Source organism: Ornithinimicrobium pratense (assembly GCF_008843165.1).
GTDB classification, from domain to species: domain Bacteria; phylum Actinomycetota; class Actinomycetes; order Actinomycetales; family Dermatophilaceae; genus Ornithinicoccus; species Ornithinicoccus pratensis.
In genome coordinates this window covers 1259409-1716859 of the sequence record NZ_CP044427.1, presented here as the reverse complement: position 1 = coordinate 1716859, position 457451 = coordinate 1259409, and the positions used below count along the sequence as shown (strand labels likewise).

General features: G+C 70.5%; 418 protein-coding genes, 5 tRNA genes, 11 pseudogenes and 2 riboswitches (2 of these 436 cut by a window edge). Of the genes and pseudogenes, 161 read left to right on the top strand and 273 right to left on the bottom strand.

The window, feature by feature from the left end:
• Positions 1-779, bottom strand: partial view of an alpha/beta hydrolase gene (locus FY030_RS07795; protein WP_158061019.1) — the 5' portion only. Its footprint begins 112 nt before the window's first position; only the first 779 of its 891 coding nucleotides appear in the window; it begins with the start codon at positions 777-779; the stop codon falls past the left edge of the window.
• Between the two features lie 130 nt (positions 780-909).
• Here FY030_RS07795 and FY030_RS07790 point away from each other — a divergent pair, with 130 nt between their 5' ends.
• Together FY030_RS07790 and FY030_RS07785 are read left to right on the top strand one after the other, a co-directional pair.
• Positions 910-1356, top strand: a complete 447-nt coding sequence (locus tag FY030_RS07790; RefSeq protein WP_238348611.1) for an HIT family protein — start codon at positions 910-912, stop codon at positions 1354-1356.
• Positions 1357-2049: 693 nt separating this feature from the next.
• The gene (locus tag FY030_RS07785) at positions 2050-2406 is read left to right on the top strand and encodes a hypothetical protein (protein WP_158061017.1); all 357 of its coding nucleotides are present in this window, start codon (positions 2050-2052) and stop codon (positions 2404-2406) included.
• A gap of 285 nt (positions 2407-2691) precedes the next feature.
• On the opposite strand, the gene FY030_RS07780 is transcribed toward FY030_RS07785, so the two are convergent.
• Positions 2692-4041: an IS110 family RNA-guided transposase gene (locus tag FY030_RS07780; protein ID WP_192498614.1), complete on the bottom strand. Its 1350-nt coding sequence runs from the start codon at positions 4039-4041 to the stop codon at positions 2692-2694.
• Positions 4042-4352: 311 nt separating this feature from the next.
• Here FY030_RS07780 and FY030_RS16355 point away from each other — a divergent pair, with 311 nt between their 5' ends.
• The 3 genes from FY030_RS16355 (at position 4353) to FY030_RS07770 (ending at position 6468) form a co-directional block, all read left to right on the top strand.
• Positions 4353-4505: a hypothetical protein gene (locus FY030_RS16355; RefSeq protein ID WP_192498768.1), complete on the top strand. Its 153-nt coding sequence runs from the start codon at positions 4353-4355 to the stop codon at positions 4503-4505.
• Positions 4506-4518: 13 nt separating this feature from the next.
• The gene (gene ald / locus FY030_RS07775) at positions 4519-5643 is read left to right on the top strand and encodes an alanine dehydrogenase (RefSeq protein WP_158061016.1); all 1125 of its coding nucleotides are present in this window, start codon (positions 4519-4521) and stop codon (positions 5641-5643) included.
• Positions 5644-6021: 378 nt separating this feature from the next.
• Positions 6022-6468, top strand: a complete 447-nt coding sequence (locus FY030_RS07770; protein WP_158061015.1) for a hypothetical protein — start codon at positions 6022-6024, stop codon at positions 6466-6468.
• Between the two features lie 149 nt (positions 6469-6617).
• On the opposite strand, the gene FY030_RS07765 is transcribed toward FY030_RS07770, so the two are convergent.
• Positions 6618-7742, bottom strand: coding sequence for an IS110 family RNA-guided transposase (locus tag FY030_RS07765; protein ID WP_238348610.1), 1125 nt, complete (start codon positions 7740-7742; stop codon positions 6618-6620).
• A 330-nt stretch (positions 7743-8072) separates the two neighbouring features.
• Positions 8073-8513 carry a hypothetical protein gene (locus tag FY030_RS07760; protein ID WP_158061014.1) on the bottom strand — a complete coding sequence of 147 codons (441 nt, stop codon included), beginning with the start codon at positions 8511-8513 and terminating at the stop codon, positions 8073-8075.
• 411 nt (positions 8514-8924) lie between these two features.
• On the opposite strand from FY030_RS07760, the gene FY030_RS07755 reads away from it, so the two are divergent.
• Positions 8925-9371, top strand: coding sequence for a hypothetical protein (locus tag FY030_RS07755; RefSeq protein ID WP_158061013.1), 447 nt, complete (start codon positions 8925-8927; stop codon positions 9369-9371).
• Between the two features lie 76 nt (positions 9372-9447).
• On the opposite strand, the gene mraY is transcribed toward FY030_RS07755, so the two are convergent.
• From mraY to FY030_RS17215, 5 genes are all read right to left on the bottom strand, one after another.
• The gene (mraY, locus tag FY030_RS07750; RefSeq protein ID WP_158061012.1) at positions 9448-10560 is read right to left on the bottom strand and encodes a phospho-N-acetylmuramoyl-pentapeptide-transferase; all 1113 of its coding nucleotides are present in this window, start codon (positions 10558-10560) and stop codon (positions 9448-9450) included.
• Between the two features lie 231 nt (positions 10561-10791).
• Positions 10792-11322 (bottom strand): DinB family protein, encoded by a 531-nt coding sequence (locus tag FY030_RS07745; RefSeq protein WP_158061011.1) that lies wholly within the window; start codon positions 11320-11322, stop codon positions 10792-10794.
• Between the two features lie 58 nt (positions 11323-11380).
• Positions 11381-11728, bottom strand: coding sequence for a type II toxin-antitoxin system PemK/MazF family toxin (locus FY030_RS07740; protein ID WP_158061010.1), 348 nt, complete (start codon positions 11726-11728; stop codon positions 11381-11383).
• Positions 11715-11945, bottom strand: a complete 231-nt coding sequence (locus FY030_RS07735) for a ribbon-helix-helix domain-containing protein (RefSeq protein ID WP_141338789.1) — start codon at positions 11943-11945, stop codon at positions 11715-11717. Before FY030_RS07735 ends, FY030_RS07740 begins: the two co-directional genes overlap by 14 nt.
• Positions 11946-11982: 37 nt before the next feature.
• The gene (locus tag FY030_RS17215) at positions 11983-12279 is read right to left on the bottom strand and encodes a DUF3817 domain-containing protein (protein ID WP_337692495.1); all 297 of its coding nucleotides are present in this window, start codon (positions 12277-12279) and stop codon (positions 11983-11985) included.
• A 12-nt stretch (positions 12280-12291) separates the two neighbouring features.
• On the opposite strand from FY030_RS17215, the gene FY030_RS07725 reads away from it, so the two are divergent.
• Positions 12292-13542, top strand: a complete 1251-nt coding sequence (locus tag FY030_RS07725) for a multidrug effflux MFS transporter (protein ID WP_158061008.1) — start codon at positions 12292-12294, stop codon at positions 13540-13542.
• A gap of 47 nt (positions 13543-13589) precedes the next feature.
• On the opposite strand, the gene FY030_RS07720 is transcribed toward FY030_RS07725, so the two are convergent.
• Both FY030_RS07720 and FY030_RS07715 read right to left on the bottom strand, forming a co-directional pair.
• The gene (locus tag FY030_RS07720; protein ID WP_202879783.1) at positions 13590-14147 is read right to left on the bottom strand and encodes a cysteine hydrolase family protein; all 558 of its coding nucleotides are present in this window, start codon (positions 14145-14147) and stop codon (positions 13590-13592) included.
• Positions 14148-14368: 221 nt separating this feature from the next.
• The gene (locus FY030_RS07715; RefSeq protein ID WP_238348609.1) at positions 14369-14629 is read right to left on the bottom strand and encodes a TrmH family RNA methyltransferase; all 261 of its coding nucleotides are present in this window, start codon (positions 14627-14629) and stop codon (positions 14369-14371) included.
• 71 nt (positions 14630-14700) lie between these two features.
• On the opposite strand from FY030_RS07715, the gene FY030_RS07710 reads away from it, so the two are divergent.
• Positions 14701-14913: an SRPBCC family protein gene (locus FY030_RS07710; RefSeq protein WP_192498767.1), complete on the top strand. Its 213-nt coding sequence runs from the start codon at positions 14701-14703 to the stop codon at positions 14911-14913.
• A 90-nt stretch (positions 14914-15003) separates the two neighbouring features.
• On the opposite strand, the gene FY030_RS07705 is transcribed toward FY030_RS07710, so the two are convergent.
• Together FY030_RS07705 and FY030_RS07700 are read right to left on the bottom strand one after the other, a co-directional pair.
• Positions 15004-16596, bottom strand: coding sequence for a flotillin family protein (locus tag FY030_RS07705; protein ID WP_158061005.1), 1593 nt, complete (start codon positions 16594-16596; stop codon positions 15004-15006).
• A gap of 78 nt (positions 16597-16674) precedes the next feature.
• Positions 16675-17091, bottom strand: coding sequence for a cupin domain-containing protein (locus tag FY030_RS07700; RefSeq protein WP_158061004.1), 417 nt, complete (start codon positions 17089-17091; stop codon positions 16675-16677).
• 205 nt (positions 17092-17296) lie between these two features.
• On the opposite strand from FY030_RS07700, the gene FY030_RS07695 reads away from it, so the two are divergent.
• From FY030_RS07695 to FY030_RS07685, 3 genes are read left to right on the top strand one after another with little or no spacing between them, the layout of a single operon-like run.
• Positions 17297-18490, top strand: a complete 1194-nt coding sequence (locus tag FY030_RS07695) for an MFS transporter (RefSeq protein ID WP_158062706.1) — start codon at positions 17297-17299, stop codon at positions 18488-18490.
• Positions 18491-18500: 10 nt separating this feature from the next.
• Positions 18501-19271 (top strand): alpha/beta fold hydrolase, encoded by a 771-nt coding sequence (locus tag FY030_RS07690; protein ID WP_158061003.1) that lies wholly within the window; start codon positions 18501-18503, stop codon positions 19269-19271.
• Positions 19268-19996: an esterase/lipase family protein gene (locus FY030_RS07685; RefSeq protein WP_158061002.1), complete on the top strand. Its 729-nt coding sequence runs from the start codon at positions 19268-19270 to the stop codon at positions 19994-19996. Before FY030_RS07690 ends, FY030_RS07685 begins: the two co-directional genes overlap by 4 nt.
• Here FY030_RS07685 and FY030_RS07680 read toward each other — a convergent pair.
• The 4 genes from FY030_RS07680 to FY030_RS07665 form a co-directional block, all read right to left on the bottom strand.
• Positions 19960-20502 carry a DUF1360 domain-containing protein gene (locus FY030_RS07680; protein WP_158061001.1) on the bottom strand — a complete coding sequence of 181 codons (543 nt, stop codon included), beginning with the start codon at positions 20500-20502 and terminating at the stop codon, positions 19960-19962. The two genes, FY030_RS07685 and FY030_RS07680, sit on opposite strands and share 37 nt — an antisense overlap.
• The gene (locus FY030_RS07675) at positions 20499-21098 is read right to left on the bottom strand and encodes a hypothetical protein (RefSeq protein ID WP_420371879.1); all 600 of its coding nucleotides are present in this window, start codon (positions 21096-21098) and stop codon (positions 20499-20501) included. Before FY030_RS07675 ends, FY030_RS07680 begins: the two co-directional genes overlap by 4 nt.
• Positions 21095-22243, bottom strand: coding sequence for a zinc-dependent alcohol dehydrogenase (locus FY030_RS07670; RefSeq protein WP_158061000.1), 1149 nt, complete (start codon positions 22241-22243; stop codon positions 21095-21097). The genes FY030_RS07675 and FY030_RS07670 overlap by 4 nt, the downstream gene beginning before the upstream one ends.
• Positions 22244-22339: 96 nt before the next feature.
• Positions 22340-23047 (bottom strand): hypothetical protein, encoded by a 708-nt coding sequence (locus FY030_RS07665; RefSeq protein WP_158060999.1) that lies wholly within the window; start codon positions 23045-23047, stop codon positions 22340-22342.
• A gap of 82 nt (positions 23048-23129) precedes the next feature.
• On the opposite strand from FY030_RS07665, the gene FY030_RS07660 reads away from it, so the two are divergent.
• On the top strand, positions 23130-24707 hold the full coding sequence (locus tag FY030_RS07660; RefSeq protein WP_238348608.1) for an aspartate:alanine exchanger family transporter: 1578 nt from the start codon (positions 23130-23132) through the stop codon (positions 24705-24707).
• A gap of 15 nt (positions 24708-24722) precedes the next feature.
• On the opposite strand, the gene FY030_RS07655 is transcribed toward FY030_RS07660, so the two are convergent.
• On the bottom strand, positions 24723-25517 hold the full coding sequence (locus FY030_RS07655) for an ankyrin repeat domain-containing protein (RefSeq protein WP_158060998.1): 795 nt from the start codon (positions 25515-25517) through the stop codon (positions 24723-24725).
• A gap of 231 nt (positions 25518-25748) precedes the next feature.
• Here FY030_RS07655 and FY030_RS07650 point away from each other — a divergent pair, with 231 nt between their 5' ends.
• From FY030_RS07650 to FY030_RS07635, 4 genes are all read left to right on the top strand, one after another.
• Positions 25749-26165, top strand: coding sequence for a DUF4342 domain-containing protein (locus tag FY030_RS07650; protein WP_158060997.1), 417 nt, complete (start codon positions 25749-25751; stop codon positions 26163-26165).
• Between the two features lie 46 nt (positions 26166-26211).
• The gene (locus FY030_RS07645) at positions 26212-26640 is read left to right on the top strand and encodes an HIT family protein (protein ID WP_158060996.1); all 429 of its coding nucleotides are present in this window, start codon (positions 26212-26214) and stop codon (positions 26638-26640) included.
• The gene (locus FY030_RS07640; protein ID WP_158060995.1) at positions 26637-27215 is read left to right on the top strand and encodes a DoxX family protein; all 579 of its coding nucleotides are present in this window, start codon (positions 26637-26639) and stop codon (positions 27213-27215) included. Before FY030_RS07645 ends, FY030_RS07640 begins: the two co-directional genes overlap by 4 nt.
• 65 nt (positions 27216-27280) lie before the next feature.
• Positions 27281-28417, top strand: coding sequence for a methyltransferase domain-containing protein (locus tag FY030_RS07635; RefSeq protein WP_158060994.1), 1137 nt, complete (start codon positions 27281-27283; stop codon positions 28415-28417).
• 26 nt (positions 28418-28443) lie between these two features.
• On the opposite strand, the gene tpx is transcribed toward FY030_RS07635, so the two are convergent.
• Entirely contained in the window at positions 28444-28977 is a 534-nt protein-coding gene (tpx, locus tag FY030_RS07630) for a thiol peroxidase (RefSeq protein WP_158060993.1), read from the bottom strand.
• A 107-nt stretch (positions 28978-29084) separates the two neighbouring features.
• Here tpx and FY030_RS07625 point away from each other — a divergent pair, with 107 nt between their 5' ends.
• Positions 29085-29423, top strand: coding sequence for a hypothetical protein (locus FY030_RS07625; RefSeq protein WP_158060992.1), 339 nt, complete (start codon positions 29085-29087; stop codon positions 29421-29423).
• A gap of 39 nt (positions 29424-29462) precedes the next feature.
• On the opposite strand, the gene FY030_RS07620 is transcribed toward FY030_RS07625, so the two are convergent.
• The 26 genes and pseudogenes from FY030_RS07620 to FY030_RS07495 all read right to left on the bottom strand — a co-directional run bounded on the left by FY030_RS07620 (position 29463) and on the right by FY030_RS07495 (position 52959).
• Complete coding sequence (locus FY030_RS07620) at positions 29463-30083, bottom strand: L-threonylcarbamoyladenylate synthase (RefSeq protein ID WP_158060991.1); 621 nt, start codon at positions 30081-30083, stop codon at positions 29463-29465.
• A 92-nt stretch (positions 30084-30175) separates the two neighbouring features.
• Positions 30176-30976, bottom strand: a complete 801-nt coding sequence (locus FY030_RS07615; protein WP_158060990.1) for an alpha/beta fold hydrolase — start codon at positions 30974-30976, stop codon at positions 30176-30178.
• Complete coding sequence (locus tag FY030_RS07610; RefSeq protein WP_158060989.1) at positions 30973-31950, bottom strand: GNAT family N-acetyltransferase; 978 nt, start codon at positions 31948-31950, stop codon at positions 30973-30975. Before FY030_RS07610 ends, FY030_RS07615 begins: the two co-directional genes overlap by 4 nt.
• A gap of 106 nt (positions 31951-32056) precedes the next feature.
• Positions 32057-33229: pseudogene (locus FY030_RS07605) on the bottom strand (APC family permease); the annotation flags it as partial.
• 51 nt (positions 33230-33280) lie between these two features.
• Positions 33281-33703 carry an OsmC family protein gene (locus tag FY030_RS07600; protein WP_158060988.1) on the bottom strand — a complete coding sequence of 141 codons (423 nt, stop codon included), beginning with the start codon at positions 33701-33703 and terminating at the stop codon, positions 33281-33283.
• 5 nt (positions 33704-33708) lie between these two features.
• The gene (locus FY030_RS07595) at positions 33709-35214 is read right to left on the bottom strand and encodes a glutamate-cysteine ligase family protein (RefSeq protein WP_158060987.1); all 1506 of its coding nucleotides are present in this window, start codon (positions 35212-35214) and stop codon (positions 33709-33711) included.
• Positions 35215-35365: 151 nt separating this feature from the next.
• Positions 35366-38320: an aminomethyl-transferring glycine dehydrogenase gene (gcvP, locus tag FY030_RS07590; protein WP_158060986.1), complete on the bottom strand. Its 2955-nt coding sequence runs from the start codon at positions 38318-38320 to the stop codon at positions 35366-35368.
• A 109-nt stretch (positions 38321-38429) separates the two neighbouring features.
• Positions 38430-38528, bottom strand: a riboswitch (glycine riboswitch).
• Positions 38529-38627: 99 nt separating this feature from the next.
• Positions 38628-39224 carry a MerR family transcriptional regulator gene (locus FY030_RS07585; protein ID WP_158060985.1) on the bottom strand — a complete coding sequence of 199 codons (597 nt, stop codon included), beginning with the start codon at positions 39222-39224 and terminating at the stop codon, positions 38628-38630.
• A gap of 85 nt (positions 39225-39309) precedes the next feature.
• Positions 39310-39792: a bifunctional nuclease family protein gene (locus tag FY030_RS07580; protein WP_158060984.1), complete on the bottom strand. Its 483-nt coding sequence runs from the start codon at positions 39790-39792 to the stop codon at positions 39310-39312.
• Between the two features lie 150 nt (positions 39793-39942).
• Positions 39943-40734, bottom strand: a complete 792-nt coding sequence (gene ftsR, locus FY030_RS07575) for a transcriptional regulator FtsR (RefSeq protein WP_158060983.1) — start codon at positions 40732-40734, stop codon at positions 39943-39945.
• Positions 40731-41186 (bottom strand): FHA domain-containing protein, encoded by a 456-nt coding sequence (locus FY030_RS07570; RefSeq protein WP_158060982.1) that lies wholly within the window; start codon positions 41184-41186, stop codon positions 40731-40733. Before FY030_RS07570 ends, ftsR begins: the two co-directional genes overlap by 4 nt.
• Before the next feature lie 112 nt (positions 41187-41298).
• Positions 41299-41688, bottom strand: coding sequence for a glycine cleavage system protein GcvH (gene gcvH / locus FY030_RS07565; RefSeq protein WP_158060981.1), 390 nt, complete (start codon positions 41686-41688; stop codon positions 41299-41301).
• Between the two features lie 97 nt (positions 41689-41785).
• A complete protein-coding gene (locus FY030_RS07560; RefSeq protein WP_158060980.1) occupies positions 41786-42577 on the bottom strand; it encodes a DUF881 domain-containing protein in 792 nt (263 codons plus the stop codon).
• A complete protein-coding gene (locus FY030_RS07555; protein WP_158060979.1) occupies positions 42577-42909 on the bottom strand; it encodes a small basic family protein in 333 nt (110 codons plus the stop codon). The genes FY030_RS07560 and FY030_RS07555 overlap by 1 nt, the downstream gene beginning before the upstream one ends.
• On the bottom strand, positions 42906-43889 hold the full coding sequence (locus FY030_RS07550) for a DUF881 domain-containing protein (RefSeq protein ID WP_158060978.1): 984 nt from the start codon (positions 43887-43889) through the stop codon (positions 42906-42908). Before FY030_RS07550 ends, FY030_RS07555 begins: the two co-directional genes overlap by 4 nt.
• On the bottom strand, positions 43886-44518 hold the full coding sequence (locus tag FY030_RS07545) for a CDP-alcohol phosphatidyltransferase family protein (RefSeq protein WP_158060977.1): 633 nt from the start codon (positions 44516-44518) through the stop codon (positions 43886-43888). The genes FY030_RS07550 and FY030_RS07545 overlap by 4 nt, the downstream gene beginning before the upstream one ends.
• A 122-nt stretch (positions 44519-44640) precedes the next feature.
• Positions 44641-44714: transfer RNA gene (locus FY030_RS07540), tRNA-Pro, on the bottom strand.
• 56 nt (positions 44715-44770) lie between these two features.
• Entirely contained in the window at positions 44771-46306 is a 1536-nt protein-coding gene (gene der, locus FY030_RS07535; protein ID WP_158060976.1) for a ribosome biogenesis GTPase Der, read from the bottom strand.
• 4 nt (positions 46307-46310) lie between these two features.
• On the bottom strand, positions 46311-46793 hold the full coding sequence (locus FY030_RS07530) for a SufE family protein (RefSeq protein WP_158060975.1): 483 nt from the start codon (positions 46791-46793) through the stop codon (positions 46311-46313).
• Positions 46794-46795: 2 nt separating this feature from the next.
• Positions 46796-47665 (bottom strand): sulfurtransferase, encoded by an 870-nt coding sequence (locus FY030_RS07525; protein ID WP_158060974.1) that lies wholly within the window; start codon positions 47663-47665, stop codon positions 46796-46798.
• Entirely contained in the window at positions 47662-48417 is a 756-nt protein-coding gene (cmk, locus tag FY030_RS07520) for a (d)CMP kinase (RefSeq protein WP_158060973.1), read from the bottom strand. The genes FY030_RS07525 and cmk overlap by 4 nt, the downstream gene beginning before the upstream one ends.
• A gap of 38 nt (positions 48418-48455) precedes the next feature.
• A complete protein-coding gene (locus FY030_RS07515; RefSeq protein WP_158060972.1) occupies positions 48456-49358 on the bottom strand; it encodes a pseudouridine synthase in 903 nt (300 codons plus the stop codon).
• Positions 49355-49981 (bottom strand): SMC-Scp complex subunit ScpB, encoded by a 627-nt coding sequence (gene scpB, locus FY030_RS07510; protein ID WP_420371878.1) that lies wholly within the window; start codon positions 49979-49981, stop codon positions 49355-49357. The genes FY030_RS07515 and scpB overlap by 4 nt, the downstream gene beginning before the upstream one ends.
• The gene (locus FY030_RS07505; RefSeq protein ID WP_158060971.1) at positions 49965-50921 is read right to left on the bottom strand and encodes a segregation and condensation protein A; all 957 of its coding nucleotides are present in this window, start codon (positions 50919-50921) and stop codon (positions 49965-49967) included. The genes scpB and FY030_RS07505 overlap by 17 nt, the downstream gene beginning before the upstream one ends.
• Positions 50922-50929: 8 nt before the next feature.
• Positions 50930-51826: a ParA family protein gene (locus FY030_RS07500; RefSeq protein ID WP_158060970.1), complete on the bottom strand. Its 897-nt coding sequence runs from the start codon at positions 51824-51826 to the stop codon at positions 50930-50932.
• Between the two features lie 116 nt (positions 51827-51942).
• Positions 51943-52959 (bottom strand): site-specific tyrosine recombinase XerD, encoded by a 1017-nt coding sequence (locus FY030_RS07495; RefSeq protein ID WP_420371877.1) that lies wholly within the window; start codon positions 52957-52959, stop codon positions 51943-51945.
• 130 nt (positions 52960-53089) lie between these two features.
• On the opposite strand from FY030_RS07495, the gene FY030_RS07490 reads away from it, so the two are divergent.
• From FY030_RS07490 to FY030_RS07485, 3 genes are all read left to right on the top strand, one after another.
• The gene (locus FY030_RS07490; RefSeq protein WP_158060968.1) at positions 53090-53728 is read left to right on the top strand and encodes a hypothetical protein; all 639 of its coding nucleotides are present in this window, start codon (positions 53090-53092) and stop codon (positions 53726-53728) included.
• Between the two features lie 26 nt (positions 53729-53754).
• A complete protein-coding gene (locus FY030_RS16350) occupies positions 53755-53907 on the top strand; it encodes a hypothetical protein (RefSeq protein WP_192498766.1) in 153 nt (50 codons plus the stop codon).
• A gap of 73 nt (positions 53908-53980) precedes the next feature.
• On the top strand, positions 53981-54808 hold the full coding sequence (locus tag FY030_RS07485) for an MBL fold metallo-hydrolase (protein ID WP_158060967.1): 828 nt from the start codon (positions 53981-53983) through the stop codon (positions 54806-54808).
• Between the two features lie 28 nt (positions 54809-54836).
• Here the strand turns inward: FY030_RS07485 and FY030_RS07480 are convergent, their stop codons facing one another.
• From FY030_RS07480 to FY030_RS07430, 11 genes are all read right to left on the bottom strand, one after another.
• Positions 54837-55868 (bottom strand): Clp protease N-terminal domain-containing protein, encoded by a 1032-nt coding sequence (locus FY030_RS07480; RefSeq protein WP_158060966.1) that lies wholly within the window; start codon positions 55866-55868, stop codon positions 54837-54839.
• Positions 55865-56122, bottom strand: coding sequence for a hypothetical protein (locus FY030_RS07475; RefSeq protein ID WP_158060965.1), 258 nt, complete (start codon positions 56120-56122; stop codon positions 55865-55867). Before FY030_RS07475 ends, FY030_RS07480 begins: the two co-directional genes overlap by 4 nt.
• 96 nt (positions 56123-56218) lie before the next feature.
• A complete protein-coding gene (hisIE, locus tag FY030_RS07470) occupies positions 56219-56863 on the bottom strand; it encodes a bifunctional phosphoribosyl-AMP cyclohydrolase/phosphoribosyl-ATP diphosphatase HisIE (protein WP_158060964.1) in 645 nt (214 codons plus the stop codon).
• A complete protein-coding gene (hisF, locus tag FY030_RS07465) occupies positions 56860-57651 on the bottom strand; it encodes an imidazole glycerol phosphate synthase subunit HisF (protein WP_158060963.1) in 792 nt (263 codons plus the stop codon). Before hisF ends, hisIE begins: the two co-directional genes overlap by 4 nt.
• Complete coding sequence (gene hisA / locus FY030_RS07460) at positions 57648-58403, bottom strand: 1-(5-phosphoribosyl)-5-[(5-phosphoribosylamino)methylideneamino]imidazole-4-carboxamide isomerase (protein ID WP_238348606.1); 756 nt, start codon at positions 58401-58403, stop codon at positions 57648-57650. Before hisA ends, hisF begins: the two co-directional genes overlap by 4 nt.
• 32 nt (positions 58404-58435) lie before the next feature.
• Complete coding sequence (gene hisH, locus FY030_RS07455) at positions 58436-59047, bottom strand: imidazole glycerol phosphate synthase subunit HisH (protein WP_158060961.1); 612 nt, start codon at positions 59045-59047, stop codon at positions 58436-58438.
• Positions 59044-60144, bottom strand: a complete 1101-nt coding sequence (gene hisB / locus FY030_RS07450; RefSeq protein WP_158060960.1) for a bifunctional histidinol-phosphatase/imidazoleglycerol-phosphate dehydratase HisB — start codon at positions 60142-60144, stop codon at positions 59044-59046. Before hisB ends, hisH begins: the two co-directional genes overlap by 4 nt.
• Positions 60141-61337 (bottom strand): histidinol-phosphate transaminase, encoded by a 1197-nt coding sequence (gene hisC / locus FY030_RS07445; protein WP_158060959.1) that lies wholly within the window; start codon positions 61335-61337, stop codon positions 60141-60143. The genes hisB and hisC overlap by 4 nt, the downstream gene beginning before the upstream one ends.
• Positions 61334-62701, bottom strand: coding sequence for a histidinol dehydrogenase (gene hisD, locus FY030_RS07440; RefSeq protein ID WP_158060958.1), 1368 nt, complete (start codon positions 62699-62701; stop codon positions 61334-61336). Before hisD ends, hisC begins: the two co-directional genes overlap by 4 nt.
• Complete coding sequence (hisG, locus tag FY030_RS07435) at positions 62698-63603, bottom strand: ATP phosphoribosyltransferase (protein WP_158060957.1); 906 nt, start codon at positions 63601-63603, stop codon at positions 62698-62700. Before hisG ends, hisD begins: the two co-directional genes overlap by 4 nt.
• A gap of 97 nt (positions 63604-63700) precedes the next feature.
• Positions 63701-64039 carry a YerC/YecD family TrpR-related protein gene (locus FY030_RS07430; RefSeq protein WP_158060956.1) on the bottom strand — a complete coding sequence of 113 codons (339 nt, stop codon included), beginning with the start codon at positions 64037-64039 and terminating at the stop codon, positions 63701-63703.
• Positions 64040-64166: 127 nt separating this feature from the next.
• Between FY030_RS07430 and FY030_RS17070 the strand changes: the two are divergent.
• Positions 64167-64571 (top strand): annotated as a pseudogene (locus FY030_RS17070) (peptidylprolyl isomerase); the annotation flags it as partial.
• Between the two features lie 119 nt (positions 64572-64690).
• Positions 64691-64912 carry a peptidylprolyl isomerase gene (locus tag FY030_RS17065; RefSeq protein WP_272950550.1) on the top strand — a complete coding sequence of 74 codons (222 nt, stop codon included), beginning with the start codon at positions 64691-64693 and terminating at the stop codon, positions 64910-64912.
• A gap of 5 nt (positions 64913-64917) precedes the next feature.
• On the opposite strand, the gene hisS is transcribed toward FY030_RS17065, so the two are convergent.
• From hisS to FY030_RS07410, 3 genes are all read right to left on the bottom strand, one after another.
• The gene (hisS, locus tag FY030_RS07420) at positions 64918-66354 is read right to left on the bottom strand and encodes a histidine--tRNA ligase (protein WP_158060955.1); all 1437 of its coding nucleotides are present in this window, start codon (positions 66352-66354) and stop codon (positions 64918-64920) included.
• 73 nt (positions 66355-66427) lie between these two features.
• Positions 66428-67450 (bottom strand): 1-aminocyclopropane-1-carboxylate deaminase, encoded by a 1023-nt coding sequence (locus FY030_RS07415; protein ID WP_158060954.1) that lies wholly within the window; start codon positions 67448-67450, stop codon positions 66428-66430.
• A gap of 72 nt (positions 67451-67522) precedes the next feature.
• Positions 67523-68221, bottom strand: a complete 699-nt coding sequence (locus FY030_RS07410; protein ID WP_158060953.1) for an MBL fold metallo-hydrolase — start codon at positions 68219-68221, stop codon at positions 67523-67525.
• Between the two features lie 131 nt (positions 68222-68352).
• Between FY030_RS07410 and FY030_RS07405 the strand changes: the two genes are divergently transcribed.
• Both FY030_RS07405 and FY030_RS07400 read left to right on the top strand, forming a co-directional pair.
• Positions 68353-70161 (top strand): DUF349 domain-containing protein, encoded by a 1809-nt coding sequence (locus tag FY030_RS07405; protein WP_238348605.1) that lies wholly within the window; start codon positions 68353-68355, stop codon positions 70159-70161.
• Entirely contained in the window at positions 70161-71582 is a 1422-nt protein-coding gene (locus FY030_RS07400) for a M18 family aminopeptidase (protein WP_238348604.1), read from the top strand. Before FY030_RS07405 ends, FY030_RS07400 begins: the two co-directional genes overlap by 1 nt.
• Before the next feature lie 108 nt (positions 71583-71690).
• On the opposite strand, the gene FY030_RS07395 is transcribed toward FY030_RS07400, so the two are convergent.
• From FY030_RS07395 to FY030_RS07340, 12 genes are all read right to left on the bottom strand, one after another.
• Entirely contained in the window at positions 71691-74024 is a 2334-nt protein-coding gene (locus tag FY030_RS07395; protein WP_158060952.1) for a RelA/SpoT family protein, read from the bottom strand.
• Positions 74025-74090: 66 nt separating this feature from the next.
• Entirely contained in the window at positions 74091-74627 is a 537-nt protein-coding gene (locus FY030_RS07390; RefSeq protein ID WP_420371876.1) for an adenine phosphoribosyltransferase, read from the bottom strand.
• Positions 74628-74632: 5 nt separating this feature from the next.
• On the bottom strand, positions 74633-75832 hold the full coding sequence (gene secF / locus FY030_RS07385) for a protein translocase subunit SecF (protein WP_158060950.1): 1200 nt from the start codon (positions 75830-75832) through the stop codon (positions 74633-74635).
• A complete protein-coding gene (secD, locus tag FY030_RS07380; RefSeq protein ID WP_158060949.1) occupies positions 75832-77898 on the bottom strand; it encodes a protein translocase subunit SecD in 2067 nt (688 codons plus the stop codon). The genes secF and secD overlap by 1 nt, the downstream gene beginning before the upstream one ends.
• Positions 77895-78266, bottom strand: a complete 372-nt coding sequence (locus FY030_RS07375) for a preprotein translocase subunit YajC (protein ID WP_158060948.1) — start codon at positions 78264-78266, stop codon at positions 77895-77897. The genes secD and FY030_RS07375 overlap by 4 nt, the downstream gene beginning before the upstream one ends.
• Before the next feature lie 241 nt (positions 78267-78507).
• Entirely contained in the window at positions 78508-79605 is a 1098-nt protein-coding gene (ruvB, locus tag FY030_RS07370) for a Holliday junction branch migration DNA helicase RuvB (RefSeq protein WP_158062701.1), read from the bottom strand.
• An 89-nt stretch (positions 79606-79694) separates the two neighbouring features.
• Positions 79695-80306, bottom strand: coding sequence for a Holliday junction branch migration protein RuvA (ruvA, locus tag FY030_RS07365; RefSeq protein WP_158060947.1), 612 nt, complete (start codon positions 80304-80306; stop codon positions 79695-79697).
• Positions 80303-80977, bottom strand: a complete 675-nt coding sequence (ruvC, locus tag FY030_RS07360) for a crossover junction endodeoxyribonuclease RuvC (protein ID WP_158060946.1) — start codon at positions 80975-80977, stop codon at positions 80303-80305. Before ruvC ends, ruvA begins: the two co-directional genes overlap by 4 nt.
• Before the next feature lie 115 nt (positions 80978-81092).
• The gene (locus FY030_RS07355; protein ID WP_158060945.1) at positions 81093-81860 is read right to left on the bottom strand and encodes a YebC/PmpR family DNA-binding transcriptional regulator; all 768 of its coding nucleotides are present in this window, start codon (positions 81858-81860) and stop codon (positions 81093-81095) included.
• Positions 81861-82025: 165 nt separating this feature from the next.
• The gene (pdxT, locus tag FY030_RS07350) at positions 82026-82670 is read right to left on the bottom strand and encodes a pyridoxal 5'-phosphate synthase glutaminase subunit PdxT (protein WP_272950549.1); all 645 of its coding nucleotides are present in this window, start codon (positions 82668-82670) and stop codon (positions 82026-82028) included.
• Positions 82671-82783: 113 nt separating this feature from the next.
• Complete coding sequence (gene pdxS / locus FY030_RS07345; RefSeq protein WP_158060944.1) at positions 82784-83689, bottom strand: pyridoxal 5'-phosphate synthase lyase subunit PdxS; 906 nt, start codon at positions 83687-83689, stop codon at positions 82784-82786.
• A gap of 123 nt (positions 83690-83812) precedes the next feature.
• Positions 83813-84373, bottom strand: a complete 561-nt coding sequence (locus FY030_RS07340) for an HIT family protein (protein ID WP_158060943.1) — start codon at positions 84371-84373, stop codon at positions 83813-83815.
• 73 nt (positions 84374-84446) lie between these two features.
• Between FY030_RS07340 and FY030_RS07335 the strand changes: the two genes are divergently transcribed.
• A complete protein-coding gene (locus FY030_RS07335) occupies positions 84447-84932 on the top strand; it encodes a nitroreductase family deazaflavin-dependent oxidoreductase (RefSeq protein WP_158060942.1) in 486 nt (161 codons plus the stop codon).
• Positions 84933-85023: 91 nt separating this feature from the next.
• Here FY030_RS07335 and FY030_RS07330 read toward each other — a convergent pair whose 3' ends face one another.
• Both FY030_RS07330 and thrS read right to left on the bottom strand, forming a co-directional pair.
• The gene (locus tag FY030_RS07330; protein ID WP_158060941.1) at positions 85024-85509 is read right to left on the bottom strand and encodes a hypothetical protein; all 486 of its coding nucleotides are present in this window, start codon (positions 85507-85509) and stop codon (positions 85024-85026) included.
• Between the two features lie 41 nt (positions 85510-85550).
• Positions 85551-87542, bottom strand: coding sequence for a threonine--tRNA ligase (thrS, locus tag FY030_RS07325; RefSeq protein WP_158060940.1), 1992 nt, complete (start codon positions 87540-87542; stop codon positions 85551-85553).
• An 87-nt stretch (positions 87543-87629) separates the two neighbouring features.
• Here thrS and FY030_RS07320 point away from each other — a divergent pair, with 87 nt between their 5' ends.
• Positions 87630-88163 (top strand): NUDIX domain-containing protein, encoded by a 534-nt coding sequence (locus FY030_RS07320; protein WP_158060939.1) that lies wholly within the window; start codon positions 87630-87632, stop codon positions 88161-88163.
• A 105-nt stretch (positions 88164-88268) separates the two neighbouring features.
• Here FY030_RS07320 and FY030_RS07315 read toward each other — a convergent pair whose 3' ends face one another.
• From FY030_RS07315 to FY030_RS07290, 6 genes are all read right to left on the bottom strand, one after another.
• Entirely contained in the window at positions 88269-89648 is a 1380-nt protein-coding gene (locus tag FY030_RS07315; RefSeq protein WP_158060938.1) for an MFS transporter, read from the bottom strand.
• Positions 89649-89946: 298 nt separating this feature from the next.
• A complete protein-coding gene (locus FY030_RS07310; protein ID WP_192498765.1) occupies positions 89947-90471 on the bottom strand; it encodes a CarD family transcriptional regulator in 525 nt (174 codons plus the stop codon).
• 99 nt (positions 90472-90570) lie between these two features.
• The gene (locus tag FY030_RS07305; RefSeq protein WP_158060936.1) at positions 90571-91434 is read right to left on the bottom strand and encodes a hypothetical protein; all 864 of its coding nucleotides are present in this window, start codon (positions 91432-91434) and stop codon (positions 90571-90573) included.
• The gene (locus FY030_RS07300; protein ID WP_158060935.1) at positions 91431-91859 is read right to left on the bottom strand and encodes a hypothetical protein; all 429 of its coding nucleotides are present in this window, start codon (positions 91857-91859) and stop codon (positions 91431-91433) included. Before FY030_RS07300 ends, FY030_RS07305 begins: the two co-directional genes overlap by 4 nt.
• 195 nt (positions 91860-92054) lie before the next feature.
• Positions 92055-92984, bottom strand: coding sequence for an aminoglycoside phosphotransferase family protein (locus FY030_RS07295; RefSeq protein ID WP_272950548.1), 930 nt, complete (start codon positions 92982-92984; stop codon positions 92055-92057).
• A gap of 66 nt (positions 92985-93050) precedes the next feature.
• On the bottom strand, positions 93051-93635 hold the full coding sequence (locus tag FY030_RS07290; protein WP_158060934.1) for a DinB family protein: 585 nt from the start codon (positions 93633-93635) through the stop codon (positions 93051-93053).
• Between the two features lie 339 nt (positions 93636-93974).
• Here FY030_RS07290 and FY030_RS07285 point away from each other — a divergent pair, with 339 nt between their 5' ends.
• Positions 93975-94949, top strand: a complete 975-nt coding sequence (locus FY030_RS07285; protein ID WP_158060933.1) for a hypothetical protein — start codon at positions 93975-93977, stop codon at positions 94947-94949.
• A gap of 134 nt (positions 94950-95083) precedes the next feature.
• On the opposite strand, the gene FY030_RS07280 is transcribed toward FY030_RS07285, so the two are convergent.
• The 4 genes from FY030_RS07280 to FY030_RS07265 all read right to left on the bottom strand — a co-directional run bounded on the left by FY030_RS07280 (position 95084) and on the right by FY030_RS07265 (position 99542).
• Positions 95084-96661: a copper resistance D family protein gene (locus FY030_RS07280; protein WP_158060932.1), complete on the bottom strand. Its 1578-nt coding sequence runs from the start codon at positions 96659-96661 to the stop codon at positions 95084-95086.
• Positions 96662-97486 carry a class F sortase gene (locus FY030_RS07275; protein ID WP_158060931.1) on the bottom strand — a complete coding sequence of 275 codons (825 nt, stop codon included), beginning with the start codon at positions 97484-97486 and terminating at the stop codon, positions 96662-96664.
• A 13-nt stretch (positions 97487-97499) separates the two neighbouring features.
• On the bottom strand, positions 97500-98267 hold the full coding sequence (locus FY030_RS07270; protein ID WP_202879782.1) for a CHRD domain-containing protein: 768 nt from the start codon (positions 98265-98267) through the stop codon (positions 97500-97502).
• Between the two features lie 276 nt (positions 98268-98543).
• Complete coding sequence (locus FY030_RS07265; protein ID WP_158060930.1) at positions 98544-99542, bottom strand: EamA family transporter; 999 nt, start codon at positions 99540-99542, stop codon at positions 98544-98546.
• Positions 99543-99615: 73 nt separating this feature from the next.
• Between FY030_RS07265 and FY030_RS07260 the strand changes: the two genes are divergently transcribed.
• Positions 99616-100524 (top strand): LysR family transcriptional regulator, encoded by a 909-nt coding sequence (locus FY030_RS07260; RefSeq protein ID WP_158060929.1) that lies wholly within the window; start codon positions 99616-99618, stop codon positions 100522-100524.
• Positions 100525-100757: 233 nt separating this feature from the next.
• Here the strand turns inward: FY030_RS07260 and FY030_RS17320 are convergent, their stop codons facing one another.
• From FY030_RS17320 to FY030_RS07245, 3 genes are all read right to left on the bottom strand, one after another.
• Positions 100758-100979 carry a class I SAM-dependent methyltransferase gene (locus FY030_RS17320; RefSeq protein WP_420371875.1) on the bottom strand — a complete coding sequence of 74 codons (222 nt, stop codon included), beginning with the start codon at positions 100977-100979 and terminating at the stop codon, positions 100758-100760.
• 748 nt (positions 100980-101727) lie between these two features.
• Positions 101728-101801, bottom strand: a tRNA-Val gene (locus tag FY030_RS07250).
• 103 nt (positions 101802-101904) lie between these two features.
• Entirely contained in the window at positions 101905-102855 is a 951-nt protein-coding gene (locus FY030_RS07245; protein ID WP_158060928.1) for an aminotransferase class IV, read from the bottom strand.
• Positions 102856-102889: 34 nt separating this feature from the next.
• Here FY030_RS07245 and pta point away from each other — a divergent pair, with 34 nt between their 5' ends.
• Together pta and FY030_RS07235 are read left to right on the top strand one after the other, a co-directional pair.
• Positions 102890-105007 (top strand): phosphate acetyltransferase, encoded by a 2118-nt coding sequence (gene pta, locus FY030_RS07240; RefSeq protein WP_158060927.1) that lies wholly within the window; start codon positions 102890-102892, stop codon positions 105005-105007.
• Between the two features lie 2 nt (positions 105008-105009).
• Complete coding sequence (locus tag FY030_RS07235) at positions 105010-106203, top strand: acetate/propionate family kinase (RefSeq protein ID WP_158060926.1); 1194 nt, start codon at positions 105010-105012, stop codon at positions 106201-106203.
• Positions 106204-106294: 91 nt separating this feature from the next.
• Here the strand turns inward: FY030_RS07235 and galK are convergent, their stop codons facing one another.
• Positions 106295-107602: a galactokinase gene (galK, locus tag FY030_RS07230; RefSeq protein WP_158060925.1), complete on the bottom strand. Its 1308-nt coding sequence runs from the start codon at positions 107600-107602 to the stop codon at positions 106295-106297.
• Entirely contained in the window at positions 107599-109767 is a 2169-nt protein-coding gene (locus FY030_RS07225) for an alpha-galactosidase (protein WP_158060924.1), read from the bottom strand. Before FY030_RS07225 ends, galK begins: the two co-directional genes overlap by 4 nt.
• 79 nt (positions 109768-109846) lie before the next feature.
• Between FY030_RS07225 and FY030_RS07220 the strand changes: the two genes are divergently transcribed.
• Both FY030_RS07220 and FY030_RS17315 read left to right on the top strand, forming a co-directional pair.
• Positions 109847-110050, top strand: a complete 204-nt coding sequence (locus FY030_RS07220; RefSeq protein ID WP_158060923.1) for a hypothetical protein — start codon at positions 109847-109849, stop codon at positions 110048-110050.
• Positions 110051-110082: 32 nt separating this feature from the next.
• Positions 110083-110328: pseudogene (locus FY030_RS17315) on the top strand (DUF6328 family protein); the annotation flags it as partial.
• Positions 110329-110388: 60 nt separating this feature from the next.
• Here FY030_RS17315 and FY030_RS07215 read toward each other — a convergent pair.
• The 4 genes from FY030_RS07215 to FY030_RS07200 all read right to left on the bottom strand — a co-directional run bounded on the left by FY030_RS07215 (position 110389) and on the right by FY030_RS07200 (position 116064).
• Positions 110389-111279, bottom strand: coding sequence for a glycosyltransferase family 2 protein (locus FY030_RS07215; protein ID WP_158060922.1), 891 nt, complete (start codon positions 111277-111279; stop codon positions 110389-110391).
• Entirely contained in the window at positions 111276-111596 is a 321-nt protein-coding gene (locus FY030_RS07210; RefSeq protein ID WP_158060921.1) for a WhiB family transcriptional regulator, read from the bottom strand. The genes FY030_RS07215 and FY030_RS07210 overlap by 4 nt, the downstream gene beginning before the upstream one ends.
• A 286-nt stretch (positions 111597-111882) precedes the next feature.
• The gene (locus tag FY030_RS07205) at positions 111883-112098 is read right to left on the bottom strand and encodes a hypothetical protein (RefSeq protein ID WP_158060920.1); all 216 of its coding nucleotides are present in this window, start codon (positions 112096-112098) and stop codon (positions 111883-111885) included.
• A 72-nt stretch (positions 112099-112170) separates the two neighbouring features.
• Positions 112171-116064, bottom strand: coding sequence for an nSTAND1 domain-containing NTPase (locus FY030_RS07200; protein WP_158060919.1), 3894 nt, complete (start codon positions 116062-116064; stop codon positions 112171-112173).
• Positions 116065-116283: 219 nt separating this feature from the next.
• Here FY030_RS07200 and FY030_RS07195 point away from each other — a divergent pair, with 219 nt between their 5' ends.
• The gene (locus tag FY030_RS07195; protein WP_158060918.1) at positions 116284-116727 is read left to right on the top strand and encodes a hypothetical protein; all 444 of its coding nucleotides are present in this window, start codon (positions 116284-116286) and stop codon (positions 116725-116727) included.
• 98 nt (positions 116728-116825) lie between these two features.
• On the opposite strand, the gene FY030_RS07190 is transcribed toward FY030_RS07195, so the two are convergent.
• From FY030_RS07190 to FY030_RS07180, 3 genes are all read right to left on the bottom strand, one after another.
• Positions 116826-117446 carry an SHOCT domain-containing protein gene (locus tag FY030_RS07190; RefSeq protein WP_158060917.1) on the bottom strand — a complete coding sequence of 207 codons (621 nt, stop codon included), beginning with the start codon at positions 117444-117446 and terminating at the stop codon, positions 116826-116828.
• 89 nt (positions 117447-117535) lie between these two features.
• Positions 117536-118036 carry a metallophosphoesterase family protein gene (locus FY030_RS07185; protein ID WP_238348602.1) on the bottom strand — a complete coding sequence of 167 codons (501 nt, stop codon included), beginning with the start codon at positions 118034-118036 and terminating at the stop codon, positions 117536-117538.
• Positions 118033-118269 carry a hypothetical protein gene (locus FY030_RS07180; protein ID WP_158060916.1) on the bottom strand — a complete coding sequence of 79 codons (237 nt, stop codon included), beginning with the start codon at positions 118267-118269 and terminating at the stop codon, positions 118033-118035. The genes FY030_RS07185 and FY030_RS07180 overlap by 4 nt, the downstream gene beginning before the upstream one ends.
• An 85-nt stretch (positions 118270-118354) precedes the next feature.
• Between FY030_RS07180 and FY030_RS07175 the strand changes: the two genes are divergently transcribed.
• Positions 118355-118774: a DoxX family protein gene (locus FY030_RS07175; protein ID WP_158060915.1), complete on the top strand. Its 420-nt coding sequence runs from the start codon at positions 118355-118357 to the stop codon at positions 118772-118774.
• Positions 118775-118886: 112 nt separating this feature from the next.
• On the opposite strand, the gene FY030_RS07170 is transcribed toward FY030_RS07175, so the two are convergent.
• The 3 genes from FY030_RS07170 to FY030_RS07160 form a co-directional block, all read right to left on the bottom strand.
• The gene (locus tag FY030_RS07170) at positions 118887-120566 is read right to left on the bottom strand and encodes a ribonuclease J (RefSeq protein ID WP_158060914.1); all 1680 of its coding nucleotides are present in this window, start codon (positions 120564-120566) and stop codon (positions 118887-118889) included.
• A 311-nt stretch (positions 120567-120877) separates the two neighbouring features.
• On the bottom strand, positions 120878-121573 hold the full coding sequence (locus FY030_RS07165) for a maleylpyruvate isomerase family mycothiol-dependent enzyme (RefSeq protein ID WP_158060913.1): 696 nt from the start codon (positions 121571-121573) through the stop codon (positions 120878-120880).
• A gap of 115 nt (positions 121574-121688) precedes the next feature.
• The gene (locus tag FY030_RS07160; RefSeq protein ID WP_158060912.1) at positions 121689-122039 is read right to left on the bottom strand and encodes a hypothetical protein; all 351 of its coding nucleotides are present in this window, start codon (positions 122037-122039) and stop codon (positions 121689-121691) included.
• A 98-nt stretch (positions 122040-122137) separates the two neighbouring features.
• On the opposite strand from FY030_RS07160, the gene FY030_RS07155 reads away from it, so the two are divergent.
• Entirely contained in the window at positions 122138-123169 is a 1032-nt protein-coding gene (locus FY030_RS07155) for a GNAT family N-acetyltransferase (RefSeq protein WP_158060911.1), read from the top strand.
• Positions 123170-123218: 49 nt separating this feature from the next.
• Here the strand turns inward: FY030_RS07155 and FY030_RS07150 are convergent, their stop codons facing one another.
• The 3 genes from FY030_RS07150 to FY030_RS07140 all read right to left on the bottom strand — a co-directional run bounded on the left by FY030_RS07150 (position 123219) and on the right by FY030_RS07140 (position 127178).
• Positions 123219-124184 (bottom strand): ATP-grasp domain-containing protein, encoded by a 966-nt coding sequence (locus FY030_RS07150; protein WP_158060910.1) that lies wholly within the window; start codon positions 124182-124184, stop codon positions 123219-123221.
• 7 nt (positions 124185-124191) lie between these two features.
• A complete protein-coding gene (locus tag FY030_RS07145; RefSeq protein ID WP_158060909.1) occupies positions 124192-125757 on the bottom strand; it encodes an AbgT family transporter in 1566 nt (521 codons plus the stop codon).
• Between the two features lie 92 nt (positions 125758-125849).
• Positions 125850-127178 carry a M20 family metallopeptidase gene (locus tag FY030_RS07140; RefSeq protein ID WP_158060908.1) on the bottom strand — a complete coding sequence of 443 codons (1329 nt, stop codon included), beginning with the start codon at positions 127176-127178 and terminating at the stop codon, positions 125850-125852.
• A 314-nt stretch (positions 127179-127492) separates the two neighbouring features.
• On the opposite strand from FY030_RS07140, the gene FY030_RS07135 reads away from it, so the two are divergent.
• A complete protein-coding gene (locus FY030_RS07135) occupies positions 127493-128539 on the top strand; it encodes a TerC/Alx family metal homeostasis membrane protein (protein WP_192498764.1) in 1047 nt (348 codons plus the stop codon).
• Positions 128540-128554: 15 nt separating this feature from the next.
• Here FY030_RS07135 and FY030_RS07130 read toward each other — a convergent pair whose 3' ends face one another.
• Genes FY030_RS07130 through FY030_RS07105 form a run of 6 tightly spaced genes read right to left on the bottom strand, consistent with a single transcriptional unit; the run spans position 128555 to position 134864 of the window.
• The gene (locus tag FY030_RS07130; RefSeq protein ID WP_158060907.1) at positions 128555-129037 is read right to left on the bottom strand and encodes a hypothetical protein; all 483 of its coding nucleotides are present in this window, start codon (positions 129035-129037) and stop codon (positions 128555-128557) included.
• Between the two features lie 30 nt (positions 129038-129067).
• On the bottom strand, positions 129068-129874 hold the full coding sequence (locus FY030_RS07125) for an ABC transporter ATP-binding protein (protein ID WP_158060906.1): 807 nt from the start codon (positions 129872-129874) through the stop codon (positions 129068-129070).
• Positions 129871-131562 carry a branched-chain amino acid ABC transporter ATP-binding protein/permease gene (locus FY030_RS07120; protein WP_158060905.1) on the bottom strand — a complete coding sequence of 564 codons (1692 nt, stop codon included), beginning with the start codon at positions 131560-131562 and terminating at the stop codon, positions 129871-129873. The genes FY030_RS07125 and FY030_RS07120 overlap by 4 nt, the downstream gene beginning before the upstream one ends.
• Positions 131562-132437: a branched-chain amino acid ABC transporter permease gene (locus FY030_RS07115; protein WP_158060904.1), complete on the bottom strand. Its 876-nt coding sequence runs from the start codon at positions 132435-132437 to the stop codon at positions 131562-131564. The genes FY030_RS07120 and FY030_RS07115 overlap by 1 nt, the downstream gene beginning before the upstream one ends.
• Position 132438: 1 nt before the next feature.
• Complete coding sequence (locus FY030_RS07110) at positions 132439-133608, bottom strand: ABC transporter substrate-binding protein (protein WP_158060903.1); 1170 nt, start codon at positions 133606-133608, stop codon at positions 132439-132441.
• Positions 133605-134864, bottom strand: coding sequence for an alpha-hydroxy acid oxidase (locus FY030_RS07105; RefSeq protein WP_158060902.1), 1260 nt, complete (start codon positions 134862-134864; stop codon positions 133605-133607). Before FY030_RS07105 ends, FY030_RS07110 begins: the two co-directional genes overlap by 4 nt.
• Positions 134865-135237: 373 nt before the next feature.
• Between FY030_RS07105 and arr the strand changes: the two genes are divergently transcribed.
• Positions 135238-135675, top strand: a complete 438-nt coding sequence (gene arr, locus FY030_RS07100) for an NAD(+)--rifampin ADP-ribosyltransferase (protein WP_158060901.1) — start codon at positions 135238-135240, stop codon at positions 135673-135675.
• A gap of 265 nt (positions 135676-135940) precedes the next feature.
• Positions 135941-136651: a TetR/AcrR family transcriptional regulator gene (locus FY030_RS07095; protein ID WP_158060900.1), complete on the top strand. Its 711-nt coding sequence runs from the start codon at positions 135941-135943 to the stop codon at positions 136649-136651.
• 83 nt (positions 136652-136734) lie between these two features.
• On the opposite strand, the gene FY030_RS07090 is transcribed toward FY030_RS07095, so the two are convergent.
• Positions 136735-137559 carry a DUF2382 domain-containing protein gene (locus tag FY030_RS07090; protein ID WP_158060899.1) on the bottom strand — a complete coding sequence of 275 codons (825 nt, stop codon included), beginning with the start codon at positions 137557-137559 and terminating at the stop codon, positions 136735-136737.
• Between the two features lie 500 nt (positions 137560-138059).
• Positions 138060-138512 (bottom strand): hypothetical protein, encoded by a 453-nt coding sequence (locus FY030_RS07085; protein WP_158060898.1) that lies wholly within the window; start codon positions 138510-138512, stop codon positions 138060-138062.
• Positions 138513-138856: 344 nt separating this feature from the next.
• On the opposite strand from FY030_RS07085, the gene FY030_RS07080 reads away from it, so the two are divergent.
• From FY030_RS07080 to FY030_RS07070, 3 genes are all read left to right on the top strand, one after another.
• Positions 138857-140296, top strand: a complete 1440-nt coding sequence (locus FY030_RS07080) for an L-lactate permease (protein WP_192498763.1) — start codon at positions 138857-138859, stop codon at positions 140294-140296.
• A gap of 293 nt (positions 140297-140589) precedes the next feature.
• On the top strand, positions 140590-141798 hold the full coding sequence (locus FY030_RS07075) for a glycosyltransferase (RefSeq protein ID WP_158060896.1): 1209 nt from the start codon (positions 140590-140592) through the stop codon (positions 141796-141798).
• Between the two features lie 20 nt (positions 141799-141818).
• A complete protein-coding gene (locus FY030_RS07070) occupies positions 141819-142886 on the top strand; it encodes a glycosyltransferase family 4 protein (RefSeq protein ID WP_158060895.1) in 1068 nt (355 codons plus the stop codon).
• On the opposite strand, the gene FY030_RS16345 is transcribed toward FY030_RS07070, so the two are convergent.
• The 13 genes from FY030_RS16345 to FY030_RS07010 all read right to left on the bottom strand — a co-directional run bounded on the left by FY030_RS16345 (position 142883) and on the right by FY030_RS07010 (position 154232).
• The gene (locus tag FY030_RS16345) at positions 142883-143497 is read right to left on the bottom strand and encodes a hypothetical protein (RefSeq protein ID WP_192498762.1); all 615 of its coding nucleotides are present in this window, start codon (positions 143495-143497) and stop codon (positions 142883-142885) included. The genes FY030_RS07070 and FY030_RS16345 overlap by 4 nt on opposite strands.
• A 204-nt stretch (positions 143498-143701) precedes the next feature.
• Positions 143702-144046, bottom strand: coding sequence for a CrcB family protein (locus tag FY030_RS07060; protein WP_158060894.1), 345 nt, complete (start codon positions 144044-144046; stop codon positions 143702-143704).
• Positions 144047-144051: 5 nt separating this feature from the next.
• Positions 144052-144441: a fluoride efflux transporter FluC gene (locus tag FY030_RS07055; protein WP_192498761.1), complete on the bottom strand. Its 390-nt coding sequence runs from the start codon at positions 144439-144441 to the stop codon at positions 144052-144054.
• Positions 144442-144525: 84 nt separating this feature from the next.
• On the bottom strand, positions 144526-144660 hold the full coding sequence (locus tag FY030_RS17060) for a hypothetical protein (protein ID WP_272950547.1): 135 nt from the start codon (positions 144658-144660) through the stop codon (positions 144526-144528).
• A 220-nt stretch (positions 144661-144880) separates the two neighbouring features.
• Positions 144881-145339 carry an SRPBCC family protein gene (locus FY030_RS07050; protein ID WP_158060892.1) on the bottom strand — a complete coding sequence of 153 codons (459 nt, stop codon included), beginning with the start codon at positions 145337-145339 and terminating at the stop codon, positions 144881-144883.
• Positions 145340-145424: 85 nt separating this feature from the next.
• The gene (locus tag FY030_RS07045; RefSeq protein ID WP_158060891.1) at positions 145425-146330 is read right to left on the bottom strand and encodes a carbohydrate ABC transporter permease; all 906 of its coding nucleotides are present in this window, start codon (positions 146328-146330) and stop codon (positions 145425-145427) included.
• Positions 146327-147277: a carbohydrate ABC transporter permease gene (locus FY030_RS07040; RefSeq protein ID WP_158060890.1), complete on the bottom strand. Its 951-nt coding sequence runs from the start codon at positions 147275-147277 to the stop codon at positions 146327-146329. Before FY030_RS07040 ends, FY030_RS07045 begins: the two co-directional genes overlap by 4 nt.
• Positions 147278-147288: 11 nt before the next feature.
• Entirely contained in the window at positions 147289-148620 is a 1332-nt protein-coding gene (locus tag FY030_RS07035) for an ABC transporter substrate-binding protein (protein WP_158060889.1), read from the bottom strand.
• 61 nt (positions 148621-148681) lie between these two features.
• The gene (locus tag FY030_RS16340; protein ID WP_192498760.1) at positions 148682-148834 is read right to left on the bottom strand and encodes a hypothetical protein; all 153 of its coding nucleotides are present in this window, start codon (positions 148832-148834) and stop codon (positions 148682-148684) included.
• Positions 148831-150654 (bottom strand): flavin-containing monooxygenase, encoded by a 1824-nt coding sequence (locus FY030_RS07025; RefSeq protein WP_158060887.1) that lies wholly within the window; start codon positions 150652-150654, stop codon positions 148831-148833. Before FY030_RS07025 ends, FY030_RS16340 begins: the two co-directional genes overlap by 4 nt.
• Positions 150655-150718: 64 nt before the next feature.
• The gene (locus FY030_RS07020) at positions 150719-152080 is read right to left on the bottom strand and encodes a GntP family permease (RefSeq protein WP_158060886.1); all 1362 of its coding nucleotides are present in this window, start codon (positions 152078-152080) and stop codon (positions 150719-150721) included.
• Positions 152081-152268: 188 nt separating this feature from the next.
• A complete protein-coding gene (locus FY030_RS07015; RefSeq protein ID WP_192498759.1) occupies positions 152269-153039 on the bottom strand; it encodes an enoyl-CoA hydratase in 771 nt (256 codons plus the stop codon).
• A complete protein-coding gene (locus tag FY030_RS07010) occupies positions 153039-154232 on the bottom strand; it encodes a CaiB/BaiF CoA transferase family protein (protein WP_158060884.1) in 1194 nt (397 codons plus the stop codon). Before FY030_RS07010 ends, FY030_RS07015 begins: the two co-directional genes overlap by 1 nt.
• 168 nt (positions 154233-154400) lie before the next feature.
• Here FY030_RS07010 and FY030_RS07005 point away from each other — a divergent pair, with 168 nt between their 5' ends.
• The 3 genes from FY030_RS07005 (at position 154401) to FY030_RS06995 (ending at position 159078) form a co-directional block, all read left to right on the top strand.
• Positions 154401-155564, top strand: a complete 1164-nt coding sequence (locus FY030_RS07005) for a pyridoxal-phosphate-dependent aminotransferase family protein (protein WP_158060883.1) — start codon at positions 154401-154403, stop codon at positions 155562-155564.
• The gene (locus FY030_RS07000; RefSeq protein WP_158060882.1) at positions 155561-158551 is read left to right on the top strand and encodes an FAD-binding and (Fe-S)-binding domain-containing protein; all 2991 of its coding nucleotides are present in this window, start codon (positions 155561-155563) and stop codon (positions 158549-158551) included. The genes FY030_RS07005 and FY030_RS07000 overlap by 4 nt, the downstream gene beginning before the upstream one ends.
• Before the next feature lie 98 nt (positions 158552-158649).
• Positions 158650-159078 (top strand): GlcG/HbpS family heme-binding protein, encoded by a 429-nt coding sequence (locus tag FY030_RS06995; RefSeq protein WP_158060881.1) that lies wholly within the window; start codon positions 158650-158652, stop codon positions 159076-159078.
• A gap of 97 nt (positions 159079-159175) precedes the next feature.
• On the opposite strand, the gene FY030_RS06990 is transcribed toward FY030_RS06995, so the two are convergent.
• The 12 genes from FY030_RS06990 to FY030_RS06935 all read right to left on the bottom strand — a co-directional run bounded on the left by FY030_RS06990 (position 159176) and on the right by FY030_RS06935 (position 172257).
• Positions 159176-160654 (bottom strand): aldehyde dehydrogenase family protein, encoded by a 1479-nt coding sequence (locus FY030_RS06990; protein ID WP_192498758.1) that lies wholly within the window; start codon positions 160652-160654, stop codon positions 159176-159178.
• The gene (locus FY030_RS06985) at positions 160651-161502 is read right to left on the bottom strand and encodes an NAD(P)-dependent oxidoreductase (protein ID WP_158060879.1); all 852 of its coding nucleotides are present in this window, start codon (positions 161500-161502) and stop codon (positions 160651-160653) included. The genes FY030_RS06990 and FY030_RS06985 overlap by 4 nt, the downstream gene beginning before the upstream one ends.
• Before the next feature lie 2 nt (positions 161503-161504).
• Entirely contained in the window at positions 161505-162002 is a 498-nt protein-coding gene (locus tag FY030_RS06980; RefSeq protein ID WP_158060878.1) for a hypothetical protein, read from the bottom strand.
• On the bottom strand, positions 161999-162841 hold the full coding sequence (locus FY030_RS06975; protein WP_158060877.1) for a DUF3100 domain-containing protein: 843 nt from the start codon (positions 162839-162841) through the stop codon (positions 161999-162001). Before FY030_RS06975 ends, FY030_RS06980 begins: the two co-directional genes overlap by 4 nt.
• Before the next feature lie 86 nt (positions 162842-162927).
• Positions 162928-163842, bottom strand: a complete 915-nt coding sequence (locus FY030_RS06970) for a LysR family transcriptional regulator (RefSeq protein ID WP_158060876.1) — start codon at positions 163840-163842, stop codon at positions 162928-162930.
• 66 nt (positions 163843-163908) lie between these two features.
• Entirely contained in the window at positions 163909-165129 is a 1221-nt protein-coding gene (locus FY030_RS06965) for a phenylacetate--CoA ligase family protein (protein WP_238348601.1), read from the bottom strand.
• A gap of 65 nt (positions 165130-165194) precedes the next feature.
• Positions 165195-166055 carry an ABC transporter ATP-binding protein gene (locus FY030_RS06960; RefSeq protein ID WP_337692493.1) on the bottom strand — a complete coding sequence of 287 codons (861 nt, stop codon included), beginning with the start codon at positions 166053-166055 and terminating at the stop codon, positions 165195-165197.
• On the bottom strand, positions 166052-167260 hold the full coding sequence (locus FY030_RS06955) for an ABC transporter substrate-binding protein (protein WP_158060875.1): 1209 nt from the start codon (positions 167258-167260) through the stop codon (positions 166052-166054). Before FY030_RS06955 ends, FY030_RS06960 begins: the two co-directional genes overlap by 4 nt.
• Before the next feature lie 65 nt (positions 167261-167325).
• Positions 167326-168390, bottom strand: a complete 1065-nt coding sequence (locus FY030_RS06950; RefSeq protein ID WP_158060874.1) for a branched-chain amino acid ABC transporter permease — start codon at positions 168388-168390, stop codon at positions 167326-167328.
• Between the two features lie 13 nt (positions 168391-168403).
• Entirely contained in the window at positions 168404-169276 is an 873-nt protein-coding gene (locus FY030_RS06945) for a branched-chain amino acid ABC transporter permease (protein WP_158060873.1), read from the bottom strand.
• 76 nt (positions 169277-169352) lie between these two features.
• On the bottom strand, positions 169353-171338 hold the full coding sequence (locus FY030_RS06940) for an AMP-binding protein (protein ID WP_238348600.1): 1986 nt from the start codon (positions 171336-171338) through the stop codon (positions 169353-169355).
• A complete protein-coding gene (locus FY030_RS06935) occupies positions 171331-172257 on the bottom strand; it encodes an ABC transporter ATP-binding protein (protein ID WP_158060872.1) in 927 nt (308 codons plus the stop codon). Before FY030_RS06935 ends, FY030_RS06940 begins: the two co-directional genes overlap by 8 nt.
• Before the next feature lie 153 nt (positions 172258-172410).
• On the opposite strand from FY030_RS06935, the gene FY030_RS06930 reads away from it, so the two are divergent.
• The 4 genes from FY030_RS06930 (at position 172411) to FY030_RS06915 (ending at position 177684) form a co-directional block, all read left to right on the top strand.
• Positions 172411-173157: an IclR family transcriptional regulator gene (locus tag FY030_RS06930; protein WP_192498757.1), complete on the top strand. Its 747-nt coding sequence runs from the start codon at positions 172411-172413 to the stop codon at positions 173155-173157.
• Positions 173150-175051, top strand: a complete 1902-nt coding sequence (locus tag FY030_RS06925; protein WP_158060870.1) for an acetate--CoA ligase — start codon at positions 173150-173152, stop codon at positions 175049-175051. The genes FY030_RS06930 and FY030_RS06925 overlap by 8 nt, the downstream gene beginning before the upstream one ends.
• 290 nt (positions 175052-175341) lie before the next feature.
• Positions 175342-175845 carry a hypothetical protein gene (locus FY030_RS06920; RefSeq protein ID WP_158060869.1) on the top strand — a complete coding sequence of 168 codons (504 nt, stop codon included), beginning with the start codon at positions 175342-175344 and terminating at the stop codon, positions 175843-175845.
• A gap of 408 nt (positions 175846-176253) precedes the next feature.
• A complete protein-coding gene (locus tag FY030_RS06915; RefSeq protein ID WP_202879780.1) occupies positions 176254-177684 on the top strand; it encodes an SDR family NAD(P)-dependent oxidoreductase in 1431 nt (476 codons plus the stop codon).
• Positions 177685-177755: 71 nt separating this feature from the next.
• Here the strand turns inward: FY030_RS06915 and FY030_RS06910 are convergent, their stop codons facing one another.
• Positions 177756-179351: a phytoene desaturase family protein gene (locus tag FY030_RS06910; protein WP_238348599.1), complete on the bottom strand. Its 1596-nt coding sequence runs from the start codon at positions 179349-179351 to the stop codon at positions 177756-177758.
• 192 nt (positions 179352-179543) lie between these two features.
• Here FY030_RS06910 and FY030_RS06905 point away from each other — a divergent pair, with 192 nt between their 5' ends.
• Positions 179544-179774 carry a hypothetical protein gene (locus FY030_RS06905; RefSeq protein ID WP_158060866.1) on the top strand — a complete coding sequence of 77 codons (231 nt, stop codon included), beginning with the start codon at positions 179544-179546 and terminating at the stop codon, positions 179772-179774.
• Between the two features lie 108 nt (positions 179775-179882).
• Positions 179883-180167, top strand: coding sequence for a hypothetical protein (locus FY030_RS06900; RefSeq protein WP_158060865.1), 285 nt, complete (start codon positions 179883-179885; stop codon positions 180165-180167).
• A 124-nt stretch (positions 180168-180291) separates the two neighbouring features.
• Here FY030_RS06900 and FY030_RS06895 read toward each other — a convergent pair whose 3' ends face one another.
• On the bottom strand, positions 180292-181218 hold the full coding sequence (locus FY030_RS06895) for a diacylglycerol/lipid kinase family protein (RefSeq protein WP_158060864.1): 927 nt from the start codon (positions 181216-181218) through the stop codon (positions 180292-180294).
• A 134-nt stretch (positions 181219-181352) separates the two neighbouring features.
• Between FY030_RS06895 and FY030_RS06890 the strand changes: the two genes are divergently transcribed.
• The gene (locus tag FY030_RS06890) at positions 181353-181865 is read left to right on the top strand and encodes a DUF421 domain-containing protein (protein WP_158060863.1); all 513 of its coding nucleotides are present in this window, start codon (positions 181353-181355) and stop codon (positions 181863-181865) included.
• Here the strand turns inward: FY030_RS06890 and FY030_RS06885 are convergent.
• Positions 181842-183467, bottom strand: coding sequence for a PH domain-containing protein (locus FY030_RS06885; protein WP_158060862.1), 1626 nt, complete (start codon positions 183465-183467; stop codon positions 181842-181844). The genes FY030_RS06890 and FY030_RS06885 overlap by 24 nt on opposite strands.
• Entirely contained in the window at positions 183464-184000 is a 537-nt protein-coding gene (locus FY030_RS06880) for a PH domain-containing protein (RefSeq protein ID WP_158060861.1), read from the bottom strand. Before FY030_RS06880 ends, FY030_RS06885 begins: the two co-directional genes overlap by 4 nt.
• A gap of 57 nt (positions 184001-184057) precedes the next feature.
• Here FY030_RS06880 and FY030_RS06875 point away from each other — a divergent pair, with 57 nt between their 5' ends.
• The 4 genes from FY030_RS06875 (at position 184058) to FY030_RS06860 (ending at position 190473) form a co-directional block, all read left to right on the top strand.
• A complete protein-coding gene (locus FY030_RS06875) occupies positions 184058-184660 on the top strand; it encodes a GNAT family N-acetyltransferase (protein WP_238348598.1) in 603 nt (200 codons plus the stop codon).
• Between the two features lie 85 nt (positions 184661-184745).
• Positions 184746-186095: an FUSC family protein gene (locus tag FY030_RS06870; protein WP_158060860.1), complete on the top strand. Its 1350-nt coding sequence runs from the start codon at positions 184746-184748 to the stop codon at positions 186093-186095.
• Positions 186096-186187: 92 nt separating this feature from the next.
• On the top strand, positions 186188-189610 hold the full coding sequence (locus FY030_RS06865) for a S41 family peptidase (protein WP_238348597.1): 3423 nt from the start codon (positions 186188-186190) through the stop codon (positions 189608-189610).
• A gap of 107 nt (positions 189611-189717) precedes the next feature.
• Positions 189718-190473, top strand: a complete 756-nt coding sequence (locus FY030_RS06860; protein WP_158060858.1) for a CDP-alcohol phosphatidyltransferase family protein — start codon at positions 189718-189720, stop codon at positions 190471-190473.
• Positions 190474-190526: 53 nt separating this feature from the next.
• Here the strand turns inward: FY030_RS06860 and FY030_RS06855 are convergent, their stop codons facing one another.
• The 6 genes from FY030_RS06855 to FY030_RS06830 form a co-directional block, all read right to left on the bottom strand.
• On the bottom strand, positions 190527-191609 hold the full coding sequence (locus FY030_RS06855) for a LacI family DNA-binding transcriptional regulator (RefSeq protein WP_158060857.1): 1083 nt from the start codon (positions 191607-191609) through the stop codon (positions 190527-190529).
• Positions 191543-192985 carry a GH1 family beta-glucosidase gene (locus tag FY030_RS06850; RefSeq protein WP_158060856.1) on the bottom strand — a complete coding sequence of 481 codons (1443 nt, stop codon included), beginning with the start codon at positions 192983-192985 and terminating at the stop codon, positions 191543-191545. Before FY030_RS06850 ends, FY030_RS06855 begins: the two co-directional genes overlap by 67 nt.
• Entirely contained in the window at positions 192982-193797 is an 816-nt protein-coding gene (locus FY030_RS06845; protein WP_158060855.1) for a carbohydrate ABC transporter permease, read from the bottom strand. The genes FY030_RS06850 and FY030_RS06845 overlap by 4 nt, the downstream gene beginning before the upstream one ends.
• Positions 193794-194783, bottom strand: coding sequence for a carbohydrate ABC transporter permease (locus FY030_RS06840; RefSeq protein WP_158060854.1), 990 nt, complete (start codon positions 194781-194783; stop codon positions 193794-193796). The genes FY030_RS06845 and FY030_RS06840 overlap by 4 nt, the downstream gene beginning before the upstream one ends.
• Positions 194780-196084, bottom strand: coding sequence for an ABC transporter substrate-binding protein (locus FY030_RS06835; RefSeq protein ID WP_158060853.1), 1305 nt, complete (start codon positions 196082-196084; stop codon positions 194780-194782). The genes FY030_RS06840 and FY030_RS06835 overlap by 4 nt, the downstream gene beginning before the upstream one ends.
• A gap of 274 nt (positions 196085-196358) precedes the next feature.
• The gene (locus tag FY030_RS06830; RefSeq protein ID WP_158060852.1) at positions 196359-197159 is read right to left on the bottom strand and encodes a LamB/YcsF family protein; all 801 of its coding nucleotides are present in this window, start codon (positions 197157-197159) and stop codon (positions 196359-196361) included.
• 67 nt (positions 197160-197226) lie between these two features.
• On the opposite strand from FY030_RS06830, the gene FY030_RS06825 reads away from it, so the two are divergent.
• From FY030_RS06825 to FY030_RS06770, 14 genes and pseudogenes are all read left to right on the top strand, one after another.
• Complete coding sequence (locus FY030_RS06825) at positions 197227-198273, top strand: LLM class flavin-dependent oxidoreductase (protein WP_158060851.1); 1047 nt, start codon at positions 197227-197229, stop codon at positions 198271-198273.
• Positions 198274-198416: 143 nt separating this feature from the next.
• Positions 198417-199202: a putative hydro-lyase gene (locus tag FY030_RS06820; RefSeq protein WP_238348650.1), complete on the top strand. Its 786-nt coding sequence runs from the start codon at positions 198417-198419 to the stop codon at positions 199200-199202.
• Positions 199203-199335: 133 nt separating this feature from the next.
• Positions 199336-200580: an NRAMP family divalent metal transporter gene (locus FY030_RS06815; protein ID WP_158062691.1), complete on the top strand. Its 1245-nt coding sequence runs from the start codon at positions 199336-199338 to the stop codon at positions 200578-200580.
• A 2-nt stretch (positions 200581-200582) separates the two neighbouring features.
• On the top strand, positions 200583-201200 hold the full coding sequence (locus tag FY030_RS16825; protein ID WP_238348648.1) for a 5-oxoprolinase subunit B family protein: 618 nt from the start codon (positions 200583-200585) through the stop codon (positions 201198-201200).
• A complete protein-coding gene (locus tag FY030_RS16820) occupies positions 201197-202042 on the top strand; it encodes a 5-oxoprolinase subunit C family protein (protein ID WP_158060849.1) in 846 nt (281 codons plus the stop codon). The genes FY030_RS16825 and FY030_RS16820 overlap by 4 nt, the downstream gene beginning before the upstream one ends.
• A gap of 211 nt (positions 202043-202253) precedes the next feature.
• On the top strand, positions 202254-203900 hold the full coding sequence (locus tag FY030_RS06800) for an ABC transporter substrate-binding protein (protein ID WP_192498755.1): 1647 nt from the start codon (positions 202254-202256) through the stop codon (positions 203898-203900).
• A gap of 139 nt (positions 203901-204039) precedes the next feature.
• A complete protein-coding gene (locus FY030_RS06795; protein ID WP_202879779.1) occupies positions 204040-205005 on the top strand; it encodes an ABC transporter permease in 966 nt (321 codons plus the stop codon).
• Positions 205002-206129: pseudogene (locus FY030_RS16580) on the top strand (ABC transporter permease); the annotation flags it as partial. The gene FY030_RS06795 and the pseudogene FY030_RS16580, both read left to right, overlap by 4 nt.
• A pseudogene (locus tag FY030_RS17400) lies at positions 206015-206548 on the top strand (ATP-binding cassette domain-containing protein); the annotation flags it as partial. The pseudogenes FY030_RS16580 and FY030_RS17400, both read left to right, overlap by 115 nt.
• On the top strand, positions 206540-206965 hold the full coding sequence (locus tag FY030_RS17210; protein WP_475475138.1) for an oligopeptide/dipeptide ABC transporter ATP-binding protein: 426 nt from the start codon (positions 206540-206542) through the stop codon (positions 206963-206965). The pseudogene FY030_RS17400 and the gene FY030_RS17210, both read left to right, overlap by 9 nt.
• Positions 206962-207972, top strand: coding sequence for an ABC transporter ATP-binding protein (locus FY030_RS06785; RefSeq protein WP_158060846.1), 1011 nt, complete (start codon positions 206962-206964; stop codon positions 207970-207972). The genes FY030_RS17210 and FY030_RS06785 overlap by 4 nt, the downstream gene beginning before the upstream one ends.
• On the top strand, positions 207972-209348 hold the full coding sequence (locus FY030_RS06780; protein WP_192498754.1) for a serine hydrolase domain-containing protein: 1377 nt from the start codon (positions 207972-207974) through the stop codon (positions 209346-209348). Before FY030_RS06785 ends, FY030_RS06780 begins: the two co-directional genes overlap by 1 nt.
• Before the next feature lie 91 nt (positions 209349-209439).
• A complete protein-coding gene (locus tag FY030_RS06775) occupies positions 209440-211062 on the top strand; it encodes a PucR family transcriptional regulator (protein ID WP_158060844.1) in 1623 nt (540 codons plus the stop codon).
• Positions 211059-212570, top strand: coding sequence for an amidohydrolase family protein (locus FY030_RS06770; protein WP_158060843.1), 1512 nt, complete (start codon positions 211059-211061; stop codon positions 212568-212570). The genes FY030_RS06775 and FY030_RS06770 overlap by 4 nt, the downstream gene beginning before the upstream one ends.
• A gap of 41 nt (positions 212571-212611) precedes the next feature.
• On the opposite strand, the gene menC is transcribed toward FY030_RS06770, so the two are convergent.
• The 3 genes from menC to FY030_RS06755 form a co-directional block, all read right to left on the bottom strand.
• On the bottom strand, positions 212612-213718 hold the full coding sequence (menC, locus tag FY030_RS06765) for an o-succinylbenzoate synthase (protein ID WP_158060842.1): 1107 nt from the start codon (positions 213716-213718) through the stop codon (positions 212612-212614).
• A gap of 2 nt (positions 213719-213720) precedes the next feature.
• Positions 213721-214560 (bottom strand): GNAT family N-acetyltransferase, encoded by an 840-nt coding sequence (locus FY030_RS06760; RefSeq protein WP_158060841.1) that lies wholly within the window; start codon positions 214558-214560, stop codon positions 213721-213723.
• Positions 214561-214632: 72 nt separating this feature from the next.
• Positions 214633-215724: a M20 family metallopeptidase gene (locus FY030_RS06755; protein ID WP_158060840.1), complete on the bottom strand. Its 1092-nt coding sequence runs from the start codon at positions 215722-215724 to the stop codon at positions 214633-214635.
• Positions 215725-215967: 243 nt separating this feature from the next.
• On the opposite strand from FY030_RS06755, the gene FY030_RS06750 reads away from it, so the two are divergent.
• Complete coding sequence (locus tag FY030_RS06750) at positions 215968-219306, top strand: serine hydrolase (RefSeq protein WP_158060839.1); 3339 nt, start codon at positions 215968-215970, stop codon at positions 219304-219306.
• A gap of 136 nt (positions 219307-219442) precedes the next feature.
• Positions 219443-220342, top strand: a complete 900-nt coding sequence (locus FY030_RS06745; RefSeq protein WP_158060838.1) for an aldose-1-epimerase — start codon at positions 219443-219445, stop codon at positions 220340-220342.
• A 103-nt stretch (positions 220343-220445) separates the two neighbouring features.
• Here the strand turns inward: FY030_RS06745 and FY030_RS06740 are convergent, their stop codons facing one another.
• Positions 220446-221654: an ROK family transcriptional regulator gene (locus FY030_RS06740; RefSeq protein ID WP_158060837.1), complete on the bottom strand. Its 1209-nt coding sequence runs from the start codon at positions 221652-221654 to the stop codon at positions 220446-220448.
• 54 nt (positions 221655-221708) lie between these two features.
• Between FY030_RS06740 and FY030_RS06735 the strand changes: the two genes are divergently transcribed.
• Entirely contained in the window at positions 221709-222734 is a 1026-nt protein-coding gene (locus FY030_RS06735; protein WP_158060836.1) for a LacI family DNA-binding transcriptional regulator, read from the top strand.
• A 73-nt stretch (positions 222735-222807) separates the two neighbouring features.
• On the opposite strand, the gene FY030_RS06730 is transcribed toward FY030_RS06735, so the two are convergent.
• The 4 genes from FY030_RS06730 to FY030_RS06715 all read right to left on the bottom strand — a co-directional run bounded on the left by FY030_RS06730 (position 222808) and on the right by FY030_RS06715 (position 228397).
• A complete protein-coding gene (locus tag FY030_RS06730; protein WP_158060835.1) occupies positions 222808-225108 on the bottom strand; it encodes a beta-xylosidase/alpha-l-arabinosidase in 2301 nt (766 codons plus the stop codon).
• Positions 225109-225172: 64 nt separating this feature from the next.
• Positions 225173-226108 (bottom strand): carbohydrate ABC transporter permease, encoded by a 936-nt coding sequence (locus FY030_RS06725; RefSeq protein ID WP_158060834.1) that lies wholly within the window; start codon positions 226106-226108, stop codon positions 225173-225175.
• A complete protein-coding gene (locus FY030_RS06720; protein WP_158060833.1) occupies positions 226105-227085 on the bottom strand; it encodes a carbohydrate ABC transporter permease in 981 nt (326 codons plus the stop codon). Before FY030_RS06720 ends, FY030_RS06725 begins: the two co-directional genes overlap by 4 nt.
• A 10-nt stretch (positions 227086-227095) precedes the next feature.
• Positions 227096-228397, bottom strand: coding sequence for an ABC transporter substrate-binding protein (locus tag FY030_RS06715; RefSeq protein WP_158060832.1), 1302 nt, complete (start codon positions 228395-228397; stop codon positions 227096-227098).
• Between the two features lie 164 nt (positions 228398-228561).
• Here FY030_RS06715 and xylA point away from each other — a divergent pair, with 164 nt between their 5' ends.
• Together xylA and FY030_RS17310 are read left to right on the top strand one after the other, a co-directional pair.
• Positions 228562-229761, top strand: a complete 1200-nt coding sequence (xylA, locus tag FY030_RS06710; protein ID WP_158060831.1) for a xylose isomerase — start codon at positions 228562-228564, stop codon at positions 229759-229761.
• Complete coding sequence (locus FY030_RS17310; RefSeq protein WP_158062689.1) at positions 229758-230120, top strand: FGGY family carbohydrate kinase; 363 nt, start codon at positions 229758-229760, stop codon at positions 230118-230120. The genes xylA and FY030_RS17310 overlap by 4 nt, the downstream gene beginning before the upstream one ends.
• Positions 230121-230321: 201 nt before the next feature.
• Here FY030_RS17310 and FY030_RS06700 read toward each other — a convergent pair whose 3' ends face one another.
• Both FY030_RS06700 and FY030_RS06695 read right to left on the bottom strand, forming a co-directional pair.
• Positions 230322-231755, bottom strand: coding sequence for an MFS transporter (locus FY030_RS06700; protein ID WP_238348595.1), 1434 nt, complete (start codon positions 231753-231755; stop codon positions 230322-230324).
• A gap of 69 nt (positions 231756-231824) precedes the next feature.
• Positions 231825-232970, bottom strand: coding sequence for a serine hydrolase domain-containing protein (locus FY030_RS06695; protein ID WP_158060830.1), 1146 nt, complete (start codon positions 232968-232970; stop codon positions 231825-231827).
• Between the two features lie 162 nt (positions 232971-233132).
• Here FY030_RS06695 and FY030_RS06690 point away from each other — a divergent pair, with 162 nt between their 5' ends.
• The gene (locus FY030_RS06690; RefSeq protein WP_158060829.1) at positions 233133-235550 is read left to right on the top strand and encodes a cell wall-binding repeat-containing protein; all 2418 of its coding nucleotides are present in this window, start codon (positions 233133-233135) and stop codon (positions 235548-235550) included.
• A gap of 48 nt (positions 235551-235598) precedes the next feature.
• Here FY030_RS06690 and FY030_RS06685 read toward each other — a convergent pair whose 3' ends face one another.
• The 3 genes from FY030_RS06685 to FY030_RS06675 form a co-directional block, all read right to left on the bottom strand.
• Entirely contained in the window at positions 235599-236615 is a 1017-nt protein-coding gene (locus FY030_RS06685; RefSeq protein WP_238348594.1) for a serine hydrolase domain-containing protein, read from the bottom strand.
• Positions 236612-236809 (bottom strand): hypothetical protein, encoded by a 198-nt coding sequence (locus FY030_RS06680; protein WP_158060828.1) that lies wholly within the window; start codon positions 236807-236809, stop codon positions 236612-236614. The genes FY030_RS06685 and FY030_RS06680 overlap by 4 nt, the downstream gene beginning before the upstream one ends.
• 457 nt (positions 236810-237266) lie before the next feature.
• Positions 237267-237608 carry a hypothetical protein gene (locus FY030_RS06675; protein ID WP_158060827.1) on the bottom strand — a complete coding sequence of 114 codons (342 nt, stop codon included), beginning with the start codon at positions 237606-237608 and terminating at the stop codon, positions 237267-237269.
• On the opposite strand from FY030_RS06675, the pseudogene FY030_RS17305 reads away from it, so the two are divergent.
• A pseudogene (locus FY030_RS17305) lies at positions 237519-238226 on the top strand (copper resistance D family protein); the annotation flags it as partial. The gene FY030_RS06675 and the pseudogene FY030_RS17305 sit on opposite strands and share 90 nt — an antisense overlap.
• Positions 238227-238257: 31 nt before the next feature.
• Positions 238258-238866, top strand: a complete 609-nt coding sequence (locus FY030_RS06665; RefSeq protein WP_192498753.1) for a cytochrome c oxidase assembly protein — start codon at positions 238258-238260, stop codon at positions 238864-238866.
• On the opposite strand, the gene FY030_RS06660 is transcribed toward FY030_RS06665, so the two are convergent.
• Genes FY030_RS06660 through FY030_RS06645 form a run of 4 tightly spaced genes read right to left on the bottom strand, consistent with a single transcriptional unit; the run spans position 238787 to position 241661 of the window.
• Positions 238787-239728, bottom strand: coding sequence for an ABC transporter ATP-binding protein (locus tag FY030_RS06660; RefSeq protein WP_158060825.1), 942 nt, complete (start codon positions 239726-239728; stop codon positions 238787-238789). The genes FY030_RS06665 and FY030_RS06660 overlap by 80 nt on opposite strands.
• Before the next feature lie 54 nt (positions 239729-239782).
• Entirely contained in the window at positions 239783-240280 is a 498-nt protein-coding gene (locus tag FY030_RS06655; RefSeq protein WP_158060824.1) for a CinA family protein, read from the bottom strand.
• A gap of 4 nt (positions 240281-240284) precedes the next feature.
• Positions 240285-241175, bottom strand: a complete 891-nt coding sequence (locus tag FY030_RS06650) for a cytochrome c oxidase assembly protein (RefSeq protein ID WP_158060823.1) — start codon at positions 241173-241175, stop codon at positions 240285-240287.
• 6 nt (positions 241176-241181) lie between these two features.
• Positions 241182-241661: a DUF2243 domain-containing protein gene (locus FY030_RS06645; RefSeq protein WP_158060822.1), complete on the bottom strand. Its 480-nt coding sequence runs from the start codon at positions 241659-241661 to the stop codon at positions 241182-241184.
• 174 nt (positions 241662-241835) lie between these two features.
• On the opposite strand from FY030_RS06645, the gene FY030_RS06640 reads away from it, so the two are divergent.
• The 4 genes and pseudogenes from FY030_RS06640 to FY030_RS06625 all read left to right on the top strand — a co-directional run bounded on the left by FY030_RS06640 (position 241836) and on the right by FY030_RS06625 (position 245406).
• Positions 241836-242717: a manganese catalase gene (locus tag FY030_RS06640; RefSeq protein ID WP_158060821.1), complete on the top strand. Its 882-nt coding sequence runs from the start codon at positions 241836-241838 to the stop codon at positions 242715-242717.
• 220 nt (positions 242718-242937) lie between these two features.
• Positions 242938-243297, top strand: a complete 360-nt coding sequence (locus FY030_RS06635) for a cupin domain-containing protein (RefSeq protein ID WP_158060820.1) — start codon at positions 242938-242940, stop codon at positions 243295-243297.
• A 188-nt stretch (positions 243298-243485) separates the two neighbouring features.
• Positions 243486-244516, top strand: a pseudogene (locus FY030_RS17300) (ScyD/ScyE family protein).
• A gap of 29 nt (positions 244517-244545) precedes the next feature.
• Positions 244546-245406 (top strand): hypothetical protein, encoded by an 861-nt coding sequence (locus FY030_RS06625; RefSeq protein WP_158060818.1) that lies wholly within the window; start codon positions 244546-244548, stop codon positions 245404-245406.
• Positions 245407-245461: 55 nt separating this feature from the next.
• On the opposite strand, the gene FY030_RS06620 is transcribed toward FY030_RS06625, so the two are convergent.
• From FY030_RS06620 to FY030_RS06575, 10 genes are all read right to left on the bottom strand, one after another.
• Complete coding sequence (locus FY030_RS06620) at positions 245462-246430, bottom strand: alpha/beta hydrolase (RefSeq protein WP_202879776.1); 969 nt, start codon at positions 246428-246430, stop codon at positions 245462-245464.
• Positions 246427-247443, bottom strand: a complete 1017-nt coding sequence (locus FY030_RS06615; protein WP_158060817.1) for a LacI family DNA-binding transcriptional regulator — start codon at positions 247441-247443, stop codon at positions 246427-246429. The genes FY030_RS06620 and FY030_RS06615 overlap by 4 nt, the downstream gene beginning before the upstream one ends.
• Positions 247444-247465: 22 nt before the next feature.
• A complete protein-coding gene (panF, locus tag FY030_RS06610) occupies positions 247466-248968 on the bottom strand; it encodes a sodium/pantothenate symporter (protein WP_158060816.1) in 1503 nt (500 codons plus the stop codon).
• On the bottom strand, positions 248965-249306 hold the full coding sequence (locus FY030_RS06605; RefSeq protein WP_158060815.1) for a DUF997 family protein: 342 nt from the start codon (positions 249304-249306) through the stop codon (positions 248965-248967). Before FY030_RS06605 ends, panF begins: the two co-directional genes overlap by 4 nt.
• A 14-nt stretch (positions 249307-249320) precedes the next feature.
• Complete coding sequence (locus FY030_RS06600) at positions 249321-250394, bottom strand: alanine racemase (RefSeq protein WP_337692491.1); 1074 nt, start codon at positions 250392-250394, stop codon at positions 249321-249323.
• Complete coding sequence (locus tag FY030_RS06595) at positions 250391-251974, bottom strand: N-acyl-D-amino-acid deacylase family protein (protein WP_158060814.1); 1584 nt, start codon at positions 251972-251974, stop codon at positions 250391-250393. Before FY030_RS06595 ends, FY030_RS06600 begins: the two co-directional genes overlap by 4 nt.
• The gene (locus tag FY030_RS06590; protein WP_202879775.1) at positions 251971-252924 is read right to left on the bottom strand and encodes a nitrilase-related carbon-nitrogen hydrolase; all 954 of its coding nucleotides are present in this window, start codon (positions 252922-252924) and stop codon (positions 251971-251973) included. The genes FY030_RS06595 and FY030_RS06590 overlap by 4 nt, the downstream gene beginning before the upstream one ends.
• Positions 252925-253118: 194 nt before the next feature.
• Positions 253119-254432: an anaerobic C4-dicarboxylate transporter gene (locus FY030_RS06585; protein WP_158060813.1), complete on the bottom strand. Its 1314-nt coding sequence runs from the start codon at positions 254430-254432 to the stop codon at positions 253119-253121.
• The gene (aspA, locus tag FY030_RS06580; protein WP_158060812.1) at positions 254429-255862 is read right to left on the bottom strand and encodes an aspartate ammonia-lyase; all 1434 of its coding nucleotides are present in this window, start codon (positions 255860-255862) and stop codon (positions 254429-254431) included. Before aspA ends, FY030_RS06585 begins: the two co-directional genes overlap by 4 nt.
• 582 nt (positions 255863-256444) lie before the next feature.
• Complete coding sequence (locus FY030_RS06575) at positions 256445-256942, bottom strand: SRPBCC family protein (RefSeq protein WP_158060811.1); 498 nt, start codon at positions 256940-256942, stop codon at positions 256445-256447.
• 98 nt (positions 256943-257040) lie between these two features.
• Here FY030_RS06575 and FY030_RS06570 point away from each other — a divergent pair, with 98 nt between their 5' ends.
• The 4 genes from FY030_RS06570 (at position 257041) to FY030_RS06555 (ending at position 260409) form a co-directional block, all read left to right on the top strand.
• A complete protein-coding gene (locus FY030_RS06570; RefSeq protein ID WP_337692490.1) occupies positions 257041-257775 on the top strand; it encodes a GyrI-like domain-containing protein in 735 nt (244 codons plus the stop codon).
• Between the two features lie 415 nt (positions 257776-258190).
• Positions 258191-258502, top strand: a complete 312-nt coding sequence (locus FY030_RS06565; RefSeq protein ID WP_158060809.1) for a hypothetical protein — start codon at positions 258191-258193, stop codon at positions 258500-258502.
• A 146-nt stretch (positions 258503-258648) separates the two neighbouring features.
• Positions 258649-259380 (top strand): VOC family protein, encoded by a 732-nt coding sequence (locus tag FY030_RS06560; RefSeq protein ID WP_158060808.1) that lies wholly within the window; start codon positions 258649-258651, stop codon positions 259378-259380.
• Positions 259381-259590: 210 nt separating this feature from the next.
• Positions 259591-260409, top strand: a complete 819-nt coding sequence (locus FY030_RS06555; RefSeq protein WP_238348593.1) for an alpha/beta fold hydrolase — start codon at positions 259591-259593, stop codon at positions 260407-260409.
• A gap of 113 nt (positions 260410-260522) precedes the next feature.
• Here the strand turns inward: FY030_RS06555 and FY030_RS06550 are convergent, their stop codons facing one another.
• Entirely contained in the window at positions 260523-260921 is a 399-nt protein-coding gene (locus tag FY030_RS06550) for a pyridoxamine 5'-phosphate oxidase family protein (protein ID WP_158060806.1), read from the bottom strand.
• A gap of 1025 nt (positions 260922-261946) precedes the next feature.
• Positions 261947-262627, bottom strand: a complete 681-nt coding sequence (locus tag FY030_RS06545) for a hypothetical protein (RefSeq protein ID WP_158060805.1) — start codon at positions 262625-262627, stop codon at positions 261947-261949.
• A gap of 107 nt (positions 262628-262734) precedes the next feature.
• Between FY030_RS06545 and FY030_RS06540 the strand changes: the two genes are divergently transcribed.
• From FY030_RS06540 to FY030_RS06530, 3 genes are all read left to right on the top strand, one after another.
• Positions 262735-263385: a TetR/AcrR family transcriptional regulator gene (locus FY030_RS06540; protein WP_158060804.1), complete on the top strand. Its 651-nt coding sequence runs from the start codon at positions 262735-262737 to the stop codon at positions 263383-263385.
• Between the two features lie 245 nt (positions 263386-263630).
• The gene (locus FY030_RS06535; protein WP_238348592.1) at positions 263631-265142 is read left to right on the top strand and encodes an AbgT family transporter; all 1512 of its coding nucleotides are present in this window, start codon (positions 263631-263633) and stop codon (positions 265140-265142) included.
• Between the two features lie 13 nt (positions 265143-265155).
• Complete coding sequence (locus tag FY030_RS06530) at positions 265156-266316, top strand: M20/M25/M40 family metallo-hydrolase (RefSeq protein ID WP_158060802.1); 1161 nt, start codon at positions 265156-265158, stop codon at positions 266314-266316.
• Between the two features lie 125 nt (positions 266317-266441).
• Here the strand turns inward: FY030_RS06530 and FY030_RS06525 are convergent, their stop codons facing one another.
• A complete protein-coding gene (locus tag FY030_RS06525) occupies positions 266442-268361 on the bottom strand; it encodes a penicillin-binding transpeptidase domain-containing protein (RefSeq protein WP_158060801.1) in 1920 nt (639 codons plus the stop codon).
• A 1842-nt stretch (positions 268362-270203) separates the two neighbouring features.
• Between FY030_RS06525 and FY030_RS06520 the strand changes: the two genes are divergently transcribed.
• Complete coding sequence (locus tag FY030_RS06520) at positions 270204-271148, top strand: cold-shock protein (protein ID WP_158060800.1); 945 nt, start codon at positions 270204-270206, stop codon at positions 271146-271148.
• Between the two features lie 81 nt (positions 271149-271229).
• On the opposite strand, the gene FY030_RS06515 is transcribed toward FY030_RS06520, so the two are convergent.
• Positions 271230-271745 (bottom strand): hypothetical protein, encoded by a 516-nt coding sequence (locus tag FY030_RS06515; RefSeq protein ID WP_158060799.1) that lies wholly within the window; start codon positions 271743-271745, stop codon positions 271230-271232.
• A 300-nt stretch (positions 271746-272045) separates the two neighbouring features.
• On the opposite strand from FY030_RS06515, the gene FY030_RS17295 reads away from it, so the two are divergent.
• From FY030_RS17295 to FY030_RS17290, 5 genes are all read left to right on the top strand, one after another.
• Positions 272046-272369 carry a sigma factor gene (locus FY030_RS17295; RefSeq protein ID WP_158062683.1) on the top strand — a complete coding sequence of 108 codons (324 nt, stop codon included), beginning with the start codon at positions 272046-272048 and terminating at the stop codon, positions 272367-272369.
• Positions 272366-273265 (top strand): MOSC domain-containing protein, encoded by a 900-nt coding sequence (locus FY030_RS16570; protein WP_202879774.1) that lies wholly within the window; start codon positions 272366-272368, stop codon positions 273263-273265. The genes FY030_RS17295 and FY030_RS16570 overlap by 4 nt, the downstream gene beginning before the upstream one ends.
• Positions 273266-275498: 2233 nt before the next feature.
• Positions 275499-276290, top strand: a complete 792-nt coding sequence (locus tag FY030_RS06500; RefSeq protein WP_158060798.1) for a hypothetical protein — start codon at positions 275499-275501, stop codon at positions 276288-276290.
• Between the two features lie 86 nt (positions 276291-276376).
• Positions 276377-276826, top strand: a complete 450-nt coding sequence (locus FY030_RS06495) for a hypothetical protein (protein WP_158060797.1) — start codon at positions 276377-276379, stop codon at positions 276824-276826.
• Between the two features lie 102 nt (positions 276827-276928).
• Positions 276929-277447, top strand: coding sequence for a DUF5956 family protein (locus FY030_RS17290; RefSeq protein ID WP_420371874.1), 519 nt, complete (start codon positions 276929-276931; stop codon positions 277445-277447).
• A gap of 108 nt (positions 277448-277555) precedes the next feature.
• Here the strand turns inward: FY030_RS17290 and FY030_RS06490 are convergent, their stop codons facing one another.
• The 3 genes from FY030_RS06490 to FY030_RS16330 form a co-directional block, all read right to left on the bottom strand.
• Positions 277556-278311: a class I SAM-dependent methyltransferase gene (locus tag FY030_RS06490; protein WP_158060796.1), complete on the bottom strand. Its 756-nt coding sequence runs from the start codon at positions 278309-278311 to the stop codon at positions 277556-277558.
• A gap of 816 nt (positions 278312-279127) precedes the next feature.
• On the bottom strand, positions 279128-281272 hold the full coding sequence (locus FY030_RS06485; protein WP_158060795.1) for a cell wall-binding repeat-containing protein: 2145 nt from the start codon (positions 281270-281272) through the stop codon (positions 279128-279130).
• 795 nt (positions 281273-282067) lie between these two features.
• Entirely contained in the window at positions 282068-282211 is a 144-nt protein-coding gene (locus tag FY030_RS16330; RefSeq protein WP_192498750.1) for a hypothetical protein, read from the bottom strand.
• A gap of 355 nt (positions 282212-282566) precedes the next feature.
• Between FY030_RS16330 and FY030_RS06480 the strand changes: the two genes are divergently transcribed.
• Together FY030_RS06480 and FY030_RS06475 are read left to right on the top strand one after the other, a co-directional pair.
• The gene (locus FY030_RS06480; protein ID WP_158060794.1) at positions 282567-282983 is read left to right on the top strand and encodes a hypothetical protein; all 417 of its coding nucleotides are present in this window, start codon (positions 282567-282569) and stop codon (positions 282981-282983) included.
• A gap of 207 nt (positions 282984-283190) precedes the next feature.
• The gene (locus FY030_RS06475) at positions 283191-284144 is read left to right on the top strand and encodes a hypothetical protein (protein WP_158060793.1); all 954 of its coding nucleotides are present in this window, start codon (positions 283191-283193) and stop codon (positions 284142-284144) included.
• A gap of 920 nt (positions 284145-285064) precedes the next feature.
• Here the strand turns inward: FY030_RS06475 and FY030_RS06470 are convergent.
• On the bottom strand, positions 285065-285253 hold the full coding sequence (locus FY030_RS06470; RefSeq protein ID WP_158060792.1) for a hypothetical protein: 189 nt from the start codon (positions 285251-285253) through the stop codon (positions 285065-285067).
• A gap of 303 nt (positions 285254-285556) precedes the next feature.
• Positions 285557-285784 (bottom strand): helix-turn-helix domain-containing protein, encoded by a 228-nt coding sequence (locus tag FY030_RS06465; RefSeq protein ID WP_337692489.1) that lies wholly within the window; start codon positions 285782-285784, stop codon positions 285557-285559.
• Between the two features lie 349 nt (positions 285785-286133).
• Between FY030_RS06465 and FY030_RS06460 the strand changes: the two genes are divergently transcribed.
• Positions 286134-286508 (top strand): hypothetical protein, encoded by a 375-nt coding sequence (locus FY030_RS06460; protein ID WP_158060791.1) that lies wholly within the window; start codon positions 286134-286136, stop codon positions 286506-286508.
• Between the two features lie 285 nt (positions 286509-286793).
• Entirely contained in the window at positions 286794-287228 is a 435-nt protein-coding gene (locus FY030_RS06455) for a hypothetical protein (protein WP_158060790.1), read from the top strand.
• Positions 287229-287502: 274 nt separating this feature from the next.
• Here the strand turns inward: FY030_RS06455 and FY030_RS06450 are convergent, their stop codons facing one another.
• From FY030_RS06450 to FY030_RS06415, 7 genes are all read right to left on the bottom strand, one after another.
• The gene (locus FY030_RS06450) at positions 287503-287949 is read right to left on the bottom strand and encodes a hypothetical protein (protein ID WP_158060789.1); all 447 of its coding nucleotides are present in this window, start codon (positions 287947-287949) and stop codon (positions 287503-287505) included.
• 114 nt (positions 287950-288063) lie between these two features.
• Positions 288064-288639: a hypothetical protein gene (locus FY030_RS06445; RefSeq protein WP_158060788.1), complete on the bottom strand. Its 576-nt coding sequence runs from the start codon at positions 288637-288639 to the stop codon at positions 288064-288066.
• A gap of 1005 nt (positions 288640-289644) precedes the next feature.
• Positions 289645-290019 (bottom strand): M23 family metallopeptidase, encoded by a 375-nt coding sequence (locus FY030_RS17205; protein ID WP_337692488.1) that lies wholly within the window; start codon positions 290017-290019, stop codon positions 289645-289647.
• Between the two features lie 956 nt (positions 290020-290975).
• A tRNA-Val gene (locus FY030_RS06430) sits at positions 290976-291050 on the bottom strand.
• 25 nt (positions 291051-291075) lie between these two features.
• A tRNA-Cys gene (locus FY030_RS06425) sits at positions 291076-291146 on the bottom strand.
• Positions 291147-291174: 28 nt separating this feature from the next.
• A tRNA-Gly gene (locus FY030_RS06420) sits at positions 291175-291247 on the bottom strand.
• Between the two features lie 78 nt (positions 291248-291325).
• On the bottom strand, positions 291326-292375 hold the full coding sequence (locus tag FY030_RS06415; RefSeq protein ID WP_192498749.1) for a YihY/virulence factor BrkB family protein: 1050 nt from the start codon (positions 292373-292375) through the stop codon (positions 291326-291328).
• 130 nt (positions 292376-292505) lie between these two features.
• On the opposite strand from FY030_RS06415, the gene glgX reads away from it, so the two are divergent.
• Positions 292506-294629: a glycogen debranching protein GlgX gene (gene glgX, locus FY030_RS06410; protein WP_158060785.1), complete on the top strand. Its 2124-nt coding sequence runs from the start codon at positions 292506-292508 to the stop codon at positions 294627-294629.
• A 36-nt stretch (positions 294630-294665) separates the two neighbouring features.
• Here the strand turns inward: glgX and FY030_RS06405 are convergent, their stop codons facing one another.
• The 7 genes from FY030_RS06405 to ligD all read right to left on the bottom strand — a co-directional run bounded on the left by FY030_RS06405 (position 294666) and on the right by ligD (position 302898).
• On the bottom strand, positions 294666-295532 hold the full coding sequence (locus FY030_RS06405; RefSeq protein ID WP_158060784.1) for a PPK2 family polyphosphate kinase: 867 nt from the start codon (positions 295530-295532) through the stop codon (positions 294666-294668).
• Between the two features lie 61 nt (positions 295533-295593).
• Positions 295594-297321, bottom strand: a complete 1728-nt coding sequence (gene phnE, locus FY030_RS06400; protein ID WP_158060783.1) for a phosphonate ABC transporter, permease protein PhnE — start codon at positions 297319-297321, stop codon at positions 295594-295596.
• Positions 297321-298166 (bottom strand): phosphonate ABC transporter ATP-binding protein, encoded by an 846-nt coding sequence (phnC, locus tag FY030_RS06395; RefSeq protein WP_238348591.1) that lies wholly within the window; start codon positions 298164-298166, stop codon positions 297321-297323. Before phnC ends, phnE begins: the two co-directional genes overlap by 1 nt.
• A gap of 11 nt (positions 298167-298177) precedes the next feature.
• Positions 298178-299167 (bottom strand): phosphate/phosphite/phosphonate ABC transporter substrate-binding protein, encoded by a 990-nt coding sequence (locus tag FY030_RS06390; protein ID WP_158060782.1) that lies wholly within the window; start codon positions 299165-299167, stop codon positions 298178-298180.
• Between the two features lie 200 nt (positions 299168-299367).
• A complete protein-coding gene (locus tag FY030_RS06385) occupies positions 299368-300591 on the bottom strand; it encodes an alpha/beta hydrolase (RefSeq protein ID WP_238348590.1) in 1224 nt (407 codons plus the stop codon).
• Between the two features lie 86 nt (positions 300592-300677).
• Positions 300678-301769, bottom strand: a complete 1092-nt coding sequence (locus FY030_RS06380; protein WP_158060781.1) for an ATP-dependent DNA ligase — start codon at positions 301767-301769, stop codon at positions 300678-300680.
• A 64-nt stretch (positions 301770-301833) separates the two neighbouring features.
• Positions 301834-302898 (bottom strand): non-homologous end-joining DNA ligase, encoded by a 1065-nt coding sequence (ligD, locus tag FY030_RS06375; RefSeq protein WP_158060780.1) that lies wholly within the window; start codon positions 302896-302898, stop codon positions 301834-301836.
• An 85-nt stretch (positions 302899-302983) separates the two neighbouring features.
• Between ligD and msrB the strand changes: the two genes are divergently transcribed.
• Positions 302984-303445: a peptide-methionine (R)-S-oxide reductase MsrB gene (gene msrB / locus FY030_RS06370; protein ID WP_158060779.1), complete on the top strand. Its 462-nt coding sequence runs from the start codon at positions 302984-302986 to the stop codon at positions 303443-303445.
• A 13-nt stretch (positions 303446-303458) separates the two neighbouring features.
• Here msrB and hemQ read toward each other — a convergent pair whose 3' ends face one another.
• Positions 303459-304166, bottom strand: coding sequence for a hydrogen peroxide-dependent heme synthase (hemQ, locus tag FY030_RS06365; RefSeq protein ID WP_158060778.1), 708 nt, complete (start codon positions 304164-304166; stop codon positions 303459-303461).
• Positions 304163-305653, bottom strand: a complete 1491-nt coding sequence (hemG, locus tag FY030_RS06360) for a protoporphyrinogen oxidase (protein WP_158060777.1) — start codon at positions 305651-305653, stop codon at positions 304163-304165. Before hemG ends, hemQ begins: the two co-directional genes overlap by 4 nt.
• Positions 305654-305858: 205 nt before the next feature.
• On the opposite strand from hemG, the gene FY030_RS06355 reads away from it, so the two are divergent.
• The 3 genes from FY030_RS06355 (at position 305859) to FY030_RS06345 (ending at position 309554) form a co-directional block, all read left to right on the top strand.
• Positions 305859-306905, top strand: a complete 1047-nt coding sequence (locus FY030_RS06355; protein WP_158060776.1) for a DUF4349 domain-containing protein — start codon at positions 305859-305861, stop codon at positions 306903-306905.
• Entirely contained in the window at positions 306847-307758 is a 912-nt protein-coding gene (gene nadE, locus FY030_RS06350) for an ammonia-dependent NAD(+) synthetase (RefSeq protein ID WP_158060775.1), read from the top strand. Before FY030_RS06355 ends, nadE begins: the two co-directional genes overlap by 59 nt.
• 77 nt (positions 307759-307835) lie before the next feature.
• On the top strand, positions 307836-309554 hold the full coding sequence (locus FY030_RS06345) for an ABC-F family ATP-binding cassette domain-containing protein (protein ID WP_158060774.1): 1719 nt from the start codon (positions 307836-307838) through the stop codon (positions 309552-309554).
• Here FY030_RS06345 and FY030_RS06340 read toward each other — a convergent pair.
• Both FY030_RS06340 and hemE read right to left on the bottom strand, forming a co-directional pair.
• Entirely contained in the window at positions 309500-309727 is a 228-nt protein-coding gene (locus FY030_RS06340) for a hypothetical protein (RefSeq protein ID WP_158060773.1), read from the bottom strand. The two genes, FY030_RS06345 and FY030_RS06340, sit on opposite strands and share 55 nt — an antisense overlap.
• A gap of 159 nt (positions 309728-309886) precedes the next feature.
• A complete protein-coding gene (gene hemE / locus FY030_RS06335) occupies positions 309887-310951 on the bottom strand; it encodes a uroporphyrinogen decarboxylase (protein WP_238348589.1) in 1065 nt (354 codons plus the stop codon).
• A gap of 40 nt (positions 310952-310991) precedes the next feature.
• On the opposite strand from hemE, the gene FY030_RS06330 reads away from it, so the two are divergent.
• The 5 genes from FY030_RS06330 (at position 310992) to FY030_RS06310 (ending at position 316235) form a co-directional block, all read left to right on the top strand.
• On the top strand, positions 310992-311648 hold the full coding sequence (locus FY030_RS06330) for a GNAT family N-acetyltransferase (protein WP_192498748.1): 657 nt from the start codon (positions 310992-310994) through the stop codon (positions 311646-311648).
• A gap of 266 nt (positions 311649-311914) precedes the next feature.
• The gene (locus FY030_RS06325; RefSeq protein WP_158060770.1) at positions 311915-312559 is read left to right on the top strand and encodes a DUF3000 domain-containing protein; all 645 of its coding nucleotides are present in this window, start codon (positions 311915-311917) and stop codon (positions 312557-312559) included.
• On the top strand, positions 312559-313824 hold the full coding sequence (locus tag FY030_RS06320) for an HRDC domain-containing protein (RefSeq protein WP_158060769.1): 1266 nt from the start codon (positions 312559-312561) through the stop codon (positions 313822-313824). The genes FY030_RS06325 and FY030_RS06320 overlap by 1 nt, the downstream gene beginning before the upstream one ends.
• A 69-nt stretch (positions 313825-313893) precedes the next feature.
• Positions 313894-315423, top strand: coding sequence for a helix-turn-helix domain-containing protein (locus FY030_RS06315; protein WP_158060768.1), 1530 nt, complete (start codon positions 313894-313896; stop codon positions 315421-315423).
• Between the two features lie 17 nt (positions 315424-315440).
• Positions 315441-316235, top strand: coding sequence for a spermidine synthase (locus FY030_RS06310; RefSeq protein WP_158060767.1), 795 nt, complete (start codon positions 315441-315443; stop codon positions 316233-316235).
• Between the two features lie 68 nt (positions 316236-316303).
• Here FY030_RS06310 and FY030_RS06305 read toward each other — a convergent pair whose 3' ends face one another.
• The 3 genes from FY030_RS06305 to FY030_RS06295 are packed head-to-tail and all read right to left on the bottom strand — an operon-like array spanning position 316304 to position 319014.
• Positions 316304-317488 carry a lysophospholipid acyltransferase family protein gene (locus tag FY030_RS06305; protein WP_158060766.1) on the bottom strand — a complete coding sequence of 395 codons (1185 nt, stop codon included), beginning with the start codon at positions 317486-317488 and terminating at the stop codon, positions 316304-316306.
• Between the two features lie 4 nt (positions 317489-317492).
• Complete coding sequence (locus FY030_RS06300; protein ID WP_238348588.1) at positions 317493-318401, bottom strand: phosphatidate cytidylyltransferase; 909 nt, start codon at positions 318399-318401, stop codon at positions 317493-317495.
• 10 nt (positions 318402-318411) lie between these two features.
• Positions 318412-319014, bottom strand: a complete 603-nt coding sequence (locus FY030_RS06295) for a CDP-alcohol phosphatidyltransferase family protein (protein WP_158060764.1) — start codon at positions 319012-319014, stop codon at positions 318412-318414.
• Between the two features lie 124 nt (positions 319015-319138).
• Between FY030_RS06295 and FY030_RS06290 the strand changes: the two genes are divergently transcribed.
• From FY030_RS06290 to FY030_RS06265, 5 genes are all read left to right on the top strand, one after another.
• A complete protein-coding gene (locus tag FY030_RS06290) occupies positions 319139-319918 on the top strand; it encodes a glycerophosphodiester phosphodiesterase family protein (protein ID WP_158060763.1) in 780 nt (259 codons plus the stop codon).
• Positions 319919-320073: 155 nt separating this feature from the next.
• A complete protein-coding gene (locus FY030_RS16325) occupies positions 320074-320886 on the top strand; it encodes a hypothetical protein (RefSeq protein WP_192498747.1) in 813 nt (270 codons plus the stop codon).
• Positions 320887-321002: 116 nt separating this feature from the next.
• Positions 321003-321380 carry a phage holin family protein gene (locus FY030_RS06275; RefSeq protein WP_420371883.1) on the top strand — a complete coding sequence of 126 codons (378 nt, stop codon included), beginning with the start codon at positions 321003-321005 and terminating at the stop codon, positions 321378-321380.
• Entirely contained in the window at positions 321377-322102 is a 726-nt protein-coding gene (locus FY030_RS06270; RefSeq protein ID WP_158060759.1) for a DUF3618 domain-containing protein, read from the top strand. The genes FY030_RS06275 and FY030_RS06270 overlap by 4 nt, the downstream gene beginning before the upstream one ends.
• A gap of 330 nt (positions 322103-322432) precedes the next feature.
• A complete protein-coding gene (locus FY030_RS06265) occupies positions 322433-324598 on the top strand; it encodes a cell wall-binding repeat-containing protein (protein ID WP_192498746.1) in 2166 nt (721 codons plus the stop codon).
• 53 nt (positions 324599-324651) lie between these two features.
• Here the strand turns inward: FY030_RS06265 and FY030_RS06260 are convergent, their stop codons facing one another.
• Complete coding sequence (locus FY030_RS06260) at positions 324652-326640, bottom strand: DUF6541 family protein (RefSeq protein ID WP_158060757.1); 1989 nt, start codon at positions 326638-326640, stop codon at positions 324652-324654.
• Positions 326641-326662: 22 nt separating this feature from the next.
• Positions 326663-328006: a nucleotide sugar dehydrogenase gene (locus FY030_RS06255; protein WP_158060756.1), complete on the bottom strand. Its 1344-nt coding sequence runs from the start codon at positions 328004-328006 to the stop codon at positions 326663-326665.
• Positions 328007-328100: 94 nt separating this feature from the next.
• Here FY030_RS06255 and FY030_RS06250 point away from each other — a divergent pair, with 94 nt between their 5' ends.
• Positions 328101-329063: an alpha/beta hydrolase gene (locus tag FY030_RS06250; protein WP_158060755.1), complete on the top strand. Its 963-nt coding sequence runs from the start codon at positions 328101-328103 to the stop codon at positions 329061-329063.
• Here the strand turns inward: FY030_RS06250 and FY030_RS06245 are convergent.
• Together FY030_RS06245 and FY030_RS17200 are read right to left on the bottom strand one after the other, a co-directional pair.
• Positions 329026-330474: a glycosyltransferase gene (locus FY030_RS06245; RefSeq protein WP_337692498.1), complete on the bottom strand. Its 1449-nt coding sequence runs from the start codon at positions 330472-330474 to the stop codon at positions 329026-329028. The two genes, FY030_RS06250 and FY030_RS06245, sit on opposite strands and share 38 nt — an antisense overlap.
• 293 nt (positions 330475-330767) lie before the next feature.
• A pseudogene (locus FY030_RS17200) lies at positions 330768-331232 on the bottom strand (glycosyltransferase); the annotation flags it as partial.
• 118 nt (positions 331233-331350) lie between these two features.
• Between FY030_RS17200 and wecB the strand changes: the two are divergent.
• The 3 genes from wecB to FY030_RS06225 are packed head-to-tail and all read left to right on the top strand — an operon-like array spanning position 331351 to position 333662.
• Complete coding sequence (wecB, locus tag FY030_RS06235; protein WP_158060752.1) at positions 331351-332421, top strand: non-hydrolyzing UDP-N-acetylglucosamine 2-epimerase; 1071 nt, start codon at positions 331351-331353, stop codon at positions 332419-332421.
• A gap of 8 nt (positions 332422-332429) precedes the next feature.
• A complete protein-coding gene (locus FY030_RS06230; protein WP_158060751.1) occupies positions 332430-333011 on the top strand; it encodes a nucleosidase in 582 nt (193 codons plus the stop codon).
• 48 nt (positions 333012-333059) lie between these two features.
• Positions 333060-333662, top strand: a complete 603-nt coding sequence (locus FY030_RS06225; protein ID WP_158060750.1) for an MOSC domain-containing protein — start codon at positions 333060-333062, stop codon at positions 333660-333662.
• A 39-nt stretch (positions 333663-333701) separates the two neighbouring features.
• Here FY030_RS06225 and FY030_RS06220 read toward each other — a convergent pair whose 3' ends face one another.
• The 4 genes from FY030_RS06220 to FY030_RS06200 form a co-directional block, all read right to left on the bottom strand.
• Entirely contained in the window at positions 333702-334205 is a 504-nt protein-coding gene (locus FY030_RS06220) for an SRPBCC domain-containing protein (RefSeq protein WP_158060749.1), read from the bottom strand.
• Between the two features lie 191 nt (positions 334206-334396).
• The gene (locus tag FY030_RS06210; protein ID WP_158060748.1) at positions 334397-335530 is read right to left on the bottom strand and encodes a glycosyltransferase family protein; all 1134 of its coding nucleotides are present in this window, start codon (positions 335528-335530) and stop codon (positions 334397-334399) included.
• Positions 335527-336963, bottom strand: coding sequence for a glycosyltransferase (locus tag FY030_RS06205; RefSeq protein WP_158060747.1), 1437 nt, complete (start codon positions 336961-336963; stop codon positions 335527-335529). Before FY030_RS06205 ends, FY030_RS06210 begins: the two co-directional genes overlap by 4 nt.
• Positions 336960-338747, bottom strand: a complete 1788-nt coding sequence (locus FY030_RS06200; RefSeq protein ID WP_158060746.1) for an ABC transporter ATP-binding protein — start codon at positions 338745-338747, stop codon at positions 336960-336962. The genes FY030_RS06205 and FY030_RS06200 overlap by 4 nt, the downstream gene beginning before the upstream one ends.
• A 33-nt stretch (positions 338748-338780) precedes the next feature.
• Here FY030_RS06200 and FY030_RS06195 point away from each other — a divergent pair, with 33 nt between their 5' ends.
• On the top strand, positions 338781-339986 hold the full coding sequence (locus tag FY030_RS06195; RefSeq protein WP_158060745.1) for a glycosyltransferase: 1206 nt from the start codon (positions 338781-338783) through the stop codon (positions 339984-339986).
• A gap of 65 nt (positions 339987-340051) precedes the next feature.
• Here FY030_RS06195 and FY030_RS06190 read toward each other — a convergent pair whose 3' ends face one another.
• Positions 340052-340723 carry a DnaJ family domain-containing protein gene (locus tag FY030_RS06190; RefSeq protein WP_158060744.1) on the bottom strand — a complete coding sequence of 224 codons (672 nt, stop codon included), beginning with the start codon at positions 340721-340723 and terminating at the stop codon, positions 340052-340054.
• Between the two features lie 96 nt (positions 340724-340819).
• Positions 340820-340917, top strand: a riboswitch (TPP riboswitch).
• On the opposite strand from FY030_RS06190, the gene thiM reads away from it, so the two are divergent.
• The 3 genes from thiM to thiD all read left to right on the top strand — a co-directional run bounded on the left by thiM (position 340908) and on the right by thiD (position 343245).
• The gene (gene thiM, locus FY030_RS06185) at positions 340908-341735 is read left to right on the top strand and encodes a hydroxyethylthiazole kinase (RefSeq protein ID WP_158060743.1); all 828 of its coding nucleotides are present in this window, start codon (positions 340908-340910) and stop codon (positions 341733-341735) included. (Overlaps the previous riboswitch by 10 nt.)
• Complete coding sequence (thiE, locus tag FY030_RS06180) at positions 341732-342421, top strand: thiamine phosphate synthase (RefSeq protein ID WP_158060742.1); 690 nt, start codon at positions 341732-341734, stop codon at positions 342419-342421. The genes thiM and thiE overlap by 4 nt, the downstream gene beginning before the upstream one ends.
• Positions 342418-343245, top strand: coding sequence for a bifunctional hydroxymethylpyrimidine kinase/phosphomethylpyrimidine kinase (gene thiD / locus FY030_RS06175; RefSeq protein ID WP_158060741.1), 828 nt, complete (start codon positions 342418-342420; stop codon positions 343243-343245). Before thiE ends, thiD begins: the two co-directional genes overlap by 4 nt.
• Here thiD and FY030_RS06170 read toward each other — a convergent pair.
• From FY030_RS06170 to FY030_RS06155, 4 genes are read right to left on the bottom strand one after another with little or no spacing between them, the layout of a single operon-like run.
• The gene (locus FY030_RS06170; protein WP_158060740.1) at positions 343186-344484 is read right to left on the bottom strand and encodes a glycosyltransferase; all 1299 of its coding nucleotides are present in this window, start codon (positions 344482-344484) and stop codon (positions 343186-343188) included. The genes thiD and FY030_RS06170 overlap by 60 nt on opposite strands.
• Before the next feature lie 16 nt (positions 344485-344500).
• Positions 344501-345472, bottom strand: a complete 972-nt coding sequence (locus FY030_RS06165) for a Gfo/Idh/MocA family protein (RefSeq protein ID WP_158062678.1) — start codon at positions 345470-345472, stop codon at positions 344501-344503.
• A 29-nt stretch (positions 345473-345501) separates the two neighbouring features.
• The gene (locus FY030_RS06160; protein WP_158060739.1) at positions 345502-346626 is read right to left on the bottom strand and encodes a DegT/DnrJ/EryC1/StrS family aminotransferase; all 1125 of its coding nucleotides are present in this window, start codon (positions 346624-346626) and stop codon (positions 345502-345504) included.
• On the bottom strand, positions 346623-347243 hold the full coding sequence (locus tag FY030_RS06155) for an acyltransferase (protein ID WP_158060738.1): 621 nt from the start codon (positions 347241-347243) through the stop codon (positions 346623-346625). Before FY030_RS06155 ends, FY030_RS06160 begins: the two co-directional genes overlap by 4 nt.
• 3 nt (positions 347244-347246) lie before the next feature.
• Here FY030_RS06155 and FY030_RS06150 point away from each other — a divergent pair, with 3 nt between their 5' ends.
• A complete protein-coding gene (locus tag FY030_RS06150; RefSeq protein WP_238348585.1) occupies positions 347247-347939 on the top strand; it encodes a glycosyltransferase family 2 protein in 693 nt (230 codons plus the stop codon).
• A gap of 9 nt (positions 347940-347948) precedes the next feature.
• A complete protein-coding gene (locus FY030_RS06145; RefSeq protein ID WP_158060736.1) occupies positions 347949-348320 on the top strand; it encodes a DUF2304 domain-containing protein in 372 nt (123 codons plus the stop codon).
• Between the two features lie 34 nt (positions 348321-348354).
• On the opposite strand, the gene FY030_RS06140 is transcribed toward FY030_RS06145, so the two are convergent.
• Positions 348355-349140, bottom strand: coding sequence for an inositol monophosphatase family protein (locus FY030_RS06140; protein ID WP_238348584.1), 786 nt, complete (start codon positions 349138-349140; stop codon positions 348355-348357).
• 118 nt (positions 349141-349258) lie between these two features.
• On the opposite strand from FY030_RS06140, the gene FY030_RS06135 reads away from it, so the two are divergent.
• The 3 genes from FY030_RS06135 (at position 349259) to FY030_RS06125 (ending at position 352741) form a co-directional block, all read left to right on the top strand.
• Positions 349259-349852, top strand: a complete 594-nt coding sequence (locus FY030_RS06135) for a DoxX family protein (RefSeq protein WP_238348583.1) — start codon at positions 349259-349261, stop codon at positions 349850-349852.
• A gap of 110 nt (positions 349853-349962) precedes the next feature.
• Positions 349963-351567, top strand: coding sequence for a Na+/H+ antiporter NhaC family protein (locus FY030_RS06130; RefSeq protein ID WP_158060735.1), 1605 nt, complete (start codon positions 349963-349965; stop codon positions 351565-351567).
• 304 nt (positions 351568-351871) lie between these two features.
• Positions 351872-352741, top strand: a complete 870-nt coding sequence (locus FY030_RS06125) for a serine protein kinase RIO (protein WP_158060734.1) — start codon at positions 351872-351874, stop codon at positions 352739-352741.
• 11 nt (positions 352742-352752) lie between these two features.
• Here FY030_RS06125 and FY030_RS06120 read toward each other — a convergent pair whose 3' ends face one another.
• Genes FY030_RS06120 through FY030_RS06100 form a run of 5 tightly spaced genes read right to left on the bottom strand, consistent with a single transcriptional unit; the run spans position 352753 to position 359229 of the window.
• Entirely contained in the window at positions 352753-353934 is a 1182-nt protein-coding gene (locus tag FY030_RS06120; protein ID WP_158060733.1) for a phosphatase domain-containing protein, read from the bottom strand.
• A gap of 49 nt (positions 353935-353983) precedes the next feature.
• Entirely contained in the window at positions 353984-354892 is a 909-nt protein-coding gene (locus FY030_RS06115) for a diacylglycerol/lipid kinase family protein (RefSeq protein WP_192498745.1), read from the bottom strand.
• A complete protein-coding gene (dxs, locus tag FY030_RS06110; protein ID WP_158060731.1) occupies positions 354889-356772 on the bottom strand; it encodes a 1-deoxy-D-xylulose-5-phosphate synthase in 1884 nt (627 codons plus the stop codon). Before dxs ends, FY030_RS06115 begins: the two co-directional genes overlap by 4 nt.
• A gap of 40 nt (positions 356773-356812) precedes the next feature.
• The gene (locus FY030_RS06105) at positions 356813-358858 is read right to left on the bottom strand and encodes a BCCT family transporter (RefSeq protein ID WP_158060730.1); all 2046 of its coding nucleotides are present in this window, start codon (positions 358856-358858) and stop codon (positions 356813-356815) included.
• An 11-nt stretch (positions 358859-358869) separates the two neighbouring features.
• Complete coding sequence (locus tag FY030_RS06100; RefSeq protein ID WP_158060729.1) at positions 358870-359229, bottom strand: hypothetical protein; 360 nt, start codon at positions 359227-359229, stop codon at positions 358870-358872.
• 60 nt (positions 359230-359289) lie between these two features.
• Here FY030_RS06100 and ppk2 point away from each other — a divergent pair, with 60 nt between their 5' ends.
• From ppk2 to FY030_RS06070, 6 genes and pseudogenes are all read left to right on the top strand, one after another.
• Positions 359290-360153 carry a polyphosphate kinase 2 gene (gene ppk2 / locus FY030_RS06095; protein ID WP_158060728.1) on the top strand — a complete coding sequence of 288 codons (864 nt, stop codon included), beginning with the start codon at positions 359290-359292 and terminating at the stop codon, positions 360151-360153.
• A 121-nt stretch (positions 360154-360274) separates the two neighbouring features.
• Complete coding sequence (locus FY030_RS06090) at positions 360275-361306, top strand: siderophore ABC transporter substrate-binding protein (RefSeq protein WP_238348581.1); 1032 nt, start codon at positions 360275-360277, stop codon at positions 361304-361306.
• 81 nt (positions 361307-361387) lie between these two features.
• A complete protein-coding gene (locus tag FY030_RS06085) occupies positions 361388-362389 on the top strand; it encodes an ABC transporter permease (RefSeq protein ID WP_158060727.1) in 1002 nt (333 codons plus the stop codon).
• 55 nt (positions 362390-362444) lie between these two features.
• Positions 362445-363428 (top strand): iron chelate uptake ABC transporter family permease subunit, encoded by a 984-nt coding sequence (locus FY030_RS06080; RefSeq protein ID WP_158062674.1) that lies wholly within the window; start codon positions 362445-362447, stop codon positions 363426-363428.
• Positions 363425-364177, top strand: a pseudogene (locus FY030_RS06075) (iron ABC transporter ATP-binding protein); the annotation flags it as partial. The gene FY030_RS06080 and the pseudogene FY030_RS06075, both read left to right, overlap by 4 nt.
• A gap of 194 nt (positions 364178-364371) precedes the next feature.
• Positions 364372-364680, top strand: coding sequence for a DUF2218 domain-containing protein (locus tag FY030_RS06070; RefSeq protein ID WP_202879773.1), 309 nt, complete (start codon positions 364372-364374; stop codon positions 364678-364680).
• Positions 364681-364708: 28 nt separating this feature from the next.
• Here FY030_RS06070 and FY030_RS06065 read toward each other — a convergent pair whose 3' ends face one another.
• The 10 genes from FY030_RS06065 to FY030_RS06020 all read right to left on the bottom strand — a co-directional run bounded on the left by FY030_RS06065 (position 364709) and on the right by FY030_RS06020 (position 376740).
• Entirely contained in the window at positions 364709-366343 is a 1635-nt protein-coding gene (locus FY030_RS06065; RefSeq protein WP_158060725.1) for an LLM class flavin-dependent oxidoreductase, read from the bottom strand.
• A gap of 5 nt (positions 366344-366348) precedes the next feature.
• Positions 366349-367230, bottom strand: coding sequence for a VOC family protein (locus tag FY030_RS06060; RefSeq protein ID WP_238348580.1), 882 nt, complete (start codon positions 367228-367230; stop codon positions 366349-366351).
• A gap of 157 nt (positions 367231-367387) precedes the next feature.
• The gene (locus tag FY030_RS06055) at positions 367388-370213 is read right to left on the bottom strand and encodes an aconitate hydratase (protein ID WP_158060724.1); all 2826 of its coding nucleotides are present in this window, start codon (positions 370211-370213) and stop codon (positions 367388-367390) included.
• Between the two features lie 191 nt (positions 370214-370404).
• Positions 370405-371769, bottom strand: a complete 1365-nt coding sequence (locus FY030_RS06050) for a class I SAM-dependent RNA methyltransferase (RefSeq protein WP_158060723.1) — start codon at positions 371767-371769, stop codon at positions 370405-370407.
• Positions 371766-372488: a DUF3159 domain-containing protein gene (locus FY030_RS06045; protein WP_158060722.1), complete on the bottom strand. Its 723-nt coding sequence runs from the start codon at positions 372486-372488 to the stop codon at positions 371766-371768. Before FY030_RS06045 ends, FY030_RS06050 begins: the two co-directional genes overlap by 4 nt.
• 83 nt (positions 372489-372571) lie before the next feature.
• Positions 372572-373564, bottom strand: a complete 993-nt coding sequence (locus tag FY030_RS06040; RefSeq protein WP_192498744.1) for a DUF3710 domain-containing protein — start codon at positions 373562-373564, stop codon at positions 372572-372574.
• A 22-nt stretch (positions 373565-373586) separates the two neighbouring features.
• Positions 373587-374078: a dUTP diphosphatase gene (gene dut / locus FY030_RS06035; RefSeq protein ID WP_158060720.1), complete on the bottom strand. Its 492-nt coding sequence runs from the start codon at positions 374076-374078 to the stop codon at positions 373587-373589.
• Between the two features lie 52 nt (positions 374079-374130).
• Entirely contained in the window at positions 374131-374430 is a 300-nt protein-coding gene (locus tag FY030_RS06030) for a DUF4193 domain-containing protein (RefSeq protein ID WP_158060719.1), read from the bottom strand.
• Positions 374431-374617: 187 nt separating this feature from the next.
• Positions 374618-375478, bottom strand: a complete 861-nt coding sequence (locus tag FY030_RS06025; protein ID WP_158060718.1) for an inositol monophosphatase family protein — start codon at positions 375476-375478, stop codon at positions 374618-374620.
• Positions 375478-376740, bottom strand: a complete 1263-nt coding sequence (locus FY030_RS06020) for a ferrochelatase (protein ID WP_238348579.1) — start codon at positions 376738-376740, stop codon at positions 375478-375480. Before FY030_RS06020 ends, FY030_RS06025 begins: the two co-directional genes overlap by 1 nt.
• Between FY030_RS06020 and sepH (FY030_RS17285) the strand changes: the two are divergent.
• Together sepH (FY030_RS17285) and sepH (FY030_RS06010) are read left to right on the top strand one after the other, a co-directional pair.
• Positions 376643-377590: pseudogene (sepH, locus tag FY030_RS17285) on the top strand (septation protein SepH); the annotation flags it as partial. The gene FY030_RS06020 and the pseudogene sepH (FY030_RS17285) sit on opposite strands and share 98 nt — an antisense overlap.
• A gap of 32 nt (positions 377591-377622) precedes the next feature.
• Positions 377623-378207 carry a septation protein SepH gene (gene sepH / locus FY030_RS06010; protein ID WP_238348577.1) on the top strand — a complete coding sequence of 195 codons (585 nt, stop codon included), beginning with the start codon at positions 377623-377625 and terminating at the stop codon, positions 378205-378207.
• A 25-nt stretch (positions 378208-378232) separates the two neighbouring features.
• On the opposite strand, the gene FY030_RS06005 is transcribed toward sepH (FY030_RS06010), so the two are convergent.
• On the bottom strand, positions 378233-378997 hold the full coding sequence (locus FY030_RS06005; RefSeq protein WP_158060714.1) for a thymidine kinase: 765 nt from the start codon (positions 378995-378997) through the stop codon (positions 378233-378235).
• Positions 378998-379057: 60 nt separating this feature from the next.
• On the opposite strand from FY030_RS06005, the gene FY030_RS06000 reads away from it, so the two are divergent.
• Positions 379058-379801, top strand: coding sequence for a hypothetical protein (locus tag FY030_RS06000; RefSeq protein WP_158060713.1), 744 nt, complete (start codon positions 379058-379060; stop codon positions 379799-379801).
• A gap of 46 nt (positions 379802-379847) precedes the next feature.
• Here FY030_RS06000 and FY030_RS05995 read toward each other — a convergent pair whose 3' ends face one another.
• The 3 genes from FY030_RS05995 to FY030_RS05985 are packed head-to-tail and all read right to left on the bottom strand — an operon-like array spanning position 379848 to position 384279.
• On the bottom strand, positions 379848-381008 hold the full coding sequence (locus FY030_RS05995) for an alkaline phosphatase family protein (RefSeq protein ID WP_158060712.1): 1161 nt from the start codon (positions 381006-381008) through the stop codon (positions 379848-379850).
• Complete coding sequence (locus tag FY030_RS05990) at positions 381005-381583, bottom strand: DUF5998 family protein (RefSeq protein ID WP_158060711.1); 579 nt, start codon at positions 381581-381583, stop codon at positions 381005-381007. Before FY030_RS05990 ends, FY030_RS05995 begins: the two co-directional genes overlap by 4 nt.
• 26 nt (positions 381584-381609) lie before the next feature.
• The gene (locus FY030_RS05985; RefSeq protein WP_158060710.1) at positions 381610-384279 is read right to left on the bottom strand and encodes a bifunctional acetate--CoA ligase family protein/GNAT family N-acetyltransferase; all 2670 of its coding nucleotides are present in this window, start codon (positions 384277-384279) and stop codon (positions 381610-381612) included.
• A gap of 89 nt (positions 384280-384368) precedes the next feature.
• On the opposite strand from FY030_RS05985, the gene FY030_RS05980 reads away from it, so the two are divergent.
• Positions 384369-385004 carry a nitroreductase family protein gene (locus tag FY030_RS05980; RefSeq protein ID WP_158060709.1) on the top strand — a complete coding sequence of 212 codons (636 nt, stop codon included), beginning with the start codon at positions 384369-384371 and terminating at the stop codon, positions 385002-385004.
• 235 nt (positions 385005-385239) lie between these two features.
• On the opposite strand, the gene FY030_RS05975 is transcribed toward FY030_RS05980, so the two are convergent.
• Together FY030_RS05975 and FY030_RS05970 are read right to left on the bottom strand one after the other, a co-directional pair.
• Positions 385240-385671 carry a GNAT family N-acetyltransferase gene (locus FY030_RS05975; RefSeq protein ID WP_202879772.1) on the bottom strand — a complete coding sequence of 144 codons (432 nt, stop codon included), beginning with the start codon at positions 385669-385671 and terminating at the stop codon, positions 385240-385242.
• 124 nt (positions 385672-385795) lie between these two features.
• Positions 385796-386737 carry a PfkB family carbohydrate kinase gene (locus FY030_RS05970; RefSeq protein ID WP_158062670.1) on the bottom strand — a complete coding sequence of 314 codons (942 nt, stop codon included), beginning with the start codon at positions 386735-386737 and terminating at the stop codon, positions 385796-385798.
• A gap of 17 nt (positions 386738-386754) precedes the next feature.
• Between FY030_RS05970 and FY030_RS05965 the strand changes: the two genes are divergently transcribed.
• Together FY030_RS05965 and FY030_RS05960 are read left to right on the top strand one after the other, a co-directional pair.
• On the top strand, positions 386755-388026 hold the full coding sequence (locus FY030_RS05965) for an amidohydrolase (RefSeq protein ID WP_158060708.1): 1272 nt from the start codon (positions 386755-386757) through the stop codon (positions 388024-388026).
• Positions 388027-388377: 351 nt separating this feature from the next.
• On the top strand, positions 388378-388824 hold the full coding sequence (locus FY030_RS05960) for a M91 family zinc metallopeptidase (RefSeq protein ID WP_192498742.1): 447 nt from the start codon (positions 388378-388380) through the stop codon (positions 388822-388824).
• Positions 388825-388837: 13 nt separating this feature from the next.
• On the opposite strand, the gene FY030_RS05955 is transcribed toward FY030_RS05960, so the two are convergent.
• Positions 388838-390103 carry an MFS transporter gene (locus tag FY030_RS05955; protein WP_158060706.1) on the bottom strand — a complete coding sequence of 422 codons (1266 nt, stop codon included), beginning with the start codon at positions 390101-390103 and terminating at the stop codon, positions 388838-388840.
• A gap of 109 nt (positions 390104-390212) precedes the next feature.
• Here FY030_RS05955 and FY030_RS05950 point away from each other — a divergent pair, with 109 nt between their 5' ends.
• The 3 genes from FY030_RS05950 to FY030_RS05940 are packed head-to-tail and all read left to right on the top strand — an operon-like array spanning position 390213 to position 393865.
• Positions 390213-391199 (top strand): ATP-binding cassette domain-containing protein, encoded by a 987-nt coding sequence (locus FY030_RS05950; RefSeq protein WP_158060705.1) that lies wholly within the window; start codon positions 390213-390215, stop codon positions 391197-391199.
• Positions 391196-392044 carry an ABC transporter permease gene (locus FY030_RS05945; RefSeq protein ID WP_158060704.1) on the top strand — a complete coding sequence of 283 codons (849 nt, stop codon included), beginning with the start codon at positions 391196-391198 and terminating at the stop codon, positions 392042-392044. The genes FY030_RS05950 and FY030_RS05945 overlap by 4 nt, the downstream gene beginning before the upstream one ends.
• A gap of 57 nt (positions 392045-392101) precedes the next feature.
• On the top strand, positions 392102-393865 hold the full coding sequence (locus tag FY030_RS05940) for a cell wall-binding repeat-containing protein (RefSeq protein WP_158060703.1): 1764 nt from the start codon (positions 392102-392104) through the stop codon (positions 393863-393865).
• 80 nt (positions 393866-393945) lie between these two features.
• Here the strand turns inward: FY030_RS05940 and FY030_RS05935 are convergent, their stop codons facing one another.
• On the bottom strand, positions 393946-394623 hold the full coding sequence (locus tag FY030_RS05935; protein WP_158060702.1) for an HAAS signaling domain-containing protein: 678 nt from the start codon (positions 394621-394623) through the stop codon (positions 393946-393948).
• Positions 394620-394958 (bottom strand): PadR family transcriptional regulator, encoded by a 339-nt coding sequence (locus FY030_RS05930; protein ID WP_158060701.1) that lies wholly within the window; start codon positions 394956-394958, stop codon positions 394620-394622. The genes FY030_RS05935 and FY030_RS05930 overlap by 4 nt, the downstream gene beginning before the upstream one ends.
• A 147-nt stretch (positions 394959-395105) precedes the next feature.
• Between FY030_RS05930 and FY030_RS05925 the strand changes: the two genes are divergently transcribed.
• The 3 genes from FY030_RS05925 (at position 395106) to FY030_RS05915 (ending at position 399882) form a co-directional block, all read left to right on the top strand.
• Positions 395106-397583, top strand: a complete 2478-nt coding sequence (locus FY030_RS05925; protein ID WP_158060700.1) for a DNA gyrase/topoisomerase IV subunit A — start codon at positions 395106-395108, stop codon at positions 397581-397583.
• A 101-nt stretch (positions 397584-397684) separates the two neighbouring features.
• Complete coding sequence (locus FY030_RS05920; protein ID WP_158060699.1) at positions 397685-398137, top strand: hypothetical protein; 453 nt, start codon at positions 397685-397687, stop codon at positions 398135-398137.
• On the top strand, positions 398134-399882 hold the full coding sequence (locus FY030_RS05915; RefSeq protein ID WP_158060698.1) for a DUF5671 domain-containing protein: 1749 nt from the start codon (positions 398134-398136) through the stop codon (positions 399880-399882). The genes FY030_RS05920 and FY030_RS05915 overlap by 4 nt, the downstream gene beginning before the upstream one ends.
• 6 nt (positions 399883-399888) lie before the next feature.
• Here the strand turns inward: FY030_RS05915 and FY030_RS05910 are convergent, their stop codons facing one another.
• From FY030_RS05910 to FY030_RS05905, 3 genes are all read right to left on the bottom strand, one after another.
• Positions 399889-400677 carry a hypothetical protein gene (locus FY030_RS05910; protein ID WP_158060697.1) on the bottom strand — a complete coding sequence of 263 codons (789 nt, stop codon included), beginning with the start codon at positions 400675-400677 and terminating at the stop codon, positions 399889-399891.
• Between the two features lie 131 nt (positions 400678-400808).
• Positions 400809-400940, bottom strand: coding sequence for a hypothetical protein (locus FY030_RS17055; RefSeq protein ID WP_272950546.1), 132 nt, complete (start codon positions 400938-400940; stop codon positions 400809-400811).
• 122 nt (positions 400941-401062) lie between these two features.
• Positions 401063-401794, bottom strand: coding sequence for a YwaF family protein (locus FY030_RS05905; protein ID WP_192498741.1), 732 nt, complete (start codon positions 401792-401794; stop codon positions 401063-401065).
• A 98-nt stretch (positions 401795-401892) separates the two neighbouring features.
• On the opposite strand from FY030_RS05905, the gene FY030_RS05900 reads away from it, so the two are divergent.
• The gene (locus FY030_RS05900) at positions 401893-402297 is read left to right on the top strand and encodes a YjbQ family protein (protein WP_158060695.1); all 405 of its coding nucleotides are present in this window, start codon (positions 401893-401895) and stop codon (positions 402295-402297) included.
• On the opposite strand, the gene FY030_RS05895 is transcribed toward FY030_RS05900, so the two are convergent.
• A complete protein-coding gene (locus FY030_RS05895) occupies positions 402287-403156 on the bottom strand; it encodes an alpha/beta fold hydrolase (protein WP_238348576.1) in 870 nt (289 codons plus the stop codon). The two genes, FY030_RS05900 and FY030_RS05895, sit on opposite strands and share 11 nt — an antisense overlap.
• A gap of 62 nt (positions 403157-403218) precedes the next feature.
• Here FY030_RS05895 and FY030_RS05890 point away from each other — a divergent pair, with 62 nt between their 5' ends.
• Together FY030_RS05890 and FY030_RS05885 are read left to right on the top strand one after the other, a co-directional pair.
• On the top strand, positions 403219-404046 hold the full coding sequence (locus tag FY030_RS05890) for a DUF72 domain-containing protein (RefSeq protein WP_158060693.1): 828 nt from the start codon (positions 403219-403221) through the stop codon (positions 404044-404046).
• Positions 404043-404909, top strand: a complete 867-nt coding sequence (locus FY030_RS05885; RefSeq protein WP_158060692.1) for an SDR family NAD(P)-dependent oxidoreductase — start codon at positions 404043-404045, stop codon at positions 404907-404909. The genes FY030_RS05890 and FY030_RS05885 overlap by 4 nt, the downstream gene beginning before the upstream one ends.
• Here FY030_RS05885 and FY030_RS16320 read toward each other — a convergent pair.
• The 4 genes from FY030_RS16320 to FY030_RS05870 form a co-directional block, all read right to left on the bottom strand.
• The gene (locus FY030_RS16320) at positions 404906-405073 is read right to left on the bottom strand and encodes a hypothetical protein (RefSeq protein WP_192498740.1); all 168 of its coding nucleotides are present in this window, start codon (positions 405071-405073) and stop codon (positions 404906-404908) included. The genes FY030_RS05885 and FY030_RS16320 overlap by 4 nt on opposite strands.
• A 67-nt stretch (positions 405074-405140) precedes the next feature.
• Positions 405141-405578, bottom strand: a complete 438-nt coding sequence (locus tag FY030_RS05880) for an SRPBCC family protein (protein WP_158060691.1) — start codon at positions 405576-405578, stop codon at positions 405141-405143.
• Between the two features lie 97 nt (positions 405579-405675).
• Complete coding sequence (locus tag FY030_RS05875) at positions 405676-407127, bottom strand: phytoene desaturase family protein (RefSeq protein WP_158060690.1); 1452 nt, start codon at positions 407125-407127, stop codon at positions 405676-405678.
• Between the two features lie 54 nt (positions 407128-407181).
• A complete protein-coding gene (locus tag FY030_RS05870; protein WP_158060689.1) occupies positions 407182-408027 on the bottom strand; it encodes a UbiA family prenyltransferase in 846 nt (281 codons plus the stop codon).
• A 40-nt stretch (positions 408028-408067) separates the two neighbouring features.
• Between FY030_RS05870 and FY030_RS05865 the strand changes: the two genes are divergently transcribed.
• Genes FY030_RS05865 through FY030_RS05855 form a run of 3 tightly spaced genes read left to right on the top strand, consistent with a single transcriptional unit; the run spans position 408068 to position 410749 of the window.
• A complete protein-coding gene (locus FY030_RS05865) occupies positions 408068-409183 on the top strand; it encodes a type III polyketide synthase (RefSeq protein WP_158060688.1) in 1116 nt (371 codons plus the stop codon).
• Positions 409180-409698: an isoprenylcysteine carboxyl methyltransferase family protein gene (locus FY030_RS05860; protein WP_158062669.1), complete on the top strand. Its 519-nt coding sequence runs from the start codon at positions 409180-409182 to the stop codon at positions 409696-409698. Before FY030_RS05865 ends, FY030_RS05860 begins: the two co-directional genes overlap by 4 nt.
• A gap of 1 nt (position 409699) precedes the next feature.
• Positions 409700-410749, top strand: coding sequence for an NAD(P)/FAD-dependent oxidoreductase (locus tag FY030_RS05855; RefSeq protein WP_158060687.1), 1050 nt, complete (start codon positions 409700-409702; stop codon positions 410747-410749).
• Here FY030_RS05855 and FY030_RS17050 read toward each other — a convergent pair.
• Together FY030_RS17050 and FY030_RS17045 are read right to left on the bottom strand one after the other, a co-directional pair.
• Complete coding sequence (locus FY030_RS17050) at positions 410728-411771, bottom strand: DEAD/DEAH box helicase (RefSeq protein ID WP_202879771.1); 1044 nt, start codon at positions 411769-411771, stop codon at positions 410728-410730. The genes FY030_RS05855 and FY030_RS17050 overlap by 22 nt on opposite strands.
• Entirely contained in the window at positions 411768-413429 is a 1662-nt protein-coding gene (locus FY030_RS17045; protein WP_202879770.1) for an SNF2-related protein, read from the bottom strand. The genes FY030_RS17050 and FY030_RS17045 overlap by 4 nt, the downstream gene beginning before the upstream one ends.
• A 55-nt stretch (positions 413430-413484) precedes the next feature.
• On the opposite strand from FY030_RS17045, the gene FY030_RS05845 reads away from it, so the two are divergent.
• Positions 413485-414684, top strand: coding sequence for a winged helix DNA-binding domain-containing protein (locus tag FY030_RS05845; RefSeq protein WP_238348575.1), 1200 nt, complete (start codon positions 413485-413487; stop codon positions 414682-414684).
• Between the two features lie 37 nt (positions 414685-414721).
• Here FY030_RS05845 and FY030_RS05840 read toward each other — a convergent pair whose 3' ends face one another.
• On the bottom strand, positions 414722-415183 hold the full coding sequence (locus FY030_RS05840) for a SixA phosphatase family protein (RefSeq protein WP_202879769.1): 462 nt from the start codon (positions 415181-415183) through the stop codon (positions 414722-414724).
• A 158-nt stretch (positions 415184-415341) separates the two neighbouring features.
• On the opposite strand from FY030_RS05840, the gene FY030_RS05835 reads away from it, so the two are divergent.
• From FY030_RS05835 to FY030_RS05825, 3 genes are read left to right on the top strand one after another with little or no spacing between them, the layout of a single operon-like run.
• Positions 415342-416187 (top strand): YeiH family protein, encoded by an 846-nt coding sequence (locus FY030_RS05835; RefSeq protein WP_158060685.1) that lies wholly within the window; start codon positions 415342-415344, stop codon positions 416185-416187.
• Positions 416187-416402: a hypothetical protein gene (locus FY030_RS17040; protein ID WP_192498739.1), complete on the top strand. Its 216-nt coding sequence runs from the start codon at positions 416187-416189 to the stop codon at positions 416400-416402. The genes FY030_RS05835 and FY030_RS17040 overlap by 1 nt, the downstream gene beginning before the upstream one ends.
• Before the next feature lie 42 nt (positions 416403-416444).
• Entirely contained in the window at positions 416445-417215 is a 771-nt protein-coding gene (locus FY030_RS05825) for an NAD-dependent epimerase/dehydratase family protein (protein WP_158060683.1), read from the top strand.
• Between the two features lie 16 nt (positions 417216-417231).
• Here FY030_RS05825 and FY030_RS05820 read toward each other — a convergent pair whose 3' ends face one another.
• A complete protein-coding gene (locus FY030_RS05820) occupies positions 417232-418410 on the bottom strand; it encodes an acyl-CoA dehydrogenase family protein (RefSeq protein ID WP_158060682.1) in 1179 nt (392 codons plus the stop codon).
• A 119-nt stretch (positions 418411-418529) separates the two neighbouring features.
• On the opposite strand from FY030_RS05820, the gene FY030_RS05815 reads away from it, so the two are divergent.
• On the top strand, positions 418530-419186 hold the full coding sequence (locus tag FY030_RS05815) for a TetR/AcrR family transcriptional regulator (RefSeq protein WP_158060681.1): 657 nt from the start codon (positions 418530-418532) through the stop codon (positions 419184-419186).
• Between the two features lie 40 nt (positions 419187-419226).
• On the opposite strand, the gene FY030_RS05810 is transcribed toward FY030_RS05815, so the two are convergent.
• Positions 419227-420357: an aminotransferase class V-fold PLP-dependent enzyme gene (locus FY030_RS05810; RefSeq protein WP_158060680.1), complete on the bottom strand. Its 1131-nt coding sequence runs from the start codon at positions 420355-420357 to the stop codon at positions 419227-419229.
• Positions 420358-420413: 56 nt separating this feature from the next.
• A pseudogene (locus FY030_RS05800) lies at positions 420414-421763 on the bottom strand (2-hydroxycarboxylate transporter family protein).
• Between the two features lie 172 nt (positions 421764-421935).
• Here FY030_RS05800 and FY030_RS05795 point away from each other — a divergent pair.
• Complete coding sequence (locus FY030_RS05795; protein ID WP_158060677.1) at positions 421936-423171, top strand: CaiB/BaiF CoA transferase family protein; 1236 nt, start codon at positions 421936-421938, stop codon at positions 423169-423171.
• A complete protein-coding gene (locus FY030_RS05790) occupies positions 423171-424109 on the top strand; it encodes a beta/alpha barrel domain-containing protein (protein ID WP_158062667.1) in 939 nt (312 codons plus the stop codon). Before FY030_RS05795 ends, FY030_RS05790 begins: the two co-directional genes overlap by 1 nt.
• Positions 424110-424174: 65 nt before the next feature.
• On the opposite strand, the gene FY030_RS05785 is transcribed toward FY030_RS05790, so the two are convergent.
• The gene (locus FY030_RS05785; RefSeq protein WP_192498737.1) at positions 424175-424852 is read right to left on the bottom strand and encodes a GntR family transcriptional regulator; all 678 of its coding nucleotides are present in this window, start codon (positions 424850-424852) and stop codon (positions 424175-424177) included.
• 149 nt (positions 424853-425001) lie between these two features.
• On the opposite strand from FY030_RS05785, the gene FY030_RS05780 reads away from it, so the two are divergent.
• Both FY030_RS05780 and FY030_RS05775 read left to right on the top strand, forming a co-directional pair.
• Positions 425002-426324 carry a hypothetical protein gene (locus tag FY030_RS05780; protein ID WP_158060675.1) on the top strand — a complete coding sequence of 441 codons (1323 nt, stop codon included), beginning with the start codon at positions 425002-425004 and terminating at the stop codon, positions 426322-426324.
• Positions 426325-426629: 305 nt separating this feature from the next.
• Positions 426630-428129, top strand: a complete 1500-nt coding sequence (locus FY030_RS05775) for a DEAD/DEAH box helicase (protein WP_158060674.1) — start codon at positions 426630-426632, stop codon at positions 428127-428129.
• A gap of 111 nt (positions 428130-428240) precedes the next feature.
• Here FY030_RS05775 and FY030_RS05770 read toward each other — a convergent pair whose 3' ends face one another.
• Complete coding sequence (locus tag FY030_RS05770; protein ID WP_158060673.1) at positions 428241-430103, bottom strand: glycoside hydrolase family 15 protein; 1863 nt, start codon at positions 430101-430103, stop codon at positions 428241-428243.
• A 94-nt stretch (positions 430104-430197) separates the two neighbouring features.
• Between FY030_RS05770 and FY030_RS05765 the strand changes: the two genes are divergently transcribed.
• Positions 430198-430995, top strand: coding sequence for an aldo/keto reductase (locus FY030_RS05765; RefSeq protein ID WP_337692486.1), 798 nt, complete (start codon positions 430198-430200; stop codon positions 430993-430995).
• The gene (locus tag FY030_RS17195) at positions 430935-431141 is read left to right on the top strand and encodes an aldo/keto reductase (protein ID WP_337692485.1); all 207 of its coding nucleotides are present in this window, start codon (positions 430935-430937) and stop codon (positions 431139-431141) included. The genes FY030_RS05765 and FY030_RS17195 overlap by 61 nt, the downstream gene beginning before the upstream one ends.
• 83 nt (positions 431142-431224) lie before the next feature.
• Here the strand turns inward: FY030_RS17195 and FY030_RS05760 are convergent, their stop codons facing one another.
• From FY030_RS05760 to FY030_RS05670, 18 genes are all read right to left on the bottom strand, one after another.
• Positions 431225-432655: an aldehyde dehydrogenase family protein gene (locus FY030_RS05760; RefSeq protein WP_238348642.1), complete on the bottom strand. Its 1431-nt coding sequence runs from the start codon at positions 432653-432655 to the stop codon at positions 431225-431227.
• Between the two features lie 420 nt (positions 432656-433075).
• Positions 433076-434410, bottom strand: coding sequence for a DUF222 domain-containing protein (locus tag FY030_RS05755; RefSeq protein WP_192498736.1), 1335 nt, complete (start codon positions 434408-434410; stop codon positions 433076-433078).
• 162 nt (positions 434411-434572) lie between these two features.
• Entirely contained in the window at positions 434573-435694 is a 1122-nt protein-coding gene (locus FY030_RS05750; RefSeq protein ID WP_158060671.1) for a zinc-binding dehydrogenase, read from the bottom strand.
• Positions 435695-435733: 39 nt separating this feature from the next.
• Entirely contained in the window at positions 435734-437053 is a 1320-nt protein-coding gene (locus tag FY030_RS05745; protein ID WP_238348574.1) for a TIGR00725 family protein, read from the bottom strand.
• A gap of 22 nt (positions 437054-437075) precedes the next feature.
• Entirely contained in the window at positions 437076-438332 is a 1257-nt protein-coding gene (locus FY030_RS05740) for an MFS transporter (RefSeq protein ID WP_192498735.1), read from the bottom strand.
• A gap of 133 nt (positions 438333-438465) precedes the next feature.
• Complete coding sequence (gene amaB, locus FY030_RS05735; RefSeq protein WP_158060669.1) at positions 438466-439998, bottom strand: L-piperidine-6-carboxylate dehydrogenase; 1533 nt, start codon at positions 439996-439998, stop codon at positions 438466-438468.
• Positions 439999-440094: 96 nt separating this feature from the next.
• Positions 440095-442518 carry a xanthine dehydrogenase family protein molybdopterin-binding subunit gene (locus FY030_RS05730; protein WP_158060668.1) on the bottom strand — a complete coding sequence of 808 codons (2424 nt, stop codon included), beginning with the start codon at positions 442516-442518 and terminating at the stop codon, positions 440095-440097.
• 5 nt (positions 442519-442523) lie between these two features.
• The gene (locus tag FY030_RS16780) at positions 442524-443297 is read right to left on the bottom strand and encodes an SGNH hydrolase domain-containing protein (RefSeq protein WP_337692497.1); all 774 of its coding nucleotides are present in this window, start codon (positions 443295-443297) and stop codon (positions 442524-442526) included.
• 266 nt (positions 443298-443563) lie between these two features.
• Positions 443564-444796: an acyltransferase family protein gene (locus FY030_RS05715; RefSeq protein ID WP_158060667.1), complete on the bottom strand. Its 1233-nt coding sequence runs from the start codon at positions 444794-444796 to the stop codon at positions 443564-443566.
• Positions 444793-445488: a TMEM164 family acyltransferase gene (locus FY030_RS05710; RefSeq protein ID WP_158060666.1), complete on the bottom strand. Its 696-nt coding sequence runs from the start codon at positions 445486-445488 to the stop codon at positions 444793-444795. The genes FY030_RS05715 and FY030_RS05710 overlap by 4 nt, the downstream gene beginning before the upstream one ends.
• Before the next feature lie 94 nt (positions 445489-445582).
• Entirely contained in the window at positions 445583-446380 is a 798-nt protein-coding gene (locus tag FY030_RS05705; RefSeq protein ID WP_238348573.1) for a L,D-transpeptidase family protein, read from the bottom strand.
• A 168-nt stretch (positions 446381-446548) separates the two neighbouring features.
• Positions 446549-447778 carry a saccharopine dehydrogenase family protein gene (locus tag FY030_RS05700; protein WP_158060665.1) on the bottom strand — a complete coding sequence of 410 codons (1230 nt, stop codon included), beginning with the start codon at positions 447776-447778 and terminating at the stop codon, positions 446549-446551.
• Positions 447779-447855: 77 nt separating this feature from the next.
• The gene (locus FY030_RS05695) at positions 447856-451191 is read right to left on the bottom strand and encodes a DEAD/DEAH box helicase (RefSeq protein ID WP_158060664.1); all 3336 of its coding nucleotides are present in this window, start codon (positions 451189-451191) and stop codon (positions 447856-447858) included.
• 198 nt (positions 451192-451389) lie between these two features.
• Positions 451390-452460: a C45 family autoproteolytic acyltransferase/hydrolase gene (locus FY030_RS05690; RefSeq protein WP_158060663.1), complete on the bottom strand. Its 1071-nt coding sequence runs from the start codon at positions 452458-452460 to the stop codon at positions 451390-451392.
• Complete coding sequence (gene icmF / locus FY030_RS05685) at positions 452457-455792, bottom strand: fused isobutyryl-CoA mutase/GTPase IcmF (protein WP_420371873.1); 3336 nt, start codon at positions 455790-455792, stop codon at positions 452457-452459. Before icmF ends, FY030_RS05690 begins: the two co-directional genes overlap by 4 nt.
• 84 nt (positions 455793-455876) lie before the next feature.
• Complete coding sequence (locus tag FY030_RS05680) at positions 455877-456233, bottom strand: hypothetical protein (RefSeq protein WP_158060662.1); 357 nt, start codon at positions 456231-456233, stop codon at positions 455877-455879.
• Positions 456234-456422: 189 nt separating this feature from the next.
• Positions 456423-456821, bottom strand: coding sequence for a GntR family transcriptional regulator (locus FY030_RS05675; RefSeq protein ID WP_238348572.1), 399 nt, complete (start codon positions 456819-456821; stop codon positions 456423-456425).
• A protein-coding gene (locus FY030_RS05670; RefSeq protein WP_158060661.1) for a hypothetical protein crosses the window boundary here: on the bottom strand, positions 456818-457451 show its 3' portion. 332 nt of this gene lie beyond the right edge of the window; the window shows 634 of its 966 coding nt (coding positions 333-966); its start codon lies beyond the right edge, outside the window — the gene reads right to left on this strand; it ends in the stop codon at positions 456818-456820. Before FY030_RS05670 ends, FY030_RS05675 begins: the two co-directional genes overlap by 4 nt.

The window sequence follows — 457451 nt, the reverse complement described above, 5'->3', positions numbered from 1 at the left end:
CCGGCGTCGCGCAGCGCCGCGTGCAGCCTCCGGCTATGTTCGGCGTCGACGATGCCGTCGCGGTCGCCGTGCATGAGCAGGACCGGGGGTATGCCGTCGTGCACATGCTCGATCGGCGCCATCGCGCGCACCATGGCCGGGTTGTCGCCGAACGGGGCCGGCCCGAAGTCATGGTCTCCGACCAGGGCCTCCAGGCTCTCGGCACCGTAGAAGAGCACGACGGCTTGGCTGTCGACCCGACCGTCGGCGACCCCGACCGAGCCGAGCAGCCGGGGGTCGGCCTCGCCGCGGCTGCCGAGGAAGGCGACCATCGAGGCCAAGTGGGCACCGGCGGACTCACCCCACAGGCCGATCCGGTCGGGGTCGAGGCCCAGGTCATCGGCGAAGTGGCGCAGGTAGCGCACGGCGGCGACGCAGTCGTGCACGCAGGCGGGGAAGGGCGCCTCACCGAGCAGCCGGTAGTCGACGGTGGCCACAGCCATGCCGGCAGCCACGACGGTGTCGAAGACGACCTGCTGACCCCACTGCAGCGGCACCTGCCGGCGGTCGCCCTCCATCCAGCCACCGCCGTGGATCCACACCACCACGGGCACCGGGGCCTCGGCCCCTTCGGGGATGTGCAGGTCCAGCACAAGAGGACGGAAGCCACGCACCACGCCGTAGGTCAGGCCGGACAGCGACATCGCGCCGCGCACCCGGGCGCGGGTGATGGGCGGCAGGTAGGCCGCCGGGGGAAACGGTCCGTCCTTGACGGGAGGGGTCAGGTCGCGCAGGTCCACTGGCCCAGGCTTGCACAAGGTGAAGCGGTTCGCTGGGCTGCCCGGGCCGGGCGCCCACTACCCGTCCGGGCGCCCTGCACCCGGGTGGTGCGCCAGGGCCACGGTGGCCACCCGGCCTAGCATGGCCGGTGTGAACGATCAGGTGGTCTCGGCGGACGGCTGCGTCTTCTGCAGGATCGTCGCTGGGACGGTGGCGTGCGCGAAGGTGGCCGAGGACGACGCCACGTTCGCGTTCATGGACGTTGACCCCGGCTCGGACGGGCACCTGCTGGTGGTCCCGAAGCGGCACGTCGCCGACCTTTTTGAGATTTCCGCCGACGACCTCACGGCCACCACGCTGACTGCCCAGCGGATCGCCAAGGCCTTGGTCTCCGAGCTCGGTGCCGAGGGCATCAACCTGTTCCACTGCAGCGGTGAAGCCGCCTGGCAGACGGTCTTTCACTTCCACCTGCACGTGATCCCGCGCTATCGAGACCGGAGCAGGGACCGGCTCGAACTGCTCTTCGAGCCGGGCCGGCCGGCCGACACCGAGGCCATCGCGCGTCACGCGGACACGGTCGCTGCGGCGTTGTCGTAGCTGACCGGCAGCTGCTGTATGGGAGTTCTCAGCCCGGTGCTCTGCGCCCGGTGCTCTGCGCCAAGCATGGCGCCCCGACCTCCGCGGTCAGCGAACGCCGATAAGCGACATTATGTCAAGTGCCCACTGGTATTCGATCTGGTCGCCATGCCTGGCCGTGAGACACCCTCCCCCCGACCGGGGCCCCCACCCGTGCCTGCGCGAGGTTCGTGACAGACCGGATCCGCCGATGAGCGGTCGTTGGGCTTCGGTCCCTTCCGAACGGCCAAGCACGCCGATTGGGTGTCCGGGCTCTCACGGGGGCAGGGGTGGTCGGGGTCGTGCGTAAGATTGGACGGTGAGCCCAGTGCGCAAATTCTTAGGGTTGACTAGTCCGGAATTGCTAAGCGGTTTCCGCGAGAATCAGAGGGCCGGATCCATGCCCGTATGCAAGCGATGCGGAGCCCTCGTGGCCTATGAGTCGCAAGTACTCCACACCTCGTGGCATGAATTCGAAGGTCCCGTTGAGGGGACGAACGGGCGCTGAGCTCGCAGCGAATGGGCGCGAAAGGTGGCAGCGCCGTTGGCAAGTGCCCTGTCATGCTGCCAGGGCAGCGTGTTTCATGTGCTTACGCCTGGGCCAAGTCTCGTTTGGCATCGTGCACCGGATAGGGCTCCTGTACGCTGTGGGAAGCAGACCAGAGGGAGTCATCGGTGCAGAACTGGAGCACGTGGGCCCTCCTGATCATGCTGATCCTCCTCTCTTTGGGAGGTCTGCTCGTCCATACTTACGCCAGCCGGGGAACGGCGCACCAGGCGTATGGCGGTACCTCGGCCGTACGCCGTCGTTCCGTCTCGGACGATGAGGTTATGAAGGTCAACCGCGACATCCGGCGCAGAGCGAACCTGACTATCACGCCTGCGCTCCTGGGCGTACTGCTGCTGTGCTGGTTCATAGCCCCAGGAGTCGCCGTGCCCCTGTGGGCGAAAGCGATCGCAGTTCTGCTGCTCTTCGCTGCTTGCATCCCCCTGATGCGGAAGGAGGACATCATCAAGTCGCTGGGACGGTAATCTGCGAACTGGTGGCCGCCACCGCCTGGGCACGCTCGGCTACACCGTCCTGACATCAGCGTGAGGCGTTCTACGTCAAGTGGGTCCGGGTGCCGTTGGCCCATCGTCGTCCCTGCATAGCGGTAATGGAGCTTGTGGCTCGACAGCGTGTGATCGGGTTCGGTGACGACGGGCCGGGGCGGCCCTTGATGACAGACGAGATACCGGTGAGGGTTCTCAATGCCGCGGAAGGCTCGCCCCGGCCCTGCTGGTGACGCGCGAACGCCTCGCTCGACGTGTTGGGGGTCAGGCCGCCACGAGCGGCCCCTGGGTCTTGGTGGTGCCGGCGGCCAGGGCGGGGTCCCAGGCCTGGCGGTGGACGACGACGGCGTGCAGCTGGCGCAGGATCGCCGCGGCGATGATGGTCTGCGCCTGCGTCGCCTTCAGCTTGTTCGTCTCCCGGGTGGTCAGGTGCCGGTACCGGGCGGCGTAGACCTTGTTCGTCTGCAGGCACCCCCACACCGCCCGCCACGCCGCGGTCCGCAGGCCAGGTCGTCCGGCGCCGGTCAGCCTCGCCTTGCCGGTGAACGTCCCCGACATCCGCTCCCGCGGGGCCAGGCCGGCGTGCTTGACCACGGCCCGGGCGGAGGTGAACCTGGACAGGTCCCCGGTCTCGGCCAGGATCGCCGCGGCGCCGACCGCGGACAGGCCGGGGATGGTGGTGACCAGGCCGGTCAGGTCTAGCTGGTCCAGGACGGTGACCATGCGAATCTCCACGTCGACCTGCTGGGCCCGGGCCGTGTCCCAGTCACTCAGCACCCACTCCGCGCGTTCCAGCGCCCCGGCCCGGTGGTCCAGGACACCGGCACGGTCGGCCAGGGCGGCGTACACCTTCCGCACGATCCGCAGGCACGGGCGCACCTTCCCACGACGAACCATCTCGGTCCGGACAAGACGCTCGAACCGGGCCGCGCCCAGGCGACGGGTCCGGTCCAGGTCGCCGCCGTCGCGGCGCAGGATGACGGTCAGTGCGGCGACCCAGGTGGTGGACTTGAACGGTTGCGCGGCCGCGGTCAGGACCGCGGGCCAGACGCACTCGAGCAGGTCACGCAGCTGCTGCACGCACGCGACGTGCTCCTCGAGCAGCTGGGCGCGGCGGGTGCCCAGGTGACGCAACCGGCCCCAGGTCTCATCGACCGGCTCGGGAAGGTAGCAGCGCAGCTGTCCGACCAGCCGGGCGATCAGGACGGCGTCCTTGTCGTCGGTCTTGTCGAACGTCAGATCCTCAGACTTGCGCGCCCACGAAGAGATCGTCGGCTGCACGCACACAAAGCCCATGCCCCGGTCGGTGGCGAGCTGGCCCAGGATCCGCCACCGGTGCCCGGTCGGCTCGCACGACACAGTCACCCCACTGAAGCCGCGCCGGGCAGCGTGGCCGGCGGCCCAGTCCAACGCCGCCCCCAGGTCCCAGGCCTTGCACCGAAAGGTGCGCCGGGCCAGGACCCGGGAGTCGTGGTCGCACACCACAACCATCTGCTTGCGCTCGGCCAGGTCGATGCCAACGATTGCATTGCTTACCGGGACCGCTGCACGCAGCCGGGCCAGCCGGGCGTTCCTGTTCCGGTCACCACGCGAGACACCACTACGGTTAGACATTGGGACGTCCTCCTGAAGGCGATGGGATACCAAGCCCGACAAGCGCATCAGGAGGACGTTCCTCACGTCCAGACCCCAGCGCTACAACGCCTTCCTATGCCGCGTCCGGGGAGGGTGGGCGTGGTGCTCGTGGCGGTTCCTCCGGTTCCGGGAGCCAGTCCCTGTGGGTCCTTCGGAGGTCTTCCTACTCCCGATGCGCCGTAGCAGTCACGGACGACTCTGAGGCAGTCGAACACGCGCGTTTCGGTACTGTCGATGCATGTCCGACTCCTCCTCGGTGCGCCCGAACGAGATTCGGGCAGCTCTCGTTCATGAGCGCCGAAGACCTGAGCACACTGCTGGTGCTCTCGCCGCCGCTCGTCGCCAGCCAGGCCGTCATCGAAGACCTCCTGAACCGCGTCGACGCGGTCATCAACGACGTCAACAACTACCTGACAGCCCCCACCCTCCTCCTGCAGACGTAGAAAGGCGAAAGCCGTGATTGTCGGTGTCCCCAAAGAGGTCAAGAACCACGAGTACCGGGTTGCCATCACACCCATCGGGGTGCACGAGCTCATCGAACGCGGGCACCAGGTCGTCATCGAGGAGGGCGCCGGAACGGGCTCCGAGATTACCGATCAGGAGTACGTGGGCGCTGGTGCCAGGATCGTGGGCACCGCGGAGGACGCCTGGGGCACTGACGGCGGCGTCGACCTCGTGCTCAAGGTCAAGGAACCCGTCGCGGAGGAGTACCCGCGGATGCGGGAGGGGCTCACCCTCTTCACGTACCTACACCTCGCCGCGGACAAGCCGCTGACTGAGGAGCTCCTGCGGCGTAAGGTCACGGCCATCGCCTACGAGACGGTGCAACTGCCTTCGGGCGGACTGCCGCTGCTCTACCCCATGTCGGAAGTCGCAGGCTGCTTGGCGCCCCAGGTCGGCGCCCACGCCCTGATGAAGGCCAACGGCGGTCGCGGGGTCCTGCTCGGCGGCGTGGGCGGCGTCGCCAATGCCAAGGTCGTCATCATTGGTGCCGGCGTATCCGGGCAGAATGCCGCCAACATCGCACTGGGCATGGGCGCCGAGGTAACGCTGCTGGACACCGACCTCGACAAGCTCCGCATGTCGTTCTGGCGCTACAACAACCGCGTCCAGGGTCTGGCCTCGTCGAAGCTTGCCATCGAGCAGCAGGTGATGCAGGCAGACATGGTCATCGGCGCCGTGCTCATCCCCGGCGCTGCCGCCCCGAAGCTGGTCAGCAACGACCTCGTGTCGCGGATGAAGCCGCGCTCGGTGCTCGTGGACATCGCCATCGATCAGGGTGGCTGCTTCGCGGGCTCGCGGGCCACGACCCACGCCGACCCCACCTACGAGGTCCACGATTCAGTCTTTTACTGCGTTGCCAACATGCCGGGCGCGGTGCCCAACACCTCCACCTACGCGCTCACGAACGCGACACTGCCATACACGGCGGCGCTGGCTGACAAGGGTTGGAAGCTGGCCATGAGTGCCGATGCCAGCCTGGCTAAGGGGCTCAACACCCATGCCGGCCAGTTGACCATCAGACCCGTCGGCGAGGCCCTGAACATCGAGTCCGTCGCGTTGGACGCAGCCCTTGCCTGACCGTCGCAATGCGAGGGCTTCCGAGCGTTGGCAAACGTGGAATGTCAGCCCAGATAGCTGCGTCACCGGCCGACATTGGGGCGGTTGCCCGACCGCCTTCGCAGCAACCTTGCCTCGGATGGCGATGCCGAGACGTAGTCCGCACCGAACACATCGCCGATCGTTACCCGTTCGTTTGCCTCGCCCTCCGGAGCAGAACTACCCGTGTCACCGCAACGTCCGGAACTGCCGCGCAGCGCGCGGGCAATACTCGTCGGGTACCGGTGGGTGCTTGAGTTGCGCTTGTCGCTGGGTCTGTCAGGGTTGATGAAGGACGGAAAGAGTTTTCGGGCCTGGAACGAGGAGTGAATTGCAGCGATGCCGCTGACGTCCCACCGCATGACCACCGCGATGACAGCCCTGGCCTTGGTGCTGGCAGGATGCACGGGGCAAGAGACGGCCGGCAACGGCGACACTGAAACGCCTGGCACGGTCGTCGCTCCGACGGTCGATGGGGCTCCAGACCCTCAGGACCCCGATGGCAACTACATCCGCCAGGAGTTACGGGAGGACCCCGAACAACTCATGGAACTGGACGGACAGATGCGAGAGCAGTTCCCGGCCTTCCAGGGACAGGACGACAACATCGGCCCGATGTTTTTGGGCATGCAGTTATGCACAGGCCTGGACGCGGACGACAGGAGCGACCGGGAGGCACAGACCCGGTACGAGGAGTATCTGGAGGAGTTCTCACACGAGGACTTCGACCACGTCGAGACTGGACAGAACTGGGTCGACTTCAGCATCGAGCAGATCTGCCCACACCTGGAGCCGACCACCAGCTGAACAGATCAGTACAGCCAACGACAGGTCCTGAGCCGGGGCAGTAAGCCCTTTGCGGGTGTCCGCCCTGACGAGACCACACGCCGGTGCTTACGCGGGTCGATGCGGCTGGTCGCCGTCCGTTGAGCATCCGCATCTGGCACCCCTCTGTGTCAACAGGCCGCTGGGAGGGTGGTCGTAGGCTTACTCATGGCGGGTCCGGGAAGTGGCTTGTCCGAAGAGCCGGTAGCGGGTTGTGAGCCGGTCGCGCTGGAGTCAGAGTCGTCACCCAGGTGCCCTCCCGGGCCCGTCGTCGCGTGTCCGGCGAGGTCGTCCAGGAGTGCCTTGTACACCAGGTCGGACAGTCTTCGTTTGAGGCAGCGCATCGCTTCCATCGAGGTCTTCCCGGCGGCCTTCTTCCGGTCGTAGTAGGCGCGTCCCTCGGTGGCGTTGCGCAGCTGGACGACGGCCATGATGTGCAGGACCCGGTTGATCTGCCGGTTGCCCTTGCGGGAGAGGCGGTGGCGGGTGTGGTCCCCGGAGGAGGCATCGATCGGGGCGCTGCCGTTCCAGGACGCGAAGTGGTTGCGGTCGGGGAACCGGGTGACGTCGGCAACCTCGGCGAGCAGCCGAGCGGCGCCGGAGGGGCCGATGCCGTGCCGATCGAGCAGACCGGTGCCTGTCGCTTTGACCAGCGCCTTCAGCTCCTTGTCCGCGGCCTTGCTGCGGGCATAGATCGTGGCCAGGTCGGCCGCAAGCTCGGCGGCGTGGGCCTTACGCACCTTGCCCGCAGCCGTGGCCGGGCGGACCTTGCGCAGCAGCTCCTTGGCCTGGGCCGCGGACAGGGATCGCTTGGCCCCGCCAGGGATGAGCTCGAGCAGGAGTTTGTGCAGCTGGGAGACCTTGCGGGTGTGTTCGCGGCCCAGCGAGGCACGCCGGTCCACGCACATCCGCAGCAGCTCCAGCTGCTCATCGTCGACGACCGGGCGCAGCCCGGACATGCGGACCCCGACCAGGGCGATGGAGTGCGCGTCGGTGGCGTCGGTCTTGCGACCCTGCCCGGTGGTAAAGACCCGCACCCGGGCCGACATCTTCGCCGGCACGTCGACCACGTCCTCACCGTCAGCGACGAGCCGGTCGGCGACGTGCTTGCCGATACCCGCGCAGCCTTCGACCGCCCACTGCCGCTGCGGCCACGCCCGGGCGTACGCCAGCAGCCGGGCGTATCCGTCAGTGTCGGTGCTGAACCGACCCCCGCCGACGACCGACTCATCGCCGGTCATCACCTCGATCGTCACGCTGCGTTTGTGCGGGTCATCCCGATCACGACCCGTGCGACCTCGATGTCCGTTGCTCTGCTCCCTTGCTCGTGCCAACAGGTGGGTGTCGAGCTGGGAGGGCACCGCTACGTACGGCTGGGCATACCCCTCTTGAGCCTCTCGCAGCCCTGGCGGTGACCGGGGCAGCGCAAGCCAAATGTGAGCCTCACACCAAGAGCGTGGGCAGCCGCACTGAGAGCGGCAACCCCGGTCACCTCAGACCGAGCCTGGCCAGGCCCGCTCCTGACGTCAATGAAACACGTAGCCGCGATGAGACTGGCGACATTCAGTCGCCTGACTGGAGCCGGGTCAGGGCCTTGGAGGAGCATCCAGTTCACGCGCCTCGGCCTCACGAAGATCCGCGACGGCGCGTAGGTCGACATGCAGTTGGACGACCGAGGGCCCGGCCGGGAAGCCTTCTGGCCGGATCGCACCGTTGTGGGCGTAGATCTGAATGCCGTGGTCATTCAGACGCCACCACCAGCTGGGCCCGTGACTCGCGGATTCCTCGGTGCTCTCCTCAGGTGCCCCGTGAACGTCCGTGATGGCCTGAGCGAGATCAGCCGCAGCGCCCCGCACATCGTCCCAGCGATGGTCGTCCCACAGGAACCAGAAAATATCCGCGAACTGCTCACGGTACGTGCTCCACCCTGCCCGAGCCGCACCCCATTCAGGCACCGAGGCCATTCCCCAGGACCGACCAATGCCCTCCGGAGGTGTCTCCTCCGCAGTGTCTGTCGAGATGCCCATGGAGCGCAGCCATGGGCCCCCGTCATCGATGCCTTCCGGCCAGGGTGATCGGAGAATGCTTGTCAGCTGGGACGCGACTTCTTGCGGCGAAGGCCTCATGACGGAACCCTAACGAGACAGGCCCGACATCGCACTGGTCGAGCGCACTACTTTGCCGCTGGTTGTTAGCGAAGTTGCTCGATGCCGCCGGCCCTTCAGGGCTGGGCCCCGGTTGAGGACGGCCGTTGGGCCGCGTTCATGTGTAGGCTCGGACACCGAGGTCTGAGTAGGCGTGGGCCCTTACGGCTGTGATCATTCGACGGCTGCTCAAGGAGGCACATCGCTATGGGGCCATCTGAATCTGCAGTAGCCAAGCCGGGTGAGCCACCTTTCCGCACTCGATTGGAGTGGGCGTACGCCTTGGCCTCCTGCATGACGAAGGCAGGATTTGAGGTAGTGGTCGATGAGCGCGTACCCACCGTGCTGCCCCATGACGGGGCAGAACCAGACGTCAACGCCTACAACGCTGCCCACGACCAGTGTCTAACTCGCCTGGGGCAGCCTCCTTACGACGACGCACAGACCCCCTCGTACATGAGAGAGGAGGGATGCGAAGAGGACAGGCCACGTGCAACGAGCGATGGCTATGTCGCCGGCACCTACTTCGCCCGATGGCACCCAGCCCAAGATGTCGAAACGATCGCCAGCGTGATTGGCGGCTCGGCTGGAGGGACGCTGCGCGACTTCCTCGATGGCTTTATCGCTGGCGGGCAAGCCGAGCACAAACGTCGGGCCACCCCCGGGGACGACGTCGTTCCTTTCGCCGTGCATTGGAAGGAGCGGGCCAACAACGGCCCGGCTGATACCGGTGAAGACTAGGCCCCGCGTCTGACCCGGCGTCCGCACCGAGCGACCAGTCAAGCTATACCCATCCGCCTTTGCCGCGACGAGGTCGCTAGAGGTTAACGACCCATTCGCCGTAGAAGATGGCCATGCCGGCTGAAACACAGATCCCGGCGATGATCCAGAACCTGGCGACGATGGTGACCTCGGCCCACCCGAGCAGTTCGAAGTGGTGGTGCAGCGGTGCCATCCGGAAGACTCTCTTGCCGGTGAGCTTGAAGCTGATGACCTGGATGATGACCGATGAGGTCACGATGACGAACAGGCCGCCCAGGATCACAAGCAGCAGCTGGGTGTGGGTCAGGATGGCCAACCCGGCCAGGGCAGCCCCCAGGGACAGCGAGCCGGTGTCACCCATGATGATCTTGGCCGGTGAGGCGTTCCACCACAGAAATCCGAAGCAGGCGCCGGCGATCGCCGCGGCGACCACGGCCAGGTCCAGCGCACCGGCCACGTCGTAGCAGTTCGGGCCCGGCATCAGCTCGCAGTTCTGGTTGTACTGCCACATGCCGATGACCGTGTAGGCGCCGAACACCATGACCGAGGCCCCGGTGGCCAACCCGTCTAGGCCATCGGTGATGTTGACGCCGTTGGAGGCCCCGGCGATCAGCACGTTGGCCCACGCGATGAACAGGATTACCCCCACGACAGGGCCGGTGAAGGCCAGGTCAAGGCTGGTGTCGCGAACGAAGGAGATCGCGGTCGAGGCCGGGGCGCGGCCTTGTTCGTCGGTGACAAGCAGGGCCGCCAGGGCGAAGACCACGGTCACCACCGTCTGACCGGTGAGCTTTTGCCAAGAGGTCAGGCCCAGGCTGCGTTCCTTGCGGATCTTGGTGTAGTCGTCCAGGAAACCGACCAGTCCCAGCCCGGTGAGTAGGAACAGGACCAGGAGCGCGCTGAGCGAGATGCGGCTGTGGGTCACCTGCACCACACCCGTTGCGTCGAGGACGAACAGGCTGGCGTGGGTGGCGAAGTAGCCGACTATCGCGGCGGCGATGATCACCGCGCCACCCATGGTGGGCTTGCCGCGCTTGACGTGGTGATGGGTCAGGTCGTCGCGGATGAACTGTCCGTAGCGGCGCCGCACCAAGAAGGCGATGAACAGCGGGGTGCACAGCAGCGCGATGGCCATGGAGAAGCCGCCAGCGAGCATGACGTTGACCATCAAGTCTCCTTGCAGCAGCTCAGCTACTGTCGGGGGCTGCGGCTGCCGGCCAGGCAGGTCACAGACTGCGATATGTCCGGGGCACCGGGGACTTTGGCCCCGCTTGGACGCCGGTTCATGCTAGGGCAGGACGCAATGCCGATCCCGGACCGGCGCACGAGTGTCGCTGCTCTGCCCGGCCTCCGGTCAGTGGGCACGGCCAGCGTCCACTGCACTCTGACGACCGCACGGCTAGATGCCGACCGTGCCGTCGATCGCCTCTCTGATCAGGTCGGCATGGCCCAGGTGACGGCCGTACTCCTGCACCAGGTGCAACAGGACCCACCGCAGCGAGCAGGGTTCTCCATATGGCATCTCCTGGGACAGTGCCTGCAGACTCGGTGCCTCACCGACGATACGTTCGGTGAGCTGCTGTGCCTCCGTGAGCCAGCGGAACAGCACCTGCGGTGTCTCCCCGGCGGTGGTTCGAAGGCTCCAGCCGTCCTGCCCCTCCCGCCGCTGCGTCTTCCACGCTGGTAAGTCGTCGCCGCCGGCGAACGTCATGCGCACCCACGAGACCTCCACGACCGCCAGGTGCTTGAGCAGGCCGCCGAGCGACAGCTCGCTCGGCGCATGCTCAAAAGCAAGCTGCTCTGCTGTCAGGCCCGAGCATTTCCAGCGAAGCGTGTCCCGCTGGAATGCAAGCATCCCCAGCAGCATGGCCTTCTCATCAGCCACCAAAGGCGTCTGAGCGCGGTCCATAGGATCGAAGATCGTCGTCACCGCTCAACCGTAGGCGCGACCAGCAACCAGGCGAACGCAACTGCCGCGCGTCGGGCGGTCATAGCTGCAGATGGATTCGCACCGCTTCGTCAACCGCAGCCATGAGGCGGGGCGGCACCCGGCCTACTGCAGAACCGACCCTCTCGACTGCGACCGAGCGCACCTGCTCCGCCTGGGCCTTGGAGTCCACCCGCAGTCCTGTCTCGTCAGCTGGCAGCAACACCTGGAACGGGAAGACGCGCTCCACGTTGCTGGTGACGGGCACGAGGGTGACTACTCCACGACCGAGTCGTTGAGCCATGGTGTTCGCCCGATCATTGCTGACGAGCACCGCGGGGCGCCGCTTGTTGGCCTCGCTACCGCGCACTGGATCCAGATCGACGAGAAGGACCTCACCGCGCAGCATCGGTGAGCCCGTCCGAGGACGCTGATGCCCACGCGTCTTCGTCCCCCGCGACGGCCCACTCCTCCCAGGCGGCGGCATAGGCCGCCTCCAGCTGCGGGTCTTGCAGGCGGCGAATGGCCTGCTGGACGGCAGCGGACCTCGACTCAAGGCCAGCTTCTTCGACGTACCGGTCGAGGGCCGCGAGATCCTCCTCGCTCAGACTCACGCTCACCTTCATGGATACATCCTACCCAGGTAGGACAATGATTACTACCTTAGTAGCAGCATCCGCACATGCCGCAAGGCATTCGAGGCCGCTGGTCCACCGCGACCAGCGCCGTGACCAGGGCGTGGGCCAGGAAGACGAATCCGTGCACGACGCCGGAGACGCGGATCATCAGCCGTGGGCGCTCCAGCAGGTAGACACCAGCCATCGCGGCCTGCAACGCGGCCCAGGTGACCATCTCGGCCAGGCCAGGACACCGAAGACGCGGGCGGGGCTGGCGAGGAGGGACGGCCTGGCGGCCCAACCTACCCGCGCCCGCTGCCGGAATATCCAGGAGGGCATCCACCTTGATCCCGTGGTGAGATCAGCCCCCGTCGCAGCACCCCCCGCATCCCTCCGGCCCCGCACCGAACCCTCCCCCCTGGGCCGGCTGCTGCTGTTCGGGGCGCTCGTCGCGATCGGCCCGCTGACGATCGACATGTACCTCGCCGCCTTCCCGGCCGTCGTGGACGACCTGTCCACGACCGAGGCCACGGTGCAGCTGACCCTGACCGCGACCCTGGTCGGGCTCGCCACCGGCCAGCTCCTGATCGGGGCGTTGTCGGACTCCTTCGGCCGGCGCCGACCGTTGATCGCGTCGCTGATCCTCTACGTCCTGGTCTCGGCGGCGATCGCGGTCTCCTCCTCGATCGAGGTGCTGCTCCTGCTGCGCTTCGTGCAGGGCCTGGCCGGTGCGGCCGGGATGGTGCTGTCCCAGGCCATGGTCCGCGACCTCTACAGCGGCTCCCGGATGGCGACCTTCATCTCCCGGCTCTTCCTGGTGGTCGGCGTGGCCCCGATCCTCGCGCCGACGCTGGGCGCCCAGTTCCTGATCTTCGGCAGCTGGCGGACCATCTTCTGGGCGTTGGGAGCCTTCGGGCTGCTGCTGGCGGTGCTGGCGCTGGTCTTCGTCAAGGAGACCCTGTCCCCGGAGCGACGGCGCCACTTCGGTCCGCGGACCCTGTGGGCCAGCTACCGGGTGCTGCTCTCGGACCGACGCTACGTCGGCCTAGTCCTGACCGCGTGCACCGCGATGGGCTGCCTGTTCGCCTACATCTCCAGCGCGACCTTCGTCTTCCAGGGGCTGTACGGGATGACCACCCAGCAGTACGCCCTGGTCTTCGCCGCCGGCGCAGGAGCGCTGACCGTCACCAGCCAGGTCAACGGGTCTCTGGTGCGCACGGTGCACCCGGCCGCAGTGCTGCGGGTGGCGCTGCCCTCGATGCTGGCCATCGCCCTGGCCCTGCTCACCGCCGCGCTGGTGGACCTGGGCGTGTGGGCCATCGTCGGCGGCATTGTCCTTCTGATGGGCTCGGTGGGCTTCGTCATGCCGAACAGCCCGAGCATCGCGCTGGCCGACCACGGGGAGCGGGCCGGAGCGGCTGCCGCCCTGCTCGGGGCGGCGAACTTCGTCTTCGGTGCGCTCATCTCCCCGGTCAGCGGGCTGTTCGGGGTCCACTCGGCGGTGCCGATGGCGGCCATCATGGTCGTCTGCGCCGCGTCGTCGTGGTTCTTCTACACAGTGCTGGCCCGCCCGCAGGACATCCTGCGGGACATGCCCTGGGAGTGACCCCCCCCCGCGGACGGGTGGGACCACGTCCCGGTTCGTCCCCGGCCTCAGCCTGGTCGCCTTGCGAGCGCGTGAAGGCGTGTGATCGCTTCAGCTGTGGTCACGACACGGGCGAACTCCCCGTCCAGGCTTGCGAGGGCAGTCCGGTGCATCGTCTCGGCGTCGAAGCCGGCCCGGGCGTGGGTCGCAGTGGCGTCTGAGACAAACCATGTCTCAAACCCGAGGTTGCTGGCCATTCGCGCCGTCGTCGAGCAGCAATGATCGGTCGTCAAGCCGACGATGACGACGTGATCGGCCCCGGTGTTCCGCAGATGCTCATGCAGGTCGGTGCCGATGAACGCGCTGTTGACCCGCTTGTCGAGGACCACCTCGCCCGGGAACGGTCGCGCCTCTGGCTTGAACTCGAATGCTGTTGTGCCGCGGCGGAAAAGCCCAGCGGGCGAAGCGCTCTCGTGGCGCACGTGTACGACGGGTGCGCCGAGCTCACGCCATACGGCCAAGAGCTCGCCAACGTGGGTCTCGGCATCCGGGTTGTTGCGCTCTCCCCACGCGGAGTCGTCGAAAGCCTGCTGCACGTCGATCACGAGCAGGGTTCGCAGCGGCACGTCACTGATCGTACGGGGCGGCAGCCCAAGCAGAACCGGCCCGGTCGCATACGGTCATGCCGCCAGGAGGACGCTAGCCTTCGGCGCGTCCGACATTGCCGCTGGTCGCGAGACACAGGGCCCTGCTGCCCCACCCGCCCCATGAGCTGGTCATAGAGCCGAGGGGGAGGAATACGACCAAGCCGGATATGTAGGTCTCCCGCGCGGACCCAGCGCGCCGGCTACCCCACCTGCGCCCTGCGCTGACGGGCGGCTCCGTACAGGACGACAGTCGCCGCACTGGCGGCGTTGAGCGAGCTGGCCATACCCGTCATCGGGATCCGCACGAGCGCTCCGCACGCCTCCCTCCAGCCCGCGCTCAGGCCGGTGGTCTCGTCGCCGATCACGAACAGGGTGGGCTCACACAGGTCCGCGTCGGTGATCTCGACGTCACCGTCCTCGTCCGTCCCCAGCACCTTTAGCGGCACCTGGCCCACTCGCACCCGAGCGATGCCGTGGCGAGGAGGAGTACGCCTTCCGCGGCACCTTTGCACTGGTCACCGAGGACCGGATCGTGCAGACCTTCAGCTGGGAGGAGATGCCGGAGTCCATCGCCCTGGAGACCTTGCACTGCGAGGACCTGGGTGACGGCAGGACCCGGCTGCACTCCTTCTCCCTGGCCGACTCCTTCGAGGCCCGCGACGGCATGCTTGCCTCGGGTATGGAGTCCGGTGGGCAGGACGGCTACGACAAGCTCGACCAGCTCCTCTTGGACAGAACCCTCTGAGCATCGGCGGACACTCGCCACCCCACCCGCCTGCCCACGCCTCCACTGGCCCCTGTGGCCAGCTGGGGTGGGCAGGCGGGATCCTCTGCCTTAGCTAGGGTGCCCGGCGCCGACCTCGTCGACCGACGGGGTGGACTCTCCCCCGTCGTCGGCGGCCGACGTCTGCTGCGTGGACACGCCCGCCGTGTCCTGCTGCGCCCCACGCCCACGCGCCAGATCGAGCAGGTCGATCCCCGTCTGCGCCTTGAGCAGGGCCCGCAGCTCCTGGACGCCGGTGGAGACCTGGCCGCTGAGCCTGGAAGCGCCGTCCTTGTCGATGACCGTGATGTCGTCAATGCTGCTCAGGGCGTCGGCGTAGGGCTGCGCCATCTTCGGCAGCGCGTCCAGCACCATCTGCAGGCGCGCCGACTCAGGGAAGGCCTGATAGGCGTCGGCCTCGGCCTTGATGGCCGCACCGCGAGCCTCACCCTTGGCCTGCTCGGCGGCCGCGTCCGCCTCACCACGTGCCCGGACACCGTCGGCCTCGGCGCGGGCCAGGGCCAGCGCACCTTCCGCGCGACGCTGCTGCTCGACCAGGGCCGCCTCGGCCCGGGCCCGGAGTGCCGCCGCCTCCGCGTCGGCCTGCGCCATCGTGCGCTGGGCCTCGGCCTCGGCCTTGCGGATGGCCGTCGTCTTGGCTGCCTCGGCCTCCTGCTCGGCGGCGTACTTGCGCGCGTCGGCCTCCTGGGCCGCCTCGTACTTGCGGGCCTCCGCCGGCTTGCGGACCTCGGTCTGCAGCTCCTGCTCGCGCAGTGCCGCGCGGTTCTGGGCGACCTGCTCCTGCTGCACCAGGACGTCCTGCTGAGCCTCCGCCTCGGCCCGCTCCTTCGCGGCCTCGGCCACGGCCTGGGCCTGAGCGGTCTCACGCGCGATCTGGGCGTTGCGCAGGGCCAGCGCCTTGTTCGACTCCGCGATCTGCACGGCAGCCTCGTTGGAGCGCTCGGTGCTCGACTGACGGGCCTGGGCCTCCGCGATCTCCGCGTCCCGGGACACCGCAGCTGCCCGAGGACGCCCCAGGTTGCGGATGTAGTCCCCGGAGTCCTCGACCGTCTGGATCTCGAAGTTCTCCAGGACCAGACCGCGCTCGGCGAGCATCGGGACGGCGATGTCCTTGACCTCCTTGGAGAAGTCCTGGCGCTCATAGAGGATCGACTCCACGGTCAGCGTCCCTGCGATGGTGCGGAGCACACCCACGAGCACCTCGCTGGTCTGCTGCTCGATGACCTGCTCCTGGCTGCGCCCCGCGAAGCGCTGGGCAGCGGCCCGCACCATCCGCTCGGTGCCGCCCACCTTGACCACAGCGATGCTGCGCAGCGTCACCCCGACACCGCTCTTGGTCGTGGCGTCCTCGGCGGTCACCGAGAAGCTCTGGGAGGCCAGCGAGAGCCGGGCCACCTGCTCGAAGATGGGCTTGACCAGGGTGCCCCCACCGATGACCACCCGCTGGCCGGACAGGTCGGTGCTCTCCTCCCCCGTCTCGGGGTTGATCACCGGTGTCCCGCTCTTGCGGCCGGTAATGATGAGGGCCTCGTCGGGGGTGGCGATCTTGAACCGGGCCTTGGCGTAGACCGCGGCGATCAGGGCCAGAACGAGCAGCACCACCACCACGATGATGGTGACGATGATGGGGGCGGCGAGATCCATGGGACTCCTTGGTCAGGACGTCGGTGCAGATGGTCTGGAAGAACGGTCGAAGGGCTCACAGTCTGTCACGGGCGCCACTCACCGACCTTCGGCGCTCGACCCGGCGGGCCCGTCCACGTTGATGGTCGGAGCACCTGTGCCGCAGCGGACGATCACCGCACGTGCGGTCTCCCCCGCCGGGTTCGACTCCCGGTGGACGGCGCCGGCGGGCACGCGGATGAAGTCACCCGGGCCGGCCTCGACGACGTCCCGGCCTTCCGGCCCGGACTCCAGACGCATCCGGCCGGAGACCACGTACAGCGTCGTCTCGTGCTCCCCGTGATGGTGCCAAGCGCTGACGGCGCCGGCCTCAGTGTCCACCGTGCCGGTCCACATCCCTTGCTCGTGGCCGGCGACCCGTCGCGACATTCCGGGCGTGGGGTCCCCCGGCTGCAGCTCGTCGTCGGGGATGACGCGGACGGGTGTAGCGGACCGGGGGTCGGGTGCGGTGCTCATACCGACATCCAACAGGATCGGGCCTGCCCCGTGCGCGCCGTTGAGGGAAGGCGAGGACCACCGCGGGCCTGTCATTGCAAGCGCGGCCCCGGTCGTAGGCTGTCAGCCTCCCCCCATCGTCGTGACGCCCCCAGAGAGGGCCTGTTCGTTGACCCTGCCCACCAGCCCCGGCTCCGCGCCGTCGGTGCCGCCCCGCACCCGTCATATGGCACTGGTCGTGATCGCGCTGGTGCTCGGCGGTGTCGGGGTGGGCATCTCCGAGTTCGTCACGATGGGGCTGCTACCGCAGATTGCCGAGGACGTCGGGGTGGACATCCCGACCGCGGGCCACGTGGTCTCTGCGTATGCGGTGGGTGTGGTGATCGGCGCACCCTTGATCGCGCTCGGCGGGGCCCGGCTGCCCCGCCGCGGCGTCCTGGTGGCCCTCATGGTCGTCTTCGCCGTCGGGAACGCGCTCACGGCGCTGGCACCGGGCTACAGCACCCTGCTCGCGGCCCGCGTCCTGGCCGGGCTGCCACACGGTGCCTACTTCGGCCTGGCCGCCCTGGTGGCGGTCGCGCTGGCCCCGCCGGGGCGTCGCGGCCGGGCGGTCGGCACGGTGATGCTCGGCCTGCCGATCGCCATGGTGGCCGGCGTGCCGTTGGGCACCTGGGCCGGCCAGGTCCTCGGGTGGCAGGTCGCCTACTGGGCGGTCGCGGCCATCGGCCTGCTCACGGCGGTGCTCGTGCGCCTGTGGGTGCCCGCCTTCCCGGCCGAGCGTTCGGCCTCGTGGCGCACCGAGCTGCGGGCGTTCGCCAGCCTGCAGTTCTGGCTGACGATGCTCATCGGAGCGGTCGGCTTCGGCGGCATGTTCGCCATGTACTCCTACATCGCCCCCACCGTCGAGGTGGTGACCGGGCTGGACCGGTCGTGGGTGCCGGTGTTCTTGCTGATCCACGGCGTGTTCTCGGTCTTCGGGACATGGCTGGGCGGTCGGCTCGGTGACTGGTCGGTGCTGCGCACGTTGCTGCTGATGGGGCTGCTGTCCGGCCTCTCCCTGCTCACGTTCTGGCAGACCTCGCGATGGATGCTGCCCGCGCTTGCAACGCTCGCGCTCATCGCGGTCTCTGGCTCCGCGTGGGTCATCGCTCTGCAGCTGCGCTTGATGACGGTCGCCGGCCCCGCCAAGACCCTGGGTGCGGCGATGAACCACTCCTCGCTCAACATCGCCAACGCCCTGGGCGCCTACGTCGGCGGGCTGGTCATCGCGGCCGGCTACGGCTTCCGCGCACCCTCACTGGTCGGTGCGGCACTGTCCGTGGGCGGGCTCGTCCTGTTGGGCCTCTCCCTCCTGGTCCATCGACGGGACCGGAGTCGGCCGACGGTCGTACGGTCGGTCCCGGGCACGACCGGGCCGTAGGCTGACCCCTATGCACTGGAGGACGGTCCACGAGTTCCGCCACGAGGACCGCACCATGCTGGTGAAACGCCCCGAGGGCGACTCCGACACGGGGCAACAGTTCGTGCTGGTGCACGGCATCGGGGTCTCCTCCCGCTACTACACGCGGTTGGCGCGCGTGCTGGCCAACACCGGTGGTGTGCACGTCGTCGAGCTCCCCGGTTTCGGCGGCGCACCGCGGCCTGACACCCCGTTGTCGGTCGAGGACCACGCCGCGACGCTCAACGCCTACGTCCGCCAGGCCGGGCTGGACCGCCCGGTGCTGGTCGGCCACTCGATGGGGGTGCAGGTCGTGGTGGAGGCAGCGCTGCAGGAGCCCGCGCTCTACCCCTGCGTGGTCGGCATCGGCGGCGTCGTCGACCCCTCGGCACGCACCGCCTGGCGGCAAGCCGCGCGCCTCGGGCTGGACACGCTGCGCGAGCCGCCGCTGGCCAACTACGCGGTGCTGCGCGACTACGTGCGCACCGGCCCACGGTGGTACCTGAGGACCCTGCCGATCATGCTCGGCTACCGGCTCGAGGAGGCACTCCCCCGACTGCGGGCCCCCCTGCTCCTGCTGCGTGGGACGCGGGACCCCATCGCGACCCAGTCCTGGGCCGAGCAGATGCAGCGGCTGGCCCCGGACGCGCGGCTGGTCACCCTCGACCGAGCCGCGCACGTGGCCATGTACTCCCGCCCGGACGACGTCGCTGAGGAGATCCTGGCGCAGGCACGGGTCGCCGCCGGTCCGCTCTCGCCGTGACCTCCCCTGGACGGCTCGCCCGCAACGCCTGGGCCTGGCTGCTCGACTATCGGTATGTCGTGCACTGGCAGGTCCGCGGTCTGCTGGACCGCTCCGACCCCGCGGACTACCTGGACCCGGCTGGCAGCGCTCCCCCTGTCCTGCTCTTGCCGGGGATCTATGAGCGCTGGCAGTTCCTGCGCCCGGTCGCCGACCTGCTGCGGGACCTGGGCCACCCCGTGCACGTGCTCACCCGGTTGCGCTGGAACACCGCGCCCGTCGCGGCCAGCGCCGAGCACGTCGCCGGATACCTGCAGGAGCAGGACCTGCGCGAGGTGCTGATCGTGGCGCACAGCAAGGGCGGGCTGATCGGTAAGTACGCGATGCTGCACGCCGACCCGGAGGGCCGGATCGCGCGGATGATCACGATCGCCACACCGTTCGCAGGCTCCCGCTACGCCCGGTACTTCCTAGCGAGGTCGATCCGGGCCTTCTCCCCCCGGGACGAGACGCTGCGCATGCTCGGGGAGCAGCTGGAGGTCAACGCGCGGATCACGTCGATCTGGGGCGCTTTCGACCCGCACATCCCCGGCGGCAGCCGGCTCGAGGGGGCCATCAACGTCCCCCTGCGGACCTCGGGGCACTTCCGCATCGTGGGCGCAACGGAACTTTTGGACGCCGTCCGGGACGCCGCAGCCGAGCAGGGTGGTCAGCCCGATTTCGGCAACCGGTCCAGCGAGGCGTAGAGGAAGTGCAGCGCGTCGGCCCCGGCGACGGCGGTCAGGACCGCGGTGGCCAGACGAGCCTGGCGTGGTGCTACGAGGTGGGCCCCGACCAGCGCTGTGGCGGTCCACTGCGCCATGCAGAACGGGCAGGTCAGCAACTCCCCCACCGCGTGCGAGAGCGGGTCGTGGTGCGGGTCCGTGGCGACCTCCTCGTTGACCTCGGAGGCCATTCCAGGGCCCACGGGCGTAGTGAAACGCGCCCGCAGAGGTGCGGTGACCGTCTCCTTGGTGATCAAGCGGCTCAGCCTATGGGTGGCCACGGTGATGCGCGCCAGGTCGCCGGCGGAGACCGGCTGCCCGGTGGTGCCGTTGCGGGTGCTCGCCACTAGGGCCACCCCCGCCGTCAGCGCGTACCCGGCGCCGAGGGCCACATACCCCGTGAGCGGTCGCTCGTCGTCGGCCGACTGCCGCAGCACGGCGCGCACCGTACGCTCGAAGCGGCCCCGGGTCGGGCGTGCCCCGCTCATCGACGAGCCGCGGCACGTCGGCGGAGGAACTTGATGGCGCCGTAGGCCGCACCACCGGCCAGGACCCACGGCCCGGCGATCAGGACCGGGTCGATCACGTGGTGGCCTGCGTCAGCGCGGTGCTGGCCGAACCGCGAGCGCAGCGGCCCTTGACCCAGCTCGCTCTGCACCCCGGTCTTTGTGACGGGGTTGTCCGGGCGGGTGCTCAGCAGCGAGGCCAGATGGCTCTCCACGGCATCCACCCGGTCCGCGCCCAGCAGCAGCAGCCAGTGCGCTGCCCGGGCCTCGCTGTAGCGGCGGTAGGCGTGGTGGCGGATCGCTCCGGAGAGCCCGCGCAGCGGGACCGAGGTGCCATAGACCGGGGGGAGCCGGCCGTGCTCGATGGAGCGTTCGCGTTCGGCCTGGCCCGGCTGGCCGGGCTGGTCCTCGGGCATCGTCCAGTGGGCGCCGGTGGGGAGGAACTGCTCCCGGGGCACCGAGGGCCGGTCGGCGGGGTCGAGGTCGGCCCCCCACCCGGGGATCCTGGCGCGCAGCTCTTCGGCCGAAGGGCGTTGCGGGGCGTCTGCGGTGTAGGGCACGTGCGAGTCCTTCCTCATGCGGGGTCCATGACGATGAGCGGCTTGACGATGTTGTCGAGCTTGGCCGAGAACAGGTGATAGGCCTCCCCGATGTCCTCCAGGGGTATGCGGTGGGTGACGATGTCGCGCGGTTGGAAGTGGCCCGCCTGGATGTGCTCGAGCAGCCGCGGCCACTGGCGCCTGACCGGACATTGGTTCATTCGCAGGGTCAGCCCCTTGTTGAGCGCGTCACCGAACTTGACCGCGCTGAACATCGGCCCGTAGGCCCCCACGACGGCGACCGTGCCGCCCTTGCGGACCGCGTCGATCGCCCAGTTCAGCGCCACGGGTGAGCCGCCTTGCAGCTTGAGTTTGGTGGCGGTGACGTGCTGGAGGAAGTTGCCGTCAGCCTCGGCCCCGACGGCGTCGATGACCACGTCGGCGCCCAGGTGGTCGGTGGTCCGCTTCAGGTGGACCACGACATCGTCGTGCTCGGCGAAGTTGACCGTCTCGGCGTGCGCGAAGGTGCGGGCCATCTCCAGCCGGTAGTCGAGGTGGTCCACGACGATGACCCGCGAGGCGCCCATCAGCCAGGCGGAGCGGGCGGCGAAGAGCCCGACCGGCCCGGCCCCGAGCACGACGACCGCGTCCCCCTCGGTGATGTCCCCCAGCTGCGCACCGAAGTAGCCGGTGGGCAGGGCGTCAGTGAGCATCATCGCGTCCTCGTCGTGCAGCCACTCGGGAATGACCATGGGACCCACATCGGCGAACGGCACCCGGACATACTCCGCCTGTCCCCCGTCATACCCCCCGCACGTGTGCGAATAGCCGTAGATCCCGCCCACTGCGGTGGCGTTGGGGTTGACGTTGTGGCAGTTGGAGTACAGGCCGCGGGCGCAGAAGTAGCAGGTGCCGCAGAAGACGTTGAACGGGACCATCACCCGGTCCCCGGGCTGGAGGTTGCGCACCGAGGGACCCACCTCGTCCACGACACCGATGAACTCGTGACCGAACGTCGTGCCGACCCGCGTGTCGGGCATCATCCCGTGGTAGAGGTGCAGGTCGGAGCCGCAGACCGCGCCCAGGGCCACCCGGATGATGGCGTCGTTGGGATGCTCGATCCGGGGTTTGGGCTTCTCCTCGACCCGGATCTTGTAGGGACCGCGGTAGACCATGGCGCGCACGACCCGCCTCCTGTTCGTGGGATGTCGACTGGACGGATCTCCAACCTAGGTCGGGTCCCGGCAGCATGCCCGGTCAACCGCGTCCCGCAGCTGGTGCTACCTCTCTCCGGTGACGGGCTCGGCTGTCACCTCGCGGGCCTCGACCAGCTGGGATGAGACGTAGGAGGGGGTGCGCAGCGCCGCCCAGAAAGGGTGGGTCCACAAGCCCACCGGCGGGTGGCCGACCGGGTCGTGCCGCCGCGGGCAGTCCTGGTCGGTCCAGGTGACGTCGAGCCGGCCCCGTTCGTGCCAAGGGTGCCCGGGGGCGCTGACCAGCAACCGGTATGCCGTGGGCAGATGCTCATCCCCGGCCGCCTTCGGGTCGAGGGCCAGCAGCAGGGGTCCGCAGGCGCTCTGCAGTGGCAGCAGGGTGGTCACGGGTCCGTGTCGACGCGGTGTGCGGACCCAGAGCAGGTGACGCCCCAGCACACCGGTGCCAGTGGAGGCGAAGAGCACGTCACCTCGCCCGGGCCCGTCGACGCGCAGGGCCAGCCCTTCCACGTCCAGGCCGCGCTGTCGACCCGTCGCGCGGGACCAGCGCAGCACGCACTCGTGCGGACCGGGGTCGTCCAGCACGACGACGCCGCTCGGCGGCCCGGGGGTCACGCTGAGTCGGCCGTTGCCGCATACCCCCACCGGGTGCAGTGCCCGGGTGCCGCGGATGCGGGCGGTCGCGCCGAACGCGGCGGCGAGCAGAGCGCCACCGGCCTCGGCCAGGCTCTGCACGAGCGGGGTGGTGGCAGCAGCGGGCCGGGAGCTGGACATGGGCCCAGGCTAGGGGCGGCGCGCGGCCCTTGCTCGGGGAGATGCCTGCCGAGCACCCGGTCCTTCGCAGCGAGGTGCGAGCATGGCCTCCATGCTCGACGTCCTGGCCGACAACCAGATGCTGACGATCATGATCGTGCTGGCGATCGGCACGGTCGTCGGGACGATCCCGTTCGGGCCGATCCGGTTCGGCCCCGCCGGCGCCCTCTTCGTGGGCCTGGCGGTCGGTGCCGTGGACCCGCGGCTCGGCGAGGGGCTGGGGCTTGTCCAGACCCTCGGGCTGGCCCTGTTCGTCTACACCGTCGGCGTCGCCGCCGGGGCGGGCTTCTTCCGGGACCTGCGGCGGCAGCTGCCGCTCATGGCCGGCGCTGTGGCTGTGCTCGTGGTGATCATGGGCGTGGCCGCCCTGGGCGGGCGCCTGCTGGGGCTGTCGCCGGCTCTGGCCGCCGGGTCCTTCGCCGGTGCCCTGACCTCGACCCCGGCTCTGGCGGCCGCCGCGGCCCAGGCTGGCAACCAGGAACCGGCCGTCGGCTACTCCATCTCCTACCCCGTGGGCGTGATCGTAACCATCCTTGTCATTGCCGCGATCGTCAACCGGTCCTGGCCTGCCCCTCGCGACAGCGCCTCGGCCGCTGGCGAGGGGCTGGTGGACATCAGCGTCGAGGTGACCCGTCCCGGGCCGCTGCGGGAGGTGCCCGGCGCCGCCGACGGCTCGGTCCGCTTCTCCTACCTGCGTCGCGAGGGGCAGACGCGGGTCGTGGGTGACCACGAGCAGATGCGAACCGGGGACCAGGTGGTCGTCGTCGGGCCGGAGAAGGCCGTCCGCGCGGCGGCAGCCCACCTGGGCCACCGGGTCGACGAACATTTGGCGCACGACCGTAGGGAGGTCGACTACCGCCGGTTCCTCGTCTCGAGCAAGGACGTGGCCGGGCGGACCATCGGCGAGCTCGACCTGCCCACCCGCGTCGAAGGCATGGTGACCCGTGTCCGCCGCGGCGACCTCGACCTCCTGGCACACGACGACCTGACCCTTGAGCTCGGGGACCGGGTCCGGGTTGTCGTGCCTCGGGGCCGGCTGCGGGACGTGGGCAGGCTCCTGGGCGACTCCGAGCGCAGCGTGAGCGAGATCGACGCCTTCTCCCTCGGTGTCGGCCTGGCGCTCGGCCTGGGGGTGGGGCTGGTCAGCCTCCCCCTGCCCGGCGGGGTGACCCTCGCCCTCGGCTCCGCGGCCGGCCCGCTCGTCATCGGTATGGTGCTCGGCCGGCTGGAGCGCACCGGTCCCCTGGTCTGGGGCTTACCGCTGCCGGCCAACCTCACGATCCGGCAGTTAGGGCTGCTCATCTTTCTCGGCGCAACCGGTCTGTCGGCCGGTCAGGCCTTCGCGGCGGAGGCGTTCACGTTGCTTGGGCTGCGCACCGCCGTGCTGGCCGCGCTGGTCGTCGGCGTGGGAGCAGGGCTCATGGTGCTGGTGGGCCGGGGTGTGGGCATCAGCCCGCCTCGCACGGCCGGGGCGCTGGCCGGGTTCGTCGGGCAGCCGGCGATCCTGGCCTACGCCAACGGCCGCTGCACCGACGAGCGGATCGACTCCGGTTACGCCGCCCTCTTCGCGCTGGGGATCATCGTCAAGATCGTCCTGGTCCAGGTGGTCGGCATTCTCTAGGACGGGCAGGTCCGCTCACCGGCCACTCCTGGCCACGCGCGCATCCTCGTGCAGCGGGACATCGTGGGCCTGAAGCCACTCGGCCACCTGCCGCCGCTCGCGCAGAGCCCGGTCGTTCATGAGGTCGGCGTCTGACTGCCAGAAGAAGGTCTGGAAGGTCGCGCCGTCGTCGGACTGGGCCTCCGGGTCGGCACCGGCCTCGAGCAGGGTGAGCACCTGCGAGCCCGCGTTGAGCATCGCAGCTCGGTGCAGCGCTGTCGTGCCCGTGCGGTCGGCCAGGGTCACCTCCGCACCGGCCTCGAGCAGCATCTGGAACTGCTCGTGGGTGCGTAGGCCGGTCGCCTCGATAAGAGGCGTGCGCTCGGTGACGGGATGCCGCAGGTCCGGGTCGACCCCGGCGTCGAGCAGGACCTGAAGGCATCGGGGGTGGTCCGCGATCGCGGCCAGGTGCACGACCGTGCCCCCGCCGATGCCGGGTCGGGTGACATCGGCGCCGAGCTCGAGCAGCGTCTGCAGCGAGCTGGGCTGCCGCTCGTAGACCGCCCACTCCAGCAGGGTCACCCCGTCCTTGCCGGCCGCGTCGACCGAGGCCCCGTCCTCGACCGCCTGCTGGATCCTGGACGGTGACCCGGCGGCGATGGCCTGGGCCAACTCCTGGGTCTGGGGGTCCTCGAAGTGGGCCTCCGCGTCGCGGCCAGTCCCGCCGCCCGGCATGCCGGTGCCCAGCATCCCGCAGCCGGACGCCAGCAGGACCGTGCACAGCAGCATCCCGGACAGTCGCAGCGCGGCCCCGACCCGTTGCCTGATCATGGGCCAGACCCTACCCAGGACCGGGAAGCCGGTGCTGCTGGCTCCACGCGTCGCGGAGGAGCACGAGGGCCTTCCAGGGGCCGGCGCGGGGCCACCCTCTGGTTGCCGTCGCGGTCGGCGCTGCCGGTTCGAGACTGGGGGATACCCCACAGCCGCCGCCGCTGTCGGTAGCGTGGTCCACGTCGGCACCCACCGGCAGGGCGAGGACCACGACTAAGAGGACCGGACACCATGAACGAGCAGCCAGGACGCACCTTCACCGAGCGGATCGAGACCACCGGCGCCGAGCTGACCGAGCGGGTCAAGGAGCTGGCCAAGCAGGCCGACACCCGGCGGGTGGTGATCAAGGACCAGGACGGCAAGGAGCTGCTGAGCCTGCCCTTGACCTGGGGTATGGCCGGTGGCGCCCTGGCCGTCGTGGCTGCGCCCCTGCTGGCCGCCGTCGCCGCCGTCGGCGGGGCGATGGCCAACGTGCGGCTCGAGGTGGAGCGAGTGAGCCCCCCGGGCTCGCCGTGGGATACAGCGCAGGGCCGGCCGGCCCGGGACGGCTGGGTGGAGGACGATCCCGACTGGACGCCTCCGGAGGCCGGGCACCAGGACGACGCGGGCGACCAGGACGACGCCCCGCCCGTTGCCTCGCCCAGCTGAGCGCAGCACCGGCCGACGCCATGACCGGACCACTACGCTGACCGACATGGCGAGCATCTTCAGCAAGATCATCAGCGGCGACATTCCTGGCCAGTTGCTGTGGACGGACGAGGTCTGCGCCGTCTTCCTCGACATCGAGCCCCTCACGGCCGGCCATGCCCTGGTGGTGCCGCGGGCGGAGATCGACCACTGGCTGGACCTGCCTGGCGAGACGCTCACGCACCTGATGGACGTCGCCGCCCGCGTCGGCAGGGCTCAGGAGGATGTCTTCGCCCCGGCCCGCATCGGGATGATCATCCAGGGTTTTGAGGTGCCCCACGCCCACCTGCACGTCTTCCCGGCCCACGCGGCCAGCGACTTTGAGCTGTCCCGGCGTTCCAGCCGGACCCCGGAGCAGCTGGCGGAGGATGCCGACGTGCTGCGGGCTGCGCTGCGCGCACAGGGCGACGACGCGCGCGTTCCCGGCGGGGCATGAGCGCCGACCGCCCCGCCCAGCCCTACGGCGGAGCAGGCGGCCACGAGGAAGGCCGTGGCGACGGCGAGGACGTGGACGCCCGCTACCACCGCGAGGTCGACGACCCCGCAACCTGGGACGACGACGCCTACGCGCTGATCGGGCCGGTCGAGGCCCACGGCCGAGGAGTCGACCTCGGCCTCCTCCTGGTCAGGGGCGGCTCCCTCGCCCTTGTCCCGCACGGACTGCACAAGGCTTTCGACATGCCCGCCTTCACGCAGGCCGTGGCCGGCTCCTTCGTCGGTGCGCAGGCGCCAGAGGTGATCGCCTGGGTGGTGATGCTGGGCCAGGTGGGCCTGCCGCTGCTCCTCGCGATCGGCCTGTTCACCCGCCCGGCAGCCTTCCTCCTGGCGGCGATGATGTCCGCCATCTGGGCGTTGATGTTCGCGGTACGGCTCGATTACACGGTCCTTGGTCCCCAGGGTGAGCTCACCGGCGAGAACGCCCTGCTCTACGTCGCGCTCGCTCTGCCGCTGGTCTTCACCGGGGCCGGCCGCTGGTCGCTGGACAGCCTTCGCACAGCCGGTCGCCCTTGACCGCACGGGCCAGTTCCCCCACCTAGGCTGTCCGGCGGGTTGGTTCGTCCACCTACGCTGGTCCGGTGCAGTGCGACTACTTCGACGCCGGTGCCTGTGGGTCCTGCACCCTCATGGGGGTGCCGTATGCCGCCCAGCTCGCCAGCACCCAGCGCACGGCCGCCGCCTACCTGGCTGAGCACGTCCCGCATGACCGCTGGCTCGACCCGCAGCCCAGCCGGGAGGCGGGCTTCCGCAACAAGGCCAAGCTGGTGGTCGGCGGCCGGAAGGGGGCACCGACCCTGGGCATCCTCGACCCGGGAGGTGAGGGGGTCGAGCTGCGTCACTGCGGCCTCTACGAGGCCGAGCTGCACCGCGCTGTCCTGGTCCTGGCCGACCTGGTGGCCAGCTCGGGGCTCACGCCCTACGACGTGCCGACCCGCCAGGGGGAGCTGAAGCACCTGCTGGTGACAGTCTCACCCGACGCGCAGCTCATGGTCCGCCTGGTGCTGCGCTCCCCCGGCCAGCTGTCCCGAGTGCGGGAGCTGGCCGGCCCGCTGCGGCAGGCGCTGCCTGGCCTGCGCGTGCTCTCGGTCAACCTGCAGCCCGAGCACAAGGCGGTGCTCGAGGGCTCCGAGGAGCTGGTCCTGAGCGAGCAGGACACCCTACCCATGCGGGTCAACGACCTGGTCTTGCATCTGGGCACCCGGAGCTTCTTCCAGACGAACACTGCGGTGGCTGCGGCGCTCTACGCCCAGGCTGCGCGCTGGGTCGACGGCGTGGACGGCGGCCAGGGCCCCCGGGTGCTGTGGGACCTCTACTGTGGTGTCGGCGGCTTCGCCCTGCACTGCGCCGCGCCGGGGCGTGAGGTGCTCGGCGTCGAGGTGTCGCAGGACGCGGTGGCCAGCGCCCGCCGATCGGCGGAGGAGCAAGGGCTGACGGATACCCACTTCCACGAGGGTGATGCCACGACGATGCTCGGTGAGGCGGGCGCTCCGGACATGGTCGTGGTCAACCCGCCGCGCCGCGGGCTGGGTCCCCGGCTCGCGGGGCGGCTGGAGCAGAGCCACGTGCAGCACCTGGTCTACTCCAGCTGCAATGCGCGCAGCCTGGCCGGCGACCTGTCCAGGATGCCGTCTTGGCAGGTCGAGCGGGCCAGGCTGTTCGACATGTTCCCGCAGACCGACCATCACGAGGTGGCAGTGCTGCTGCGCCGCCGGTGAAGGGCGGCTCGGCGGCGGGTCAGGGCTCAACTGGAGGAGGCCGAGCCCTCAGCGGACACGGCGCCGCCCAGGATCTCGACGGCCGCGTCGTAGTCCGGCTCCTCGCCAATCGCCGGCACCAACTGGGTGTGCAGCACGCTGCCGTCGGTGTCGACCACGACCACGGCCCGAGCCAGCAGCCCTTCCAACGGGCCGTCCAGCATCCGCACGCCGTAGTCGTCCCCGAAGCTGCTGCGGAAGCCGGACGCCGAGACGACGTCCTCGATGCCTTCCGCGCCACAGAACCGCTTCAGCGCGAACGGCAGGTCGTGCGAGGCGCAGACCACCGTGGTGTTGTCCAGACCGGCGGCGATCTCGTTGAAGCGGTGCACCGAAGCGGCGCACACGCCGGTGTCGACGCTGGGGAAGATGTTGAGGACCACGCGGCGGCCGCGCAGGTCGGCGCTGCTCACCTCGGCCAGGTCGGTGCCGACGAGGAGGAAGTCTGGTGCCTCGGTGCCCACCTCGGGCAGTTCGCCGACCGTGTGGACGGGGGTCTCCTTGAAGGTCGTTGTGGCCATGGAGCCTGTCTATCATCCGGCGATAGCAGGCCCACCACCCGGTCAGGACCCGCGTGACTCTGACATGATGGGGGCGTTCTCCCCCGGACATGGAAGTTGGAGCGAAGATGCCGAACACCTTCGATGCGGTCCCCCAGGCAGCACGCGCCCGCAGCGTGGCCTTCCTGGAGGTGGACGCTCCAGCCCAGCGGCTGGAGGTCATCATGGACGAGGCCCAGCTGCACCGGGGGTCGCTGCGTGAGCAGGACGGCTACACCATCCCCTTCCGCGAGGGTGGGCAGGTGCGGATCCGCGTCGTCGAGGGCGGTGCGGACAGTGGGCCGGGTCTGCGCTTTGAGGTCCGTGCCCCCAACGAGGAGCGGCGCAGCTACATCGAGCAGATCATGGCCGAGCAGGCGGGAACCCAGCTGACGGACGCCGTCACCCTGGACTGGCAGCGCAACTGACGCGCCGCGGGCGAGCAGTCCCGCGCGACCTCCACCACGTCACTGGAAGGGCGCTGGATCCCCCGAGCCCTCACGGACCACCTCGACCTGCCCCGCCGAGAAGTCCACTACCGTGGTCGGTTCGCACCCCGTCTGGTCACCGTCGATGACCACGTCGACGACGTGGTCGAGGCGCTCCTTGACCTCCCAGCCGTAACCCAGGGGCTCATCCTCCCCCGGCAGGAGCAAGGTGCTGGTCAGCAGCGGCTCCCCCATCTCGGCGAGCAGGGCGTGCGCGATCGGGCTGTCCGGGATGCGCACCCCGACGGTCTTCTTCCTCGGGTGCAACAGGCGACGGGGCACCTCCTTGGTGGCCGGCAGGATGAAGGTGTAGCTGCCCGGCGTGGTGGCCTTCACCGCGCGGAAGACGGTGTTGTCTACCTGCACGAACTGCCCCATCTGCGAGAAGTCCGCACACATCAGCGTGAAGTGGTGCCGGTCGTCGAGGCGACGGATGTCCACGATCCGCTGCTTGGCGGCCGGGTCACCCAGCCGGGCACCCAGCGTGTAGCAGGCGTCGGTCGGGAAGGCAGCCAGCCCACCCTCGCGCAGGATGTTGGCCACCTGCTGGATGAGCCGGGGCTGGGGGTCGACCGGGTGGATGTCCACGAAGCGCGCCATGCTCCGACACTCTAGCCAGCGGGGCGCCCCGTCGTCCGGACCGGCCTTGGGCGGTTGCGCCCGCCACGGTATGCGGCGGCCTCGCCCCCAGGTCAGCCTTGGCGCTGCAGGAAGTAGCGCAGGGTGGCGACGAAGGCGTCCGGCTCCTGGGAGTGCACCCAGTGCCCGGCGTCCTTGATCGTCACCTGCACCGCCTTGGGGAAGAGCTGACGCATCACGGGACCCTGCTCGTCGGTGACGTAGTCCGAACGGCCACCGGCCATCCACAGCACCGGCCCCTCGAAGGTGCGGCCCCCGTGCGGGATGTCGCCGGTGATCGTGTCCAGGTCGCGCCGCAGCAGGTGCAGGTTGGGCTGCCAGTCGAAGGTCTTGGTCTCCCGGTCGCGGCGCAGGTTCTGCAGCAGGAAGCCGCGCAGGTAGGGCTGCGGGACGTCCTGGGCCAGGGCACGGTCGGCGTCGCCGTGGCTGCGCAGGGCGGCGAGCTCGATCCGGGCCAGGGAGTCCAGGTAGTGGGCGAACTCGGAGGCCCCGGAGCTGCCCGTCGGCGAGATGTCGACCACGACGAGCCGGTCGACCAGATCGGGGGCGATCAGCGCCAGGGTCATCGCGATCTTGCCGCCCATGGAGTGGCCGACCACGTGCACCGGCCCGTCCGCGGCCACGCCCTCGCGCAGGTGGTGGGCGACCAGCTCCGCAGCGTGCCCGTAGTCGAACTCATCGGTCCACGGCGAGGTGCCGTGATCGGGCATGTCGAGCAGCAGGCTGCGGAAGTCCGGCTGCAGGGCCTTGGCCGCGCTGGTGAAGTTCTTGCCCCGGCCGAACAGGCCGTGGCAGAAGACGACCCAGGGGCCAGAGTCACCGATTCGGGTCTCCCCCAGCGGCTGACCCGTCACGCGGACGCCTTCACGGGGCGCCGCATCGCCGCCGTCTGCCGCAGCTGGTGGAAGCCGAGTCGCTCGTAGAGCCGAGTGGCCCCCGTCGGGCTGGTGGAGTCGACGTCGAGGTCGATGACGTCGTAGTCCCCGCTTGCGGCGCTCAGCCCGATGGTGCGGCGCAGACAGGCCGCCGCCAGGCCACGACCGCGGAACGCGGCGACCGTGCCGACCAGGTTGACGTAGGCCTCGCGGTCGACCCACTGGCCGACCAGGACGTAGGCGACGACCTGACCGTCGTGCTCCCCGCCGCGGGCGACGGCGATGGTGGACAGCTCTGCCCTGGCGGACCGGGAGACCCAGCGCTCGTGCCACGGGCCGGGCGCGACCGGTCCAGATCCCCAGTGGTCCGTGAACGCCTGCTCATGCGCCACCCGCGTGGCCCCCTCATGCCCGGGGCCGGGGCTGAGCAGCTCGATGTCGTCGTAGGCCGGCCCCGGGGGCAGGTCCGCGACGTCGTCCAGGTCCCGGCGCAGGTGGTTGAAGTGCCGCACCACCGCATACCCGTGGTCGGTGAGCAGCTCGCGGGCTGAGGAACCGGCGAGCTGGCCGTCGGCGCTGAAGTAGGCCTCCCGTCCCGGGTGCCGCTCCGCGAGCAGCTCGCGGCCGCGCGCCTCGCACAGAGCCAGCAGTCGGCTGCCCAGGCCGCGGCCCCGGTGGTCGGGATGCACCCCACCGGACACGGAGCAGCGGGCCCGCCCCTCGTAGTCGGGGGTCGGTGGGACGGACACCGCCGCGTCGGCGACCATGCGGTCCCCGTCCCAGACGGCCCAGGTGTCTCGCTGAGGGTCGCGGTGGCTGCTGTCCAGCTCCTCCGCGAGGTTCTCGACCGAGCTGAACTCCCCGGTGCCGTCGACCTTGGCGAGGTGGTTGACAAGCGTTGCCCACGGCTCCAGGTCGGCATGCGAGACGGGCGCCCAGCGATAGTCGGTCATGGCGCAGATCCTCCCTCACCGAGTCCTCGACGCCCAAACGGCGCGACCAGGTAGGCAACCCCCCGGCCGCCACCACGGCCAGCCCCACAAGCACCGATGCCATCGGGAGCGCGACCACCAGCACCAGGCACCCGGCCAGGCCCAGCACTGGCACCCAGGAGCCGGCGGGCCACTCCCGACGCAGGGTAAACGCTGCGGCGTTGGCCACGGCGTAGTAGAGCAGCACCCCGAAGCTGGAGAAACCGATCACGCCGCGCAGGTCGGCGACCAGCACCAGGACCAGCACCACCAGACCCACCCCAAGCTCGGCCACCCGCGGCACCGCCTGCGGACCGGCTGTCGTGGCCAGCACCTGCGGCAGATGTCCGTCCCGGGCCATCGCCAAGGTGGTGCGGGAGACCCCGAGCACCAGGTTGAGCAGAGCGCCCAGCGCCGCCAGCCCGGCCGCTACGCGAACCACCCAGGCCCACCCCGATCCCCAGACCACGGCGGCGGCGTCGGCCACCGGCGCGGTCGCGGCGGCCGTCCCGGCCGGGCCGAGGACGCCAAGAACCACCACCCCCACGACCGCGTAGAGGACCAGGACCGCCCCGAGGGCGATGACCACAGCCCGCGGGATGACCCGGGCTGGGTCGCGCACCTCCTCCCCCAGCGTGGCGACACGGGCATAACCGGCAAAGGCGAAGAAGAGCAGGCCAGCCGCCTGCAGCACCCCCCAGCCGCTCTCCGGGGCAGCCACCAGCTGCGAAGAGTCCAGCAGCGACCCGGACGGGCGGGGCCACACGGCGGCGACCGCGACACCGAGCAGGGCACAGGCCACAACCGACACGATGACGCGGGAGGCGGCCACCGAGCGGTGCACGCCGGCCAGGTTGAGGGCGGTCACCAGCACCACGGACACCACCGCGGCGACCCGTTCGGCGCCGGGCACCAGGTAGGCCCCGACCGTCATCGCCATCGCCGCGCAGGAGGCGGTCTTGCCGACGATGAAGCACCAGCCGGCCAGGTAGCCCCATACCTCCCCCAGCCGCTCCCGGCCGTAGACGTAGGTGCCGCCCGCCGAGGGGTAGCGGGCCGCCAACGCCGCGGAGGACAGCGCATTGCACACGGCTACCGCGGCGGCGAGGGCCAGGGCCAGGAGCACGGCGCCGCCGGCGGCAGCGGTTGCGGGACCCCACACCGCGAACACCCCGGCTCCCACCATGGCACCGAGGCCGATGGTGACGGCGTCCCCGAGGCCTAGAGACCGGTGCAGCGTCGGCTGGACAGGTGGCGTCACGAGCGTCCTAGTGCGTCGATGGTGTGGTGCGCGTCGATGGCTCGGCGGCGCCTAGTCGATCCGGTAGGTGACCGGCGTCGGGAGCTGGACAGTGCGGGAGACCGTGCAGAGCCGGTCGCGAGACTTGGCCACGGCGTCCGGCAGCCGCTCCCGGGCCGCGGCCCCGGCCTCACCCTCGGGGAAGGTCACCGAGACGGTGATGGTGATCGGCCCCATGTGGTTGCCGTCCTCGTCGCGCAGCTTCTCCCCCGCCGCGGACAGGGTGAAACTGTCCGGCTCGGCCAGCCGCGTGGTGAGCAGGTCGATGTCGACCGCTGAGCAGCCGGCCATCGCCGCGAGCAGCAGCTCGACCGGGGTGAAGTCCGCGGTGCCGCCGGACGACATGGTCACCGTGCCTCCCCGGTCGTTGGTCGCCTGGAAGGTCAGAGGTCCGGTGCGGGTCAGCGACACCGAGCGCGGTGCGTCGTCAGCCATGGGCCCTAGTCTGCCTTAGGCGCGACCTCCGGGACCCCCCAGGTGTGGACCGGCAGGTTGTCCTCGCTGTGGTCCAAGTAGAGCCTGAACATCTCCTGCAGCGCCTCCTCCCGGGAGTAGCCGGCCGCCTCGTGGGCCCGCACCACCGCGACCTGCCAGCTGGCGCCGTTGGTCCGGGTGCGGCAGCGGCCCTCGATGATGGACAGGAAGTGGCTGCGGACCTCACGGCGCAGGCCGAGCGCAGACAGGCCGTCGTCGGCGACCGAGAGCAGGTGCTCCTCGATGAGATCGGTAGCCCGGATCTTGCCCAGGCCCGGCCAGCGCTGGATCGCGGCGATGCCGTGGGTGGCCGCCTCGCGAAAGTTGTGGTCCGCGTCCTGGAAGCTCATCTTGGTCCAGATCGGCCGCCCGCTGGAGGTCGCGGCCTCCAGGAGCCCGTAGTAGAAGCAGGCGTTGGCCACCATGTCGACCACGGACGGGCCGGCGGGCAGCACGCGGTTCTCCACTCGCAGGTGGGGCACCCCTTGGCTGGTGTCGTAGATCGGCCGGTTCCACCGCCAGACTGTGCCGTTGTGCAGCTTGAGGTCGGTCAGCGACGGCACCCCGCCCGAGGCCAGGATGGCCTGGGCGTCCTCCTGGGAGCTCTCCGGCAGCAGGGCCGGGAAGGATTGGACGTTCTCCTCGAACAGGTCGAAGATCGAGGTGATCCAGTTGCGCCCGAAGTAGGCGCGGGGCCGCACCCCTTGGTACTTCAGCTCCACCGAACGGGTGTCGGTCATCTGGGTGAACAGCGGGATGCGGGTCTCGGCCCACAGCTGCTTGCCGAACAGGTAGGGCGAGTTGGCCCCGATCGCCACCTGCAGACCGGAGATGACGCAGGCGGCGTTCCAGTAGACCGGGAAGTCTTGGGGGGTGACCTGCTGGTGCAGCTGCACGCTGGTGCATCCTGACAAGGGACCGATGGTGTCGTGGTAGCTGCAGATCGACTCTCCGCTCGGGCCGATGATGTCCAGCTCCAAGCCCTCCCCGCGCTCGCGGATGAGGGAGTCGTTCAGGGCCTGGTAGCGCACCCCGTCGCTGAGCCACGGCCGGTCGAAGACCTCAGGGGTCAGGGTGGGCACGATCCCGATGGCGGCGACCCGGGCCTGGTGGGGCCGGGCCGCGTCTCCCGCCCGCCGGATCGACTGCGACAGCCACCGCTCCAGGCGCACCGCCTGGTCGCCCGCCATCGGCCGCGGCGGGACATTCATCTCGATGTTGTAGCGACCGACCTCGGACTGGAAGTCGCCCTCGTCGAGCTCGTCCAGCACCTCCCGGTTGCACAGGGCCGGCGAAAGGTCCGACTCATGCACGAGGTTGAGCTCGATCTCCAGCCCCATCTGCGGGCGGGTGAAGTCGAAGCGGCTGCCCTCCAGCATCTGCTCGAAGGCGTCCAGGTCGGCCAGCACCTTGGCACGGAAGCTCTGTCGCTGCTCCCGAGTGAACTCGCTGTGACTCACCTCTTGGCCCATGCCGGAATCCTCACATACTGTGGCGGGGATCACCACAGCCGGAGCACGCATGTCGTCTCCGGCTGCCCGCGCACGGCCAGCGGCCGGGGCACGGTATGTCGTGCCCCGGCCGTGGTGGGTCAGCTGCGGTGGGTCTCAGCTGCGGTGGGTCTCAGCCCTGGCCGGTCTGCGGCGGAGGACAGGTGGTCACCAGGTTGCGGTCGCCGTAGACCCCGTCGATGCGGCGCACCGGCGGCCAGTACTTGCGGGTCGGGTCCACGCCCTGCGGGTAGGCGGCGGTCATCCGGTCATAACGGTGGCCCCAGTCCCCGGCCAGGCTGACCGCGGTGTGCGGGGCGCCGCGCAGGACACTGCCCTCCACACCGTCCTCGGCGGCCTCGTCCATCTCGGCGCGGATCGCGACCATTGCCTCGATGAACCGGTCCAGCTCGGCCTTGTCCTCGGACTCGGTCGGCTCGACCATGAGCGTCCCGGCGACCGGGAAGGACATCGTCGGCGCATGGAAGCCGTAGTCGATCAGCCGCTTGGCCACGTCGTCGACGGTGACGCCCGTCTCCTTGGTCAGCCCGCGCAGGTCCAGGATGCACTCGTGGGCGACCAGGTCGTCGGCGCCGGTGTAGAGCACCGGGTAGTGCTCGTGCAGCCGCCTGGCGATGTAGTTGGCGTTGAGCACCGCGACCTGGGAGGACCGGGTCAACCCGGCGCCGCCGACCAGGCGGATGTAGGCCCAGGAGATCGGCAGGATGCTCGCCGAGCCGTAGGGGGCCGCCGAGATCGCCCCCACCCCGGTGTCCGGGCCGGCGTCGGTGATCAGCGGGTGGTTGGGCAGGTAGGGCGCCAGGTGCGAACGTACGCCGATGGGGCCCACGCCGGGACCGCCGCCGCCGTGCGGGATGGTGAACGTCTTGTGCAGGTTGAGGTGGGACACGTCGGCCCCGAACTCCCCCGGCTTGGCGATGCCCATCATCGCGTTGAGGTTCGCGCCGTCCAGGTAGACCTGGCCGCCCGCCTCGTGCACCATCTCGCACAGCTCGGTGATGGTGTCCTCGTAGACGCCGTGCGTGGAGGGGTAGGTGACCATGAGCGCGGCCACCTCGGCGCGGTGCTTGTCGACCTTGGCCCGCAGGTCCTCCAGGTCGACCTCGCCCTCGGAGGTGCTCTTGACCACGACCACCTTCAGCCCGGCCATCACCGCGCTGGCGGCGTTCGTGCCGTGCGCGCTGGAGGGGATCAGGCAGATGGTGCGCTGGTCGTCGCCGTTGGCGAGATGGTACTTGCGGATCGCCAGCAGCCCAGCGAACTCGCCCTGCGAGCCGGCGTTGGGCTGCATCGACACCTTGTCATAGCCGGTGATCTCTTCCAGCCACTCGCTCAGCTGGCGAACCAGCTCGCGGGAGCCCTCGGTCTGGTCCAGGGGGGCAAAGGGGTGCAACGCGCTGAACTCGGGCCACGTCACGGGCTCCATCTCCGTGGTCGAGTTGAGCTTCATCGTGCACGACCCCAGCGGGATCATGCCCCGGTCGAGGGCGAAGTCCTTGTCGGAGAGGCTGCGGATGTAGCGCAGCATCGCGGTCTCGCTCTTGTAGGTGTTGAACACAGGATGGGTCAGGTAGGTCTGCTCCGGGGTCCGGGTCAGCCTGCCCCACTCGGGCGCCTCGACCGTGGCGATCGACTCTGGGGCCGGCACGCCGAACGCGTCGGCGACGGCCCGCAGGTCCGCCAGGGTGGTCACCTCGTCGGCGGACAGCAGGACGGTGTCCTCGTCGACCTGCCAGAGGTTGATCCCGGTGTCCAGGGCCGCGGCCAGCACCTCGGCGGCCTTGCCGGGAGTCTTGACCGTCAGGGTGTCGAAGTAGCGGTCGACACCCAGTTCCAGACCGCCGGAGGTCAGCGCCTCGGCCAACGCCCTGGCCTTGGCGTGCGTCTCCAGCGCGATCCGCCGCAGCCCGTCCGGGCCGTGCCACACGGCATACATGCCGGCCATGACGGCGAGCAGCACCTGTGCGGTGGTGATGTTGGAGGTCGCCTTCTCACGACGGATGTGCTGCTCGCGGGTCTGCAGAGCCAGCCGGTATGCGGTGTTGCCGTCATCGTCCTTGCTCACGCCCACCAGGCGGCCGGGCAAGGTGCGCTCCAGGCCCCGGCGCACGCTCAGATAGCCGGCGTGCGGGCCGCCGTAGCCCATCGGCACCCCGAACCGCTGGGTGGTGCCGACCGCGACGTCGGCGCCCCACTCACCAGGGGGCGCCAGCAGGGTCAGCGCCAGCAGGTCCGCGGCCGCCGTGACCAGAGCGCCGACCTCGTGCGCGGCCTCGGCCAACGCCTGCCAGTCCCGGATCTGGCCGTCTGCGCCCGGGTACTGGACCAGCACGCCGAAGACGTCCCGGTCACCGGCGAGCGAGCGCAGCGCGTCGGCGTCGCCGACCTGCTCCAGGTCCGCGGCGACCACGTCGATGCCCAGCGGGGTAGCGCGGGTGGTGACCACGTCGAGGGTCTGCGGCAGCAGGTCCTTGTCGACGACCAGCACGGCGTCCTGGGCGACCTTGCTGGTGCGCCGCATGACCGCCATCGCCTCAGCGGCCGCGGTGCCCTCGTCGAGCAGGGACGCATTGGCGATAGCCAGCCCGGTGAGGTCGCTCACCATCGTCTGGTAGTTGAGCAGCGCCTCGAGCCGACCCTGGGAGATCTCCGGCTGGTAGGGGGTGTAGGCGGTGTACCAGGCGGGGTTCTCCAGGATGTTGCGCTTGACCACCGGCGGCGTCTGCGTGCCGTAGTAGCCCAGGCCGATCATCGAGGTGAGGACCTGGTTGCGGGAGGCCAGCTGGCGCAGCTCGGCGATGACCGCATGCTCGCTGGGCGAAGCCTCGATGGACAACGGCTCGGTCGAGCGGATGGCCGGCGGGACGGCGGCGTCGACGAGCGCCTCCAGGCTGTCGTAGCCCAGCGTCTGCAGCATCGATGCGACGTCGTCCTGCCGCGGGCCGACGTGGCGGCCAACGAAGTCGGACAAGGTGGTGGTGTCGAGAGGGCCGGCGTCGTCGGTCACGACGACGTCGGCGTCCGCGGCGGGGGTCAGTGCCTGGTCGTGGCTCGTGCGCGTACTCATCGGGGGTGGAGCTCCTCTTCAGGTCAGGGAAAGTGCACCATCCCCCTCTGTCCGGGCGCTCTCGCAGGCCGGGCAGACCGGCGGACGCGAACGGTCCGTTCCAGAGTGCCTCGGTCGCGCGGTCCTGGCGCCTGAGAGCTTGTCGGGGAGATTGCCCCTTCGGCGCCCCACCCGTAAACCTGGATGGGGACTCTCCCGCGTGACGTCAACGGCGGCACCAATCTACCAGTCGTCCCAGGTGGCCGGACCCTATGCGGGCAGGGGCTAGATGGTGAGTCGCCCCTCGCGCGGAGCCGACGAGGGCGGGTCAGGAGGTCTTGCGGGCGCGGCGACGCGCCGAGAGCTCATCGCCGGGGTGGTGCTCGCCCGAAACCTGGCCGGTCCGCTCGCTGGGCAGCTCAGCGAGCTGGCCCTCGACCTCGCGCCACACGCTGCCCACGGCGATGCCGAAGACGCCCTGACCCCCACGCATCAGGTCGATGACCTCATCGTCGCTAGTGCACTCATAGACGCTGGCACCGTCGCTCATCAGCATGATCCCGGCCAGGTCTTGCACGCCCCGCTCACGCAGCGCGGTCACGGCTACCCGGATCTGTTGCAGCGAGACCCCGGTGTCGAGCAGGCGCTTGATGATCTTCAGCACCAAGATGTCGCGGAAGCTGTAGAGCCGCTGCGTGCCGGACCCGGAGGGATTGCGCACCGAGGGCTCGACCAGGCCGGTGCGGGCCCAGTAGTCCAGCTGTCGGTAGGTCACGCCCGCCGCGCCGCAGGCTGTGGGCCCGCGGTAGCCGATGCTCTCGTCCAGTGCGGGGATGTCCTGGGTGAACAGCAGCCCCTGGGAAGGGACCTGCCGCTCGGTGCCACCGGGGGCATCAACGCCAGCGTTCACCGGTCCTCCTCGCATCTGTGACTAGTGTGACGCATGTGCTTCATCCGCACAGCCTTGACCGTAAGGTGCGGGCGGGTCGGGGTCAACGACGCCACGCCGGTCACTCCTCGAAGTCCTCGGCCGAGACGTTGTCGAGGAAGGCGCGGAAGCGTTCGACCTCGTCCTCCTCCTCGACGGCCATCGTGACTCCCACCTCGTCCAGCAGCTCCTCCGGGGCCAGGATTGGCGTCGCCGCGCGCAGCGCCAGGGCGATCGCGTCCGAGGGGCGGGCGGAGAGCACAGTGCCACCGTCGAAGAAGAGGTCGGCGTAGAAGATCCCGCCCGAGCTGGCCCCGTCGCGCTCCAGCTTGGTGATGTGCACCTTCTCCAGGCGCCGGCCCAGCGCCTCAATCATCGACACCATGAGGTCGTGGGTGAGGGGCCGTGGCGGCTCCACACCCTGCTGGGCGTAGGCGATCGCGGTGGCTTCCGGGGCTCCGATCCAGATGGGGACATAACGCTGCCCGTCCCGCTCGCGCAGCAGCACGATCGGGCTGTTGGTCGGCATCTCGACCCGGACCCCTAGGACGTCGAGCTCTTTCACCCTGACGAGGTTACCCCTGTCCGCGCCGCGCGTCCGTGCCGGCGCCCTCGGCGCGCCCGGGCACCACCGGCCGCAGGGCATCTCGGCGGGTGATCGGACAGCGGCGTCGGGCAGACCTTGGGACCACATGGCACCCGGTCACGCCTCGGGTCAGCGGCTCTGGGACAGACCAGCACGCACCAGCGCCACGTGCAGCGCCAGCGAGTGGGCCAACAGCTCGGCCTCGACGTCGGCGGGGTCCGCACCCCGCCCCGTCCGGGCGTGCCGACGGCGCAGCGGCTCCAGGATCTGCTGCGTCAGGCCGACCTCACGGTCGGCGGCGACGCGGAACAGGCGTAGGTGGCGGGCCTCGAGGCCGTAGTCGGACAGGGCCGCGGCGGCGGTGGCCACGTCCAGGTCGTCGGCGTGGTGCCGACCCGTGGCGTCGAGGCGCAGCAGGCCGAAGGCCTTGAGCTGGGCATAGGTCCCCTGGTCCAGACCGGTGCGCTCGCGCAGCTCCAGGGGGGTCAGCCGGATGGACCGCCGCCGCCGCAGGGCGGCGGCGCTGAGGTCGCCCAGGCTGGCCCCCTGATCAGGGGAAGCCTCGGCCGGGGGGGCCGCGACGGGGGTCCCCTCATCGGCAGCCGCCTCGGACGGCGTGGTCAGACCGGGCACGTCGAGGCCGCGGTCCAGCCGGTCCAGGGCGTCCTTGATCACCTTGTGCGGCCAGAACCGGTCCCGCTGGGCGGTGAGGATGAACCGCAGGCGGGCGATGTCTGCTCGGGTGAACAGTCGGTAGCCGGAGGCCCGTCGCTCCGGGCTGATCAGCCCCTCGGTCTCCAGGTAGCGGATCTTGGACTGGGACAGGTCGGGGAAGTCCTCATGCAGCTCGCGCAGGACGGCGCCGATAGAGACCCCGTCGGTGCTGCGGCCGGGCTGCTCGGCGCCAGCGGCCGAGCTCACGACCGGCCGCGGTAGTAGACCAGCCGGAACTTGCCGATCTGGACCTCGTCGCCCTGCGAGAGGACCTGCTCATCGATCCGCTGCCGATTGACGTAGGTGCCGTTCAGCGAGCCCACGTCCCGCACGGCATACCCCTGGTCGTGCTTGACGAAGATTGCGTGCCGCCGGGAGACGGTGACGTCGTCGAGAAAGATGTCGCTGTGGGGGTGCCGGCCCGAGGAGACCTCGTCGGCGTCGAGCAGGAAGCGGGCGCCGCTGTTGGGGCCGCGGAGCACGATGAGCAGGGCGGTGCCGGGGCGAAGGGCGTCGACCGTGCGCTGGTCCTCGGGCGAGAGCCGGGGCAGCTCATCGTCGAAGGAGTAGTCGGCTGCCGGCAGTGCGCCACCGTGCGGCAGGCGGGCCGTCGACGGGTCACCGCCAACATCGTGGTGCTCGCGGTCGCGGTCGCTCACGTTCTGGCCTCCCTGGAAGTTGCTGACGGGTCAGATGTCGGGTGTAGACGTCGGGGACCGGCGACCATGGGTCGCCGGTCCCCACTGTAGATCACGGGGTAGTGGGGGCTGTTCAGTCCAGCTGGGCCTGGTAGCCCTCTGCGTCGAGGAGGGCCTGGAGCGCAGCCGGGTCCTCGATGCGCAGCTCGTACATCCAGCCCTCGCCGTAGCTGTCGCTGTTGATCAGCTCGGGGGTCGCGTCCAGGGCGTCGTTGACGGCGGTGACCTCCCCGGCCAGGGGCGCATAGATGTCGCTGACCGACTTGGTGGACTCCACCTCGCCGACCGAGTCGCCCACCGCCACCGTGTCACCGACCGTCGGGAGGGAGACGTAGACAACGTCGCCGAGCGCGTCCTGCGCGTAGGCGGTGATGCCGATGCGCACCACTGCGTCACCGTGGTCCTTGACCCACTCGTGGTCGCTGGTGTAGCGCAGGTCGTCGGGGTATTCCAGGGTGCTCATGGCTCTCCTCTGCTCGGACGGCGCGCGGCTCTGCGCGGTGGTGCTGAAGGTCTGAAGGTGCTGTGCTGAACTGGCGTGACGCGTGACCGACCCTAACCTACGGGGACTGCTCCGCGGGGACAGGTTGAGCGTAACGAGGTGGTCTGGCCTCGTGCAATGCCTCGACCTGGACGGTGGGGGCCTCGGTGACGCTGACCGTGGCCCCGGCCCCGCGCAGACTGTCGGTGAAGCCGCCGGGGATGGCCATCGCCCCAGCCAGAGTGTGCGAGTCGCCGATGGCCACGATCGTGTAGGGCGGCAGGATGAGCCGGTCATCGATGGTCAACCGGCCGTCGGCGTCGGCGCCGACCCAGCTGGAGGCGACCACCCGCACGCCGCCGATCTGGATCGCCTCGGCGCCGGCGTCGCGCAGTTCCTGGATGCCGTCCAGCAGCATCGTCTGGGTGACGACCGCACCCGGGTCCTGCACCTGGATGGTGATTCCCGGGCCTCGGACCGGCACCTGGCCGGCGAGGATCTGGTAGGACTCCAGGCGTTCCTGGGCGGCGCGGGTCGCAGCCTCGTCACCCTCACTGCCCTGCAGCCGGTCCCGGTCCGCCTCCAGAGTGCGGACCTCCTCCTGGAGGGACAGCACGCGGTTGGTCGTGTCGTCGAGCAGGGCGACCAGCTCGGTCTGACGCAGCTGGTCCAGCCCCGCCTCGTCGGTGACCCGCACCTGAGCGACCAGCCCCAGCCCCAGCAGCGCCAGCAGCAGTGCCGCGACCAGCCGTCCTCGACCAAGCCGCATGCCGCCCAGGTCGAGCAGCCGTCGACGCGCTTGCTCGACCGTGGGTGCGCCCGTGCGCCGCAGCCGACGGAAGCGGGCCGGCCGGGTGCCCTGCTCCTCCATCAGGCCCCCAGCAGGTGCCGTCGGATCGCCGCCACGTTGGAGAAGATGCGCAGGCCGAGCACGACGACCACGCCGGTGGACAGCTGGGCCCCGACACCCAGCTGGTTGCCCAGGAAGACAATGAGCGCGGCGACGACGACGTTGGACAGGATCGAGATGACGAAGACACGGTCGTTGAAGATGCCCTCCAGCGAGGCGCGGGTGGCTCCGAAGACGGCATCGAGGGCGGCGATGACGGCGATCGGCAGGTAGGGCTGCATCCACACCGGCACCTCCGGGCCGAGCACCAGCCCGAGCACGATCCCGACCACCAGTCCGAGCACGGGGATCATCTGTCCTCCTCGTCAAGGTCCGGTTCGGGGCTGGGTGCCGGCTCCCCCGGGGAGGGGTCGGCGGGCAGGTCGTTCGTGCCGACCGAGCTGACCCGGGTGGTGAGCCGCTCGGCGGCCCCGATGGTGAGCAGGTCGACCTGCTCGACCTCGGCCCGCAGGCCAAGGTGGTCGCGCAGCTCGCCGAGGTAGGCCCCGACCATTCCGGTGCTGGTCTCCTCCGTGAGGCGGGCGGGCTCACCGATCGCCAAGATCTCATAGGGCGGGGTGAGACCGCGGAAGTCGACGATGATCGCCTTGCCGGCGAAGCGGATGGCCGAGGTGCTGGTCATCCGGTGGCCGTTGACCGAGATCGCCTCGGCGCCGGCTGACCACAGGCCGTTGACCACCAGTTGGATGTCGCGGGAGTTGATCCGCTCGGGCTCAAGGACCTCCCCCGGGGAGACCTCGCGGGGCGCGGCGTCGCCTAACCGCACGATGACCCCAGGACCCTGCACGGCCATAGCTCCCGCCTCCAGGCCGGCGGCCGCGATCCGGCGGGCGGCCGAGGACTGCGGCTCACCCGGGCCGGCGCTGGCGGACTCGGGGTCCACCGCACGCTGCTCCAGGGCGCTGATGTCGGCCCGCAGCTGGTCCACCGTCTCCCGGTGCCCGTCACCGGCCGTCTGGGCCGCCTCGATCCGCTCCACCAGCTGGGTGCGGGTCTTAGCGGCCGCCTCGTCCTGGGCGCCCAGGGTGGTGGCCGCGGCGGTGACGAGCAGCCCGAGCAGGACGCTCACGGCGAGCATGAGCCAGGTGCGGGTGCCCGAGGACGGCGGCAGACCCTGTTCCACCCGATGGTCCGCGGCGGAGCGGTAGCCGGGCCCGACCGGGGGGTCCAGGACCTCCTCGAGCAGCGCCATCGAGGCGGCGGGGTCCCGCTCCGTCGCAGGTGGACCAGCAGACTCTTCACTGCGGGCGCGCGGGCGGTGGGGCCACGTCATACAGGCACCTCCTGCGCGCGGCGCTGCCGGACCATGTCGAGGACCTGCCAGGCGTAGACCAACCCGGCGACCCAGTAGAGGACGGTGCCCCACCAGGCCAGGGCCCACCCGGTGGCCAGGGCCAGGACCGTCCACCAGCCGTCGAGCTGGCCCAGCAGGATCAGCGGGAACCCGCCGAGCAGGTTGAAGGTGGCGGCCTTGCCGATGAAGCTGACCTCGGGGATCGGCAGCCGGCGACGGCGGACCACGGGGTACATCGACAAGATGAAGGCGTCCCGCGCGACCAGCACCGCGACCAGCCACCACGGGATGGCACCGACGGCGGCCAGGCCGAGCACGGTCGCGGCGATATAGAGCCGGTCGGCGATCGGGTCGAGGACCTGACCCAGCCGGCTGACCAGCCCGTAGTGCCGGGCGATCTTGCCGTCGGCGAAGTCGGAGAAGCCAGCGACCACCAGCAGAAGCGCGGCCCAGCCCAGCTCGCGCTCGACCAGCAGCCAGACGAAGACGGGCACGAGGACGAGCCGGACGAACGACAGCAGGTTGGGCAGCGTCCAGACCTGGTCGCTCACCGGCAGGACACGCTGCTGCGCCCCCGCAGCCTGCTCCTCCCCCGTGCCCGTACCCATGGGCGCAGTCTAGAAGATCCGCCCCGGCTTCCCTGAGAGGCCCGCGCGGCGATCCGGCCCCACGATGCAGGAAGCGGCACCCGTGATCGCTCACGTGGTGCCGCTGACCCGCTTCTTCTCGGTCGGGCTGACAGGATTTGAACCTGCGACCCCTTGACCCCCAGTCAAGTGCGCTACCAAACTGCGCCACAGCCCGAGGCCCGGTTGGGCAGGGTCAAAGATAACCCATGCCCGGGCCGGCCAACGAATCCCCTACCGCCGACCGCGACGCTCGCGGACCCGGACCGAGATCTCGATAGGGCTCCCCTCGAAGCCGAACTGCTCGCGCAATCGGCGCTCGAGGAACCTGCGGTAACCGGCCTCGATGAAGCCGGAGGCGAAGATGACGAACTTCGGGGGCCGGGTCGAGGCCTGGGTGGCGAACAGGATGCGCGGTTGCTTGCCGCTGCGCACCGGGTGGGGGTGCCCGGCGACGACCTCGCCCAGGAAGGCGTTCAGCCGCCCGGTGGGAATCCGTCGGTCCCAGGAGTCCAGCGCGGTCTCTAGGGCCGGCACCAGCTTGTGCACGGCCCGTCCGGTGGTGGCCGAGATGTTCACCCGCGGGGCCCAGGTGATCTGCACCAGCTCACGCTCGATCTCCCGCTCGAGGTAGTACTGCCGCTCCTCATCCATCATGTCCCACTTGTTGTAGCCCACGACCAGGGCGCGGCCGGAGTCCACCACCTGCTGGATCACGCGGATGTCCTGCTCCGCGATCGACTCGGAGACGTCGATGAGCACCACAGCGACCTCCGCCTTCTCCAGTGCGGCCTGGGTGCGCAGCGAGGCGTAGAAGTCGGCGCCGCGGGTCTGGTGGACCCGACGGCGGATGCCGGCGGTGTCGACGAACCGCCAGGTTTTCCCGCCCAGCTCGATCAACTCGTCGACCGGGTCCCGGGTCGTGCCCGCGACGTTGTCCACCACCACCCGCTCGGTGCCGGCGAGCTTGTTGAGCAGCGAGGACTTCCCCACGTTGGGCCGCCCGAGCAGAGCGACCCGGCGCGGTCCGCCACGCGGGTAGGCACCGATCACCGAGGACCTCTCCGGCAGCACGGCGAGCACCGCGTCAAGCACATCGCCCGAACCGCGCCCGTGCAGCGCTGAGACCGGCCACGGCTGCCCGAGCCCGAGGCTCCACAGCATGGCCGCCTCGGCCTCCTGCGCCTGGTTGTCCACCTTGTTCGCGGCCAGCACGACCGGCTTGCCGGAGCGGCGCAGCAGCCGGACCACCTGCTCGTCGGTGTCCGTGGCTCCGACGGTGGCGTCGACGACGAAGACCACCACGTCGGCCAGCTCGACGGCGACCTCGGCCTGCTCGGCGACCCGCAGATGGATCCCGGTAGCGTCGACCTCCCAGCCGCCGGTGTCGACGACGGTGAACCGGCGGCCGGACCACTCGGCGTCGTAGGCCACCCGGTCCCGGGTCACGCCGGGCACGTCCTCGACCACGGCCTCGCGGCGGCCCAGGACCCGGTTGACGAGGCTGGACTTGCCGACATTGGGCCGGCCGACGACGGCGACGACCGGGCGGGTCTCCTGCTCCTGCAGGTCCTCGAGCCCCAGCTCACCGCGCTCGACGAGCGCCAGGTCCTCCTCGGAAAGCTCGAACTCCCCCAGACCGGCCCGCAGGGCGGTCTCCAGGTTGTGGACGTCCTCGGCTGGGCCCGGCTCGTCTGCACCCGGCCCGTCCGGGTCTGGGCCAGCGGTCCATTCCACTGCGGTGTCGGGCGTGTGGTCCTCGGTGCTCATCGGCTCAGCTCTCCTGCCCTGCGCCCAGGTCCAAGGACTGCACCCGCAGCCGGACCTGACGCTTGATCCTGGCCAGCATGCCGACCATCCCGCGCATCCGCAGCGGGGAGACGGCCTCGGACAGGCCGAACCGGTAGGGCGCGTCGTCAGGGACGTCCAGCACCTCCTGGGCAGGCAGGCCGTCCAGGCCCTCGTGCAGGATCCCGGCGAAGCCTCGCGTCGTCGGCGCCTCCGGCGGAGCCTCGAAGAAGAGGTTGACCGTGCGCTCGGCATCCTGACCGACCTCAACCGCTAGGAACAGCGGCGACTGGCACTCATCGACGCGCTCCATGCTGTCCAGCTTGCCCGCGTAGCGTTCGGGGGGCTTGGGCAGCTCGCGGGAGAGCTCCAGCAGCAACTGCAGCCGCTCCTGCTGGGTCACTGCGTGGAAGTCCTCGGCCAGCTCGGCCAGGTTGGGCGGCAGGTCGTTCGACTCATGGGGCGGCATGCTCAGCGCTCCACCGGGGTGCCGACGGCGTTGCCCCACTCGGTCCAGCTGCCGTCGTAGTTGCGCACCTTCTCGAAGCCGAGCAGGTGGGTGAGCACGAACCAGGTGTGGCTGGAGCGCTCGCCGATGCGGCAGTAGGCCACCACGTCGTCGTCCGCGGACAGGCCCTGCTCCTGCAGGTAGATGGCCTCCAGCTCCGCACGGCTCTTGAAGGTGCCGTCCTCGTTGGCCGCCCTGCCCCACGGTACGGACCGGGCACCGGGGATGTGACCGCCGCGCATCGCGCCCTCCTGGGGGTAGTCCGGCATGTGCAGCAGGTCGCCGGAGAACTCCCCCGGGCTGCGCACGTCGACCATGGGCTGACCTAGGTGGGCCAGGACATCGTCCTTGAAAGCCCGCACCTGGGAGTCGTCGCGCTCCAGGACCGGGTAGTCCACCGGCGTCACCTGCGGCACCTCGGTGGTCAGCTCTCGGCCCTCGGCGACCCACTTGGCCCGGCCGCCGTCAAGCAGCCGTACGTCCTCGTGCCCAAAGAGGGTCATCACCCACAGTGCGTAGGCGGCCCACCAGTTGGACTTGTCGCCGTAGAGGAGCACGGTGGTCCCCCGGTCGATCCCGCGTTCCCCCATCACCTGGGCGAACCGCTCGCCGTCGATGTAGTCGCGGGTCAGCGGGTCGTTGAGGTCGGTGTGCCAGTCCAGCTTCAGACCGCCGGGGATGTGGCCGGTGTCGTAGAGGAGCACGTCCTCGTTGCACTCCAGCACCACCAGGTTGTCGTCCTCGAGGTGCTCGGCCAGCCACTCGGTCGTCACCAACCGCTCGGGGTGGGCGTAGGCGGCGATCTTCTCGGTCTGCTCGGTCTGCTGGGTCATCGGTCCTCCTGGGACTGGTCGGGCTGATGCGGGGTATGGGGTGTGCTCGGGTCGGCAGGGACTGTCTTGGCCTCGCCGCGGACAAGGGCGTGGACGGCGGAGATCACCTGCTCGAGGGTGAGGTCGGAGGTGTCGAGGGCGACCACGCCGTCGGCCGCCTCGAGGAAGGTGCTGACGGTGGAGTCGTCGGCGTCGCGGCGGACGACTTGGTCGCGGGTGGCGGCCAGTTGTTCGGCGCCGGCGGAGCCATGCACCTCCAGCGCGCGGCGGGCCAGGCGGGCCTCCTCGGAGGCGGTGATGAGGATGCGGTGCTCGGCGTCCGGCGCGACGACGGTGGTGATGTCGCGCCCCTCGACGACGATGCCGCCGCTCCGCTGCCGCTCCTGCTCGATGATCTCGCGCTGGCGGCGGCGCAGCTCGCCCCGCACATCCAAGTTGGTCGCGACCGCCGACACCTGGGCGCTGATCCGCGTCTGGCGGATCTCCTGGGTCACGTCGGTATCGTCCACACTGAGCGCCTGCTCGTCGGGGTCGGTGCTGATGCGCAGGGGCAGGTCCCGGGCCGCCTGGGCCACCAGGGCCTGGTCCTGCAGGTCTAGCTCTCGCTCCAGGGCCCACCAGGCCAGCGCGCGGTACATCGCTCCAGTGTCCAGGTAGGCCAACCCGAGGTCACGGGCCAGGGCCCGGGACACGGAGGACTTGCCAGAGCCGCTGGGCCCGTCGATGGCGACGGTGAGAGGGGACGCAGACACCCAACCAGCCTAACGGCTGCTGGTCGTGCCCCCGACGGTCACATCCCCGCGGCGCGGTAGAGCTGGGCGACCTCCTCGGCCGAGAGTGCGCGGTAGCGGCCGGGCCGCATCTCGCCGAGGAGCACTGGCCCGATTTGCACCCGGGACAGCGCCCGGACCGGGTAACCGACCTCGTCCAGCATGCGGCGCACGATGTGCTTACGACCCTCGTGCAGCACCACCTCCACGATCGAGTGACCGGGGATGTCGTCGACGACCTTGAAGGAGTCGACCCGGGCCAGGCCGTCCTCGAGCTGCACGCCCTCACGCAGCTGCTTGCCGACGCCGGGCCCGACGACGCCGTCGACCTGGGCGACGTAGGTCTTGGGCACCCCATAGGCGGGGTGCTGCAGCCGGTGCGACAGGTCGCCGTCGTTGGTGAGCAGCAGCAAGCCCTCGGTGTCCACGTCGAGACGGCCCACGTGGAAGAGCCGCTGGGAGAGATGGCCGACGTAGTCGGACAGGTCGGGCCGGCCCTCCTCGTCCTGCATGCTGGAGACGACGCCGGCGGGCTTGTTGAAGGCCAGGTAGATCTTGTCGGTGTCGACGACGACCCGGTCGCCGTCGACCCGGACGACCTGCCGGGCGGGGTCGACCCGGACGCCGAGCTCGGTCACGATCTGTTCGTCGACCTCGACCCGGCCGTCCTCGATCAGCTTCTCGCAGGCCCGGCGGGAGCCGAACCCGGCGCCGGCCAGCAGCTTCTGCAGCCGCACGCCGCCCGGGTCGTGCACGTCGTGGTCCGGGCGTGGCGGGTTGGCGCGGCGACGCCGGGTGGGCCGGCCCGCCGACCCGCCCGCACGCCGCGGGCCCGCCGTGCCGCCAGGCCCTGCGCGACCTGCGCGTCCTTGTCCGCCGGAGCCTCCACGGCCCTGTCCGCCGGACCTCTTGCTCTCACTCATGCCAGTCCTTCCGCAGCCAGCTCCTCGAGCACCTCTGCCGAGGGCAGATAGGGCGCGAGGGCCGGCAGGTCGTCCAACGAGTCCAGCCCCATGCGCTGGAGGAACAGATCGGTGGTGCCGTAGAGCACGGCGCCGGCGGTCGGGTCCTGCCCGACTTCGGTCACCATGCCGCGTGCCAGCAGGGTGCGCACGACACCGTCCACGTTGACCCCCCGGATGGCGCCGATCCGCGCTCGGCTGATCGGTTGCCGGTAGGCGATGACGGCCAAGGTCTCCAGGGCTGCCTGGGTCAGCCGGGCCTGCTGCCCACCGAGCAGGAACTGCTCGACGACGGGCGCATACTCCGGCCTGCTGTAGATGCGCCACCCCCCGCCGAGCCGGCGCAGCATGAAGCCCCGCTGCTGATCGGCATACTCCTGGGCCAGCTCGTCCAGGACCGCACCCACGTGCTCCAGCGGCAGCTCCAGCGCGCTGGCCAGGGTCTCCTCGGTCACCGGCTCGTCGACGACCATGAGCACCGCCTCGATCGCGGCGCGGGCACCGCCCGGGAGGTTGGTGGCGTCCAGCGCGCCCTGCTGCGCCTCCTGGCCCGCGTCGCTGCGCACATCAGTCTCGTTGCTCACGCTCACCGGTCACCTCCTGCACCCCATCCTCCGGTATGCGGTCCCCCTCGTCGAACTCGTCGCTGACTTCGACGGCGACGTCCTCGGACTGCGGGCCGGTCCAGCGCACGGTGAGCTCCCCCAGCGCCTCGGCCTGGTCCAGTGCCACAACGGTGTCGCGGAAGAGCTCCAGCAGGGCCAGGAAGCGGGCCACGACCACCAGGGTGGACTCGGCGTCAGCCACCAGCTCGCGAAAGCTCACCGAGCCGGCGGCGCGCAGCCGGCCGACCACGATCGCGGCCTGCTCACGCACGGAGACCTGCGGGGCGTGCAGGTGGGACACCCCGACGGTCGGCGGGGGCTTGGGGATCATCGCCCGCCCCGCGATCATGGCCAGCTGCTCGGGGGTGATGCCCAGGACGATCTCCGGCAGGAGGGAGGCGAACCGCTCCTCCACGCCGACGTCGCGGGCAAAGATTCGCCCGGCCCCCTCCATCCGCAGCTTCATCTCGTCGGCGACCTGCTTGAAGGCGCGGTACTGCAGCAGCCGGGCGAAGAGCAGGTCCCGGGCCTCGATGAGCGCCAGGTCCTCCTCATCGTCCTCCCGGGCGTTGGGCAGCAGTCGGGCGGCCTTGAGGTCGAGCAGGGTCGCGGCGATGAGGACGAACTCGCTGGCCTGGGACAGGTCCCAGTCCTGCTTCGCCTGCTGGGCCGCACGCAGGTGCGCGATGAACTCGTCAGTGACCTTCGCCAGGGCGATCTCGGTCACGTCGAGCTTGTGCTTGGCGATGAGCCCGAGCAGCAGCTCGAAGGGCCCGGAGAAGACGTCGAGGTGCACCTCGAAGGACCCGCGGCGGCCGGTCAGGACACCGCCAGGGGTCGCCCCCTCCACCGGGGCCGCCCCGTCTACCGGGTCCCCCGCAGCGGCCGGGGTCGCCTCGTCCACCGGGGCGGACGGCATACCCATCCTCAGGGGGCGCCGCCGCGCGAGATGAGCTCACGGGCGAGCTGGCGGTAGGCCTCAGCGCCGGAGTGGGTGCTGGCGTAGGAGGTGATGGGCTCGGCCGCCAGGGTGGCGTCGGGGAACTTCACGGTCCGGCTGATCACGGTGTGGAAGACGGTGTCCTGGAAGTGGTCGACCACGCTGCGCACGACCTCGCGCGAGTGCAGGGTGCGGCCGTCGTACATGGTCGCCAGGATCCCGTCGACGTGCAGACGGGGGTTGAGCCGGTCGGTGATCTTCTCGATCGTCTCGATGAGCAGCGCCACGCCGCGCATGGCGAAGAACTCGGTCTCCAGCGGGATGATCACGCCGTGCGCGGCGGTGAGCGCGTTGACGGTCAGCAGGCCCAGGGAGGGCTGGCAGTCGATGAGGACGACGTCGTAGTCGTCGAGCACCGGCCGCAGCACGCGGGCCAGGATCTGCTCGCGGGCGACCTCACCGACGAGCTGGACCTCGGCCGCCGACAGGTCGATGTTGGTGGGCAGGACGTCGATGCCGGGGGTGCGGGTGGTCTGGATGACGTCGCGCACGTCGTGCCCGTGCTCGACGAGCAGGTTGTAGACCGTGACCTCCAGGTCGTGGGTGCGCACCCCCATCCCCACCGACAGCGCGCCCTGGGGGTCGAAGTCGACCATGAGCACCTTGCGCCCGTACTCCGCCAGCGCCGCGCCCAGGTTGATGGTCGTCGTCGTCTTGCCGACGCCGCCCTTCTGGTTGCACATCGCGATGATGCGCGCCGGGCCATGTGTGGCAAGCGGCCCGGGCACCGGGAAGTCGGGCAGCGGCCGGCCGGTGGGGCCGGTCTGGCCCACCCCGGTGGACTCGGTGCCGGGCAGGCGGTCGTAGGCGTGTGCCTCGCTCACGTGTTCTCTCCAGCCTCGCTCGTCGTGGTCGGCGTCCCGCCGATCGCGTGTCGAAACAGTATCCCGTGCGAGCGGTCACCACCATGCCCCTGCACCTCGACCTGAGGTTGAAGGTCTCAGGCCCGGGCCCGGGGGTGGGCCTGCGCGTAGACCTCCCGCAGGTGCTGGGTCGAGACATGGGTGTAGATCTGCGTGGTCGTCACCGAGGCATGGCCCAGCAGCTCCTGCACGACCCGGACGTCGGCACCCCCGTCCAGCAGGTGGGTGGCGAAGGAGTGTCGGAGGGTATGCGGTGACACCTTCGTCCGCAGGTCCGCCCTGGCGGCGGCGGCCTTGATCGCGTTCCAGGCCGATTGGCGCGACAGCCGGCCACCACGGGCGTTGACGAAGACGGCCGGGGTGCCGGTCCCCGCCCGCGCCATCCCCGGACGCCCGCGGACCACCCAGGTGTCAAGGGCCTGTCGGGCGTACCGGCCGAGCGGGACGATCCGCTCCTTGCTGCCCTTGCCGAACAGGTGGACCACTCCCCCGGTGCCGTCCTCCTCGCGTCCCAGCTCCAGGTCGTCCAGGTCGAGGGCGACCGCCTCGCTGACCCGGGCGCCGGAGCCATAGAGCAGCTCCAGCAGTGCCCGGTCCCGCAGCGCGGCCGGGGTGTCGCCCACCGCGGCAGCCTGCAGGAGCCGCTCGACGTCGTACACCGAGAGCACGGACGGCAGCCGTCTCGGGGGCGTGGGGGGCGTGACCTCCTGGGCGGGGTCGGCCGGGCTGTCCCCCTCGATGGCCAGGAAACGGTGCAGCCCCCGCACGGCGACCACGGCTCGCGCGGCCGAGGTCGCCGCCAGCGGAGGATGCTCTTCGCCGCCGGCACGCAGATGGGCCAGGAACCCGGTGACGTGCTCCTCCCGGACGTCCTCAGGCCGGGTGACACCGAGCCCGGCCAGGTAGCTCAGATAACGGTCGGCGTCCCGGCGGTAGGCCCGCAGGGTGTGGTCGCTGCGGCCACGCTCCACCCGCAGGTGGTCCAGCCAGCCGGCGACTGCACGGGCGATCGGGCTGCGCGCCGGCGTGGACCACGCGCCCTCCTCGCCTACTGTGGCGGCGTCCGGCACCTTCTCGGAGGGGTGACTGCTCACCGGGGCGACAGGATCACAAGGGCGGACCGCATACCTCACCTTAGCCATGGGGTCACCGGCCGAGATCCCGCGCTGGGCTGGCCCGACTGTCTCGCGGTGAGTCAGCTCGCGGTGAGTCAGACTGTCGGACATGCGCCTGTACGCCACCTCCCCGCTGCGCCGCACCCTGCAGATCAGCGCCGATCTCGGTGTCCTCGCCTGGGTCCTGGCCTGGGTGGCCATCGGCCGCTGGGTGCACGCCCTGGTGATGACCCTGGCCAGCCCCGCCGCCCCGTTGCGCTCGGCAGGCACCTCGTTCAGCGAGCGGATGACCGATATCGCGGGGCAGGTGGTGCGCATCCCGATGGTCGGGGAGGACCTGGACGGGCCGTTCACCGGTGCGGCCGGGGTCGGTGGGGACCTGGTCCGGGCCGGTGACGCGCTCGAGGGCGCGGTGCGCACGGTGGCCTTAGTGGTCGCGCTGCTCTCGGCCGGCACCCCGATCCTGCTCGTCGCGCTGGTGTGGGGGCTGGCCCGCTGGCTCTGGATGCGCCGCGCCGCCTCGCTGGGCAGCGAGCTGGACGACCCGGAGTCCCAGCAGCTGCTCGCCCTGCGCGCCTTGGTCCGCCAGCACCCCCGGCGTCTGCAACAGCTCTACCCCGATCCCGTGGCCGCCTACCGCAGCGGCGACCCACTGGTGTGGCGTGCGCTCGCCGACCTCGAACTGGCCGAGCACGGCCTACGCTCCCGGTCTCCCCACCCGTCCTCGGCCCCCTCGGTAGGCAGCTGACCGGCCCGGATGACAGGATGAAGAGTATGAAGACGCTCATCATCATCCTGCTCGTCCTGTGGCTGGGCTTCTCGCTCGTGGGGATCCTCGTCGAAGGGCTGCTGTGGCTGCTATGGATCGGCATCCTGCTCTTCGTGGCCACCGCAGCGTGGGGCCTCATCGCCGGTCGTAAGGGCTAGGCCGGGAGAGGACGAAGGGCCCGAGAAGGGACGGGAGACGGCCTGGGGCGGTCGTTGTCACTAACCTGGGTTGATGGCGACGAACGGCTGGACCCTGTGCGCGACCTGTGGTGTGGAGAACGACACAGGGGAGCAGGACTGCATGATCTGCGCCGACGAGCGCCAGTACGTCCCCGCCAGCGGCCAGCGCTGGAGCACCCTGGTCGAGCGCAGCGCACAGGGCTGCCGGATCGAGGTCATCGAGCGCGAGCCGGGTTGTTGGGCACTGCGGGCTAGCCCGAAGGTCGACATCGGACAGAGCGCACTCCTGGTCTGCACCCAGGCCGGCAACCTGCTCTGGGACGTGCCGGGCTTCCTTGACGCTGAGGCCGTGGACGCCGTCAGGGACCTGGGTGGCGTCGCGGCCGTCATGGCCAGCCACCCACACATGTACGGCTGCCAGCTGGAGTGGGGACGGGCTTTCGGCGCTCCCGTGTATGTCGCCGAGACGGACCGTGAGTGGGTGCGCCGCTGGGGAGAGCCCGGGGAGATCGTCACCTGGTCCGAACCCTTCGACGTCCTGCCCGGCATCCGGGCCTTACAGCCGGGAGGGCACTTCCCGGGCAGCGCCGTCGCGCTCTGGGAGGCCGGCGCGGACGGGCGCGGCGTGCTGCTGTCCGGGGACACCTGTGGCGCTGTCCCGGATCAAGGCTGGGTGACGTTCATGCGGTCCTACCCCAACGCCATACCCCTGTCTGCTGCCGTCGTCACCCGCGTGGCGGGGACGATCGCCGAGCTCGACTTCGACCGGCTCTACGACAACTTCGGCCGCCAGGTGGCCGCGGACGCCCGGGCCGTGGTCCTCCGGTCCGCGCAGCGGTATGCCGAGTGGGTGCGCGGCGACCACGACCACCTCACGTGACCCGGGTCAGAGGGCGGGTCAGGCGGGGTCAGGCCCTCGACGAGGCGCCGTCGGCGTCTTCCAGGACCAGGCCCAGCTGGTAGAGGGCGTTGCGGCTGGCGATGGCCTGGGCCGCAGGGATGACGGGACGAAGGACGGCCTGCGTCCGGCCGTGGCGCACCGTCCCGAGCACCAGGTCGACCCGGGTCCCACCGTCGGCCGGGATCACGGTCAGATGAACCCACTGCCCCGGTCCTGACCTCTCGCGGCCCCACGGGCGCCGGCGGGTTCTCACCCAATGCTCCTGCCACAGGGCGTGCCCCGGCGTCGACCCGTCCGGGGGCTCGGCCGCCAGCAGCCGCCGCTGGTAACTGCCCCGACGAGCCCCGGACCGGCCTCTGCTGAGCTCACCGCGCAGCTCACCGGGGCCGGCCACCTGGGTCGAACCGTCGGACAGGAGCCAGGCCCGGGCACCCGCCGCGGTGGACACCTGCTCCCAGGCCTGAGGCCAGGGCACCGCGTAGAACCGGGTGCGCCGGCGGCGGATCCCAGGCCGCCCGTCGATGAGGTGGCTGTCCGGCAGGGTGGCCATGTCCACGGTGCCGGCGGCCCTGGGCTGGGATCGCGACCTCTCCAGCAGCTCGACGACGTCGAGGCGCACCGCTGCCACGTCGGCACCCTGCCGCTCCAGGAGGTGCGTGGCCGTGCCGTCGGGCAGGTCCAACGTGGCCAGCAGGACGCCTGGCACCGTGCGCCCTTCGGACAGCAGCTGCTGGGCCCGGCCAGAGGTTTCAAGAGCACCGACGGCCTGGTGGTGCAGGTCCGTGACCGGTCGCCGTTCACTGAGGGAGGTCTCGCCCAGGTCAACCCCCAGACTGGCCAGCTGGTCCCGGACGACGGCGTCCACGTGCTGGCGGGTGCCCTCCCGGGTCACGCCGTGCCGGCCCAGGATCTCGGCGACGTCCCCGTCGTCCATCGTCGCCAGCAGCACGTGCTCCACGTCGATCTCCCGGTGGCCGAGCAGCGCACACTCCTGCCACGCCGCTTGCGAAAGAGTCAAGATCGTGCCGAACCTGCTCATGCCTTGCTCCTTCCCCTGACCAGTTCGGGGCGCACCCGGGACCGGTACTTCTTATGGACCGCCTGCCGGGAGACCCCCAGGCACCCGGCAATGTCGGCCCAGGACATCCCCGTCTCCAGGGCAGCCTCCACCTGCCGCAACTCGATGGCCTCGGTGACCTGGCGCAGCCGCGCCACCGCACGGAGACCAGCCGCAGGATCGCTGATGTCACCTGCCTCCTGGGTGACTCCCCCCAGATCGACGCGCTCGGACATAGAGTCAACTTAGGTTGACAACACCTGGCTTGTCAACCTTAGTTGCACCATCCCACGCGAGCTGCCCGGTCAGGCCGGCCGCACGCCTGCCGTGCCTCAGCCGTGGCGGCGCCGGAGCACCTGCTCGACCTCGTCGATCCCCAGGCCGCGGGACCGCAGCAGAACCAGCAGGTGGTAGATGAGGTCCACCGACTCCCCCAGCAGCGCCTGGTCGTCCTCGTCGACCGCGGCCAGGGCCACCTCGACCGCCTCCTCGCCCACCTTCTGGGCGATCCGGCGCACGCCGGAGTCGAAGAGGGTGGTGGTGTAGGAGCCCTCTGGCCGCTCCTCCTGCCGGCTGCGGACGATCTCGGCCAGCTCGTGCAGGAAGGATCCTGGGCGGGCCTGCGGCCCGAAGCAGGTCTGGTCGCCGGTGTGACAGGTCGGCCCGGCCGGAACGGCGTGCAGCAGCACGGTGTCCCGGTCGCAGTCCACCTCGACCACCCCGACCTGCAGCGTGTGGCCGCTGGTCTCCCCCTTGGTCCAGGTCTGGCCCCGGCTGCGGGAGTGAAAGGTCGCCAGCCCGGTGGACAGGGTCGTGCGCAGGGCCTCCTCGTCGAGGAAGCCGACCATGAGCACCTGTCGGGTCAGGGCATGCTGGACCACCCCAGGGACGAGGCCGCCGGTCTTGGCGAAGTCGACGTCCTCGATCGCCAGGCCCGCCGGCAGCAGGGGTACCGGCGTGTTCTTCTCGGCGCTCATGCCGCCATGTCCGGGGTCAGCCTGACCTCGACGCCGGCGTCGGCCAGTGTGCGCTTGAGCGCCGGGAGCGGGATCGCTCCGGAGTGGAAGACGGTGGCGGCCAGCGCCCCGTCGACGTCCGCGTCGCGGAAGACGTCGACGAAGTGCTCGGGTGCCCCGGCCCCCCCGCTGGCCACCAGCGGCACCCCGCAGACCGTGCGGACAGCTGCAAGCTGTTCCAGGTCATAACCCTGCCGGACCCCGTCGGAGCCCATGCAGTTGAGCACCACCTCACCGGCACCATGCTCCTGCACCTGGCGCACCCAGTCGAGGGTGGTCACGCTCAGGGCGCGGGTGGCGTCCGGGTCCCCGGTGAGCTGGCGGATGCGCCAGACGCCGTCCTCGTCGCGCAGGGAGTCGACCCCGACGACCACGCACTGCACGCCGAACGCCTCGGCGAGCTCGGTCACCAGCTCCGGCCGCCGGGTGGCGGGCGTGTTGACCGAGATCTTGTCGGCACCGGCGTGCAGCACGGCCCGCGCCTGGTCCACGGTCCGGATGCCCCCGGCGACGCAGAACGGGATGTCGATGGCCCGGGCGACCCGGGTCACCCAGTTGACGTCTACGCCGCGGCCCTGGGGGCTGGCGGTGATGTCGTAGAAGACCAGCTCGTCGGCGCCCTCCGTGGCGTAACGGGTGGCCAGCTCGACGATGTCGCCCATGTCGCGGTGGTCCCGGAAGCGGGTGCCCTTGACCACCCGACCCTCGCGCACGTCCAGGCACGGGATGATCCGGCGGGCCAGCGTCATACCGCCTCCTCCTGCACCGCGTCGCCCACCGTGAAGCGACCCTCGAGCAGGGCTTTGCCGAGGATGATCCCCGCGCAGCCCGTGCGGCGGGCGGCCCGCACGTCGTCCACCGTGCGGGCCCCGCCGGAGGCCTGCACCTGCAGGTCGGGCGCCGATCGGGTGAGCATCGTGTAGAGGTGGAAGTTAGGGCCCGACAGGGTGCCGTCGCGCCCGATGTCGGTGCACAGGGCGTGGCGCAGGCCGGAGCCGTCGTAGCGGTGCAAGGTGGTGATGAGGTCCTGGCCGTCAACCGAGGTCCAACCGGCGACCGGCAGCACCCAGGTGCCGTCCTCCCCGATCCGGGTGTCCAGGGCGACGGTGATGCGCTCAGGGCCGAAGCGGTCGATCCAGCCCACGACGGTCTCCGGCTCCCTCACCGCCAGCGAGCCCACGACCACCCTGGTGGCGCCCGCCTCCAGGAGCCGTTCCACGTCCTCGGCGCTGCGCACCCCGCCCCCGGTCTGCACCTGCAGGCCGGTCGTCTCGGTGATCGTGCGCAGGGTCTCCAGCAGCGTGTATCCACCCGCGCGCGCGGCGTCCAGGTCGACCAGGTGCAGCCAGGTCGCCCCCGACCGGGCGTAGTTCTCGGCGACCGCGACCGGGTTGTCGGTGTAACGGGTCTCCTGGTCGTAGTCCCCCTTGTGCAGGCGGACCACGGCGCCCCCGCGGACATCGATCGCGGGGTAGACGGTGAACGGGCGAATGGTGTTCACAGTGTTCTCTCCGGTCGTATCAGGGTCGCGCGTCATCGGGCAACCTCCACGACAAAGTTTCGCAGAAGTCGAGCTCCGACAGAAGCCGACCTCTCTGGGTGGAACTGTGCACCCCACCGTAAGCCGCTGCGGATCACGGCGCTCAAGGGGGCACCGTGCGTGGCCGAGGCGACGGTATGCGGCCCGGGCGGGGCGGCGTAGCAGTGCACGAAGTAGGCCCGCTCCCCCTCCTCGATCCCGGCCAGGATCGGATCCTGCACGAGGCCGGTCAAGGCGTTCCAACCCATGTGCGGCACCCGTAGGCCGGGCGCGGCGGGGATCGCTCGCACCTGCCCCGAGATGAGCCCCAGGCCCTGGACGCCGCCGTCCTCCTCGGTGTGGTCCAGCAGCAGCTGCATACCCAGGCAGACCCCCAGCAGGGGTGCTTGGACCTGGTGCAGGACCTCGTCCAGGCCCAGCTCGCGCAGCCTGCGCATCCCGACGCCTGCGGCCCCGACACCGGGCAGCAGCACTCGATCGGCGGCGAGGATATCGGCCGGGTCGGACGTGAGCCGGGCGGTGGCGCCGAGGCGCTCCAGGGCATAGCTCACCGAGCCGATGTTGGTGCCTCCGCCGTCGACGAGGGCGACCCGTGGGCCGCTCACAGCACGCCCTTGGTGGAGGGCAGCTCGTTGGCCGGGCCTTGGCGGGACAGCGCCATGCGCAGAGCGCGTGCCACGGCCTTGAACCCCACCTCGATCTGGTGGTGGGCGTTGCTGCCCTCCACCTTCAGGTGCAGCGTGGCGCGTAGGGCGTCGGAGAACGAGCGCCAGAAGTGCTCGACCATCTCCGTGCTGAAGTCCCCGACGGTCGGCCGGTCGAAGGTGCCCTCATAGCGGAAGTAGGGGCGGCCGGACAGATCGATGGCGGCGCTGGCCTGGGCCTCGTCCATGGGGGCGGTGAACCCGTAGCGGCCGATGCCGCGCTTGTCGCCCAGCGCGGTGCGGATCGCCTCCCCCACTGCAAGGGCGACGTCCTCGATGGTGTGGTGGTCGTCGATGTGCAGGTCGCCCGCGCAGCGCACGGTGAGTGCGAAGCCGCCGTGCCGGGCCAGCTGGTCGAGCATGTGGTCGTAGAAGCCGATGCCGGTCTGGGCGTCCGCACCGCCAGGCGCGTCGAGGTCGACGTCGACGGCGATGCGGGTCTCGGCGGTGTTGCGCTCCACGTGCGCGACCCGCGGCCGGTCGACCACGGTGTGCGCGACCTGCGGCCAGGTGGTCGTCGGCAGACCGGCGTCCAGCCCCGGACCGGCCGGCAGGAGGTAGGTGGTGATGCCCAGGTTGTCCCCGAACTCCTTGTCGCTGAGCCGGTCCCCCACCATCACCGAGCGGGACCAGTCGACGTCGCGGTCCTTGAGCAGGTGCACGACGCGACCGATGCCCGGCTTGCGGGTCCACGGCGCATCGGGTCCGTCGTGGTGCGGGTCGATGATGATCTCGCGGAACCGAACCCCCTGGCTGGTCAGCACCTGCATGACCAGGTCGTGCGCGCCGTCGAAGTCCTCCTGCGGGAAGGCGTCCGTGCCCAGCCCGTCCTGGTTGGTGACCATGACGAGGTCGAAGCCAGCGTCCTGGATGCGCAGGAGCGCCGGGATGACCCCGTCGACGAAGGCCACCTTGTCCAGGCGGTCCACCTGGAAGTCCTCCGGCTCGTGGATGATCGTGCCGTCGCGGTCGACGAAGCAGATCGGGCGGGTGCTCATCGGGTGGGCTCCTGGGTCGTGGGGGTGGTGACGGCGCTGGGCGTGGTGATGGCGCTGGGCGTGGTGTCGCCGGTCGTGGTGGGGTTGAGGCGGTCGAGTGCCTGGCGGACCTGCTGCATCTCGGTGCCGGCCCCGATGGTGATGCGCACGGCGTCGTCGAGGCCCGGCTGGTGACGCAGGTCGCGTACGACGACCCCGGCTTCGTCCAGGGCCGTGAGCAGGCCGTCCGGGTCCTCGGCGCGCACCAGCAGGAAGTTGGCCTCGCTGGCGTAGACCGCGCGGACCCCGGGAAGATCCCGCAGCCAGCGGCCGACCTGGTCGCGCAGCACCAAGGTGCGGCCCACGCGGCTGCGCGTCTGCTGCAGTGCCTGCGGCGACAACGCGGCCAGCGCGAGCTCGGCGACGGGGGCGGGCACCGGGTAGGGCGCCTGGACGCGGCGCAGGACAGCTGCGAGGTCGGGGTGGGCTAGGGCAATCCCCACCCGGGCGCCGGCGAGGGCGTGCGCCTTGGACAAGGTGCGCAGCACGACGATGTTCGGGTGCTCCTCCAGCAGGGTGACGGCCGAGCGCTGCGCGGCGAACTCGCCGTAGGCCTCGTCAATGACGACAACGGCCTGCTCGGCCAGGGTCGCGGCCAGGTCTGCAACCTCGCGCAGGGGCACCACGGTCCCCGTGGGGTTGCCGGGCGAGGCGAGGAAGACGAGCCGGGCACCGCTGCGGCCCACCGCCTCGGCCACGGCGGCGGTGTCCACCCGCCAGCCCACGTCGTCGTCGAGCTGGGGGACGTCGACCACCGGCACACCGTGCAGGCGGGCGGAGACGGCATACATGCCGAAGGTCGGGGAGGTGATGACGACACCGTCGCGGGCCTCCCCCGGCCGGCACAGGGCGCGGACCAGCAGCTCGATCGCCTCGTCGCTGCCGCGGCCGACGACGACGCGGTCCGGTGAGGTGGCCCAGACGTCGGCGAAGGCCTCGACCAGGTCCGGCGGCTGCGGCTCAGGGTAGCGACGGCACCGCCCCTGCGCGTCGACGGCGCTGGGGTCGGCGGCCTCGTTGGCGTTGAGCCAGATCCGGGGGCCGCTCCCGGTCGGGCCGCTCGTGCGGGCAGAGGAGTAGCCGGCGAAGTCGCGCAGGTCCTCCCGGACCAGGTGCTGGGGGAAGCCGACAGAGGCGGGGCGGGAGACGCTCACCGGACAACGTCCGTGGTGGTGCCCGAGCTGGTGCCGGTAGTGATGGTCCCGGTGCTGGCGCCGCCCGCGCCGATCCGGGCCAGCCGCCGGGTGACCGCCCGCTGGTGGGCGTGCAGGGACTCGGCCTCGGCCAGGGTCACGGCGCACGGACCGACCTCCTGCAGACCCGCCGGGCTGGCCTGCTGGACGGTCATCGCGATCTGGAAGGAGCCGACGTTGACGCCGCCGGTGAACCGGGCCGCGCCGGCGGTGGGCAGCACGTGGTTGGTGCCCGAGCAGTAGTCGCCCAGCGTCTCCGGTGTGGTGTCGCCGAGGAAGACAGAGCCAGCCCGCTCGACACGGCCCAGCCAGTCACGAGGCTCGCGCAGGGCCAGGATCAGGTGCTCGGGGGCGTAGTCGTTGACGACCTCGAGCGCGGTCGCCAGATCTGGGGTGAGGATGATCCGGGATGCGGCCAGGGCCTTGCGGGCGATGTCGGCGCGGGGCAGGCTTGCGACCTGCTCCTCGACCTGCTCGGCCACTGCCTCGGCCAGTTCTTGGCTCTCGGTGAGCAGCAGCACCTGGCTGTCCGGGCCGTGCTCGGCTTGGGAAAGCAGGTCGGCGGCGACGAACTCGGCGTCGGCGCCCGCGTCGGCCACCACGACGACCTCGGACGGACCGGCGGGCAGGTCGATCCCGGGGCCGCCCTCGGCCGTCGACACCTGGCGCTTGGCCTCGGTGACCCAGGCGTTGCCGGGGCCGAAGATCTTGTCGCACCGCGGGACCGAGTCGGTGCCGTAAGCCATCGCGGCCACCGCCTGCGCTCCGCCGACGACGAAGACGCGCTCGATGCCGCACTCGGCGGCAGCCGCGAGCACCGCGGGGTCGGCGCTGCCGTCGGGCCGCGGCGGGGTGCACAGCACCACCTCGGGGCACCCGGCCAGCTGCGCCGGGATGCCGAGCATCAGCGCCGTCGAGGGCAGCGGGGCCGATCCGGCGGGAACATAGAGACCCACGCGGCGGATCGGCCGGACCACCCGCTCACAGACCACGCCGGGCGCGGTCTGCACCGCATAGTCCTGCTGCATACCCGCCTCGTGGAAGGCCCGGATCCGCCCGGCCGCCTCGATGATCGCGGCCCGCAGCTGAGGGTCCAGGGCCGCGACGGCGGCCTGCCGGTCGGCGGCGGGGACCTCGAGGGCGTCGACGTCGGCGCTGTCGAGTCGTGCGGTGAGCTCACGCAGAGCTTCGTCGCCGTGCGTGCGCACCTGCGCCAGGATGTCGATGACGCCGGAGGTGACCTTCGGCCCGGCTGCGGCGGTCGCCCTGCGCAGCGCGTCCTGCTGCTCCTGCGCGGACAGCTCAGACCAGGTCAACACGTTCATGCCAGCATCCCCTCTACCGGCAGCACCATGAGGTTGTGCGCCCCGGCCCGCTTGAGGTCCTCGAGCTTGGCCCAGGAGACCGGGCCGTGCACCAGCATCTGGATCGCGACCTCGTCGCGGCCCTCGACACCGGTCAGGGTCGGCTCGTGACCACCGGGCAGCAGGGGCAGGACCTGGTCCAGGACCGGGCGGGCCGCCCGCAGCATGAGCAACCGCGACTCCTTGAGCTGCATGGCTCCGTCGAGCCGGCCCAGCAGCAGGTCCGCAATCTCCTGACGCCCGTCTTCCAGGCGCTGGTCGGGCCCGGCGATGACCGCCTCGCTGTCCAGGATGGTGGTGACCGGGCGCAGCTGGTTAGCCCGTAGCGTGCCTCCCGTCGACACCAGGTCGCAGACCAGGTCGGCCTGCCCCAGCCGCGGCGCGATCTCGACCGAGCCGTTCAGCACCACGGTCTGCGCCTCAACGCCCTCCTGCCGCAGCCAACGGCCGAGGATCTGCGGGTAGGAGGTCGCGATCCGTAGGCCAGCCAGCTGCTGGGGCCCGGTCCACTCCTCGTCCTCGCCGATGGCGACGTCCAGGCTGCACCGCCCCCAACCCAGCTGGCGCCACTCGACGAGGGGCCGGTGGCCCTGGGCGCCCAGCGCCAGGCTGTTCTCGACCAGCACATTGCGGCCGACGATCCCCAGGTCACACACGCCGTCGGTGATCAGGCCGGGGATGTCGTCGTCACGGACGAGCAGCAGGTCCACCGGCAGGCTCTCGCCGTAGAGGAAGAGCCGGTCGCGGCTCTCGCGCCAGGTCAGGCCGCCGGCGGCGAGCAGCTCACGGGCCGGGTCGCCGAGGCGGCCGGACTTCTGCAGCGCGATGCGCAGGCGCTCACGCGGCTGGGCAGGAGGGGTCATGACGACCTTCCGGGTCAGGGGGGGTATGTGGTGGGTTCAGGCTGGCGATGGGCAGAGGGCGCCTCGGTCCGGGCGGCGCACACCGTCGGGCGCCAGCTCAGGCGGGGGCCGACCCCGCCGGATGGATATGTTGGCTGGCAGGATGATGCTGCAGCGCGGCCCGGTAGCCATCGGCGCCCCCGTCCAGGCACTTGGCGATCCGGCCCACAGTCGTCACGCTGACGCCGGTGACCTCGTAGATGCGGCGATACGGCATACCCCCCGCCAGCAGGGGCACGACCGACCAGCGGTCGGCCAGGGCCTCGATCTCGGCGGGCGTGCACAGGTCGTCGAGGAAGGCGTCCACGGCAGCCGCGTCGGTCAGCCCGGCGAGGGTAGCGGCGAGCTCGGCCCGCACCCGCGGCGCCCGCTCGGCGTCCCGCTCCCGCTGCTTCATCCCACTTCCGGCCCTTCACGTGACGATGCGCTGGTTCTGTGCCAGCGCGTTAATACGCTAACACATTGGGGAGGCTCGTCCGGACCACGTGCGTCCTGCCGGGTCGGGCCACCTAGAATCCCCGTTCATGCGCCGTCACCTGCTCACCGCCTCCGCCCTCGTCGCGCTCGTCCTCTCCGGCTGTGGCGACGGCTCGCCCATGTTCGGCTCCGACAGCCAGACCGAGTCCGTCGAAGACACCGAAGACACCGAGGAGACCGAGGAGACCGAGGGCACCGAGGGGACCGAACCCGCGGCGCTGGACTGCGAGGAGCCGCCGGCACCGCCGGCCGAGCCACTCTCCTTCACCCCGGACGACCTGCCCGAGCCGCATCCCGGCGAGCCCGCGACGGTGACCGCGACGCTGCAGACCACCTGCGGAGACGTTGCGCTCGAGCTCGCGGCCGCCGACGCACCGCAGACGGTGGCCTCCTTCCAGTTCCTGGCGCAGGAGGGCTACTGGGACGACAGCCCGTGCCACCGGCTGACCACCCAGGGCATCTTCGTGCTGCAGTGCGGCGACCCGACCGGGAGCGGGCAGGGCAACCCCGGTTACGGCTATGGCATCGAGAACGCGCCGGAGGACGGCACCTACCCCCCGGCACCCTGGCCATGGCCCGGACCCAGGATCCGAACAGCAACGGCGGCCAGTTCTTCATCGTCTACGACGACACCCAGCTGCCTACCCAGGGGGGCGGCTACAGCGTCTTCGGCCAGGTGAGCGAGGGTCTGGAGATCGTCGAGGCGGTCGCTGCGCAGGGCGGTCAGGGCGGCGCCGGGGACGGCGCACCCGCACAGCCCATCAGCATCCTGTCAGTCGACCTCGACGGCTGACCGGCTCAGACCAGCGGCTGGGCCAGCTCGACCCGCAGCGCGGAGACCAGCTCGGCTCGCGGCACGGTGAACTGGTCCTGACGGCGCAGGTCTTTGATCGTCACCGTCCCGTCGGCAGCCTCCTGCTCCCCGAGCAGGGCGACGAACCGGATGCCGGCGCGATCGGCATACCTCAGCTGCTTGCCGAGCTTGCCGCCGTCCAGCATGGTCTCGGTCCGGATCCCCCCGGCGCGCAGCTGGGCGGCCAGGGCCAGTTGCGCGTCGAGCAGCTCTTCGGACATCTGCGGCACCAGCACCTGCACCGTCGACTCACCCGTGGACGCCTCGAGCAGCCCTGCCTCACGCAGCTGCCAGAACAGGCGGGACAGACCGATCGAGATGCCGACGCCGGGCAGGCGGGACTTGGTGTACTGGCCGGCGAGGTTGTCGTAGCGACCGCCGGAGCAGATCGACCCGATTTCCGGGTGGTCATCCAGGACGGTCTCGTAGACGGTGCCGGTGTAGTAGTCGAGGCCGCGGGCGATAGAGAAGTTCAGGCGGTAGTCGGTCTCGGGCACGCCCATGGCCCGGACCAGGGTCAGCACCTCGCGCAGCTCCGCGATGCCCTCGGTCAACGACGCGCTCCCCCGGGAGCCGGTCTCCACCTCCGTGAGGCGGGACAGCGCGTCCTCGTGACCGGTCGAGCGCACCTGGACGAAGGTGAGGATCTGCTCCACCACCTCCGAGGACAGGCCGAAGCCCTCCCCCGTCAGGGTGGTGCGCAGGTAGTCCTCGCCGCGCTTGTCGAGCTTGTCCACCTCTCGCAAGACTGCTGCCTGTTGCTCACTGTCGGTGATGCCCAGGTCCTCGTAGAAGCCGCGCAGGAGCTTGCGGTTGTTGATCTGGATCGTGAACGGCCCGATCGCCAGGTCGGTGAAGATGCCGTGGATGATCGCCGGGCACTCCGCGTCGTGGCGGACCGAGAGCTGGTCCTTGCCGATGATGTCCACGTCGCACTGGTAGAACTCCCGGAACCGCCCGCGCTGCGGCCGCTCTCCGCGGTAGACGCGCTGCATCTGGTAGCGCCGGAAGGGGAAGGTCAGCTGGTGCTCGTGCTCGGCCACATAGCGCGCCAGCGGCACGGTGAGGTCGAAGCGAAGGGCGAGCTCGGGGTATGCCGTCTCCGCGGCGTCCTCGCCGTCACCGCTCTCCTGGCGGGCCGCGGCCGCCGCCTCGTTCGCCTTCTCCAGCGCCCCCGTGGACTGCACGAAGTAGACCTGGCGCTCAGTCTCCCCGCCGGTCTTGGTGAGCAGCACGTCGGAGCGCTCGAAGACCGGGGTCTCGATCGGCAGGAAGCCGAACCGCTCATACCCCGCGCGGATCGCGTCCAGCATGCGCTGGAAGGCAACCTGGTCTTGCGGCAGCAGCTCGAGGACTCCGGACGGCGTGCGGGGGGTAATCACCGAGTGAGTCTATCGAGGCAGCGCAGCCGCCGGTCCAGGTGCTGGCCGGCACCGGGCGGCCCCTGGTGTGCAGTCAGGAGGACCACAGCGCGTGGTAGGCGTTGACCGCCGGCTGACCTCCCAGGTGGGCGTAGAGGACGGTGGAGTCACGCGGGATCTCGCCTTCCTTGACGAGGTCGATCAAGCCGGCCAGGGACTTGCCTTCGTAGACGGGGTCGGTGATCATCGCCTCCAGCTGGGCGCCGAGCGCCATGGCCTCCATGGTGGACTCGACTGGCAGGCCGTAGAGGTCGCCGGCCCACCCGTCCAGGACCTGGATCTCGTCCTCGCGCAGCTCGCGGCCGACCTCGATGAGCTGGGCGGTGTGGTGCGCGATGCGGGACACCTGGTCCCGGGTCTGATCCAGGGTCGCGGAGGCGTCGATGCCCAGGACTCGGCGGCGGACCCCGGTGAGCTCCTCCAGGGCGGCGAACCCAGCGATCATCCCCGCGTGGGTCGAGCCGGTCACGGTGCACACCACGATCGTGTCGAAGAAGACACCGAGAGCCTTCTCCTGCTCGGCGACCTCGAAGGCCCAGTTGGCGAAGCCCAGGCCACCGAGGTGGTGCATGGAGGCCCCGGCGGGGACCGGGTAGGGCGTGCCTCCGGACTCTTCGACCTCCTGCAGGGCCTGCTTCCAGGAGTCCCGGATGCCGATGTCGAAGCCGGCGTCGTCCAGCCTGGAGTCGGCGCCCATCATCCGAGACAGCAGGATGTTGCCGACCTTGTCGTTGACCGGGTCCTCCCAGGGCACCCAGCGTTCCTGCACGAGGCGGCAGTGCAGCCCGAGGTGGGCCGCAACGGCGGCGACCTGCCGGGTGTGGTTGGACTGGTACCCACCGATGGAGACCAGCGTGTCGGCGCCGGAGGCCAAGACGTCGGGGACGATGTACTCCAGCTTGCGGGTTTTGTTGCCGCCGAAGGCCAGCCCGCTGTTGACGTCCTCGCGTTTGGCCCACACCTGGGCCCCGCCGAGATGCTCGGACAACCGCTTGAGGTGGTGCACCGGGCTCGGTCCGAAGGTGAGCGGATAACGGGGGAACTCGTCTAGCTTCATAGTCGACCTCGTCGTTCAGTGGGGTGGGTGGAATGCGGTGCGGTGACCGGGCGGTGCCAGGGCACAGTCTGCCTACCCTGCCAGGTCCTGCAGGTAGGGGTTGGTGACCCGTTCGCGCGCCATCGTGGTCGCCGGGCCGTGCCCGGGCAGGACCAGCGTCGCGTCCGGCTGCGGCAACACGACCTCGCGCAGAGAGCGCTGCATAGCGGCATGGTCGCCACCGGGCAGGTCGGTGCGCCCGATGGAGCCGGCGAAGAGCACGTCGCCGGAGAGCATGGTCCGCCCCAGCTCCTCGGAGGGTATGCCGTCCGGCACTCCCCCCAGGGAGAAGAGGACCGAACCTTCGGTGTGGCCTGGTGCGTGGGCCACCTCAATCTGCAGCCCGGCCAGTTCCAGGACCTCCCGGCCGGTGACCTCGACGACGTCCTCGGGCTCGGCCCACGCCGCGGCGCGGCCAAACTGCTGCTCCAGCGCCAGCAGTAGCTGAGGGTTCATGGTGGCCAGCGGGTCGCGCAGGCGATAGCGGTCGTCGGTGTGGATGTATGCGCCGGTCGTCCCCCCGCACACCGGCGTGACGGAGTAGACGTGGTCGAGGTGGCCGTGGGTGAGCAGCACCGCGGCGGGGCGGAGCCGGTGTTCGCGCAGCACCTCCTGCACCCGGTCCACCACCCCGACTCCAGGGTCGACGATCAGGCACTCCTCCCCCACGGCGGGGGCCACGATGTAGCAGTTGGTCCCGAAGGCGTCGGCCACGATGCTGCGCACGAACATGGTGTGCAGGCTAGTCCCGCAGGCAACACGAGGCGTTAGGTAGGGTCGGACCACTACGCCACGTCGAGTCGGCCCCGATGGTCGATCTCGCGGTCCCTTCCAGAGAAGAGCCACCCACAGTGACCGAGCAGATGCCGCAGCAGTCCGAGCGCTCCGCAGAGACCGACCAGTCGCCCGAGACCGAGGCCAACCTCGACCGGGTCACGGAACAGCACGTTGAGCACGAGGCCCCGACGGCCGCCCCGAAGCCCGACACGCCGGAGCCCGCGGAGGAGACCGCTGCCTCGGTGGACGAGCCCGCCGAGGCACCCGTCGAAGAGACTGCCGCCGTAGACGAGCCCGCAGACGAGCTCGCCGAGACGCCTGCCGAAGAGACTGCCACCGCTGACGGGCCAACCGAGGCGACTGCCGAGGCGCCTGCCGAAGAGACCACCGCGGCTGAGGAGCCCACTGCAGACGAGCCCACCCAGGCGCCTGCCGAAGAGACCACCGCGGCTGAGGAGCCCACTGCAGACGAGCCCACCCAGGCGCCTGCCGAGCAGCCGGCCCAGCCCACCGCCCCGCGTCCCGGTGTCCCGACGCCGGCTATGTTCGCGGCGCGCAAGCCGGCTGCTCCGCGCCCGGCGCCCTCGGCCCCCGCTGCTCCGGCTAGCCCCGACAGCAGCGCGGCGGTGGCCGAGCCGCTGCCGCCCAGCAAGTCCGTCAAGCACGGCCGGGTGGGCGAGGACGGCACCGTCTATGTCCAACTTGCCGACGGCACCGAGCGTGCCGTCGGATCCTTCCCCGGTGCGACCGCCGACGAGGCGCTGGCCTACTTCGCCCGCAAGTACGACGAGCTGGTCGCGTCCGCAGACCTGCTCAAGGCGCGCCTGGCCAACACGGACGTCAGCTCGCACGACGCCCGGCAGTCGCTGAATCACCTCAAGGAGCAGATCGGCGAAGCCAACGTCGTCGGCGACCTGGCCGCGCTGGAGGCCACGGTTGCCCACCTGGAGACCGCGATCTCCGACAAAGCCCGGGCCGAGCAGGAAGCCCGCGCGGCCGCCAAGGCCCAGGCGACCCAGGCGCGGGAGGCAATCGTGGCGCAGGCCGAGCAACTGGCCGCCACGGACCCCTCGCGGATTCAGTGGAAGCAGAGCAGCGCCCGGATCCGCGAGCTGCTGGATGAGTGGAAGGCCCACCAGCGCTCTGGCCCGCGTCTGGACAAGGGCGTCGAGTCGGGGCTTTGGCAGCGCTTCAGCGCCGCCCGCTCCTCCTTCGACAAGGCCCGCAAGGCATGGTTCGCCCAACTGGACGACCAGCACGCCGAGGCCAAGCGGCTCAAGGAGCGGCTGGTCGCGGAGGCGGAGCAGCTGGCGACCAGCAAGGACTGGGGCGCCACGGCCGGCACCTTCAAGCGGCTGATGCAGGACTGGAAGCGCGCCGGACGCACCTCCCGCGCCGAGGACGACGCACTGTGGCAGCGCTTCAAGTCCGCCCAGGACACTTTCTTTGACGCCAAGGATGAGGTGGTCGCCGCCGAGGAGGCAGAGTTCACCGAGAACCTCAAGGTCAAGGAGGATCTGCTCGCGGAAGCCGAGGCGCTGACCATCGACGAGGCCCACCTGGAGCACGCCAAGAACGAGCTGCGCCGCATCCAGGACCGCTGGGAGTCCGCTGGCAAGGTGCCGCGCGCCGACGTCCGTCGCGTCGAGGGCCGCCTGCGGGCCGTCGAGCAGCAGGTGCGCGACCTGGAGGACAAGAAGTGGAAGCGCAGCGACCCCGAGCTGACCGCCCGCGCGCAGTCCATGGTGGACCAGCTCGAACGCCAGGTGCAGGGTCTGGAGTCCGACCTCGCGGCGGCCCGCGCGGCCGGTGACGACAAGCGGGTCTCCAGCCTGGAGTCCGAGATCGCCACCAAGCAGTTGTGGCTAGACTCCGCGCGGGGTGGCCTGTCCTGATGGCCGACCCCACCACCGGGGCTGGCACCGCCGCCGCGGCCCCCGGCACCATGTCCGACGCACCCGGCAGCACACCCGCGGCGCAGCGCATCGAGGAGCTGGCCAGCCACGTCACCGAGGTCGCCGACGGCCTGTGCCGCTACCTGGACGCCTCGCCCTCTCCCTTCCACGCAGTGGACTCCGCAGCCAGGCTCCTCACGGCCCAGGGCTTCACCGAGGTAGCCGAGACCCACCCGACCCCGACTGCCCCAGGCAGCTACGTCGTTCGGCGGGGCGGCTCGCTCATCGCCTGGTCGACCGCCCACCTGGACGAGGGGGCGGCGGCGCACACCCCATACCGGGTCGTCGGTGCGCACACCGACTCGCCCAACCTGCGGGTCAAGCCGCACCCGGACTGGGCGCGTGCCGGCTGGCAGATGCTGGGTGTGGAGATCTATGGCGGGGCGCTGACCAACTCCTGGCTGGACCGCGACCTCGGCCTGTCCGGCCGGGTGGCTGTCCGGGATGCCTCGGCCCCCGGTGGGGTCGGGCAGCGGCTGTGGCGCTGCGACGACCCGATCCTGCGCGTCAGCCAGCTGGCCATCCACCTGGACCGCACGGTGCGCTCCGAGGGCCTGCAGCTCAACGACCAGCAGCACCTGGCACCCCACTGGGGCCTGGGAGCCGGCGTGGACCGCACCTTCCGCGACTGGCTGGCCGAGCAGGTCCAGGTCGCCCCCCATGACCTGCTGGCCTTTGACGCCATGACGCACGACCTCACCCCCGCCCGGCGGATCGGGCGGGACGGTGAGCTGCTCGCCTCGGCACGCCTGGACAACCTGGCGACCTCCTATGCCGGGGTGCTGGCTCTCCTGCACGCCGTGGCGGAGCCTGCGCAGCAGCCGTGGGTGCCCGTCATCGCGCTCTTCGACCACGAGGAGGTCGGCAGCACCTCCGAGCGCGGGGCCCAGTCGACCTTCCTGCCGGCCTGGCTGGAGCGCATCGTGCTGGCCGCCGGCGGCACCCGGGAGGACTACTGGCGGGCCCTGGCCGGCACGGTCATCGCCTCCGGCGACATGGCCCACGCCACCCATCCCAACTACGCCGAGCGACACGAGCCGCAGCACCAGATCCGGATGAACGGCGGTCCGGTGCTCAAGGTCAACAACAACCTGCGCTACGCCACCGACAGCCTCGGCGCCGCTACTTTCCAGATGGCCTGCGAGCAGGCGGGCGTGCCGATGCAGACCTTCGTCACGCGCACCGACCTGCCCTGCGGCTCCACGGTCGGCCCAATGACCTCGGCCCTCACTGGCGCCACGACGGTTGACTTCGGTGCCCCCGTGCTCTCGATGCACTCCACCCGCGAGATCTGCGGCACCCTCGACCAGGCCGGGTATGCCGCCGCTCTCGCCGCCTTCCTCGCCCCAGCCACCACCTGAACGACCGGCGACACGGTCTGCGCCTCACCGGGAACACGCTCTGCACGACATCGTGTCGCCGGTCGGGGGCAGAGCGTGTCGCCGGTCGGGGGCAGAGTGTGTCGCCGGTCAGGCGCTGCGCGGGTCGGTGCGTCGGCGACGGTGCGGGTCGGTGCTGGCGGTGCCGGTGACCCGGTAGGCGTCGAGCACCGCGGGGATGCGCCGCACAGCGCGGATCACCGACTCCAGGTGCGAGGGGTCGGCCATCTCGAAGGTGAACTTGGACAGCGCCACCCGGTCGCGGTTGGTCTGCACCGACGCCGAGAGGATGTTGACGCGCTGCTCGGACAGCACGCGGGTCACGTCGGAGAGTAGACCGGGTCGGTCCAGCGCCTCGACCTGCATGTTGACCAAGAACAGGCTGGAGGCGGTCGGGGCCCACGCGACGGCGAGGATCCGCTCGGGTGACTGCGACTGCAGCTGCTCGGCGTTGGTGCAGTCAGTGCGGTGCACCGAGACGCCCTTGCCGTGGGTGACGAAGCCGAGGATGGGGTCGCCGGGCACCGGGGTGCAACAGCGGGCCAGCTTGACCCAGACGTCGTCGGTCCCGACCACGGTGACACCCGGGTCGGCCTGAGGGAGCCGGCCGCGCTGCGGGCGGACCGCCTCGGCCAGGTCTTCCTCGGCACCGTCCTCACCACCCAGGGTCGCGACCAGCTGGTTCACCACGTGCTGGGAGCTGACATGGCCCTCGCCGACGGCGGCGTACAGACCCTCGATGTCCTTGTAGTTCAGGCTCTGCGCGACCGCGGTCAGCGTGTCGTGGCTCATCAGCCGCTGCAGCGGGGCGTTCTGCTTGCGCAGCACCTTGGCGATCTGGTCGCGGCCGGAGTCGACCATCTCCTCGCGCCGCTCCCGGGTGAACCACTGCCGGATCTTGTTGCGGGCGCGGGCGCTCTTGACGAAGTTGAGCCAGTCGCGGCTGGGCCCGGCGTCCTGGGCCTTGCTGGTGATGATCTCGCAGACGTCGCCGTTGGCCAGCTCGGAGTCCAGCGGCACCAGCTTGCCGTTGACCCGGCCACCGACGCAGCGGTGCCCGACCTCGGTGTGCACCGCATACGCGAAGTCCACGGGGGTGGCGCCCGCCGCTAGCGCCATGACATCGCCGTCCGGGGTGAAGACGTAGACCTCGGCGGCACCGACCTCGAAGCGCAGCGAGTCGAGGAACTCCCCCGGGTCCGCGGTCTCCTTCTGCCACTCGATGAGCTGGCGCAGCCAGGCCATCCCGTCCAGGGCTCCGGGCGCCCCGTCGGAACCGGCCCGGGCCTTGGTGCCGTCGGGGCCCTGCTCCTTGTACTTCCAGTGGGCCGCCACACCGTACTCCGCCCGGCGGTGCATCTGGTGGGTGCGGATCTGCACCTCGACCGGTTTGCCACCCGGACCCATCACCGTGGTGTGCAGCGACTGGTACATGTTGAACTTCGGCATCGCGATGTAGTCCTTGAACCGCCCCGGCACCGGGTTCCACCGGCTGTGCAGGGCGCCGAGCACCGCGTAGCAGTCCTGGATGGAGTCCACCAGCACCCGGACCGCGACCAGGTCGTAGATCTGGTCGAAGTCGTGCCCCCGCACGATCATCTTCTGGTAGACCGAGTAGTAGTGCTTGGGTCGGCCGGTGACAGCCGCCCGGATCTTGCTGGTCTTGAGCTCCTCAGTGATCTCGGCCCGGATCCGCGAGAGCATCTGCTCGCGCGCCGGCGCCCGCTCGGCCACCATCCGGACGATCTCGTCGTAGACCTTGGGATAGAGCTGGGCGAAGGACAGGTCCTCCAGCTCCCACTTGATGGTGTTCATGCCCAGCCGGTGCGCCAGCGGCGCGTAGATCTCCAGCGTCTCCTGGGCCTTGCGGGCGGCCGACTCCGCGGAGACGTAGCGCCAGGTGCGGGCGTTGTGCAGCCGGTCAGCGAGCTTGATCACCAGCACCCGGATGTCGCGGGCCATCGCCACGACCATCTTGCGCACGGTCTCGGACTGGGCTGCGTCGCCGTAGGTGACCTTGTCCAGCTTGGTCACGCCGTCGACCATCATGGCGATCTCGTCGCCGAAGTCCTTGCGCAGCTGCTCCAGGGAGTATGAGGTGTCCTCCACCGTGTCGTGCAGCAGTGCCGCCGCGATGGTGGAGGGGGTCATGCCGAGCTCGGCCAGGATGGAGGCTACTGCCAGCGGGTGGGTGATGTAGGCGTCGCCGCTCTTGCGGGTCTGGCCCTTGTGGGCCTGCTCGGCGGCCTGGTAGGCCCGCTCGATGAGGGAGACGTCGGCGCGGGGATGGGTAGCACGGACCGACCGCAGGAGCGGCTCCAGCACCGGGCTGGCGCTGGGCCGGGGGCCCCCGAGCCGCGCCCACCGTGGGCGCAGCCCACCGCCGACCCGGGGGGTCGAGGCGGCGGGCACGGGCTCACTCATGGACAAAGCATAGGTGCTGCTCCTGCGTGGACTGATATGCCCGGCGGGCGCCGAGCCGCGCGTGTCTCAGACGGTGACCAGGGAGTGCAGGTCGTAGTCCGTCAGCCGTGCGCGGCCTCCGAGCGCCCCGATCTCCAGGACCAACTCGATGCCGGCGACACTGGCACCGCAGCGCTGGACCAGCTCGCAGGTGGCCGCCAGCGTGCCGCCGGTGGCCAGCACGTCGTCGACGACCAGGACCCGCTCGCGGTGGTCGACGGCATCCTGGTGGATCTCCAACGTCGCCTCGCCGTACTCCAGCGTGTAGGACTGGGTGTGCACGGCCGCGGGCAGCTTGCCGGCCTTGCGCACCGGCACGAAACCGACGCCGAGCTCGTGCGCGATCATCGCCCCGAGGATGAAGCCGCGCGCCTCGATCCCGGCGACCACGTCCACCTGCCCCTGCCGGCGCCGCACCGTGTCCGCCACGATCCGGTCCCGCAACGGTCGGTCCAGCAGCAACGGGGTGAAGTCCTTGAAGGTCACCCCCGGCTCGGGAAAGTCGGGGATATTCCGCATCCCCGCCAGGACCGCGGCGGAGAGCTCGCGGTCAGGCTCGGGCACGGCCATCAGGAGCGTCGCTTGCGCTTGGGCTGGTTGCGCGGCCCGCGCTGGGCGTAGGGGTGCAGCTGGCGACCCGGGGAGGGCTGTCCGCTGCTGGGCTGGCGCACCTGGGTCGGCGCGCCCACGGCCGCGGTCTGCGCCTGGGTGTCGTCGTCCTCCTCGCCGTCGAGCTGCTCGCCGCCGACCACGTCCTCAGGCTCACCCACCCGGGCGCCCCGGGTCTCCTGGCGCGCCCGGCGCTTGGCGACCTGTGTGTCGTGCTTGCGGATCCCCAGCTCTCCCTGCCGCATGGTGACCAGCAGCGGGGTAGCGATGAAGATCGAGGAGAAGGTGCCCACCGCGATGCCGATGAACAGAGCCCACGAGAGGTCGACCAGGGTGCCCGGACCGATGATCGTCAGGCCCACCAGCAGGATGACACCGACCGGCAGCAGGGCCACGATCGAGGTGTTGATCGAGCGCACCAGGGTCTGGTTGACCGCCAGGTTCGCCGCCTCGGCGAAGGTCTGCCGGCCGGTGTCCATGGCGTGCTCGGTGTTCTCCCGGACCTTGTCGAACACCACGATCGTGTCGTAGATCGAGTAGCCCAGGATGGTCAAGAAGCCGATGACCGAGGCCGGTGAGACCTCGATGCCCAGCAGGGCATAGACGCCGACGGTGAAGATGACGTCGTGGACCAACGCCACCATCGCGGCCGCGGCCATCTTCCAGGTCTGGAAGTAGAAGGTCAGCACGAGTGCGACCAGGGCCAGGAACACCGCGAGCGCGATGAGGGCGCGCTGGGTGACGGTCTCACCCCAGGACGGACCGACGAAGCTGCTGGTCACGTCCTCAGCCGGGACGCCGAACTCGTCCGCCAGGTCGAGCCGGGCGGTCTCGGCGTCCTGGTTGGACAGCTCGCCGGTCTGGACCCGGATGGTGCTGTCCCCGATCCGGGTGATGCTGTGGGTCCCGCCCGACGCGACCTCGTTCATCACCTCGTTCGCACGCTGCTCGTAGGAGTCCAGGTCCTGGACCTGGCTGACCCGCAGCTCGGAGCCGCCACGGAACTCGATGCCGAAGTTCAGGCCCTGGCCTAGCAGCCCCACCAGGGACAGCGCCATCAGCACTCCGGAGACGATGTACCAGAACCGCCTTCGGTGGACGATGGGGTAGGACCTCTTGCCGCTGAACAGGTCGTTGCCCAGCTGGGAGAAGCGCGACATCAGACCACACCACCTTCCAGCTCTTCGCGGGTATGCCGACGGGAACCCACCGGGATCACGTCGGGCTCGCGCACCTGGCCCCGGCCCAGGTAGGCCGAGCGCTTGGCACCCAGCCGCTCCGGCTCCATACCCGACCACTTGCGGCCCTCGCCGAAGTAGCGGGTGTTGGCCAGGATGCTCACGACCGGGTGGGTGAACATGAACACCACGATGAGGTCGATGACCGTGGCCAGACCCAGCATGAACGCGAAGGCGGCGACGCCGGCCTCGGAGAGCATGTAGAGCACCACGGCCGCGATGAGGTTGACCACATCGGAGATGATCAGGGTCCGGCGGGCACGCGCCCACCCGGTGTCCACGGCATACCGCAGCGGCCGTCCGGCCCGGACCTCGTCCCGGATGCGTTCGAAGTAGACGATGAAGCTGTCGGCCGTGATGCCGATCGAGACGATCAGACCGGTGATTCCGGCCATCGTCAGGCGCAGGTTGTTGGACCAGCCCAGCAGCGTCACCCCGCCGTAGGCCAGGGCGGCAGCGATGGCGAGGGCGGCGATCGCCACGAACCCGAGCGCGTGGTACTGGATCAGCAAGTAGGAGAAGACCAGGAGCAGACCGATGGCACCGGCGATGACGCCCCAGCGCAGCTGCTCACCACCCAAGGTCGGGCTGATCTGCTCGTCGGTCTGCACCTCGAAGCTCAGCGGCAGGGCACCGAAGCGCAGCTGGTTGGACAGCGTCTCAGACTCCTGCGCGGTGAAGTCGCCGGTGATGGTCGCGGTGCCGCCGCCGATCACCGACTGCACGCCCGGGGCGGAGATGACCTCGCCGTCCAGGACCATGGCGAACCGGTTGCGGGGGTCGACCCCACCGGTGGGCGACGGGGCGCCGCGGTAGCTGAACAGCCGCTGGGTGATGTCGGCGAAGGTCCGTCCACCCTCGTTGTCGAAGGTCAGCACGACCTCCCACCGGCCGGTGGGGGCGCCGCCCTGGAGCTGCTCGGGGCCGAAGGTGGCGTCGGTGACGCTGGCGCCGGAGAGCTCGGTCGGGCCCAGGATGTACTTCTCCGTGCCCTCCGTGTTGCAGGTCACGATCGGGGCCGCCGCCAGGGCGTTGGCCACGCTCGAGGCGACGTCGCCGGTGCAGTCCTCGGCGAGGAACTGCTGCTGCAGCTCGGCGGTGATCTGGTTCAGGTCGGACGGGTCGGCTGGCGGGAGGGTCTCCCCCGGGGCCTCGGTCTGCTCGGGCGCCTCAGGGGCCTCGGTCTGCTCGACGTCCTGCGCCGCGTCCACGTCGGTCGTGCTTGCGGCGGCCTGGGCCAAGGTGGGGAAGCCGGTGCCGCTCCGCACGGCCGCGGGGGCCTCGCCCCCGCGGTTCTCCTGCGTCTGGACCGCGTCGTCGACGTCGGCGTCTTCGTCCTGGCCGTCGATGTCCTCGGTGAGGGGGTCCGTCACCCCTTCGAGGTCTGGAGCGTTCAGCTCGTCCAGCAGGCTCGGGGGCAGAGGCAGCGTCCGCGGCGCCGGCAGCTCCTCGCCGGGCGGGAGAATCAACTGGGCGGCGAGGACGGGACGGAACTGCAGTTGCGAGGACCGGCCCAGGGCCTCCAGCTGCTCGCGTGTCGGACTGCCGGGGATGGCCACCGAGATGTTGCTGCCCATCCGGGAGACCTCGGCCTCGGTGACCCCACCGCCGTCGACGCGGCGGCGGATGATGTCGATGGCCTGGTCGAGCTGCTCGCTGCTGACGGACGCACCCTCCTCGGTGACCGGCGCGATGACCATCTGCCGGCCGCCGGCCAGGTCCAGGCCCAGCTGTGGGGTCAGGTCAGCGCGGGGGTCGCCCCAAAGGTGCGCGGCCCCGAGGCCGCCGAAGAGGGTGACCATCAGGACACCGAGCGCGATCAGCGTGCGGATCGGGCCCCGCATCCGGGCCCGGCGACGGCTACGGCTCGTCTTCTTGGCGGTCTTCTTCGGGGCGCCGGATGAGGTGCTCTGCCGACGACCGGTGTCCCGGCCGGTGCCCGGGAGGTCCTCCTCCGGGCGGGAGGTGTTGGGGGTGGTGAAGCTCATCGCGGGTTGGTCCCCCCGGCGTCAGGGTTGGTGGTGCCCGGGTCGGCGTTGCCCGGGGCTGCGCGGCCGGGACCGGCCTGCGCGATCGACAGGGGCACGATGGCCCGTCGGTCCATCCGGATCACAACGCCCTCGGCGATGCGCAGCTGGACGACCTCGCCCTCCAGGCCGGCCACCACCCCGTGGATGCCAGAGGTGGTGAGCACCTCCTGGCCGACCTGGACCGCCTGCTGGGCCTCTCCCAGCGCCTTCGTGCGCCGCCGCTGGGAGAACATCAACCAGACCAGGAGCAGGATCGGCAGGGCCAGAATGAGGATGGAGAGACCGCCGGTCCCCTGGGACGCGGCGGCGCCGGTCGCGAGTGTCATGGACCAGACCCTTCAGCTGTGAGTGTCGTCGACGTCGATCTCGACAACAGAGGTCGAGGCCGGGCACCTGCGCGACGTCAACCGCGGCAGGGCACCCGGGGAAGTCTAGGTGAGCGGGCGGGCGCCACCAAAGAGGCGGGTGCCCGTGTCTGACCGGCGACACGGTCTGCCCCGACCGGGGACACGCTCTGCCCCGACCGGGGACACGGTCTGCCCCGACCGGCGACACGGTCTGCGGATCCTAGTCGTCGAGCGGGAGCGGGTCCTGGCCGGCCGGGGTGCCGAGCCGCCCCGTGCCGGCCTCGACCGGCGCGCCCGGATAGCCACCCACGCGCTGGCCGGCGTCGGCCGGTGGCGTGAGCCCGAGGTGCTCCCAGGCGGCCCGGCTGGCCGCGCGGCCTCGCGGCGTGCGGATCATGAAGCCTTCGCGGACCAGGTAGGGCTCGGCCACGGTCTCCACCGTGTCCGGTTCCTCACCGACGGCCACGGCGAGCGTGGACAGCCCGACCGGTCCTCCGCCGAACCTGGTGCACAAGGCTTCCAGGACTGCGCGGTCCAGCCGGTCCAGCCCGAGCTCGTCGACGTCGAAGAGATTCAGCGCGGCCCGGGCCGCCGGCTCGTCGACGCGGTCCTCGCCGTGCACCTGAGCCCAGTCCCGGACGCGTCGCAGCAGCCGGTTGGCGACCCGGGGGGTGCCGCGGGAACGGGAGGCGATCTGCTGCACGCCGGCCTCGTCAGCCGCGATGCCCAGCAGGTCGGCGTTGCGGTGCAGGATCGTGGCCAGGTCTTCGGTGGCGTAGTAGTCGAGGTGGCCGGTGAAGCCGAACCGGTCGCGCAGCGGCGCGGGCAGCAGCCCTGCCCGGGTGGTGGCCCCGACCACGGTGAACGGCGGCAGCTCCAGCGGGATCGCCGTGGCGCCCGGGCCCTTGCCGACGATGACGTCGACCCGGAAGTCCTCCATGGCCAGGTAGAGCATCTCCTCGGCAGGGCGAGACATCCGGTGGATCTCGTCCAGGAAGAGCACCTCGCCCTCCACCAGGGAGGACAGGACGGCCGCCAGGTCACCCGCGTGCTGGATAGCCGGGCCGGAGGTGATCCGGATCGGCTGCTCCAGCTCGCCGGCGATGATCATCGCCAGGGTCGTCTTGCCCAGGCCGGGCGGGCCGGAGAGCAGCACGTGGTCCGGCGGGCTGCCGCGCCGCCGCGCCGCCTCCAGGACCAGACCCAACTGGTCGCAGACTCGGTGCTGCCCGGGGAAGTCCGCGAGCCTGCGCGGCCGCAGTGCGGCCTCCACCCGGCGCTCCTCGTCGTCGCCGCCGGGGTCCACCACCCGGCCCACGCCGGGGTCCTCCCCCGGCGCGAAGCCGACCTCTCGGGAGCCGTCGGCGAAGCCGTCGTCACCCAGGCCCAGGTCCGGGTCCAGGTCGCTCACCGGCCCAGCTCCCGCAGCGCGGCGCGCAGCACGGCCGCGACATCGGTGGGTGCGTCTGGGGCTGCTGTCACCGTGTCGAGGGCGGCGTCGGCCTGGCGGGTGTTCCAGCCCAGGCCTTCCAGAGCCGCCCGCACCTGGCTCACGACGGCGTCCTCGGCTCCGGCGGCCCCGGCGGGCGTGACCGACAGGTCGGCCGGGTCGACGCCCACGGCGAGGATCTTGTCCTTGAGCTCGAGCACCAGCCGCTCGGCCGACTTCTTCCCGATGCCGGGGATCTTGGTCAGCGCGGCGAGGTCGCCGCGGGCCAGGGCGGTGCGCAGGGCGTCTGGAGTGTGCACGGAGAGCATGGCCAGCGCGAGCCGGGGTCCTACCCCGCTGACGGTCTGCACCTGCTCGAAGAGCGCTTTGGCGTCGGCCCCGGCGAAGCCGTAGAGGGTCAGCGACTCCTCGCGCACGACCAGGGCCGTCTCCAGGGTGATCTCCTCACCCACCCCGCCCTCGGCCGCGGTCGCGGGGGTGGTGTGGACCAGCAGGCCCACCCCGCCCACCTCAACGATTAAGTGGTCCAGACCTACGTGCCGGACGGGGCCGCGGACGGAAGCGATCACGGGACGATCCTCCTGGTGGTCACGGGTCGCACGCCGGAGCGGCCGCTGGCCCGCGCCGCGGCGGCGCGCTGGGCGGTGCGGTGCTGGGCGTGCAGCTCGGCGAGCCGGTTGGATCCGGCCTGACCTGCGGCTTGTTCGGCCGCCTGCAGCCGGTTGGTCCGCCCGCCGGGGGCGCCCGCCTGGTCGACGCGGGCGTCATACCCTCCACGCCACAGGTGGCAGATGGCCAGCGCGAGGGCGTCGGCGGCGTCGGCTGGCCGGGGCGCCTCCTCGAGCCCGAGGATGCGGGTGACCATGTGCCCCACCTGCGCCTTGTCGGCGCGTCCGTTGCCGGTGACGGCGGCTTTGATCTCCGACGGGGTGTGCATCGCGAGCGGCAGCCCGAGCCGGGCGGCGGCCAGCATCGGCACGGCCGAGGCCTGGGCGGTGCCCATGATGCCCTTGATGTTGGCCTTGGCGAAGATCCGCTCCACGGCGATCGCATCGGGCGCCCAGTCGGCGATCCACTGGTCGATCTCGGTCTGCACCGACAGCAGGCGCTCGTGTGGCTCGTCCTCCGGCGGGGTGCGCACGACGCCGACCGCGACCATCCGCAGCCGTCGGCCGGGCAGGCCCTCGACCACACCGAGGCCGCAGCGGGTCAGCCCAGGGTCGACACCGAGGACGCGCACGGTGGGACCTCCTCGAAGCCGCGGGTGTGGACAGATGTTCGTAGGTCACGCTACGCGGCCGGGCTTCTCCCCCGGTGCTCCGACACGCGCGAGGCCAGGCCGGAGCCGCCCACGGTCAGTCCTCGTCGAGCTCGGCGAGGACCTCATCGGAGATATCGGCGTTGGAGTAGACGTTCTGCACGTCGTCGCAGTCCTCCAAGGCCTCCATGACCCGCATCACCTTGCGCGCCCCCTCGGCGTCCAACGGCACCTCCATGCTAGGCACGAAGGTGACCTCCGCCGAGTCGTAGTCCAGGCCCGCCTCCTGCAGTGCGGTGCGCACCGCAACCACGTCGGCGGACTCGGAGAGGATCTCGAAAGACTCCCCGAGGTCCTGGACATCCTCGGCGCCGGCGTCGAGCACGATCTCCAGCAGGGCGTCCTCTGTCGTGTCCCCCGGCTCCTGCTCCTTGGGCACCACGACCTGCCCCTTGCGCTCGAAGAGATAGGCCACCGAGCCACTGTCGGCCATGGAGCCGCCGTTGCGCGACAAGGCGGTGCGCACCTCCATCACGGCGCGGTTCTTGTTGTCGGTCAGGCACTCGATGTAGAGCGCGACCCCACCAGGCGCGTAGCCCTCGTAGACCAGCGCCTCATAGGCCGCGCCACCGGCCTCGGCGCCAGAGCCGCGCTTGACCGCCCGATCGATGTTGTCGTTGGGGACCGAGCTCTTCTTGGCCTTCTGGATGGCGTCGTAGAGCGTCGGGTTGCCGGCCGGGTCGCCCCCACCCAGGCGCGCCGCGACCTCGATGTTCTTGATCAGCTTGGCGAAGAGCTTGCCACGCTTGGCGTCCAGCGCAGCCTTCTTGTGCTTGGTCGTCGCCCACTTGGAGTGCCCAGACATCCCTAGTCCCTACCTTCGTCGTCCTGCGTGCGTTCGGGGCGCCACCGTCGGGGCAAGGGCGCGGTATGCCGTCCTGACGGGCGGGTGCCTGCCGCTGCCACCGGGCGCGACCGGCCCACGGCCGTCCGGGACGGCGCTGGACCGGTCTCCTAGGTTAGCCCCCGGTCAGGTCTGTGCCCGCACGCACATGGCGAGGAAGAGCGCGTGCACCCGGTGGTCACCGGTGACCTCGGGATGGAAGCTGGTGGCCAGCAGCGCACCCTGCCGGACGGCGACCGGGTGCCCATCCACCTCGGCGAGCACCTCGACCTGCTCGCCCAGGCGCTCGACCCACGGCGCCCGGATGAAGACGGCCCGGAAGGGCTCCCCCTCGATGCCGGCGACCGGCAGGTCGGCCTCGAACGAGTCCACCTGCCGTCCGAAGGCGTTGCGACGCACGGTCATGTCGATGCCGCCGAAGGACTGTTGCTCGGGATGGCCGTCGAGGACCTCGCCGGCCAGCTGGATCATCCCCGCGCAGGAGCCGTACACCGGCAGCCCGTCTCGGATCAGCTCCTGGATCGGCTCGTGCAGCCCGAAGACCCGGGACAGCCGGTCGATGGTCGTCGACTCCCCACCCGGGACCACCAACCCAGCCAACCCCTCAAGCTCTGCGGGCCGGCGGACGGTGCGCGGCTCGGCACCCAGCTGGCGCAGCGCGAGGACGTGCTCCCGGACGTCACCCTGGACGGCCAGGACGCCGACCACAGGTCGGCCACCGGGGGCGGCGGCAGGAGGGGTGGAGGGAACGCTTGGACGAGGGGCGGGCACCGGCCTACTCTGCACCACCCGCTCCCTCGCCGTCGTGGAGGGTGCCCCGTGAAAGGGGCCATCGGTGACCAGTCCCACGGGACACCTCAAGAAGTCCTTGGGTGCGGCGTGTCCTACCAGCCGCGCTCGGCGAGTCGGTGCGGGACCGGGATGTCGTCGACGTTGATGCCGACCATCGCCTCGCCCAGACCGCGCGAGACCTCGGCGATGGTGTCGGGGTCGTCGTGGAAGGTGGTGGCCTTGACAATCGCGGCGGCGCGCTGGGCCGGGTTGCCGGACTTGAAGATGCCAGAGCCGACGAAGACGCCCTCGGCCCCCAGCTGCATCATCATCGCCGCGTCGGCGGGGGTGGCAATGCCGCCAGCGGTGAACAGCACCACCGGCAGCTTGCCGCTGCTGGCCACCTCCTTGACGAGGTCGTAGGGGGCCTGCAGCTCCTTCGCGGCGACGTAGAGCTCGTCCTCGGCCATCGAGCGCAGCCGGTTGATCTCGGCCCGCAGGGTGCGCATGTGGGTGGTCGCGTTGGAGACGTCGCCGGTGCCGGCCTCACCCTTGGACCGGATCATCGCCGCACCCTCGGTGATGCGGCGCAAGGCCTCACCCAGGTTGGTCGCGCCGCAGACGAAGGGGACCTCGAAGGCCCACTTGTCGATGTGATTGGCGTAGTCGGCCGGGGTGAGCACCTCGGACTCGTCGATGTAGTCCACCCCCAGGCTCTGCAGCACCTGCGCCTCGACGAAGTGACCGATGCGGGCCTTGGCCATGACCGGGATCGAGACGGTCTCAATGATGCTGTCGATCATGTCCGGGTCGCTCATCCGGGAGACCCCGCCCTGGGCGCGGATGTCAGCGGGCACCCGCTCCAGGGCCATCACGGCGACGGCGCCGGCGTCCTCGGCGATCTTGGCCTGCTCGGCGGTGACGACGTCCATGATGACGCCGCCCTTGAGCATGTCAGCCATGCCGCGCTTGACGCGGGTCGTGCCGGTGGCGTGGGTGGGCTCGGCGGGCTGGTTCATCCAGGGGTCTCTTCCATGAGGGTGCGCGGTGGTCCGGGTCGCTGCGCCGCGCTGGGCTCGGCGTCGGGCGGGGGGACAGGGCAAATCCTACGCCGCACCGCCGACCGACCCGAAAACCAGCGGCTAGTCCCCCGGCCAGGCAGCCACGAGCTGGCGGCGGACGTCCTCCAGCAGCTGGGGCAGCGCCTTGGTCTGAGCCACGATGGGCAAGAAGTTGGCGTCCCCCGACCAGCGGGGCACCAGGTGCTGGTGCAGGTGCGCCGCCACCCCCGCACCGGCGACCTCGCCCTGGTTGATCCCGATGTTGTACCCGGCCGGGTTCGCGGCTGAGGTCGTCGCGCGGATGGCGGCCTTGGTGAGCGCGGTGAACTCCGTGGTCTCCTGGTCGGTGAGGTCGACGTACAGGGAGACGTGCCGGTAGGGGCAGATGAGCAGGTGCCCCGGGTTGTAGGGGAAGAGGTTGAGCACCACGTAGCAGTGCTTGCCGCGGTGGACGATCAGCCCGGCCTCGTCGTCTTTCTCCGGCGCGACGCAGAACGGGCAGCCGTGCCCAGCGTCCTCGCTGGGCCGTTCACCCTTGACGTAGGCCATCCGGTGCGGCGTCCACAGCCGCTCGAAGCCGTCCCGTACCCCCGCCATGGCGGCTGCCTGCTCGACGTCGCCGGTGTCGCCCTGGTGGTTCATGGCGGGCAGTCTACGGAAAGCCCGGTGCCGGTCACCGGGAAGATGCGGCGCCCAGGTCGGGTTGTGTCACGGTATGACGCACGACAGCCGCCCCCACGCGCTCGCCGACGACCCCTCCGTGCACGACCCCAAGGCTTACCTGCCGCTGGCCTCGGAGGAGGTGGCCCGTCAGCTCGCCGACATCGACCGGGCCGGCACCACCGACGCCGCCACCATCCAGAACCGTCCGATCGTGGTTATCACCATGCGCGGTGCCCGCTCCGGCATGCTTCGTCGGGTGCCGCTGATGCGGGTCGAGCACGAGGGATGCTACCTCGCGGTAGCCAGCAAGGGCGGCCATCCCACGCACCCGACCTGGTTCCACAACATCAGCGCCCACCAGGACGTGCTCGTCCAGGACGGCGCCGAGCAGCACCCGCTGCGTGCGCGGCTGCTCGAGGACGGGCCCGAGCGGCAGGAATGGTGGGAGCGGGCGGTCACCGCCTTCCCGCCGTATGCCGAGTACCAGGAGCGCGCCGACCGCACCATCCCGCTGTTCGTGCTGGAACCGACGAACTGACGCACCCGGGTGCGACGGCTGCATGGACCGCCGGCCGTGCGGGTGCACACAGGCCGGGCAGACGCAGTTGGTGGGGTGTGGAGACGCGTCGTCAGGGGCGCGTCGGCAGGCTGACCCGGCGGCCCTGAGCCACGTCCGCGCGGGCGGCGTCGAGCACGGCGGGTGGGACGGGCAGCTCGGGCGCGACGTCCACCGCGTAGAAGCCCTCACGGCCGAACCAGCTCACCACGCCACGCACCAGCGCCAGCGCGACCGCTTCGGGCGGCAGCTCGCCGAGCGGCTCCAGGATCACCAGCTCGGGGTTGCCGCGGCCGACGCGGGGCAGCGGCGGCAGACGACAGACCGCCAGCCCGACGTGCTCGCCGTCGCACTCGGCGACCCAGGCCGGCAGGTCGGTGCTGCGCGCCGCCCAGCGGGTGGCGAAGTCCTGCACGTGGGGTGGGGCCGAGGAGGTGTCGACCCCCGCCCGGCGCAGGGCCTGCAAGTGCAGGGCGCCGAGGAGGAAGGCCTCGTCCTCGGTGACCGGACGGGCCTGAACCCTGGCGGCCGTGGCACCCAGCGAGGCAGGAGACGGCATACCCGACACGCGACCCGTTCCGTCCGGTGCCACGGCAGACCTCAGACCTGGACCCGGTCCCGGATCGCGGCCGAGATCTCCGCGACCGCCTCGACCACGGGCACGCCGTTCTTCTGCGAGCCGTCGCGGTAGCGGAAGGAGACCGCACCGGCGTCTCGGTCCTCGCCACCGACGATGAGGATGAACGGCGCCTTGGACTTGCTGGCGTTGCGGATCTTCTTGGGGAAGCGGTCGTCGGACAGGTCCAGGTCCACGCGCACACCCTGGGCACGCAGCTGGGTGGCGACGTCCTTGAGGTAGTCGTCGAAGTCCTCGGCCACCGGCACGCCGACGACCTGGACGGGAGCCAGCCACGGCGGCAGCTGCCCGGCGTAGTGCTCGATCAGGACGCCCATGAAGCGCTCGATCGAGCCGAACTTCGCCGAGTGGATCATCACCGGCTGCTGCCGGGTGCCGTCGGCAGCCTGGTACTCCAGCCCGAACCGCTCGGGCTGGTTGAAGTCCAGCTGGACGGTCGACATCTGCCAGGTGCGCCCGATCGCGTCACGCGCCTGGACCGAGATCTTCGGGCCGTAGAAGGCAGCGCCGCCCGGGTCGGGCACCAGCTCCAGCCCGGTCTCGCGGGCGCACTGCTCCAGCACCGCGGTCGCCTCGGCCCACTGCTCGTCGGAGCCGATGAACTTGTCCTTCTTGTCCCCGCTCTCATCGCGGGTGGACAGCTCGAGGTAGAAGTCGTGCAGGCCGAAGTCGCGCAGCAGGCTGAGCACGAAGTGGAGCAGGTGCTTGATCTCCTCGGCGGCGCCTTCGTGGGTGACGTAGGAGTGCGAGTCGTCCATCTCCAGCCCGCGCACCCGGGTCAGACCGTGCACGACGCCCGACTTCTCGAAGCGGTAGCAGTGGCCGAGCTCGAAGAGCCGCAGCGGCAGCTCCCGGTAGGAGCGCTGCCGGGAGCGGTAGATGAGGTTGTGCATGGGGCAGTTCATCGCCTTGAGGAAGTAACGCTGCCCGTCCTCGTCCATGGCGGGGAACATGGTGTCCTCGTAGTAGGGCAGGTGCCCCGAGGTGTGGAACAGGCCCTCCTTCGACACATGGGGGGTCCCGACGTACTCGAAGCCTTCCTCGATGTGCCGCTGGCGGGAGTAGTCCTCCATCACCCGCTTGAGCACCCCGCCCTTGGGGTGGAAGATCGGCAGTCCGGCGCCCAGCTCCTCGGGGAAGGAGTAGAGGTCCATCTCGACGCCCAGCCGCCGGTGGTCACGCTTCTCGGCCTCGGCCAGCCTTTCCAGGTAAGCTCGCAGTTCCTCTTTGCTCGGCCAGGCGGTGCCATAGATCCGCTGCAGCTGGGGGTTCTTCTCGCTACCGCGCCAGTAGGCGGCCGCGCTGCGCATGAGCTTGAAACCGTTGGCGATCAGCTTGGTCGTCGGCACGTGCGGGCCGCGGCACAGGTCGCCCCAGACGACCTCGCCCTTGCGGTCGACGTTGTCGTAGATGGTCAGCTGCGAGCCGCCGACCTCGACCGAGGCACCGTCGGCCGCGTCATCGGCGGCGCCGCCCTTGAGCCCCACCAACTCGAGCTTGTAGGGCTCCCCCGCCAGCTCGGCGCGGGCCTCGTCGTCGCTGACCTCGCGCCGGACGAAGGTCTGGCCGGTGTTGATGATCTTCTGCATCGCCTTCTCCAGGCGCTTGAGGTCATCGGGGGTGAAGGGCTCCTCGACGTCGAAGTCGTAGTAGAACCCGTCGCGAATGGGCGGGCCGATCCCGAGCTTGGCGTCGGGGAAGGCGTCCTGGACGGCCTGGGCGAGCACGTGGGCGCAGGAGTGGCGCAGCACGTCGAGCCCGTCCGGCTCGCTGACCAGGACCGGCTCGACCTCGTCACCGTCCTGCAGCACGTGCGCGAGGTCCCGCAGCTCGCCGCCGACCCGGGCAACGACGACGTTGCGATCGTCGGCGAAGAGGTCCGCCGCGGTAGTGCCCTGCTCCACCGTTCGCTCGCTTCCCGCGACAGCGACACTGACGGTGATCTGGCTGGACACTGGCGTGCTCCTCGGTGGTGGTGGGTATTCTGCGCGCCAACCCTACCGGGCGGGGCACGGCATACCGGCACGGTTATCGTCCCCACCATGGGTCATGTCGAGTTCCGCGAGCCGCCGGATGGGATCACCAAGCACTTCACGGTGGCGGTCTTCGTCGTGCACGCCGGTCACGTCGCGCTGCACCCGCACCGCAAGCTGGGCCTGTGGCTACCCCCGGGCGGGCACATCGAGCTGCACGAGCTGCCTGACGACGCCGCGCGCCGGGAGGCCTGGGAGGAGACCGGGATCGGGGTCCGGCTCGTCGGCTCCCCCGGCATCACGCACGACGAGCCCGGCGCGCCCAGACAGCTGCTGCGCCCCGAGGGTGTCCAGGTGGAGGACATCTCCCACGACCCGCCGCACCAGCACATCGACCTGATCTACTTCGCCGCGCCCGACGAGTCCGCGATGGCTGGCCTGGGCCAAGGCGAGCTGCCGGTCATCGGTGCGGAGGCAGGCGGCGACGAGGGTATGCAGTGGGTCGACGAGGCCGGCCTGCTGACCAACCCCCTCACTGAGGAGGTGCGGGTCTGGGCCCGGCTGGCGCTGACGGAGGTACCGCGCCGGACCCTCGACTCATAGAGGCCGCCCGAGGCAGCGCAGTGTCGGACTTGAGGCCGGAGGTCCCATCACCGTGCCCACGGGCAGGGACGGGTCCTCAACGCAGCAGCGCGTCACGCGGTGGGGTCAGCGGTCCTCGGGGTCCGGCGGCTCGGGCGCGGGTCGCGGGTCGGCCGGCCGGGACAGGCCGGGCAGCACCGCCTCCCCACCTCGCAGTGCCTGCATCGCCCCGGGGTGCTGGCCGATCAGGGCGCGTCCCTTGCGGCGGTAGCGCAGCAGCTGCCAGGCGCCAAGGGCCCAGAAGGGGAACTGCACCGCCATCGCGACCTTGAAGTCGTCCAGCACGTAGGTCGAAGGGCCCCCCGGGGCCCGGAAGTCCAGGACCAGCCCGATGAGCCCGATGGTCATGAGGGACGCCACGAACCCACCGACATTGATCATCCCGTTGGCGCGGCCGTAGCGCTCCGAGGGGTGGAAGGTGCGGGCCAGGTCGAAGCTGACCATTGAACCTGGTCCGCCGATGGCCGTGACCATCACCATCACGACCAGGAGCCACAACGGTGCAGGGCCGGGCCACAGCAGCACCACCGCCCAGACAGCGGCGATCGCGGCCACCAGGACCAGGACCAGCGTCGAACGGTGGTAGGGGAACCGGCTCGTCAACAGACCCACCACGGGTCCGGCCACCATCGCTGTCAGCGTCATCAGGATGAGCATCCCGCTCGCCAGGGTCGACTCCAGGCCCTGGGCGATCAGGAACGGGTAACCCCACAGCATGGTGAAAACCGTGGGTCCGAACTGCGAGGAAAAATGGACCCAGAGCCCGAGCTTGGTGCCGGGGTTGCCCCATACCTCGGCCATCGTCTTGGCCAAGGCACGGATCTTGATGCGCTCTACGACGTCGCCGACGTAGGGCGAGTCGCGCACGATGAGGACCAGTGCGATACCGAGCACAACTCCCGCCCCGGAGGCGATGCCGTAGGACCAGGCCCAACCGAACCGAGCCAGCGCCGCCGCCAGCGGAGTCGCGGCGACGACGGCCCCGAGCTGGCCGACCATGCTGGTCAGCTGGGTCACCATCGGGGCCTGCTTGACGCGGAACCAGAAGGCGATCAGACGCAGAAGGCTGGTGAAGATCATGGCGTCTCCGCAGCCCAGAAGGACTCGAGCGGCAACCCCGGCCTCGAAGGTGCCAGCGAAGGCGAACCAGAACTGGCCTACGGTCATCAGCGTCAGGCCGACCAGCATGAGCAGCTTGGAGCCGTAGCGGTCGATGAGCACACCGACAGGGATCTGCATGATCGCGTAGACCGCCAGCTGCAGCACCGTGAAGGTGGACAGCTGCGCGGCCGTGATCTCGAAACGCTCGGCGGCGATGATGCCCGCCACGGACAGCGAGGTCCGGTGGAAGACCGCCAGCGTGTAGATGCTCAGGCCCACCGCCCAGATGACCCAGGCGCGGCGTCGCCCGATGTTGTGCACCTGTCGCCGAAACTCACTACCCATCCGTGCCGCCTATGCCTGCCTTCTCCTGCCGCGCTCGCATGACCAAGGACCACCTACGGGGACATGCTCCCCGACCGACCGGACACTAGTGCGGCGCGCCGCCCCGCCTCGTCAGGAGGGCAGCGACCCGGTTCGGATCAGGTCGCCGAGGTGACGGCGGCGCGAGTGGTGGCCATGCTCAGAGTCTAGAGAGAGGTCACCGGACAGCGCTGCGGCCGGACATGGACAGTTCTGCGTCAACGACTTCGCCGTTGCGTGGTCGGCGCTTCGGGCAGTCGACGACGTCTGGTTCTCGTTGTCAGCTGGCGAGTGCCAGGTCCTCGCTCAGCTCGGGCACGACCCGCTCGCGGACTGCGGACTCCACCAACGCAACCGCGCGCTCCGAGGTGACCCGCAGGGCGATCGCCAGCTCGGCGGTGAGCAGGCCCAGGGCCTCTCGCAGCAGGTTCGCCTCACCGTAGGAGACCCGGACCTCGTCGTCGCGACGCGTCACGTCCCGGATCAGCCCGGCGACCATGAGCAGGTCCCCGCTGCGCAGCCGCTCCGTGTTGTGCTTGAACCGTCGCGACCAGACCTTGTCGAAGGGTTCGCCCTCATCGGCGAGCCTCACGAACACCTCGCGCGCGCGAGCCCCGTCCATCACGGCGCGGACCCCGATCTCCTCGGTTGCGTCGACGGGCAGAGACACCGACATACCGTCCGTGTGGACGCTCAGGATCAAGTAATGCCTGCGCTCTCCATGGATGGTCCGGGTGGTCACCTTCGTCACCGTCGCCGGTCCGTGCTGGGGGTGGATGAGGATCTGACCCTTGCTGAAGTGCACCGAACTTCCTTCCATTTCGCCCCCCGTTGACCGCTCCCCCATGCCTTTGGGCATTCTAGCAGAAATTCTAGATAAAGTCTTTCTTCGGGGCGCGACGCTTTAGCTGATGTCAGCGCGACGACGGATGCGGGCGGCATAGCGCTCAAGAGGCAGGAACGCCGCCCAGCACACCAGGGTTGGCAGGAAGTGGATCCCGAGCAGAGCAAAAGTGGCCAGGTGGAACCCGAGGAAGATCGCCGCCACCACCCACCGCCACCTCTCCCGCACAACCCAGACCAACGGCGCCGCCAGCTCCAGAGCCAGGACCCCCCACTGGCCGAGCCGCAACACTGCGCCGTGCTGGACGAGCAGCTCGTTGAGGGGGTTGGGACGGCGCAGGAACGCCCAGACGAAGGTCCCTGACTGCGCCCAACGCACCAGGTCATGGCCGCTCATCACCCATTTCGCCAGCACGGACCCGGTGTAGGTCGCCACCGTGAACACCTGAACCATCCGCAACGCCCACCCGGCGCCGGTCGACCGAGTCTCCTGCAGGTCGACATATCGGGCGGTGCCAGCGGTGGGCAGGAGCAGCGCGGCGACGATGATCGCCGTGTGGTCGTGGGCGACGTAGCCGAAGGACATGCCGTAGGTGCACCACAGCAGGTAGGCGCAGCCCAGGACTGCCCCGGCCAGGTGCTGCACCCAGGCGGGCGTGGGCCGTAGGCCACCCAGGAGGACGCCGAGCGCACCAGCAACGATCAGCAGGGTCAGCGCGCCGGTGATGGTTGGCGTGGGGGCTGGCAGCTGCAGCGCCCTGGCCAGCGGGATCGGGTCATAGAGCGCCGGGGTGGTGGCCCGCTGACGCGGCGAACTGAGGATGAGGAAGATGTCGACCACCGCGGTGAGGGCGACGATGGCGCGAAACCACGCCAGCCGGGCAAGGGGTACCTCGGGCATCAGCCACCGCAGGGCTCCGCTCACGGCGCCTCCCACCGCAGGAGGGTCCGCACATCCGGGTCACCCTTGAGCCTGCCGTCTCGCAGGGTATGGACGCGTTGACGGATCTCCAGGGCAGCGACCTGATGACCATGCGTATGCGTGACCCGCCGCGCGACCCCGTCCAGCCGCGTCGGATCGGACTGCAGATTGTGCAGGTTGAGCTCCAGTTCCACCCGGGTGATGCCGGCGCGGGAAGCCCGCAGCACCACCGGACGCTCGCGGCCATCGGGGTCGAAGGACACCATGAAGGTGTCCACGACCTCACCGTCGGGGTCCCGTGGCTGCGCATACTGACCCATCATTCCCAAAGGCCACCAGTCGTCGTGCCGATCGACCTGGGCCACGACGAAGACCCCAAGCATCAGCAGGGTGATGAGCACCCGCACCAGCTTTCCCGCCCTGCTCATGCACCGAAGGCTACGACGCGCGGTAGATGCTGGGCGCGAGGCTGTCCCGTGCCAAGTGCCGTTGCGTCTCGGCACCGATTGTCGTGTCGTCCCTGGTGATCCCACGGGATCGATTAAGGGCGTGGGTCGTTCAGGGTGCAACCGTCCTCAACCCAGGAGGGCGACGCCAAAGGGCTCAGTTCGGCCCTACACGTCTCAGCGCAGTTCGACGCCGACCTCGGCTGCGACGTTCTCGACCATCGTGGTCAGGCGTGCGGTCCGGGCAGGCATGGAGTGCCGGTAGCCCTCGAGGGTGAGCAGGCCGGGGCCGACGAAGGCCCACGCACGGGCTCGGACCCATGTCGCGTCGTCGGCTTCGGCTGCGATGCGGAGTACCTGGCGGGCGGGCGGATCGAGCATGCTCCATGCGTAAAGGAAGTCCACAGAGCGGTCGCCAAGGCCAAGACCGCCGAAGTCGATCACTCCTGCCAGGCGCCCATCTGGGTGGACGAGGAGGTTCTCGGACGAAAGGTCTGTGTGGACTAGGCAGGCGGGCCCACTGGCCCGGGGGACGTCCCGCAGGCGCCGCCACGCTTCGCGCACGCTCGTGGGGTCGAACAGGTCGGCCAGAGCAGTCGCGGCCTGGTCGGCCCACCCGTCGATGGTGTCAGTGACGGGTTCGCCACACCGATAACCCCAGTGCTCGGGGCCTGCCGGGGCGTCGTCGGTGTCGACCACGTGAAGAGTCTGCAGAAACGCCCCGAAAGATCGCGCGAACCGGTACTGCTGCGCGCTGTCGAGAGTGCCAGGGAGCTCACCGGGCACCCAAGAGACGACGGCCCACGGGCGCGGAAACACCTCGCTGGGCTGCCCGACGGCGACGACGTCCGGAACGGGGACCGAGAGCTTGGATGCGAGGTGGGGCAGCCAGCGGATCTCGCGCAGGAGATCCGGGACGTAGCTGGCGGTCCGGGGCAAGCGCACGGCCAGGTTCTCCCCGAGTCGGAAAACCCAGTTGCTGCTGCCTGACGCTGGGCTCGGACTGACCGGAAGGTGAGCCAGGTGAGGCGCCTGCTGACGAAGCAAGTGGGTGACGCCTTCGGGTTCAGGGGCGGCCCCGGAACCGCGCAGTGGGTGCAGGCTCACCTGCTCATGATCCCGCTAGCAAGACCACTCCACCAAGCATGCAAAGGCCGGAACCACCTCATTCTCTTACCCCTCCCGGTTGGCCACCTCTTCCGCTGCCGCCTGCACCCGGGCCACGTAGTCGGCCCACCACTGCTCGTCCTCATCCGGCAGGTTGGTCAGCCCCTGACGGATCCCCGCCTGTCCGTCAGCCAGCTCGCGCAGGATGTCCGCATGGCCCGCGTGCCGGGCGACCTCCGCCACCACGTGCACCAGCAGCCGGTGCAGCGTGACATCCCCCTGGTCCCCCCACCAGGGCACGCGCCCAGGGGCATCGAGCGCGAGCTCATCGACAGTGTCCTCAACCACCTCCCAGGCGCGGTCGTACAGCGCCAGGATCTGCTCGGTCGACTCCTCCGACGTGGCCCACATGTCCGCGTTGGGCTCCGCGTCCTCGGCGAACCAGGGCATCGCCACCCCGTGCGCACGCCCGAAGCAATCGCCGAAATAGCCGATCTCGACACTCGCGACGTGCTTGAGCAGCCCCAGCAGGTTGGTGCCGGTGCGAGTCCACGGTTGCCGCAGGTGGTACTCCCCCAGCCCCTCCGTCTTCCACCGCAGCGCCTCGTGCTGGCGCTGCAGGTAGCGCTTCAAGGTCTCCTTCTCATCCATCCCCAGAAGGTAGCGCCACGTCCCGACACTCCGCTCGTCCTTTTTTCAGGCCGGGCGCCGTGACTCGGTGCGACGTCCCACGCGCGGAGGCGCCACCGGCGCCCGGGGGAATGCCGTCGGTCAAGGGCGTCAGACGCAACGACGAAGGCACCTGCGAGCCAGCACTCGTACGCTCTGTACACAGCCGGGCCACCTACACCTCTTGGAAAGGCCGAATAGACGGGCCCTGCTCGGTCACCCACGATCATGTGCGGCCGCGCCCCCGGCCCGCAACCATCACAACCGCGGCACTGCCTCCAAACCGTCTAGGACAGTCACCCGGTCACCGGAAGGACGACGATGGGCACCACCGATCAGCAGGGACTCTCCTCCCTGGGCACACTTTTTCTGGAGGGTCTGTCAGGGGGTGCGGGGGACGGCACCGGCGCCACCATCCGTGATCGACTGCGGCCTGCGGTGCTGGGGGCGCCGGATGACGCCGTTCTGGTCCTCCGAGGGCTCTCACCGGTGACCAGCGTCGGCCTGAACCGGTGGCTGCTCACCGAAGACGCCATGACACCGGTGGCCGACCTGGCCTGTCTGGCGTATGCCGTCGGCCTGCTCCAGGAACGCGACGTAGACGCGATCCTGGAACAGCTGACCCCCCTGCAGCGGGGTGGACTGCTGCGGCAGCGCATCGCGCACCAGGTCTCGATCGGGCGGCTCCACGAGGCGCACCAGACCGCTGCGTCACTCACCACACCTCTGCGCGGTCACCGAGACGTCGGCCTGCACCTGGCCCGTGCTGGCGACCACGCGCGCTTCTTCGCCGAGTGGCCCCGCCTCGAGCCGCGACGCGGCACCGCCGAGCTGGTGGAGCTGCGCGAGGAGCTGGTCCGCACCGTCGGCCGTCACCAAGGATGGCGGGCGGCGCTGGAGCTGGTGGACGGGCACCGCCGGCTCGGTGACCGCTACGTCTTCGCGGCCCTGTCCGGGGGGCCGGTCGCCGACTACGACGAGCTAGGAAGACATCTCGATGCAGATCTGGGCTCGCGCCTGACGCAGACCCAGCGCACCCAGCTGCTCGTGGACCAGCTGCTGCGGGAGGTCCCGCCTGCCGTCACCTCCGCGCCCGAGGACCCCCGGGTGCTGCCTCTGGCCGAGCGCGTGGGCAAGCTCACGGGTGACCGCGACGTGGTGAGGGCACGCGATTGGCAGCTGGTGCAGCTCTGGCCGGTGGTGGCAGACGAGGCGACGTTGCGCCGCATGCGCGCCATGGTCCGCACCCCGGACCTGCGCCGCGAGCTGACCGCACTGCGCCGAGAGCTGGGCTGACCACGCACGGCCGCCACCTGCGGTGTTCGGTACCAGTTCGAGGGCGCGGGCTGCGTCACCGCGGCGCTCGTGCCACGTCCTCCCGGCGGGAGGCGAGGTGGGCTGGCTGCAGCACTGATCGGCGGGGGTTGCGGTCAGGGGTCAGCGCGGACCAGGAGGGTGCCGGTGAAACTGCCGGCGGGTATGCCCTGGGCACGGCTGGCGAAGTCGTAGTCGCCTGCCTCAGCCGGAGCGGTGAAGGTGATGAAGGTCCGCGGACCCACGTCGGCGTCGAAGCTGCCGTCGAGGGCGCTGATCGTCGCTGCAGACCTGCTGCTGTTGTACACCGTGACCGACTGGCCGGGCCGGACGGTGCCGGCCACGTGGAACCGCTCCTCGTCCACCAGGATGGAGACAGACAGATCTCCGTGGTCGTGGCCGCTCATGTCTTCGGGAGACCCTTGCGGGGTGGGCTCGGACTCGTCGGCGCGGACCGGTGGCGCAGGGTTGACCTCCGTGGCGGTGCCCCCGGGTCCCGCTTCCTGCGGGGCGGCGTCGTCCACGACCCTCGAGTCTTCGGCGTCCGACGTCGTGCCGGCGGCCTCGGGGCGCTGGGCGGGCGCTGGGGAGGCGGTCAACGCCACGGACACGGCGAGGGTCAGGGTCATCAGGGCCACCTCGACCACGCCCAGGCGGACGAACGCACCCGGACGGCCGGTGACCAGCGCGGGCACGGTGCGTCGCCGGTGCCACCAACCGATGGCGGCCAGGAGCCCCAGCAGGGCTGTCTTCAGAGACAGCAGCCAGACCCAGCCTTCACCAATCCACGACAACGTCGGCGGGCCCGCCACCAGCAGGGCGGCGGCTACTCCCGATGCGAGCAGCAAGGCGACGCAGACCAACGCCAATGCGCTGAACCGGCGGACTGCCTGCGCGGCCTGCGGCCGGCCCCGGCCGTGCAGCAGCAGCCCGGCAAGCCCACCGACCCACAGGCTGGCGGTAACGACATGGACCGACAGCGCGAGCACCGCCGGGACGTGGTTGTCGGCTGCGGCGGAGTGCCCGGCCAGGACGCCTGGAACGACGACCGCGCTCAACGCGACCAGCAGCAGGACCATCGCTCCAAGGCGGGTGTGACCACGGCTCTCCCGGACCGTCGCGCTGACCAGACTCGCACTGCCCACGATGAGCACGCCGAGAAGGACGGCGACCCAGACCGCGGCCCGGCCAGCAGGGAGCTCGGTGACCAGAGCGAGGACGGCCTGCAGCGAGAGCTGGGTGACCGGGACGCCATACACAGAGCTGGCGGTCAGCACGAGAGCAACGACCTCGGCCACCAGCCAGCCGGTGGCGGACCAGGTGGTGCCCCGTAGGGCACGCGTCCACCCGGCAGCCGGTCCGGTCGGCGCGAGCAGGGCGGCGTAGGTGAGCTGCCCGACCGTGAGCACAGCGAGGACGCGAACTGCGAGGTCGACGAGCGGGCTGCCCCAGCCGGTGACCGCGCCTGCGTCGGGCAGACCCGCCAACGGGGGTGCCGGCGCGCCACCTCCCACCAGCAGGGCCGCCATGAAGAAGCCTGTCAGCAGCAGGCCTGCAGCGACCCATGCCCACCGGGCGAGGGACGAAGGTGCCGGCGGCTGGGCCGGCCGATCGAGATCGGTCGGTTCGGCGCCGTTGGGTTCGCCTGCCCGGTATGCGGCGGGACGGTGCTCGACGGGCGGCGACAGCACCATCTAGGTCTCGCGGGCGAAGATGATGATGTTGTCGGCGAAGCGGCCTGTGCTCTGGGCGATGGTGCCGCCGCAGGTGATGAGCCGCAGTTCGGGGCCTTTGGTGGGGCCGTACACCTGCACTGTGGGGAAGGAGTCCTTGGGGAACTGCTGCAGGTCGTACACCTCGAAGGTGGCGATGGTGCCGTCCTGGCGGGTGACGTCGATCGTGTCCCCGACCTGGAGCTGGGTCAGGTTGAAGAAGATCGAGGGACCACGCCCGATGCTGCTGACGTGTCCCTCTAGCACTGCTGGGCCGACCTCACCGGGACGCGGGGAGCCGTCATACCAGGCGGCGCTGTCGAAGTCGGGGCCCTGGGGGACCTGCAGGGTGCCGTCGGGGTTCAGCCCGAGGTGCAGCAGGTCGGAGGTGACGTCGATGGCGGGGATGGACACCGAGACCGGGAGCGCCACGGGGGCGGCCTCCTGGGTCGGCTCAGCCGTGGCTGGGGTGGACGCGGAGGCGGTCGGGATACTGGTGGCCGAGCCAGTCGGCGCGGGGCCTGTGGCCGGCGCCGGGTCCGCAGTCGCTGCCGGGTCGGCAGTGGGTGCCGGGTCGGCAGTGGTTGCCGTGTCGGTGGGCGGTTCCGTAGTGGCCTCTGGCTGCGTCGTCGGTGCGGACAGGGCCGGTGGTGCGGGTGTGCTGCCCTGGTGGGAGAGCCCCACGGCCACCGCGGCCCCACCGCTGATCAGCAGGGAGAACGCGATGAGCGTATGGAGCATCAGACCGGGACGCCGGCCGCCGGGACGGGACTGGCCCGCCACCGGCGGCCTGACGTCCTCAGTCATCAGATGACCTGGATCAGTTGACGGAGTCGGTGCGGCGACGGGCCAGGATCAGGGCGCCACCGACGAGGGCGACACCACCGGTCGCGGCCAGCAGCAGGTTCTGGCTGCCGAGGGCAGCCGCACCGGTGTCGACGCCACCGGCGGGCATGTCGTCCATCTGCGAGGCCATGACCACACCACACAGGGCGGGGTCGGTGGCCTCACCGGGCAGCGCGGGGTCCAGGTCAGAAGCGCCACGGTCGCCCTCGTCGTACTCACCGTTGCCGTTGTGGTCCACACCGTGCACGACCACGACAGCGCCGCCGGCCATCACCGCATCAGCGGTGGCCTGGTCGACCTCGATGCCTTCGCGGGAGTAGCTGACGTCATCGCCAACGCCGAACCGGTCGATGGCCAGGCCGGAGTCGGGGCTGGTGTCGCCCTCGGTGGTGAGCGAGACGGCGATGCCGCCATAGGCGGGGGCCCCGTCGGTGGTGCTGATGAAACCATCACCATCGGCGTCGTCCTCAGCGGTGGGGCACGCCTGCCGCGCGTCCGCACCGAAGTGGATGTGCGCAGCGTGCGGGGCGTCGGCGAGCAGACCCTGGTAGTTCAGGGTGAAGTGCAACGTGGTGCCATCGACCTCGAACATGGCCGAACCAGAACCGGGTGCGTCGTTCAGGGGGACCGGCTGCAGGTCAGCCATCGACGAGCCCGTGGAGGCCATCGCCGGAGCCCCGGACAGGAGCATCACAGCGGCACCAGCGGCCGGGAGGGCCAACATCTTGCGGGAGATATTCATCTTGTCTTCCTTCTGCTCGGACCCCTCGGCACGCTTGCTGCACACCGCTGGGTCATGCCCCCACCGTCGGTGAGGTTTCTCCATGTATTCGGCGCCGATCGACGATCGGATTGGACCGTGACCCCATTCATCTGAACGGCCCCCGTGCAGATAGGGCAAGGCCGCCCCGCGAGTCAAGACACAAGGAACTATGAGCACATCACAGAAAGGGGAAAGCTGCTCGCTGAGCGCGAGTGTTCCCCGAGATCCTCGGGCGAGGCGGCCAGCGTGGCTTTGCTACCGACAGTTGCCAAATGTGAAGGGTGGAGCCACGAAAGGGGTGGCTGGGGCTGACGGCGGTCCCGACCGGTCGGGTGCCGCCACCGGTTCGGCCAGCGACGCCGCGGAGAACGTCTCACGACGGTGGGGAGGGCCTCGACGCAGTGACCCCAGCAGCACCCCGCTGACCACGACAGCGCCCCCTAGCGCCTCCAGCGGTGCCACGGTTTCACCCAGGGCCACCCAGGCGGCCAGCATGCCGGCGACCGGGACGAGCAGGGAATAGGGTGCCACCACCCCCGCCGGGTGCCTGGCCATCAGCCAGGTCCAGATGCCGGTGCCGACGACGGTGCCGAAGATCACCGTGTAGGCCAGCCCCACCAGGGCCGGGGCTGCCTCCGGGGTGAACGTGGTTGACAGCGTTCGGCTGATCTCGCCCGGTCCCTCAACCAGCAACGACACGGCCAGCATGGGCAGGGGCGGCACGACCGACATCCAGAGCGTGAGGTGCAGCGGGTTCTGTGGCCGGGCCTGCCGGTTGCAGATGTTGCCGGCCGCCCAGCCGAGCGCTCCCGCGAGGGTCAGCAGAAAGGGCAGGACCGCGGCGACCTGTGCCCGGTGCGCACCGACCACGGCCAACCCGGCGACGGCGATCAGGATGCCCAGCACCTGGGCCCTGGTGAGCCGCTCCCGCAGGAAGACGGCACCCAGGACCACCGTGAACGGGGCCGAGGCCTGCAGCACCAGGGAGGCGAGCCCTGCCGGCATACCGGTGGCCATGCCCCAGTAGAGGAAGAGGAACTGCAGGGTGCCGAACCCCAAGCCGTAGCCGACCAACCAGCGGACCGGAACCCCGGGCCACGGCACGAACAGCAGCGTGGGCAGCGCTAGAAGCAGGAACCGGACCGCCACGAGCAGGAACGGCGGGAAGTGCTCCAGGGAGGCGTGGATCGCGGTGAAGTTGACCCCCCACAAGACCGCGACGGCTGCGGCCAGGAGACGGTGACTGATCGGCATACCGCCCAGGGTGCGCCCGCCCAACACTTCAGGACAAGCGAAATCTCGTGACAAGTATCTATAGGCTGGCTACATGGACGTGCGCCATCTGGAACTGCTCCGCGAGTTCGCCGACCGGGGAAGCGTGACGGCCGTCGCCGAGGCGACCGGGCGCACGCCGTCTGCCGTGTCGCAGCAGCTGCAGACGGCCCAACGAGAGTTCGGCGCAGAGCTCGTGGTGCCCGAGGGTAGAGGTCTGCGGCTGACCGCTGCGGGGGAGCTGCTGGCACGGCGTGCGGTGGATGTGGCGGTGGTCCTGGCTGAGGTGGCGGCGGACTGGGACGCCTTCCGGCGCCAACCCAGCGGAGCCGTCTCGGTGGTCACCCTGCCCAGTGCCGGCGAGTACCTGCTGCCCGCCGCACTAGGCACCCTCGCAGCGGAGGGGATCCAGGTCACCTGCACCGACGATGACGTGGCGGAAGCGGACTGGGCCGACCTGGCCAAGGACCATGACATCGTCATCGGTCACTCGCTCAGTGGTCGACGCCCACCCGGCACCGAACAGCTGCGGGTCGCACCGATCGTGCGCGAGCCCCTCGATGTGGCGCTGCCCGCCGGGCACGCGCTCGCGAACCGGCAGACACTGACGCCGACCGACCTCGTGGACCACCCCTGGATCGGAGTGCCAGAAGGGTTCCCCTTCGATACCGTGCTCCGCGCCATCGAGGACGAGACCGGTGCACGCCTGCACGTCGTACAGCGGGTGCGGGACAACCGCCTGGTGGAGGCTTTCGTCGCGGCAGGTGTTGGGGTAGCTCTGCTGCCGCGCTTTACCACGCGGCTGCGAGAAGGAGTCCAGCTGCGACCACTCGTCGGCGTCGACACGGGGCGTCAGGTGCTGGCGATCCAGCGTCCCGACCGGGCTCAGCGCCTCGCGGTGCGACGCACGCTCGCCGCCCTCAGGCAGGCCGCGACGGACCTGCTCGCGCGCTCGGAGTCATGACGGGATCGGTGGCTCATGTCAGCCGGGGGCGACGCCGCGAGATCGCACGAGCGGCGATGACCGCAGCCGGCCAGCCATCTCATCCACGGGCCACCGGGACGCAGTGATGACCCTGTGCTCGAAGGGCTCGCACACCCAACCTTCGAAGGAGCCGACTACCAGCGCACCGCCGGGCGCTACGACCCGGCGGATTGCGGTCAAGGCGTCGTCCAACTGATCAGGGTCGAGATGGATCAGGGAACACCACGCCAGCACCCCCGCCACCGAGGCCTTCGGGCGGACGATCTCGACAAAGACCCCACCTGAAAGTGCGCCTCCGGACCGACCTGCCGCGCGTGCGCGATGAAGTCTGGCACGAGGTCGATGCCCGTCACGTCGGCGCCGACGGAGCGCAAGAAACCCGTCAGGTGACCGGAACCGCACCCACCGTCCGGGCTGGACCTTAGAGGTGCCACCGCCGTCACACGATGACCGCTCCTCACCGCTATGAGGTGCCCCCCGGTCGCCTGGCCCGTGAATTCCGGGCGCCGGGAGGACTGGCCAGGGCCAACCACGGCCAGGGGAGGTGTTGGGGAGACACCGCCGTGGTCAGCCAAGACGTGGGAGCATCAAACCACGTGAACATGCCCACGTGGAAACGCTGCCTTTAGGTTTCCTTTACTCAATCTTTACCGTATGCTTCGAGTGCAACGGTCGGCGGTCGCGCACAAGGGGCGCCAGCGGGCCGTCTCTGCAGGCGAGGTAAGGGACGACTGACGCCACAGAGGCAACACCCTCGCTCACCGTGACTGAGCGGGGGTGTTGCTACGTGCGGATGGTCGCGCTCACTCTGGGGCGCCGCTGACACCGCCCTCGATCTGGCCAACGTAGAGCCACTCCTCACTGACCCACGGACCCCGCACCTTGCTGAGCACGCGGGCCAGGCTGTCCACCGACTGGTCACTGCGGAGCAGGACGACTGCCTCCCCCTGGCCCCTGAGCAGCGCCGCGCCGGCGCCTCGGGTAGGTCATCTGACAGTCGGAAGATGAGACTGGTCTGACCGCCCACGTTGGACGGCCGGACACTTGCCCCCGAGACTTCAGCCCGGTAGTGCGGCGCTTCCTGCACGTATCCCGCACGCCGGTCACCGATGCGGTCAAGGAAGAAGGCCCCTCGCCTGCGTTTCCGCAGGCCAGGGGCCTCGTGACTGAGGAACAGTCGGGTGGACGTGAAGGGACTCGAACCCCTGACCTCTCGCGTGTGAAGCGAACGCTCTAACCAACTGAGCTACACGTCCAGATGCGCTACGCCGAGGCACTACTTTACGTGGCGCCGGGGGGAGATCCTAATCAAGGGTCAGGTGTGTTGGCCACTGCGGCGACGCCGTCCCAGGGGGGGCGTCAGGGGTTGGGCTCCTCCGTCGAGCGACGGGCGAAGATCTCCTGCGCCCGGCGGCCGAGCGGCCCGTGCGGTAGGTCGCGCGGCCGCAGGTCTGGCACCTCCAGGTGCACCCCGCTCAGCAGCGTGACGGGCGGCACGACGTCAATGTGGGTGACCGCCGCGACGTCACGAGTGCTGCTGGTGATCCACACCTCGTCGGCCTCGGTGAGCACCGACAACGGCAGCTGCTCCTCGACGACCTCGACCCCGTCCTCGCGCAGCCACTCGATGGTCAGCGCGCGGGTGATGCCGGCCAGCGGCCCGGACTGCAGCGTGGGAGTACGCACCACGCCGTCGACCACGACGAAGACATTGCTGCCGGTCCCCTCGCAGAGCATCCCGGCGGTGTTGGCCAGCAGCGCCTCGGTGTGGCCGCGCTCCTTGGCCGCGGCCAGCGCCACGACGTTGTCGGCGTAGGAAGTCGACTTCACCCCGGTGAGGGCGCTGCGCTCGTTGCGGGTCCACGGGACCACCGCCACGGTCGTCGTCCGCCCGGGCTGCTCCACCTCCATGGCCGAGACCACATAGGTGGCGGCGCCGGCGAGACGGTCGCTGCCCAGCGGACCGACACCGGCGGTCACGGTGCAGCGCAGGCGGCCGAACGTCATACCCCCTATCTCCAACACCGCCCGGATCCCCTCGTTGATCCGGTCCCGGTCCAGCGGGTCCAGGCCGATCCCGGCCAGTGAGCGGTCCATCCGGTCGTGGTGGCGGTCCAGGGCGAACGGCACCCCGTCGACGACTTTGGCCGTCTCGAAGACACCGTCGCCGACGGTCACGCCGTGGTCGAGCGCGCCGACCCCGACCCCGCCCGCCGGCCCCTCAGCTGCGCCGCCGAGCCGGCCGTCGACCCAGACCCGCACCCCCTCCAGCGCGGGCACGGACGGGGACGTGGGCGGCACGGTGCTCATGAGGCCAGAGTAGGGGCTGGCTATCGTAGGCAGCGTGACCCGCACCTTGTATGTCGCGTCCGCCGAGTCCGTCTCCGGCAAGTCCGCCATCGCGGTGGGGCTGCTTGCCGAGCTGTGCGCCCGCGGGGGCCGGGTGGGTGTGTTCCGCCCGATCGTGCAGGCCGGGGGCCCTGACCCGTTGGCCGAGCTGCTGCACCCGCTGTCCACCTCGCAGGTCTCGGTCGACCGGGCCGTGGGCGTCACCTACGACGAGGTCAACCTGCGCACCGAGTCCGCGATCAGCACCGTGGTGGACCGCTTCCACGCGTTCGCGGCCGAGCACGACACCGTGCTCGTCATCGGCTCCGACTACACCGGTGTCCCCGCGCCCGCCGAGTTCTCCACCAACGCCGCCATCGCCGCCCACCTGGGGGCGGCCATGGTGCTCATCGTGCCGGCGGTGAACCGCGATGTCGAGGAGAGCGTGACCGCCGCTCTGGTCAGCCTGCACGAGGCACAGGCGCGGCACGCCGAGGTGGCCGCGGTGATCGCCAACCGGGTGCCGGCGGACCAGGTGCCACAGATGCAGGAAGAGCTGCAGACCCGGCTGCGGCAGGACGCCGAGGCCCAGGGCGGCGACACGCCCGCACCGCTGGCCTTCACCCTGCCGGCCGACAGCACCCTCGCCGCGCCGACCGTGCGCGACCTCATGCAGGCCGCTAACGGCACGCTGCTCGCCGGGGACGAGGCGCTGCTGGACCGGGAGACCTCGGGGCTGCTGGTAGCCGGGATGACCACGCCGCACGTGCTGGACCGGTTGCGGGAGGGCAACGTCCTCATCTGCCCCGGCGACCGCGAGGAGGTACTCATCGCCGCGATCCTGGCGCACAGCGCCTCCACCTTCCCCTCCCTGTCCGGCATCGTGCTCAACGGCGGCTTCCTGCCCAGCCAGCAGGTCACCCGCCTCGTGGAGGGCATCAGCGTCGAGCTGCCGATCATCACCTGCCAGGCAGGCACCATGGGGGCGGCCATGACCATGTATGCCGTGCGTGGCCGGATCACCCCGCATTCGACCCGCAAGATCGAGCGGGCCAGGGCGCTGGTCCACGACCACCTCGACCTGGACGCCTTGGTCCCGGTTGCCGAGGACGCCGACGCCCCGTCGACCAGCGGCAACGGCCACCGCGTGGTCACGCCGCTGATGTTCGAGCACCAGCTGGTCGCCCGGGCCCGCGCGGCCGACGCCCACATCGTGCTCCCCGAGGGCACGGAGGACCGGATCCTGCGGGCCGCCGACACCCTGCTGGCCCGCAAAGTGGCCCGACTGACCCTGCTCGGTGACGAGGCGCAGATCCGCGAGCGGGCCGCCACCCTGGGCCTGCACCTGGACGCGGCGCAGGTGGTCGACCCGGAGACCAGCCCGCTGCGTCAGGGCTTCGCCACGACCTATGCCGAGCTGCGCTCGCACAAGGGGGTCACCGCCGAGCACGCCTACGAGGTGGTGGCCGACTCCGCCTACTTCGGCACCCTCATGGTCCACGCCGGCGAGACCGACGGCATGGTCTCCGGTTCGATCACCACCACTGCGCACACCATCCGGCCGGCGCTGGAGGTGATCCGCACCTCCCCCGGCGTCTCGGTGGTCAGCAGCGTCTTCTTCATGGGCCTGGCCGACCGCGTGCTCGTCTACGGCGACTGCGCGATCAACCCCGACCCCACCGCCGAGCAGCTGGCTGACATCGCGGTGTCCTCGGCCCGCACCGCCGCGCAGTTCGGCGTCGAACCGCGGGTGGCAATGCTCAGCTACTCCACCGGCGGGTCCGGCTCGGGCGCCGACGTGGAGAAAGTCCGGGCCGCCACCGAGCTCGTCCGCGAGCGGGCACCGGAGCTGCTGGTGGAGGGGCCGATCCAGTACGACGCGGCCGTGGACCCCGCGGTCGCGGCGACCAAGCTGAAGGGCTCCCCTGTCGCCGGCCGCGCCACAGTGCTGATCTTCCCCGACCTCAACACCGGCAACAACACCTACAAGGCCGTCCAGCGCAGCGCCTCCGCGGTCGCTATCGGCCCGGTCCTGCAAGGTCTCAACGCACCGGTCAACGACCTGTCCCGCGGCGCCACCGTCCGGGACATCATCAACACGGTGGCGATCACCGGAATCCAGGCCAAGGGGTGACCATGCGCGCCGTCCTCGTCATCAACGCCGGCTCCTCATCGGTGAAGTACCAGCTGCTCGACCCTGTCACCGGGCAGTCGCACGCCAGGGGCCTCATCGAGCGCATCGGGCTGCCCACGGGCGCCGTGCACCACACGGTGGACGGGGTCCGGCACGAACAGCAGCTGCCGGTGCCGGACCATGAGGCGGCCATGCACCTGCTCACCCGCGCCTTCACCCAGCACGGTCCCGACCTCTCCCAGGTCGACCTGGCCGCCGTCGGGCACCGTGTCGTGCACGGCGGCGCCGACTTCGCCGACCCCGTCGAGGTCACGCCTGCGGTGCTGGCCACGATCGAGCGTCTGGTGCCATTGGCCCCGCTGCACAACCCTGGCAACCTGGACGGCATCACCGCGGCGCGGGAGGCCTTCCCCGACGTGCCGCAGGTCGCGGTCTTCGACACCGCCTTCCACCAGACCATGCCGGAAGCGGCCGCGACCTACGCGGTGCCCAAGGTATGGCGTGAGCAGCACCGGGTGCGCCGCTACGGCTTCCACGGCACCTCGCACGCCTACGTCTCACGGCGCGTGGCCGAGCTGCTGGGCCGTCCACTCGAGGAGCTGCGCACGGTGGTGCTGCACCTCGGCAACGGCGCGAGCGCCACCGCCGTCGAGGCTGGCCGGTCGGTCGACACCTCGATGGGGCTCACCCCGCTGGAGGGCCTGGTGATGGGCACCCGCGCCGGCGACCTGGACCCCGGCCTGGCCGGGCACCTGGCCAGGGTGGCAAGCATGTCGATGGACGACTATGACCAGGCGCTGTCCAAGGAGTCCGGCCTGCTCGGGCTGACCGGCTCGGCGGACATGCGCGAGGTGATGGCCCGGCGCGACGAGGGTGACCCCGACGCCGAGCTGGCCTTCCAGGTCGTCGTGCACCGCCTGCTGCGCTACGTCGGCGGTTTCACCGCCGTCCTCGGCGGGCTCGACGCCCTGGTCTTCACTGCCGGCATCGGGGAGAACGACCCCCGCGTCCGCGCCGCGGTGGTGGACCGCCTGGCCTTCCTCGGCGTGGAGCTGGACCACGCCGCCAACGAAGCCGCGGTCCGCGGTGTTGAGGGACGGATCAGCACCCCCGGCAGCCACGTCGAAGTGTGGGTGGTGCCTACCAACGAGGAGCTGGAGATCGCCCGCCAGGCCGCAGCCGTCGTCGAGGCCTAGACCTCACAAAGCACGCGATAGTGCTCCGCCGAACACGCCAAAGGTCCCGACGGGCACGTGAGAGTGTCCGGGAGGGGGCCGTGTGCTCGACCTATCCGCTGACTCGCCCCGCGGGTCTGCTGGGCTCCGCGACGAGGAACCGGGGTTCTTCGAGGCCGGCCGCGACGAACGCGGCGTGCACCGCGCCGGCGACCCGATTCAGCTCGGTCCCGCGCACCAGCGCGATCGCCGACCCGCCGAAGCCACCGCCGGTCATCCGCGCACCGGCCGCGCCCGCAGCTAGCGCGGCCCCGACGGCGACGTCCAGCTCGCGGCAGGACACCTCGTAGTCCTCCCGCAGCGAGACGTGGGACGCGGTCATCAGCGCTCCGACCTGCGCGGTGTCCCGGGCGTCCAGGGCCGCGAGCAGGTCGATAACCCGCTGGTTCTCGCTCACCACGTGCCGCACCCGGGGCAGCCCGTCCGGGACCGCCCCCAGCACGGCGATCACCTCGGCTTCGTCGAGCCGGGCAGCCTCGAGTTCGCTGAGCGACCCCACCCCGAGCGCCGCAGCGGCCGCCTCACAGGTGTGCCGTCGCGCGGCATACTGCCCGTCCCCCAGGGAGTGATGCGCCCGGGTGTCGACGACGAGCACCCGGTGGTCGGGCAGCGTCCAGGGCACAGGCGTCAGGGAGCCGTCGCCGGAGTCGATGAGAAGCAGGTGCTCCTCGCGCGCCCGCACGGAGATGGTCTGGTCCATGCCGCCGGTGGCGGCGCCGGCGTAGTCGTTCTCCGCCCGGATGCAGGCCGCGACCAGGTCGGCGTCCTCGAGGTTGCGCAGGCCGGGCACCAGGTCACGCAGGGCCACCGCCACTGAGCAGGACAGCGCTGCCGAGGACGACAACCCGGCCCCCAGCGGCACCCGCCCATCGATGAGCACATCGGCGCCCAGCTCGTCGGCACCTACCTGCTCGGTCAGCGCCGCGAAGACCCCTGCCACATATGCCGGCCAGCCGACCGGAGAACCCGACCGGCTGTCCGTCACGCCCGCCTGCTCCTCCGCGCCTGCGGGACGCCCCGCCTCCCCCGCGCCCAGCTTCCCCGCCTCAGCAACGGTCCGCACCTGCTCGACCCGGCCCGCCCAGCCGATCCCGCCCTTCTGGACCGACGCGATGCGTAGCACCCCATCCCTGCGTCGACGCACGGCGGCGTAGGTGCGGTGCGGCAGCGCAAAAGGGAGGCTGAGGCCGGAGTTGTAGTCGGTGTGCTCGCCGATCAGGTTGACCCGGCCGGGGGCCATCCAGACACCGTCGGGGGCGTGGCCGAAGAGCGTCTGGGCGGCCTCCCCCAGCTGCGCCACGACGAGCTCGTCCTGCGCTGGCGCAAGCCAGCTCAGGCCCACCGACCCCTGCCCGGTCATCCCCCCGCCCTCCGGACCCGCCACAGCTGGCTGTGCTCGGGCAGCATCGGCTGCACCGGCAGCCCCACCTCGGCCAGCACCCGCCCCGGCAGCACCACCCCGTCAACCGCCCACGGCACCACGCCGCGACCCGCCACCAGCGGCTCCTGGCCCGGCCGAAGCAGCTCCACGCGGTAGCGCTGCGTGGGGTCCAGGGCCGGCAACCGGACCCGGTGCGGGCCGGTGGTGCTAGGCCGACCCACCGAGACCACGTGGAAGAGCGCCTCGGAGGCGTCTTGGGCGACCACCCCGTGCACCCAGGTCGCGTCGTCGTGGTGGTCGCCGTTGACGACCGCACCGGAGTGCAGCAGCCGACGGTGCTCACGGTGCAGGCGCACCCACGTCGCCACCTGCTCCAACTCCTGCTCGCTGCAGGAGGTCAGGTCCCACTCGATGCCCATGTGCCCCCACAGCGCGGTGGCCGCCCGGAAGTCCAGGTCGTGCCGGCGGCCCGTCGTGTGGGAGCGGCCCGAGGCGATGTGCGTGCCAACCAGCTCCGGCGGCACCAACAGGAAGGTGCCCCGCTGGATCTGCTGCCGCTCAAGGGGATCGATGCAGTCCGAGGCCCACACCCGATCAGTGCGCTCCAACACCCCCAGGTCGACCCGCCCGCCACCGCCGGCGCACGACTCGATCTCCAGACCCGGTGCGGCAGAGCGCAGCTCGTCCATCAACCGGTAGGCCGCCAGGGTGTGCTCCCGCACGCCCGGCGTCCCGGCCGGCGTGTGCCCGGCGTCGTTGAGGTACCGGTTGTGGTCCCACTTCAGGTAGGCGATGTCGTAGTCCCGCAGCAGCATCAGCAGCTGGCCGCGGACGTGCGCGTAGGCGCCGGGATGTCCCAGGTCCAGCACGTGCTGCTGACGCGAGGCCAGGCCGACCCGGCCGCCGGTCGAGAACAGCCACTCTGGGTGCGCCCGGGCCAGGTCGGAGTCCAGGGACACCATCTCCGGCTCCACCCACAGCCCGAACTCCATCCCCCGGGCGTGCACGTGGTCCACCAGGGGCCCCAGCCCCTTCGGCCACACCTCCGCGGAGACCACCCAGTCCCCCAGGCTGCTCGTGTCATCACGCCGACCTCCGAACCAGCCGTCGTCGAGGACGAACCGCTCCGCCCCCACCCGCGAGGCCCGGTCGACCAGCTCCTTCAGCCGCGGCATCGAGTGGTCGAAGTAGGTCGCCTCCCAGTTGTTGAGGGTGACCGGACGCGGCCGGCTCGGGTGGTGCGGCTGGGTGCGCTGGAAGGCATGGAACCGGCTGGCAACCTCGTCCAGCCCGGTGCCGTGCGCGGCATACATCCATGGGGTGGTCAGGCTCTCCCCCGTGCCCAGCTCGACCTCGCCGTGCTCCAGCAGCTCGCCGGCGCCCAGCAGCCGGGCCCCGTTGTAGAGGCGCTCGGCGTAGCTCACCTGGTTGCCGCTCCAGCCCAGATGCACGGCCCACACCTGCCCGTGCCGGAAGCCGAAACCCGGCTCCCCCGCGCAGAGCAGGTGCACGGCGTCCAGGCCGGTCCGTCCGGTGCGCACCTCTCGGCTGTGCACGCCGGCACTGAACGGCTGGCGCTGCGGGATCCGCTCCATCGTGTGCCGCCCGGTGAAGTCCAGCAGCTCCCCGGCCCGCTCGGGCACCGGCAGCGTCAGACGGATCCGACCCACCGCATACCCCTCCTGCCCGTCGTTGGTCAGGGTGAGCCGTTGCCGGAGCAGGCCGCCGGCGTGCAGCTCCAGCTCGTGCACGACGGACAGGTATGCCGCGCCGTCCACCGCGCGCGTCAGCACCCGCTGGTGGTCCGGCCCGTCCTGGCGCTCGGGAGCGGCCGTGGTGCGGAAGGCCGGGGACCAGTCCCTGCCCTGACGTGAGCCCTCCACGCCGGGGCGGCCAATCCAGGCGCGGGCGTGCTCGGGCAGCACGGTGACCTCGTCGGCGACGTCGAACGGGCTGTCGCCGTGGGCCAGCTGTGCCGCCAGGGCGACGGCCTGCAGATCCTCCCCGGACAACTCGCCGAGCTCGGCGCCCCAGTGCCGCACAATGGGCAGCAGGTCGTCACCATGCTCCAGCAGGACCGATACGCCGTCGGCTCGCAGGTGGGTCAGGGTGGGCCGGAGGTCGCCTGAGACGGTGGTACGCACGCGTCCCACTCTGGCAGGTCGGCAGCTTGTTCACGCACTTGTCACCACGCGTCCACGTCCGTGAGCCTACGGTGGTGGGGTGGCCAAGGAACTGGAGTTCATCAAGGGCGTCGACAAGCTGCACGCGTTCTACACCGAACATGTGCGGATGCTTGCCCACGCCTACGAGCTGAGCGACGAGCAGGCCGCCATGGTCCTGGACCGGTTCGACTTCAAGAATGTCGCGCGCAGCATCCTGCGGCCGCCACGGGTCGACCTCTTCGAGCCGCCGCCCGAGCTCTGAGGCCTCGGTGAGGACGCCCTCTCAGACCTAGGCTGGCCCGATGGAGGACCAGAGGCCCGCCGGGGACCACGCTGCGGGTCACCCAGACCGGGATCCAGATCCTCTTCGGCTTCTTGCTCACGCTCCCCTTCACCCCACGCTTCGGTGAGCTGTCGACCGGCGACCGGGTGCTCTACCTTGCCGTTTTCGGGCTGGTGACGCTGGCGACGATCTGCTACCCGGCCCCGGTGCTGGCGCACCGGCTGCTCTTCCCCCGTCGGGAGAAGGCCTGGCTGGTCAGCGCGGGAGCCGGTTCGCGCAGTCCGCGCTGGCCTCATGAGGGCCTCAGACCGGACGGCTCAGGCGGCCGCTGCAGTCCGGACCCAGAGGTTGTCCTTGTCGCGACGCAGCAGGCCTGCGCGCTCGGCGGCCACGAGAACGGGCACCACCGAGAGACGCGTGTCCCAGCGCTCCTCGAAGCGGTTGGCCGCCTTGGCCAGGGTGTCCAGCTCGACCGGGGTCACATCGGCCAGGTTCCGGGGCCGCCGCAGAGCCGTCACCCCCATCAGCCGGGCCAGGCTGCCCCCGGCCTCCCGCAGCCGTGAGGCGAAGTCCAGGTCGTGCTCGCTGGTGCTCAGCTCAGGCCCGAGCATGCCGCCTATTGCCTCCAGGTCGGTGGCGGTGATGCCGAAGGAGGCTGCCCGGAGTCGCTCCACCTGCGGCTCGGGGACCACCTGGCCCGCTGCCACACCGCCCGCAGCCAGATCCTCGGCCACCATCTGGTCCAGGCGGGACCACTGATAACCAGCTTCCGGCCGGGGACCGGGGTCGACCAGGCCACCGCAGAGGACCCGAGGGCCGCGACCGGAAGGCTGGGCCAAGGCCTCGGCGTACTGCTCCACGAAATGCAGGGACGGCAGCGCGTCGGCGTCGAGAAAGACCAGCAGCTCGGCGCCGGCCTCCACCGCCACCCTGGCGCCCGCGTCGCGGGCCAGCACCCGGCGGGCGCGCTGCGGGCCGGGCGGCATCGCCCGGACGATGGTCTCCCATCGGTCGTGGTGAAGAGGGACCCGGCCTCGAGTGAGGTCGCGGTCGCCCATCGAGATGATGACGTGCAGGTCCGGGGTGACCGCCGAGCGGGCCAACCCACCGATCTGGTCCAGGTGGGCGTCGTGCTGCCGGTAGCCGGCGGTGATCACCGCCACGCCCGGGCGGTCGATGGTGGAGCGCGCTTGCAGCACCGAGGTCACGACACCCGCCGACGCACCAGCCGGGCGCGTTCCTGCTCGTCCAATCCACCCCAGATGCCGTAGGGCTCCCGGTTCCCCAGCGCATACGCCAGGCACTGCACGATGACGGGGCAGGTGCCGCAGACAGCCTTGGCCTTCGCCGTCCGTACGGCGCGGGAGGGCCCGCGCTCGTGGTCGGCGTGGAAGAAGAGCTCGGCGTTACGGTCGCGGCAGGCTGCCCGCTGCCACCACTCGCCGGGGCCCTCGGCGCTCGGCTCGTACGGGACTGCTGAGAGGTCGGATGTTGGTGTGCGGTCAAGGGTGCTGTGTGCGGTCATGATCTGACTCCCTGCTCGAAGAGCCGGACCGCCCCGGGTGGGGGCGATCCGTCTTCGTCGACGTCTCGTCCCACTGGCTGGAGACTCTCCCACCATAGCCCTGATCAGCATCGCTCCGCACCCACCCCGGTGGGGGTGTTTACCGGGGGTCATCACCGGGCACCCGGCCGCAGGACCGCCACAAAGAGCGCACCCGACCACCGATGAAGGTGACCGGGTGCGCGTCATCCAGTTGACCGTGCGCGATCTGCTATGCCCGAACGCGCACGGGTCTGCGGTGCCCGCGTTACAGCGGGTTCTGCCCGCCGTCCTCCTGGCTGTGCTCGTTGGCGTCGACATCGTCGGTGATCTCGGTGTTGACGTCGGGAGTGTCGGGCACGCTGTCGGCCCCGCCATGCGAGGTGTCGGCGTTGAGGGCGCCCGAGCCGCCCTCGGAGACGGTGCCGCCACCCCGCTCGCCCTGCTCCTCAGCGGTCTCCTGGTCGTGCTTGTGTTCGCTCATACCGGCACGGTATGCCCGGCACCCGCCACACTTCCTGATGGAACGACGCCGCCGGGACAGCCAGCTGCGACCTCACCCGGCGCCGGCGCACGGCGGCGCGTAGTCGATCCCGGGCAGCAGGCCGTCCCACTCTTCCTCAGTAACGTGTTGGCCCACCCCGGCACAGACCCACTCCGTCGCGGTGTCCACGTCGGTCAGCCACAGCCGGGTCCGGCCCGACAGGGCCCCACCCAGCAGCACCGAGCCGTCCGGGGACCAGGTGACGTCCTGCAGGTTGACCAGCCCGGCGCTCAGCACCTCGGTCGCCACCCAGCCCTGCTCCTGCAGCGTGTAGATCCAGACCCGGCCTTCGACCGCTGCGACGGCGAGCCGCTGCCCGTCAGGCGAGAACTTCACCGAGTTGGGGATCGATGTGGGCCCGGTCAACCGGTCCCCCACCTCGGTGGGTGCCCTTGGGTCGCTCACGTCGTAGAAGCGCACGCTGTTGTCGGCGGCGGACAGCGCGAGCAGGTCACCGTCCGGGTGGAAAGAGACCCCGTACACATTCGACCCGAGGTCGAACTGGGCCACCGTGGTGTCCAGGTCCTCGATATCCACCAGCCGTACGCCGCTGTCGGTGGCTGAGACGGCCAGGAGCCCGTCCGCCCGCATCCCGGCGCCCAGCACCGGGCCGTCCAACTTCATCTCCCCGAGGATTGCGAGGTCGGGATCGCTGCTGGATCCCTTCTGAAGACCGCCCCCGGTGGTGCTGTCGATGCCCACCATGCGCACCAGCCCCTGCCCGTCGAACGTGAGGACGGCATCGCTCGCAGGGGCGAACATCACCAGCGGCACCGCCTCCGGGACAACCTCGGCGGCCATCACCTGCCGTGCCTCGTCACCGTCGACGCCCCAGACGAGCAGGCGACCCCCGGAGGTGCCCATTGCCGCGAACCTGCCGTCCGGGCTGATCGCCCCGGCCCCCGTCCCCACGTCATCACCGTCCGAGCGCAGGGTATGCAGCTCCACCGGGGCGTGCGGCACGCTCGCGTCCCAGACCGTCACCGCACCGTCAGGTGGGCCTGTCGCCATCATGTACCGTTCCCGCTCCTCGGAGGTGGCGACGAGGAAGACGTTGCCAGGGAGCCGGGGCAGCACGGCGCTCTGGCTGTCCCAGGTGTAGACCGTCCCGCCCAAAGTGGTGAAGACCCACCGGCCAGGGGCCGCGTCCAGGCCCAGGACCGGGCGCGGGACCGGCAGCACCAGATTGGGTGACTCCGTCATCGGGCCGTCGTCACCCAGCCGCCACATCCAAGTGGTGCCCTCCCAGCCCGAAGTCACCAGCAGGCCGCTGTCGGGGTCGATCCGCACCGCGAACAGGTTGGTGTCCGAGGCGAAGAGACCGTGCGTCTGCGTCAACCCCTCATCACCGAGCTCGAGCCAGTGCACCAGCCCAGACCGACCCACCGCCGCCACGGCCGAGCCGTCCGGCGCGACGTCGAGCGAGAAGAGATCGCGGCCGGTGTCGTGCTCGTCCAGAAGCTCCAGCTCACCGCCGTCGACCTGCCACAGGACCACGACGCCGGAGGACAGCGCGGCCGCTGCGAGGCTGCCGCCCGAGCTAGCCGCCAGCTGTTCGACGCGCACCCCGGTCTGAAACAACAGCGGGTCGGCACTGTCGTCGATGAGGACGGCCTCAACGCCGGTCTCTTCCGCCTGCCGCCCGCCACCACCCGGCTCACCGACGGCATACCGCAGCAGGCGGCCGTAGGAGTCGGCGACCAGCAGGAGGGAGCCACCGTCAGCGAAGGTGAGCGCGGTGGGTACGGGAGGCTGGAGCGGTTGCGGCTGCCGGGCAGCCAGCTCGGGGCCTGCCTCGGGCAGGTCCACCCAGGTCACCCCCGGTGACGTCGGGCTGCCGAGGTCGAGGAGCGCCAGCAAGGGCAGCGGCGGCGGCGCCGGTTCACCCGCCACGACGAACGAGCCGCCCGCCGCGGCCCAGGGCTGGCTCGGGTGGGTGGCCAACCGGGAGACGCCCGGGGTGCCCGGCCCGTCGTCGAGCAAGGTCCGGCCGACCACCTGCCACGCATCCGTGCCCACGCCCGTGGTCCCCGCCACGACGATGCCGCCGGCCGGGCCGGAGAACAGGACGTGCTCACCGTCGGCCATGGTCGCCGTCTGCTCGAGCACCGCGTCGGGCCGGGACCACGCCGTCAGCACCGGGCTGGTCGTGGCGTCGAGCACGGCGGCGCGGCTCTCCCTGGTCTGCGCGGCCCGGTGCCCGGCCACGGCCAGCTGCTGAGACAGGGCGGGGTTGGTGTCCCGCTGGTTGGCGGACGCCACCGCCATCTGCCGAGACTGCGCCTGGTTGCGCTCGGTGCGCGCCTGGTCGTAGGAGTGGAGGGCGGTCAGACTGGCACCTGTGGTCAGCAGCAGGAGCACTCCCATGGCCGCGACCACCGCACGACGACGGCGAGCGGCGTTCAGGCGTGCCTGCGTCAGGTGCTGGGCCAGCTGATGGCTGGCCGCCAGGTAGTCCTCCTGCAGCGGGGTCAGCGACTCGTCTGAGCTCGCGGCCCAGTCGGACACGGTCTGCAGGCGCGAGCCGCGCAGCAGGTGGTCGTGGCCGCGGCCGTGCGTGTCCCACTCTCGCGCGGCACGGTCCAAGGCCTCCCGCCGGGCCATGTCGCCCCGCCGAGCCCCGACCGCCTCCCGCAGCCGCGGCCACGCTCCGACGAGAGACTCGTGGCTCAGGGTCGCGTCCTCAGCGCGCACCGTCACCAGCCGCCGGGCGACCAGGTGGCTCAGCACCTCGGAGGCGTCCTCCCCCAGGTCGGTCAGCTCAGAGAGGGGCGCCAACCGCCTCGTCCACCCCTGCGCCGGTGCGGTGGTCACCATTCGCAGCAGCAGGGTCATCGCCAGGTCCTGCTGCTCGGTCGGCAGCGAGGTCAGCGCCTGCTCGGCCGACTGTCGGATCGCACCGGCGAAGCCGCCGGCCCTCCGGTAGTCCTCCACGGTCAGGCCCACGTGGTCGCTGGTCCTCCACATCGTGTCCAGCACGTGCGCCAGGTGCGGCAGCACCGACCCGACTGTGTCCAGACGTGCGTCGGCCAGGATGACGTCGACGAGGCCCGGTTCCAGGGTGAGCCCCACCTGGCTCGCCGGTCCCTCGATCGCGGCTCGCATCGACTCTTGGCTGGGCGGCTCGACCAGCAGCTGTCGGTGCTGGAGGGCAGCGGCGAGCTGTGGCCGGGTCATCGCCTCGCCGTAGAAGTCGGCGCGCAGACCCAGCACCAGCACCCGCCCGGGTGCGCCGGCACTCCATACCGCCAGCTGGTCGAGCAGGTCCTCGGAGCCCGCCGTGAGCTCCGGGTCGGTCCACAGCTCCTCGAACTGGTCGACGATCAGGACCTGCCGCACCCCTGCCGGACCCGGGACTGCGGTGTCGGGGAGCTCGTGCAGCACCTGGCCGATCTCCGAGGGGCGGCAGAGGGCGCAGGCCACGCCGGCGAGCGCCGCCTGCAGCCCGGCGCGGATGAGCGAGGACTTCCCTGAGCCTGAGGGCCCCACCACCACCAGCACGGGCTGAGGCTCGGCGACGACGTCCTCCACCATCCTCAGCAGCCGCTCCACCAGCTCTTCCCGACCGAAGAACAGGTCGTGATCGGTCACCTCGAACGGGCGCAGGCCGGGATATGGTGTGCGGCTCACCTCGACCTGTCGCCGCTGGGTGTAGAGCTTCAGCAGCCGCTCCCGCCACGCGTCGTGCTCGGCCGGCGGCACCCCGCAGGCACTCAGGACCTCGCGCAGCACCTCGGGCCGGTTGGCCGGCGGTAGGTGGCGCCCGGCGAAGTAGCCGCCTAGGGTCGCGGTGGGGATGCCGGTGATGCGGTGCACCTGCCGGATCGAGCGACCGGCCCCGCGCCTGGCCTCGGTCAGGTCGTGGGCGAAGCGGGCGACGGTGTCGCGGGCGTGCGGTCCGGCCACAGGAACCTCCTCGTTTCTGCTGGGCCAAGCGTACGGATCAGGTCCGACAGTGCACCACCGGCGCGTCGCCCTTGTGTCTCCGCCGCAGGTCAGAGGCCTGTCGCGTACGGACTCGTACGGATCCTCGCTATCTGCTGGTGAAGTGCTGGTCCAGACAGATGTGATGGGGCCTGTGTCCGGCGCAGGGGGCCGGACACTCCACACCGTGATGGAGGATCAATGTCGATCGACCCCACATATCCCTATGCGGTCCCACGCACCTTCCAGCTCGCCGTGCCCGAGCCGGGATGTCCGCGCACCGCCACCGTGCTCACCGAGATCTTGCTCGGTGACCTACGGTGCCGACGTAGGTGGCTGCGCCATACCCAGCGCCTGGGCGGGCGCCAGCCGAACCAGGCCGGCGTCGCCTGGGTGCTGGCGCTCACCCTGTGGGAGCGCGGCGAGATCCCCGAGAGCCGCCGCACGTTGCCGCGCAGCCTGAAGGACCGCGTGTCCCGGGCGCTCAACGGCCGGCTGGTCTCAGCCAGCACCCTGGCCCTCTTCGTCGATGCCTTCGACATGACCGAGGAGCAGGAGCAGCAGCTCTACGCGGCCTGGTCCGCGGACTATGCTGACGTCCCCGCAGGCACGGAGTTCTCCAGCCTCACCTGGAGATCTTCGTAAGGGCCCGTTCCAGTGCGCCGCGCCCCGAGGCCATCCGTGCCCCCCTTCCCTGCCCTGGCGCTGGGTCAGGACGACCCGGGCGCTGGTGGTCGGGCGGCTCAGGCCTCGGGCTCAACCTGAGGTTGAGTCTCGGTGAGCAACCGGCGCTTCGCCGCGGCGAACTCAGCCTCGGTCAGTGCCCCGCGGTCGTAGAGGTCGGCCAGCGAGGTCAGATGGGCGATCAGCGGATGGTGCGAGGAGTGACCCTGGCCCGGCCCCACCGGCACGTCGTCGACGTCCTCCACGCCTGGCCGCGCCCCGGGACCGGGCGTAGGGATCGTCGGCAACCATCCGCCTGTCGGGCGCGCCAGCACCTCGTCAAGGCGAAGGAAGGTCGAACCGGTGTAGGTGAGCGTGCCGAGGTTCACCTCCTCGCCGTGGACCGTGTGCGCCGTGACCAGACCGGTAGTCCAGACTTTCTCCCGCTCGATGGTGACCTCGCGCACCTCCGCCCGCATCACCTCATCGACCAAGGGCGCTCCCACGTGCTCGTCCCCCAGGGTGAGCAGGCGGCGGTCCGTCACCACGAGCATGGAGACGCTTCGCCGGAACCGGGTGACCGAGAACATCCCGTGCACTTCCTCGCCCGGCCCCAGGATGGTGCGTAGTGACTGACGGGCGAGCAGCACCAGCCGTTTCGGGACCTTCTTATCGACGTATGGCGTGCGCTCGTCCGTCACAACGGCTCCCTTGCTGACGCTCTGTGATGTGCAGCCGCACGTTAACAGCCTTGCGAGCACCCCAGCCCAGCCGGGCCGGGGCAGTATGACTACAGGCGGTGCAGGACGAGGTCGTGCAGGGCCCCGTCAGCGACCGTGCAGGTCATGAAGGTGCAGTGCGGCTGAGCACGACGGTCGGTCGGTGAGCCGGGGTTCAGCAGCCGCAGGCCCTCGTGCTCCGTGTCCCACGGGATGTGACTGTGCCCAAAGACCAGAACGTCCACGTCCGGGTAGGCCGCACGCATCCGTTCCTCGCGCCTCGTCTTGGCTCCGGTCTCGTGGACCACGCCCCACCGCATACCCGCCAGCTCGACCCGAGCCACCTCGGGCAGGCGGCGACGCAGTTCGGGCCCGTCGTTGTTGCCCCAGACCGCCACGAGGCGGGCCGAGTGTGCCTCGAACTCGTCCAGCAGGCCGGGAGCGACCCAGTCGCCGGCGTGCACGACGACGTCGGCCGCCGCCACCTCGTCCCAGACCCGTGTCGGCAGGTCCTTCGCCCGCTTCGGGACGTGCGTGTCCGCCACCAGGAGCACGCGCAGCTCCCGGGTCACCCCACCTCCGGGGTGTCGGTGCTTCCCTTGTCGTGGATGTCCTTCGCCATCCGCTCCAGGTCACCCTCGTCCACGTCGACCTGCGCCTCGGCCATCCCCTCCCGCAGGTCTTCGCGCACGGTCTCGGGCTGCGCGCCCTCGTCCCAGCTCTCGACCCGGTCCACCACGTACTCGGCGGCCTCCTGTCGGGCGTCGGCTTCCTCGGACCCTGGGGTGTTCTGCTGCTCGCTCATCCCGTCACGCTAACCAGCGACCGGGCGGCCCGCCCGTCGGACCGACCGGGCGGCGGCCCGAGCACCAGGCGCCTAGACTCCGACCATGTCCTGGCTGCGCACCGTCGCCCGCATCACCCTCGGGGCCCCCATGGTCGGCGCCGGGATCGCTCACCTCACCACCCAGCGCCAGGAGTTCTCGGCTCAGGTGCCGGACTGGTTCCCGCTTGAGGAGGACCTGACCGTCGTGGGCTCGGGCGTCGTCGAGATCGCCCTGGGCGCCTCGTTCATCGCCCTGCCCCGTCGCAAGCGGCTGGTCGGCGGCCTGCTCGCGGCGTTCTTCGTCGCCATCTTCCCCGGCAACATCGCGCAGTACGTCGAGGGGACCGATGCGTTCGGTCTCGACACCGACCGCAAACGCCTGGTGCGGCTGTTCTTCCAGCCGCTGCTGGTGCTGTGGGCGCTCTACGGCGGCGGGTGGCTCAGCCAGAAGCGCGCCAGCAAGAAGACGATGCGCTCGGGCTGACCTTTCGGGCATGCGCAGCGGCGGGTCCTGCCGACGCCGGCGGCATCCGTCGACGACCAGCAAGCGCTTCGTCGTCGTCGGGTGGACCGCCGGCGCCAGCAGCGGCATACCCTCAGGCCTCAATCACGACCGGCACGACCAGAGGGTTACGCCGGTGCTTGCGGCCGGCCCAGCGGGTCACGGCCCGACCGATCCGCTTCTCCAGCTCCTGGGGGTCGTTGATCCCCTGCGCGGCCGCTTCGGCCAGGGCGCTCTCGATCGCCGGGATGGCGCCGTCGAAGAGCGTCTCGTCGGTGCCCAGGCCGCGAGCCAGGAAGTCCGGCGGCTCGGTGAGCTTGCCGGTGTCAGCGTCGACCAAGGCCACCACGGTGACGGTGCCCTCCTGGCTGAGGGTCACTCGGTCGCGCAGCGACTCCTCGGTGACGTCGCCGACGGTGCCGGCGGAGACGTAGACGTAGCCGGCCCGCACCTTGCCGGTCACCTTGACCTGGCCGTCGACGAGGTCGACCACGACGCCGTCGTCCACGACGACGACCCGCTCGGGGTCGATGCCGGTGGCGATCGCGAGGTCGGCGTTGGCCCGCAGGTGGCGCCACTCGCCGTGCACCGGCATGACGTTGCGCGGCTGGACGATGTTGTAGCAGTAGACCAGCTCACCCGCGCTGGCGTGCCCGGAGACGTGCACCTTGGCGTTGCCCTGGTGCACGACCTTGGCCCCCCAGCGGGTCAGGCCGTTGATGATCCGGGAGACGGCGTTCTCGTTGCCGGGGATCAGCGAGCTGGCCAGCAGGACGGTGTCGCCCTCGCCGACGGTGATCTGGTGGTCGCGGTTGGCCATCCGGGACAGCGCCGCCATCGGCTCACCCTGGGACCCGGTGCAGACCAGGGTGATCTGGTGCGCAGGCAGCTTGTCCAGCTCCCGCGCCTCGACGATGAGCCCCTTGGGCACCTTGAGGTAACCGAGCTCCTGCGCGATCCCCATGTTGCGCACCATGGACCGCCCAACGAAGGCCACCTTGCGCTTGTGTGCGACGGCGGCGTCCAACACCTGCTGGATGCGATGCACGTGGCTGGCGAAGCTGGAGACGACGACCCGCCCCGGCGCGGTGCGGAAGACGGTGTCGATCGCCGGCCCTAGGTCCTTCTCCGCGATCGTGAAGCCGGGAACCTCGGCGTTGGTGGAGTCGGTCATGAACAGGTCGACCCCCTCCTCCCCCAGCCGGGCGAAGGCGCGCAGGTCGGTGATCCGGTCATCGAGCGGGAACTGGTCCATCTTGAAGTCACCGGTATGCAGCACCGTCCCGGCCGAGGTGCGCACGAAGACGGCCAGGCCATCGGGGATCGAGTGGTTGACCGCGATGAACTCACAGTCGAAGGGGCCCAGCGGCAGTCGGTCGCCCTCCTTGACCTGCTGCGTCTTGGGCTTGATCCGGTGCTCCTTGAGCTTGGCCTCGATGAACGCCAAGGTCAGCCGGCTCCCGATGACGGGGATATCGCCGCGCTCCTTGAGCAGGTACGGCACCGCCCCGATGTGATCCTCGTGCCCGTGCGTCAGGACAACCCCGACCACGTCCTGCCAGCGCCCCTGCAGGAAGGTGAAGTCGGGCAGGATGACGTCCACGCCGGGCTGGTGCTCCTCGGGGAAGAGCACCCCGCAGTCGATGATGAGCAGTTTGCCGCGGTGCTCCAGCACCGCCATGTTGCGGCCGACCTCCCCCAGGCCGCCGAGGGCGACGACCCTCAGACCGTTGCGGGGCAGCGAAGGCGGCGCCTTCAGCTCGGGATGACTCATGTAACTCCTCAGGTAGAACCGGTCAAACAGGTTGTCGTATGTGGTGCCCGGACGGGCCACGGCGGGCGCGCTGGTGGCTGCGACCTGCGCCGGCTGGTCCGGGTGCTAGCTCCCACGGTATGTCGTTGACACCCGGAATGGTGAAACGAGGCGAGGCGCGCCCATGGGGCACGACGCCGTAGGAGCGCCCCGACCTGGCCGACAGGATCACGTCGGCAGTGGGGTAGCCGACCAGGACCGCGCTGCTCGCGCCCACGACCACCAGGGACAGGCTGCCCACACGCCGGCGGCGGCTCGTCCCGAGGCCCCCACTACGCCCAGGGCGGCGGCTGCGGAAGGTCCACCGTCGCCGAGAGTCCCTCCGTACGGCCCCGGGCGAGCCAGAGCAGCAGCTGCCCGGCCGTGCCCTCGACCTCGGTGCCTCCGCCGGCCAGATCCAGTGGCGCCATACCCTCCGGCCTCAGGGTGAGCGAGGGTGTGCCGGCCGCGGCCTCCCACTGTCGGACCCCGCGGCGCAGCGTGCGGGCGACCCACTCCGGGTCCGCGTCGTCGAAGGTGTAGCCCGCGTCCAGGTCCACGTGGTGGAAGACCACCTCGAGGATGCGCATGGCGATGACCTGGTGACCGGCGACCGTGTTGCCGGTGCGGGTCCGCACCAGCGCCTCGCCGGCAGGGCCGGTCAACTGCTGCGCCTGCTCCCGGAAGCGCGCTGCCGTGGTCTCGACGTCGGCCACGATCTCCGGCAGTGGACGTCGGGCGCCCTCCACGATGTCAGCGGCCCGGCGCTCGTCCGAGGCGTAGACGGCTCGCTCCTGGCCGTCCACCGCCCACAGCACCATGTTGATCAGCCCATCCGCATTGCGGGCGAGGTGCGTCAGGACGTGCGCGACGTCCCACCCCTCGCACAGGCTCGGGCGGGCGGCGTCCTGGAGATCGGCACAGGTCGCCAGCAGCCGCTGGGTCTCGACGTCGAGCAGGGCCAGGTTCTCAGTAGCACGGTTCGTCATGGGGGCATTCTGACGGGTCGCCCTGCCTCAGCGCAGGGGGGTGGGCCCGTGCAGGGGTGATGCCGCCCGGTCGGAGATCCAAGCTGGTCAGCCAGGGCGCCGTCTGTCGCTCAGCTCAGCGGGTGGTCCGGTCCAGCTCCTGCAGCAGTTCGTGCGCGGCGAGCTCGACGTCCTTGTGCCGCCACTGCGCGGCGCGGAAGACGCAGGCGATGAGCGCGGACCGGTGCACGCGTCGGAAGTCGCCGTACCCGAAGGCATAGCGCGCCTTCGTCTCGTCGGTCGCGCCCTCGGTCAGGCCCAGGTGCCAGGCGACGTAGTCGTCCCAGGAGTGCCGCTCCAGGTAGGCGTTCTGCGCCGCCGCGTCCGGCTGCACCTCGTTCCACTCGCTGTCCAGGACATACTGCCGCGCCGCGATCAGCTCACGGCACCGCGCGACTCCCGCCTGGTTGACTGCATAGGTAGCCATGGGACCAGCCTGCTCCCTCGGCAGTAGCGCCGCACCTCCGGCACCGCCGCGCACAAACCCCGTTGCAGCCGCGGGTGACCGCGGCCGAGGATGAGGCGGTGACCCAGACCGCCTATCCCCTGCAGACTGCCCGCCTGCTCGTGCGCATGCTGCGGGAGGACGACATCGACACCCTGACCGACTACCGCAACGACCCCGTGGTGAACGCGCTGCAGGACTGGGACCTGCCCTACCCGCGGGAGCGGGTGGAGAAGCTCGTCGCGGCGCATGCCGGTCGCCAGGACGTCACCCCGGGCAAGGGCACCCAACTGGCCATCGACCTGGGAGGGCAGCTGATCGGCGACATCTTCGTCGGGCTTGACGAGCACAACGGCGTCGCCGAGATCGGCTTCACCCTGGCCAAGGGGCATCAGGGCAAGGGATATGGCGTGGAGGCGGTCAGCGCCGTCGTCGACGACCTCGTCGACAGGGTCGGCGTGCACCGGCTCGTGGGCGAGCTGTCCCCACAGAACCACGCCTCCGCGCGCCTCCTGGAGCGGCTGGGCATGACCTTCGAGCACTTCGCCGAGAAGTCCTTCTGGTGGCGGGGCGCCTGGGACGACAACGTGCACTACTCGATGACCGCCGATGGTCGTCGTGACTGGCGCGCCCGGCCGCGCGGCGCACCCGGGCAGGTGCGCCTCGTCGAGCTCACGCACGAGAACTTCCGGGACTACCGGAGACTGCGCACCCACCGCTCGCAGGAGCGGTTCGTCGCCACCGTCGAGCAGTCCTACGCCGACGCGCTCTTCCCCGAGCCCGAGCAGGGGTACCCGGTGGTCCCGGTGCTCCGCGGCATCGAGTGCGACGGTGAGCCCGCCGGCTTCCTGATGTATGCCGACGCCGTCAACGAGGCCGCCCCGGAGCCCTACCTCTGGCGTTTCCTGATCGATCGGCAACACCAGGGCCGCGGGATCGGGGCCCGGGCCCTCGATGTGTTGGTCGAGGACCTCCGGGCCGCCGGGCACTCGGCGGTCAGGGCGAGCTGGGTGCAGGGCCCGGGCGGTCCGGAGCCGTTCTACGTCAACGCCGGGTTCGTGCTGACCGGCGAGATCGAGGACGGCGAGGTGGTGGGGCGCCGCAGCAGCTGAGGACCGACCAGCGCCCGGTGTCGTGTGCGATCGGGCTGCTGCCCGTCGACTACAACGCCTCGGCGATCGAGCGCAGATACCGGGCCAGCGCGCGCGGGGCGGAGCGCGGGGCGACCTCCTCGACGGCGGCGTTGTAGTTGGTGTTGGTGTTGACGTCGTAGGTGAGCAGCCGACCGTCCTGCGACTCGATGAACTCGATGCCGCACACCTCGATGCCGTTGGCCTGTGCGAACGCGAGGTACTTCTCGATGATCGGGTCGTCGAAACCCTCGCGCAGGGAGAACAGCTGCTGCCCGATCTCCGGCGCCAGGGTCGCGCCCGGCGGCATGATCGGCTGGCCGGTCTGCGGGTCGATCGCGCAGGCATCGGCCGGGCACAGCTGGAAGCCGCCACGGGCGGTGTCGGCGTCGATCGCGTAGAGGAACTCGCCACCGACGATCTCGACGCGGGTGATCCTCGGGGTCGCAGCCACGACGAACTCCTGGATCAGCGTGATGCCGTCCTGGGGCTCCTCGAACTCCTCGGAAGCCACATACTCGGCCAGCTCGGCGTGGTCCTCGAAGCGCCGCACGCCCAGGCCCTTGCCGCCCTGGTTGTGCTTGGTGACGAACGGGGCGGGTATGGCGCGCGCCGCCTCGACGACGTTCTGCCGCCCGATCGCGGCCAGGGTGCGCGGGGTCTCGATCCCCGCGGCCCGCAACCGGGTGAGCTGGTCGACCTTGCTCATCTCCAGCTCCAGCACCCGCCGGCCGTTGACCGTACGGCGCCCGTGGGCCTCGAGCCAGGACAGGACCGCACGGGTGTAGTCCTTGGAAAGGTGGTGGTCACGGGTGTGGGCCGAGGCGCTGATCCGCGACCAGAAGACCCCTTCCGGCGGGGCGGCGTCGAGGTCGAGCACGCCGTCGGTGAGCAGCCACTCCTCGACGTGCACGCCTTCGGCCTCGAAGGCTTGGGCGAAGGGCGGGAACCACTCAGGGTTCTCGTGCAGGGCGTAGATCGTGGGTGTGGTGGTCATGGCGGAATCACCCTTCCAGGAAGATGCCGTTCCCCGGACCCATGGGCAGGTCGAGGAGGAAGAACACGGACAGGATGGAGAACCAGGCCAGCCAGAAGACGATGGAGAACGGCAGCATCCGGGCGATGATGGTCCCGAGGCCGGCGTTCGGCTCGTAGCGGCGCAGCATGGCGAGCAGCACGATGATGTAGGGGTTGAGCGGGGTGAGGATCTGCGTGGCGGAGTCGCCGACGCGGAAGGCGCCCTGGATGAAACCGGGCTCATAGCCGATCAGCGCGAACATCGGCACGAAGACCGCCGCCATGAGTGTCCACAGGGACGAGCCCGAGATGATGAACAGGTTGAGCAGCGAGGCCAGCACGACGAAGCCGAAGATCGCGCCATACCCGGTCAGCCCGATGGACTGCAGCCCCTCGGCGCCCCCGACGGCGATCCAGGACCCGATCCCGGACCAGTTGAAGAGCGCGATGAACTGGCCCAGCACGAAGGCCAGGACGAGGAAGGACATCATGTCCTTGATCGCATCGCCCATCATCCGCGGCACATCCTCGCTCTTCTTCAGCACGCCCACGGCCCGGCCGTAGACCAGGCCCGGCACGATGAACATGGCGAAGACGATGAAGACGATAGAGCTCAGCAGCGGTGAGCGCGGCAGGAACGCGCCGTCCTCGTTGCGCCATGGCGAGTCCGGCCAGAAGATCCCCAGCAGGACGACGGCGGCGACGACCAGCGCAGAGATCCCGGCCAGGACCAACCCCCGGCGCTCCACCGGAGTCAGGTCGGCAGCGGGCACAGGCGCGAAGGTGCCGTCGTCGTCCTCGGAGATCTGCTCCCGAGGCACGCCCTGGCGGATCAGGCGCGGCTCAAGCACCTTGTCGATGAGCAGACCCGCGAGGAACATCAGCACCGCGGCCGAGACGACGTTGAAGAAGTAGTTCGACAGCGGGTGGACCGGGTCACCGGGGTTGGGCAAAGTCGCGGTGACGGCCGTGGTGATGCCGGCGAACAGCGCGTCAAGGGAGGTCACCAGCATCGTGGTCGAGTAGCCGGCGCCGGTGGCGGCGAACCCGCCAAGCAGCCCGGCCACGGGGTGCCGACCGGCCGCGGCAAAGACCAGCGCGGCCAGGGGCGGGATGACGACGAAGGAGGCGTCGGACATGATCGAGCCGAGCACACCGACGACGCCCACGGCGTACGGCAGCGCCCAGCGCGGGGAGGAGCCGAAGGTCTTGCGGATCAACGCGGCCAGCAGCCCGGACTTCTCCGCCACCCCCACCGCCAGGATGATCGGCAGCACGGTGACCAGCGGCGGGAAGCCGAGGTAGTTGGGGCCGAGGTTCTCGGTGAACCAGGCCAGCCCCTCGCCGGTGAAGAAGCCGCGCATCTCGGTCGCCTCGTCGGCTCCCGGGATCTGGACGCTGACGTCCATCCAGGCCAGGATGCTCGACCCCAGCGCGGTGATGAGGAAGAGGTAGAGGAAGAGCATGAACGGGTTCGGCAGCTTGTTGCCGGCCCGCTCGATGCCGTTGAGCAGGCGATCAGCCCGCGTCGTCTTGACGGTGGTCGCAGTCATGGTGGAGGCCTCTCGGCGCGTGGGACAAGGCTGGGTATGCGGCCCGCACGGGCCGGGTGAGCAGGTGGTGCTGGGGTGGTGCTGGGGTGGGCCTAGTCGAAGTAGTGCTCGACGTCGGCGGGGCCACCGGCACGCTCGAAGTCCTCGTGGACGGCTGTCCGCAGCTCGGCGTCGCACAGGTAGTCCAGGGCCGTGAGCGCCAGTCCGACCGCCCCGTCGACCGCTGCGTCGTTGGCCTCATCGCTCGCGGCCGCCTCGGCGAACCCGCGGGTGTGCAGAGCCACCTCGGGCGGGGCGATCTTGATGAGCGGGTGGATGCCCGGTATGCGGTAGCTGACGTTGCCGAAGTCGGTCGACGCCGCGATCGTCTCCGAGACGGTGCCGCCAGGCAGCGGGTCGCGCCCGCGCCGACGCTGGGCCTGGACCCACCGCTCGGTGAGTGCGCCGTTGGTGCGCACCGGCAGGGAGGGGGCGTGTTCGTCCCAGTCGATGTCGACGCGGGTCCCGGTCATCAGCGCCGCGCCGTTGGCGATGTCGTCCAGGCGCTTGCTGAGGTCCTTGAGCGTGTCGGGATACTTGGACCGGGCGTAGAGACGGACCTCGGCCAGCTCGGTGATCACGCTGGGTCGGGTGCCGCCGCTAGTGACGACGGCGTGGACCCGGTCGACCGGCGGCAGCTGCTGACGCAGCAGACCGACGGCCTGGTAGGCCAGCGACGCGGCGTCCAGGGCGTTTCGGCCCATGAACGGCTGGGCGGACGCATGGGCGGGCACACCGTGGAAGGTCCAGGTCAGCAGCCTGCGGCCGAGCCAGACCTGGTCGGCCAGGTCGTAGCCGTAGGGGTGCACCATGATCGCGGCGTCGATGTCGTCGAAGGCGCCACCGCGGGCCATCAGCTCCTTGCCGGAGTGCCCCTCCTCCGCCGGCGTGCCGAGGAGGACGACCCGGCCGGGGAAGGCGTCCGGCTGCTCGCGCAGCAGGGCCGCCAGGCCCAGGAAGGCCCCCACTCCGGTGGCCGCGATGACGTTGTGGCCGCAGGCGTGACCGACCTCGGGCAGGGCGTCGTACTCGCTGAGAACCGCGATTGTCGGACCCTCTCCGTCGCCGACCTCGGCCCGGAACGCCGTCGGCACGCCGGCCGTGCCGATGCTCACCTCGGCTCCGTGCTGGCGCAGGACCCCAGCGAGGGTCTCGACGCTGCGGTGCTCCTCGAAGGCGGTCTCCGGGTCGGCGTGCAGGGTGCGCACGATCTCGACCAGGTCGTCCCGCAGGTGCTCCACCAGGCGCTCGAGGCGCTCGGACATGGCGGGATCGGCCCCGGCGAAGGCACTGCTCGACGGTGTCACCGACCTCATCCGGGCGGTGGTCTCCGCCGCGAGGTGGTCAAGGTACGCACGGCTCGGCTGCTGCTGATCGTCCATCACGGGCACCATATGTGATCCCAATGCCAAATTATAAATCGGGAGGTCGACGCCCATCGGCGACACGGTTCGCTCCCGACCGGCGACACGGTTCGCCCCCACCGGCGACACGCTTCGCCCCCCGGCCGGCGCACTGCATACCGCACCGAGTTGACGCGCCCGAGAACCCTCCCTATATTCAGTGGCTTCGAGGGGAGTACTTCGCCAAGTCGCTGCCGGTCAATCGCGCGTGATCAGATGTCACGCTCGGCGCGCGCCCCACCTGGGGTGAAGGAGACCTCGCACCGCTGCAACGGATGCGAGGTCCGCTCATCATGATGCTGCCCACGGCCACCACCCCCGCGACCCAGACCCTCCACACGATCGCTGACCTGCAGCTGTGGGTCATCACCGTGGGCGCGATCCTGGTTCTCCTCACTCTTGACTTCATCATCACCCGCCGCCCGCACGCGGTGGAGATGAAGGAGGCCATCGGCTGGTCGGCCTTCTACATCGCCCTGCCTCTCGCCTTCGGCCTGTGGGTATGGAATGCCCACGGCTCAGAGATCGGGCTGCAGTACTACACGGGCTACCTGGTCGAGAAGTCGCTCTCGGTCGACAACCTGTTCGTCTTCATCCTGATCCTGTCTGCCTTCGCCGTGCCCCGCGCCCTGCAGCAGCGGGTGCTGCTCATCGGCATTATCGGCGCGCTGGTGCTGCGGACGATCTTCATCGCGGTCGGCGCGGTGCTCATCGCCCGCTTCTCGGCCATCTTCCTCGTCTTCGGCATCATCCTGCTGATCACCGCCTGGGGCGTCTTGAAGGACGCGCTCTCCGACGACCATGAGGTGGACGTCCAGGAGCTCAAGGCGGTCAAGTGGGCCAAGAAGCTCTGGCTGGTGACGGATGAGTACGAGGGCACCAAGCTGACCGTGCCACAGCAGGGCCGGCGGGCCCTGACTCCCCTGGGGCTGGTCGCCCTGGCCATCCTCGGCACCGACATCGTCTTCGCGATCGACTCCGTCCCGGCGGTCTACGGCATCACCGGTGACCCCTACCTGGTCTTCGTCACCAACGCCTTCGCCCTGCTCGGTCTGCGCGCCCTCTACTTCGTCCTCCAGGGCGCCTTGAGCAAGTTGCGCTACCTCGGCTACGGCCTGGCGCTGATCCTGGCCTTCATCGCGGTCAAGTTGGTCCTGCACTGGGCGCACACCGTCTGGCCCGAGGTCCCCGGCATCCCAACCATCACCTCGCTGGTCGTCATCCTGATCATCCTGGTGATGACCGCCGTGCTGAGCCTGTGGGCCGAGAAGCGCGATGAGAAGCGGATGACGCTGGTGGGCGAGGTCGACCAGGAGGACACCGACAACCGGCCGCTGTAACGACCCAGGGCAGACTCAGTCGCGCAGATCCTCGCGCTGTGACCGCACTCCGTCCGGCAACGGGATGGTGGGCATCTGCGGTTGGGGCGGGGGCGGCGGCACCGGTGCCGCTGTCTGAGCCGCGGTCGCCCGCCAGCCCTGGTCCTTGGCCAGGGCGACTGCGCGGGCGCGGAGCACACCGCGGGACAGGTATGCCGCGTGCGCGATGCTGCCCATCCAGATGACGAGGAAGATCACGACCCCAAGATCAGTCCCGTCGTTCAGTCGCTCCATCGCGTAGGCGGCGAAGCCGTAGAGGACGCCCCACATCAGGGTGAAGTGCCACATCGTCCTTGAGCGCGAGAGCATCGCGCCCCAGATCCAGCCAAGCACTGAGAAGAAGACGAACCCGACTCCGACCATGAGCACCCACGCGCTGCAGACCAGCTTCCAGCCTACGGAACGCTGGGCCAGCAGCCGCTCGCCGTGAACGATGTCGGTCCCGTCAAGATTCGCCACCGGCTCAGGATGTCATGTCCTGGCGCATGGTCAGTCCGGGGCAGGGTCGGACCGCCGGGCGGGAACCTCGCCGATGTCGGACTTCTCGGTGACCGGCCCGCCGCCCTCGAACTGGGCGGCGCCAGGCTGGTCGGGCTCGATGCCGAGGTATGCCGCCACGATCCCCTGGTCCTCCAGGAGCTCCTGGGCGGGCCCGGACTGGACGATCTCACCGGTGGAGAGGACGTAGCCGTGGTCGGCAGCGCGCAGGGCGCGGCGGGCGTTCTGCTCCACGAGCAGCACGCTGGTGCCGCTGGCCCGGATCTCCTCGATCACCCGAAAGACCTCGTCCACGACCTTGGGCGCCAGCCCCATCGACGGCTCGTCCAGCAGCATCAGCGACGGCTCGGCGACGAGGGCGCGGCCGATGGCCAGCATCTGCTGCTCTCCGCCGGACAGACTGCCGGCGGCCAGGCCGCGACGGTCGGCCAGGACGGGGAAGCGCTCGAAGACCTCCTTGATGCGCTCGCCCTTGGTGTGCCAGGCGGCCAGCTGCAGGTTCTCCTCGATGGTCAGGGAGGCCAGGATCTGCCGTCCCTCGGGCACCTGCACCAGCCCGCGGCCCACCAGCTTGTGCGCCGCCGTCCGGGTCACGTCCTGGCCGTCGAAGGTGATTTTGCCCTGCGCCGGCTTCACCACGCCGCTGACGGCGTTGATGATCGAGCTCTTGCCGGCGCCGTTGGCCCCGACGAGCGTGACCAGGCCGCCGCGGGGCACGGTGAAACTGACCCCGCGGACCGCCCGCACCTTGCCGTAGCTGACCGTCAGGTCCTCGACCTGCAGGATGTCGTCATTCATTTCGCCTCCTCCGCCGCGCCCAGGTAGACCTCGATGACCGACTCGTCGCGGGCAATCTCCTCCGGCGTCCCGCTCGCGATGACCTGGCCGAAGTCCAGCACCACGACCCGGTCGCAAGTCTTGAGGACCATGCCCACGTTGTGCTCGATCAGCAAGATCGTCAGGCCCTGCTGGGCCAGCGAGCCGATGAGCTCGGACAGGGAGTCCGCCTCGACGTGGTTCATGCCGGCGGCCGGCTCGTCGAGGATCAGCAGGGACGGGTCCGCCGCCAGTGCCCGGCCGATCTCCAGGCGACGCTGGTCACCGTAGGAGAGCGACCCGGCATCGTCCTGGGCCTTGTCCGCCAGGCCGACCCGGGCCAGGCAGTTGGCCGCGTGCTGGATCGCCGCGGCCTCGTCCCGGCCGGCCGCCGGCAGCCACAGCAGCCGGCGCAGGAAGGTGGGCCGGCTGACCGAGTGCGCACCGACGAGCACGTTCTCCAGCACTGACAGGCGCGGGAACAGCTTGGAGTGCTGGAAGGTGCGGCTGACCCCGGCCTGTGCGACCTTGTGCACCGGGACCTTGTTGGGGTCCACCCCGAGCACGGTGAAGTCGCCGCTGGAGGCTGGGGTGAAGCCGCTGAGCATGTTGACCAGCGTCGTCTTGCCCGCGCCGTTGGGCCCGATGAGCCCGACGATCTCCCCCGACCCGATGGTCAGGTCGACGTCCCGCACCGCGTGCACACCGCCGTAGTCCTTGCCTCCGCCCTGCACCTGCACCACGGGCTCGCCTGGGACGGGGTGCTTGCGGGTCTGCAGGCCGGCGGCGCCGCTGTCCAGGACACTTCCGTCTGCCTGGTCCAGCGCCTTGGCCCTGACCTTGAAGCGGGGCAGCAGGGAGCCTAGACCGCCCGGCAGGAAGAGGATGACCAGCAGCAGCATGGCGCTGGCGATGAACGGACGGATCCAGTTCGCGTCCATGCCTACCGCCCGCTGAACCTCCGGGATGGTGGTCAGGAAGCCGCTGCCGAGCAGTGGTCCGATCCACACCGTCGACCCGCCGACCACGGCCGTGACCAGACCGTCGATGGCGGCGGCGAAGCTGAAGTCCCCGGGGTCGAGCAGGCGCACGAAATAGGCCCACAGCACGCCGAACAGCCCGGCGACCGCACCGGCGGTGACGAAGGCGCTCAGGCGGTGCCGGCCGACGTCGATACCCATAGCCCGGGCGGCCAGCTCATCCTCGCGGATGGCCGACAGGGCGCGGCCGTAACTGCTCGGGCCCTGCCGCCAGAACCAGTAGAACACCAGCGCGCAGCAGACCCAGGCGATGAGCGGGGTGACGATCTTGGGCACCGTCATGCCGCTGGCGCCGCCGGTCCACTCCAGGTTGATCAGGGTGATGCGCACGGCCTCGGCGAAGCCCAGGGTGGCGATCGCGAGGAAGACCCCGCGCAGGTGCATCGTCGGCAGACCCAGGATCAGCGCCGCTGCAGCACCCAGCGTCATCCCGATGAGGATCGCGAGGATCAGGGCGGGCAGGTCGCCGATGTCGTTGGGGCTCGGGGCGAGGTATGCGGCGCCGTACCCGCCGACCGCCGCGAAGCCCGCCTGTCCCAGCGAGAGCTGGCCAGCCACGAGGACCGCGTAGAAGGACGCCGCCAGGATGGCGTTGAGCGCAATGAAGACCAGGACTGACTCGGTGAACATCAGACCTCCCGCACGCGCTTCTTGCCGAACAGACCCTGAGGGCGCACCACCAGCAGCAGGAAGAGCAGCGCGAACGCCGCCATGTCCCGCCAGCTTGCCCCGATGTAGGCGATCGCGAAGACCTCGGCCAGCCCCAGGATGAGGCCACCGACCAGGGCACCCGGGAGGGACCCCATACCGCCCACGATGATGACCGCCAGGCCCTTGAGCTCGATGGCGATGCCCATGCCATGCTGCGCCGAGTTGACGTACATCGCGAACATCACCCCGGCCACCGCGCCCAGCGCGGAGGACAGGGCGAAGGTGATCGCGGTGATCCGGTCCACGTTGACGCCGAGCACGGTGGCCGCGTCGGGGTTCTCCGCGATGGCGCGCATGGCCCGGCCCAGGCGGGACTTGGCCACCAGCCAGGTCAGCCCGACCATGAGCACGATGGCCACGGACAAGATCACCACCTGCAGCAGGGAGACCCGTGCTCCGAACACCTCGTAAGACGTGCCGGGGAAGGTCCCCGGCGGGAAGCGCCGGGTGTCGGGGCCGTACCTGGCCAACAACAGTGCCCCGAACATCCCGGCCAACCCGATCGAGGCGATGAGCCCACCGAAATGGGCGTCGGGTCTTCCCTTGAGTGGTCGGAAAGCCACCCGTTCGATGATGAGCCCCAGCAGCGCTCCCAGGATCGCCGACAGCGGCAGCGCGAGCCAGATCGACAGCCCGCCGGAGACGACGAGCTCGATGCCCACGAAGGCCGCCACGGCGAAGACGGCCGGGTGCGCCAGGTTCAGCCGGTCCAGGATGCCGAAGACCAGCGTGAAGCCGATGGCGAAGAGGGCGTAGATCGACCCCAGGAAGACGCCGTTGAGGATCTGTTGCATGTCAGTCCAGGACCGCGAACTGGCCGTCCTGGATCACCTGGACGACCGCCTCGTGCTCGGCGTCACGGTCAGAGTTGATCGTGATCGGGCCCAGCACGGTGTCGAGCTCGTTGATCTGGCCCAGGCCGTCCTGGATGTCGTCGCGCTCGCCGGAGCAGTTGGCACGGACGGCCTCGTCGATGATGTGCATCGCGGCGTGGGCCTGGGCGGCGAACTGGTCGGGGCCGTGGCCGTACTCCTCCTCGAAGTCCGCCTTGAAGGCGTTGTTGAGCTCGCCCTCGGAGGCGGAGTTCCACGCTGCGCCCACGACGACCCCCTCGGCGGCCTCACCGGCGTCGGCCATCAGCTGCGGGTTGTTGAAGCCGTTGCCGCCGACGATCGGGACGTCCAGGCCCAGCTCCCGGGCCTGCGTGACCAGCGGGATGGCGGCCTCGATGAGGCCGGAGACCATGATCGCGTCCGGCTCGGCGTTGGCGGCCTCGGTGAGCAGCGCCCGGAAGTCGGTGTCGGCCTTGGAGAAGGTCAGGGTGGCGGCGACGTCGATGCCGTCCTCCTCGAGGGTCTCGGCGAAGACCTTGTAGCCGTCCTCGGTGAAGGCGTCGTCGTTGGAGTACATCACCACGACGCTCTCCAGGTCGTAGGCCTCCACGGCCGCCCGCACGGTCTGCGGGATGACCTGCGCCTCGGTCAGCGCGTTGCGGAAGATGTAGTTGCCCTGCTCAGTGATGCCGGCGGCGGTGTTGGAGATCGCCATGACCGGCACGGAGGCCTCCTGGGCGACCGGCTGGGCCTGGAAGGCGGTGTTGGACAGGGTGGGGCCGATGATGATGCTGCTGTCCGCGGTGAGCGTCTCAAAGACGGAGATCCCCTGGCGGGCGTCGGTCTGGTCGTCCTCGATGGTCAGGTCGTAGGTGACGCCGCCGACCTCGTTGAGCTCCTCGGCCGCCAGCTCCAGGCCCTTCTGCTGGGAGGCGCCGTAGGAGGCGGCCGCGCCGGTGAGGGACAGGGCGGCACCCACGGGGATGGCTTCCTCGATGGTGCAGTCGGCGCCGGTGCCTTCGCCGACCAGCGCGCCGTCGCCGCCGCTGCCGGAGCCGCCGTCGTCGCCGCAGGCGGTCAGGGTGAGGGCGAGGGCGCCGGTCAGGGCGACGGCCATGGTCACGTTCTTCATGGGGTTTCTCCTTGGTATGCCGTGGTGGCGGGGGGCGTGCTGTGGCGGAGCCGGACCTGGCCCGAGCCACGGACGCCGGCGAGCCGGCGGGCGCCGAGCAGCCTGAGGGTGCGGTGGACTTGGGTGGTGAGGATCTCCAGCGCGCGGTCCACGCCGGCCTCTCCCCCGGCCATGAGCCCGTAGAGGTAGGCGCGGCCGGCCATGACCGCGTCGGCGCCGAGCGCGACGGCGGCCACGATGTCGGCGCCGTTCATGACGCCACCGTCGAGCAGGACCGGCACCCGACCGTCGACCGCCTCGACGATCTCGGGGAGCAGCTCCAGGGGTGCGGCTGCGCGGTCCAGCTGCCGGCCGCCGTGGTTGGAGACGATGATGCCGTCGACGCCGAGGTCGACCAGGTCACGGGCGTCCTGGGGGTGCTGGATGCCCTTGACCACGATCCGCCCGGCCCACTCCTGGCGCAGCCAGGCTAGATCGTCCTGCTGCAGGCTGGGGTCGAACATCCGGTCGACGAGGTCGGCCACGGTCCCGCCGGAGGTGCGCAGCGAGGCGAACTCGATGGCCTCGCTGGTCAGCACGTTGGCCCACCAGCGCGGGTGCCGGGCCATCCCGGCCACGGTCCGCGGGGTCAGCGCCGGTGGGACGGTCAGCCCGTTGCGGACGTCGCGCAGCCGCTGCCCGGCGACCGCCGTGTCGACGGTGAGCACGAGCGTCTCGAAGCCGGCCGCGGCGGCTCGGCGGAGGAGGGCGGTGGAAGCCTCGCGGTCCTGCCACAGGTAGAGCTGGAACCAGCGCTGCAGGGTGGGGACGTCCGCGGCCAGGTCCTCGACCGAGACCGTGCCCATCGTGGACAAGGTGTAGGGGATGCCAGCTCGCGACGCGGCGCGACCCACGGCCCACTCCCCCTGATGGTGCATCATCCGGGTGAAGCCGGTCGGCGAGAGGATCAGCGGTATGGGGCCGCTCACCCCGAGCAGGTCCATGCTCGCGTCGACGTGGGCGACGTCGCGCAGGACGCGGGGCCGGAACTCGACGGCGTCGAAGGCGTCCCGAGCCCGCAGCATCGACAGCTCGGACTCGGCCGCGCCGTCGACGTAGTCGAAGACCGCCCGCGGCGTCCGGCGCTCCGCCATCGCCCGCAGGTCCTCGATCGTCGAGGCACGGCCCAGTCGGGCCTCGGCGGAGATGGAGGGTCGCTCCAGCCGCACCAGCGGTCGCAGCTCGGTCCACGTCGGGACGCGGCGACGCAGCGGCATCAGACACCTCCATCGTGTCGTTGGGCGGCCCCGAGGGGCGGGCGGAGACAGACGGTAGCCGACGGGCGTCCAAAGACGTGGCGGCTCGCCGTGCGAGCACGTGTACACCCTCGCACCAGATGTCCACGGGGGGCACCGGATTCCTATACGTGGTGCAGCATACCTATCAGGCGGCGCTGCTTCTGCATCAGGCACGCCACGCCCCGCACCGCCCCATCCCCCACCGGCGACACGTCCTGCCACCCACCGGCGACACGTCCTGCACTTGCCCGGGCTGATCGAGGACTTACTGCTGCGGAACACACCGTTGCGGCGGATCTGAAGGCAGGAGAACACTGGTCCTGTCAGATCCGCGCTCACCCCGGAGGTTGCCCTGTCCAGCGAAGCGCGGGAGCCGGTCCCGTTCGAGGTCCACGAGCCGGGCGTCTACCTGCACGGAACAAAGGCCGACCTCTGCGTCGGCGACCTCCTCGCGGCCGGCCGGGAGTCCAACTTCCAGGCTGGTCGGACAATGCACTACGTCTACTTCACCCAGACGCTGGACGCGGCCACCTGGGGTGCCGAGCTCGCTGCCGGCGAGGGGCGGGGCCGCGTATACATCGTGGAGCCGCTGGGCGAGTTCGAGGACGACCCCAATGTCACAGACAAGAGGTTCCCTGGGAACCCGACGCGGTCGTTCCGTTCCCGAGAGCCGTTGCGCGTGGTGGGTGAACTGGACGGTTGGGTCGGACACCCGCCCGAGAAACTGCAGGCCATGCGCGACGGACTTGAGGCGCTGGTGCGGCACAACGAGGCCCACATCGAGGACTGAACGTGGAAGTGCCGCGGGCGGCACCGACACCGGCTCAGCCTCCTGTCGCTCTCTTCACCATCGTCACCAGCTGTGCTTCGGGCAGAGGTGTGGCACCTTGCGCGTAGTCAGGACCGCTTGGCCCAGTTATCTTGGGTCTCGAGGCGGCGTCATACGCGTGTACGTCGTGGCCCCGATTGGGAAGGGAGCCGGCAAGAGACCTCGCGAGGGTAGAACTCGTGGGGTAGGAGGCGAAGGTGACGTTCGGCTGGAAGGGGCCAGGTAGATGCTCGAGGATTCCGCTGGAGCAGACGGGGGCAGACCGCGTCTGACCAGGGACCTGGTGGTCAGGTCCGCGTTGGCGTATATCGACGCCCACGGTGCTCAGAAGTTGACGATGCGTTCCCTCGGCAGCGCCCTGGGGGTAGAGGCCATGTCGTTGTATCGGCATGTCAGGGGCCGCGAGGACCTGCTGGAGGCAGTGGTGGCCCAGTTGCTGCGCGGGTTGGAAGACGAGCTGGATGCTGAGCTGGCAGAGTCATGGCAGGGGTACCTGCAGACGTTTGCCCATGAGGTGCGCCGGATTGCCGTGCAGCACCCGTTGGCTTTTCCCCTGGTCGCAACCCGCCACCCCGCCGCGCCGTGGCTGCGGCCACCTCTGCGCAGCCTGTCGCTGGTCGAGAACTTCCTGGCCACGTTGCTCGGACATGGCTTCGACGATGCCGCGGCGGTCCACGCCTACCGGGTGTTTAGCAGTTTCCTGCTTGGCCACCTGCTGCTGGAAGCGGTAGTCAACGGTGCGCAGGCTTCCCCGGTCGAGCTCGCCCTGGATGAGGGGGAAGCGCAGATCCCTGAGGGCGATGCTGCCGTGGACCTGAGCTCGGTGCCGACCGTGGAGAGGCTTCGGTCGCGGTTGAGCGAGGACCACGCCAAGGAGGAGTTTGAGATCGGGTTGGAGACTCTGATCGAGCGGATCGAGTTCCACATGTCTCAGTAGGCCGGGCTAGCCATGGCCCCGTTGGACTCCCGCGGGCGCGGCCGGGAGTGCAACGGGACCATGAGGGGAATGCCCCGGCCGCGTCAGGTGCGGTCGGAGCGGTCCTGCGGCGTACCGGCGGCGGTGCCCTCGGGCAGGTCTGTCTCGATGACCTCCTTGCGGACCTCTTCGCTGACCTGCTCCTGCTCGGTGATCGTCTCCTTGCCCAGCCGGACCCGTTCCACCGGAACTGTGTCCTTGTTCACGACGGCCCGCTCCGCCGTCAGCGTGACCTCGTGCTCTTCGTCGGTGAGGTCACCGCCGCTCATGGCCTGATCGCGATTAGCGTCGGTGATCGGCTCACGCTCGACACGGACCTCCTCACGGGTCACCGGAACCTGGGTGGTCACGTTCTCGCTCACGACGTACTTGCGCAGCCTGGCCCGCCCGGTGGCGACCTTCTCGGTGTGCACGTTCAACCGCTCCTCGGAGCGGGTCATCGCGTCGTCGGTGTTCGGACCAGAGGTGTCCTGGCCGACACCGCGGCCGGTCCCCGTGTCGCGGGTTTCCAACGTACGGTCCTCGTCGTACGTGCCGCCCGAGGTCTCGCTGTGCCCGCCGGTGCCGTAGTACCGGTAGAGCTCGGCTTCGTCGTCGCGGTCCAGGTGGGCGTCTGCCTCCACCCGGGGTGCGTCCTTGATGAAGCCCTTGGCGTAGGGAACCCGGACCTCCTGGCCGCTCACGGTGGCCTGCTGCAGCGGGATGAAGCTCTCGCTGGTCCCGAACAGCCCGGTGTTGACGGTCACCCACTCGGGTTGGCCGCTGTTGTCGTCGAGGTAGACCTGGCCGACCTTGCCGACCTTCTCACCACTCTCGTCGACCACCACACCGCCGTTCATGAGGGCAGTGACCTGATCTGTCGAAATCATGCGTGTGACTCCACTTCACTCGGGGATGTTTACAAGATAAACGTAGAACACATGACACGGATGAGGCAACCGCTGACGCCGGTAGGCGCCGGATGCCACCACAGCTGGACGGCAGGCTGGCGGGGGTGACGGCTAGTCAGCCCCAGAGCCACCTGGGACGAATCAATGCTGGTTGCGGTCGAAAGGCACGTCCGTGGTGCTGGCGCCACCCGTGGGACGGGTCCCGCCTCGACCACATCGCCTCTGGCCTTCGCCTGGCGTCTGTCAGGTTACGGGGAACGGTTTGTTTACGCAGTAAGCACGATTGTGCAAACGTAGCCACCCGAGACTCACCGAGGCCGTGATGGTGACGACCGCCATGACCGCCAGCGTCCACCCGCCGTGAGAGGCAGCTTCACCGCGGAGCGCGGCGACCACGTGCCGAAGATGCAGGGGCAGCGCGATGACGGCCGCCAGCCCTGCCGTCGATGGGTCTTCGGCGACGACGCCGTGCCCTCCGGCTACCGCGTCCTGGCACGTTCGGCGGGAGAGCTGGACGGGGTCGGTCCAGCACGCAGCAACGCGACACCCAGAGTGAGGACGCCCACGGTGAGGGATGCTGCGCCGAGCCACAGGACCACGATCCACCCGTTGGGTTCGTCCAGGCCGGACCCCATCGAGGACAAGAAGAAGCCGGCCGACATCAGGACGGCCGCAGCCGGGACGGCCAGCCTGGCGACGTACGCCGCTGCCCCGCGGGGCTCGATTGCATCCACCAGCAGCAGGCACACCAAGCTCAAGATGATCAGCACACCTGCGTGCGCGTGGCCGGCGCGGGCGAAACCGGTCTGGAAGTCGGTGAGCTGCTCCTGTCCGCTGACCACTCTCGTGAGGAAGTAGCCGCCGAACTGGACCGCCACCACGGTCAGGAGAAGGAGCCCCGCGATCCTGCGGGACACGGGACTGATCGACATCGGCACACCGGCCTTTTGCTCGGGGACTCAGTGTGATCACTGTCCTTGACCTCCCCGTCGGCGTCAAGGCTCTGGGCTGCGCGACGCAACAGCTCTCCGAGGGCGTCCGAGGCCACCTGGTATCTCCGACCCGCTGTGCGCCGAACTCATGCGGCGTTACGCATCGGACGAGGCGCATGACCGAGGCCATCCCCACCGGTGACGAAGATCCAGGTCGTCACTACCGGCCCATCGGGATGCGACCGCACGTCGTGGTTCTCCCACCGTGGGGCGCCGCGTGCGAGGCGGGCCCTGACGGCGGCCGGTGCCGCTCGCTATGGTCCCGGGGTGATCAGGATCAGACCTTGACGCAGGCGGCGCTGGCTAGCCTGCCCCTCGTCGTCGTCTCGGTGCTGCTGACCCTGCGGGTGTCGGCAATGCGCTCAGCGACGGCAGGGATCCTGGCCGCCGGGGTGCTGATCGCCACCGCGTTCTCGGACCGGGCCGGCGAGGTGGGGCCGGGGCTGCTGCGGTGGCTGCCGACCGCCGTAGAGGTGGTGGTCATCATCGCCGCCGGCATCGCGCTGGCCCGCATCCTGGGCGCGTCCGGCGCGCAGGGCGTGTTAGCGGGGTGGCTGGGCCAGGTGACCGGCGGCCCGCTCGCGACGGCCCTGCTCGTGGTGCACGGGGTGACGCCCTTCGCGGAGTCGGTGACCGGTTTCGGCGTGGGGGTGCTGGTCGGGGTGCCGCTGCTGGCCGCCGCCGGCTTCAGCCCGCACCGGTCGGCGGTATTGGGGCTGCTCGGGCTGTGCGCCGTGCCGTGGGGCGCGCTCGGACCGGGCACGATCATCGCGGGGCGCCTGATCGGCGAGACGCCGGAGGCAGTAGGCATCGCGACGGCCTGGCCCAACCTGGTGGTGACGGTCGGCGTCGGGATTGCCGCAACGCTCATGGTCCCCGGGGGCCGCTCCCCCGGCGCGCTGGTGGCAGGGATCGTGTCGGGTCTGGTGCTCGGGGTCGGGATCCTGCTCTCTAGCCTGTTCATCGGTATGGCGCCCTCCGGCGCCCTGGGTGGCCTGCTCGCCGTCCTCGCGCACCTGGCCTGGCGGCGGGCGCACGGCACCCGCATCACCTTGCCGCGGCAGGTGCGCCACGCGCTGGGGCCCTACTTCCTCCTGCTGGGCGGCATCCTCGCCAGCACCGTGGCCGTGACGACGCTGGGCGTCACCGGCCCGTGGGCCTCTGTCACCTCCCCCGCACTGTGGCTGGTCCTCACCTGCCTCTTCGCGCTGCGCTGGCTGGGCGTCGACCGGGCCACCAGCCGTCTACTGGCTGACGATGTCGGCCGCCTGGGGCGACAGACCGCCCTGCCCACCGCTGCCTTCCTGCTGCTCGGCGTCCTCATGGTCCTGGGCGGACTCACCGTGCCGATCGGCGAGGCGATCCAGGCCACCGGCGCCCTGGCGCTCGTGCTCGGCCCGGCCCTCGGCGCCTTCGGCGGCTTCATCACCGGCTCCGGCGCCGGGGCGAACGCGATGTTCGCCGCGGCGCAGGCGACGGTGGCCGAGGGCCTCGGGGTCTGCGTGTTGGCCTTCGTGGGGGTGCAGAACGCCGCGGCTGGAGTGCTCACCATGGCCTCCCCCGCGAGGGTGCTGCTGGCGGTCCGCAGCGTGCCGATGGACGTAGCCGCGGCCGGTGTCTCATCCGGCCAGCCGGCCACGGTGGCCAAGGTCACCCGCGAGGTGCTGCTCGTGGACGTCGTGATCGTGCTGACGCTGGGGCTATGGAACGTGGTGCTGCTGTAGCCGGACGCGCCACCACGGCACCCGGGCCAGAACCGGGACGGCACGGCCGCCGGCCACCGTCTGGCCAGCCTTCACCCTCGACGGCGGGGCGACGCCCGTTGCCCAGAGGGGAGGTGCCCAGGTTCTTCCCACTCCTGAGGGCTTCGACACGTCACCATCTTCGATGACGTCGCGGACTCCCAGGTCAGTTCGTCCCGAGAAGCACTTGCCGACCCGACATCCACGTCCTGGTCGGACGCGCCGTAGACTGCGGGGTGATGGTATATCCGGCCGATTTCATACAGCATCGGACCATGGGATTCTTCACCAGCCTCGACGCGCGTCGGCGTGGTGCCCGGCCGCGCCGTGTCCTGCTGTTGAGTGACTCCTACCGGCCGACTGTCAACGGCGTGGTCACCTCCATCGACGAGCTTCGCCGGGGCCTGCTGGAGGCGGGGCACGACGTCCGCGTCCTGACCGTCGGCCCCGGACGACGCACCACCTTCGATGGCAGTGTCTACCGGCTGCCCTCCCTGGACGCCAGCCCCATCTACCCCCACGCCAGGGTCGGGCGCCTGGTCGACTCCGCCACCTTCGCCGACCTGGTCGCCTGGCGGCCGGATGTGCTCCACTCGCACACCGAGTTCTCCGCGTTCTGGTGGGCCTGGCGGCTGGCCAACCGGCTCGACGCACCGCACGTGCACACCTACCACACGCTCTACGCCGACTACACCCACTACTTCTTCCCGCACAAGGGCGCCGGTCGCGCCCTGTGCGCCGGCTTCGCGCGGCAGACGCTCAACCGGACGACCACGGTGATCGCCCCCACGGCCAAGATCGAGAAGCTACTCCTCAGGTATGGCGTGTCCGTCCCGATCGCGGTCGTCCCCACCGGGGTGGACCTGACCCGGTTTACGCCTGGGGCCCCCTCGGCGAGCTTGCGGGAATCGCTCGGCCTGACGCCCGGCATACCCGTCATCCTCAGCCTGGGTCGGCTGGCCGCGGAGAAGAGCGTCACCGAGACCATCGACCTGCTCGCCCGCGTCCGGGACACGCCCTGGCAACTGGTGCTCGCCGGGGACGGCCCGCAGGCCGGGATGCTGCGTGAGCGGGTGGAGGGCCACGGCATGACGGACCGGGTGCGGTTCGCTGGCGCGGTCGACCCGGCCCAGGTGCCCGACTACTACCGCTTGGCCGACGTCTTCGTCTCCGCCTCCCGCAGCGAGACCCAAGGGCTGACCTTCCTGGAGGCACTGGCCAGCGGTGTCCCGGTGCTGTGCCGGGACGACGCCTCCCTGGACGGGATGGTGCAGGGTGGTGACAACGGCTACCGCTACCGCGAGCCCGAGGAGTTCACCCAGGTGATGACCCGGCTGCTGCGCGAGCCCGCGCTGCGGGACCGGTGGGCCGACGGGGCCCTTCAGACGGCCTCGGGATTCGGGCGCGCAGCCTTCGTCGACGCCGTCTGCGCGACCTACGACCGGGCCCGCGGCTCTGCCGGCACCGCGAGGTGGGCGGCCTGAGCACGCGCCTGGTCGTCAACATGGCCAGCGAGAGCGACATCTCGGTGCAGGGGCACGGCGTGCACACGGCATACATCGAACTGGCAGACGCGCTGGAGCGTCGCGACGACATCACGCTGGTGCGCGGTCGCTACCGCAGCAGGGTGGAGTGCGACGTCTACCACCTGCACACCATCGGGGCGGCAATGTGGCGCAAGCTCCGCGACCCCCGGGCGAAGAAGGTCGTGTCGGCGCACGTGATCCCCGACTCGCTGGTCGGTTCAATCCGGCTGGCGAGGCACTGGCGGCCCGTGGCACGGCGCTACATGCAGTGGTTCTACACCCGGGCTGACAAGGTCCTGGCGGTGTCGAGCACGGTAGCGCGGGCCCTCGAGGACGAGCTCAAGGTGCCCAAGGACAGGATCGAGGTCCTCCACAACACCATTGACATGCAGGCCTACCGGACGACTCCGAGGGACCGGGCAGCAGCGCGTCAGCGCCTGCAGCTCGCCCAGGACGCCTTCGTCGTGGTGGGGGTGGGCCAGGTGCAGCCGCGCAAGCGGGTCGACGTCTTCCACGAACTCGCCCGCCAGCAACCTGGGACAGTCTTCATCTGGGTGGGGGGCATCCCGTTCAAGCACCTGGGGGCCGAGCACGGCTCGATGCGACGCCTCGTGGAGCGGGCACCGGACAACCTGCTCGTCACCGGCGTGCTGCCGCACCCCCAAGTCAAGACGTACCTGCAGGCGGCTGACGTCTTCTGCCTGCCCGCGGAGCAGGAGAACCACCCGATGTGCATCCTCGAGGCAGCCGGCGTGGGCCTGCCGATCGTGGCGCGCGACCTACCGGAGTATGACGACACCTTCGGCGACGATCTCCTGCGCTGTGCGGACGACACCTTCGCCGCCGCCATCAGCCTCCTGCGCGCGGATCGTTGCGAGCGGGCGAGATGGCGGCAGAGGTCCGCGAGGATCGCGAACCGCTTCGACAGCTCAGCGGCGGCCGAACGTCTGGTCGGCATCTACCGGGATCTCGCCTCGCCCAGCCGGACAACGGGGCCCTCTCCCGTGGCAGCGGAACGACGACCATCATCCCCCGATGAGCACTAGCTGACCGCAGGCGGCTGCGCGGGCATAGCTTCCCTGGTGCCGTAGCGCGCCAGCAGCACCGTGGCCGCGGTCAACAGCGTGATCGCGGCGGCGACCGCCGTGATGGCGACCGCCACCTCCACCGTGACCGCCCCCATGAGCGCCAAGACGAGACCCGTCCCACCGAGGACGGCCAGCACGAGGCCCGCCACGCCGAAGATGCTCTCAGCAAAGACCCGTGCCAGCGGCAGGAAGTGTAAGCCGACCACCAACGCAGCGATGAGCGGAACCCAACCGATGCGGCCGGTCGCGATGCAGATGGAGATGGCCACCGAGAAGATCACCGCCTGCGCGAGGTTGGTGATCACGAAGACCCGACGGCGCTGGGCAGCGCTGAGCTCGGAGCCCACGGCAGCGTCCGCCTGCGCGAAGTCCCGGCCCCGGGCAACAGCCCACAGCACCCCCGCCCACAAGACCGCGATGCCCGTAGCCACCACCGCCAGGGGTGTGGACAGGGCGGACAACGGGATCAGGATCAACGTCCAGGCCACGCCGAAGGCGCAGAGCACGGTGATGCCGACCCGGGTGTTGTCCACCACCGTGACCGGCTCCGGGGCGCGAGAGGCATCCACCGCCCCACCGTCCCACACACCTGCTCAGCCACGTCTGCACCTGTGCCATGAACGAGATCTGCGCGTCGAGCTAGCCCCTCCCGATCTCGCCTGGCGCTGATTGCAGCGCGAGCTAGGGCCAGTGCGGTCCTGGACATACTGGACGCCGCGGAGCCCACCCTCGTCGGCCAGGCGATCCGGGAGCGGTTCGGGGAGTAGCGATGCTCAGCCCAGCAGGGTCAGGGTGAGGAGTGCTGCGCCGAGGCCCAGGACCAGGTTGAGGAGCAGGTATGCGGCGGCGAACCCGGGTGCGCGCGGGCCCAGCTGGGCCGTCTGCACGGCCAGCGTGCTCCACGTGGTGAGAGCACCGCACACGCCGGTCCCCAGCAGGAGCATCACCACCGGCGACTCCACGAGTGCGACCACCGCTCCGAGGCCGGCCGAGCCGACGGTGTTGGCGACGAGCACGCCGCGCAGCCTCCCCCACGGCCCAGAGACGAGGAGGAGTCGCACGACCGCTCCGGCAGCACCGCCGACGGCGACGGCGAGGACCGCCCAGCCCCACGTCATACCCGTCACGCCGCCCCCCGTGCCCGACGCACCCACGTGGTGGCCAGCCCGGCAGCGGCGACACAGAGCAGCGGTGTCACCACGAAGTAGGTGAGCGCCACGGCGGGGTCTGCGCCTCCCAGGAGAGCCACCTGCACCGCGTACGTGGAGAAGGTGGTGAACCCACCCAGCACGCCGGTCGTGAGAAACGCCCCCAGCACACCGGAGCCGCCCCCGCGGTCCAGCACCTCGACGACGACCCCCAGCAGGGCCGACCCCAGCACGTTCACCAGCAGGGTCCCCCACGGGAGCGTCCCCCAGGCGCCCGGCATCAGCACGTCGACGAACCACCTGAGGAGGCTGCCCACGGCGCCGCCGGCGGAGACGGCGAGCAGGGTCCGGGCCGTGAGCGTCACGGAGTGAGCGTAACCACCGGCAAGGGGCCGCCAGCTCGGCCCGATCAGACCCGTGGCCGCCGGGCGGTGAGCAGAAGCCCCAGGTCAGCGCTTCTTGGGGTGCAGGGTGGTCTCGATGCCAGAGGCATGCTCAGTCTTGGCCCTCTTGTCCGCCCGCTTCTCCTTGATCGACTTGCCGGACTTTTTGGAGAGGGAGTTGCGCGGAGACTTGTCAGCCATGGTGTGTCCCTTGGTGGCGGTACCTGAACGATCCCGATCCAGGCAGCCTACGCCCTGGTGCTGGGATGCGGTGGGCGACCGATCAGCCGCAACGGCCGCAACGGCCGCGTCGAGTCCAGCGACGGCCTGCTGGCCTGGCCGTCGGCGATGCCGACAACGCAGCGGACCCGGCCGCCTCAGGGCGGCCGGGTCCGCTGCTGACGCGGTGGTGAGGCGTGGGTCAGTCGCGCGGCACGTCGCCGCGCCAGGCGCCGGTCTCCACGCCGCGCGACTCGATGAAGTCCTTGAACCGCTTGGCATCGGCCTTGACGCGGCGGTCGTCTACTCCGATGACGGCCCCGGCCTTCTCCACCAGGCCCTTGGGGTCCCAGTCCATCTGGATGGTGACGCGGGTGGTGTCGTCGTCCAACTTGTGGAAGGTGACCACACCGGCCTGCTGGAGGTCGCCGTCCACGGTGGTCCAGGCGATGCGCTCCTCGGGGTGCTGCTCGGAGATCTCGGTGACGAACTCGCGAGCCACCCCGCCGACCTTAACCTTCCACCGGTTGCGGGTGTCGGTCTCCTGGGTGATGGACTCCACGCCCTCCATGAACTCGGGGAACGTCTCGAACTGGGTCCACTGGTCGTACGCCACCCGGATTGGGACGTTGACGTCGACGGACTCGGTGACCTGAGCCATGGCATACCTCCGTGTGTCGGTGAATCAGGGACACCACCATGCAACAACACCTGCCGCCGCGGTGCGCGGCCAAGCTGCGTGCGCTCTACTTCAGCCCGGTGGAGGCGATGCCTTGCACGATCTGGCGCTGGAACAGCAGGAAGGCGACCAGCACGGGGATGATCGAGACGACCGACATCACCAGGACGAGGTTGAACGGCACGACCTCCTGGCTGGCGAACTGCGAGAGCGCCACCGGAAGAGTGCGGGTGTTCTGGTCGGTCACGACGAGGGGCCACAGGAAATCGTTCCAGCGCCACAGCACGGAGAAGATGGCCAGCACCGCCAGCGCGGGGCGGCATAGCGGCAGCACGATCCGCAGGAAGATGCGCAGCTCGCTGGCGCCGTCGACGCGAGCTGAGTCGATGAGCTCATCGGGGATGGTGAGCATGTACTGCCGCAGCAGGAACACCCCCGTGGGGGTCGCGACCGCCGGGATGATCACGCCCCACAGGGAGTTGACCAGCCCCAGCTGGGCAGTGATCTGGTAGACGGGGATGAGGATGACCTGTAGCGGGATCATGATCGTCGCCAGGGTCACGAGAAACAGGAAGTCACGGCCGCGGAAGTTGTACTTCGCCAGCGCGTAGGCCGCCAGCGAGTTGACCACGAGCGTCAGCGCGGTGGCGACCACGGTGACGAAGACGCTGTTCCCCAGGGCCCGGACGAAAGCAAACGCGCCCAGCGCCTCCGTGTAGTTGCCCGGCATCCACTCCCGGGGGACGAGGGTCGGCGGGCGCAGCGCCAGTTCTGCAGGGGTCTTGAACGAGCCGAGCACGACCCACAGCAGCGGGATGAGCACGACCAGGCTCAGCGCGATCAGGACGGTCGCGCGCGAGACGTCGGCCAGGCTCGGGGGCCGGCCCGACGTAGAAGTCCATCGGCGCCGGGGATCCTGGGGGGTACGCGGTGGCGCGACCGGTTCAACCGCGCCGGGGAGCACCGCGCTCATGTCGCCTCCCTCCGACGCCCGATGAACCAGTTGACCAGGGTGAAGCTGAGCACGACCAGGAAGAGGACGACCGAGGCCGCCGCCGCCATGCCGTACTCCCGCCGGGGCCCGAAGGCGTTGTCGTAGATGAACTGCACCATCAGGGTGGTGCCCCCGACCGGGCCGCCGCCGGTGAGGTTGTAGATGTAGTCGAAGGCCTGGAAGCCGTTGATCGTCGCCAGGATCAGCACCACCATCACCGTCGGCATGAGCAGCGGCAGCGTGATGCCCCAGAACTGCTGGGACCTGCTGGCGCCGTCGACCGAGGCCGCCTCGTACAACGACCCGTCGATCGACTGCAGGCCGGCAAGGGCGATCATCGTGTAGAAGCCGACGTTGGTCCAGAGGCCGACGGCGATGATGCTCAGCATCGCCAGCCGCCCATCGACGAGCCAGGGCATCTCCGGGCCACCGATGGCCTGCAGGCCGGCGTTGACGAGCCCCCCGCGCCGCTCCAGCATCCAGCGCCACATCAGGCCGACCACGACCGGGGAGAGCAGCACCGGCAGGAAGAAGACCGCCCGGAAGAAGGAGCGGCCCCGGAGCTGGGCGTTGAGCGCGACGGCCAACAGCACCGCGCACACCACGCTGAGCGCCACGAACCCGGCGACGTAGACGAGCGTGTTGGTCAGGGCCGACCAGAAGCGGTCGTCTGCCCCGATCGCCCGGTAGTTGTCCAGGCCCGCCCACTCGAACGATCTGCCGGTGGTGCTGGCGTAGAGCGAGATGTTGAAGCCGTTGATCGCCGGCCAGATGGTGAACAGGCCGAAGATCAGCATGTTCGGCAGCAGGAAGAGGTACGGCGTCAGCACGGTCCCGCCGGGACGGTAGCGGGGCCGGCGCCGGGTGGGCGCCGGCCCTGCCGCTGCTGCGGGCGCGTCGGGCGTGGCAGGGGGGCGACTGGTCATGGGACGAGCCGTCAATCACCGAGCGTGCTGCTCAGGTCCTCCATCGCCTCGGGCAGCTCTAGCTGGCCGGCGACGACCTGGGCGTAGAACTCCACGAACTCGGTCGCGGCCGCCCCAAACTCCGGGGAGTAGGCAGAGGCGTAGGCCGCCTCAGGGGTGCGGGGGATGTCCTCGAGGAAGACGTTCATGTCCTCGCTGCGCGAGGCGTACTCCACGCCGTCCTCCACCAGGTCGGCCCGGGTGGGCAAGAAGTTGGAGGCGTCGACGAACTGGCGCTGCTGCTCGGTGTCGTTCATCCACCATAGGAACAGCGCGGTGAGCTCGGGCTCGTCGGTGTCGGCGAAGCCGGCCATGAACTTGCCGCCCGGGAAGCCTCCGCACTCGGTCATGCAGGGGTTGGGTGCCGCGGCCCATTCGAACGGCGCGTTAGCCTCGAACTGGGCGACCTGCCAGTTGCCGGAGAGATAGACCGGGACCTGCTGGGCGAGGAAGACCTCGTTCGCCCCGGCATACCTCGTGCCCGAGTCGAGCCAGAAGTCACGGGGCGAGCTGCCGTCCTCGATCATGCTGGTCAGCGCTTGCAGCGCCTCGGTCGCCAGGTCCGGGTCGAGCACACCCGTCTCCGCGTCGACGAGGTAGGTGCCGTTCTGGGACAGCACGGTGGACAGTCGGTGGCCAGACTTATCCAGCGCGAAGGCGAACTCGGTGCCGACTGCTTCCTGCACGCTAGCAGCGGCCTCCATCATCTCTTCCCAGGTCCACGGGTCCTCGGGGTCTGGCAGGTCGACACCCGCCTCCTGGAACTGCTCGACGTTGACGAACGGACCGTTCATCGTCAGGTCGGAGGGCACGGCCACCAGTTGGTCGCCCTGCTGCATGGGCGCCCGCAGACCCTCGATGAAGGTCTCCGGGTAGTCCGCCCCCACGTAGGGGGTCAGATCCAGCAGGTCGCCCTCGAACGGTGCCGTCGCCGTGATCCGGGCCACGTCCGGTGCCTGGCCGCCGGACAGGCGGGTCTGCAAGGTGGTCTCGAGGTCTGAGAAGGGCACGATCTCCAGGTTCACCGTGACGCCGTACTCCTCTTCGAAGGCGGAGATGAGCTCCTCGGTCGAGGCCTGATCCGGGCCGTCAGTGAAGTACAGGTAGTTGAGGGAGCCGCCCTCGACGTCCTCGCGGGTCAGCTCCTGCACGCTTGCGGTTGCTTCCCCCGCCGTGCCTCCGTCGTCGTCCTCGACCGGATCCCCCGAGGAGTCCGTGCCCCCTGGCGCGCATGACGCCAGGACGAGGGCCAGGGGCGGGGCGAGCGCCAGGAGTCGGGTGCGGGTGCTGAGCCGTCGTGTCATGGTCTGTTCCTCCTCGAACGCCACCGATCGGACTGAGCTGTCCCGATCCTGGAAGACCCTACTACTCCGGATCAAGGGACGATGGTCGAGCAGGCTCCTGCGCCACGTCTTCTGCGGTCAGCGCGTCATCCAGCCCGGCCCGCTCCACGACCGGCAGACCGGCGCCCACCTCGTCGGCGCACGCCAGGCGGTTCCCCGGCGGCTGAGCGCTCACGCCTTGTGGTGCACCTCCTGCAGCCGGTAGACCGGCGTCTCGATCCCCTCGAACCGCGCCTTGAGCTGCAGCGCCAGGTATAGCGAGTAGTGGCGTGACTGATGCAGGTTGCCGCCGTGGAACCACAGCGCCTCCTGCTGGGTCGGCTTCCACATGTTGCGCTGCTCGCCCTCCCACGGGCCGGGGTCCTTGGTCGTGTCCGAGCCCAGGCCCCAGACCTTGCCGACCTTGTCCGCGACCTCCTGGCTGATGAGGTCCGCGGCCCAGCCGTTCATCGACCCGTAGCCGGTGGCGTAGACGACCAGGTCGGCCGGCAGCTCGGTGCCGTCCTCCAGCACCACTGCGTCCTCGGTGAGGTGGTCCACCTGGCCGTGCACCAGCTTGACCTGCCCGTCGGCCACCAGCTCGGCGGCACCGACGTCGATGTAGTAGCCGGAGCCGCGGCGCAGGTACTTCATGAACAGGCCCGACCCGTCGTCGCCGAAGTCGAGCCAGAAGCCGGCCTGCTCCATCCGGTCGTAGAAGTCCTTGTCCCGCTCCTTCATCTGCTCATAGAGCGGGATCTGGAACTCGTGCATGATCCGGTAGGGCAGCGAGGCGAAGGTCATGTCCGCCTTCTCGGTGGTGACGCCGGCCTCGAGGGCACGCTCGGAGTAGAGGTCGCCCAGGCCGATGTCCATCAGCGTCTCGCTTTTGACGATGTGGGTGGAGCTGCGCTGCACCATGGTCACGTCCGCGTCGTGCTCCCAGAGCGCTCCGCAGATGTCGAAGGCGCTGTTGTTGCTGCCGATGACGACGACCTTCTTGCCTGCGTAGGCGTCCGGCCCGGGGTGGGCCGAGGAGTGGTGCTGGTCGCCACGGAAGACGTCCTGACCGGGGACGTCCGGGACGTTGGGCTTGCCCGACATCCCGGTGGCAAGCACCAGCTGCCGGGGTCGGAGGGTGAGCGGCTTGCCCTCGCGCTCCACCTCGACCACCCACTCCCCCGCGTCCTGGTGGTATGCCGCGCTCGTCGCCACGGTGCTGCCCCAGTAGGGCACCTCCATGACCTTGGTGTAGGACTCGAGCCAGTCGGCGATCTTGTCCTTCGGCGCGAACACCGGCCAGTTGTCCGGGAACTTCAGGTAGGGCAGGTGGTCGTACCAGACCGGGTCGTGCAGACACAGGGACTTGTAGCGGCTGCGCCACTGGTCCCCTGGCCGCGGATGCTTGTCGATGACCAACGCCGGGACACCCAGCTGCCGCAGACGCGCGCCCAGCGCGATCCCGCCCTGGCCACCGCCGACGACAAGGACGTAGGGCTGCGTGGAGCTGCCCAGGCTCTCGGCCTCCTGCTGGCGCTGCTCCAACCAGGTCAGGCGACTCTTGTCCGCACCGTGCTCGGCGCCCATCTTCCGGCGCGTCGTCCGCGGCTCCTCGTGGCCCTTGAGCTCCTGCAGCGCGGTGAGGAAGGTCCAGGCACCCTCGTCCTTCAGACGCAGGTGACCGCTCCCGCGGCCGACGACGGTCTCGAACTCGAACCAGGCGGTGATGCCCCCATCGTCCTTCGTGGGCGGCTCCGTGGTGCGGAAACCCGACGGCCTGACCTCGTCGAGGGTGTGCCGCAACAGGTCGGCCACCCCCTCACGGTCCTCCACCGTGGTGATGTTCCAGGTGAAGGCGATCAGGTCGCGCCAGAACGAGGTGGGCGCGAACATCTCGGCCGCTCGCTCCACGTCGCCTGCCGTCAGTGCGTCCTCGAACGCGGAGAACCACTCGTCGACGCGCAACTGCGGGTCGGTGGTCTCCGGGTTCGTGGTGGGCTCGAGGGTCTGGGTCATGGTCGCTCCTCCTACACAGTGCTGTGACCTGGAGCACACCACGACCGGACCCCGCGCGCAAGGCTCAGACGACGCCGATCGCCCACAGGATGACGACGCACGCCATGGCCACGACGCCGTTCACCAGCGTGACACCGCCGTAGGAGATGAGCGCGGACTTCAGCGGCATCCTGGACAGCGAGGTGCAGACCCAGAAGTAGCTCGAGTTCACGTACTTGACGATGATCGAACCGGACGCGGCGGCGAGCATCGCTGCCTCAGGCGACAGGTCCACCTGGCCCAGCAGGGGTGCGGTGATGGAGGCCGCCGTGATGACACCGACCGTGGTCGAGCCGGTGATGATGTTGCCGACGATGCCGAGCACGAAGGGGAGGAAGATGATGGGCAGGCCGGTCGCGGCCACGCCCTCGGCGATGACGTCGACGGCGGGGGTCCCGCGCAGGACCTGGCTCAGCGAGCCACCCAGGCCGGTCACCATGATGATCATGGCCGACCCGCGCAGAGCCTCCTCGACCCACGCGTCTCGACGGTCCTCGGAGTCCTTCTTGCCGGTCATCTTGATCGACAGGATGTAGGCGATGATGACGCCGACGCCGAGGGCGAAGACGGGCCAGCTGACGAAGGTGATGAACTCGTGGGCGAAGGTGCCCTCGTCCAGGAGCAGGTTCGCAAAGCTGCCACCGGCGATCAGGATGAGCGGCACGACGATGGGCGCATAGGACAGGCCGATCGGGGGAAGCTTCTTGCCCTTCTCGGCGAACGACTGGCCGAGGAACTCCTCGGACGGCGGGGAGGTGACCCTGCTGCCGATGAGCATCGCGTAGCCCCACCCTGCGAGCGATGCCACGAAGGTGATCCCGGAGCCGATCAGGATCACCCTGCCCAGGTCGGCCTCGAGCAGCGCGACCGCCGCGAGCGGACCCGGGGTGGGCGGCACCATGGCGTGGGTGGTCTGCATCGCACCGACGAGCCCGGTCGCCATGGTGGCCATCGAGGCACCGCTGGCGATCGCCGCACCGTGGACCAGAGGGTTGAGGATGACGTAGCCGACGTCGGAGAAGATGGCGATGCCGATGATGAAGCCGGCGAAGGTCAACGCCAGCGGCATGCGCTGACGTCCGACGAGCTTGATCATCGAGTCGGTGATGCGCTCGACGCCACCAGAGCGCTTGAGCATCTCGGCGATCAGGGAGCCGAGCACGATCACCACCGCGATCTCCTCGATCGTGCCGCCGAAGCCGGAGACGAAGGCATCGACGAACGCGCCGCGGTCCACGCCCGGCAGGAACGCGAACAGGATGATCGGCAGCAGCAGGGCCGTGAAGACGTGCCACTTGTACCGCGCGATCAGGAAGAACAGCACGATGATCACCGCGCCGAACCCGATCAGTGTGAGCGGCACACTGTCGAGGATGACGTCGTCCATGGACTCCTCCTTGAGTCTCGACCCCAGTCACCTAGCGGTCTGAGTAGGTTTCTGCAGAGCGGTACCGACCTTCCACAAAGCGGAAGGCTCTCAACAGCAGGCCCAGTATGGGCAGCCCCTGACCGGGCTGTCAATGGCCTCAGTGGACCCACACCGAGATCGGCGAACAAGCCCCTGTCCTGTTCTGGCTACAGTCCCCGCCAGACCGGGCGAGCCTTGTCGACGAACGCCCGGACGCCGTCGCGGAAGTCCTCACTGCCGTAGACCCGGGCAATCATCTCCTCCTCGGTGGTGGGAAGTGGCACGCCGGCGGTCGCCCGCAGCATGCTGCGCGAGGCCCACAGCGTCAGCGGGGCGTGCGCGGCGAGGCGACCCACCACCTCGGAGACCATCGCGTTGAACCCCTCCGTCGGTGCCACCTCCTGGACGAAGCCGACGTCCAGCATGCGGGCGGCGGGAAGCAAGCGGCCCAGGAGGAGCAGCTCGCCAGCGGTCCCCCGGCCCATGAGCCGCACCAGCCGGTCGACGTTGGGGGCGGACAGGCAGTTGCCCAGGGTGCGGGCGATCGGCACGCCGAAGAACGCCGTCTCGTCGGCGACGCGCAGGTCGCACGCGGCGGCGAGCGCGAGCCCTCCCCCGACGCACGCGCCCTCGACCGCCGCGACGGTGACGGCGTCGACGGAGGCCAGCGTCGACACGATCTCCTCGACGCGCTCCTCATACCGGACCCCGTCTGACCCGTCCTCGAACTCCAGGAACTGGCTGATGTCGGTCCCGGCCACGAACGCCCCGCCCGAGCCGCGCAGCAGCAGCACACGAAGGCTCTCATCCGCGTTCACCCTGGCGCAGGCCTGGACCAGAGCCTCATACATCGCCCAGGTCATCGCGTTGCGGGCCTCTGGGCGGTTGAAGGTGACGGCGAGGACCGGGCCTTCAACGCTCGTGGTCAGCTGCGCCATCAGCCCTCCTCGGCCGGGGACTCGCGAGGGTTCGGAGCGGGGTCCCGCTGGTCCTGCAGGAGCGGGGCAAGCACCCGTTCGGTGTCGGCGCCGAGGTCCGGGCCGGGGCCGTCGCGTCTGGTCCGCAGGCGACGGAAGCGCACCGGGCTGCCCAGCTGACGTTGCGGCCCGAGCTCCTCGGACTCTGCGTCCCAGAAGAACTCCCGCTCGCGCAGATGCTCGGAGTCGAACACCGCGTCGAACTCAGCCACTGGCGCGCAGGGCACGCCGACCGCCTCCAGCCGCTCCAGAAGCTGGACGGAGGTCAGCGTCCGGGTATGCCGTTCCAGGGTCGAGATGAGCTCCTCGCGGTGGTCGAAGCGGGTCTGGGAGGTCGCGTAGCGCTCGTCTTCCAGGAGCTCCTCCGCGTCGAGCACCTGGCACAGGGCCTGCCACGTCGCTGGGGTGATGGCTCCGAGGGTGACGTAGCCGTCCTGGGTCGGCATCGCCTGGTAGGGCGCCTGCGACTGGTGGGCCGAGCCGTGCCTGCCGCCCGCCCGGCCGCCGCCGAAGTGCTTGCCCGCCTCCCATACCGCCAGCGACACCGCCGACTCGTAGAGCGAGACGTCGATGACGTCGCCGCGGCCGGTGAGGTCCCGGTCCCGCAGCGCGGCCAGGATGCCAATGGTGCAGTAGAGCCCGGCGGACAGGTCGGCGACCGGTATGCCGAGCTTGGCCGGCTCACCGTCGGGCTCGCCGGTGATGCTCATCAGGCCCGAGCGCGCCTGAGCCATGATGTCCAACCCCGGCTGCGGGGCCAGCGGGCCGGTCTGACCCCATCCGGATACGGAGCAGTAGACCAGCCGCGGGTTGCGCTGCAGGAGCACGTCCGGGCCGAGCCCGGCGCGGGAGAGCGCTCCGGGGCGCAGATTCTCCACAAGCACGTCCGCATCGTCGAGAAGCGCCAGCATCGCCGCGTGCCCTTCGGGCGTCTTGAAGTCAATCGCCACCGACTCCTTGTTGCGGTTCAGCCGCAAGAACGGCGAGGACCGTCCGTGCACCATGGGGCCGACCTGGCGGGTGGGGTCCGGCATGGTCGGCGACTCCACCTTGATCACCCGTGCACCGAGGTCGGCGAGGTGCATGGCGGCGAACGGAGCCGCCATGAACACCCCGACCTCGACGACGGTAATGCCCGCAAGCGGTGCCTCCATGTGGTGCACGGCTCCTTTACCCAGAGACGGATGTCGCGCGCGCAGACGACTATTCCACCTGGTGGAATATACGTTTCGTTCGATGTTATACGCTGCCCGCATGTCGCCCGCGCGTCAAGCGGTGACGGACAGAGCTACACCGAATCCAGACAGAGAGGTCTCCCCCTCATGGGCCGCCACTTCCTTCAGATCCCCGGTCCCTCGCCTGAGCCGGACGCCGTGCTGCGGGCCATCTCCGCGACGACCATAGACCACCGAGGTCCCGAGTTTCAGCAGCTCGGGCTGCGAGTGCTGGAGGCGGTCAAGCCAGTTTTTGGCACGACCAACCCGGTCATCATCTACTCCTCCTCCGGCACGGGCGCCTGGGAGGGCGCGCTGGCCAACACCCTGTCTCCGGGTGACCAGGTGCTCTTCTACGAGACCGGCCACTTCGCCAGCCTATGGGTGGAGATGGCATCCCGGCTCGGGCTGAAGCCAGAGGTGATCGACTCCGACTGGCGCCACGGCGTGGACGCCGAGGCCATCGGAGCGCGCCTGGAGCAGGACACCGACCACACCATCAAGGCGGTGTGCTGCGTCCACAACGAGACCTCCACCGGCGTGACCAGCGACATCCGCGCCGTGCGCGAGGCCATCGACAGGGCCGGCCACCCGGCGCTGCTCATGGTCGACACCATCTCCGGTCTGGGCTCGGCCGACTACCGGCACGACGAGTGGGGCGTCGACGTCACGATCGCGGGCTCCCAGAAGGGGCTGATGCTGCCGCCGGGTCTGGGCTTCAACGCGGTCAGCGACAAGGCGATCGAGGCGTCCCGACGCGGAGGCGCCGCTCGGTCCTATTGGGACTGGGAGCCGATCCTGGCCGCCAACGAGCGGGGCTTCTGGCCCACCACGCCCTCCACCAACCTGCTCTTCGGCCTGGAGGTGGCCCTGCAGATGTTCGCGGAGGAGGGTCTGGAGAACGTCCTGGCCCGGCACCAGCGCCATGCGGCCGCCACCCGCGCCGCCGTCAACGCCTGGGGTCTAGAGGTGCTGTGCCTGGACGAGCCCTACCACTCCCCCGTCCTCACCGCGGTCCTGATGCCCGAGGGACACGACGCCGACGCCTTCCGGGCGTTGGTCCTGGACCGTTTCGACATGTCGCTCGGTGCGGGTCTGGGCCGGCTGGCCGGCACGGTCTTCCGCATCGGCCACCTGGGCTGGATCAACGACCTGACGCTGATGGGTGCCCTCGCTGGCGTGCAGATGGGGCTGCGCCTGTCCGGCGTGCCGGTCGCCGGCGACGGCGTCGCGGCGGCGATGACCGTCTTGGAGGAGGGCGCCGGCGCATGACCAGCACCACCGTCCCCTCGTCGACGACGCCCGCCGCCCTCTCCGACCTCGAGCGCGAGCTGCGCGAGGCCCTCTCCGGGGAGGTGGCTTTCGACGACTACACCCGGCACCTGTTCTCGCGGGACGCGAGCATGTACACCCTCATGCCCCAGGGCGTGGTCTTCCCGCGCCACACCGCCGACGTCGCCGCTGCGGTCAAGATCGCGGCGCGGCACGGCATACCCGTGACCGCACGTGGAGCCGGCACCTCCCTGGCTGGGCAGACCACCAGTGAGGGCCTGATCCTCGACCTGTCCCGCCACATGCACCAGATCCGCAGCCTGGACCCCGAGGGCCGGCGCGCCGTGGTCCAGCCGGGTGTCGTGCAGGATGACCTCAACCGGGCGGCGGCCGCCTACGGGCTGATGTTCGGCCCGGACACCTCGACCTCCAACCGCGCCACCATCGGTGGGATGATCGGCAACAACTCGGCGGGCTCGGGCTCGGTGCGCTACGGCATGACGATCGACCACGTCCGCTCCCTGGAGGTGGTGCTGGCCGACGGCACGGTCACCCGCCTGGGACCACTCACTGAGGAGGAGTGGGCGCGGCGTGCAGAGGAGCCCGGCCTGGTCGGCGCGATCCATCGCGGGCTGCCCGGCATCGTCGAGGCGCACCGCTCCTCGATCGGCGAGGGGTTCCCGCCGTTCTGGCGTCGTGCCTGCGGCTACCGGTTGGACCGTCTCGCCTCCGACGAGGGCACAGAGCCCTTCGACCTCGCCACGTTCGTCGTCGGCGCCGAGGGCACCCTGGTCGTGGTCACCGAGGCCGAGGTCGACCTGGTGCCCAAGCCCAAGCACACCGTCTTCGCGGTGGGCCACTTCACCAGCCCGCAGGCCGCCATCGAGGCCACCACCGACGCGCTGGCACTGGACCCGGCGCAGGTGGAGCTGATGGACCGCACCATCCTCGACCTGTCGCGCAGCAAGATCGAGTACGCCGGCCTGGGCGAGGTGCTCGTGGGCGACCCCGACGCGCTGCTTTTCGTCTCCTTCACCGGAGAGGACCTCGACAAGCTGACCGCCCAGGTCGACGCGGTCTCGCGCGTCTGGGAGGAGCACGGGCACGGCTACGCCACCCTGCGCCTCATCACGCCAGCGGACCAGCAGTCATTGATGAAGGTGCGCAAGTCGAGCCTCGGCCTGCTCATGGCCGCCAGCCAGGGCACCAACCGGCCGCTGGCCTTCGTCGAGGACACCGCGGTCCCGCCGGAGGTGCTGGCCGACTACACGACCCGCTTTAAGGACATCCTCGACGCCGAGGGGATGACGGCCGGCTTCTATGGGCACGCATCCGTCGGCTGCCTGCACATCCGGCCCTTCGTCGACCTTGCCGACCCCGACGAGGTGGCCAAGATGCGCCGCGTCGCGGTGCAGATCAAAGATCTCGTCCGCGAGTTCGGCGGTGTCAACTCCTCCGAGCACGGTGACGGCCTGGCCCGCAGCGAGTTCAACCGCGAGATCTTCGGCGATGACCTCTACGAGGCGATGCGAGAGGTCAAGGCCCTCTTCGACCCGGCCGGCACCCTCAACCCCGGCAAGATCGTCAACGCACCGTCGATGACCGACAACCTGCGCGACGCGGCGCTGCCGCCCGCGCCGATGTTCCGAACCCGCCTGGACTTCTCCGTCAACGGCGGCATGCGAGGCGCCGCGGACCGGTGCATGAACATCGGGGTATGCCGCAAGAGCCACGTCGGGGCGATGTGCCCCTCCTACATGGCCACCCTGCAGGAGGAGGACTCGACCCGAGGTCGGGCCAATGCCCTGGTCAAGGCGCTGTCCGAGGCCGACCCCAAGGCGGCCCTCGGCGACGAGCGGCTGCACGAGGTGCTCGACCTGTGCCTGATGTGCAAGGCCTGCAAGTCGGAGTGCCCGCTGGGCGTCGACATGGCCAAGCTCAAGAGCGAGACGCTCTCCCACCGCCACGACGTGCACGGCATACCACCGCGCTCGCGGGTGTTCGGCGCAATCCGCCGCCTCAACAAGCTCGGGTCCCGCATGGCCGGCGCCGCGAACCTGGCCGGCAAGGTGGGACCCGGGCGCAAGGCGATGGAGAAGACGCTGGGCATCGCCCACCAGCGCCCGCTGCCCACCTTCCACTCGCTGAACCTGATCAGGTGGTTCGACCGGCGCGGTTCCGGGAGCCCCAGCCAGGCGGCACCGGCCTCCCCCGGGACCGTGCGCTTCCTCGCCGACTCGTTCACCTCCTTCACCGAGCCGCACATCGGGCGGGCGGCGATCGAGCTGCTGGAGCGCGCCGGCTGGGATGTCGACCTGGTCAGCTCCGGCTGCTGCGGGCGCTCCGCCCTGTCCAAGGGGCTCGTGGACCAGGCGAAGGCGAGCGCCGCTGACCTGGTCTCGACGCTGGCGGCCGGCCCGCAGGAGTCGCCCATCGTGGGGTGCGAACCCTCGTGCCTGTTCACCCTGCGCGACGAGACGCTGTCGATGCTGCCGGGCGACGCCCGGGCCGTGTCGGTCGCGGCTCGCGTCCGACAGGTGGAGGAGCTGCTCACGGAGGCGGTCGACTCCGGCGCGCTGGAGCTGGCCCCCGACTCGTGGCTGTCCGGCCGGCGCATCCTCTACCACGGGCACTGCCACCAGAAGGCTGAGGTCGGAACGGCCGCGACCGTGGCGCTGCTGCGGCGGATCCCCGGCGCCGAAGTCGTCGAGGTCGACGCCGGCTGCTGCGGCATGGCGGGCTCCTTCGGCTACGAGGCCGAGCACTACGAGATCTCGATGCAGATCGGCGAGGACCGGCTCTTCCCCGCCGTGCGGGCCGAGACGGCCGAGACAGTCATCTGCGCGACGGGCACCTCCTGCCGCGAGCAGATCTTCCACGGCACCGAGCGCAACGCCTGGCACCCAGTCGAGCTGGTCCGCGAGGCGCTGGTCGCGGCGGGTAGCCGCACCGCGGACCGCACCGCCGCCGACGAGCGCATGTCCTGACGACAGGACACCCGAGAAAGCCCGACAGAACACGCGACAAGGCCCCACAGAACACCCATCAACTGACTGTTACCCATCGAGCACCAGGAGCACTCTTCATGACTATCGATCTGGAATCGGCCCGGAACCTCATCGCCGGAGCGCGCGCTGCAGCGAAGGAGCGAGGGCTCAAGCCGCTCACCGTGGTCGTCCTCGACGCAGGCGGCCATGTAGTGGCAGCCGAGCGTGAGGACGGCTCGTCCGCCAAGCGCTTCGACATCGCCTACGGCAAGGCGCACGGGGCCATCGCCATGGGCTTGGGCTCCCGCGCCCTCATGGCCCGGGCCGAGCAGCAGCCCTACTTCATCGCCGCAGCCACCTCCGCGATCGGGGGCGCCCTCGTGCCGGTGCCCGGCGGGGTGCTCGTCCGCGACGGCGAGGGCACCCTCCTGGGCGCTGTGGGCATCACCGGGGACACCTCGGACAACGACGAGGCCGCGGCCGTCGCCGCGATCGAGGCCCTAGGGCTGACGGCACAGACCGAGTGACATGTCCGTCCGGTGTGCGAGAGCGCGGCACGAGGACCGACTAGTCAGGTCGCACCGGTGAGTGAGCTCCTGCCCTGAGGGTTTCCGGAGCGGGCGGTCAGTATCCGAACGCCAACGGCGCGTCCGGATCCGTCTCCACCCACACCGCCTTGGGCTGGGTGTACTCCAGCAGCCCGTCCAGGCCGCTGGAGCGCCCGAAGCCGCTCGCTCCGAAGCCGCCGAACGGCGCCATGACGTTAATGGTCTTGTAGGAGTTGACCCAGACGGTGCCGGCGCGCAGCTTGCGGGCGACGCGGTGCGCCCGGTCGACGGACCCGGTCCAGACGGCACCGGCGAGGCCGAAGTCGGTGTCGTTGGCCAATCGCACGGCCTCGTCCTCGTCGTCGAAGGGGATCGCGACGACGACGGGACCGAAGACCTCCTGCTGAGCGATGGGGTCCTGGTTGCTGACACCCGAGAGCACGGTGGGCGGGAAGAAGAAGCCCTCCCGGTCGGCGCGGGCCCCTCCGGCGACGGCCTCGGCCCGCTCGGAGACGGCGGCGCCGACCATCGTGGTGATCTGTTCCAGCTGGCGGGCGTTCTGCACCGGGCCCACCTGCGTCGCGTCCTCGAAGGGACTGCCCAGACGGATCTGCCCGGCCATCTCACCGAGTCGCTGGACGACCTCGTCGTGGACCCTGCGGTGCACCAGCAGGCGCGACCCGGCGACGCAGCTCTGGCCCGCTCCGGAGAAGATCGCGGCCGCCGCCCCGCCGACCGCCCGGTCCAGGTCGGCGTCAGCGAACACGATGTTGGCCGACTTGCCGCCCAGCTCCAGCACGCACGGCTTCAGCTGCTCCCCCGCCGCCGCCGCGATCCGCCTGCCAGTGGCCGGTGAGCCCACGAAGACGACCTTGGCGACGTCGCGGTGGGTGACGAGCTCCTGGCCAGCCGTCGGTCCCAGCCCGGCGACCACGTTTACCGCTCCCGGCAGCAGCCCCGCGCCCTCCGCCAGCCGGGCCAGCAGCACCGAGGTCAGCGGCGTCAGCTCGGAGGGCTTGAGCACCACCGTGTTGCCGGCCGCCAGCGCAGGGGCAAGCTGCCAGCCGGCAGTGAACACCGGCGCGTTCCACGAGGTCATCTGGGCTACTACGCCGTAGGGCTCCCGCACCGTATAGGTCAGGTGGGAGGTGGGCACCGGGATGACCTCGCCGTGCTGCTTGTCCGCCCAGCCGGCGTAGTACTCGAACATCTCCGCGACCTTGGTGGTCTCCGCGACTGCGTCCCGCAGCGGCTTGCCGACGACCTGGGCCTCCAGCCGCGCCAGCGGCTCGAGGTGGTCGCGGACCGCCTGCCCGACGGCCCAGAGCACCCGGCCCCGGTCCGAGGGGGTGAGGGCGCGCCATACCTTCCCCGCCTCGTGGGCGGCACCGACCGCCTGCCGCACGACGTCGGCACCGCCGTCGGCGTAGGCGGTCAATGTCTCCTCGGTCGTGGGGTCGATGAGGAGCACCTCCTCCCCCGCACCGGCCAGGACCTCACCCCCGACGTAGGAGCCGACCACGTCCGTCCCGAGCAGTTCCTGCCAGATCTTCACCGCTTCACCATCCTGTTGAAGTCCTCCTGCGGGCCGACCTCGTCCCGCAGCTGTGCCCACATCTCCCGAGCCGCCCGCACGACGGGTGAGGAGGCGCCGAGCTCCTGGGCAACCGTTGCGGCAAGGTCGACGTCGCGCGCCATGAGCCCCACCGGGAAACCTGAGTCGAAGGTGCCGCTGAGCACCCAGCGCGGCAGGTTGACCTCGGTCACCCCGCTGCGGCCCGACGCGGCGTTGACCGCCTCCAGCAGGCGGGCGGGGTCGATGCCGGAGCGCTCCCCCACCTCCAGCAGCGTGCGGGATGCGCTCAGGTGGATGCCGCACAGCAGGTTGTTGACCAGCTTGGCCGTGTGCCCGGCGCCCACGTCGCCCACATGGGTGACCCGGCCAGCCAGAGGCTCCAGCGCCCGGCGGACACGCTCAAGGTGCTCCTCGGCGCAGCCGAGGAAGACGGTCAGCTCCCCGGCGAGCGCACCCGACGGGCCTCCGCTCACGGGTGCGTCGGCGAGCACGTGCCCGGTGTCGGCGAGGAGCTGGGCACGGCGGCGGGTGTCGGTCGGGTCGCAGGTGCTGGTGTCGATGACCAGCTTCGGGGTGTGGACGGCCCTGACCTGCTCGACGACCTGCTCGACCTGATCACCGCCGGGCAGGGACAGCACGACCACGTCCGCCTGCTGCAGCGCGCCGGCCAGCTCGGTCCGATCCACCCCCTCGGGCGTGCTGGGCGGGCCGGGGTCCACGCCGAGGACGGTGTGCCCCGCGCGGACCAGGGATGACGCCATACCCGAGCCCATCTGTCCGAGCCCCACGACGGCGACCGGCGCACCCGCGGCGGGCGGGTTGCTCATGCTCACGTGGTGAACCTCAGCGTCAGGTCCGCGATCGCGGCAGAGCCGACGTAGGTGCCGATGAAGACCAGGATCGCGACGATGAGGATCTTCCAGCCCGACCGGCGCATGACGTCCAGTTCCAGCTTGCTGATCGCCAGCCCCGCGTAGGCCAGGGCCGGCACGGCCATCGCGAGGAAGTCGATGCCCACGACGAGGCCGGTGAACCACTCCGCCCACGGCATGAACGGCAGCGTCAGGACGATCCCGACCAGGGAGATCCAGGCGACCGAGGGCAGGTAGAACGGAAGGTACTTGGTCAGCAGCAGCCCCAGGATGCAGACGACGTAGAGGGCCGCCAGGCCTGCCAGCACCTGGAGCACCGTGAGGTCGGTGGCGATCAGCTGCAGCGGCACGCTGATCAGCGTCACGACGGCCAGGTCCCGCAAGGTGTCGCCCAGGACGATCGAACGGTCGTCGCTGGTGGGGACGAAGTCCTCCTCGGAGGTGTAGGTGGTCACTTCGCGGCCTCCTCGGCGGTCCGGGCGGGCGGGTTGGCGGGGTCGTTCGGGCGCACCCGGAGGTAGATCCGCTCCACGATGGGCAACGCCACGAAGAGGCTGACGTACATGCCCGTGGCGTAGGTGAGCAGGTTGCTGGCGCCGGCGAGGGCGGTGATGGTGTCGGTGGACTCCGGGGCGGCCGCGGCCAGGGCGCCGGAGCAGGCCGCCATCATCGAGCCGCTGCCCACACCGCAGGCCATCGCTAGTGCCTCGACGCTGAAGACCTCGGCGGTCGCCAGCACCGAGGCGAGGATGGCGAAGATGAAGGTGCCGAAGAGGGTGCCCATGACGTAGACGCCCATGACGCCCGTGCCCTCGGGGCTGCGCAGCCCGTAACGGTCGGCAATGATCGCGATGTTGGGCTCGCGAGCGATGGAGTGGACCGCACCGATGGACTCTCGGCCCATCCGGAAGACCCAGATCGCGACGGGGAAGGCGATGAGGATCGTGCCGAGGTTGCCCAGCTCCTGCAGGACCAACGCGGGGCCAGAACGGACGATCTCCTCGATCCCGGGCCCGATCGTCGTCCCGAACTTGGCGATGAAGGGCATGATCGCGATGACGATCAGGGGGCCGGCCGCAGCGGTCCGCTTGGCCGAGAGGAACCTGCCCACGGCCGGGACCACGTGCGGGTTGAGCACGAGGGTGAAGACGAACGCAAAGAGCAGGGGCAGCAGCAGGATCGTGCCGATGCCGATCGGGATCGGCCGGACGCCGATGAGCTGGCTGACGATGCTGACGACGAGCACCACCAGATGGATGGGCCAGAGTCTGACCAGGGTCCTGACGATGTCCACGGGGCCTCCTGAGCGCGGGATGCTGTGAGGCTAGGAGAGCCCTGGGTGTGGCACAAGGCACCGAAGTAGTCCCCAGGGAGGCGCCTCTAGAGCAACACCTCGGGGTCGAACCAGGCTTGGCAGGAGGACAGGAGTGCGACCGCGGCCGGCGAAAGGCGTCGTCCGGTGCGGGTCAGCAAGGCAGCCCGGACCCTGCTCAGGTGTGCGTCGTCGACCGGGACCAGCCTCACCACCTCTGCCTCGACCGCCCTCTTGACCGTGACCGGAGGGAGCAGCGCGACCACCTGGCCCGCCGCGACCGCAGCAACGATGGCGGGTTGGGAGTCGCTCTCCATGACGACGTCCACCTCGACGGCGTGCGCTCGCAGGACGTCGTCGTGCAGGGCCCGCAACCCGAAGCCCTGTGGGAGGACGGCCATCCGCTCCCCCGCGAGGGCGGACGGAGTGATCGACTCGGACCCTCCCGCGGCCAAGGACTGACCGGGCGCGCAGGCCAGGCCTACCGGCTGGGGTGTGCCGCGGACCACACGCAGGCGTCGGTCGGGCGCCGGGTGCAGCGCGACCGCCAGGTCGGCGTCGTCCCGTAGCAGGGTAGCCACGACCTCACCTGTCCCGCCGGTGACGATGCGGACGAGCACACGGGGGTGCTTGCGCATGAACCCGGGCAGCACCCGGGTCGCGAAGTCTTCGACGAAACCCAGGCCCAGCGCCACCGTCACCCCGCCCTCGGCCGCCGCTGTCACCCGCGACAGCCTCGCGGCGAGGTGGACGTCGAGATCCTCCCTCTCCTGGGCGTGCTGCACTACCACCCGTCCCGCCTCCGTCGGTCGAGCACCCTCAGGACCGCGTTCAAAGAGTGGGCAGCCAACGCGGCGTTCGGCCGCGGCCAGGGTCCGTTGCACGGCTGACGGTGCGACGCCGAGCTCTCGTGCGGCGGCCCGCAGTGACCCCGCCCGCGCGACGGTGGAGAGGTAACGCAGCGTGCGGTCGTCAAGCATCATGCCTCTCTGTTCCTCTGTCGGTGGCCCGACGTGATGGCTCGGGTCAGGGGCCACGTGCCCGCGGGCTCAGCTCCAGTCGCGCCGGTCCACGACCGGGCCGTCACCCTCGCCGAGGTAGTCCACCACCCGCACCTCGGTCCGGAACCGCAGGCCCTCGCGGATGCGTGTCGTGAGCGAGGAGGTCAACTCCTCCTCTGCCACGGCGCCGTCGGCGACGACGTGGCAGGCCAGCTGGTCGACATGGTCGAGGCGGTCGATGACGAAGCGATAGTCCCGCACCCCGGGCACGCCGTCCATGACAGCCGTCACCTGGCGCGGGTGCAGAAACATTCCCTTGACCTTGACCGCTTGACCCACGCGGCCCAGCACCCCGCGCAGGCGCAGCGAGCCGTCCGGGCCCAGCATCCAGCCGGACAGGTCGCCGGTGCCGAAGCGGATGAGCGGGTAGTCCGAGCGCAGCAGGGAGATGACCACCTCACCCTCAGTGCCGTCGCTCAGTGGCTCCCCGGTGCCGATCGCGCACACCTGCACGTCCACCCCGTCAGCGAGCACCAGTCCTTGGCCTGGCTCCTCCCCGGCCGGCTCCCAGGCCAGCAGCCCCGTCTCCCCTGTGCCGTAGGCCATCCGCAGGTGCGGCACCCGCTCGCTCAGCAGCGCCCGCAGCGAGTCGGGCAGGGGCTCGGCGGTGACCAGCGCGCGCTCCAGCCGCCACCGGTCCGCTGGCAGCCCGGCCTTGTCAAAGTGCTCGGTCAGCGCCTTGAGGTAGGACGGCAGTCCGGTGTACGCGCTGACCCCCAGGTCGGCGATGGCCCTGGCCTGCAGCTCCTGGTTGCCGATGCCGCCGGGCACCACCGAGGCCCCGACCGATCGGGCGCCTTGCTCCAGCATCGCCCCCGCCGGTGACAGGTGGTAGCCGAAGCAGTTGAGCAGCACATCCCCCGGCCCCACACCCAGGTCACCCAGGGCTTGACCCCAACGCCAGTCCGCATCGACCAGCTGGGGTTCGTAGAGCGGCCCCGGCGACTGGAACCAGCGGGCGACCTGCGCCTCCGCGGCGAGCAGGCCACCGTGCGGGGGCTCGGTCCGCTGCCGCTCGACCAGGTCGTCCTTGGACAGGACCGGCAGCGCGCCCAGGCCGGGCGAGCCGCATACCTGCTCCACGTCCGTGCCCGCCTCGGCGAGGCGGGCCGCAAAGCCCGGCACGCGCTCGGCGGCCCCTCGCACCACCTCGGCCAGCGCCGGGGCCATCTCCTCAGCCCGTTGTTGCAGGGCAGCCTCGATCGACATGGGTCCTCTTTCCTCGCAGTTGGGGGTATGCGGTGCCGGTAGATCACGCGGGGCACCGCGGTTGGCTAGAGCCAGCGTTTGCGCCGCTTGTAGTGCTTGACGTCCCGGAAGGACTTGCGCCCACCCTCGTCCCCGAGGCCGAGGTAGAACTCCTTGACGTCCGGGTTCTCCCGCAGGTCGGCGGCCGGGCCCTCGAGCACGATCCGGCCCTGCTCCATGATGTAGCCGTGGTCGGCGATCTCCAGCGCCCGTCGGGCGTTCTGCTCGATGACGAGCACGGTCAGACCGGTCTCGGCGTTGAGCCTCTTGACGTAGCCGAAGATCTCCTGCACCAGCAGCGGCGCCAGGCCCAGCGAGGGCTCGTCCAGCATGAGCAACTGCGGCCGCGACATCAACGCCCGCCCGATCGCGAGCATCTGCTGCTCGCCACCGGACAGGTAGCCCGCGACCCGGGCCCGCATGTCGGCCAGCTTGGGGAAGAACTCGTAGACCATGTCGAGGTCCGCGGCCGACTCCTTGCCGCTGCGCGTGTAGGCCCCGGCCACGAGGTTCTCGGCGATGGTGAGGTGCTCGAAGACGTGCCGCCCCTCCATCACCAGGCTCATCCCGTGCTTGACCCGGGCGGGGGCGTCCATCCGGGTGATGTGTTGGTCCTTGAAGACGATCGAGCCGTCGGTGACCTCGCCACGCTCGCTCGGCAGCAGCCCCGAGACGGCCTTGAGGGTGGTCGACTTGCCCGCCCCGTTGGAGCCCAGGAGAGCCACGATCTTGTGCTCCGGCACCGACAGGGACAGGCCCCGCAGCACCAGGATCACGTCGTCGTAGATGACCTCGACGTTGTTGAGGACGAGCATGGCCGGGCCGACCCCGGTGGGGGCAGCCCTGGTGTGCTGGGCCGCCCCCGCGGGAGTCGCAGCGGTGCTCATGGCGTGGCGCCCGCCTCGACCTCGACCATCTGGCCGCCCTCGGCCCGGTAGACACCGGTGCTGGTGGAGCCGCGGTGGCTCTCCGCGGAGAACTCGATAGCACCTTCGCCGATGACGCCGCCGGTGTCGATCGGGCCCATCGTCTCCAGGGCCTCCCGGATCATCTCGCCGGTGAGCTCCTCGCCGTCGTTGTTCTCCACCGCCTGGCGGATGCCCTCGGCCATGACGTGCATGACGTACCAGCCCTGGACCCAGGAAGTGCCGACACTCTCGGGGTCGATGCCCTCCTCCTCGAGGTAGTCGTTGATGATCCCGTGCCCTTCCTTCTCCACACTGAGCGGCGCGAACGGCTGGATGAGCATGTGGCCCTCGGCGGCCTGCTCCCCTGCGGTGTCGATGAACAGCTCGTTGCCGCACCAGTTGAGGCAGACGATCGTCATGTCCAGGTTCTGGTCGGCGATGTCCCGGGCGACGAGCGCGGCCGGGCTGGCCACGTTCTGGATGACGATGTACTGCGCACCCTGGCTCTGCGCCTGGTTCAGCAGGCCGACGTAGTTCTGCTGGCCGCCGGGCATCGCGTAGGCCTGGTAGCCCAGCCCGTAGCCCTGCTCCTCCACCCACTCCTGGCCGTCGGCGACCGGGGCGGTGCCGAAGGGGCTGTCGTGGTGGAAGACCGCGACTTCGGCGTCGCCGCCAGAGTCCTCGTTGATCCAGTTCAGCGCCACGCGCATCTGGTCGGAGTAGGTCGGTGCGACGACGAAGTTGTAAGGCGCCTCGTTCGGGTCGGTGAGCGACTCGGCGAACGAGCCGGACATGAACGGCAGCTCGTCCTGGCCGACGCGGGTGTGCAGCGCCTCGGTGTCTCCGGTGCCCCAACCCTGGACGGCGACGACGCCGTCGTTGACGTACTGGCGGTAGAGATCCTCGGCCTGCGGCACCTCGTAGGCGTAGTCGTTGGAGTCGGCCTCGATCATCCGCCCGTCGATGCCGCCCTCAGCGTTGAGGTGGTTGATGTAGGCGAGCATGCCCTGGTTGTAGGGCGTGCCGACGTCACCGGTCGCGCCGGACAGGTCGGCGATGATGCCGATCGGGATGGGACTGGCGTCACCGTCGCCGCCTCCGCCGTCACCGTTGCCGCAGGCCGACAGCCCGAGGGTCAGGGCAGCCAGTGAGGCGATCAGGGCTCCACGTCGTGTGCGGTTCATGGTTCTCTCCTTGGGGGTGTCTTGCAGGTATGTCGTGGGCTGGGGTCGGGGGGACTACAGGGGCGTCAGTAACGGAAGGGCCAGAACCGGAAGAACTCTTTGATCCGTTCCCAGAGCCGGTTCAACCCTCTGGGCTCGATGATGAGGAAGAGGATGATGACCAAACCGAAGGTCGCGTTCTGCACCGCGGGCAGCTGGTTGCCCAGGAACGGCACGACCGACTCGAAGGCGTTGGCGACGTTGCGGATGACCACCGGGAGCAGGGTCATGAAGATGGCCCCATAGACCGCGCCGGCGATGCTGCCCAACCCACCGACGATGATCATCGCCAGGTAGAGGATCGAGACCTGCAGGGTGAACTTCTCCCAGGAGACGACCTCGCTGTAGTGCGCGGTGAGCGCACCGGCGAGCCCGACGAAGCCGGAGGAGACGGCGAAGGCGGTCAGCTTGGCCCGGGTCAGGTTGACCCCGATCGCCTCGGCGGCGATGTCCTGGTCGCGCACCGCCATGAACGAGCGGCCCAGGCCGGTGCGGAACAGGTTGCGGGCGGCCATCACCGACAGCACCGCCAGGATCGCCAGGATGACGTACCACTGCCGCTCGAAGACGTCTCGGCCACCGATCTGGAAGCCGAGGAAACCGAACCGCTCGACGTTGATGTAGCCCAGACCGCCGGTGAGGAAGTCGCCGATATCGCGGCGGATGAAGAATTCGATGATCTGCTGGCTGGCCAAGGTGGCGATCGCCAGGTAGAGCCCCTTGAGCCGCAGCCCCGGCAGGCCGAAGAAGGTGCCGACGACCGCGGTGAAGACCACCGCGAAGGCGATCGCGAGCGGGGTGGGCAGGCCCATCCGGTCCGAGAGGATCACCGAGGTGTAAGCACCCACGGCGAGGAAGCCGCCCTGCCCCAGGGAGATCTGCCCGGTGTAGCCGACCAGGATGTTGAGCCCGACGGCGCCGATGATGGCAATGAGGATCGTGTTGGCGATCGACATCCAGTAGTTGTCGAGCACGAACGGCACGACGACCAGCAGCACGCCCATCAGTGCCAGGCGGACATACTCGGCCCGCGTCGCGCGCAGGCGTAGCTCGGAGGTGTAGGACCGGTGGTGGACACCGGTGGCGGTCATGGCCACGGGCTGCTCACACCCTCTCGATGCGGGTCTCGCCGAACAGCCCGTAGGGCTTGACCAGCAGGATGAGGACGAGGACGACATAGGGGATGACGACGGCCAGGCCGGCCTCCCAGTAGCTGGCGGTGGCCTGGATGAGCAGGCCCATGATCATGCCGCCGACGATCGTGCCTGGCACCGAGTCCAGGCCGCCGAGGATGACGACGGGGAAGACGAGCAGGCCGAACGCCGCGAGGTTCTGGTCGACCGCGGAGATGTCGGCGAGCAGGACACCGGCGATGAGAGCGCTGACGCCGGCCAACGCCCAAGCCATGGCGAAGATGCGGCGCACCGAGATGCCCATCGTCATGGCCGCCTGCTGGTCGTCGGCCACGGCGCGCATCGCGATGCCGTGCCGGGACTTGCGGAAGAAGATCGTGAACGCGGTGAGCACGACGGCCGCGACGAGGATGACCAGCAGGCGGTTGATCGGCACCGTGGCGCCCAGGATCTGCACCGAGCCGCGAGGCAAGATCGCCGGCATCGGCTGGGGGCGGGTGCCGTAGAACATCTGCACCAGCGCCCGCAGCAGCGAGGACAGGCCGATCGTGACCATGATGATGCTGATCGCGCTCTCCCCGATCATCGGGCGCAGGATCAGCCGTTCCACGAGCACGCCGATGAGCGTGGCCACCACGACACCGACCAGCACGGCCAGCAGCAGCGGCAGCCTCATCACCACGAACGCGGTGTAGAACATGTAGGCACCCACGAGCAGGAACTCGCCCTGGGCGAAGTTGATGACCGACGTGGCCTTGTAGATCAGCACGAAGCCCAGCGCGGCCAACGCCAGGATCGCGCCGTCGGCCAGCCCGTAGGCCAGCACACTGACGAAGGTGCTCATCGTGCCTCCTCAAGGCCCTGGACGCGCCGCACGCACTGTCCCGCCTCACAAGCTCGTGTCCTCACGACGCTGTCGCTCATCGGCGCCCACTCCATACCGGCCGGCGACCCCGGCCCTGCGGGATCTCGTAGGTGGTCAGGTCGAAGATGCGCAGCCCCAGCTCCCGCACGACCGAGGAGCCGTCCTGGTAGGTGACGCGGCTGCTGATCCGGGCCTCGCCCTCGCCGGCGCGCAGGGCGGCGATGATGGTGGCGTAGCGCTCGTCGATGACGTTGCGGCGGACCTTGCGGGTGCGGGTGATCTCGTCATCGTCGGGGTCGAGCTGCTTGTGCAGCAGCACGAAGCGCTGGACCCGGATCGCCTCGGGCAGGTCCTCGTTGGCGTGCACGATCTCTTCGGCGACCAGGTCGTAGACCTCGTCCTTGGCCGCCAGGTCGGTGTAGGTCGTGTAGGACAACCGCTCGTGCTCGGCCCAGGACCCGACGGTGCCGGGGTCGAGAATGACCATCGCGGTCATCCCCTGGCCGGCCCGCTCGGGGCCGAAGACCACAGCCTCCTCGACGTAGGGGCTGAACTTGACCTTGTTCTCGATGAACTGGCTGGAGTAGCGGCTGCCGTCCGGTGCGGTCAGCACGTCCTTGGCGCGGTCGATGACAACCAGGTGGCCGTCCTCGTCCAGATAACCCGCATCGCCGGTATGCAGCCACCCATCCGCGTCGACCGTCTTGGCCGTCTCCGCCGGCTGGCGGTGGTAACCGCGGAACACCGAGGGCGAGCGCAGCAGGATCTCGCCGTCGTCGGTGATCCGCAGGTCGGTCCCGGGGATGGGGGTGCCGACGGTGTTGAAGGCAATGTCGTCGTCGCGGTGGACGACGGCGATCCCGCAGATCTCGGTCTGCCCGTAGATCTGCTTGAGGTTGACCCCGATCGCGTGGAAAAAGCGGAAGACGTCGGGGCCCAGCGGGGCGCCGCCGGTGTAGGCGCGCTGCACCCGGGCCAGGCCGAGCTGGTCGCGCACCGGGCGGGTGCTGACCGCGTCGGCGAGCTTGGTCAGCAGCCCACTGCGGCCCTTGCCCTGGACGCGGGCGCGCGCGGCCTTGTCACCGATGTCGTAGCCCCAGCCGAAGACCTTGCGCTTGAGCCAGCCGGCCTCGTCGATGCGGACCTGGACCTCGGAGAGCATCGACTCCCAGATCCGGGGCGGGGAGAACATGACGTCTGGACCGATCTCGCGCAGGTCCGAGCGCTGGGTGGAGGCGTCCTCGGGGAAGCTGATCGTCAGCCCGCGCCCCAGCCCGATCGCGACCGCGAGCATCTGCTCGCCGATCCAGGCGAAGGGCAGGAAGGAGACGTAGCGGAAGGAGCTGTCGGCCGGGTCGATCTGGGTGAGGTTGTGCGCCATCGCCAGCAGGTTGGCGTGGGACAACTCGCCGAGCTTGGGCTTGGAGGTGGTGCCCGAGGTGGTGCAGATGACCGCGATGTCGTCCGGCCGGCCCAGCTCGACCTGCTCGGCGAACCAGTGCGGCTGGGCCTCTGAGCGCTCCCGGCCGCGTCGCTCGACCTCGGTGAAGTCGATCAGCCAGGGGTCGTCATACTGCTCCAGCCCGTGGGGGTCGTAGAAGATGACCTGTCCGATGTCGAGGTCTCGCCCGAGTTCTTTGAGCCGCAGGAGCTTGTCGACCTGCTCCTGGTCCTCGACGACCACGACGCGGGCCGCGGACTTGGCCAGGATGTGCTCGAGCTCCTCGCCGATGGAGGTGGGGTAGATGCCGACCACGGCTGCGCCCATACTCTGGGCGGCGAGCTCGGCGATGAGCCATTCGGGCCGGTTGTCGCCCAGGACAGCGATGATCGAGCCGCGCTCGACGCCGAAGCCGGCCAGCCCGTGGGCGAAGTCCTCGACGCGGCGGGCGTAGTCGGACCAGGTGATCGGCTGCCAGATGCCGTAGAGCTTCTCCTGCATCGCCACATCGTTGGGCCGCACCTCTGCGAGCTGGCGCAGCAGCCGGGGGAAGGTGTCGCGGGCCAGGTCCAGGGCGGGGCTCGGGGGACTGCTAGCCACGGGCGTCGCTCTCGATCTGGTCCTGCTCGACCTGCTCCTGCATCGTCTGCAGCGCCTCGCGGACCGCGGAGTCCTCGTCGTCGGAGCCGAGGTAGGCCTCGATCACGGCCGGGTTGGTCTTCACGTCATCAGGGGTGCCGTCGGCGATGAGCCGACCGAAGTCCAGCACGCTGACCCAGTCGGAGATGTCCATGACGACGTTCATGTCGTGCTCGATCAGGACCACCGTCACGCCGGCCAGCTCGTGGACGTCCAGGACGTAGCGGGCCATGTCCTCCTTCTCCTCCACGTTCATCCCGGCCATCGGCTCATCGAGCAGCAGCAGCGCCGGCTGGATGCACAGCGCGCGGCCTAGCTCGACCCGCTTCTGGATGCCGTAGGCCAGGGCTCCGACAGGCTTGGACCGGAAGGCCTGCAGCTGGAGCAGGTCGATGACCTCCTCGACGAGCCGGCGGTGGGCGATTTCCTGCTTGCGGGCCGGACCGAACCACAGCATCGAGGCGGCGACGCTGTGCTTCATGTGGATGTGCCGGCCGAGCATGAGGTTCTCCAGCACCGTGAGGTGGGAGAACAGCTCGATGTTCTGGAAGCTGCGGGCCACGCCGAGACGGGCGATCTTGTGGGGCGGCAGCTGGGTCAGCGTCGAGGTCGTCCGTTCGCCCGACTCCGCGGCGGTCTGCAGCCGGATCTGGCCCTCCTGGGGGTGGTAGATCCCGCTGATGCAGTTGAGCATCGAGGACTTGCCGGCGCCGTTGGGGCCGATGATGGCGTGCACATGGCCTTGGGTGACGGTGAAGCTGATGTCGCTCAGGGCGGTGACTCCGCCGAAGCGCAGCGACACGCCGTCCACCTCGAGCAACGGCTCCCCGGCCGGCAGATGGCTGCCGTTGAGGGAGTGTTGATATGCGCGAGTAAGCAAGGTCGGTCCTTCCCTGCAGGTCGTCGGTGACGTGCTGGCTGGACTGACAGTAGGGTTCCACTATCTGAAAATCAAGCACTTCGGACAGGAAACTTTGGCCGCATGTCGCAACTGGGCTGCCTATCAGGGATGATGCAGGCGAAAGGAGGTCGGATGGCGACCATCGAGAACGGGCGGGGCGGTCTGGGGACCGTGCGCAATGCAGTCACACTGCTGGAGCTGCTGGCCGACGGACCCGCATACCACCAGCTCACCGACCTCGCGGAGCGCTCGGCGATGTCCATCCCGACCGTGCACCGGTTGCTGCGCTCGCTGGTGCTGGCAGACCTGGCGGTCCAGGACCCGGCTACCTCGCGCTACGGGCTGGGTCCAGAACTGGCGCGGCTGTCCCACCACTACCTGACGCGGCTGCCGCTGATCGGCGCCGCCTCCCCATACCTGTCCCAGGTCCGGGACAAGGTCGGGGCGACCGTCCATGTCGAGGTCCTCGTGAGCGGAGAGGTCGTGTATGTCGACCGTGTCGACGGGGGCGTCGTGGGGCCCTACCGGGAGAGCAACCGGGTGCACCGCGCCCTGGAGACCGCCGGCGGACGGCTGCTGGCTGCCCGCGCCTCCGAGGAGCAGTGGCAGCAGGCGGTGCGCCTGGTCGACCCCGAGGAGCAGGAGTCGGCCCGGGCTGCGCGGGCCGAATGGGCGGCCGGCGAGTGGCTGGCCCACGAGCCCGACGACATGACCATGCCTGCTGAGGTGGCCGTCCCGGTGCTGGACGCCAGCGGCGCGGCCGTCGGGGCGCTCGCCGCCGACCTGCCCGACCCGGGCGACGAGACGCACATCGCCCAGGCTGCGGCATACCTGGGCCGGGCCGCGAAGGCGGCAGGAAGGACGCTGGGCCATGGCTGACCGGGTGACCCCGCTGTCCCCCGACCCGCGGTGGGAGGAGGTCGCGGGGCGGCTGCACCTGCTCTCCCCCGCCACTCGGCTGTGGGGGGAGGACGAGCGTGGCGCGGCGTGGCTGCCGGGGGCACGGCTCAACCTGTCCGTGACCTGCCTGGACGCTCACCTTCAGGAGCGCGGTGACGACGACGCGATCCACTGGGAGGGTGAGCCGGGCGACCGGCGCGACCTGACCTACCGGGAGCTGCACGAGCAGGTGGTCACGCTGGCGCGAGCCCTCACGGGTATGGGTGTGCAGCCGGGCGAGCGCGTCGGACTGCACCTGGGCTGGCTGCCCGAGACCGTGGTGGTGATGCTGGCCTGCGCCCGCATCGGAGCCGTGCACAGCATCATCCCCTCGGCCCTGCCGTCGGGGCCGCTGGCCGACCGGCTGGCCCTGCTGGACCTGAAGGTCATCTTCACCCAGGACGGGGCGTGGCGGCACGGGACGGTCCTGCCGCTGAAGGCCCGGCTTGACGACGCCCTGTCCGCCGTGGGCAGCATCGAGCACACGATCGTGGTGCGGCGCACCGGGATGGACGTCGCCTGGTACGAGGGTGACCGGTGGTATCACGACGTGGTGGCCGCCAAGCGCGGCAAGGTGCACACCACCGATGAGGTCCTCGCGCTCGCAAGCCACCACCCGGTCGCCTCGGTGCCGATCGCGCGGCGGGGCGGGCACCCTGTGTCGGTGCTGCACGGCACCGCTTGCGTCCTGGCTAACGCGATCGCGGTGCACGGGCGGCTGCGGACTGGTGGCCCGTTCTGGTGCGCGGGCGACATCGCCTGGGCGGTGACTCAGTTCCACGCGGTCTACGGGCCGCTGGCCTGGGGGGACGCCTCGGTGATGTACGAGGGCACCCTCGACGTGCCGCATCATCGCCGAGCCTGGGACATCGTGCGCCGCTACGGTGTGGAGACGCTCATCACCAGCCCATCGGTGATGCGGACCCTGCGGGGCTGGGACCGGGACATGCCCCGGGTCGACGCGGCTCCCTCGTTGCGCCGCCTGGCCACCGCGGGCGAGCCGGTGGAGCCGGAGCTGGCCGGGTGGATCCGGGACGCCTTCGGGGCCGACCTGGAGCTGCTGGACGCCTGGGGCCAGCTGGAGCTGGGTGGGGTTGTGCGGGTCACCGATGCCGGAGGGTCTGGCGATGCTGCGGCCAGCGGGCCGAATGCGGCCGGCGGCGACGGATCGGGCGGTGATGTTGCCGGGGCCGCGCTGCCCATGCCGGACTGCGGCTTGGAGATCGTCGACCGGGAGGGACGGATCGTGGCACCGGGTGACACTGGTGAGGTGGTGCTGCGACGCCCATGGGCCGGGCTGATGATCGGGGTGGACGGCTCGGAGGAGGTCTCGCAGGACCCGTGGGAGCACTGGGGCCGCCACCCCGGTGTCTACGCCACCGGCGACCTGGCCCTGCGGGCCGGGGACGGCACGGTGGTCTTCCTCGGCCGCACCGACGAGGTTGTCTCGGTCTCGGGCCAGCTGGTCTCGCTGCGCGAGGTCCGGGACGTGCTGATCGACCACCCGTTCGTGGCCGAGGCCCGGGTGACGGTCCGCAAGGACGTCGAGCTCGGTCGGTCGCTCGTCGCCGCGGTAGTGCTGACCCCCGAGATGGCCGAGAGCGCCCGCGGCACCGACCTGGACGCCGTGGCCGTGGAGCTGATGGACGCCGTCCGTGAGGCCCTGGGCGGCCTGGCCCGTCCCCGTGCCATCCTCGTGGTCGATCGCTTCGGCGAGGAGCTGGGCCGCGAGGCCCTGAGCCGCGCCGTCGCCGCCCTGGCCACCCAGCACCGACACAGCCCACCTCGCAGCATTACCTGGGAGCAGCTGGTCACCGCGGCGGGTGAGGGCTGAAGCCAAGGCTGCCTGCCCAGCAGCAGCACATTGCGTCAGGTGGCCATAGTGTCCCCATCGGCGCCACAGCAAGGTGACCAGGACTGAGGTAGGTGGGTGTCGCCAAGGCGACACCGGCCTACCTCGGACCGTGGCGTGTACCCTCCGCCACGCCGCCGAGGCTGAGGGCGAGCCTCCCTGCGGGCGCCGCCTGCTAGCCTCAGACCCGCGTGCCGGCGTCGGCGCGCCGGCCGGAGGGGCCGTCAACGACACGGGGGGGCCTGAGCGCCGCCGTACTGAGGAGAAACCACATGAAGACCCGAGCACTCGTTGTTGCTGGCAGCCTGGCCCTGACCCTGTCCCTCGCCGCCTGCGGCAACGACGACGAGGCCCAGGCTGCGGAAGCCATCTCGGCCTCCATGATGGAGGAGTCGGATGAGGACTTCCCCGTCGACCAGGAGCAGGCGGACTGCGTCGGCGAGGGCATGGTCGACCGGATCGGCGTGGAGCAGCTGCAGGAGTACGGCCTGCTCACCGACGACCTGGAGGTCGCCGGTCAGGTCACCGACGTGACCATGGAGGAGGAGGACGCTGACCACGCCGCCGACGTCCTCGTAGGCTGCGTCGACGCCCAGGCGATGCTGACCGAGCAGTTCGCCGCGGACGACACCATGGGCGAGCAGGAGCAGGAGTGCATCAACGAGGTGCTCGACAACGATGCCCTCACCGAGCTCTTCTCGCTGATGTTCCAGGGACGTGAGGACGAGGCGGCCGACAACCTCATGGGTCCGCTCATGGAGTGCATGACGGGCTGAGCGCCGCCGGCGCACACCTTTGCCGACTCCCTATCCGTCCGGCCACCGGGCGGCCCGGGCCAGGGCGACCGCCCGGTAGTCGCGCTGGTCACCCGGCTCGGTGACCCATGAGGGTCCCGGCCGCTCGGTCCAGGGCGGTCCAGATCTCCCGGACCTACCCCGTGGCGTGGTGCCGCTCCACCCCGACCGGGCCGGTCTGCAGCCCGCAGTCGGTGAGTATCCGGGCGATGTCCTCGGTGTGTTCCCACGCCGGGCGCCGGTGAGCAGCGCGAACAGCGCCTTGGCGGCCTGCACGAACCTGTCCCGAGGGCGCGGAGGCGACGGCGTATGGCGCGCCTTGGGACAGAGGGGGTGCGGGATGTGACGGTGCGGGGGGCACAATCCCGGGCGAAACCGCACACTGAGGGAGTGACCCACACGCCCAGGACCGTGCTCATCACCGGAGCCTCCAGTGGCATCGGTCGGGCGACGGCCCTGCAGCTGGCCGATGAGGGCGCGAACCTCGTCCTGTTGGCTCGCTCTCTCGACGTGCTGCAGACCGTCCGTCAGGAGTGCGAGGACCGGGGGGCCAAGGCCCTGGTGACCGTCGCCGACGTGCGCGACGTCGAGGCTCTGGACGCCGCCTTCGCTGGCGCTCGCACCGCCTTTGGCGTCCTGGACGGCGTTGTGCACTCCGCGGGGTCCCTTGCCTATGGCCGGTTCGAGGACGTTCCGGCAGAGGTGTTCAACAGCTCCATCGAGGCCACGCTGATCGGCACCGCGAACGTCGCGCGATGCGCGCTGCGGGAGTTCAAGGAGGCAGGCGGCGGGAGCTTGGTGTTCCTCGGCTCGCTGCTCGGCAAGATCAGCACCCCCTTCATGAGTTCCTACATCACGGCGAAGTGGGGAGTTCACGGCCTCGTGCGGACCCTGCAGATTGAGGCCCGCAGCACGCCGGGCATCCACATCAGCCTCGTCTCGCCCGGGGGCGTCGACACCCCGGTCTACCTGCAGGCGGGGACCTACCTGGGCCGGCACGGCCGCCCGCCACCCCCGGTGGACCCTCCGGAGAAGGTGGCTCGCGCCGTGGTCCGCGCCCTCGACCGTCCCCGTCGCGAGACCTCTGTCGGGCTGGCCAACCATGTCGTGGTGGGCGGGTTCCGCCTGTCCCCCGCGGTGTATGACCTCCTCGTGACATCGTTGATGAAGACCGGTGGGCTCTCGCGCGGGGAGGTCCCCAACTCGCCTGGCAATGTCCTGGCGCCGCTGCCCCTGGGGGAGGCGGTCCACGGAAGGTGGGGTCGCCGTTGGACCAGCGGGCTCTCGCTCGCCGGCTCCCCCGTCGCCGCCGTCACCCCAGGCACGCCGCCCGGAGAGCAGATCGTGGATCAATCCCCTGGCGTCGTCACCGTCACGCGAGAGGTCGAGGCCCCGAGCCAGGCGGTCTGGGACGTCCTCGCCGACGGGTGGTCCTACGCGACGTGGGTCGTGGGTGCCTCTCGCGTCCGCGACGTCGACGTGACCTGGCCGGCGCAAGGTGCCCAGGTCCACCACTCCTTCGGTCTCTGGCCCGCCCTGATCAACGACGCGACCACGGTCGAGCGCTCCGTCGAGCCCTCCCTGCTCGTCCTCACCGCCCGCGGCTGGCCCCTGGGCGAGGCGCGGGTCGTCATCTCGATCACTCCCCGCGGCGAGCGGGCCTGCACAGTGAAGATCGCGGAGGACGCCTCCCGCGGGCCCGGCAAGCTCCTGCCCAGGCCGGGGCGCCAGCTGGCGATCGGGCCGCGCAACGTCGAGGCGCTTCGGCGGCTGGCCTTCCTGGCCGAGGGGCGCTTCCGCAACGGCGAAACCAGCGCCTGACCGTTCGAGCATCCCCGCACCTCCCCGCCGGTCACTGCATGCTGCACACCCGGCCAGTCGCTGCAGACCGCTCAGGGCCGCGGGAGGAGCCGGGCCCAGGCCGTGCGCGCGAGCGCTCGCCGCACCCCGCCGGTAAGCCGGGCGTGAGCCCCGATCGCGGCGCGGGCGGCGTTCCAGCCGGGTGCGCCGTGCACCCCTCCTCCGGGATGCGCGGCGGCGCTGGCGAGGTAGAGGCCCGGCACTGGCGTCTCCGGACGACCCAGCCCCGGCGTGGGGCGGAAGACCAGCTGCTGGTGCAGCCCCGAGGTGCCGGCGTTGACGGCACCGCCCACGAGGTTGGCGTTCGCGTCCTCGAGGTCCGCCGGAGACTGCACGTGACGGGCCAGCCGGGTGTCCCGGAAGCCCGGGGCGACCCGCTCGAGCGCGTCCTCGATCCGCTCGACGTGGGCCGCAAGGTGATCGCCGGACCAGTCGATCGTGTGGGGGACGTGGGTGTAGGCCCACGCCGACTCCGTCCCCGCGGGTGAGCGCGTCGGGTCCGAGGTTGTCATCTGGCCGAACAGGATGAACGGCCGCGCGGGGGTCCGACCGACCGACAGGTCCGCGGCGAAGTCGACGAAGCCGTCGGCGTCGACGCCGAGGTGCACGGTCCCGGCACCGTGCGCGTCCTCAGCCAACCAGGGCACCGGCTGCTCCAGGGCCCAGTTGACCTTGATCGTCGGGTTGTCCCACTGGAAGCGGTCGATGTCACGCAGCAGCCGTGCGGGCAGGCGGTGGCCGGCCAGGAGGTCGCGATAGAGCGCCGGCGCAGCCACATCGGCCAGCACGCCACGGCGGGCCCGGACCATCGTCCCGTCCGCGAGCCGCACGCCGGAGGCCCGGCCGTGCTCGACGATCACGGCGGTCACTGCGGTGCCGGTGAGCAGGCGGGCGCCCTTGCTCTCGGCCCGCCGCCGAAGGGCGTGCGCCAACTCGCCCGCACCACCCTCAGGGACCGGGAAGCCCACGTCCTGCCCCAGCATGGTGAGCAGCCACCCGAACATGCCACTGCCGGCGGCGTCCGGAGGGATGTCCCCGTGCATCGCATTGCCGGTCAGGAGCAGCCCCGGGCCGGGGCCGGTGAACCGTTCGTCGGCAAGCCTGCGGACAGGCGTCACCGCCAAGCGAGCGAAATCGAGGGTGTCAGCTGCGCCCAGGCGGCGGAGAATGCGCGCGGCCGAGGTGACCGGCGGGAACGGGGTAAACAAGGCGTCCAGCAGCGGGTCGCGGATCTGGTCCCACCCGTGCACCAGCTCCAGCCACGCCTCACCGTCACCCGGGGCCTCGGCGTCGAGGGCCGCGGCGGTGTCCTCGGCGCGGTCGCGCAGGACGGCGGCGTACCCGTCGTCGAGGGCGTGGGCGAGCACGTGCGGCGCCCTGCGCCACACCAGGCCGTGCTGCTCCAGGTGCAGGTCACGGATGATCGGGCTGGCCGCCGCCAGCGGGTAGAACGCGCTGAACAGGTCGTTGACGAAACCCGGCGTCGTCACCTCGCCACTGCGCACCGCGCCGCCCACTTCGTCGTTGGCCTCGATGAGCACAACGTCCCACCCGGCGTCGACCAGGGCGTTCAGGGCGACGAGGCCGTTGGGTCCCCCGCCGATCACCACTGCATCGGCTGTGCTCACTGGGCTCATCGCGACCGGATCCCTCTCCTGGCTCTGGCCTGCTGCCGGTCCATCGCCCGCAACACACCTGAGATCCTGCCTCATCAGCACACTGCGGGCTTGATGAGCGGACGCCGCCGCGCGGCTGGCGGTAGCCGGGGCCACAGGCTCCTCCGAGTGGCCGGGGCAGGCTCCATCAGTGAGTCTTCTCCCATGAGCAAGCACACGCTGACCATCCAGTTGGACGCCGAGATCACCGACGAGGACGCCCTCGTTGAGGCGGTTCAGTCCGACACCCCCGAGGACTCACTGTCACCGCAGGACATCCGCCAGGAAGACCGGGCGCCCTCGGCGCTGGTCGCCGGCATCTCGAAGGCGCTGAAGGACCTGTCGGTCCCGGGCGTGGAGGTTGGTGAGGCCAAGGTGGTCGCGCGGGACGAGTGAGCCGCCCCCACTGCCGCGTGGTGCCAGCGCCAGTTTCAGACGCCACCCGAGCCCACCCAGGAACATCTGTGCTGCGCCATGGCCGCCCCGGTGTCAGGATCGGTGCTCATGACCTACCAAGGTGGCCCCGCGCCGGAAGACCTCCCCCGCCCGGACGCGGCGCCGGGGTCGGAGCCGGCTGACCCGTGGGCCGCCGAGCAGGCGGCCCAGGACGACGGGCGGTGGGAGTCGCAGAGCGGGGGCCTGGGTCCGCTGCCGTCCCGGACGTGGACCCGCGGCAACAGCCGCGTCGTTGTCGGCGGCTGCTGCCTGCCGCTGCCGATCGGGTGCCTGACGACGCTGGCTGCCGCCGCGGTCGTGGCTGCTTCCGCCCTGCGGCGCAGCAGAGCCTGACGATGCCTCCGCGTCCAGGTGGATCGTACGTCCACCCCTCGTGACCGGGATCTGCGAAGGCGTTCACAACCCTGTCGGTCCCAGCGTGGTGACCGGCGAGCCCAGGGTGGTCGAGCGGGAGGAGTCAGTGAGGCCTGGTGGGCGCCCGCAGCCGCCACGCGTCCGCGCGTAGCTGCCAGCGGCGGCTACGCAGCCGGTCCTTCTCCACGTCTCCGTCGGTGTTGACCGCGAACGCGTCCCGCGACGTCACGGCCTTGACGAGCACCTCGCGACCTTGGGTCACGGTGACGTCCTGACGCTCGATGTGCCGCCCGCGGCGCAGGTCCAGGGCAAAACCCACCCTGGCTCGGGCAGAGGTCCCGTGAGCGATGACGACATCTACCTGCCCGTCGCCGGCGTCGGCATTCGGGGCGATCTCGTGGCCGCCACCGACGCTGGACCCCACGGCGGCGCTGACCATGAGCAGTCGCTCGGTCCCGTCAGCGACGGTGCGGCCGTCGACGACGACCCGCAAGTGCCACCCCTGCCTGGTCAGCCCGGCGCGCACCGCGCCCCAGGTGTAGGCCGTCCTGCCGAGCACACCCTTGACGTCCGCGGCGTGCGCGGTCGCCTCCGCGGCCACCCCGCAGTGCACGACGTTGGTCACCACGCGGCCCGCGGTGTCGACGAGCAGGCCCCGAGCCACTGGGGCGCCGCTGACCGCCACCTCTGCCGCCCCGCACCAGTCCAAGGGGAGACCGGCGTCGCGGGCCAGATCGTTCCCGGTGCCCACCGGCACCACCCCGACCGCACCGACGCTGCCCAGCAGCTGCTGGTCCATCAGCTGTTGCAGCAACCTGTTCACCGACCCGTCTCCGCCCACGACGACGACGTCGCGCCCCCGCGCCGAGGCGACGGCCGCGGCATACCTTTCGTCAGACCCAGATTCCACGACCTCGGTGCCGAACAGGCTGTGTTGCTCCAGTGCACGGCACACCTGCTCCACCAGGTCCGCCTCTCCCGAACCTGCAGAGGAGTTGACCAGGACCAGGGTCGGGCGCTGCGTGGCCACGAGGGTCTCCTTGTCGGTCGCGGATCTTGGTTGACCCTACGCGAGGGCCCTGAACATGCCTGCCTCGCTGCGCGGGCACGTTGCGTGCCAGTCTCAGGTGGACTGCGCACTCCTCGCGAAAGGCTCACTCACTCATGTGGTTCGACTCTTGGTCCGCGCTGCTGCGCATCGTGCTGGTCGGCGCGGCTTCATACGTGACGTTGGTGGTCCTGCTCCGCATCTCGGGCAAACGTGTCTTGGCCAAGCTGAACGCCTTCGACTTCGTCGTGACCGTGGCGCTGGGGTCGATGCTGGCCAGCGCTGTGCTCACCCAAGACATCCGGTATGCCGATGTGCTCACCGGGATGGGGCTGCTCATCTGCACGCAATGGCTGGTCTCACGCGTCACGACCTCGCTACCGGGCGGGCGTCGGTTCGTCAATGCTGAGCCGACCCTCGTGCTCAGGCGGGGCGAGCTGCTCGAGCCGGCCCTCAGGCGGGTGCGGCTGACCCGGGGCGAGGTGCTGCAGGCGGCACGCTCCGCAGGGCACGGTGGCCTGCAGACCATCGCGGCGGTCGTCCTGGAGCCGGACGGGACGCTCAGCGTGATCGGCGCCTCCTCGACCGGGGATGAGCAGTCGCTGTCAGAGATCGCGAACTGGGCCTGAGGCGACCTCGTCAGCGCGCGAGCACACCGACGACCCGAGGAACTCATCCAGGAAACCCGGGGCGGCCTGTGCGGCGAATGAGATGGCTTCGTGGGCGCAGACATCTGGGGCCTCATAGATCGACCACCCGGCGGCCGTCATCGCCGACACGGTGCTGAGCCCGAGCCGCTTCTGCAGAATCGACTGCCGCACCGCGATGGTGCTGACCGCATCGCGACGCAGCGCCGAGGTGGTGCGGCTCGTCAGACCAGACCGCATCACGACGTAGTCCTCGGTGATCGCGTGACCGAGGGCTCGGTAGGCCACGATGGCACCGCACAATGCCACCGGCCACACGCCGATCGCCGCCCACAGCACCCACGTCGGCACGACAGAGGTCGCCACGGGCAATGCCACGATGGCGACACCCAGAGCGGTGAAGGCGGTCGCCCACCAGAGCCTGCGGCGTAGAGCGGCTCGGGGATGCCTTGGCAGTGGAACCTCCAGCGGTGACGGCGCTCCCAAGACTCGGGTAGCCACCTCGTGGGCGATGCTCCTCGGGCCGCGGGGAAGGATAGCGCTGGGTTGCTCGGGGTCCCAGATGCTCAGGCCGGTGGTGATGACGTTGGTATCGGCCATTCTCATCCAACGCCAGAGCAAGGGTTCGGAGATGGAGAGCCCGCGGGTGCGCACTTCGTCACGGTTCACCTCCCGGGTGCTCAGCAGGCCCCTGCGGGTGCGGAGGAAGGAGGTGTCATCGCTGCGTACGCGCGCCAGCTCGAACTTCCAGTAGGAGAGGAAGAAGCCCACGCCCATGGCGATCGCGCCGAACAGTCCGCCCCCGACGACGGCGACTGCGATCGTTTCGAACCAGCCGAGGTCTCCCCACGAGATCCAGCGTGAGGAGACATCGATCAAGTTGACACCGAAGGTGGACGCCAACCAGAAGGCACCCCACAGAAGGCCGGCTGCGGAGAGGTAGGCCCACAGGCTGAACATGTGGTAAACCACCCACCACGGGCGCAATGTCGCGAAGACCTCAGCAGAGCGCGTCTTGGCCGGATCGGGGGGGTCCTGGATGTCATCACCATCCCTGGGACGCTCCGTTTCGGCGGTGGCCGTCTGGTGCTCGCGGAGCAGGACGCTGCGGAGTAGCTCGGCGTCATCGCGAATGAGGGAGTCGAGCACGAACGCTGCTTCACCGGCATTGGTCTGCTGACCAGCACCGACCGTGATCACGCGCAGCCCCGCAATGCGGTGCCGCAGTTTGGCATGGGTGTCAACGCTTCGGATCCGGTCGCGGCGAACCGAACGGTGCCGGCGCACGAACAGGCCGGTACTTCGCTCCACCTCGGTTTCGGTGATGCGGTACCGCGTGAGCAGCCAGCGGATGATGTCGGCAACCGCACTGAGCACGCCCCAGACGGCGATCGCTGCGAACGGCCACATCGAGCTCCAGGAAGGCTCGATGCCAAATCCGAGGATCGCGACCACCGCGGGGAGAACGGATAAGAGACTCTTGGCGAAATCCACCCAGACGACTCGAATACTGAGGCCACGCCAGCCGTCTGCCGACGGTTCGGGAGCGGTGCGACTGCCTGCTGGCAGCGTCTCATCGGTCACGTTGCGTCGCCCTCGGAGATCTCGGCGATGACGGCAAGCCTCGCGGCGGCATCCTGCGCAACCGCGCGGTCCAGCCCGACAATGCTGATGGCCCCGTAAGACGATGCGGTCGTGACGCGCAGGGTCGACAATCCGAGCATCTGCTCGATGGGCCCGCGTACAGCGTCCACGGTTTGGATACGCGAGGTGGGGGCGACGCGCCACTCGCGCACGAGCCATCCGTTCGAGGCGTAGGTGGCGTGCTCGCCGATCTCCCAGCGGTGCACGGCGTACCGCCACCACGGTTCGACGAAGAGCTTCGCCAGGAAGACGACCGCCACGAAGACGGTGGGAACGACGAGCCACACCCGTGCGGGCTCCCACATCACCGCAGCGGTGGCGAGTCCGCCCACCAGAAGGCCCCAGAAGACCAGTGCCCGCAGCATCCACCACACGATGGCACGCCGCTCCACCCGCAGTTTCGGAACGCGGATGTGGACGCCGGACGCAGGCGTCTGTGTGGTCTCGGTGGTCTCGGCGAGGGGGGCAGGCATGAGTGCTCTCCCGATCTACATGGGTGGGTTTGGCCGAACGGTCCAAACGTAGTCCGGTTGACCCAGGACGGACGCACCCGCCAGGAGTATGACGGGGACGCGGCGGGTGGCAATGTCTTCACCATGAGCGCCGGAGCGGACGAGGAGCACGAACCAGCCCTGCACACGGCCCGCCTGCTGCTGCGGCCGTGGCGAGTGGGTGAGGCGGCAGTCCTGCACGAGCTGTGGACCGAGCGGGACCCGCGTGTGCCGCCTCACCGGCAGATGAGTGCTGACGGACGCCCGACCGTCGCGGACCTAGAGGAGTCGATCCGTTCCAACCCACCTACGACGGTCGGCCTGCTGGCCGTGAAACTCGTGAGGACGGGGGCGGTCATCGGCTACTGCGGGTTGGTGGACAGCGGGCGACCCGTCCCGGGCGAACCGGAGCTAGCCTTCGAGCTGCTGCAACGCCACTGGGGTCGGGGGTACGCCACCGAAGCATCGCTCGCGGTCATGGACTGGGCCAGATCATCCGGATACGGGCGCTTGTGGGCAACCGTATGGGACTGGAACACCGCGTCTCGGCGCGTCCTGGCCAAGCTCGGGTTTCTCGAAACTGGCCAGAGCGAGCCCGACCCCGCCTACGGAACCACTCTGTTCACTATGCGAGATCTGTAACGCGAAACGGTTCACATCACCTCCCCGTCCCAGGCCACCGCCGGCTTGTACGCTGACATCCTCCGACCTCGTCGTGGGAGTCGCCATGCCCGAGTCCGCTCATCAGCGCACAGTGCTGCGGCGGTTTCGTCCAGCCCTGGGGCGGGTGGCACCGTCCTGGTTGCTTCCTCAGCCGGTGTGGCCGGTCCTGGTCTGGGTGGCCCGGCTGACGACCGCCGCCGTCGTGGCCTACCTGCTGACAGTGTGGTTGGTCGAGGGACCCACCGACCTGACGGGCGCGCTCACCGCACTCTTGGTGGTCCAGGCGTCGGCATCTGCGAGCTTGCGGATGGGCGCCGTCCGAGTGGGGGCCGTGCTGACCGGGGTGCTGGTGGCGGTCACGCTGTCGTCGTGGGTAGGTCTGACCTGGTGGAGCCTTGGAGCAGCGATCGCGCTGGCCCTGCTGCTCGCCTCAGTCCTACGTCTCGGCGACCAAAGACTGGAGGCACCGATCAGCGCCATGCTGATCCTGGGGATGGGTGGCCAGGAGATCGCGGCGGAGACACGCGTGCTGACGACGTTTATCGGTGCGGGCGTCGGTATGGCGTTCAACCTGCTTCTGCCGCCACGCGTCCCCATCCGGGCGGCGGTGGCCGACGTGCGCAACGTCTCCAGCAGCCAGGCTGGGTGCCTGCGGACAGCCGCGTCGTCGATGGCCCAGAGACCGATCACCAAAGCCGCGGTCACCACGTGGCTGGACCAGGCGCGCGCCGTCGCCCAGCTCTCTGACCGGACGGCAGTTGCCATCAGCACTGTCACGGACCTGCGGCGGTTCAACCCCCGGGCCATAGGCACCCCTGAGGTGGAACCGGTGCTCCGCGCTGGACTGGCCTCCCTGGACCACTCCCTGCTCGCCATCCGCACGCTTTTCGCCACCATGCTCACCGAGGCTCCCGAGCACGAGACGCCCGACGACGGTTATGGCGAGGTGGTCCGGCCCGCGTTCGCCGTCCTGCTCGGTCACGTCGCGGACTGCCTGGACGCCTTCGGCGCACTCGTCGAGGCCGAGGCCGAGAACTCCGAGGTGGAGGTCAAGCGCAACCTCGCCGAAGGCCTGGACGTCGCCGGGGAAGCTCGGGCCGTCCTCACCGAGCTGCTCCTGGTCGACCCGCGGGAGGAAACCACCCTGTGGTTGCTCCGCGGCTCGATCCTCACCGCGGTCGACCATGTGCTGGTCCCGTTAAAGCTCGAGGACCGCGCCCGGCTCCACGAGCAGCAGCAGTCGAGCAAGCCACGGGCGACGAACTCAGGCAATGTGCTCATCCGCGACATGCTCGCTTCCCACCAAGCCGACCGCTTTCGCTCTCTGGTGGCCCGTCCTACCCACGCCTCACGCATGGCCCGCTTCGTGCTTCGCCGCCCCGCACGACGACGGCCGCGGCATCGTCGCAAATAGCGGATATGGGCCGGGTCCTGCCAGGCGCCGCCGAGGCGGAGAACGTGACAAACCGGGGGCGGCTGTCTGCGTCGGCGACTAGGGTCGGTCGGGTGAGGACCTACCTGCGCTACCCGCACCTGCACGAGAACCTGCTCACCTTCGTCGGCGCTGACGACGTGTGGATCGCGCCGATCCACGGGGGCCCCGCATGGCGGCTCACACATGACTCGGCGCCCGTCGCCCACCCGCGCTTCGCCCCCGACGGCGCGCACGTCGCCTTCATCTCGCACCGCGACGGTCACCCAGAGGTGTATGCCATGCCGGTCGACGGAGGTGGGGCGCCGCAGCGGCTGACCTGGTGGGGCGCCAAGAACACCCGGGTCCTGGGCTGGGAGGGTACGGACCGGGTGCTCGTCGCCTCGCACGCAGGCCAGCCCAACCTGCGCCACCTCGTCGTCCGCTCGGTCGGGCTGGACGGGACGGTGCGCACGCCCCCGTGGGGCCCGGCCTGGGGGGTGGCGGTGCGCGAAGACGGCCTCGTCGCCCTCGCCACCCCGGGCAGCCGGCCGCCGGCCCAGTGGAAGCGCTACCGCGGGGGCACCGCGCCCCGCCTGTGGCTCGGCCGCGGGAACGATGCCGCCAAGGACGGTGACACGCACGCCGGGCAGGGGATGACGTGGGAGCGGGTCCTGCGCGAGGACACCGCCGCCATCGTGGACCCGATGTGGGTGGACGACCGGCTGGTGTTCGTCTCCGACCGGGCGGCTCGCTTGCCCGGCTCGGCCGAAGAGGCCGACCGGCAGGCCAACCTGTGGGCATTCGGCGCGGGGGCCGTCACCGACGACGGACGCCTCGCCGAGGCCAGGGCCGGGCAGCTGACCGACCAGGGCCCCGACCTGGGCTACGTCCGGGACGCGACGACCGACGGCCACCGCGTCGTCTGGCACAGCCGTGGTCACCTCTGGCTGCTGGACGGCCTCGAGGCCACCCCGCGCGAGGTGGGGATCACCCTGCCGGGGGCCGCCGCAGCGCCATACTCCCTCTCCCCCACCATGCAGCTGGGACCGCTGCGCCCCGACCACGGCGGTGACGCGAGCCTGGTCAGCTGGCACGGCGCCGTCCACTGGCTTGCGCACCGGGAGGGACCGGTCCGGGCGCTGGTGGCTGATGACGCGGTGCGGGCGCGGGAGCCCCACTTCCTCGGGCGTACCGGCCGGGTCGTCCTCGTCACCGACGCTGACGGGGAGGACCGGCTAGAGGTGCACGACCTCACCGATGGCGCCGGCACCACCCCTCACGTCATCGCCTCGGGGCAGCTGGGCCGGGTGCTGCACCTCGCCGCCGACGCGGCGGGCACGAGGGTGGCCACGATTTCCCACGACGGGGCGGTGCGGCTGATCGACGCCAGCCGGGCGGGCGGCGAGGGCGACTCCAGCGGCGGGTCCGGCGCGGAGTCCGGTGACCGGGCGACCGCGGTGCGCGAGGTGGCCAGGTCCGAGCAGGGGGAGGCGCTGCACCCGTCCTTCTCCCCGGACGGCCGCTACCTGCTGTGGTCGCAGCCGACGACCGGCGAGTCCGAGCTGCACCGGTTGATGGTGCTCGACACCCAGGACCCGGGGGCAGAGCCGGTGGCCTTGACCTCCGGCACCTTCCATGACCACGACCCGGCGTTCACACGCGACGGCCAGCACGTGGTCTTCCTTTCTGAGCGGACCTTCGACCCGGACTACGACACCCACGAGTTCGGGCTGTCCTTCTCCGGCTCCACGCGGCCCTGGCTGATCCCGCTGGCCGCCGACCAGGCACCGCCTTTCGGGCCCACCGCGCAGGGCTGGCGGCTGAGCGGCGCGGGGCAGGGCGAGCAGGGCAAGGCCCGGCCCGGCAGGACGGACCAGGGCGGTTCGGGAGCCAGCGGTCCGGATGGGCCAGGCAAGGACGACGCGCCGCCCGCTTCCCCCGACCTGGACGCGGAGGGGGCTGAACAACGCATCGTGCCCTTCCCGGTGCCCAGCGGGCGCTACCGCGACCTGCGGGTAGTCAAGGACGGGGTGATCTGGGTCCGCGAGGCGGGGGAGGCCGGTGAGCTGGGCGCCCGCCGCGCCGGTGTCACCGCCGAGCCTGGCAGCGACAGCGTGCAGTTGTGGTCCTTCCCCAAGCGGGCCGTGGAGACGGTCGTGGAGAAGGTGGACAAGGTCGAGGTCTCCGGTGACGGCGAGCGGCTCATCGTGCGGCACCACGATTCGGTCACCGTCACCCCCGCCGCCCGCAAGCCCGAGCAGGACGACCCCGCGGTGGTCCCGGTCGACCTGAGCCGGCTGCGCCGGGAGGTCTCGCCGCGGGCACTGTGGCGGCAGATGTTCGAGGAGAACGGCCGGATCATGCGCGAGCACTACTGGCGCAGCGACATGGACGGCGTCGACTGGGACGGGGCGCTGCAGCGGTGGCGGCCAGTCGTAGAAACCCTGGCCTCCCACGACGACCTCGTCGACCTGCTCTGGGAGACGGTCGGTGAGCTCAACACCTCGCACGCCTACATCATCCCGGCCGAGCGGACCGACGAGTCGCTGGACCGGCGCAAGCTGGGCCTGCTCGGGGCCGACCTGGTGCCCACCGACGAGGGGTGGCGGATCGAGCGCATCCTGCCCGGTGAGTCCAGCGAGCCGGAGGCCCGCTCGCCGCTGGCCGCCGCCGGGGTCGGCGCGCGCGTCGGCGACGTCGTCGTGGCTGTGGACGGAGCGCCGGTGGACCCGGCGCACGGGCCAGCGACACGGCTCATGGGGGCGGCCGGCAAACCGGTCGAGCTGACCTTGCGCCGCGCGGGCAGCGATCGGCGGGTGGTGGTGGTCCCGCTGGCCGACGAGGAGGTGCTGCGCTACCAGGACTGGGTCCGCGCCCGGCGTGACTACGTCCGCGAGCGCTCCGGCGGTCGGCTCGGCTACGTGCACGTGCCCGACATGACGAGCTACGGCTGGGCGCAGCTGCACCGCGACCTGCGACACGCCAGCGCCCGAGAGGGTCTGGTCGTCGACGTCCGCTACAACCGGGGCGGCCACACCAGCCAGCTGGTCCTCGCGCGGCTGGCCGCACAGACCGTCGGCTGGGCCCCGGCGCGGCACTACGCGGAGGCCGGCCGCTACCCGTCGACCTCCCCGCGCGGCCCGGTCGTGCTCGTGGCCAACGAGTTCTCCGGCTCCGACGGCGACATCGTCAACGCTGCGGGCCAGGCCATGGGCCTGGGCCCGGTCGTCGGGGTGCGGACGTGGGGCGGCGTGGTCGGCATCGACGGTCGCTTCGACCTCGTCGACGGCACCTCGATCACCCAGCCCCGCTACGCCTTCTGGCTGCAGGGCAAGGACTGGGGCGTGGAGAACCACGGCGTCGACCCGGACATCGAGGTCGAGCACACGCCAGCGGACTTCTTCAGCAGCGATGACCCCCAGCTGGACCGGGCAATGGCCGAGGCCCTCCGGCAGCTGGAGGAGCGGCCCGCGGCGACCGCCCCCACGCTGCCGGCACCACGGGTGCGCCGGTAGCGCCGAGCCCGGCCCTAGTGCCGACCCGGCCCTAGCGCCGAGCCCGGCCGCGGTCGGCGCGCGCCTCGACACATCCCGACCGGGCGCGCCGACATAAGGTTTCGCCCATGCCCGCACCACACCCAGACCCGGACCCGAGCCCGAAGCCGAGCCCGTGGGAGCGTGTCGCCGCCGGCGCGGTCCACGCCTACACCGCGACGGGAGCGGTGCTGGCGCTGCTGATGGTGCACCTGTCCTACGCGGGCGATGTCCTCGCGGTGCTCTGGCTCTTCCTGCTCGCGATGGTCATCGACGGCACCGACGGGTTCCTCGCTCGCCACTTCCGCGTCGCCAAGGTGCTGCCTGGTTTCGACGGGGCCCTGCTGGACAACATCGTCGACTACCTCACCTACGCCTTCGCGCCGATGGTGCTGCTCTGGAGCGCCGGCTACCTGCCGGACGGCTGGCTCGGAGGCGTCGTGGCCGCGGTCCCCCTCCTTGCCTCCTGCATGCAGTTCTCCCGCGCCGACGCCAAGACCGAGGACCACTTCTTCCTCGGTTTCCCCAGCTACTGGAACGTCGCGGCGTTCTACATCATCGTGCTCGACGCCGGGACGGGGCTGACCACTGCCATCCTGCTGGTCCTGTCGGTGCTGGTGTTCGTCCCGGTCCGCTACGTCTACCCCTCCCGGACCGAGGCGGCTTGGGGGCTGACCATGACACTCACCGTGGCCTGGCTGGCCCTGTATGCCGTGATCCTCCTGCAGCACCCCTCGCCCAGCCCGTGGCTGGTCGCCCTGTCCGGGGCCTACATCGTGTACTACACGGGGCTGAGCCTGTGGCTCACCCTGCGTGCGCCACGGCGGCAGGAGCAGATCGGCTGACCCCGGACCACCGCGGCCCGACCACCCCACCAGACCAGCTCAGACGGGCCGTCTCAGGCGGTACCGCCCTCAACGAGGTGGGTGGGGAAGATCTCGGAGGTGGCCCGCTCCCCCCGGAGCAGCTGCATGAGCAGGTCGGTGGCGCGCACCGCCATCTGCGCGACGGGGTTGGTCACTGTCGTCAGCGGCGGACGGGTCATCGAGGCCGTGGCCGAGGCGTCGAAGCCCACGAGCGCGACGTCGTCGGGGACCCGGCGCCCGGCGGCCTGCAGCTCCCCCATCGCCGCCAGGGCCATCAGGTCGGAGGCGACGAAGACACCGTCGAGGTCCGGATGGGCGGCCAGCAGCCGGTGCATCGCCTCAGCCCCTCCCTGCGGCGTGAAGTCGCCGTGCTCGACGGCTTCGAGGGTCATGCCCGCCTCGGTGAGCACCTCTGCCCAGCCCGCGAACCGGTCTAGACCGGCTGCCATGTCCAGGGGGCCGGTGACGGTGCCGATCCGTCGGCAACCCCGGGACAGCAACCGCGCGGCGGCCAACCGGCCGCCCTCCTGGTTGTCCACGTCGACGAAGGGGAAGTGGCTGTCCGGGTCGAGCGGGCGCCCGACAAAGACGGTCGGCAACCGGGTCTCGCTCAGCGCCGCCATGAGGCCGTCGCCCCGGTGAGCGCTGACCACGATCACGCCGTCGGTGTGCCCGGCGCGCAGGTAACGCTCCATGCGCCCGGCGTCGCGTGCCGGCTCGCCCATGAGCAGCACCATCTGCAGCGGGGTGTCGGCCAGCCGCTGGCTGACGCCGCGCAACATACCGCTGAAGAAGGGGTCGGCGAAGATCCGCTGGTCCGGCTCGTGGATGAGCACCGCGACCGAGTCCGGCTCGCGCACGACCAGGGAGCGGGCCGCTCGGTTGGGCAGATAGCCCAGGTGGGCGATGGCCGCCAGGACCGACTCGCGGGCTTGAGCCCGCACCCGCGGATCGTCGTTGACTACCCGGGAGGCAGTTGCCCGCGAGACCCCCGCTCGGGCAGCGACGTCCTCCAATGTGGGGGGTCGCCGCTCGCTCACCTGACTCCTCACTCCGGCGGGGCTCCGGCCCCGTTGTGGTCGATGCGCCCCGATCCTGCCACGTCGGCATACCATCGGGCGCTGGCCTTGGGGATGCGCTCCTGCGTGTCGTAGTCGACCCGCACGATCCCGAACCGCTTGGTGTAGCCCCAGGCCCACTCGAAGTTGTCGAGGAGGGACCAGACGAAGTAGCCGCCGACGTCCGCGCCCCGCTGCAGAGAGTCGTGCACGGCCCGCAGGTGGTGGTCGAGGTAGTTCAGCCGGTCCGGGTCCTCGACATACCCGTTGGCGTCGGGCACGTCGTCGTCGGCCATGCCGTTCTCGGTGACGTAGAGCCGCACACCCGCAGCCCCGGTGTAGTCCTTGTGCAGTCGCAGCAGCAGGTCGCTCAGCCCGGTCGGGGAGATCTCCCAGCCCATGTCCGAGACCGGCACGCCCCGCCGCACGGTCACGACGTGCTCGGACCCGACCGACGGCGAGGGCGAGTCGTGCCGTCGGGCCTGCGCCGCCGCGACCGACGCGCGCTCCGGGTCACAGCCGGCAGTGACCGTCTGGGTCGCGTAGTAGTTCACGCCCAGGACGTCGATCGGCGCGCTGATCGTGGCCAGGTCACCCTCGTGGACGAGGTCCTGAGGCCACAGCTCCCGCAGGTCCTCAAGCACGTCGGCCGGGTAGGCGCCCAGGGTTACCGGCTCGACGAAGAGCCGGTTGGCCATCCCGTCGATACGGCGCGCGGCGTCCAGGTCGCGCGGGGAGGCCGGGTCCAGTGGCCGGGTGTCGGTGAAGTTGAGCGTCAGCCCCAGCTGCAAGGACGGGTCGCGCCGCCGCAGTTCCTCCACGGCCAGGCCGTGGCCAAGCAGCAGGTGGTGGGCGGCCCGCAGCGCCGACGTGGGCTCGGTGCGACCGGGCGCGTGCCGGCCCTGGGCATACCCGAGGAAAGCCGAGCACCACGGCTCGTTCAGCGTGGTCCAGTGCCGCACCCGGTCACCCAGCGCATCGTGCACGGCGCCGGCGTAGTCGGCCAGGCGCAGCGCGGTGTCCCGCTCCGGCCAGCCCCCGGCGTCCTCCAGCACCTGCGGCAGGTCCCAGTGATAGAGGGTGAGCCAGGGGACGATGTCGGCCTCGAGCAGCTCGTCGACCAACCGGGAGTAGAAGTCCAGGCCGGCCGGGTTGAGCGTGCGCCCGTCCGGCATGACCCTGGGCCAGGCGACGGAGAAGCGGTAGGAGGACAGGTTGAGCTCGCGCATCAGCGCCACGTCCTGCGGGTACCGGTGGTAGTGGTCGCAGGCGACCGACCCGTCGTGGCCGTGCAGGACCTGGCCCGGGGTGCGGGCGTAGGTGTCCCAGATGCTGTCGGAGCGTCCGTCGGCGTCCCCGGCACCCTCGATCTGGTAGGAAGCGGTGGCGGCCCCCCAGAGGAAGTCCTGGGGGAAGGTCAGGTCTGGGGTCATTGCTTGACAGCTCCTTGCATGATGCCGGAGACCAACTGGCGACCGGCGACGGCGAACAGCAGGATGAGGGGGATCGTGGCCAGGACGGCGCCGGCGAGGACCAGCGAGTAGTCCACGAAGTGCGCGGCCTGCAGCTGCTGCAGGGCTACGGGGAGGGTGGGGTTGCGCGGTCCCAGGACGATGAAGGGCCAGAAGAAGTTGGTCCACGTCGCCACGAAGGTGAACAGGCCGAGCATCCAGGCTGCGGGACGGGCGGCCGGCAGCCCGACGTGCCAGAAGGTCCGGATCATGCTGGCCCCGTCGACCCGCGCCGCCTCGATGAGCTCGGTGGGCACGGCCTGGGTGAGGTACTGGGTCATCCAGAAGACTCCGAAGGCCGTGACCAGGCCGGGCACGATCACCGCGGTGAGCTCCCCGGTCCAGCCCAGCTTGGCCATCACCTGGTAGAGCGGGACCACGCCGAGCTGGGTGGGCACCGCCATGGTGGCGATGACGAAGACCAGCAGCGGCCCGGAGAAGCGGAAACGCAGCTTGGCGAAGGCATACCCGGCGAGCGTGGAGAAGAAGACCACCGACGCCGAGACCGTGGTGGAGACGATGATGGAGTTCATCGTCGCCCGCCAGAACGGCACCGTGTCGATGACCGTGGCCGCGTTGCGCAGGAAGTTGCCGCCCGGGATGAGCGGGAACCGTTCGCGCGAGAGCACGGTCGCGTCGTGGCTGGCGATGAGAAACGACCACCACAGCGGGAACATGCTGCCCAGCACGACAGCTGCCAGCAGGCCGTAGACGAACCAGGACGGGCGTCTCATGACTTCTTCCCCTCGGCCGTGGCGATGCGGCGGGTGATCAGGTAGTTGACAATGCCGAAGCCGACGATGATGAGGAAGAGCAGCCAGGCCACGGCCGAGGCCATCCCGAAGTCGGACCGGGTCCAGCCCAGCTCGTAGAGATAGATGGTCAGCGTCTGCCACTGCTGGTCGGCGCCGCCGCGGCCGTACTGGTCGAACATCCGCGGCTCGTCGAAGATCTGCAGTCCACCGATGGTGGAGGTGATGATGACGAAGATGATCGTGGGGCGCAGCATGGGCACGGTGATCGCCCAGAACTGCCGCCACGCGTTGGCCCCGTCGATGGCGGCCTGTTCGTAGAGGTCCCTGGGCACCGCCTGCATGGCGGCGAGCAGGATGAGCGCGTTGTAGCCGGTCCAGCGGAAGTTGACCATCGTGGCGATGGCCACGTGGCTGGCGAAGCGGTCGGAGTGCCAGCGCACCGGCTCCAGGCCGACCGTCTCCAGCAGCGCGTTGATCAGGCCGAACCGGTCGGCGAAGAGGTTGGAGAAGATGAGCGCCACGGCCACGGGGGCCACCACATACGGGAGCAGGACGCCCATCCGCCACAGCGTCTTGGCCCGCAGGTTGCGGTCCAGCGCGGTGGCGATGAGCAGCGCCGCCGCGATCTGGGGCACCGAGGAGAGCACAAAGATGCTGACCGTGTTGGTGAAGGCCCGCCAGAAGGCGCTCCCGGTGAGCACGGCGACGAAGTTGTCCAGCCCGACGAACTCGCCCTGGCCCATGATCTGGTCCCAGTCGTGCAGCGCGACCCACCCGGTGTAGAGCAGCGGGAACAGGCCGGTGACGGCGAAGAGGACGAAGAACGGGGCGATGTACAGGTAGGGCGAGAAGCGGACGTCGACCCCTGACCGCCGACCCCGGCGCTCGCGCTTCGGCGAGGCCGGGGCCGGGAGAGGTCCTGCGGTGGTGGCCGGCGGGGCCGTGGTCGTGGCGCCCACGGTCAGCCCAGCGCCTCCACTGCTGAGACGAACTTCGCCCAGCTGCTCTCCGGGTCGTCGGTCTGGTCCACGTCCACCCGGGTGATGGCGTCCTGGAGGGCGGTGTTGATGTCGAAGTACCTGGGTCCCTTGACCGGCTGCGCCTTCACCGCCTCGGCCCGGTCAACGAAGATCTGGCCGGTCGGGGCGTCGTTGAAGAAGGCGTTGGTCGACTCCAGCAGGACGTCGGAGTCCAGAGCCTCCAGCTGGCTGGGGAAGGTGCCCTTGGCCTCGAACGCCTTGACCTGCTGCTCGGGCGCGGTGAGCCACTTGGCCAGCTTCGTGGCCTCCTCGATGTTGTCGCCCTGCGCGGGCACGGTGAGGTAGGAGCCGCCCCAGACGCCGCCGCCGCCGGGGAAGACGTTGGCCACGTCCCAGCCCTCGACGCCCGCGGCGTTGCCCTCGATGATGCCGAGCATCCAACCCGGGCAGAGCATCGTCGCGAACTCGTCCTTCTGGAAAGAGGCGGTGTAGTCGGGGCTCCACAGGGCGAGCCCGGCCGAGAGCTCGTCCTCTACCGAGGCCTGGAGCACCTGGTCGTAGATTGCCCGCACCTCGGGGTTGCTGGCGGCCACGATATTGCCGTCGGCGTCCTCGTAGGCGTAGTCGATCTGGTTGATCATGCCCTGCCAGAGCGCGCCGGCGGAGTCGTACCAGGCGGCGTCAGAGTTCGCGACGAAGTCCTTGCCGACCTCGAAGTAGTTCTCCCACGAGCCCTCGAGCAGCTCGGCTACCTCCTCGCGGTCGGTGGGCAGGCCAGCCGCCTCGAACAGGTCCGCGCGGTAGCAGATGGCCTCGGGCCCGATGTCGGTGCCGTAGCCCATGAGCTTGCCGTCCTCAAGGGTGACCGCCTCGGTCTTCCAGTCGAACCATCGGCCCTCGACCTCGGGGTCGGCCAGGTCGGCGAACTTATCGGGGTACTGCTTGAACTCCACGACCCAGTCGACCTCCATCCCCTCGATATCCGAGGCTCCGGAGTTCGCGCCCAAGCTGTTGCGCAGTGCGGCCCGGGCGTTGTCGGCGGTGTCGGCCTTGACGTGGGTGACCTTGATGCCGGGGTTGTCAGCCTCGTACTCCTTGAGGAGCTCCTCATAACCGAACTCGTTGAAGGTGGCCACGCTCAGCTCGATCTGTCGGCCGGACCCGCTGCCGGTGTCGTCTCCGTCGTCGGCCGACGCCCCGTTGTCGCCGTCACCGCACGCGGTGAGGGCCAGCGTCAGTGCGGTACTCGACGCCAGGAGGTAGTAGATGTGCTTGCTGCTCTGCATGCCGAACTCCTTGTCCCTGTGGAGCACCCGACTTCACTGTCGTTGTTGTGAGAGCGCTCTCACGCAAGCATGGTCCCGGGATCGAGGAGTTGTCAACCCCCTAGAGCAGATCCACTGCCGACGGGCCTCAGCCCTGCCGGCACAGGCGGGTCGAGTAGCCACGCTGAGCAGCACCGAGCCCTTTTGTCACAGCAGTGGGGTCGCCCAACGTGGCTCGGTCAGCCGGTCCCCATGGCGACAGTGGCGCGGAGCGCGAGCGTGGCCGGGTCTGCGGTCAGGCCCGGGCGAACGGCTCGACCTGGACCCCGGCTCCGGCGAGCGCTTCGCGGACCGTGCGGGCAATCTCGACGGCGCCCGGGGTGTCCCCGTGAACGCAGATCGAGCGCGCGTCGAGGACCAGCTCACCACCCTGAACGTCGGCGATCGCCTCACCCTTGGCCATCGCCACGCAGCGCTCGGCGATGGTCCCAGCCTCGTGCAGGACCGAGCCCTGCTCGCGACGGGAGACGAGAGATCCGTCGGGGGTGTAGGCGCGGTCGGCGAAGGCCTCCCCCACCGGCGTCAGGCCGGTCTCCTGGGCGACGCCGAGCCAGACCGACCCCGGCAGGCCCAACACCGGCAGGCCGGAGCGGAACTCGCTGAGCGCCTCGGCGACGGCGGCTGCCTGCTCGGGGTGCTTGGCGATCGTGTTGTAAAGCGCGCCGTGCGGCTTGCAGTAGGCGATCGTGGTGCCGGCCCGCTGAGCGAAGGTCTCCAGCGCGCCGATCTGGTAGAGCACCTCATCACGCAGCGCGTCGGGCTCCATGTCGATGAAGCGGCGGCCAAAGCCGTGCAGGTCGCGGTAGGCCACGTGCGCACCGATCGCCACGCCCCGGTCAGCTGCTGCCTGGGTGACCGACCGCATGATCGAGGGGTCGCCGGCATGGAAGCCGCAGGCGACGTTGGCGCTGGTGACGATGTCGAGCAGGGCCAGGTCGTCCCCCATCGACCAGCTGCCTAGACCCTCGCCCAGGTCGGCGTTGAGGTCGATGCTCGCGGTCTCGGTGGTCTCTGAGGTCCGGGTATCGGTGCTCATAGGTGCTCCTGCTGCTCGATCTAGGGCCGTCTTTCCTCGATGTTAGTGTCCGTCACGAGGAGGTCACATGTCAGCACCGTCCCACCCGCTCGAGGTGGCGCTGCGCGTCCCCCTGGGCGCGCCGTTGCCCGAGCTCGCTACCTTCGCCACCGAGGTCGAGCGGGCCGGCCTGGACGGCATCGGTGTCCCCGACCACCACCACACCGGCCGCGACGCCTACCTTGCACTGGCCGCGATGGGGATGGCGACCAACCGTCTGCGACTCTTCCCCGCGACGTCCAACGTGGTCACCCGCCACCCGATCGTCCTCGCGTCCCTCGTCGCCTCGCTGGACGAGCTGGCCCCTGGCCGGTCAGAGCTCACGGTCGCCCCGGGCTTCCTGTCGGTGGAGAAGGCCGGCGAGGCGCAGGCCAAGAGAGCCGTGCTCGGTGAGGCCGTGCGGGCCCTGCGCGGGTTGCTGCACGAGGGCCGCGCCGACCACGGCGGGCGGGAGCTGCAGCTCTTCCACCACCCGCGCAGCCGCGCGGGCCTGGTGCACGTGCTGGCCTCCGGCCCTCGCCTGCTGGAGCTGGCCGGCGCGGTCGGCGACGGCGTGCTGATGCTCGTCGGGCTCCACCCCGACGGGGTCCAGGCCGCACGTGCGCACGTGCGCGCCGGGGCCGAGCGGGCCGGCCGCCCCGACCCCTACGGCCCGGACAGCGACTTCGTCGAGACCCTCATCGTGCCGATCGGGCTAGGCACCCGGGACGAGGTCCGCGCCTGGCCGCGCAGCTGGTTCCGCGACGGCCAGCCCTGGCTGCACTACCCCAGCCGCTCCAACCTACGGTGGCTGTCCGCCTCGGGCCTCGACCTGCCGGAGCTGGGCACCGGGCCGGACCTGACCGACCCGGCGAGCCTGCCGGACGCGCTGGTCGACGACCTGCTGGACGCCTACGGCCTCTTCGGCCCTCCCGAGCAGTGCGCCGACCGCCTCCTACGCGCCCGCGACGAGCTGGGTATGCAGCGCGCCTTCCTCTTCCCCGCCCACACCTGGACGGGCAGCTACGACCTGCCCCACGATGTCGTCAAAGCCTGGTCATCCACGATGCGGCCCAGGCTCACGCAGGCTGGCTGACCCTACCCCCATCCGACCCGACCCATCCGACCCATCCGGCCGGCGACCCATCGCACGCACCACGGTATCCGGCCGGCACGGCATACCAGGAAATGAGGACCTTGAACGTGCACACCATCCCCGACCGCGCGGAGCGGGCCGCGATGTCGCCCGCAGAGGCCCGCGCCCTCTTCGCCCAGGGGCTGCAGGTCCCGACGACCGGCTGGTGCGCGCGCTACGCGCAGGCCAACATCATCAGCGTGCCCCAGGCCGTGGCCTTCGACATGCTGCTCTTCGCCACCCGCAACCCCAAGCCCTGCCCCGTGCTTGAGGTGCTGGAGGCCGGGCAGGTCCGCGCGCCGCAGGGCTCGGCCGTGTATGGCGACCCGGCGGCGGACATCCGGGTGGACGTCCCGCGCTACCGCGTCTGGAAGGAGGGGGAGCTGGTCGAGGAGGCCAGCGACGTGCGCGAGCACTGGCGCGATGACCTGGTGACCTTCCTCATCGGCTGCTCGTTCACCTTCGAGCACCCCATGGTCGAGGCGGGGATACCGATGCGGCACCAGGACGCGGGGACCAACGTGGCGATGTACCGCACCAGCACCCGCTGCCTGCCCGCCGGCGACCTCGGGGGCCCGCTCGTGGTCTCGATGCGGTCGATCCCCGCGGCACAGGTGGCCGACGCGGTGCGGATCACCTCGCGCTACCCCGCCGTGCACGGCGCGCCGGTGCACGTGGGCGACCCGGCGGGGCTCGGCATCGAGGACCTGAACTCCCCCGACTACGGCGAGGCGCCGACGATCGAGGACGGTGACGTGCCGGTCTTCTGGGCCTGCGGGGTGACCCCGCAGGCCATGGTGCTGGAGTCCCGGCCGCAGATCGCTCTCACCCACGCTCCGGGACACATGCTGGTCACCGACATCAAGGACGTGGTCTACGCCGTGCCCTGAGCCGGCGGTCATCCCGGCCCGGGCTCCGCCTCGTAGTCCGGAGTCGAGCGCCCGGTCCGCCCCCAAGCGCGCCCGCTCCCGGCTAGAGTGCACCACGCGTCAACCGACATACCCTGGCCCTGTGGAGGCGAAGATGCCGCAAGACACCACCCGCGACCCGAAGGTCGACGGTCAGTCCGCCCTGAAGGCGGCGACCGGCCGGGGCACCCTGCTCGGCGCGATCTTCCTGATGGCCACGTCCTCGATCGGGCCTGGCTTCATCACCCAGACCACGAACTTCACGGTCCAGCTCGGCGCCGCCTTCGCCTTCGCCATCCTCATCTCGATCCTGGTCGACATCGCGATCCAGACCAACGTGTGGCGGGTCATCGGCATCTCGGGCATGCGGGCGCAGGAGCTGGGCAACGCGACCCTGCCGGGTCTGGGTTATCTCATGGCCTTCCTGCTGCTGCTCGGCGGGCTCGTCTTCAACATCGGCAACATCAGCGGTGCCGGGCTCGGCATGAACATCATGACCGACATGAACATGCGGCTGGGCGCGGTCCTGCTGTCGGCCCTGGCCATCGCCATTTTCTTGTCCAAGCGGGCGGGGGTGGCGATGGACCGCGTCGTCGTTCTCCTCGGTGCCGTGATGATCCTGTTGACCCTCTACATCGCAGTCACCTCCGGTCCCCCGGTCGGCGACGCGCTGAGGAACACCGTCCTGCCCGAGCAGATCAACGCCCTGGCGATCACCACCCTCATCGGCGGCACGATCGGCGGCTACATCATCTACGCCGGGGTCCATCGCCTGCTGGACGCGGGCATCTCCGGCCCGGGTCACCTCAAGACGCTCACCCAGGGTGCGGTCACTGGCATCATCGTCACCGGCGTGATGCGGGTCATCCTCTTCCTGGCCATCCTCGGTGTGGTCAGCGCCGGCCACGCCCTGGACCCGGAGCGCCAAGCGGCCAGCGCGTTCGAGGCTGCGGCCGGGGCCGTCGGCTACCGGCTCTTTGGCGTGGTCTTCGCCGCCGCCGCGCTGACCAGCGTCATCGGCGTCTCCTACACCACGGTCACCTTCCTGACCTCCCGGGAGAAGACCACGCCGCGCACGACCAACTTCATGGTCATCGGCTTCATCGTCGTCTCGCTCATCCTCTACCTGTCGATCGGGGCGGCCCCGGCCCAGCTGCTCGTCTTCGCGGGCGCCTTCAACGGGATCCTGCTGCCGGTCGGGATCGGGGTCATGCTGTGGGTCGCCTGGCGGCGGCGGGATCTGCTGCAGGGCTACGACTACCCCAAGTGGCTCGCGGGCATCGGCACCGTCGCCTGGCTGGTGACCATCTACCTGGCGGTCAACTCGGTCCGCCCCGCCATCGAGCTGATCACGGGGTGAGCATGGGGGAGGCGATGCGGATCCTGCCGAGCGGCTCGCGGGGGCTGCTGCTGGAGCTGGACACCTTGGAGGACGTGCTGCGTCAGTATGCGGCGCTGCTGGACGCCGACCTGCCGGTCCTCGACCTGGTCCCTGCGGGGCGGACGATCCTCGTGGTCGCCGACCGCGAGACCAATCTGGAGGATCTGCGGTCCCAGCTGCGACAGGTGCCGCCCGCGGAGCACGGACAGCAGGAGGGCTCCACCGTGGAGGTCCCGGTCCGGTATGACGGGGAGGACCTGGCCGAGGCGGCCGAGCTGCTCGGGTGCTCACCTGAGGAGCTGGTCCAGCGGCACCAGGAGGAGGACTGGACGGTGGCCTTCTGCGGCTTCGCGCCCGGCTTCGGCTACCTGGCGGGGTCGAAGTTCGCCTGGGACACGCCCCGCCGGTCCAGCCCGCGGACCAAGGTGCCAGCCGGGGCCGTGGCGATCGCCGGGGAGTTCACCGGGGTCTACCCGCGGGAGTCCCCCGGCGGCTGGCAGCTCATCGGAACCGCCGTGGTCGACGTCTTCGACATCGACCGCGACCCGCCGGCGCTGCTCGTGCCCGGCACCGCCGTCCGCTTCGTGGGGCAGCCGTGACCGAGCTGACCATCATCGAGCCCGGTGCGCTGACCACCGTGCAGGACTTCGGCCGGCCGGGGCACTCTGCGCTGGGCATCGGCCGGTCTGGCGCGTGCGACCGCGGCGCCCACCGGCTGGCTAACGCGCTCATCGGCAACCACCCCACGCTGGCGACGCTGGAGCTGACCCTGGGCGGGCTGTCCCTGAGCCCCGACACCGACATCACGCTGGCGACGAGCGGCGCCCGTTGCCCGGGTGTCCCCCACCTGGCCGCCTTCCAGCTGCGCGCCGGGGAGACCCTCACCTTCGGCATACCCGAGACCGGTCTGCGCACCTATCTGGCGGTGCGCGGAGGCATCGACGTCGAGCCGGTCCTGGGCAGCCGGGCCACCGACATCCTCTCCGGCCTGGGCCCGCCCGTGGTGTCCTCCGGTGATGTGCTGCCCGTGGGCACCACGGAGCGGCCGGTCCCCGGCGTCGACGTCGCCCCCGTCCCCGAGCCGACCAACGAGCTGATGCAGATCGCGGTGACCCCCGGCCCGCGGCGCGACTGGTTCGACGACGAGGCGTGGGCGCTGCTGACCAGCCAGACCTACTCCGTCGACAGCCAGTCCAACCGGGTCGGGGTCCGGCTCAGTGGTGAGCCGCTGCAGCGGCTGCGGGAGGGTGAGCTGGTCAGCGAGGGCATGCTGCGCGGCGCGATCCAGATGCCACCCTCGGGCCTGCCCGTGCTCTTCTTGGCCGACCACCCGGTCACTGGTGGCTACCCGGTCATCGGCTACGTCGACGATCTCGACGTCGACCGCTGTGCCCAGCTGCGGCCGGGCCAGGAGCTGAGGTTCGTCCGCGCTGGGCGCTGACGGACGGGCCGGTCACGGCCTGCGGTTTCTGACCGTGTCCCACACAGCGGACGAACTACTCGCGCCCCATGCCTACGGTCGCTGAGCTCCAGCACGGGGCCTGCTGTGCGTGTGGACCAACGCGGGCACGCCCGCTCGTCGGATCGGACGATGAAGGGGCCGGGCACCGAGGGCGACGATGTCTGCACCCCACGACCCCAGGAGGTTGGACATGCGCACCACTCGACCGCTCCTCGCCATCGCCATGGGCGGAGCCCTCGTGCTGTCGGCGTGCAGCAACAGCTCCGACTCCCCCGGCTCCCCCGACGGCAATGGGACCGGCGCCGCCACCCAGAGCCCTGGTGAGACAGGCACCGCCGAGCTTGGCGAGGCCGGGGGCACGATCACCATGGCCATCGGCGACGACCCCGGCAACCTGGACCCGGCCATGACGGTGCTGCAGGTGACCCGGGGCGTGGGCCGGATGGCCTACGACTCACTGGTCCGCACCAGTCCGGACGGTGAGATCGTGCCCAACCTGGCCACTGAGTGGGAGGTCACCCCCACGTCGGTGACCTTCAGCCTCAACCCGGACGCGACCTGCGCCGACGGCACGCCGTTCACCGCGACCGATGCCGCGGACAACATCTCCTTCATCGCCGACCCGGAGAACGCATCCCCCCTGCTGGGCATCATGGTGCCAACAGACGCCACGGCCAGCGCCGACGACGAGGCCGGCACGGTCACCGTCGAGGTCAGCGCCCCCAACGCCTTCCTGCTGAGCAACCTCACCTCGGTCTTCATGGTCTGCCGCTCCGGCCTGGATGACCGCGAGACGCTGGCCCAGGCCACCGCCGGCACCGGCCCGTGGGTGCTGGAGGAGGCCGCGCCCAACGACAGCTACACCTTCGCCCGCAACGAGGACTACAGCTGGGGTCCGCGCCAGGAGCCCTTCGAGGGCGAGGGCGTCCCTGACACCTTCGTCTTCCGCGTCATTCCCAACATGACCACGACCGCCAACCTGCTGCTCGCCGGTGAGGTCAACATCGCCGGTGTCAGCCCCGGCGACGAGGAGCGGGTGCAGGCCGCGGGCCTGGACCGGTATGGCGCGGCCTCACCCCTTGGGGAGACCTTCTTCAACCAGGGCCCCGGCCATCCCGGCGCCGACCCCGCCGTGCGCAAGGCCCTGATCGCGGCCACCGACATCGAGATGGTCGCGGCCGTGGGCGCCGGCGCAGCCGGCCAGGTCTCCACCGGCCTGGTCACCCTCGAGCCCAAGGTGTGCCCGGGCGACACCGTCAGCGGCAACCTGCCCGCCTACAACGTCGAGGCCGCCAACGCGATGCTCGACGACGCCGGCTGGGTCCGCGGCGCCGACGGGATCCGGGAGAAGGACGGCAACCGGCTCAGCCTGAAGTTCATCTTCGCCCAGCGCGGCGGCGACGAGCTGGCGGCGGCCGCCGAGCTGCTCTCCCAGCAGTGGCGCGAGGTCGGGGCCGAGATGAGCCCGTCCACGATCGCCGCGACCCAGCTCAACGAGGTCCTCTTCGCCTCCGGCGACTGGGACGCCGGGTGGATTCCGGTCACCGTCGACCTGCCCTCGCAGCTGCTCGCCTTCCTCTCCGGGCCGGCCGCCCCCGACGGCACCAACTTCGCCCACATCGACAACGAGACCTACACGGCCAAGAGTGCCGAGGCCAACGTCCAGGGTGAGATCGAGGCGGCCTGCGCTCTGTGGATCGAGGCGGAGACCGCCCTGATCCAGAACGTTGACGTCGCCCCCATGTTCGACATCGTCGCCTCCAACTACCTGAACGGCGTCACCCTCGATGCCGCCAGCGGCGAGATCGACGGGTCCTCGATCCGGTCCACCCAGTGACGTCCTGGGGCGGCCGGGCAGCCCGGCCGGCCCGCCCCTCTATCCCCCGCCCACGCCCACATACCGCCACCCGTCAGAAAGAAGGCCTGCACCGATGAGCCACCACGCCGGGAGCGCCGTGACAGCAGACGGTCCCCGGGTGGCCGCACCCAGCCTCAACCCCTGGGTAGTCTTCCTGGTGCGCAGGCTCAGCCGTTTTGTCTTCTCGCTGTGGCTGCTCGTCACCTTCGCCTTTCTCCTGCTGCACCTGATCCCCGGTGACCCGGTCCGCAACGCATTGGGGCTGACCGCGCCGCAGGACCTGGTCGAGCGCCAGCGTGAGACGCTCGGGCTTAATGACCCGCTGCACGTCCAGTACGGCAGCTACCTGGCAGACCTGAGCCGGGGCGACTTCGGCGTCTCGATGCTCAACCGGCTCCCGGTCATCGACACCATCAGCCAACGGCTGCCCAACACCCTGTCCCTCGCGCTGCTGGCTTTCCTGGCCGTCACCCTCATCGCCGTCCCGCTGGGTCTGCTGATGGCCATCCTCACCCGGGACGGGCGCCGCCGGCCGCTGGAGCTGGGCTTCACCTCCGGCTCGATGGTCGTCTCGGCCGTCCCCGAGTTCCTGCTCTCGGTGTTGCTGGTCTACCTCTTCGCGGTCAACCTCGGGGTGCTGCCGATCGCCGGCAAGGCGGGGCCCTCGTCCTACGTGCTGCCGGTCGCGGCGATGACGCTCGGTTCGGCGATGGCGCTCTCCCGCCTGGTCCGGGTTGAGGTGCTCGGCGTGCTCGGCCAGGACTTCATCCGCACGGCCCGGGCCAAACGTCTGCGCGCCGGCCGGATCTACCTGCGGCACGCCCTGCCCAACGCCGTGACCGCGACCCTGACCGTCTCCGGGCTCCTGCTCGCCGGACTCGTCGTGGGATCGGTGCTGGTCGAGACCATCTTCGCCTGGCCGGGACTGGGCCCGACTATGGTCAGCTCAATCTTGGCCAAGGACTACCCGATGGTCCAGGGCATCGTGCTGGTCTACGGCACGATGGTGCTGCTCATCAACCTCGCGGTCGACCTCACCCTGGCGCTGCTCGACCCGCGCTCCACCATCCGGGAGGCGGCATGAGCACGATGCTGCCCCAACGTCCGGTCCGCAGGCAGGGCCGCGGCACCAGCATGCGACGCATGCTGGTCAGCCCGCTCGGTCTGGCTGCGCTGGTCGTCAACCTCCTCATCCTCTTCCTCCTCCTCTTCGGCCCGACGATCTGGGGCGAGGTCGCGAGCACCAACAACTTCGACGCGCTGGGCTCAGGCCCCACCCCCGACCACCCCTTCGGCACCGACGCGCTGGGCCGCGACATCCTGGCCCGGGTCCTCGTCGCGACCCGCCTGTCCATCGGGCTGGCCCTGGCCGCCACCGCGATGGGTATGGCGATCGGGATCGTCGTGGGGTGCATGGCCGCGCTGGCGCCCCCGCCCCTGGCACGCCTCATCACCGGGCTCATCGACATCCTCGTCGCCTTCCCGGGCCTGTTGCTGGCGCTCTTCTTCGCCATCATCTTCGGCATCGGGCCCCAGGGTGCGGTGCTGGCCCTCGGCACCGCGATGACACCCGCCTTCGCCCGCCTCACCTACACCCTGGCGGCCGGCGTCGTCGGGCGCGACTACGTCAGCGCCGCGCGCACCCTGGGCATCTCCCGCGCCCGCATCCTGTTCCGGCACGTGCTGCCCAACATCGGTGAGCCGCTGATCATCAACGGCACCCTGGCGGCCAGCAGCTCGTTGCTCGCCTTCGCTGGCCTGTCCTTCCTCGGTCTGGGGGTGCAGCTGCCCGACTACGACTGGGGCCGGATGCTCAGCGACGGGCTCAACTCCATCTACACCAACCCGCTCGCCGCCCTGGCCCCCGGCCTGGCCATCGTGCTGGCCAGCCTGGCCTTCAACCTCTCCGGTGAGGCCGGGGCGCAGCTGCTGGGCCGCAGGGTGTCCCTGTCCCCCGTCCGCGCCCGCCGTCTGGTGGACGAGGCCATCGGCGCCGAGCGCCAAGTTCGGGATGACCGCGTACCCGACCCCGAGGACGCCGTGCTGCGCGTCGAGGGGCTCAGCGTCGCCATCCCCCTGGGCGACGACACCGTGGCCACCCCCGTCCGCGACCTCACCTTCGTGGTCGGCCGCGGCGAGGCCGTCGGCATCGTGGGCGAGTCCGGCTCCGGCAAGACCCTGACCGCCATGGCCGTGTCCCAGCTGACCGACCCCCGGTCGTCACCCGAGCCCGCCGGCTCGAGCTCGACGGGCACGAGCTCACCACCGCCTCGGACACCACCCGTCGGCGGCACCTCGGCCAGTCCCTGACGATGGTCTTCCAGGACCCGATGAGCTCACTCAACCCGACTATGCGCACCGGGACCCAGCTGGCGGAGCACAGCCGGGAGCACCAGGGCGCCAGCCGCCGCGCCGCCTGGGACCGGGCCGTCGACCGGCTGCGCGCCGTGCGCATCCCCTCCCCCGAGCGCCGGGCCAAGCAGTATCCCCACGAGCTCTCCGGCGGCATGCGCCAGCGGGCGATGATCGCCATGGGCCTCATGGGTGAGCCGGCGCTCATCATCGCCGACGAGCCGACCACCGCCCTCGACGTCACGGTCCAGGAGCAGGTCCTGCGTATGCTCAAGCGCGCGCAGCGGGAGCAGGACGCAGCCCTGCTGCTCATCTCCCACGACCTGTCGGTCATCTCCGCCATGTGCGACCGCGTCCTGGTCATGTATGCCGGGCGGATCGTGGAGGTCATCGACGTCGCCGGGCTGACCGCCGGCCCCGCCCACCCTTACACGCGCGGCTTGCTCGCCACCCTGCCCGACATGCACACCGACCGCACCCGCCCCCTGGCCACGATCCCAGGCCGGCCGCCCCACCCCGCCAACCTCCCCCCGGGCTGTTCGTTCGCCGCCCGCTGCCCGTTCGCGACGCAGGTCTGCCTGGAGGTGGACCCGCCGCTTGCCCCCTCCCCGGCCGGTGGAAGCGTCGCCTGCCACCACCCGCAGCAGGGGCCGGTCACGGTCACCCAGGAGCAGCAGGAGATGCACGTATGACGAGCCTGGAGTTCGTGGACGTCACCGTCCGGTACGGGCGTGGGCCGGCCGCGATGACGGCGGTCCAGGACGTGAGCCTGGCCATCCCCCCGGGGTCCGTGGTGGGCCTGGTGGGCGAGAGCGGGTCCGGCAAGTCCACCCTCGGCCGGGCGGCGGTGGGGCTGGTCCCCGTGGCCAGCGGCCAGGTGCTTCTCGGGGGGCGCCCAGTGCCGACCCGTGGCCGGCGCAGGCCGGTGCAGATGATCTTCCAGGACCCCTCCGGCGCGTTGGACCCCCGGATGAGCGTCGGCGCGAGCATCGCCGAGGCAATGCGGGAGCGGTCAGGGCGGCGAGCCCGCGTCGAGGAGCTGCTCGAGCAGGTCCACCTCGAGCCATCGGTCGCCTCGCGGCTGCCAGCGAGCCTGTCCGGTGGCCAGCGTCAACGGGTCGCCGTCGCCCGTGCGCTGGCAGCACGTCCCGACGTCATCATCGCCGACGAGATCACCAGCGCGCTGGACGTCTCGGTACAGGGCGCGGTGCTCAACCTGGTCCGGGAGGTCTGCGCCGACCTGGGGCTGTCGATGCTCTTCATCTCCCACAACCTGTCCGTCGTCCGCTACGTCAGCGACGTCATCGCGGTGATGTACATGGGCAGGATCGTCGAGTGCTCCCCCACCGAGGAGCTCATGAGCGACTCGCAGCACCCCTACACCCACATGCTCCTGCAGTCCACGCTCTCGGTGGGAGACACCCTGCTGGAGGAGTCGAACGCCCCCGAGCCGGTCCGCTTCGCCGAGCCTGCCGACCCCCACCACGTCCCCGCGGGGTGCAGCTTCCACCCGCGCTGCCCGGTGGGCCCCTTGGTGCTGGATCGGCCGGCCTGCCTCACCGAGGACCCGGTCACCGGGGCCGACGGTCGACGGCACCGGGCCGCCTGCCACTTCGCCAGACCCCTGGGCGCAGCCGCTCTCACCACTTCCACCAGCTTCCCCCCGGGGCTCGCCCCGCCACCCGAAAGGAACGCATGATGACCAAGACACTCCAGGAGCTCGTCGACGAGCAGGTCGCCGCCCATCCCGTGCCCGGCGTGGCCGTCGGCATGGTCCTCGACGGCGAGGTCACCTACGCCACCCACGGTGTGACGAACATCGAGAACCCCCTCGACGTCGACGACAAGACCCTGTTCCAGTTCGGCTCCACCGGCAAGACGTACACCGCCACCGCGATCATGATGCTGGCCGACCAGGGCCGTGTCGACCTCGAGGCGCCCGTGCGCGACTACCTGCCGGAGTTCAAGGTCGCCGACGAGCAGGCCGCCGCGACGGTGCGGGTCAAGAACCTGCTCAACCACACCGCCGGCTGGTCCGGCGACTTCCTCGGCACCCCGGAGCGGGGCGACCGTGCGCTCGAGGACTTCGTCGAGCACATGGCCAAGCTCAAGCAGGACTTCCCCGTCGGCGCCGGCATGAGCTACAACAACTCGGCCCTGTCCGTCGCGGGCCGCATCATCGAGGTCGTCACCGGCAAACCGTTCGACCAGGCGATGACCGAGATGGTCCTGCAGCCCCTCGGGATGGAGAGCACCTTCTTCTTCGCCGAGGACGTGATCACCCGGAGGTTCGCCGTGGGCCACCTCCAGGACGAAGAGACCAAGGAGTTCTCCGTCGCCCGGCCATGGGCGCTGCCCCGGGGTGGCGGCCCGGCCGGCGGGATGTCGGCCCCCATCACCGACCAGGTCACCTGGATGAAGTTCCACCTCGGCGACGGTACCGCGCAGGACGGCACCCGCATCCTGCCGCAGGAGACCCTGGACCTGATGAAGGTGCCCGCCATCCGCACGCCCGGCAGCACGCTGGGCGACGCCATCGGGATCAGCTGGCTGATCCAGGACGTCGACGGCACCCAAGTCGTCGGCCACGGCGGCACCACGATCGGCCAACAGTCCGCACTCGAGCTGGTCCCCAGCCGTGGCTTCGGGATTGCCGTGCTCACCAACTCCTCGGGCGGGGGCGACCTGCACCGCGCCATCGTTCATGCCGCCACCGCCGAGTACCTAGGTCTGCAGTGGCCGAAGCTGAAGGCCACCGACCGCCCCACGGAGGCGCTGACCGAGTACGAGGGCGTCTACCGCAACATCTCCCTCGTCTCGACCGTGACCACCACCAAGGAGGGTCTGCAGATCGACAGCGTCCCCACGCAGGACTTCCTCGACATGGTCGGCGCACCCGCTGAGGCCTTCGAGAGCCCGCCGACCCCGATCAAGATGGTGGACGAGGAGGGCGACCTGTTCGTCGTCATCGAGGACGGCAGCCCCGGCTACCGCGGCTCTTTCCAGCGGGGCGAGGACGGCCAGGTCACCGGCATGCACTTCGGCGGGCGGCTGACGCTGCGTGACCCTGCGTAACGCAGCCGCGGGCCCTCCGACAGACCTGACGGTGTCGTTGCTATCGTCGGGTCGGTCCGAGCCCATCACCATGCCCTGGGAGCCCACCGGGATGAGCAGCAGACCGCGCGCCACGCTCGGTCGCATCCTCGATGATCTCGGCGCCACCTTCACCGACCAGGTGATCACCCGAGGTCTGGACCGGAAGGTCTCCTCGGTGGTCATCCACGACCCGTTGGACGACGCCCCCGTCCGGGAGGACGCGATCTTGTTGGGGGTCGGAGTCACCGGCGAGGACGTGCGCCCGCTCCTGGGGCTCGCTGGCGCCGCCGGCGCCACCGCGATCGTTGTGCGCAGTCCGGTCGAGGTCGCGCCCGAGCTGGAGGCTGCCGTGCGGGAGTCCGGGGTGGCGCTGCTCACGCTGAGGCGGGGCGCGTCCTGGAGCCAGCTGGCGGCCCTGCTGGGCTCGCTGCTGTCGCAGGACGACTTCGGCAGGGTCGACTCCGAGACACTCGGCGGCCTGCCCTCGGGTGACCTCTTCTCCGTGGCTAACGCCATCGGCTCCCTGCTCGGGGCCCCCATCACCATCGAGGACCGCAGCTCCAAGGTCCTGGCCTTCTCCGGGGCCCAGGACGAGGCGGACCCCTCCCGGATCGAGACGATCCTGGGCCGGCAGGTGCCCGAACGCTTCGCTGCGCTGCTGGCCGAACGGGGCGTTTTCGCCCAGCTCTACCGCTCTGCGGAGCCGGTCTTCATCGAACCCGGTCAGCCCGATGATGCGTTCTTCCAGCCGCGGGTGGCCATGGCTGTACGGGCGGGGGACGAGGTGCTGGGCTCGATCTGGGCGGCGGTCTCCGGTCCTTTGGACGAGGCCCGAACCCGCGCGATGGTGGACGCCTCGAGCATCGTGGCCCTGCACCTGCTCCGGCTGCGGGCCGGTGCCGACGTCGAGCGGCGCCTTCGCGCCGACCTGGTCTCCACCGCCCTGGAGGGCGGGCCCAACGCGGCCGAGGCCCTGGACCGGCTGGGTCTGCAGGCCAGCACCGTCTGTGTCGTGGCAGTCCGCCTGGTCGAGGGGGCAACGCCCGGCTCGGAGAGCCTGCGGGAGGCGGAGCACCGGGCAGACAGCACCCGCCTCGCGGACACCCTGGCCGTGCATCTGGTCTCCTCCAGCCCGCGCAGCGCTGCGGCCCTCGTCGGCAAGGTCATCTACGGCCTGGTGCCCTCGGACAACCCGGGCCGGGTCGAGTCCATCGCCCACGACTTCGCCTTGCGCATCGCGGACAAGCACGTCACCGTCATCGGCGTCAGCGACCCGGCGCACGGCGTCGACGCCCTGCCCCGGGCCAGGTCGCAGGCCGACCGCGCATCGCGGGCACTCCTGCGGCGCAGCTCCGACCGACCGCAGGTCGCACAGATCGGCAGTGTGTCGGTGGACACGGTGCTGATGGACCTCGCGGACCTGGCCGACGCACGCGACGACGTCTCCCGCGGTCCGATCGCCATCCTGCACGAGCACGACGAGGACAACCAGTCGCACCTGGTCGACACCCTGGCGGCCTGGCTGGACGCCTTCGGCGACGTTGCGCTGGCGGCCAAGCGCGTGCACGTCCACCCCAACACCTTCCGCTACCGGCTGCGCCGGCTTGCCGAGATCGCCGATCTCGACCTCGGTGACGCTGACGCACGGTTCGCGGCCATGCTGGAGATCCGGATGAGGAGCGCCCGCCGATGAGTACCAGACTGATCCTGAGCGGTGGACGGGTCATCGACCCGGGCACCAGTTTCGACGGCATCGCCGATGTGCACGTTGAGCACGGGCGGATCGCCGCAGTGGTGCCTGCGACTGCGGGCACCGGGCCGGAGGGCTACGGCGCCGCTCCCGCGACCGACGACGCAACGGTGCTGGACGTCTCCGGCCTCGTCGTCGGGCCGGGCTTCGTCGACCTGCACAGCCACGTGCACTCTGTCGCCGGCATGCGGTTGCAGGCCATGGACGGCGTCACCACCGCGCTCGACCTGGAGTCAGGTCTGATGCCGATCGCCAAGGCCTACGCCGACGCTGCGGCGCAGGGCCGCCCGCTCCACTACGGCTTCTCCGCCTCGTGGAGCTCGGCCCGGGCCGCAGCACATGCGGGGATCACCCCCACGGCCGACATCCAGGCCTCGCTGCAGCTGCTGGCCCGTCCGGACTGGCAGCGTTCGTCCAGCACCCGGGAACTGCAGACGTGGTTGGGGCTGCTGCGCAGCGAGTTGGCCGACGGTGCCCTGGGCATCGGGGTGCTGCTGGGGTATGCGCCCTCCAGTGACCCGGCCGAGTTCCTCGGAGTCGGTCGCCTGGCCGCCGAGGCCGGGGTGCCCGTCTATACCCACGTGCGCGAGATCGTCGAGTCCGACCCAACCACCCCCGTCGACGGCTCGGACGAGATCGGGATCGTGGCGGCGGAGACCGGTGCGGCGATGCACCACTGCCACGTCAACAGCACCTCCCGCCGACACGTGGATCGGGTGCTGGCCAGCCTGCAGAGGCACCAGGCCGCGGGCAGCCGGGTGAGCGTCGAGTGCTATCCCTACGGGGCCGGGTCCACCGCGATCGGAGCCGCCTTCCTCGCGCCCGAGGCGCTGCACCGCTGGGACCTGACCCCGCAGGACCTGGTGCTCGTGGCCACCGGCGAGCGGATCCAGGACGCGCGACGGCTGGCCCAGGTGCGGGCCGAGGACCCGGGCGCACCGTGTGTCGTCACCTTCCTCGACGAGCAGGATCCGCACGACCAGGAGCTGCTGCTGCGCTCCTTGAGCTACCCCGACGCCATCGTCGCCAGCGACGCGATGCCGATCACCTGGCCCGACCGGACGTGGGACTCCCACACTTGGCCGCTGCCCGAAGGCGGGCTGACCCATCCTCGGACCGCGGGCACCTTCGCCCGGTCGTTGCGGCGCATGGTGCTGGAGACGGGTTTGTGGACCTGGCTCGAAGCCTTCCGGCGCTGCTCCTACCTGCCGGCCAGGGTGCTCGACGGGGCCACGCCCGCCGCCCGGACCAAGGGCCATCTGGCCCCCGGCGCGGACGCAGACGTCGTGGTCCTGGACCCCGGAACGCTGACCGACGCGGCCACCTACCTGGACCCGGTGCGCCCCAGCCAGGGCGTGGTGCACCTGCTGGTGGGAGGCGTGCCGCTCATCCGGAACCAGCACATGCTGGACGCCCTGCCCGGGCGGCCGGTGCGCGGCGCCCCGGCCTGAGCAGCCAGGCCAGGTCAACTGGCTGAGCAGCTGGGCTCCGGTTAGCCCAGTGCGATCTCGGTGCGGGCAACCGTCACGGCGGCGAGGGCCTGCTCGTCGACCTCGACCCCCAGCCCGGGGCCCCGCGGCACCGCCACATACCCGTCCTCGATCACGAACGGCTGGGTGATGATGTCGGTCGTGAAGAACCGGTCGGAGGCCGAGGTGTCGCCGATCAGACGGAAGTTGGGCAGCGCGGCCAGGGCCATGTTCGCCGCCCGACCGATGCCGGTCTCCACCATGCCCCCGCACCAGACCGGGACGCCATGGGCGGCGCACACGTCGTGCACCCGCCGGGCCTCCAGATAACCGCCCACCCGGCCGGCCTTGATGTTGACCACCGAGCAGGCACCCAGGGCGATGGCGTCCGCGGCCGACTTGGCGCTGACGACCGACTCGTCCAGGCACACCGGGGTGCTGATCCGCGCGGCGAGAAAGGCGTGATCGGTGAGGTCCTCGTCCTCCAGCGGCTGCTCGACCAGCAGCAGCCCGAACTCGTCCATCTGCTGGAAGAGCCGGACATCCGCGGTCGTGAACGCGGCGTTGGCGTCCACCTGCAGCGCGATGTCACCGAACTCCCGGCGCACCGCGCGTACCGGCTCCAGCTCCCACCCGGGCTGGATCTTGAGCTTGATCCGCTGGTAGCCCTCCTCCAGGTAGCCGCCGACCGCGGCGAGCAGCTCCTCGACACTGTCCATGATGCCGACGCTGACCCCGCTGGGGACCCGGTCGTGCACTCCGCCGAGGTAGTCGCTCAGACTCATCGAGGCCCCCCGCAGCTCGGCGTCCAGCAGCGCCATCTCGACCGTCGCCTTGGCCATCCGGTGCCCCTTGACCGGGCCGAGCAGGTGGCTGACCGCGGAGGCGGACAGGTCCTTGCCCCTCAGCCTGGGCAGCAGGAAGTCGCTGATGACCTGGCCTGCAGCGGCCAGGTACTCCGAGGAGTAGAGGGGGTCGGCCATGGCCACGCACTCCCCCCAGCCGACCCCCGCGTCGGTCTCGACCCGCAGGAGGGTCAGCTGCCGGTGCGTCTGCACCGCGAAGGACGTGGCGAACGGCGAGACCAGGGGCATCTCGACGGTGAACAGTTCAGCTCGGTGCAGACGCATGATCAGTCAGTCTTTCGCAGGATGTAAGAGTGGTCGGGGTGGAAGGCGATGACCTCGTAGCCCCGCGCGAAGGCGGCCACGAAGGCGTCCCGGACGCCGTGGTGCCAGCGCAGCGCCCGGTCTGGGTCGGTCCTGCGCAGGTGCCCGACGTCAGCGGGGACGGCGATGGTCAGCAGCGGCGCGCCCAAGGTCCTGGGGAGCAGGAGCGCCCCGTCGTCAGCCACCTCCAGCAGCGGGACCGGCGCCGTCCGGCCGCCGGGGATCCCGGGCGCTTCGGGGGTGCCGAGGTCGCGGGCGGACGCGGGGGCGAAAAGGTCCCACTTCAGCAAGCCGCGGTCACTGAGCGCACCCTGGTTGATCGCGTCACCCATCGGGCCGTAGAAGTCAGGCAGGTAGGTGTCCAGCCTGGCGCCGAGCTTGACCACGTTGAAGTAGGCGTTGCGCGCCTGCATGGGGTCGAAGGTCCAGGAGATGACCGAGTAGCCGTGGTCGATCGCCCAGGCCCGCTGGTGCAGCTTCATCGCATACCCCACGGACCGGCCGCGGTGACTGTCGGCGACCCCGGTGATGTGGGAGTGCAGGTGGGGGGATCCGTCCCCAGCCCGGAAGGCGGCCGACGCCGCGACGATCCGGCCCTCATGCCGGGCCAGGGCCGCATAGTTGCCGGTGTGGTCCAGAGAGATGAGCAGCTCCGGCGGGACCGGGGCACCGAGGGGCGTGCGCCAGATCTGTTGTAGCAGCGCGGCCGCCTCGTGCGCATCGGTGGGGTCGTGGATCATCTCGACAGTGAGCCCGCACTGCTGGGCCGTGCGCAGGGCGAGGTCACCTGCGGCGGCGCTCACGTTCACTGTCGTACCCACATCTATGAGCGTGGTCGAGGGCGCACGACGGTGAATCGTGCGACTGCAACAAAGTCACCGCGCTGCCTCGTCGGGTCGGACGAGCGCGGCAAGCAGCCGAGCCCGTCGCGGCAGGTCGGGCACCGAGACCCACTCCCCCTCGGCGTGCGCCCCGTCGCCCACCGCACCCAGTCCGTCCAGGGTCGCGATGCCCAGTCCGGCGGTGAAGTTGCCGTCCGACGCCCCACCGACTGCGACGGCGCCGAGCTCGCCAAACCCCAGCTCGCGGTAGGCGTGCACGGCGCGCGCGAGCAGTGCCTCGGAGCGGCGCCGCTCAAGGGGTGGCCGGTTCTTGCCGCCCTCGATCGTGAGCGAGGCTCCGTCCAGGACGGGCCGCAGCGCACGCATGGCTGCGTCGACGCGGTCCTGCTCCGCCTCGGTGCGGGCACGCACGTCCACCCGGATCTGGCCCGCCGCCGGGACGGTGTTGGTGGTCGTGCCGGCCGACAGCACGGTCGGGGTAACGGTGGTGCCGGCCGAGAGGTCCTGGAGGCCAGCGACGGCCAGTACCTGGTGGGCGAGCTCGATGCTGGCGTTGACGCCCAGCTCAGGCTCCAGCCCCGCGTGCGCGGCGCGACCGGCGACCTGCACCGCATACAGGGAGACCCCCTTGCGCTCCACCTTCAGGGCGCCAGCGGCGCTGGCCTCGGGGACGTAGACCGCGCTCATCCCCTGCGCCACCTGCTCGATCAGGGAGCGCGAGTCGGGGGCGCCGATCTCCTCGTCCGAGGTGAGCAGCAGCGCCAGCCCGGAGGGGTCCTCCAGGCTGGCGATGGCGTGCATCGCCTGGACGATGCCCGCCTTCATGTCGAAGCACCCGGGGCCGCTCGCGCGTTGGGCGTCGTGGGTGAAGGGCCAGCGCGCCAGGGTCCCCATCGGCCACACCGTGTCCAGGTGACCCAGGACGAGCCGGCGCTGTGGGCCCTCCCAGGACCAGAGCAGGGCGACGCGCTCACCGGTGCGCAGGACCTGGGGCGGGGCGCCGAGCCATCGCTCCCCCAGCTCAGCGACGACCTCTGCGCAGCGCGTCGTGGCCGCGACGTCCCCCGACGGCGACTCGCACTCCACCAGGGTGCGCAGATCCTGCACCATGACGGCCGTCTCCATCACGTCCGTTGTGATGGGGGTCCGTGTGCTCGGGGTCGATGCCCTTGGCGTCGGTGTCGATTTCGCTGCGCATGTCGGCATCCTTCCTCGGGGTCGTCCCCAGGCTAGGTCGGGGTGGCCGGGCTGCGCGGTGGCCGGCTACACCAACCGCCGCGGCCCACTTCGTCCGTTTTGACGAAGTCCGGCCCGCGCCGCAGGTGCGACGCTGCCCGTGGACCGGACGCCCACGACCGAGGAGACACCATGCCCCGCCCCCCGCAGATCGAGGATCTCTACGCCGTCGTCAAGCCGCAGCAGCCGGCCATCGCGCCGGACGGCGGCCGGGTCGTCTACGTCCGCACGAGCGTGCTGCGCGAGGAGGACCGTCCCCACAGTGAGCTGTGGGAGGTCGGCACCGACGGGTCATCGCCACGTCGGCTGACCTCCGGCCCGGCCGACAGCTCCCCGGTCTTCTCCCCCGACGGCTCCCAGGTCGCCTTCCTGCGCGCCGCGGACGGCCCGCCCCAAATCTGGCTCCTGCCCTGCGCCGGAGGTGATGCCCGCCAGCTGACGCATCTGGAGTGGGGGGCTGGGGAGCCGGTATGGAGCCCGGACGCCGCGCACATCGCGTTCAGCGCCGCGGTCTCCCCGGTGGGCCTGGCGCCGGGCGAGACGGCGTCGGCTCCCGTCGTGGCGCGCGACCTCTTCTACCAGGCCGACGGGGCCGGTTTCATCGGCGGTGTCCGGCAGCACGTGCATACCGTGCAGGTCGCCACCGGTGAGGTGACCCAGCTGACCTCCGGCGAGCTGCACGCCAACGCCCCTGTCTGGGCACCCGACGGTCGGTCCGTCGTCTTCGCCACCGGCGTGGGCCCCGACAACGACATGACGATGACGACCACCGCGCACGTCGTCGGCCTCGACCGCGCCGGTGAGGCCCACCAACTGCCCGGTATCGACCGCGCCTACGAGGTGCCGGTGGCGTTCTCCCCCGGTGGGCAGCTGCTGTGCCTGGGCTCGGCCGAACCGGGCAGCGGCCACGCCGAGCTGTGGCTGCGCAGCCTGGACGGGACGGGACGGCAGGACCTCACCGCGTCGATCGACCGCAACGTCATGGCCGGCGCCCCCGGATACCCCGGCGCCACCCCGGCGATGCTCACCGAGGCGGACCTGCTGGTCTGCTTCCGAGACCGGGGGTACACCCACCTCTACCGGCTGCGCGAGGGGCAGGAGCCCGAGGTGGTCATCGGGGGCACCACGACCGTGGCCGGGATGTCGCTGACCCCTGACGGGCAGCGGGCCGCCCTGGTCCTCGCCACGCCGGAGAGCTTCGGTGAGGTCGCCCTGCTGGACCTCGCCACGGGCAAGGTCCAGGAGCTGACGGACCACCGCGCGGCCCTGCTGGCCGATCTGGACTGGGTGACGCCGCAGGAGCGGACGTTCACCGCACCCGACGGGACCGAGATCCACGGCTGGCTCCTGCGCCGCCCGGACGTCGACGGGGCCGGGCCCCTGCTGCTGGACATCCACGGCGGGCCGCACAATGCGTGGTCGGGCGCTGCAGACGCCGAGCACCTGTACCACCAGGTGCTGGCCGCCGCGGGCTGGGGCGTGCTGCTGCTCAACCCGCGCGGCAGCGACGGCTACGGCGAGGCCTTCTACACCGCAGCCGTCGGCAGCTGGGGCGTCGCGGACGCCGACGACTTCCTCGCACCCCTGGACGCGCTGGTCGCCGAGGGAGTCGCCGACCCGGACCGGCTCGCGGTGACCGGCTACAGCTACGGCGGCTACATGACCTGCTACCTCACCTCACGGGACAACCGCTTCGCCGCCGCCGCGCCCGGGGGCATCGTGTCCGACGGCCGGAGCGTGGCGACGACCTCGGACATGGGCTACTTCCTGGCGCACCTGGAGATGGGTGCCCTGCCGTGGACCGACGGGGAGCACCTGGACCAGTCCTCTCCGATCCACCTGGTCGACCAGGTGCACACCCCGACCCTCATCCTGCAGGGTGCGGATGACGTGCGCTGCCCGGTGAGCGAGGCGCAGCGCTGGTTCGGCTCGCTGCGCACCCGGCACGTGCCCAGCGAGCTGGTGCTCTACCCCGGCGCCGCACACCTGTTCATCCTCAACGGCCGCCCATCCCACCGGGCCGACTACAACCGCCGCATCGTCGACTGGGTGCACCGCCACACCTGCGGGGCCGACCCAGTCGCGCCCGCGCTCGAGGCAGACCACTGGGAGCACCGGCTCTCGGTGTTGGCGGACCGGCACGAGGTGCCGGGCGCGGTGCTTGGCATACTCCGCCTCGGAGCCGCACCGGACGGGTCGGACGAGGTGGTCGCGGCAGCGCACGGCGTGCTCAGCCGGACAACCGGGCACTCGGTGGGTGCGGACTCCGTCTTCCAGATTGGCTCGATCACCAAGGTGTGGACCGCGACCCTGGTCATGCAGCTGGTCGAGGAGGGCCTGCTCGACCTGGACGCGCCGGTGCGGGACGTGCTGCCCGAGCTGCGGCTCGCGGACGAGGACGTGGCCGCGCGAGTCACCCTGCGTCACCTGCTGACACACACCAGCGGCATCGACGGCGACATCTTCACCGACACCGGCCGGGGTGACGACTGCCTCGAGCGGTACGTCGCGGGGCTGGCCGGCGCCGCCCAGCTGCACCCGCTCGGGGAGACATTCTCCTACTGCAACTCCGGCTTTAACCTCGCCGGCCGGGTGGTGGAGAAGGTCACCGGCAAGACGTGGGACACCGTCCTGCGGGAGCGGCTCATCACGCCGCTGGGATTGACCCGCACCGGCACCCTGCCAGAGGAGGCGCTGCTCTACGACGCGGCGCTGGGGCACGAACGCGGCGAGGACCAGCACGTGCAGCCGGCCTCCGTCTGGGGTATCCCCCGCTCCTCAGGTCCGGCCGGGCTCATCCACGCCCGAGTGCGCGACCTGCTCGAGTTCGCCGCCGCCCACCTCCGCGGCGGTGTGGGCGTCGACGGGACCCGCATCCTGGGGACCGAGCAGGTCCGCGCGATGCAGGAGGAGCAGGTCCGCCTGCCCGGCCGCTACGACCTCGGCGACTCCTGGGGGCTGGGCTGGATCCGTTTCGACTGGAACGGTGAGCGGCTGATCGGCCACGACGGCAACACCATCGGCCAGTCCGCCTTCCTGCGGGTGCTGCCCCGGGCCGGTGTCGTCGTCGCCCTCCTGACCAACGGCGGCAACACGGCCGACCTCTTCCGCTCCCTCTACGGTGAGATCTTCCACGAGCTGGCCGACGTCGAGCTGCCCGCGGCCCTGCGGCCCCGGACGGGCGAGGTGAACCTGGCTGATGCCTCCGGGACCTACGAGCGCGGTGCGGAGCGGATCGAGATCCACCAGGTCGACGGGGCGCGCACGCTCACCTCGACCGACCGGCACCCGCTGACCGAGGAGCGCGACCCAGTGCAGGCCTTCGAGCTGCACCCCTTCGACGAGCGCACCGCCCTCATCCAGGCACCGGCTCAGCAGACCTGGGCCCCGGTGACGTTCTACCGGGCGGCCGGTCGTCGCTACGTCCACCATCACCTGCGGGCCACGCCGGAGGTGGTGAACGAGGGATAGAGCGTCGGCGTCGTCCTCCGTCGCCGCACGGGCGGGGGACCACCTCGCCGACGGACCGGTCTGCCCCGCCCGGCTGTGGCAGGGCCTCCGCCTGGCGCGCTCCTAGACTGATCACCCGCCCGCGAGAGGAACCACCATGACTGTCCACGGCACCGTGCTCACCCTCCAGACCGGTGACTACAGCGCGCAGGTCGGCCAGGTGGGGGCCACCCTGCTCTCGCTCACCCACCGAGGCCACCACCTCGTGGACCCCGTCGCCGCGGACCAACTGGACGACGCCTGGCGTGGCCGCACCCTGGTCCCTTGGCCGAACCGGGTGGTCGGCGGGCGGTATGCGGTGGAGGGCACCTCATACGAGTTGCCGGTGAACGAGCACGAGACCGGCGCGGCGCTGCACGGCCTGGCCGCGTTCCAGCGCTGGGACCTCGTTGAGCACACCACCACCAGCGTCACCTGGGCCCTGGAGCTGCCGCCGTCCTACGGTTACCCGTTCCAGGTGCGCTGCCAGACCACCTACACCCTGGGCGAGGACGGGTTGGGCCTGAGCATCGAAGGCACGAACATCGGCAGCGCCGCAGCCCCGTTTGGAGCCGCCACCCACCCCTACCTGACCTGCGCCGGGCGCTCGGTCGACGAATGCCGGCTGAGCCTGCCCGCCGGCGCCGTGCTGCTCGCTGACGACAACTCCTCCCCCACCGAGCTGATGCCCGTGGCCGACGCCGACCTTGACCTCTCCGGGGACCTCTCCGGGCCCATCCCCTTGGCGGGGCTGGAGGTGGACCATGCGTTCACCGACCTCCCGGCCACCTGGGCAGTCGAGCTCACCCATCCCGACGCACCTGGGGTCAGGGTGGACAGCGACGCCCCGTGGGTGCAGCTCTACACCGGTGACCGCATCGGCCGCGTGGCCGCCGCGGTGGAGCCGATGACCTGCCCACCGGACGCCTACAACCGCGAGCCCGACGCCGTCTTGCTGTTGCCAGGTGAGACCCGCACCCTCTCGCTGCGGATCAGCGCGCTGGCCCCGCAGTCCTGAGCCGCCCCGCGACGCCTCGGCACCAGCCGCTCGCTCCGGTTCCCCCTGCGCAGTCGCTCAGAGTGAGGTCGCCGAGCATGGTCTTCCCAGAAAGTCCTGGAGCTCAGGGGGTCAGGAAGCGCGCAGGGCGGGTGACGACGTCGCTCAGCGGCAGCAGCGCCCCGCCCGTGGCACCGGCGACGTCATCGGCGTCGCGCACCACCTCCAGCGGCATCCAGGCCGCGGCCATCACCCGGGACCGCACGCGCTCCTGCACCGTGGGGGCGATCCGCTCGGCGAGGTCGCCGATCTCGCCGCCCAGCACGACCGTCGGCACGTCGAGCAGGTTGAGCACACCGGCCAGCACCACCCCAAGAGCCTCCGCCGCCAGATCGATGGCCGCGCGGCTCGCCTGGTGCCCTTCCTCGGCACGCCTGCCGAGCTCGGCCAGCGTGGTGGCTGGGGGCAGACCGGCGCGGTGGGTCATGGCCAGCCGCCCGGCATACCTCTCCAGGCACCCGTCCGACCCGCAGGGACACGGCTCCTCCCCCGGGCGGAAGGGCAGGTGCCCGATCTCGCCGGCGAAGCCGTGCAGGCCGGTCTGAACCCGGGAGTCGGTCACGACCGCCCCGCCGATCCCGATCTCGCCGGAGACGTAGACGAAGTGGCTGTGCCGGCCGGACCGTCCGGGGGCCGGCTGGGCGAAGGCGTGCGCCGCGAGGTTGGCCTCGTTGCCCTGGCTGAGGGGTATGCCGGGCAACTGCCCCCGCAGCCCCTCGGCGGGGTTCACGTCGCGCCAGTCAAGGTTGGGCGCGCGCAGGAGCCGCTCACCCGCGCCGTCCACCACACCGGGCAGGGCCATCCCGGCCCCGATGACCCGGCCACCCTCCGGCAGGTCCGCCAAGACCTCCGTGAGGTGACCGGCGAGCAGCGAGAACGCCTCCTCGGGTCGGGAGCCGACGAGGTCGGGCTCGGAGCGGGACTCGGCAACCACCTGACCACGCAGGTCGATCAAGCGCGCGGCCACGTGCGCGGCGTTCACCTGCAGACCGACGGCGCAAACCCGGCGGGTAGGGCGCAGGGGCGTAGGTGGCCGCCCCGGGCCAGCGAGCCTGGCCTGACCCTCGTCGACCAGACCGCCCGCGACCAACTCGTCGACCAGTCGGGAGACGGTGGAGCGGGTCAGCCCTGTCGACGCGGCGACCCCAGCCCGCGACAGCGGCTCCGGGGCTGCGCACACGGTGTGCATCACGACCCCGAGGTTCGCCTCCCGCACCGAGGACTGGTGGGCCAGGACGACACCGGGCCCGGCCGGAGTGGGGACGAGGGGCATGGCCCCAGGCTACGGCCTCCCTGTAGGGCGGCCTGAGCAGCGATAATGGGCGGCATGATGACGCACGGGCGGATCCGGATGGAGGACGTCGCACGCCGGGCCGGCGTCTCGGTCGCGACCGTCTCCAAGGTGGTCAACGGTCGTTACGGCGTGGCCGCGAGCACCACTACCCGGGTCCATGAGGTCATCGCCGAGCTGGGTTACGAGACCAACCTGGGCGCCCGTGCCCTGCGCAGCTCGCGCACCGGCATCCTCGGGGTGTTGGTCGCCGAGTTCGAGCCGTTCAGCACCCAATTGCTCAAGGGCGTCTCCAGTGCGATGGCCACGTCGGACTACGAGCTGCTCGCCTTCGCCGGCGCCATCCACGGTGAGACGGTGGGGTGGGAGCGGCGCTCCCTGCGCCGCCTGGGGGGCACCCTGGTCGACGGGGCCATCATCGTCACCCCCACCGTCATCGAGCCGGGCGCCGCAGTGCCGGTCGTGGCCATCGACCCGCACACCGGCAACGGCGACGTGCCCACCGTCGACTCCGACAACGTCGGCGGCGCCAGGACAGCGATTGAGCACTTGATCTCGTTGGGACACACCAGGATCGGGATGATCCGTGGCCGTGAGGACCTCGAGTCCGCGCGACTGCGGGAGAAGGGTTTCCGGCAGGCGATGGCCGCCGCGGGGATCGAGGTGGACGAGACGCTGCTGGCCACCGGCTCCTACCGGGCCGAGTCCGCGGTCACCCCCGCCCGCCTGCTGCTGGACCGGCGCGACCGGCCCACCGCGATCTTCGCCGCCAACGACCTGATGGGGATCCGCACCGTCGAGGTCGCCCGATCACGCGGCCTGCGCGTCCCCGAGGACGTTTCGGTCATCGGCTTCGACAATGTCCCCGAGTCCGCCCTGGCGCAGCCGGCTCTCACCACCGTGGCGCAGCCGCTGGCCGAGCTCGGCCGCACCGCCCTGGACATGCTGCTCACCCTCCTGGCCGGGCAGAACCTGGAGCAGACCCATGTCCGCCTGGACACGACGCTGGTCGAACGGGCCTCGACGGCACCGCCCACGACCGACTCCGCCTCGCCCGCCTGACCGAGCCGGGCGCCGACCTGTCGGACCTCGGCGCGCCGCGCCGCGCCCCGGCACGACCCGGGTTCAGCCGGGCTCAGCCGTGGATGCTGATCGCGACGGCGGTCCGCCGGGGCTCGTGCAGGCCCACCTCGTGCACGCCGCCCTCCAGGGTGATTGTCCGCACCATGTTGCGGTCGGCTACCGAGTCACCTGCCCAGATCTCGAACTCGCCGGGCTCGACGACGCGCCGGCGGTCGCGGCCGGTGAAGGACAGGCGGGTGGGCGGCACGCTGAAGGTCAGGACACGGGATTGTCCCGGGTCGAGCGTGACGCGGGCGTAGCCGACCAGCTGGGCGACCGGCCGGGTCACGGACGCGACCAGGTCGCGGGCGTAGAGCTGGATGACGTCGTCCCCCGCTCGCTCGCCGGTGTTGGTGACCCGGACCTGCGCTTCCACGGCCTCCGCGGTCGAGCCGGCGCGAACCTCCAGGTCGCCTACCTCGAAGGTGGTGTAGGACAGGCCGTGGCCGAAGGGCAGGGCGGGGCGGCTGGAGAGGTTGGTGACGTCACTGTCCCCGCCCAGGGGCGGGTGCAGGTAGGTGTAGGGCTGGCTGCCGGCGGAGCGGGGCAGGCTGACCGGCAGGTGGCCGGAGGGGTTGACCCGCCCGGAGACGACCCCGGCGATAGCGCCTGCGCCCTCCTCGCCGGGGAAGAACGCCTGCACGACCGCCGAGCACGCCTCCAACGCCCAGTCCACCGCATACGGGCGTCCGGTGAGCAGGACGAGCACCACGGGGGTCCCCGTGGCCAGGACCGCCTCGACGAGCTGCCGCTGCACACCGGGAAGCTCCAGGTCGTCCCGGTCGCACCCCTCCCCGGAGGTCGCGCGGCCGAAGAGACCTGAGGAGTCCCCGACGACGACGACCGCAACCTCGGCCCCCCGCGCCGCAGCCACCGCCTCCTCGATATCGGACGCATCCTCGGAGTCGACCTCGCAGCCGCGCACGTGCTGGAGCACCGCCCCGGGCCACTCCGCGGCCAGCGCCTCGTGCACCGTCGGCGCGACAATCCCCGCGTCCACCTCGGGGTGCTGCGCGATGACATGGTTGATGAAGGAGTAGCAGCCGAAGAGCGCCTCCAGGCGGTCGGCGTTGGGCCCGATGACCGCGATCCGCGAAGGGTCCGTCAGCGGCAGGGTCCCGTCGTTCGCCAGCAGCACGACCGACTCCTGCGCCAGCCGCCGCGCCGCCGCCCGGTGCCGCGGCCCGTCCAGGTCGACCTGCGTGGGCGGCTCGTCCTCGAAGGTGGCGCCCAGCAGCCCCAGCTCGGCCTTTTGCTCCAGCGCCCGGGTGCACGCCCGGTCGACCAGCGCCTCGTCCACCGCGCCGGAGCGGACCGCGGCCGCCAGGGGGGCCAGGTAGGCGTCCCCGGTCGGCAGCTCGATGTCCACGCCGGCCAACAGCGCCTGCCCGGCCGCCTCCCCCAGGTCGGCGGCGACCCGGTGCAGGACGTGCAGGAAGGCGACGCCGAAGTAGTCGGCCACGACCGTGCCGGCGAAACCCCACCGCTCGCGCAGCACCCCGGTCAGCAGGTCCGCGTCGGCGGCGACGGGGACACCGTCGACCTCGGTGTAGGAGTGCATGACCGACCGCGCCCCTCCCTCGACCAGCGCCATCTCGAAGGGCACCATGAGCACGTCCTCGAGCTCGCGCGGCCCGGCGTGCACGGGGGCGAAGTTGCGGCCGGCCTGCGAGGCGGAGTAGCCGACGAAGTGTTTGAGCGTCGCGTGCACCCCCTGCTCCTGCAGGCCCTCGACGTAGGCGGTGCCGATCGTGGCGACCAGGTAGGGGTCCTCGGAGATCGCCTCCTCTACCCGCCCCCAGCGCGGGTCGCGGACCACGTCGAGCACCGGCGCCAGGCCCTGATGGACCCCGAGCTGGCGCATCGTCTCACCGACGAGACCGGCTACCTCGCCCACCAGGTCCGGGTCGAAGGAGGCCCCCCAGGCCAGCGGAGTCGGGTAGGTCGCGGCCCTCCACGCCGACAGCCCGGTCAGGCACTCCTCGTGCACCAGCGCGGGTATGCCGTGCTGCGTCGAGCCGACCAACCAGCGTTGGAAGTCCCACAGCCACCGGGCCCGCTCCACCGGGTCCACAGGACGCGTGCCGTAGACCCGGGTGAGGTGGCCCAGCCCCTGTGCAGCCACGTCATACAGTCCCTGGGCCTCGACGAAGGCGCCCTGCAACGGGGCAACCGCCTCCCCGTCCCCCTTGTCCCAGAACCCCACGATCTGGGCCAGCTTCTCCTCCAGGCTCATCGCGGCGAGCAGCTCGGCCACGTCCGTGGGCGGCGGGGCGTGCTGGAGCGGCACAGCGGCGCTGGAGGTCTGGGTCATGACGGGTGCCTTTCGGGACGATGGGGCGAGCCGGCGGCTCGGGCGGGCGCGACGGTCGAGCAGGTCAGCCCTTGACCGCTCCTTGAAGCCCGTTGACGATGCGCTTTTGCATCGCGAGGAAGAAGATGAGCGCCGGGACCATCGCCAGGGTGGTGAAGGCGAAGACGCCCGCGGTGTCGGAGGAGTACTGCGAGGAGAAGTCGGCCACACCCAACGGCAAGGTCTTCATGTCCCCGCGCAGCAGGAGCAGCGGCAGGAGGTAGGCATTCCAGGAGCCGACGAAGGCCAACACGCCGACGGTGATGGCGCCCGGTGCCGACAGCGGCAGCAGCACCCGCCAGAAGAACTGCATCCGGGAGGCGCCGTCCATGATCGCCGCCTCCTCCATCTCCCGTGGGATCGCCATCAGGAACGGCCGCAGGATGACGATGGTCATCGGCAGCGCGAACGCCGCCTGCGGCAGCGCGACGCCCCACCAGGTGTTGCCCATCGACAGGTCACGGGTGACCAGGATGAACAGCGGGATGATCGCCACGGTCGCCGGGAAGAGCAGGCCGACGACGAAGACCATGAACAGCGGCTCCCGCCAGCGGAACTGGTAGCGCGCCAGCGGGTAGGCCGCCATCAGCCCGGCGACCACGGTGACCACGGTGGTGATGACGGCGATCGCGAGCGAGTTGACCGCATAGGTCCAGAAGGTGCTGCCGGTGATCACCCGGCGGTAGTTGTCCAGCACCCACGGGTCCGGCAGGCCGGCCGGGTCGGCGGCCAGCTGGGCGTTGCTGCGAAAGCCGCCGAGCACGGCATACAGGACCGGGCCCAGGGTGAGCGCGACGACGATCAGCGCCGCCAGGTAGACCAGCACCCCGCCGTCGCGGCGGCCGCTGCCCTCCTTGGGCCGACGGGACCGCGGCGGGAGGCTCTGCCCTCCGCTGAGCCGCAGCGCGGCCGGGTCGTTGAGCTCCGAAGAGGATGTCTGGACTCTCGTCGTGGTGCTCATCGGACCCCCCGCAGGACGTCGGCGCCGGAGGTGTCCCGGCGCAGCACGAAGCGTTGGTAGAGGACGGCCATGGTGAGGGCGATGACGAAGAGCACGACCGAGGCGGCGGAGGCGATGCCGTAGTTCTGCCGCTTGGTGCCCTCGTTGACCAGGAAGGTCGCCATCGTCGTGGTGGCGTTGGCCGGTCCGCCACCGGTGAGGATCCAGACCATGTCGAAGAGCTGCAGGGAGCCGATCATCGACAGGAAGGCCCAGGTCCGGATGGTGGGGCCGAGCAGCGGGATGGTCACCCGCCGCTGGATCTGCCACCACGAGGCACCGTCGATCTGGGCGGCCTCGGTCAGCTCGTCCGGCACCCCCTGCAGCCCGGCCAGGAAGAGGAGCACCGCCAGCCCCACATACTTCCAGGTCAGCACCACCATGAGGGTGGGCATGGCCAACTCGGGAGTGCCGAGGAAGCCTTGGTATGGCCCGTCGAGCCCGACCGTGCCGAGCAAGGTCTCCACGACGCCCCGGCCCGGCTGCAGCAGCTGGAACCAGACGACGCCGGCGATGACCTCGGCCAGCACGTAGGGGACGAAGATGATCGTGCGCAGCAGCCCGCGACCACGGATGCGCCGGTTGAGCAGCAGCGCGATCGCCAGTCCGAGAGGCAGCTGGATGAGGATCGAGGCGACGACGATGAACAGGTTGTGGCCGACGGCGCCGCGGAAGACCTCATTGCTCAGGACGCTGACGTAGTTCTGCAGGCCGACGAAGTCGACAAGCGGGCCGAAACCCTTCCAACGGTAGAGCGAGAACTGGACCGCGCGCGCGATCGGCACGACGACGAAGAGGCCGAAGATCACCAGGGCCGGGGCGGTGAAGAGCAGGATCTCCCCGGCCATCCGCCAGTCGCGCCGCCGGCCCACCGGCCGCGCGGCGCGGCCGGTGGGCTGGGTCGAGGCGTCCCTGGGGGGGACCGACAGGCTGGTCATCGCGGGCAGCTCAGCCCTCGGCGTCGGCCGCGGCCTGGGTGGCGTCGACGATGTCCTGGGGGCTGGCCTGCCCGGCGAACATGAGCTCGATCGAGTCGTTCATCGCGCCGCCGACGGACTGGCCGAATGCGGTGTCGAAGTAGAGCTGTACGTAGGGGGCGCTGTCCCGCACCTGGATCAGGCCCGCCAGGGCCGGGTCGGCCACCGCGTCGGTGGCGTCGGGGTTGGTCGGCAGCCCCATGTCGCGCTCGGCGAAGCCGCGCTGGACCTCCTCGGAGAGCAGGTACTTCACGAACTCCACGGCCTCCGGGGGCGCGTCGGCCGCGACGCCCCAGGCGTCACCGCCACCGAGCTGGGCCTCGGGGTCACCCTGGCCGCCTTCGACCTGCGGGAAGGGGAACCAGCCCAGTTTGTCGCCCAGCCCCTCGCCATCCTCGGTCAGTCCCGCCATGACGCCCGGCTCCCAGTGTCCCTGCATCTCCATCGCCACCTGCTCGGTCGCGAGCAGGCCGGAGGCGCTGGACGGGCCGGACTGCGCCGGGGTGGACAAGAAGCCGCGGTTGAACGGCTCGGCGTCAATCAACCTCTCTACCTCCTCGCCGGCCGTGATGAAGCACTGGTCGGAGAAGTCCAAGGACTGTACGGCGTCGGTCAGCGTCTCCTCAGCGCAGTGGCGCAGGGAGAACTGGTACCAGTAGTGCGCCGCCGGCCAGCCGTCGCCCGCGCCGACCGAGATCGGCTCCATCCCGGCCGCCTTGACCTGGTCGATCACGTCATACATCTCGTCCCAGGTGGTCGGGGTCTCGGTCACGCCGGCCTCCTCGAACATCTCGGTGTTGTACCAGAACCCGACGACGCCGATCGAGAACGGCAGGGCGTAGACCCGGTCATCGACCGTCCAGCCCTGCACGGTGCCGCCGAGCATCTCGATCTCCTCGGCGGCCACCTCGGTGAGGTCCATGGTCAGGTCGGCCGCGACATGGTCCGCGAGCTCGCCGCCGCCTCGCTCCATGTAGACGTCCGGGGCGTCGCCGGCCTGGAAGGCCGCATCGAGCTGGGTCAGCATGTCCTCGTGCTGCATGGCCTCGATCTGGATGGTCACGTCCGGGCTGTCGTCCTGGAAGTCCTCGGCGACCTGCTGGTAGTACTCCAGCCCTTCGCCGGTGTTGGAGTTGTGCCACCAGGTGATGGTCACGTTGTCCCCGTCGGACGCCCCCTGGCCACCTTCGCCCTCATCACCGGTGCCGCACGCGGCAAGGGTGAGGACGAGGCTGCCCGAGGCCATCAGGCTCAGTGCGCGGATGGTGGTCATGGTCGTGCTCCTCGGCGTTGAGTGAGAGTCGATGGACCCGAATGTGCCAGTAAGTTGCGCCGCATGTCAATCGTTATCGATAACGATTTCAACGCCATCTGATCAGGCTTGCGGGCGAGTCTATGACCAGATAGTTTTGCCCCACAACCAACTCAGGAGGTCTCGTGCCGTCACCCACCCCATCCGCACCCATTCAGTTCACCTTTGGCCTCTGGACCGTCGGCTGGTCGGCCCAGGACCCGTTCGGGGACGCGACCCGGGCGCCGATCGACCCGGTGGAGTCGGTCCACCGCCTCGCCGAGCTGGGCGCCGCCGGGGTGACCTTCCACGACGACGACCTGGTCCCATTCGGCGCCAGCGCGAGCCAGCGCGACACCATCATTGCCCGCTTCCGGGCGGCGCTGGAGGCGACCGGCCTGACCGTCCCCATGGTGACGACCAACACCTTCACCCACCCGGTCTTCAAGGACGGCGCGCTGACCAGCAACGACCGCGGAGTCCGGCGGCTGGCGCTGCGCAAGGTGCTGCGTCACGTCGAGCTGGGGGCCGAGCTGGGGGCCAGCACCTTCGTCATGTGGGGCGGGCGCGAGGGCACGGAGTATGACGGCGCGAAGGACCACAAGGCCGCCCTCGACCGTTACGCGGAGGGCCTGGACAGCGTCGCCGCCTTCATCAAGGACCGAGGTTATGCGATGCGCATTGCCCTGGAGCCCAAGCCCAACGAGCCCCGCGGGGACATCCTGCTGCCGACGGTCGGCCACGCGCTGGGCTTCATCGCCATGCTCGAGCACGGCGACATCGTCGGCCTCAACCCTGAGGTCGGGCACGAGCAGATGTCCGGCCTCAACTTCACCGCCGGCATCGCCCAGGCCCTGTGGCAGGACAAGCTCTTCCACATCGACCTCAACGGCCAGCACGGTCCGCGCTTTGACCAGGACCTCGTCTTCGGTCACGGCGACCTACTCTCGGCATTCTTCACGGTGGACCTGTTGGAGAACGGCTTCCCCGGCGGCGGTCCCCGCTACGAGGGGCCGCGCCACTTCGACTACAAACCCTCTCGGACCGAGGACCTGCAGGGGGTCTGGCGCTCGGCCGCCGCCAACATGGAGACCTACTCCCTGCTGGCTGAGCGGGCCCGCGCCTTCCGCGCCGATCCCGAGGTTCAGGAGGCCATGCGCGCCTCCGGCCTGGACGAGCTCGCTGTCCCGACCCTGGCCGAGGGTGAGACCGTGGCTTCCCTGCTGGAGACCGAGGGTGACCTCGGCGTGGCGATCGAGGAGGAGGCCGACCGACTCGCGGCGCGGGGGTACGGCCACGTGCACCTCAACCAACTCGCGCTGCGCCACGTGCTCGGCGCCGCCTGAGCGATGGCCCTCGTGCCGGGGATCGACTGGCCTGGCTGCGTGAGCACGAGCCTGAGCTGGCCGACCGGACCGCCGCCGTCGCACTCCCCCACGACTGGCTCACCTGGCGGCTCCGCGGGACCGGGGCGCTCGAGGAGCTCGTCACCGACCGCTCGGACGCGTCCGGCACCGGCTACTGGAGCCCTCCGACCGGCGCCTACCTGCCCGACGTGGTGCGGGGAGTCTTGGGCCACGACGTCCTGCTCCCCCCGGGTGCTGGGCCCCGCGGAGGTCGGGGGCACGGGAGCCGGGCCGGCGCACGGCATACCCCTGGGACCGGTCGAGTCGATCGCCTGCCGGCTGGCCGATGCCCGGTCTGACGACCGTCGAGCCGGGTCGGTCCGGCCGGGTCGGCACAGACGTGCGGGGGCGGTATGCCGAGGCCCGCGACCTCGTCCTGGCGCAGGTGGGCGCCGGGCCTTGATCGTCGCCGCGGTACCGCGTGCGCAAACGGTGCGTCACACCCGTACTCCCAGACACGCTTGTGACGCATCGTTCCCGCACCTGCGTGCGCGACCGGTTCAGATCCGGTGGTGGGTGTGCTCCTTGACCGGCAGCATCGCCAGGGCGCCGGCGGCGAGGATGAGCACGATGCCGAGGATGCCCCAGTACTGCGTGTTCTCCTCCCCCGTGACCCGGGCGCCGATCCAGATGCCCAGACCGAAGGCCGCGGGCGAGAGGAACGACACGACGCGACCGGTGGTGGCGTAGAGGCCGAAGATCTCCCCGCTCTTGCCCTCCGGGATCAGCCGGGCCAGGAACGAGCGGGAGGCCGCCTGGGCGGGGCCGACGAAGGCGGTCAGGCCTAGACCCGCGATCCAGAAGACTGTCTTGCCGCCGTCGTGCAGGAAGAAGACCACCAGGCCTAGCGCGACCAGGGCGAACAGCGAAATGAGGATGACCTTCTTGGGGCCGATCCAGTCATCGACCAGGCCGAAGAGGATGGTGGAGACACCCGCGACGATATTAGCCGCGGCCCCGAAGATGATCACCTCACCGGCGTTCATCCCGAAGGTGCCGGCCGCCAGCACCGCGCCGAAGGCGAACACCCCTGCCAACCCGTCGCGGAAAAGTGCCGAGGCCAGCAGGAACCACACGGTGTGCCGTGACGTCTTCCACAGCCGTCGCACGGTCCCGAAGAGCAGCTTGTAGGACTGGATGACGCCAACCCGCGGCGCCCGTGGCCTGGGCCGGTCCTTGAGCGCGACCAGTGCGGGAATGGTAAACACCGCGATCCAGATGCCGCACATGAGCATCGAGACCCGGATGTCCATGCCGTCCTCGCCGGTGACGCCGAAGAGACCGACCTCGGGCTGGACGAAGAGGAAGTAGAGCGTGAGTAGCGCGACGATGCCGCCCAGGTAGCCAAAGCCCCAGCCGTAGCCGGAGACCCGGCCGACCGTCGTCGGGGTGGCCACCTGCTCGATGGTGGCGTTGTAGTTGACGCCGGCGATCTCGGAGACGACCGAGCCGATGCCAAGCAGGACCAGCCCCAGGATGAGGTGCTCCGGTGAGGGCTGGACGAAGAAGAGGCTGGCGGCGACGGCGGCCAGGATCCAGGTCTGCCAGCGCAGGTTGCGCACCGTGCGGCCGGACCGGTCGGAGTTCTGCCCCAAGACAGGGGCCAGCACGGCGACGAAGAACCCCGCGATCGCCGTCGACAGCGCCAACATCTGGGAGGTGTGGTTGGTCGAGCCGAAGCTCTCGCTGGTGATGTAGACGGCGAAGACGAAGGTGGTGATCACCGTGTTCCACGGTTGGCTGCCCCAGTCCCAGAACGCCCACGCCGTGATCTTGCGCAGCCCGGCGCCCTCGGACGCCTCCAAGGAGGTCGTCACCTCCTCGGGATCCATCGTTCTCGGACCGACCGGGTCGGCCACCGCGCGTCCAGCGGGGCTGCTGTCGGGCTCGTCGGACCCGTCTGGCCGCGAAAAGTGATCGTCGTCGTTCGTCACGGCCCCACCGTATTGCCCCTGGTGCCGAAACCGGTGCTGACACCCGCAAGGTTCACCGTGCGGTCACCTTCACGGCCACGGCGCCGAGCGGACCGCCTCCCAGAACCGCGTGAGATACACCGGCGGCGCCACCCCGCCCATCCCATGCCGGGTCAGCAGCACTGCGGCGGTCCCCGCCGTCGGGTCGACCCACAGCGAGGTGCCCGTCCCGCCGTCCCAGCCGAAGCGGCCCTGGCCATCCACGGCGGCGCCCAGCCCCCAGCTCAGGCCTGCGTCCAAGAACTCACCAGCCAGCTCGCCCGCCGCTCCGCCCAGGGCCGGGGTAGCCATCGCCCGCACGGACTCAGGCGACACCACACGTCCGCAGGGCCCCAGCCCCAGGTCGAGCAGGAGCTGGCCGAAGACGACCATGTCGGTGACCGTGGACACCAACCCGGTGGACAGGCTGGGGAAGCTCGGGGCTGACAGCAAGGACCGGTCCGCCTCCGGCGCGGCGAGCTGCATACCCCCCTGTTCGTCGGGAAAGAAGAGTGCGGGCACGCGCGACAGCTGGTCCGCACGCAGGGAGTATGTGGTCTCGGCCAGCCCGAGCGGGTCAAGGACCACCTCACGCGGCAGGCCCGCCACCGGGAGACCGGACGCGGCCTCCAGGACGACGGTGAGGGCGTCGTAGGAGGTCTGGTAAAGCCATCCGGCCCCAGGCTGGTGGGCCATGGGCAGTGCGGCGGCCCGTTCCACCCAGGTGCGCTGGTCGACGCCGGGGCAGACCCACGAGGACAGGATCTCCTCACGCGCACTGGCCGCGGCAAGCTCGTCGTCTTCGCCGGCGGTCATGTCGTAGCCCAGCCCGAACCCCATGAGCAGCAGGTCACGCACCGTCACGTCCCGCTCGGCCGGCACGGTGTCGGCCAGCTGCCCGTGACGCTCGCGCAGCACCCGACGGTCCGCCCAGGCCGGCACCCACCGCCGGAGCGGGTCGTCGAGCGCGAGCATTCCGGTGTCGGCCAGGGCAAGCACGGCGACCGTCGCAATCAGTTTGGTGACCGACGACAGGCGCAGGATCGCATCCTGCTCCAGCCCGCCGGCCGAACCGGTGACCACCCGCCGTTCCTCCCGCGGTCCCCAGGCCACCGCCCACACCGCACCGGGCGCGGGAGCGTCTGCCGAGACGCTGTGCATCACCGCGTCCAGCTCCTCCGCGCGATTCTCGGTCATGCGCTCAGGGTAGGCCGACCCGGGCGCGAACTGGTCCGCGCACCCGAACCCATAACTACCGCTGGGTAGCTCATCGCCACCCTTGCCACATCCGTCACTGCTAGCGCATGCTATTCCCGTCGACCCTGTCCCGGTCGCGCCCAGTCCCAGGAGCCCATCATCATGCGTCGCTCGTTGCTTGCCTTCTGCACTGCCCTCGCCCTTGTCCTGACCCCGACGGCAGTCGCCGCCGACGGGGAGGACGCCGCGACCACCACCGCCGTCCCCACGCCCTCACTCGACCAGCAACCCGCACCCGACCAGCAACCCGCACCCGAGGCGGCCCCCGTCCTCGACGACGACGCGCCGGTCCTCGAGGTGGACCAGCGCCATGGTGTCCTGGCGGAGGGCGACGACCTGTTCGGCACGCCCCAGACCGTGGTTGAGAGCGGGATCACCACCCTGCCCGGGCCGCAACCGGGGGCCGAGGTCTACCCGCGGCCGGCCAACGGCATCTACCAGGTGACCGGCGGCGGTTTCGGCCACGGGATCGGGATGTCCCAGTACGGCGCCCACGGCGCGGGGCAGGCGGGGCTCTCGCACGCCCAGATCCTGTCCTTCTACTACCCGGGCACCAACCTGGAGACCCGTTCCACGGGCACCATCCGGATCGGCATCACCATCGACAACGACGGCGTCACCCGCGTGGCCCACCGCCCCGGGCTCGTGGTGAGCAGCACACCGGGCGACACGACATACCCGCTGCCGCCCGGCTACAGCCAGTGGCGGGTCCGCACCACGACCGCGTCTGCGGCCGGGTGCACGCTGCAGGGCCTGGACGCCGGCGGCACGTGGCGCACCGCCTGGCCCTCGGGCATGCCGCAGTCCTGCCCGGTGTCGTTCAGCTCACCGACCGAGGGCTCCGTCGACCTCTACCTACCGAACGGCTCGACGCGCATCTACCGGGGCACGCTGACCGCGACCTTCCGCGGGACGACCAGCCTGCTGACCGTCAACCACCTGCCGATGCAGCACTACCTGCGCTCGGTGACGATGGCCGAGATGCCCGTGTCCTTCCACACCGAGGCGCTCAAGGCGCAGGCAGTAGCGGCCCGGTCCTACGCGCTGCGCGGCGCGGGCGGCACGGCGCACTACGACACCTGCGACACGACCGCCTGCCAGGCCTACCGCGGCATGGGCGCGCGCAACGCCAACGGCACCGTCACCTGGTACGAGCACGCCAACACGACCGCCGCGGTGGGCGCCACGAACGGACAGGTGCTGACCTACGACTTCGGCAGCGGCGTGCCCCAGCTGGCCACCACCATGTACTCCTCCTCCACCGGTGGGCACACCACGGTCGGCGGGCCAGGCCACGGCTACCTCGTGGCCCAGCCGGACCCCTACGACACCGTGGCCAACAACCCGCGCAGCTCCTGGAGCGCGCAGCTGCCCGTGCGCAACCTGGAGCAGCGCTACAACATCCACCGCGTCGAGCGGGTCCAGATCCTGCGCCGGGACGGGCACGGCGAGTGGGGCGGCCGGGTGCTGGACGCCCGGGTCGAGGGTTTCACCGCGGGCGGTCACTACACCTGGGCCTACGCCTCCGGCGGCGGGCTGCAGATGTCTAACCCGTGGCCGGCCAACGCCAACGGGTTGTCCTCGCACTACTTCACCTTCGACCAGAGGGGCAGTGTGGAGCGGATCTTCGGCGATGACCGGTATGGCACCGCGGCCCAGGCCAGCCGCGCGTGGGGCACGAACACCAACGTCGTCTATGTCGTCAACGGCCTGGACTACCCCGACGCGCTGACCGCCGCCGCTCGGGCCGGTGTGTATGACGCACCGGTGCTGCTCACCCGTTCTGACACCATCCCCGGGGCGACCCTGTCCGCGCTGCAGCGCCTCAACCCCGCCCGCGTCGTCGTCGTCGGCGGACCGGAAGCAGTCTCCACGAAGGTGACGCAGGAGCTGCGGAACCTGACCCGCAACCGGGACCTCACCCGTGTGGGGGGCACCAACCGCTACGCGACGGCTGCCGCCGTGGCCTCCTACTATCCGGCCGGACGGGCGCGGGTCTACCTGGCCAGCGGTGAGGACTACCCGGACGCACTGGCCGGCGCGGCCCTGGCCGGGCACGAGAGCATGCCGATGCTGCTGACCCGCCAGGACCGGCTCGACCAGGCCACCATCGACCAGCTGAGCCGGCTGGGCGCGCAGGAGGTCGTCGTGCTCGGCGGCTCCACCGCGGTGTCCGACGCGGTGGCCGAGCAGGCGGCGGGCTACTCCGCCAGCGGCACCTACCGCCGGCTGGCCGGTGGCGACCGCTATGCCACCATGGCCAGGATCGCCGGGCAGTTCCCCGCCGGCCGGACGCCCGCCTACGTCGCCTCCGCGCAGGACTTCCCCGACGCCATCGTCGGCGCGGCCCTCGCCGGTGGTCTGCATGGGGTGCCGATCGTCCTCACCGCCAACGACCGGGTGCGCTCCGCGACCGCTGCGGCGCTGACCCGCCAGAGCCCTCAGGCGATCTACCTGCTGGGCGGCTCGGGCGTGGTGACGGACGCGACGATGGAGCTGCTCTCGCCGTACCTGCGCTGACCGGACGTCTCCTGAGCGGCTACCGAGCCTCCTCCGCGGGCTGGCCGGTCAGCTGGCGAGCAGATCCGCCAGTTCGCCGATGACCGGCCAGGCGCCATCGGAGGTGTTGCCGAGCACGCTGAGGGTCGTGCCGGTGGCCGGGTCGTGGGTGGAGCGGAAGGAGACGCCGGCGTCGGCGCCCTCCATCACCCACAGCGGGGCCGCCTCGTGCAGCCACAGGCCGGCGGCATACCGCAGGCCTTCGTCGGGCACGTCGTGCCGGGGTGTGGTCAGCACCTGCAGCATCTGCTCCCCCACAACCCGCCCGCCGGCCAACGCGCCCCAGAACCGGTGCAGGTCCTCAGCGGTGGAGTAGATGCCGCCGTCCCCGTTGCCGAGGACCGGCAGGTGCAGGACGTTGGTGCGCAGACCGTCGTCGTAGAGGTACCCGAGCGCCGCGTCGCCGGGCAGCTCGTCGCTGCGCAGGAAGCCGGTCGCGCCCAGCCCGGCGCGACGGCAGACCTCGCGGTCGACGTAGGCGTGGTAGGACTCCCCGCTCACCCGCTCCACGACCAGCGCGAGCAGCACGTAGCCGCCATTGCAGTAGGCGAACCGCTGCCCCGGCGCAAAGACCTGATCGACACCGTCGACCACCGGCACGAAGGCCTCGGTCTCGATGAGCGTGTGCACCGGCACCGGTAGCACGTAGTCATCGCTCTCCCAGCCCGCCGACTCGTCCAGGTAGTCGCCCATCCCCGAGGTGTGCGTCAGCAGTTGCTCGACCGTCACGGCGTCGTCGACGAGCGGCAGGTCCTCGCCCAGGAGCGGCCGCACCGGGTCGGTGAGCCGCAGCGCTCCGTCCTCGGCCAGCCGGAGGACCGCGAGCGCGGTGAAGGTCTTGCCGCCGCTGGCCAGCGCGTAGCGGGTGGTGCGGGTATGCGGCACCGCCAGCCCACGGTGCGCGTGGCCGAAGGCGTGGGTCACGGGCTGCTGACCCGGCACGTCCAGGGTGACCAGGCCGCTGAAGCTGCCGCGGTCGGCGGCCGCGGCCAGGGTCTCAACGTCGATCATCGGCACGGTGGTCATGGGAACTCCTGGCGGTTGGGCGGGTCACGGTCCATGGCCGGGAGCGCGCCAGCCTGGACCAGCATTGCGTGCACGGGCGGCCCGCGTCGACCGCTTTTCTGCTCGATGAGCAGGGGCATCCACACCAGGGATCCCTCCTGTGCCCGCGCCTCCTCGACATCGCCCCCGAGCATCCGCAGGTGGGCCAGGTGCAAGACTGGCTGGCCGACAGGGAGGATGAGACATGAGCGGCCAGACATGCCTCGGTCTCGCGGCCGGCATGCACGGGACGTTGCCGGTGGCGCAGACTCCGTGAGCACGGTCACCTCGGACCCGGCCGCCTCACCCCCTGGACCTGCCCCGCCCGGCCGCGGTCGCCGGCACTTGGCCTGGGCCGCCGTCCTGGCACTGCTGGGCCCGCTCCTGGTGGCGGTCTGGGCTACTGGGGCCACCGCCCCGCCCGTCCTGGGCGACCCCGGGCCGGTCGTCCGCTGGGGCCTGCCGGTCGTCACCGCCCTGTCCCGGGCCGCTGCGGCATTGACCATTGGGGCCCTCGTCCTGTGCCTCACGGTCGTCCCGGCGACAGGGGCCCACGCCCCCACCTGGGCCAGGTTGCGCAACCTGGCGACCTGCGCCGCGGCAGCCTGGGCGCTACTCCTGGGAGGCCAGCTGCTACTCACCTTCCTCGACGTGATGGGTGGCTGGCCAGACCACGACCTCCTGACCCACCTCACGACCTTCCTCGACCTCAGCAGCGGTCGGGCGCTGGCCGTCGCCACGCTCTCCACCGGCCTGGTCGCGGTCTGCGTGCTCGTGGCCCGGGGCCCGGGCGAGACCATCGTCGCTCTTCTGCTCTCGGCCTTCGGGCTGCTGCAGCTGGCCGGGCTGGGGCACGCTGGCGGCTCCCAGGGGCACGGGACCGCGTTGCTCGGTCTGTGGCTGCACACCGGCGCCGCCTGCGTCTGGGTCGGGGGTCTGACCGCGCTCGTCCTGATCCTGGCCCGAAGCCGCCACGCCGACCAGCTGGCCCCGTGGACGGCGCGCTACTCCACCCTTGCCCTGTGGTCCTACGCCGTCCTGACCTTCTCTGGCGTGGTCAGCCTGATCGTCCGCATCGGCGGCCCAGCCGACCTCTTCACCTCCGGCTGGGGGCTGATCGTGGTCACCAAGGTGGTCCTCCTCGGCTGGCTAGGGGTCGTGGGGGCGGCGCACCGGCGGCTGACCTTGCCGCCGCTGGAGCGCGGACAGCCGCATGCCTTTCGGCGTCTGGCAGCCGGGGAGGCCCTGCTCATGGCCGCGGTGATGGGCCTGTCGGTCGCCCTGGCCCGGACCGACCCGCCCCATCCGACGGGGGTGCCTGCCACCGAGGCAGTGGTCGAACTCACCGGGTATGCCGCTCCCCCGGCCCCCAGCATCCTGACCTACCTGACGCAGGTGCGCATCGAGCCGGTCACGCTGCTGCTGGCCGGGTCCGCTCTGGTCGTCTACCTGCGCTGGGTGCACCGCCTCCGGGCCCGCGGCGACGCCTGGCCGGTGCACCGCACGGTCAGCGCCGTCGTCGGAGTGGTCGGTTTTACCTGGGCCACCAACGGCGGCCTGGCGGTCTACGGTTCGGTGCAGTTCAGCGCCCACATGGCCCAGCAAGCACCTGCTCCTTCTGACCGTGCTGCCGATCGCGTACACGCTGGCGGCGCCGGCCACCCTGGCGCTGCGGGCGCTGCCCCGCCGAGGGGACGGTTCCCACGGCCCCCGCGAGTGGCTGCTCGCGCTGCTGCACAGCACCGTGGGCCGGGTGCTGGCCACCCCGCTCGTCGCCGCCGTGCACGTCGTCGCCTCGATGGCGTTGCTCTACCTCACCCCGCTGCACGGGCTGGTCCTGACCAGCGACGTGGCGCACCTGCTCATGGTGCTCTACCTCTCGCTCGCCGGATACCTGTTCACCAATGCGCTCATCGGCACCGACCCCGGGCCCCGCCGGCCGCATCACGGCATCCGCCTGGTGCTGCTGCTGCCCTCGATGCTCCTTTACACCTTCTTCGGCTCGGCGCTGATGAGCAGCAAGATGATCTTGGAGCCCGGCTACTACGCCCGGCTGGCGCTGCCCTGGCTGCAGGACCCACTGGCCGACCAGCAGGTCGGCGGGGCGCTGGTGTGGGCCATGGGCGAGGTCCCGGCGATGGGGCTGGCGCTACTCATCGCCCTGCGGTGGTCCCTGCCCCTCCCTCCGTCGGTACGTCGTCCTGCGGGGGCAACCGGTCACCGTACTGGGTGAGGAAGAGCTCCTCCAGGGTCGGCGGGTGCGCCTGCAAGGACCGGATCCCCAGCCCAGACAGGAGGCGCATCGCCTCGTCCAGGTGGTCGGTGTCGACCTTGAAGCTCACCCGGTCCCCCACCTGCTCCAAGTCGCTGACCCCGGTGAGGCGCTCCAGACCCTCGACCGGTCGGCCGGTCTCGGCGATGACCGTGGTGCTGGTCAGGTGCCGCAGGTCGGCCAGGGATCCGCTCTGCACGGTTCGCCCTGCACGGATGATGCTCACCCGATCGCACAGCGCCTCCACCTCGGCCAGGATGTGGCTGCTGAGCAGGACCGTGCGGCCCTCGTCCTTGGCCCTGAGGATCCAATGCTGGAAGACCTCTTCCATGAGCGGGTCCAGCCCGGCGGTGGGCTCGTCCAGCAGGAGCAGCTCGACGTCGGAGGCCAGTGCGGCGACGAGCGCCACCTTCTGCCTGTTCCCCTTGGAGTAGGTGCGGCCCTTCTTGGCCGGGTCCAGTTCGAAGTCGTCGAGCAGCTGGGCACGGCGTCCCTCGTCCAGCCCGCCCCGGAGCCGACCGATCAGGTCGATCACCTCACCCCCGGACAGCCCGGGCCACAGGGACACGTCCCCCGGGACGTAGGCGAGTCGCCGGTGCAGCGCGGCGGCGTCCGCCCACGCGTCTCCGCCGAGGAGGCTGACCCGGCCCGAGTCGTGACGGAGCAGGCCGAGCAGCACCCGGATCGTGGTCGACTTGCCCGACCCGTTGGGCCCCAGGAACCCGTGCACCTCTCCCTCGACGACCCCTAGGTCCAGGCCGTCCAGGGCCTTGGCCTCGCCGAACGACTTGTGCAGGTCCTCGATGCGGATGGGGTCGCCCATACCCGCCATCATGGCCCACCCGCTCGGCCCGGCGGCTCCTCTGGGCTGCGCGCCTCAGCTCGCCTGCGTGTCCCCCTCCTGCGCCTGCCCCTGCCTGAGCGCATGGAGCAGCAGCTCCAGCGCCTGTTCGGTCGCCTGCTCGACGACCTCGTTCGGGGAGCCCTCGAGCTCCACCCGACGGCAGTCGGTATACCCGGGCGCGACGACACCGAGGTAGACCGTGCCGGGCTCCTCCCCCTCCTCGGGGTCGGGACCGCCGACACCGGTGGTGGCGACGGCAGCCTGCGACTCCAGCACCCGGGCGACCCCCGCCGCCAGCTCGTCCGCGCACTGCGCGGTCACCACGGGCCCCGGGGTGACACCGAGGACGTGCTGCTTGATGCGAGGAGAGTAGGCCACGACGCCGCCGTGGTACCAGTCGCTCGCCCCGGATGCGGCGGCGAGCGCCGAGGAGACGGCCCCGCCGGTCAGCGATTCCGCGGCGGCGATCCAGAGTCCTTTGGAGCTCGCGAGGTCGGCGATCTGTTCGGCCAAGTCAGCACTTCGAGTCATCGCGTCATCGTAGGTCTGCCCCGTCGGGCCCGCTCGCCAGCCTCACCTGCCCACCCATCCTCGCACCACCGCGCCGGTTCATCCCGCCGCCGGAGCCGCGGCCGGTCCGGCCCGGCCCGGCGTGTCGCATGCGTGGCGCCGAGCGTGCATACCACCCGGCCAGCACCACGGTGGCCAGCAGCAGCTCGGCCACGTCGCCGCCGTAGTACATGAGCATCGCGGCAGCCTCGGCCCGGTCGACCGGGCCGTGCCCGCCGGGTGGCCAGTGCCCGGCGCGGGCATAGAGCAGCTTGGCCAGCACGGCGTGGCTGGCGGCCGAGGCGAGCAGGGCGCCCAGCCGGACCGGCAGGCCCGGCCGTCTCGGCGCGGGGTCGGGCCCGGCCACCGCCCAGGTGAACAGGGCGCCGGCAGCCACCAGGTGCACGAGGACGAGGTGGTGCACGACCGTATTCTCGGCGGTCAAGGCGTACAGCGGGGTGCCGTAGAGCACCCACAGGCCACCGGCCGACAGAACGGTCGCCGTGGCCGGGTGGCTGAGCAGGTGGACTGGCCGGGTGCGCAGCAGGCCGGTCACCCGCTGGGCTGTCCGGGTCTTCGTGGCGCCCAGGACGAGGGTCACTGGTGCCGCCAGGATCAGGCCGAGGGGGGCGTACATCCCCACCAGCAGGTGCTGGACCATGTGCGCGACGGGGTCGTGGTGGGCCAACGCGGACAGGGCGGGCGAGAGCCCCGCCGCAAGCACGACCAGGCCGGTCATCCAAGAGGCGGTGCGCCACCGGCTCCACGCCCTGCCCCTGCGCTGAGCCCACCGGCGGGCCATACCCAGATACGCGATCCCTACCAGGATCATCAGGAGCAGCACCCGCACCTCGGCGGCGAGGTCGACGATCTCCACGACCGGTCAGGAAGAGGTGGCGGGGGTCCGTGGACGCCGGCCGCCGGTGAGTGCCACGGCGGCACCTGCGGCCAGCAGGAGGATGGCCGAGCCGATCCAGGTCGCGTCGTAGACGAGCAGGTCGACGACGTCAGCACGGATCTGGTGCAGCCGGAGGACCTTGTGGACGACCACCCCGTCGAACAACTGGAACCCGCCGGCGCCGAGGAGGAAACCCGCCCACGCCTTGCGGGTCTGCAGCGCGTCGCGCCGGCGCAGGTCGGCGAGCAGGAAGAAGCCGGCGACGAGCAGGAGCAGCTCAAAGGCGTGCAGCAGCCCGTCGGAGAGCAGGCCGACCCGCGTGGTGGACCGGTCGTAGAAGTGGTGCCAGGCCAGCATCTGGTGGAAGACGATCTCGTCCACGGCCGCCATCACGGCGACTCCGATGACCGCTCCCACCAGGAGGGACCGGCGCGGGTCGACACCGACCGGGCGTGTACGGACCATCACAGCACCGTATGAGGCTCGCGCCTGCCGCGCACGGCCAACGATGGGTCATCGTTTCACGTTGCCGGAACGGGTCGGGGCTCCTACTTTCAGAGGACGGGATCGTCATGGTCACCGTCGGCGCGAGGAGTCTCCCGGCGCGCTGTCCCCCTTCCGTCTCAAGGAGTCCCCGGCATGTTCTTCCATCGCCAAGAGCTGCAGTTCAAGGCCACCCCGGACAAGCCCGACGCCGTCTTCGCCCGCAAGCTGCAGGAGGTGCTCGGCGGGCAGTACGGCGAGATCACCGTCGCGATGCAGTACGGCTTCCAGTCGTGGAACAGCCACCTGCCCGGCAAGTACCGCGACATGCTCTTTGGCATCGGCGCGGAGGAGATGGGGCACGTCGAGATGCTGGCGACGATGATCGCCCAGCTGCTCGAGGACGCCCCGCTCGGCATCACCAAGGATGCCGTCCAAGCCGACCCGACCGTGGCCGCGGTGATGGGTGGCATGGACGTGCAGCACGCCATCGTGGCTGGCGCCGGCGCCCGCCCGGTGGACAGCAACGGCAACCCCTGGAGCGGTGCCTACATCACCGCCAGCGGCAACCTGATGGCGGACTTCCACGCCAACGCCAACGCCGAGATGCAGGGCCGCGTGCAAGTGGCCCGGCTCTACCACATGACCGACGACTCAGGCGTGCGCGACCTGCTCGCCTTCCTGCTGGCGCGCGACACCATGCACCAGAACCAGTGGCTGCGCGCGATCGAACAGCTCAAGGAGGACGGCCTGGAGCAGCTGCCGGTCCCGAGCAACTTCCCGCAGAAGAAGGAGGTGACGGAGGTGTCCTACCAGTACCTCAACTTCTCCGACGGCGCCGCGGCCGGTGACGGTCCCTGGGCCTCCGGGCCGACCCCGGACGGCAACGGCGAGTTCAGCTACCACGAGGGCCCGACCACCTCTGCACCCATGCCGCCGCCCACCCGCCCCGACTCGCGACTGTTCGGCACGACCGACGTGCCGAACCGCGTGGAGAAGATGGCCAGCGCCGTGCAGGACAAGTTGCACAAGGAGTGAAGCTCCCCGCCCGGTGGGCACAGGTGCGCCCCTGACGGGTATGCCGTGCCGCGCCCTCAAGAAGGCGGCTGGTAGGACAGAGCGATGAGACCCGCGGAAGGAGCCCTTGGCCACGGCTCCTTCCGCGAGCGGCTCTCGCTGCCCCAGCCTTCTGCGTCGGGTGATGGCTCCGGAGGGTTGTCACCGGGTAGTTCACCGCTGTCGTCGCTAGGGTGCTGGTATGACCTCGCCCACCGCACCGCACGACCTGAGCGCCGCCGCCGACACCATCCTGCAGACCGCGCTGCAGAGCGAGCACGGCAGGCATGCCGAGCTGCTGGTCCTGGACGGCCACCTGCGCCAGACGGTCATCGCCCTGACATCCGGCTCCCGGCTCTCGGACCACAACGCACCACCGGCGGCCACGATCCAGGTGCTGCGGGGCGCGATCGAGGTCACCACCGACTCGGGATCCAGCGCTCGTCTCTCCCAAGGGCAGCTGGACCAGCTGACCAAGGAGCGTCACGGCGTCATGGCAATGGAGGACAGCGTCTTCCTGCTCACCACCGTGACCGGGGTGGAAGAGGGCAGTCACGGCTGACCCCCGGGCAAGCCTGCATGGGGCGCCCTTAAAGCGGTCTTGAGAGCCGCCGAAAAGCGTAGACACCCACCGGGGGGGGAGCCAGCAGTCTGGCTCTCGTCGTCACCCTGGCCGCGGCTCCGGCCCAGGCTCGATCCCAGGACCCAGAGGTCATCGCCTCGGGTCTTGTCGGTCCCCTCTCGCTCGACGTGGGCAAGGGCAAAGACCTCTACGTCACGCAGAACTTCATGGGCGTACTGTCGAAGATCACCCAGCGGGGCGGGGTGGAGACGGTCACCTCGCTCACCAACCCAGAGACCCAGTCTCTCGGCGGGGTCGCCCACCACCGGGGCGCGACCTACCACCTCGAGGCGGACTTCGGCGGCGAGATGCCGGCGAGCCACGTCGTCAAGATCGACAAGCGCGGCGAGCGCTCGGTCGTCAGCGGCAACTTCTGGGAGCACGAGATGACCAACAACCCCGACGCCGGCACCCGCTACGGCTTCGTCGGGCTGCGGGGCAGTTGCGCCGCACAGCTGGCGGAGTTCGAGGCGGCCTTCCCGGAGGAACTGCAGGGCACGCCGTTCCTCCAGGAGTACACCGGGATCGTCGAGTCCAACGCCTACCAGTTGACCGTGGCCGAGGACGGCACCATCTACGTCGCGGACGCGGCGGCGAACGCGATCCTGAAGATGAACCGCCAAGGCGACATCTCCGCGGTCGCCGTGCTGCCGGCCTCCACTGTGCAGTTCACCGCCGAGCTGGAGGAGGGCTACCAGGCGCGGCTAGAGGGATTCGTCGCGGACACCGGCATCGAGATGAACACCGACGTCCCCGATTGCGTGGTGGGCAAGACGTTCACCCCGAGTCGGTGCCGACGGACGTGCAGATCGGGCACAAGGGCTACCTCTACGTCCCGACGCTTCAAGGCCAGGCCGGAGAGATCCTGCCGTTGAGCAAGGTCTACCGGGTCAACGCCAAGTCCGGCTCGACCAAGGTGGTCGCCGACGGGATGCACGGCGCGACCGGGCTGGCCATCGCCCCCAACGGGCGGCTCTTCGTGGCCGAGCTCTTCGGCAACAAGGTCTCGGTTATCAAGGACAAGGGTCGCGTGCGCACCGTGTTCGAGGCCGAATTCCCCGCCGACGTAGCCGTGAACGGGCCCTGGCTGTATGCCACGACGGGTGTCTTCGGGGAGAGTGGCTCGGTGGTGAAGTACCCCTACCCCAAGCGTCGCTGATTTCCGCATGCCCCACCGGGGGGTGAGCGATGCTCGCCACCCGGCGGCCTGCGTCCGGGCACACCCCGGAGAAACGATGCTCTGGAGACCGCCACGGGGAAGAGCAGGCGGTTGGGCGCGACCTGGCCGATTGGTGGTGCCGTTATCGTGACGTCGTGACCACCCCCCGCTCTTCGCAAGGGCCTGACGACGCCTCACGTTCCTCCCGCTCCGGAGAACTCACCGACCAGGCGCCTGCGGAGGCCAGGGACCTCAAGGAAACTGCCTTGGGAAGAGGGAGCGAAGAAGAACTCAACGAGGTCCAGGAGCGGTGGGAGAACCGGTTGGCCTGGCCGGTGCTGATCGCTGCGATCGTTTCGGTGCCCGCAGTCTTCTTGACCCTCTTGGACGAGCCCTTCGAGATGATCGGGCACATAGGCCTGTGGCTCGTCACGGCGGTGCTGGTTTTCGAGACCGCCGTGCTGTTTCTCGTCTCGCCCCAGAAGATCGGCTGGCTCCGCCGCAACTGGTGGCTCGTCGGGCTGACAGGCGCGGGGGTCCTGGCAGTCGTCTTCAGCATCGGGCCCCTTCAGCTGTTCCGCGTGCTGCGAAGTGTGGGAGCCCTGCGAGTGCTGCGTGCCAAGCAGATGGCCAAGGCAGGTGAGTCGCTAGGAAAGAAGGGCCAATCCCGATGGCACCAAATGTCGGGCAAGGTCTTGGCCACACTGGTGGTGGGGGCCTTCGTCGTCATAGCCATGGTCGACCCCGACTCAGAGGCACGGGTCTTCCTGGAGGACTTGGTGGGTGAGGGCGGCGCGATCGCTGCCGCAGTAGGATCCGGTCTCCTCACCGTGATCGGCATGTACTTCTTGGTTCGTAGTCCCCAGGACCAGGGAGAAGACAGCGAGTGATCGGTCGAGCAGCCGGCAAGGCACCCCAAGGGCGGCCAGTTCCGCAGGCGCCAGCTCACGGTCTGGACCAGCCGGCCCCTCGTCGAGGACCGTCGGACACAGCCTCCTCGAACGCTTTCCGAAGCCGAGAGGCGGCATAACGCTGGGCGTCGCGGGCGGCGTCGAGCCGGGCCCCGTAGAGGACGAAGGGATGAAACATACCCTTATACCGGCGCAGCTCGACGGGCACCTGTGCCCGGGACAGCAGGTCCGCGTAAGCCTCGCCCTCGTCGCGCAACGGGTCGCATTCCGCGGTGACGATCGTTGCGGGCGGCAGTCCGGCTAGGTCCCGCGCTGCGAGCGGCGAGAGGCGGGGGTCGTCGAGGGCTGGCTCGGGGCAGTACTGCTCGTAGTACCACTCCATGTCACGTCGGCTCAAGGGCGTGCCGCTGGCGAACTCCTCGTAGCTGGGCCACCGGGCCAGGCGCGCGTCGAGGGCCGGGATCAGCAGCAACTGGTGGGCGAGCTCCACCTCGGCAGCAAGTTGCTGCGCGGCCGCCGCTGCCAGGCTTCCGCCGGCGCTGTCCCCTCCCACCGCCAGTCGCCGCCGGTCCACCTGAAGCTGCGGTGCTTGCTCTGCCACCGCCGCCACCGCGGCCACGGCGTCCTGGAGCGCGACTGGGAACCGGTGCTCGGGCGGTTGCCGATAGTCCACCGAGATCACCGTGCAGACGGTGTCATGGGCGAGGTTGCGGCAGATCGAGTCGTGGGTGTCGAGGTCGCCGAGCGCCCACCCACCGCCGTGGAAATACACCAGGGCGGCACTGACGCCCGGGCCTGAACGGTAGATCCGCGCAGGGATGTCTCCTACCGGCGTCGCGAGGGCGCAATCGCGAACCTCTGGCAGCTCCGGCCCCGGGGCGAAGAGCCTCGCCGCTTCCCGGAGGCTGCGGCGGTTGTCCTCGACCGACTGGGTATGCCGCTCTGGACGCGGCGGCGCGCTCGCCAGGAGTGCGGCGGCCTCGGGGGCCAGCGGCAGGGTCATCTTTCATCCTCTCCTCCGCACGTCGAGGCTCGGGCCATGAGCCGGGGCACCGGGATCTCCACCCGCTCCTCTCGACCCTCCAGCCACGCGATCGTCTCGATCGCAATCGCGCGCCCCAGCGCCTGGAAGTCCCACGATACGGACGTCAGGGGCACAGACAGATGCGCTGACAACTCGAGATCGTTATAACCGACGACGCCGAGATCGGCACCGATCTCCAGGCCTCGCTCCCGGGCGATGCCGTAGACGCCCAGAGCGATCAGGTCGTGCCCGGTGACGATCGCCGCCGGCAGCCGCCGCTCCAGGATCGAGACTGCGGCCTGCCGTCCGCTGCTCACCTCGAATGTGGACGCCAGCACGAGGTCGTCGTCGACATGGCCGCCGAGGCGGCGGTACTCCTGGAGGAATCCCGCTACCCGGTCACGAGTGGTGCTGGCGTGCTCTGGGCCGGTGATCACCGCAGCGTCCAGATACCCTCGGTCCACGAGGTGGCGGGCCACGAGCCGGCCGCCCTCCTCGTCATCCGGGTGCAGGCGGTGAGGTGTCGCGCCCCAGCGGACGATCGGGATGCAGGGGGTCCCGGCGAACCTCGGCAGGTCCTCGATCCCATGGCGCGCGTCCGCGTAGAGGATCGCGTCCACGCCCCACTGACGCATGTGCGCCATCCTCGCGGTGCGGACCGCAGGGTCGTCGAAGGTGTTTGCGACGAAGGTCATGTATCCCCTCTCGACCGCCGCGGTGTCCAGACCCTCATAGATCGAGCCGACCACGAACTCAGAGGTATGGGGCACGAGGACCCCCAGGGAGCGAGAGCGTCCCGTCCGCAGGGACGCGCCCACCCGGTTCGGCAGGTAGCCCATCCGCTCGGCGGCCTCTCGGACGCGCACCGCGGTCGCCGCCGCGACGGTGGCGCGGACGTGCGGGTCCGGGCTCAACGCCCGGGAGGCCGTCGAGGGGTGCACCCCCAGACTCCGGGCCAACGTGGCCAGCGTCGGGGGGTCTTCGTCGCTCATGACAAACCGTAGCGCCGTCCGCTCAGCCGACGGGCTGGCGCTCCCTGGCAGACAGCTCGTCGATGGCGTCCTGCGTTCCCCAGAACTTGACCAAGACCCGGCGGCTCGGGCGGGGCCCGAGGTAGCCGGCCAGCAGGTAGAGCACCACGGAGCAGACGGTGGCCATCAGGACCGGCATCATTCCGAGGGCAAGAGCGGGCACGAAGTTCGCCGCGAGCAGATAGTAGGTCATGCCGCCCAGGAGGGACAGCATCGCTCCGAGGGCATTGCCGCGCTTCCAGTACAGGCCGAGGACGAGGGGTACGAACAGGCCCGCCTCCAGCCCACCGATGGCGAAGTTGATGACGTGCTGGAGGAAGTCGGGCGGACGCAGGGCCAGCACCAACACCAGCGCACCAATCCCCAGACTCGCCCACGTGCCAGCCCGGGACTGCATCTGGTCTGTCATGCGGGGGTTGACGAAACCGCCCCACAAGTCCCGGACAATCGCCGCAGAGACCACCAGAATCATCGAGTCGACGGTGGACATCACGGCAGCCAGCGGCGCCGCGAGCATGGCCCCTGCGAGGGGTCCGGGCAGATGCTCAATGATGAGAGTGGGCAGCACCAAGTCAGCCAGGTCCGCATCCGGATAGAGCAGGCGGCCGATCAAACCCATCGCACCAAACCCGAGGGTGAAAATTGCCATGATCGCCGGACCGACCCACAGCGCCTTGTGCAGGGCCGCGGAGTCGCGATAAGACATCGCCCGGACCGCCACGTGCGGCAGCGCCGCCAGCAGCAGGCCGAACATCACTGCATAAGAGATCATCATCGGCAGATCGAAACCGCTGGAACCGGGCAGCACGAGGAGCTCAGGGTCGAGCTCGCGCTGGCCGGCCTCGACCTCGGTCATCCCGCCGACCGCGGTGAGCACGACGACCCACAGCGCCACACCGCCCAGCAGCATGACGATGCCCTGCGCCGCGTCGGTAAACGCCGCCGCCAGGAAGCCACCGAATGCGGTGTAGAGAGCAACCACCCCGGCGAATACCACGACCAGAATCCAATAGTCGATGCCGGTGATGGACTCCAGCACCCGGGCGCCACCGACGAACTGCGCGACCATATAAGCCACCAGGAAGATCACCATGCACGTGGCGGTCAGGAAGGTGACCGCACCACTCTCGTACCGCTCCTTGAAGAAGTCGGTGAAGGTGATCATGCGCAGCTTGCGGGCGACGATCGCGTACTTCTTGCCGACCAGGCCAAGGGCGAGGATGCCTGCCGGCACTTGCATCATGGCACCCCACACCCAGCCGTAACCCTCCGCGTAGGCGAGCCCCGACGTCCCGATGAATGTGCCGGCGCTGGCGGCTGAGGCCAACACGGTGAAGATCAGGACCCAAGGGCCCAGGCTTCGACCGCCCAGGTAGTAGCCGCTGGTCTTGTCCTCGCCGGCCCGGTTTCGGGTGTAGGCGTAGTAGGCGATCGGGACCATCGCCGCGAAGAGGAACAGGATGGGTATGGCGACGTCCCACCTCATGAGGGAACCTCTGTTTCAGAACCGTGCCCGTAGCGCGGTCGCGGCTCCAGGTCAACGTCGGTGAAGGCCAGCCGCACCATCAGGTAGGGCACGACCGTGGCGAAGACGGCCGTCACGCCGATAGCCGACCAGAAGAACCAGTCGGGAAAACCGAGGACGAAGCCGATCTCGGAGGAGTCACGGTTGCCCAGGAGCCAGGCAACGGTGACGGAGCAGGCGGTGTAGACCACCCAGTAGGTCAGGCACATCAGCGCCTCGCGCTGGGAGATCCGGTAGCGCGGATCCTCCTCGAAGTCCTCCGCCGTGGCGGAGGACGAGGCAGAATGACTGGACATCATGATCCTTCCTGGGACTATCGGTTCCGGCCCCGGGCGTCGACCGGCCAGGGAGACAACTGCCTGCCGTCCGTGACGGGCAGGAGTTGGTCGACGAGGTTGACCGCGGTGCAGACGTGGTTGGGGACGACCCGGACCACCTCGCCGTGGGACAGGTCGGCACCGTCAGGCAGGGCGATGACGGCGTGGTGCTCGCTGAGCTGCACCACTCGGGCGGCCGCGTGGTCGAGCAGTCGGCCAAAACCGGTCGCGTAGGGCGCGCGGTCTGACCCCAGCACCTTGCTGCCCGCGTCAAGCACGGCATACCCTGCCCGGCGGCTGACCACACGGGCGTATGCGGTGAGCGCCACCTCGGAGGGGTCCACGGTCCCGAGTTCCCACTGCTGGGCGTCGTTGAAGACGTAGACGCCCGGGCGGGCCTCGGTCACCACCGAGGAGTGCGTTGAGCCGACCGACGGGGTAGAACCGCCGCTCACCTCGACCCCGTCCTGCCCAGTCGCGGCCCGCAACGACGTGGCCGCAGCCCGCAACGCATCCGCCTCATCCTGGGCCGCGACCTGCCCGCCGCCGGGGGCGTAACTGTGCCCGGGAAAGGTGAAGACGCCACGGACCGTCAACCCATGGCGCACCGCGAGCTCGGCGATGCGACCGACGTCATCCGGCCGTGAACCGCTGCGGTGGTGGCCGGAGTCGACCTCGATCATGAGTTCGACCCGGCGGTCCAGCGTGGCGGCGAGGTGCTGGACGGCCTCCACGGAGTCGGTGCCGATCGCGATCCTGCCCGCGTCACTCAGCCGCGATAGCGAGGCCAGCTGGGCCGCGTCGGGCCAGAGCGGATAGGCGACGAACAGGTCGTCGCACACGGTGGCGAAGACCTCCGCCTCTCCGACAGTGGCGACGGTGAGCCCGCTGGCCCCGGCCGCCAGTTGCTCGCGCCCAACCTGCAATGACTTGTGCGTCTTGACGTGCGGCCGCACGCGTATCCCGAGCTCGGAGAGACGGCGGTGCAGGGAGGCGATGTTGCGGCGCAGGACGTCAACGTCCACGACCAAGGACGGAGTGGGGACGTCGGGCGCCAGGATCGGGATCACGCGGCGACCAGCCTTCTGCCACGTCGGGCCCCGAGCCACCGCCCGTCACGCACGACCACCTGCCCCTCCTGGAGGACGAGACCCATGCCTGCAGGACGGGCGGTGGGATCCTCATAGGTGGCTCGGTCCGTCACCGCCTCGGCGTCGAACGTGACGAGGTCGGCCATCGCGCCGCGCCGCACCCGGCCGCGGTCCTGCAGCCCGAAGATGTCGGCGGGTAGGGACGACATCCTGCGGACGGCCTCCTCGAGGGTGAGAAGCCGCTCCTGCCGAACGTAGTGGCCGAGCACCCGGGGGAAGGTGCCGAACGTCCGCGGGTGCGGACGGCCGCCGGTGCCGGGGGGAAGGCCGTCGGAGCCGATGGTGGTCATGGGGTCGGCGAGCACCGTGCGCACATCGTCCTCGCGCATCATGTGCATCACCATTGTCGCCTGCAACTCCTCCTCCAGGAGGATCTGGGCCAGCGCGGCGAACGGTGAGCAGCCCAGATGCTCCGCGATGGCTGCCAGTGAGCGGCCCTCGTAGCGGTGGGAGCGGGTGCTCGAGACGATGATCTTGTCCCAGCCCGTCGCGGCGACCATGTTCTCGTAGGACCTGTCGTGCTCGATGTCGCGCTCGGCCCGGCGACGGGCATCCGGCGAGGCAAGCCGGGCCAGCACCGCGGGTCCGCCGCCGTCGTGGAACCAGGGCGGCAGCGCCGCGGTCAGCATGGTGCTGCCAGCCGTATAGGGGTAGGCGTCCTGGCTCACGAGCTCCCCGCGGGCGCGGGCACGTTCCAGAGCGGTCAGGGCATCGGGCATCCGGCCCCACTGCTCGCGGTCGGCGATCTTGAGGTGGGAGACGTGCAGCCGGCACCGTGAAGCTGCGGCGGTGAGTGACTCCTCGATGCTGTCCAGCACGCGCGTCGTCTCGCTGCGCATGTGCGTGGCATACACGCGGTCCTGCCCGAGCACCTGGGTGAGCACGCCGAGCTCGGTCGGGGCGGAGAACAGGCCGGGCGGGTAGATGAGCCCGCTGGACAAGCCAAAGGCGCCGTCCTCCAGGGCGGTCTCGAGCAGCTGCACCATTCGGCGCAGCTCGGGGCGTTCGGCCGGCCGACCGTCTGCGCCCATCGCCGCGATGCGCACAATGTTGTGCCCGACCAGCGCGGCCTGGTGGGTGATGCGGCCGCCCGCGTCGGCCCGCTGCAGCATCTCCCCCATGCCGGTCCAGTCGAGCTCCGTGGGCGGGAAGATCCTGTTGAGCAGGGTCTGCGCCGCGTCCCGATGGACGCTCTCCAGGGGCGCGAGGCTGAAGCCGCAGTTGCCGGTGACCTCCGTCGTGACGCCTTGCTCGATCTTCGAGACGTCGTCCTCGGCCAGGAACGGGGCGTTGTCTGCGTGGGAGTGGGTGTCGATGAAACCGGGAGCCACCACCTGGCCAGAGCAGTCCAGCCGGACGGCGTCATCGGGCATCACCTGGCCCGGTGGGAGCACGTCGGCTACGCGGCCGTCCCGCACGAGGACGTCGGCCGGGCGGGCGGGCGCGCCCGTACCGTCCACGACGGTGCCGCCGACGAGGGCGACCGAGGTGGCGCTCATGAGCGTCCCGCCAGCGTCTCGACGACTGGTTCTCCGTGGCCGGTGCGCTCGACGATCAGGCCGTAGTGCTCAGGTCGCCGGTGCAGCGCGAAGTTGAATAGCTCGGCGCGGTAGGGCTCGGCGACCCGGGGGTCGTAGGTGCCGACGACTAGCTCGTCCCCGTCACCGGCTGCGACCGACACCACGTCACCGCCAGGCGTCACCACGCAGGACCCGCCAATGAGACGCTGCCCGTCCTCAAAGCCGGACTTGCCCGCGGCCAGCACCCAGAGCGAGTTCTGGTAGGCGCCGGCCCGCACGGACAGCAGGTGCTCCTCCATCATCCGGTGCGGCTCCGGCGCCATGCCCGGGACGCCGCCGACGGGGGTGTTGTAGCCGATGGCGACGAGGTCGGCACCTTGCAGGGCCAGCACCCGGTAGGTTTCGGCCCACCGTCGGTCATTGCACGTCGCCAGCCCCACCTTGAGACCGGCCAGCTCCACCACGGGGAACCCCTCTTCGCCCACCTCGAAGTAGTACTTCTCCAAGTGCTGGTGGGCGAGTTGACGCTCCTCCACGTGACCGGGCAAGTGGACCTTGCGGTAGTACCCCGCGATGCTCCCATCGGTGTCGACCGCGATCACGGTGTTGAACCGACGGCCCGCCGGGGTCATCTCGGCATACCCCAGGACGAAGCCAACGCCGAGCTCCCGCGCTCGGTCGAAAAGCGGCGCAGTCTCTGGGCTCGGCATCTCCCGCTCGTAGAAACCGTCCGCGTCATCGAGCCGGGGCAGCCAGTAGCGCGGGAAGAAAGTCGTGAGGGTGAGCTCGGGAAAGACTACGAGCCGGCACCCGCGGGAGGCTGCCCGCTCAAGAAGGACAAGGAGCCGGCCCACGACACTCGTCCGGCTCTCGGCCGGCTGGACTCCCCCCACCTGAGCGACCCCGACGACCGTCTGCTGCTGAACCACGATTCACTCTTTCGCCGCGCTGCAATCGATTGCGAGCGATTAAAGCGTCCACATCTGCGCGTGTCAAGAGGGGCGGGGCACCGCGCACCCGAACAGCACCGGGCCTGCGCAGGAGCACCCCAGCCCCTGCGCAGGCCATCCCAGCGACAATGCAGTCCTGGGCAGCACGCCTGTGGCGACGAGTCGCCATCACCTCAAAGCACGACGCCGCCGATGAGGAACCCCAGGATCACCGCGAAGGTGATCGCCAGCACGCCCGGGAGCAAGAAGGGGTGGTTGAAGACGTACTTGCCGATCCGGGTGCTGCCTGTGTCATCCATCTCTACCGCCGCCAGCAGGGTCGGGTAGGTCGGGAGCACGAAGAGTGCCGAGACCGCTGGGAAGGCGGCCACTGCTGCGGCGGGGGCGACGCCGAGCAGCAGTGCGGTGGGCATGAGCGCCTTGGCGGTTGCCGCCTGCGAGTAGAGCAGGGCGGCGGCGAAGAAGAGCACCACCGCGAGCATCCACGGCTGGTCCTGAAGCACGCCGCCTGCGAAGCCCTCGATCGTCTCCCGGTGAGCGGTGACGAAAGTGGTGCCGAGCCAGGCAACGCCGAGCACGCAGATGCTGGCGCTCATACCGGACTTGAAGGTGGGGGCGCCCAGGATGTCGCTGGGGTGCACCTTGCACAAGACCACGATCGCGGCAGCAATCGTCAACATGAAGGCGATGATCGCCTGGTCGCGGCCCATCACCGGCTCGGTGACGAGGCCGACCTTGTCTGAGATTGCCGTCGCGTACGACATCACTGCCAGCAGGCCGACCAGGAAAATCAGCACCGACGTCCGGGCCCCGCTGCGCAGCTGCGTGACCTGCTCCCCGCGCAGTCGGACCGCGCCGCGGGCCAACCGCTCCTGGTAGACGGGGTCGTGCTCGAGAGCACTGTGCGGGTTCATCCGGTCGATGGCCATCATCACGCCGGCGGTCAGCATGCAGGCCAAGAAGGTGGAGGGTATGGCGATCGCCAGGAGCTCGAGGTACCCGACCCCTTCCGGTTCCAGCACGGAGGCGAAGAAGACGACGGCCGCGGAGATCGGTGAGGCCGTGATGGCGATCTGTGAGGCGACGACGGCGACCGACAGCGGGCGGCTGGGTCGGATGTTGTTCTCCTTGGCCACCTCGGTGATGACCGGCATGGTGGAGAAGGCGGTGTGCCCTGTGCCGGCCATGAAGGTCATCAGGTAGGTGATGACCGGGGCCAGGAAGGTGAGGTGCTTGGGGTTGCGGCGCAGGATCTTCTCGGCGAGGCCGACGAGGTAGTCCATGCCGCCAGCCATCTGCATCGCCGCGATGGCGCAGATCACCGACATGATGATCGAGATGACGTCCAGCGGCATGTCGCCCGGTGTCACCCCGAGAGCCGCGAGGACCAGCACCCCCAGTCCGCCGGCGAAGCCGATGGCGATCCCACCCAGGCGGGCTCCCAGGAAGATGGCGCCGAGGACGACCAGAAGGTGCAGCCAGATCATCGCGCCGCTTCCGAGTCATCGATCTGGGCGACGGTCAGTGGCTGCATGAGGTTCTGGATGGACAGGACCTGGTCGAGCTGCTCGGCATCCATCAGGCCACGCTCCAGGACCAGCTCGCGCACGCCGCGACCCGTCCGGGCGGCCTCCTTCCCGATCTCGTCACCGGCCGCGTGGCCGATGTAGTCGTTGAGGTACGTGATGATCCCGATCGAGTTCGTGACGTAGGCCAGGCAGACGTCCTCGTTGGCCGTGATGCCCTCCACGCAGCCCTGCCGTAGAACATCGCAGGCGTTGCGCAGCAGGGTGATCGACTCGAAGAGTGCCTGCGCGATGACGGGCTCCATGACGTTGAGCTGGAGCTGCCCAGCCTCCGCGCCCCACCCGACACACACGTCGTTGCCGAAGACCTTGAAGCACACCTGGTTGACGACCTCGGGGATGACCGGGTTGACCTTGGCCGGCATGATCGAGGAGCCGGCCTGCCGCTCCGGCAGGTTGATCTCGTTCAACCCGGCCCGCGGCCCCGACGAGAGCAGCCGCAGGTCGTTGCAGATCTTGGACAGCTTGACCGCGACCCGCTTCAGCGCCGCGTGCGTCATCACGTAGGCACCCGTGTCGCTGGTGGCCTCGATGAGGTTGGGCGCCGGCACGCAGGGTCGTCCGCTGAAGGAGGAGAGATGGCCGACGGCCAGCGCGGCATACCCGGGCGGGGTGTTGATCCCGGTGCCGATCGCGGTGGCACCCAGGTTCATCTCGAGCAGCAGGCCGCGGGCGGTCTCCAGGTGGCGCTGCTCCTCCCCCAAGGTCACCGCGAAGGCGGTGAACTCCTGGCCGAGCGTCATCGGCACAGCGTCCTGGAGCTGGGTGCGGCCCATCTTCAGCACGTGCGAGAACTCTTGCCCCTTGGTGGCGAAGGCGCTCTCCAACGCGGTGAGGGACCCCTCCAGCTCACCGAGGAGCGAGTCGACAGCGAGGCGGAAGCCGCAGGGGTAGGCGTCATTCGTGGATTGGCTGCGGTTGACGTGGTCGTTGGGGTTGACGATGTCGTAGCGGCCCTTCTCCTCCCCCAGGTGCTCGAGGGCGAGGTTGGCGAGGACCTCGTTGGTGTTCATGTTGACCGACGTCCCGGCCCCGCCCTGGAAGACGTCGATGGGGAACTGGTCGAGGCAGCGACCCTCCTGCAGCACCTGGTCGCACGCCCAGACGATCGCGTCGGCGATCCGGGCGTCCACGGCACCGAGGGCGGCATTGGCGACCGCGGCCGCCTTCTTGACCGTCACCATGCCCCGGATCATCTGCGGCACGTCGCTGATGGTCGCCCCCGAGATCGGGAAGTTCCGCACCGCTCGCACCGTATGGATGCCGTAGTACGCGTCCTTCGGCACCTCTATGGTGCCCAGCAGGTCGTGCTCGGTGCGGGTCGCGGACATGGGTGACCTCTACTCTCTTCGAATGTGGGCGACAAAATAGTCACCACGACACAGTGTAGTAGTTGCACGTCGTAGGGCACGCCCCGGGCTCGTGATCAAACCGTCCTCAGGCGCGGCGAGGAGCGCGTCCCAAGGGGTCGTCAGGCCGAGGTCGAACAGCACGACGAACGCGCCCGCGAGCCAGGTGGTGATCGGACCGGTCGCCCAGGTCGGCCTCACCGACCTGGCGGTCGCACAGTTCGTCAACTTTGGCGACCACTCAGAAGAGTCCAAGGCAAAGGCACCCGGCACCAACGATGGATAGCAAACTGATCGTTACCCACCCGCGTACATCCTCTGTCATCCCGTCCTGCACGCCCAGGGCTATCAGCGCCGGACCGACCACCTCGCCTCCTAGCAGGAGCACCAGGCCGCAAGCGACCAGACCAGCGGCAGGCTTCACCCCCGGCTCCCCCACTGGGTCGATCTGCCTGCCAGACCTCGGATCCGAAACCATCCCTCCTGATCCAGGGCACCGGCGCGTTCCCGCCTCATGCTCGACAGCAAGGCCACTGCCGACGACTGCGACTCACTCCCGCATGGTCAGGGGTTGACTCGGCGCTCTGCGCGCACGGCGGGCAGGGCACGCCTCAACAGACGGACCCAGAGGGACCAGCGGGCTGTGGCCACGCCTTCGGCCCGGTCGAGGAGGTCTTCGAGCACAGCATCGTGAAGCGGGCCCACGACCAAGACCCATTGCACGTATTGCCACAGCGGGACCTCCAGCTCGAGCTCGTGGACGAGCACAGATCCATACGAACGGGGACGGACAACGAAACGATGTTCGCCATGCCAGCGAGAGGATCCGAGGATTGAGACGAATTCGAAGAACACACACCCTCGGGCACGCGCAGTGCACTGGTACCGAACCGGGCCGTGCCCGCCTTTGGCGCCAGCAGCGACTGGCCGGTCGAGGCGCATGGGAAACCACAGATGGCGTGGCCACAGGGCGTCGGTGTCGCTCCCCAGGCCGCCAAGCAGGGTGTCCACCTCGTCTGCCGTGGCGGTCAGGTGACGCCGATGCGTGTTGCGGATCTTCATGCCCCCAGCATCCCAGCGGCGCGACTGCCCCCGTCGTCCCACGTCCGCCTCTGTCGCGAGTCGTGCGAGTGTCACGCGCCGCTGATTGAATGGCGAGTGTGACGGCGAAGGTCGACTTCAAGAAGTCTCTCGACTCGTATCGAGCCCGAGCGGGCGAGTTCCGCATCGTGGAGATGCGACCACTTCGGTACCTGATGGTCGACGGACATGGGAATCCGAACACTGTCCAGGAGTACACAGACGCGCTCGCTGCGCTCTACCCGGTCGCCTACCAGCTCAAGTTTGCCAGCAAGCATGAGTTAGGTCAGGACTACGTGGTCCCGCCGCTGGAAGCGCTGTGGTGGGCATCCGACATGGAAGCGTTCACCTCGGCTCGCGACAAGGCTCAGTGGGAGTGGACGGTCATGCTCATGATTCCCGACTGGATCACGCCTTCGATGTTCGACGCCGCGCTAGCGAAGGTCGCGGCCAAGGACCGGCCCGTCAGTCTTGAAAAGCTACGCGACGAAGTGCTCGACGAGGGAACATCGGTCCAGACCCTGCACCTCGGCCCCTACGACGATGAGGCCACGACGCTGACCGAGCTACATCACGAGTTCATCCCGAGCCACGGTCTGCGCATGACGGGCAAACATCACGAGATCTATCTCAGTGATCCGCGGCGCGTGATCCCGTCTAAGTTGCGGACAATCCTGCGCCAGCCCGTAAAGCCGGTTGCCGGAACGCACGCAATCGCCGGGGAGCAGGCCGCAGGATCAGGTCGCGCGGCTCGCGCAAGCCCTGCCCACGCAGTTCCGCTCGCAGGACATCAGCGGTCTCGGTGTCGTGGTTGAGGTCCGCTCAAAAGGGCTCCCGAGCCTGCGTCGCCCAGGGTGGGTCCTGCGGGGGCCGACTGCGGGCACTGGGCGGGCCTACCGCAGCACTAACAGCGAGCTGGCGACCGAGACCCAACATTCTGTACTGGCACAACCCCCAGCCACAGTGGCGAGTCTTGACGCCCGATCGGCTCACTGGCGGGGCAGCACTACGGGTGACCGGAAAGAGATCCTGGGCGCCACGGCCAACCCCCGAGACCAAACGCCACCTCCTCGGCAGTGAGTAACGCCATCTTCAGCTTGGCGGGCAGAGCGCGGCAGTTAGCCGCCCCGCAGACGCCCCCGCGCTGCAGATTCTCTGCCGCTGCGGGACGGCGCCGCCGACGGCGCCCTCACCGGCTATCTGCACGTCTGTGACGAGCACATCGACGGAGTGACGCTGTACACGCAGGAGAACGAGGTCGAGGCTGGGTCCTGGATCTCCCCGGAACCACTCCAGGGCGCCGCCCAATGGCGACTCGACTCATCTCCAGAGTGGGTCGACTCCGGCGAAGCCGTCACGCTTATCGAGGGCAAGACGTACTCGATGTACGGATGGACCGACGACAACTCCGCCTCCACAGACCACGTCACCTTCACCCAGGCCGACCTAGACCAGCTACGCCCGGGGCAGGTGAGGTGGGGTGATCCTGGCAGGGTCACGACCCTGCAGGAGTTCGCCAGCCAAGCCTGCGCCGCCCACTGACGGCGCACGGCCGCTGGTAGCTTGCGTAGGGTGCGGCCACCCCGCGTGAGGCTGCCGGGGCCCTTCAACTCGGGGCCGTCAGACGGTGCGAACGTTTGCGAACGTTGTAGAGGCGTTCTGTCCCTGCCGGGGGCTACGGTCGTAGCATGCGTCTGGAGAACATCGTCATGCAGGCCTGCGACCCGCAGGCCACCGGCCGCTTCTGGTCCGCGGCGCTTGACCTGGTCGACACGAGTCCCGCCGGCCCGGACGACTACGAGGGCCGGCTGTGGTTCGGTGAGGCGGCGTGGCTGGACGTGTGCATCGAGCGCGTCACCGAGCCACCGCCTCCAGGCTGGCGGCTGCACCTTGACCTGCGTGGCGGACCGCAGCGGGACCAGGTCGTGGAGCGGCTGATCGGCCTGGGCGCCACCCGCGCCGACATCGGCCAAGGCGAGGTCCCCTGGGTGGTGCTCGCCGACCCCGACGGCAACGTCTTCTGCGTCATGGAGGAGCGCGCCGCCTACCGCGACACCGGCCCGATCGCCGCCCTTCCGCTCGACAGCGCCGACCCAGCTCGCGACGCCGAGCTCTACGCCGCCCTCACCGGCTGGGTGCGCACCCAGGGCGTCGGGCCAACCACCCTGCGTCACCCGAGCATGCGCGGCCCCCTCCTCGAGCTGTGCCCCCAGCCGGCGCCCAAGGCCCGCCAGAACCGCACCCACCTCGACGTCCGGCCGACAACGGGTGGACCCAACCAACAAGGCCTCGTCGAGCTCGCCCTCTCCCTCGGCGCGACACTCGCGACGGACGACTGGGCGCAGGGCCACCCGTGGATCGTCATGCGCGACCTCTCCGGCAACGAGTTCTGCGTCCTCTCCGATGAGGACCTGTCCTAGGGTCCCGTCGGCCGGGGACAGATCACACAGCCGAGCGGGTATCCAGCTGGCGAGCCGATGCACCCCAGCACGATGACGTCCGGTCCGGGCCGACCGGCCTCGATCATCTAGAAATACTGCTCTGCGTGCCGGGTGCCATCAACCGAGGGTGGACACGATCGCGCGGCCGTGAGCCCCGATAGTCCCACGGGAAGAGGGCAAAACCGTGGGGTGCGCCTGTGGTTCGCGGCTCATAACATTCCACCCATGGTGTTGAATCACGTCCGGCGCGGCAGCGGCAGCCCATTGCTGCTCATACACGGTCTCGGTGCGGGCTGGCGGTCATGGACCCCGATCCTCGACGGTCTGGCCGCGGAACGGGAGGTCATCGCCGTGGATCTGCCCGGCTTCGGCCAGACCCCATCGTTGACCGGCGATGTCTCGATCGCGAGCCTGACCGACTCGGTCGCGGAGTTCATCCACGAGCAGGGGCTCGGCAAGGTCTCCACCGCCGGGCAGTCCATGGGCGGACGGATAGTGCTCGAGCTCGCCCGCCGCGGGATCGGCGGAGACACCGTCGCTCTTGATCCGGGCGGTTTCTGGACCGACCGCGAACTCGCCCTCTTCGGCGCCACGCTGCGGCCCTCCATCAAGCTCGTCGGGGCGCTGCGCGCGGTGCTGCCCGCGATGCTGGGCAATCCGGTCACCCGAACATCGCTACTGGCGCAGTTCTCCGCCAGGCCCTGGGCGCTCTCAGCCCAAACTGTGCTGCCGGACCTGCGCGGGCTGGCGGAGGCACCGGCCACCGGACCCGCCATGGACGCACTGACCAAGGGCCCAAAACAGGCAGGCGCCCCAGCCGGCACCCTGCCGGGCCGGGCCACCATCGGCTGGGGTCGCCGCGACCTGGTGACCCTGCCCAGACAGGCCCCGCGTGCCGTAGCGGCCTTCCCGGACGCGGTGCTGCACTGGTTCGAGCGCTGTGGACACTTCCCCCAATGGGACGCACCGGATGACGCAGTCCGGCTCATCCTCGACAACACAGCCTGAGGGCATGACGGACCCGGCTGATGGATGGTCAAAACCTGCCCCCACTCGCAACCGCGCGGGTTCGAACGTGTCCTGGGGCGCAATCTTCGCCGGCCCTGCCCTCTCGGCTGGGCTCACTTTGGCTCGCCAGTCAGAAGCCATCGGCTGACTACGACCTCGATGAGCACCCGGTTGCCAAGGGAATGGGCGGGGTCCTCAACGGCCCACCCGTTGAACTTGTCTGCGAAGGCGCGGACAATCTTGTCGGGGAAGTCCGCGCGGTGGATGCGAGCAATCCCTTCGGCGACCACGGGGGCGTCGCCGTTTTCTAGCGCTAAGGAGGCCCTTGGGTCGGCGGACAGATTGCGTACCTTGATACTACGGCCGTCGCTTCCGACCCACCAGCTTTCCGCTTCGTATACGAACCACACTGGGGTGATGTGCGGGGAGCCGTCAGCGCGTAAGGTTCCTAGCCAAACATTGCGTTCAAGATGCAGGCGGCTCTCGACCTCGGGGGTCAGCGAGTATGTCATTCGCTTATTGGATCACGCGCCGTGGTGTCGCCGGCGTGCCCGCCTTGAGGCCAAGGTGCAGCCCCCACACTGTTGCCAGCCAACTGGGAGGGGCAGTGCCCGTTCACAGGGTGAGGGCTGTCGGCATGTCGATCCTCCGCAGCAGCGTCATACGTTCGTGGTTCGCCCGAGGTGCCCCGCGGGGTGATGATAGATGTGACACCAATGGCACCGCTACGTGCGGCTGGGCATAACCCTTGAGCCTCTCGCCGCCTTGGCGGTGACCGGACGGCACACACCAATTATCGCGGCTTGTTTAGGAGCCCAGCTTTGTGTGTGGGTTAGGCAGGTTGACGGACGATCGATCGCTTCCGCGCCGGCGAGCTGCTCTGCAGGTCGATCAGGTGATCTTCCAGTGCCCGCCGCGGCCAAGGAACTGTGGAAGTTCTGCAACCTGGGTTATGTCGAGGTGACTGCGTCCATGGTCTGCGGTAACCCTGCGGACGGTTGGCGGGAGCGGCCACTCCCCGGTGGATATCACGAGCACGTCTCTGCGCCGGTCGAGAGCTGATTTCTCAGCCGGATACTAGCGCCTTCGCCGCTGCCGCCCGGCCCGGAGTGGAACTGAGGCAACCCGGAAGGTGCGGTGGTCGTGGGAGGGACCTGGCGAGCATCGATGAGGCCCGACCGTGACTAGTGAGGGCGACGAGCGCTTCGCAGCCTTCGTGGACCGCGAGAGCGCCGAGCTGCTGCTCATCGGTTGGTACCTCACCTCAGATCCTGACGATGCTCGTGACCTGGTGCAGGAGCCGCGCTGTGGGCCGGCAGCTGGCTGCCCGACGCGGTGCATGACGCACCGCCCCGCGGTGTCAGGTATGTCCGAGCAGTGTCCGGACCTTGCCCCGATCGAGACCTTTTCGACGGTCGACGGTAGCGCTGGTCTCAACCTCGCTCGGGCTGGTCTTGCCGAGGGCTCGTTGGCGCCGGCGACGGTGGAGTGCGCCGCTTGTAGGTCCAGCCCTGCACGCCCTCGAGTTGGCCTTCGCTCATGAGGCGACTTCTGCACAGCCCGCCCGGACAGGCTCGGGGCCGCTGGCCGCAAGGGGTGCTTCCGAGCGCCACACCGCGACCGCAAGAACGACGGCTGCCAAGAGGAACGTCACGCCGAAGGCCATCCGCCCGGCCGGCGGAAGGTAGAACTGCGGCAGCATGAGGGCGACGGCCAGGCCCAGCGGCCACGCTGCCCAGGCCACCGGGCCAGGTGTTCGGGGACGGTGCTGCCATGCGAGTGCGACGGCGATGCCGGAGCCAGCCAGCAGGAGCAGGCCGAGGCCGAGCATCGTGAGCGCGACCGGTTGGTTGCGGATGGAGTCGACCAGATCGAGCGCTGATGTGTTCCCACTGAGCGCGGCCCGCCCTACGGCGTGGAGGCCGAAGGTCTCCGCGCCGTAGTAGGGCAGCACCAGCACGACGCCGAGCAGGCCGCTCCAGCGTGCCATCCGGGTGGCCGGCCGGTCGTCAAAATCCACAAGCCGCAGGGCGAGTAGGGCAAACGAAGCCAGAGCCAGGGCACCACAGACATGGGCCACTACCCAGTAGAGCGAGGCGAACGCCTCGGCGACTGCAGTCGAATCCTCCTGGGCGTCACCGTACGGACGCAGCAGCAGGTAGGCCGCCATCAGCACGCCGGTGGCGACCGTCGGGGCGAGCAGGTGGCGTGACGTCATACGGGCTCCCTGAGAAGTGAGAGCGGTGCTCTCGGTATGTGCCACCCTAGACCAGCTCCGCCGTCACAATCAAGAGCGGCGCTCTCGGTCTGTGGCAGACTCCGGGCATGGCCGGAGCGAGGGAGCGATCGCGCGCGCGGACGAGGGCGGCGATCCTGGCAGCCGCCCGGACCGAGATCGCCATCCGCGGCGGCGGGGGCCTGTCGATGCGAGCGGTGGCACGTGAGGTGGGCCTGGTCTCTTCGGCGGTGTACCGGTACTTCCCGACCCGGGAAGCCCTGCTCACCGCGATGATCGTCGAGAGCTACGGCAACCTGGACGCCGTCCTCACGCACGTCTGCGGAGCGCGCCCGGACCGCCACTGGGAGGCGCTGGCCATGGCACTTCGCGAGTGGGGACGCGCGCGACCGCACGAGTTCCAGCTCATCTACGGCACACCTGTACCGGGGTACGTCGCGCCACCGCAGACCATCGAACCCGCGGCCGCCGTCGCGCGGCACTTCCTGAGGGTGGGCGCCGGCTCTCCGGTGCCGCACTTCAACCACCCGACCCTGCTCCGGCAGATGACCTCGACCGTCGACGAGCTAGACGGCGCGGCCCCGTCCGGTGCAGCAGCTGTCCTGGCCGAGCTGGCGGCGCTGGTCGGCTTTGTCAGTGTCGAGCTAGCCGGGCACTTCATCGGCACCGCCGACCCCGCCGACGAGCTCTACGCCGCCCTGATCAACCGTCAGACAGGCACGCTCCGCCTCAAGGCTTAGCGACTCTGCGATGACGGTCGAGGAGCGCACACCACCACACGGACCATCCCGCGCCTGCGGGCACACCATCGTTCGGTCCGTAGAAGACAACAAACGCCAGCCATCCCAGTCACTTTGCCATCTACTCAAGGTATACACCGAAGGCACGATGTGCTATAAAGATCCCCGCTGCCCACACTTCTAAGGGGAAGATTGTGTCAACAGTGTCGTCTCGACCGCAGAAGGGGGACGTCGAAGGGGGCCGCTTGGTCAGGGCACTTGCTGGGCTGGAGCGGGTTGGCAACCTCTTGCCGCACCCCTTCTGGCTTTTCCTGGGTCTGGGCGGAGTCATCCTGGTGCTCAGCGCTGTTCTGGGCAGAGCGGGAGTGAGTGCGGTCTCCCCGGCCGACGGTGAGGCGGTCGAGGTCGTAAATCTCCTGACCCGCGATGGCCTGCACCAGATCATCACCGAGGCAGTACCGAACTTCACAGGATTCCCGCCGCTTGGCCTGATTATCATCGTCATGTTGGGCGTCGCTATCGCCGAGTATTCAGGGCTGATAACTGCCGCTATCCGCGCAGTGGTGTCTGTCGTGTCGGCACGTTGGCTGACTTTTGCCTTGGCCCTGTGCGGTGTCACTGGGTCGGTGGCCTCCGATGCGATCTACGTCGTGCTCATCCCCCTCGGCGCTGCCGCCTTCAAGGCCGTAGGTAGGAGTCCGGTGCTCGGCGCAATCGTAGCCTTCACCTCGGCGAGTGCCGGTTACAACGCTTCGCTCTTCATCACTGGCACGGATGCGATCCTCGCCGGTCTGTCCACATCGGCGGCGCAGCTGATCGATGAGGGGTATGTCGTCTCGCCCGTCGCCAACTACTTCTTCTCGATGGCCTCTGCCATCTTCCTGGCCGTGGTCGTCACGCTGGTCACCGAGTTGCTACTGGTCAAGATAACCAGGGGCATGGTGGAAGAACACAATGAAGGGGACGACCCCACGGCATCAAACTCGCTCTCCGAATTCGCCCTCGATGATGCCGAAAAGCGAGGACTGCGCTGGGCAGCCCTGAGTGCCGCAGCGTTCTTCGCCATTTTCTTGGCTGCCCTACTCGTCCCCGGATCCATCTTCCGCGGCGATGAAGGGGTGCTCGACAGCCCGCTACTGACTGACGTAGTCGTCCCGATCGCCATACTCTTTGCACTGGCCGGTGTCATCTACGGGATCATCACCAAGTCCATCACTAGCCTCAGCGACATTCCCAACATGATGGGAAAAGGGCTCGTCAGCCTTGCACCGGTTCTCGTACTCTTCTTCGCCGCCGCTCAGTTCGTTGCGTATTTCCGCTGGTCCAACATCGGTCCCATCATCGCCATCAGCGGTTCCGACATTCTCCAACGGCTTGAGTTGCCAACTTTGGTGCTGTTCGCCGGCCTTGTCATTCTCGTCGCGGCTCTGAATTTCTTCATCACCAGCGGTTCGGCGCAATACGCCTTAATGGCCCCAGTGATCGTACCAATGTTCATGTTGCTGGGCGTCGCCCCCGAGGTGACGCAGATGCTCTTCCGGATGGGCGACTCACCAACTAACGTCATCAGCCCTATGAGCCCCTACTTTGCACTGGCACTAGGGTACATCCAGCAGTATCACAAGAAGGCCGGTATCGGAACGCTCTTGTCGCTGACGTTGCCAGTGTCCGTGGCGATGCTAGTAGGCTGGTTCGCCTTCTTCACGCTTTGGTACGGAATCGGGTTGCCGCTCGGTCCTGCCGTTCCCATTCGCTGAAAGGCGCGATCGAATGACTCATGCCGCGCAGGTCCGAAAGTACGTTCAGGATCACCTCACAGAGCTCCTCGAGGACCTCAGGCGCCTGGTTCACACGGAAACTCCGAGCAACCGTAAGGACCTGCTCCAGATTGGTCTGGCTGAGATCGAGGACTACGTGACGACCCGCCTCGGTGAACCCTCCGCAAGGAGGCAACACGAGGGAGGCCCCAGGGGCGACGTTCTCGACCTTACCTGGCCCGGAAGTCCGGGGGTCGAAGGATCGGTCCTGAGTGTGTGTCACTACGACACTGTGTGGCCGGAGGGGACGGTTGAGGATTGGCCCCTGACTCAGCAGGGCGATGAGCTGTCCGGTCCAGGGGTACTGGACATGAAGGCTGGCATCGTGCAGACCGTGTGGATGCTCCTGGCGCTGCGCCAGCTTAAGATCCCCCACCCAGCCTTACGGCTGATGCTCACCGGCGATGAGGAGATCGGCTCGCTGGCCAGCCGAAGGCATATCGAGGCGGCCGCGCGGGAGTCGCAGGTCACGCTCATCGCGGAGCCCAGCGCCGGTGGCGACGTCAAGGTGCAGCGCAAGGGCACGGTCACTGCTGACATCGTTGTGCACGGAATTGAGTCGCACGCGGGCCTGGACCCAGAGAAGGGAGCCAGCGCAATCCACGAGATGGCTCGACTCATCCCCTCAGTCTTGGCTCTCGCGGACCCCGACCTGGCCACGACCGTCAACGTCGGCCTCCTTGCAGGTGGCTCCGGCCGCAACGTGGTGGCCGGCTTGGCCTCCTGCCAGATCGACATCCGCATCCAGGAACCGCAGGAAGAGGACCGCGTGGTGGGAGTGTTGGAGGCCCTCGCCCCCCACGACGACCGCTGCCGCCTCGAGATCATGATCGACCGCAACCGCCCACCGATGAACCCGACCGAGCAGACCGAACGGTTGCTCGGTCTAGTCAAACGTGCAGGGAGGGATCTGGGTGAGGTGGTGGGCACTCAGGCCGTCGGGGGCGCCAGCGACGGGAACTACATCGCGGCCCTTGGCCTACCCGTGATCGACGGCCTGGGCGGGATAGGTGACGGACCACACGCCCGGCACGAGCACATCCAGGTGAGCGGGCTACCTCGTCAGGTGGCCTTGATGGCAGGCCTGGTCGAGTTGCTCGCTGACGGCCATTGAACTAACTCGACGTCGCACCTCAGGGGTTGCTTCCAGACACTGAAGAAGTTGACCCCCGACGACCCCGATGTGGCGCCATGACTGTCGGCGCGATGCGGGGATGGCGCGGCCCGCCGCCTAAGGGCTCAGGGCAGCATCGTGACGGCATCGGTGAGGAAGGCATCCATGATCGGCCCGGCCGTCGTCGACCCGAGCTCCCCCTCCTCCACAAAGACCGCCACGGCGAGGTTGCCTTGGATCGCAACCATCCACGCATGGGTCTGCGGCGGGTCGTGGGTGCCGAACTCGGCCGTACCAGTCTTGGCCAGTACCTCCGGCCCCGGGTTGTCGCCGAGCATCGACGCCCCGCCCTCGGTCACCACGGCACGCATCATCGCCCGCAATGCGTCCGCCTCCTCACCGGTGAGCGAGCCCCGCGTCGGCGGAACCTCCTGGCCGGCGACGATGCGGGGCACGACCGTGCCGCCCTGCCCGATGCTCGCCGCGACTACTGCCATCGCCACCGGCGAGGCCAGCACCTGCCCCTGACCGATGAGGCTCGCGGCCTGCTCGGTCTGACTGCCCGCTTCGGGTGAGACCGCCCCGCTGAACGCCGTGACGGGCATATCCCAGACCCCACCGAGCCCGAGATCGGTCCCAGCCTGAGCCAACTCCTCCATCGGGATCTCATCACGCTCACCGATGAGCGCAGTGTTGCAGGAGTGCGCCATCGCAGTCCGCAGCGGGATGTCGCCCAGCGCCGACTCCGGATAACCGGTGACGTTTCTAAAGGGATAACCATCGACCACCAACGTCGGCTCGCAGCGCACCGTCGTCTCCGGCGTCGCGCCGTGCCGCAACAGGACGAGGGCAGAGGCGAGCTTGAAGGTCGACCCGGGCGCATGCTGGGCGGCAAGCGCCGTCTGCGCCCCCTCCGACCCCGGACCATTCGCGACCGCCAGGACGTCGCCGCTGGTGTGGTCGATCGCGACCAGGGCGCTGGCAGGGCCCACCTGCGCTAGTGCGTCCTCGGCGGCCCGTTGCAACCCGGTATGCAGTGTCAACCGCAGGGGATCCGGCGTCACCGACTCCCGCTCCAGCAGAGGGGTGGTCGCCCCGGAGCCCCCGTCGACGGCGCTGACCCGCAGCCCCGGCTCACCGCGCAACTCCGCGTCGAAAACGGCCTGTAGGCCGGAGAGCCCGGCGAGGTCGCCCGCGGCGTAGGCCTCCGGGTCCTGCTCTACCATCTCGGCGCTCACTGGCCCGACCGTGCCGAGCAGCGGCTGGGCGAAGGTCCGGGTTGGGCCTAGCACCACCTCAGCCTCCAGCGCCACCGCACCGTCGATCTGCTCGGTGACTGCGACGAGCTCACGCCCAGCAGGGTCTTCCTGCCGATAGGTAATAAGCTCCACGAAGGCCTCAGGACCCGCGGCGTCGACGGACGCCGCATAGGTGTCCTGGTCCACGTCGGCGGCCTCGGCCAGGTCTCGGGCGGCGCCTGCGACCTGCTCGCCCTCGACCCGGGTCTTGTCAATGCCGATGCGCCACACCGGGCGCGCCATCGCCAGCGGTTCGCCGTCCGTGTCGACGATATCGGCGCGAGGCGGCGGCGGTAGCTCCTCCAGCTGCAGCAGCTGACCCTGGGGCACACCGAGCAACGCGTGATCCCAGGCCGCGACCCACGCGCCCTCGGAAACGCGCATCTGCAGCGGCACCTCCCGGACAAAATCCTCCCCCTCACCCGGCAGGTCCCAGCCCAGACGCAAGGTGGCCTCGGCTCGCTGCAGGTCCGGATCCTCGCGGACGTCGAGCACTTCGACCTCGACCTGCAGGGGCAGGCCGTCTCGCTGCAGCTCAACCCAGGCGCTCTCGCGCTGCGCTTCAGCGTCAGTCACGGTGCCGTCAACCAGCGGCAACCCCTCCAACTCCCCACTCTCCAAGCCTGTTGCGACATCCTCCGCCAGGCTGGACGGACTGCCCTCAACCCCTGGCTCGCAGGCGACCAGCACCCCGGTGAAGACCATGGTCAGGGCGAGGATCGCGCGGCGGGGGTGCACAACCACCATGGAACCAGGCAGATGCGCATACCTCAAAGCGCGGACGCTAGGTGACTAGTCAAGGCGGATATGGCAGGCGCAGCAGCGCCCGCACGGCACGACTGCCCGACAGTCCCGACGACGGCGTCGACCCAATAGGAGATCGATCCCTCCTCCTAGACCCCGAACGACGAGAAAGAGCAGCTCGACCGGGTCCAACGTTGACGATCAATCGCCCGAGCATGACATGGGTGAGACCGCCCCCATGCGCCCGGAACAGCTTCCCCGTTCCTGATCCCCGCAAGGGCTCGTGATCATGGCGGCCGGGAGTCTGTGGACGCCACCTCAACCAGAACTGATCGTGAACGGTGGCCGTCCTCGCTGCGTTCTTCACCTCGGTGCACGGAGCGGCCACCGTGGCTGCCGTGTTCCTCTTGGCGCCAGCACTGACCCTGTTCGCTGGCGCGGTCAAACGCCATCGAGCCAAGCCTGCTTTGCTCGGTGCGCGTGGCAGGCACCTCGAGCACCGGGTCCACCCAACAGGCAGCACCGGCTGGTAGTTCGAGTTCAGCCGCGCCGGGGTGGGTCAGCCACCGAGGAGACGGTGGATACACCGGACGGGTACTCGCCGTCGGCGTCGGGGGGCTGTCCAGGCGATGCGCATGGACATCACGTCGGGTGTGGTGTGCAGGACAGACTTGGCGAGGGTGGCCGAGAGGCAAGGGGCCCGCGTGGAAAGCGGGTAGCGCGCAGCACCCCGGAAGTGCCAGGTCCCTTCGCAGTGAGCGTTAAATTGCCGGTCCGACGAACTCCTCCACAACCTCCCGCACCGGCCGGTCCGCCAACGCCGCCCCGACGTCCCCACTGATCGACGGCCCCGGCATGAATCGCAGCCGCCAGGGGGCAGGAGGTTGTGAGTGCAATCTGGGCAAGGACAGGTCCACCCTGACCAGGCGACGCGCATCATGCGTGGTGGCAAGACCGACCCGCAGCCTTTTGTCCAGGCTCAGGCCTGCAGCCACGAACGACTGGCGAACCGCGGCCCTCTCCTCGTGCGGGGAGCGGGCGATGGCCTGCTGCGGGTCAATCCACGCCTGATACCACGACACCTCATCGCTCTCGGGGCCCAGGGCAGGATCACTCTCTGAGCCCTCCGGCCCCCCACGCGCACCTCGCGAGGCTTCACCCGCTCCGCGGAGCCAGTACACCGGCGCGACGGCACTGGATGCGAAGCCAGCGACCCGCAGCGGCTCCACCCCGGGCTCGTCGAGTCCTCCCGTGAACAGCGACGGCCCATACTGCGCCACCGGCACACTCGGGAGTGTCATGCCGACGTCACCACCCTGAACGGGTGACGTCTGCCGGAAAGATGCCCACCCCAGGACTGTTTGGGTGTGAAAGTTGACGATGCCGCGCAGAACGGTGTCGAGACGAATCCCATCCGCCGACGCAGGTGACGGCGCGCCAGAAGCGCTACCTCGCACCTCAAGCCGGCACCACTCCCCATCGGACAGGGTGGTGCCTACGAGGCGCAGCACGTCCTGCTGAGCGCTGACAGACACGGATCATCACTCCTCACCGCCAGAAGCTGCCACCTGGATTGGGGACTGCTGCACGGATACGTGACATCCGAGCTGCCTAGTCCTCGGGCTGACGCCATGGTCCCACTTGGGCCCGACATACTTCTCGGCCCGCACGGGCGACTCTCGCACATCCGACTCTGCCGCTGTCGGCGCAGCGCTGGGTGCCGTGGATGTCGCAGTCGGGGCACTTGCCAAGACGGTGCGGCACTTTGGGCGCCGGGCGCCTTGTCGCAGTCCCGTCGGGGACAATGGGGGGAACACCGACCGAAACTTCGACAAGGAGTCAGCCGTGACCCAGGGAACCGTCCGCTGGTTCGATGCCGACCGGGGGTTCGGCTTCATCGCCCTCGGGCAGGATGCAGAGGACCTGTACGTGCACGCATCCGAGCTCGTCAGCGACGACGCCATGAAGCTGCTCCGGGAGGGGCAGGTGGTCGAGTTCGAGATCGGCGAGGGGGACCGCGGCCCGCAGGCACGCCGCGTCCGGGTCACGGCCGACCAGGCCGCCGATACACCGCTGGGCCTGCTCGGCACCGTCTCCTGGTACGAGCCAGCCAAGGGGTACGGCTTCATTACGCCCGACGGCGGCGGTGCGGAGATCTTCCTCCACAGTTCGGCCATCGTGGGCGGCGGCGTGGTCTCGGAGGGGCAACGGGTGGCGTTCCTCGTCGTCGACGGGGAGAAGGGACCGCAGGCTGACCATCTGCTCCCCTTGGGAGCCCAGGCCGCCCAGCAGGCCGTGGCCGCCGACGGGGCGGACGGCACCGTGTCCTGGTACGACGGGGACAAGGGCTTTGGGTTCATCACCCCCGAGTCGGGCGGCCCCGATGTCTTCGTCCACGTTCGGGCGCTGGCCGACGGGCTCCCCGAGCTGGGCGAGGGGGACCGGGTGACGTACGACATCGTCGTGAGCGAGAAGGGCCCGCAGGCTCGCGACGTGCGCCTCGCGCGCAGCTCGACACCGCGGGGCGCACCCGCGACGTCGACGACCCGCGCTCGGTCGGGACAACGGGAGGCATCCCACGTCCCGGCGCGCGGCGGCGAGGGAGTGGTCAAGCGTTACGACGCGGAGCGGGGGTTCGGCTTCATCGCCCCGGACAAGGGAGGCGCGGACCTGTTCGTGCACGTGTCCGTTCTTAGAGACGCCGAGGCGCTGCACGAGGGCGATCGGGTCCGATACCAGGTGCGACAGAGCGATCGAGGACCACAGGCCGACCGCGTCGAACGGATGTGAACGGGGCGGCGGTCCGGGCGGAACTGGTGCTCAGACGCGTCCCGATCCCTTCGCACGCTTATGTCGCTGCGAGCGCTCTACTCAATCCCATGGCCCGGGCGTCCATGGGACGTCGGCGGGCCACAGTGCCGTGGGGGTTTGGCGGTTGTCCGCATTAGAGGAAGCAATCGCCAGGATGTGATCTCCCCGTCGAGCTGGTGCTGCGAGCCAGATACTCTGTCCGACTCCAAGAGCCAACTTGCGCAACTTGCGTGGGCTTTTAACCGCCCATACAAGCTCGCTGCCATCGCCCTGGCGTGCAGTCACCAGTTGACCGTCCACCTTGATCAGTTCGGCGCGGATCACTGACTCCACCTTGGCGGCAACTTTGTTCAGCGAGTTGGTCGAGGTGACCAGCCAGCCGATGATGCCGCCGAACGCGAACCAGGTAGCCCCCTGAATAGCAGCGCGCTCCCATGGGTGGTCCCACAGAGAGACGGTAAGCAGGGTGTAGGTGACTGCGGCGAAAGTTGCAGACAGCAGCGCTGCTCCGTGCGTCTGCCGTCGGCGCAATCGTGGTGCAGCTCGCAGGTGCGCGACGGCTTCCTGTTCAGTCACCCATACCACCTCAGTGTTGCCCTCACTGCACGTCTTCCATAACAGGATCCGCTGCCTCCGCACATCACCCTAGAGTCAAGTCATCGCCACATGAGAGAGCGCACTCACATGCCGCCCTGGGGACGCTGGCGCGTGTTCCGTGACCCTTGCCCCGATGGCGAGATAGACGGGCGTGGCAACCTTGGCGGTGCGTCGGTCGTGGGAGGGGTATGGCGAGCACAAATGAGGCTGGACCGTGAACGGGGAGGCTGACGAGCGGTTCGCGGCCTTCGTGGACCGCGAGAGCGCGGAGCTGCTCCGATCGGCTGGTACCTCACTTCGGACGCCGACGACGCTCGTGACCTGGTACAAGAGGCCTTGACCCGCGTGTATGGGCGTTGGGGGAACCTGCGGCCGGGTGAAGAGATCGGTTATGTCCGTCGCACGATGGTCAACCTGCAGCGTGACGTGGCCCGCCGTCGTGGGCGGGCTGCCGTTCTTCCCTGGCACCGGACCTCGGGAACCGGAGCTGGGCGGGCCGTTACCGACCACGCCACACACGTCGCTGAACGGGGAGCGATGGCTGCGGCGCTGCAGCAGTTGCCTCCGCGGCAACGGGCCGCGCGTGTGAGGATGACTGCATGATCGAGGTCGACCTGCCCGCCGACGGGGCGGTTGCTGAGGTGACGCGGTCCTTCGCCGCTTGTGTGGCGTCCGTGACCGAGACGCCACTTGCCGAGGTCCCTCAGCCGCAGGCCGACCTGCCGGGAGCGATCAGCCACTGGCGCAGCTGGCTCGCGGGCAGGGGCGCGGGGCTGGTGACGCTCGCGAAGCCTGCCACCTTCAACTGGCCCGGGTACTGGTTGGCCGTCCTCGAGAAGAGGGGCCACAGCGTGGACGCTGCGGACCTCACTGCCGTCCTGATGTTCGGCACCCCCTCCGGCGTCGTGCTTAGTCCCCAGGACCCCAGCCTGCTCGGTCGTGCCGCCACCGAGCTCCCTGTCCGAGAGGGTTACGTCCTCTGTGGCCTTGACCCGGCTCTCATCGCGCCGACGCTGCCGCTGCCGCACCTGAGCGGCACGGTCGAAACGATCGCGTTGACAGAGCGGGCCACCGGCGCCATGCGCACCGTAAGTCACGGGAGAGCGCTGGCCAACCGGGGCCTGGACGGTGACCGCTACGCCGCCAAGGCGGGCACCTTTACCCCGGCCAACGACACCGCACGCGGTTACGACCTGACCCTCATCGAGGCCGAAGCCCTCGACAGCCTCAGGTTGCCCGAGGGCCGCACCATCGGCTACGCCGAGGCACGTCGCAACGTTGTCACCCGCGGGATCGACCTCAACGCCCTGGTCGGGCGGCGCTTCCGGATCGGCGACGTCCAGTGCCTTGGCCAGCGGTTGTGTGAGCCGTGCTCCCACCTGGAACGGCTCACCACCAAGTGCACACTCCGGGGCCTGATCCACCGCGGCGGCCTGCGCGCCGACGTCCTGAATGACGGAGACATCACGACCGGCGACCTCATCGAGACCATCGACTAGCCGCCAGCGACCACCTCTTGGTCCTGGCGACGTGCCCCATATGCGGACGATGGGGACTGGAAGGCAGGCTGACCGGGCGGTATGCCATGGCTTCGGAGCTCGACTTTTTCGCGAACCAGAAGATGGGCACCGGGCGCCCTGACTTCCCCGCGGATGCGCGCTGGGGTAGGTGGTTCAATACGATAGACGTCGTAAGAGAGCGGACCTTGAGCCTGATCAATGCGTTCTAGCGTAGGTCGACAGCCACAGGACAAAAGTCGGCTCAGGCGTATAGATCCGGGCTGACCTCGCTACTCCCCTGTCCTGTCAGTCCAGACCATGCGCTCGTGGCGGCCAAGCAGGTGCTGGGCGCCGCCACCGACCACAGCGACGGACGCCTCGCTTGCGACAGGACGTCGACGTGGCGCCGCTGGAACAGGTAGGCAACGGGGTGACACACAACGCCGGACAGGTCACCCTGGTCAACGGTAACGGCCACGTCCCGGGGCGGTGGTGCAGCTGCGGATCGCCTTCGCCTGCCCGGGTGAAACCACGCCCACGCATGCCCCGGTTCGGGCGTCGGAGCTTGACGGTACCGTCATCGGCCTCCCCTCACCCGCGGCCGGCGCCGCCGTGCTCCGGGAGACCGCGGGTCCCCAGTCCGACACGCACGCCGGCAGTCCTACCGGCACCACTCCCCCGAGGTGCGTGGCATCATCACGTCTCCAACCGTGAAAGCGCACCCCTCAGGCATATGCAGGTGATCGGCATCGCGCCGAGGGTCGGTACATCACTGTCACGCCGATGAGCGCGTGTTTGGCGCAGGCCACCACATGGCCGGCTGCTCGAACTGAAGAGGCCAACCACCATGACGCCTGCATCCTGTGGTCAGCCCAGAGGACAGGCGTTTCACAGTCCGTTGAGGTGTGGTGGATCGGTGCACCCGGGATCCGGGTGACGTCGCATCCTGACAACCATTTTAGGTGTCGGCCTTTGACCCATGCGGCACACTGGGTAGGTGCCCATGACAGAAAGTGCCGATGAGAGACACGCTCGCCTCATAGTGCAAGCCCATCTTGGTGTCGAACTAACCTTCACCGACACCGACGGTCGCGTGGATTATGAGTTCGACGATGCCTCGTCTCGGGCCTGCTCGCTAGAAGTCACGACACTTACGGACCAAGACCTCCACGCGGCGACTGCCGCTTTCCGCAAGCACAGTCAGAGTTATGGTGACAGATCGTCCCTTCAGTCATGCTGGCAGGTGACAGTCAGAGAGCAAGGAACAACCTACGCCGGTCTCGCAGATCGACTCGAGAGCCTCCTGGTCCGTCTGGAGGAGCGGGGCTGTCCCGTTGATGTATGGATGTTGCCCGCCCAACTTTGGAGCGAAGACGACTCGGGCGAGGGTCGCGCCCTCTTCCGTGAGCTGGCAAGTGAAGGGGTGGAAGCAGTGTTGCTTCAACCACGTACTGACTGTCCTCGACTGCTCGCCGACCGAGCGAACCCACAGGCTTTCGATCTCAAGGATGGGGTCGTATGTGGCAGAGGGTAGTGACGCGTCTTTGACGGCCGTGGAGGAATTCGTTGGCGCACATCAGGATAACCTTCGAAAGTTGCGCGACTCAGGCGCTGAGGTTCGGCACCTTTTTGTACGACTAGATTGGGCGACCGACGGTTCAATCAGTCGGCCGTTCATGGCGGGTCTCGGCAACGAGTTCGATCATTTTGGTCTGCCGAGCCGGCCGCCGAGACTTCCACCAGATGTGGACGAATTGTGGGTGTTCGCTTCGGGTGGGCAACGTGGCTGGCATTGGAGCACCCCAGCGGGTTGGGAGTACGTCGACGGAATCAGTGAGGATGCAGATGGGTGACCGTTGGGCGCTGCAATTGAGTCGTTCACGGCGCGATACAGACTGGTGACGTGTGCCGCTTACCCAAGGCCGCGCAGCGGCAACTAGCACAGCCACTTCCTCACCCACATTCCGGACGGGACCGTTGGGGCGCACGGGTGGTGTCGAACAGGAGGCTCGGACGCCTCCTGTACTGCAGCTACTACGGACGCGGCACGTCCGCTCCTGCCGCCTTTCGCGAGGACGGGCATGTCGAGTGGACCAGCGAGGCGGGCGTCGCCGCAGTCAGTCCGTCATGGCACAAGCCAAGCTGGAAAGTCGGGGGTACGTGGACCCACACGAGATGCTGGGCGATGTCACTGGGGGTCTGCGGGCGCCTGAGGCATATAACCTGGGGAGGCATGAGCGATGAGACCGACACGGAGCCTCAAATCTGTCTCGTGACGATGGAGGCGGACCGCAGCGTCAACCAGATCGTGGGGCAGATTCCGGAAGCCGCCCTCCGCAGCCCTCGCACCCCCCTATTCACGATCGTCTGCCCTGCGACGGCGACGACCAGAGCACGGTTCTACTCGTTCACCACAAGGCGGACGACGGTCGACGACAGTTTCGACGTCACCATCGATGCCGGCGCATTGCACATCAGCGACAAGGAAACAGGCGCCTTGCTGGTGGCGTTCGCTCCCGGCATGTGGGGAACGTTCAAAAGCGATGACATCCAGGACGGCCTTTACGCCATCCGCGTCGGCGGTGGCCCCGTGAAGAAAACAGTGATCAAAGCGCGGGACCTGGAGTTGCAGATCACCAAGGGTACACATCCGGGAGAGGAGTCGAGGCGTTACGACACGGTCGACATCCTCGTGGACGGCAAGAACCTCGTGGACTGGGTCCGCACTTACCTACCGCCCGGGTTCAAGCCGCGCGAGTTTCTTGGTCGCTCCATCGGGACCGACATGACCGGGGTTCTTTTAGGCCAACAAACTGAAGATCAGTCCGGGCGCACAGCGATTCTGGGATGCACGTGCGGAATCGTTGGCTGCGGGCCACTCCTGGCCCGCATCGAAGTCGGTTCCGACACCGTGACATGGTCGGACTTCGGGCCGGGATATGGCGCAGACTATGAAGGGCTCGAGTTCCAGTTCGACCGAGACGCCTACATGGACGCGCTGACCAGATACGAGCAGACCACCTGATCAGGCGACGTAGCCGCAGGAGGGCCGCACGACTCTGCCACCTGTGCGCACCCGTTTACCCGTGGCTGTGAGGCAGCATCATCACCGTGACGAGTAGGGAGAATCAGGCGCAGTTCTACTGGCAGTCCAGCGCCGCAGGCTTGCTGCTAGGCATCGCCCTTGGTGGGCTGACCGGCATCGGGGTCGCGCTCTACATGGGCACTGGATCGTCTGCGGAGTACACGTTCACGTCCGTGCTGGTGGCCTTGCCACTGCTCGGGATACTGGTGGGCGCGGTCTGCGGTGGTGCAGCGGGCATCACGGGCTCGATCTACACCTCCCAGTGGGGTCGGCTCCCGCACTCCCTCCTCACCGCGTCGGTGGCGCTGATAGCTGCTGCTGCTCTGGGGGCCTTGTTCACGGCGTTCTCCCGCGCGGGTTGGGCCTACTCGGCGGTGATTGCCCTTCCCGCCTCTATTGTCCTTGGTCTCGCCCTTCCGGGGGCGGCCGAACGGCTTCGCCGGCCGCGCTCCACCCATTCTGACGAGTTCGAGTAGCGTCTCGGACCAACATCCGGATCTGCCGCATGCCGGCGGGTCAAGCACCAGGGGCCCGACTGGATCAGGCTCGCATGGGGGGTGTGATGCCAGACTGCGCCTATGAGCGGCGTTGACTGGGCACGAGAGAGTGAAGAAGCTGAGTTCAGCCGCAGGGAGTGGGGCAGCGCCGACGTGGTGGAATCGGACGACGTGATGCAGATACCGGGCGTTCAGCGCGGCGCGCCCCTAGGTTTCGAGCCCCTGACCGAGAGTCTGCTCTTCTGCTTCTTGCCGGCTGTTTGGCCCGACGCCGCCCGAGCCTGGGTCCGGGATACTCGAGCACGCTTCTCCTCCATGGTCTGCGATGACGGCCCCGTCCAGCGCATGCCGTGGTCCACCTGGACCTATCTTCGGACCGAGGCAGAGGCCAATGAGACACTTCATGAATGCGGCCTGCCGCCACGGCCCCCCGGAAGAGTCTGGCTCCTAAGGCCCCCGCCCGCGTTGGCGTCCCTTGCCTTGACACTGCAGCATCTCGCAAAATCGGCTTCGCAGGACGGCATCCTCCTCTATCCGCACAAGGCGTTCGCCGTACACGTGGCTCGTGGAGTCGAACAACTTTTTGGGCCACCAGGGTGAGCCCTGGTCTGGACATCCGCAACTGCCGCGACTCGTTCGCGCCGATGAGGGCCTCAGCCGCCTAGGAGCGACGCTCTAGGCTGGCCGGGAACTCGCGTTATCCGTTGTCTACACCTTGCTCGCCGCGACCGTGTAGTTCTCGGCCTCAAGGTTGAACGTGCTCATTTCCGCGCGGAGCCCGACCTGGCGCAACTCGGCTGCGAGTTCGTTGTATCGGTAGGGCCAGCACGACAGCAGTTCCGAACGGACGATGACCGACCCGCCCCCATCGAGCTGGGCGATCGCGATCTCGATGTGATGCTCATCCTCCCAACCCGGCGCTATCTCCCACCGGTAGATCACGACGGCGTCGCGGCCGTTTCGGCGGACGAGCCGGTCCCCGATGTCCAGCCGGGAACCTTTAGCCCTGACGCGTTCCCAGGTGCGCGAGGTGAGTACCAGACGCCCGCCACGGCGCAGAAGCCGTGCCATCGAGTCCAGAGCAGCAAGCCTGCCTCCCGCGCCCTCTGCATGGTGCAGTGAGTTGCCGACGCAGAAAACCACGTCGAAGGTGCCGTCATCAAAATGGTCGGGCAACTCCTCCCACGCCGCCCGCAGCGTGCGGACACGTGCCTCGAACTCCAGGGCCAACTCCTGCGCTCGACGAATCATCACGTCGCTGGCGTCAGTAGCCACAACCTCCATGCCACGACCGGCGAGCCCAACCGCCAACTGCCCGGTACCGCACGAACAATCCAGGACGTGAGCGTCCGACGGGAGGAGACCGAGGACGTCGTCGAAAGACGCGGCGAACTCGACCGGACCGAGCTTGGCATCCGAGATGAGCCACTCGTACACCTCGCCAAGCTCGTTGTAACTCGTCACAACCACACCTCCCGCTCGCGCGCGAACCCGATGGCACCTCAGTACATCGGCGGGGCATTGGAGTCAGCAACAGCGTTATCGGGCCCGTCCGCTCATGCCGCACCTGGGAGGGTCGGCCGGCCGGTCTTCAGGGCGTGCAGGGGCGTGGAGCGCTCCACTCCGTTGGGAACCAGCGGCTTGTGACTCTCTTGACCTGGAGGGATCCACCACTGGCTCGTGGAGCCGCGAAGCTGAGCTCATCGGCGTGGTCTTCCCCGGGTGCCCATGAGTTCCCCACGCTTTCGGCGAAGTCGTTGAAGTAGGCGGTCAGGTCGGCGCTTGGAGGATCACCATCTCCCGGTGCTCCCGTTGCCGGGTCTTCGCCTCGCGCCATCCGCTCGAGGATCTCGTTCGGCTTGTGAGCCCCGTAACCCGTGTGCCCGGCGGCGTGCATGGCCTGCACCGCTTCGACGGAGGGAGCCTCCGTCGTTGTGAACGTGTCGCACATTGCCGAGCTGGGATCCGACACGTCCGCCAGGGAGGAGGGGCCGGGGGTACCTGAGTGTGGCTTTCTGGCTGGGAGCTGGGACTGGGCGCATAGGACGGGCCGGCACACGCTGACGCCAGACCAAGCACAGGAAGGATGGCTATCGACAACAGATGCTTCCGAGCGCTCATGCTGGCTCCCATGTGACCACATCCTTTCTGACCACTTAGACGGGCCGGTCGAGGGAAGTGTTCCGGCCAATCGGGGAATCCGCCCGCGTCACTCTTCTGCCGCGAGCAGACAACCGTTGGGGAGGGAGCGAACGTTGACCTGTGCAACGTCGAGCGGCGTCATAGGGGGATAGGCACCGGGGTGCGGCGGTCGGTAGTCGTTCCATCACCGACTTGGCCGAGGTGGTTGTCGCCCCAGCACCGGAGTTCGTCGCTGGTGGTAATGGCGCAGGTCGTGTTTGTGCTCGTCTGGATGAGATTGGTGTTGTTGGTCAGACCGATCACTGGGTGGGGCGCGAGTTGGAAGTCTATGCCCTCGCCGATGCCTAGTTTCCCGTAGACGTTGGTGCCCCAGCACTTCGCTGTCCCGTCGGTGGTGACAGCACAGGCGTACGCAGAGCCGGCGTCGATCATGGTGGTGGTCCCCTCACCCAGACCGACGACATCGTCCGGGGTCAGCACATCAGGCCCCAACCTCCCGTTCCCCAGCGCACCAGTCGCCGACGAACCCCAGCACTTCGCTGCGCCTTCGGTGGTCACTGCGCAAGTGTGGGACGTGCCGGTGGCGATATGGGCGGTGGTCCCTGGGCCCAGGCCGACCACTGCGGTGGGCAGGTTGCGCTCGGTGCGGGTGCCATCACCGATCCTCCCGCCCACGTTGGTGCCCCAGCACCACGCCGAGCTGTCGAGGCGTACGGCACAGGTGCCGAGATAGAAGGCATCGATCTGTCGTGTCGTGCCGGGACCGAAACCGGGCACGAGCGTCGGCAACGCGTACAGGCTGCCCTTCGGCAGCCCAACTCCTAGCTGGCTGGAGGAGTTCGATCCCCAGCAGCGGGTGGCCCCGGTGATGCTGATCGCACAACCGTGCTTCTGACCAAGGCTGATGTGGGCAGTCGTGCCGGCACCTAGCCGTGGGATGTCAACCGGCACAGCGGTGTACGCGCCAGCCCCGGGGATACTGCCCTCAGTATTGCCGCCCCAACACTGGACCGAGCCGTTGGACAGCAAGGCGCACGAGGGGCCGCCAGCTTCGATGGTACTGGTCGTGCCCGGCCCTAGGCCAAGGACAGGTCCGGGGCTCGGACGGTCCAGGAGGGTGCCGTCCCCCAGGCCTCCGCCAGCGTTGTAGCCCCAGCACTTCGTCTCACCGTCGGTGGTCACGCCGCACGTGAGGCTTGGCCCGCCACTGATCTGCATACCCGGCAAGGCCGGGGAAGAAGTGGCCGCGGCGACGGCCGCGTCCACTGTCGCGTCACAGACCGCTCCTTGTCCGCCCAAGGCCAGCACCTGCTGCGGTGCCACCAAGGACAGGTACGTCTTGACGCTGGTGCGCAGCGCACCACAGGTCGGGCCGACTAGCAACACCGGCCCGTCAGCGAGCCCACCGGCTGCGACGGCGTCTACCAGGGTGTCGCCCCTGGCGAGGTACACCGTCGAGGGGCCCTCGGGATAGGCACGGCCAGCGATGGTGACTGCAGTGTCGTAGCGGTTCGATCCGTGCAACCTGTCAGGCAACTGCGAGGTGCCCCAGTCCATATCGGCGAGCGTGGCGTCAGAAATGACCGTGGTCCCACCGAGCCCTACTACAGGAGGACCCGAGATGCGGCCCAGCTCGGCCAGGACAGAGGTTGGGTAGGAACCGTCCGGCCGAACCAGCAAGACCGGACCATCGTTGAGGCCGCCTCCGGCAACGGCGTCGGCGTAGGCGTGCCCGCTGGTCGCGTACAGAGCGTCCGCATCGTTTGGCTCGGGCCAAGCCCGCAGAGAGATCTCGACGGCGGTGTCGTAACGGTTCACCCCGGCGAGCCGACTGGCGGGCCGCCCTGCGGCCGCCTCGGCCAAACTGGCATCGCAGACAGCGTTAGGACCACCCAGAGCCACGACCTGCGACGGATTCAGCCGAGCGATTTCGGCGCGCACCGACCTGGGAACGCCACCACAGGCCCGCACCAAGAGGATGGGGCCGTCGGTCAGCATCCCTCCAGCAAGGGCGTCCGCAAACTCATCCCCACGGGCCAGGTACACCACATCGGCTCCCTGCGGGAACGCGTGCCTTGAGATCGCCGCAGAAGTCGCGTACCGATCGCCACCGTGAACCCGCCCCCCGCTCGTCCCAAGGGCTGATGCGACGGAAGCCACTTCTTGAGGTGCGCTCGATGCGGTTGCCGTAACACCCGATCCCAGTACCCCGGACAGCAGGCCCGTAAGCGCGAGGGACGATGCCACTAGGCGCAAAATGAGAGTGCGCTGCAAGTACCTCATCACTCAACTCCCTCGTTAAGGTGAGCCCACCGCGCGCCCATCCGGCAGAACCATACAGCCATGCTGAAGCAAAGTCGATGAGACTGCCCTTGCCCCACCCCAGCACAGAATTGAGGGCTTCACCCCTGCGCTTCTGCCGACGTCCTCCTGTGTTGCCTACCCGGTCCACGCCATCCAGCGGGCATCCCGGCAAACCAAGCGCGCCCACTCGCTAGGTCGCGGTAGTTTTCCCCGATCGGCGGCACTACCGGAATTCACGACACAGTTCAACCACCAAGCTCGAGAAGCCGCAAAGCACACGCCGGAAATGCGCCGCCTCACGCACGACTCTGCCGCCGGTCGCAAGTCCTGGACACGGCTGGCTCGACCAGACCTCCGGTAGTGTGCTCCGCCGACGGAGGCGTACGAGGACGACCCCTGCGGCCCCGCCCTCGGAAGGGACCCGTTCGATGCGAAAAGACAGTTTGGGCGCGCTTATTGTCGGCATTCTCGCCTTCGGTATCGCCTTCCTCTACCTTACCAATCGAGCAGATGACAATGCCTTCTGGCTCCTAGCCCTACTCGGTGTCGGGCTGATTGGTGGCGCCATCGACGAGGGCTGCGGGCCAGCACGCGTTAAAGCGCGTGACGGCCGACCCGGTCCCTTCCTGAAGACGTTCGACCCCCCTGCTGCAGGCACGATCCACGGGGATCGACCCACTCCCTCACTCAATCAAGAGTGCTAAGCCGACCAGGATGGGCCTCCTGCAGACGCACGCATCTGCCGCATGTGGCTTCTTTGCGAATGCCGCTTGGTCACCGCCCGTACCCTTCGAGCACCACGCCGTCCGCTCGGGCGCGTTGCAACAGGCCTGTCATCGCCTCGGGTTGATGGACCAGCGGCTGCAGCAGCTCACGCAGCGTCTCGAGGTCCGTCCGGTGGCCATAGACGGCAAACATGCTTCCCTTCCGAGTCCATGTCTACCGCGAGGCCAAGGCAGGAGTCACGTAGGAGGCGACTCCTTCCCAGAATGCGCCATTCGATTCTTCCCCTGAATCCTGCACGGCTGCGTCGGTAGGCAGGCCCCCAAGGTCAAGCGTCAACGAGGCTCGCCCATCGGACTCGTGAGCAAGGCGGAGGCCACGGTGATGAGCGCCGAGACCGGCGTCGTCATGCGACTTGGAACGAAAGCGATCAAACAGGCCCATGCGCAGAGTGTGCACCACTCCTTTGGTTCCCAAGGCCAGCCACTCCCGACGCAAGATGCCGGCTTGGCCCAGCGCGCCTGCAACCTCCTTCTGGAAGAGTGCCCGCATGGCAATCGACGTTGAAGCGCTCCTGGCTCGGGTTGTTGCCGAGATCTTCGACGAAAACGTCTCGATCGTGTTGGAAGATGCTGCCGCCAAGAGGCCCCAGACGTACTGCGCCCACCTGCACTCTGCGGCGCAAGACCGCCGCGCGCACTTGTGCGCCACATACGAGTGGTTCGAGCTGCGTATCCCCGACCTTGATGTCAGCGTTACGTTGTTTGACTACGACGATGACGACGCACCGAAAGACGACGCGTTGCGCGAGCTCGGCCTAGTCGCTCGCGCCTATCTGGACGGGGAAGGGTGCATCGAATCCAGGCGCCGGTTCTTGCGACGAGGCACGAGTCAGAGACTCACGCTCGACGTCAATGACCGACAGTGGCAGTTCGGCAAACACGCGAGCTCAGTTCCGTACCCATGACCCCGGTCGAGGCGCGTTCCAAGCTATCCGCTTCTGCCGCCGGTCGTGACTTGAGGGCCGTCTCGATGCGAGATGTTGAGTGTCGTCGCTCATGGGGGCGCAATCGCGATCGGGTGCTGGTGCTACGGAGTCTTTCGCCCGACCGGGCAGACCGATTCTGCGGAACGATCCGGGCAGGCGTCGCGTCGAACTGCCATGATGCGAAGCATGAGAATTGCTGCCGCGCTTGTGGGGCTCGGCTCGGCGCTGTTCCTCGTGGCGTGCGCGAACCAGTCGGGACCAACCGGGGACGGCTCGGCCGTAACGGGGACTGCAACGAGCGCTCCCCCCGCGCCACAGGCGACCGCCGGTCACGAGCCCGAGATTGTGGACCTGTCGAATGAGGTCGTCCTGGCCGCAAGCCCATATCAGCGCTCGGTGCAGGATCCGGTGGTTCTCTGCTTCGGCCCGAAAACAGCGATCTATCCGCCTGACTGCATCGGACCAGAGCTCGAAGGGGCGTTCTCCTGGGCCGATCACGAGGTCCAGCAGGAAGACGGGATTACCTGGACAGACGACACCGTGTACGCCATCGGTCACTACGCCCCGGAGGCCGGCGAGCAGGGGACGTTCACCCTTACCCGGCCACTGAACCCTGAGCCTCCTGCGGGTTATGACATGACTGACTGGCTCGACACGGATTTCACCGCACTGTGTGAGGACCCCACGGCCGACGTAGCCGGCGTCGACCAGGCCGGTCGCACCCAGGGACCGGCTGGGATGGACGAGGAGCAGGCGCTCCTGACCCTGCTACGCCAGGACCTTACCGGCTATGCGACGTCCTGGGTCTCAGACGGCGGGGTGATGAACGTGCTGCTCACCGAGGGCACCGACCTGGACGCCTCCCGGGCCGTGATCCGCGACGTCTACACCGGGCCCCTGTGCCTCGAGACGCGGAACGTCCCCTCCGATCAGGACCTGCGGGCCGCGCAGGACGCCGTGGCTCAACGATCGGACCTCAGATTCCACAGTGTTGGGAGTGGTGGGACCGATCCTCGTTTGTACGTCGAGGTCGTGGTCGCCGACCGGGCAACCGTCGACGCCATTTACGCGACTGCCCAACCATGGCTCGCGCCCGATCAGATCGTCATCGTGAGCGCTGTCCAAGCGCTCCAGCCCTAGGTATGCGCAGCGGCCGCCCTCCTGCGCGGCGTGATTCGGTGGCGGGAGGACCGGACCGGGCCGACACCGCCGACAACTGGGCCAGTACGGCCTGGTGGCGCGTCCCGGAAGATGCCAGAACACGGCTGCAGCGTCGACCCGGCAGCGCACCTTCGGATGCACTGTCATGCCGTTGCGGGCGAAGTCCAGTTGCTACCTGCTGTCGCCAACTGCCTCACTCCACCTGTCAGGTCCGTAAGAGTCCAGGAACAAGTCCAGGGAGTTGAGGAGCTGGGTCGGTACGTGCGGACGCTGCGTTCCCTCGAGTCCAGCCAAAACTGGTGCAAGCTCATCCCGAAGGCCTTGGAGGTCCCGGCGTGCCGCCAGAGATACCATGAAGTCGACGTGGTCATCGGCCATGAACTGATCCTGCGCCCTAGTGAGCACGATCTCAACTCCCGCCCTCAAGCATGCACGCCCATGCCACATCCATCGAGCCCAGACGTGCTGCCTTCAAAGGTCTCAGCGTCACGAACTTCCCCCTCCGGTCATGACGGGTCAACCGCCTCCACGCTGGACCCGTTCCGCGACGCACACACCAGGGCCCAAACAGGGACAACCATCGTCATCAACCAAGACGGTACGCAACAGCACCACCCCGCCACGGCTGCGCCACACTGGTCGCCGCGCCGATGACTTCGGGTCCCATCCAGCCCTACTGGCCTACCAATGGCTTGATCGATCCTCATCGCGCCCCGGGGGAACCAGCATTGTGACATTCCCGCAGTCTTCGCAGCGGTATCCACGCCGGATCTGCAGGTCCACTGCCCCGCCGACGTGATCGAAGGTGGCCTCGTCCCCTTCCAGCACCTGTAGATCCTGTCCTCCGCAGGAGCTACACCCATACCCACCCACGTGGCGGCCGATACCTGTTATGAACATCAGCGGTCGCCGCCCCGGTGGCCGGCGAAATGACCACGCCTGATCATGGCCAGGTAGATCAGACTGAACAGCACGCTGCCGCCAATGAGTACCCAGCCATAAGTGAACATGCTCTCACCGCGAGAACTTGTCAGCACCATGACCGTACCGAGTGAGAGCGCAACCAGATGCGGAATGACATAACGCAAGTAGGGGACTCCTCGCACGTCTTTGGCTCCTCACACTCGCGGTTGCAGATGACGTCAGCGTACCCGCCCATCCATCAATCATCCTGCACTGATTGCCAACATGGGGTCAGTGGGCCGCGCGAACAACTGGAAGCCAGACCGCGACCCGGGTCACGTCCACCTCAGGGATGCGAGTGTCAGTAACCGGCGACAGCACCCAGGCCTCCGTCGTCGCCAGCAGTGCCCAGCGTCAACCCCAACGTCCTGTTCTGCCGCAACGAGGACGCGTAGCGTCCGACCATGCCGATGGGACGAAGCGGCCGATCATTGGGCAGGCTTCTTCGGCACGATGTCGAGGAGGTCCCCCGGCGCGCAATGGAGGGCGCCACAGATGAGGGTAAGGCTGCTGAACCGAACTGCTTTGGCGTGACCGCTTTTGAAGATGGACAGGTTGGCCATCGTGATCCCCGTCGTGCGGGATAGTTCGGTCAACGTCGTCTTGCGCTCCATCAGCACCTTCTCCAGCCGGGTGACGATTCGGTGGTCAGACAAGGCCCTCGGTCTCCTCGGTGAGCTTCTTGCCATGCGGCGCGAGCTATTCGATGCAGGACATGAGCTACCCGAGCTGATTACGTGGGGGCCCGACCGAGTCGCGCAGGCATTTCGCGCGAGCAGCATCCTCGCTCCTCATCGCGGGGACCCCCGGCAGCTACAACCAGCAAGCCACCCCCGACCTCATTTGCCGCTGGTGGGTCCTTCAGCGCGATGGACGGGTGCGCCACGTGCTCCATCTCGGCCTTCCGTTTCGAGCACGCTGCCACTGTGGCGTGCCAAAGGGTAGGCTCGTGCGCTACGACCCCAGTGTTGAGGAGTGCGAATGTCATTCCGACGATGGAGCCTAGTGGCTTCGCTGACGGTTAGCGTCGCGGTGCTGACGTCCTGCGCGTCCACAGACGGATTCAGTGACCTCGACCGGGAACGGCAAGCCAACGACTCGCCGCCCGAAACCCTGGACTTTGCGGACGATGACGAGATCCTGCTGGACTCGAGCCGGTCGGTCGGCACCTACGAGGGTGCAGAGCTTTGGCTTGCCCGCACCTCAGACGACGGGGTCTGCTTGATCGCTTATACCGACGAGATGGACTGGGTGGTGGGATGTTCAGACATCCCCCCGCTGGGGGTAAGCGGTTCGCCGGGAAGCTTCATCGTGGTCTCCGACGGGCAGGATCCACCAGAGAACGCCACGAGAATTTCTGACAACGTCTTCGGGCTGTAGCGCCCGGCCCCGAAATGCCGCCGGCCGATGGCCATCGATCGTAAGTTCTCCCCTTAATCCAGTGATGAGGAAGCGCGTTCTGGCTCCTAACGGCCTCCTGGGCGTGAGGACTGATTGGCGGCTGACTGAACTGAGGCCACCCCGTCGCTACCTTCCCTCGCCGCTTGCCTCGGGCTCTGTCGAGTACGCTCATGCCGCCGGTCGCCCGCTGCGAGGGAGGAGGAAGTCGGGGTTAGACGGCCGGACGGCGATCGGCGTCGGCGACCCGGCTCGTATGGTGATCCCATGAGGAGCACGTTCATCACGGTGCGAGACCTGGAGCTCAGGATCGCCGAGGGCACCCTCCCGTGGACTGAGTCGGTTCGATACGACACCGTCGACCTCATCCTGGACGGCAAGAACTTGGTGAACTGGCTCCGTCCTCACGCAGAACCCGGGATCGAGCCGCCTGAGTACCTTGGTCACCCCATCGGGACCAACATGACCGCGCTTCTCCTTGGCCAATGTCCTGAAGATGAGTCCGGGCGCACAGCGCTTCTTGGATGCACGTGTACGGTCATCGGCTGCGGGCCACTCCTTGCCCGCATCGAGGTCGGGTCCGAAACCGTGACGTGGTCGCACTTTGAACGGGGCCCTGGCGAAGAGTACGACGGGCTCGAGCTGCAGTTCGACCGAGATACCTACATGGACGCGCTCACCAGATACGAGGAGACCACCTGATTTGGCTGCGTAGCCGTGCCGGAGGACGCGCGCATCTGCCGCCGTGCGCAGAACGCGCCCATGCCGCGACCGGCTTGTTTGCGTTCTGAGAGTTTAAGCCCCGTCAGGCCCGCAGATGCCACCAGCCCAATGCGCCGGCGTGGGTGGTCCGCGCAGCATCTGAGCACAGGCGCTCCGCAGGACGAGTATGCAACCCGCGCCCCGCTCGTGCCTCTGAGGGTGAGTGGTGGCCGCGTCTGGCCTTGCGCTTTTCAGGCCGGTGGGGCGGGGTGTGTCAGCCGACCCATGCTGCGGGCTGGGAACGTTGGCTGGCCGCGGCGAGCTCGTCGGTGTCGAGGTCGTGCCAGACTGGGCTCAGTCGCGGTCGCGGGCAACGCAGGGCGAGGTGCACCCTTGCGGAGGGCAGCGGCTGCATCCACCAGTCGAGCCCTTCGACGTCCTGGCTCCAGGAACCTCCACCAAGGCCGATCAGCTGGTGAGCGTGCTGTCCATGATCGACGACAGGGTGATGGGGGCGATAGAAGTCGTACCACGACTCGGTGCCATCGGCGTGCCGCACACCGATCTGCAGGCCCGCATACACATCGCGCAGCGACGGTGGGGCGGCAGGGTCGCCGCGGACTGTGGGCGGTCGCAGCAGCAGAACCGTGAACCGGGCGCCCTGTGGATAGGAACGGAAATTGTGTGCGGCCGCGAGCAGGTCAGGGCCATCGTGCAGCACCACGCTGAGGGCACTGCATCCGGGCAACCGCTCCGGGGGTGGGACCTGGGGGTCGCTCCCTCTTGAGGTTGGACTACCAGGCACGCGTCGCCTCCGGTTCGGTTCCGTGGTCGGTCACGGCGCCGTCCTTGCCCACGGCGCAGGGATGGTGCGCTCAGCAGCGGCGCGCAGGGTTGCGGCGTCGGTGTACTGCCAGGTCTCCTCGATCCCGCCCACGCTCCAACGGCAACCGAACCCGACCAGCCCCGACGCAGGGACAGGAGCCAGCCAGCAGTCGAGGTTGAAGTCCTCGGCCCGGCCACCGCCCCCACGCAGTTGCAGGAGGACACCTTGCTGGGCCGAACCCGCGGGTCCGCCAAAGCGGCCGTAGCCCTGCGCGGACCAGACCTGCCGGCCGTCGGCGAACCGAACCCCCAGCTCGAACAACGGCTGCCCGATGCTCTCGCCGTACTGCTCCAGCCACAGCCGGCGTTCCGGAATCCCTCGCACAGTGCGCTGATGCACCGACAACACGAAGAGCATGCCCCCCGGCCACACCCGGAAACCGTGCACACCCACCAGCACCTCAGGGCCGCTGTACAGCACCAACGCCAGCTCGCTCATGCCCGGCACCGCATCCCCCGGCGGGCGCTCCAACAACAGGCCACCCTCAAGAGCCTCGTCCCCGGGACCGTCTGACGAAGGCTGCACAGTGCCCAACCTACGTGCGGACGAGCACCGCCGCGCCCGGGACCGCTGCACGGATAGGTGGACAACCGAGTGTCTCCGTCCTGAGAACACATCCGGTTCTGCCGCCGGTCGGTCAGGCCGAAGACCAACAGAGCTCACCAGAGTTCGCGGTCGACGCGCCTCAGTTGGAGGCCGCGGATCCCTTCAACCCAACCGCGCGTCGAGCACGCCAAGCAGACAGCGCCAACACAGCGGTCGTCGGTGTCCAGATGACCCGCTCTAGCCCGGACGGCGAGATGCCGTTCACCACGACGCCGACGCCCATGAGTCCGGCCACCCCCGTGAGAACTCGCCGACGGGGCTGCGGCGGTGTGCGCTCACTCACGACCGCCAGAGCCAGCGCGGTGTAGAGCCCAGTTGCTCCCGCACTGACCACTCGGAGATGACCCGGGAGCACACCGGGATGCGCGCCACCGTAGCTCGCGCGACCCCAGGGGGCGCCCATCGCGAGGGCCAGCTGAAAGCCCGCGAGCCCACCAAGCCCAAGGCCGGTGACTCCACGGTCAAGCGAGGGACTGCGTTCCCTTGGCGTTCTCCGACGTAATCGCGGCTCGTCCACCAACTCAGTGTCCCCTATCCGCTCTTGCGGCGTGTAGGGACGCGACTGCTTGCACAGGGCGTGTCAGGATCAGAGTGTCCTACGAAAGGCGGTTCAGGCTGAGATAGCCAACGTGATCTTGATTGCTCTCACGTCTGTCTTCGCATTGGTCTACCTGGCCTATGGGGTTCGGACCGCGGATGGGGTGACGATCGGCATCTCCACTCTCATCTTGGGCATCTCCCTCGTCGCAGCCGTGCTGAACTTCAGGCGTACGCCTCGAGACGAAGGACCAAGATCGAAGGTCGCTGCCTCCTACCGCACTCAGTGAAGCGGCCAGGGAACGGGTCAGCTCGGAGATCACCGTGGAGCGAGGTGCTGGGTTCACGGATCTCACCCCTATCCGCTCATGCCGCGGGCAGGCTCGTTCAGGGCGCTTCGACGATCCGGCCGTTGCGCGGCAGCCCGTGAGGGAAGGCAAGGGGCAGCCCCTTGGCACGAGTGACGTCGATTTGGTCGATCGCCTGCACGTGCAGGTGTGGTTCTGTGCTGTTGCCCGAGTTTCCGCACTGGCCGACGACCTCGCCAGCAGCGACACTTTGGCCCGGCGCGACCGTAATGCTCCCTTCGCGTAGGTGGCACAGCGCGACAAATGCCCCGAGTCGCACCTCGACCACCACATAGTTGCCGGCCAAACCAGTCCAACCGTGGGCTGCCCGGCGATGCTGGCTGAGTGCGTAGCCCACGGAGGGCAGGCCACGGTAGGAATGATGGTCCAGTTCTCCGTCATGGGTGGCCACCACGACGCCTGAGCATGGTGCCAGGATCGGCCGCCCAAACCCAGTAAAAAGTTGCGGCGCCTGAGGGCGAAACAGAGACCCAAGACCGAGCGGAGCGGAGCGCCCCCGGTCGTCCACCGGGACGAAGTCGATCGCGTACGTCGTGCCGAACAGATGGGTACCGTGGCTGGGCACTCGGTTGGCCGGGCTGTTCTGGACGAGCCATCGCCCGCTGAATGGGTACCCCAGACTGACGGGGTCGCCGGTCACAGCTTGCGGCCCGTACTGATAGTGACTTGATCCACGAGGCCACTCTCGCGTTCACCAGGGAGCGTCACATAGTCGGTCACCCATAAAATGCGCGCATCTGGCACCCCTGTGAGTCAAGACGCCGCTGGGAGGGTCGTTCTAGGCTTGGTGATGGCGGGTCGGGAAGATGCTTGTCCGAAGATCCGGCAACGGGTTGCGAGCCGGCCGCGCTGGAGTCAGAGTCGCTACCTCTTTGCCCTCCTGGGCCCGTCGCCGTGTGCCCAACGAGGTCGTCAAGCATCGCCTTGTACACCAGGTCGGACACGCGCCGTTTCAGGCAGCGCCGCGTTTCCATCGACGTCTTCCCGGCGGACTTCTTCCGGTCGTAGTAGGCGCGGCCCTCGGCGGTTCTCGTGCGGAGCTGGACGATGGCCATGACGTGCATGGGACTCATGCGCCAAGAGGGTGCCACAGTGCAGCGGTCACCCCGGCAGGATCTGCAGCACTCTCGCCCTCAGGTTCCATCACCGTCAGGACCGGCGCCCCGACAAGCGTCGCGCCGACGACGACGGCCCCGCCGCTCCACCGCGGCGAGCGAAGCCCGCCTGCCAGGTGCGGACGCCCTACCAAACAACCGGGTAACGCTGACCAATCTGGCGAGCATCTGGCACGGACGACCAAAGCGAAGGGCCCCTAAGCAACGTTGACGCTGCTCAGAGGCCCAATCCGCGTGGTGGGCGATACTGGGATCGAACCAGTGACCTCTTCCGTGTCAAGGAAGCGCGCTACCGCTGCGCCAATCGCCCGAGCTCGGTGCGTTGCTAAGTTGCGAGGTGGCGACGGGATTTGAACCCGTGTAGACGGCTTTGCAGGCCGTTGCCTCGCCTCTCGGCCACGCCACCATGAGGCATCAAGGTGGATGTGCCTCCGAGCGGATGACCGGCCTCGAACCGGCGACCTCAACCTTGGCAAGGTTGCGCTCTACCAACTGAGCTACATCCGCAGGTCGCTCCCGCTGTCACCAGCGGCGCGAGACGACACATTAGCCGACCCTGCGGGCGGGGCCAAATCCGCGTGTCCTTCAGGGAGGACTGGGATCACCGTCCTGGCGCCCCAGGTCCGCACCGTCGTCCTCGCCCCCGGTCCAGACGTGGGCTCCGTCACGCGGTTCGACCGACTCGCCTCGAGCTCGACGCTCCTCCCGCCACGCGCTCACGCGGGCCCTGGGACCCCGGTACTCAGGCGGCGGCCACAGGCGGCGGATCGCGGCGTTCAGGGCAGCGCCGATGAGGACGGCCAGGGCGAGGAAGTACAGGTAGATCATCAGCACGATGGGGACCGTCAACGGGCCGAAGACCGAGACACCGCCGACCGCGAACTCGGCCCAGACCCGGATGAGGGTCGAGCCGACCACCCAGATCACCACCGCCAACAAGGCCCCGGGCAGGTCGCGGAAGTAGGGCGACCGATCCGGCGTGGCGACGTGGAACAACCCCGTGAGGCTGATGATGCCCACCACCGCCACCAGCGGCCAGTAGAGCCCCACCAGCGGCTCGACCTGCGACGGCAGCCACGTGCGCAGGTATCCCGGCCCGATCAGCAGCAGGGGCAGCGTCAGACCCATCACCAGGATGGCCAGCAGGTATGTGGAGAGCGAGAGGACGCGGGCCCGCACCGGGCCGCGGTCCCCGCCCTGCCCGTACATGATCGCGATGGCCTCCAGGAGGGTGTTCAACGCCCGCGAGCCGGACCAGAGCGCGACGACGAAGCTGACGGACAGGACGTCGGCCCGCCCGGCGGTCAGCGTCTGCGCGAGCGTCGGCATGATCACCTCGTCGACCGTCGCAGGTGTGAGGAATGTCAGTGACCAGGCCTCCACCCCCTCCTGCACCTGCGTCAGGGTCTCCTCCCCCAGCCACCGCGAGGCGAACCCTGCGCCGGCGACGAGGCCCAGGAGCAGCGGCGGCAGCGACAGGAGCAGGAAGAAGGCCGCTTCGGCGGCCAGACCGGTGGCCCGGTAACGGAAGGCTAAGGACGCGGTCTCGGCGAGCAGCCGCGCGGCGGGGACCGCCCCCGGAATCGGCGCGAGGAGGCTCCGCAGACGCTCTTTCTTCGTCGGTCCACTCGCCACCCGGATCACGGTAGCGGGCGGACCGGGTCAGGCGAACTGGGGCGGCATACGGGTAGAAGAGAAGTATCATGGGCTGCTGCCGACGACGGGGTCACTCGACCCCCTGTCCCCCACCCGAAAGTCTCCACGTATGGATGTTTGGCCCGGCTCTCCCTACCCCCTTGGCGCCACCTTTGACGGCACCGGCACGAACTTCGCCGTCTTCTCCGAGAACGCCACCGCCGTCGAACTGTGCCTCATCGACGACCAGGGCGCGGAGACTAGAATCCCGCTGACCGAGGTTGACGCCTACGTCTGGCACGCCTACCTGCCGGCGTGCCAGCCCGGTCAGCGCTACGGCTACCGGGTGCACGGGGCCTACGAGCCGGACGAGGGGCACCGGTTCAATCCCCACAAGCTCCTGCTGGACCCCTACGCCAAGGCCATCGAGGGCCAGATCCAGGGACACCAGGGGCTGTTCGCCTACGACTTCGGCGATCCCACCTCCTACAACGAGGAGGACTCCTCGCCGCACACGATGCTCGGGGTCGTCACCAACCCATATTTCGACTGGGGCCATGACCGGCCGCCGAACCACGACTACCACGACAGCGTCATCTACGAGGCGCACGTCAAGGGTATGACGATGACCCACCCCGAGGTGCCGGAGAACATCCGGGGCACGTATGCCGGGATGGCGCACCCCGCCCTCGTGCAGCACCTCGTCCAGCTCGGCATCACGGCAGTTGAGCTGCTCCCCGTCCACCAGTTCGTCAACGACACCCACCTGCAGGACAACGGGCTGTCGAACTACTGGGGCTACAACACCATCGGCTTCCTGGCCCCCCACAACGCCTACTCATCCTCGGGCCAACGCGGCCAGCAGGTGACCGAGTTCAAGTCGATGGTCAAGGCACTGCACGACGCCGGCATCGAGGTCATCCTCGACGTCGTCTACAACCACACCGCCGAGGGCAACCACCTCGGCCCGACGTTGTCCTTCCGCGGTCTCGACAACGCCAGCTACTACCGCCTGGTCGACTCCGACAAGGCCCACTACTACGACACCACCGGGACCGGCAACAGCTTGCTGATGCGTCACCCGCACGTGCTGCAGCTGATCATGGACAGCCTGCGCTACTGGGTCACCGAGATGCACGTCGATGGCTTCCGCTTCGACCTGGCGGCCACCCTGGCCCGCCAGTTCCACGAGGTCGACAAGCTGTCCGCCTTCTTCGACATCATCCAGCAGGACCCGGTGATCTCCCAGGTCAAGCTCATCGCCGAGCCCTGGGACCTGGGCGAGGGCGGCTACCAGGTCGGCAACTTCCCGCCGCTGTGGACCGAGTGGAACGGCAAGTACCGCGACACCGTCCGCGACTTCTGGCGGGGTGCCCCGGCAAGCATGGGCGAGTTCGCTTCTCGGCTGACCGGCTCCTCAGACCTCTACGAGCACAGCGGGCGCAGGCCCATCGCCTCAATCAACTTCGTCACCGCGCATGACGGCTTCACCATGCGCGACCTGGTCTCCTACAACCACAAGCACAATGACGCCAACGGCGAGGGCGGCGCTGACGGGGAGGAGCACAACCGCTCCTGGAACTGCGGCGTCGAGGGCCCGACGGACGACCCCGACGTGCTGGCCCTGCGCGAGCGCCAGCACCGCAACTTCCTGGCCACGCTGATGCTCAGCCAGGGCGTCCCCATGATGGCCCACGGCGACGAGATCGCCCGCACCCAGCGCGGTAACAACAACGTCTACGCCCAGGACAACGAGCTGGCCTGGATGGACTGGGTGCTCGACACCGACCAGCAGCAGCTGCTCGACTTCACCGCCGACCTCATCGCCCTCCGCCGCGACCACCCGGTCTTCCGCCGGCGGCGGTTCTTCGCCGGCGACGCCGGACACGGCGGCCAGAGCGACCTGGGCGACATCCTCTGGTTCTCTCCCGACGGCACCCTGATGACCGAGGAGGGGTGGCACTCCCACGAGCAGGCAGTGATGGTCTTCCTCAACGGTGAGGCGATCACCGAGCGCGACGAGCGTGGCGAGCCGATGACGGACGACCACTTCCTCCTGCTCTTCAACGGCCACCACGAGCCGGTGCAGTTCACCGTGCCCGACGGGATCAACGCCGCGAGCTGGCAGGCCGTGGTGGACACCAGCAGTGGCGACCCTGAGGACGAGGTGCTGTGGGAGACGGGCAACACCTACGAGATGCGGCCGCGTGCTGTGGTCGTGCTGCAGGGTGTGCCGGCCGAAGGGCTCACCTGATCGGCGCGACCCCCAGCCACGGCGACACCTGAGCTCTCAGGTCCGCGCCAGCCGCTTCTTCTGCTCCTGCACGTCGAAATCGGCGACCGGCCACTGCAGATCGAGGGCCCGCAGGTGCTCCAGTAGCAGCTGCTGGACCGCCAGGCGGGCATACCACTTGCGGTCGGCCGGCACCACGAACCACGGTGCCGACTCACTGTTGCACCGGTCCAAGGCCGCCTGGTATGCCTCCTGGTAGGCGGGCCAGTGCTCCCGCTCGTCGATGTCACCGGGGTTGAACTTCCAGTGCTTGTCGGGCCGGTCCAGCCGCCTCCCAAGTCGATCCTTCTGCTCGGCCGAGGAGATGTGCAGCATCACCTTGACCACGCTGGTCTCGTCGTCGACCAAGCCCTGCTCGAAGTCGTTGATGGTGGCGTAGCGGCGCGCCCACTGCTGAGGCGGGACCAGGTCGTGCACCCGCACCACCAGCACGTCCTCGTAGTGGGAGCGGTCGAAGACGCCAATCTTCCCCGGCTCCGGCAGCCGTTTGCGGATGCGCCACAGGAAGGGGTGGCTCAGCTCCTCCTCGGTCGGCTTCTTGAAGGCTGTGATCTGCACCCCCTGGGGATCGACCAGGCCGACGACGTGGCGCATGAGCCCGCCCTTGCCCGAGGTGTCCATCCCCTGCACGACCAGCAGCACCCGGCGCCGAGAGTTGCCGCCCACGCTGGCGGCATACAGCTTTTCCTGCAGGCCCGACAACTCGTCGTCGTGCTCCAGCAGCGCCGCCTTGCCGTCATCCTTCTTGCCCGTGAAGGCCGGCGTGCTGCGCGGGTCGAGGTCGGAGAGCACGAAGCCCTCGCGCACCCGCAGCGCATCGGCAAACGGTCGGTCGGTCTCGATGGTGCGCTTGATCTTGGCCATCGGACCATCCTGTCAGCCACACCTCTTCCGGCGCAGGCCAATACCGTGCCCGGCCCCACCCTCAACGCACGATGCGCCTCAGCAGCACGGCGATGCCTTCCAACGCCAGCACGACGGCCATCACTAGGAGCAGGATGAAGGTGACCACCTCGAACTGGAGGACACGCGTGGCATTGAGCAGGTAGAAGCCGATCCCGCCGGCCCCGACAATGCCCAGCAGGGTGGCCGATCGGAAGTTGACGTCGAGCTGGTAGATCAGGTGACTCGCGATCGACGGCGCTGCCTGTCGCAGGGTCGCCGCCACCAAGACCTGAGAGTGGCTTGCCCCAGCGGTGCTGACCGCCTCCTGCACCCGCACGTCGGTCTCCTCGATGGAGTCGGCGACCAGTTTGCTGAACAGACCCGTAGCCCCGATCGCCAGCGCCAGCGTGCCCGCGACGGCGCCCAGGCCGGAGATGATGACCAGCACGATCGCCAGGATCAGCTCGGGGATGCCTCGGGTGACCACAATGATCGTGCGGAAGGTCTGCGCCACCGCCTTGTTGCGTACGACGTTGCGCGCCGCGAGGATGCCGACCGGCAGGGCCACGAGCACCCCGAGCAGGGTCGCCGCGAGCGCAATCTGGAAGGTGGTCACCAGGGCGTCCAGCAGCACGTCCGCGTGACCGCCCGTCGAGGGCGGCCAGAAGCGTTGCGCCACGTCCGGTATCCGGCCAAAGCCCGCCAGGAAGCGCTGCCAGTCGATCTCGGCATACCAGAGCGATGCAACGACCGCGAGCACGCTGAGGCCCAGGTAGCTCAACCGGGTGATCCGGGCGCCGTCCCAGGGCGGAATCGTCCCCTGCTGGGCGTCTTGGCCCCGCGCCTTGGACCGGGCGCGGTCGATGGCCCAGAGCACACCGAACCTGCTGGGTTCAGAGCGCCCCAGCAGCCTCATCCGGAGCAGGCCGGAGATCAGCTCCGTCGCGATGCACAGGACGAGCACCACGAGTGCCAACGCCATCCCGCGCGAGTAGTTCATCGTCGACAGCGCGCTGGACAGGTCAGCACCGATGCCACCGATCCCCACGAAGCCCAGGATCACCGAGGCCCGCAGGTTGATGTCGAAGCGGTGCAGCCCGGTCGCCACCATCGCTGGCAGCACACCGGGGATGGTGGCGCCGAAGATCTGCTGCAGCCGGGTGGCGCCGGCGCTCTCCAGGCTGCGTCGGGGGCCATCGTCCTGGTCCTCGATCGCGTCGGCATACATCTTGCCGACCATCCCGATCGAGTGCAGCCCCAGCGCCAGCACACCTGCCATCGCCCCGAAACCGAAGATCCGGATGAAGATGATCGCCAGCACCAGCTCGGGGAGGGCACGCATGAGCACGATGAAGGCGCGGGCCGCGCCGCGCACACCTGGCGAGCGGCAGGTCGTCCGGGCCGCGAGCAGGGCGACTGCGGTCGAGAGCACCACCGCGAGGACGGTAGCCAGGAGCACGATGGCCAGGGTGTAGGCCGTCGTGCGCGCCACCTCCACCCACGGCGGGAAGTCCAGGGGCAGGGTGCGCCTCATGAAGCGCACCGCGTTGTCCCAACTGTCCGCCAGCGAGGCGATGTTGATGCGCAGGTCGATGATGGACCAGACGCCGCCGCTGACGAAGGCGAGGACGATCGCCCAGGCCAGCAGTCCTCTTAGCGAGGGCAGCGGAATGGTGCGCCTGTCCTGCTCGACCGGCGGGACGGACTGCTCCGGCGACCGCTCCGGGTCGCCCTTGCGCAGCTCGGGGGGCGCGACGGTGCTGTTCATCAGGTGCCGGCGACCGAGGCGTAGATCCCCATCGCCTCGTCCGCGCTGACCCGGTCGGTGGGCTTGTCGAGGACGACAGAACCCTTGCGCAGTCCCAGCACCCGGTGGCCCCAGCGCAGCGCCAGGTCGACCTGGTGCAGGCTACAGACCACGGTGAGCTCGTCCTCCACCGCGATCCGGGAGATCAGGGACATGATCTGGTGGCTCGACTCCGGGTCTAAGGAGGCCACCGGTTCGTCGGCCAGCAGCATCTTGGGGCGTTGCACCAGGGCCCGGGCCACTGCGACCCGCTGCTGCTGCCCTCCGGAGAGAGTGTCTGCCCGCTGAAAGCGCTGGTCGGCCAGGCCGACCCGCTCCAGCTGCTCCAGAGCCCGTGCACGCACCTCGCGCGGATAGGAGAACAGTCCCGCCCGGGGGCCCCGGAGGCTGCCCAGGGCCCCAGTGCAGACATTCTCCAGGGTCGACATCGAGCCCACGAGGTGGAACTGCTGAAAGACCATCCCGACCTCACGACGCACCGCACGCAGCTGGGACCGGCCGGCACTGCCCACGTCGACCCCCAGCACCATCACCCGTCCGGAGGTCGGGGTGTGCAAGCCGTTGATCAGACGCAGCAGGGTGGACTTGCCGGAGCCGGAGAGCCCGAGCAGGATCGTGAAGCTGCCCGGCTCGATCTCGAGGGTGACGTCGTCCACCGCGGTGGTGGCAGGGGCGAACCTCTTGGTCACGCCACGCAGGGACAGGTGCTGCCCGGGCCCGCCGCCTCCGCCCACGCCGGGGATCCCGGCAGGGTTAGCCTCGGCTGCAGGGACGGGGGAAGTCGCCGGTGCCCCGGTGCTCATCATCGTCGTCCCGCTCAGCTGGTGCAGGCCGAGGCCTGGGTGATCTCGCAGACCTCACGGATGCCGTCGTAGGTGGAGTCCTCCACCGGGGCGTACTCGTAGGAATCCTCCGGCAGCACACAGCTCTCGACGTCTTCGCAGTAGCCGGCGGCGACCATGTTGTCCACGTTGATCAGACGCTCCTCATGGAAGATCCGGCGCAGGACGTCCTGCGTCTCCTGGTCCAGGGTCCCGGTGTTCATGTAGATCGGGGATGCGGGGATCAACGGGGACTCCCACACCACCTTGTACTGGTCCTCGGACAGCTCGCCGCGCTCGGGCATGAGCACCTCGACCATCGAGTCGTAGGCGAACGCCAGGTCGCACTGTCCGTCGAGCATGGCCAGGACGGCTGAGTCGTGCGAGCCGGTAAAGATGGCGTTCACGTCCTCCTGGGGATCCAGGTCGTGGTCGAGCATGCCGGCCGAGGGGTAGAGGTAGCCGGAGGTAGAGCCCTCATCGACGTAGCAGACCGTCCGGCCCGCCACGTCCGCCAGACCTTCGATGTCGGAGTCGGCGGGCACGAGGGCGTAGGAGACGTACCCGGGCTCATCCCCTTCGGTCTCGATACGCCCGCCCAGCGCCTCCACCTCCGCGCCCTGGTCCCCGGCGCGCACGTAGGAGAAGGGCGAGCCGATCGACATGTCCGCCTGTCCTGCGACGAGCGCCTCGATCACCGCGGCATAGTCCGTGGAGTGGCTGAACTCGACCTCGTGACCGGTCTCCTCCTCGATGACGTGCATCAGCAGCTCGAACTTCGACACCAGGGCCGAGGCTTCCTCGGCCGGGACTCCGGTGATGGTGATAGTCCCGCCACCGGTGCCGTCGGTCGCGGCCGCGGCAGTGTCATCCGACTCCCCGTCGGCAGCGGACTGCCCGCAGGCTGCTAGCACCAACGCGGAGATGGCGGTGGTGGTGAGGACGGTCGCCAGGTGGCGAGGACCGGTCGTGGTGCTCCTGGGCATGGTGGGGCCTTCCGTAGCGGTGGGGGGTCTGCCCCACCCCACGGGGCCCGGGTGAACAGCGCGCGGCCTTGAACCGTGCCCCTGGTGAATGCTGGTCGACAACCCAGGCCCGCCAGCCGCGGCCCTCCCCAACGCAGCACGCGCCTGGGCCGCGCATGGTGGCCCGGCCCCGGGTCGGTCGACAGCCCTTCGGCGGGTGTTCAGCGCAGGAAGCTGGCGACCAGGTCGTCCCAGAGCGAGGGGTTGGTGTTCCACTCCTGGCAGTGCCGCGCCCGGGGCCAGACGAAGGTGTGCACCAGACCGGGGCGGCGCCGGGCAAGGTTCTGGGACGGCCCGTAGGGGACGGTCTCGTCGGTCGCCGAGTGGATGATGAAGATGCGGTGGGTCACCTCGTCTGCACGGTCCACCCAGTTCGTCGCCGCGACGTCGACCGGCTCCGCGATCCCCAGCACGTGCCGGGACAGCCTGCTGCGCAGCAGACCACGGGCGAGGTGGTCGATCGGGCGCGGGATGAAATACAGATCGGCCTGGTGAGCCAGCACATTGCCCCAGTCGATCACCGGGCCGTTGAGGACCACCCGGTGCACCCGGTGCGCCACGTCAGAACGGTTTAGCGCCTGCAGCACGATGGCGCCGCCCATCGACCAGCCGATGAGGACCAGCCGCTTCGCGCCGTGCGCCAGGGCGTACCGCAGCGCGGCGTCCACGTCCCGCCACTCGGCCATCCCCAGGCTGTAGCGGCCGTCGCTGGAGGCCGGGGCGCCGATATCGTTGCGGTACATGGGGATCAGGGTGGTGTAGCCCAACCGGTGCAGGACCGGCACCGCCCGCAAGGTCTCCTCACGCATGGCGCTGCGGCCGTGCACCAGGATCGCCCAGTCGCCGTTGTCGGTCCCCTCCTGCGGGGGGACGCGCCACGCTGCCAGGTCGCCGATGTCGGAGGTGACCACCACGTCCTCGTAGTCCAGCCCGACCGCCGACCCTGGTGTGCCGAAGAAGAAGTACTTGTTCCACCGGGCCGGGCCCGGCGCGATCTCCCCTTGGTCCACCCCGAGCAGTTCCCGGGTCACCGTCGGCGGCTTGACCTGCCGGTCCTCCTCCAGCACCTGCCCCACCCGGGCATGTCCGGCGCCCCGGTCGAGCCACAGCCCGTAACGTCCTGGCGCGGTGGTCCACGGGGTCGGCCGGAAGGTCACCGTGCCGGCGTCCTCGTCGACGGCCAGGATGGTGGTGTCGTCCTTCTTCTCATGCTCAGGCGTGATGATCCGGTGCGCGAAGTAGGTCGCCGTCCCCATCGAGACCGCGCCACCGACCGCTGCCCCGGCCGCCGCGGTGATCCCGGCCACCGCGGCCCGACCCAGGGAGGACCCGAGCTCGGACGAGGGCTGCTGGGTGACCTGGCGACCTCGCACTGGCTTCCTCACACCTGGCTTCCTCACACCTGGGTTCCCCGCACCTGTCTTCTGCCCGTCTGTCTTCCCCGCACGCGCGAGCACCTCGGGCAGCCAGCTCACCGCGCGCCTCCCCCGGTCAGCGGCGCCCCCAGCACCTGGCTGAGCGGGTAGTCCGTGGGTAGGTCCAGCTGGTCGTAGGTGCAGCTCTCCGGCTCGCGGTCCGGCCGCCAGCGCACGAACTGAGCGGTGTGCCGGAACCGGTCGCCCTCGAGGTAGTCGTAGCGGACCTCGACAACCCGCTCCGGGCGCAGCGGCGTGAACGACAGGTCCTTGCCCGCGGCCCACCTCGACCCGGTGCTCCTGCTCGGGGTCCGCTCCCCCTCCAGGTGCCGCGCCCAGTCCCAGGGGTGGCCCTCCAGGTCGGTCACCCACGGTTGCAGCTCCTCGAACAGCGCCCGGCGCCTGGCCATTGGGAACGAGGAGGAGACGCCGACGTGGGCCAGCTGCCCGTCGGGCCGGTAGAGCCCGAGCAGCAACGAACCGATCGCCTCGTCGCTGGACTTGTGGGTGCGGTAGCCGGCGACCACGCAGTCGGTGGTACGGGTGTGCTTGAGCTTGGTCAGCACCCGCTTGTTGGGCTGATAGGTCGCCTCAGGATCCTTGCCGATGACCCCGTCCAGCCCCGCCCCCTCGAACTCGGCGAACCACCGCAGCGCGACCTGCGGGTCGTCGGTCAGCGGTGACAGGTGGATGGACCCGGCCGACGACGCGGGCAGCACCTGCTCGAGCCGGGCGCGCCGTTCGCGGAACGGCATACCGGTCAGGTTCTCCTCACCCAGGGCGAGGAGGTCGAAGGCGACGAACGCCGCCGGCGTGGCCTGGGACAGCATCTGCACGCGCGAGTCCGCGGGATGGATGCGCTGACCGAGTGCCTCGAAGTCCAGCCGTTCCCCCGTGGCGTCCGCGACGACGATCTCCCCGTCCACCACGCACCGCCCAGGCAGCTCGGCCCGGGCCGCCTCGACGAGCTCAGGGAAGTAGCGCGTCATCGGCTTCTCGTTGCGCGAGCCCAGCTCGACCTCGTCGCCGTCGCGGAAGATGATCGACCGGAAGCCGTCCCACTTGGGGTCGTAGAGCCAGCCCTCGGGCAGGCTGGTGGCCGGTTTGGCCAGCATGGGGCTCACCGGGGGCATCACGGGCAGGTCCACGGGCCCACTCAACCACAGCCGCGCCCGCTCCCACCCCTCCTGCCGTGACGGCGGTCGAGCGGCCTCAGCCCTCGATGCGGTTGCCGTCCTCGTCCCAGTGTTCGGCAACCTTCTTGCTCGGCTGCACCCGTGGCGGCTCCCCCGGCATCTTGGGGTGGTCGGGCGGGAAGTTCAGCTCGCCCAGGCCCCGTTCCCGATCGGCCTCCCACAGGGCGTAGGCCCCGTCGATCCGGCCCGGCTGGTCGTGCAGCCCGGCCCAGGGATCACCGTGCTCGGACAGCCATGCCGGCGCGGTGTGCACGGTGAGCTCTCCCGGCACGACATCGCCCAGCTGCTCCCACGTCACCGGGACCGACACCGGCGCACCCGGCTGGATGCGGGGGCTCCAGGCGGCGGCGAGCGTGCGGTCGCGGGTGGCCTGGTTGAAGTCGACGAAGATCCGCTCCCCGCGCTCTTCCTTCCACCACGCCGTCGTCACCAGGTCGGGCAGCCGGCGTTCGAGCTCGCGGGCGAGACCGATGACCGCGTGCCGGACCTCCAGGAACTCCAGCCGTGGCTCGATCGCGGCAAAGACGTGCACTCCCCGGTTGCCCGTGGTCTTCACGTGCGGGCTCAGCCCCACCTCCTGCATCACCTCGCGCAGTCCGCGGGCCGCCTCCACGACGTCGGCGAAGGCCCGGCCCGGCTGGGGGTCCAGGTCGATCCGCACCTCGTCCGGGTGGTCGTTGTCACCGGTCCGCACCGGCCACGGGTGCCAGGTCACCGTGCCCATCTGCGCGGTCCACAGCAGTGTCGCCAGGTCGTCCACGACCAGCTGAGGGTGGCTGCGCCCACTGGGGTAGGTCACCATCGTCGTCCGCGACCACCCCGGCACCCCCTTGGGCGGGTTCTTGGAGTAGAAGACCTCCCCCTCGATCCCGCCGCGCACCCGCTGCAGGGTGACGGGACGGTCGGCCAGTCCGCGCAGCATGGGCTCGGCGACGGCGGTGAGGTATGCGGCCAGGTCGGCCTTGGTGATCGCCGCGCTCGCCTCGTCGGCCGGCCAGACCACCTTGTCCGGACTGCTCAGGCGCACCTCCCGGTCCTCTCCGTCGGGTCCGGGCGCGGTCAGCATGGTGGCGTCGGCCATGGCGTCAATGTAGCCCGGAGCGCCATCGGCCGTCCGGTGCCCGGGACCGGAAACAATCGCGCCGACCTCGTGGTTGACTCCCGATATGAGCACCCAGCACAGCACCCCCGCGACCGACTCCGCCCGCCCCGACGCCGCCGCCGCATACTCGCAGGCCAAGAGCGAGCAGGAGTGGCGCGAGCAGTTGAGCCCGGAGGAGTACCACGTGCTGCGCGAGGCGGGCACCGAGCGCCCGTTCACCGGTGAGTACAACTCGACCACGACCGAGGGCGTCTATGCCTGCCGCGCCTGCGGCGTCGAGCTGTTCCGCAGCGAGACCAAGTTCGAGGCGCACTGCGGCTGGCCCAGCTTCTACGCCCCACTCGCTGAGGACCGCGTGCAGTACATCCAGGACGACTCGCTGGGCCGCCCTCGCACCGAGGTGCGCTGCGCCTCCTGCGGCTCCCACCTGGGCCACGTCTTCGAGGGCGAGGGCTACGAGACCCCGACCGACCTGCGCTACTGCATGAACAGCATCTCGATGACGCTGGTGCCCGCGCAGGACTGACCCGAGGCCAAGCTCAGGGCAGCCGGGCCACCAGCTCAGCGACCTCGACGCGGGGGCCGGTGAAGAACGGCACCTCCTCGCGCACGTGCAGGCGGGCCTGGGTGTTGCGCAGGTCGCGCATCAGGTCCACGATCCGATGCAGCTCGTCGGCCTCGAAGGCCAGCAGCCACTCGTAGTCGCCGAGCGCGAAACTGGAGATGGTGTTGGCCAGCACGTCCTTGTAGTCCTTGGCGGCCACGCCGTGCTCGCGCAGCATCTGCCCGCGCTCGGCCGGGTCCAGGACGTACCACTCGTAGGACCGCACGAACGGGTAGACGCACAGGAACTTCTTCGGCTCGTGGCCGGAGAGGAAGGCTGGCACGTGCCCGCGGTTGAACTCCGCCGGGCGGTGCAGGCCCACGTTGGACCACACCGGCTCCAGGTGCTGCCCCAGATGGGTCTGGCGGAAGCGCTGGTATGCCGTCTGCACCAGCTCCACCTCCTCGGCGTGCCACCAGACCATGAGGTCGGCGTCGGCGCGCAGGCCGGCAACGTCGTAGACGCCCCGGACGACCAGCCCGTGCCCGGACAGCTCGGCGAAGAGCTGCTCCACCTCCTGGGCCAGGCCCTCCCGGTCCTGCGGCAGCGGCGCGGCCGCCCGGAAGACCGAGTAGGCCGCATACCGGATCTCGGCGTTGATCTCCTCGGCCTGCTCCGGGGTGGGGTGGGTGTAGTTGCTCATGCGGTTGTGCTCCTCGAGTGTGCTGGTGGGGCGGGGTCTGTGGGGTGGTCGGTGAGCCGGTCCACGGCCCGACGTGCGGAGGCGATACAGGCGGGGATGCCGACGCCCTCGTAGCCGGCGCCGCACACGGCCAGGCCGGGCACCCGGTCGACGGCTGTGTGGACCTGCTCGACCAGGTCGACGTGCCCGACTGCGTACTGCGGCAGCCCACCGCCCCAGCGCTGCACGTGGGCGTCGACGTGCTCCGGAAGGTCACGACCAAGGACCAGTGCGAGGTCGGCCCGCGCGGCTTCGACAAGCTCGTCGTCCGGGTGCTGGAGGGTCGACTCCTCGCGGTGGCGGCCGATCGAGGCCCGCAGGAAGGTGAGGTCCTGCCCCTCCGGCCCGGCACCCTGGCCGAGCTCGCGGACCCAGGCCCACTTGGTCGCCGAGAACGTCGCAGCCTTGATCCGCAAGCCCTCGACCGGAGGGACGAGAAAGCCGGAGCCGGTCAGTTCGCCGAGCTCGGCGCTGGGCAGCGCCAGGGTGATGACCGCCACCGAGGCCGTCTCCACGCGCTGGAGCAGGTCTGCAGCCTGGGGAGCGAGCGAGGCCAGCAGGCGCGCGGTGGGCGCCGGCGGCACGGCCAGCACCACCCGGTCCGCCCGGTATGCCGTGGGCGCCGGCCGGGGCCCGGTCACCACCTCGAAGCCCCCCTCCGGCAGCACGTGCAGCTCCCGGGCCACGGCGCCGGTGCGCACGGTGGCCCCCCGCTCGGCCAGTAGGTCGGCCAGCGCATCCGGCAGCCGGTGCAGGCCGCCGAGGACGGTGGCGAAGACCGGCGCGGCGACCTGGCTCTGGGTGCCGTCGGTGGGCGCCGGCAGCATCCGGTCCACGGCACCCGTCAGCGAGCCGCCGTCCCCGACGAGCGTGCGCAGCTGCGGCAGGGCGGCACGCGCGGACAGCAACCGGGCGTGCCCGGCGTAGACCCCGCCGAGCAGCGGCTCCACCAGCCGGTCGACGACCGCGGGGCCGAGGCGGTCGGCGACGAGGTCACCGACGGAGATGTCGTCGACCCGCGGGTCGGGGTCCGAGATCCCCGGGCTCGCGGTCTTCGGCACCACCTCGGCGAGCGCCCGCTCGACCTCCTCGTCGGTGAGCAGGCCACGCAGCGCCTCCGGGTCGGCGGGAACACCCATGAGGGTGCGGCGGGGCATCGGGTGCAGGCTCCCCCGGCTCCAGACCTGGGCCGACGCCCCCGTCGGGTGCACCACGTCCCCGGCCAGCCCCGCGCGGTCGATCAGCTCCAGGGCCTCCGGTCTGCGCGCCAGGACGGCCTCCGCGCCGACGTCGACCATGCGGCCGGCGACCTGTGCCCCCCGCAGCTTGCCGCCGACGCGGTCGCTGCCCTCCAGCACCGTCACCTGGGCCGCTGGGTCTGCGTCGAGGATGCCGACGGCCGAGGCAAGACCACTGATCCCGCCGCCGACGACCAGGTAGGAGGGCATGCCACACAGCGTCTCACCCCGTCCTGGGGCACCTCATCACGGCCCCCGTCGGACGCCGACGGCGCGCTCACGGGGGTGCGCCACAAGGGGCCGCCCGGATGGGATCGTGAGCAACTCGTGACCTGTTGACCGGAACTCGCTCCGGCCTCGGCGGGTCGGAGCAGTATGCGCCGGCACCGGTCGGGGCCCAACCCAGGAGACAACGATGAGGACGAAATGGATCACGGCCGTGCTGGCCCTCCTGCTGGTGCTGGCGGGATGCTCGGCCGGTTCGACCAACGACTCCAGCCCGGCGGGTGCTGATAGCGACGCCTCCGTGGAGCAGTTCGAGGACGACGCCGGCATGGAGAGGGCGCAGCCGGACTCCGCGATGGACGGTGACGGCGAGGCCGCCGCCGCAGACGACAGCACCGTCGCTGGCGGGTCGGTCGCGCCCGGGGCGGTGACTACCGAGGATGCCCCGATGATGGTGCGCCGGGTCGAGCTCAAGATGCTGGTCGAGGACGTCGCGGCAGCCGCGGCCCAGGCCCGCGCCTCTGTCTCCGGCGCCGGCGGCTGGGTCCAGTCCGAGGAGATCGTGCCCGGCACAGAGGACCGGGACGGCCACGGCTCGATGGTCCTGCGCGTGCCCTCCTCCGACCTGGACGGCATCATCACCAGTCTCAGCGAGCTGGGCGAGGTCACCTTTACCCGCAGCACCGCGGAGGACGTCACGGCCGAGTATCGCGACGTGGAGGCCCGCGTCGCGACCCTGGAGGCCGGCGCCGAGCGGCTGCGCGACCTCATCGCCGATGCGCCTTCGGTGGAGTCGATTGCCTCCCTGGAGCGCGAGCTGACCTCCCGCGAGGCAGACCTCGACGCGCTGAAGGCGCGGATGAAGGTGCTGGAGGCCGACGTCAGCCGCTCCACGATCACCCTCCACCTCGCCGAGGAGAGCGATGACCTGGAGGTGCTGAACGAGGACGACGACACCGGCTTCATGTCCGGCCTGCGTGCGGGGTGGGAGGCGTTCGTCGCCTCGGGGACCATAGCGCTGACCGCCATCGGAGCACTGCTGCCCTTCCTCGCCCTCGCCGCGCTGCTCGGCATACCGCTGCTGCTGTGGCGGCGCCGACGGACCCGGGCACGCACGGGGACCACCCGCGCGACGTCCCGCCAGGCGGGCGCCGCGCAGGCCGGGCTAGCATCCAAGGATGACCGACCAGCAGCTGCAGCAGGAGATCCGGACGGCCCTGGAAGTGGTCGACCCTGAGTCTTTCGACGCGGCCCGGGAGGGCGGGCGTCGGATCGACTTCCTGGCCCGCTACCTCCAGGAGACGGGGTTGCGCGGCTACGTCCTGGGCATCAGCGGAGGAGTGGACTCCACGGCCGCCGGGCGGCTGGCCCAGCTCGCGGTCGAGCGGGTCCGCGAGGCCGGCGGTGAGGCGCAGTTCGTCGGGATCCGGCTGCCCTACCGCGAGCAGAAGGACGAGGCGGACGCGCAGGCCGCGGTGGAGTTCATTGCCGCCGACGAGATCCTCACCGTCGACATCGGCCCCGCGACCGACGCCCTGTGGGATGAGTTGGAGCGGGCCGGGATCGGCGGCGGTCAGGAGAGCGCCCACTACCACCGGGGCAACGTCAAGGCCCGCGAGCGGATGACGGCGCAGTTCGCGGTCGCCGGGGTGCGCGGGATGGCCGTGCTCGGGACCGACCAGGCGGCCGAGGCTCTGGTCGGGTTCTACACCAAGTTCGGTGACGGTGCCGCCGACCTCGTGCCGCTCTTCGGCCTGCCCAAGAACCGGGTGCGGGACATCTGCCGGTGGCTCGGGGCCCCGGACACCCTCGTGGACAAGGTGCCGACCGCGGACCTGGAGAGCGACCGGCCGATGCTGGCCGACGAGGAGGCCCTCGGGGTCACCTACGCCGCCATCGACGACTACCTGGAGGGCCGGGAGGTGTCAGAGGAGGACGAGCGGACGATCACCGGCTGGTATCGCCGCACCGCGCACAAGCGGGCCCTGCCCATCACCCCCGACGGCTTCCTGGGTCGCCCCGGTGGCCGGGACGCCGCGTCGCGGGAGGTCATCGCGGAGGAGCCCGAGGCCCAGGGGCCCTCCGCCTGATCTTGGCTGGTCCGGCCGGCCGTCGGGGCGGCAAACCGGTGGACGCCTGACCGCAGTGCTGGCAGGCTCACGAGGCGATGGGACACGTCGACCTCAGCCAGATCTCTTTCGTCCTGCCCGACGGGCGGCCCCTGCTGGACGAGGTGAGCCTTCGCGTCGGTGAGGGGGCCGTGGTGGCCCTCGTCGGGCCCAACGGCACCGGCAAGACCACGCTGCTGCGGATCATCGCCGGTGACCTGGAGCCGCACGGCGGGTCCCTCAACCGCTCAGGCGGCCTGGGTGTGATGCGCCAGTTCATCGGCTCGGTGCGCGACGACTCCACGGTCCGCGACCTGCTGGTCTCGGTGGCCCCGGAGCGGATCGGGCAGGCCGCCCGAGCGCTGGACGCGACCGAGCTGGCGATCATGGAGGTCGACGACGAGCCCGCCCAGATGGCCTACGCCCAGGCGCTGGCCGACTGGGGCGACGTCGGCGGCTACGAGCAGGAGACGCGCTGGGACGAGGTGACCACCACTGCGCTGGGTCTGCCCTTCGAGCAGGCGCAGTGGCGAAGGGTGCGCACCCTCTCCGGCGGGGAGCAGAAGCGCCTGGTCCTGGAGGCCCTGCTGCGCGGCCCTGAGGAGGTGCTGCTCCTGGACGAGCCGGACAACTACCTCGACGTGCCCGGCAAGCAGTGGCTGGAGTCCGCGCTGCAGGCCACCACCAAGACGGTGCTGCTGGTCAGCCACGACCGCGAGCTGCTCAGCCGTGCAGCGACCCGGATCGTCACGCTGGAGCCGAGCGCTGCCGGCGCCACCGCCTGGACCCACCCGGGCAGCTTCGCCACCTGGCACCAGGCCCGGCGGGAGCGCAACGCCCGGCTCGAGGAGGAACTCAAGCGCTGGGACGAGGAGCACGCCAAGCTCCGCAGGCTGATGCTCATGTACAAGCAGAAGGCCGCCTACAACTCCGACATGGCAGCCCGCTACCAGGCGGCCCGGACCAGGCTGCAGCGCTTCGAGGACGCGGGGCCGCCGGAGAAAATCGCCCTCGAGCAAAACGTGCGCATGCGGCTGACCGGCGGCCGCACCGCTAAGCGTGCCGTCGTCTGCCGGCGGCTGGAGCTGCTGGCTCCCGGGGAAGGAACCGGTGAGGCGCTCATGCGGCCCTTCGATCTCGAGGTCTGGTATGGCGAGCGGGTGGCGGTCCTGGGGTCTAACGGCTCAGGCAAGTCACACTTCCTGCGGCTGCTGGCGGCTGGCGGCTCCGACCCCGACGTCGAGCACCAGCCGATCGGTGCAGCGTCGGGCGGACCGACGCCGGTGCGGCATACCGGGGTCGCGCGGCTGGGCTCCCGGGTCCGGCCGGGCTGGTTCGCGCAGACCCACGAGGGTCTACAGACCGGGGAGGCGGGCCGCACCCTGCTGCAGATCCTGCACCGCGGGGACGAGCACCGGCACGGACGCACGCGCGAGGAGGCGGCGCGGGTCCTGGACCGCTACGGCCTGGCGCGGGCGGCCGAGCAGACCTTCGAGAGCCTCTCGGGCGGTCAGCAGGCCCGCTTCCAGATCCTGCTGCTGGAGCTCTCCGGCGCGACCCTACTGCTGCTCGACGAGCCGACCGACAACCTCGACCTGCACTCGGCGGAGGCGCTGGAGGAAGGTCTCGCCGGCTTCGAGGGCACCGTGCTCGCCGTCACCCACGACCGCTGGTTCGCCCGCGGCTTCGACCGCTTCCTGGTTTTCGGCGCCGGCGGGACCGTCTATGAGGCGGACGAGCCGGTCTGGGACGAGGCGCGGGTGCGGCGCCAACGCTGAACGGTCACCGTCAGGAGCAGGCCCAGGGCGTAGCCTCCGCCGCCGAGCAGGCCAGCTCCCCACCAGGGCAGGTCCAGGGCAAGGGCCAGGGCCACGGCGAGCGCGCTCGTCCCGACCAACCAGGGATCGAACCTCCAGTCACGCGGCTGCCGCACGAGTCGCTCTTGGTCCATGCCGACATCTTCCCCCGGCGACGGTCCCTGCGGCGGACCCACGCGGGTGGCGACCCATGCTGGTGCCGACACGTCACCGAGTGCTGCTGTCATGCACGGATCTCAGTCGATGGGAGGCGCAGGTGCGTCCCTCGACGAACCGGCGCGCGGCCCAGGACCTCAGCTCGTGAGCTCGTGCACCAGCGCCGTGACCCGGGTGAGCACCTCGGGGTCGGTGTGCGGCAGGACGCCGTGGCCGAGGTTGAAGATGTGCCCGGGCGCGGCCTGGCCCTCGGCCACGATCTCGCGGACCCGACGCTCCAGCGCCTCCCAGGGGGCGAAGAGCAGGGCGGGGTCCAGGTTGCCCTGCACGGCATACCGTCCCCCGGTGCGCTCCAGGGCGTCGGTGAGACTGACCCGGTAGTCGACCCCGATGACCTCGGTGCCGGCGTCGGCCATGAGCGGCAGGAGCTCCCCGGTGCCGACGCCGAAGTGGATCCGCGGCACCTCTGGGTGCGCCTCGGTGAAGCCCTGCAGCACCGCCCGGGAGTGCGGCAGGACGTGCTGCTCGTAATCGGCTCGGGAGAGGAACCCAGCCCAGGAGTCGAACAGCTGGACCGCGCTGGCCCCGGCCGCGGCCTGGACCTGCAGGAAGGTGAGCGAGATCTGGGCCAGCCGGGCGCACAGGTCGTGCCACAGCTCAGGGTCACCGTGCATCAGCGCCTTGGTGCGCTCGTGGTTCTTCGACGGGCCGCCCTCGACCAGGTAGGAGGCCAGGGTGAACGGCGCCCCGGCGAAGCCGATGAGCGGGGTGGCGCCCAGCTCGGCGACGAGCAGGTCAACCGACTGGGCGATGTCCGGGACGTGCTCCGGGGTCAGCTCGGGGATACGGTCCAGGTCGGCCCGGGTGCGCACCGGCTCGGCGACGACGGGGCCGGTGCCGGGCACGATGTCCAGGTCCAGACCCACCGCCTGCAGCGGCACGACGATGTCGGAGAAGAAGATCGCGGCGTCGACCCCGTGCCGTCGCACCGGCTGCAGGGTGATCTCGGTGACCAGCTCCGGAGTGCGGCAGGACTGCAGCATGGGCACACCCTCGCGCAGCTTGCGGTACTCCGGCAGCGACCGCCCTGCCTGGCGCATGAACCACACAGGGGTATGCGGCGCCTCCTGCCCTCGGGCGGCGCGCACCAGAGGGCTGTCGGCGGGCACGGTCTGGCTGCTCTGCTGCGCGAGGGTGGTCACCCTTCGAGTCTCCCACGAGGGGCTTGCGACACTGGGCACGATGTGTGCCTCCCCCGAGCCCTCTGACCCCGCCGACTCACCCGACGTCGCTGCCGTCGCTGCCGTCCCTGCCGTCGCTGCCCCGGTGTCCGCGGCCCACGCGCGGATCGCGGGCGAGCTGCCACGACAAACCTCCCGGCTCGTCCTGCGTGAGCTGACCCCGGCCGATGCCGCGGCCGTGCACGCCTACCGCTCGGTGCCGGAGGTGACGCGCTATCTCGGCCATCCCCCGCTCGACCCGGACGGAGCACGGGACCTGGTCGACCGGTGGCTCGCTGACCCGGCCGGACTCAGCGTGGCGCTGGAGCTGGACGGTGCCGTCGTCGGCGACGTCCGGCTCTGGTTCTGGCCGTCCTCGGTGAAGGCCCCGGCGACGAGCGAGGAGGTCGACGCCGGTCTGGGCTACGCCCTGCACCCCGGCCAGCAGGGGCAGGGCCTGGCGACGGAGGCGGTGGGCGAGATTGTGCAGCTGGTCCTGGGCCCGGGCGGCATCCGCCGGATCACCACCCGCGTCTTCGCTGCCGCCACGCCCTCCTCCAAGCTGCTGTGCCGCCTGGGCTTCCACCTGGACGGGGTGGACCGCGCGGCGGTGCTGGCCCCCGAGGGCGAGGTCTGGTGGGACGACGAGTGCTGGTCCCTGCTGCGGAGCGACCGGTAAGCCTGGCCCGACCGGCGCGCAACCTTGACGACAGGCGGTGTGGAGAAGGCCGCACAACCTTGATCCCACCTTGTGTCGCGCAGACAACGCGCCCGAGGGGGATCCCTCCGCACAACCTTGATCCCACGTTGTGCGCTGATCCCAGGTTGCGCTGATCAGGTTGTGCGGCCGGGCCGGCTGTGGCGCAGCCTGGCCGCTGGCCCCCGGCTGGCGTGTCGGCGTTGCGCTCCTGCCGGAGGGCGCCCGACCGGCCTACTGTGGGAGGCGTGGTGAGCCGGATCAGTGACGCACGCCCCCGACAGCGGTCGGCGGGCACGCCCGGCGCGCCGGAGGACACCATCTTCACCCGGGCCCTGGCCGGGGTCCGTGAGGCGCAGGTGCGCCCCGAGCTGGTGCTGGAGGAGGTCCCGGCGCCCTCGCGGCTGGCGCCGCACGCGGTGGCGCTGTCCGGCGAGGTTGTCCCCTCCCACCTCACCGACGACGACGAGGCCGCCGCGACGGGGAGGTTCGTCCTGCTGCACGACCCCGAGGGACCCGAGCCGTGGGAAGGCACCTGGCGGGCGGTGACCTACGCCAAGGCCCAGATGGAGCCCGAGGTCGGGCATGACCCGCTCGCCGGGCAGGCGGGCTGGTCCTGGCTCACCGACGCCCTGGACGAGGCGGGTCTCGCCTATGTCGCCCCGGCGGGCACGGTCACCTGCGTGACCTCCGAGAGCTTCGGGGCGCTGGCCGACCGTGAGCCCACCGTGGAGCTGGAGATCCGCGCGTCCTGGACCCCGGTGCTGACCCCGGACCGGGAGCCTGACGAGCTGGCCGCGACCCTGGGGGCCTGGGGTGACCTGCTGTGCACCCTGGCCGGCCTGCCCCCGCTGCCGGAGGGCGTCGTCGCGCTGTCCGGGACCCGCCGCTGATGGCGGTGGACCCGGCGTTGAACGCCGATCCGAGCAGCGACTTCGAGCCGCTGGACGCGCCTGCCGAAGGTGTCCCGGGCGTGGTCGACACCACCGAGGGTCTGCGGGAGGCGCTGGACGCGCTGCGCTCGGGTGAGGGTCCGGTCGCCGTCGACGCCGAGCGCGCCTCCGGCTACCGCTACGGCCAGCGCGCCTACCTGGTCCAGCTGCGCCGCGAGGGCGTCGGCACCCTGCTCATCGACCCGATCGCCTTCGAGGACCTCACGGCCATCGGCCACGCGCTCGCCGGGACGGAGTGGGTCCTGCACGCCGCGACCCAGGACATCCCCTGCCTGGCCGAGGTCGGCATGCGCCCCGCCCAGCTGTTCGACACCGAGCTCGGCGGACGGCTGGCCGGCCTGCCGCGCGTGGGGCTGTCCGCGGTCCTGGAGTACTACCTGGGCGTGACCCTGGCCAAGGAGCACTCCGCCGTCGACTGGTCCACCCGTCCCCTGCCCGAGCCGTGGCTGCGGTATGCCGCGTTGGACGTCGAGCTGCTCATCGATCTGCGGGACCGGATGGAGCGGGACCTGGCCGAGCAGGGCAAGCTGGACTGGGCGCGTCAGGAGTTCGACGCGCTCACCCGGTTCACCGGTCCGCCCGGCCCCAACGACCCGGACGCCTGGCGGCGCACCTCCGGCATGCACCGGCTGCGCAAGCCCCGGGCACTGGCTGCCCTGCGCGAGCTGTGGCTGGTCCGAGACGCCATCGCCCGCGAGCGGGACGTCTCCCCGGGTCGGGTCCTGCCCGACAGCACCCTGGTCGACCTGGCGATGCGCCAGCCGCGGGACGCCACCAGCCTGGCGCCCGACCGGGCCGAGCGCTCGCACAGCCGGCAGCGCCGCGCCGAACAGGGGCTGCTGCGCTACCAGGGCGCCTGGCTGGGCGCGATCCGTGCAGTGCAAGAGCTGGCCGAGGACGAGCTGCCGGAGCCGACGAAGCGGGGGGACGGCCCGCCACCGCCGCGTGCCTGGGCCGACCGGGACCCCGGTGCCGCCGCCCGGCTGACGGAGGTCAGGGCCGGGCTCGCGGCGTTGTCCGAGCGCGTGGACGTCCCGGTCGAGAACCTCATGCAGCCGGACACCGTGCGACGGCTGCTCTGGCGCCCGCCTGCGCAGCGCGACGCCGAGGGCCTGGACGCCGCCGCGGCCGAGCAGGGCGCCCGGCCCTGGCAGCGCGAGCTGGTGGTCCCGCTGCTGGTCAGCGCGGTGGAGCGGCACCCCTAGCCAGCGCCCCGCCATCCGGGGGCCGCGCTCACATGGTTATCTCATATATGTGATCTAGAGTGGACCACCATGACCGAGAGCTACCTCTCCAGGATCGGCGCACTGATCCGTGACGCCCGCCGCCACAAGGACCTCACCCAGGCCGATCTGGCCCACTTGCTGGGCACCAGCCAGAGCGCGGTCGCACGCATCGAGCAGGGCAAGCAGAACCTCTCCCTGGAGATGATCGCCCGCATCGGCGAGAAGCTGGACTCCGAGATCGTCCAGGTCTCCTCCGGCGTGCCCCAGAACCTGCGCATCACCGGGGGCGTCAAGCTCTCCGGCGAGATCGACGTGCGCACCTCCAAGAACGCCGCAGTCGCGCTGCTGTGCGCCTCAATGATCAACAAGGGCCGCACCACCTTGCGCAACCTGGCCCGGATCGAGGAGGTCAACCGCATCACCGAGGTGCTGACCTCCATCGGCTTCAAGATCCGCTGGTTGCCAGACTCCTCCGACCTGGAGATCGTCCCTCCGGAGAAGATCGACCTGGCCGCGATGGACGAGACCGCGGCGCGACGCACCCGGACGATCATCATGTTCCTGGGTCCGCTGCTGCACGAGTTCGACAACTTCGAGCTGCCCTACGCCGGCGGCTGCGACCTGGGCACCCGCACCGTCGAACCGCACATGACCGCCCTGCGGCAGTTCGGGCTGGAGGTCACCGCGACCACGGGCTTCTACCACGCCATCGTCGACACCTCGGTCTGGCCCACGCGCGCGATCGTGCTCACCGAGCGCGGCGACACCGTCACCGAGAACGTCCTGCTCGCCGCGGCCCGCCACCGCGGCACCACGGTGATCCGCAACGCCTCGAGCAACTACATGGTTCAGGACCTGTGTGTCTTCCTGCGTGAGCTCGGCGTGCAGATCGAGGGCCTGGGCACCACCACCCTGACCGTCACCGGGGTGGAGCACATCGAGCAGGACATCGAGTACTCCCCCTCCGAGGACCCGATCGAGGCCATGAGTTTGCTGGCCGCTGCCGTCGTGACCGGCAGCGAGATCACCATCCGCCGGGTGCCGATCGAGTTCATGGAGATCGAGCTGGCGGTGCTGGACACGATGGGTATGGAGTACGACCTCACCGAGGAGTACACCTCCGCCAACGGCCACACCCGGCTGGTCGACCTGACCACCAGACCTGGTCCGCTCAAGGCGCCCATGGACAAGATCCACCCGTTGCCCTTCCCCGGCCTCAACATCGACAACCTGCCGTTTTTCGCGATCATCGCCGCCTGCGCGCAGGGCTCGACGCTGATCCACGACTGGGTCTATGAGAACCGCGCGATCTACCTCACCGAGCTCACCACGCTCGGGGCGAAGGTCCACCTCATGGACCCGCACCGGGTGATGATCGAGGGCCCGACCCGCTGGCGCGCCGGGGAGATCATGTGCCCGCCGGCGCTGCGCCCCGGTGTGGTGATCCTGCTGGCGATGCTGGCTGCCCCCGGGGTCTCGGTGCTGCGCAACGTCTACGTGATCAACCGCGGCTATGAGGACCTGGCTGTGCGGCTCAACGCGCTCGGCGCCCAGATCCAGACCTTCCGCGACATCTGAGCGACCTCCGGCCGCCGATGTCGATCGTCTGGGACGAGCGGGGCGGGGCCACCGTCATGCGGGACGGCCACGCCCAGTCCTACGTCGACCCCGACGACCCGCTCCTGCTCGTCTTCGAGTATGTGGAGCAGATCGGCCTGGTGCTCCAGGCCCTGTGTCCAGGCCCCGCGCCACTGGCCACCACGCACGTCGGCGGGGGCGGGCTGACCCTGGCCCGGTGGATCCACCGGGTCCACCCCGGCTCCCCCCAGATCGTGCTGGAGCCGGACAGCGCCCTGACCGAACTGGTCCGCCGCGAGCTGCCGTTGCCGCGCGGCCACCGGATCCGGGTGCGGCCGGTCACCGGCGAGGAGGGGATCACCGCGCTGCGCGACGGCTCGGCCGAGGTGATCGTCCAGGACGCGTATGCCGACGGACGGATCCCGGCCCGGCTGACTGGCACCTGGTGGGCCGCCCAGGTGGCCCGGGTGCTGGCCCCGGGCGGCCTGCTGGTCGTGAACGCGGCCGACGAACCCGGCCTGCGCTGGCTGGCCCGGTTCACCGCGACCCTGCGCACGGTTTTGCCCCACGTTGGGCTGCTGGTGCTGCGCGAGGTGGCCAAGGGGCGCCGCTACGGCAACGTCGTCGTGGTCGCCTCGCACCGGCCCTTGGACGACGTCTCGCTCACCCGGGTCGCCACCCGCGCCACGTTCCCCACGACCTGGCGCCCCAGCGCCGACACCGCGCGCGGGGAGGCCGGCGTGCTGCCGTTCGGGCCGGTCGGGGAGCCGTCCCCACCCCCACCGGACAGTGGTGTGCTCCGCCTGCGCTGAGCCCTGCCCATCCCCCCCGCCAGTCCCCTACCGGCACGCCGCACCGGGCAGCGATCCGCCGCGGCACCCTACCGCCAGCGTCGGATGACCTGGTGCAGACCCTCGGCGAAGACGGCCGAGCCCAGGATGAGGAATTCCGGGTAGCGGCGCCGCATCAGCGGGTGCGCCCACCTCCCGGCCAGGAGGACCACGGTCGCCGCCATCGCCATCCGCGTAGGCCTCGCGCCGGCGGTATGCAGCGCGAACGGCACCAACGGCGTGCCCAGCTCCCCCGCCGCGCTGGCGTAGACCTTGACCGGGACCCCGTTGAACATCTGTCGCCAGATGCCGGCCGGGCCGCTGCGGCGCAGGTCCGCGCGGGCCTGACGGTGCATGCGGGGCCGGGTCAGCGGAGCCGGCAGGTGGACCCCACGCCGGGCCAGGAGAGCGTGGCCCACGACGCCCACCACCGACCCGGCCGCCACGGACGTGGCCACCCGCCCGGCCCGCCCGGGCTGGGCCGCGCCGACTGCCACCACATACACCTCGGCCATGATCGGCCAGCTCAGCGCCTCGGCCGCGCCCCAGAGGAAGCCGGCACCCATGAGCTGGGCATCGCTGCGCCGCTCCAGCCAGGTGAAGGTCCGCGAGTCACGCCACGGCACCGCCTCGCTGTCGTCGCGCAGCGCCTGGACCGCCGACCGCACGACCTCCGGGGACGTGTCCCGGCACTGCGCGGCGGGCAGAGGGTCGCCGAAGCGCAGCACTACGCCCTCGGGCCGGAGCCGGCCGTGCTTGGGCAGCACCCGTCCGGTGCCGCTGATCCCCACCGGCACGAGGGGCACGTCGAGGTCGGCGGCCAGGCGGAGCGCTCCGGAGCGGAACTCCCCGACGGGCGTGCCGGGGGCGCCGCGGGTGCCCTCGGGGTAGATCACGACGCTCCCGCCGTCGCCCAGAACGGGGCGGGCGGCGTCGCGCAGCGCCTCGTACCCCGAGCCGGCGCGGGCGACGGGCAGCGCCCCGACGAGCGTGGTCACTACCGCGCGGCGCCAGGCCCGGTCGAACCAGTAGTCCTGGGCGGCGACGAACCGGGGCCGGCAGGACGGCGGGAGGGCGGCCAGCAGCGCCGCGGTGTCTGCGTGCGAGGTGTGGTTGGCGACCAGCACCTTCGGCCCTGGGGGCACGTGGCCCCCGATCCGCACCCCACCGGCCAGCGTGCACAGCCCCCGCCACAGCATGTGCCTGACCCGCGCCGCCCAGATTCCCGTCGTCATGGGCCTATCCCAGCACAGCCGCGAGCGGCAGCACGACGAGCAGGGAGTCGACGCGGTCGAGCAGCCCACCGAAACCGGGCAGCCAGGCCCCGGCGTCCTTGACCCCGGCGCGCCGCTTCATCATCGACTCCAGCAGGTCGCCGAGCACCCCGCCCACGGCGACCGCCACCACCATCCCCACGCTGAGCTCGCCGAGAATGAGCAGGATGAGCACGGCTCCCAGCACGGCCCCGACCAGGCCACCGACCGTCTTGTTGGGCGAGAGCGGGGACAACGGGCGAGCGGCCCAGCGGAAGCGCCGCAGGCTCTTGCCGCCGGCATAGGCGGCCACGTCGGCGGCCGCCGCGGCGAAAACGACCACGAAGGCGTCCTCCCACAGGACCACCAGGTGCGCCAGGGACCAGCACAGCCAGATCGAGCCGAAGGCGGTGAATGCTGCCCGCTCCACACCCAGGGTGGTGTCACCCCGCAGGATGGCGGGCAGCGCACAGCCCAGCGCGATCACCGGCGCGAGAAGGAGCAGCTCGGGCCACTGCCACGCGGCCACCGGGTAGAGGACCGCCAGGATCAGCAGCAGCCACGTCTCGGGCCTGGGCAGCGCGATCAGCCGGGCGAACTCGATGACCGCCAGCACCGCGAGCAGCACGGCCAGCAACGCCGTCGGCCCTCGACCCAGCCAGATGGGGATCCCGACGACCGGGGCGATGAGCACCCAGGTGGTCCAGCGAGTGCGCAGCTCGGGCTGCCGGAGCACGACCACCGCCAGACCGCCCACGGCCAGCACGGCCAGGGTCACGTAGAGGTTGAACACCCCGCGCCCGGTGACCTCGCCGAACCAGGGCAGCTCGACGGGCAGGGTGAGCACCCGGTCATGGTGCAGGAGCTGGTCCCACCACTGCGCGGGGCCGTTCACCGCGGGCACCTCACGGCGCGACCTCGACCGGCGCCCGCAGCTCGCGGTGGGCGGAGCGCAGCCGCAGCGCCGCCGTCAGCACCGACCCGGCGACGACGACCGCGGACACCCCCACCAGCCAGGTCGGGACCGCGCAGCCCACGACGACCAGCAGGCAGCGCTCGGTCTTGCCCAGCGGGCCGCCGTTCCTGCGGGTCGCCCCCGCGCCGGCGGCGGACAGCGAGGCGAACGTCGGCAGCGTCGCTGCCACGGTGGCAACCAGCACCCAGACCAAGGCGTTCGTCGAGTGCTGGGCCGCCCACCAGGCCAGTCCTGCCCACATCAGCAGATCGCCGAACCGGTCCCCGATCTCGTTGAGCACGAATCCCCAGGGCCGGGAGACCCCCCGGGCCCGGGCCACCGCGCCGTCCAGGTTGGCCCCCGCCAGGCGCAGCGCCAGCAGCGGCAGCGCCAGCCACCACCAGCCCAGTCCGAGCGCGACACCGGCCATGGCGGCGCCCACGATGCCGACCGCCGTGAAGAGGTCGGGTGAGAACCCCCGGCTCACTGCGGCGTCGACGACACCGTTGAGCCGGCGGGTGTACCACGGTTTGAGCGCGTAGAGCCCCTGCATGGGCACGCAGTCTGGCAGAAGGCCCACCGTGGCCGACCGGGAGCGTGCGCGAGTATGGCGGACCCCACGTCAACACACGCGAACACACCCGCGTTGCGTAGGGTCGGGCGACTAGGCTCGTGGTGTGCGTACGGCATACCTGGACCACCCGGGGCCGATCCCGATGGCCCACCGCGGCTACGACGCCGGGGGCACCGGCCTGGAGAACACCATGGCCGCCTTCCGGGCTGCGGTGGAGCTGGGCTACCGGTACGTCGAGACCGACGTGCACGCCACCCGAGACGGTGTCGTCCTTGCCTTCCACGACGAGACGCTGGACCGCGTGACGGACCGCCGGGGCCGGATCCAGGAGCTGGCCTGGCGGGAGGTGAGCCGAGCCAGGGTGGGTGCCGGCGAACCGGTCCCGCGGCTGGAGGACCTGCTCGAGGAATGGCCCGGCCTGCGGGTCAACATCGACATCAAGAGCCCGGGTGCGGTGGTTCCGCTCGTGCGCGTCATCGAGCGGATGCGGGCGCACGAGCGGGTGTGTGTGACCAGCTTCTCCGACCAGCGGCGCAGGGCGGCGGTCATGCGGCTCACCCGCCCCGTGGTGACTTCGGCCGGCCAGAGCTCGACCGCCGCCTTCCGCGCGGCGGCCGCGCTGCCACCCCTGGTGCGCCCCTCCGTCGTCGCCCGGACGCTGCGCGGGGTCGACGGGCTGCAGGTGCCGGCCGAGCACCTGGGCATTGAGGTCGTCACCCCTACCAGCGTCGCCGCAGCGCAGGAGGTGGGAGCCTTCGTGCACGTGTGGACGATCAACGACCCCGCCGAGATGGACCGGCTGCTGGACCTGGGCGTGGACGGGATCGTCACCGACCGGGCGGACCTGCTCAAGGGTGTTCTCACCGCACGGGGGCAGTGGTGAGGCGCTCAGCGCGCTGATCGACGGGCCCCCCGGCGTCCACCCTGACGGGTGGACGCGCCTGTTCAAGGTGTCGCCGGCGCCCAGACGTGACAGTGTCAAGGATTGGTACCAGATGCCTCACAGGTGCCCAGTCACCCAGAGAGGGAGAAAAACACATGAGTGAACGACCGTTCGACCAGCACGCCCCGAGCAGCACTGCGGACACTGCCAAGCAGGAGGCCGCCTCTGTCGGACAGGATGTCAAGGACAGTGCCGGCCAGGTTGCGCAGACCGCCATGCAGGAGGCACAGCACGTCGCGCAGGAGGCCAAGGGCCAGGTCCAGAGCCTGCTGAACGAGGTGGCCGGCGACGTGACCGGTCAGGCCCGCGACCAGCAGCACCGTGCGGCCCAGGGCCTGCACGGCCTGGCCAACGAGTTCAGCCAGATGGCCGAGGGCGCCGAAGGCTCCTCGATGGCCACCGGCCTGGTGAAGCAGGCCGCCGGACGGATGGACGGCGTGGCCGACTGGCTCGAGGGCCATGAGCCGGCCGATCTGTTGCACTCCGTCAAGCGCTACGCCCGCCGCAACCCCGGCACCTTCCTGGCCGTCTGCGGCCTCGTCGGTTTCGTCGGCGGGCGCCTGACCCGCAGCCTGCGCGATGACGCCGCGGACACCAACGCCGACTATGGCTACGGCTACGGCTACCCCGGCGGTCAGGGTGCGGGATACGGCGCGCCTGTTGACGCCTCATACCCGGGCCGCAGCACCTACGAGCCGGTGGCTGACGCCGGTGTGTACGCCACCACCCCGGGCGTCCCCACCGCCTACGCCACCCGTGAGCAGCCCAGCACCCTGGACACCGCGGCTGAGCCGCTGCCGGTGGGCGATGAGCTGATCGGCCAGCAGGATGACCTGGTCGGCCAGGATGACGAGCTGATCGGCTACGAGGACGGGCTGGGCTCGCGCGAGAACGGTGACCGCCTGTGAGCCACCCCGGAGGCGGCGCGCACGCCGCACCCGAGCCCAGCACGCCGGGGAGCTCCTCGAGCATCCCGCGCGCTGAGCAGATCCACGGCGCCCATGACAACTACGACAAGGGCGAGATCGACTCCGTCGGCGCGCTGATCGCCGACATCAGCGAGGACCTGTCCACGCTGATGCAGCAGGAAGTCGCCCTGGCCAAGGCCGAGCTCAAGCAGAGCGCGAGCAAGGCCGGCGTGGGGGCTGGGATGTTGGGCGGCGCAGGTGTAGCCGGCCACTTCACCCTGCTCTTCCTGTCCATCGCGCTGTGGTGGGCCCTGGGAGACCTCATGGGCCTGGGCTGGTCCGCTCTCGTGGTGGCCCTGATCTGGGCCGTCATCGCCGCGGTGCTGGCCGTCATCGGCCGCAACCGGCTCAAGGACGTAGAAGGAATGCCGCACACCGTCGAGACCGCCAAGAAGGTCCCGGATGCGCTTAAGGGAAATGAGGACCACCGATGACCAACAACCCCAATGTGCCGCCCACCAGCGATGACCCCGAGGTGCTGAGGGCTCAGATCGCGGAGACGCGCACCAACCTCAGCCGGGACGTCAACGCCCTCGGTGAGGCCGTGAGCCCCTCCAACGTCGCCAAGCGTCAGGCCGACAAGGTCACCGGCAGCGTCAAGGACGCGGGCCGCAACCTGAAGGAGAAGATCATGGGTAGCGACAACGACCCCTTCGACACCACCCCAGGTGTCGGGGAGCGTGCTCAGTGGGCCGCCGAGGACGCGGGCCACGCCGTGAGCGACGCTGCCGGCTCGGCTCGCGACGCGGTGACCGGCGCCGCGGGCTCGGCCCGTGACGCCGTCTCCGACGCCCCGGCGATGGCACGCCGCAAGACGCAGGGCAACCCGCTCGCCGCTGGTCTCATCGCCCTCGGCGCAGGCTGGCTGCTCGGCTCCCTGCTTCCGGGCACCGAGAAGGAGCGCGAGCTGGCCGTCACTGCCAAGGAGCAGGCCCAGGAGCACAGCCAGCCGCTGGTCGACGAGGCCAAGGCCGCCGCGCAGGGCATCGTCGAGGATGTCCGGCCCAAGGCGGAGCAGGCGGTTGAGGACCTGAGGGGCACGGCCCAGGAGGGCGTGGACCACGTCAAGGACGAGGCCACGACCCAGGCCGACCAGGTCAAGGGATCCGCACAGGACTCCGCAGAGACGGTCAAGGACCAGGGCAGCCAGTCCTGAGGATCTGATCGCAGAGTTGTCCCGTGGACGTGGCCATCCGTGGCCATCTCCACGGGACATCTTTGTGTGCGGCATCTTTGTCTGCGGCATCTTTGTCTGCGGCCACGCGAGAGCTGCACTGTGAACGCCCGCTCTGCGCACGCCTGTCACTTACCCGATTCTGAACGGGGCCCCTCCCGGGCCGCCCCTGACCGTTGACGGTCCTGGCGGCCGATGGGACAGTGTCGGCCAGGGACGGTCCACGACCGTGACGTGGTGTCCCTGCCGGCGGGTGCAGGGCCTGCCGGCTCCCGTGACCGGGCCGCAGGCTCGAAGCAGAGAGGCTTCTCCATGTCCATCCATCATCCGCCGCTGCGCCGACGGGTCGCTCTGGCCGCCGCACCACTCCTGGTTCTGGCCGGCCTGGCCGTGCCAGCATCCGCTGTCACCGCCGCGGACTCCCCGGAGTCCAACCGCGAGCGTGCCCACGAGGCCGGCCAGACCGCCTCCCCCACCGCCCTCGGCACCGCCGAGGCGACGCCGGCGACCGCGCTGGCGGTCGCCCAGGCCCTGGCGGCCGACACCGCACTGGTCACCGGTGCCGCCTTCGAGACCATCCCGCTGGCGGACGGGCAGAACGTCAGCGCCGGCACCAGCACCGCCCTCAGCGGCTTCCCGGTCAGCGGGAGCAGCTTCGGCGTGCTCAGTACCGGGCTCCTGGAGAACGTCCCACACCCAGGGACCTTTGCCTCCTCATCCCTGGGCGGGACCGCCGTCCGTGGGGACACCGACCGCGATGTGACCGTCCTGCGTGTCGACATGGACGTCCCGGCCGGGGCGAACTGCCTATCCTTCGACTTCAAGTTCCTCTCCGAGGAGTACCCGAACTACGTCGGCAGCCAGTTCAACGACGCCTTCGTCGCCGAGCTTAACGAGAGCACCTGGACCACCGAGTCCACCGAGATCGTGGCCCCGGACAACTTCGCCTTCGATCAGGACGGCGAGGTGGTCAGCATCAACTCCACCGGCCTGGGGGGCATGACCCCGGAGAACGGGGAGGGCACCGCCTTCGACGGGGGCGCCTTCGACGACGACTCCCCCGACCTCAACGGGGCCAGTACGGTGCGGCTGGCGGCCTCGACCCAGGTCAGCCCCGGCACGAACACCCTGTACCTGTCGATCTTCGACCAGGGCGACCAGATCCTCGACTCCGCGGTCTTCCTGGACAACCTGCGGGCCGGTTACACCCCAGACCCCGGTGTCAACTGCACCCCCGGCGCGGTCATCGTCACCCACGACCTTGTGCTCGAGCCCGACACCGGCACCGCCCCGGTCGGCAGCACCCACACGGTCACCGCGACGTTGACCGAGTCCAACAGCGGCGACCCGGCCGCCGGCGCCGAGATCTCTTTCACCGTCTCCGGCGCGAACACCGCCGCCGGCACTGTCAGCACCGATGGCACCGGCCAGGCTGAGTTCACCTACACCGGCGCCGCCCCGGGGGCGGACCAGATCACCGCCTGCTACGCCCACGAGGACTCCCCCACTTGTACCGCGACCGATTCGGCCACCTTCGTGTGGACCCAGGGCGAGAGGATGGTCGAGCGCATCTGGGGCGCTGACCGCTACGGCACCGCCGCCGCTGTCTCGGCCACGTGGGACCCGTCTGTCGACGTCGTCTACATCGCCACAGGCGGCAACTACCCCGATGCCCTGCCCGCCTCAGCGCGGGCGGGCACGGACGATGTCCCGGTGCTCCTCACGCGGGCCGGCAGCCTACCCACCGTCACCGCCGAGGAGCTGGAGCGGTTGATGCCGCAGGAGATTGTCGTGCTTGGCGGCGACAAGGCCGTCAACGCCTCGGTCGAGAACGCGTTGGCCGAGTACGTCCCCGGTGGCGCGGACTCGGTCAGCCGGCTGGCGGGCAAGGACCGCTACGGAACCGCCGCGGCGGTGGCCAAGACCTTCGGGACCGACGTCCCCGTGGTGTACGTCGCCCTCGGCCAGAACTTCCCGGACGCCGTCACCGGTGCCGCGCGCGCCGGTCTGGAGGACGGGCCGGTGTTGCTGGCCCGCACCGACCGTCTGCCCTCGGCCACGGTCTCGGCGCTGCAGGAGACCAACCCCGCCCGGATCGTCGTCCTCGGCGGCGAAGAGGCGATCTCCGACGGCGTGCTGACGGCGCTGGAGGACTACACCGACGGCACAGTGACCCGACTGGCCGGCGTCGACCGGTACGTCACCTCAGCCGAGGTCGCCGGCCTCTATCCGGACGACACCTCGACCGTTTTCGTGTCCACCGGTGAGCGGTTCCCGGACGCCCTGTCCGGCGGGCCGATCGCGGTCCGATCGGCGGCCCCGGTGCTGCTCACCCGACAGGACGACCTGCCGGGTGCGACCATCGAGCAGCTGGAGCGGTTCACGCCCGAGCGCATCGTGATCCTCGGCGGCACCGACGCGGTCTCGGCCGCACTCCAGGTGCAGCTGGCGGCATACCTGGACGACCCGGAGGACTGACCGCAAGGCCAGGATGACGCCGACCATCCGGTGACGCGCCGGCGGGGGCCCTTTCAGCGGTCTCCGCCGGCGCAGCCGTGGAACTCCCACAGCGAGGCACTGCCGCCCTCGTCCACCTTGCGAAAGTCGTCCCCCTCGGTGGGCTCAAAGAGGTAGAGGCCCTGGGTGGTCGGCTCGTACTTGGCGTTGGCCTCGTCATAGAAACTCAGCGAGTCGGCGTAGACGTGGGTCACCCCCAACGCACGCACCGCCTCGCACACGGCGGGGTCGGTGCGCCACTGGTCGAAGCGCTGTTCGAGGATCCGCCGCTCCGGGCTGTCGCGTATGGGGCTGAGCTGGGGAAAGACGACCTGCACCCCAGCGCGGTGCAGCAGGTAGGGCGACCCCGCGACCGGCTCCCCCAGCACCATCGCGTCGTCGGGGAGCACCTCGGCGGCCCGGTCGATCATCTCGATCTCCTCCGGTTCCAGCATGGTGCCCCAGGCGATCGGGTAGGTGGTGTAGGTCGAGGCCATGACCTGCACATGGCTGGTCCAGCGCAGGCCCGAGGTGAGGACGACGAGGAGCACCACGAGGATGGCAGCGCCCACCTGCACCGGCGCACCCAGCGAGCGGCCGATCCGGCTCGCCAGCCAGGCCCCGGCACCGGCGGCCAGCATGATCGCCGGAACGAGCACCAGCTGGTTGAGCCGCGAGGCCTGGGTGTACCAGAACCCGGCCAGCACCCGCAGCGGGTTGTCGGCCGGGCCGGCGGCCAGCAGGGTAAGCACGACCGCGCCGACGAGGGCGACCACAAGCCATCGGGCGTGCCGCCACCGCACGCTCAGCACGATGCCGAGCCAGACCAGCAGGGTCACGACCAGGTTGACCGAGGTGGTCTTGTAGACGTAGACGAGCGGGTGGTCGACGATCAGCGAGCCCATCCCGGGCAGGTAGGACTCCTGGCCGCCGCGCTCGTAGTCCATGATCGAGCGCACCGGCCCGAAGTTGACCAGGAAGGTCAGCACCCCGACCACCGCGAGCACCCAGATGGCGGCGAGCACCCACGCCTGCACCCGACGACCGGCCCGGGCCTGGCGCCGCAGCTGCCGGAAGAGCAGCACCGTCAACAGGGGCAGGCCAAGCAGCAGCAGGCTGAACAGGCCCGAGGGATGTGCCAGCACCACCCCGGCCACCGCCCACGCCAACCCGAGCCCCAGCGAGAGGTGCATCCGCCAGGACAGCACCCGGCGCAGGGTGGCGATGAGCAAGGCGATCGTGCCGGGCACCAGCGCGGTGGACAGCGCGAACGGCCAGACCGCGAGCATCGAGACCGCGATCGCCGGGAAGGTGACAAAGCTGGCCGCCAGGACTGGGACCAGGACGGCAGGCAGCGCCCGGGCCGGCCAGACGACGCGGGCCAGCGCGACCAGCCCCGCGATCCAGATCACGGCACCGATGACGATCGAGGAGGAGTTGGCGGCCTCGGTCACCCCCGGGAAGCCCGGCGCGACCGCGACGATGCCGTGCCAGACGGCCGGGTAGAAGGGGGCGGCGAGGTCGGCATACATGGGCGAGAGCCCACCAAGCGAGGAGGCGTTGCCCGTCTGCGTGATGGACCACACCGCGTTGTAGTGGAAGACGGCGTCCCACGCCTGCCCGGGCTGGTCGGCGCGCCCCATCCCGGTCATCATCGTCGCGGCGAGGACCCCGCCGCCGAGGGCCCAGGTGGGCACCAGCCAGAGCCGCTCGACCGGGCGCAGCCGCCGCTCCCCCGCCACCGTCACCCCCGCTGGGTCAGTCGTGCTGCCGAGCAGGCGACCGACCAGTGCGGCAACCGCCACGACCAACAGCAGTCCCAGCAGAAGCGCCCACAGCCGCCACGGCACGCCGAGGAGGCCATAGCCGATCGCCAGCACGCCGGACAGCCCGGTCGTCACCGCCGGCCCGGCGCCCCAGGCGAGCAGCCCTCGCACCCCGAGCAGGCGCAGCACGGCATACCCCGGCAGCATCCACAGCAGGACGAGCCCGACCAGGCCGGGCAGCACCTGCCACCAGCTCATCGGCCGCCCCCCGGACCGCGGCTCATGGGGTGGGGGTCTCGCCCCCGCCGATGGTGAGGCGGGGGATGCCGGTGAAGGCGGTGGGGTCGGTGATGCGGCGGCCGTCCAGGAGCAGGCGCAGGCCGGGCAGGTCGGTGGCGGACAGGTCGGCGTACTCGGGGTGGTCGGCCTGGACGATGGCCACGTCAACGGGTTGACCGGGGGTGCCGGGGGTCCAGTGGTAGGGGTCCCAGCCGTAGCCGGCCAGCTCCTCATCGGTGTACATGGGGTCGTGGACCAGCACCTGCGCGTCGCGCTCCTGCAGGGCCGCGACGGTGGTGAACACTCCGGAGAAGGCGGTCTCCTTGACCCTGCCCCGGTAGGAGGCACCCAGGACAACCACCCTCAGGCCCTGCAGGGAGCCCAGCACGGTCTCGGCGCGGGAGACGGCGTACTCCGGCATGGTGGCGTTGGCCTCGCGGGCGGTGCGCACCACGGTGGCGTCGGGGTCGGTGGACAGGTAGAGCCGGGGGTAGACCGGGATGCAGTGCCCGCCGACCGCGATGCCGGGGGTATGGATGTGGCTGTAGGGCTGGGAGTTGCATGCCTGGATGACCTTGTGCACGTCGATCCCGGCGGTGTCGGCGAACCGGGCGAACTGGTTGGCCAGCCCGATGTTGACATCCCGGTAGGTCGTCTCGGCCAGCTTGGCCATCTCCGCCGCCTCCGCGCTGCCCATGTCCCACACCCCGTTGGGGCGGGGCAGGTCAGCACGCTCATCAAAGCCCAGGACCGCCTGGTAGAACTCCACCGCGCGGGCCGTGCCCTCGGGGGTGAGGCCACCGACCAGCTTGGGGTAGGCCCGCAGGTCGGCGAACACCCGCCCGGTCAGCACCCGCTCGGGAGAGAACACCAGGTGGAAACCGTCCTCCCCCGCCGCGGGCGACTCTTGGAGCCCGGAGATCTGCTCGATCATCGGCTTCCACCGACCCCGGGTGGTCCCCACCGGCAGCGTCGTCTCATAGGAGACCAGCGTGCCGGGCGTCAGGTGCTGGGCCAGGCTCTTGGTGGCGGAGTCCATCCAGCCGAAGTCCGGCTGACCGGTGGTCTCGTCCACGAACAACGGCACCACCAGCACGACCACGTCCGCGCCCGGGATCGCCTGCGCATAATCCGTCGTGGCCCGCAACCTGCCCGCCGGGACCAACTGCGCCAGCTTCTCACCCAGGTGCGCCTCCCCCGGGAACGGCTCCACCCCCTGGTTGACCAGGTCCACCACCTGCTCGTTCACGTCCACCCCGACCACCTCATGCACGGGGTCGGCATCAGCGAACTGCACCGCCAACGGCAAGCCGATCTTGCCCAACGCGACAACCGCAATCCTCATCCAGTCAGGTCCGTCCTGGTCGGTGGTGGAAAGTCCCCTCCGGTCGGCGGGGTCCGGCCCAGGATACGTGCCCTGGCAGACATACCCTGACCAGATGAACGCGAGCACCACCACCCTGACCACGAGCGATGAGACGGTCCTGCACGTGCACCGGTGGGTGCCCGACGGCACGCCCAGGGCGTTGGTCGTGCTGGCCCACGGGATGGTGGAGCACGCCGCGCGCTACGCCCACCTGGCCGAGCAGCTCGGCCGCGCCGGGTATGCCATGTCCGCCGCCGACCATCGCGGCCACGGTCGCACCACTGTCGGTGGGGGCGGTCCCGAAGGGTTGGCCCACCTGGGCGACGAGCACGGCTTCGCCGCGGCCGTGGACGACCTGCTCGTGGTGGTGGAAGAGGCGCAGAGCCGCCACCCCGGTGCGCCGGTGGTGCTCCTCGGGCACAGCATGGGCAGCTTCCTGGCGCGGGCGTTCGCAGCACGCCACGGTGAGCGGTTGGCTGCACTGGTGTTGTCCGGCACGGCTGGCGACCCGGGGCTGGCCGGCTTCCTGGGTGAGCGGCTGGCCCGGCTCGAGTGTCGGCTGCGGGGACCGCGGGTGCGCAGCCGCCTGATGGAGGCGCTGACGCTGGGCCCCTACAACCGGCCCTTCCGCCCGGCCCGGACCGACTTCGACTGGCTCTCCCGTGACGAGGCCCAGGTGGACGCCTACGTCGCCGACGAGCTCTGCGGGGGCCACGCGACGGCCGGTTTCTACCGCGACCTGCTCACCGGGCTGCGCTGGGTGAGTGAGCCGTCGACGGTCTACCGGATGCCACGGGGTCTGCCGGTCTACCTGGTAGCCGGGGAGGTCGACCCGGTCGGTGGTGCTGGCGCAGTGCGGGAGGTCGCCGAGCTCTACCGGGCCGCCGGATTGGCCCAGGTCGCCACCAAGGTCTGGCCGGGGGCCCGGCACGAGGTGTTCAACGAGATCAACCGCGACGAGGTCGTGGCTGAGCTGCTGGCCTGGTTGGACACGACCGTCACCGAGCACGCGCGGCGATCAACGACGCGCCCATGAAGCGGACCGGCGCCTCCGGGTGCAGGACGTGCCGCCAGGACGAGGGCAGCAGTGTGCGCGGGCTGCCGTGCCAACGTCGGGCGTGGGCCCGAGCGATCAGCTGCGCCGCGGGGGTGCCGACGTCGAGCACCGCGCGCAGCACGTCGCCGTCGGCCAGGCTCAGCGGGTCGGCGCAGCCGGGCGCCTCGGCCAGCACCCGCCGGGTCACCCGGGCCAGCTCGACCCGCTCCTCGGGCGTCCACCACTGCGGGTCCGGGCGGGTCAGGATCGCCCCGAAGATGTGGATGCGCAGCACCTTGGTGCCCACCGATCGGCGCTGGCGGGGCGTCAGGGCGATGACCCATGGCGTCCCCCAGAGGGCGTCGATGCTGGCGAGCTGCTCGGTGATCGGGCGCTGTTCGTAGGTCACCCGGTCAGGCGCGTCCTCCTGGATCAGGTATGCCGGTGCCCCCGCGGCGTAGACCACGTGCGCCTGCGCCCAGAGCGCGGTGACCATCGGCACGTCTCCCCCGACCCGGACCTGCGGCATCAGCCGGGCACCGGGCAGGGCCAAGGCACCGCGGGAGAGCAAGCCCAGAGGCGCCGAGCGGTAGCTGAGCCTGTCCGCCACCAGGTCCAGCCGGCGGTGTCGCCCGGTGCGCCCCGGCCGACGCTGCGGGGTGGGCACCGTACGACCGGCGAGCCGCAACGGGGGGATCACCACGACCGGATCCGCCGGGTTCATCCCGGCCACCGCCTCGAGCCATCCGGCGAGCGCGCCCGGGGCCAGCATGTCGTCGGAGCCCATGATCGCCGCCCACGGCGCGGTCGCCGCGTCCAGGCCGGCGTTGAACGGCCCGCTCGGGCTCGGTATGCCGTCAGCCAGCTCCAGCACCCGCACCCGTTCGTCGGCGCGGGACTGCTCGCTGAGCACCGCGCGAACCTGTTCGGCCCCGATGTTGTGCGCGACCAGGGTCACGCGCACGTCCACCCCGGGTGAGCCGTCGAGCACCGAGCGCACCGCCCGCTCGACCCGGCGCTGCGTGGAGTGGACGGCGATGACCAGATCAACCACCGGGTGCCCACCCGTGGTCGACGATGAGTCGCTCCCCGGCTCCGCCTGGCCGAGGGGGGCGTAGATCGCGGCCAGGCGATCGACATACCGGGTGGGGCTGTAGCGCACCCGGACGTCCTGCGCGATCTGCTCCGCCGTCAGCCCGGCAGCCTGGCTCCACACCTGTTCGACCGCGTCCGCCCAGACGGCCGCCCCGGCCCGGGGCGGCACCAGAGCACCCCGCGGAGGGGCGACGAAGGCGCTGGGACCACCACTGTCGCCGACAACGACCGGTCGACCGGCCGCCAGCGCCTCGGCCGCCGCCAGGCAGAAGGTCTCCGCGTGGGTGGGCAGCAGGAAGATGTCGGCGTGCGACACCACGACCTCCACCTGGGCGGGGGCAGCGACCCGGTGAGCCGCAGCGGCACCGCCAGTTGCCCCGCGTGATCGCGCACCTGCGCCTCCAGCGGTCCGGCACCCACCCAGGTCAGTCCGGCATCGATCCCCCGGCTGCGCAGCTCGGCGGTCGCCGCGACCGCAGTCAGCGGGTCCTTGCGCGGAATCAGCCCACCGACAGCGACCAGTTCCAGGGGCCCTCGCCGACCCAGTGAGACGCCAGCGTCGCGGCGAGGCGTCAGGGTCGTCGGGGCGGTGACGATGTTGGGCACGACCTCAACCGGCCCCGGGCGCAGCGCCCGGACCGACTCCGCGAGACCTTCGCCGACGACCACCACGACGTCCGGCCGGGCCAACAGCGGCCGCACCGCCAGGCGCGCTGCCCGCAGCAGCGTCGACAGCGTCTCCGGTGCCCCGAGGCCCGACCAGTGCTCGGTGTGCACCCAACCTCGCCCCGGGTGGCGCACCGCGAACGGCAGCAACGCCGAGATCGCCATGGAGTGCACGACATCCGCACCGGCAGCGAGGGCGCGCATACGCCGCGCCGCCCGCAGGATGTGGTCGGGGCGGCGCAGGTCCATGACCAGGCGCTCGACGTGCACGCCGTCCGGCCCCGCCGTGCCGGCGTCGGTGTTCACGTCGCTGCCGGCGTCGTGGACACCATCGGCCAGACCCGGCGCCACCAGGTGCAGCACCACCACCTGGTGCCGGGTCGCGATCGCGGCTACGTCCCGGGCCACGAAGATCCCGGTGGTCGGCGACGACGGGGTCGGGAACCAGGTCGTCACCACCAGCACGCGCACGCCCCCACCGTAGCCGCGCGCCACGGCATACCTCGTGCCTGCCTAGGCTGGGGCCATGAAGATCCTGTCCGTCGTCGGCGCCCGCCCCCAGTTCGTCAAGCTCGCACCGATCGCCGACGAGTGCGCCCGACGGGAGGTCGAGCACGTCATCGTGCACACCGGGCAGCACTACGACCCGATGCTCTCCGACGTCTTCTTCGCCGACCTGGGGATCCCTGACCCGGACGTGCACCTGGAGGTGGGCTCGGCCGGCCACGGCGCCCAGACCGGCGCGATCCTGGCCCGCATGGACGAGGTGCTCACCGAGCACCGCCCCGACTGGGTCCTGGTGTATGGCGACACGAACTCCACCCTGGCCGGGGCACTGTCCGCGGTGAAGCTGCACCTGCCGGTGGCGCACCTGGAGGCCGGGCTGCGCTCCTTCAACCGGGCCATGCCCGAGGAGCACAACCGGGTGCTCACCGACCACGCCGCCGACCTGCTGCTGGCCCCGACCCAGGTGGCGATGGACCACCTGGCCGCCGAGGGCCTGACCGCACGCTCGATCCTCGTCGGTGACGTCATGGTGGACGTGCTGATGAAGGTCCGCTCCGGGCTCACCGACACCGCGGGTGTCCTGACCGACCTGGGCCTGGAGCGGGGCAACTTCTCCGTGGCCACGATCCACCGGGCCGAGAACACCGACGACCCCGCCCGGCTCGCCGGGATCGTCCACGGCCTGCAGCGGGTCGACCACCCCGTCGTGCTGCTGGCCCACCCCCGGCTGCGGGCCCGTGCCCAGGCTCAGGGCCTGAGTCTGGAAGGTGGCTCGCTGACCGTGCGCGACCCCCTGCCCTACCCCGCTCTGATCGGCGCTGTCGACGCCGCCCGAGGCGTGGTCACCGACTCCGGCGGCCTGCAGAAGGAGGCCTTCGCACTGCGCACCCCGTGCACCACCGTGCGCAGCGAGACCGAGTGGGTCGAGACCGTCGAACTGGGCTGGAACGCGCTCGTCGACCCCCGCACCGCCAGCGCCGACGACATCGCCCGCGCTGCCTCGCGCCCCGAGCCCGCGGCTACCGACGCCACCCCCTACGGCGACGGCCACGCCGCCACCGCCGTCCTCGACGCGCTCCTCGGCAGCTAGGACCTGCCGTGCATCTCGCCGGACGACTCACCCCCTCCTCCACCCTCATCGTGGTGGCGCTGGAGCAGGAGGCCCGCCATTTCACCGTCGACCACCCCGTGCTCGTCACGGGGGTCGGCAAGGTGCGCGCTGCGATCGCGGTCAGCCGGCTGCTTGCGTCCGGGACCCTGCCGGAGCAGATCGTCAACGTCGGCACCGCGGGCGGCCTCCGTCCCGGGGTCGAGGGCACCCACGAGGTATGCCGCGTGGTCCAGCACGACTACGCCGGTGAGGCGGTGCTGGCGGTCACCGGACGCGCGGACGGCCCGCCGCTGGACCTTCCGGTCAGCTCCGGTGAGGGGCTGGTGCTCGCCACCGGCGACCGGTTCGTCGCGGGTGGCTCCGAGCGGGAGCGGGTGGCCCAGGTGGCCGACCTCGTGGACATGGAGGGGTATGCCGTCGCCGCGGCAGCCCGCGCCGCGGGCGTCCCGGCGCGCCTCGTCAAGCACGTCTCCGACCAGGCCGACGAGGATGCCGGCCGCACCTGGTCCCAAGGCGTCGACGCCTGCGCCCGCCTGCTCGCCGACTGGGTGCACGAGCACCTACCCTGACCCGTCGGACGCGCACGACCACCATGAAACACAGAAATGGAGCGACACATGGCTGACCTGTCGAGCCCACACGTCGTGGCAGTGAGCCGAGACCGCCTGCACCGCTTCAGCAAGGTGCCGGTCGAGCAGATCCAGCTCGTCGCCGGTCTCGGCATCGTCGGCGACGCCCACGCCGGGACCCTCGTCCAGCACCGCTCACGGGTGCGGCGCGATCCGAACCAGCCCAACCTGCGCCAGGTGCACCTCATCCATGCCGAGCTCTTTGTGCAAGCACGCGAGATGGGCTACGAGCTGTCCCCCGGTGATCTCGGCGAGAACATCACCACCTCCGGAGTGGATCTTCTCGCTCTGCCCACGGGGACCCTGCTGCGCATCGGCGATGCCGTCCTCCGGCTGACCGGGCTGCGCAACCCGTGCGCCCAGATCAACGAGTTCCGGTCGGGCCTGCTCAAGGTGGTCCTCACCAGGGAGGACGGGATCCCGCGCGAGGAACCTGCCCCCTCCACCGGCTCCGCGGACGCAGGCAGCATCCGGGTCGTCCGCAAGGCCGGGGTCATGGCCGTGGTCGAGCACGGTGGCGAGGTCCGTCCCGGCCACCCGGTCTCGATCCACCTCCCCGACGCCCCGCACCAGCCGCTGCGACCGGTCTGACCGGAGCCTCCCGCGGGCGTTCAGCACCCCGTCAGCAGCTCACTGCCTGCTCGCCCCGAACGCTTCGGCATACTCCGGCGCCAGGTCCAAGTAACCGTCCCAGCCGACCCGGCTGACCTCGCCGGTGCGCACGCTGTCGGCCAGCCGGTCCAGGTAGTACTCCCACCCGGGGCCGACCTCGGTGACCGGCAGTGCGTCGTTCATCACCTGGGCGAAGTCGAGGACCGTCCGGCCTGCTTGCTCACTCAGCCGCAGGTCGAGCGTCCAGACCTGCCCCGGATCGTCGGCAAGGTTGTGCAGGCGCAGCCGGTGCGGCGCCTCGCACACCTCGATGACGTAGGTCTCCTCCGCGACATCGTCCTCGAAGTCCCACCGCACCTGCACCTGGCCGGTCGTGGGGTCACCGCTCCAGACGCCGAACCACCGGCCTAACCGTTCGGGCTCGGTGATCGCGGCCCACACGTCCTCCACGGGGGCCCGGAAGGTGCGGGTCAGCACGAGGTGGTCCTGCCCCTGGCGGGCCTCGGGTCGTCCGGTGATCATGCGCTCTCTCCTGCCGTGGTGCGGGGTGGGGCCCCGGTGTCCGATCCGGTATGGCGTACGTCCGGCCGTTCGGCGCGGTCCCGGACGGTGCGACGCACCTCGAGGTCGAGGGCGTCCAGGTGGTGCCCGGCGACCGGCGGCCGCGCCGGCTGGGTCAGGGTGCCGACCCAGGAGACGACCTCGTCGAGTCCTCAGCCAGCTTTTCGCGCCAGGGCGCGCACCGGTTCGGCCCACCCGGCGACCTGCTCCTCGGCGCACAGCACCCGGGCCGCCACGTCGCTGGCCCCCTTGGCCCGGGCCACGTCGTCGCGGGTCAGCCCGTCGATGGTGCGGGCCACGTCGGCAGCGGTGAAGCCCTGGCTCACCCAGCCCACGCTGTGCTCACGCACCAGCGCCGCCATCTCCGGGCTGGGCCCGATGAGCACCCCGAGCCGGGCCTGCACGTAGTCGAAGATCTTGTTGGGCATGGCGTAGCGGTGGTTGAACGACACCGGCGCCAGGATATGGACGCCCACGTCGTAACGGTGCAGGGTGTTCACCAGCTCGCTGGTCGGCACGGCGTCATGCACGTGGATCCGGGGATGGTCGACATACCGCTCGCGCACAGACCCCGCATACCCGCTCCCGGAGTCCACCAGGAAAAGGTCGAGGGTAGCTCCCCCCTGCACCTGCTCGACGGCCGCCAGCATCATCTCCAGGCGGCCCGGGGTCGCGCCCCCCGCGTGCACCAGCCGCACCGGGTCTGCCACCTCACCGGGAGTCAGCTCACGCCGCTCCGGGGCGTTGAAGACGACGCCGCACGGCACCCCGAACTCTGCCTCGTACTGCTCGGCCAGCTTGAACCCCACCGTGGTCACCGAGTTGGCGCGCCGCACCCACTTCTTGATGAGGTAGCCGTAGTACGGCGCCAGGAAGGTGCGGAAGCGCCACACCTCCTCCTTCTGACGGGTGACGTACTCGTGCAGGTCGACGTGCACGCCTCCGCGCGGCCGCATCTCGATCGCGACCGGCACGGGCTGCAGGTCGTTGGCCAGGATGACGTCGTACTCCTGCCCGACGAGCTGCTCCCGAGCCCATCGCGTGATGGGCGCGGTGTCAAAGGCACGCTGGTAGATCCGGGCCACGACCAGCTTCCGGTCGACGTGCCAGTAGATAATCTCGTCCGGGACCTGGTGGTGGGCGACCACGCCTTCTGGCGCGGGTCCATAACCGACGGTGGTCACGGCGTAGTCGTCTCGGAACAGCCTGATCTGCCGCAGCACGCGGGCGTCCCGGAACAGCCGGGAGTAGGAGATGATCAGCAGGCTGGGACGGGTGTCGTTCACGTCCCGCATCTTGCCACGGCACGGGCGTGGCCCTCGATGAGGTGCTCGGCCTCGTGTCGCCAGTCGAGCAGCGGCGCCAACGCCTGGGTATGGCGTCGGTAGGGCTCCGGGTCGGCCAGCACCTGCGCCAGGGCCGCGGCCAGGCGCGCGGGGTCGTCTGCGGCCTCCAGCTGGTCGCCGTCCTCCTGGACCGCTCCCTCCGGCACGGCGAAGACGGTGCCGACCCCGTGCTCCTCCACCAGGGCAGCGACGTCCGGCAGGTCCGCGGCCACGATGGGCAGACCGGCGTGGATCGACTCGAAGAGTTTGTTGGGCAGGGAGTAGGTGTAGGAGAGCACGATCGGACGGACGTAGACGATGGCCAGGTCGGCGTCGGCCAGGCTCTGGGGGACCTCCGCACTGGGCACCGGCCCGACGAGGTGCACCCGGTCAGTCAGCCCGGCCGCGGCCGCCCGCGCCAGCAGACCCCGCACGTAGTCCCCGCTGCCGAAGCCGAGCATCACCAGATGGACGTCCGAGGGCAACATCGCGAGCGCGTCGATGGTCTCCTCCAGGCCACGCCCGCGCGTGACACCCCCGCAGTAGGAGATCACCTTGTCGCGGGGGCTCAGTCCGGCCAGCTCCCGCAGCCTTCCCCGGGCCGGGTCGGGCAGTGCTCCCGGCCAGAGCGGGACGTTACGCACCAGCAGCGGTGGCTCCGCTAGCCGGTAGTGCCGCTGAAGCCACCGGACGATCGACGGCGAGACGGTGAGGACGGCGTCTGCCCAGCGGACACCAGCCCGCTCGATCACGGCCTCGACCAGCGGGGCAATCAACCGGGGCCGGACGTTGCGGTGCAGCCACAGCTCGTGGGAGTCGTACACGATCCGCGTGCCTTGCAGGACCCGCAGCAGGAGCGCGGGCGCCAGGGTGTTCCCGTCGTTGGCGTGGACCACGTCGGCCCCGAACCGGCGAGCGGTGACCAGGGCTCCTGCCCAGTAACGCACCAACCGTGCGGTGCGGAAGCCTCGCTGGTAGACCTTACGCCAGGAGAGGGGGAGCCGGGACCCGGCCTGCGGCGGATCCGCGAAGGCCTGAGATGGTGCGGTGCCGCTGGCCGCGGTGCCGCTCGAGTCCGGTCGCTCCGCTGCGGACGAGGTGGCCCCGGTCACAGGGTCGCGGCCCCGCAGTCGACGCCAGACCCTGGCCGCGGTGCCGAAGGTACGGACCAGGTCGAGGTCCATGGTGCGGTGCAGGGGCACCCCGCCGACGACGGCTGGGCCGGGCTCCAGCCCGGAGCGGGTCGGGGCCAGCCCGATCACCAGCACCTCCGCACCTGCCTCCTGGAGGGTGGCCGCGCTGCGCAGCACCCGCGAGTCGGTGTCGGCGTCCCGGAAGACGAGGAGCGCGATCCGTGGCGCCTGACCGCCGGGACCGGTGAGCTGGGCGCTCACGTCAGCCCGGCCAGCGCTGCCTGCGTGGCGAAGTCGGGCTGGGCCGCGACGACCTCGGCGAAGGTGCCGCTGGCGACCAGCTCGCCCTCACGCATGAAGCACACCTGTTCGCTGTGCCGGATCGTGGCCAGCCGGTGGGCCACGACGATGACCGAGACCTCGCCGGAGAGCTCACGGATCGCCGAGGTCACGGCCGCCTCGGTCGAGGTGTCGAGCGCGGAGGTGGCCTCGTCCATCACCAGGACGAGCGGGTCGGTGTAGAGCGCCCGGGCGACACCGAGCCGCTGGCGCTGACCGCCCGAGAGCTGCAGGCCCCGCTCCCCCACCTTGCCGTGGATCCCGTCCGGGCGGGACTCGACGACGTCGAGGAGCTGGGCCCGGTCCAGTGCGCGCCGCACCTGGTCCTCGTCGATGTTGGCGTCGTCCCAGGCCAGCGCCACGTTACGGGCGACGGTGGCGTCGAAGAGGGTGACCTCCTGGGGCACGTAGCCGACCCGGGACCGCCAGGCCTTGAGCACGTCCGGCAAGGGCCGGTCCTCGACGTAGATCTGGCCCGAGTCGGGGTGGAGCAGCCCCAGGATCAGGTCGACCAGCGTCGACTTCCCTGAGCCGGAGGCCCCGACGAGGGCCAGCGTGTGCCCGAACGGCAGGGTAAGGCTGACGTCCTTGACCGCCGGCGTGGAGGCGCCGGGGTAGGTGAAGGTGACCCGGTCCAGACGCAGCGTGCGCGCACCGCCGGGTAGGGGCTCGTTGCCGCCGGTGAGCTCGGCGTCCACATACTCCTTGCCCCGCTCGATCTCCTCCAGCACCTGCTCGGCGAAGGGCATGTTGGCACCGGTCTGGCCCATGATCGTCTGGAACCGGGTGAGCGAAGGGACGAGCCGGAAGCCGGCGACGCCGAAGAGCGCGATTGCGGTGACCGCGCCAGTGACGCCGTCCTGCAGGTAGCCGATGAGGCCGCCGATGATCAACCCGCCGACCAGCGCGGCCTCCAGGACGTAGCGCGGGATCACCCCCAGGAAGTTCTGGTTGGCCCGCGCGAGCGAGGCCCGGCGCCGGACCTTCAGGACGGTGTCGGCGACCTCCTGCGACTTGTCCCGCAGGGTCACCTCCTTCAGCGAGTGCACCATCTCGCTGACCAGCCGCATCGCCCTGGCGGAGAACTTCCGGTTGTCCTGCCCTGCGCGCACGGCGCGGCGCAGGACGACGCGGTAGAGCAGGAAGGCGACGATGCCGAAGTAGATGATCGTCGCCGTGGCCAGGGCAGGCTGAGCCACGAGCAGCACGGCGAGCACGGCGACGAAGGTGAACACCTCCCCGCTCAGCTGGCAGAAGGGGATGAGAACCCCGGCGACCGTCGAGCCCACACCGACGTCGGTGGAGCGGATGATGTCGGTGGAGTTGCGGCTCAGCCGCTCGGTCCAGGGTGCCTTGAAGGTGGCGGCCAGCAACCGGGCCCCGAGCACCTGCTCGAACCGGGCGAACCGGCGGGTGGCCCACCACTGCAGGCTGATGGCGAGCACCGACTTCAGCACGATGAGCGAGCCCACGATGAGCAGGACGACCCCGAAGTCCTGCGGCTCGCCCAAGGTGATGCCGACGACGGGCAGAGTCAGTTCCTGGCCCGTGAGCATGGGGGCAAGCACGATCGCGAGTAGCCCGATGGCAGCGACATCCAGCACCGCGAGCAGGCTCTGCAGCACCGCGAAGGTGGCGATGAACCGTCGGGTGCCGGCCGGCAGGACCGTCATGAGCTGGCGGACGGTGCGCCACAGAGCGAGCATCGCGCCCAGCCTAACCGCGACTACGCTCGCAGCATGTCACCGCTGCGGGGTCCACGCCGCTGGGCCTACCAGGCCTGGACCGCCCTGCCCTCTCCGGTGCGTGGGATCGGGGAGACCGTGCTGCGCCTCCGGGCCGAGCGGGAGGTCGCCCGGCAGCCCGGCTTCGACCCCGGGTCCTCGCGCCGGTTGGTCGTCGGCCCGCTCAACACCGCCGGTCAGGGGGAGCGTTGGGCCTTGGCCGCCCAGACCCTGCCCGGCACCAGCGCCCGGGCCATGTCGCTGGGGCGGCGCGGGCGCGGCGGCGTGAACTATGGCTATCCCAGTCATTGGCACCTGCCCCGGACCGCGCAGCTGCGGGGTATGGCAGCCCACCGGGCCAGGATCCTGGGCACCGACGGGCAGCCCGGGGCCACCCACGTCCTGGCCGAGTCGGCCTGGGCCGTGCTGGACGACCCTTACGAGCGGTGGATCACGCAGGATCTGGACGACCTGCGGGGAGCTGGGATCGACGTCGCGGTCGTCGTGCACGGCTCGGAGATGCGGGACCTGCGACGGCACGCCGCGGCATACCCGCACTCGCCGTTCCGCGGGGAGTGGGACGAGCGGTGGGAGCGGCTGCAGGCGACCGTCGAGCGGACCCGGGCGGTGCTGGCGAAGCTCGAGGGCAGCGGGGTGCCGGTCTTCGTGCCGACGCCGGACATGCTGGAGCACGTGCCCCGCGCGGCCCTGCTCCCGATCACCGCCGACGTCGACCGCTTCTCCCCCGGCGCGGCGCAGCCGCTGCTGAGGCGGGAGCAGCCGGTCGTGCTGCACGCACCGACCAACCCGAGGCTCAAGGGGACCGCGGCGGTCGAGGAGGTGCTGACCCGGTTGCAAGAGGAGGGGCTGGTGGTCTACCGACGCCTGACCGGCGTGCCGCACACGCAGATGCCCGCTTTCGTCGCCGACGCCGACGTGGTGGTGGACCAGGTCGTGCTCGGCAACGTCGCCACGCTAGCGGCCGAGTCGATGGCCGCCGGCCGGCTCGTCGTGGGGCACGTCGCCGACCACGTGCGCGAGCGCACCCCAGGCCTTCCGGTCCTCGAGGCCGTGGCGGACACCCTGGAGGACGTGCTCCGCGACGTCGTGGCCCACCGGGACCGCTACCGCGACCTGGCCGCCCGCGGCCCGGCGTGGGCCCGGGAGCACCACGACGGCCGCGCCGCCGCCCGGGCACTCTCCCCCTGGCTGGGGATCTGACCCGCGCGGAACCCGTGCCCCCGCAGGTGTCCCCTTTCCCCCGAGGGTCTCGTGGGAGGTGTCGGTCAGGGCTGGCGCCGGCGGGTCCACCAGCGGCGACGGCGCGCCCTGCCCTTGCCGCCGTCCCGATCCGCGGCACCTGCGTCTGCGGTCGCCTCGTCCCCTGACACCGCCTCAGCGGCCGGAGTCGTCCCCGAGGCCCCGCGTTGCGCACGCAGGTCGCGCCAGGCCCCGATCATCTCCTCGACGTCCACCCGTCCGACGACCGGGGGCGAACCGGCACCGACGTGCGGTCGGCGCCGGTCGGCCAGGACCCGCTCGTTGAAGTCTTCGAGCCGCTCCCGGACCGCGGCCTCCTCGTGCAGGTCGAGCAGCGACTCGGGGAAGGTGGTCTTCTCCCGACGCAGCTGCATGACGCCTGGCAGCGCCTCGGACAGGTCGAGCCGTTCGCGCTCGATGAGGCTCTTCACCCACCAGTCCGGGTCGTTGCGGATGTCGACGTCCCGCAACGGCTTGCCGGCCCCGGCCAGGTTGTCGAAGGCCCCCTGCCGTTCGGCCTGGGCGATCGTCTGGTCTACCCAGGTCTGCACCGCCCTGGCCGTCACCGCCGCCGAGGGCGGCCGCTGCACGACCCCCTGATCGGCCAGCTGCTCCTGGGCATCTGGCGCACCGGGCCGGGCGCCGGGACTGCCCCAGGTCGGGCCGCCCGACGGTCCCTGCCTGTCCTCCGCGTTCATCTCATACCTCCCCCTCCACTGTCGCACGGCCCCCGCCCGCCGGCGTTCCGGACGGGCCCGCTGAGAAAGCAGGTGTCCGTGGGAGCCGTTATCGTCGGTGGTGACGCGGGGTGCCATCCACCGGATGGCTGAGAACAGACCCGTCGAACCTGATCTAGCTCGCACTAGCGAAGGGAACGTCCTGATGACCGACCGCGCCATGGCGCTCGCTGCCGTCACCGCCACCGCCGGGGAGCTGGCCGACTGCTGGGAGGCAGTGCGGGATCAGTCACCCCTCACACAGTGCCTCACCAACATCGTCGCCGCACCGTTCGTGGCCAATGTCCTGCTCGCCGCCGGCGCCTCGGTGGCGATGGTGGACAACACGCACGAGGCAGAGGAGTTTGCCGGCGTCGCGGCCGGTGTCGCGGTGAACCTGGGCACCCCCTACGACGACACCGTCACGGCCATGCGCGCCGCCGTCCGCGGAGCGGCCAAGGCAGGCACCCCTTGGGTGCTGGACCCCGTCGGCGCTGGCGGCCTGCCGTGGCGCACGCAGGTCGCCCGCGACCTGGTCGGCCTGGCCCCTCCGGCGGTGGTCCGCGGCAACGCCTCGGAGATCCTCGGGCTGACCGGCGCCGGGGGCGGGCGAGGTGTGGACAGCACCGACGCCGTGGAGGATGCCGTGACCGCCGCGCGGGACCTGGCCACCGAGCTCGGCACCACGGTGGCCGTGAGCGGGCCGACGGACCACCTCACCGACGGGCAGTCCTTGCTGCGCCTCGCCCACGGGCACCCGTGGATGACCCGGGTGACCGGGATGGGCTGCGCCCTGGGCGCTCTCATGGCAGCCTGCACGCCCGTCGCGCCCAGCCCGCTGGTGGGCGCGGCCACCGCGACCGCGGCGCTCACCCTGGCCGCGGAGACCGCTGCCGAGAGCACCGCAGGCCCGGGGACCTTCGCCGCAGCGTTGCTGGACGAGCTATCGCTCCTGGCGCCGACGGACCTCGCCGCAAGGGTCGAGCTGCGATGACGCTCGGCGTGCAGTCCCGCCCCGCCCCGCGGCCGCTCGACCTGCGTCTGTACCTAGTCACCGACACCGTGATGACCGCACCGCACGGGCTGATCTCCACGATCCGGGCCGCGGTCGCCGGAGGGGCGACCGTGGTCCAGCTGCGTGACCCGGACGCCAGCGACGACGAGTTCGTCGCGCTGGGCCGAATGGTGCAGGTCTGCCTGCGGGACAGCGGGGTCCCGCTCATCATCAACGATCGGGTGCACCTGGTCGGCGAGATCGGCGCCGACGGGGCGCACGTGGGCCAGGACGACCTCGACCCGCTCGCGGCCCGCGAGCAGCTGGGCGGCAGCGCCTACCTCGGCCTGTCCTGCACCACGGCCGAGGAGGTGCGGGCCGCGGCGGCCCTGCCGCCGGGGACGGTGGACTACCTCGGGCTCGGTCCAGTCCGGGCCACCGCGACCAAGCCGGACCATGCCGCCCCCCTGGGTCCTGACAAGGTATGCAGTCTCGCCGACCTCGCCGCCGCGGCGGCCCTGCCATCGGTGGCGATCGGCGGGATCGACATCGCCGTCGCCGGCCGACTGCGGGGCAGCGCGCTGGGCGGCATCGCCGTCGTGAGCGCGGTCTGCGCCGCGCCGGACCCCGAGACCGCGTCCCGCGAGCTGCGCAGCCTCTGGGACGCGCACCCGGTCCCCTCGTGAGCACCGAGCCGGGCCGCGTGCCCAACGTCCTGTCCGTCGCCGGGTCCGACCCCTCCGGCGGGGCCGGCATCCAGGCCGACCTGAAGACCTTCGGCGCCCTAGGTGCCCACGGCTGCGCCGTCCTGACCGCGCTCACCGCCCAGAGCACCCAGGGCGTGACCGGCGTGCACGCCGTGCCCCCACGGTTCATCCGGGAGCAGGTCGAGACACTGGTCGCCGACGTCACGCTCGCAGCGGTCAAGGTCGGGATGCTCGGCAGCGCCGACGTGGTCCGGGCCGTGCACGAGCTGGCGCAGGAGGGCCTCCTGCCCAACCTGGTCCTCGACCCCGTCATGGTCTCCACCGCCGGGTCCCGGTTGCTGGACGAGGACGCCGTGGAGGAGCTCCGCGCACTGGCCAGCCACGCCGACCTCATCACGCCCAACCTGCCCGAGGCCGCCGTGCTCCTGGGACGGGACCCGCAGGACATGGCCGAGGGCCCGGCCCAGATGATGGACGAGGCCCGCGCACTCCTGGACCTGGGCTGCCCGCGGGTGTTGCTCAAGGGAGGCCACGCCTCGGGCGAGCACGTCCTGGACCTGCTGGTCGACACCCTCGGGGCCCACGAGCTGGGCGGGCCGCGGGTCGCGACCCCGCACACCCACGGGACAGGGTGCTCGTTGTCCTCCGCCATCACCGCCCTGCGGCCGCGTCGGGACAGCTGGCTGGAGGCCGTCACCGACGCCCGCTCCTGGCTCGTCGGTGCCCTAGAGCACGGCCACGAGCTATCCGTGGGCCAGGGGCCGGGGCCGGTGCACCACTTCTGGCAACTTTGGGAGCGGTGACCCGGGTTCAGCGGCTGCGTCCAGCACCACGGCCGCGGCGGCCTCACCGGTCGCGCTGAGGCTGCGGTGCTGCCGCACCCAGGCGACACGCCGCTCCCGCTCCCGCAGCGACCAGCGACCGGCCCCCGGCGCCGCGCTCCGCACGGCCGCCAGCATCGCCGCCGCCACCGCCGGGACGTCGTGGTCCACCGCGTCCCCCAGCCCGTATGCCCGCACGTCGGCGGCCGCCGGGCCGGGACCGGCGAAAACAACCGGGGCACCGGTGGCCAGCGCGGCGATGACCTTGGTCGGGTAGGCGAAGTCGTAGCCGACCCCCGGCCGGACGCTGACCAGGGCCACAGCAGCTCCCCGCAGCCACGCGGCGGCCTCGGCCGGCGGCACGAGCGGCCGCAGCTCGATCGCGCCGTCCGGCAGCTCGGCACGCAACCGCTGGAGCAGGGGCCAGCTCGAACCCTGGCCCAGGAAGACCAACCGGGCTGTGGGCTCGGCCGCCACCACCTCGCGCATCGCTTCGGCGAAGACCTCGGCGCCCTGCCACTCCGAGGCGGTGCCCGCATACACCAGGTATGGCGTCTCTGGGGCCTGCGGGTGCCGCTCCCCGTCGGAGGTGAAGACATCGGTATCGATCCCGTTGGGGACCACGCTGACCCCGACCCGAGTGGTGCCCCCGAGCAGGGACCGGACGCGGTCGGCAACCCCGTCGGAGACCGCGATGACGTCCCTGGCGCCGCGCAGGGCGTAGCTCTCGACCGCGCGCATCGCCGCCACCACGATGGCCGGCGCACCCATCGAAGCGGTGGCGTCGGACCAGACGTCGGCGGCGTAGTAGACATAGGGGATCCGCGGATGACCGGCGAGCCGCCCCGGGAGGGCACGCAGGGCCAGCGCGGTCCGGGTCACCGCGCCGGTCGTCGGCGGCGGCTCGACCACGACAACGTCGGGGCGCGGCCCGGTGAGCAGCCGCAGGGCCAGAGGCAGGTCGAAGGAGAGGTAGGGCAGGTAGCCACGCACGTAGCCGGTCGCGTCCCGCAGCACCGGCCACCGGGACACGCGCACCGGGCCGTCGTCCTGCGTCTGCGGTCCCCGCAGGTGCGGTGGCGCCATGGTGGTCAGCACCCGAACCTCCGCGTGCCCGGCCAGCGCGCGGACCAGCGCCCCCAGCCGGAAGGTAGCGGCCGCAGCCTCGGGAGCGAAGATCCGGGTCGCCAGCACGACGCGACGGCGGCGCGCGCCCCTCACGACATACCCCGCACCCTCACAGGGCGATGGTGCGCCCAGCCGCGGCGGACTCGAGGATGGCTTCGACGACGTGCAGGGTGTGTACGCCTTCCTCCATTGAGACGATCTGGGCCGGGCGTCCCCACAGGGCGTCGCGGAAGTTCTCCTGCTCCACCCGCAACGGCTCACGCCGGGCCAGGGCGTAGCGGATCGAGTCACCCTCGGACACGCCCCGGAAGTGGCTAGAACGCTCCCACTCACTGCGCACGTCCCCGTTGGCCACGAACGTCAGGTCCCCGGTGAGCGTGTTCGCGATGAACGCGCCCTTCTCCCCCGTCGCGACCGTCTCACGGACCTTACGCGGCGAGAGCCAGTTCACCGTGTGCGAGACGATGATCTCGTTCTCCAACCGCCCGGTCACCACCACCATGTCCTCATGCTCCCGGCCCGTACGGTGCGCGATCTGCCCAGCGACCATCGCATACCGCGACTGCGCGATCCACGCCGTCAGATCCACATCATGCGTAGCCAGGTCCTTGACCACCCCCACGTCCGCGATCCGCGAGGGGAACGGCCCCTGCCGCGAGGTCGTGATCTGGAACACCTCCCCCAACTCACCACCCTCGATCCGGGCCCGCATCTCCAACAACGCCGGGTTGCACCGCTCCACATACCCCACCGCCCCCAACAACCCCGCCGCCGCGAACGCCGCCGCCACCCGCTCACCCGACTCAGCCGTCGCCGCGATCGGCTTCTCCACCAACGCGTGCACCCCCGCACCCGCCAACGCCAACGCCACCTCCTCATGCAGATACGTCGGCACCGCCACCATCGCCGCATCAATCCCCGCCCCGATCAACGCCTCCACATCCGCCAACACCTCCAACCCCCCAGCCACCCCATGCCGATCCCCCACCGGGTCAGCCACCGCCACCAACTCCATCCCCTCCACCTCACGGATCACCCGCGCATGATGCCGACCCATCGACCCCAACCCGATCAGCCCCATCCGGATCGGCCGACCCTGCACCACGAAACTCACGCGCCCGCCCCCACCACAGCAGCCACAGCCTCCACGACCCGCTCAAGGTCACCCTCGCTCAACGAGGGATGCACCGGCAGGCTGATCACCTCAGCCGCCGCCCGCGCCGTGACCGGCAACTCCCAAGCCGGCGCGAACCGCGCCAACGACACCAGCTCATGGTTCGGCGTCGGGTAGTACACCCCACACCCCACCTTGTGCTCGGCCCGCAACGCAGCCACCACCTCATCCCGCTGCGCACCCGAGGCACCATCAACCCGGATCGTGTACTGGTGATACACGTGCGTGCACCCTTCCCGCACCGCCGGCGTCACCACCCCCGCCACCTGGCCCAGGTGCTCATCCAAGAACGCCGCGTTCGCCCGCCGCTGCGCCGTCCACGCCCCCACCTTGCCCAGCTGCACCCGCCCGATCGCCGCATGAATATCCGTCATCCGATTGTTCAACCCCACCACCTCGTTCGCGTACTGCGCCTCCATCCCCTGGTTACGCAACAACCGCACCCCCCGCGCGATCTCCTCATCCGCGCACGAGACCATCCCACCCTCACCCGAGGTCATGTTCTTCGTCGGATACAAGCTGAACATCCCAAACGCACCAAAACTACCCACCGGACGCCCACCACACGTCGCACCATGCGCCTGCGCCGCGTCCTCAAACACCGCCAGACCATGCTCCTGCGCCACCTGCGCCAGGCCATCCATGTCCGCCGGATGCCCATACAGGTGCACCGGCATCACCGCCACCGTCCGCTCACTCACCGCCGCAGCCACCGACACCGGATCCAGGTTGAACGTGTCCGCACTGATATCCGCAAACACCGGCGTCGCGCCCGTCAACGCCACCGAGTTCGCCGTCGCCGCGAACGTGAAGGACGGCACAATCACCTCATCCCCCGGCCCCACCCCCGCCGCCAACAACCCCAAATGCAACCCCGAGGTCCCCGAGTTCACCGCCACACACGTCCGCCCACCCACCAACTCGGCCGCGAACTCCACCTCAAACGCCGCCACCTCCGGCCCCTGCGCCACCATCCCCGAACGCAACACCCGATCCACCGCCACCCGCTCCTCCTCACCAATCACAGGCCTCGCAGCAGGAATCATCGACAGCTCACTCATCGCCCGGTCTCCTCGTCCACCCGGGCCAGCGACCCGTTGCGCTCGCGGTAGGTGGCGCCGTCGGCCGGGCAGCGCCACTCGCCCGGCGTGCCGGTCGCGTCGAGGGGACGGCCGGCGTGTCCGACCCAGGCGATCCGGCGTGCGGGCACGCCAGCGACCAGGGCGTGGGCAGGCACGTCCTTGGTGACGACGGCGCCGGCGGCGACGGTGGCCCACTCGCCGATCGTCACCGGGGCGACGCAGACCGCCCGGGCCCCGATCGAGGCGCCGTCCCCGATGGTCACCCCGACCGGCTGCCAGTCGTCGGCGCTCTTGAGCGTGCCGTCGGCGTTCACCGCCCGGGGGAAGGTGTCGTTGGTCAGCACGGCCGCCGGGCCGATGAACACGCCCCGGCCCAGCCGCGCCGGTTCGTAGACCAGCGCGTAGTTCTGCACCTTGCAGTGGTCACCGAGCTGGACACCGGTGCCGATGTAGGCGCCGCGGCCGATGACGCACCCGGCGCCCACGACGGCGCCCTCACGGACCTGGGCGAGGTGCCAGACTGAGCTGCCGTCGCCGATCTGGGCGTCGGGCGAGACGTCTGCGGAGTCGACAATGCGGGATGCGGGAGAATGCACGCCATGAGCCTAACGCCCCCCATCGAGGATGCCTGGCTGGTCATCCCCGTCTTCGAGGAGGAGCAGGTGCTCGCGGGCGTGCTGCACGAGGCGCTGGAGGTCTTCCCGCACATCGTGGTCGTCGACGACGCCTCCGCTGACCGCTCGGCGCAGATCGCGCGAGAGGTCGGGGTCACGGTGGTCCGCCACCCGATCAACCTGGGCCAGGGGGCGGCCCTGCAGACCGGCATCGACTACGTGCTGCGGGCGACCGAACCGACGCAGGCGGCCTACCTGGTCACCTTCGACGCGGACGGCCAGCACCGGGTGCAGGACGCAGCCGCGATGGTGGCCAAGGCGCGCGAGGGGCACCTTGGCGCGGTCTTCGGCTCCCGCTTCCTCGACGACCGGACCCGCCCGGGCCTGCTGAAGAAGATCGTGCTCAAGGCCGCGGTCTGGCTGACGAACCAGCAGACCGGGATGAAGCTGAGCGACGCCCACAACGGCCTGCGGGTGCTGCGCCGGGACGCCGCCCTGGCCCTGGACCTGCGGCAGAACCGGATGGCGCACGCCACCGAGATCGTGCTGCAGCTCGGCCGCACCGGTCTGCCCTGGGCCGAGCACCCGGTGCACGTGCTTTACACCGACTACAGCAGGTCCAAGGGCCAGTCGCTCATTAACTCCGTCAACATCCTGGTCGACTCGATCCTGAAGTGAGGTGACCCTATGCTGGACCAGCCGCTGATCAAGGTGCTGCTGTTGCTCGCGATCGTGGGCATCACGGTGATGCTCACCCGCTCCACCGCCGGGGCGCGGCACCAGGCCGTCCGTCGACTCATGCTGGCCGGCTTCCTGGTGGTGGCCGTCCTGGCGATCATCTTCCCTGGCCTGCTGACCCGGATCGCCCAGGTCCTTGGGGTGGGACGCGGCGCGGACCTGCTCCTCTACGGCCTGGTGGTGTTCTTCTTCGGGTATGTGGCGGCCGCCTACCGCCGTAGCCGCCAGACGGACCTGCAGATCACCACGCTGGCGCGCGAACTGGCCCTGCGCGAGGCGCTGGACCGGCGACGACCTGCGCCCGATCAGGACAGCAGGTAGCGCCACCGCGACCCGCCACCACCCGGGCAGCCGCTCAGCCGGCCGCGCTCAGGACGTCCAGCACGGTCGGTGAGGCGGCGGCGATCAGGTCGGGGTGCTCGCGCACGGGGGAGTACGCGTGGCCACGGGTGTCGCCGACGGCCCCACCCACCTCGGCCAGGATGAGAGAGCCGGGCACGTGGTCCCAGGGCCGGGTGCCGCGGTAGACCACGGCGTCGCAGACGCCCTCGGCCAGCTTGGGGTAGTCGATACCGCAGCTGATCCAGGTCAGCTTCATCGGCGGGGTAGGACCCAGCGCGCGTCCGACCTGGCGCGGGTCGGAGGTTCGCACGCGCCATCCCACCGGATCCGCCTCCACCTCCAGCTGCGGCAGCCGCCGGTCGTCGCGCCACGCCCCTGCCCCCCGCTCGGCCACATACGCCACGCCGTGCTGCGGCTGCCAGATCCAGGTGCGGACTGCCAGTCCGCCGCGCACCTCGCCCACCATGACGGCATGGTCGGCCGAGCCGTGCACAAAGTTGCGGGTGCCGTCGACCGGGTCGACGGTGAAGGCGTGATCGGCGGCAGCGCTCCGGAAGGCGGCCAGCAGCCCGGGGTCCTGCGCGGACGCCTCCTCCCCCAGCACCAGCGCCTGCGGGTAGGCCGCGCGCAACGCCCGGGTGATGAGCACCTCGGCCTCCTGGTCGGCCACCGTCACCAGGTCTTGGGGGTGAGACTTGCTGGAGATCTGGCCCTCCTCCAGCGCACGAAACCGCGGGTCGATGACCTCGGCGGCCACCTCCTGCAGCAGGGTCAGCATGCTCTGCGTGTCGATAGCCACCCGGCCAGCCTGTCATCCCGCTATCGGAGCACCAACTCCCCAGCCTGAGACTTGCCTGAACGCCTCCCACTACGTAAAGTAGTAGTTGTCATCCGCTGCACACTCGAGAGGTCCGACCATGAGCGAGCGAACCGCTTCCCCCCGTTCGACTTCCCCCCGTTCGACCGACCGGGGTGTGGACGCCCGGGACGGACATGTGACCATGCAGACCGACCTCGTGCGCAGCTCCTTCGCCCGCGGGGCGTTGGCCTTCCTGCGCATCGTCGTCGGCTGGATCTTCCTCTGGGCGTTCTTCGACAAGCTCTTCGGCCTGGGTTACTCCACGCCGGGGGAGCGCGCATGGATCAACGGTGGCAGCCCAACCTTCGGCTTCCTGGACAACGCTGGCGGCGTCTTCGGTGGCATCTTCCAGTCGATGGCCGGTGCAGCGCCCTTCTTCGACTGGATCTTCATGGCCGGTCTGCTGGGCATCGGCATGGCGATGATCACCGGCGCGGGCGTCAAGATCGCCGCCATCGCCGGGACCGCGCTGGTGTTCATGATGTACCTGGCGAGCTTCCCCTTCGGCCAGGAGGGTCAGAGCAACCCGATCACCACGTCCCACTGGCTGGAGGCCGCTGCGATGATCACCGTGGCCGCCACCCGTGCCGGGGACACCCTCGGCCTGGGCAAGTGGTGGAGTCGCATCGTCGGCGACAGCTGGCTGCGCTGACCTGAGCTGAGCGAGACGGCCCGACCGGGACATTCCGGGCGGGCCGTTCCCGTCCGCGGACGGGTGCGGGCCACTAGTCTGGTCGCCACCCCGCCACGGAGGAGCTGCCCATGGTCGACGACTATCCACTGCTGACGATCCTGCCGCCGGTGCTGGCCATCGGGTTGGCGCTGCTCACCCGGCGGGTGCTGATCAGCCTGGGGACCGGCGTTGTCGTCAGCGCCCTGCTGGTCGCGGGGTGGAACCCCCTGGAGACGCTGCGGCTGGTCTGGGACGCGTTCGCCGTCATCTTCTGGGAGGACGGCGCGCTCAACACCTTCTACGTCTACATCCTCATCTTTACCCTCCTCCTGGGCATCATCGCCGCGTTCATCATGATGTCCGGCGGCACCCAGGCCTTCTCGGACTGGGCGGTGCGACGGATCCGGACCCGGCGCGGGGCCAAGGTGCTCCCGGCGGTCCTGGGCGTCGTCATGTTCATCGACGACTACTTCAACGCCCTCGCGGTGGGTCAGGTCTCGCGTCCGGTCACCGACAAGCACCACGTCTCGCGAGCCAAGCTGGCCTACATCGTCGACTCGACCTCGGCCCCCGTCGCGGTCCTCGCGCCGTTCTCCAGCTGGGGCGCCACGATCATCGGAATCATGGCCCCGCTGCTCGCGGCCTCCACGCTGACGCACAGCCACGTGATGGCCTTCCTCGGCGCGGCCGCGATGAACTACTACGCGATCGTGGCGGTGCTCATGGTGTGGGCGACGGTGCTGCTGCACATCGAGATCGGCCCGATGCGCGTCGAGGAGCGTCGCGCGATTGCCGAGGGCCGCACCTACAACCCGAAGGAGACCATCCCCGGGGAGCTGTCCGAGAACCTGCCGGTGCATCACCCGGGCGCCAAGCGGGCGCTGGTCATCCCGTTCGCGCTGCTCGTCGCGGGGGTGATCGGCGGGATCGTCTGGACCGGGTGGCGGGAGTCCGGGACCCTGGAGGTGCTGGAGATCCTGGCTGACACCGACGTGAGCACCGCGCTGCTGTGGGGCGGCGGGCTCGGGCTCGTCGCGGCGCTCTACTACTACCTGCGCTACACCGGCGCCGACCCCCGCTTCAGCCTTGGCACCCTGAGCCAGGGCTTCTGGGAGGGCATCAAGTCGATGCTCCCGGCGGTCTCCATCCTGCTGCTCGCCTGGATGCTCGGTGACCTGATCGACCAGCTCGGCACCGGTAAGTATCTCGGCAGCCTGGTCGAGGCCGCCGCGATCGGGCCCACCTGGCTCATCCCCCTCATGTTCCTCATCGCCGGCGCGATGGCCTTCTCCACCGGGACCTCCTGGGGTTCGTTCGGCCTGCTGCTGCCGATCGCCGGCCAGATCATGGCCAACGTGCAGGGTGGCGACGAGCTGCTGCTGGCCTCGTTCGGCGCGGTGCTGGCCGGAGCGGTCCTCGGCGACCACTGCTCACCGATCAGCGACACCACGATCCTGTCCAGCACCGGCTCCGGCGCCAACGTCATCACCCACGTCACCACCCAGCTGCCGTACGCCCTGGTCAGTGGCGCCATGGCCCTCCTCGGGTATGTCGTGTACGCCCTGACCGGCCACGGCGTCCTCGGGCTGCTCACCTCCATCGCCGGGCTCGCCGCCTTCGCCGTCATCGCCAAGGTCACCATGACTCCGCTGGAGCATGAGATCCCCGAGGATGAGCGGGCCGCGCACACCTAGCCCGTCCGAGCGGTGACCAGACCGCGCATCCGAGCCCGCCAGCCTCTCGACTGGTGCTGCGGCGCCGCGGCCGAGGACACACGCGTGGCACGCCACACGGCCGGGTCGACTGTCGCCGCTGCGCGCGGGCGCAGCGGAAAATCCCTTGCGACCGCGCAACCACCTCCCCCACCATCGGGGGACAACGCCCGGCCTGACCCGGGCACCCGGCACGGCGCGGCCGCGCCCAGAGGAAAGGAGGAGCAGATGTCCGACAGCGTCCCCGGTCCCCGGACCAGCGCCACCCTTCTCTCCAGGAGTTCCCGTGCCCACTGCAGGCCCCCGTCAGCCGACGGGTGAGATCGACCCCTTCTTCACCTTCGACTACGTCCGCGTCGACCAGCCCGAGATAGCCACGGACGGCCGACGCGCCACGACCTACTGGGCCGTCGACCGCAGCAGCCGAGGACCTGCCCCGGTGCCCCCCTGGCTGGTCGTGGACGCCGGCGCCGTCGACACCGAGCTTGGCGTGCTCAAGACCGGCAAGGAGGCCGACGTCTTCCTGGTCGAGCGGGCCGCCGAGCACGTCAGCCCGGTGGAGTCCTGCCTGCTCGCGGTCAAGCGATACCGCGGCGCCGAGCACAGCAGCTTCCACCGCAGCAGCGTCTACGTTGAGGGGCGTGGGGTCCGGCGCAGCCGGGACCAGCGAGCCTTGGAGCGCGGATCCTCCTATGGCCGCGAGGTCGCGGCCGGGCGCTGGTCCGCCGCGGAGTGGGATGCCCTGCGCACAGCCTGGTCCGCGGGCGTGGCGGTGCCCTACCCGGTCTCGGTGCAGGGCAGCGAGCTGATGATGGAGTTCGTCGGCAGCCCGGACGGTCAGGCGGCGCCCCGACTGGCCCAGGTCCGCCCGTCCAGCGAGCTACTCGCGCACTGCTGGGGGCAGGTGCGCGCCATCGTGCTCGGCCTGGCCGAGCTCGGCTGGGCCCACGGTGACCTCTCGGCCTACAACCTGTTGCTGCACGGCGAGGTCGTGCTCGCCATCGACCTGCCGCAGGTCGTCGACGTGGTGTCCAACCCGCGCGGGCCGGAGCTGCTGCACCGGGACTGCGTCAACGTCTCCCGGTGGTTCAGCTCACGCGGATGTGCCGCGGACGCCGACCTGCTCTTCGCCGAGGCGGTGGCAGCCGCGCTGTAACCCGGCCCTGGTCACGACCTCGCGCCGGCGGCCAGCACCTCGATCTGCTCCTCGTCGGCAGCGAGGTCGTCCTGCAGCCGCGAGCGTTGGTCCGGGGTCAGGTGCAGCACCCGAAGCCCGACCCGGACGTCCTCGGCCACCTCCCGGGCCTGGTCGACCCGGATGAGGCCGAGGCGCACCGCGTGGGCGGCCGCGCCGGCGTAGGTGTCGAAGACGTGGACCCCCTTGTTCGCCCACTCCTGCCGCCGCGCCTCGTCCAGCTCGGTGACGTTGTGCAGCAGGGTGCCCACGATGTGGTCCGGGTCCCGCTCGTGCATCTGCGCGCCGACGTCCCCGTCGGCCTGCCCGCTGTCACCGACGAAGACCATCCGCGCCTCGGGGAAGAGCCGACGGTCCCGGTCCATGTTCTGCAGTTTGCGCTCGGCGATGGCGTTCCTCGTGTGCAGGTTGAGGAAGGAACCGCCCATCACCGAGTGCGGCGGCAACCCGAGGTAGGACAGCTTGCCCCTGGTGTACTGCTCGATCAGACCCTGCGGACCACCCGGCCGGGCGGTGACGAAGGTGAGGTCGCCCGGCCGGTTCGGCTCGGCCGCGGCGCCCTTGTCCAGCTTGGTCAGCAGCGAGACCACGCCGGGGTAGATCGTCCCCTTGGGATAGCGACGGTCGTGGATGACGCACTTGACGGTGTCGTCGATGTCGGAGAGCACCCGGAGGTCGGAACCGTGGTTGTCGCCGGCCTGCTCGGCGATGTGCTCCAGCAGCCGCTCCCCCAGGTCCTCGTCGAGGTCCTCGAAGACCAGGTGCTCCAGGTCGTGGTGGTCACCCGTGGAGTTGAGCAGGTTCTTCAGGGTGTCGAACTCCTGCCCCGTCCGCGCGGTCAGCGCCTCAACGATGGCCTCCTGGGCGTGCCGCGAGGTCCGACCCTTGTGCATCGCCCCGATCACCTCGGCGACGGACTCCAGCGACAGCTCCTCGATCCGCTCCCGCAGCAGCAGGTCGACCACCTGCGGACGGTGGCCGAAGGCGGTGCGGCGCATCGAGGCCTGCACGGTGGGCAGGTCGACGGTGGCGATGATCTCGTCCAGCGAACCTTTCGGCGCCTCCTGCAGCATCTCCAGGATCCGCCGTCCGTCCCGGGGGCGGGTCAGGATGCCTCGCGATAGGTGGCTGATCTGGGCGGCAATAGCACGCACGGTGGGTCTCCTCGACAGGGGTCGTCGGTCACGGGCGGTCGGCCGGAGCTCACGGGCAGGCGACGCGAAGCGCCCCCGGCCGGATCTCGATGTGGGCCCTCACGATATCGACCATCACGTCTCCGTCCACCTGCACCAGCGCCGGCTCGCTCGGTCGCACCGTGAGCCGGCAACCCTGTCGGTAGCGCAGGGCCGGGTGAGGGGTATGCCTTCCGCTGAGCCCGGTGCGCGCGACCCGGGCCCAGTCGGTGAGCCGCCGCGGCGCGACAAGGACCACGTGCAGCAGCCCGTCGTCGGGGCGGGCACCGGGCACGAGGCGGGCTCCCCCCGGCAGGCGGGCGCTGCTGACGGCCAGGATGCTCCACAGCTGCTCGGTGCTCTCGACCTCCCCGTCCAGGCTGAACGTCACGGGGCGACCGGGACGGGCAAGCCGGCGCAGCCCGGGCTCGAAGTAGGCCAGCCAGCGCAGCCGCCGCTTCAGCGCCGGGTGCAGCGCGGCCACCGCGTCCGCATCGTGGCCCAGGCCGACCACGACCAGGAAGGGGTGCTCGGTGCTCGCGCCCGTGTGGTTCGTCAGCTCGGCCCACCCGAGGTCGACCGGCAGCGCGGGGCCGGTCACCGCGAGATGGGCAGCCCGCCCCAGGTCCCGCGTCGGCAAGCCAAGCCCTCGTGCGAACAGGTTGGCCGTGCCGACCGGGACGACACCCAGCACGACGTCCTGCCGGGCGCGGAGGGCACCTGCGACGGCGCGGACGGTGCCGTCTCCCCCCGCGACGAGGATCCTGTCGGCCCCGGCGGCCAGAGCCTTTCTCGCCTGGGCCGCGCCCACCTGCGCGACGCTGGTCCGCAGGAGCAAGGGCTGCTCCAGGCCGGCCCCGGCGCACGCCGCCGCCACCGCCTCCCGCGCCGCGCCCGACCGCGGCAGGGCCGGGTTCAGGACGAGCGCGACCCGCGTCACGCCAGCTGGGCTGCCAGCGATGTCGCGATCGGGTCGGCGGTCAGACCCACCCGGTCCAGCACCTGGCCTCGCGACCCGTGGTCGAGGAACTCGTGCGGGATGCCGTAGGCGTGCACGGGCACCCGGACGTCCGCGGCCGCCAGGGCCTCGGTGATCCGACCGGCCAGGCCCCCGACCAGGGCATCCTCCACGACGCCGACGTGCCGGGCGTTCCGGGCCAGCTCGACCAGGTCCTCGCTCACCGGCAGCACCCACCGTGGGTCCACGACCATCACCGATCGACCCTCGGCGTAGAGCTTGTCGGCGATCTCGAGGGCGGTGACGGCCATCGCCCCCGCGCCCACGAGCACCAGGTCGACCGGCCCGTCGGCCGCGTCCGCGGCCCCTTCGACGTCGCGCAGCACGTCCACCGTGCCGTGCCGCCGAACCGCCTCGATCGGGGCGCTGACGGTGCCCTTGGGGAAACGCAGGACCGAGGGCGCGTCCTCGATCGCCACCGCCTCGCGCAGGGCACGCGCCACCTGCTGGCCGTCCCGGGGCGCGGCGACGTGGATGCCGGGCACCATCCCGAGCAGGGTGAGGTCCCACATGCCGTTGTGGCTAGCCCCGTCGGTGCCGGTGACGCCGGCCCGGTCCAGGACGAAGGTGACCCCCTGCCGGTGGAGGGCGCAATCCATGAGGAGCTGGTCGAAGGCGCGGTTGAGGAAGGTGGAGTAGATGCACACGACGGGGTGCAGTCCGGCGTAGGACAGGCCCGCCGCCATCGCGACCGCATGCTGCTCGGCGATGCCGACATCGAAGACGCGGTCGGGAAAGCGCTCGGCGAACGGCTGCAGGCCCACCGGGATGAGCATGGACGCGGTGATCGCCACGATGTCCGGGCGCTCCTTGCCCAGCCGGACCATCTCCTCGCTGACCTCATCGGTCCAGGACCGGCCGGACAGCTCCAGTGGCAGTCCGGTCTCAGGGTTGATGACGCCGACGGCGTGGAATCGGTCCGCCTCGTCCTGGGTCGCAGGGTCGTAGCCGTGGCCCTTCTCAGTGATCGCGTGCACCAGCACCACGCCACCGAAGTCGTGGGCGCGGCGCAACGCGGTCTCCATGGCGTCCACGTCGTGGCCGTCCACCGGGCCGAGATACTTCAGCCCCAGGTCCTCGAACATCCCCTGGGGGCTGACGATGTCCTTCAGCCCCTTCTTCATCCCGTGCAGGGTCTCGTAGACCTGCCGGCCGACCAGCGGGGTGCGCTTGAGCTGACGCTTGCCCCAGGACAGCACTTCCTCATACTCCTGGGTCGCCCGCAGCGAGGCGAGGTAGTCGGCCATGCCGCCTCGGGTGGCGGCGTAGGAGCGCTCGTTGTCGTTGATGACGATGATGAGCGGGAGATCTCTGTTCTCGGCGATGTTGTTCAGCGCCTCCCAGACCATGCCCCCGGTGAGCGCACCGTCGCCGATGACCGCCACGGTATGCCGCCCTGTCTCCCCCTGCAATTCGCGGGCCTTGGCGATGCCGATCGCCCAGGACAGCGAGGAAGAGGCGTGGCTGTTCTCGATGACGTCGTGGTCAGACTCGGTCCGGCTCGGGTAGCCGGAGAGGCCCCCCTGCTGGCGCAGCGTGGAGAAGTCGTGCCGGCCGGTGAGCAGCTTGTGCACGTAGGCGATGTGCCCGGTGTCGAAGAGCAGCGTGTCGCGTGGGGAGTTGAAGACGCGGTGCAGCGCGATGGTCAGCTCAACCACCCCCAGGTTGGGACCGAGGTGGCCGCCGGTGCGGGAGACGGACTCGATGAGGTAGTCCCGGATCTCTTGGGCGAGGATCCCTACCTGACGGGGGGTCAACCGCTTGAGATCTGTCGGGCCGGTGATGGTCCGCATGAGGGGCACGGTCGTCCTCCGGTGGTAGGGCGGCGTCGGCTGAGCCCCGTCAGTCTACGTCGGGCTCCCTGCGAGAAGCCTGGCCATCAGTCGTGTCAGCGTCGTCGTCCCCGCCTTCAGGCCCATCCTCAGCCACCGCCTCGGGCTCCGGCGGCTCCGTCGCGGGCGGTGTCCCGCCCTGGTCGAGGAACTCCTGGGAGGCGGCGAACTCCGCAGTCTCGAAGACCTCGCCGGCCAGGGGGTCCTGCACGACCTGCACGTCCACCTGGCCGGTCTCGGCATCGACGCGGGGAGCCGTCCCCAGGTGCCGGTAGTGCAGGATCGAGGTCGAGTCCTGCCCGGGGCGCTGCCCGGGCGGGGGCGCGGGGGGCCGCATGCCGGCCAGTGTCGCGGACACCCCGCCGAGCTGGCGTCCCGGTCGCCAGCCCGTGCTGGGCCTGGGCTGCTCCGCGGCCCCACCCCGCGGCGGCTGGGACAGCACCTCGATGTAGTGGGGCATCGTCGCCACCTCGTGCCGGAAGGCCCGGAGCAGGGACAGGCAGGCCAGGGCCAGGATGAGTGAGAAGGGCAGCGCGGTCGAGATCGACAGGGTCTGCAGCGCGGTCAGTGCCACGCTGCCGCCGACCACCAGCAGGGCCGCGGCGACCGCACCCTCGAGAATTGTCCAGTAGACCCTGGTCAGGGTGGGGGTCTGCGTGCTGCCCCCGGAGGCCAGCATGTCGATGACCAGCGACCCGGAGTCGGAGGAGGTGACGAAGAAGAAGACGATGACGACCATGGCGACGACGCTGAGCACGGTGGCCATCCCGCCGGGGAGGTACTCGAAGAAGGCGAACAACGTGGTGGTGCTGTCGACCGTCATCTCCCCGGTCGTCGGGTCCTCGATGGCCAGGCCGCCCTGCTCGCGCTGGAAGAGGATCGCGGAGTCACCGAAGATGGTGAACCAGATCAGGCTCGTCATGGTCGGCGCCAGGATGACCCCCAGCACGAACTCGCGGATGGTCCTCCCGCGGGAGATCCGGGCGATGAACATCCCGACGAAGGGGGCCCAGCTGGTCCACCAGCCCCAGTAGAAGATCGGCCAGGCCGCTTCCCAGCCGTCGGTGGTGAACGGCCCGGTCTGCCACATGGCGGTCGGCAGCTGACCGAGATAGTTGCCGACGTTCTGCGGGAAGGCCTTGAGCAGGAAGACCGTGGGACCCAGGATGAACACCACGACCGCCAGCAACGCCGTGATGGTCATGTTGAAGTTCGACAACCACTTCAGGCCCTTGTGTACTCCGCTGACGACCGACCACACCGCGATGGCGGTGATCCCGGCGATGAGCCCGATGATGAGCCAGGGAGAGCTCTGGGCCCACCCGAGGAACTCCAGGCCACCGATGATCTGGCTGACGCCGAAGCCGAAGGAGGTGGCGACGCCGAAGAGCGTGCCCACGATGGCGATGGTGTCGATCGTGTGCCCGATCCACCCTTCCACGCGCTGACGCCCGAGCAGCGGCTCCAGCAGCCACCGGATCGCGAGCGGGCGACCCCGGCGGAAGGACATGTAGGCCAGGCCCAGGCCGACCACGGCGTAGATGCCCCACGGGTGCAGTCCCCACTGCAGCATCATCAGCCCGACCGAGTCCTGTGCGGCCTGCAGGGACTCCGGCTCGTCGCCGAAGGCCTCGGGCGGGATGACGTAGTGGCTTAGCGGCTCGGCGACACTGAAGAAGACCAGCCCGATCCCCATCCCCGCGCTGAAGAGCATGAGGAACCAGGACAGGACCCCGAACTCAGGCTCCTCGTCGTCCCGACCCAGCCGGATCAGCCCGATCCGGGAGACCGCGCAGTAGATGGTGAAGATCAAGAAGATGTTGACGGCGATGACGTACCACCAGCCAACCCCGTCGGTGATGACCGAGTTGACCTGGGCGGTGGCCTGGTCGAGCTCATCCCCAGCCGCCCAGCTCAGCACGATGGTCAGCACGAGGAGCCCGAGGATGACGGCGGAGGCGGGGAAGAACACTGGTCTGGAGATGGCCGACCAGCCCGTGGGCCGCGGCAGCGGGGTAGTGGGCGTAGGCGGGTCGGAGGCGTTGGAGGCTGCCATGCCGAGTGACCTTAACGGATGGGTGCCCGCAGCCGCAGTGCTTCGAGCAGCAGCCCCGCCGCGCGGTGGTTGGCGCGCAGCCGTAGCCCCTCGCGGGCCAGCGACTCCAGCACGTCCCCGATCGAGCCGGGCGGCAGGACCGGCCCCAGCTCGGGACGCACGTCCCGCCAGGCGCCGCGCATCGCCGCCAGCTGGGCCTCCAGGTGACGGGTGGCGACCCAGGCCAGGGCGGCCGGGTGGCGCCGCCACGCGGCATACCCCCGGTAGTCGGCCGGGCACTGGTCGAGCAGCCAGGTCACGGCTGCCTGCTCCCAACCGGGCACACCGGCCGGCGGCACCCGGTCGGGCCAGCCAGGAGGTCCGCTCGACATACGAACAACTGTACGACAACACACCGCGCCTCGCTGACGCCGTGGTGGCACCATGGGTGAATGACGCCCAAGTCCGAGAGTAAGGTCCCCAAGCTCAACCGCAAGATCTACGAGTCGGAGCTGCTGCGCCTGCAGCAGGAGCTAGTGCAGATGCAGGAGTGGGTCCGCGAGCGCGGCCAGCGTGTCGTTGTCGTCTTCGAGGGCCGCGACGCCGCCGGCAAGGGTGGGGCGATCAAGCGGGTGACCGAGTACCTCTCCCCCCGGGTCGCCCAGATCGTCGCGCTGCCAACCCCCACCGAGCGACAGAAGACCCAGTGGTACTTCCAGCGCTACGTCGAGCAGCTGCCGGCCGCAGGCGAGATCCGGCTCTTCGACCGCTCCTGGTACAACCGGGCCGGTGTCGAGCGGGTCATGGGTTACTGCACCCCGGAGGAGCATCGCCGGTTCCTGCGACAGTGCCCGATCTTCGAGCGGATGCTCATCGAGGACGGCATCATCCTGCGCAAGTACTGGTTCTCGGTCAGCGACGACGAGCAGGTGCGCCGCTTCCAGTCCCGGCTGGAGGACCCGATGCGCCGGTGGAAGCTGTCGCAGACCGACCTGGAGAGCCTGACCCGTTGGGAGGACTACAGCCGGGCCAAGGACGAGATGTTCGTCCACACGGACGTCGAGCCGGCGCGGTGGCACGTCGTGGAGTCCGATGACAAGCGCTCGGCCCGCATCAACCTGATGGCCCACCTGCTGTCCTCGATCTCCTACGCGGAGGTCGAACAGGTGCCCCTGACGATGCCCGAGCGCCCCGCCTCGACCGGCTACCAGCGCACCGACCGATCCCTGCTGCTCGAGGTGCCCGACCATGCCGCAGAGGTGGCGGCCCGGGAGGGCAAGCCGGTGGAGCGGCGCTGGCGGGAGGACATGAGCTGACCACTGCCACCACGGGTGAGCAAGGTCACAGCCATTTAGGTTAGGCTGACCTTTGGTTTATTCCGGGCCTCAGGTTAGGGTCGCCTTACCTAACCGCTCCACACACTTTTGAGGACCCTCGATGACCAAGACCGTCAGCCGCCCGCGCGTCGCGATGATCGCAACCCTTGCGGCCTCTGCCCTCGTCCTGACCGCCTGCGGAACCGACAGCGCGGCAGACTCCCAGGAGACCCCCGCCGCTGGCGGCTCAGGCACCGCCGAGGAGGGCGGATCCGAGGCCACCTCGGTGGAGATCGAGGACAACAATGGCAGCCACACCATCGCGCTGCCGCCGCAGTCCGTGGTCGCGACCGACAACCGGACCTTTGAGACCCTGGACGCCTGGGGCATTGAGCTGACCGCCGCCGCGGTCGCGCTGATGCCGGCCGGCCTGTCCTACACGCAGGACTCCTCGGTCATTGACCTCGGCAACCACCGTGAGCCCGATCTCGAGGCGGTCGTCGCGGCCGACCCGGACCTGATCGTCAACGGCCAGCGGTTCGCCGACTACCGCAGCGACTTCGAGCGCCTGGCCCCCGAGGCGGTCGTGCTCGACCTGGACCCCCGTGAGGGCGAGCCGCTGGATGCCGAGCTCAAGCGTCAGATCACCGTGCTGGGCACCATCTTCGGCAAGGAGACGCAGGCCGAGGCGCTGAACGCCGACCTGGACGCGGCTGTGGAGCGGGTCAAGGCCGCCTACGACCCGTCCGAGACGGTGATGGCCGTCATCACCTCCGGTGGTGAGATCGGCTACGTCACCCCCGGCAACGGCCGCACCCTGGGTCCGATCTTCGACCTCTTCGACCTCACGCCGGCGCTGGAGACCGACGGCAGCGAGGACCACCAGGGCGATGACATCTCCGTGGAGGCGATCGCCTCCTCCAACCCGGACTGGATCCTGGTCATGGACCGGGACGCCGCCGTCGCGGCCGACGACCCGAACTACTCCCCCGCTGCCCAGGTCCTGGAGGACAGCGAGGCCCTGGCCAACGTGGCCGCCGTCAAGGAGGGCCGTATCGTCTACATGCCCAACGACGCCTACACCAGCGAAGGCATCCAGACCTACACCGAGTTTCTGAACTCGCTGGCCGACGCCTTCGAGAACGCGGGCTGAGCCGGTCCGGCGCGGTGCCCGTCCCATGGACCGGGCGCCGCGCCGCCGAACGTCCGTCATCTCCTACGACCAAGGCCTTTTGTGACCACGAGCACCGCAACGCCGCAGCGCCCCACCCAGGGGCGCTCTACCAAGGGACCTCTGCTGGACGCCAAGCTGCTGCTGGGCATCCTCGGGGTGGCCGCGCTGCTCGCCCTGTCCCTGTTCACCGGCGTCTACGACATCTTCGGCAGCGAGGATGGCCGGCAGATGTTCGCCATCACCCGGGTGCCGCGCACGATCGCGCTGGTGCTGGCGGGGGCCGCGATGGCGATGTGCGGACTGGTCATGCAGCTGCTCACCCAGAACCGTTTCGTCGAGCCCACCACGACCGGGACGACCGAGTGGGCCGGGCTGGGCCTGCTGATCGTGATGATCCTGCTGCCCACCGCGAGCATCCTGACCAGGATGGCCGGCGCTGTTGTGGCGGCCTTCATCGGCACGATGATCTTCTTTCTCTTCCTGCGCCGGGTCTCGCTGCGCACCTCACTCATCGTCCCGATCGTCGGCATCATGCTCGGCGCCGTCGTCGGCTCCGTCTCCACCTTCATCGCCCTGCAGACGGACATGTTGCAGAGCCTGGGCATCTGGTTCGCCGGCAGCTTCACCTCGGTGCTGCGGGGACAGTACGAGGTGCTCTGGGTCGTGGTCGTGGTCGTGATCGGCGTCTTCATCATGGCCGACCGGCTCACCGTGGCTGGCCTGGGCGAGGACATCGCCACCAACGTGGGGGTCAACTACAACCGGATGGTGCTCATCGGCACCATGCTCATCGCGGTCGCCACCGGCGTGGTCACCGTCGTCGTGGGCAACCTGCCCTTCCTCGGCCTCATCGTGCCCAACGTCGTCTCGATGATCCGCGGGGACGACCTGCGCAGCAACCTGCCATGGGTCTGCCTGCTGGGCATCGCGCTCGTCACGGTCTGCGACCTCATCGGCCGGACCATCATCGCGCCCTTCGAGGTGCCGGTCTCCCTCATCCTGGGCATCGTCGGGGCCGTCGTCTTCATCACTCTCATCGTGCGGCAGGGCCGCCGTGGCTGAGCCGATCACCTCCCCCCTGGCCGAGGTCGAGCGCGAGCGACCCTGCTCTGGCCCGATGCCGACCCAGGCCTCCCGCCTGCGCTACCGGATCGTGCTGGGGATCCTGATCTTCCTTGCCCTGTTCTTCGGGATCGGCCTGCTCGTCTGGGACAACCCCATGCCCTACGGCTCGCGTGGCTTCTGGCTCATCGTGGACATGCGGGTCACCAACGTCGTGGTGATGGCCATCGTCGCCATCTGCCACGCGGTGGCGACGGTGAGCTTCCAGACGGTGACCAACAACCGCATCCTGACCCCCTCGATCATGGGCTTCGAGTCGCTGTACGTCGCGGTCCAGACCAGCGCCGTCTTCGTGCTGGGCGCGGCGGGAATCATGTACTTCACCGGGGTCCGGCAGTTCGTGCTGCTGGTCGCCATCATGGTCGCCCTGGCCCTGGCGCTCTACGGCTGGCTGCTCTCGGGCAAGCGCGGCAATATCCACGTCATGCTGCTGGTCGGGATCATCATCGGGGGCGGGCTGGGGTCGGTCTCCACGTTCATGCAGCGCCTGCTCTCCCCCAGCGAGTTCGACATCCTCACCGCCCGCCTGTTCGGCTCGGTGAGCAACGCCGACCCCAGCTACTTCCCGGTGGCGATCCCTCTGGTCGCCGTCGCGGCCGGTCTGCTCTTCTGGAGCTCGCCGCGGCTCAACGTGCTCGCGCTGGGCAAGGAGACCACGCTCAACCTGGGTCTGAACCACCGCTACGAGACCATGCGGGTGCTCTTCCTGATCTCCATCCTCATGGCGGTCTCCACCGCCCTGGTCGGCCCGATGACCTTCCTGGGCTTCCTGGTCGCCACCTTGTCCTACCAGTTCGCCGACACCTACGACCACCGCCGGATCTTCCCGGTCGCCGCGCTCACCGGCTTCGTCGTGCTGGCCGGCGCCTACTTCATCATGCGCAACATCTTCTACGCCCAGGGAGTCGTCTCGATCATCATCGAGCTCGTGGGCGGATCGGTCTTTCTGTACGTCATCCTGAGAAAGGGACGCCTGTGATCAACCTGACCACAGTCCGCAAGGACTACAGCAGTGAGGTCCGCATCGGCCCGGTCGACCTGCAGATCCCCGCGGGCGGCATCACCGCCCTGATCGGCCCCAACGGGGCCGGCAAGTCGACCCTGCTGACGATGATCGGCCGGCTGCAGGGCCTGGACGACGGTGTCATCGAGGTCGCCGGCTACGACATCACCCGCACCGCGTCCAAGGACCTGGCCAAGATTCTGTCGATCCTGCGCCAGGAGAACCACTTCATCACCCGCCTCACCATCCGGCAGCTCGTCGGCTTCGGCCGCTTCCCGTACACGCGGGGCCGGCTGACCCAGGCCGACGAGGAGATCATCGACCGCTCGATCGAGTTCCTCGACCTGCAGGACCTGCAGGGTCGCTACCTGGACGAGGTGTCCGGCGGGCAGCGCCAGCGGGCCTATGTGGCGATGGTGCTGGCCCAGGACACCGACTACGTGCTGCTGGACGAGCCGCTGAACAACCTGGACATGAAACACGCCGCGCACACCATGAAGCTGCTGCGCCGCGCTGCCGACGACCTGGGCAAGACGGTCGTGGTGGTGCTGCACGACATCAACTTCGCCTCCGCCTTCGCCGACCACATCGTGGCCATGCGCGACGGCTTGGTGGTCAGCATCGGCACCCCCGCCCAGATCATGCAGCGCGAGGTGCTGCGCGAGGTCTTCGACATGGACATCGTCGTGCAGGACCTGCACGGCATGCTGCTGGGCGTCTTCTGGACCCCCGGCGCGCCGGTCCGCGACCGCGACCGGGCCCCCGAGGCCACAGAGGTGGAGGGCCTGCCCGTGGTGCCCCTTGCCCCCGGCCAACCGCTCGCGTCCGGTCAGCCCCTGACCACCGAACCGCCCGACGTCGACGACAGCTTCACGACCACCCATCCGTTCGCCCCCACCCTGACCAGAGGATCTACCCGATGAGCAGCACCATGCAGAGCCGCACCGCCCACGTCGCCACCGAGGCCCCTGCCCGCTACGCCAAGCAGCTCGGCTCGCACCTGGGTCGCAAGATGACCCTGACCGAGACCGACCGTGGGCCACACCTGACCATGAGCTTTGAGGGTCTGGAGGCGACCTGCCTGATGGACACTACCGCGGCCGACACGCTCGGCCTGCACGTCGAGGCCACCAGCGAGGAAGGCGCCGACCGGATGGCGCAGGTCGTCGGCTCGCACCTGGAGCGCTTCGGCGCCAAGGATGGCCTGCAGGTGACCTGGACGAGCTAGGACGACCAGCGAACACATGGGTAGGCGACTAGGAGAACCCGTGCCGGGCCAGCGGTCCGGACAGCTCGCGCTCCTCGTAGGACAGGTGGGAGAGCAGGGTGTCGGTCAGTAGGTCGACGCTGTGGGACAGCTCGTCCAGCGCCTGTCGGCCCTGCCCGCCATACCCCTCCTCGTCGACGAGCGCGACCAGCGCCCGGTCCAGCCGGTCCAGCACGTCGGCGATGACCTCGTGCTCCTCCTCGAGCCGGTCCAGGACCGTAGCGACGCCCGGCTCGGCCCTGCGCAGGTGCGGGAAGACCGAGCGGTCCTCCAAGGTGTGATGCCCGGTGACGATCCGGCAGTAGGACTGGCAGAAGGCGCCGAGGGTCCAGGTGTTCTGCCGCATCGTCATCGTGTTGATGATCGAGCGCGCCTGCCCGACCTGCAGGTGCCCCTCGCGCACCTGGTCCACGACCTCCCGCACCCGGGACAGCTCCTCGCGCAGGTGGTCGTGGATGTCGATGAGGTGCTGCGGTGCCGCCAGCTGCGCGGGCGTGTATGCCGTCGGCGCGCCGGCGGGCGCGCCGACGCTGGGCCGGGAGGGCTCGTCCCAGTCCAGCTCACCGGTCAGGCGGGTGCCGTCGTCCGGGGTGGGGATGATGCCCTGCGGCAACTGCGCCCTCGTCACCCCGGCGCCCGGGTTGCCGGGCGCACCGGGAGCGGTGGTCACCTCGACCGACTCCGGCGCCTGGTCGTTGGCCGCCGCCAAGTCACCCCCAGCGCGGCCGGACCGCTCGGCCTGCACAAGGTCCCGAAGAGCGGGCCCGACCTCCTGGCCGAAGACCTGCACCGTGCGCACGTCGTCGGTGGCCAGGATAAAGGTGGACATGCCCTGCCCCAGGGCCAGCTCGGCCAGCTGCTCGGCCCAGTCGGTCGCGCTGCCGCGCAGGCCTGCCTGACCACCGGCTCCGGCCGTGCTCCCACCAAAGCGGCCGTGCACGTTGTAGAGGCGGATGACGTCCTGGGGGGCACGCCCCGCCGCGGCCGCGGCCTCGTCGATGCGGGCGTTGGCCTCCGGCAGCTTGTCCGGGGCCAGGTAGCCCATGCTGGGCAGCCAGCCGTCGCCCAGGCGGCCGGTGACGCGCTGCATACGCGGGCCGTAGGCGCCGATCCAGATCGCGGGCCTGCCGCCGGGGGCCGGACCTGAGTGCAGGCCCTTGACCCGGTAGTGCTCGCCCTCCACCCGCACCGAGCCCTCGCCCCGCCAGACCTGGCGGACCACGTCGATCGCCTCGATCAGCGCATCGACCGCCTCACCGGGGCTGCGCCGCGGACCGCCGGCCGCCACGATCGCGTCCCAGAACCCTCCCGTGCCCAGGCCGAGCTCGGCCCGACCGCCGGAGAGCAGGTCGAGGGTGGCCACCGAGTTGGCCAGCACCACCGGGGCGCGCAGCGGGAGGTTGGCGACGTTCTGGGCCACCCGCACGCTGGTGGTCCGGGCGGCGATCCAGGACAGCAGGGTCCAGGAGTCCAGCTGGTCCTTGGCGTAGGGGTGGTCCTGGACGCTGACCAGGTCGATGCCCGAGGTGTCGGCCGCAACCGCCAGGGTCACGGCCCGTTGCGGGTCGGCGGCGTCGGGGGTGGGGAAGATGCCCAGGCGGATCTCGTGGCCGTAGTCGGTCATCGTGTTCAGCGTCCGCCCAGCGCTTCGACCCGGATCGTGTTCGCCCACGGGTCGCGCAGGGTGACGGTGCGACCGTCGTCGGCGGACTGGACCCCGAAGTGGGTCATCCGCTCGGTGAGCTCACCGACGTCCTCGGGGGTGGGCACGACGATGTCGACCTGCCCCAGGCCCAGGGAGGGGAACCGGGGCCCGGCACCGCGGCTGTTCCAGACGTTCATCGCCATGTGATGGTGGTAGCCGCCGGCGCTGACGAACAGGGCCTGGCCGCGCCAGGCGTTGGTGGTGTCGAACCCGAGCCGGTCGACGTAGAACTCACGGGCGGTGTCGATGTCGCCCACCGAGAGATGGACGTGCCCGACTACGGCGTCCCCGGTGTCCGGGGCCTGCTGCCCCTCCTCGGTCAGGTGCTCCTGCAGGAAAGCGCTCGCGTCGAGGAGTGTGCTGTCCATCTCGACCTGCCCGTGCACCCAGCTCCACTCGGTGCGGTCACGGTCCCAGTACAGCTCGATCCCGTTGCCTTCGGGGTCCTCGAAGTAGAACGCCTTGCTCACCAGGTGGTCGGCGCTGCCGACGTAGCGGGCGCCGGCCCGGGCCATCGAGGCCAGGGTAGCGGCCAGGGCGGCCTGGGTGGGGAAGAGGATCGCGGTGTGGAACAGCCCGGCGGAGCCGGGGGCCGCACGCTTCAGCTCAGGGCTGTGGCGCAGCACGATGATCGGGGTGGCGCCGCGGCCCAACGTGGCGACGGGGCCGTCCTCCGAGATCACCTGCAGGGTCACCGCGTCGCGGTAGTAGGCGGTCATGCCCTCCAGGTCCGCCACGTCGAGCGTCACCGGGCCCATGGCGGTGTCGGCGGCGAGGCGGTCTCGCCGCGGGGTGGTCTGGGTCATGTCGGGCCTCCCGTATAGATGACGTGTCACATGGAGAGCGCACATCGGCGCCGCAGTATTCCGTGCCGTCTTCCCCCAGGATGCCCGACGGCGCCCGCCGGACGTGGTCCGACGGGCGCCGCAGGTTCCCCGGGCTGGTAGCCCGGGTGATGTCTCGTCAGGCGTCGACGAGGGAGCGCAGGACGTACTGCAGGATGCCGTCGTTGCGGTAGTAGTCGGCCTCGCCGGGGGTGTCGATGCGCACGATGGCGTCAAACTCGACCGTCTCGCCACTCTCCTTGGTGGCCGTCACCTTGACCGTCTTGGGGATGCGACCCTCGTTGAGCTCGGTCACGCCGGTGATGGCGAAGGTCTCCGTGCCCTCCAGGCCGAGGGAGTCGGCAGTCTCGCCTTCGGGGTACTGCAGGGGCAGCACACCCATCCCGATCAGGTTGGAGCGGTGGATCCGCTCGTAGGACTCCGCGATGACTGCCTTGACGCCGAGGAGGCGCGTGCCCTTGGCAGCCCAGTCGCGCGAGGACCCGGAGCCGTACTCCTTGCCCGCCAGCACGACCAGGGGGACGCCGGCCTCGGCATACGCCTGGGAGGCCTCGAAGATGGTCGTCTGCGGGGCGTCGTCCTTGGTGAAGTCGCGGGTGAAGCCGCCCTCGACGCCGTCCAGCAGCTGGTTCCTCAGGCGGATGTTGGCGAAGGTGCCGCGGATCATCACCTCGTGGTTGCCGCGGCGCGAGCCGTAGGAGTTGAAGTCCTTGCGCTCGATGCCGTGCTCGGACAGGTAGCGGCCCGCGGGGCTGTCGGCCTTGATCGAGCCAGCCGGGCTGATGTGGTCGGTGGTGACCGAGTCGCCCAGCTTGGCCAGCACCCGAGCGCCCTCGATGTCGGCGACCGGCTCCGGCTGCGCCTGCATGCCCTCGAAGTACGGGGGCTTGCGCACGTAGGTGGACTCCTCGACCCACTCGAAGGTGTCGCCCTCGGGGGTGGGCAGCGAGCGCCACCGGTCGTCGCCGGCGAAGACGTCGGCGTAGTCTTCGGTGAACATCTCGCGGCTGATCGAGGAGGCGATGGTGCGCTCCACGTCCTCGGGAGCCGGCCAGATGTCCTTGAGGTAGACGTCGTTGCCGTCCTTGTCCTGCCCCAGCGGCTCGGCGTCGAAGTCGAAGTCCATGGTGCCGGCCAGTGCGTAGGCGATGACCAGCGGCGGGGAGGCCAGGTAGTTCATCTTGACGTCGGGGTTGATCCGGCCCTCGAAGTTGCGGTTGCCGGAGAGGACGGAGACCACGGCCAGGTCGTTGTCGTTGACCGCCTCGGAGACCTCCTCGATGATCGGACCCGAGTTGCCGATGCAGGTCGTGCAGCCGTAGCCGACCAGGTGGAAGCCCAGCCCCTCCAGGTAGGGCCACATCCCGGCCTTCTCGAAGTAGCCGGTGACCACCTTAGAGCCGGGGGCCATCGAGGTCTTGACCCACGGCGGCACGCTCAGCCCCTTCTCGAGGGCGTTCTTGGCCAGCATCGCCGCCGCCATCATCACCGAGGGGTTGGAGGTGTTGGTGCACGAGGTGATCGAGGCGATCGACACGTGGCCGTGGTCGATCTCGACCTGCTCCCCGTCGATGGTGGCGGGGGTCGGGTGGGTAGCCCGGTCGCCGTTGAGCAGGGTGGAGTGCTCCGGCCGGCCAGCCGCCTCGGACTGCTCGTTCGCGTCGTGGGACGGGGCGTCGGAGGCCGGGAAGGTGTCGGCGAGCTCCCGGTCGACCGAGCTCTTCTCGATGTGGTTGCCGTTGACGACGTAGTTCTTCAGGTCGGCGTGGAACTGCTTCTTGGCGTTGGTGAGCGCGATCCGGTCCTGCGGGCGCTTCGGGCCGGCGATCGACGGGACCACCGTGGACAGGTCGAGCTCGAGGTACTCGCTGAAGCGCGCCTCGACATTGCCGGAGGGCTCCAGCCACATCCCCTGCTCCTTGGCGTAGGCCTCGACCAGAGCGACCTGCTCGTCCGAGCGACCGGTGAGGCGCAGGTACTCCAGGGTCACCTCGTCGATCGGGAACATCGCGGCGGTCGAGCCGAACTCGGGGCTCATATTGCCGATGGTGGCCCGGTTGGCCAGCGGCACCTGGGAGACACCGTCGCCGTAGAACTCCACGAACTTGCCCACGACCCCGTGATCGCGGAGCATCTCGGTGATGGTGAGCACGACGTCCGTCGCGGTCGCCCCGGCCGGCACCGAGCCGCTCAGCTTGAAGCCGACGACGCGCGGGATGAGCATCGAGACGGGCTGGCCCAGCATGGCCGCCTCGGCCTCGATGCCGCCGACGCCCCACCCGAGCACGCCCAGGCCGTTGACCATCGTGGTGTGCGAGTCGGTGCCGACACAGGTGTCGGGGTAGGCGAGCAGCTCCCCCTCCACCTCGCGGGTCATGGTGACCTTGGCCAGGTGCTCGATGTTGACCTGGTGGACGATGCCGGTGCCCGGGGGCACGACCTTGAAGTCCTCGAAGGCGGTCTGGCCCCAGCGCAGGAACTGGTAGCGCTCGCCGTTGCGCTCGTACTCGACCTCCACGTTGCGCTCAAAGGCGTCGGCCCGGCCGAAGACGTCGATGATCACCGAGTGGTCGATGACCAGCTCGGCGGGCGCCAGCGGGTTGATCTTGGCGGGGTCGCCGCCGAGGTCACCCATCGCCTCGCGCATCGTGGCCAGGTCGACGATGCAGGGCACGCCGGTGAAGTCCTGCATGATGACGCGGGCGGGGGTGAACTGAATCTCGGTGTCCGGCTGCGCGTTCTCGTCCCAGTTGACCAGGGAGTTGATGTGGTCGGCGGTGATGTTCTTGCCGTCCTCGGTGCGCAGCAGGTTCTCCAGCAGCACCTTGAGCGAGTACGGCAGCGACTGGGCCCCCTCCAGCCCGCCGATGCGGTAGATGCCGTAGCTGGCTTCTCCGACCTCCAGAGTGCCCCTGGCACCGAAGCTGTCCGGGTTCGTGCTCAACGTTCCGCTCCTTCGCTCGCTGACTATTTATCTTGACATCAAGATATCTGGTCTGGGCCACCAGGATCAAACCCGGGGGACCGGTCACCTCCATCCTGTCATCCCGCGCGCGGTCGCGTCTGGCCCGCCGACACAGCTCGCGAGGGGCCGAGCCCGTCGCGAGGGGCCGAGCCCGTCGCGGGTCAGGAGGGTCAGACGAGCAGGGCCAGGCACTCCATGTGCTGGGTCATCGGGAACGCATCCAGCACCCGGAGCCCGCCCAGTTCCAGACCCAGCTCGCGCGCGGTGGCCAGGTCACGGGCCAGTGCGGCGGGGTCGCACGCGACATACACGACCGCCCGCGGCCGGAGATCGGCGATCGCCTCCATGACCTCCCGCCCCGCGCCCGTGCGCGGCGGGTCCAGGACGACGAGGTCAGCCCGCTCCCCCTGCGCCACCAGCTCGGCAAGAGCCGGCGCGGTGGGCCGGGCGACGGCACCTGCCCAGGGGTATGCCGCGAGGTGCCGGCATGCGGCACCAGCGGCCCCCCTGTCGGCCTCGACCGCCAGGACCGAACCCCGCGGCCCGACCGCCTGGGCCAGGGGGACCGCGAACAGGCCGACGCCCGAGTAGAGGTCCAGGACCCGCTCCCCCTCCCGGGGTGCGAGCCAGGTCAGCACCTGTTCGGTGAAGGTGGCCGCCGCTCCCGGATGCACCTGCCAGAACCCGCGCGCCGACAGGGTGAAGTCGTGCGAGCCGCCAGCCTGGGTCCGCACCCGTTCGGTGACCTCTGGCACCTTCCCCAGCGGGCGCAGACCCAGGCGGGCGCCCCGGGATCCTGCACCTCGACGCCCACGCTGCGGACCTCCCGCCTTCCCCCGGCCACCTCGGCCTTCCTGGATGAGCGCGAGCGGCACCAGGGCAGCCTCGCTCACCGAGGGGTCGACGGCGTCCAGGGCCACCACGCTGGGCGGTGGCGGTTGTCGGAGCGCGCCCGTGCCCAGCACCCCCTCGGTGGCGATGAGGCAGTCATCGATGGGGACGACCTCGTGCGAGCGATGCACCCGCAGACCGACGACGTCGGCGGCCGGGCTGCCCGCACCATCCCCTCCGTCCCGGGCCACCGCGAACTCCACCCGGGTCCGCCAGCGCAGACCGTCCTGGTCCCCCGGCACTGGCTCGCAGGTCACGCCCAGCGCCTGGACCTCCTCGGGCGTGAAACCGCCCAGCCGCACCAGCTGCTCGGCGACAACCTGCATCTTCAGGCGCCGCTGGGCCTCCAGCGACACGTGCTGCCAGTCACAGCCGCCGCACCGCCCCGGGCCGGAGAACGGGCACGGCCGGGCCACCCGGTCCGCTGAGGCCTCCAACACCGCGACGGCGTCCGCACGCACGTACCGCCCCTTCGGGCCGACCTCGGTCACCCTGGCCCGCACCCGCTCCCCCGGTATGGCGTGGCGCACGAAGACCACCTGGCCGTCGGGGCCGTAGCGAGCCACGCAGTGCCCCCCGTGCGCGACCGGCCCGACCGGGACCTCGACCTCGTCACCGACCGCCAGGCCAGCCGCCTCGCTCACGGCTCGGTCCCCTCCTGATGCGCCTGCTCCATCCGCTCGGTCACGTCGTCCTCGCCGCCATCGGTCTGTGGGGTGCGGCCGATGGCAAGAAGCCAGCCCATCACGACGACCGCGAGCAGGTAGGCGGGCCAGCCCAGCACCACCCTGCCGACACCGAGCCAGGCGACCTCGCCCCCGAGGTAGAGCGGGAGCATGACGGCCAGCCGCACCGCGAAGAGGGCCGCGAGCACCCAGGTCAGCCGCGAGCAGACCCGCACCAGCCCTCGGTCCCGCCGCCAGGCGGTGGGCTGCTCGGCGAACTTCGGGTCCCCCAGCGCGACCACGAAGCCCAGCAGGGGCCAGCGGGCCAAGATCGACACCACGGCCGCGACGCCGTAGGCGGCGCTGGTGATGATGCCCGGCAGGAAGGCGTCCTGCGCCTGCCCCGAGCGCAGGGCGAAGAACGCGGCCAGCGCGGTCGCGAAGACGGCCGACCCGAGGAAGCGCCAGGACCCGCCCACCAGGCCCCGGACGATCGCGAGCACGGTGAGCAGCGCGGCGGCCCCGAGCAGTGCGGTGCGCACGTCCTCGGCCACCAGCCAGGTGATCACGAAGGCGACCGTCGGCAGGGCGGTCTCGAGCGAGCCGTACCAGCCGCCCAGAGCGTCGCTGATGCGCTTGCGGATGACCTGCTCGACGGTGACCTCGGCATCCACCTCGGCGCTCGCCTGAGCGTTCACCTCTGCGTCAACGCTGGAGTCGACCCCAGGATCCCCATCCGTCGACGGGACCGGCCGTTCGCCGCCGCCCGGTCCCTGCTGTGTCACTGGAAGTCGGGGTTGGTCGGCGCCTTGGGCGCATCGGTGAGCTCGGGTTCGGGCGTGGGCAGGTCCCGCACCGGAGACTGCTCCTGCTGCCCCTGCGGGGCCGAGGCGGGATCGGCCGTCTGGTCGGCGGGCGCCGCCTGGCCACCCTGGGCGACCTGAGCCGCGCCTTGCCCCGCTCCCTGACCCACCCCGACGCCGGCGACGCCCGTGGCGTCCCCGGTGCGCAGCACCTGGGTCTTGGCCGCAACCCTGGCCACCTCGGCCTCACGCTCGCGCTGCAGGCGTGCCTGGCGCGCCTGCGCCTCCTTGGCCATCGCCTCCTCAAAACCCTTCGGCGGCGTCAGGGTGAGCACCTCGCGCGGCGGGCGCGGCTCGTCACCCCGGACGACGACGGTCCGGCGCAGCACCGACAGGATGGCGCGCAGCTGCTTCTCGTCGCCGGCGGCCGGCCCGTTGACGACGACGCGCAGGAACCAGCGCGGCCCGTCGACCCCGATGAAGCGGGCGGGCTGGAACGACACCCGGCCGTCGGGCGCCCGGCCCGGCATCCGGGCCTTGAGCTCCTTGCCCATGGCGCCCTGCACGACCTCGGCCGCACCGCCGGTGTCCACCAGACCTCGCGCGATCTCCGGCCGCAGCTCGTCCCAGAGCCCGAACGACCGCGGCGCGGCGAAGGCCTGCAGCTGGGCGTGCGAGGCACCGAAGGTCAGCGTGACCCCGATCGGCCGGCCTGTGCCCTGCTCCAGGTCCAGGCGGATCTGCATCCCGCGCGCGATCGGCACCCGCAGGGCACCCAGATCCAGGCGGCCGTCCAGCTCGGGCCACTCGCCGTGGTCGTAGGGCCCGTCCTCGGCGCGCACCCAGTCGCGGTCGACGCCGGGCTCACCCTCGGCCGGCTCGGGCCGCGGGGCGTCGGTGCCCTCGCCGTCGAGGGAGAGCAGGTCCTCCTCGAAGAGGTCCTTCTTCTTGCGTCGGCCAAAGAGTGCCACGGTCGGGTCGTCCTTCGGGTGGTCAGGGATGGGTCAGAGGGGATGCAGCGGCGCCGGTGGAGCCAGTCGAACCATGGCCGCTGCTGCCGCGCTCGGAGGGGGGCAGCTCGGCGACCTCGGTGAAGACCGGGCGCACCACGGGCTGGACCACCAGCTGGGCGATCCGCTCACCCCGAGCCAGCTGCACGGCCTCACGAACGTCGGTGTTGAGCAGGTTGACGAGGATCTCGCCCCGGTAGCCGGCGTCGACCGTGCCGGGTGCGTTGACGACGGTGATCCCGTGCCGGGCGGCGAGCCCGGAACGGGGGTGCACGAACGCGGCATACCCCTCAGGGATGGCGAGCGCCACGCCCGTCGGGACCAGGGCCCGCTCCCCCGGCTCCAGCCGCACGTCCTGCCGCGCATGCAGGTCGACCCCGGCATCACCGGTGCGGGCCTGGGCCGGCACCGGGAGGTCGGGGTCCAACCGCTGCAGCGCGACGGACAGCGTCTGCGGGGTCGTCGGGATGCTCACGGACACCCAGGGTAGCCCCAGGAGCCGGGCCCCCGATCCCCCCGCCGCCGGATCAGGCTGCGCACTCGGTGCAGACCGGTAGCCCGCCGACCTCCTTGGCCAGCTGGCTGCGGTGGTGCACCAGGAAGCACTTGGAGCAGGTGAACTCGTCCTGCTGCTTGGGCAGGACGTGGACCGAGAGCTCCTCGTTGGACAGGTCGGCACCGGGCAGCTCGAAGCCCTCCGCCTGCTCGGTCTCGTCGACGTCGACGCTGCCGGAGGCCTTGTCGTTGCGTCGTGCCTTCAGCTCCTCGATCGAGTCCTCGTTGAGCTCATCGTCAGTCTTGCGCGGGGCGTCGTAGTCGGTCGCCATCTGATCCCTCCAGTGGATGCTCGCAGGTTGTACACCGTCGTTGTCGTGCCTGAACGCCGACAGGCCCCGATTTGTGCCCGACCGGGCCAGGGCGGGCCGGGCACGGGCAGATCATGGCCGCCCTGACTTGGGTCGGCGCCCGGATTCTTCCCTATCAACGCCCCGTGACGCGAGGCGGATCCACCTTTCAGCCCAGGGCGGAACCGGCCAGCGCCTCCAGCAGGACTGGGTGCAGGGCGGGCCCGGCGGCGACGGTCAGATCCGAGGAGGGAGGGGACGTGACGCTGGCCCCGCTGACCACGCCACCGGCCTCCGTCACCACGAGCATCCCCGCGGCCACGTCCCAGACCCGCACGCCCTGCTCCCAGTAGCCGTCCACCCGGCCGGCGGCGACGTGGCAGAGGTCCAGCGCCGCCGCCCCCATCCGCCGGATGTCGCGCACGTGGGGCAGCAACGCCGCGAGGGTCTCGGCCTGACCCCGCCGGACCTGCCGGTCGTAGGCGAAGCCGGTAGCCAGCAACGCGCCCCCTAGGTCCGCCACCTGACCGACCCGGATCGGCACGGAGTCCTCGACGGTGAGCAGGTGCGCCCCACCGCCGACCCGGGCGTGGAAGACCTCGTCGGTCCGGGGGTTGATCACCGCACCGGCGACGGGCGCCCAGGCCCCGGCGACCATCGGGTCGCCGACCACGACGGCGACCGACACGGCATACGCCGGCAGGTTGTAGAGATAGTTCACCGTGCCGTCGATGGGGTCCAGCACCCAGGACAACCCGGACGTGCCGGTCGACAACCCTTCCTCCTCGCCGAGGATCGCGTCGTCGGGCCGGGCCGTGGCGATGCGGTCACGCAGCAGCTGCTCGGAGCGGGTGTCCATGACGGTCACCACGTCCAGCTCGCTGGACTTCACCCGGTCCACGCCCAGGCTCCTGGGCCGTTCGTCCCGGATGAGCACGCCCGCCTCGAGCGCCAGCTGGACCGCGAGCTCCTCGAGCTCGGCCCGTTCCTCCTCGGGGACGGCGCCCGGGTCGGGAGCCGGCGGGGTCATCAGTCGGAGCCGCAGGCCGCGGGCCGCGCCTGACGCAGGTTGGGGCAGCAACCGGGCTCGCAGATGCTGGGACGCGGCTCGGAGCCTGGCCAGGTCGGTTGCTCCACGTCTTCGCTGCGGGCCTCTGCGGCGCGCTCGATGGCCAGGTCGACCAGGCCCATGACGAACTCGCTGTCGGTGCCGACGGTCGGCACCCGCAGCAGCTGCATACCCAGCTCCTCTGCGGTCTCCATCGCCTCGGTGTCCAGGTCGAAGACGACCTCCATGTGGTCGGACACGAACCCGATCGGGGCAAGCACCACGTGCTCCACCCCGCGGGCAGACAGCTCGCGCAGGTGGTCGTTCACGTCCGGGACCAGCCAGGGCTGGCTCGGCGGCCCGGAGCGGGAGCAGTAGGTGAGGTCCCACTCCAGCGTGGTGCCGAGGGTGGCCGAGGCCTCCCCGGCGATCACGGCGGCCAGCTCGTAGTGCTGGCGGGAGTACAGGTTGCCCTCGCCGTCCCCCGGGCCGGAGGTGTCGTCCATGGCCACGGGGAGGGAGTGGGTCACGAAGACGAGGTATGGCCTGCCGCCCCCGTCGAGCACCTGCCGGGCACCTTCGGTGACGATCCGGGCGTTGGCGCGGGAGAAGCCGGGGTGGTTCCAGTACTGCCGGACCTTGTCCACGTGCAGGGTGCGGCCCTCGCCGACGAGGGTGTCCAGCGCGACGGCGATGTCCTCGCGGTACTGCCTGCAGGAGGAGTAGCAGGAGTAGGCGCTGGTGGTGATCGAGAGCACCTGCGCCATCCCCTCCTCGTGCGCCTGCCGCAGGGCGTCGGTGAGGAAGGGCTCGGAGTTGCGGTTGCCGAGGAGCACCGGGACGGGCAGTCCGCGGCGGTCCAGCTCGGCGCGCAACTTCTCGACCAGGGCCCGGTTCTGGTCGTTGATGGGGCTCTTGCCGCCGAAGTGCAGGTAGTGCTCGGCGACATCGGCCAGGCGCTCATCGGGGATGCCGCGGCCGGCCGTGACCCGGCGCAGGAAAGGCATCACCTCCTCGGGGCCCTCGGGGCCACCGAAGCTGGTCAGGACGATGGCCTGGTAGGGGTAGAGGTCGTTGCGCCCGCTCTCCTGCAGCGACTCCTCCAGCTCCGCGATGACCTCGTCGTCCGCGGCCCGCACCGGCTCCATGGCGCCGTCGGACGGGGCGGCGCCAGGCCCGCTGGCGACCGACTCGCGGGGGCCGGCCGGGTCCGGCTCGAAGGGGTCGGTGGTGGGCTGGCTCATGGCTCCTCCAGGGGTCGGGACGGTGCGTGGGACGGGCATCCGCGGCCTGCCCAGCCTAGCCCGCGCGGCGCGCCCTCCTCGTCCCACCCAGGGCCGGATGGCAGAGTGGTCGACCATGCAGCAACTCCAGTTCGTCGAGCTCGACGAAGGTGGCCGGCTGGTGGTCGCCACCGACGACGGCACCCGGTATGCCGTACCCGTCGACGACCGTCTGCGCGCGGCCCTGCGGCCGCGCCCGGAGTCCGCGTCCGACCGCGAGGCCCCGAGGGTGAGCCTGCGCGCGGTGCAGTCGATGATCCGGGCCGGGCAGAGCGCCGAGGAGGTCGCGTCCGTGACGGGGTGGGACACCGACCGGGTCCGCCGCTACGAGGGCCCGGTGCTCGCCGAGCGGGAGCACATCATCGGGTTGGCCCAGCGCGCAGCGGTGCGGTCCCAGGGACGGACGGACGGCTCGCACACGCTGGGCGATCGCGTCCAGGAGCGGCTGCAGCGCCGGGACGTCGACCCTGCCGGAGTGGCCTGGGAGGCCGCCCGCAGCACCGCCCACGGTCCGTGGACCGTGCAGGTGATCTTCTCGGCCGGGGGCCGTGAGCGTCGCGGGGCTTGGCACTACGACCTGCGGACGCGTGGTCTGGAGGCGCTGGACGACGAGGCGCGTTGGCTCAGCGAGGACGAGCAGGCGCTGCCCGGCGGCCTGGCCGGCCACCCGCTGCTCGGCACGGGCCACGCCGAGGACGAGGTGGCGGCGGACCTGATGGCCACCATGCGCGAACGTCGCCAGCGCCGCAGCCGCCGTCCCTCCCGTAGCGCCTCCCACGAGGCTGTCGGCGACCCCGGCCAGCCGGTCGGTCACGTCCCCGGGCAGCAGGCGATGCCCCCGAGGTGCTTCCCCTGGAGGACCTTGCCTACGACCCGGACACCATGGGCGACCCGCCTGCGGCCCACCCCCGCGGCGCGGCTCCCGAGTCGCCGGACCCGCCGGAGGTGGCCGAGGGTGCCGTCGAGGACGGGGCCGCGTCGCAGAGCCAGGCGGACGCGGGCGAGGAGGGTTCCTACGCCCGCCTGCGCTACCCGGACGAGGTGTCCTTCGACGAGTTCTTCGCCCTCGACGAGGCCGACGGCGAGCTGTCGGAGGAGGACGAGCTGGGCGCAGATGACTCAGGCCAGGACGAACTGCCCGATACAGCACTAGCCGATGCAGCAGTATCGGTCCTCGAGGAGGACCCCGCGAGCGAGCACGCGGACCTGCCGGCAGCCCTGAGCGACGAGCCCGACGGCGCGGCCGAAGGCACGCCCGCGGACGACGAGGACGAGGACGAGGACGAGCCCCGGGAGAAGGCGGAGGCCGCCGCGACTGAGCCGGCGCCTGACCCGGAGCCGCCGACCCGGCAGGCAGGCGGCCGCAAGGGCCGCCCCAGCGTCCCCAGCTGGGACGACATCATGTTCGGGGCCCGCGACCGCCGGTGACCGAACCAGCCAAGCACCGGCACGATCAGCGGGGCGGGACGGGGCAGAGGCCCAGGTCGAAGGGCAGGGTGTCCGGGGACAGCGCCGCGACGCGGGCAGCGGCCGAGTGCATCCGGCGCATGTAGTGCCGCCGGCACAGCACCTCGTACTCGACGGCGGGCGCTGACGGCGGCGTCGACCCCGAGGCCGATCGCGACTCCATGACCGACCCAGGTCCCCTCGCTGGTGCTGGCCCCGTCGCCGGTCCCGCCTCGGTCTCCCCGCTGACGTCTCCGACGACCACCTGCTCCCCCTCCACGACCATGACACCGTCGACCACGCGGGCATTGACGGTCGCAGGCCGCCCGCACCAGCACAGCGCCCGGACCTGGAGCTGCTCGGTTCGGTCGGCCAGCTCGATGAGGCGGCGCGAGCCGGGGAAGAGCTCGGTGCGGAAGTCCGCGCTGATGCCGAAGGCGAAGACGTCGATGCCCATCTCATCCACCAGCCGGGCCAGCTGCTCGACCTGGCCGGGGGTGTAGAACTGGGCCTCGTCGCAGATCAGGTAGTCCACCCGGTCGCCCTTGGTCACCTGCTCCACGACCAGCTCCCAGAAGTCGACGTCGTCGGTCACCTCGAGCGCCGGGCGCCGCAGGCCCAGCCGGGAGGAGACCACCGGCTGGCCCGAGCGGTCGTGCTGGGTGAAGAGCAGTCCCCGCCTGCCCCGCGCCGCATGGGTGTGGTCCATCTGCAGCGCGAGGGTCGACTTGCCGCAGTCCATGGTCCCGGTGAAGAAGACGAGCTCGGCCACTCGGGCAGTCTACGGCGAGCCGGACGAGGGCCCGGCGCCCGGACGTCCTAGGCTGATCCGATGTTCTGGAGCCCCCTGACCCGCCGGGTCGCCTTCTGGCTGACCTGGTTCACCGTCGTTGTCGGGATCGGGCACCTGTTCCTGCATGTGGACCAGACCTCCCTCGAGGACCGGTTCGGCGTGCACTACACCCGCTGGCTGGACATGAACGCGGAGCAGTCCGTGGCCACGTGGTTCAACGTCGGTCTGCTGCAGCTGGCGGCGGGGCTGGCCGTGCTGGGTGCGATCGCGGTGGCCACCCGGCGGGAGCGGATCGCCTGGTCCGCCCTGGCGATCGCGATCTTCCTGCTGAGCCTGGATGAGAAGATCTCCATCCACGAGGCCCTGCCGAGCCTGCTCGGGATGGACCAGGGCGACCTGATCACCCACGAGTGGCTCATCCCCGGGGTCGCCATCGCGCTGGCGGCGCTGGCCGTGCTGGTCCCGCTGCTGCGTCCCTTGCCCCGACCGCTGATCCTTGGTCTGCTCATCGCGATGGTGGTCTACGGCACCGGAGCCGTGGGCGTGGAGCTGGTCAGCGGGGTCATGGTCCGCACCTTGGAGATCGAGCACCCGTTGCGGCAGCTGATGCCGGTGTGGGAGTGGATCGAGGAGAGCCTGGAGATGTTGGGCTGCATCCTGGCGATCACCGCGCTGCTGCGGCACCTGGAGCGGAGCGGCGTGGTCGACGTCGCCCGCTGGCGGCGGCTGGCGACAGCTGGCTCGAAGGCCAAGCGGCTCAAGCAGCCCGCGCAATCCACCTAGGTCGGTCCGGCTGGCCCAACCAGGCCACCCAGGCCAGCCAGGTCGGCTAGGTCTGGCCCACCAGCAGCGGGATCGCGGTCTCGGCGTCGGTGGTCGAGCCGTGGTGCCCCACCAGGGCCAACACCTCCGGCCGCAGCAGCCGTGAGTCGAGCAGGGTGGCCCGACCCTGCATGGCCACGACCACCTCGCCGATGCGCTCGGCATACCCCTCCCGCAGCGGCCCGAACCAGCCGGCGGCGACGGCCTCGTCCCGGGTGAGCACCACGGCCTGGTCCCCCAGCTCCTCGCGCCAGGTGGCGACCACGTCGGCCACCATCCCCTGCTTGCACCATGCCTGCGGCGCCCGCGGCTCCCCCGCCAACAGCTGCACGCCCTCGGCGAGCACCGGCTCGTAGGCCAGGTCCCGCCGGTGCGCCTCAGGCGCCTCGATCATGCCGTGGTCGGAGGTGACGACCACGACGGTGCCCTCCGGCGCGCGCTCGAGCAGCTCGCCGACGAAGGCGTCGACGGCCTCAACCGCCTCCCCCCACTCCCACGAGTCCGGGCCACGCACATGACCGGCCTTGTCCACCTCGTCCCAGTAGGCGTAGACCAGGGCCCGGCCACGACGGCCTGCCATGGCCAGCGCGTCGAGCACCCCCGCCACCCGCTCCTGGGCCGTCTCCGCCCCGATGTAGGCACCCCCGCGCAGGGCCGCGCGGGTAAACCCCGAGCCGGCGAACATCGTCCGCGACACGGTCGTCATCGCCACGTCGCGCCGCCCCGCCTCCTGCAGCAGCGTGGGCAGCGGCTGGTGGGCGCCGGGGTCGGGCCCGTCGCGCCAGGCGAGGTGGTTGAACAGCGCCCCGCGGAAGCAGGTCTGCCAGCCGATGATCCCGTGCTGGCCCGCGGGCCGCCCGGTGCCCAGACTGGTGAGGCTGGTCGCGGTGGTGGACGGGAAGCCGCAGCGAAAGGTGCCTTCCACGGGCGTGTCCAGGTCCCGCAGCACCCGGGCATGACCGCTGCGCCGGCTCAGCTGGCGCGCGCCGAGGCCGTCGACGAGCACGACCACCACCCGCTGCGTCCCGGGCAGCGTCCAGGTCGGGCGGTCCACCCCGTCGGGCAGGGCGACCCCGAGGGCGAGCAGGGCGGCCGGCAGGACCGATGCCAACCCCTGCCCCGGACCGGGGGCGCGGTAGGCGACCTCCCCCGCCGCGGCCGGGTTCACCGACCCAGCCGGGCGGAGAGCTCCATCGCGAAGGCCAGGGCCTGCTCCAGCCGCTGCACACCGTCGGTGTCGGCGGCGACCCGCAGCGAGATGTCGTCGCTGGCCACGGTGCCCTCATAGCCGTGGTCGCCCTCGCACTCGGGGTCCTCGCACATCGCGGGCAGCAGGTCGACCCGGGAGACCGCGCCCCAGCCCAAGGTCAGGGTGACCGCGCGGCCCTCGAGCCCGCCGTCGAACTGCTCGGGGTCCGCCACCACGTGGGTCAGCATGACGCCGCGGACCTGGCGCAGCGGCACCGTCTCGCTCGTGGCGGTGGCCATCCGCTGCCGCTCCGGACCCTCATGGTCGTCGGCGTGCGCGATGACCAGGCGCCGGTCGGTCAGCACCAGCACGGTCAGGTGGTTGCGCACCGCCAGCTCATCGAAGGTGGTCTCGGCATGCACCAGGTGGCTGACCACCTGGTCGCGCCCGACGGCGGTCAGCACGACATCGTGCACGACGGCCGGCAGGTAGCCGGCCGCCTCGATGTCGGCGACGAGGCTGTCGGGCAAGGGGGACCTCAGGCGGCGGACCATGCGCACCATGCTCTCAGACCACGGCCTCAGACCACGCCGCTGGACAGCACCCGCCGCTCGGCGTCGGCGCGCGTCGGTGCCGGAGCGACCGAGATCGCAGCGCCGAGCACCTCGATGCCCTCCTGGTGGGCCATGACCGGGTTCAGCCGCACGCTGGCGAGCTCGGGGTGGTTGTCGGCGAGCACCGAGACCCGGGCGATGAGGTCACGCAGCGCGTGGTGGTCCACGGGCATCGCACCGCGGTAACCGTCAAGCATCGGCGCGGCCTTGATCGAGCCGACCATCGCCACGATGTCGGCGTCGGTCAGCGGCGGGAACCGCTGGGCCTCGTCACCGAGCAGCTCGATGGGCAATCCGGCGATCCCGAAGCCGACGACCGGGCCGAAGAGGGGGTCCTCGGAGGAGTTGATCTCGACGGTGACCCCGCCCGGCGCCATCTTCTGCATGGCGATGCCGTCCACCCCCAGCGGCGTGAGCAGTGCGTCCAGGTCCCGGTATGCCGCGCCTACCGCCTTGCGGTGGCGAAGGCCCGTGCGGACCCAGCCCTGGCCCGGCTGGTGCTGCAGCAGGGGTGAGGTCGCCTTGAGCACGACGGTGCCCCCGAGTTCCTTGTACTTCTCCACGGCCTCCTCGTCGGAGGACAGGGGATGGACCGGCCAGACCTCGATCCCGTAGGCGGCCAACAGCTCGGTCACCTCCTGCGCGGTCAGCTCGCACCCGCGCGGGGACCGCTCCAGGGCCGCCTCGATGATCCGGTCGGCCGCGACCCGGCTGATGCCCTCCGGCCGCACCGGTTCACCCTGGTCGCGGCGCAGCCACTCGGCATATCGGGTGGCGGCGGCGAGGGCGCGGATCCCGTCCTCCGGCATGGGGTAGCTGGGCACCCCCGTGCCCGGCTGCACCCCCCGCATCCCCAGGAAGGTCGCCACGCACGGCTTCTGGGTGCCGTCGACGGCCGCGGCAACGACCTGGACGACCTCGGGGTCGATCTCGGCGATCGGGGGGATGAAGCAGGCGATGACGGAGTCGACCCGGGGATCGGCCACGGCGGCCTCGACGACCTCGCGGAAGTCCTCGATGACCGCCTCGGCCGGCACCGTCACCGGCCCGTGGGTGACCTTGAGGTCGCGCGCGGTGGCCGCGTCGGCGGCCAGCGAGCCGAGCGCGTCGTTGTTGGTGACGATCGCTACCCGATCACCCTGGGGCAGGGGCTGGTTGATGACCAGCTGTGCAACGTCGAAGAGCTGGTGTGCGTTGTCGACCCGGATGACCCCGGACTGGCGCAGCATCATCGCGAAGGTCTCCGGCGGCTCCTGGGTCAGCCGCACCCGGTGGCCGCGCGGGATGGCGGTCATGCCGACCCCCTGCTTGACGACGATCACCGGCTTGGCGCGGGCCAGTTCGCGGGCGACCCGGGAGAACTTGCGCGGGTTGCCCATCGACTCCAGGTACAGGCCGACGGCGCTGGTCGCCTCGTCGTCCATCCAGTACTGCATGAGGTCGTTGCCGGAGATGTCCACCCGGTTGCCCGCCGAGGCGAAGGTGGAGATCCCCAGGCCCCTTCGCCGGGCCGAGGCCAGCACCGCCACGCCCAGCCCCCCGGACTGGGCGAACAGGCCCAGCGTCCCCAACGGCGGCACCTGGTCAGGTGGCGCCACCGAGGCGTTGAGCCGGGTGCCCGGGTCGTTGTTGATCAGCCCGAAGCTGGTCGGCCCCAGCACCCGCATGCCCGCGCGGTGTGCGGTCACCACGAGCTGGTGCTGCAGCGCGGCACCCTCGGGGCCGGTCTCGGCGAACCCCTCGGAGGCGACCACCAGCGCCTTCACCCCGGCCGCGGCGCAATCCCGGACGGCGGTGAGCACCTCGGGGGCAGGCACCGCGATGACCGCCAGGTCAACGCCTCCCTCGATGTCCCGGACCGAGGCGTGGGTGGGGTGGCCAAGGATCAGTGTCCCGGGCTCGGCGCTGTTGTTCACCGCATACGTCGGCCCGGTGAAGCCGCCCCGCACCAGGTGCTCGAAGAAGGCGCGGCCGATCGTGTTCTCCCGCCGGCTGACACCGACCACCGCGACCGAGGAGGGGTGCAGGACGGCCCGCATCGAGCGGGCCTCCGCGCGGTGCTCGCGTGACATGCGCACGCGGCGGGAGGCGTCGGTGGGCTCGATGTCGAAGGAGACTGCGATGACGCCGTCGTCGAACTCGTGGCTGACCTCATAGCCGGCGTCGCGGAAGACGCCGATCATCTTGCGGTTCTGCGGCAGGACGTCCGCGACGAACCGGGTGATGCCGGCCTCCCGACCGATATCGGCCAGGTGCTCCAGCAGGATCGAGCCGATCCCCCTGCCCTGGTGGTGGTCGGAGACGTTGAAGGCCACCTCCGCGACCGGTCCGCCCGGCTCGATCCGGTCATACCGCCCGATCCCGGCCAGCCGGTCCTTGATGAGGATGACCAGCGCCACGCGGTCCCGGTAGTCCAGGTGGGTGAAGCGGTGCACGTCCTTGTCGGACAGCCTCTTGATCGGGGCGAAGAAGCGCAGGTAGATCGACTCGTCGGACTGGCCCGCGTGGAACTCGTGCACGGCCTCGGTGTCCGAGGGCAGGATCGGGCGGACGTGAGCGACCATCCCGTCGGAGAGGACGATGTCCGCCTCCCACTCCTGGGGATAACCGGGGGGCAGCTGTGCCTGATCGGTCATGGACCCATCATGTCGGACCCCCGCGACGGGCCGCAGGGCGGTCGCCCGGTCCCCACGCAGGTGCGGGCAGCGTCAGGCAGGATCGCGGTATGGAGTTTCAGGAGGTGGTCCGTCGGCGCAAGATGGTGCGTTCCTTCGACCCGGGCAGGGAGGTCGGCCGGGAGGTCGTCGACCGGATGCTGCACCATGCGGTGCGCGCCCCGAGCGCCGGGTTCAGCCAGGGCTGGGACTTCGTGGTCCTCTCCACGGTGACGGACCGCGCACGCTTCTGGGAGCAGACCACCGACCCGGACTCCGAGCAGGACCGCTGGCTGCGTGGCGTGTCCTCCGCACCGGTGCTGGTGCTGTGTTGCTCAGACCCGCAGGCCTACCTGTCCCGCTACGCCGAGCCGGACAAGGGCTGGGCCGACCGCGACGTCGCCCGGTGGCCGGTGCCGTACTGGGACGTCGACAACGGGATGGCCGCCATGCTCATGCTGCTCACCGCCGTCGACGAGGACTTGGGCGCGCTCTATTTCGGGGTGCCGCCGGGGTGCCAGGACGGCGTCAAGGAGACGTTCGGGATCCCGCAGGACCGCCGGATCGTCGGTGTCATCGCGCTGGGCCACCCCTCACCCTTGCCAGCAGCCCGGGGATCAGCCCGCACCCGCCGACGTCGCCCCCTGTCCGAGGTCGCCCACCACGGCCGGTTCGGCACCGCCTGGGAGAGTCAGGACCCCGTCTGAGGCGGGTGGCCGCACCACTGCATCCATCCACCCGTCCATCCGCTCCCGTCGCTCCACCCCGGCCGACCCATTTTCCAAGGTCACGAACAGGTCACGATTCTCGGCAGGCGGCAACATCTGGGCCATGGTGGACGTCTGGGTGGTGAGGACGGCGCGCAGGGGGCGCCGTCCTCCACCATGTGCGGGGACGTTGCAGGTGAACCGTCCGTCTCACGCTTCTCACGCGCCTCAGGAGTCAGAGCCCGCGACTGAAGTGATGGGAGCTGATGTGATATCCGGAGTTGAGGTAGAGGCGGTGCGCCGACGTCCGGTTCGTCCCGACTCCCGAGTCGAGATGGACCTGACGGCAGCCGAGCCGGTCGGCCTCGTCGTGCAGCCAGTTCAACAGCGCTCGCGCGTGTCCCTGCTGGCGAGCCGATGCCACCGTGGACAGGTCGTCGATGTACAGATGGTGGCCCCAGGCCAGGTTCTCCCCCACGCGAAAGCCGGCGACTGCGAGCGCAGGCGCACTCTCCTCGCCCATGGAGGCGATCAGACGGTATCCGGCAGGCCGCTGCCGTCGGTCCACCTGCTGGACGAACTCCTGCTCGGACGCCAGCTGGGGCCGAAGCTCACGCATCGCCTCGAAGGCACGTCCGGTCTGGGGTGGGAGCAACTCGACGATCACGACAAGCCATCCTGCCAGCGCAGGCTGCGAGTCCGCACGCGGCGCTGACCGTTCGGCGCTTGCTCACCACTCCTGGACACCTCTGACGTCGACGTCCGCGGGCTGGCAGAGTCCTACGCGAGGTTCAGGCCGTCCCGTGCTGACGGGCCAGGAACTCCTCCACCTCGCTCGCAGTCGGCGAGGTCGCAGGTCCGTTGCGGGTGACCTTGATCGCCCCGGCCGCGTTCGCCCGGCGGCACGCCTCGACCCAGCCCAGGCCGCTAGCGGCACCGGCGCAGAGCACGCCGGTGTGGGTGTCGCCCGCTCCGTTGGTGTCCACCGGCGTCTGCGGATAGCCGGGGACGTGGGTCGTCTCCCCCGCTACGTGCACGAACGCACCGACCGGCCCGTCCCGCACGATGACGACAGCACCGTCCGGCAGCCGCTGCGCCACCGCGGCGCAGGAAGCCTCGGCCCCGCAGACCCCGGTCAGCTCCTGCGCCTCCTGGGCGTTGGAGGTCCACACGTCGGTGGCGTCCAGCATCCGCGCGACGAGGGCCGCGTCGAAGCCCGCGAACGGTGCCCCGGGGTCCAGCACGACCAGCACCCCGTCCGCCAACGAGCCCAGCCACTCCAGGAGAGGGTCACGCGTCGGCTCGTAGAGCGAGTAGCCGGTCACGCACACCACATCACCGGGCCCCGGCCGACTGGTCCCCAGCGACTCCACGCTGATCTGGCGCTCCGCCGCGCGGGTGGTGACGAAGGACCGCTCTGCCGACGGCTCGACCATGACCACACAGACCCCGGTGTCCAGGTCCGGGACCGGCGGCGAGCTCAGCTGCGCCCCCTCCCGGGCCAGCGTCTCGCGCACGAGGTCACCGTTCGGGCCGGTTCCGACCGCGCCGGCCTGCACCGCGGTTGCGCCCTGCCGGGCAGCGGCGACCAGGATCGTGACCGAGCCCCCGGCATACCGGGTCGCGGTCCGGGCGTTGACGTTGCCGCCGCGCACCGGCAGGTGCGGCACCTCCACGACGAGGTCGACCATCGCCTGACCGGTGTGGATCACTCTGCGGTTCACGCGGGCCAGCCTGCCACGATGGCCCCATGACGACCCCCACCGCACGAGTCCTGGCCCACCTCGACGACATCCGCCCGTGGCTGGAGGGCCTCTACCGCCACCTGCACGCCCACCCGGAGCTGTCGATGGCCGAGCACGCCACGGCGCAGCGGGTGGTGGACGAGGTGCGGAGCCTGACCGGCGGCGAGGAGCTGGAGGTGCTCACCGGGATCGGCGGACCCAGCGTGTGCGCGGTGGTCCGCAACGGTGAGGGCCCCACGGTTCTGCTGCGGGCCGACACCGACGGGCTGCCCGTCGAGGAGGCCACCGGCCTGGACTACGCCTCCCAGGTGCGGGCCACCACCACCACCGGCGAGAGCGTCCCGGTGATGCATGCCTGTGGGCACGACACCCACGTGGCGACCCTGCTGGCCACGCTGCGCCTGCTGCTGCTCGAGCGTGCGGCGTGGTCCGGGACCCTGGTCTTGGTCTTCCAGCCCGCGGAGGAGCAGTTCAACGGGGCGGAGTCGATGGTGGCCGACGGTCTCACCGAGCGGCTGCCCCGCCCGGACGTGGCCCTGGGCCAGCACGTCCTCACCGGCGCCGCGGGCTCGGTCATGGTCTCCCCCGGTCCGATCATGGCCAGCTGCGACGACTTCCGCATCGTGCTGCACGGTATGGGCGCTCACGGCTCGTCCCCGCACCGGGGGATCGACCCGGTCGTGATGGCCGCCTCGCTGGTCATGCGCCTGCAGACCGTCGTCTCGCGCCAGGTTTCCCCACAGGCCACGGCCGTGGTGACCGTCGGCCGGATCCAGGCCGGGACCAAGACCAACATCATCCCCGACCACGCAGTGCTGGAGGGGACCGTGCGCACCTACGACGATGAGGTTGCCGCGCGTTGCCTGCAGATCATCGAGCGCACCGTCCGCGCCGAGGCCGAGGCCTGGGGCGCACCAGAGCCGCAGTTCGAGACCTTCGACCACCTGCCCGTGACCGACAACACCCCCGAGGCGACCGCCCGGGTGCGCGCCGCGCTAGCCGTCGAGCTAGGGGAAGACCAGGTGCGCGACTTCGAGCCGGAGATGGGCTCGGAGGACTTCTCCGAGCTGCCGAACGCGTGGGGCGCCCCCTACTGCTACTGGGGTTTCGGCGCCTTCGACGCCGAGCTGTGGGCCCGCTCGGAGGCCGCGGGCACCGAGGGTCAGGACTTCCCCTCCAACCACTCCCCCCGCTTCGCCCCCGTCCTGCAGCCCACCCTGGACACCGGGGTGCGCGCGATGGTGGCGGCCGCCATGGCCTGGGTGGGTCAGGGCTGACCGGTCGGGGCCGGGCTCAGCGGCCGGGGTCCGGTCAGCACCCGCCACCCTGCTCGAGACGCAGCACGCAGGTCACGCCTTGACCTACGCGGCGGTGGACGACGGGGGGCCCCGTGCTGGGATTGTGCCGAAAGTTGAGGGGGTGGCAGACATGGTCGGTGGAGACCCGGCGGTGCTGACCGGCTGCGGCAACGACCTACTGACCGCATCAGCCAACCTGTTCGACGGAGGTGTCGCCATCCAGCGCGAGCCCGTTATCCCCGCCACGCCCACCTCCAAGTGGCCCCCCGCCACATCGACGAGGTGATGAACGAGTGCGAGCCACCGCGCAGGACGACGACGAGGACGACCGTGTCCGATGATGCCGAGGCTGTCGTCACGGCGGACTGGACCATTGATTTTCCGGTCGCCACGCCCTACCCCAGTACTCTCCCCACGGTTGCCGTCCGCTACACCGTCCGGAACGACGGCACGGCCCTGCTGGTGGGCGTCACCTCAGAGCGGGCCAGCGACGCCGGATACGTCCACAGGCCGCCCTCACTGGTGCTCCACCACGAGCTGGGGCACATCAACCAGTACCGCTCCCAGGGCGGGCGGGACCACTGGCTCGACGACGACGGCAACAAGCTGGAGACCCCGGGCAACAGCCAGTACCTGATCGAGATGCAGAACGTCGATCTGGACTGGTCGGCCCACTACGACGAGGTGCCCGAGGCTGACGGTGCCAACTACGACTTCCGCCTCACCGAGATCGGCTTCCGGGAGGAGCTCGGTATCCCGTCCCGGGACCGCTACTGAGCTTGGCGGAGGTTCACAGTCCTCGGGGCAGGCCGATGCGGCGGGACCAGGCGGCCATCCAGGCGGCCCCGCTGAGCGCCAGGCCGCCGACGGCCAGGACGGCGGCCTGCGTGCTGGCCACCACGAGCAGCAGGGAGACCAGGCCCGGGCCGCCCAGCACGCCCACGTTGGAGAAGAGCGCCCAGATGCCGAGGAACCGGCCGCGGCCGACCGGGGGGCTCAGGTCGGCGCCGATGGTCATGTTGATACCGGCCCCCAGCCCGTTGCCGACCGACATCACCCCTACCGCACCCACCACACCCCACCAGGTGTCAGCCAGGGGCAGGACGAGGAAGCCGCAGCCGTACACCAGGAGGCAGGCCACCAGGACCGGTGACCGGCCGAGCCGGTCCTTGAGGTAGCCGGCCGGGAACATCAGCAGGATCTCCACCGCGGCGCCAGTGGCGATGGCCAGGGAGATCTGAGCCGCCGTGAGCCCGACGTGGGTGCCCCAGAGCTGGATGAGGACGGCCTGGGCCACGCGCGCCATCGCCAGCGTGCTGATCGCCACACCCGCGAGCACGACAGCGTCCCACCGCACGTCCAGGCGGACCCGCGTGCGGCCTCCCTCCGACCGGTCAGCTGCGGCCGAGGGGCCACTGTCGGCCCGGGCACCATCAGCCCGGTCGGGCACCGCGTTGCGCCGGCCGGACGCGTCGAAGCCCTCCTCGTGCCGCCCGCCCAGCCGCGGGGCATAGAGGATCGCCAGGGCGAGCAGGCTGCACCCGACGGACAGCACGTAGACCGACCACAGCGGAAGCACGAGCAGCAGGAGACCACCCATCAACGGGCCCGCGAGAGCCCCGATCCGCATGGTCCCCCCCAGGGCGGTCATCGCCCGGCCTACCTCCCGGGTCGGGACCCGTTCGGCCACATAGGCCTGCCGGGCCAGTGACCACACGTTGACCGCAGGCGCGCGCAAGAACGTCGAGGCCATGAACAGGGCTAACGCCCCAGGCCCGGCCCAGACAAGTGACCCGACCGTCACCGCGGTGACCACGGCCGCCGCGCCGGTGGCCAGCAGCATCGCCCGTCGGTCCCCCACCCGGTCGATGAGCATCCCGGCCGGCACGGTGGTGGCCAGGGAGAAGGCCCCGACAATCGCCACGATCAGCGCGGCCAGCGCCGCCGAGGCACCTAGGTCCATCGCCGCCAGCACCGAGACCGGCACCGTCGCCCCGGCTGCGACGCCGAAGAGGACCGAGGGCGCGAGCACCGGCCAGAGCAGGCGACGGTACATGGGGCTCCTGATCTGTGTCCGCGTCGGTGCCGGCGCTTCAGCGATCCGTCAGTGATCTGGGGATGATCTGCCGGTGGTCTGTCAGTGGCAGGGCCTAGCATCTTAGATCGTGGCGATCATCGAGGCGCACGACCTGCGCAAGACCTACCGCTCACGCACGGGGGACGTGCATGCACTGGCCGGTCTGGACCTGCTGGTGCCCGAGGGCACCGTCAAGGGACTGCTCGGCCCCAACGGTGCCGGCAAGACCACGACCGTCAAGGTGCTCAACACCCTGCTCCAGCCAGACTCCGGCACGGCGAGGGTGGCGGGCATCGACGTGCTCGCCGAGCCGGACCGGGTGCGGCAGGTGATCGGTGCCAGCGGCCAGTACGCCGCGGTCGACGAGCACCTCACCGGCCGGGAGAACCTGGAGATGGTCGGCCGGCTCTACCATCTCGGCGCGGCGGGGGCCCGAGCCCGGGCCGCTGAGCTGCTGGAGGAGTTCGACCTGGTCGAGGCAGCGGACCGGCCGGTCAAAGGCTTCTCGGGAGGTATGCGGCGGCGCATCGACCTGGCGGGCGCGATCGTCAACCGCCCGCAGATCCTCTTCCTGGACGAGCCCACCACCGGGCTGGATCCGCGCAGCCGGATCGGGATGTGGGAGATCATCCACGGCCTGGTCGCCGAGGGCACGACGGTGCTGCTGACGACCCAGTACCTCGAGGAGGCCGACCAGCTCGCCGACCACATCAGCGTGATCGACCAGGGCACGGTGATCGCCGAGGGGACCTCTGATGAGCTGAAAGGACAGGTCGGTGGGCACCGGGTCGTGGTCACCCTCGTCGACGCAGCGGACGCGGATGCCGCCCGTGCCGTCCTGGCCAGGCACGGCGGCGAGGAGGTGCAGGTCGACTCCTCCGGGCGGACGCTGGACGTCCCCGTCGCCGGTGGCCCGCAGGCGCTGCGGGAGGTCCTCACCGAGCTGGCCACCGCCGGGGTCGCGCTGCACGACGCGGGGATGCGCCGCCCGACCCTGGACGACGTCTTCCTCTCCCTGACCGGTCGGGACGCTACGGGCCAGGGTCAGCACTCCGAGCAGGAGGACCGGCCATGAGCGCGCAGACCAGTCAGCGCACCAGGACAGCCCGGCCGGAGGGCGCGACCCTGGGCAGCTGGGCCAGCGACGTGCGGACGGTCACCTGGCGCAACCTGATCAAGTTCCGGCGCAACCCGGAGATCCTCCTCTTCGCCGTGCTGCAGCCGATCATGTTCGTGCTGCTCTTCTCCCAGGTCTACGGCGGCTCGATCCAGATCGACGGCGGCGTCGACTACACGCAGTACCTGATGGCCGGCATCTTCGGCCAGACTGTCCTGTTCGGGTCGACCTTCAGCGGCTACCAGATGGCCCAGGACCTCAAGGAAGGGATGATCGACCGGTTCCGCACCCTGCCGATGCACGACTCGGCGGTCCTCTTCGGCCGCACCAACGCCGACCTCGCCCTGAACGCTGTCTCGATGGTGATCATGATGCTCACCGGCTTCCTCGTCGGGTGGCGCTTCCGCGAGGGCGTGCTCTCCTTGCTCGCCGGGGTGGCGATCCTGTTGTTGTTCAGCTACGCGTTCAGCTGGGTGATGACGCTGCTCGGCATCGTCGTGCGCACCCCTGAGGTGATCAACAACGCCTCGTTCATGGTGCTCTTCCCGCTGACCTTCATCTCCAACGCCTTCGTGCAGGCCTCTAGGTTGCCGGGCCCGCTGGAGTTCATCGCCAACTGGAACCCCGTCTCGGCCCTAGTCCAGGCCGCGCGGGAGCTCTTCGGCAACACCGGTGTGGATCCAGCCGCGGACACCTTCCCCATGCAGCACCCCGTGCTCACCGTCCTGCTCGGGTCGGCGGTGATGCTGCTCGTGTTCGTGCCCCTGACGGTCGCCAGGTTCCGCAAGGCCTCCTCCCGCTGAGCAACTGAACCTTCTGCCCTTCCGGGGCGACCAGGTGGGTGTCGAGAGGAACCCATCATGGAACGCAGCAGCACCCACCTCACCACCCGGCTAGTCGCCCGCCTCACCGCCGTGCTGGCCGGCGCTGCCCTCGCCGTGAGCCCTGCTCTTGTCCAGGCGCAGCCGACCCCGCCGGCCGAGCAGGCCGCCGTGCAGGAACCTGCGGGAGACCTGAGTTTCCGCGTCGAACGTCTCGAGGGAGGCGACCGCTACCGGACCGCGGCCCGGGTCAGTGCCCGCTTCTTCACCCCCAGGGTTCCGGTGGCCTACGTCGCCAGCGGCGTCAACTACCCCGACGCGCTCAGCGCCGGACCCGCCGCCGAGAGTCGCGGCGCCCCCGTGCTCTTCGTCCGCCCCGGCTCGGTGCCCGAGGCCACGGCCGCCGAGCTGCGCCGTCTGCAGCCCGGGCGGATCATCGTCGTCGGCGGAAGCTCCGCCGTGAACGACGGCGTCCTGACCGAGCTGCGCGCCCTGACCACCGGGACGGTCACCCGCCTCGCGGGGCCCGACCGTTATGGCACCTCGGTGCGCATCAGCCAGGACGCCTTCCCTGGCGGGGCGGACATCGTCTGGGTGGCCACCGGCCAGGCCTGGCCGGATGCCCTGGCCGCCGGGGCTGCGGCCGCCGTCCAGGACGGCCCGGTGCTGCTGACCGGACGCACCTCGGTGCCGTCCGCGGTCCGCGCCGAGATCGCCCGCCTCAAGCCCAGCCGGATCCTCGTCGCCGGTGCCGGCGGCGCCGTCTCTGACGCCGTCGTCCAGGACCTGCGCTCCCTCGCGCCCACCGAACGAATCTCCGGCACGGACCGGTATGCCACCTCGGTCGCGATCTCCCGACGGGTCTTCGGCACCAACCGGCCCGGTGTCCACGTCGCGACCGGCCACGCCTACCCCGACGCGCTCGCGGCCGTGCCGACGGCAGGGACCACCCGGGGCCCGGTGCTGCTCACCCGCCCGGGGTCGCTCCCGGGAGCCGTGGCCACCGAGCTGCGGCGCATCACCCCGCGTACGGCATACCTGCTCGGCGGGCGCGGGTCGATGAGCCTCGACATCGACCGTGCGGTGCAGCGCGAGCGCGGGATCTGCTGGGCCGGTCCGACCTACCCCGGCAACGAGAGCCAGAAGGTCCTGACCACCGTCCCGGGCACCACCGGCAAGAAGGTCGCCTTCACGCTGGACATGGGTGGACGGCTGGAGGGTGCCGAGCAAATCGTGGACTACCTGATCGCCAACCAGGTGTGCACCACCTTCTTCCCGACCAGCCTGTCGGCCGACTCCACGCAAGGCCGCAAGGTGATGGCCAAGATCGCCGCGCACCCCGAGCTGTTCGAGCTGGGCAACCACACGGTCCACCACTGCGACCTGGTCCGCGGCGGGGGCGGGTCCCCCACCGCGGCGCCGTGCAACCGGACCATGACCGACGCCTTCGTCCGTGCCGAGCTGGCCACCGCAGAGCCGGCGCTGGAGCGCCTGGCCAAGATGCCCATCCAGCCGCTCTGGCGCCCGCCGTATGGCGCTCACGACGCCCGGGTGCGCAGCCTGGCCGCCAGTGTCGGCTACCCCGTGACGGTCATGTGGGGACGCGACACCATCGACTGGGACCCGGCCACCACGGCCGCCCAGATCGTCAGCCGCACCACCTCACCGCTGCCGCCGTCGGGCACCATCGTGCTGGCCCACCTCGGCGGCTACAAGACCAGTGAGGCGCTGCCGCAGATCGTCTCGACCCTGCGGGGAGCCGGCTACACCCTGACGACGGTGTCGGACATGCGGGACGGCTGAGAACGCGCAGGTGTGGAAGGTGTCCGGAAATGGCCACCGGCCGGCGGCCATTCTCACAGGACACCTTCTGCGTCATCAGGTCACCGCTCCGCCGGCCGCGCCGCCCGACGGATCAGCCGCGCCAGCGTCCACACGTAGACCACGGCGTAAGTGATGGTCAGGGCCCACACGACCATGTTGAGGGGGGTCAGGCCGCCGTCGCCGCCGGTGCAGGTGACGACCACGGGAGGTGCTGCGCCCTCGTCCGGGTTGACCGCTGCCCCCTCGGACATGCAGACCTCGCTGGAGGTGGTCCAGGAAAGCCCCGCGAGGAGGATGAACGGCAAAGGGCCCAGGCCGAGCACGACCGCCCCCCACACCTTGTCGGCGACGTTCCAGCGGCGGGAAAGGACGAGCAGCACGAGGCCACCGACCCACAGCACGAGGTTGACGAGCGGCAGCCAGAAGAGCAAGCCGGCTCCGACCAGGCTCACCAACGCCCCAGCCTCGCGCCAGGGGCCGTCGGAGTCGGACCGGAGGCCAGGTCCGGACCCCGGCGTGACGCCCCCAGCCGCGTCCACCAGGACGGCGGGGTCACCGAGCCGGTCGAGCACGTCGCGCACCTCGCTCTCGGAAGGCTCGTCGGGCAGTGCCTCGGTGAGGTGTTCGCGGATCTGCAGCTGCAGCTCCCGACCCTCGGGTACCGGGAGGCGCGCGGCCTCAGCGTGCAGCCGGTCTAGGTAGTCCTGGACCAGCGGGTGGTCGAGTGCAGTCATCATCGGAGGTCCTTTCGCAGCAGGATCTGGTCCACGGAGGACCGGAAGTCGGTCCACGACCGGGTGAACTCGGCCAGCGCCGCCCGCCCCTGGTCGGTGAGCGCGTAGTAGCGCCGAGGCGGTCCGCTGGGCGACTCCTGCCAGGAGGTGCGCACCAGCTCCTCCTTGCGCAGGCGGCTGAGCAGCGGGTAGATCGTGCCCTCGCTGGCCAGCAGGCCAGTCTGGGAAAGCTCGGTGACGAGGTCGTAGCCGTAGCGTTCCTCGTCCCGCAGCAGGGCAAGCACACAATGCTCCAGAACCCCTCTGCGGAGCTGGGTCAGCGCCTGCGTCGATGCCATGCGTCACAAGGTACCTAGTCACTACCTTGTCGCGCAAGAGAGCCAGGAATCCTTGTGCCCTCGCGGTGCCTCCGCGGACCGGGACCGGGCACGACATACCCTGATCCGGACCCTCGCCCACACCACGTCCAGGAGCACCACCACCCCATGGCCCGCCGCACCCGCCGTCCCGACACCTCTGCGCCGGATCTCTTCGACGTCGAGGAGAGGATCGTCGAGGTCGACGTCCAGGACGAGATGGAGGGTGCCTTCCTGGAGTATGCCTACTCGGTCATCTACTCCCGCGCGCTGCCCGACGCCCGCGACGGCCTGAAGCCGGTGCAACGACGGATCCTCTACTCCATGCACGAGCTGGGCCTGCGGCCCGACCGTGCGCATGTGAAGTGCTCGCGGGTGGTCGGTGAGGTCATGGGTAAGTACCACCCGCACGGGGACACCGCGATCTATGACGCCATGGTGCGGATGGCCCAGCCGTTCACCATGCGGCTACCGCTCGTCGACGGGCACGGCAACTTCGGCTCTCTCGACGACGGACCGGCCGCCAGCCGCTACACCGAGGCCCGGATGGCGCCGGCGGCGCTGCTGATGACGGCCAGCCTGGACGAGGACACCGTCGACTTCGTCCCCAACTACGACGAACAGCTCACCCAGCCCGGGGTCCTGCCCGCGGCCTTCCCCAACCTGCTGGTCAACGGCGCGACCGGCATCGCGGTCGGCATGGCGACCAACATGCCGCCGCACAACCTGGTCGAGGTGATCGGGGCCGCCCGGCACCTCATCGCCCACCCCGAGGCGGACCTGGACGCCCTGATGCGCTTCGTGCCCGGCCCGGACCTGCCCCTGGGCGGGCGGATCGTCGGGCTGGACGGCATCCGCGAGGCCTACGAGACCGGGCGCGGCTCCTTCCGCACCCGCGCCAGCGCCCGGATCGAGAACGTCACCGCCCGCAAGAAGGGCATCGTGGTCACCGAGCTGCCCTACCTGGTGGGCGCCGAGAAGGTGATCGAGAAGGTCAAGCAGCTAGTGCAGTCCAAGAAGCTGCAGGGCATCTCCGACATCATCGACCTCACCGACCGCACCAAGGGTCTGCAGCTGGTCATCGAGATCAAGACCGGCTTCAACCCCGAGGCCGTGCTCGAGCAGCTCTACAAGCTCACCCCCATGGAGGAGTCCTTCGGGATCAACAACGTCGCGCTCGTCGACGGCCAGCCCCGCACGCTGGGCCTGAGGGAGCTGCTCCAGGTGTATGTCGACTTCCGCACCGACGTCGTGCGGCGCCGCACCGAGCACCGGCTGGGCAAGAAGAAGGACCGGCTGCACCTGGTCGAGGGCCTGCTGGTCGCGATCTTGGACATCGATGAGGTCATCCAGCTCATCCGCTCCTCCGACGACGCGCGGATCGCCAAGGAACGGCTGATCCAGGTCTTCGACCTCTCCCAGGTCCAGGCCGACTACATCCTTGAGCTGCAGCTGCGCCGCCTGACCAAGTTCTCGCGCATCGAGCTGGAGGCCGAGCGCGATGAGCTGCAGCGGGAGATCGAGCGGCTCGAGACCATCCTCGCCGACGAGCAGCTGCTGCTGCGGGTGGTCAGTGAGGAACTCGCCGAGCTGGCGGTTCAGCACGGCACCCCCCGGCGCACGGTGCTCCTGGAGTCGGCGGGCGGACCGGGTATGTCGTCCGCCGCCACCCTGGCCGCCGGCAAGACCCCGCTCGACCTCGAGGTCGCCGACGACGCGTGCTGGGTGCTGCTGTCCAGCACCGGCCTGGTGGCACGGACCACGACCGACGACGACCTCGGCACCGGGGGCCGGCGCAAGAAGCACGACCTCATCACCGCCACGGTCCGCACCACCGCACGAGGGGAGGTCGGCGTGGTCACCTCCGCGGGACGGGTGCTGCGGCTGTCGGTGCTGGAGCTGCCCACCCTGCCGCCGACCGCGGAGGCGCCCTCCCTGTCCGGCGGCGCGCCGCTGACCGCCTACCTCGACCTGCCGCCGGACGAGCGGGCGCTGACCCTGTGCACCCTCGACGGGCAAGGACCGGGACTCGCCCTGGGCACGCGTCAGGGCGTGGTCAAGCGGGTTAACCCGGACTACCCGGGCAATCGGTCGGAGTTCGAGGTGATCGGGCTCAAGGACGGCGACACTGTGGTGGGCGCGGTCGAACTGGCCACCGGCGAGGAGTCGCTGGTCTTCATCACCTCCGATGCCCAGCTCCTGCACTACTCCGCCGAGCTCGTGCGGCCCCAGGGCCGGGCCGGCAGCGGGGTGGCCGGCGTCAAGCTGGCTCCGGGCGCTACGGCGGTCTCCTTCACTGCCGTCGACCCCGAGGCCGAGAATGTGGTGGTCACCGTGGCCGGCTCCGCGGGTGCGCCACCCGGGACCGAGAACGGCTCGGTCAAGGTGACCGACATGTGGGCCTACCCGAGCAAGGGTCGGGCCACTGGCGGCGTGCGCTGCCACCGCTTCGTCCGCGGAGAGGACGCGCTCGTCCTGGCCTGGGCGGGGGCCGCTCCCGCGCGGGCTGCCTCCGGCAACGGTGTCGCGGTGGAGCTGCCCGAGACGGGCGACAAGCGGGACGGCTCGGGCACGCCCGCGCCGGCACCGATCGCTGCCCTCGGCTGACCCCGACCCTGCGCCGACCTGCGACGGTCTGCGCCTCGTCGCAGGACAACTCGCCCGGCGAGGCGCCGGTGCTTTCCCGTCCCCCATGGGAGCATGCAGGCATGTCCGACCGGGCCACCCGCATTCTCCTCGCAGCGGTCACGGGCCTGCTGCTGCTGGCGGCGGTCGCCGCCGTCCTGTCCGTGACCCGCCAAGGTCCGGAGTATGCCGAGGGCTCACCCGAGGCCACCGTGCAGTCCTACATCGTCGCAGCGGTCGCCAAGGACGGGGAGGAAGCCGTCCGCCACCTCGACCCGGCCGACGGGTGCACCGCCCGGCACGTCGAGCAGTCGCGGACCAGGCCAGGGTCCAGGGTGGTGCTCAGGGGCACGTCCACCGACGGCGACCGCGCGACGGTGCGCCTGGACGTCGTCAGCACCTCGGGCGGCCCGCTCAGCACCTCCGAGTGGACCAGCCAGGAGACCCTGGAGCTGCGGCAGGTGGAGGGCGAGTGGCTGGTCACCGGCACCCCCTGGCCGGTCCGCACCTGCCGCCCGGAGGTGAGCCGGCCATGATCCTGGGCCTGATCCCCTTGCTCCTCCTGGCGGCGGTCGTCGCGACCGCCGTCCTGGCCGTGCAGCGTCGCGGCGGGAGCCCCCAGCTCACCGGGAACTCGGTGCGGCAGTTCTTCCAGTACCTGATCCTGGCCGGCCTGCTCTTCGCCGCCGGATCCGGGCTGACCGGGCTGCTCGGTCGGCTCCTCGACGCCGCGGTGGACCCCGAGGCCGCCTTAGCCTGGGACGACAGCCTGCTGGCCCTGTACCTCACCTTCACCGTCATCGCCCTGCCGCTGTGGGGCGCCCTGGCCTGGTGGACCCGCCGCCGGCACCGCACGGACCCCAGGGAGGGACGGGCCGCGTTGTGGACGGCATACCTGACCCTCGTGCCCGTGGTCAGCCTCCTGGTGGTGCTCTCCGGTTGGCAGGCAACCGCTGTCTCACTCCTGCACGGCCCCTGGCGCCCGGGTGGGCTGGTGCAGGTGCTGGTGTGGCTGGCGATCTGGTGGCTGCACCGACGCTGGGGCCAGCTCAGCACGGCCCCCGGCCAGCTAGGTCTGGAGCGTCTCCTCGGCACCTTCATCACCTTGGTGGCCGCCGCGGCCGGCCTGGTCATCGTGGTGGGGGCCGCATTGCGGGAGCTGCTCGGCCTCACCGGCACCTCCATGATCCTGACGACGGTCCCAGAGATCCTGCAAGGGGTGGCCCTGCTCATCGGGGGCGGCGCATTCTGGGTGGTCTACTGGCTACGCGACCTGGCTCGAAAGCCCCGGGACACCGGATGGCTGGCCCTGGTGCTGCTCGCCGGGGTGGGGGCTTCCCTCGTCGCAGCCGTGACCGCCGGAAGCCTGCTGCTGTGGCGGTTGCTGATCTGGCTGGTCGGTGACCCAGACGCGATCTCGGCCCGGGAGCATTTCCTCACCGCACCTGCCCACCTGGCCACGATCATCGTGGGGATCCTCGTGTGGTGGTACCACCAGGAGGTGCTCGCGGCACGCCGTGCCGCGCCGCGCGACGAGGTGCGCCGGGTCTATGAGTACCTGCTGTCCACCGTTGGACTGGGGGCCGCCTCGGCGGGGGTAGTCATGGTGCTGGTCACGCTGGTCCAGGCTCTTTCCGCCGGCACCGACCTGGTCGTCGGTGGCTCCCCGGTCAACGCCTTGCTGGGTGCCCTCGTCCTGCTCGGGGTCGGCCTGCCCCTGTGGTGGTGGCACTGGCGCCTGGTCCAGCAGGCACGGGCGCAGGACCCGACCACCGAGGTCGCCTCCCCGACGCGACGGTTCTACCGGCTGGTGCTCTTCGGGCTCATGGGCCTGGCCGCGGTCATCGCCCTGCTCACCCTGGTCTACTTCCTCCTGGAGGACGGGCTGGCCGGCCAGCTGGACGCCGAGACGCTGCGCCGGACCCGGTTCGCCATCGGCGTCCTCGTCACCGCCTCGCTGCTCTCGGCCTACCACTGGACGGTCTTCCGCTCCGACCGGGGTCTGGTCCCCGAGGTGAGGACCGGCTCGTCCGCGGCCGAGGGCCAGGCGAGTGACAGGGGCGACCGTCGGGTGCTCCTCGTCGGTGCCGAGGGCCCGGACATCGTGGCCGAGCTGGCCCGGCGCACCGGCTCGCGGGCACAGCTGGTCGTCCGGGCCGACGACGGAGCCGCTCCGTGGTCGGTCGACGCCCTGGTCCAGGCGGTCGACGCCGCACCGGCCGGGGACCTGGTCGTGGTGGCCGGCACGGACGGGCTGCAGGTGCTGCCGGTCCGACGCTGAGCCCCGTCAGCGGTCTTCGCGCCCGCCGAGGGGGCCGTCGTCTTCGTCGCCGAGGTCGGCGTCGCCCGGCATCTCCAGACCGTCCGGCACGTCCTGGCCGTCCAGTGCCTGCTGCGGTGGCGGTTCAGGGACGTCGATCCGCCTGGGTCCGACCCCCTCAAGGTCCTCCAGGGTCATCCGGGCAGCGTCCACGTCCCCGGCGTCGGCCAGGACGCGCCTCAAGTCCTCCTCGGCGGTCAGGATGCGGACGTCCCGCTCGCCCTGTGCCGTCTGCAGGTTGCGGACGGCCGCCGCGCCGGCAGCTGCCAGCCGCCGGGCGCCCTCCAGCTGGGCGGGCGGCAGCTTGACCACGTCGGCCCAGGCGTCGTCGGTGATCGTCACGAAGACCTCGCGCTGGTCATCGCGCATGGGCTTCTCCTGGCCACCCTGCCGGGTGACCACCTGCCGGATCTCCCCCTCGACGTCGACCCGGAAAACGGTGGTAGGGCTGAGCTCGTGCACCTTCTTCCTCACCGTGACGGTGCAGGCGGCCAGGATCACGGGCCCCACCTTGGCGAGCACCGGGTCGCGACCGGCCTCGGTGAGCTCCTTGCGGGCCCGCCGGACGCGCTTGGCGTGGGCCTTCTCCGCCTTGTTCAGCCGCTCTCGAGCCTCCTCCAGGGCCTGCTGCCGGCGCTGGTCCGGGCCCGATTGCGCGATCAGGTCGGCGAGGGCGTCGCGGGCCCGGAGGACGAGGACGACGACCAGCGCCAGCAGCGCCACGAGCGCGGCCAGGAAGATCCACCGCCCCACCACATCACCACCTCCCGGTCGAGAGCCTACGCTGCCCGCCCGGCCACGCCGAGCTGGCAGTCTGGCACCGGACGGGCAAGTGCTGGCGCACCCAGCTGCGGCACGGCGGCCGGGCTACCGAGCGGCTGCAAAGCTCAGCGGCCAGACCGCCGCCGCCGGGCCTGGTCGATCGCCCGCTTGGTCGCCAGGTAACGCAGACCGAGGAACAACGGCACCCCAATCAGCAGCATCGCCACGACCGTCCAGAGGTTGTCCATCTCGCTCACCGCTCTCTCGTCCACCTCGACGTGACCATGCTAGGCGCTGCGCCGACGGACCTCTTGTGGCACCGGGGCGGGTCCGCCCACCGCAGACCCGACCGAGCAGACCCTGCCGGTGGTGAGGCGCCTCAGCGCGAAGACTCGCGGACCCAGAGCCGGGAGACGGCATACCCCGCCCCGAAGAGGCCGGCTGCACCCGCCGCAGCGGTCGCCAGGTAGCGACGGTGCGACAGTGAGCGCAGGACGGGTCGGTCCTGCAAGTAGAAGTAGTTGCCCCCGGTCCGCCGGTTCGTGCGGTCCGCGACGGCCAGGTAACCGAGGAAGGCCAGATAGGACCACCCCAGGCCACGCAGGTGGGGCCGCCACCCGTGCACTACCCCGGCGTACACCGGCAGCAGCAGCGTCAGGCTGTGGTTGACCACGAAGCTCCAGCCCATGACGTGGTCCCGGGGCTCGATGCCATAGGGATAGGCCAGGCTGCCGTAGGCGAACAGGCCGAGGTAGAAGGCCACCTGCATCGCCCAGTCCTCGCCGGTCAGCAGCCAGACCAGCCCCAGCAGCGTGCACAGCCGGCACACGTGCAGCGGGAGGGCAGCGGCCCACCGGTCGCCGCGAGCCAGGTGGACGCCATACATCACCAGCTGCTGCGCCACGCTCACCAGGACCAGGGTCCGGCGTACCAGCTCCTCTCGGCGCCGCGCCAGGTCGCGCGCCGACACCAGCAGCACCAGCAGGGTGAGGTAGAAGGCGAGGTAGGTGCGATGGTCGGGGCCACCGATGACCAACGGGTCCACCTCGTGCCGGAAGAAGTGCTGCACCGGGCAAGTATGCCGTCCACCCGGCGCGCTCACGTCACCCATCGCCGGTCTTTCGTTACGGTTGGGGCGTCCTGGACCGCCAGTGTCGGGGTGGTCGCCGTCCCTCGGCACCCACTCCCTACACATAAGGAGACTGCACCATGAGGAGCACCACGCTCAGCGTGCGAACGGGCGCCGAGGAGGTCGTGCACGACCTTTCCGGCGACTGCGCCGACTTCGTGCGCGGCCACGGCGACGGCCTGCTGCACGTCTTCGTCCCGCACGCCACCGCAGGGTTGGCGATCATCGAGACCGGCTCCGGCTCGGACGAGGACCTGTTGGCCGCCCTCGCCGACCTGCTGCCCGCCGACGACCGCTGGATCCATGCGCATGGCACACGCGGTCATGGTCGCTCGCACGTCATGCCGGCGTTCCTACCGCCCTACGCCACGGTGCCGGTGGAGGACGGCCGGCTGATGCTAGGCACCTGGCAGAGCATCTGCCTGGTCGACCTCAACGTGGACAACGCCGAGCGCTCGGTGCGCCTAGACCTCCTCAGCGGCTGATCGTCCCGCGCACCCGGGCAAGGATCTCCCGGGCCACCACCTCCGGGGCCCGCTCGGGCAGCCAGTGGCCGGCGTCGAGCTCGACGAACCGGTAGTCAGCCTCGACGTACGCTGCCGTCCGTTCCGCCGCGGACCGGCCCAGATAAACATCATGTCGGCCCCACACGAAGGTGGTCGGCACCCGCACCGCGGCCTGGGCCCAGCCGGGGTCCCCGCCCTCGAGATGGTGCCACCGGGCGCCGCGGAGGCGGGGCCGCAGCGGCGCGCGGTACCAGTTCAGCGGGCCCCGCGCGTCTTCCGGGCGCCGCAGCCGCGCGGCATACCTGCGCTGGTGCTCCGTCGGCACCCCCCGACGCACCATCCCGCCGCCCTGCACCGTCCGGACCAGCAGGCGCTCGGCCATCCAGGGCAGCTGGAAGCCCAGCATGTAGCTGCTGCGCCAGGCCTGGTCCGAGCGACCGGCGGCCCACCGCAGCGCGTGCGGGTGCGGGGTCGACAGCACGACGAGACTGGCCACCCGGTCGGGTCGGCGCTGGGCCAGCGCCCACGCGACGGCTCCGCCCCAGTCGTGGCCCACGACGTGCGCCCGTCGGATGCCGGCAGCATCGAGCAGGGCCACCACGTCGTCCATCAGCACGCCGACCCGGTATGCCGAGGCACGCCGGGGGCGGGCACCACGGGAGTAACCCCGCTGGTGGGGCGCCAGGGTGCGCAGGCCGTGCTCGTGCAGCAGCGGCGTCACCTCGTCATAGGCGCTCGCGTCCTGCGGAAAGCCGTGCAGGAGCACCACGGTCTCCCCGTCCCGGGGACCCCCGTCGAGAACCTCGAAGGTCAGTCCGTCGTGGGTGTAGGTCTGCACCTGCCCCACGGTAACGGCCGCCCCGCCGTGCGCACGGCGGACGGACCTCATACCGTCCAGGGGTGAGCAGGCATCCGGTCCACGTCGGCATCTCCGGCTGGCGCTACCCGCCCTGGCGGGGCGTCTTCTACCCCACGGGTCTGCCGCAGCGGCAGGAGCTGGAGTATGCCGCGCAGCGGATGGGCTCGGTGGAGATCAACGGCTCCTTCTACTCCCTGCAGCGGCCCAGCAGCTACAACGCCTGGTCGGCCGCGACGCCGGACGACTTCGTCTTCGCGGTCAAGGGGAGCCGCTTCATCACGCATATGAAGAAGCTGCGCGGCATCGACACCGCCCTGGCCAACTTCCTGGCCTCCGGCGTGCTGGCACTCGGCCCCAAGCTCGGCCCGGTCCTGTGGCAGCTGGCCCCCCGCCACCGCTACGACCGCGCCCAGCTGGAGGACTTCCTGCCGCGCCTGCCGCGCACCCACGGGCAGGCCGCGCAGGTCGCGGCCCGGCACGACGACCGGCTGCGGGAGCCCGCGCACCTGGAGGTAGTCGATCCCGACCGCCCGCTAGAGCATGTGCTGGAGGTCCGGCACCCCACTTTCGCCGACAACACCGAGCTGCTGGACCTGCTGCGGCACCACGGGGTCGGCATCGTCATCGCCGACGCGGCCGGTCTGTGGCCGTACTACGACGCGATCACCAGCCCGGTTGCCTACGTCCGGCTGCACGGCGACACCGAGCTCTACGTCAGCGGCTACGGCGAGGCCGCGCTGCAGGACTGGGCGGCGCGGATCCGGCGGTGGCGCCAGCAGGCGGACGTGTACGTCTACTTCGACAACGACACCAAGGTGCACGCGCCCCACGACGCGATGCGCCTGGCGCAGATCCTGGAGGACCCATGAGCCCGGTGACTTCCCTGGCCCGCCGGCTGGTGCCAGGACGTGCAGGTCGGGACGACCCGCAGGTGGTGCTCATCAGCGGCGGCGCCCGCGGGATCGGCGCCGCCCTGGCGCGGGCGCACCGGGCCCGCGGAGACACGGTTGTGGTGGCAGACCGGGACCCCCTGCACGACGACGACCTCGTCCTGGACGTGCGAGACCGGGACGCCTACCGGCGCCTGGCCCAGGAGGTCGTCGCCACCCACGGCCGAATCGACATCTTCTACAACAACGCGGGCATCGGGGTGGCCGGCGTCCAGGAGGAGATGACTCCCCAGCACTGGCAGGAGCAGATCGACGTCAATCTGCTCGGCGTGGTGCACGGCGTGGACGCTGTCTACCCGCTCGTGTGCCAGCAGGGCCACGGCCGGCTGGTGATCATGGCCTCGCTGGCCGGGCTCCTGCCGATCCCCGCGATGATTCCCTACTCCTCGGTGAAGTCGGCGGTGGTGACCCTGGGCCGGGCGCTGCGCGTGGAGGCCCGCCGGCACGGCGTGCAGGTCAACATCGTCTGCCCCGCCTTCGTCGCCACCCCGCTGCTGACCAACATCAACCCAGGCCTGCCGGCCACGGGGGCCAACGAGGTGGGCGTGCGCCTGGTCCGGCAGGTCCAGGGGGGCCCGATGGACCCCGACCGGCTCGCCGCCGTCGTGCTCAAGGCGCTGCCCAAGGACCCGGAGATGATTCTCGCACCCTGGCCGACGGCGCACCTGGCGGTGCTCGGCGAGCGGCTCGTCCCGGCTGTGGGTCGCCGAGTCAGCGGCCTCTTCCTGCGGCGTTACCTCCGGCTGACAGCTCAGGCGCAGGAGCAGAGCGGAGAGGGTTAGCGGCTGTCCTCGGGCCCCTCAGCCCCCTCGGCGGGGTCTCGCTGGTTCTCGCCGCCGCCGTGGTCCGGGTGCTGGGAGGTCAGCATCTCTGGGTCGGCGTCCGGGTCCTGCTCGGGGTCATACCCCTGGGTCGCGGTGTGCTCGTCGTCCGGTGTCTGGCTCATGGTCCCCACCGTTGCACCGGAGGCTCGCCTGCGCATCCGCAAGCCAGGGGTGAGCGTGGTGCGAGCCTCAGTCCGCCCGACCCTCGGCGAGGTAGGCCAGCCGGCGCAGGGTCTCCACGTTGCGCATCTTCAACGGAAGGTTGGCCAGCGGGTCCGGCATCTTGGCCAGGGGCCCGCTTGAGGGCACCTCGGTCATCGTCACCCGGCAGCCCTCGCCCTCGGGCTCGACATCGAGGATCACCGTGGCCTCTCCGACCGGCCAGATCCGGGCCTGCATCGCAGCCCGCCGCGGCGGGTCCCACTCCAGCACCGAGGTGGAGTCGTTGATCAGCGCCGGCCAGACCCCCACGGAGTGGTACAGCTTGGCCCCGACGGCGGGCCAGGCCTCGTCGACGTTGCGCATGCGCGTGGCGCCGACCACCCAGACCGGGAAGAGCCAGCCGTTGGCGAGCACCGCGAAGACGGCCTCCGGCGGCGCGGCGATGGACCTGGTGTTGACAGACATCTCGAGGGCTCCTGGGGTGTGGGTCGAACGGGGTATGTCGTGCAGAGTCGGGGTAGATCAGTCGGGGTAGATCAGTTGGGGTAGATCAACGGAAGGGTCAGGGAGACAGGTCCGGCTCGGTCGTGACGCCGAACTCGTGCCGCAGGGCCGAGAGCGCGGCGCGCCAACCGCATACCCCGTGCACACCGGGACCGGGCGGGGTGGCGGAGGAGCACAGGTAGAGGCCCTTCGCCGGGGTGCGCCACGGGTCGGTGGAGAGCACTGGCCGGGCCACGAGCTGGGTGACCCCCACGTGACCGACCGAGATGTCACCGCCCACGTAGTTGGGGTTGTGCTCTTCTAGCTCGGCTGCGGACCGGGAGGAGGAGGCTAGGACGACGTCGCGGAAGCCGGGGGCGAACTGCTCGATCCGCTGGGTGACCGCCTCCGTCGGGTCCACGGTCGAGCCGGACGGCACGTGGGTGTAGGCCCACAGCAGGTGCCGTCCCTCGGGGGCCCGGGATGGGTCGAAGGTGGCCGGCTGGGACACCAGCACGTACGGCCGCTCCGGGTGCCGCCCGGCGGCGACCGCGTTCTCGGCGGCCACCATCTGCCCGCGGGAGCCGCCGAGGTGGACGGTCCCGGCCCGCGCCAGCTCCGGGCTCTTCCACGGCACCGGCCCCGACAGGGCGTAGTCGACTTTGGCCGCCCCGCCGCCGTAGCGATAGCGGCGCAGGCGACGGGCATACCGGGCCGGCAGGGCATCACCGGCGATCTGCACCAGGGCCTTGGGGCTGGTGTCGAAAAGCACCGCCGAGGCGTCGCCCAGCTCGTCCAGGCTGCGGACCTGGTGGTCGGTAACGAACTCCACGCCGTGGGCCCGGGCATCATCGACGAGGGCGTCGGAGATCGCCTGGCTGCCGCCCACGGGGATGGGCCAGCCCTCGATGTGGGCCAGCGAGGCCAGGACCAGACCCGCCGCGGTCGGACCGGGAGCCGGCATCCGCTGGATCGGGTGACCCATCGCGCCGGTCAGCAGGGCCGGAGCCTGCTCGGTCTGCCAGCGGCGGTCCCACAGCGCGGTGCCCTGGTCCAGGACGCTCAGCCCCACCCGGGCCAGCCACAGGGGTGCCAGCGGTGGTCGCAGCGGAGAGTCCGAGGTGATCCGGCCAACCAGGTCGGGCCGGTTCACGAACGGCTCCAGCAGGGAGCGCCACGCCTTGGCGTCCGGGCCGAGCGCCTCGGCGGTGCGGTCCAGGTCGCGCCACGCCAGCACCACACGGTCCGCGTCGAGCCCGTGCCCGTAGGGGATCTCGGGGTTGATGAGCCGGATCCGGCTGCGCAGGCCGAAACGCTTGAAGAACGCCGACGCGTAGGCCATGGGGTGCACGGCCGAACAGGTGTCGTGGAGGAACCCGGGCTCGGTCAGCTCGGAGGTCCGAGATCCCCCACCCAGAGTCCCCGCCCGCTCGTACACCCGGACGGGAACTCCCGCCCGGGCCAGGGTCACGGCGGCGGCCAACCCGTTGGGTCCAGCGCCCACCACCACGGCCGTTGCGCTGCTAGTCATGGGCCCGAGTATCGCAACCAGGCCACCGCCGGTCCTGTCCAAGCGCGCCGGGGGCTAGCTCACGACCAGGGCGGCCGCCGCAACTATCGCCATCCCCATCGAGGCCAAGAACGGCGCCCGGCCCGGCAGGGTCCAGGCCAGGACGGCCAGCACCGCAGCCAGGGCCAGGGTCAGCAGCCCCGGTGGACCGACCGGCCAGCCGGGCGCTGGGCCCAACACCGCCAGCACCACCCCGGCCAGGAGCAGCAGGGGCGCCAGGCGGCGCACCCGGGCCGCGCCCAGGCGGTGGGGCAGCCCTCGCACCCCCTGTCGCTCGTCCTCGGCCAGGTCCGGGAGCGCGTTCAGCAGGTGCGCCCCCACCCCGAGGAGCGCACCGGCCAGCGTGGCCCACCAGGGGGCGGCAGACGGCCCGCCGGTCTCCGCCCATCCCACAGGGCCGGACCCGCCGGCCCACCAGGCGACCTGCGGCAGGGTGCCGAAGGCGAGGGCGTAGGGCAGCCAGGAGGCCGCGGTGGCCTTCATGCCGAGGTTGTAGGCCACCCCGGAGCCGACCACGAGCAGCAGGTGGAGCCCGCCGGCGACCCAGCCCAGCAGCCACGAGAGCAGCACGGTGGCGACCGCGGCCGCAGTCACCGCCCGGCGCAGCAGCCCGGCCGAGAGCTCACCCCGGACCAGCGGCTTGTCGGTGCGACCGGAGGAGACGTCCCGGTCCCGGTCGACCAGGTCGTTGGACCAGCCGATGACCAGCTGTCCGGTGAGCACCGTCGCGGCGACCGCAGCCACCAGCGCGGGCCCGGCCCCGGCGCTGGTCGCCAGCAGGGTCGCGAGCAGGGTGACCGCCACCGTCGGCCCCGGGTGGCAGGCCCGCGCCAGGGCGCTGGAAGCAGCGGTGGGAGGCATCCACCCAGCCTAGAAGGGGCAGCCTGCCTACGCTGGGGGAATGCCTGCGATCGCTGCCGTCCGCGGAGCGCTGCCCCGCCACCGTTACCCCCAGCACGAGCTGACGGCCACACTCGCTCGCGTCATCGGCCTGGACCCGGTCCGCACCGCCGTGCTGCAGCGGCTGCACGCCAACGCAGGCGTGGCCACCCGGCACCTGGCGTTTCCGCTGGAGGACTACGAGCACCTCACCCTCGACTTCGGCACCGCCAACGACGCCTTCGTGCAGGTCGGGACCGACCTGGCCGAGCGGGCCGTGACCGACGCCCTGGCCGCGGCCAGCCTCCGAGCCCAGGACGTGGACCTGATCGTCTCCACCACGGTGACCGGCATCGCGGTCCCCTCCCTGGACGCGCGGCTGATGGCCCGGCTGCCGTTCCGGCCCGACCTGCGTCGTCTGCCCCTGGCCGGGCTGGGCTGTGTGGGCGGCGCCGCCGGCGTGGCTCGGGTGCGGGAGTGGCTCGCCGGGGAGCCCGACGGGGTCGCGGTGCTGCTGGCCGTCGAGCTGTGCAGCCTGACCCTGCAGCAGGACGACGACTCCACCGCCAATCTGGTCGCCAGCGGTCTTTTCGGCGACGGGGCGGCCGCCGTCGTCATGCTCGGGGACCGGGCCGCCCAGCGGCACGCCCTGCCGGGGGGTGGCGCACCGGTGCAGGTGGTCAGCAGCCGCAGCCGGATGTATGCCGACACCGCCGGGGCGATGGGGTGGGACGTGGGAGCCTCCGGCCTGCGCATCGTGCTCGGCACCGAGGTGCCGGACCTGGTCCGGGAGCACGTGCGGGAGGACGTCGACCAGCACCTGGCCCGGCATGGACTGACCCGCGAGGACATCGGCTGGTGGGTGGCCCACCCCGGCGGGCCCAAGGTGCTGCAGGCGCTGGCCGCGGCGTTGGAGGTGGACGACGAGGCGCTCGGGGTCACCTGGCGCTCGCTGCACCGGATCGGCAACCTCTCCTCGGTCTCGGTCCTGCACGTGCTCGCCGACACCCTGGCCGACCATCCGCCGGCCCCTGGCAGCCACGGTCTGCTCATGGCGATGGGTCCGGGCTTCTGCCTGGAGACGGTGCTGCTGCAGGCCCCGTGGTCGCGGCCGGAGCCGACGAGGGCTGCGGGGTGAGCAGCGAGCAGTGGTTCACGCTGCTGGTCGGGCTGGTAGCCCTGGAGCGGCTCGCCGAGCTGGTCATCTCCACGCGCAACGCCCGGGCTGCGCTGGCCCGTGGCGGAGTGGAGTCGGGCCAGGGACACTACCGGCCGATGGTCCTGCTGCACATCGCGCTCCTGGCGGGTGCGCTGGCCGAGGTGTGGTGGCTGGACCGGCCCTGGGTGCCGGCCCTGGGCTGGAGCATGCTCGCGGCCGTGCTGATCGCCCAGGGGCTGCGCTGGTGGTGCATCCTCGTGCTGGGCCGGGCGTGGAACACGCGCGTCATCGTCGTCCCGGGGGGCGAGCGGGTCGAGCGCGGCCCCTACCGCTGGCTGCCTCACCCGAACTACGTCGCCGTGGTGCTGGAGGGTGTCGCGCTGCCGCTGGTGCACGGGGCCTGGGTCACCGCCGCCGTCTTCACCGTCCTCAACGCCTGGTTGCTGACCGTCCGGATCCGCGTCGAGGACCGGGCACTGCGGCAGCTGACCTGACGTGGACCTACTCGTCGTCGGCGGTGGCCCGGTGGGTCTGGTCGTCGCCCTGCGCGCCGCGGACGCCGGCCTGACGGTCACCGTGCTCGAGCCCCGCCATGGCCCGGTCGACAAGGCATGCGGGGAGGGCCTGATGCCGGCCGCACGGGAGCGGCTCGCGCAGGTGGGCGCCGCGCCGAACGGTCACGACCTGGCCAGCATCGTCTACACCGACGGGCGGCATCGGGTCAGCGCCCCGCTGACCCGGCCTGGGCTCGGCGTCCGGCGCACCGTCCTGCACGCCGCCCTGCTCGAGGCGGCCGACCGGGCAGGGGTGCAGGTCCGGCATACCCGGATGATCGGGATCGAGCCCGGCGACCCACGGGACCACGCCCGGCCGGCCCGGGTCCGCACCTCGGACGGCCAGGAGCGCACGGCGCCCTTCGTGGTGGCTGCCGACGGGCTGCACTCCCCCACCCGCCGGGCCCTGGGGCTGGAGCGGCCGGCCCGGCTCCCACGGCGGTTCGGGCTGCGCGCCCACTACGCCGTGGCGCCGTGGAGCGACGCGGTCGAGGTGCACTGGAGCCGGAACGCAGAGGCCTACGTCACCCCGGTCGCCGACGACCTGGTGGGCGTGGCCCTGCTGTGCCGACCACCGGGCCGCTGGGACCCGACGTGGCGGAGCTTCCCCGAACTGGCCTGGCGACTCGCCGGCAGCGAGCAGACCTCGGCAGTCCGGGGTGCTGGGCCGCTGCGCCAGCGCGTGCGGTCCATGGTCCGGGGCCGGGTGCTGCTGGTGGGTGACGCCGCAGGGTATGTGGATGCTCTCACCGGGGAGGGGTTGACGCTGGGCACCGCCCAGGCCTTCGCCGCCGTAGACGCCGTGCTGGCCGGGTCGCCGGCGCAGTACGCACGTCGGGCCCCTGCCCTGGGGCGCCGGAGCACGCTGCTGACCCGCGGGTTGCTGGCCGTCTCCGGCCAGCCCGCCATCCGCCGGCTCATCGTCCCGGCCGCGGCCCGGGTGCCCGCCGTCTACCGGGGCGCCGTGCATCAGCTCGCGGGCGGGCACTGAGGCTCAGCTGGGACCTGCACTCCGTCGGGGAAGAGCCGCTGCCGCTCGGCCGCCACCACCCGCCGGGCCAGGTCGGTCTCGCTCACGTCGTAGGCCTCCGGCGCGGCTTGGGCGGTCTCGCTGACGCGGGCGAACTGGTGGAAGATCTCACTCTTGCCCGACAGGATCTCCACCATCCGCTCGTCCACGCTGTCCTCGGCGAGCAACCGGTGCACCTGCACCGTCTCCAGCTGGCCCATCCGGCGGGCCCGGGCCACGGCCTGCCACTCAGTCGTGGGCTTGACCTGGGGCTCACACAGGACGACGACGGAGGCGGCCTGGATGTTCAGCCCCACGCCGCCGGCCTGGATCTGGGCGACCAAGGCCGCGCCGCCCTCGGCGCCGGAGAAGTCGTCGACGATCCGCTGCCGCTCGGCGGCTGGCACCGACCCGGTGATCGGGCCGTAGACCGGCCCCGGCAGGGCCTGCGCCACCTGGTCGAGCACGTCGCGGAAGTGGGAGAAGACCAGCAGCCGCCGGCCGTTGTCCTCGGCCTCCACCACCAGCTCGACCAGCCGCTGAAGCTTGGCCGAGCTGCCTCCGGCGGCGAAGGCGGCGCGGCGCATCGCCATGAAGTTGCCCTCGGCGACGGCGTCCCGGTAGGCCGTCTCGTCGGCCGGGGACAGCTCCAGCCACTCATCGACCTCGACCAGCTCGGGCAGCTCCACGAGCACGTCCTCGATGTTGCGGCGCAGGTAGACCGGCGCCACCGCGCGCCGAAAGTCCGCGGCCGAGGGCTCCCCGCCCTCGAGCAGGTCGGGGCGCAGGTAGCCCACGAGCGCCTCGAACTCGGAGCTCCGGTTCTCCAGCGGGGTCCCGGTCAGCAGCACCACGTGCTGTGTCCGCGCCACCAGGGCACCCACGCGCTGCGAGCGCTGGGCGGCGGGGTTCTTGACGTAGTGCGCCTCGTCGACGACGAACCCGTCCAGCTCGAAACCGTCCAGCTCCTGCCACACCAGGCCGAGCGTCTCGTAGGTGGTCACCGCCACCCCTCCGTCCGTCCGCCAGCGGTCCAGTGCTTCCCCCGACGGAGCCCGTGCACCCTGCGAGCGACCAGGTCCGTGCGCTGCCCCACCTCGCGCACCCAGTTGCTCACCACCGCCGCCGGGCACACGACGAGGAACCAGCGGCCGCCCTCTGCCGCGCGGTGGGCCAGCACCGCCAGCGCCTCAATCGTCTTGCCCAGGCCCATCTCGTCGCCGATGAGCACCTTGCGCTGCACGAGCGCGAACCGGGCGGCGAAGCTCTGGTAGCCGCGCAGGGAGACGTGCAGGAGGCTGGTGTCCAGGTCCTGGGCGCGGACGGCCTCGACGACGTCGCCGGGCAGGTCTCCGTAGGTGCCGGTCTCCTCGACCAGGCCCAACTCGGACAGCAGGGCGTAGTAGTCCGCCGGCCGGCGCCGGAAGTCGGCCCACGGATCGTCATCGCCGGCCTGCCGCAGCGCGGCCCGCAGGTCCCTCGCTTGCTCCAGCAGCGGCTGGGCGAGGGCCTGCAGGTCCCCCGCGGTGGGTCCGTCGCTGAGGACCGCCAGATGGCTGTGGGTGGCCCCGTCCAACCGGTCGGCGAACGGCTGCAGGGTCTGGGCCAGCGCCACCAGGTCGGTCGCCTTGGCCGCCTGCCGCACCACCTCCCAGGTATGCAGCGCGGTCAGCAGGCGTGCCGCCTCCGGCGTGCGGTCGTGCGGGTCGATGATGACCGCGGCGTCGTCCTCGGCCAAGCCGCGCAGGGTCCTCGCGGCGCCAAGCATCCGGCGTGCGGTCAGCTCCCCCACGCCGTCGATGCGGTGTAACCGGTGCCCCTGGTCGAGCGCCGCGCCCACCGTGGTGATGCCGGCATCCACAAGGGCACCCACGCGCAGCCGTTCCCGGGTCGCCTCGCGGAGCCGGTCGACCGGCATCTGCGCCAGCAGCCGGGCCGCGGCCGCCGCCCGCACGGCCTCACCCGCGCCGAGAGCGGCCTGCCGGGCCGCCGGCTCCTCGGCGATGACCGGGGCGACCAGGCGGACCGCTGCGGGCAGGGCCGCCAGCTCCCCGACCTGGACCACGGCCTGCCGCCGTGGCGGGGTGGCCCTACGGGCCCCGCCGGGCCCTGCTCGCCCGGCTGGGTCGAGCCTGCCCACCAGCCCCAACGCAGGGGAGAGCGCCTGCTCCAGTGCTACGGGGAACACCGGCTCGCGGGCCTGGGCCTCCATCTGGTCCAGCAGCTGCCCGACCTGCTCACCGCCCCACACGGCATACCCCTCGAGCAGCTTGCGCGCGACCGGCTCGGCCGCCTCGCGCTGCCGCGGCAGGGAGAAGACGCGCCGCAGCCCGCGCAGCACCCGGGTCTGCTCGACCGCCTCGGGCACGTCCTGCGCCAGCTCCCGGACCGCGCTCTCCTGCTCGGGGGTCAGCCGGGTCAGCCCCCCGGCCTGGGCCAGCTGCCCCAACCGGTCGCCGTCCCTCGGACCGAGCGGCAGCACCTGCCAGCGCAGCGCACCCTGGCGCAGGTCCACAGCGGCGGAGAGCAGCTGCTGGCTGGCTGCCGTCGCCTGCGACAGCGTCGACTCCCGGTGGTCGAGCACCTGCCGGGCGCGCGGCGCGAGCCACTCCCCCGCCTCGACCGCCTCGCGCAACCGGGCGCGGTCGATCGGCTCGCTCATGCCGACATCGTGCCAAAGGGCTGCGGCGCGACCGGCCGTCGGCCATGCTGGCCCCGTGAGCACACCTGACCGCCTCGTCACCGACCGGGAGCGCCGGGCGCGCCTGGCCCGACGGCACGCCCTGCATCCGGACCACCGGGTTCGCGACACCCTGGCCGCCACCCGCGCCATGACCGTGCTGCACGCGACCGAGGCCTCCAGCGTCCACCTCGCAGTGCAGGCCCGGACCGATCAGCCGGTCACCGAGGTCGAGCGGGCGCTGTACGAGGAGCGCAGCGTCGTCAAGCAGCTCGCGATGCGGCGCACGCTCTTCGCCTTTCCACGCGACCTGCTGCCTGCCGCCCTGGGCAGCGCCGCGGCCCGGGTGGCCGCCGAACAGCGCCGGTTGGTCGCTCGCGACGTGGAGCAGTACGGCATCGCGCCCGATGGCCAGGCCTGGCTCGAGCAGGCCTGCGCCGCGGTCCTGGACCACCTGGGCAGCACCGGTCCCCGGACCGCCCGGCAGCTGCGCGAGGAGCTGCCCGCGCTCGCCGGGACCGTCACCTACGCCCTGGACAGGAAGTACGGCGGCACGCTGCACATCGCGCCCCGCGTGCTCACCACGCTGGGAGCGGAGGGCCTGATCGTACGTGGCCGGGGCGACGGCCACTGGCGCACCTCCCGCCCCACCTGGACGCTGGGCGCCGAATGGCTCGGCGCACCGGTGACGCCGGCATCCTCGCGGGAGGGGTATGCCGAGTTGGTGCGCCGGTGGCTGCGCACCTTCGGGCCCGGCACCCTGGAGGACGTGCAGTGGTGGCTGGGCTCGACCAAGACCGCCGCGCGCACCGCTCTGGCAGACGTCGATGCCGTCGAGGTGGGGCTGGAGCGGGGCCGGACGGGGTGGCTGCTGCCCGACGACCTGGAGGAGGCGCCCGACGTCGAACCGTGGGCGGCGCTGCTGCCGAGCCTGGACCCGACGACGATGGGGTGGAAGGAGCGGGACTTCTACCTGGACCCGCGGCGCACGGCATACCTCTTCGACAGCAACGGCAACGGCGGCACCACGGCCTGGTGGGACGGCCAGGTGGTCGGAGCCTGGGTGCAGGACCCCGAGGGTGTCGTCCGGGTCGTGCCTGCCCCTGGCGTGGACCTCGGCGCCGACGCCCGCCGCGCGTTGGACGCAACTGCCGGGCGCCTGACCACCTGGCTGGACGGCACCGTCATCTCCAACATCTACAAGTCGGCGTTGATGAAGGGCGAGCGCCTGCCCTGAGCCACCTGCACTGAGCCGCTCGACGGGCCGTGAGGGGTCAGGACGGTGGGCGGCCGTGCGTCACCAGCGTGCCCGGCGAGCGCCAGTCCGGCAGCTCGATGACCGCCAGCGCGGAGGTCTTCATCTCCGGCCGCTGCCCGGTCAGCAGCTCCACCATCTCCTCGCACGCCGGGTTGTGACCGACCAGGACGACCCGGCGCTCCTGGCCCAAAGAGCGCACGAGCGCCAGCAGGTCGAGCCCGTCGAAGGTGTAGGCACCCCGCTCGCTGCGCACCGGGGGCGGCTCGGAGAGCTCGGCCGCGGCCAGTGTCCAGGCAGTGTTGGCCCGCTCGGCCGGCGAGACAAGGGCGAGGTCAAGGGCACCGCCGTGGCGCTCCAGCCACCTCCCGGCCTCGGTCGCCTGGCGACGGCCACGCTCGGTGAGCGGTCGGTCCTGGTCGCTGACGTTGACCGACCAGTCCGACTTCCCGTGCCGCATGAGCACCAGCGTGCGGGTCACCCCACACCGTCCCAGGGCCCGTCCGCCTGCACGCACAACGTTGGCATCTGCTCACCCTACGCAACAAAGTTGGCCCGGCACTCTGGACGGATGCACAATGACGCCCGGACGACGAGCCGAGCGGGCCCCCGACCGCCGGCCCCTGATCGGGAGAGGCTGTGAGTTCGGTGCTGACCCTGCCCAGCCTCCGGCCCGTGCTCGACGCCTGGCCCGCCGTCCTCGCAGCCCTCGCCGCGGTGCTCATCGGCCGCTTGGTCCCCACCGTCAGCCCGCTGCTGTGGGCCATGGTCCTGGGCATCCTGGTGGCGAACAGCCCCATCATGGCGGACCAGGGACGCAAGAGCGTGCAGAAGGCCGCCAAGACCTTGCTGCGCCTCGGCATCGTGGCGTTGGGGGCCCTGCTGTCATGGTCCGCGCTGGCGGCGCTCGGCCTCACCGGCCTCCTGGTCATCGTCGTCACCGTGGTCGCCGTCTTCACCCTCACCTGTCTCATCGGGGACCGGCTCGGTCTCCCCCGGGGCCTGGTGACGCTGACGGCCGCGGGCTTCTCCATCTGCGGGGCGGCGGCGATCGCGGCGGTGGAGGGCAGCATCCGGCGCCGGGACCAGGACGTGGCCCTGGCGCTGGCGATGGTCACCATCTTCGGGACCGTGATGACCTTCACCGTGCCCTTCCTCGGCACCGTGCTGGACCTCGGGCCAGAAGAGGTGGGCATCTGGGTGGGTGCCAGCATCCATGAGGTGGCCCAGGTCGTCGTCGCTGCATCCTTGGTCGGGGGCGCGGCCGGCGTCGCCCTCACCGCGGCCACCACCGTCAAGCTGGGCCGGGTGGCCCTGCTCGTCCTGGCCTACCTGGGCGCGCTGCGCCGCGAGCGGGTCCGCCTGCGTGGCGGGGGCCCGGACGACAGTCACCAGGACACCGGTGACCAGCCCGGCCGTCGGGGGGCACCTCACCTGTGCGGCTGCGCGCCTTCGTCCCGTGGTTCCTCGTCGGCTTCGTGCTGATGGCGCTTGCCCGCTCCGTCGGTCTGCTCCCGCAGGCCGCGCTCGACCCCATCACGAGCTTGGGCACCTTCCTGCTGGCCGCCGGGATGTTCGGTCTGGGGCTGGACATCCGGGTCAGCACGCTGTTCCCCCTGCCGCTGGCGGTGGTGGGCCTGTCGGCCATCTCGACCGGCATCGCCCTGGTCGTCCCCCTCTGCCTGCTCCTGCTCCTGTAGCCCGCGCTCGCGGCCCCCGTGCTGCTGGCGCAGACTGGAGCGATGTCACGACGTGTCCTCATCACAGGTGCCACCGGAGAGATCGGGCTGCTGCTCGCCGAGCGACTCCGCGACGACTACGAGCTGGTCCAGCACGGGCGCACCCCGCGCACCCAGGAGCAGGAGGAGCAGCTGCAGGAGGCCGACCTGGAGGACTATGAGCAGGTCAGGGCGCTGATGGACGGGGTCGACACCGTGCTGCACCTGGCTGGCTCAGCCTCACCGGATTCCGCCTGGGAGGACGTGCTCGGCGCAAACATCATCGGCCTGCGCAATGTGCTGGAGGCGGCCCGCGAGCACGGGGTGCGCCGCGTGGTGTTCGCCTCCAGCAACCACGCGATGGGCATGTACGACCGTCATGAGCAGTGGCCGGTCTACCCCCACCACCTGCCCCGCGGCGACTCCCTCTACGGCGTCTCCAAGGCCTTCGGCGAGATCCTGGGCAGGTACTACCACGACCAGCACGGTCTGGACTTCATCGCGCTGCGCATCGGGTGGATGTCCGGCGACCCGACCCTCGTCGACGAGGACGTGCTGCGCGCGATGTGGCTGAGCCAGGACGACACCGAGCAGGTCTTCCGCCGGGCGATCGAAGCCGAAGTTACCTTCGGGCTCTACTACGCCATCTCCGACAACCCCAACCGGCGCTGGGACCTGACCAACACGATGCTCGACCTCGGCTACCGCCCGCGGGACTCTTGGACCGAGTTCGAGCCGGAGGACATCGTCGAGGGCGGGGCCGCGGTGCGCGACAACTGGCCCGAGGACTCCTGAGCCGTCGGGACCACCGTCAGCGGAAGGCGGAGTGCCCGGTCAGTGCCTGGCCGATGATCAGCTGGTGCACCTCGGAGGTGCCCTCGTAGGTCAGCACCGACTCCAGGTTGTTGGCGTGCCGCAGGACCGGGTGCTCCAGGGTGATGCCCGCAGCCCCCATGATGGCGCGGCACTCGCGGGCGATCTTGATGGCCTCGCGGACGTTGTTGAGCTTGCCCAGGGAGATCTGGTCTGGGACCAGCGTGCCCTCGTCCTTCAGCCGCCCCAGGTGCAGCGCCAGCAGCATCGCCTTGCCCAGCTCCAGACCCATGTCGGCGAGCTTGGCCTGGGTGAGCTGGTAGGCGGCCAGTGGCTTGTCGAAGATGTCCCGCTCCTGGGCGTAGCGGATCGTCGCCTCCAGGCTGTCGCGGGCGGCCCCCACCGCGCCGAAGACGATGCCGAAGCGTGCCTCGTTCAGGCAGGACAGGGGGCCCTTGAGGCCGCGGACCTCGGGGAGGACCGCGCCGGCGGGCACCCGCACCCCGTCCAGGACCAGCTCGCTGGTGATCGACGCGCGCAGCGAGAGCTTGCGATGGATCTCGGGCGCGGAGAAGCCCGGGGTGCCGGTCGGGACGACGAAGCCCCGGACACCCTCGTCGGTCTGTGCCCAGACCACGGCCACGTCGGCGACCGAGCCGTTGGTGATCCACATCTTGTTGCCGGTGAGCACCCAGTCGTCACCGTCACGCACGGCGCGGGTCCGCATACCTCCCGGGTTGGAGCCGAAGTCGGGCTCGGTCAGGCCGAAGCAGCCGATCGCCTCGCCGGCCGCCATCCGCGGCAGCCACTCCTGCTTCTGCTCCTCCGAGCCCCACCGCCAGATCGCGAACATCGCCAGCGAGCCTTGGACGCTGACCAGCGAGCGGATGCCGGAGTCGCCGGCCTCCAGCTCCAGACAGGCCAGCCCGTATGCGGTCGCGCTGGTCCCGGCGCAGCCGTACCCCTCCAGGTGCATCCCCAGCAGCCCCAACGAGCCAAGCTCAGGGGCGAGCTCGCGGACCGGCACGTGTCCGGCCTCGTACCACTGCGCCAGGTGCGGCTTGATCCGCTGGGTCACCAGCTCCTGGACGGTCCGCTGGATGTCCCGATCCTCCTCGTCCACGAGCTGGTCGATGGCGAACAGGTCCAGCGGGGCAACAGCTGTCTTCGGTGCCATGGCTACTCCCGGGTCGGCCTCACCTAACATTGTTCGGCAGCCTACCGAACAGTGTTAGGCTCCGGCAAACCGTCGCCCTTCTACGCACCTTCTACTCAGCGTCCAGACAGGAGAGCACGATGGCCAGGTCCCGCACCCCCGCGCTGACCCGGGGCCGGATCCGCGACGCCGCGCTGGCGCTCATCGACGAGGACGGCCTGGGCGCGGTGACGATGCGTCGGCTGGCCGAGCAGCTCGGCGTGCAGGCCGCCTCGCTGTACGGCCACTTCCCCACCAAGGACGACGTCCTGGACGCGGTGGCGAACCTCCTGGTGGCCGACGTCGACACCTCCGGGTTCGAGCGCGGCTGGCGCGAAGGCCTGCTGACCTGGGGGCGCTCCTACCGTGCGGCGCTGATGGCGCACCCCGGCGCGGTACCGCTCATCGCCTCCGGCACCCAGCGCAGGGAGACCTTCCTCGCCATGGCTGACGCCGTCCACGGCGGGCTGCTGGCCTCGGGCTGGGCGCCGCGTCGGGCCACGGAGATCTCGGGGATGGTCAAGTACCTCGTCATCGGCTCGGCCTCCACCCCGTTCGCGTCCGGCTTCGCCGACGACGTCCAGGTCTACCTCAACCGCTATCCGCACCTGACCCAGGGCGCGCACCGGCTCCGGTCGGAGGCGACGCGCATCGACGAGGACAGCTTCGAGCTCGGACTGAGGTGCCTGATCCGTGGCCTGGAGCCAGGACCCGAAGGAGACCTGACGCGACCGTCCAGACCGCTCACGGACGCCTGACCGGCACCAGCTGGCCGAGTTCTGTGCAGCGTCGGGCGAGTCAGCGGCTGAGCTGGTCCAACGCCCTCTTGAGCCGGGCCACCGTCGCGTCGACGTCGTCCAGCTTGTCCAGACCGAACAGCCCGAGCCGGACCGTCGACCAGCCCTCGCGCTCGCCGCAGAAGAGCGGCACCCCGGCCGCGACCTGCAGCCCCAGGGGTTTGAACGCCGCCCCGGACTGGATTTCTGGGTCCTCGGTGTGGACGACCACGACGGTGGGTGCGGCGTACTCCGGCGCGGCCACCGAGGCGAAACCGCGCTCCGCCAGCAGCGCCCGTACGCGGCCACCGAGATCCTCCTGGGCCTTGCGCAGCGGCTCCAGGCCGCGCTCCACCGTCTCGCGGGCGACCTCGGCGTTGCGGGCGATGGCGTCGGTGGGCAGGGTGGCGCGGTATGGGGTGGCGCCGGTGACATAGGCGTCGCTGACGTCCAGCCAGGCCCGCAGGTCGAGGGCGAAGCTGGTGGAGGTGCCGGCCTCCACGGCAGCCCGGCCACGCTCCCGCAGCAACACGTAGCCGGTGGCGGGGGTCCCGCTCCAGCCCTTCTGCGGCGCGCTGACCAGCACGTCGACGCCCAGGGTCTCCATGTCCACCCACAACGGCCCGGAGGCGACGCAGTCCAGCACGAAGATGCCGCCGGCCTCGTGCGTGGCATCGGCCACGGCTCGGAGGTAGTCGTCGGGCAGCAGGATGCCCGAGGCGGTCTCAACGTGCGGTGCGAAGACGACGGCCGGGCGGGTCCGCTCGATGGCCGCCACGACCTCCTCGATAGGGGCGGGGGCCCACGCGGCCTGCGGCGCGTCGTCCACGGGGGCGGCCTTCAGCACGGTCACGTCCTGGGTGATCGCACCGGCCTCCAGGATCTGGGACCAGCGGTAGGAGAACAGCCCGTTGCGCAGGACCAGCACCGGCTTGCCGGTGGCTACCTGCCTCGCGACCGACTCCATCGCGTAGGAGCCACCACCGGGCACAAGCGCGACCGAGGAGGCGGAGTAGGTCGTGCGCAGGTCCTCCAGGAGGCTCTGCATGCTGCTCACGAAGCGGGCGGACATGTGGTTCAGCGAGCGGTCGGTGAAGACGACCGAGAACTCCACCAGGCCGTCAGGGTCGATGTCAGGATGCGGCAGTTGCATACCCACAGGCTTTCATGAACTGCCGGCACCGGCGGGGCGGGCAGCTCCTCCGGGCTCTAGAGCAGGATCGGGGCCAGGACAGACAGCGTCAACAGCACCAGGCCGCCACCGATCCGTGAGGAGATGGACAGGAACGGCAGCAGGTTGAGCCGTTGTGAGGCCTGCAGCACGGCCAGATCACCGCTGGAGCCGAAGTCCGCCAGCCCCAGACCGGCCGAGACGGCCGACTCGATGAAGTGGAGGCGGACCAGCCAGCCGACGACCCCTGCGAGGACGATCGCGAGCAGGACCGCAGCCAGGGTCATCAGCAGGTAGCCCGGGTCGGACAGCAGTGTCAGCACCTCGGAGATGTTGATGGCCACCACGCTGAGCGAGACCAGGATCGCCGGGATCATCGAGTTGGCGACGAAGACCTACCAGAGGTCCGCGCCCTCCTCGACGTAGCCGGGCAACGGGGCGAAGATCTTCAGCGCCGCACAGATGAGGATGAGGAAGACATAGGCGTGCAGCTGCGGCAGGAGCGAGCTCAGGTAGTTGGCGACCACGAACAGGATGCCGGCGAGGATGAAGCCGGTGATCGCGGACCTGATCGCGACCTCGGTGGGGACCTTGCGGCTCTTGGACTCCTCAAGACCCACCTCGACCCCCCGGGCCAGCGCGCCGTTGCCGTTGAAGCCCGGGTAACGGTCCCCCACCTTCTTGCCCCAGGCGTTCATCCCGCCGGCGGCGATGATGCAGAAGATGTTCGCCACGGCCACGGCGGGCACCAGCGCGGTGAGGTAGATGCCCGGGTCGCCGCCGCTCTGGCCGGCGATGATCTCCGAGATCGGAATCGCGCCGGCGGCCACTCCGCCGCCCAGGACGGGACCGACGATGAAGAAGATGGTGTAACCGGCGCCCATGCCGACCAGCTCGCCGATCAGCCCGAGAATGAGGAAGCAGCCTGCGATGACGGCCACGATCGGCGCGATGATCCGCGACCCGGCCTTGATCAGCATGGTGCGCGGCATCCCCAGGATGCTGCCGGTGATCAGGCCCGCGACGACGAACTCACCAAATCCGGAGGTGCTGTAGAAGCTGGAGATGAGTGTCTCCAGGTTCTGCGGGAACAGCCCGAGATACTGGACGACCGCCGGGACGAGGATGCACAGGATCACGCCCCCACCGATGAAGTTGAACCCGGGGATCTTGCTGCCCACCCACATCAGCACGCCGCCCATGGTCATCGCGACCGCAAAGGCGGCCGTCATCCCCGTCCCCTCGGGCGAGAGGGTTGTGGTGACCAGCACCACGACCGTCAGCGCGATGAACGCCGGCGCAGGCAGACCCAGGATGCCCCGGGATGCCGACGCTGCCTCGACGGGCTCGCCCTGCACGGGCTGCCCGCTCTGGTCAGTGGACTTCATCGTTCCTCCTGCTGACGCTGCAACGCTGCTATGTATACGCCCCAGTTCCGCTTCGGCCCTGATAACCGGAGACATCGGATATGTATACTCCGGTTGTATACAACGTGCAACCTCACCTCAGGGCAGCATGTCGCACGTCAGCGAGACGAACCAGGAGATCAGGAGACAGTGCATGGAGCAGGACGAGGCGACCACGGAGCCGGGAGAGACGTCGGTGGGTGGACCGCTGGAGGGGGTGCGCGTGGTCGAGATGGGCCAGCTCATCGCCGGGCCGTTCTGCGGCCAGGTGCTGGGTGACCTCGGCGCCGAGGTGATCAAGATCGAGGAGCCGCGCACCGGTGACCCGATGCGGCAGTGGGGACAGGCGAGGGTCGAGGGAGACTCGCTGTGGTGGTCGGTCCTCGGCCGCAACAAGAAGTCGGTCGCGCTCGACCTGCGCGACGAGCGGGGGCAGGAACTGGCCCGGCAGCTCATCGCCACCGCGGATATCGTCATCGAGAACTTCCGTCCCGGCTCGCTGGAGAAGTGGGGACTGAACTACGACACGCTGGGCGCGGACAACCCCGGCCTGATCATGGTCCGGGTCTCCGGCTTCGGCCAGACCGGCCCCTACGCCACCCGCCCGGGGTACGGCTCAATCGGTGAGGCGATGGGCGGACTGCGGCACGTCGTCGGGGACCCCGCCCAGCCTCCCGCCCGCGTCGGCATCTCCATCGGCGACAGCCTTGCCGGCATGTTCGCCGCTCTCGGCGCGCTGGCCGCCCTGCACGAGCGCACCCGCAGCGGCCGGGGTCAGGTCGTGGACGCCTCGATCTACGAGTCGGTGCTGGGCGTGATGGAGGCCCTGGTGCCGGACTGGACGGTGGGCGGGGTGCAGCGGGAGCGCACCGGGGCGATCCTGCCCAAGATCGCCCCCAGCAACGTCTACCCCACCGCAGATGGGCAGTGGGTCATCGTCGCCGCCAACCAGGACACGGTCTTCCGGCGGCTGGCCCAGGCCATGGGTGAGCCCGGGCTTGCTGACCAGGAGCGGTTCAGCACGCACGCCGCCCGGGGCGAGCTCCAGGCCGAGCTGGACGAGATCGTGGCCCGGTTCACCCTGCGGCATACCGCCCAGGAGCTGATTGACCTGCTCAACGAGCACGCCGTCCCGGTCGGCAAGACTTTCCGCGTCGCGGACATGCTGGTCGACCCCCAGTTCCAGGCACGGGAGTCCATCGTGGAGGTGGAGCGGCCCGACCAGGGCAGCATCCACATGCAGAACGCCTTCCCCCGGCTCAGCCGCACCGACTCGCGGATCCGCTGGACCGGCCCAACGCTGGGCCGCCACACCGATGAGGTGCTGCAGCAGGCCGGCGTCGCTGCGGACCGGCTGCCCGGGCTGCGCGAGGACGGGGTCATCCGGTGATGTGGGGTCTGCCGGAGTCCGCGCGGGTCGTCGAGGTCGGCCTTCGGGACGGTCTGCAGGCGGTGGCCGAGCCTCTGCCGCTGGACACCAAGCTGGGGATCGTCGAGGACCTGATTGACGCCGGCGTGCGGGAGATCGAGGTGTGCTCCTTCGCCCACCCCAAGGTCCTGCCGCAGCTGGCCGACGCCGAGGAGCTGCTGGCGCGGGTGCCGCGGGACCCGCAGGTCCGCTACCGGGGCCTGGCTCCCAACCTGCGTGGCGCCCAGCGGGCGGCCGAGTGTGAGCTCGACGAGATCACCGTCGTGATCCCGGCCGAGGACGGCATGGCCTTGAAGAACCAGGGCAGACGGACCGAGGAGTTGCTGGCCGACCTTCCCGCGATCGGCGAGGTGGCCCGGGGCGCCGGCCAGGAGCTGGTGGTGGCCGTGGCCTGCGCCTTCTTCTCACCCAGCTACGGGGAGGTCTCCCGGGAGAGCCGGCACCGGGTCGTCGCGGCCGCCGTGGAGGCTGGGGCGACCGGGGTCTACCTGGCCACCACCACCGGCCAGGAGCACCCGCGGGAGCTGTATGACGGGATCCGCGCTGCCCAGCGGGCCTTCCCTGGCCTGTCCGTCGGCGCGCACCTGCACAACCGTAACGGCTTCGCGCCGGCCAACGCCCTGGCCGCGCTCTCAGCAGGTGCGGACTGGCTGGAGACCTCCTTCGCGGGGCTCGGCGGCGACATGTGGTTCCCCGGCGACCCGACGGTGCTGGGCAACATGTCCACCGAGGACCTTGTCCATCTGCTGGCCGGGATGGGGATCCGCACCGGGATCGACCTGGAGAAGGTCCGGGCGATCGCCGAACGGGTGTATGCCGTGACCGGCTTCCCGCGCAGCTCGTTCGTCTCGCGCGGCGGCACACGGGCCGACCTGGCAGCCGCCGAGTGGCCGGACTAGGGACCGGCTGGCGGCTCGAGAACGGGGTCGGCCGAAAGGCACCCCGAACCCGGGCGGCCGGTTGATCAGGACAGCTCGGTAACCCCCCTCGCCTCCGCCTGCAGGTAGGCGCTGCGGCCGGCCAGGATGTGGGTGCGCATGCACGCCTCGGCCCAGTCGGGGTCACTGGCCTCCACGGCGGCGATGAGTTCGTCGTGATGGTTCATGCTGCGCTGCATCGCCTCGGGCGTGTAGCGGCTGAAGGTGCGGATCACCGCTGCGGGGACCACGACCGACTGCAGGGAGAGCACCAGGTGCCGGTTGCCACTGCCCCGCACCAGGATCCGGTGGAAGCGATCGTTGAGCTTGCCCACCTCGGAGTACTCGACCTCGGGTGCCGCCACCAGCTCACGCATCCGCCGGGACAGGTCTTTGAGCTCGTCGACCTGGTCGGCCGCCAACCGCGGCACGGCCAGTCGGCAGGCCTCGCTCTCGAGCTTGGCGCGCAGGTCGAAGAGCGACAAGGCGTCGTCGGTGGAGAAGTCGAGGACCTCCGCGCCCCGGTTTGGCGACAGCCGCACGACCCCCTGCGCCGCGAGCCTGCTCAGCGCGGCGCGCACCGGTGTCCTGCTCACCGACGCCAGCTCGGCTACCGTCTGTTCAGGGATGCGGTCCCCGCCCACCAGGTCGCCGCGCACGATGAGGTCGAGCACGGCGCGGTAGGCACGGTCGGTCGAGTCCATCCGAGCCAGGGCTTCCGGCACGGCATGCCTCCTTCGCCGGCGGTGATGCGGGCCGACCCACACCTGATCCCCCGCAAAATACCCGACGCGTCGAGGGACACCACCGGGGGGTCCTCGACACCCTGCCGACGCCATGCAGACACGGCCCTCCCGCTGGCTAGGCTCGTCCGGTGAGCGTCTCCGAGAACCGTCCGGGTCAGGCCGACGGCACGGACCTTCCGACCGAGCCCGCGGCCGGCCCTCTGGGCTGGCTGGAGCTGACCGTGGAGCTCATGCGGGACCGCTCGCACTCCTCCTGGATGCTGCTGCACGACGAGGAGCTGCTCGAGACCGTCCGCGGCAGGGGCCTGGTGGCCGCGTACCTGCCGGGTGAGGTGCTGGCCACCCCCGACGTGGTCCAGCTGCGGCTCGCGGTCTCCCCCGAGGGAAGGGTCGCGGTCGCGCCGGACGGGGGCCCGCCGCAGCCCGGTGAGCGGGTGGAGGAGTTCGTCCCGGCATTGCTGGACGAGCTGCGGACGGTCGCCTTCATCCCGCCGGAGGACAAGGTGGGGCCGCCCTGGCTGCCGGTCGACGAGATCGTCGCGGAGGCCAAGACCCCGGGCCAGGACAGCCGCGTCGTCTACTGCTACCGCGGCGACGACGTCGTCGCGGCCACCGCATTCGCTCGCGACCTGGAGACGCCGATGACGGTCTATCGCCAGGACGGCTGGGTAGTGGCCGCCACCGGTCACGGACCGAGCAGGTTGCTCGCGGCCCCGCCGCACCGGCTGACCGGCGCCTACCCCTTCGCCGTGGTGGGCCGGCGGGGCTCCAGCCGGGAGTTCGCTTTTGTCGAGCGGCCCAAGGACAAGGGGCTGAGCGTGCACGCGGAATGGACCCCCCACCTGCGGCCCGTCGTCGCCGAGGGCGCACACCCCGACACCGTCGAGTTGGCCGAGTGGCTCGCCGGGCCCCGCGCCTGGGAGGCCCGCGCCCGCTCCAGCGGTCGGCTGGAGCCACTCTCCGAGCCCAACCTTCCGGACGGGATGACGGCCGAGCAGCACCTGACCATCGAACGGTGGATGGCTGAGCCCACCGACGCCTCCGGCTTCCTGGCCGAGACGGCCGCCAGATTCGGGGTCCCCGGGATCGCAGCGCGCCTGGCAGAGGCCCGTCCCGGCGACCCCGACCCGGGGAGCGGCAAGGTGGTCGAGCCTTCCCGCGGGATGCGCTTCGTCGCCGACTCCCTCGCCGAGCAGGACACCGAGCCGACCGGTCGGCTCCCCTGGATGGTCCTGGAGCGCGCGCTGTGGCGTCGTCCCGTGCTGGGCATGCTGCTGGGTGTGGGCGAGCTCGTGGTGGCGTTGGTGCTCGGCGGGCTCCTCGTCGCCGGCCTGCTTGCCGGCTGGTGGGTCTGGGTGCTCGCGGTGGTCTTCGCCCTGGGTGGGTTGGCCCACCTGGTGCCCGCCATCTTCCGCTGGCGGACCCGGCGAGGACAGACGGAACCAGGCTGAGGCGGACGACGAGCAGACGCCGAGCAGACGACGAGCAGACGACGAGCACCGCCGACGTGGCCGGGATCGGACCGGGCGACCGGCGGCGGGCATGACCGGGCCGGACATCTGTGCTGGCCCGGGCGTCTGTGCTGGTAGACTGGGTGATAGCGCCCCGCACCGTCTCACCTCGGGGCGCTCGATCATGACCGGCCACTCCGCGCCGTCGCACGGCATCACTGCCGGCGGGCCCGGGCCGACAAGGTCGCGCTCCCCACGGGGCCCGCGCGCCGGGTGAGACCCCGCAACGTCTCGAAAGATCTTCTGTGCCCCATAGCTTCGCCGACCTCGGCGTGCCCGCCCTGCTGACCGACGTCCTCGCCCGGCAGGACATCACCGTCCCCACCCCCATCCAGGCCGCGACCCTGCCGGACTCCCTGGCCGGCCGCGACGTCCTCGGTCGGGGCCGCACCGGCTCGGGCAAGACCTTCGCCTTCCTGCTGCCGATCGTCACCCGGCTGCTCAAGGACCCGGGGGCTGCCCGTCGCCGTGGTCGTGCCCCCCGCGCCTTGATCCTCGCGCCGACCCGCGAGCTGGCCCGCCAGATCGACGACGCGCTGTCCGCGCTGGCCCAGGCCGCCAGCCTGACCTCACTGACCGTCTTCGGCGGCGTCAACCAGAACCCGCAGGTGCGCGCCCTCCAGGCCGGCGTCGACGTTCTGGTCGCCACCCCGGGCCGGCTGGAGGACCTCATCGGTCAGGGGCACATCGACCTGGGCCAGATCGAGGTCACCGTGCTGGACGAGGCCGACCACATGTCCGACCTGGGCTTCCTGCCCGTCGTCAAGCGGCTGCTGGACCGGACCCCTCGTGGCAGCCAGCGGATGCTCTTCTCCGCGACCTTGGACAAGGCCGTGGACGTGGTGGCCAAGCGCTACCTGCACCAGCCGGTGACCCACCACGCCGACTCCGCCCAGTCGCCCGTGGCCAAGATGGACCACCACGTGCTGCACATCGGCACCGACGACCGGCTCAGTGTGCTCACCGACCTGGGTTCGGCGCCCGGCCGCACCGTGGTCTTCACCCGCACCAAGCACGGCGCGAAGAAGCTGGCCAAGCAGCTCAACGCCGCCGGGGTCCGCGCCGTCGAGCTGCACGGCAACCTCGCGCAGAACGCCCGTGTGCGCAACCTCGACGCCTTCCAGTCCGGCGCCGCCACCACGCTGGTCGCGACCGACATCGCCGCCCGGGGCATCCACGTCGATGACGTCACCCTCGTCGTGCACGCCGACCCGCCGGTCGAGCACAAGGCCTACCTGCACCGTTCGGGCCGCACCGCCCGGGCCGGTGCGGCGGGCACCGTGGTCACCCTGATGACCGACGCGCAGGTCTCCGACGTGCGCTCCCTGACCCGGGCTGCGGGCATCAAGCCGACGATCACCCGGGCCGGGACCGGTCACCCGGTCCTGAAGCAGCTCGCGCCGGGTGAGCGGGTCCTGGTGCCTGGCGGTATGCCGAAGACGGAGACTGTGGGCGCGTCGACCGGTTCGGGCCGGTCAGGCGGCGGTGGCCGATCGGGCGGCGCGCAGCGCTCCGGCGGCCAGGGCAGAAACGCCGGCGGCGGTCAGCGTTCCAGCGGCGCCCGGCGTTCCGGGAGCCCCGAGGCTCAGCGTGCCGGTGGTCAGGGTGGCCGCGGCACCGGCGGGCAGCGTTCCGGCGGTGGCCAGGGCGGTCGCCGCTCCGGCGGATCGGCTCGCGGCAGCCAGCGTTCCAGCGGGTCCGTCGTCACCTTCTCCACATCCTCCTCCGGCCGCGGACGCGGCTGAACTGGCCTCGTCCGGCCGCCGGCGCGGCTGAGCTGGCCTCGTCCGGCCGCCGGCGCGGCTGAGCTGGCCTCGTCCGGCCGCCGGCGCGGCTGAGCCGCCCTCGGGCGGTCGTCAGCCGCCGGCTTCCCGGGGCTCGGCGGCCGCCAGCGCGTCGGCGGCACGGATGAGGCTGAGGTGGCTGAAGGCCTGCGGGAAGTTACCAGCCAGCCGGCCGCTGTCCGGGTCGTACTCCTCCGACATCAGGCCCAGGTCGTTGGCATAACCGCAGAGCTGGTCCATCAGCGCGCGCGCATTCTCGACCCGGCCGGACAGGGCATACTGCTCGACCAGCCAGAAGCAGCAGATGAGGAAGGGGTACTCCCCACCCTCAAGCCCGTCCATGCCGGCCTCGGTGCGGTAGCGGTGCACGAGCCCGTGCTCGTCCACCAGGTCCTGCTCGATCGCGGCGACCGTGCCCACCATCCGCTCGTCGTCGTAGGCCACGAAACCGGTGTGCGGCAGCTGGAGAAGAGAGGCGTCCACCTCCCGGCCGTCATAGGTCTGCAGGAAGGTCCGGCGCTCCTCGTCGTAACCCTCGCGCAGGATCTCTTCCTGCAACCGGTCGCGCAGCCCTCGCCAGCGTTGGGCGTCGCCGTCCAGACCGTGCTCCTCGACAGCCCGGATGCCCTCGTTGAACGCGGCCCACATCATGACCCGGCCGTGAGTGAAGTGGTGCGGTTCACCGCGCATCTCCCAGATGCCGTGGTCCTTGCGCTCCAGGTTGGCCTCGCAGTAGGCCAGCAGGTTGCGCTGCAGCCCCCAGCTGTACTCATCCTCACGCACCCCGTGGTCCCGCAACTTGGCCAGGGCGAGCATCACCTCGCCGGGCACGTCCGCCTGGTACTGCTCGGCGGCCCCGTTGCCGATCCGCACCGGCCGGGAGGCCTCGTAGCCGGCCAGATGGTCCAGCTCCTTTTCGTCCAGCTCGCGCTCGCCGCCCAAGCCGTACATGATCCGCAGCCGCTCGATGTCACCAGCCACCGCGCGCAGCAGCCAGTCCCGCCACAGCTGGGCCCCGTCGGTAAAGCCGTGGTCGATCATCACCTCGATGGTCAGCGCCGCGTCCCGCAGCCAGGTGTAGCGGTAGTCCCAGTTGCGACTCCCGCCGAACTTCTCCGGCAGCGAGGTCGTGGGCGCGGCGACGATGCCCCCGGTCTGGCCGTGGGTCAGCGCCCGGAGCACGAGCAGGGACCGCGCGACCATGTCGGCGTGCTCGCCCTCCACCTCGATGCGCTGCGCCCAGTCGTGCCAGAACGCCCGGGTCCGCTCCAGCGACTCGGTGAGCGCCACCGGCTCCGGCTGGTCCTCCCAGGAGGAGAACCAGGTCAGGTCCCAGGCCAGCTGCTCCCCCGCCGACAGCGGGAAGCGGCCGCCCAGGCGGGGTGCCGGGCCGCCCCCGGACGTGTCCGGTCCGTGCGGCTGCGTGCCCTCCTCGTGCTCGTCGGGCCCGTTGTGCGGGTGTAGGCAGGGCCCGGTCAGCAGCAGAGCATCCGGGCCAGCCAGGCAGGACAACTGCGCCCGCCCGTCCTTGGCGTCGTCCAGCCGACGGAACCACGGCGTGGCGCGGGCGTAGCTGAACCGGATCCGCAGGTCGTGCTCGACCTCGACCTCGCCCTCCAGGCACTCGACCATCCGGACCAGGTCACCGTGGTCGTCGGCTGGCGGCAGGAAGTCCAGCACCCGCGCCCGGCCGGAAGGGCCACGCCATACCGTCTCCAGGACGAAGGTGGACGGCTCGTAGCGGCGGCTCTCCACCTCCCCGTCGACCACGTGCATCAGCCACCGGCCGTCGTCCGGATCGCCCAGGATGGCCGAGAACGCCGCCGGGCTGTCGAAACGGGGCAGGCACAGCCAGTCGATGCTGCCCTGCCGTGAGACCAACGGTCCCGTGCGCAGGTCGGACAGCAGGGCGTAGTCCTCCAGGGGGGTACTCATGCACTCCATCGTGTCAGCCGTGTTCCATCGGGTCTCGGCTACCCCGCTGCTGCCTCACCGGAAGGACCAAGCGGCGTCGGGTAGCGTCCGCAGCATGCACCTGCCCGAGTTCCTCAAGACCGACCGCCCGTTCGTGCCGCTCAACCTGGGCGGCAATCCGTTCGGGTGGACCGCCGACGAAGAGGCGTCCTTCGCCGTGCTCGACCGGTTCGTGGACGGCGGCGGCAGCTTCGTGGACACCGCCGACGCCTACTCATCCTGGGTGCCGGGGCATACCGGCGGGGAGTCCGAACGCATCATCGGGGCGTGGCTGGCCAAGCGCGGGCTGCGAGACCAGGTGCAGATCGCGACCAAGGTCGCCAAGAAGCCGGACCGTATGGGGCTCGCTCGCGAGACCGTCCATACGGCCGTGGAAGAGTCGCGCGAGCGGCTCGGCATCGAGGTCATCGACCTGTGCTACGCGCACGCCGACGACGAGAAGGTCCCAGTGGAGGACCAGGTGGAGACCTTCCACGCGCTGGTCGAGGCCGGGCACATCCGAGCCGTCGGGTTGTCCAACTACAACGCTGACCGGCTGCGGGAGTGGGTCACCACGGCGCACCGACTGGGCCTGACGCCGCCGGCCGCGATCCAGCCCCGCTACACCCTGGTGTCCCGCTCGGCCTATGAGCAGGACCTCGCTCCCGTCGTGGCCGAGCTGGGCCTGGCGGTCTTCTCCTTCCCGGCGCTGGCCTCGGGCTTCCTCACCGGCAAGTACCGCTCCCCGAGGACTTCGAGGGCGCGGCCCGCGGCTCCGCCGCCCGCCGGTATGCCGAGGCGGGCGGCCTGCGGGTGGTGGACGCCCTGGTGCAGGTCGGGCAGCGACACGACGCCGAACCAGCCGCAGTGGTGATCGCCTGGCTGCTGGCCCGCGGCATCACCGCCCCGATCGCCTCGGCCTCGCGCCCGGAGCAGCTGGACCCGCTGTTGGCCGGCACCACACTGGCTCTCACCACGGAGGACCTGACCGAGCTCGACGAGGCGTCCGAGGGCTTCTGAACCGTCCGCTGCCCTCTCGGTGCGGTCCTGGCCGGTTGCGCTTCGGTCACCCCACCCGGGGGGGGACTGGCGGCCTGAGCCCCTCAGAGCCGGACGTTGATCTGCTTGACCTGGGTGAAGCCCTCCAACATGCCTTCCAGGGAGAACTCACGGCCCACCCCGGACTGCTTCATCCCGCCGTAGGACTGGCCGACCTGCTGACCCCCACCCTGGTTGACCTGAACCCAACCGGAGTCGATGCGGTGGGCGGTGCGCAATGCTGCGCCCAGGTCCTGACAGAAGACAAAGGCGGCCAGACCGTAGTGGGAGTCGTTGGCCATCCGCACGACCTCGTCCTCGTCGCTCCAGCGGATGACAGAAAGAACCGGGCCGAAGATCTCCTCGCGGGCGATCCGCCAGTTGTTCTCGACCCCGGTCAGGATCATCGGGGCGTGGTAGAAGCCCGGGTCGTCGGCCGTGAGCGAACCCCGCCCGTCGTATGCCACCCCGGCTCCCTGCTGGGCCAGGCCGTCCTCGATGTAGCCCTGCACCCGCTGCCACTGCTTGGCGTTGATGATGCAGCCGATGTCGGACTCTTCGTCCCGCGGGTCACCCACCCGCAGCTGCGCCACGCGCTGGACCAGCTTGTCGAGGAACTCATCGTGGATCGCCTCGTGCAGGAAGAGCCGGGATCCGGTCGTGCAGGACTGGGACTGCCGGGCGAACCGGGTCGCCAGCAGGACCTGCTCGACGACCTCGTCCGTGCAGGAGTCGGGGTAGACGATGCACGGCGACTTGCCGCCCAGCTCCAGGGAGTAGTGCGCGAGCCGGCCACCGGCCTTGGCCCCTACCCCGGCGCCGACGGCGGTGGACCCGGTGAAGGAGACCTTGTCGACGTCCTCGTGCACGACCAGGGCCTCCCCGATCTCCGCGCCGTACCCGGTCACCACATTGAGCACGCCCGGCGGCAGCACCTCGGAGATGAGCTCGGCCATGCGCAGCACCGACAGCGGTGCATCCTCGGCCGCCTTGACCACCGCGGTGTTGCCCGCGACGAGGAGGGCTGGCAGCTTGAAGGCGACGATCATCAGGGGGGAGTTCCACGGCAGGATCGCCGCGACCACCCCGAGCGGCTGGCGGCGGGTGTACTGCAGCTGGTCGCTCGCGGTGGGCAGGGTCACGCCCTTGACCTCACCGGCGAGGCCGGCGAAGTAGCGGAATGCCCCGATCAGCATGGTCGACTCGGGCCGGGCCTGGGTGCGGATCGCGTTGCCGGTGTCGACCGCGGTCAGCTGAGACAGCTCCTCCGTCGCCTCCTCGAGCAGGTCGGCGGCCTTCAGCAGCGTCCGTGCCCGTTCGGGGAAGGACAGCTCGGCCCACGCCGGAAAGGCCCGGCGTGCGGCGTCGACGGCGCGGTCGGCGTCCGCATCGCGGGCTCGCGGCACGGTGGCGATGACCTGGTTCCGGTCGATGGGGGTGATGACCTCGATCCTCTCCCCCGCGGCGGCCTCCACCCACTCCCCGCCGATGAGCATCCCCCAGTCCTTCGGGTCTTGCACCACCGTCTCGACCCCCGTGTCGATCCCCGAGTCGATCACCGTGTCCGCCATGGGTGTGTCCGCCATTGGTCCGTCCTCCGTGTCGTGTGCCCGTCCTCCTACCGAGGGTATGCCAGAACGCCACAGCCGCGGTCGGTGGTCGCGCGGCTCGGTCACGCGAGGTTCGGTGCTGCGACTCGGTCACGCGAGGTTCGGTGCTGCGGCTCGCTCCCGTCGAAGGGTGACGCGCCGGTGACTTCGGCCGTTCCACGACATGCCTGTGGGCCCGGCCGCTGGGGGTCGGGCACGGGGCGTGGTGGTCAGAGGTGCCAGCGGACGTGGCCACCGGTGACGTGGCCAGTGATGTCGTGCAGGTGGACGTGGGTGTGGTGCTGCTCGCACAGCAAGGCCATCTTGTCAATGTCGGTGTGCCCGCCGCGCGACCACCACTGCAGGTGGTGGGTGTCGCACCACTGCGGCAGGCGGGTGCAGCCGGGGAAGGTGCAGTGCCCATCGCGCACGACGAGGGCTTTGAACTGGCCGGGGGGTGGCGAACCGGGATGTGGTGCCCAGCGCCAGGGGCTCGTTGCCCGGCCCCACCCACACCGGGGTGATCTCACCGCCGCACGCCAACTTGCCCGCGCTGGCCTCACCCACGAGCAGACCACCTGGCGTATGGGCCACACCCGAAGGTCGGCCGGTGTCGGGGTCGAAGGGGATGACCAACAGCACTGCTGCCCGTGCGGTCGAGGGTGGCGCGCCGGGGTTGGACAGGCCCCGGTTGATCACCGTCAGCAACGCATCGAAGCGGCGTTGAGTGCTGCTGCGCCGGTCGGGCACGTCCGTCCCGTCCTCACCGGCGGTGGGGACTGGTGCAGCCAGGCGGGAGGTGATGATGCCGTCCAGGACCGCCGCGGCCGCGTCGGGGGCATCGATGGTGAACCGGGTCAACCCCTCCCCCAGCGCGCGGTGGGTGACCGACCGCAGCTCCTGCGCGGTCCTTTCCGCCTCCGGCGGGTGATCCAGCAAGGCCCGGATCAGCTCCGCGCACGCCCGCGCCAGCTCACCATCGGACAGGTCCGGGTCGGCGGCTGCGTCGGCCAGGATCTGGGCATAGCCTTCGTGCTGGTCGACCTCCACGCACGTGGCGATGCGGGTCAACGTGCGGGACACCAAGGCGCAGCGGTGTAACGGCGCTGCACCGGTGAAGGCGACGTGCTTGACCGGGCCACCAGAAGGCAGGAGGGCGCACTTGATGATCTGGTGGACGGCGGTCGCGTCCTGGGACGGCAGCCAGGGGCAGCGGATCCGCAGCCAGTCCACCAGCGACAGCCCCTGCTCGGTGTGCAGACCCCGCTCGTGGGCCTGGAGGGCCAGCAGCACCAGCCGGACATCGGCCTGCAGCCGCAACCCACCCACGGCCTCGATCCCGGCCACGACCCCGGCATCCAGCACCCGCACCGACTCATCCTGCGTCAGGCCAGCCCGCGCCAGTCCTCGCGCCGCCATCACCAACTCCTGCGACAACGCCTCCCCAGGCAACTGCGGCGCCTCGGAGCTGGTGCCCTGCAGCTCGATCTCGGCCACCATGGCCCAGTACGCCAGGTCCTCGTCGCTCACCGGCCGCGACGGCATCGCCATCGCCTCCTCGGCGACCGCGCCGAGCATCTCCTCCAGCTCGGCATCCCACGCCACCGGGTCCACCCCGAGCGGACGACCCACCTCGTCCATCACGCTGCGCCGCACACTCACGGCCCCTACATGCTGTGCACGTGGCCGCGGTCCGCACTCCTTCTGCAACGCCATACCTCACCCCACCACACAGCACCGACAAACCCTCTGGCCTGCACACATGCCCTCGAAGACGCCGATGAGCGTGGCACCGACCGGACCCGGACGCTGCCCGTCCCCTGCTTACCGGCTGTCGTCCGCTGCGGGGTCCATGACCACAATGGCCCGGCCCTGGATCTGCCCAGCATCGAGCAGGTCGTAAGCCTGGGGCGCCTCCTCGAGTGAGAACCTGCGGGTGACGGCCCGCTGCACGTCGAAGGCACCCTCCGCAGCGAGCCGGACCACCTCGGGGAGGTCGCGGCGGGTGCGGGCGCCGAAGCTGCCGGTGATCGACATCCCCCGGCGGACCATCGGGGTGATCGGGATGGCGGCGGTGGCAGCCCCGGCGGCGATGCCGACGACGACCAGCTGGCCACCCTCCCGCAGCAAGGAGAAGCCGAGCTCGACGGTCTCTGGCCGGCCCAGCACCTCCAGGACCAGATCGACCCCCATACCCCCGGTCGCCGTCAGGACCGCCTCCCGCGCGTCGGTGGTCCGTGAGTTGACGAGCACGTCTGCGCCCAGGGCCTGCACCGCAGCGAGCTTGTCGTCGTCGACGTCCACGGCGATGATCGGCCCGGCCCCCGAATGACGGGCCAGCTGGACGATCGCCGACCCCACCCCGCCGACGGCGACGACCGCCACCGACCTTCCCCGGACCTCCTCGTGGGCGCGGGCGAGGGCGCCGTAGGCGGTGAACGCGGCGCAGCCCAGGACCGCCGACTCTTCGAGGGGCAGCTCCTCCGGGAGGTGGGCCAGCGCCGTGGCGGGGACGACCGCGAGATCGGCCAGCCCGGCCATCGAGTACATCGACAGCCGCGACCCGTCCTGCCGGGTCAGACGTGAGGTGCCGTCGAAGAGGTTGCCCTTGAGCCTGTTCTCCGCGAAGAAGTTCGCGCACATGTCGTCACGGCCGGCCCTGCACTGGTCGCATCGCCCGCACGGCATGATGAACGCCCCCACGACGCGGTCACCCACCGCGAAGCCTTCGACCCCCTCCCCCAGCGCCTGGACGTGGCCGGAGATCTCGTGCCCCAGGACTCCCGGGGCGGGGAAGGCCACCTCGCCCTTGAACACGTGCAGATCGGTATGGCAGACGCCCGTGGCCGCCACCCGGACCAGGACCTCACCGGCGAGGGGCTGCGGCGCCGGGATCTCCTCGACGCTCAGCGGTTGACCAGGCCCGTCCCACACCACAGCTCGCATGCGCTCCATCGTCGCACGGGGGCCGGACGGGCACCGCCGTCAGACCCACATGGCGGCGTCCAGCCCGTCGCTGAAGCGCTCCGGCTTGGCCGGGATCCGCTCCGCCCTCCCCGCGACCACCCGGGCCGCTGTCCAGGCCGCCGCGGCGGCGTCGAGCACGTCGTCCACACCGCGCCGTCCCCCCGTGAGGTCGGGCGGCAGCCGGATGCCCTGCGCGGTGAGCAGCCCGACCCGCTCGCCGATGCCCTCGGGCGTCTTCTTGCGGGTATGCAGCGGCGCGCCTGCCATCACCGCGAAGCTCAGCTCGGGGTGCGCCTCGACGACGGCCGGCCGTCCACGACTCCCTGCCCCCACGCCGTCTGCCTCCTGCTCCTCCGCACGCCGGTCCGTCCCGCGGACGTAGGCGTCCACGTCGAGGATCGCGGACCGCAGGGCGTAGCTCTGCGCCGACAGGCTGCGCCCACCCGTCCGGGCCACGCTCACCTCCCGGGCCTTCGCATAGGTGTCTGCTGCGAGCGCCTCGCGGACCGGGGTGGGAAACACCGAGCTGCCCCGATGGCTCAGCCGCTGACGGACGAGGACGTCGGCCTGACGGATGCCGGTGTCCGGTAGCCCGACCGGGATGTCCACCGCCACCAGAGCCACCGGTGCCTGGGAGCGGGCCCGCTCCACCAGGGTGCTGAGGTCAGCCCCGCTGACCAGGTGCGCGTCCCCACGGCCGGTGACCGGGAGCACCACCCCCACCCAGCTGCCTGCCTGCCGGTCCACCCCCAGGACGACTGCGTCCTGGCCAGCCGTGCCCGACCCAGCCCCCGGCCGTCCCTTCTCCGCCGCCTCTCCCTGCGAGCTCCGTGCCTCGTCTGCGCCGCCCACCCCGAGCAAGCGCACGACCTCTGCCACCGCCTCGGCGGGAGTGGTGGCGTGGACGGGCTCGCGCACCTCATCCCCCGCGCCCGGCACCTGGTCAAACAGGCGCAGCCCGTCAAGCAGCACCACGGGCACCCCGGTCCGGGCGGCCAGCGCGATCTCGCTCACCGTGCCCCAGCTGCTCCCGACCGCGACCATGGCATCGCAGCTGCGCACCAGCAGTGCGTTGCGCATCTCCCCCATCCCGGTCGGCACAGTGAGGCTCAAGTGGGGGTTGGCAGCGCCGCGATCGGTGCCGGGCAGCAGCCCCAGGCTGAGGCCACCCGCCTGCGCGCACCCCGCCGCGGCACCCGCCATCACCCCGCCCAGGCCACCGGTGACCACGATCAGACCGTGCCCTGCCAGCAGCCGCCCCACCTCGACCGCCTGCTCGACCTGCTCGGGTGCGGCCGCACCGGGGCCGACCACGCCGACATACCCCTGGGTTCGCACGCTGTTCAGTATGGAGCAGCCCTCACATCGGCGCGTCCGGCGGGCGGGTGGTGTAGCGCGGCTGCTCCTGACCCCCGCCGTAGCCGAACGGCTGGGCCGGTGGCCGGGTCTGCAGGTCGTGCCGGAAGCCGCGCCGGGCCGCCACGACCAGCACCGCGGAGAGGACGAAGCTGGCCGAGGCCACATACCAGGCGACCGCGAAGCCGAGCAGCGAGACCACCAGACCCAGCAGCGCCGGCCCCAGCGCGCCGCCGAGGAACGCCCCCGCCTGCACGACCGAGGAGGCCTGGGTAGGGGCGTCGCGCCCCAGCCGCGCCACCGCGTAGAGGAGCAGACCGGGCCAGGACCAGCCGACCGCAAAGGCCAGGAAACCGAAGATGAGGACCGCCCAGATCTGCGGCACGGCACCCAGGAGCGCCAGGCAGACCGCGCCGGCGAGCGTCATCCCCGCGACGACCGGCAGGTTGCCCCCGTAGCGACGGTCAGCGCGGTGTCCGATGGCGATCCGGACCAGGACCGAGCTGGCTGAGCCGACCGCAAGCAGCAGACCGGCCTGCTCCACGGTGAGGCCGACGTCGTGCGCCCAGCTGGCCAGGTAGGCGCCCAGGAAGTTCGCCGCCGCGCTGGCGAAGGTCACCGCGGCGCCGCAAAGCAGCAGCGGACCGCGTGGCGCGCGGTCGGGCGGAGGGTCGTTGTCTTGGCGTGCCGTGGCGCTTGCCCGGGGCGCCGGCCGGGTCGCCCCGACCAGTGCCACCACCAGCCCGACGACGGCGATGATGACGAAGGTGCTGCGCCAGCCGAGGAGCACGGTGGTGGTGGGCACGGCCAGGCCGCCGAACATGATGGCGACCGGCACCGCGCTCTGCTTGATCCCGAATCCCAGCCCGCGCCGGCGCTGCGGGAGGGCGGTGGCGACCGCGGCGTTCGCGGTGCCCTGGCAGGCGGCGTTGGCCAGGCCCAGCACGGCCATCGCGAGCGCGAGCGCCCACCAGCCTTGGACGACCGTGGCGACGAGCAGACCGCCGATGGCGACGAGTCCGCCGGCGACGACCAGACCCACGCGACGGCCCAGTCGTGTGAAGGCACCGACGCCGAGGATGGTGGCCAGGGCCGCGACCCCGAAGAAGACGCTCACCGCCACCCCGAGCCGGGCCGGCCCGAAACCCAGGTCGCGCTGCATGAGCACGGCCTGGGCACCGAGCAGGAAGGGGGAGATCGAGCCCAGCACCGTCAGCCCGCTGGCCCCCAGCATCGTCCGCGCGGTGTCGCGGCGCGCCATACTCATCCCCCTTGCTCTGTGTCCGTCACCGCCTCAGGACGGATGCCCGCAGGTTACGTCACGCAGACCAGGGCGCCCCCGGCGCTGGCCGCCGTCAGCACGGTGGCCGAAAGCGCCGAGGGTAGTCGGCCACTCAGATCTCGAACCGCACCCCCTGCGCCAGCGGCAGCTCACCGGAGTAGTTCACCGTGGTGGTGATCCCACGCATGTAGGCGCGCCAGGCGTCCGAGCCGGACTCACGGCCACCGCCGGTCTCCTTCTCGCCGCCGAAGGCGCCGCCGATCTCGGCGCCGGAGGTGCCGATGTTGACGTTGACGATCCCGCAGTCCGAACCCTCCGGGCCGCAGAAGATCTCCGCCTCGGCCTGGTCCTGGGTGAAGATGCTTGACGACAGGCCCTGGGGGACGGCGTTGTTCAGCGCGATCGCCTCGTGCAGGTCCTCGTAGGACAGGACGTAGAGGATCGGCGCGAACGTCTCGGCGTGCATGACCTGTGCCTGCCTGGGCATCCGGATCACAACCGGGCGCACGTAGTACGCGTCCCCCGACTCCTCGACCAGCTCGCGCTCACCGCCGGCCACGACCTCGCCACCGGCCGCGGTCGCCGCCTCGATCGCAGCGACGAAGGCCTCGTAGGAGCGCCCGTCCAGCAGCGGCCCGACCAGCGTCCCGTCCGCCATCGGGTCGCCGACGGGCAAGGCGCGGTAGGCCGCGGCCACCCGCTCGACCACCTCGTCCACGACCGAGCTGTGGGCGATCACCCGGCGCATGGTGGTGCACCGCTGCCCGGCGGTGCCGGCGGCGGCGAAGACGATGCCGCGGGTGGCCAGGTCGAGGTCGGCGCTGGGGGCCACGACCGCGGCGTTGTTCCCGCCCAGCTCGAGCAGGCTGCGGCCGAAGCGCTCGGCCACGAGCGGGCCGACGGCGCGCCCCATCCCGGTCGAGCCGGTGGCCGACAGCAGCGCCACGCCCGGGTCAGCGACCAGGGCCCGCCCGACGTCGTGGGCGCCCAGCAGCACCTGGGAGAGCGCGGCGGGATGGCCCGTGTCAGCGATCGCGCGCTGCAGGAGCGCGTCCGCGGCGAGCGCGCACAGCGGCGTGCGTTCCGACGGCTTCCAGACGACCGGGTCGCCGCAGACCAGGGCGACGGCGGTGTTCCAGGACCAGACCGCGACCGGGAAGTTGAAGGCGGAGATGACGCCCACCACCCCCAGCGGCTGCCAGGTCTCCATCAGCCGGTGGCCGGGGCGCTCTGAGGGCATGGTCCGCCCGTAGAGCTGACGGGACAGCCCGACCGCGAACTCGCAGATGTCGATCATCTCCTGCACCTCGCCGAGTGCCTCGGAGGTGACCTTGCCGGCCTCGATGCTCACCAGGGTGGCCAGGTCGGCCTTGTGCTCGGCGAGCAGCTCGGCCCACCGACGCACCAGTGCTCCGCGCACCGGGGCCGGCACGACCCGCCACCGCAGGTAGGCCTCGTGGGCGGCATCCACCATCTCCCGCACGTCGGCCGCCGTGTTCCACGACAGCCCGGAGACCACCCCGCCATTGACCGGTGAGCGCCCCTCCATCTCACCTTCACGGGAGGCGAGGTCGACCCCGCAGGCACGGGCAGCGGCCTCGGCCCGGGTGCGCAGGTCGTCGGCCGTCGGCAGGGTGGTGGTCACGGTTGGGCTCCTTGGGGTCTGCGGTGTGCTCGGCCGTCGGCGGGCCTGCCCAGGATAGGTTGGGCGGCGCCGCGCAGCGGACGGGGCTGATGGCCCTCAGACCTCGACGTCGTCCTGGGCGTCGAAGTCTGGGATGTCCTCGAAGATCACCGGGGGCTCGCGCCAGGGCTCGTGCTGGCCGCGGGCCGCCTCCTGGATGGCGGCCCACACCCGCTCGGGAGTGCAGGGCAGGTCGATGTGACGCACTCCCAGGTGGGCCACGGCATCCACGACGGCGTTCTGCACCGCCGGAGTGGAGCCGACCGTCGCGGCCTCCCCGATCCCCTTGGCGCCCAACGGGTTCCGGTCGGTCGGCGTGGCCGTGAGCCGGGTGTCCAGCTGGACCACGTCGGCGGTGGAGGGCAGCAGGTAGTCGGCGAAGGTCGAGGTGATGGGCTGCCCCGACTCGTCGTAGCGAAACTCCTCCCACAGCGCCTGCGAGATCCCCTGCACCGTTCCGCCCTGCTGCTGGCCGCGGACCAGCAGCGGGTTGATCACCGTGCCGCAGTCGTCGACCGCGACGTGCCGCAGCAGCTGCACGTGCCCGGTCTCGACGTCCACCTCGACCACGCAGACGTGGGTGCCGAAGGGGAAGGTGGCGCCGTCCTGGCGGAAGTCGTGGTCAACGCTGAGACCGTCGCCGGTCTCGTGGGCCTGGGCCGCGACCTGCTCCCAGGTCACGCCGCTACCGGGCACCCCGCGCACGCCGAAGTGGCCGGCGACCAGCTCCACGTCCTGGACCGCCACCTCGAGCAGGTCGGCCGCGACCTGGGTGGCCTGCTCGCGCAGCTCCACCGCGGCCCCGAGGACCGCGCTACCGCCCAGCTGCACCGACCGCGCCCCGCCGGTCCCGCCGCCGGAGCGCACCACCGCCGTGTCCGACTGGACATAGCTGATCCGCTCCAGCGGCAGCCCCAGCTGGTCGGCGACCAGCATGGAGAAGGTCGTCGCGTGCCCTTGGCCGTGGGCGGACGTGCCGGCCATGACGGTGAGGTGACCGTCGGCGGCGACCCGGATCCCGGCATACTCCTTGCCGCCGAAACCGGTGATCTCGACGTAGCTGGCGATCCCGACCCCGAGCTGGAGAGACTCCCCCGCCTCACGACGTCGTGCCTGCTCGGCGCGCACCTGCTCGACCCCGGCCGCCTCCAGCGCCGCGTCGAGGGCCTTGGCGTAGTCGCCGGTGTCGTAGCGGGCGCCGAACTTCGTCTCGTGCGGGAAGTCCTCGGGCGCCAGGAAGTTGCGCCGCCGCAGCTCCTCCGGCGCCAGACCGATCTCCCGGGCCGCGTGGTCCATGATCCGCTCCAGCATCGCCGCCGCCTCGGGGCGGCCGGCGCCGCGGAAGGCGCCCGTCGGGGCGGTGTTGGTCATCACCGAGAGCGCGTCATAACGCAGGCGGGGTATGCGGTAGCTGCCCTCACTCATGGTCCGCGTGGACCCCGAGGCGTAGGAGCCGCCGTAGCCGGCGTGGGCGCCGCAGTCCCCCACCACCCGGGCCCTCAGCCCGCTGATCCGGGCCTGCTCGTCCAGCCCGAGCTCGACATACTGCACCTGTCCCCGGCTGCTCATCGACAGCATCGTCTCGCTGCGGGTCTCGGCCCAGCGGACCGGCCGGCCCAGGCGTTGCGCCGCCCGGATCACAGCGCCGTGCTCAGCGACCATGCCGGCCTTGCCGCCGAAGGCCCCGCCGACGTGCGGGGCCCGCACCCGCACGGCCTCGTCCTCCAGCCCCGTCCACTGGCCGATCAGCTTGCGGGCGACGTGCGGATGCTGGCTGGCCAGCCAGACGTCCAGCCCGCGCACTTCGTCCCTCCCCCCACCTTCTCCGCCCTGCGCTTCCCCCTCGGCCAGCACTGGCCGCACCAGGATCGCATGCCCCTCGATCGGACTGGTCGCCATCCGGTTGTTCTCCATCCGCAGCCGAACCACCCGCTGCGCGCCCTGGAGCACGTCCACGTCACCATCGGGGTCCTTGACCGCCAGCGCGACGTTCGTGCCCAGCTCGGGATGCTGTAGCGGCGCGTCGTCGGCCAGCGCCTCCTCCATGTCCACCACGGCCGGCAGCTCCTCGTAGTCGACGACCACGAGCTCGGCCGCGTCCACCGCCTGGGCCCGCGTCCGGGCGACCACGAGGGCCACCGGGTCACCGACGAACCGCACCCGGTCGACGGCGAGGGGGTGCCGGACGACGCGCTTGTTGATCTGCGCGAAGAGCGGCACCGGGTCCAGCCCCATGTCCTGCGCGGTGAGCACCGCGACCACGCCAGGGGCGGCGAGCGCCTCCGCCGTGTCGATCCCGGTGACTAGGGCGTGCGCGATCGGGCTGCGCACGAAGACGGCGCAGAGCACCTGCTCGTCTCCCAGGTCGATATTGTCCACGAAGCGGCCGCGGCCGAGCAGCAGGTCGGGGTCCTCGACCCGGCGGACCTCGGTCCCCAGGATCGAGCCGCGCGTGGACAGGATGCTCTCGGCCGACGTCATACCCCTCATCCTGCCAACCCGGTCCCAGGGACGCCCACCCCGAGCGTGCGGAAGGCGTGCTCGAGCCGGTCTGCCAGCACCGGCGCCAGCGACCGCGCGTAGGTGTTGGTGATGTGGCTGCCCTGACGGTAGACCAGCACCTCACCCACCACGGGCGGGCAGTCGCCGTCACCGGGGCAGATCCAGTCGTTCATCGTCACGAACGCTGCCGTGTCCACCTGCTCGGCTGCAGCGCGCAGGGGTGGGGTGCCCGACCCGTCGTTGGGCGGGACCGCGCAGACCTCGACGTCGCCCCGGTGCTCAGCCACGCACGCGTAGACCTGCTGCCCACCCGGCGCCGGGCTGTCGGCGACCGCCACGACCGGCACCCCCTCCGCCCCGACCTCCTCCCACCGCTGCGCCAGCCCCGCCGTCATCGCCTCCTGCGTCGTCTCCCCCGCGCCGTCCGGGCGGTGCGCCTGGCCGATGACCGAGGACACCACAACGACGTCGGGCTGGTCCGGCCCCACCAGCCGCTCAGCGACCTCTTCACCCCACTCCTGGCAGGCCGCGGCGCGATCCGCGTCGGCGAGCAGCGCGGCGGTCCACGGGCAGGCCGACCGGTAGTAGAGGTGCACCCGCCACCCCCGCTCCCGGCCGATCTCATCGACCGCGTCGGTCCACTGGGCGATCTTGGAGTCGCCGACGAGCGCGACGACCAGCTCTCCGTCCGGGTCGCCGTAGTCGCACCGCACCACCTGCCCCTCGGCCTCGCCGTCGCAGTCCTGGTCGTAGAGCACCGGGACGTCGGCAGTGGCAGCAAGCGGGTCGGGGGTGATCCTGGCCGGGTTGGGCTCGAGCGGTATGACGGGCGGGCCGGGCGCCCCGGCCGTGCCGGGCGTCTCGGCGTAGGTGGGCTCAGCGTGAGTGGGTTCAGCGGGAGTGGACTCAGCGGGAGTGGGCTCTGCGTGAGGGGGCTCGGGGTGAGTGGGTTCTGCGGTGGGGGTGCCGGTGGCGTCGGCGTCCAAGTCCCCGGCCCGTGCACCAGCGGTCGGGGTCGCCGTGGTCAGGGCCCGGGCACCCTCCGCCTCCCCGTCGGCCTGCTCGGACTGGCGCACCTGCCGGTCCACCGCCTGGACCAGGGCCCCGCCCGAGGCCACGGCGAGGACGGTGCAGAGCAGCCCGACGCCCAGCGCCCGCCCCGGCGCACGCGCCAGGCGCGGCTCCCGCCGGACCGGTTCCTCGACATAACGGTGGCCCAGCCAGGCTGGCAGGACGGACAGAGCCACCACCAGCAGACCGGACGTGACGGACAGCTCGCCCCAGCGGGCGGCGGCGACGACGAGGAGCGGCCAGTGCCAGAGGTAGAGCGAGTAGGACAGCGCCCCGACCACCTGCAGGGGGCCCAGGACAGGATTCGAGTGGCGGCCCAGACAGGGCTGGCGGTGGCCGTGCCGCCCGCGATCATCGCGGCTGCGCCGAGGGTCGGGACCAGGGCCGCGGTCCCCGGCCAGGCCAGGTCTGGGCCCTGGGTCAACAGGCCCGCCAGGACCGCGAGCAGACCGGCCCAGGCCAGCAGGGCCGCCAGCGTCCCGGGCAGCCGCTCCAGCCGGGTGACGGCCAACGCGAGCACGGCACCGACGCCCAGCTGCCAGAGCCTAGTGGTGGTGACCAGGTAGGCCAGGGCTGGGTCGCTCCTGGTCAGGTGCAGGGACCACAGGAAGGAGGGCACCACGACCGCGAGGAGCAGCACGAGCAGGGCCACGCCCAACCGGGCCGGCCGCCGGCGGGAGAGCAGCAGCGCCACAACGACCAGGACGGGCCACAGCAGGTAGAACTGCTCCTCCACCGCCAGGGACCAGTAGTGCTGGACCGGAGAGGGGGCAGCGTCCTCAGCGAGATAGTCCACCGAGCGGGCCGCGAGACGCCAGTTCACCACGTAGAGGCCGGAGGTGAGGACGTCCCACCCGGTCTCCCGCCAGCGCACGGCCGGCAACACCAGGAAGGTGAGGACGGCAGTGGTGGCCAGCACCAGGGCAGAGGCCGGCAGCAGTCGGCGGGCCCGGCGCGCCCAGAACGCGACGAGGTCGATCCGAGCCTCACGGCGGGCCTCGGCCACCAGCAGGCCGGTGATGAGGAAGCCGGAGATGACGAAGAAGACGTCGACCCCGGCGAAGCCGCCGGCCGCCCACGGCACCCCCGCGTGGTAGAGCAGGACCATCAGGACGGCGACGGCCCGCATCCCCTCGATGTCGCCCCGGAACCTGCCCTGGCTGCGCGGCGCGGGCGGGGCGGTCACCTCCGGGAGTCTAGGCGCCGCAGCACGAGCCGGGCCACGGCATACCCGAGCCAGAACAGCGCCAGGGTGGCCAGCAGCGAGAGCAGCAGGTACCAGGGCTGCGGCACCATCGGCAGCACCGGCTGGTCCCGCTGGTAGAAGTAGTTGCCCCCGGTCAGGGCGTTCGCGGCCACCGCCAGGGCCACGTAGGGCAGAAACCACCCGTAGGCCCGCCACAGCGCCCGCACAGTGGGCCGCCAGCTGGTGGTGATCACGGCGAAGAAGGGCATGAGCAGGGTGAGCACATGGTTGACCCAGAAGCTCACGCCGAGGATGTTGGTCGCCGGTTGGACGTTCTGGGGGTAGCTGAACGAGGCCCAGGCCCAGAGCCCGAAGAAGAACAGCACGTCCATGACGCGGCGGCTGCCGGTGGCCAGGTAGACCAGGACCAGGACCGCCGACACCCGGGAGATGTGCAGCGGGAGCGAGTCGGCCCAGATCCACCCCGTGGCGGCGTAGAAGCCGTAGAGGGTCAGCTGCTGCGCGGCCATCACCCCGAGCAGGACCCGGCGCACGAGTGTCGCGTGCTCCCGCACCCAGCCGCGGCACGCGAGCAGCGCCGTGGCCACCACCAGCAGCCCCAGCACGTAGACCAGGTGGTCCCGGCCGGCCACCGGGATGAACTCCGGGTGGGGATCGAGGAAGGTCTCCACGCGCACGAGGGTATGCCGTGCCCAGGCCGGCCAGGTGCACCTCGCCAGGCCCCGGGGTGCTGGTCAGGCCACGGCGTGCTGGTCAGGCCGCGGCTCAGACCACGAGCACGCGTCCGCCCATCGCCAGCAGGCCCTGGGCCCAGATCATGTCCATCGCCGCGACCGAGACCCGTGCGCACCCGTGCGAGGCGGGCCAGGGCGGGATCGAGTCCGAGCCGTGGATGGCGTAGTTGCCGGAGTAGAACATCGGTCGGTACATCTCGCCCAGCTCTCCATCGCGCCAACCGGTGCCGTCGACGTACCAGACCGCGAAGTCGCCGGGTGGGGTGTGGGCGAGGTACTGGCGTCCCTCGTACTCATAGGGCTCGCCGTTCCCGGTTGAGGTGTTGAACGCCATCTGGGTGGCCCCGCCCCGCACCACGAGGATGAGCTGGCGCCCCAGGTGCACCTCGACATGGTCACCGCCGGCCACCGGCACCGGGCGGATACCGCTCTCGACGGCGGCCAGGGTGGTCGCTCCGACGATCCCGTCAAGGACGAGCCCGTGGGTCTTCTGCACGGCATAGACGGCCTGCTCGGTCAGGTGCCCGAAGCCGCCGTCGGGGGTGCCACACCAGTAGCCGGTGGCGTTGAGCCGGTCCTGCAGGGCGGACACCTGCTCGCCGCTCGAGCCCCGGCTGAGCTGGGCGGGTTCGGGCTCGGGTTCGGGCTCGGGTTCGGGCTCGGGCTCGGGCTCGGGCGGCAGGGGCTCCTCCCGACGCATCGCGAAGATGTCGTAACTGTCGGGTAACCCACCCAGCACGGCCCCGGTCACCAGACCGAACCCGCCCTTGAGCAGGCGACGGCGGGGCAGCTGTGGGCGGCCGGGTACCTCATACCTCTGCAGACGCACGTGCGGCACCTTCCTTGAGAGTTCGGAGCATTCTCACTGGAAGACGTCGCTCAGGGGCCCGGACGTTGCCGTGGGGCCCGGATCGTTGCGCACCTGTGACCTGCGGGCGACTGCCAGGTGAGCTTCATCGGGTTTCCACACGCCTGTGGCCGACTGCGACCGACGCGCCTAGTCCGGCTTGACCTGCACGGTGAACCCCTGGTCCCGCAACCGGTCGACGAGGACGTCACCCATCGCGACCGCGGGGGTCAGGACACCGCCGACCGAGGCGCACCGCTCCCCGTTCACCGCGAGCGCCAAGGCGGCCTGCCCGATCATCACCGAGGTGGCGGCGTACCCGGGGTCTCCCTGCGCCCCGACCGTCGAGACGTAACGACGTCCGCCTTCGGTCGTTGTCCGCGCGACCATCTCGAAGTGACCCTCCGCTTGCTGCTGAGGGGACGGGCCCTCCCCCGGTGAGGGCAGGACCCGGTCCACGAGCCAGGACAGGCCCGGCGTGCTCAGCCCGAGCCACAGGGCGCCCAGCCCGGCCCGGATGAGCTCGGCCCGGCACCGACCACGGCCACCGCTCCCGGTGACCATGAGCTCGCGGTAGCGGAAACGCGCGCCGTAGCCGTCCGGATCCTGGTCGGACCTGGCGAGGGCGTGGCTACGGCGCACCAGCCGGGTGTTGTAGGAGGCCATGAGGAAGGGCGCGGTCCACAGGCCGGTGTCCTGCTCGACGAAGACCGCCGTGGAGTCCCGCTGCCCAGGGACGCGCGGCTCGGTGGCCGGGTCCGGCGCTAACGCGTAGGGGTCGCGGGCCGCCCGGGCCAGCTCTTGGTCGGCGTGGACCACGCGCAGCTGCTCGCGCATCGAGTCGACCGTGCCGCCGGACACCCCGCCGCGCAACCGGGTCACCAGCACGGTGGTGTCGGTCAGACCACCGGCGCCATCGTCTTGCGCGGCCCGGTGCAGCAGATGCACAGCCAGGTCCGAGGGCATGGAGTCAAAACCGCACGAGACCACCAGCCGCGCGCCCGTCGCCGCGGCCGTCTCGTGCACCCGGTCAATGGCGTCGCGGACGAAGAGCACCTCACCGGTCAGGTCGACGTAGTCGGTCCCCTCCTGCGCGCAGGCCTCCAGCAACGGCATACCGTGCCGGGCGTAGGGGCCGACGGTGGAGATCACCACCCGGGTGCTGCGGGCGAGCTCGCGCAGCGACTCCTGATCGCTGCTATCGGCAAGCTGCAGCTCCCAGTCCGCGCGCCCCTCTTCCCAGCGCACCTGCTCCAGCCGCTCCCGCGAGCGCCCCGCCAGGGTGACGCGCAGTCCGGGAGGCGCCTGCGCAGCGAGGTGCCGGGCCGCCAGGCGACCGACGAAGCCGGTCGCCCCGAACAGGGTCAGATCGCTGCTCATCTAGCCACGGTATGCGGTGTCCCGCCGGTTCGCTTGCCCTGGCGGGCGGGCCGGGTCAGTAGTGGCGCTCACCGCCCTCACTCTTCCAGCAGCGCGCGTACGTCGGCGACGCCGATGCGGCCCGAGCGGAACCGACCGGAGTCCACCACGGTGGCGAACAGCTGCCGTTTGCGCTCCTGCAGGCCGACCACCTTCTCCTCCACAGTGTCGGTCGACACCAGGCGGTAGACGTGGACAGGGCGGGTCTGACCGATGCGGTGGGTCCGGTCCACGGCCTGCGCCTCCGCCGCCGGGTTCCACCACGGGTCGAGCAGGAAGACGTAGTCGGCCTCGGTCAGCGTCAGGCCCACCCCACCGGCCTTGAGGCTGATCAGGAAGACCGGGTCCTCACCCTCCCGGAAGGCCTCGACCCGAGCGCGGCGATCGCGGGTGCTGCCATCGAGGTAGGTGTAGCCGATCCCCTCCTGCTCCAGCGCGGTGCGGACCAGGGCCAGGTAACTGGTGAAGCTGGAGAAGACCAGCGCCCGATGGCCTTCCGCGGCCAGCTCGCGCAGCTGCTCGAGCAGGGCGGTGATCTTGGCCGAGGTGACCAGCCCAGCGTGCGCCTCGTCCACCAGGCTGGGGTCCAAGGCCAGCTGGCGCAGCACGGTCAGCGCCCGAAAGATCGCGATCCGGTTCTTCTCCGGGTCCTCCAGCAGGCCCAGGACCCGCTGCCGCTCACGCTGCAGGTGCCGGTCGTAGATTCGGCGATGCGCGGGCTCCAGGTCGACGGCCAGCAGCTGCTCGACCTTGGTGGGCAGCTCCTGGGCCACCTCAGCCTTGGTGCGGCGCAGCATGAAGGGGGCAAGGCGTCGCCGCAGCCTTTCCAGCAGGGCCTGGGCGGCGATCTCGCTCCCGTCCAGGGCGTCGCCCGCCTCGATCGGAGTGGCATACATCTTCTGGAAGTGCTCCGCCCGGCCGAACAGGCCGGGCGCGGCGAGCGAGGCTAACGACCACAGGTCCATCAGGGAGTTCTCCAACGGGGTGCCGGTGAGCACCAAAGTGCGCTCCGCCCCGATGTCGCGAGCCGCGGTCCAGCCCTTCGTCTTGCGGTTCTTCACCGCCTGCGCCTCGTCGAGGACCAGGCCGCTCCACGGCAGTTCGGCGAGGTCGGCGGCATGGCGGCGCAGAAGGTCGTAGGTGGTCACCACCACGTCCGCCGCGCCCACCGCCTCGGCCAGCGGTGCTCCGCGACGCCGCCCCGCGGTCAGGGTCGCCACCCGCAGCTGCGGGGTGAACCGCGCTGCCTCCCCCGCCCAGACCTGAACGACGCTGGCGGGTGCGACCACGAGCACCGGCCCCTCCACCAGGTCACCGCGTTCTTCGGCCCGCGCGACCACGGCCAGCACCTGCAGCGTCTTGCCCAGACCCATATCGTCGGCGAGCACCCCGCCGAGCCGGTGGTCCCACAGGGTGGCCATCCAGGAGAACCCCTCCTGCTGGTAGGGCCGAAGCTGCGCGGTGAGCTGGTCGGGGACCTTGGCCCGGCCCCGGTCACCGTCGGCGAGCGCGAGGAGGGCATCGACGCTCTGCTGCCAGCGCTCGCTCTGCTCGTCCACGACGCCCAGGTCCTGGAGCTCCTGCCACAACGAAGCCTGCCACCGGGAGATCCGGACCCGATCGTCCTTCGGCGGCTTGTCGTCCAGGGCGCGCGCCTCCTCGATGAGACGGCGCAGGGCCTCCAGCTCGGGCCGGTCGAGCCGGAACCAGGTGCCCGAGTCGAGCATGAGGGTCTCGTCGCCGCGCGCCAGGGCCGCGAAGAGGGGCTCAAAGGGCACCTGCTCACCGGCGACAGTGACCGTCACGTGCAGGTCGAACCAGTCGTGCACGTCGCCGTCGGTGGTCGTGAGCGTCACCACCGGGGCGTCGTCGGCCTCCTGGTAGGCGGCCAGCTCACCCTCGACCAGCACCTCGACGTGCTCGTTGACCTGCAGTGAGGGCAGCACCTGGGTGACGAACCGGACGGTGCTGCCCTCGGTCAGCACCCGCTCCGGGTGCAACCGGACGACCCGGCGGGCGCCCGGTCGGGACTCCTCGATGAGACTGGGGCAGGCTCGCAGCAGCGGGATGACCTCGGCCAGGAGGACGCTCTCGGCCCGGTCGTCGCGCGGCGGGTCGTCCGGGCTGTGCTGCAGCGGCAGTTCGGCGAAGGAACGCTCCACCTCCCTGCCGAAGAGATCACCGCCGACGACGGGATAGGCGAAGCTCCAGGCCAGCTCCAGCCGGTGCCCGGGCTGGGGCCGGACCCGGAGCAGCACCCGGGGGGCCAGATCCTCCGGTGCGGTCACCGACCCGTTGCTCGTGCGCAGGTGAACCGAGCGGGCCAGGCCGGCCAGGTAGTGGCCGCGGAACCGCTCGACCTCACCGGCCGGCACCTCGACCGCGGTGCCGCGCTCGAGCAGCTGGGTGATGGGGGCAAGCGGTGGCGTCGCGAGCGGCCACAACGTCAAGCCCCCTTCCTGGGTGACACGTCCTAGCCCGTGCCCCGGGCGGCCGACGACGAAGAAGCGGTCACCGGACACCGTCTGCCCCTCGTCAAGCAGGGGGCCGGCTACCATGCGCACGCCGCCGTCTTCGGTGCGCCGAAGGTCCAGGACCACCTCGACCGGACCCGCGCCCAGCTCGACCTCGGTCAGCCCCGGGCCGGGCACCAGCTCCACCCCTCGGCCCATCGCGACGGCGAGCGCCGACCAGGCCAGCGGACCGAGCCCGCCGAGGGCGAGCTCGGTGCCGCCGTAGAAGTGATGCACGCCGTGGGTCATCCGGTAGAGCGCCGCCAGCGCCTCCCGGTGGGCGGGCAGCACCTCGGGTGAGGAGTAGCTGGACACCAGGTCCCGCCAGGCGGCCCCGCGCCGAATCCACGGCTTGCTCACGCCTTCGCGCACCGGGGTCAGCTGCACCGCGGTGGTCTCTCCGTCTGCCCCTCGCGACCCCGCCGCCAACGAGACCTCCAGGCCCAACCTCGACAGAGCCCGTCGCTGCGGCGTGGAGGGCGAACCTGGCCCGGAGGCCTCGACCAACGGCCGCAGCACGCTCTCCCAGCCCTGTGACGCGTGGTCGACCCGCAGGCGACTGCGGGTAGCGACGATGGTGGCCACGGCGTGCTTGCACATCACCCGCACCGGGCAGCTGCAGGCGCTGGACCACTGACCGTCACCCAGGTGCTGCACGACGGTCTGGTAGACCGAGCGCTCCGCCCCAGCCACGGTCGAGAGCAGCTGCTGCCCTCCCGAGGCAGCGACCAGGGTGCGCACACGTCCGTGCTCGGCATAGGTGTTGGCCCTGGCGACGGCGAGGACGCCGACCTCCCGCTCGAGATCGACGTCCGTCAGGTCGAGCACCCACGTGGCCGAAGTGAGGTCTGCCGCTGCCATGGACGGACTGTATGCGGCGCCTCCGACAAGCCCTCGGGCTCGTCCACAGGTTCTCTTACGGCCAGAGCAAGAAGATGAGCGCCGCGGTCACCATGAACAAGACGCCGATGACCACGAACCACCATGCAGACGAACGACCCCGCACGTGCTGTACCCCCTCTCGTCGGACGCCTGGACCCTCCTGCACAGCACCGTCAGTCAGGCCGGTGCGTGCTGGGGTATGCCGGGGGTCACCTCGACCTGTCCCCGGGCGGGGTCGATGACCACGGTCGCCAGGGTCGCTATCCGGTCCTCCGGAGGCTGAGTGGGGTCGGGCAGCCTCGCCACGCAGTTGCGGTCCGGGGCCGAGCACAGCATCGGCAGCAGGTCACCAGCCTCACCGGGGGCGGGGGCCGAGCCGGCACCCTCATCCAGGTAGGCCAGCCGCTCGTGCGTGGTGGACGCCGGGTCGGTCAGCATCGCCCCGTCCTGCAGCTCGGGCGCCAGGAAATGGTTGGTGTGCACCGACCACCCGTCCCGCTGGAGCAGCGCGGTGCGCCCGGCGGCCACCTCCACCATCACCACCTCATCGGCACCGACCACGGTCAGCAGCGACGACGACGACAGGGGCGCGGACCGGATCATCTCCACCGCCTCAGCGACCGTCCCGGCTTCGGCCAGCACCCGGGCGAGCACCGCGTGCACGGGCACCCCACCTGCTCGGTCGTCGCGGTGGCGCAGGATGTTGAGGTGGACGCCTACCCCGGCGGCGTTGAGCCCGATCTTGCCCGGCATGCCGTACTCGGTGAAACCGCGGTGCGCGTGCTCGCCGGCCAGCGGCGCCACCTCCTGGCGGTGCCAGGAGGTGGCGAACGCCGCATACCAGTCCCAGGTCTGGGCCGAGACCGAGGCGCCCGGCTGCTGGTAGGTGACCGTGGAGCACTCTGAGGGCGGGTCCGGGGTCAGGGTGAGGATCTCGGTGCGGGCCAGGGTGGTGCCCAGCTCGACCAGCTCCAGCCCGGCACCCTCGGCGATCCCGAGGCTCTCCTCGTGCAGCCCAGGGTGCCACTCCGCCAACGCGTCCAGGCTCGCCATCGCCGCTGCCCGGCGTTCGTCCGCAGCAATCCCCTTGCGGGCGAACAGCCGGGCATAGCCCGCCGACGTCTCCCGGATCTGCCCGGCGAGCATCCGCCCGCGGGCCAAGCCACGCTCCCGGTGGCTGGCTCCCTCGACCCGCACCGTGCGGACCTGGACCCGGTGCGGCTCCAGCAGGTGAGACGGAAGGCTCATACGTTGCGGCGGTACTGCCCGCCGACCTCGAAGAAGGCCTCGGTGATCTGTCCCAGCGAGCACACCCGCGCGGCGTGCATGAGCTCGGCGAAGACGTTGTCACCGGCCAGCGCGGCCTCCTTCAACCGCTGCAGCGCCTCCGCCGCCTCTGGGGCATGCCGCTCCTGGAAGTCCTGCACCCGCTCCAGCTGGGACTGCTTCTCGGTCTCGGTGGCCCGGGCGAGCTCGACCTTGACCGCCTCGCGCTCCGACTCCGGCCGCAGGAAGGTGTTGACCCCGATGATCGGCAGGCTGCCGTCGTGCTTCTTGTGCTCGTACAGCAGCGACTCGTCCTGGATCCGGCCGCGCTGGTAGCCGGTCTCCATCGCGCCCAGCACACCGCCGCGCTCACTGATCCGGTCGAACTCGGCCAGCACGGCCTCCTCCACCAGATCGGTGAGCTGGTCGATGATGAACGAGCCCTGGTTGGGGTTCTCGTTCATCGCCAGGCCCCACTCCCGGTTGATGATCAGCTGGATGGCCAGCGCCCGGCGCACGGACTCCGTCGACGGGGTGGTGATCGCCTCGTCGTAGGCGTTGGTGTGCAGGCTGTTGGCGTTGTCGTAGATCGCGATGAGCGCCTGCAGCGTGGTGCGGATGTCGTTGAAGTCCATCTCCTGCGCATGCAGCGAGCGTCCCGAGGTCTGCACGTGGTACTTCAGCTTCTGGCTGCGCTCGTTCGCGCCGTACTTCTCCTTCATCGCCACCGCCCAGATCCGGCGGGCGACCCGGCCGATCACCGAGTACTCGATGTCCATGCCGTTGGAGAAGAAGAAGGACAGGTTCGGGGCGAAGTCGTTGATGTCCATGCCCCGGGCCAGGTAGGACTCGACGTAGGTGAACCCGTTGGCCAGGGTGAACGCCAGCTGGCTGATGGGGTTCGCCCCGGCCTCGGCGATGTGATAGCCGGAGATGCTCACCGAGTAGAAGTTGCGCACCCCCTGCTCGATGAACCACTGCTGGATGTCGCCCATCATCCGCAAGGAGAACTCGGTGGTGAACAAGCAGGTGTTCTGCCCCTGGTCCTCCTTGAGGATGTCCGCCTGCACGGTGCCTCGCACGTTCGCCAGCGCGTAGGCCCGCAGCTCCTCGGCCTCGGCACCGGAGGGCTCCCGACCCTCCCGCTCCCGGAAGGCAGCCAGCTGCTGGTCGATCGCGGTGTTGAGGAAGAAGGCCAGCACGGTGGGTGCCGGTCCGTTGATCGTCATCGACACCGAGGTCGTCGGGCTGACCAGGTCGAAGCCGTCGTAGAGGGCCTTCATGTCCTCCAGCGTCGCGATCGAGACGCCCGAGGTGCCGACCTTGCCGTAGATATCGGGCCGCTCCGCCGGGTCCTGCCCGTAGAGGGTCACCGAGTCGAAGGCCGTCGACAGGCGGGTCGCGGGCTGCCCTTCGGACAGCAGCTTGAACCGCCGGTTGGTGCGGAACGGATCACCCTCCCCGGCGAACATCCGCGCCGGGTCCTCGTTGTCCCGCTTGAACGGGAAGACACCCGCGGTGTAGGGGAAGTAGCCGGGCAGGTTCTCCTTGCGCCAGTACCGGACCAGGGCGCCGGCCTCGTCATACGTGGGCAGGGCGACCCGGGGTATGCGGTTGCCGGACAGGGTCTCCTTGGTCAGCGTCGTGTGGATCTCCCGCTCGCGCACCTTGACGACCTGCTCGTCGCCGGAGTAGGCCTCGACCCGGGCGGGCCAACCCTGGATCAGCTCCTCGATCTCGGCGGGCAGCTCCTTGCGGGCCTGCTCGAGCAGCTCGTCGACGCCGTGGTCGGTGCGGCCGGCGGCAGCCAGCTCGTCGTCCACGGCCGCCAGGCGCTCGACGCGGCGGGCCGCCTGCGCGTAGTTCTCGGTGTCCTCGTGGTAGTCCCGGAGCGTCTCGGCGATCTCGGACAGGTAGCGCACCCGACGCGGCGGGACCACCTGGCGGATCGTCGAGGAGTGCTGCACATCGACCGCTGGCAGGGTGCCCTCGGAGACGGCCAGCCCTTTCTCCGCGAGCACGCTGCGCAGCTCCTGGTAGAGCGCGGTGACCCCGTCGTCGTTGAAGGTCGCGGCCGAGGTGCCGAAGACCGGCATATCCTCCGGCTTCTTGCCGAAGGCCTCTCGGTTGCGGACCAGCTGACGACCGACGTCGCGCAGGGCGTCCATCGCGCCGCGGCGCTCGAACTTGTTGATCGCCACGACGTCGGCGAAGTCGAGCATGTCGATCTTCTCCAGCTGCGAGGCGGCGCCGAACTCCGGCGTCATGACGTACAGCGAGGTGTCGACGTAGGGCACGATCCCGGCATCACCCTGCCCGATGCCTGGAGTCTCGACGATGACCAGGTCGAAACCGGCGGCCTTGAGCACATCGATCGCGACGGGGAGCGCCTCCGGGACCTCCTTGTCACCCCGGGTGGCCATGCTGCGGAAGTAGGCGCGCGGTCCCTGCGCCGCCCGGCCCTCCGCGGCGGCGTCCGTGCCGTCCCCGGTCGACAGGTCCTCCAGCGAGATCGCGTTCATCCGGATCCGGTCGCCCAGCAGCGCTCCTCCACCCCGTCGTCGGGTCGGGTCGATCGCCACGACCGCGATGCGCAGCCGGTCCTGCTGGTCCATCCGGATCCGTCGCACCAGCTCATCGGTCAACGACGACTTGCCGGAGCCACCGGTGCCGGTGATCCCGAGCACCGGGGCCGTGCGGCCCGCGGCCACCTCGGCATACCTCGCCCTGTCCTCCTGGGGCATCCTCCCGGTCTCCGCGCCGCTGATGGCGCGTGCCACCGCGGTGCGGTCCCCCGCCAGGACGGCGTCGATGTCGGCCCCTCCCACCTCCCAGAGGTCGAAGTCGGCGTCGTTGATGACCTGGTTGATCATCCCCGGCAGACCCAGCCGCTGCCCGTCGTCGGGGCTGAAGATCGTCACCCCGCAGCTGCGCAGGCGCTCGATCTCCTCGTGCACGATGACGCCCCCGCCACCACCCACGACCCTGACGTGCCCGGCGCCCGCCTCGGCGAGCTGCTGCACGAGGTACTCGAAGTACTCGACGTGGCCACCCTGGTAGGAAGAGACGGCGACCGCGTTGGCGTCCTCGTCCAGGACGGCGTCGACGACCTCCTGGACGGAACGGTTGTGGCCCAGGTGCACAACCTCGGCGCCCTGGGACTGCATGATCCGCCGCATGATGTTGATCGAAGCGTCGTGACCGTCGAAGAGGCTGGCCGCCGTGACGATCCGGACCGGGTTCTGCGGCGTGCGCAGGGGCGGCCGCTCGGGGGCAGCGCTGGCGGACGGTGCTGACGACTGCTCGTTCTTCACCTGACGTCTCCTCGTCGAGTGGGGGTCCCCTCGATGGTAGACGAGACGAGGCCCCGGGTTGACGTTCAGGTCAACCCGGGACGATCAGCGGCGGCGTCCCTCCGCAGGAGCCGGCCAGATGAGTGGCACCAGGACCGCCGCACCGATCCCCAGGACGGCCGCGACCACGACCCCGAGACCGAGGTAGACCGCGAGGATGCTGACCCCCGCCGCCCCGAAGAACTGCACGGCCTTGCGCGCAGCGAGCTGCTCGGACGCGACTCGGGCAGCCGCCGAGCCCAGAGCCGGTGGGACCAGCCCTGCGACGACGATCACGCCGACCGCCACGACCAGGGCCAGCGGGCGGTCGTCAGCCTCGACCAGCCGGCGCAGGGCGCGTAGCAGCGCGAACAGGGCGAGCAGCCCGGCACCCCAGGCGACGCGCGAACGGATCCACGGCATACCCCCAGTGTGCCGGGTGGGCTCAGCGCGCCCGGAAGCCGCCGTCGATGGACAGCTCGACGCCGGTGACGAACATGGCCGCAGCCTAGGCCTGGAGGTGCCGAAGCCGCCCCCGCACCTCTGCCCACCTCCTGGCGCGGGGCGCTCCCCCGGTAGGCCTCGAGAGCGGCCTGGGGGTGGTGGCAACCGTCAGCCGCTCGGCGGCCCGTCTGCCGTGGGGGTGGCGCGCAGTGCGGACAGCACGACCTCGACGATGGCCTGGTCCGTCAGGCCAAGGCCGCGCAGCTGCCCCACGAGGGCGGCGGCGTGACGTCTGGCCTCCTCGTCCTGCCCCGGCCTGCCACCGTCGCGAGGAGCAACGACTCGGGTGCCGGCACCGCGTGCGGTGCGCACCAACCCCTCCGCCTCGAGCTCCTTGTAGGCCCGGGCGACCGTGCCGGTCGCCAGGCCCAGATCCGCCGCGAGCTGGCGCACCGGGGGCAGGTGCGTCTGGTCCGGAAGACGGCCGGTGTTGATGGCCTCCTGGATCTGGGCCCGCACCTGCACGTAAGGGGGCCGGGGGTCGGCCCCGGAGATCGACAGCCTCACGATGGCTGGGCACCTTGCTCCTGCGGTGAGGGCGCAGGCTGCGTGGGCAGGACCGGAGCGAGGAGCTGCACCAGCGCCAGCACGCTGGCCGCCCCCAGGACCAGCAGGGCGGCCAGGCACACCCAACCCACGGCATACAGGCTGACGGTGGTCCCCGGATAGAACTCGCTGTCACCGGCGCCGGTCAGTCCGGTCAACCCCATCACGGCCGTCAACCACGCGGTGCCGAAACTGACCAGGGCGACCAGGGCGACCACCCGCTGCGCGGTGGTCCGGCGGATCAGGTCGTCCAGGTAGCGCTCTCGGGCGCCGGGACCGCTGCGGGGCCGATCAACCACGAGGCGCAACACCCAGGCCACCGTCACCAGCAGCGCCGCCAGCAGGATCCAGATCGGGATCGTGTAGAACCAGCCGGGCCAGGGGCCCCGCCACCCCTCGGCGGCGCCGTCGGCGCTGCTGTAGGGAAGTGCCCGACCTGCCCGGCCCAGGTCATCGGACACCGAGACCAGAGCCGCGAGCACGGTGACCAGCAGCACAGCGACCATCCCGAGCACTGCGACCACCCGCCGCCCCAACGGCACCAGACCGGTGACCGTCCGGACCTCCAGCGTCACCTCCCGGTCCCCCGTC

Bases quoted from the DNA above. Each gene is read 5' to 3' on its own strand.
- FY030_RS06830 (WP_158060852.1), bottom strand. From the start codon at position 197,159: ATGAGCACCGATACCCGGACCTCAGAGACCACCGAGACCGCGAGCATC.
- FY030_RS06755 (WP_158060840.1), bottom strand. From the start codon at position 215,724: ATGGAGACGGCCGTCATGGTGCAGGATCTGCGCACCCTGGTGGAGTGC.
- FY030_RS07135 (WP_192498764.1), top strand. From the start codon at position 127,493: ATGATGCTGCCCACGGCCACCACCCCCGCGACCCAGACCCTCCACACG.
- FY030_RS07660 (WP_238348608.1), top strand. From the start codon at position 23,130: ATGGCCTCCATGCTCGACGTCCTGGCCGACAACCAGATGCTGACGATC.
- FY030_RS07060 (WP_158060894.1), bottom strand. From the start codon at position 144,046: ATGACGTGGGGCTGGGCGGTCCTCGCCGTCGCCGTCGGCGGTGCTGCC.
- FY030_RS07405 (WP_238348605.1), top strand. From the start codon at position 68,353: ATGCCGCAGCAGTCCGAGCGCTCCGCAGAGACCGACCAGTCGCCCGAG.
- menC (WP_158060842.1), bottom strand. From the start codon at position 213,718: ATGCGTCTGCACCGAGCTGAACTGTTCACCGTCGAGATGCCCCTGGTC.
- FY030_RS17290 (WP_420371874.1), top strand. From the start codon at position 276,929: ATGAGCGGCGTTGACTGGGCACGAGAGAGTGAAGAAGCTGAGTTCAGC.
- FY030_RS07265 (WP_158060930.1), bottom strand. From the start codon at position 99,542: ATGCCGATCAGTCACCGTCTCCTGGCCGCAGCCGTCGCGGTCTTGTGG.
- FY030_RS17210 (WP_475475138.1), top strand. From the start codon at position 206,540: ATGCTCAAGCGCGCGCAGCGGGAGCAGGACGCAGCCCTGCTGCTCATC.
- FY030_RS05865 (WP_158060688.1), top strand. From the start codon at position 408,068: ATGCCTGCGATCGCTGCCGTCCGCGGAGCGCTGCCCCGCCACCGTTAC.
- FY030_RS06945 (WP_158060873.1), bottom strand. From the start codon at position 169,276: ATGAGCACCTTCGTCAGTGTGCTGGCCTACGGGCTGGCCGACGGCGCG.
- FY030_RS07695 (WP_158062706.1), top strand. From the start codon at position 17,297: ATGGCACTGGTCGTGATCGCGCTGGTGCTCGGCGGTGTCGGGGTGGGC.
- FY030_RS05750 (WP_158060671.1), bottom strand. From the start codon at position 435,694: ATGCGAGCTGTGGTGTGGGACGGGCCTGGTCAACCGCTGAGCGTCGAG.
- FY030_RS06835 (WP_158060853.1), bottom strand. From the start codon at position 196,084: ATGCAGAGCAGCAAGCACATCTACTACCTCCTGGCGTCGAGTACCGCA.
- FY030_RS06225 (WP_158060750.1), top strand. From the start codon at position 333,060: ATGGCTGACCTGTCGAGCCCACACGTCGTGGCAGTGAGCCGAGACCGC.
- FY030_RS06310 (WP_158060767.1), top strand. From the start codon at position 315,441: ATGTCGATCGTCTGGGACGAGCGGGGCGGGGCCACCGTCATGCGGGAC.
- FY030_RS07010 (WP_158060884.1), bottom strand. From the start codon at position 154,232: ATGGAGGCACCGCTTGCGGGCATTACCGTCGTCGAGGTCGGGGTGTTC.
- FY030_RS06315 (WP_158060768.1), top strand. From the start codon at position 313,894: ATGACCGAGAGCTACCTCTCCAGGATCGGCGCACTGATCCGTGACGCC.
- FY030_RS07170 (WP_158060914.1), bottom strand. From the start codon at position 120,566: ATGAGTCATCCCGAGCTGAAGGCGCCGCCTTCGCTGCCCCGCAACGGT.
- FY030_RS07340 (WP_158060943.1), bottom strand. From the start codon at position 84,373: ATGAACCACCAGGGCGACACCGGCGACGTCGAGCAGGCAGCCGCCATG.
- FY030_RS16570 (WP_202879774.1), top strand. From the start codon at position 272,366: ATGATCGAGGTCGACCTGCCCGCCGACGGGGCGGTTGCTGAGGTGACG.
- FY030_RS05925 (WP_158060700.1), top strand. From the start codon at position 395,106: ATGGCCCGCCGCACCCGCCGTCCCGACACCTCTGCGCCGGATCTCTTC.
- FY030_RS06870 (WP_158060860.1), top strand. From the start codon at position 184,746: ATGCCCGAGTCCGCTCATCAGCGCACAGTGCTGCGGCGGTTTCGTCCA.
- FY030_RS06190 (WP_158060744.1), bottom strand. From the start codon at position 340,723: ATGAACGCGGAGGACAGGCAGGGACCGTCGGGCGGCCCGACCTGGGGC.
- FY030_RS16355 (WP_192498768.1), top strand. From the start codon at position 4,353: ATGAGCGCCGAAGACCTGAGCACACTGCTGGTGCTCTCGCCGCCGCTC.
- FY030_RS07290 (WP_158060934.1), bottom strand. From the start codon at position 93,635: ATGGATGAGAAGGAGACCTTGAAGCGCTACCTGCAGCGCCAGCACGAG.
- FY030_RS05690 (WP_158060663.1), bottom strand. From the start codon at position 452,460: ATGAGCCTTCCGTCTCACCTGCTGGAGCCGCACCGGGTCCAGGTCCGC.
- FY030_RS07285 (WP_158060933.1), top strand. From the start codon at position 93,975: ATGGGCACCACCGATCAGCAGGGACTCTCCTCCCTGGGCACACTTTTT.
- FY030_RS17065 (WP_272950550.1), top strand. From the start codon at position 64,691: ATGGCCCGGACCCAGGATCCGAACAGCAACGGCGGCCAGTTCTTCATC.
- FY030_RS06930 (WP_192498757.1), top strand. From the start codon at position 172,411: ATGGCGACCATCGAGAACGGGCGGGGCGGTCTGGGGACCGTGCGCAAT.
- FY030_RS07270 (WP_202879782.1), bottom strand. From the start codon at position 98,267: ATGAATATCTCCCGCAAGATGTTGGCCCTCCCGGCCGCTGGTGCCGCT.
- FY030_RS07045 (WP_158060891.1), bottom strand. From the start codon at position 146,330: ATGAGCGCGGTGCTCCCCGGCGCGGTTGAACCGGTCGCGCCACCGCGT.
- FY030_RS06355 (WP_158060776.1), top strand. From the start codon at position 305,859: ATGAGGACGAAATGGATCACGGCCGTGCTGGCCCTCCTGCTGGTGCTG.
- FY030_RS06735 (WP_158060836.1), top strand. From the start codon at position 221,709: ATGATGACGCACGGGCGGATCCGGATGGAGGACGTCGCACGCCGGGCC.
- FY030_RS06200 (WP_158060746.1), bottom strand. From the start codon at position 338,747: ATGCTCGCTCTGTGGCGCACCGTCCGCCAGCTCATGACGGTCCTGCCG.
- FY030_RS06950 (WP_158060874.1), bottom strand. From the start codon at position 168,390: ATGACCGCCACCGGTGTCCACCACCGGTCCTACACCTCCGAGCTACGC.
- FY030_RS05930 (WP_158060701.1), bottom strand. From the start codon at position 394,958: ATGGCATCGACGCAGGCGCTGACCCAGCTCCGCAGAGGGGTTCTGGAG.
- FY030_RS07705 (WP_158061005.1), bottom strand. From the start codon at position 16,596: ATGGATCTCGCCGCCCCCATCATCGTCACCATCATCGTGGTGGTGGTG.
- thiM (WP_158060743.1), top strand. From the start codon at position 340,908: ATGACCGACCGCGCCATGGCGCTCGCTGCCGTCACCGCCACCGCCGGG.
- FY030_RS07020 (WP_158060886.1), bottom strand. From the start codon at position 152,080: ATGGACGACGTCATCCTCGACAGTGTGCCGCTCACACTGATCGGGTTC.
- FY030_RS07260 (WP_158060929.1), top strand. From the start codon at position 99,616: ATGGACGTGCGCCATCTGGAACTGCTCCGCGAGTTCGCCGACCGGGGA.
- FY030_RS07620 (WP_158060991.1), bottom strand. From the start codon at position 30,083: ATGGCGCGCTTCGTGGACATCCACCCGGTCGACCCCCAGCCCCGGCTC.
- FY030_RS07760 (WP_158061014.1), bottom strand. From the start codon at position 8,513: ATGGGCATCTCGACAGACACTGCGGAGGAGACACCTCCGGAGGGCATT.
- FY030_RS05900 (WP_158060695.1), top strand. From the start codon at position 401,893: ATGAGGAGCACCACGCTCAGCGTGCGAACGGGCGCCGAGGAGGTCGTG.
- hisG (WP_158060957.1), bottom strand. From the start codon at position 63,603: ATGACCCCTCCTGCCCAGCCGCGTGAGCGCCTGCGCATCGCGCTGCAG.
- FY030_RS07550 (WP_158060978.1), bottom strand. From the start codon at position 43,889: ATGACGTGGCCCCACCGCCCGCGCGCCCGCAGTGAAGAGTCTGCTGGT.
- FY030_RS07015 (WP_192498759.1), bottom strand. From the start codon at position 153,039: ATGGCGCAGCTGACCACGAGCGTTGAAGGCCCGGTCCTCGCCGTCACC.
- FY030_RS06020 (WP_238348579.1), bottom strand. From the start codon at position 376,740: ATGAGCCAGCCCACCACCGACCCCTTCGAGCCGGACCCGGCCGGCCCC.
- FY030_RS06305 (WP_158060766.1), bottom strand. From the start codon at position 317,488: ATGACGACGGGAATCTGGGCGGCGCGGGTCAGGCACATGCTGTGGCGG.
- FY030_RS07735 (WP_141338789.1), bottom strand. From the start codon at position 11,945: ATGAAGGTGAGCGTGAGTCTGAGCGAGGAGGATCTCGCGGCCCTCGAC.
- gcvH (WP_158060981.1), bottom strand. From the start codon at position 41,688: ATGAGCACCCTGGAATACCCCGACGACCTGCGCTACACCAGCGACCAC.
- FY030_RS06740 (WP_158060837.1), bottom strand. From the start codon at position 221,654: ATGCCCCTCGTCCCCACTCCGGCCGGGCCCGGTGTCGTCCTGGCCCAC.
- FY030_RS06145 (WP_158060736.1), top strand. From the start codon at position 347,949: ATGCTGGACCAGCCGCTGATCAAGGTGCTGCTGTTGCTCGCGATCGTG.
- FY030_RS05760 (WP_238348642.1), bottom strand. From the start codon at position 432,655: ATGCTCATCGGCGGGGAGTGGGTGGAGGCCGCCGCGGGGGAGAGGATC.
- FY030_RS06655 (WP_158060824.1), bottom strand. From the start codon at position 240,280: ATGACTCGAAGTGCTGACTTGGCCGAACAGATCGCCGACCTCGCGAGC.
- FY030_RS16350 (WP_192498766.1), top strand. From the start codon at position 53,755: ATGAAGACGCTCATCATCATCCTGCTCGTCCTGTGGCTGGGCTTCTCG.
- FY030_RS07105 (WP_158060902.1), bottom strand. From the start codon at position 134,864: ATGCCGCTGCGTCGCCGCGTCCCGACGTGGACCGAGCTGCGACCGCTG.
- FY030_RS07205 (WP_158060920.1), bottom strand. From the start codon at position 112,098: ATGAGCGAACACAAGCACGACCAGGAGACCGCTGAGGAGCAGGGCGAG.
- FY030_RS06800 (WP_192498755.1), top strand. From the start codon at position 202,254: ATGCGCACCACTCGACCGCTCCTCGCCATCGCCATGGGCGGAGCCCTC.
- FY030_RS06595 (WP_158060814.1), bottom strand. From the start codon at position 251,974: ATGAGCGCCACCTCGGTCGCCCTCGTCGGCGGCACCGTCGTGGACGGT.
- FY030_RS06695 (WP_158060830.1), bottom strand. From the start codon at position 232,970: ATGACCGAGAATCGCGCGGAGGAGCTGGACGCGGTGATGCACAGCGTC.
- FY030_RS07140 (WP_158060908.1), bottom strand. From the start codon at position 127,178: ATGGACGATCAGCAGCAGCCGAGCCGTGCGTACCTTGACCACCTCGCG.
- FY030_RS07545 (WP_158060977.1), bottom strand. From the start codon at position 44,518: ATGGGTACGGGCACGGGGGAGGAGCAGGCTGCGGGGGCGCAGCAGCGT.
- FY030_RS06070 (WP_202879773.1), top strand. From the start codon at position 364,372: ATGAGCAGCACCATGCAGAGCCGCACCGCCCACGTCGCCACCGAGGCC.
- FY030_RS06905 (WP_158060866.1), top strand. From the start codon at position 179,544: ATGAGCAAGCACACGCTGACCATCCAGTTGGACGCCGAGATCACCGAC.
- FY030_RS07005 (WP_158060883.1), top strand. From the start codon at position 154,401: ATGGGCCGCCACTTCCTTCAGATCCCCGGTCCCTCGCCTGAGCCGGAC.
- FY030_RS07245 (WP_158060928.1), bottom strand. From the start codon at position 102,855: ATGAGCACCGTGCCGCCCACGTCCCCGTCCGTGCCCGCGCTGGAGGGG.
- FY030_RS07675 (WP_420371879.1), bottom strand. From the start codon at position 21,098: ATGAGGAAGGACTCGCACGTGCCCTACACCGCAGACGCCCCGCAACGC.
- FY030_RS07475 (WP_158060965.1), bottom strand. From the start codon at position 56,122: ATGTCCGAGCGCGTCGATCTGGGGGGAGTCACCCAGGAGGCAGGTGAC.
- FY030_RS06750 (WP_158060839.1), top strand. From the start codon at position 215,968: ATGCCCCGCCCCCCGCAGATCGAGGATCTCTACGCCGTCGTCAAGCCG.
- panF (WP_158060816.1), bottom strand. From the start codon at position 248,968: ATGAGGTGGGACGTCGCCATACCCATCCTGTTCCTCTTCGCGGCGATG.
- FY030_RS05980 (WP_158060709.1), top strand. From the start codon at position 384,369: ATGGAGTTTCAGGAGGTGGTCCGTCGGCGCAAGATGGTGCGTTCCTTC.
- FY030_RS07690 (WP_158061003.1), top strand. From the start codon at position 18,501: ATGCACTGGAGGACGGTCCACGAGTTCCGCCACGAGGACCGCACCATG.
- FY030_RS06745 (WP_158060838.1), top strand. From the start codon at position 219,443: ATGACTGTCCACGGCACCGTGCTCACCCTCCAGACCGGTGACTACAGC.
- FY030_RS06645 (WP_158060822.1), bottom strand. From the start codon at position 241,661: ATGGTCCGTACACGCCCGGTCGGTGTCGACCCGCGCCGGTCCCTCCTG.
- FY030_RS06500 (WP_158060798.1), top strand. From the start codon at position 275,499: ATGAGCGATGAGACCGACACGGAGCCTCAAATCTGTCTCGTGACGATG.
- FY030_RS05700 (WP_158060665.1), bottom strand. From the start codon at position 447,778: ATGAGCAGCGATCTGACCCTGTTCGGGGCGACCGGCTTCGTCGGTCGC.
- FY030_RS07410 (WP_158060953.1), bottom strand. From the start codon at position 68,221: ATGTTCGTGCGCAGCATCGTGGCCGACGCCTTCGGGACCAACTGCTAC.
- FY030_RS06150 (WP_238348585.1), top strand. From the start codon at position 347,247: ATGAGCCTAACGCCCCCCATCGAGGATGCCTGGCTGGTCATCCCCGTC.
- FY030_RS06560 (WP_158060808.1), top strand. From the start codon at position 258,649: ATGCGTCTGGAGAACATCGTCATGCAGGCCTGCGACCCGCAGGCCACC.
- FY030_RS07770 (WP_158061015.1), top strand. From the start codon at position 6,022: ATGACCACCGCGATGACAGCCCTGGCCTTGGTGCTGGCAGGATGCACG.
- FY030_RS07150 (WP_158060910.1), bottom strand. From the start codon at position 124,184: ATGACCACCACACCCACGATCTACGCCCTGCACGAGAACCCTGAGTGG.
- FY030_RS06130 (WP_158060735.1), top strand. From the start codon at position 349,963: ATGGTCGACGACTATCCACTGCTGACGATCCTGCCGCCGGTGCTGGCC.
- FY030_RS06880 (WP_158060861.1), bottom strand. From the start codon at position 184,000: ATGCCTGCCCCCCTCGCCGAGACCACCGAGACCACACAGACGCCTGCG.
- FY030_RS06255 (WP_158060756.1), bottom strand. From the start codon at position 328,006: ATGAGGATTGCGGTTGTCGCGTTGGGCAAGATCGGCTTGCCGTTGGCG.
- FY030_RS06405 (WP_158060784.1), bottom strand. From the start codon at position 295,532: ATGGCCAAGATCAAGCGCACCATCGAGACCGACCGACCGTTTGCCGAT.
- FY030_RS07050 (WP_158060892.1), bottom strand. From the start codon at position 145,339: ATGGCTCAGGTCACCGAGTCCGTCGACGTCAACGTCCCAATCCGGGTG.
- FY030_RS17040 (WP_192498739.1), top strand. From the start codon at position 416,187: ATGGCGCTTGCCCGCTCCGTCGGTCTGCTCCCGCAGGCCGCGCTCGAC.
- FY030_RS06605 (WP_158060815.1), bottom strand. From the start codon at position 249,306: ATGATGTCCAGTCATTCTGCCTCGTCCTCCGCCACGGCGGAGGACTTC.
- FY030_RS07335 (WP_158060942.1), top strand. From the start codon at position 84,447: ATGACGCACGACAGCCGCCCCCACGCGCTCGCCGACGACCCCTCCGTG.
- FY030_RS06195 (WP_158060745.1), top strand. From the start codon at position 338,781: ATGTCACCGCTGCGGGGTCCACGCCGCTGGGCCTACCAGGCCTGGACC.
- FY030_RS07595 (WP_158060987.1), bottom strand. From the start codon at position 35,214: ATGGGCCAAGAGGTGAGTCACAGCGAGTTCACTCGGGAGCAGCGACAG.
- FY030_RS06845 (WP_158060855.1), bottom strand. From the start codon at position 193,797: ATGAGACGCCCGTCCTGGTTCGTCTACGGCCTGCTGGCAGCTGTCGTG.
- FY030_RS07095 (WP_158060900.1), top strand. From the start codon at position 135,941: ATGCTCGAGGATTCCGCTGGAGCAGACGGGGGCAGACCGCGTCTGACC.
- FY030_RS06820 (WP_238348650.1), top strand. From the start codon at position 198,417: ATGTCGCCCGCAGAGGCCCGCGCCCTCTTCGCCCAGGGGCTGCAGGTC.
- FY030_RS17045 (WP_202879770.1), bottom strand. From the start codon at position 413,429: ATGAGCGAGCCGATCGACCGCGCCCGGTTGCGCGAGGCGGTCGAGGCG.
- FY030_RS07485 (WP_158060967.1), top strand. From the start codon at position 53,981: ATGGCGACGAACGGCTGGACCCTGTGCGCGACCTGTGGTGTGGAGAAC.
- FY030_RS07025 (WP_158060887.1), bottom strand. From the start codon at position 150,654: ATGACCCAGACCCTCGAGCCCACCACGAACCCGGAGACCACCGACCCG.
- hisIE (WP_158060964.1), bottom strand. From the start codon at position 56,863: ATGAGCGCCGAGAAGAACACGCCGGTACCCCTGCTGCCGGCGGGCCTG.
- FY030_RS07175 (WP_158060915.1), top strand. From the start codon at position 118,355: ATGTCCTGGCTGCGCACCGTCGCCCGCATCACCCTCGGGGCCCCCATG.
- FY030_RS06815 (WP_158062691.1), top strand. From the start codon at position 199,336: ATGCCGCAAGACACCACCCGCGACCCGAAGGTCGACGGTCAGTCCGCC.
- FY030_RS05920 (WP_158060699.1), top strand. From the start codon at position 397,685: ATGTCCGACCGGGCCACCCGCATTCTCCTCGCAGCGGTCACGGGCCTG.
- FY030_RS06165 (WP_158062678.1), bottom strand. From the start codon at position 345,472: ATGGGGCTGATCGGGTTGGGGTCGATGGGTCGGCATCATGCGCGGGTG.
- FY030_RS06260 (WP_158060757.1), bottom strand. From the start codon at position 326,640: ATGAGCTGGTGGCAGGTGCTGCCCGGCCTGGTCGGGCTCGTCCTGCTG.
- secD (WP_158060949.1), bottom strand. From the start codon at position 77,898: ATGAGCTTCACCACCCCCAACACCTCCCGCCCGGAGGAGGACCTCCCG.
- FY030_RS06575 (WP_158060811.1), bottom strand. From the start codon at position 256,942: ATGAAGATCCGCAACACGCATCGGCGTCACCTGACCGCCACGGCAGAC.
- FY030_RS06030 (WP_158060719.1), bottom strand. From the start codon at position 374,430: ATGGCGACCGACTACGACGCCCCGCGCAAGACTGACGATGAGCTCAAC.
- phnE (WP_158060783.1), bottom strand. From the start codon at position 297,321: ATGAACAGCACCGTCGCGCCCCCCGAGCTGCGCAAGGGCGACCCGGAG.
- FY030_RS06965 (WP_238348601.1), bottom strand. From the start codon at position 165,129: ATGTCGATCGAGGCTGCCCTGCAACAACGGGCTGAGGAGATGGCCCCG.
- FY030_RS05815 (WP_158060681.1), top strand. From the start codon at position 418,530: ATGGCCAGGTCCCGCACCCCCGCGCTGACCCGGGGCCGGATCCGCGAC.
- FY030_RS05820 (WP_158060682.1), bottom strand. From the start codon at position 418,410: ATGGCACCGAAGACAGCTGTTGCCCCGCTGGACCTGTTCGCCATCGAC.
- FY030_RS07000 (WP_158060882.1), top strand. From the start codon at position 155,561: ATGACCAGCACCACCGTCCCCTCGTCGACGACGCCCGCCGCCCTCTCC.
- hisF (WP_158060963.1), bottom strand. From the start codon at position 57,651: ATGACGCTGGCCCGCCGGATCATCCCGTGCCTGGACGTGCGCGAGGGT.
- FY030_RS06720 (WP_158060833.1), bottom strand. From the start codon at position 227,085: ATGACCAGCCTGTCGGTCCCCCCCAGGGACGCCTCGACCCAGCCCACC.
- FY030_RS16330 (WP_192498750.1), bottom strand. From the start codon at position 282,211: ATGTTTGCCGTCTATGGCCACCGGACGGACCTCGAGACGCTGCGTGAG.
- phnC (WP_238348591.1), bottom strand. From the start codon at position 298,166: ATGATGAGCACCGGGGCACCGGCGACTTCCCCCGTCCCTGCAGCCGAG.
- FY030_RS07300 (WP_158060935.1), bottom strand. From the start codon at position 91,859: ATGAGCAGGGCGGGAAAGCTGGTGCGGGTGCTCATCACCCTGCTGATG.
- gcvP (WP_158060986.1), bottom strand. From the start codon at position 38,320: ATGAGTACGCGCACGAGCCACGACCAGGCACTGACCCCCGCCGCGGAC.
- FY030_RS05935 (WP_158060702.1), bottom strand. From the start codon at position 394,623: ATGATGACTGCACTCGACCACCCGCTGGTCCAGGACTACCTAGACCGG.
- FY030_RS05765 (WP_337692486.1), top strand. From the start codon at position 430,198: ATGCACCTGCCCGAGTTCCTCAAGACCGACCGCCCGTTCGTGCCGCTC.
- tpx (WP_158060993.1), bottom strand. From the start codon at position 28,977: ATGGCCACAACGACCTTCAAGGAGACCCCCGTCCACACGGTCGGCGAA.
- FY030_RS06330 (WP_192498748.1), top strand. From the start codon at position 310,992: ATGTGTGCCTCCCCCGAGCCCTCTGACCCCGCCGACTCACCCGACGTC.
- FY030_RS06920 (WP_158060869.1), top strand. From the start codon at position 175,342: ATGAAGACCCGAGCACTCGTTGTTGCTGGCAGCCTGGCCCTGACCCTG.
- FY030_RS06775 (WP_158060844.1), top strand. From the start codon at position 209,440: ATGAGCAGCAGACCGCGCGCCACGCTCGGTCGCATCCTCGATGATCTC.
- FY030_RS06065 (WP_158060725.1), bottom strand. From the start codon at position 366,343: ATGACCGACTACGGCCACGAGATCCGCCTGGGCATCTTCCCCACCCCC.
- FY030_RS06480 (WP_158060794.1), top strand. From the start codon at position 282,567: ATGGCAATCGACGTTGAAGCGCTCCTGGCTCGGGTTGTTGCCGAGATC.
- FY030_RS06000 (WP_158060713.1), top strand. From the start codon at position 379,058: ATGTTCTGGAGCCCCCTGACCCGCCGGGTCGCCTTCTGGCTGACCTGG.
- FY030_RS06390 (WP_158060782.1), bottom strand. From the start codon at position 299,167: ATGCCCAGGAGCACCACGACCGGTCCTCGCCACCTGGCGACCGTCCTC.
- FY030_RS06340 (WP_158060773.1), bottom strand. From the start codon at position 309,727: ATGGACCAAGAGCGACTCGTGCGGCAGCCGCGTGACTGGAGGTTCGAT.
- FY030_RS07640 (WP_158060995.1), top strand. From the start codon at position 26,637: ATGAGCGCCGACCGCCCCGCCCAGCCCTACGGCGGAGCAGGCGGCCAC.
- FY030_RS07625 (WP_158060992.1), top strand. From the start codon at position 29,085: ATGCCGAACACCTTCGATGCGGTCCCCCAGGCAGCACGCGCCCGCAGC.
- FY030_RS06525 (WP_158060801.1), bottom strand. From the start codon at position 268,361: ATGGTGGTTGTGCACCCCCGCCGCGCGATCCTCGCCCTGACCATGGTC.
- hemQ (WP_158060778.1), bottom strand. From the start codon at position 304,166: ATGAGCAACTACACCCACCCCACCCCGGAGCAGGCCGAGGAGATCAAC.
- ligD (WP_158060780.1), bottom strand. From the start codon at position 302,898: ATGGCCGACGCCACCATGCTGACCGCGCCCGGACCCGACGGAGAGGAC.
- FY030_RS05810 (WP_158060680.1), bottom strand. From the start codon at position 420,357: ATGCAACTGCCGCATCCTGACATCGACCCTGACGGCCTGGTGGAGTTC.
- FY030_RS07780 (WP_192498614.1), bottom strand. From the start codon at position 4,041: ATGTCTAACCGTAGTGGTGTCTCGCGTGGTGACCGGAACAGGAACGCC.
- FY030_RS07040 (WP_158060890.1), bottom strand. From the start codon at position 147,277: ATGACCAGTCGCCCCCCTGCCACGCCCGACGCGCCCGCAGCAGCGGCA.
- FY030_RS05695 (WP_158060664.1), bottom strand. From the start codon at position 451,191: ATGGCAGCGGCAGACCTCACTTCGGCCACGTGGGTGCTCGACCTGACG.
- pdxS (WP_158060944.1), bottom strand. From the start codon at position 83,689: ATGAACCAGCCCGCCGAGCCCACCCACGCCACCGGCACGACCCGCGTC.
- FY030_RS06995 (WP_158060881.1), top strand. From the start codon at position 158,650: ATGACTATCGATCTGGAATCGGCCCGGAACCTCATCGCCGGAGCGCGC.
- FY030_RS05965 (WP_158060708.1), top strand. From the start codon at position 386,755: ATGACGACCCCCACCGCACGAGTCCTGGCCCACCTCGACGACATCCGC.
- FY030_RS05880 (WP_158060691.1), bottom strand. From the start codon at position 405,578: ATGTCTGTCAACACCAGGTCCATCGCCGCGCCGCCGGAGGCCGTCTTC.
- FY030_RS06770 (WP_158060843.1), top strand. From the start codon at position 211,059: ATGAGTACCAGACTGATCCTGAGCGGTGGACGGGTCATCGACCCGGGC.
- msrB (WP_158060779.1), top strand. From the start codon at position 302,984: ATGAGCACCCAGCACAGCACCCCCGCGACCGACTCCGCCCGCCCCGAC.
- FY030_RS06540 (WP_158060804.1), top strand. From the start codon at position 262,735: ATGGCCGGAGCGAGGGAGCGATCGCGCGCGCGGACGAGGGCGGCGATC.
- FY030_RS06660 (WP_158060825.1), bottom strand. From the start codon at position 239,728: ATGGGCGACCCCATCCGCATCGAGGACCTGCACAAGTCGTTCGGCGAG.
- FY030_RS06780 (WP_192498754.1), top strand. From the start codon at position 207,972: ATGACCAAGACACTCCAGGAGCTCGTCGACGAGCAGGTCGCCGCCCAT.
- FY030_RS06475 (WP_158060793.1), top strand. From the start codon at position 283,191: ATGAGAATTGCTGCCGCGCTTGTGGGGCTCGGCTCGGCGCTGTTCCTC.
- FY030_RS06640 (WP_158060821.1), top strand. From the start codon at position 241,836: ATGTTCTTCCATCGCCAAGAGCTGCAGTTCAAGGCCACCCCGGACAAG.
- FY030_RS07740 (WP_158061010.1), bottom strand. From the start codon at position 11,728: ATGCTGCGCGGTGAGGTCCTTCTCGTCGATCTGGATCCAGTGCGCGGT.
- FY030_RS07120 (WP_158060905.1), bottom strand. From the start codon at position 131,562: ATGTTCACCGAGTCAGTCCTGGTCTTCATTGCGCTCAACGCCATCCTG.
- FY030_RS06985 (WP_158060879.1), bottom strand. From the start codon at position 161,502: ATGAGCAACCCGCCCGCCGCGGGTGCGCCGGTCGCCGTCGTGGGGCTC.
- FY030_RS06100 (WP_158060729.1), bottom strand. From the start codon at position 359,229: ATGTCGAGCGGACCTCCTGGCTGGCCCGACCGGGTGCCGCCGGCCGGT.
- glgX (WP_158060785.1), top strand. From the start codon at position 292,506: ATGGATGTTTGGCCCGGCTCTCCCTACCCCCTTGGCGCCACCTTTGAC.
- FY030_RS07165 (WP_158060913.1), bottom strand. From the start codon at position 121,573: ATGACGAACCGTGCTACTGAGAACCTGGCCCTGCTCGACGTCGAGACC.
- FY030_RS06955 (WP_158060875.1), bottom strand. From the start codon at position 167,260: ATGAACCGCACACGACGTGGAGCCCTGATCGCCTCACTGGCTGCCCTG.
- FY030_RS07075 (WP_158060896.1), top strand. From the start codon at position 140,590: ATGGGATTCTTCACCAGCCTCGACGCGCGTCGGCGTGGTGCCCGGCCG.
- FY030_RS06585 (WP_158060813.1), bottom strand. From the start codon at position 254,432: ATGATCTGGCTGCACCTTCTGGTCGTCCTCGGCGCCATCTTCCTGGGA.
- FY030_RS07430 (WP_158060956.1), bottom strand. From the start codon at position 64,039: ATGAAGCAGCGGGAGCGGGACGCCGAGCGGGCGCCGCGGGTGCGGGCC.
- FY030_RS07700 (WP_158061004.1), bottom strand. From the start codon at position 17,091: ATGAGCACCGCACCCGACCCCCGGTCCGCTACACCCGTCCGCGTCATC.
- FY030_RS07585 (WP_158060985.1), bottom strand. From the start codon at position 39,224: ATGCGAGGAGGACCGGTGAACGCTGGCGTTGATGCCCCCGGTGGCACC.
- FY030_RS07505 (WP_158060971.1), bottom strand. From the start codon at position 50,921: ATGCCGTCCGCCCCGGTGGACGAGGCGACCCCGGCCGCTGCGGGGGAC.
- hisD (WP_158060958.1), bottom strand. From the start codon at position 62,701: ATGAACGTGTTGACCTGGTCTGAGCTGTCCGCGCAGGAGCAGCAGGAC.
- FY030_RS06960 (WP_337692493.1), bottom strand. From the start codon at position 166,055: ATGAGCACCGCTGCGACTCCCGCGGGGGCGGCCCAGCACACCAGGGCT.
- FY030_RS07480 (WP_158060966.1), bottom strand. From the start codon at position 55,868: ATGAGCAGGTTCGGCACGATCTTGACTCTTTCGCAAGCGGCGTGGCAG.
- FY030_RS06825 (WP_158060851.1), top strand. From the start codon at position 197,227: ATGTCAGCACCGTCCCACCCGCTCGAGGTGGCGCTGCGCGTCCCCCTG.
- FY030_RS07645 (WP_158060996.1), top strand. From the start codon at position 26,212: ATGGCGAGCATCTTCAGCAAGATCATCAGCGGCGACATTCCTGGCCAG.
- FY030_RS06890 (WP_158060863.1), top strand. From the start codon at position 181,353: ATGTGGTTCGACTCTTGGTCCGCGCTGCTGCGCATCGTGCTGGTCGGC.
- FY030_RS07525 (WP_158060974.1), bottom strand. From the start codon at position 47,665: ATGACCCAGCAGACCGAGCAGACCGAGAAGATCGCCGCCTACGCCCAC.
- FY030_RS07210 (WP_158060921.1), bottom strand. From the start codon at position 111,596: ATGACCGCACACAGCACCCTTGACCGCACACCAACATCCGACCTCTCA.
- FY030_RS07235 (WP_158060926.1), top strand. From the start codon at position 105,010: ATGCGCGCCGTCCTCGTCATCAACGCCGGCTCCTCATCGGTGAAGTAC.
- FY030_RS06485 (WP_158060795.1), bottom strand. From the start codon at position 281,272: ATGAGGTACTTGCAGCGCACTCTCATTTTGCGCCTAGTGGCATCGTCC.
- FY030_RS05680 (WP_158060662.1), bottom strand. From the start codon at position 456,233: ATGCCGTGGATCCGTTCGCGCGTCGCCTGGGGTGCCGGGCTGCTCGCC.
- FY030_RS07650 (WP_158060997.1), top strand. From the start codon at position 25,749: ATGAACGAGCAGCCAGGACGCACCTTCACCGAGCGGATCGAGACCACC.
- FY030_RS06270 (WP_158060759.1), top strand. From the start codon at position 321,377: ATGACCAACAACCCCAATGTGCCGCCCACCAGCGATGACCCCGAGGTG.
- FY030_RS06715 (WP_158060832.1), bottom strand. From the start codon at position 228,397: ATGACCACCATCCGCGCACTGAGCCTGATGGCCTCGGGCAGCCTCGTC.
- FY030_RS17060 (WP_272950547.1), bottom strand. From the start codon at position 144,660: ATGGCTGACAAGTCTCCGCGCAACTCCCTCTCCAAAAAGTCCGGCAAG.
- FY030_RS07085 (WP_158060898.1), bottom strand. From the start codon at position 138,512: ATGTCGATCAGTCCCGTGTCCCGCAGGATCGCGGGGCTCCTTCTCCTG.
- FY030_RS05985 (WP_158060710.1), bottom strand. From the start codon at position 384,279: ATGACCGATCAGGCACAGCTGCCCCCCGGTTATCCCCAGGAGTGGGAG.
- FY030_RS07195 (WP_158060918.1), top strand. From the start codon at position 116,284: ATGTCGATCGACCCCACATATCCCTATGCGGTCCCACGCACCTTCCAG.
- FY030_RS05915 (WP_158060698.1), top strand. From the start codon at position 398,134: ATGATCCTGGGCCTGATCCCCTTGCTCCTCCTGGCGGCGGTCGTCGCG.
- FY030_RS06090 (WP_238348581.1), top strand. From the start codon at position 360,275: ATGACCAAGACCGTCAGCCGCCCGCGCGTCGCGATGATCGCAACCCTT.
- FY030_RS06345 (WP_158060774.1), top strand. From the start codon at position 307,836: ATGGGACACGTCGACCTCAGCCAGATCTCTTTCGTCCTGCCCGACGGG.
- FY030_RS05945 (WP_158060704.1), top strand. From the start codon at position 391,196: ATGAGCGCGCAGACCAGTCAGCGCACCAGGACAGCCCGGCCGGAGGGC.
- aspA (WP_158060812.1), bottom strand. From the start codon at position 255,862: ATGTCCGCGACCCGCACCGAGCACGACCTGCTGGGCACCATAGAGGTG.
- FY030_RS07355 (WP_158060945.1), bottom strand. From the start codon at position 81,860: ATGTCTGGGCACTCCAAGTGGGCGACGACCAAGCACAAGAAGGCTGCG.
- FY030_RS06635 (WP_158060820.1), top strand. From the start codon at position 242,938: ATGACCTCGCCCACCGCACCGCACGACCTGAGCGCCGCCGCCGACACC.
- FY030_RS06220 (WP_158060749.1), bottom strand. From the start codon at position 334,205: ATGATCACCGGACGACCCGAGGCCCGCCAGGGGCAGGACCACCTCGTG.
- FY030_RS05870 (WP_158060689.1), bottom strand. From the start codon at position 408,027: ATGCCTCCCACCGCTGCTTCCAGCGCCCTGGCGCGGGCCTGCCACCCG.
- FY030_RS05825 (WP_158060683.1), top strand. From the start codon at position 416,445: ATGTCACGACGTGTCCTCATCACAGGTGCCACCGGAGAGATCGGGCTG.
- FY030_RS06615 (WP_158060817.1), bottom strand. From the start codon at position 247,443: ATGAGCGACGAAGACCCCCCGACGCTGGCCACGTTGGCCCGGAGTCTG.
- FY030_RS06925 (WP_158060870.1), top strand. From the start codon at position 173,150: ATGGCTGACCGGGTGACCCCGCTGTCCCCCGACCCGCGGTGGGAGGAG.
- FY030_RS06545 (WP_158060805.1), bottom strand. From the start codon at position 262,627: ATGACGTCACGCCACCTGCTCGCCCCGACGGTCGCCACCGGCGTGCTG.
- FY030_RS05905 (WP_192498741.1), bottom strand. From the start codon at position 401,794: ATGGGTGACGTGAGCGCGCCGGGTGGACGGCATACTTGCCCGGTGCAG.
- FY030_RS07160 (WP_158060912.1), bottom strand. From the start codon at position 122,039: ATGGCTACCTATGCAGTCAACCAGGCGGGAGTCGCGCGGTGCCGTGAG.
- wecB (WP_158060752.1), top strand. From the start codon at position 331,351: ATGAAGATCCTGTCCGTCGTCGGCGCCCGCCCCCAGTTCGTCAAGCTC.
- FY030_RS05990 (WP_158060711.1), bottom strand. From the start codon at position 381,583: ATGGTCCGCCGCCTGAGGTCCCCCTTGCCCGACAGCCTCGTCGCCGAC.
- FY030_RS05940 (WP_158060703.1), top strand. From the start codon at position 392,102: ATGGAACGCAGCAGCACCCACCTCACCACCCGGCTAGTCGCCCGCCTC.
- FY030_RS07490 (WP_158060968.1), top strand. From the start codon at position 53,090: ATGCGCCTGTACGCCACCTCCCCGCTGCGCCGCACCCTGCAGATCAGC.
- FY030_RS06970 (WP_158060876.1), bottom strand. From the start codon at position 163,842: ATGATGCTTGACGACCGCACGCTGCGTTACCTCTCCACCGTCGCGCGG.
- FY030_RS07275 (WP_158060931.1), bottom strand. From the start codon at position 97,486: ATGACTGAGGACGTCAGGCCGCCGGTGGCGGGCCAGTCCCGTCCCGGC.
- FY030_RS05790 (WP_158062667.1), top strand. From the start codon at position 423,171: ATGTGGGGTCTGCCGGAGTCCGCGCGGGTCGTCGAGGTCGGCCTTCGG.
- FY030_RS07035 (WP_158060889.1), bottom strand. From the start codon at position 148,620: ATGACACGACGGCTCAGCACCCGCACCCGACTCCTGGCGCTCGCCCCG.
- FY030_RS05955 (WP_158060706.1), bottom strand. From the start codon at position 390,103: ATGTACCGTCGCCTGCTCTGGCCGGTGCTCGCGCCCTCGGTCCTCTTC.
- FY030_RS06860 (WP_158060858.1), top strand. From the start codon at position 189,718: ATGCCCGCACCACACCCAGACCCGGACCCGAGCCCGAAGCCGAGCCCG.
- FY030_RS06625 (WP_158060818.1), top strand. From the start codon at position 244,546: ATGCTCGCCACCCGGCGGCCTGCGTCCGGGCACACCCCGGAGAAACGA.
- FY030_RS07655 (WP_158060998.1), bottom strand. From the start codon at position 25,517: ATGATCAGGCAACGGGTCGGGGCCGCGCTGCGACTGTCCGGGATGCTG.
- FY030_RS07665 (WP_158060999.1), bottom strand. From the start codon at position 23,047: ATGTCCAGCTCCCGGCCCGCTGCTGCCACCACCCCGCTCGTGCAGAGC.
- FY030_RS06295 (WP_158060764.1), bottom strand. From the start codon at position 319,014: ATGCAGGGGCTCTACGCGCTCAAACCGTGGTACACCCGCCGGCTCAAC.
- galK (WP_158060925.1), bottom strand. From the start codon at position 107,602: ATGACCGGGCAGGGGTCGGTGGGCCTGAGCTGGCTTGCGCCAGCGCAG.
- FY030_RS06900 (WP_158060865.1), top strand. From the start codon at position 179,883: ATGACCTACCAAGGTGGCCCCGCGCCGGAAGACCTCCCCCGCCCGGAC.
- FY030_RS07560 (WP_158060980.1), bottom strand. From the start codon at position 42,577: ATGGAGGAGCAGGGCACCCGGCCGGCCCGCTTCCGTCGGCTGCGGCGC.
- FY030_RS07610 (WP_158060989.1), bottom strand. From the start codon at position 31,950: ATGACCGACTATCGCTGGGCGCCCGTCTCGCATGCCGACCTGGAGCCG.
- der (WP_158060976.1), bottom strand. From the start codon at position 46,306: ATGAGCACCGAGGACCACACGCCCGACACCGCAGTGGAATGGACCGCT.
- FY030_RS16320 (WP_192498740.1), bottom strand. From the start codon at position 405,073: ATGAGCCAGACACCGGACGACGAGCACACCGCGACCCAGGGGTATGAC.
- FY030_RS06025 (WP_158060718.1), bottom strand. From the start codon at position 375,478: ATGACCCCGCCGGCTCCCGACCCGGGCGCCGTCCCCGAGGAGGAACGG.
- FY030_RS05875 (WP_158060690.1), bottom strand. From the start codon at position 407,127: ATGACTAGCAGCGCAACGGCCGTGGTGGTGGGCGCTGGACCCAACGGG.
- FY030_RS05730 (WP_158060668.1), bottom strand. From the start codon at position 442,518: ATGACGTCGGCCGAGAGCATCCTGTCCACGCGCGGCTCGATCCTGGGG.
- FY030_RS05740 (WP_192498735.1), bottom strand. From the start codon at position 438,332: ATGGCGCGCCGCGACACCGCGCGGACGATGCTGGGGGCCAGCGGGCTG.
- FY030_RS06530 (WP_158060802.1), top strand. From the start codon at position 265,156: ATGACTCATGCCGCGCAGGTCCGAAAGTACGTTCAGGATCACCTCACA.
- FY030_RS07125 (WP_158060906.1), bottom strand. From the start codon at position 129,874: ATGAATGACGACATCCTGCAGGTCGAGGACCTGACGGTCAGCTACGGC.
- FY030_RS05770 (WP_158060673.1), bottom strand. From the start codon at position 430,103: ATGAGTACCCCCCTGGAGGACTACGCCCTGCTGTCCGACCTGCGCACG.
- FY030_RS07115 (WP_158060904.1), bottom strand. From the start codon at position 132,437: ATGCAACAGATCCTCAACGGCGTCTTCCTGGGGTCGATCTACGCCCTC.
- ppk2 (WP_158060728.1), top strand. From the start codon at position 359,290: ATGACGCCCAAGTCCGAGAGTAAGGTCCCCAAGCTCAACCGCAAGATC.
- FY030_RS07330 (WP_158060941.1), bottom strand. From the start codon at position 85,509: ATGCCGTCTCCTGCCTCGCTGGGTGCCACGGCCGCCAGGGTTCAGGCC.
- hisB (WP_158060960.1), bottom strand. From the start codon at position 60,144: ATGAGCACCCGCCCGATCTGCTTCGTCGACCGCGACGGCACGATCATC.
- FY030_RS07515 (WP_158060972.1), bottom strand. From the start codon at position 49,358: ATGAGTGAGAGCAAGAGGTCCGGCGGACAGGGCCGTGGAGGCTCCGGC.
- FY030_RS06620 (WP_202879776.1), bottom strand. From the start codon at position 246,430: ATGACCCTGCCGCTGGCCCCCGAGGCCGCCGCACTCCTGGCGAGCGCG.
- FY030_RS07315 (WP_158060938.1), bottom strand. From the start codon at position 89,648: ATGGGTAGTGAGTTTCGGCGACAGGTGCACAACATCGGGCGACGCCGC.
- FY030_RS06160 (WP_158060739.1), bottom strand. From the start codon at position 346,626: ATGAGTGAGCTGTCGATGATTCCTGCTGCGAGGCCTGTGATTGGTGAG.
- FY030_RS06080 (WP_158062674.1), top strand. From the start codon at position 362,445: ATGCCGACCCAGGCCTCCCGCCTGCGCTACCGGATCGTGCTGGGGATC.
- mraY (WP_158061012.1), bottom strand. From the start codon at position 10,560: ATGGTCAACGTCATGCTCGCTGGCGGCTTCTCCATGGCCATCGCGCTG.
- FY030_RS07180 (WP_158060916.1), bottom strand. From the start codon at position 118,269: ATGAGCGAGCAGCAGAACACCCCAGGGTCCGAGGAAGCCGACGCCCGA.
- FY030_RS06550 (WP_158060806.1), bottom strand. From the start codon at position 260,921: ATGACATACTCGCTGACCCCCGAGGTCGAGAGCCGCCTGCATCTTGAA.
- FY030_RS07375 (WP_158060948.1), bottom strand. From the start codon at position 78,266: ATGACACTCGCGACCGGCGCCGCCGCGTCCCAGGGGACCGGCGGTCTC.
- FY030_RS07090 (WP_158060899.1), bottom strand. From the start codon at position 137,559: ATGATTTCGACAGATCAGGTCACTGCCCTCATGAACGGCGGTGTGGTG.
- FY030_RS06060 (WP_238348580.1), bottom strand. From the start codon at position 367,230: ATGACCCAGACCACCCCGCGGCGAGACCGCCTCGCCGCCGACACCGCC.
- FY030_RS06320 (WP_158060769.1), top strand. From the start codon at position 312,559: ATGGCGGTGGACCCGGCGTTGAACGCCGATCCGAGCAGCGACTTCGAG.
- nadE (WP_158060775.1), top strand. From the start codon at position 306,847: ATGACCGACCAGCAGCTGCAGCAGGAGATCCGGACGGCCCTGGAAGTG.
- thiE (WP_158060742.1), top strand. From the start codon at position 341,732: ATGACGCTCGGCGTGCAGTCCCGCCCCGCCCCGCGGCCGCTCGACCTG.
- FY030_RS06135 (WP_238348583.1), top strand. From the start codon at position 349,259: ATGAGCGAGCGAACCGCTTCCCCCCGTTCGACTTCCCCCCGTTCGACC.
- FY030_RS06105 (WP_158060730.1), bottom strand. From the start codon at position 358,858: ATGGCAGCCTCCAACGCCTCCGACCCGCCTACGCCCACTACCCCGCTG.
- FY030_RS07070 (WP_158060895.1), top strand. From the start codon at position 141,819: ATGGCCAGCGAGAGCGACATCTCGGTGCAGGGGCACGGCGTGCACACG.
- FY030_RS07395 (WP_158060952.1), bottom strand. From the start codon at position 74,024: ATGAGTGAGCCCGTGCCCGCCGCCTCGACCCCCCGGGTCGGCGGTGGG.
- FY030_RS07600 (WP_158060988.1), bottom strand. From the start codon at position 33,703: ATGGCTGACGACGCACCGCGCTCGGTGTCGCTGACCCGCACCGGACCT.
- FY030_RS07680 (WP_158061001.1), bottom strand. From the start codon at position 20,502: ATGAGCGGGGCACGCCCGACCCGGGGCCGCTTCGAGCGTACGGTGCGC.
- FY030_RS06455 (WP_158060790.1), top strand. From the start codon at position 286,794: ATGAGGAGCACGTTCATCACGGTGCGAGACCTGGAGCTCAGGATCGCC.
- FY030_RS16325 (WP_192498747.1), top strand. From the start codon at position 320,074: ATGAGTGAACGACCGTTCGACCAGCACGCCCCGAGCAGCACTGCGGAC.
- FY030_RS07555 (WP_158060979.1), bottom strand. From the start codon at position 42,909: ATGATCCCCGTGCTCGGACTGGTGGTCGGGATCGTGCTCGGGCTGGTG.
- FY030_RS07415 (WP_158060954.1), bottom strand. From the start codon at position 67,450: ATGAAGCTAGACGAGTTCCCCCGTTATCCGCTCACCTTCGGACCGAGC.
- FY030_RS06725 (WP_158060834.1), bottom strand. From the start codon at position 226,108: ATGAGCACCACGACGAGAGTCCAGACATCCTCTTCGGAGCTCAACGAC.
- FY030_RS06850 (WP_158060856.1), bottom strand. From the start codon at position 192,985: ATGACCCCAGACCTGACCTTCCCCCAGGACTTCCTCTGGGGGGCCGCC.
- FY030_RS07530 (WP_158060975.1), bottom strand. From the start codon at position 46,793: ATGCCGCCCCATGAGTCGAACGACCTGCCGCCCAACCTGGCCGAGCTG.
- FY030_RS07400 (WP_238348604.1), top strand. From the start codon at position 70,161: ATGGCCGACCCCACCACCGGGGCTGGCACCGCCGCCGCGGCCCCCGGC.
- FY030_RS06690 (WP_158060829.1), top strand. From the start codon at position 233,133: ATGCGTCGCTCGTTGCTTGCCTTCTGCACTGCCCTCGCCCTTGTCCTG.
- FY030_RS07145 (WP_158060909.1), bottom strand. From the start codon at position 125,757: ATGACTGCGACCACCGTCAAGACGACGCGGGCTGATCGCCTGCTCAAC.
- FY030_RS06250 (WP_158060755.1), top strand. From the start codon at position 328,101: ATGAACGCGAGCACCACCACCCTGACCACGAGCGATGAGACGGTCCTG.
- FY030_RS16825 (WP_238348648.1), top strand. From the start codon at position 200,583: ATGGGGGAGGCGATGCGGATCCTGCCGAGCGGCTCGCGGGGGCTGCTG.
- FY030_RS05795 (WP_158060677.1), top strand. From the start codon at position 421,936: ATGGAGCAGGACGAGGCGACCACGGAGCCGGGAGAGACGTCGGTGGGT.
- FY030_RS07280 (WP_158060932.1), bottom strand. From the start codon at position 96,661: ATGGTGCTGTCGCCGCCCGTCGAGCACCGTCCCGCCGCATACCGGGCA.
- FY030_RS06730 (WP_158060835.1), bottom strand. From the start codon at position 225,108: ATGACCCAGACCTCCAGCGCCGCTGTGCCGCTCCAGCACGCCCCGCCG.
- FY030_RS07110 (WP_158060903.1), bottom strand. From the start codon at position 133,608: ATGAAGAACGTGACCATGGCCGTCGCCCTGACCGGCGCCCTCGCCCTC.
- FY030_RS05885 (WP_158060692.1), top strand. From the start codon at position 404,043: ATGAGCCCGGTGACTTCCCTGGCCCGCCGGCTGGTGCCAGGACGTGCA.
- FY030_RS07755 (WP_158061013.1), top strand. From the start codon at position 8,925: ATGACGAAGGCAGGATTTGAGGTAGTGGTCGATGAGCGCGTACCCACC.
- FY030_RS07320 (WP_158060939.1), top strand. From the start codon at position 87,630: ATGGGTCATGTCGAGTTCCGCGAGCCGCCGGATGGGATCACCAAGCAC.
- FY030_RS06785 (WP_158060846.1), top strand. From the start codon at position 206,962: ATGACGAGCCTGGAGTTCGTGGACGTCACCGTCCGGTACGGGCGTGGG.
- FY030_RS06685 (WP_238348594.1), bottom strand. From the start codon at position 236,615: ATGACCACCGTGCCGATGATCGACGTTGAGACCCTGGCCGCGGCCGCC.
- FY030_RS06855 (WP_158060857.1), bottom strand. From the start codon at position 191,609: ATGGTATGCCGACGTGGCAGGATCGGGGCGCATCGACCACAACGGGGC.
- hemG (WP_158060777.1), bottom strand. From the start codon at position 305,653: ATGCCCTCCTACCTGGTCGTCGGCGGCGGGATCAGTGGTCTTGCCTCG.
- secF (WP_158060950.1), bottom strand. From the start codon at position 75,832: ATGTCGCGCTTCTCCCAGCTGGGCAACGACCTGTTCAGCGGCAAGAGG.
- FY030_RS06265 (WP_192498746.1), top strand. From the start codon at position 322,433: ATGTCCATCCATCATCCGCCGCTGCGCCGACGGGTCGCTCTGGCCGCC.